At 64.3% G+C, this 443,928-nt stretch carries 464 protein-coding genes, 6 tRNA genes, 1 other RNA gene and 3 pseudogenes (2 of these 474 running past the window's edge); 250 read left to right on the forward strand and 224 right to left on the reverse strand.

The genetic code is table 11. From position 1 onward, the window contains the following. Positions 1–260 carry the final stretch of an amidohydrolase family protein gene (locus AUR64_RS05970; protein ID WP_058581045.1) on the forward strand. 568 nt of this gene lie to the left of the window's left edge, so only the last 260 of its 828 coding nucleotides appear in the window; its start codon lies off the left edge, out of view; its stop codon occupies positions 258–260. Positions 261–361: 101 nt separating this feature from the next. Here the strand turns inward: AUR64_RS05970 and AUR64_RS05975 are convergent, their stop codons facing one another. Together AUR64_RS05975 and AUR64_RS05980 are read right to left on the reverse strand one after the other, a co-directional pair. After that, positions 362–1,270: a glycosyltransferase family 2 protein gene (locus AUR64_RS05975; RefSeq protein ID WP_058581046.1), complete on the reverse strand. Its 909-nt coding sequence runs from the start codon at positions 1,268–1,270 to the stop codon at positions 362–364. Between the two features lie 204 nt (positions 1,271–1,474). Beyond that, positions 1,475–1,747, reverse strand: a complete 273-nt coding sequence (locus AUR64_RS05980) for a MarR family transcriptional regulator (protein WP_058581047.1) — start codon at positions 1,745–1,747, stop codon at positions 1,475–1,477. A gap of 138 nt (positions 1,748–1,885) precedes the next feature. Here AUR64_RS05980 and AUR64_RS05985 point away from each other — a divergent pair, with 138 nt between their 5' ends. After that, positions 1,886–2,278: a PPOX class F420-dependent oxidoreductase gene (locus tag AUR64_RS05985; RefSeq protein ID WP_058581048.1), complete on the forward strand. Its 393-nt coding sequence runs from the start codon at positions 1,886–1,888 to the stop codon at positions 2,276–2,278. Between the two features lie 287 nt (positions 2,279–2,565). Next, a complete protein-coding gene (locus AUR64_RS05990) occupies positions 2,566–3,273 on the forward strand; it encodes a class I SAM-dependent methyltransferase (protein ID WP_058581049.1) in 708 nt (235 codons plus the stop codon). 17 nt (positions 3,274–3,290) lie between these two features. On the opposite strand, the gene AUR64_RS05995 is transcribed toward AUR64_RS05990, so the two are convergent. From AUR64_RS05995 to AUR64_RS06020, 6 genes are all read right to left on the reverse strand, one after another. Then, complete coding sequence (locus AUR64_RS05995; RefSeq protein ID WP_058581822.1) at positions 3,291–3,701, reverse strand: TRAM domain-containing protein; 411 nt, start codon at positions 3,699–3,701, stop codon at positions 3,291–3,293. 133 nt (positions 3,702–3,834) lie between these two features. After that, a complete protein-coding gene (locus tag AUR64_RS06000) occupies positions 3,835–4,521 on the reverse strand; it encodes a YkgJ family cysteine cluster protein (protein WP_058581050.1) in 687 nt (228 codons plus the stop codon). 56 nt (positions 4,522–4,577) lie between these two features. Continuing rightward, on the reverse strand, positions 4,578–5,459 hold the full coding sequence (surE, locus tag AUR64_RS06005; protein ID WP_058581051.1) for a 5'/3'-nucleotidase SurE: 882 nt from the start codon (positions 5,457–5,459) through the stop codon (positions 4,578–4,580). Between the two features lie 102 nt (positions 5,460–5,561). Further along, positions 5,562–6,350, reverse strand: a complete 789-nt coding sequence (locus AUR64_RS06010; protein WP_058581052.1) for an MBL fold metallo-hydrolase — start codon at positions 6,348–6,350, stop codon at positions 5,562–5,564. Then, on the reverse strand, positions 6,350–8,095 hold the full coding sequence (locus tag AUR64_RS06015; RefSeq protein WP_058581053.1) for a radical SAM protein: 1,746 nt from the start codon (positions 8,093–8,095) through the stop codon (positions 6,350–6,352). The genes AUR64_RS06010 and AUR64_RS06015 overlap by 1 nt, the downstream gene beginning before the upstream one ends. Positions 8,096–8,143: 48 nt before the next feature. Then, positions 8,144–8,947: a hypothetical protein gene (locus AUR64_RS06020; RefSeq protein ID WP_058581054.1), complete on the reverse strand. Its 804-nt coding sequence runs from the start codon at positions 8,945–8,947 to the stop codon at positions 8,144–8,146. A gap of 150 nt (positions 8,948–9,097) precedes the next feature. On the opposite strand from AUR64_RS06020, the gene AUR64_RS20885 reads away from it, so the two are divergent. Then, positions 9,098–9,256: a DUF7559 family protein gene (locus AUR64_RS20885; protein WP_169794656.1), complete on the forward strand. Its 159-nt coding sequence runs from the start codon at positions 9,098–9,100 to the stop codon at positions 9,254–9,256. Further along, positions 9,253–9,753: pseudogene (locus tag AUR64_RS21140) on the forward strand (Hsp20/alpha crystallin family protein); the annotation flags it as partial. The gene AUR64_RS20885 and the pseudogene AUR64_RS21140, both read left to right, overlap by 4 nt. Positions 9,754–9,990: 237 nt before the next feature. On the opposite strand, the gene AUR64_RS06030 reads toward AUR64_RS21140, so the two are convergent. The 3 genes from AUR64_RS06030 to AUR64_RS06040 all read right to left on the reverse strand — a co-directional run bounded on the left by AUR64_RS06030 (position 9,991) and on the right by AUR64_RS06040 (position 12,752). Then, a complete protein-coding gene (locus tag AUR64_RS06030) occupies positions 9,991–11,115 on the reverse strand; it encodes an NAD(P)/FAD-dependent oxidoreductase (protein ID WP_058581055.1) in 1,125 nt (374 codons plus the stop codon). Beyond that, positions 11,115–11,879 (reverse strand): creatininase family protein, encoded by a 765-nt coding sequence (locus AUR64_RS06035; protein ID WP_058581056.1) that lies wholly within the window; start codon positions 11,877–11,879, stop codon positions 11,115–11,117. The genes AUR64_RS06030 and AUR64_RS06035 overlap by 1 nt, the downstream gene beginning before the upstream one ends. Positions 11,880–11,966: 87 nt before the next feature. Next, positions 11,967–12,752: a DUF7388 family protein gene (locus AUR64_RS06040; protein WP_058581057.1), complete on the reverse strand. Its 786-nt coding sequence runs from the start codon at positions 12,750–12,752 to the stop codon at positions 11,967–11,969. A gap of 260 nt (positions 12,753–13,012) precedes the next feature. Here AUR64_RS06040 and AUR64_RS06045 point away from each other — a divergent pair, with 260 nt between their 5' ends. After that, the gene (locus AUR64_RS06045) at positions 13,013–14,878 is read left to right on the forward strand and encodes a formate/nitrite transporter family protein (protein ID WP_058581058.1); all 1,866 of its coding nucleotides are present in this window, start codon (positions 13,013–13,015) and stop codon (positions 14,876–14,878) included. A 61-nt stretch (positions 14,879–14,939) separates the two neighbouring features. Here AUR64_RS06045 and AUR64_RS06050 read toward each other — a convergent pair whose 3' ends face one another. Genes AUR64_RS06050 through AUR64_RS06060 form a run of 3 tightly spaced genes read right to left on the reverse strand, consistent with a single transcriptional unit; the run spans position 14,940 to position 17,212 of the window. Continuing rightward, positions 14,940–15,539: an NUDIX hydrolase gene (locus tag AUR64_RS06050; protein ID WP_058581059.1), complete on the reverse strand. Its 600-nt coding sequence runs from the start codon at positions 15,537–15,539 to the stop codon at positions 14,940–14,942. A 24-nt stretch (positions 15,540–15,563) separates the two neighbouring features. Further along, positions 15,564–16,091, reverse strand: a complete 528-nt coding sequence (locus AUR64_RS06055) for a DUF7109 family protein (RefSeq protein WP_058581060.1) — start codon at positions 16,089–16,091, stop codon at positions 15,564–15,566. Next, positions 16,088–17,212: a hypothetical protein gene (locus AUR64_RS06060; protein WP_058581061.1), complete on the reverse strand. Its 1,125-nt coding sequence runs from the start codon at positions 17,210–17,212 to the stop codon at positions 16,088–16,090. The genes AUR64_RS06055 and AUR64_RS06060 overlap by 4 nt, the downstream gene beginning before the upstream one ends. 187 nt (positions 17,213–17,399) lie before the next feature. Between AUR64_RS06060 and AUR64_RS20890 the strand changes: the two genes are divergently transcribed. Continuing rightward, positions 17,400–17,567 (forward strand): HVO_0758 family zinc finger protein, encoded by a 168-nt coding sequence (locus AUR64_RS20890; RefSeq protein WP_169794657.1) that lies wholly within the window; start codon positions 17,400–17,402, stop codon positions 17,565–17,567. A 6-nt stretch (positions 17,568–17,573) separates the two neighbouring features. Here the strand turns inward: AUR64_RS20890 and AUR64_RS06065 are convergent, their stop codons facing one another. The 3 genes and pseudogenes from AUR64_RS06065 to AUR64_RS06075 form a co-directional block, all read right to left on the reverse strand. Continuing rightward, positions 17,574–18,728, reverse strand: coding sequence for an aldo/keto reductase (locus tag AUR64_RS06065; protein ID WP_058581062.1), 1,155 nt, complete (start codon positions 18,726–18,728; stop codon positions 17,574–17,576). A gap of 69 nt (positions 18,729–18,797) precedes the next feature. Further along, the gene (locus AUR64_RS06070) at positions 18,798–19,970 is read right to left on the reverse strand and encodes a DHH family phosphoesterase (protein WP_058581063.1); all 1,173 of its coding nucleotides are present in this window, start codon (positions 19,968–19,970) and stop codon (positions 18,798–18,800) included. An 87-nt stretch (positions 19,971–20,057) separates the two neighbouring features. Next, positions 20,058–20,951: pseudogene (locus tag AUR64_RS06075) on the reverse strand (NAD-dependent epimerase/dehydratase family protein); the annotation flags it as partial. Here AUR64_RS06075 and AUR64_RS21380 point away from each other — a divergent pair. Further along, positions 20,883–21,077, forward strand: coding sequence for a hypothetical protein (locus AUR64_RS21380; protein WP_394326098.1), 195 nt, complete (start codon positions 20,883–20,885; stop codon positions 21,075–21,077). The pseudogene AUR64_RS06075 and the gene AUR64_RS21380 overlap by 69 nt on opposite strands. On the opposite strand, the gene AUR64_RS06080 is transcribed toward AUR64_RS21380, so the two are convergent. The 9 genes from AUR64_RS06080 to AUR64_RS06120 form a co-directional block, all read right to left on the reverse strand. Continuing rightward, positions 20,990–21,421, reverse strand: coding sequence for a DUF5791 family protein (locus AUR64_RS06080; protein WP_058581065.1), 432 nt, complete (start codon positions 21,419–21,421; stop codon positions 20,990–20,992). The genes AUR64_RS21380 and AUR64_RS06080 overlap by 88 nt on opposite strands. 90 nt (positions 21,422–21,511) lie before the next feature. Then, on the reverse strand, positions 21,512–24,673 hold the full coding sequence (locus AUR64_RS06085; protein ID WP_071391249.1) for a DUF7286 family protein: 3,162 nt from the start codon (positions 24,671–24,673) through the stop codon (positions 21,512–21,514). Next, complete coding sequence (locus tag AUR64_RS06090) at positions 24,670–25,542, reverse strand: DUF7284 family protein (RefSeq protein ID WP_071391250.1); 873 nt, start codon at positions 25,540–25,542, stop codon at positions 24,670–24,672. The genes AUR64_RS06085 and AUR64_RS06090 overlap by 4 nt, the downstream gene beginning before the upstream one ends. Next, positions 25,539–25,982: a DUF7285 family protein gene (locus tag AUR64_RS06095; RefSeq protein ID WP_058581068.1), complete on the reverse strand. Its 444-nt coding sequence runs from the start codon at positions 25,980–25,982 to the stop codon at positions 25,539–25,541. Before AUR64_RS06095 ends, AUR64_RS06090 begins: the two co-directional genes overlap by 4 nt. Continuing rightward, positions 25,960–26,430 carry a DUF7283 family protein gene (locus tag AUR64_RS06100; RefSeq protein ID WP_058581069.1) on the reverse strand — a complete coding sequence of 157 codons (471 nt, stop codon included), beginning with the start codon at positions 26,428–26,430 and terminating at the stop codon, positions 25,960–25,962. Before AUR64_RS06100 ends, AUR64_RS06095 begins: the two co-directional genes overlap by 23 nt. A 34-nt stretch (positions 26,431–26,464) precedes the next feature. Further along, the gene (locus AUR64_RS21025; protein ID WP_058581070.1) at positions 26,465–28,336 is read right to left on the reverse strand and encodes a type II secretion system F family protein; all 1,872 of its coding nucleotides are present in this window, start codon (positions 28,334–28,336) and stop codon (positions 26,465–26,467) included. Beyond that, the gene (locus AUR64_RS06110; RefSeq protein ID WP_058581071.1) at positions 28,333–30,297 is read right to left on the reverse strand and encodes a type II/IV secretion system ATPase subunit; all 1,965 of its coding nucleotides are present in this window, start codon (positions 30,295–30,297) and stop codon (positions 28,333–28,335) included. Before AUR64_RS06110 ends, AUR64_RS21025 begins: the two co-directional genes overlap by 4 nt. Before the next feature lie 33 nt (positions 30,298–30,330). Next, on the reverse strand, positions 30,331–30,807 hold the full coding sequence (locus tag AUR64_RS06115) for a DUF7311 family protein (protein WP_071391252.1): 477 nt from the start codon (positions 30,805–30,807) through the stop codon (positions 30,331–30,333). Then, on the reverse strand, positions 30,804–31,286 hold the full coding sequence (locus AUR64_RS06120) for a DUF7310 family coiled-coil domain-containing protein (RefSeq protein ID WP_058581073.1): 483 nt from the start codon (positions 31,284–31,286) through the stop codon (positions 30,804–30,806). Before AUR64_RS06120 ends, AUR64_RS06115 begins: the two co-directional genes overlap by 4 nt. Positions 31,287–31,363: 77 nt before the next feature. Between AUR64_RS06120 and AUR64_RS06125 the strand changes: the two genes are divergently transcribed. Beyond that, positions 31,364–32,443 carry a tubulin/FtsZ family protein gene (locus AUR64_RS06125; RefSeq protein WP_058581074.1) on the forward strand — a complete coding sequence of 360 codons (1,080 nt, stop codon included), beginning with the start codon at positions 31,364–31,366 and terminating at the stop codon, positions 32,441–32,443. A gap of 3 nt (positions 32,444–32,446) precedes the next feature. Here AUR64_RS06125 and AUR64_RS06130 read toward each other — a convergent pair whose 3' ends face one another. Next, complete coding sequence (locus tag AUR64_RS06130) at positions 32,447–32,737, reverse strand: hypothetical protein (protein ID WP_058581075.1); 291 nt, start codon at positions 32,735–32,737, stop codon at positions 32,447–32,449. Between the two features lie 20 nt (positions 32,738–32,757). After that, entirely contained in the window at positions 32,758–34,101 is a 1,344-nt protein-coding gene (locus AUR64_RS06135; protein WP_058581076.1) for an alkaline phosphatase family protein, read from the reverse strand. Positions 34,102–34,250: 149 nt separating this feature from the next. Between AUR64_RS06135 and AUR64_RS06140 the strand changes: the two genes are divergently transcribed. The 3 genes from AUR64_RS06140 (at position 34,251) to AUR64_RS06150 (ending at position 36,976) form a co-directional block, all read left to right on the forward strand. Further along, positions 34,251–34,688 (forward strand): DUF5788 family protein, encoded by a 438-nt coding sequence (locus AUR64_RS06140; RefSeq protein ID WP_058581823.1) that lies wholly within the window; start codon positions 34,251–34,253, stop codon positions 34,686–34,688. Positions 34,689–34,755: 67 nt separating this feature from the next. Beyond that, entirely contained in the window at positions 34,756–36,504 is a 1,749-nt protein-coding gene (gene polX / locus AUR64_RS06145) for a DNA polymerase/3'-5' exonuclease PolX (RefSeq protein ID WP_058581824.1), read from the forward strand. Position 36,505: 1 nt separating this feature from the next. Further along, positions 36,506–36,976, forward strand: a complete 471-nt coding sequence (locus tag AUR64_RS06150) for a Mut7-C RNAse domain-containing protein (RefSeq protein WP_058581077.1) — start codon at positions 36,506–36,508, stop codon at positions 36,974–36,976. Positions 36,977–36,998: 22 nt separating this feature from the next. Here AUR64_RS06150 and AUR64_RS06155 read toward each other — a convergent pair whose 3' ends face one another. Beyond that, positions 36,999–38,054 (reverse strand): DUF7139 domain-containing protein, encoded by a 1,056-nt coding sequence (locus AUR64_RS06155; protein ID WP_058581078.1) that lies wholly within the window; start codon positions 38,052–38,054, stop codon positions 36,999–37,001. 179 nt (positions 38,055–38,233) lie between these two features. Here AUR64_RS06155 and AUR64_RS06160 point away from each other — a divergent pair, with 179 nt between their 5' ends. Both AUR64_RS06160 and AUR64_RS06165 read left to right on the forward strand, forming a co-directional pair. Then, the gene (locus tag AUR64_RS06160) at positions 38,234–38,521 is read left to right on the forward strand and encodes a DUF5789 family protein (protein WP_058581079.1); all 288 of its coding nucleotides are present in this window, start codon (positions 38,234–38,236) and stop codon (positions 38,519–38,521) included. A 42-nt stretch (positions 38,522–38,563) separates the two neighbouring features. Next, a complete protein-coding gene (locus AUR64_RS06165) occupies positions 38,564–39,013 on the forward strand; it encodes a DUF302 domain-containing protein (protein WP_058581080.1) in 450 nt (149 codons plus the stop codon). A 66-nt stretch (positions 39,014–39,079) separates the two neighbouring features. Here the strand turns inward: AUR64_RS06165 and AUR64_RS06170 are convergent, their stop codons facing one another. The 3 genes from AUR64_RS06170 to AUR64_RS06180 all read right to left on the reverse strand — a co-directional run bounded on the left by AUR64_RS06170 (position 39,080) and on the right by AUR64_RS06180 (position 41,775). Continuing rightward, the gene (locus AUR64_RS06170) at positions 39,080–39,262 is read right to left on the reverse strand and encodes a hypothetical protein (protein ID WP_058581081.1); all 183 of its coding nucleotides are present in this window, start codon (positions 39,260–39,262) and stop codon (positions 39,080–39,082) included. Positions 39,263–39,293: 31 nt separating this feature from the next. Then, complete coding sequence (nreA, locus tag AUR64_RS06175) at positions 39,294–40,592, reverse strand: DNA repair protein NreA (RefSeq protein ID WP_058581082.1); 1,299 nt, start codon at positions 40,590–40,592, stop codon at positions 39,294–39,296. Between the two features lie 214 nt (positions 40,593–40,806). Continuing rightward, positions 40,807–41,775 (reverse strand): transcription initiation factor IIB, encoded by a 969-nt coding sequence (locus tag AUR64_RS06180; protein WP_058581083.1) that lies wholly within the window; start codon positions 41,773–41,775, stop codon positions 40,807–40,809. A gap of 146 nt (positions 41,776–41,921) precedes the next feature. Between AUR64_RS06180 and rnhA the strand changes: the two genes are divergently transcribed. Further along, on the forward strand, positions 41,922–42,515 hold the full coding sequence (rnhA, locus tag AUR64_RS06185; protein ID WP_058581084.1) for a ribonuclease HI: 594 nt from the start codon (positions 41,922–41,924) through the stop codon (positions 42,513–42,515). Continuing rightward, a complete protein-coding gene (locus AUR64_RS06190) occupies positions 42,508–43,074 on the forward strand; it encodes a DUF7108 family protein (protein ID WP_058581085.1) in 567 nt (188 codons plus the stop codon). The genes rnhA and AUR64_RS06190 overlap by 8 nt, the downstream gene beginning before the upstream one ends. Here the strand turns inward: AUR64_RS06190 and AUR64_RS06195 are convergent. After that, positions 43,055–43,411, reverse strand: a complete 357-nt coding sequence (locus AUR64_RS06195) for a PadR family transcriptional regulator (protein WP_058581086.1) — start codon at positions 43,409–43,411, stop codon at positions 43,055–43,057. The two genes, AUR64_RS06190 and AUR64_RS06195, sit on opposite strands and share 20 nt — an antisense overlap. A 321-nt stretch (positions 43,412–43,732) precedes the next feature. Here AUR64_RS06195 and AUR64_RS06200 point away from each other — a divergent pair, with 321 nt between their 5' ends. The 5 genes from AUR64_RS06200 to AUR64_RS06220 all read left to right on the forward strand — a co-directional run bounded on the left by AUR64_RS06200 (position 43,733) and on the right by AUR64_RS06220 (position 48,755). Beyond that, a complete protein-coding gene (locus tag AUR64_RS06200) occupies positions 43,733–44,266 on the forward strand; it encodes an inorganic diphosphatase (RefSeq protein WP_058581087.1) in 534 nt (177 codons plus the stop codon). Between the two features lie 463 nt (positions 44,267–44,729). After that, positions 44,730–45,665: a rhomboid family intramembrane serine protease gene (locus tag AUR64_RS06205; protein WP_058581088.1), complete on the forward strand. Its 936-nt coding sequence runs from the start codon at positions 44,730–44,732 to the stop codon at positions 45,663–45,665. Positions 45,666–45,675: 10 nt separating this feature from the next. Further along, positions 45,676–46,446 (forward strand): endonuclease V, encoded by a 771-nt coding sequence (locus tag AUR64_RS06210; protein WP_058581825.1) that lies wholly within the window; start codon positions 45,676–45,678, stop codon positions 46,444–46,446. Between the two features lie 84 nt (positions 46,447–46,530). Continuing rightward, positions 46,531–47,871 carry a metallophosphoesterase gene (locus AUR64_RS06215; protein ID WP_058581089.1) on the forward strand — a complete coding sequence of 447 codons (1,341 nt, stop codon included), beginning with the start codon at positions 46,531–46,533 and terminating at the stop codon, positions 47,869–47,871. Positions 47,872–47,930: 59 nt separating this feature from the next. Next, positions 47,931–48,755: an SDR family oxidoreductase gene (locus AUR64_RS06220; protein ID WP_058581090.1), complete on the forward strand. Its 825-nt coding sequence runs from the start codon at positions 47,931–47,933 to the stop codon at positions 48,753–48,755. Positions 48,756–48,767: 12 nt separating this feature from the next. Here AUR64_RS06220 and AUR64_RS06225 read toward each other — a convergent pair whose 3' ends face one another. Both AUR64_RS06225 and AUR64_RS06230 read right to left on the reverse strand, forming a co-directional pair. Then, positions 48,768–49,994 (reverse strand): ArsA family ATPase, encoded by a 1,227-nt coding sequence (locus tag AUR64_RS06225; RefSeq protein WP_058581091.1) that lies wholly within the window; start codon positions 49,992–49,994, stop codon positions 48,768–48,770. 87 nt (positions 49,995–50,081) lie between these two features. After that, positions 50,082–51,179, reverse strand: a complete 1,098-nt coding sequence (locus AUR64_RS06230) for a pyridoxal phosphate-dependent aminotransferase (RefSeq protein WP_058581092.1) — start codon at positions 51,177–51,179, stop codon at positions 50,082–50,084. A gap of 112 nt (positions 51,180–51,291) precedes the next feature. Between AUR64_RS06230 and AUR64_RS06235 the strand changes: the two genes are divergently transcribed. Further along, a complete protein-coding gene (locus AUR64_RS06235) occupies positions 51,292–51,804 on the forward strand; it encodes a CinA family protein (RefSeq protein ID WP_058581093.1) in 513 nt (170 codons plus the stop codon). A gap of 42 nt (positions 51,805–51,846) precedes the next feature. Here the strand turns inward: AUR64_RS06235 and AUR64_RS06240 are convergent, their stop codons facing one another. Beyond that, positions 51,847–52,554 (reverse strand): metallophosphoesterase family protein, encoded by a 708-nt coding sequence (locus AUR64_RS06240; protein WP_058581094.1) that lies wholly within the window; start codon positions 52,552–52,554, stop codon positions 51,847–51,849. A 163-nt stretch (positions 52,555–52,717) separates the two neighbouring features. Here AUR64_RS06240 and AUR64_RS06245 point away from each other — a divergent pair, with 163 nt between their 5' ends. After that, entirely contained in the window at positions 52,718–53,206 is a 489-nt protein-coding gene (locus AUR64_RS06245) for a metal-dependent hydrolase (protein WP_058581095.1), read from the forward strand. 115 nt (positions 53,207–53,321) lie between these two features. On the opposite strand, the gene AUR64_RS06250 is transcribed toward AUR64_RS06245, so the two are convergent. Further along, entirely contained in the window at positions 53,322–54,056 is a 735-nt protein-coding gene (locus AUR64_RS06250; RefSeq protein ID WP_058581826.1) for a PHP-associated domain-containing protein, read from the reverse strand. 124 nt (positions 54,057–54,180) lie between these two features. Here AUR64_RS06250 and AUR64_RS06255 point away from each other — a divergent pair, with 124 nt between their 5' ends. Continuing rightward, positions 54,181–54,492 carry a DUF7565 family protein gene (locus AUR64_RS06255; protein WP_058581096.1) on the forward strand — a complete coding sequence of 104 codons (312 nt, stop codon included), beginning with the start codon at positions 54,181–54,183 and terminating at the stop codon, positions 54,490–54,492. Between the two features lie 679 nt (positions 54,493–55,171). Here AUR64_RS06255 and AUR64_RS06260 read toward each other — a convergent pair. The 5 genes from AUR64_RS06260 to AUR64_RS06280 all read right to left on the reverse strand — a co-directional run bounded on the left by AUR64_RS06260 (position 55,172) and on the right by AUR64_RS06280 (position 60,107). Further along, positions 55,172–55,609, reverse strand: a complete 438-nt coding sequence (locus tag AUR64_RS06260) for a transcription elongation factor Spt5 (protein WP_058581097.1) — start codon at positions 55,607–55,609, stop codon at positions 55,172–55,174. A gap of 1 nt (position 55,610) precedes the next feature. Then, entirely contained in the window at positions 55,611–55,784 is a 174-nt protein-coding gene (locus tag AUR64_RS06265; RefSeq protein ID WP_058581098.1) for a protein translocase SEC61 complex subunit gamma, read from the reverse strand. A gap of 204 nt (positions 55,785–55,988) precedes the next feature. Continuing rightward, positions 55,989–57,143, reverse strand: a complete 1,155-nt coding sequence (gene ftsZ, locus AUR64_RS06270) for a cell division protein FtsZ (protein ID WP_058581099.1) — start codon at positions 57,141–57,143, stop codon at positions 55,989–55,991. Positions 57,144–57,290: 147 nt separating this feature from the next. Further along, positions 57,291–58,706 (reverse strand): D-aminoacyl-tRNA deacylase, encoded by a 1,416-nt coding sequence (locus AUR64_RS06275; protein WP_058581100.1) that lies wholly within the window; start codon positions 58,704–58,706, stop codon positions 57,291–57,293. Between the two features lie 57 nt (positions 58,707–58,763). Next, the gene (locus AUR64_RS06280) at positions 58,764–60,107 is read right to left on the reverse strand and encodes a sodium:calcium antiporter (protein WP_205628381.1); all 1,344 of its coding nucleotides are present in this window, start codon (positions 60,105–60,107) and stop codon (positions 58,764–58,766) included. A gap of 172 nt (positions 60,108–60,279) precedes the next feature. On the opposite strand from AUR64_RS06280, the gene AUR64_RS06285 reads away from it, so the two are divergent. Genes AUR64_RS06285 through AUR64_RS06305 form a run of 5 tightly spaced genes read left to right on the forward strand, consistent with a single transcriptional unit; the run spans position 60,280 to position 65,301 of the window. After that, entirely contained in the window at positions 60,280–61,101 is an 822-nt protein-coding gene (locus AUR64_RS06285) for a shikimate dehydrogenase (protein ID WP_058581102.1), read from the forward strand. Between the two features lie 44 nt (positions 61,102–61,145). Continuing rightward, the gene (locus AUR64_RS06290) at positions 61,146–62,114 is read left to right on the forward strand and encodes a helix-hairpin-helix domain-containing protein (RefSeq protein ID WP_058581103.1); all 969 of its coding nucleotides are present in this window, start codon (positions 61,146–61,148) and stop codon (positions 62,112–62,114) included. A gap of 43 nt (positions 62,115–62,157) precedes the next feature. Further along, the gene (locus AUR64_RS06295; RefSeq protein WP_058581827.1) at positions 62,158–63,768 is read left to right on the forward strand and encodes an anthranilate synthase component I family protein; all 1,611 of its coding nucleotides are present in this window, start codon (positions 62,158–62,160) and stop codon (positions 63,766–63,768) included. Continuing rightward, entirely contained in the window at positions 63,765–64,358 is a 594-nt protein-coding gene (locus tag AUR64_RS06300) for an anthranilate synthase component II (protein ID WP_058581104.1), read from the forward strand. The genes AUR64_RS06295 and AUR64_RS06300 overlap by 4 nt, the downstream gene beginning before the upstream one ends. Further along, positions 64,351–65,301 (forward strand): aminotransferase class IV, encoded by a 951-nt coding sequence (locus AUR64_RS06305; RefSeq protein WP_082230632.1) that lies wholly within the window; start codon positions 64,351–64,353, stop codon positions 65,299–65,301. Before AUR64_RS06300 ends, AUR64_RS06305 begins: the two co-directional genes overlap by 8 nt. 9 nt (positions 65,302–65,310) lie before the next feature. Here AUR64_RS06305 and AUR64_RS06310 read toward each other — a convergent pair whose 3' ends face one another. Next, a complete protein-coding gene (locus AUR64_RS06310; RefSeq protein ID WP_058581105.1) occupies positions 65,311–66,057 on the reverse strand; it encodes a DICT sensory domain-containing protein in 747 nt (248 codons plus the stop codon). A gap of 146 nt (positions 66,058–66,203) precedes the next feature. On the opposite strand from AUR64_RS06310, the gene AUR64_RS06315 reads away from it, so the two are divergent. The 3 genes from AUR64_RS06315 to AUR64_RS20440 are packed head-to-tail and all read left to right on the forward strand — an operon-like array spanning position 66,204 to position 66,984. Beyond that, positions 66,204–66,623, forward strand: a complete 420-nt coding sequence (locus AUR64_RS06315; protein WP_058581106.1) for a Rieske (2Fe-2S) protein — start codon at positions 66,204–66,206, stop codon at positions 66,621–66,623. A 29-nt stretch (positions 66,624–66,652) separates the two neighbouring features. Then, positions 66,653–66,844: a hypothetical protein gene (locus AUR64_RS06320; protein WP_058581107.1), complete on the forward strand. Its 192-nt coding sequence runs from the start codon at positions 66,653–66,655 to the stop codon at positions 66,842–66,844. Continuing rightward, entirely contained in the window at positions 66,841–66,984 is a 144-nt protein-coding gene (locus AUR64_RS20440) for a hypothetical protein (protein ID WP_155120538.1), read from the forward strand. The genes AUR64_RS06320 and AUR64_RS20440 overlap by 4 nt, the downstream gene beginning before the upstream one ends. Before the next feature lie 320 nt (positions 66,985–67,304). Here the strand turns inward: AUR64_RS20440 and AUR64_RS06325 are convergent. From AUR64_RS06325 to AUR64_RS06335, 3 genes are all read right to left on the reverse strand, one after another. Then, positions 67,305–67,379: transfer RNA gene (locus tag AUR64_RS06325), tRNA-Met, on the reverse strand. An 85-nt stretch (positions 67,380–67,464) separates the two neighbouring features. Then, positions 67,465–67,911 carry a GtrA family protein gene (locus AUR64_RS06330; RefSeq protein ID WP_058581829.1) on the reverse strand — a complete coding sequence of 149 codons (447 nt, stop codon included), beginning with the start codon at positions 67,909–67,911 and terminating at the stop codon, positions 67,465–67,467. 2 nt (positions 67,912–67,913) lie between these two features. Further along, on the reverse strand, positions 67,914–68,699 hold the full coding sequence (locus AUR64_RS06335) for a glycosyltransferase (RefSeq protein ID WP_058581108.1): 786 nt from the start codon (positions 68,697–68,699) through the stop codon (positions 67,914–67,916). A gap of 192 nt (positions 68,700–68,891) precedes the next feature. Between AUR64_RS06335 and AUR64_RS06340 the strand changes: the two genes are divergently transcribed. Beyond that, positions 68,892–71,318, forward strand: a complete 2,427-nt coding sequence (locus tag AUR64_RS06340) for a DUF2298 domain-containing protein (protein WP_058581109.1) — start codon at positions 68,892–68,894, stop codon at positions 71,316–71,318. A gap of 42 nt (positions 71,319–71,360) precedes the next feature. On the opposite strand, the gene AUR64_RS06345 is transcribed toward AUR64_RS06340, so the two are convergent. After that, entirely contained in the window at positions 71,361–71,627 is a 267-nt protein-coding gene (locus tag AUR64_RS06345; RefSeq protein WP_058581110.1) for an HAH_0734 family protein, read from the reverse strand. 178 nt (positions 71,628–71,805) lie between these two features. Here AUR64_RS06345 and AUR64_RS06350 point away from each other — a divergent pair, with 178 nt between their 5' ends. Genes AUR64_RS06350 through AUR64_RS06370 form a run of 6 tightly spaced genes read left to right on the forward strand, consistent with a single transcriptional unit; the run spans position 71,806 to position 74,727 of the window. Then, on the forward strand, positions 71,806–72,474 hold the full coding sequence (locus AUR64_RS06350; protein ID WP_155120539.1) for a hypothetical protein: 669 nt from the start codon (positions 71,806–71,808) through the stop codon (positions 72,472–72,474). Between the two features lie 35 nt (positions 72,475–72,509). Then, entirely contained in the window at positions 72,510–72,794 is a 285-nt protein-coding gene (locus AUR64_RS06355; RefSeq protein ID WP_058581112.1) for a 50S ribosomal protein L44e, read from the forward strand. A 4-nt stretch (positions 72,795–72,798) separates the two neighbouring features. Continuing rightward, a complete protein-coding gene (locus AUR64_RS06360) occupies positions 72,799–72,972 on the forward strand; it encodes a 30S ribosomal protein S27e (RefSeq protein WP_058581113.1) in 174 nt (57 codons plus the stop codon). 15 nt (positions 72,973–72,987) lie between these two features. Beyond that, positions 72,988–73,788: a translation initiation factor IF-2 subunit alpha gene (locus AUR64_RS06365; RefSeq protein WP_058581114.1), complete on the forward strand. Its 801-nt coding sequence runs from the start codon at positions 72,988–72,990 to the stop codon at positions 73,786–73,788. Further along, entirely contained in the window at positions 73,785–73,967 is a 183-nt protein-coding gene (locus AUR64_RS20005) for an RNA-protein complex protein Nop10 (RefSeq protein ID WP_082230634.1), read from the forward strand. Before AUR64_RS06365 ends, AUR64_RS20005 begins: the two co-directional genes overlap by 4 nt. Positions 73,968–73,971: 4 nt before the next feature. Beyond that, the gene (locus AUR64_RS06370; protein WP_058581115.1) at positions 73,972–74,727 is read left to right on the forward strand and encodes a proteasome assembly chaperone family protein; all 756 of its coding nucleotides are present in this window, start codon (positions 73,972–73,974) and stop codon (positions 74,725–74,727) included. Positions 74,728–75,002: 275 nt separating this feature from the next. Here the strand turns inward: AUR64_RS06370 and AUR64_RS06375 are convergent, their stop codons facing one another. The 3 genes from AUR64_RS06375 to AUR64_RS06385 form a co-directional block, all read right to left on the reverse strand. Next, positions 75,003–75,296, reverse strand: a complete 294-nt coding sequence (locus AUR64_RS06375) for a hypothetical protein (RefSeq protein ID WP_058581116.1) — start codon at positions 75,294–75,296, stop codon at positions 75,003–75,005. Positions 75,297–75,310: 14 nt separating this feature from the next. Beyond that, positions 75,311–75,928: a DUF420 domain-containing protein gene (locus AUR64_RS06380; protein WP_058581117.1), complete on the reverse strand. Its 618-nt coding sequence runs from the start codon at positions 75,926–75,928 to the stop codon at positions 75,311–75,313. Between the two features lie 90 nt (positions 75,929–76,018). Then, complete coding sequence (locus AUR64_RS06385) at positions 76,019–77,065, reverse strand: NAD(P)-dependent glycerol-1-phosphate dehydrogenase (RefSeq protein WP_058581118.1); 1,047 nt, start codon at positions 77,063–77,065, stop codon at positions 76,019–76,021. A 202-nt stretch (positions 77,066–77,267) separates the two neighbouring features. Between AUR64_RS06385 and AUR64_RS06390 the strand changes: the two genes are divergently transcribed. Next, positions 77,268–78,161, forward strand: coding sequence for an alpha/beta hydrolase (locus AUR64_RS06390; RefSeq protein ID WP_058581119.1), 894 nt, complete (start codon positions 77,268–77,270; stop codon positions 78,159–78,161). A 2-nt stretch (positions 78,162–78,163) separates the two neighbouring features. Here AUR64_RS06390 and AUR64_RS06395 read toward each other — a convergent pair whose 3' ends face one another. The 4 genes from AUR64_RS06395 to AUR64_RS06410 all read right to left on the reverse strand — a co-directional run bounded on the left by AUR64_RS06395 (position 78,164) and on the right by AUR64_RS06410 (position 82,359). Beyond that, positions 78,164–78,838: a LysE family translocator gene (locus tag AUR64_RS06395; RefSeq protein ID WP_155120540.1), complete on the reverse strand. Its 675-nt coding sequence runs from the start codon at positions 78,836–78,838 to the stop codon at positions 78,164–78,166. Positions 78,839–78,967: 129 nt separating this feature from the next. Next, positions 78,968–79,660, reverse strand: a complete 693-nt coding sequence (locus tag AUR64_RS06400; RefSeq protein WP_058581120.1) for a metal-dependent transcriptional regulator — start codon at positions 79,658–79,660, stop codon at positions 78,968–78,970. Between the two features lie 52 nt (positions 79,661–79,712). Beyond that, positions 79,713–81,035, reverse strand: coding sequence for an FAD-dependent oxidoreductase (locus AUR64_RS06405; RefSeq protein ID WP_058581831.1), 1,323 nt, complete (start codon positions 81,033–81,035; stop codon positions 79,713–79,715). Positions 81,036–81,165: 130 nt separating this feature from the next. Further along, positions 81,166–82,359: a threonine synthase gene (locus AUR64_RS06410; protein WP_058581121.1), complete on the reverse strand. Its 1,194-nt coding sequence runs from the start codon at positions 82,357–82,359 to the stop codon at positions 81,166–81,168. A gap of 132 nt (positions 82,360–82,491) precedes the next feature. Here AUR64_RS06410 and AUR64_RS06415 point away from each other — a divergent pair, with 132 nt between their 5' ends. Next, positions 82,492–83,778 (forward strand): NAD(P)/FAD-dependent oxidoreductase, encoded by a 1,287-nt coding sequence (locus AUR64_RS06415; protein WP_058581122.1) that lies wholly within the window; start codon positions 82,492–82,494, stop codon positions 83,776–83,778. Positions 83,779–83,805: 27 nt separating this feature from the next. Here the strand turns inward: AUR64_RS06415 and AUR64_RS06420 are convergent, their stop codons facing one another. Next, the gene (locus AUR64_RS06420; RefSeq protein WP_058581123.1) at positions 83,806–84,843 is read right to left on the reverse strand and encodes an NAD(P)-dependent alcohol dehydrogenase; all 1,038 of its coding nucleotides are present in this window, start codon (positions 84,841–84,843) and stop codon (positions 83,806–83,808) included. A gap of 139 nt (positions 84,844–84,982) precedes the next feature. Between AUR64_RS06420 and AUR64_RS06425 the strand changes: the two genes are divergently transcribed. Both AUR64_RS06425 and AUR64_RS06430 read left to right on the forward strand, forming a co-directional pair. After that, a complete protein-coding gene (locus AUR64_RS06425) occupies positions 84,983–86,038 on the forward strand; it encodes an amidohydrolase family protein (RefSeq protein ID WP_058581124.1) in 1,056 nt (351 codons plus the stop codon). Positions 86,039–86,121: 83 nt separating this feature from the next. Beyond that, positions 86,122–86,895: an iron-sulfur cluster assembly protein gene (locus AUR64_RS06430; RefSeq protein WP_058581125.1), complete on the forward strand. Its 774-nt coding sequence runs from the start codon at positions 86,122–86,124 to the stop codon at positions 86,893–86,895. Between the two features lie 32 nt (positions 86,896–86,927). Here AUR64_RS06430 and AUR64_RS06435 read toward each other — a convergent pair whose 3' ends face one another. Beyond that, entirely contained in the window at positions 86,928–88,025 is a 1,098-nt protein-coding gene (locus AUR64_RS06435) for a glycerol dehydrogenase (protein WP_058581126.1), read from the reverse strand. A gap of 75 nt (positions 88,026–88,100) precedes the next feature. Continuing rightward, positions 88,101–88,877 (reverse strand): metallophosphoesterase, encoded by a 777-nt coding sequence (locus tag AUR64_RS06440; RefSeq protein WP_058581127.1) that lies wholly within the window; start codon positions 88,875–88,877, stop codon positions 88,101–88,103. 71 nt (positions 88,878–88,948) lie between these two features. On the opposite strand from AUR64_RS06440, the gene AUR64_RS06445 reads away from it, so the two are divergent. Further along, positions 88,949–89,737, forward strand: a complete 789-nt coding sequence (locus AUR64_RS06445; protein WP_058581128.1) for a DUF7839 domain-containing protein — start codon at positions 88,949–88,951, stop codon at positions 89,735–89,737. A 35-nt stretch (positions 89,738–89,772) separates the two neighbouring features. Here the strand turns inward: AUR64_RS06445 and AUR64_RS06450 are convergent, their stop codons facing one another. After that, on the reverse strand, positions 89,773–90,372 hold the full coding sequence (locus AUR64_RS06450; protein ID WP_058581129.1) for a J domain-containing protein: 600 nt from the start codon (positions 90,370–90,372) through the stop codon (positions 89,773–89,775). Between the two features lie 73 nt (positions 90,373–90,445). Here AUR64_RS06450 and AUR64_RS06455 point away from each other — a divergent pair, with 73 nt between their 5' ends. Beyond that, the gene (locus AUR64_RS06455) at positions 90,446–90,694 is read left to right on the forward strand and encodes a hypothetical protein (protein ID WP_058581130.1); all 249 of its coding nucleotides are present in this window, start codon (positions 90,446–90,448) and stop codon (positions 90,692–90,694) included. A 45-nt stretch (positions 90,695–90,739) separates the two neighbouring features. On the opposite strand, the gene AUR64_RS06460 is transcribed toward AUR64_RS06455, so the two are convergent. Then, positions 90,740–91,003, reverse strand: coding sequence for an MTH865 family protein (locus AUR64_RS06460; protein ID WP_058581131.1), 264 nt, complete (start codon positions 91,001–91,003; stop codon positions 90,740–90,742). A gap of 124 nt (positions 91,004–91,127) precedes the next feature. On the opposite strand from AUR64_RS06460, the gene AUR64_RS06465 reads away from it, so the two are divergent. After that, complete coding sequence (locus AUR64_RS06465) at positions 91,128–92,174, forward strand: M42 family metallopeptidase (RefSeq protein WP_058581132.1); 1,047 nt, start codon at positions 91,128–91,130, stop codon at positions 92,172–92,174. 237 nt (positions 92,175–92,411) lie between these two features. Next, positions 92,412–93,110: a plastocyanin/azurin family copper-binding protein gene (locus tag AUR64_RS06470; protein WP_058581133.1), complete on the forward strand. Its 699-nt coding sequence runs from the start codon at positions 92,412–92,414 to the stop codon at positions 93,108–93,110. Between the two features lie 53 nt (positions 93,111–93,163). Here the strand turns inward: AUR64_RS06470 and AUR64_RS06475 are convergent, their stop codons facing one another. After that, the gene (locus AUR64_RS06475; RefSeq protein WP_058581134.1) at positions 93,164–94,219 is read right to left on the reverse strand and encodes a glycosyltransferase; all 1,056 of its coding nucleotides are present in this window, start codon (positions 94,217–94,219) and stop codon (positions 93,164–93,166) included. A gap of 77 nt (positions 94,220–94,296) precedes the next feature. Then, positions 94,297–97,308 carry an FG-GAP repeat protein gene (locus AUR64_RS06480; protein ID WP_058581135.1) on the reverse strand — a complete coding sequence of 1,004 codons (3,012 nt, stop codon included), beginning with the start codon at positions 97,306–97,308 and terminating at the stop codon, positions 94,297–94,299. 282 nt (positions 97,309–97,590) lie between these two features. Here AUR64_RS06480 and AUR64_RS06485 point away from each other — a divergent pair, with 282 nt between their 5' ends. From AUR64_RS06485 to AUR64_RS06520, 8 genes are all read left to right on the forward strand, one after another. After that, positions 97,591–99,420: a S9 family peptidase gene (locus AUR64_RS06485; protein ID WP_058581136.1), complete on the forward strand. Its 1,830-nt coding sequence runs from the start codon at positions 97,591–97,593 to the stop codon at positions 99,418–99,420. 105 nt (positions 99,421–99,525) lie between these two features. Beyond that, on the forward strand, positions 99,526–100,329 hold the full coding sequence (locus AUR64_RS06490; RefSeq protein WP_058581137.1) for a ZIP family metal transporter: 804 nt from the start codon (positions 99,526–99,528) through the stop codon (positions 100,327–100,329). A gap of 126 nt (positions 100,330–100,455) precedes the next feature. Next, on the forward strand, positions 100,456–100,875 hold the full coding sequence (locus tag AUR64_RS06495; protein WP_058581138.1) for a cobalamin B12-binding domain-containing protein: 420 nt from the start codon (positions 100,456–100,458) through the stop codon (positions 100,873–100,875). Next, positions 100,872–101,948: a methylmalonyl Co-A mutase-associated GTPase MeaB gene (gene meaB / locus AUR64_RS06500; RefSeq protein ID WP_058581139.1), complete on the forward strand. Its 1,077-nt coding sequence runs from the start codon at positions 100,872–100,874 to the stop codon at positions 101,946–101,948. The genes AUR64_RS06495 and meaB overlap by 4 nt, the downstream gene beginning before the upstream one ends. Before the next feature lie 171 nt (positions 101,949–102,119). Next, entirely contained in the window at positions 102,120–102,542 is a 423-nt protein-coding gene (locus AUR64_RS06505; RefSeq protein ID WP_205628382.1) for a hypothetical protein, read from the forward strand. 48 nt (positions 102,543–102,590) lie between these two features. Beyond that, positions 102,591–103,493: a glycosyltransferase family 2 protein gene (locus tag AUR64_RS06510; protein ID WP_058581141.1), complete on the forward strand. Its 903-nt coding sequence runs from the start codon at positions 102,591–102,593 to the stop codon at positions 103,491–103,493. Between the two features lie 57 nt (positions 103,494–103,550). After that, complete coding sequence (locus AUR64_RS06515) at positions 103,551–104,480, forward strand: alpha/beta fold hydrolase (protein ID WP_058581142.1); 930 nt, start codon at positions 103,551–103,553, stop codon at positions 104,478–104,480. A gap of 258 nt (positions 104,481–104,738) precedes the next feature. Then, on the forward strand, positions 104,739–105,872 hold the full coding sequence (locus AUR64_RS06520) for a bactofilin family protein (protein ID WP_058581143.1): 1,134 nt from the start codon (positions 104,739–104,741) through the stop codon (positions 105,870–105,872). Between the two features lie 39 nt (positions 105,873–105,911). On the opposite strand, the gene AUR64_RS06525 is transcribed toward AUR64_RS06520, so the two are convergent. Together AUR64_RS06525 and AUR64_RS06530 are read right to left on the reverse strand one after the other, a co-directional pair. Beyond that, positions 105,912–106,286 (reverse strand): Zn-ribbon domain-containing OB-fold protein, encoded by a 375-nt coding sequence (locus tag AUR64_RS06525; protein ID WP_058581144.1) that lies wholly within the window; start codon positions 106,284–106,286, stop codon positions 105,912–105,914. Then, entirely contained in the window at positions 106,286–107,452 is a 1,167-nt protein-coding gene (locus tag AUR64_RS06530) for a thiolase domain-containing protein (RefSeq protein ID WP_058581145.1), read from the reverse strand. The genes AUR64_RS06525 and AUR64_RS06530 overlap by 1 nt, the downstream gene beginning before the upstream one ends. Positions 107,453–107,686: 234 nt before the next feature. Between AUR64_RS06530 and AUR64_RS06535 the strand changes: the two genes are divergently transcribed. The 3 genes from AUR64_RS06535 (at position 107,687) to AUR64_RS06545 (ending at position 110,317) form a co-directional block, all read left to right on the forward strand. Then, a complete protein-coding gene (locus tag AUR64_RS06535) occupies positions 107,687–108,994 on the forward strand; it encodes a M28 family peptidase (protein ID WP_058581146.1) in 1,308 nt (435 codons plus the stop codon). A gap of 111 nt (positions 108,995–109,105) precedes the next feature. Then, positions 109,106–109,819 (forward strand): NAD(+)/NADH kinase, encoded by a 714-nt coding sequence (locus AUR64_RS06540; RefSeq protein WP_058581147.1) that lies wholly within the window; start codon positions 109,106–109,108, stop codon positions 109,817–109,819. Between the two features lie 60 nt (positions 109,820–109,879). Further along, on the forward strand, positions 109,880–110,317 hold the full coding sequence (locus AUR64_RS06545; protein WP_058581148.1) for a DUF7313 family protein: 438 nt from the start codon (positions 109,880–109,882) through the stop codon (positions 110,315–110,317). A 426-nt stretch (positions 110,318–110,743) separates the two neighbouring features. On the opposite strand, the gene AUR64_RS06550 is transcribed toward AUR64_RS06545, so the two are convergent. From AUR64_RS06550 to AUR64_RS06580, 7 genes are all read right to left on the reverse strand, one after another. Further along, entirely contained in the window at positions 110,744–111,019 is a 276-nt protein-coding gene (locus tag AUR64_RS06550) for a DUF7314 family protein (RefSeq protein WP_058581149.1), read from the reverse strand. Next, positions 111,012–111,506 carry a DUF7315 family membrane protein gene (locus AUR64_RS21420; protein ID WP_338035570.1) on the reverse strand — a complete coding sequence of 165 codons (495 nt, stop codon included), beginning with the start codon at positions 111,504–111,506 and terminating at the stop codon, positions 111,012–111,014. The genes AUR64_RS06550 and AUR64_RS21420 overlap by 8 nt, the downstream gene beginning before the upstream one ends. Before the next feature lie 24 nt (positions 111,507–111,530). Beyond that, positions 111,531–112,295, reverse strand: coding sequence for a cytochrome B (locus AUR64_RS06560; protein ID WP_058581150.1), 765 nt, complete (start codon positions 112,293–112,295; stop codon positions 111,531–111,533). A gap of 13 nt (positions 112,296–112,308) precedes the next feature. Then, positions 112,309–113,103 carry a cytochrome b gene (locus AUR64_RS06565; protein ID WP_058581151.1) on the reverse strand — a complete coding sequence of 265 codons (795 nt, stop codon included), beginning with the start codon at positions 113,101–113,103 and terminating at the stop codon, positions 112,309–112,311. A 3-nt stretch (positions 113,104–113,106) separates the two neighbouring features. Further along, a complete protein-coding gene (locus tag AUR64_RS06570) occupies positions 113,107–113,493 on the reverse strand; it encodes a DUF7318 family protein (protein WP_058581152.1) in 387 nt (128 codons plus the stop codon). Further along, entirely contained in the window at positions 113,494–114,120 is a 627-nt protein-coding gene (locus AUR64_RS06575; protein WP_058581153.1) for a halocyanin domain-containing protein, read from the reverse strand. 73 nt (positions 114,121–114,193) lie between these two features. After that, complete coding sequence (locus AUR64_RS06580) at positions 114,194–115,060, reverse strand: DUF7319 domain-containing protein (RefSeq protein WP_058581154.1); 867 nt, start codon at positions 115,058–115,060, stop codon at positions 114,194–114,196. Positions 115,061–115,202: 142 nt separating this feature from the next. Here AUR64_RS06580 and AUR64_RS06585 point away from each other — a divergent pair, with 142 nt between their 5' ends. Beyond that, the gene (locus AUR64_RS06585; RefSeq protein ID WP_058581155.1) at positions 115,203–115,679 is read left to right on the forward strand and encodes a DUF7321 family protein; all 477 of its coding nucleotides are present in this window, start codon (positions 115,203–115,205) and stop codon (positions 115,677–115,679) included. A gap of 42 nt (positions 115,680–115,721) precedes the next feature. On the opposite strand, the gene AUR64_RS06590 is transcribed toward AUR64_RS06585, so the two are convergent. Both AUR64_RS06590 and nth read right to left on the reverse strand, forming a co-directional pair. Further along, positions 115,722–115,958 (reverse strand): hypothetical protein, encoded by a 237-nt coding sequence (locus tag AUR64_RS06590; RefSeq protein WP_058581156.1) that lies wholly within the window; start codon positions 115,956–115,958, stop codon positions 115,722–115,724. Between the two features lie 87 nt (positions 115,959–116,045). Continuing rightward, a complete protein-coding gene (nth, locus tag AUR64_RS06595; protein ID WP_058581157.1) occupies positions 116,046–116,729 on the reverse strand; it encodes an endonuclease III in 684 nt (227 codons plus the stop codon). Positions 116,730–116,857: 128 nt separating this feature from the next. On the opposite strand from nth, the gene AUR64_RS20895 reads away from it, so the two are divergent. Beyond that, positions 116,858–117,004: a hypothetical protein gene (locus tag AUR64_RS20895; protein WP_169794658.1), complete on the forward strand. Its 147-nt coding sequence runs from the start codon at positions 116,858–116,860 to the stop codon at positions 117,002–117,004. Positions 117,005–117,141: 137 nt separating this feature from the next. On the opposite strand, the gene pan1 is transcribed toward AUR64_RS20895, so the two are convergent. After that, positions 117,142–118,362, reverse strand: a complete 1,221-nt coding sequence (gene pan1, locus AUR64_RS06600; RefSeq protein ID WP_058581158.1) for a proteasome-activating nucleotidase Pan1 — start codon at positions 118,360–118,362, stop codon at positions 117,142–117,144. Between the two features lie 124 nt (positions 118,363–118,486). On the opposite strand from pan1, the gene AUR64_RS06605 reads away from it, so the two are divergent. The 4 genes from AUR64_RS06605 to rad50 all read left to right on the forward strand — a co-directional run bounded on the left by AUR64_RS06605 (position 118,487) and on the right by rad50 (position 123,450). After that, positions 118,487–118,744 carry a MarR family transcriptional regulator gene (locus AUR64_RS06605; RefSeq protein WP_058581159.1) on the forward strand — a complete coding sequence of 86 codons (258 nt, stop codon included), beginning with the start codon at positions 118,487–118,489 and terminating at the stop codon, positions 118,742–118,744. 106 nt (positions 118,745–118,850) lie between these two features. Further along, positions 118,851–119,258, forward strand: a complete 408-nt coding sequence (locus AUR64_RS06610) for a hypothetical protein (RefSeq protein WP_058581160.1) — start codon at positions 118,851–118,853, stop codon at positions 119,256–119,258. After that, entirely contained in the window at positions 119,255–120,760 is a 1,506-nt protein-coding gene (gene mre11 / locus AUR64_RS06615; RefSeq protein WP_058581161.1) for a DNA double-strand break repair protein Mre11, read from the forward strand. Before AUR64_RS06610 ends, mre11 begins: the two co-directional genes overlap by 4 nt. Further along, on the forward strand, positions 120,757–123,450 hold the full coding sequence (rad50, locus tag AUR64_RS06620) for a DNA double-strand break repair ATPase Rad50 (RefSeq protein WP_058581162.1): 2,694 nt from the start codon (positions 120,757–120,759) through the stop codon (positions 123,448–123,450). The genes mre11 and rad50 overlap by 4 nt, the downstream gene beginning before the upstream one ends. Positions 123,451–123,466: 16 nt before the next feature. Here the strand turns inward: rad50 and AUR64_RS06625 are convergent, their stop codons facing one another. The 3 genes from AUR64_RS06625 to AUR64_RS06635 all read right to left on the reverse strand — a co-directional run bounded on the left by AUR64_RS06625 (position 123,467) and on the right by AUR64_RS06635 (position 124,815). After that, positions 123,467–123,892, reverse strand: a complete 426-nt coding sequence (locus AUR64_RS06625; protein ID WP_058581163.1) for a DUF7346 family protein — start codon at positions 123,890–123,892, stop codon at positions 123,467–123,469. 122 nt (positions 123,893–124,014) lie between these two features. Then, positions 124,015–124,581: a DUF7322 domain-containing protein gene (locus AUR64_RS06630; protein WP_058581164.1), complete on the reverse strand. Its 567-nt coding sequence runs from the start codon at positions 124,579–124,581 to the stop codon at positions 124,015–124,017. Between the two features lie 45 nt (positions 124,582–124,626). Beyond that, positions 124,627–124,815, reverse strand: a complete 189-nt coding sequence (locus AUR64_RS06635) for a DUF7331 family protein (RefSeq protein ID WP_058581165.1) — start codon at positions 124,813–124,815, stop codon at positions 124,627–124,629. 141 nt (positions 124,816–124,956) lie between these two features. Between AUR64_RS06635 and AUR64_RS06640 the strand changes: the two genes are divergently transcribed. From AUR64_RS06640 to AUR64_RS20445, 9 genes are all read left to right on the forward strand, one after another. Continuing rightward, on the forward strand, positions 124,957–127,671 hold the full coding sequence (locus AUR64_RS06640) for a DNA-directed DNA polymerase (RefSeq protein WP_058581166.1): 2,715 nt from the start codon (positions 124,957–124,959) through the stop codon (positions 127,669–127,671). A 240-nt stretch (positions 127,672–127,911) separates the two neighbouring features. Beyond that, positions 127,912–128,826, forward strand: coding sequence for an ABC transporter ATP-binding protein (locus AUR64_RS06645; protein WP_058581167.1), 915 nt, complete (start codon positions 127,912–127,914; stop codon positions 128,824–128,826). Between the two features lie 34 nt (positions 128,827–128,860). Beyond that, a complete protein-coding gene (gene sufB / locus AUR64_RS06650) occupies positions 128,861–130,291 on the forward strand; it encodes a Fe-S cluster assembly protein SufB (protein ID WP_058581168.1) in 1,431 nt (476 codons plus the stop codon). After that, complete coding sequence (gene sufD, locus AUR64_RS06655; RefSeq protein WP_058581169.1) at positions 130,292–131,512, forward strand: Fe-S cluster assembly protein SufD; 1,221 nt, start codon at positions 130,292–130,294, stop codon at positions 131,510–131,512. Between the two features lie 237 nt (positions 131,513–131,749). Beyond that, positions 131,750–132,883: a succinylglutamate desuccinylase/aspartoacylase family protein gene (locus AUR64_RS06660; protein ID WP_071391225.1), complete on the forward strand. Its 1,134-nt coding sequence runs from the start codon at positions 131,750–131,752 to the stop codon at positions 132,881–132,883. Between the two features lie 270 nt (positions 132,884–133,153). Next, positions 133,154–133,651, forward strand: a complete 498-nt coding sequence (locus AUR64_RS06665) for a rubrerythrin (RefSeq protein WP_058581170.1) — start codon at positions 133,154–133,156, stop codon at positions 133,649–133,651. Positions 133,652–133,670: 19 nt separating this feature from the next. Further along, on the forward strand, positions 133,671–134,105 hold the full coding sequence (locus AUR64_RS06670) for a metal-dependent transcriptional regulator (RefSeq protein ID WP_058581171.1): 435 nt from the start codon (positions 133,671–133,673) through the stop codon (positions 134,103–134,105). Positions 134,106–134,415: 310 nt separating this feature from the next. After that, positions 134,416–134,488 (forward strand) — tRNA-Gln (locus AUR64_RS06675). Positions 134,489–134,746: 258 nt separating this feature from the next. After that, positions 134,747–134,971, forward strand: coding sequence for a hypothetical protein (locus AUR64_RS20445; protein ID WP_205628383.1), 225 nt, complete (start codon positions 134,747–134,749; stop codon positions 134,969–134,971). A 516-nt stretch (positions 134,972–135,487) separates the two neighbouring features. Here the strand turns inward: AUR64_RS20445 and AUR64_RS06680 are convergent. Together AUR64_RS06680 and AUR64_RS06685 are read right to left on the reverse strand one after the other, a co-directional pair. Beyond that, on the reverse strand, positions 135,488–136,147 hold the full coding sequence (locus AUR64_RS06680) for a TMEM175 family protein (protein ID WP_058581172.1): 660 nt from the start codon (positions 136,145–136,147) through the stop codon (positions 135,488–135,490). 233 nt (positions 136,148–136,380) lie between these two features. After that, positions 136,381–136,842 carry a hypothetical protein gene (locus AUR64_RS06685; protein WP_058581173.1) on the reverse strand — a complete coding sequence of 154 codons (462 nt, stop codon included), beginning with the start codon at positions 136,840–136,842 and terminating at the stop codon, positions 136,381–136,383. Positions 136,843–137,107: 265 nt separating this feature from the next. Here AUR64_RS06685 and AUR64_RS06690 point away from each other — a divergent pair, with 265 nt between their 5' ends. Continuing rightward, on the forward strand, positions 137,108–137,935 hold the full coding sequence (locus AUR64_RS06690; protein ID WP_240479591.1) for an FkbM family methyltransferase: 828 nt from the start codon (positions 137,108–137,110) through the stop codon (positions 137,933–137,935). A gap of 28 nt (positions 137,936–137,963) precedes the next feature. Here the strand turns inward: AUR64_RS06690 and AUR64_RS06695 are convergent, their stop codons facing one another. Beyond that, a complete protein-coding gene (locus AUR64_RS06695) occupies positions 137,964–138,725 on the reverse strand; it encodes an alanyl-tRNA editing protein (protein ID WP_058581174.1) in 762 nt (253 codons plus the stop codon). Between the two features lie 204 nt (positions 138,726–138,929). Here AUR64_RS06695 and AUR64_RS06700 point away from each other — a divergent pair, with 204 nt between their 5' ends. Continuing rightward, positions 138,930–139,619: an HD domain-containing protein gene (locus AUR64_RS06700; protein WP_058581834.1), complete on the forward strand. Its 690-nt coding sequence runs from the start codon at positions 138,930–138,932 to the stop codon at positions 139,617–139,619. 100 nt (positions 139,620–139,719) lie between these two features. Here AUR64_RS06700 and AUR64_RS06705 read toward each other — a convergent pair whose 3' ends face one another. Continuing rightward, entirely contained in the window at positions 139,720–140,976 is a 1,257-nt protein-coding gene (locus AUR64_RS06705; protein WP_058581175.1) for a DUF6498-containing protein, read from the reverse strand. Between the two features lie 77 nt (positions 140,977–141,053). Then, positions 141,054–142,046: an NAD-dependent epimerase/dehydratase family protein gene (locus AUR64_RS06710; protein WP_058581176.1), complete on the reverse strand. Its 993-nt coding sequence runs from the start codon at positions 142,044–142,046 to the stop codon at positions 141,054–141,056. Between the two features lie 131 nt (positions 142,047–142,177). Here AUR64_RS06710 and AUR64_RS06715 point away from each other — a divergent pair, with 131 nt between their 5' ends. Continuing rightward, positions 142,178–142,768, forward strand: a complete 591-nt coding sequence (locus tag AUR64_RS06715; RefSeq protein ID WP_058581177.1) for a GNAT family N-acetyltransferase — start codon at positions 142,178–142,180, stop codon at positions 142,766–142,768. On the opposite strand, the gene AUR64_RS06720 is transcribed toward AUR64_RS06715, so the two are convergent. The 5 genes from AUR64_RS06720 to gltB form a co-directional block, all read right to left on the reverse strand. Beyond that, the gene (locus AUR64_RS06720) at positions 142,769–143,770 is read right to left on the reverse strand and encodes an NAD-dependent epimerase/dehydratase family protein (RefSeq protein ID WP_058581178.1); all 1,002 of its coding nucleotides are present in this window, start codon (positions 143,768–143,770) and stop codon (positions 142,769–142,771) included. A gap of 162 nt (positions 143,771–143,932) precedes the next feature. Continuing rightward, positions 143,933–144,415 (reverse strand): peroxiredoxin family protein, encoded by a 483-nt coding sequence (locus tag AUR64_RS06725; RefSeq protein WP_058581179.1) that lies wholly within the window; start codon positions 144,413–144,415, stop codon positions 143,933–143,935. A 72-nt stretch (positions 144,416–144,487) separates the two neighbouring features. Continuing rightward, positions 144,488–144,913, reverse strand: coding sequence for a DUF7522 family protein (locus AUR64_RS06730; protein ID WP_058581180.1), 426 nt, complete (start codon positions 144,911–144,913; stop codon positions 144,488–144,490). 72 nt (positions 144,914–144,985) lie between these two features. Continuing rightward, positions 144,986–145,768 carry a hypothetical protein gene (locus AUR64_RS06735; protein ID WP_058581181.1) on the reverse strand — a complete coding sequence of 261 codons (783 nt, stop codon included), beginning with the start codon at positions 145,766–145,768 and terminating at the stop codon, positions 144,986–144,988. Between the two features lie 200 nt (positions 145,769–145,968). After that, positions 145,969–150,522 (reverse strand): glutamate synthase large subunit, encoded by a 4,554-nt coding sequence (gltB, locus tag AUR64_RS06740; protein WP_058581182.1) that lies wholly within the window; start codon positions 150,520–150,522, stop codon positions 145,969–145,971. 193 nt (positions 150,523–150,715) lie between these two features. Here gltB and AUR64_RS06745 point away from each other — a divergent pair, with 193 nt between their 5' ends. After that, positions 150,716–150,910, forward strand: a complete 195-nt coding sequence (locus tag AUR64_RS06745; protein WP_058581183.1) for a hypothetical protein — start codon at positions 150,716–150,718, stop codon at positions 150,908–150,910. Between the two features lie 78 nt (positions 150,911–150,988). On the opposite strand, the gene proS is transcribed toward AUR64_RS06745, so the two are convergent. Both proS and AUR64_RS06755 read right to left on the reverse strand, forming a co-directional pair. Continuing rightward, positions 150,989–152,464, reverse strand: coding sequence for a proline--tRNA ligase (gene proS, locus AUR64_RS06750; RefSeq protein ID WP_058581184.1), 1,476 nt, complete (start codon positions 152,462–152,464; stop codon positions 150,989–150,991). 139 nt (positions 152,465–152,603) lie between these two features. After that, entirely contained in the window at positions 152,604–153,083 is a 480-nt protein-coding gene (locus tag AUR64_RS06755) for a hypothetical protein (protein ID WP_058581185.1), read from the reverse strand. Positions 153,084–153,329: 246 nt separating this feature from the next. On the opposite strand from AUR64_RS06755, the gene AUR64_RS06760 reads away from it, so the two are divergent. Beyond that, a complete protein-coding gene (locus AUR64_RS06760; protein ID WP_058581186.1) occupies positions 153,330–155,261 on the forward strand; it encodes a beta-CASP ribonuclease aCPSF1 in 1,932 nt (643 codons plus the stop codon). A gap of 42 nt (positions 155,262–155,303) precedes the next feature. On the opposite strand, the gene AUR64_RS06765 is transcribed toward AUR64_RS06760, so the two are convergent. Next, positions 155,304–155,621: a hypothetical protein gene (locus AUR64_RS06765; RefSeq protein WP_058581187.1), complete on the reverse strand. Its 318-nt coding sequence runs from the start codon at positions 155,619–155,621 to the stop codon at positions 155,304–155,306. Between the two features lie 117 nt (positions 155,622–155,738). On the opposite strand from AUR64_RS06765, the gene AUR64_RS06770 reads away from it, so the two are divergent. Then, complete coding sequence (locus tag AUR64_RS06770; RefSeq protein ID WP_058581188.1) at positions 155,739–156,131, forward strand: methylglyoxal synthase; 393 nt, start codon at positions 155,739–155,741, stop codon at positions 156,129–156,131. Here the strand turns inward: AUR64_RS06770 and AUR64_RS06775 are convergent. Together AUR64_RS06775 and AUR64_RS06780 are read right to left on the reverse strand one after the other, a co-directional pair. Continuing rightward, positions 156,128–156,967, reverse strand: coding sequence for an endonuclease III domain-containing protein (locus tag AUR64_RS06775; RefSeq protein WP_058581189.1), 840 nt, complete (start codon positions 156,965–156,967; stop codon positions 156,128–156,130). The genes AUR64_RS06770 and AUR64_RS06775 overlap by 4 nt on opposite strands. 39 nt (positions 156,968–157,006) lie before the next feature. Further along, a complete protein-coding gene (locus AUR64_RS06780; protein ID WP_058581190.1) occupies positions 157,007–157,459 on the reverse strand; it encodes a DUF371 domain-containing protein in 453 nt (150 codons plus the stop codon). A gap of 406 nt (positions 157,460–157,865) precedes the next feature. Between AUR64_RS06780 and AUR64_RS06785 the strand changes: the two genes are divergently transcribed. The 3 genes from AUR64_RS06785 to AUR64_RS06795 all read left to right on the forward strand — a co-directional run bounded on the left by AUR64_RS06785 (position 157,866) and on the right by AUR64_RS06795 (position 161,128). Next, entirely contained in the window at positions 157,866–158,774 is a 909-nt protein-coding gene (locus AUR64_RS06785; protein ID WP_058581191.1) for a coiled-coil protein, read from the forward strand. A 70-nt stretch (positions 158,775–158,844) separates the two neighbouring features. Further along, entirely contained in the window at positions 158,845–159,837 is a 993-nt protein-coding gene (gene sppA, locus AUR64_RS06790) for a signal peptide peptidase SppA (protein WP_058581192.1), read from the forward strand. Positions 159,838–160,018: 181 nt separating this feature from the next. Next, positions 160,019–161,128 carry a DUF373 family protein gene (locus AUR64_RS06795; protein WP_058581193.1) on the forward strand — a complete coding sequence of 370 codons (1,110 nt, stop codon included), beginning with the start codon at positions 160,019–160,021 and terminating at the stop codon, positions 161,126–161,128. Positions 161,129–161,137: 9 nt separating this feature from the next. On the opposite strand, the gene AUR64_RS06800 is transcribed toward AUR64_RS06795, so the two are convergent. From AUR64_RS06800 to AUR64_RS06815, 4 genes are all read right to left on the reverse strand, one after another. Beyond that, positions 161,138–161,323 carry a DUF7333 family protein gene (locus AUR64_RS06800; RefSeq protein ID WP_058581194.1) on the reverse strand — a complete coding sequence of 62 codons (186 nt, stop codon included), beginning with the start codon at positions 161,321–161,323 and terminating at the stop codon, positions 161,138–161,140. Positions 161,324–161,380: 57 nt separating this feature from the next. Beyond that, positions 161,381–162,121: a hypothetical protein gene (locus AUR64_RS06805; RefSeq protein WP_058581195.1), complete on the reverse strand. Its 741-nt coding sequence runs from the start codon at positions 162,119–162,121 to the stop codon at positions 161,381–161,383. A 111-nt stretch (positions 162,122–162,232) separates the two neighbouring features. Beyond that, a complete protein-coding gene (locus tag AUR64_RS06810) occupies positions 162,233–163,015 on the reverse strand; it encodes an aldo/keto reductase (protein WP_058581835.1) in 783 nt (260 codons plus the stop codon). A gap of 124 nt (positions 163,016–163,139) precedes the next feature. Beyond that, the gene (locus AUR64_RS06815; protein ID WP_058581196.1) at positions 163,140–163,496 is read right to left on the reverse strand and encodes a DUF7344 domain-containing protein; all 357 of its coding nucleotides are present in this window, start codon (positions 163,494–163,496) and stop codon (positions 163,140–163,142) included. Positions 163,497–163,590: 94 nt separating this feature from the next. On the opposite strand from AUR64_RS06815, the gene AUR64_RS06820 reads away from it, so the two are divergent. Both AUR64_RS06820 and AUR64_RS06825 read left to right on the forward strand, forming a co-directional pair. Then, positions 163,591–164,286: a helix-turn-helix domain-containing protein gene (locus AUR64_RS06820; protein ID WP_058581197.1), complete on the forward strand. Its 696-nt coding sequence runs from the start codon at positions 163,591–163,593 to the stop codon at positions 164,284–164,286. A 124-nt stretch (positions 164,287–164,410) separates the two neighbouring features. Further along, positions 164,411–164,977, forward strand: coding sequence for a YdcF family protein (locus AUR64_RS06825; RefSeq protein ID WP_058581198.1), 567 nt, complete (start codon positions 164,411–164,413; stop codon positions 164,975–164,977). A 150-nt stretch (positions 164,978–165,127) separates the two neighbouring features. Here AUR64_RS06825 and AUR64_RS06830 read toward each other — a convergent pair whose 3' ends face one another. Next, positions 165,128–166,498 carry a geranylgeranyl reductase family protein gene (locus AUR64_RS06830; RefSeq protein ID WP_058581199.1) on the reverse strand — a complete coding sequence of 457 codons (1,371 nt, stop codon included), beginning with the start codon at positions 166,496–166,498 and terminating at the stop codon, positions 165,128–165,130. Between the two features lie 117 nt (positions 166,499–166,615). Here AUR64_RS06830 and AUR64_RS06835 point away from each other — a divergent pair, with 117 nt between their 5' ends. Both AUR64_RS06835 and AUR64_RS06840 read left to right on the forward strand, forming a co-directional pair. Further along, entirely contained in the window at positions 166,616–167,263 is a 648-nt protein-coding gene (locus tag AUR64_RS06835; RefSeq protein WP_058581200.1) for a DUF6517 family protein, read from the forward strand. Positions 167,264–167,311: 48 nt separating this feature from the next. Then, complete coding sequence (locus AUR64_RS06840) at positions 167,312–167,665, forward strand: hypothetical protein (protein ID WP_058581201.1); 354 nt, start codon at positions 167,312–167,314, stop codon at positions 167,663–167,665. A 346-nt stretch (positions 167,666–168,011) separates the two neighbouring features. Here the strand turns inward: AUR64_RS06840 and AUR64_RS06845 are convergent, their stop codons facing one another. Together AUR64_RS06845 and AUR64_RS06850 are read right to left on the reverse strand one after the other, a co-directional pair. Continuing rightward, the gene (locus tag AUR64_RS06845; protein ID WP_058581202.1) at positions 168,012–168,878 is read right to left on the reverse strand and encodes a 2-oxoacid:ferredoxin oxidoreductase subunit beta; all 867 of its coding nucleotides are present in this window, start codon (positions 168,876–168,878) and stop codon (positions 168,012–168,014) included. Further along, on the reverse strand, positions 168,875–170,632 hold the full coding sequence (locus AUR64_RS06850) for a 2-oxoacid:acceptor oxidoreductase subunit alpha (RefSeq protein WP_058581203.1): 1,758 nt from the start codon (positions 170,630–170,632) through the stop codon (positions 168,875–168,877). The genes AUR64_RS06845 and AUR64_RS06850 overlap by 4 nt, the downstream gene beginning before the upstream one ends. Before the next feature lie 238 nt (positions 170,633–170,870). Between AUR64_RS06850 and AUR64_RS06855 the strand changes: the two genes are divergently transcribed. From AUR64_RS06855 to AUR64_RS06870, 4 genes are all read left to right on the forward strand, one after another. Next, positions 170,871–171,503 (forward strand): FAD-dependent oxidoreductase, encoded by a 633-nt coding sequence (locus AUR64_RS06855; RefSeq protein WP_058581204.1) that lies wholly within the window; start codon positions 170,871–170,873, stop codon positions 171,501–171,503. An 84-nt stretch (positions 171,504–171,587) separates the two neighbouring features. Further along, positions 171,588–173,108: an ATPase domain-containing protein gene (locus tag AUR64_RS06860; RefSeq protein WP_058581205.1), complete on the forward strand. Its 1,521-nt coding sequence runs from the start codon at positions 171,588–171,590 to the stop codon at positions 173,106–173,108. A 36-nt stretch (positions 173,109–173,144) separates the two neighbouring features. After that, the gene (locus AUR64_RS06865) at positions 173,145–174,818 is read left to right on the forward strand and encodes a bacterio-opsin activator domain-containing protein (protein WP_058581206.1); all 1,674 of its coding nucleotides are present in this window, start codon (positions 173,145–173,147) and stop codon (positions 174,816–174,818) included. A gap of 47 nt (positions 174,819–174,865) precedes the next feature. Next, on the forward strand, positions 174,866–175,216 hold the full coding sequence (locus AUR64_RS06870) for a DUF7344 domain-containing protein (protein ID WP_058581207.1): 351 nt from the start codon (positions 174,866–174,868) through the stop codon (positions 175,214–175,216). Between the two features lie 77 nt (positions 175,217–175,293). Here the strand turns inward: AUR64_RS06870 and AUR64_RS06875 are convergent, their stop codons facing one another. Beyond that, positions 175,294–175,527: a hypothetical protein gene (locus AUR64_RS06875; protein ID WP_058581208.1), complete on the reverse strand. Its 234-nt coding sequence runs from the start codon at positions 175,525–175,527 to the stop codon at positions 175,294–175,296. A gap of 100 nt (positions 175,528–175,627) precedes the next feature. Here AUR64_RS06875 and AUR64_RS06880 point away from each other — a divergent pair, with 100 nt between their 5' ends. The 6 genes from AUR64_RS06880 (at position 175,628) to AUR64_RS06905 (ending at position 182,564) form a co-directional block, all read left to right on the forward strand. Then, positions 175,628–177,328: an acyl-CoA mutase large subunit family protein gene (locus AUR64_RS06880; RefSeq protein WP_058581209.1), complete on the forward strand. Its 1,701-nt coding sequence runs from the start codon at positions 175,628–175,630 to the stop codon at positions 177,326–177,328. 159 nt (positions 177,329–177,487) lie between these two features. After that, entirely contained in the window at positions 177,488–179,473 is a 1,986-nt protein-coding gene (gene acs, locus AUR64_RS06885; protein WP_058581210.1) for an acetate--CoA ligase, read from the forward strand. A gap of 242 nt (positions 179,474–179,715) precedes the next feature. Then, positions 179,716–180,150 carry a DUF4212 domain-containing protein gene (locus tag AUR64_RS06890; RefSeq protein WP_058581211.1) on the forward strand — a complete coding sequence of 145 codons (435 nt, stop codon included), beginning with the start codon at positions 179,716–179,718 and terminating at the stop codon, positions 180,148–180,150. Next, positions 180,147–181,826, forward strand: coding sequence for a VC_2705 family sodium/solute symporter (locus tag AUR64_RS06895; RefSeq protein ID WP_058581212.1), 1,680 nt, complete (start codon positions 180,147–180,149; stop codon positions 181,824–181,826). The genes AUR64_RS06890 and AUR64_RS06895 overlap by 4 nt, the downstream gene beginning before the upstream one ends. A 2-nt stretch (positions 181,827–181,828) precedes the next feature. After that, the gene (locus AUR64_RS06900) at positions 181,829–182,290 is read left to right on the forward strand and encodes a universal stress protein (protein WP_058581213.1); all 462 of its coding nucleotides are present in this window, start codon (positions 181,829–181,831) and stop codon (positions 182,288–182,290) included. Positions 182,291–182,348: 58 nt separating this feature from the next. Further along, complete coding sequence (locus AUR64_RS06905; protein WP_058581214.1) at positions 182,349–182,564, forward strand: hypothetical protein; 216 nt, start codon at positions 182,349–182,351, stop codon at positions 182,562–182,564. 18 nt (positions 182,565–182,582) lie between these two features. Here the strand turns inward: AUR64_RS06905 and AUR64_RS06910 are convergent, their stop codons facing one another. Next, positions 182,583–182,834, reverse strand: a complete 252-nt coding sequence (locus AUR64_RS06910) for a DUF7576 family protein (RefSeq protein ID WP_058581215.1) — start codon at positions 182,832–182,834, stop codon at positions 182,583–182,585. 212 nt (positions 182,835–183,046) lie between these two features. Here AUR64_RS06910 and AUR64_RS06915 point away from each other — a divergent pair, with 212 nt between their 5' ends. From AUR64_RS06915 to AUR64_RS06925, 3 genes are all read left to right on the forward strand, one after another. After that, the gene (locus tag AUR64_RS06915) at positions 183,047–184,657 is read left to right on the forward strand and encodes a long-chain-fatty-acid--CoA ligase (RefSeq protein ID WP_058581216.1); all 1,611 of its coding nucleotides are present in this window, start codon (positions 183,047–183,049) and stop codon (positions 184,655–184,657) included. Between the two features lie 66 nt (positions 184,658–184,723). Beyond that, positions 184,724–185,086 (forward strand): nuclear transport factor 2 family protein, encoded by a 363-nt coding sequence (locus AUR64_RS06920; protein ID WP_058581217.1) that lies wholly within the window; start codon positions 184,724–184,726, stop codon positions 185,084–185,086. Between the two features lie 87 nt (positions 185,087–185,173). Further along, positions 185,174–186,103: a DUF3267 domain-containing protein gene (locus AUR64_RS06925; RefSeq protein WP_155120544.1), complete on the forward strand. Its 930-nt coding sequence runs from the start codon at positions 185,174–185,176 to the stop codon at positions 186,101–186,103. Between the two features lie 170 nt (positions 186,104–186,273). Here AUR64_RS06925 and AUR64_RS06930 read toward each other — a convergent pair whose 3' ends face one another. Continuing rightward, positions 186,274–187,032, reverse strand: coding sequence for a GNAT family N-acetyltransferase (locus AUR64_RS06930; protein WP_058581219.1), 759 nt, complete (start codon positions 187,030–187,032; stop codon positions 186,274–186,276). Between the two features lie 224 nt (positions 187,033–187,256). Between AUR64_RS06930 and AUR64_RS06935 the strand changes: the two genes are divergently transcribed. Further along, the gene (locus tag AUR64_RS06935) at positions 187,257–187,928 is read left to right on the forward strand and encodes a thioredoxin domain-containing protein (protein WP_058581220.1); all 672 of its coding nucleotides are present in this window, start codon (positions 187,257–187,259) and stop codon (positions 187,926–187,928) included. 62 nt (positions 187,929–187,990) lie between these two features. On the opposite strand, the gene AUR64_RS06940 is transcribed toward AUR64_RS06935, so the two are convergent. The 6 genes from AUR64_RS06940 to AUR64_RS06965 all read right to left on the reverse strand — a co-directional run bounded on the left by AUR64_RS06940 (position 187,991) and on the right by AUR64_RS06965 (position 192,021). After that, positions 187,991–188,392, reverse strand: a complete 402-nt coding sequence (locus AUR64_RS06940; protein WP_058581221.1) for a universal stress protein — start codon at positions 188,390–188,392, stop codon at positions 187,991–187,993. A gap of 27 nt (positions 188,393–188,419) precedes the next feature. After that, positions 188,420–188,689 carry a DUF7520 family protein gene (locus tag AUR64_RS06945; RefSeq protein ID WP_058581222.1) on the reverse strand — a complete coding sequence of 90 codons (270 nt, stop codon included), beginning with the start codon at positions 188,687–188,689 and terminating at the stop codon, positions 188,420–188,422. Between the two features lie 287 nt (positions 188,690–188,976). Continuing rightward, positions 188,977–190,734 (reverse strand): cbb3-type cytochrome c oxidase subunit I, encoded by a 1,758-nt coding sequence (locus AUR64_RS06950; RefSeq protein WP_082230691.1) that lies wholly within the window; start codon positions 190,732–190,734, stop codon positions 188,977–188,979. A 126-nt stretch (positions 190,735–190,860) separates the two neighbouring features. Further along, positions 190,861–191,322, reverse strand: coding sequence for a DUF6684 family protein (locus AUR64_RS06955; protein ID WP_071391226.1), 462 nt, complete (start codon positions 191,320–191,322; stop codon positions 190,861–190,863). Positions 191,323–191,370: 48 nt separating this feature from the next. Then, positions 191,371–191,757, reverse strand: a complete 387-nt coding sequence (locus AUR64_RS06960) for a DUF7541 family protein (protein ID WP_058581224.1) — start codon at positions 191,755–191,757, stop codon at positions 191,371–191,373. A 60-nt stretch (positions 191,758–191,817) separates the two neighbouring features. Beyond that, on the reverse strand, positions 191,818–192,021 hold the full coding sequence (locus AUR64_RS06965) for a VNG_1110C family protein (protein ID WP_058581225.1): 204 nt from the start codon (positions 192,019–192,021) through the stop codon (positions 191,818–191,820). 188 nt (positions 192,022–192,209) lie between these two features. Here AUR64_RS06965 and AUR64_RS06970 point away from each other — a divergent pair, with 188 nt between their 5' ends. The 3 genes from AUR64_RS06970 to AUR64_RS06980 all read left to right on the forward strand — a co-directional run bounded on the left by AUR64_RS06970 (position 192,210) and on the right by AUR64_RS06980 (position 195,585). After that, on the forward strand, positions 192,210–193,319 hold the full coding sequence (locus AUR64_RS06970; RefSeq protein ID WP_058581836.1) for an OBG GTPase family GTP-binding protein: 1,110 nt from the start codon (positions 192,210–192,212) through the stop codon (positions 193,317–193,319). Between the two features lie 4 nt (positions 193,320–193,323). Beyond that, positions 193,324–193,863, forward strand: a complete 540-nt coding sequence (locus tag AUR64_RS06975) for a TIGR04206 family protein (RefSeq protein WP_082230637.1) — start codon at positions 193,324–193,326, stop codon at positions 193,861–193,863. A gap of 114 nt (positions 193,864–193,977) precedes the next feature. Further along, positions 193,978–195,585, forward strand: coding sequence for a Na+/H+ antiporter NhaC family protein (locus AUR64_RS06980; RefSeq protein ID WP_058581226.1), 1,608 nt, complete (start codon positions 193,978–193,980; stop codon positions 195,583–195,585). Positions 195,586–195,697: 112 nt separating this feature from the next. Here the strand turns inward: AUR64_RS06980 and AUR64_RS06985 are convergent, their stop codons facing one another. After that, positions 195,698–196,120, reverse strand: a complete 423-nt coding sequence (locus AUR64_RS06985) for a CoA-binding protein (protein ID WP_058581227.1) — start codon at positions 196,118–196,120, stop codon at positions 195,698–195,700. A gap of 208 nt (positions 196,121–196,328) precedes the next feature. Here AUR64_RS06985 and AUR64_RS06990 point away from each other — a divergent pair, with 208 nt between their 5' ends. From AUR64_RS06990 to artA, 5 genes are all read left to right on the forward strand, one after another. Next, entirely contained in the window at positions 196,329–197,126 is a 798-nt protein-coding gene (locus tag AUR64_RS06990) for a VOC family protein (protein ID WP_058581228.1), read from the forward strand. Between the two features lie 370 nt (positions 197,127–197,496). Then, positions 197,497–199,719, forward strand: a complete 2,223-nt coding sequence (locus AUR64_RS06995; RefSeq protein ID WP_082230638.1) for a BGTF surface domain-containing protein — start codon at positions 197,497–197,499, stop codon at positions 199,717–199,719. 272 nt (positions 199,720–199,991) lie between these two features. Further along, complete coding sequence (locus tag AUR64_RS07000; RefSeq protein ID WP_058581230.1) at positions 199,992–200,261, forward strand: hypothetical protein; 270 nt, start codon at positions 199,992–199,994, stop codon at positions 200,259–200,261. After that, the gene (locus tag AUR64_RS07005) at positions 200,258–200,653 is read left to right on the forward strand and encodes a PIN domain-containing protein (protein WP_058581231.1); all 396 of its coding nucleotides are present in this window, start codon (positions 200,258–200,260) and stop codon (positions 200,651–200,653) included. The genes AUR64_RS07000 and AUR64_RS07005 overlap by 4 nt, the downstream gene beginning before the upstream one ends. 106 nt (positions 200,654–200,759) lie before the next feature. Then, entirely contained in the window at positions 200,760–201,779 is a 1,020-nt protein-coding gene (artA, locus tag AUR64_RS07010) for an archaeosortase A (RefSeq protein ID WP_058581232.1), read from the forward strand. A 44-nt stretch (positions 201,780–201,823) separates the two neighbouring features. Here the strand turns inward: artA and dph5 are convergent, their stop codons facing one another. The 3 genes from dph5 to AUR64_RS07025 form a co-directional block, all read right to left on the reverse strand. Continuing rightward, on the reverse strand, positions 201,824–202,630 hold the full coding sequence (gene dph5 / locus AUR64_RS07015) for a diphthine synthase (RefSeq protein ID WP_058581233.1): 807 nt from the start codon (positions 202,628–202,630) through the stop codon (positions 201,824–201,826). Positions 202,631–203,346: 716 nt separating this feature from the next. After that, positions 203,347–203,419 (reverse strand) — tRNA-Thr (locus AUR64_RS07020). An 82-nt stretch (positions 203,420–203,501) separates the two neighbouring features. Next, positions 203,502–204,491 (reverse strand): class I SAM-dependent methyltransferase, encoded by a 990-nt coding sequence (locus AUR64_RS07025; protein ID WP_058581234.1) that lies wholly within the window; start codon positions 204,489–204,491, stop codon positions 203,502–203,504. A gap of 86 nt (positions 204,492–204,577) precedes the next feature. Here AUR64_RS07025 and AUR64_RS07030 point away from each other — a divergent pair, with 86 nt between their 5' ends. Beyond that, positions 204,578–204,862, forward strand: coding sequence for a hypothetical protein (locus AUR64_RS07030; protein ID WP_155120545.1), 285 nt, complete (start codon positions 204,578–204,580; stop codon positions 204,860–204,862). Here AUR64_RS07030 and AUR64_RS07035 read toward each other — a convergent pair. Together AUR64_RS07035 and btuC are read right to left on the reverse strand one after the other, a co-directional pair. Then, positions 204,829–206,226: a heme ABC transporter ATP-binding protein gene (locus tag AUR64_RS07035; protein ID WP_058581236.1), complete on the reverse strand. Its 1,398-nt coding sequence runs from the start codon at positions 206,224–206,226 to the stop codon at positions 204,829–204,831. The genes AUR64_RS07030 and AUR64_RS07035 overlap by 34 nt on opposite strands. Then, positions 206,223–207,317 (reverse strand): vitamin B12 ABC transporter permease BtuC, encoded by a 1,095-nt coding sequence (btuC, locus tag AUR64_RS07040; protein ID WP_058581237.1) that lies wholly within the window; start codon positions 207,315–207,317, stop codon positions 206,223–206,225. The genes AUR64_RS07035 and btuC overlap by 4 nt, the downstream gene beginning before the upstream one ends. 63 nt (positions 207,318–207,380) lie before the next feature. On the opposite strand from btuC, the gene AUR64_RS07045 reads away from it, so the two are divergent. The 4 genes from AUR64_RS07045 (at position 207,381) to AUR64_RS07060 (ending at position 210,367) form a co-directional block, all read left to right on the forward strand. Next, complete coding sequence (locus AUR64_RS07045; protein ID WP_058581238.1) at positions 207,381–208,571, forward strand: PGF-CTERM-anchored ABC transporter substrate-binding protein; 1,191 nt, start codon at positions 207,381–207,383, stop codon at positions 208,569–208,571. Between the two features lie 129 nt (positions 208,572–208,700). Continuing rightward, entirely contained in the window at positions 208,701–208,979 is a 279-nt protein-coding gene (srp19, locus tag AUR64_RS07050; RefSeq protein WP_058581239.1) for a signal recognition particle subunit SRP19, read from the forward strand. Continuing rightward, the gene (locus tag AUR64_RS07055; RefSeq protein ID WP_058581240.1) at positions 208,979–209,206 is read left to right on the forward strand and encodes an H/ACA ribonucleoprotein complex subunit GAR1; all 228 of its coding nucleotides are present in this window, start codon (positions 208,979–208,981) and stop codon (positions 209,204–209,206) included. The genes srp19 and AUR64_RS07055 overlap by 1 nt, the downstream gene beginning before the upstream one ends. Positions 209,207–209,281: 75 nt before the next feature. Continuing rightward, positions 209,282–210,367: a presenilin family intramembrane aspartyl protease PSH gene (locus AUR64_RS07060; RefSeq protein WP_058581241.1), complete on the forward strand. Its 1,086-nt coding sequence runs from the start codon at positions 209,282–209,284 to the stop codon at positions 210,365–210,367. A gap of 42 nt (positions 210,368–210,409) precedes the next feature. Here AUR64_RS07060 and AUR64_RS21425 read toward each other — a convergent pair whose 3' ends face one another. Continuing rightward, a complete protein-coding gene (locus tag AUR64_RS21425) occupies positions 210,410–211,252 on the reverse strand; it encodes a DUF7351 domain-containing protein (RefSeq protein WP_058581838.1) in 843 nt (280 codons plus the stop codon). 358 nt (positions 211,253–211,610) lie between these two features. Here AUR64_RS21425 and AUR64_RS07070 point away from each other — a divergent pair, with 358 nt between their 5' ends. Then, positions 211,611–212,450: a CPBP family intramembrane glutamic endopeptidase gene (locus AUR64_RS07070; RefSeq protein ID WP_058581242.1), complete on the forward strand. Its 840-nt coding sequence runs from the start codon at positions 211,611–211,613 to the stop codon at positions 212,448–212,450. A gap of 99 nt (positions 212,451–212,549) precedes the next feature. On the opposite strand, the gene AUR64_RS07075 is transcribed toward AUR64_RS07070, so the two are convergent. Next, complete coding sequence (locus AUR64_RS07075; protein ID WP_058581243.1) at positions 212,550–213,029, reverse strand: PUA domain-containing protein; 480 nt, start codon at positions 213,027–213,029, stop codon at positions 212,550–212,552. Between the two features lie 93 nt (positions 213,030–213,122). On the opposite strand from AUR64_RS07075, the gene AUR64_RS07080 reads away from it, so the two are divergent. Beyond that, positions 213,123–213,995 (forward strand): DUF7847 domain-containing protein, encoded by an 873-nt coding sequence (locus tag AUR64_RS07080; RefSeq protein WP_058581244.1) that lies wholly within the window; start codon positions 213,123–213,125, stop codon positions 213,993–213,995. Here the strand turns inward: AUR64_RS07080 and AUR64_RS07085 are convergent. After that, positions 213,992–214,489 (reverse strand): LabA-like NYN domain-containing protein, encoded by a 498-nt coding sequence (locus tag AUR64_RS07085; RefSeq protein WP_058581245.1) that lies wholly within the window; start codon positions 214,487–214,489, stop codon positions 213,992–213,994. The two genes, AUR64_RS07080 and AUR64_RS07085, sit on opposite strands and share 4 nt — an antisense overlap. Positions 214,490–214,900: 411 nt before the next feature. On the opposite strand from AUR64_RS07085, the gene dapA reads away from it, so the two are divergent. Genes dapA through AUR64_RS07115 form a run of 6 tightly spaced genes read left to right on the forward strand, consistent with a single transcriptional unit; the run spans position 214,901 to position 220,832 of the window. Further along, positions 214,901–215,806, forward strand: coding sequence for a 4-hydroxy-tetrahydrodipicolinate synthase (dapA, locus tag AUR64_RS07090; RefSeq protein WP_058581246.1), 906 nt, complete (start codon positions 214,901–214,903; stop codon positions 215,804–215,806). Beyond that, on the forward strand, positions 215,803–216,612 hold the full coding sequence (gene dapB / locus AUR64_RS07095; protein ID WP_058581247.1) for a 4-hydroxy-tetrahydrodipicolinate reductase: 810 nt from the start codon (positions 215,803–215,805) through the stop codon (positions 216,610–216,612). The genes dapA and dapB overlap by 4 nt, the downstream gene beginning before the upstream one ends. After that, the gene (locus tag AUR64_RS07100) at positions 216,609–217,454 is read left to right on the forward strand and encodes a 2,3,4,5-tetrahydropyridine-2,6-dicarboxylate N-succinyltransferase (protein WP_058581248.1); all 846 of its coding nucleotides are present in this window, start codon (positions 216,609–216,611) and stop codon (positions 217,452–217,454) included. The genes dapB and AUR64_RS07100 overlap by 4 nt, the downstream gene beginning before the upstream one ends. Continuing rightward, on the forward strand, positions 217,451–218,791 hold the full coding sequence (gene lysA / locus AUR64_RS07105) for a diaminopimelate decarboxylase (protein WP_058581249.1): 1,341 nt from the start codon (positions 217,451–217,453) through the stop codon (positions 218,789–218,791). Before AUR64_RS07100 ends, lysA begins: the two co-directional genes overlap by 4 nt. After that, complete coding sequence (gene dapF / locus AUR64_RS07110) at positions 218,788–219,690, forward strand: diaminopimelate epimerase (RefSeq protein ID WP_058581250.1); 903 nt, start codon at positions 218,788–218,790, stop codon at positions 219,688–219,690. The genes lysA and dapF overlap by 4 nt, the downstream gene beginning before the upstream one ends. After that, on the forward strand, positions 219,687–220,832 hold the full coding sequence (locus tag AUR64_RS07115; protein WP_058581251.1) for a M20 family metallopeptidase: 1,146 nt from the start codon (positions 219,687–219,689) through the stop codon (positions 220,830–220,832). Before dapF ends, AUR64_RS07115 begins: the two co-directional genes overlap by 4 nt. 23 nt (positions 220,833–220,855) lie before the next feature. On the opposite strand, the gene AUR64_RS20900 is transcribed toward AUR64_RS07115, so the two are convergent. The 3 genes from AUR64_RS20900 to purB form a co-directional block, all read right to left on the reverse strand. Further along, positions 220,856–221,032 carry a hypothetical protein gene (locus tag AUR64_RS20900; protein ID WP_169794659.1) on the reverse strand — a complete coding sequence of 59 codons (177 nt, stop codon included), beginning with the start codon at positions 221,030–221,032 and terminating at the stop codon, positions 220,856–220,858. Positions 221,033–221,460: 428 nt separating this feature from the next. Further along, complete coding sequence (locus AUR64_RS07120) at positions 221,461–221,688, reverse strand: zinc ribbon domain-containing protein (protein WP_058581252.1); 228 nt, start codon at positions 221,686–221,688, stop codon at positions 221,461–221,463. A gap of 71 nt (positions 221,689–221,759) precedes the next feature. Further along, complete coding sequence (gene purB / locus AUR64_RS07125) at positions 221,760–223,187, reverse strand: adenylosuccinate lyase (RefSeq protein ID WP_058581253.1); 1,428 nt, start codon at positions 223,185–223,187, stop codon at positions 221,760–221,762. Between the two features lie 169 nt (positions 223,188–223,356). Between purB and purH the strand changes: the two genes are divergently transcribed. The 3 genes from purH to AUR64_RS07140 all read left to right on the forward strand — a co-directional run bounded on the left by purH (position 223,357) and on the right by AUR64_RS07140 (position 225,606). After that, positions 223,357–224,940 carry a bifunctional phosphoribosylaminoimidazolecarboxamide formyltransferase/IMP cyclohydrolase gene (purH, locus tag AUR64_RS07130; protein WP_058581254.1) on the forward strand — a complete coding sequence of 528 codons (1,584 nt, stop codon included), beginning with the start codon at positions 223,357–223,359 and terminating at the stop codon, positions 224,938–224,940. 137 nt (positions 224,941–225,077) lie between these two features. Further along, positions 225,078–225,260: a hypothetical protein gene (locus AUR64_RS07135; protein ID WP_058581255.1), complete on the forward strand. Its 183-nt coding sequence runs from the start codon at positions 225,078–225,080 to the stop codon at positions 225,258–225,260. Between the two features lie 160 nt (positions 225,261–225,420). Continuing rightward, entirely contained in the window at positions 225,421–225,606 is a 186-nt protein-coding gene (locus tag AUR64_RS07140; RefSeq protein ID WP_058581256.1) for a hypothetical protein, read from the forward strand. Between the two features lie 28 nt (positions 225,607–225,634). Here the strand turns inward: AUR64_RS07140 and AUR64_RS07145 are convergent, their stop codons facing one another. From AUR64_RS07145 to AUR64_RS07155, 3 genes are all read right to left on the reverse strand, one after another. Next, complete coding sequence (locus tag AUR64_RS07145) at positions 225,635–225,976, reverse strand: hypothetical protein (RefSeq protein WP_058581257.1); 342 nt, start codon at positions 225,974–225,976, stop codon at positions 225,635–225,637. Between the two features lie 64 nt (positions 225,977–226,040). Beyond that, positions 226,041–226,493, reverse strand: coding sequence for a hypothetical protein (locus AUR64_RS07150; RefSeq protein ID WP_058581258.1), 453 nt, complete (start codon positions 226,491–226,493; stop codon positions 226,041–226,043). 66 nt (positions 226,494–226,559) lie between these two features. Next, on the reverse strand, positions 226,560–227,654 hold the full coding sequence (locus AUR64_RS07155; RefSeq protein WP_058581259.1) for a mechanosensitive ion channel family protein: 1,095 nt from the start codon (positions 227,652–227,654) through the stop codon (positions 226,560–226,562). Between the two features lie 206 nt (positions 227,655–227,860). Between AUR64_RS07155 and folP the strand changes: the two genes are divergently transcribed. From folP to AUR64_RS07190, 7 genes are all read left to right on the forward strand, one after another. Next, entirely contained in the window at positions 227,861–230,374 is a 2,514-nt protein-coding gene (gene folP / locus AUR64_RS07160; protein WP_058581260.1) for a dihydropteroate synthase, read from the forward strand. A 243-nt stretch (positions 230,375–230,617) separates the two neighbouring features. Continuing rightward, positions 230,618–230,863, forward strand: a complete 246-nt coding sequence (locus AUR64_RS07165) for a hypothetical protein (protein WP_058581261.1) — start codon at positions 230,618–230,620, stop codon at positions 230,861–230,863. Positions 230,864–230,950: 87 nt separating this feature from the next. Further along, the gene (locus AUR64_RS07170) at positions 230,951–231,649 is read left to right on the forward strand and encodes an RNase P subunit p30 family protein (RefSeq protein WP_058581262.1); all 699 of its coding nucleotides are present in this window, start codon (positions 230,951–230,953) and stop codon (positions 231,647–231,649) included. Further along, the gene (locus AUR64_RS07175; RefSeq protein WP_058581263.1) at positions 231,633–232,298 is read left to right on the forward strand and encodes a class I SAM-dependent methyltransferase; all 666 of its coding nucleotides are present in this window, start codon (positions 231,633–231,635) and stop codon (positions 232,296–232,298) included. Before AUR64_RS07170 ends, AUR64_RS07175 begins: the two co-directional genes overlap by 17 nt. Before the next feature lie 8 nt (positions 232,299–232,306). After that, positions 232,307–232,786 (forward strand): Rpp14/Pop5 family protein, encoded by a 480-nt coding sequence (locus AUR64_RS07180; RefSeq protein ID WP_058581264.1) that lies wholly within the window; start codon positions 232,307–232,309, stop codon positions 232,784–232,786. Positions 232,787–232,791: 5 nt separating this feature from the next. After that, entirely contained in the window at positions 232,792–233,544 is a 753-nt protein-coding gene (gene psmA, locus AUR64_RS07185; protein ID WP_058581265.1) for an archaeal proteasome endopeptidase complex subunit alpha, read from the forward strand. Positions 233,545–233,607: 63 nt separating this feature from the next. Further along, positions 233,608–234,051 (forward strand): GNAT family N-acetyltransferase, encoded by a 444-nt coding sequence (locus AUR64_RS07190; RefSeq protein WP_058581266.1) that lies wholly within the window; start codon positions 233,608–233,610, stop codon positions 234,049–234,051. 22 nt (positions 234,052–234,073) lie between these two features. Here the strand turns inward: AUR64_RS07190 and AUR64_RS07195 are convergent, their stop codons facing one another. Beyond that, positions 234,074–234,427 carry a helix-turn-helix transcriptional regulator gene (locus tag AUR64_RS07195; protein WP_058581267.1) on the reverse strand — a complete coding sequence of 118 codons (354 nt, stop codon included), beginning with the start codon at positions 234,425–234,427 and terminating at the stop codon, positions 234,074–234,076. A gap of 60 nt (positions 234,428–234,487) precedes the next feature. Continuing rightward, positions 234,488–235,228 carry an NRDE family protein gene (locus AUR64_RS07200; protein ID WP_058581268.1) on the reverse strand — a complete coding sequence of 247 codons (741 nt, stop codon included), beginning with the start codon at positions 235,226–235,228 and terminating at the stop codon, positions 234,488–234,490. Positions 235,229–235,364: 136 nt separating this feature from the next. Here AUR64_RS07200 and AUR64_RS07205 point away from each other — a divergent pair, with 136 nt between their 5' ends. The 10 genes from AUR64_RS07205 to AUR64_RS07250 all read left to right on the forward strand — a co-directional run bounded on the left by AUR64_RS07205 (position 235,365) and on the right by AUR64_RS07250 (position 244,372). After that, on the forward strand, positions 235,365–236,036 hold the full coding sequence (locus tag AUR64_RS07205; protein ID WP_058581269.1) for a helix-turn-helix domain-containing protein: 672 nt from the start codon (positions 235,365–235,367) through the stop codon (positions 236,034–236,036). 84 nt (positions 236,037–236,120) lie between these two features. Next, positions 236,121–237,830: an NADH-quinone oxidoreductase subunit D gene (locus AUR64_RS07210; protein ID WP_058581270.1), complete on the forward strand. Its 1,710-nt coding sequence runs from the start codon at positions 236,121–236,123 to the stop codon at positions 237,828–237,830. A 234-nt stretch (positions 237,831–238,064) separates the two neighbouring features. Beyond that, positions 238,065–239,150: a glucose 1-dehydrogenase gene (locus AUR64_RS07215; RefSeq protein WP_058581271.1), complete on the forward strand. Its 1,086-nt coding sequence runs from the start codon at positions 238,065–238,067 to the stop codon at positions 239,148–239,150. Then, complete coding sequence (gene gfcR, locus AUR64_RS07220) at positions 239,134–239,781, forward strand: transcriptional regulator GfcR (RefSeq protein ID WP_058581272.1); 648 nt, start codon at positions 239,134–239,136, stop codon at positions 239,779–239,781. Before AUR64_RS07215 ends, gfcR begins: the two co-directional genes overlap by 17 nt. Continuing rightward, on the forward strand, positions 239,778–240,158 hold the full coding sequence (locus AUR64_RS07225; RefSeq protein ID WP_240479593.1) for a cupin domain-containing protein: 381 nt from the start codon (positions 239,778–239,780) through the stop codon (positions 240,156–240,158). The genes gfcR and AUR64_RS07225 overlap by 4 nt, the downstream gene beginning before the upstream one ends. 284 nt (positions 240,159–240,442) lie before the next feature. Further along, entirely contained in the window at positions 240,443–240,787 is a 345-nt protein-coding gene (locus AUR64_RS07230) for a glutaredoxin family protein (protein WP_058581273.1), read from the forward strand. Positions 240,788–240,920: 133 nt separating this feature from the next. Next, positions 240,921–241,487, forward strand: coding sequence for a DUF7110 family protein (locus tag AUR64_RS07235; RefSeq protein ID WP_058581274.1), 567 nt, complete (start codon positions 240,921–240,923; stop codon positions 241,485–241,487). Between the two features lie 184 nt (positions 241,488–241,671). Next, entirely contained in the window at positions 241,672–242,643 is a 972-nt protein-coding gene (locus AUR64_RS07240) for a phosphoadenosine phosphosulfate reductase family protein (RefSeq protein WP_058581275.1), read from the forward strand. 187 nt (positions 242,644–242,830) lie between these two features. Then, positions 242,831–243,784 (forward strand): phosphoadenosine phosphosulfate reductase family protein, encoded by a 954-nt coding sequence (locus AUR64_RS07245; protein ID WP_058581276.1) that lies wholly within the window; start codon positions 242,831–242,833, stop codon positions 243,782–243,784. A gap of 225 nt (positions 243,785–244,009) precedes the next feature. Beyond that, positions 244,010–244,372 carry a hypothetical protein gene (locus AUR64_RS07250; RefSeq protein ID WP_058581277.1) on the forward strand — a complete coding sequence of 121 codons (363 nt, stop codon included), beginning with the start codon at positions 244,010–244,012 and terminating at the stop codon, positions 244,370–244,372. 13 nt (positions 244,373–244,385) lie between these two features. Here AUR64_RS07250 and AUR64_RS07255 read toward each other — a convergent pair whose 3' ends face one another. After that, positions 244,386–244,766: a hypothetical protein gene (locus AUR64_RS07255; RefSeq protein ID WP_058581278.1), complete on the reverse strand. Its 381-nt coding sequence runs from the start codon at positions 244,764–244,766 to the stop codon at positions 244,386–244,388. Between the two features lie 96 nt (positions 244,767–244,862). On the opposite strand from AUR64_RS07255, the gene AUR64_RS07260 reads away from it, so the two are divergent. Both AUR64_RS07260 and AUR64_RS07265 read left to right on the forward strand, forming a co-directional pair. Next, positions 244,863–245,138 carry a helix-turn-helix transcriptional regulator gene (locus AUR64_RS07260; protein ID WP_058581279.1) on the forward strand — a complete coding sequence of 92 codons (276 nt, stop codon included), beginning with the start codon at positions 244,863–244,865 and terminating at the stop codon, positions 245,136–245,138. A gap of 108 nt (positions 245,139–245,246) precedes the next feature. Further along, positions 245,247–245,963 carry a diphthine--ammonia ligase gene (locus AUR64_RS07265; RefSeq protein ID WP_058581280.1) on the forward strand — a complete coding sequence of 239 codons (717 nt, stop codon included), beginning with the start codon at positions 245,247–245,249 and terminating at the stop codon, positions 245,961–245,963. 49 nt (positions 245,964–246,012) lie between these two features. Here the strand turns inward: AUR64_RS07265 and AUR64_RS07270 are convergent, their stop codons facing one another. After that, positions 246,013–246,981 carry a sugar phosphate nucleotidyltransferase gene (locus AUR64_RS07270; RefSeq protein ID WP_058581281.1) on the reverse strand — a complete coding sequence of 323 codons (969 nt, stop codon included), beginning with the start codon at positions 246,979–246,981 and terminating at the stop codon, positions 246,013–246,015. Between the two features lie 89 nt (positions 246,982–247,070). Between AUR64_RS07270 and AUR64_RS07275 the strand changes: the two genes are divergently transcribed. After that, positions 247,071–247,358: a transcriptional regulator gene (locus tag AUR64_RS07275; RefSeq protein WP_058581282.1), complete on the forward strand. Its 288-nt coding sequence runs from the start codon at positions 247,071–247,073 to the stop codon at positions 247,356–247,358. A gap of 35 nt (positions 247,359–247,393) precedes the next feature. Here AUR64_RS07275 and AUR64_RS07280 read toward each other — a convergent pair whose 3' ends face one another. Beyond that, positions 247,394–248,089 (reverse strand): type 1 glutamine amidotransferase domain-containing protein, encoded by a 696-nt coding sequence (locus AUR64_RS07280; RefSeq protein WP_058581283.1) that lies wholly within the window; start codon positions 248,087–248,089, stop codon positions 247,394–247,396. Positions 248,090–248,214: 125 nt separating this feature from the next. Between AUR64_RS07280 and AUR64_RS07285 the strand changes: the two genes are divergently transcribed. The 9 genes from AUR64_RS07285 (at position 248,215) to AUR64_RS07325 (ending at position 256,519) form a co-directional block, all read left to right on the forward strand. Beyond that, positions 248,215–248,487 (forward strand): hypothetical protein, encoded by a 273-nt coding sequence (locus AUR64_RS07285; protein ID WP_058581284.1) that lies wholly within the window; start codon positions 248,215–248,217, stop codon positions 248,485–248,487. Between the two features lie 109 nt (positions 248,488–248,596). After that, complete coding sequence (locus AUR64_RS07290) at positions 248,597–250,633, forward strand: ABC transporter substrate-binding protein (protein ID WP_082230643.1); 2,037 nt, start codon at positions 248,597–248,599, stop codon at positions 250,631–250,633. A gap of 193 nt (positions 250,634–250,826) precedes the next feature. After that, the gene (locus AUR64_RS07295; protein ID WP_205628384.1) at positions 250,827–251,816 is read left to right on the forward strand and encodes an ABC transporter permease; all 990 of its coding nucleotides are present in this window, start codon (positions 250,827–250,829) and stop codon (positions 251,814–251,816) included. Then, complete coding sequence (locus AUR64_RS07300) at positions 251,817–252,770, forward strand: ABC transporter permease (protein WP_082230645.1); 954 nt, start codon at positions 251,817–251,819, stop codon at positions 252,768–252,770. Between the two features lie 3 nt (positions 252,771–252,773). Then, positions 252,774–253,928, forward strand: coding sequence for an ABC transporter ATP-binding protein (locus tag AUR64_RS07305; RefSeq protein ID WP_058581286.1), 1,155 nt, complete (start codon positions 252,774–252,776; stop codon positions 253,926–253,928). Further along, positions 253,898–255,256 carry an ABC transporter ATP-binding protein gene (locus AUR64_RS07310; protein WP_058581287.1) on the forward strand — a complete coding sequence of 453 codons (1,359 nt, stop codon included), beginning with the start codon at positions 253,898–253,900 and terminating at the stop codon, positions 255,254–255,256. Before AUR64_RS07305 ends, AUR64_RS07310 begins: the two co-directional genes overlap by 31 nt. Positions 255,257–255,259: 3 nt before the next feature. Next, entirely contained in the window at positions 255,260–255,733 is a 474-nt protein-coding gene (locus AUR64_RS07315; protein WP_058581288.1) for a hypothetical protein, read from the forward strand. Continuing rightward, positions 255,726–256,214: a hypothetical protein gene (locus AUR64_RS07320; RefSeq protein ID WP_058581289.1), complete on the forward strand. Its 489-nt coding sequence runs from the start codon at positions 255,726–255,728 to the stop codon at positions 256,212–256,214. The genes AUR64_RS07315 and AUR64_RS07320 overlap by 8 nt, the downstream gene beginning before the upstream one ends. A gap of 50 nt (positions 256,215–256,264) precedes the next feature. Further along, positions 256,265–256,519, forward strand: a complete 255-nt coding sequence (locus tag AUR64_RS07325; protein ID WP_058581842.1) for a hypothetical protein — start codon at positions 256,265–256,267, stop codon at positions 256,517–256,519. A gap of 49 nt (positions 256,520–256,568) precedes the next feature. Here AUR64_RS07325 and AUR64_RS07330 read toward each other — a convergent pair whose 3' ends face one another. From AUR64_RS07330 to AUR64_RS07430, 21 genes and pseudogenes are all read right to left on the reverse strand, one after another. After that, positions 256,569–256,784, reverse strand: a complete 216-nt coding sequence (locus AUR64_RS07330; protein ID WP_058581290.1) for a hypothetical protein — start codon at positions 256,782–256,784, stop codon at positions 256,569–256,571. A gap of 16 nt (positions 256,785–256,800) precedes the next feature. Continuing rightward, entirely contained in the window at positions 256,801–257,331 is a 531-nt protein-coding gene (locus AUR64_RS07335) for a hypothetical protein (RefSeq protein ID WP_058581291.1), read from the reverse strand. A gap of 2 nt (positions 257,332–257,333) precedes the next feature. Beyond that, positions 257,334–257,552: a hypothetical protein gene (locus tag AUR64_RS07340; RefSeq protein WP_058581292.1), complete on the reverse strand. Its 219-nt coding sequence runs from the start codon at positions 257,550–257,552 to the stop codon at positions 257,334–257,336. A 150-nt stretch (positions 257,553–257,702) separates the two neighbouring features. After that, a complete protein-coding gene (locus AUR64_RS07345; RefSeq protein ID WP_058581293.1) occupies positions 257,703–258,185 on the reverse strand; it encodes a hypothetical protein in 483 nt (160 codons plus the stop codon). 54 nt (positions 258,186–258,239) lie between these two features. Beyond that, positions 258,240–258,809: a hypoxanthine/guanine phosphoribosyltransferase gene (hpt, locus tag AUR64_RS07350; RefSeq protein WP_058581294.1), complete on the reverse strand. Its 570-nt coding sequence runs from the start codon at positions 258,807–258,809 to the stop codon at positions 258,240–258,242. A gap of 125 nt (positions 258,810–258,934) precedes the next feature. Then, on the reverse strand, positions 258,935–260,719 hold the full coding sequence (locus tag AUR64_RS07355; protein WP_058581295.1) for a Na(+)/H(+) antiporter subunit D: 1,785 nt from the start codon (positions 260,717–260,719) through the stop codon (positions 258,935–258,937). Next, entirely contained in the window at positions 260,719–262,611 is a 1,893-nt protein-coding gene (locus AUR64_RS07360; RefSeq protein ID WP_058581296.1) for a cation:proton antiporter, read from the reverse strand. Before AUR64_RS07360 ends, AUR64_RS07355 begins: the two co-directional genes overlap by 1 nt. Beyond that, a complete protein-coding gene (locus AUR64_RS07365) occupies positions 262,608–264,182 on the reverse strand; it encodes a monovalent cation/H+ antiporter subunit D family protein (RefSeq protein WP_058581297.1) in 1,575 nt (524 codons plus the stop codon). Before AUR64_RS07365 ends, AUR64_RS07360 begins: the two co-directional genes overlap by 4 nt. Beyond that, the gene (locus tag AUR64_RS07370) at positions 264,175–264,540 is read right to left on the reverse strand and encodes a cation:proton antiporter subunit C (protein ID WP_058581843.1); all 366 of its coding nucleotides are present in this window, start codon (positions 264,538–264,540) and stop codon (positions 264,175–264,177) included. Before AUR64_RS07370 ends, AUR64_RS07365 begins: the two co-directional genes overlap by 8 nt. Beyond that, a complete protein-coding gene (locus AUR64_RS07375; RefSeq protein WP_082230646.1) occupies positions 264,540–265,067 on the reverse strand; it encodes an MnhB domain-containing protein in 528 nt (175 codons plus the stop codon). Before AUR64_RS07375 ends, AUR64_RS07370 begins: the two co-directional genes overlap by 1 nt. After that, the gene (locus AUR64_RS07380; RefSeq protein ID WP_058581298.1) at positions 265,064–265,603 is read right to left on the reverse strand and encodes a DUF4040 domain-containing protein; all 540 of its coding nucleotides are present in this window, start codon (positions 265,601–265,603) and stop codon (positions 265,064–265,066) included. Before AUR64_RS07380 ends, AUR64_RS07375 begins: the two co-directional genes overlap by 4 nt. 128 nt (positions 265,604–265,731) lie before the next feature. Beyond that, positions 265,732–266,079, reverse strand: a pseudogene (gene mnhG, locus AUR64_RS21230) (monovalent cation/H(+) antiporter subunit G); the annotation flags it as partial. After that, the gene (locus AUR64_RS07390; protein WP_058581845.1) at positions 266,076–266,333 is read right to left on the reverse strand and encodes a cation:proton antiporter; all 258 of its coding nucleotides are present in this window, start codon (positions 266,331–266,333) and stop codon (positions 266,076–266,078) included. The gene AUR64_RS07390 and the pseudogene mnhG, both read right to left, overlap by 4 nt. A gap of 89 nt (positions 266,334–266,422) precedes the next feature. Then, positions 266,423–267,529, reverse strand: coding sequence for a monovalent cation/H+ antiporter subunit E (locus tag AUR64_RS07395; protein ID WP_058581846.1), 1,107 nt, complete (start codon positions 267,527–267,529; stop codon positions 266,423–266,425). A 231-nt stretch (positions 267,530–267,760) separates the two neighbouring features. Beyond that, entirely contained in the window at positions 267,761–268,957 is a 1,197-nt protein-coding gene (gene coaBC, locus AUR64_RS07400) for a bifunctional phosphopantothenoylcysteine decarboxylase/phosphopantothenate--cysteine ligase CoaBC (RefSeq protein WP_058581299.1), read from the reverse strand. Positions 268,958–269,194: 237 nt separating this feature from the next. Further along, positions 269,195–270,529 (reverse strand): Cdc6/Cdc18 family protein, encoded by a 1,335-nt coding sequence (locus tag AUR64_RS07405; protein WP_058581300.1) that lies wholly within the window; start codon positions 270,527–270,529, stop codon positions 269,195–269,197. Positions 270,530–271,150: 621 nt separating this feature from the next. Continuing rightward, the gene (locus AUR64_RS07410; protein ID WP_155120546.1) at positions 271,151–271,948 is read right to left on the reverse strand and encodes an FAD-dependent oxidoreductase; all 798 of its coding nucleotides are present in this window, start codon (positions 271,946–271,948) and stop codon (positions 271,151–271,153) included. A gap of 54 nt (positions 271,949–272,002) precedes the next feature. Beyond that, on the reverse strand, positions 272,003–273,244 hold the full coding sequence (locus tag AUR64_RS07415; RefSeq protein ID WP_058581301.1) for an ABC transporter substrate-binding protein: 1,242 nt from the start codon (positions 273,242–273,244) through the stop codon (positions 272,003–272,005). Positions 273,245–273,388: 144 nt separating this feature from the next. Beyond that, positions 273,389–274,336 carry an ABC transporter ATP-binding protein gene (locus AUR64_RS07420; protein ID WP_058581302.1) on the reverse strand — a complete coding sequence of 316 codons (948 nt, stop codon included), beginning with the start codon at positions 274,334–274,336 and terminating at the stop codon, positions 273,389–273,391. Further along, on the reverse strand, positions 274,336–275,493 hold the full coding sequence (locus AUR64_RS07425; RefSeq protein WP_058581848.1) for a FecCD family ABC transporter permease: 1,158 nt from the start codon (positions 275,491–275,493) through the stop codon (positions 274,336–274,338). Before AUR64_RS07425 ends, AUR64_RS07420 begins: the two co-directional genes overlap by 1 nt. A 182-nt stretch (positions 275,494–275,675) precedes the next feature. Further along, complete coding sequence (locus tag AUR64_RS07430; RefSeq protein WP_058581303.1) at positions 275,676–276,065, reverse strand: DUF7344 domain-containing protein; 390 nt, start codon at positions 276,063–276,065, stop codon at positions 275,676–275,678. Positions 276,066–276,342: 277 nt separating this feature from the next. On the opposite strand from AUR64_RS07430, the gene AUR64_RS07435 reads away from it, so the two are divergent. Beyond that, entirely contained in the window at positions 276,343–276,741 is a 399-nt protein-coding gene (locus AUR64_RS07435) for a HalOD1 output domain-containing protein (protein ID WP_058581304.1), read from the forward strand. Positions 276,742–276,922: 181 nt separating this feature from the next. Here the strand turns inward: AUR64_RS07435 and AUR64_RS07440 are convergent, their stop codons facing one another. Further along, the gene (locus tag AUR64_RS07440) at positions 276,923–278,128 is read right to left on the reverse strand and encodes an ABC transporter substrate-binding protein (protein ID WP_058581305.1); all 1,206 of its coding nucleotides are present in this window, start codon (positions 278,126–278,128) and stop codon (positions 276,923–276,925) included. A 194-nt stretch (positions 278,129–278,322) separates the two neighbouring features. On the opposite strand from AUR64_RS07440, the gene AUR64_RS07445 reads away from it, so the two are divergent. The 4 genes from AUR64_RS07445 (at position 278,323) to AUR64_RS07460 (ending at position 282,803) form a co-directional block, all read left to right on the forward strand. Further along, on the forward strand, positions 278,323–278,901 hold the full coding sequence (locus tag AUR64_RS07445; protein WP_058581306.1) for a type II toxin-antitoxin system RatA family toxin: 579 nt from the start codon (positions 278,323–278,325) through the stop codon (positions 278,899–278,901). 232 nt (positions 278,902–279,133) lie between these two features. Continuing rightward, positions 279,134–280,471 carry a Trk system potassium transporter TrkA gene (gene trkA / locus AUR64_RS07450; RefSeq protein ID WP_058581307.1) on the forward strand — a complete coding sequence of 446 codons (1,338 nt, stop codon included), beginning with the start codon at positions 279,134–279,136 and terminating at the stop codon, positions 280,469–280,471. Between the two features lie 124 nt (positions 280,472–280,595). Further along, positions 280,596–282,206, forward strand: a complete 1,611-nt coding sequence (locus tag AUR64_RS07455) for a TrkH family potassium uptake protein (protein WP_058581308.1) — start codon at positions 280,596–280,598, stop codon at positions 282,204–282,206. Positions 282,207–282,329: 123 nt separating this feature from the next. Next, complete coding sequence (locus AUR64_RS07460) at positions 282,330–282,803, forward strand: zinc-ribbon domain and TM2 domain-containing protein (protein WP_058581309.1); 474 nt, start codon at positions 282,330–282,332, stop codon at positions 282,801–282,803. Between the two features lie 61 nt (positions 282,804–282,864). Here AUR64_RS07460 and gatA read toward each other — a convergent pair whose 3' ends face one another. Together gatA and gatC are read right to left on the reverse strand one after the other, a co-directional pair. Further along, entirely contained in the window at positions 282,865–284,142 is a 1,278-nt protein-coding gene (gatA, locus tag AUR64_RS07465) for an Asp-tRNA(Asn)/Glu-tRNA(Gln) amidotransferase subunit GatA (RefSeq protein WP_058581310.1), read from the reverse strand. Continuing rightward, the gene (gene gatC / locus AUR64_RS07470) at positions 284,143–284,421 is read right to left on the reverse strand and encodes an Asp-tRNA(Asn)/Glu-tRNA(Gln) amidotransferase subunit GatC (RefSeq protein ID WP_058581311.1); all 279 of its coding nucleotides are present in this window, start codon (positions 284,419–284,421) and stop codon (positions 284,143–284,145) included. It lies immediately after the preceding gene. Positions 284,422–284,720: 299 nt separating this feature from the next. Between gatC and AUR64_RS07475 the strand changes: the two genes are divergently transcribed. The 4 genes from AUR64_RS07475 (at position 284,721) to AUR64_RS07490 (ending at position 289,647) form a co-directional block, all read left to right on the forward strand. Beyond that, positions 284,721–285,701: a transcription initiation factor IIB gene (locus tag AUR64_RS07475; RefSeq protein ID WP_058581312.1), complete on the forward strand. Its 981-nt coding sequence runs from the start codon at positions 284,721–284,723 to the stop codon at positions 285,699–285,701. Between the two features lie 133 nt (positions 285,702–285,834). After that, positions 285,835–286,305: an NUDIX hydrolase gene (locus tag AUR64_RS07480; protein ID WP_058581313.1), complete on the forward strand. Its 471-nt coding sequence runs from the start codon at positions 285,835–285,837 to the stop codon at positions 286,303–286,305. Positions 286,306–286,566: 261 nt separating this feature from the next. Beyond that, positions 286,567–288,918 carry a bacterio-opsin activator domain-containing protein gene (locus AUR64_RS07485; RefSeq protein WP_058581314.1) on the forward strand — a complete coding sequence of 784 codons (2,352 nt, stop codon included), beginning with the start codon at positions 286,567–286,569 and terminating at the stop codon, positions 288,916–288,918. 78 nt (positions 288,919–288,996) lie between these two features. After that, positions 288,997–289,647: a DUF7344 domain-containing protein gene (locus AUR64_RS07490; RefSeq protein ID WP_058581315.1), complete on the forward strand. Its 651-nt coding sequence runs from the start codon at positions 288,997–288,999 to the stop codon at positions 289,645–289,647. 100 nt (positions 289,648–289,747) lie between these two features. Here the strand turns inward: AUR64_RS07490 and AUR64_RS07495 are convergent, their stop codons facing one another. Genes AUR64_RS07495 through AUR64_RS07505 form a run of 3 tightly spaced genes read right to left on the reverse strand, consistent with a single transcriptional unit; the run spans position 289,748 to position 291,839 of the window. Then, positions 289,748–290,899 (reverse strand): asparagine synthase C-terminal domain-containing protein, encoded by a 1,152-nt coding sequence (locus AUR64_RS07495; RefSeq protein ID WP_155120568.1) that lies wholly within the window; start codon positions 290,897–290,899, stop codon positions 289,748–289,750. Then, positions 290,899–291,582: a PHP domain-containing protein gene (locus AUR64_RS07500; protein WP_058581317.1), complete on the reverse strand. Its 684-nt coding sequence runs from the start codon at positions 291,580–291,582 to the stop codon at positions 290,899–290,901. The genes AUR64_RS07495 and AUR64_RS07500 overlap by 1 nt, the downstream gene beginning before the upstream one ends. A gap of 47 nt (positions 291,583–291,629) precedes the next feature. Next, positions 291,630–291,839, reverse strand: a complete 210-nt coding sequence (locus AUR64_RS07505) for a hypothetical protein (protein WP_058581318.1) — start codon at positions 291,837–291,839, stop codon at positions 291,630–291,632. Positions 291,840–292,005: 166 nt separating this feature from the next. Here AUR64_RS07505 and purL point away from each other — a divergent pair, with 166 nt between their 5' ends. The 10 genes from purL (at position 292,006) to AUR64_RS07555 (ending at position 306,701) form a co-directional block, all read left to right on the forward strand. Continuing rightward, the gene (purL, locus tag AUR64_RS07510) at positions 292,006–294,114 is read left to right on the forward strand and encodes a phosphoribosylformylglycinamidine synthase subunit PurL (protein ID WP_058581319.1); all 2,109 of its coding nucleotides are present in this window, start codon (positions 292,006–292,008) and stop codon (positions 294,112–294,114) included. Positions 294,115–294,216: 102 nt separating this feature from the next. Further along, entirely contained in the window at positions 294,217–295,389 is a 1,173-nt protein-coding gene (locus AUR64_RS07515; protein WP_058581320.1) for an alpha-1 4-glucan-protein synthase, read from the forward strand. A gap of 75 nt (positions 295,390–295,464) precedes the next feature. Further along, a complete protein-coding gene (locus tag AUR64_RS07520) occupies positions 295,465–296,628 on the forward strand; it encodes an iron ABC transporter substrate-binding protein (protein WP_058581321.1) in 1,164 nt (387 codons plus the stop codon). 94 nt (positions 296,629–296,722) lie between these two features. Beyond that, on the forward strand, positions 296,723–298,375 hold the full coding sequence (locus AUR64_RS07525; RefSeq protein WP_058581849.1) for an ABC transporter permease: 1,653 nt from the start codon (positions 296,723–296,725) through the stop codon (positions 298,373–298,375). 154 nt (positions 298,376–298,529) lie between these two features. Next, positions 298,530–299,669, forward strand: coding sequence for an ABC transporter ATP-binding protein (locus AUR64_RS07530; protein ID WP_058581322.1), 1,140 nt, complete (start codon positions 298,530–298,532; stop codon positions 299,667–299,669). After that, positions 299,669–301,840, forward strand: coding sequence for an ArnT family glycosyltransferase (locus AUR64_RS07535; RefSeq protein WP_058581323.1), 2,172 nt, complete (start codon positions 299,669–299,671; stop codon positions 301,838–301,840). The genes AUR64_RS07530 and AUR64_RS07535 overlap by 1 nt, the downstream gene beginning before the upstream one ends. A 74-nt stretch (positions 301,841–301,914) precedes the next feature. Continuing rightward, positions 301,915–302,391 carry a cupin domain-containing protein gene (locus tag AUR64_RS07540; RefSeq protein ID WP_058581324.1) on the forward strand — a complete coding sequence of 159 codons (477 nt, stop codon included), beginning with the start codon at positions 301,915–301,917 and terminating at the stop codon, positions 302,389–302,391. A gap of 218 nt (positions 302,392–302,609) precedes the next feature. Further along, positions 302,610–304,325, forward strand: a complete 1,716-nt coding sequence (locus tag AUR64_RS07545; RefSeq protein WP_058581325.1) for a SulP family inorganic anion transporter — start codon at positions 302,610–302,612, stop codon at positions 304,323–304,325. Positions 304,326–304,434: 109 nt separating this feature from the next. Beyond that, positions 304,435–304,986, forward strand: coding sequence for a gluconate 2-dehydrogenase subunit 3 family protein (locus tag AUR64_RS07550; RefSeq protein ID WP_058581326.1), 552 nt, complete (start codon positions 304,435–304,437; stop codon positions 304,984–304,986). Continuing rightward, positions 304,983–306,701 carry a GMC family oxidoreductase gene (locus tag AUR64_RS07555; protein WP_082230651.1) on the forward strand — a complete coding sequence of 573 codons (1,719 nt, stop codon included), beginning with the start codon at positions 304,983–304,985 and terminating at the stop codon, positions 306,699–306,701. The genes AUR64_RS07550 and AUR64_RS07555 overlap by 4 nt, the downstream gene beginning before the upstream one ends. 4 nt (positions 306,702–306,705) lie before the next feature. Here AUR64_RS07555 and AUR64_RS07560 read toward each other — a convergent pair whose 3' ends face one another. Both AUR64_RS07560 and AUR64_RS07565 read right to left on the reverse strand, forming a co-directional pair. Continuing rightward, the gene (locus AUR64_RS07560; protein ID WP_240479600.1) at positions 306,706–307,353 is read right to left on the reverse strand and encodes a dolichyl-phosphate hexose transferase; all 648 of its coding nucleotides are present in this window, start codon (positions 307,351–307,353) and stop codon (positions 306,706–306,708) included. Between the two features lie 214 nt (positions 307,354–307,567). Continuing rightward, positions 307,568–307,768, reverse strand: coding sequence for a DUF7550 family protein (locus tag AUR64_RS07565; RefSeq protein WP_058581328.1), 201 nt, complete (start codon positions 307,766–307,768; stop codon positions 307,568–307,570). A gap of 65 nt (positions 307,769–307,833) precedes the next feature. On the opposite strand from AUR64_RS07565, the gene AUR64_RS07570 reads away from it, so the two are divergent. The 3 genes from AUR64_RS07570 to AUR64_RS07580 all read left to right on the forward strand — a co-directional run bounded on the left by AUR64_RS07570 (position 307,834) and on the right by AUR64_RS07580 (position 311,633). Next, positions 307,834–309,621 (forward strand): glycoside hydrolase family 13 protein, encoded by a 1,788-nt coding sequence (locus AUR64_RS07570; RefSeq protein ID WP_240479595.1) that lies wholly within the window; start codon positions 307,834–307,836, stop codon positions 309,619–309,621. Positions 309,622–310,143: 522 nt separating this feature from the next. After that, positions 310,144–310,956: an imidazole glycerol phosphate synthase subunit HisF gene (hisF, locus tag AUR64_RS07575; RefSeq protein WP_058581851.1), complete on the forward strand. Its 813-nt coding sequence runs from the start codon at positions 310,144–310,146 to the stop codon at positions 310,954–310,956. A gap of 107 nt (positions 310,957–311,063) precedes the next feature. Next, positions 311,064–311,633: a DUF1684 domain-containing protein gene (locus AUR64_RS07580; RefSeq protein WP_058581329.1), complete on the forward strand. Its 570-nt coding sequence runs from the start codon at positions 311,064–311,066 to the stop codon at positions 311,631–311,633. Positions 311,634–311,683: 50 nt separating this feature from the next. On the opposite strand, the gene AUR64_RS07585 is transcribed toward AUR64_RS07580, so the two are convergent. Beyond that, a complete protein-coding gene (locus AUR64_RS07585) occupies positions 311,684–311,971 on the reverse strand; it encodes a DNA-directed RNA polymerase subunit L (protein WP_058581852.1) in 288 nt (95 codons plus the stop codon). 111 nt (positions 311,972–312,082) lie between these two features. Between AUR64_RS07585 and AUR64_RS07590 the strand changes: the two genes are divergently transcribed. Beyond that, on the forward strand, positions 312,083–312,550 hold the full coding sequence (locus AUR64_RS07590; protein ID WP_058581330.1) for a hypothetical protein: 468 nt from the start codon (positions 312,083–312,085) through the stop codon (positions 312,548–312,550). Between the two features lie 21 nt (positions 312,551–312,571). Here the strand turns inward: AUR64_RS07590 and AUR64_RS07595 are convergent, their stop codons facing one another. Continuing rightward, on the reverse strand, positions 312,572–313,558 hold the full coding sequence (locus AUR64_RS07595; RefSeq protein WP_058581853.1) for an MBL fold metallo-hydrolase: 987 nt from the start codon (positions 313,556–313,558) through the stop codon (positions 312,572–312,574). Positions 313,559–313,660: 102 nt separating this feature from the next. On the opposite strand from AUR64_RS07595, the gene AUR64_RS07600 reads away from it, so the two are divergent. From AUR64_RS07600 to AUR64_RS07615, 4 genes are all read left to right on the forward strand, one after another. Beyond that, a complete protein-coding gene (locus AUR64_RS07600) occupies positions 313,661–314,050 on the forward strand; it encodes a hypothetical protein (protein WP_058581331.1) in 390 nt (129 codons plus the stop codon). A 66-nt stretch (positions 314,051–314,116) separates the two neighbouring features. Further along, the gene (locus AUR64_RS07605; protein ID WP_058581332.1) at positions 314,117–315,193 is read left to right on the forward strand and encodes a J domain-containing protein; all 1,077 of its coding nucleotides are present in this window, start codon (positions 314,117–314,119) and stop codon (positions 315,191–315,193) included. 104 nt (positions 315,194–315,297) lie between these two features. Beyond that, positions 315,298–315,972, forward strand: coding sequence for an MBL fold metallo-hydrolase (locus AUR64_RS07610; RefSeq protein ID WP_058581333.1), 675 nt, complete (start codon positions 315,298–315,300; stop codon positions 315,970–315,972). 75 nt (positions 315,973–316,047) lie between these two features. After that, positions 316,048–317,730 carry an acyl-CoA synthetase gene (locus AUR64_RS07615; RefSeq protein ID WP_058581334.1) on the forward strand — a complete coding sequence of 561 codons (1,683 nt, stop codon included), beginning with the start codon at positions 316,048–316,050 and terminating at the stop codon, positions 317,728–317,730. 359 nt (positions 317,731–318,089) lie between these two features. Here the strand turns inward: AUR64_RS07615 and AUR64_RS07620 are convergent, their stop codons facing one another. Together AUR64_RS07620 and AUR64_RS07625 are read right to left on the reverse strand one after the other, a co-directional pair. After that, on the reverse strand, positions 318,090–318,716 hold the full coding sequence (locus AUR64_RS07620) for a uracil-DNA glycosylase family protein (protein ID WP_058581335.1): 627 nt from the start codon (positions 318,714–318,716) through the stop codon (positions 318,090–318,092). A gap of 91 nt (positions 318,717–318,807) precedes the next feature. After that, positions 318,808–319,284: a DUF5793 family protein gene (locus tag AUR64_RS07625; RefSeq protein ID WP_058581336.1), complete on the reverse strand. Its 477-nt coding sequence runs from the start codon at positions 319,282–319,284 to the stop codon at positions 318,808–318,810. Positions 319,285–319,521: 237 nt separating this feature from the next. Between AUR64_RS07625 and AUR64_RS07630 the strand changes: the two genes are divergently transcribed. The 6 genes from AUR64_RS07630 to AUR64_RS07655 all read left to right on the forward strand — a co-directional run bounded on the left by AUR64_RS07630 (position 319,522) and on the right by AUR64_RS07655 (position 327,179). Next, on the forward strand, positions 319,522–321,189 hold the full coding sequence (locus tag AUR64_RS07630) for a type II/IV secretion system ATPase subunit (protein ID WP_058581337.1): 1,668 nt from the start codon (positions 319,522–319,524) through the stop codon (positions 321,187–321,189). Then, entirely contained in the window at positions 321,186–323,288 is a 2,103-nt protein-coding gene (locus tag AUR64_RS07635) for a type II secretion system F family protein (RefSeq protein WP_155120547.1), read from the forward strand. The genes AUR64_RS07630 and AUR64_RS07635 overlap by 4 nt, the downstream gene beginning before the upstream one ends. A gap of 66 nt (positions 323,289–323,354) precedes the next feature. Then, entirely contained in the window at positions 323,355–324,065 is a 711-nt protein-coding gene (locus AUR64_RS07640) for a class I SAM-dependent methyltransferase (RefSeq protein WP_082230655.1), read from the forward strand. Between the two features lie 115 nt (positions 324,066–324,180). Then, positions 324,181–325,230 carry an NAD(P)/FAD-dependent oxidoreductase gene (locus AUR64_RS07645; protein ID WP_058581338.1) on the forward strand — a complete coding sequence of 350 codons (1,050 nt, stop codon included), beginning with the start codon at positions 324,181–324,183 and terminating at the stop codon, positions 325,228–325,230. A gap of 116 nt (positions 325,231–325,346) precedes the next feature. Next, the gene (locus AUR64_RS07650) at positions 325,347–326,873 is read left to right on the forward strand and encodes an HTTM domain-containing protein (protein ID WP_058581339.1); all 1,527 of its coding nucleotides are present in this window, start codon (positions 325,347–325,349) and stop codon (positions 326,871–326,873) included. Positions 326,874–327,108: 235 nt separating this feature from the next. Then, positions 327,109–327,179, forward strand: a tRNA-Gly gene (locus tag AUR64_RS07655). A gap of 308 nt (positions 327,180–327,487) precedes the next feature. On the opposite strand, the gene AUR64_RS07660 is transcribed toward AUR64_RS07655, so the two are convergent. Further along, the gene (locus tag AUR64_RS07660) at positions 327,488–328,087 is read right to left on the reverse strand and encodes a twin-arginine translocation signal domain-containing protein (RefSeq protein WP_082230657.1); all 600 of its coding nucleotides are present in this window, start codon (positions 328,085–328,087) and stop codon (positions 327,488–327,490) included. A 146-nt stretch (positions 328,088–328,233) separates the two neighbouring features. Beyond that, complete coding sequence (locus AUR64_RS07665; protein WP_058581340.1) at positions 328,234–329,247, reverse strand: alcohol dehydrogenase catalytic domain-containing protein; 1,014 nt, start codon at positions 329,245–329,247, stop codon at positions 328,234–328,236. A 150-nt stretch (positions 329,248–329,397) separates the two neighbouring features. Between AUR64_RS07665 and AUR64_RS07670 the strand changes: the two genes are divergently transcribed. The 4 genes from AUR64_RS07670 to AUR64_RS07685 all read left to right on the forward strand — a co-directional run bounded on the left by AUR64_RS07670 (position 329,398) and on the right by AUR64_RS07685 (position 332,394). Beyond that, complete coding sequence (locus AUR64_RS07670; RefSeq protein WP_058581341.1) at positions 329,398–330,237, forward strand: phosphoenolpyruvate hydrolase family protein; 840 nt, start codon at positions 329,398–329,400, stop codon at positions 330,235–330,237. Further along, the gene (locus tag AUR64_RS07675; protein WP_058581342.1) at positions 330,234–330,707 is read left to right on the forward strand and encodes a cupin domain-containing protein; all 474 of its coding nucleotides are present in this window, start codon (positions 330,234–330,236) and stop codon (positions 330,705–330,707) included. The genes AUR64_RS07670 and AUR64_RS07675 overlap by 4 nt, the downstream gene beginning before the upstream one ends. Then, positions 330,704–331,930, forward strand: coding sequence for a Tm-1-like ATP-binding domain-containing protein (locus AUR64_RS07680; RefSeq protein WP_058581343.1), 1,227 nt, complete (start codon positions 330,704–330,706; stop codon positions 331,928–331,930). Before AUR64_RS07675 ends, AUR64_RS07680 begins: the two co-directional genes overlap by 4 nt. Before the next feature lie 149 nt (positions 331,931–332,079). After that, on the forward strand, positions 332,080–332,394 hold the full coding sequence (locus tag AUR64_RS07685) for a hypothetical protein (protein ID WP_058581344.1): 315 nt from the start codon (positions 332,080–332,082) through the stop codon (positions 332,392–332,394). An 89-nt stretch (positions 332,395–332,483) separates the two neighbouring features. Here AUR64_RS07685 and AUR64_RS07690 read toward each other — a convergent pair whose 3' ends face one another. From AUR64_RS07690 to AUR64_RS21430, 5 genes are all read right to left on the reverse strand, one after another. Continuing rightward, positions 332,484–332,729, reverse strand: a complete 246-nt coding sequence (locus AUR64_RS07690; RefSeq protein ID WP_058581345.1) for a hypothetical protein — start codon at positions 332,727–332,729, stop codon at positions 332,484–332,486. Between the two features lie 93 nt (positions 332,730–332,822). Then, positions 332,823–333,113, reverse strand: coding sequence for a translation initiation factor eIF-1A (gene eif1A, locus AUR64_RS07695; protein ID WP_058581346.1), 291 nt, complete (start codon positions 333,111–333,113; stop codon positions 332,823–332,825). Between the two features lie 125 nt (positions 333,114–333,238). Next, complete coding sequence (locus AUR64_RS07700) at positions 333,239–333,634, reverse strand: methylated-DNA--[protein]-cysteine S-methyltransferase (protein WP_058581347.1); 396 nt, start codon at positions 333,632–333,634, stop codon at positions 333,239–333,241. Positions 333,635–333,732: 98 nt separating this feature from the next. After that, positions 333,733–335,031, reverse strand: a complete 1,299-nt coding sequence (locus AUR64_RS07705) for an outer membrane protein assembly factor BamB family protein (protein ID WP_058581348.1) — start codon at positions 335,029–335,031, stop codon at positions 333,733–333,735. Positions 335,032–335,144: 113 nt separating this feature from the next. Further along, on the reverse strand, positions 335,145–335,378 hold the full coding sequence (locus AUR64_RS21430) for a DUF7835 family putative zinc beta-ribbon protein (protein ID WP_058581349.1): 234 nt from the start codon (positions 335,376–335,378) through the stop codon (positions 335,145–335,147). 180 nt (positions 335,379–335,558) lie between these two features. Here AUR64_RS21430 and AUR64_RS07715 point away from each other — a divergent pair, with 180 nt between their 5' ends. Then, complete coding sequence (locus AUR64_RS07715) at positions 335,559–335,849, forward strand: Sec-independent protein translocase subunit TatA/TatB (protein ID WP_058581350.1); 291 nt, start codon at positions 335,559–335,561, stop codon at positions 335,847–335,849. Positions 335,850–335,854: 5 nt separating this feature from the next. Here the strand turns inward: AUR64_RS07715 and AUR64_RS07720 are convergent, their stop codons facing one another. From AUR64_RS07720 to AUR64_RS07730, 3 genes are all read right to left on the reverse strand, one after another. Next, complete coding sequence (locus AUR64_RS07720; RefSeq protein ID WP_058581351.1) at positions 335,855–337,150, reverse strand: MFS transporter; 1,296 nt, start codon at positions 337,148–337,150, stop codon at positions 335,855–335,857. A 114-nt stretch (positions 337,151–337,264) separates the two neighbouring features. Then, positions 337,265–338,092: an HD domain-containing protein gene (locus AUR64_RS07725; protein ID WP_058581352.1), complete on the reverse strand. Its 828-nt coding sequence runs from the start codon at positions 338,090–338,092 to the stop codon at positions 337,265–337,267. Between the two features lie 96 nt (positions 338,093–338,188). Then, positions 338,189–338,677, reverse strand: coding sequence for a redoxin domain-containing protein (locus tag AUR64_RS07730; RefSeq protein ID WP_058581353.1), 489 nt, complete (start codon positions 338,675–338,677; stop codon positions 338,189–338,191). 223 nt (positions 338,678–338,900) lie between these two features. On the opposite strand from AUR64_RS07730, the gene AUR64_RS07735 reads away from it, so the two are divergent. The 9 genes from AUR64_RS07735 (at position 338,901) to AUR64_RS07775 (ending at position 349,417) form a co-directional block, all read left to right on the forward strand. Continuing rightward, positions 338,901–339,191 carry a Sec-independent protein translocase subunit TatA/TatB gene (locus AUR64_RS07735; RefSeq protein ID WP_058581354.1) on the forward strand — a complete coding sequence of 97 codons (291 nt, stop codon included), beginning with the start codon at positions 338,901–338,903 and terminating at the stop codon, positions 339,189–339,191. Positions 339,192–339,270: 79 nt separating this feature from the next. Beyond that, positions 339,271–339,343: transfer RNA gene (locus AUR64_RS07740), tRNA-Arg, on the forward strand. Positions 339,344–339,785: 442 nt separating this feature from the next. Further along, positions 339,786–342,806, forward strand: coding sequence for a type II/IV secretion system ATPase subunit (locus AUR64_RS20010; protein WP_082230659.1), 3,021 nt, complete (start codon positions 339,786–339,788; stop codon positions 342,804–342,806). Further along, positions 342,803–344,839, forward strand: coding sequence for a type II secretion system F family protein (locus AUR64_RS07750; protein ID WP_058581355.1), 2,037 nt, complete (start codon positions 342,803–342,805; stop codon positions 344,837–344,839). Before AUR64_RS20010 ends, AUR64_RS07750 begins: the two co-directional genes overlap by 4 nt. Next, positions 344,836–345,333: a DUF7287 family protein gene (locus AUR64_RS07755; RefSeq protein ID WP_155120548.1), complete on the forward strand. Its 498-nt coding sequence runs from the start codon at positions 344,836–344,838 to the stop codon at positions 345,331–345,333. The genes AUR64_RS07750 and AUR64_RS07755 overlap by 4 nt, the downstream gene beginning before the upstream one ends. Position 345,334: 1 nt before the next feature. After that, positions 345,335–345,967 carry a DUF7288 family protein gene (locus AUR64_RS07760; RefSeq protein ID WP_058581357.1) on the forward strand — a complete coding sequence of 211 codons (633 nt, stop codon included), beginning with the start codon at positions 345,335–345,337 and terminating at the stop codon, positions 345,965–345,967. Then, positions 345,961–346,926, forward strand: a complete 966-nt coding sequence (locus tag AUR64_RS07765) for a hypothetical protein (protein WP_058581358.1) — start codon at positions 345,961–345,963, stop codon at positions 346,924–346,926. The genes AUR64_RS07760 and AUR64_RS07765 overlap by 7 nt, the downstream gene beginning before the upstream one ends. Continuing rightward, the gene (locus tag AUR64_RS07770; RefSeq protein ID WP_058581359.1) at positions 346,923–348,695 is read left to right on the forward strand and encodes a DUF7266 family protein; all 1,773 of its coding nucleotides are present in this window, start codon (positions 346,923–346,925) and stop codon (positions 348,693–348,695) included. The genes AUR64_RS07765 and AUR64_RS07770 overlap by 4 nt, the downstream gene beginning before the upstream one ends. Continuing rightward, positions 348,692–349,417 (forward strand): DUF7289 family protein, encoded by a 726-nt coding sequence (locus AUR64_RS07775; RefSeq protein ID WP_155120549.1) that lies wholly within the window; start codon positions 348,692–348,694, stop codon positions 349,415–349,417. The genes AUR64_RS07770 and AUR64_RS07775 overlap by 4 nt, the downstream gene beginning before the upstream one ends. A gap of 24 nt (positions 349,418–349,441) precedes the next feature. Here AUR64_RS07775 and AUR64_RS07780 read toward each other — a convergent pair whose 3' ends face one another. Both AUR64_RS07780 and AUR64_RS07785 read right to left on the reverse strand, forming a co-directional pair. Continuing rightward, positions 349,442–351,661 carry a vWA domain-containing protein gene (locus AUR64_RS07780; protein ID WP_058581361.1) on the reverse strand — a complete coding sequence of 740 codons (2,220 nt, stop codon included), beginning with the start codon at positions 351,659–351,661 and terminating at the stop codon, positions 349,442–349,444. An 81-nt stretch (positions 351,662–351,742) separates the two neighbouring features. Beyond that, positions 351,743–352,420 (reverse strand): SOUL family heme-binding protein, encoded by a 678-nt coding sequence (locus AUR64_RS07785; protein ID WP_058581362.1) that lies wholly within the window; start codon positions 352,418–352,420, stop codon positions 351,743–351,745. A gap of 222 nt (positions 352,421–352,642) precedes the next feature. Here AUR64_RS07785 and AUR64_RS07790 point away from each other — a divergent pair, with 222 nt between their 5' ends. Beyond that, positions 352,643–354,013: a GntP family permease gene (locus AUR64_RS07790; protein ID WP_058581363.1), complete on the forward strand. Its 1,371-nt coding sequence runs from the start codon at positions 352,643–352,645 to the stop codon at positions 354,011–354,013. Between the two features lie 12 nt (positions 354,014–354,025). On the opposite strand, the gene AUR64_RS07795 is transcribed toward AUR64_RS07790, so the two are convergent. Next, positions 354,026–354,859 (reverse strand): universal stress protein, encoded by an 834-nt coding sequence (locus AUR64_RS07795; RefSeq protein WP_058581364.1) that lies wholly within the window; start codon positions 354,857–354,859, stop codon positions 354,026–354,028. Positions 354,860–355,141: 282 nt separating this feature from the next. Continuing rightward, positions 355,142–355,213 (reverse strand) — tRNA-Ala (locus AUR64_RS07800). 286 nt (positions 355,214–355,499) lie between these two features. Here AUR64_RS07800 and AUR64_RS07805 point away from each other — a divergent pair. Genes AUR64_RS07805 through AUR64_RS07820 form a run of 4 tightly spaced genes read left to right on the forward strand, consistent with a single transcriptional unit; the run spans position 355,500 to position 358,113 of the window. Then, on the forward strand, positions 355,500–355,964 hold the full coding sequence (locus tag AUR64_RS07805) for a 30S ribosomal protein S15 (protein WP_058581365.1): 465 nt from the start codon (positions 355,500–355,502) through the stop codon (positions 355,962–355,964). 3 nt (positions 355,965–355,967) lie between these two features. Continuing rightward, positions 355,968–357,206 carry a hypothetical protein gene (locus AUR64_RS07810; RefSeq protein WP_071391228.1) on the forward strand — a complete coding sequence of 413 codons (1,239 nt, stop codon included), beginning with the start codon at positions 355,968–355,970 and terminating at the stop codon, positions 357,204–357,206. Beyond that, complete coding sequence (locus tag AUR64_RS07815) at positions 357,203–357,463, forward strand: KEOPS complex subunit Pcc1 (protein WP_058581366.1); 261 nt, start codon at positions 357,203–357,205, stop codon at positions 357,461–357,463. Before AUR64_RS07810 ends, AUR64_RS07815 begins: the two co-directional genes overlap by 4 nt. Then, positions 357,460–358,113 carry a 30S ribosomal protein S3ae gene (locus AUR64_RS07820; RefSeq protein WP_058581367.1) on the forward strand — a complete coding sequence of 218 codons (654 nt, stop codon included), beginning with the start codon at positions 357,460–357,462 and terminating at the stop codon, positions 358,111–358,113. The genes AUR64_RS07815 and AUR64_RS07820 overlap by 4 nt, the downstream gene beginning before the upstream one ends. An 84-nt stretch (positions 358,114–358,197) precedes the next feature. Here the strand turns inward: AUR64_RS07820 and AUR64_RS07825 are convergent, their stop codons facing one another. Continuing rightward, positions 358,198–358,641 carry a cupredoxin domain-containing protein gene (locus tag AUR64_RS07825; protein WP_058581368.1) on the reverse strand — a complete coding sequence of 148 codons (444 nt, stop codon included), beginning with the start codon at positions 358,639–358,641 and terminating at the stop codon, positions 358,198–358,200. A gap of 109 nt (positions 358,642–358,750) precedes the next feature. On the opposite strand from AUR64_RS07825, the gene AUR64_RS07830 reads away from it, so the two are divergent. Beyond that, entirely contained in the window at positions 358,751–359,428 is a 678-nt protein-coding gene (locus AUR64_RS07830; protein WP_058581369.1) for a protein sorting system archaetidylserine synthase, read from the forward strand. A 55-nt stretch (positions 359,429–359,483) separates the two neighbouring features. Here AUR64_RS07830 and AUR64_RS07835 read toward each other — a convergent pair whose 3' ends face one another. The 3 genes from AUR64_RS07835 to AUR64_RS07840 all read right to left on the reverse strand — a co-directional run bounded on the left by AUR64_RS07835 (position 359,484) and on the right by AUR64_RS07840 (position 360,733). Continuing rightward, positions 359,484–359,753 carry a DUF7111 family protein gene (locus AUR64_RS07835; protein ID WP_058581370.1) on the reverse strand — a complete coding sequence of 90 codons (270 nt, stop codon included), beginning with the start codon at positions 359,751–359,753 and terminating at the stop codon, positions 359,484–359,486. 116 nt (positions 359,754–359,869) lie between these two features. Then, positions 359,870–360,183, reverse strand: an RNA gene (gene ffs, locus AUR64_RS19625) — signal recognition particle sRNA. Between the two features lie 136 nt (positions 360,184–360,319). Next, on the reverse strand, positions 360,320–360,733 hold the full coding sequence (locus AUR64_RS07840; RefSeq protein ID WP_071391229.1) for a DUF7548 family protein: 414 nt from the start codon (positions 360,731–360,733) through the stop codon (positions 360,320–360,322). Positions 360,734–360,874: 141 nt separating this feature from the next. Between AUR64_RS07840 and AUR64_RS07845 the strand changes: the two genes are divergently transcribed. Together AUR64_RS07845 and AUR64_RS07850 are read left to right on the forward strand one after the other, a co-directional pair. Then, entirely contained in the window at positions 360,875–362,029 is a 1,155-nt protein-coding gene (locus AUR64_RS07845) for a thiolase family protein (RefSeq protein ID WP_058581371.1), read from the forward strand. Next, positions 362,026–362,418, forward strand: a complete 393-nt coding sequence (locus AUR64_RS07850) for an OB-fold domain-containing protein (protein ID WP_058581372.1) — start codon at positions 362,026–362,028, stop codon at positions 362,416–362,418. The genes AUR64_RS07845 and AUR64_RS07850 overlap by 4 nt, the downstream gene beginning before the upstream one ends. 15 nt (positions 362,419–362,433) lie before the next feature. On the opposite strand, the gene AUR64_RS07855 is transcribed toward AUR64_RS07850, so the two are convergent. The 3 genes from AUR64_RS07855 to AUR64_RS07865 all read right to left on the reverse strand — a co-directional run bounded on the left by AUR64_RS07855 (position 362,434) and on the right by AUR64_RS07865 (position 365,175). After that, positions 362,434–362,835, reverse strand: coding sequence for a winged helix-turn-helix transcriptional regulator (locus AUR64_RS07855; protein WP_058581373.1), 402 nt, complete (start codon positions 362,833–362,835; stop codon positions 362,434–362,436). A 362-nt stretch (positions 362,836–363,197) separates the two neighbouring features. Further along, a complete protein-coding gene (locus AUR64_RS07860) occupies positions 363,198–363,989 on the reverse strand; it encodes a DUF7547 family protein (RefSeq protein ID WP_058581374.1) in 792 nt (263 codons plus the stop codon). A 109-nt stretch (positions 363,990–364,098) separates the two neighbouring features. Continuing rightward, a complete protein-coding gene (locus AUR64_RS07865) occupies positions 364,099–365,175 on the reverse strand; it encodes an NADH:flavin oxidoreductase/NADH oxidase (protein ID WP_058581375.1) in 1,077 nt (358 codons plus the stop codon). Between the two features lie 98 nt (positions 365,176–365,273). Here AUR64_RS07865 and AUR64_RS07870 point away from each other — a divergent pair, with 98 nt between their 5' ends. After that, the gene (locus AUR64_RS07870) at positions 365,274–365,954 is read left to right on the forward strand and encodes a DUF7504 family protein (RefSeq protein WP_071391230.1); all 681 of its coding nucleotides are present in this window, start codon (positions 365,274–365,276) and stop codon (positions 365,952–365,954) included. 114 nt (positions 365,955–366,068) lie between these two features. Next, positions 366,069–366,230: a hypothetical protein gene (locus tag AUR64_RS20905; RefSeq protein ID WP_169794660.1), complete on the forward strand. Its 162-nt coding sequence runs from the start codon at positions 366,069–366,071 to the stop codon at positions 366,228–366,230. Positions 366,231–366,410: 180 nt separating this feature from the next. Here AUR64_RS20905 and dpsA read toward each other — a convergent pair whose 3' ends face one another. Next, entirely contained in the window at positions 366,411–366,956 is a 546-nt protein-coding gene (gene dpsA, locus AUR64_RS07875; protein ID WP_058581377.1) for a DNA starvation/stationary phase protection protein DpsA, read from the reverse strand. A 172-nt stretch (positions 366,957–367,128) separates the two neighbouring features. Next, a complete protein-coding gene (locus tag AUR64_RS07880; RefSeq protein WP_058581378.1) occupies positions 367,129–367,935 on the reverse strand; it encodes a carbon-nitrogen hydrolase family protein in 807 nt (268 codons plus the stop codon). Positions 367,936–368,187: 252 nt separating this feature from the next. Between AUR64_RS07880 and AUR64_RS07885 the strand changes: the two genes are divergently transcribed. Then, entirely contained in the window at positions 368,188–369,495 is a 1,308-nt protein-coding gene (locus tag AUR64_RS07885; RefSeq protein WP_058581379.1) for a HEAT repeat domain-containing protein, read from the forward strand. 39 nt (positions 369,496–369,534) lie between these two features. Here AUR64_RS07885 and AUR64_RS07890 read toward each other — a convergent pair whose 3' ends face one another. Further along, entirely contained in the window at positions 369,535–369,783 is a 249-nt protein-coding gene (locus AUR64_RS07890; protein WP_058581380.1) for a hypothetical protein, read from the reverse strand. 77 nt (positions 369,784–369,860) lie between these two features. Here AUR64_RS07890 and AUR64_RS07895 point away from each other — a divergent pair, with 77 nt between their 5' ends. Continuing rightward, positions 369,861–371,546 carry a phospholipase D-like domain-containing protein gene (locus AUR64_RS07895; protein WP_058581381.1) on the forward strand — a complete coding sequence of 562 codons (1,686 nt, stop codon included), beginning with the start codon at positions 369,861–369,863 and terminating at the stop codon, positions 371,544–371,546. 9 nt (positions 371,547–371,555) lie between these two features. On the opposite strand, the gene AUR64_RS07900 is transcribed toward AUR64_RS07895, so the two are convergent. After that, the gene (locus tag AUR64_RS07900; protein WP_058581382.1) at positions 371,556–373,454 is read right to left on the reverse strand and encodes a DHH family phosphoesterase; all 1,899 of its coding nucleotides are present in this window, start codon (positions 373,452–373,454) and stop codon (positions 371,556–371,558) included. A gap of 198 nt (positions 373,455–373,652) precedes the next feature. Here AUR64_RS07900 and AUR64_RS07905 point away from each other — a divergent pair, with 198 nt between their 5' ends. Then, positions 373,653–374,144, forward strand: a complete 492-nt coding sequence (locus tag AUR64_RS07905; RefSeq protein WP_058581383.1) for a Mov34/MPN/PAD-1 family protein — start codon at positions 373,653–373,655, stop codon at positions 374,142–374,144. Between the two features lie 19 nt (positions 374,145–374,163). Then, positions 374,164–374,595 carry an adenylyltransferase/cytidyltransferase family protein gene (locus AUR64_RS07910; protein ID WP_058581384.1) on the forward strand — a complete coding sequence of 144 codons (432 nt, stop codon included), beginning with the start codon at positions 374,164–374,166 and terminating at the stop codon, positions 374,593–374,595. 42 nt (positions 374,596–374,637) lie between these two features. Here AUR64_RS07910 and AUR64_RS07915 read toward each other — a convergent pair whose 3' ends face one another. Continuing rightward, positions 374,638–374,919 (reverse strand): winged helix-turn-helix domain-containing protein, encoded by a 282-nt coding sequence (locus tag AUR64_RS07915; RefSeq protein ID WP_058581385.1) that lies wholly within the window; start codon positions 374,917–374,919, stop codon positions 374,638–374,640. 92 nt (positions 374,920–375,011) lie between these two features. Beyond that, entirely contained in the window at positions 375,012–375,296 is a 285-nt protein-coding gene (locus AUR64_RS07920; RefSeq protein WP_058581386.1) for a DUF357 domain-containing protein, read from the reverse strand. A gap of 133 nt (positions 375,297–375,429) precedes the next feature. On the opposite strand from AUR64_RS07920, the gene AUR64_RS07925 reads away from it, so the two are divergent. The 8 genes from AUR64_RS07925 (at position 375,430) to AUR64_RS07960 (ending at position 384,400) form a co-directional block, all read left to right on the forward strand. After that, positions 375,430–376,497 (forward strand): NAD(P)/FAD-dependent oxidoreductase, encoded by a 1,068-nt coding sequence (locus AUR64_RS07925; protein ID WP_058581387.1) that lies wholly within the window; start codon positions 375,430–375,432, stop codon positions 376,495–376,497. Positions 376,498–376,648: 151 nt separating this feature from the next. Beyond that, positions 376,649–376,933: a DUF7545 family protein gene (locus AUR64_RS07930; protein WP_058581388.1), complete on the forward strand. Its 285-nt coding sequence runs from the start codon at positions 376,649–376,651 to the stop codon at positions 376,931–376,933. A gap of 255 nt (positions 376,934–377,188) precedes the next feature. Then, on the forward strand, positions 377,189–377,389 hold the full coding sequence (locus tag AUR64_RS07935; protein ID WP_058581389.1) for a DUF1328 domain-containing protein: 201 nt from the start codon (positions 377,189–377,191) through the stop codon (positions 377,387–377,389). A 139-nt stretch (positions 377,390–377,528) separates the two neighbouring features. Continuing rightward, the gene (locus AUR64_RS07940; RefSeq protein ID WP_058581390.1) at positions 377,529–378,041 is read left to right on the forward strand and encodes a YbaK/EbsC family protein; all 513 of its coding nucleotides are present in this window, start codon (positions 377,529–377,531) and stop codon (positions 378,039–378,041) included. A gap of 443 nt (positions 378,042–378,484) precedes the next feature. Continuing rightward, positions 378,485–379,324 (forward strand): SDR family NAD(P)-dependent oxidoreductase, encoded by an 840-nt coding sequence (locus AUR64_RS07945; protein WP_058581391.1) that lies wholly within the window; start codon positions 378,485–378,487, stop codon positions 379,322–379,324. Between the two features lie 120 nt (positions 379,325–379,444). Next, positions 379,445–381,553 (forward strand): acetate--CoA ligase family protein, encoded by a 2,109-nt coding sequence (locus AUR64_RS07950; protein ID WP_058581392.1) that lies wholly within the window; start codon positions 379,445–379,447, stop codon positions 381,551–381,553. Between the two features lie 25 nt (positions 381,554–381,578). Then, entirely contained in the window at positions 381,579–382,670 is a 1,092-nt protein-coding gene (locus AUR64_RS07955) for a phosphotransacetylase family protein (protein WP_058581393.1), read from the forward strand. A gap of 128 nt (positions 382,671–382,798) precedes the next feature. Next, positions 382,799–384,400, forward strand: a complete 1,602-nt coding sequence (locus AUR64_RS07960) for a bacterio-opsin activator domain-containing protein (RefSeq protein ID WP_058581394.1) — start codon at positions 382,799–382,801, stop codon at positions 384,398–384,400. A 229-nt stretch (positions 384,401–384,629) separates the two neighbouring features. Here the strand turns inward: AUR64_RS07960 and AUR64_RS07965 are convergent, their stop codons facing one another. Next, positions 384,630–385,661 (reverse strand): NAD(P)-dependent alcohol dehydrogenase, encoded by a 1,032-nt coding sequence (locus AUR64_RS07965; RefSeq protein ID WP_058581395.1) that lies wholly within the window; start codon positions 385,659–385,661, stop codon positions 384,630–384,632. A gap of 170 nt (positions 385,662–385,831) precedes the next feature. Between AUR64_RS07965 and AUR64_RS07970 the strand changes: the two genes are divergently transcribed. The 4 genes from AUR64_RS07970 to AUR64_RS07985 all read left to right on the forward strand — a co-directional run bounded on the left by AUR64_RS07970 (position 385,832) and on the right by AUR64_RS07985 (position 389,029). Next, positions 385,832–386,599, forward strand: coding sequence for an ABC transporter ATP-binding protein (locus AUR64_RS07970; RefSeq protein WP_058581396.1), 768 nt, complete (start codon positions 385,832–385,834; stop codon positions 386,597–386,599). Beyond that, the gene (locus AUR64_RS07975) at positions 386,600–388,252 is read left to right on the forward strand and encodes a hypothetical protein (protein ID WP_058581397.1); all 1,653 of its coding nucleotides are present in this window, start codon (positions 386,600–386,602) and stop codon (positions 388,250–388,252) included. 321 nt (positions 388,253–388,573) lie between these two features. After that, positions 388,574–388,768 carry a hypothetical protein gene (locus AUR64_RS07980; RefSeq protein ID WP_058581398.1) on the forward strand — a complete coding sequence of 65 codons (195 nt, stop codon included), beginning with the start codon at positions 388,574–388,576 and terminating at the stop codon, positions 388,766–388,768. Between the two features lie 27 nt (positions 388,769–388,795). Further along, on the forward strand, positions 388,796–389,029 hold the full coding sequence (locus AUR64_RS07985) for a DUF7543 family protein (protein WP_058581399.1): 234 nt from the start codon (positions 388,796–388,798) through the stop codon (positions 389,027–389,029). A 53-nt stretch (positions 389,030–389,082) separates the two neighbouring features. On the opposite strand, the gene AUR64_RS07990 is transcribed toward AUR64_RS07985, so the two are convergent. Together AUR64_RS07990 and AUR64_RS07995 are read right to left on the reverse strand one after the other, a co-directional pair. Next, positions 389,083–389,898 carry an ABC transporter permease gene (locus tag AUR64_RS07990; protein WP_058581400.1) on the reverse strand — a complete coding sequence of 272 codons (816 nt, stop codon included), beginning with the start codon at positions 389,896–389,898 and terminating at the stop codon, positions 389,083–389,085. Beyond that, complete coding sequence (locus AUR64_RS07995; RefSeq protein ID WP_071391231.1) at positions 389,895–390,992, reverse strand: ABC transporter ATP-binding protein; 1,098 nt, start codon at positions 390,990–390,992, stop codon at positions 389,895–389,897. Before AUR64_RS07995 ends, AUR64_RS07990 begins: the two co-directional genes overlap by 4 nt. Before the next feature lie 128 nt (positions 390,993–391,120). Here AUR64_RS07995 and AUR64_RS08000 point away from each other — a divergent pair, with 128 nt between their 5' ends. Beyond that, entirely contained in the window at positions 391,121–391,300 is a 180-nt protein-coding gene (locus AUR64_RS08000; protein WP_155120550.1) for a hypothetical protein, read from the forward strand. A 157-nt stretch (positions 391,301–391,457) separates the two neighbouring features. On the opposite strand, the gene AUR64_RS08005 is transcribed toward AUR64_RS08000, so the two are convergent. The 17 genes from AUR64_RS08005 to AUR64_RS08085 form a co-directional block, all read right to left on the reverse strand. Further along, the gene (locus tag AUR64_RS08005) at positions 391,458–392,240 is read right to left on the reverse strand and encodes a CBS domain-containing protein (protein ID WP_058581402.1); all 783 of its coding nucleotides are present in this window, start codon (positions 392,238–392,240) and stop codon (positions 391,458–391,460) included. Between the two features lie 51 nt (positions 392,241–392,291). Next, on the reverse strand, positions 392,292–393,758 hold the full coding sequence (locus tag AUR64_RS08010) for a DHH family phosphoesterase (RefSeq protein WP_058581403.1): 1,467 nt from the start codon (positions 393,756–393,758) through the stop codon (positions 392,292–392,294). Between the two features lie 31 nt (positions 393,759–393,789). Then, complete coding sequence (locus AUR64_RS08015; protein ID WP_058581404.1) at positions 393,790–394,374, reverse strand: class I SAM-dependent methyltransferase; 585 nt, start codon at positions 394,372–394,374, stop codon at positions 393,790–393,792. Positions 394,375–394,559: 185 nt separating this feature from the next. Next, entirely contained in the window at positions 394,560–396,050 is a 1,491-nt protein-coding gene (locus AUR64_RS08020) for an NADH-quinone oxidoreductase subunit N (RefSeq protein WP_394326102.1), read from the reverse strand. 50 nt (positions 396,051–396,100) lie between these two features. Beyond that, positions 396,101–397,633: a complex I subunit 4 family protein gene (locus tag AUR64_RS08025; RefSeq protein ID WP_058581405.1), complete on the reverse strand. Its 1,533-nt coding sequence runs from the start codon at positions 397,631–397,633 to the stop codon at positions 396,101–396,103. Further along, on the reverse strand, positions 397,630–399,693 hold the full coding sequence (nuoL, locus tag AUR64_RS08030; RefSeq protein ID WP_058581406.1) for an NADH-quinone oxidoreductase subunit L: 2,064 nt from the start codon (positions 399,691–399,693) through the stop codon (positions 397,630–397,632). Before nuoL ends, AUR64_RS08025 begins: the two co-directional genes overlap by 4 nt. A gap of 2 nt (positions 399,694–399,695) precedes the next feature. Next, entirely contained in the window at positions 399,696–399,998 is a 303-nt protein-coding gene (gene nuoK, locus AUR64_RS08035; RefSeq protein ID WP_058581407.1) for an NADH-quinone oxidoreductase subunit NuoK, read from the reverse strand. Then, positions 399,998–400,441, reverse strand: a complete 444-nt coding sequence (locus tag AUR64_RS08040; RefSeq protein WP_071391232.1) for a hypothetical protein — start codon at positions 400,439–400,441, stop codon at positions 399,998–400,000. The genes nuoK and AUR64_RS08040 overlap by 1 nt, the downstream gene beginning before the upstream one ends. After that, on the reverse strand, positions 400,438–400,698 hold the full coding sequence (locus AUR64_RS08045; RefSeq protein WP_058581408.1) for an NADH-quinone oxidoreductase subunit J: 261 nt from the start codon (positions 400,696–400,698) through the stop codon (positions 400,438–400,440). Before AUR64_RS08045 ends, AUR64_RS08040 begins: the two co-directional genes overlap by 4 nt. Before the next feature lie 80 nt (positions 400,699–400,778). Beyond that, on the reverse strand, positions 400,779–401,240 hold the full coding sequence (locus AUR64_RS08050; protein ID WP_058581409.1) for a NuoI/complex I 23 kDa subunit family protein: 462 nt from the start codon (positions 401,238–401,240) through the stop codon (positions 400,779–400,781). Further along, positions 401,237–402,319 (reverse strand): complex I subunit 1/NuoH family protein, encoded by a 1,083-nt coding sequence (locus tag AUR64_RS08055; RefSeq protein WP_058581410.1) that lies wholly within the window; start codon positions 402,317–402,319, stop codon positions 401,237–401,239. The genes AUR64_RS08050 and AUR64_RS08055 overlap by 4 nt, the downstream gene beginning before the upstream one ends. Then, positions 402,316–403,986, reverse strand: coding sequence for an NADH-quinone oxidoreductase subunit D (locus AUR64_RS08060; protein ID WP_058581411.1), 1,671 nt, complete (start codon positions 403,984–403,986; stop codon positions 402,316–402,318). Before AUR64_RS08060 ends, AUR64_RS08055 begins: the two co-directional genes overlap by 4 nt. Continuing rightward, positions 403,983–404,681, reverse strand: coding sequence for an NADH-quinone oxidoreductase subunit B (locus tag AUR64_RS08065; RefSeq protein WP_058581412.1), 699 nt, complete (start codon positions 404,679–404,681; stop codon positions 403,983–403,985). The genes AUR64_RS08060 and AUR64_RS08065 overlap by 4 nt, the downstream gene beginning before the upstream one ends. After that, positions 404,678–405,091, reverse strand: coding sequence for an NADH-quinone oxidoreductase subunit A (locus AUR64_RS08070; protein WP_058581413.1), 414 nt, complete (start codon positions 405,089–405,091; stop codon positions 404,678–404,680). The genes AUR64_RS08065 and AUR64_RS08070 overlap by 4 nt, the downstream gene beginning before the upstream one ends. 132 nt (positions 405,092–405,223) lie before the next feature. Beyond that, on the reverse strand, positions 405,224–405,841 hold the full coding sequence (purE, locus tag AUR64_RS08075) for a 5-(carboxyamino)imidazole ribonucleotide mutase (protein WP_058581414.1): 618 nt from the start codon (positions 405,839–405,841) through the stop codon (positions 405,224–405,226). Beyond that, the gene (locus tag AUR64_RS08080; RefSeq protein ID WP_058581415.1) at positions 405,838–407,028 is read right to left on the reverse strand and encodes a 5-(carboxyamino)imidazole ribonucleotide synthase; all 1,191 of its coding nucleotides are present in this window, start codon (positions 407,026–407,028) and stop codon (positions 405,838–405,840) included. Before AUR64_RS08080 ends, purE begins: the two co-directional genes overlap by 4 nt. 119 nt (positions 407,029–407,147) lie before the next feature. Next, positions 407,148–409,004, reverse strand: coding sequence for a flippase activity-associated protein Agl23 (locus tag AUR64_RS08085; RefSeq protein WP_058581416.1), 1,857 nt, complete (start codon positions 409,002–409,004; stop codon positions 407,148–407,150). 165 nt (positions 409,005–409,169) lie between these two features. On the opposite strand from AUR64_RS08085, the gene ribH reads away from it, so the two are divergent. Then, positions 409,170–409,574 carry a 6,7-dimethyl-8-ribityllumazine synthase gene (ribH, locus tag AUR64_RS08090; protein WP_058581417.1) on the forward strand — a complete coding sequence of 135 codons (405 nt, stop codon included), beginning with the start codon at positions 409,170–409,172 and terminating at the stop codon, positions 409,572–409,574. Beyond that, positions 409,571–410,725: a pyridoxal phosphate-dependent aminotransferase gene (locus tag AUR64_RS08095; protein WP_058581418.1), complete on the forward strand. Its 1,155-nt coding sequence runs from the start codon at positions 409,571–409,573 to the stop codon at positions 410,723–410,725. Before ribH ends, AUR64_RS08095 begins: the two co-directional genes overlap by 4 nt. A 60-nt stretch (positions 410,726–410,785) precedes the next feature. Here the strand turns inward: AUR64_RS08095 and AUR64_RS08100 are convergent, their stop codons facing one another. Then, positions 410,786–411,418, reverse strand: coding sequence for a hypothetical protein (locus AUR64_RS08100; RefSeq protein ID WP_058581419.1), 633 nt, complete (start codon positions 411,416–411,418; stop codon positions 410,786–410,788). Between the two features lie 135 nt (positions 411,419–411,553). Between AUR64_RS08100 and AUR64_RS08105 the strand changes: the two genes are divergently transcribed. Together AUR64_RS08105 and AUR64_RS08110 are read left to right on the forward strand one after the other, a co-directional pair. Beyond that, complete coding sequence (locus AUR64_RS08105; RefSeq protein WP_058581420.1) at positions 411,554–413,464, forward strand: DEAD/DEAH box helicase; 1,911 nt, start codon at positions 411,554–411,556, stop codon at positions 413,462–413,464. Positions 413,465–413,642: 178 nt separating this feature from the next. Beyond that, entirely contained in the window at positions 413,643–414,197 is a 555-nt protein-coding gene (locus AUR64_RS08110; protein WP_058581421.1) for a DoxX family protein, read from the forward strand. Positions 414,198–414,229: 32 nt separating this feature from the next. Here the strand turns inward: AUR64_RS08110 and AUR64_RS08115 are convergent, their stop codons facing one another. The 3 genes from AUR64_RS08115 to AUR64_RS08125 form a co-directional block, all read right to left on the reverse strand. After that, the gene (locus tag AUR64_RS08115) at positions 414,230–415,546 is read right to left on the reverse strand and encodes an oxidoreductase (RefSeq protein WP_058581422.1); all 1,317 of its coding nucleotides are present in this window, start codon (positions 415,544–415,546) and stop codon (positions 414,230–414,232) included. Between the two features lie 86 nt (positions 415,547–415,632). Further along, positions 415,633–415,833: a hypothetical protein gene (locus tag AUR64_RS08120; protein ID WP_058581423.1), complete on the reverse strand. Its 201-nt coding sequence runs from the start codon at positions 415,831–415,833 to the stop codon at positions 415,633–415,635. A 141-nt stretch (positions 415,834–415,974) separates the two neighbouring features. Then, positions 415,975–416,694, reverse strand: coding sequence for a DUF4013 domain-containing protein (locus tag AUR64_RS08125; protein ID WP_058581424.1), 720 nt, complete (start codon positions 416,692–416,694; stop codon positions 415,975–415,977). A 182-nt stretch (positions 416,695–416,876) separates the two neighbouring features. Between AUR64_RS08125 and AUR64_RS08130 the strand changes: the two genes are divergently transcribed. Beyond that, a complete protein-coding gene (locus AUR64_RS08130) occupies positions 416,877–418,121 on the forward strand; it encodes an inorganic phosphate transporter (RefSeq protein WP_058581425.1) in 1,245 nt (414 codons plus the stop codon). Positions 418,122–418,232: 111 nt separating this feature from the next. On the opposite strand, the gene AUR64_RS08135 is transcribed toward AUR64_RS08130, so the two are convergent. Next, positions 418,233–420,320 carry a S9 family peptidase gene (locus AUR64_RS08135; protein ID WP_058581426.1) on the reverse strand — a complete coding sequence of 696 codons (2,088 nt, stop codon included), beginning with the start codon at positions 420,318–420,320 and terminating at the stop codon, positions 418,233–418,235. 245 nt (positions 420,321–420,565) lie between these two features. Between AUR64_RS08135 and AUR64_RS08140 the strand changes: the two genes are divergently transcribed. Both AUR64_RS08140 and AUR64_RS08145 read left to right on the forward strand, forming a co-directional pair. Next, on the forward strand, positions 420,566–420,778 hold the full coding sequence (locus AUR64_RS08140) for a hypothetical protein (protein ID WP_058581427.1): 213 nt from the start codon (positions 420,566–420,568) through the stop codon (positions 420,776–420,778). A gap of 96 nt (positions 420,779–420,874) precedes the next feature. Then, positions 420,875–421,696: an inositol monophosphatase family protein gene (locus AUR64_RS08145; RefSeq protein WP_058581428.1), complete on the forward strand. Its 822-nt coding sequence runs from the start codon at positions 420,875–420,877 to the stop codon at positions 421,694–421,696. Between the two features lie 24 nt (positions 421,697–421,720). Here the strand turns inward: AUR64_RS08145 and AUR64_RS08150 are convergent, their stop codons facing one another. Beyond that, a complete protein-coding gene (locus AUR64_RS08150) occupies positions 421,721–422,632 on the reverse strand; it encodes a DUF4349 domain-containing protein (protein WP_058581429.1) in 912 nt (303 codons plus the stop codon). 138 nt (positions 422,633–422,770) lie between these two features. Here AUR64_RS08150 and AUR64_RS08155 point away from each other — a divergent pair, with 138 nt between their 5' ends. The 4 genes from AUR64_RS08155 to AUR64_RS08170 all read left to right on the forward strand — a co-directional run bounded on the left by AUR64_RS08155 (position 422,771) and on the right by AUR64_RS08170 (position 426,926). Continuing rightward, a complete protein-coding gene (locus AUR64_RS08155) occupies positions 422,771–423,478 on the forward strand; it encodes a YqjF family protein (protein ID WP_058581430.1) in 708 nt (235 codons plus the stop codon). Positions 423,479–423,757: 279 nt separating this feature from the next. Continuing rightward, positions 423,758–424,543 (forward strand): DUF7260 family protein, encoded by a 786-nt coding sequence (locus AUR64_RS08160; RefSeq protein ID WP_058581431.1) that lies wholly within the window; start codon positions 423,758–423,760, stop codon positions 424,541–424,543. Positions 424,544–424,719: 176 nt separating this feature from the next. Continuing rightward, entirely contained in the window at positions 424,720–425,181 is a 462-nt protein-coding gene (locus AUR64_RS08165; protein WP_058581859.1) for a PH domain-containing protein, read from the forward strand. Continuing rightward, positions 425,178–426,926: a PH domain-containing protein gene (locus tag AUR64_RS08170; RefSeq protein WP_071391233.1), complete on the forward strand. Its 1,749-nt coding sequence runs from the start codon at positions 425,178–425,180 to the stop codon at positions 426,924–426,926. Before AUR64_RS08165 ends, AUR64_RS08170 begins: the two co-directional genes overlap by 4 nt. Positions 426,927–426,939: 13 nt before the next feature. On the opposite strand, the gene AUR64_RS08175 is transcribed toward AUR64_RS08170, so the two are convergent. Further along, positions 426,940–427,287, reverse strand: a complete 348-nt coding sequence (locus tag AUR64_RS08175; RefSeq protein WP_058581432.1) for a hypothetical protein — start codon at positions 427,285–427,287, stop codon at positions 426,940–426,942. 114 nt (positions 427,288–427,401) lie between these two features. Between AUR64_RS08175 and AUR64_RS08180 the strand changes: the two genes are divergently transcribed. After that, on the forward strand, positions 427,402–427,968 hold the full coding sequence (locus AUR64_RS08180) for a hypothetical protein (RefSeq protein WP_058581433.1): 567 nt from the start codon (positions 427,402–427,404) through the stop codon (positions 427,966–427,968). Positions 427,969–427,995: 27 nt separating this feature from the next. On the opposite strand, the gene AUR64_RS08185 is transcribed toward AUR64_RS08180, so the two are convergent. After that, the gene (locus AUR64_RS08185; protein ID WP_058581434.1) at positions 427,996–428,652 is read right to left on the reverse strand and encodes a bifunctional 4-hydroxy-2-oxoglutarate aldolase/2-dehydro-3-deoxy-phosphogluconate aldolase; all 657 of its coding nucleotides are present in this window, start codon (positions 428,650–428,652) and stop codon (positions 427,996–427,998) included. Positions 428,653–428,824: 172 nt separating this feature from the next. Next, on the reverse strand, positions 428,825–429,634 hold the full coding sequence (coxB, locus tag AUR64_RS08190) for a cytochrome c oxidase subunit II (protein WP_058581435.1): 810 nt from the start codon (positions 429,632–429,634) through the stop codon (positions 428,825–428,827). Positions 429,635–429,890: 256 nt separating this feature from the next. Here coxB and AUR64_RS08195 point away from each other — a divergent pair, with 256 nt between their 5' ends. The 4 genes from AUR64_RS08195 to AUR64_RS08210 all read left to right on the forward strand — a co-directional run bounded on the left by AUR64_RS08195 (position 429,891) and on the right by AUR64_RS08210 (position 432,664). After that, positions 429,891–431,240, forward strand: a complete 1,350-nt coding sequence (locus tag AUR64_RS08195) for a heme o synthase (protein WP_155120569.1) — start codon at positions 429,891–429,893, stop codon at positions 431,238–431,240. Positions 431,241–431,252: 12 nt separating this feature from the next. Then, positions 431,253–431,909 (forward strand): DUF7546 family protein, encoded by a 657-nt coding sequence (locus tag AUR64_RS08200; protein ID WP_058581437.1) that lies wholly within the window; start codon positions 431,253–431,255, stop codon positions 431,907–431,909. Between the two features lie 71 nt (positions 431,910–431,980). Further along, complete coding sequence (locus tag AUR64_RS08205) at positions 431,981–432,223, forward strand: SelT/SelW/SelH family protein (RefSeq protein ID WP_058581438.1); 243 nt, start codon at positions 431,981–431,983, stop codon at positions 432,221–432,223. A gap of 39 nt (positions 432,224–432,262) precedes the next feature. Beyond that, a complete protein-coding gene (locus AUR64_RS08210; protein ID WP_058581439.1) occupies positions 432,263–432,664 on the forward strand; it encodes a hypothetical protein in 402 nt (133 codons plus the stop codon). Positions 432,665–432,702: 38 nt separating this feature from the next. Here the strand turns inward: AUR64_RS08210 and AUR64_RS08215 are convergent, their stop codons facing one another. Then, positions 432,703–433,719 carry an aldo/keto reductase gene (locus tag AUR64_RS08215; protein ID WP_058581440.1) on the reverse strand — a complete coding sequence of 339 codons (1,017 nt, stop codon included), beginning with the start codon at positions 433,717–433,719 and terminating at the stop codon, positions 432,703–432,705. Positions 433,720–433,775: 56 nt separating this feature from the next. Next, the gene (locus tag AUR64_RS08220; RefSeq protein WP_205628386.1) at positions 433,776–434,765 is read right to left on the reverse strand and encodes an aldo/keto reductase; all 990 of its coding nucleotides are present in this window, start codon (positions 434,763–434,765) and stop codon (positions 433,776–433,778) included. A gap of 155 nt (positions 434,766–434,920) precedes the next feature. On the opposite strand from AUR64_RS08220, the gene AUR64_RS08225 reads away from it, so the two are divergent. The 3 genes from AUR64_RS08225 (at position 434,921) to AUR64_RS08235 (ending at position 437,898) form a co-directional block, all read left to right on the forward strand. Further along, positions 434,921–435,982, forward strand: a complete 1,062-nt coding sequence (locus AUR64_RS08225; protein ID WP_071391234.1) for a Gfo/Idh/MocA family protein — start codon at positions 434,921–434,923, stop codon at positions 435,980–435,982. Between the two features lie 105 nt (positions 435,983–436,087). Next, positions 436,088–437,131, forward strand: a complete 1,044-nt coding sequence (locus AUR64_RS08230; RefSeq protein ID WP_082230661.1) for an ABC transporter ATP-binding protein — start codon at positions 436,088–436,090, stop codon at positions 437,129–437,131. After that, positions 437,128–437,898: an ABC transporter permease gene (locus AUR64_RS08235; RefSeq protein ID WP_058581442.1), complete on the forward strand. Its 771-nt coding sequence runs from the start codon at positions 437,128–437,130 to the stop codon at positions 437,896–437,898. Before AUR64_RS08230 ends, AUR64_RS08235 begins: the two co-directional genes overlap by 4 nt. Here AUR64_RS08235 and AUR64_RS08240 read toward each other — a convergent pair. The 4 genes from AUR64_RS08240 to cysS all read right to left on the reverse strand — a co-directional run bounded on the left by AUR64_RS08240 (position 437,895) and on the right by cysS (position 441,167). Then, positions 437,895–438,251: a hypothetical protein gene (locus tag AUR64_RS08240; protein ID WP_058581443.1), complete on the reverse strand. Its 357-nt coding sequence runs from the start codon at positions 438,249–438,251 to the stop codon at positions 437,895–437,897. The genes AUR64_RS08235 and AUR64_RS08240 overlap by 4 nt on opposite strands. A gap of 63 nt (positions 438,252–438,314) precedes the next feature. Next, positions 438,315–438,452 (reverse strand): hypothetical protein, encoded by a 138-nt coding sequence (locus AUR64_RS20450; protein ID WP_205628387.1) that lies wholly within the window; start codon positions 438,450–438,452, stop codon positions 438,315–438,317. A gap of 50 nt (positions 438,453–438,502) precedes the next feature. After that, entirely contained in the window at positions 438,503–439,540 is a 1,038-nt protein-coding gene (locus AUR64_RS08245; protein ID WP_058581444.1) for a S1C family serine protease, read from the reverse strand. 142 nt (positions 439,541–439,682) lie between these two features. Then, complete coding sequence (gene cysS / locus AUR64_RS08250; protein WP_058581445.1) at positions 439,683–441,167, reverse strand: cysteine--tRNA ligase; 1,485 nt, start codon at positions 441,165–441,167, stop codon at positions 439,683–439,685. Positions 441,168–441,375: 208 nt separating this feature from the next. Here cysS and AUR64_RS08255 point away from each other — a divergent pair, with 208 nt between their 5' ends. Both AUR64_RS08255 and AUR64_RS08260 read left to right on the forward strand, forming a co-directional pair. Continuing rightward, on the forward strand, positions 441,376–441,585 hold the full coding sequence (locus AUR64_RS08255; protein WP_058581446.1) for a hypothetical protein: 210 nt from the start codon (positions 441,376–441,378) through the stop codon (positions 441,583–441,585). A gap of 147 nt (positions 441,586–441,732) precedes the next feature. After that, on the forward strand, positions 441,733–442,299 hold the full coding sequence (locus AUR64_RS08260) for a hypothetical protein (RefSeq protein ID WP_058581447.1): 567 nt from the start codon (positions 441,733–441,735) through the stop codon (positions 442,297–442,299). Positions 442,300–442,384: 85 nt separating this feature from the next. On the opposite strand, the gene gvpO is transcribed toward AUR64_RS08260, so the two are convergent. Further along, the gene (gvpO, locus tag AUR64_RS08265; protein WP_162265531.1) at positions 442,385–442,702 is read right to left on the reverse strand and encodes a gas vesicle protein GvpO; all 318 of its coding nucleotides are present in this window, start codon (positions 442,700–442,702) and stop codon (positions 442,385–442,387) included. 97 nt (positions 442,703–442,799) lie between these two features. Next, the gene (locus AUR64_RS08270) at positions 442,800–443,309 is read right to left on the reverse strand and encodes a DUF7523 family protein (RefSeq protein ID WP_058581449.1); all 510 of its coding nucleotides are present in this window, start codon (positions 443,307–443,309) and stop codon (positions 442,800–442,802) included. 137 nt (positions 443,310–443,446) lie between these two features. Here AUR64_RS08270 and AUR64_RS08275 point away from each other — a divergent pair, with 137 nt between their 5' ends. Next, positions 443,447–443,686, forward strand: a complete 240-nt coding sequence (locus AUR64_RS08275; protein ID WP_058581450.1) for a hypothetical protein — start codon at positions 443,447–443,449, stop codon at positions 443,684–443,686. A gap of 226 nt (positions 443,687–443,912) precedes the next feature. Beyond that, positions 443,913–443,928, forward strand: the 5' end (the start) of a protein-coding gene (locus tag AUR64_RS08280; RefSeq protein WP_058581451.1) for a CbiX/SirB N-terminal domain-containing protein. 860 nt of this gene lie beyond the right edge of the window; 16 of the gene's 876 nt are visible here — the first part of the coding sequence; it begins with the start codon at positions 443,913–443,915; the stop codon falls past the right edge of the window.

Here is a 443,928-nt window from a genome sequence, read left to right on the forward strand (position 1 = left end):
TGCGGGCGGCGCTCGACCTGTTGGACCGATACGACGACCTGTATCTCGACACCAGTGCCGTCAGATATCGCTCGCTGCTCGAACGCGGCCTGCTCGAACATCCCGACCGGATTCTGTTCGGGAGCGGTGCACCGACGATCCACCCGAACGTCGCCGTGATGGAACTGTTGACGCTCGACGTCTCCGAAGACGCGATGACCCGGGCGTTCTCGAAGAACCCCGCGCGGGTGATTCCGTCGCTCGCCCCCGGCGGGCAGTGAGAGGACGAACGCGGAGACCGAGTTCATCGAGATTCGTCTCGCTCCGTTAGGTTTACCGCCATCACTTTGCTTGCGACGAGGCTCGTTTCGCTTCGCTCAACTCACCGCCAATCGTATCGCGCAACCGCGCGGTCGGCGCGTTTCGAGACGCCGTGGGGGTTCCGAGTCGCCGACCGGTCGCGGGCGCGGGCGACGAGTCCGTCGGAGGTTCCCATCGAGATACCGACAGTGACGTCGCGGCCGTTGCCGACCCACCTCGTGGGGGTTGCCTCGCCGCGGACCACGTCGCGAGCGGCGGAGTACGCGTCGCTGCCGGCGTGTGAGAGCGTTCGGCGAACGGTAGTCGGTCGGAGGCCGTAGTTCTTCACGAGTCGATACGCCAGCGCGCGATACTTCCAGTGATAGTCGCGGCGGTCGGTCCCACCGTCGGCTTCCGTCTCGTACTCGCGGCGGACGCACGCTTTCGGTTGCCACGAAACCGTCCCGCCGAATCCGGAGAGGCGGTGGGCGGCGTCTCGTGCGCCCCCGGTTTCGAGATACTCGTCGAAGCCGTCGAGTTTCGACAACGTCTCCGCGCGGAACGCCACGTTACCGCCGTTGAAGTAAGTCACATCGCGGTCGCGGATGCGGCGGTGTTCGGGTGTCTCGGTCGTCATTCCCGCGCGAAGCGTCTGGTGAGTCGGACCGGTGACTACGTCGGCTTCGTCGAGGCCGTCGAGAATCGCGTCGCCCCACGTCTCTTCGACGAGGAGGTCGTTGCCGACGAACGCGATGGCGTCGCCGGAGGCGACCTCGATGCCCGCGTTCCGGGTGACGTTCAGGGTCCGCGCCGACACCTCGACCAGCACGTCGACGTCGTCTCGGTCGCGGACCATCCCGGTCGTGCCGTCGGCGGAGGGGCCGTTGACGACAATCACCTCCGCGTCCGGGGCGGTCGCTGCCAACGCGTCGAGGCTGGCGGCGAGTTGGTCCCGGCTATTGAGTGTCGGGACGACGACCGAGAGCTCCATACCCCCCAGTGTGCGACGAACTACTTAAATTTCGCCACCGCTCGCTGTCGACAGATGCGAGCGATTCACACGCCGAGCGCCCCGAATCCACCGAAAGCGGTGCGGCGACAGTCGACGGATAACGGGTCACCGGACGCTGTTTTTGCAGGTTGCTCGTCGGTATCACACTGGTCGAGAAGTAGTCACGGTACGCTGTCGGGACGATTACGTGTTGAGGAAGTACACCTGCTTGCGCGCGTCCTTGAAGCTGTAGCGTGAGCCGACGAGGTCGGACTCTTCGAGACGGTTCAGCGCGTAGCGGACGGTCCGGTCGGGAAGCAGCGACTCCTCGGCGAGCTGGCCCTGCGAGAGCGGTGCGTCGCCTTCGAGAACCTTGGCGACGAGCTTCGCGCTCGGGGGAAGTTCACGGAGGCGGTCACGGAACTCTGACTCCGAAAGGCGGTCCTGTTGGCTGGTCTCTGCGGTAGTGGTGCTCATACCTTCTCGTGCGCTCGGTCAGTGGTAAAGTTTGGCTACATATGCGGCATACGAATCCAGATAGTATTATTTCCTAATATCAATATTAATGACACCCCTTTGAGAAGGGTTTTGACGGCACACACCGATGGTTCGAGCGTGATTCCGACTTCGCACGTCGACATCTTGGAGAAAGAGTCGTTCGCACACATCGCCACCATCCTTCCCGACGGGACGCCGCAGGTGACGCCGGTGTGGGTCGACCACGACGACCGGGAGGCCATCCTGCTAAACACCGCTCGTGGCCGGCGAAAAGAGAAGAACATCAAACAGAACCCGAACGTCAGTGTCTCGATTCTCGACCCGGACGACCCGTACCGCTACATCTCCGTCCGCGGGGAGGCGACGCTCACCGAAGACGGCGCAGTCGACCACATCGACAAACTCGCAAAGAAGTATATGGGCGTCGACGAGTACCCCCACCACGGCGACGAGTCCGGTCCGCGCGTCATCATCCGTATTCCGGCCGACCACGTCGTCACCAGCGGGTAAGTCGACGGTCGTCGGTGTCACGGTCGACGCCGGCTACCGGTGGTCCGTCTCGGGATTGTCGCCGTGACGGCGGTACCGACCCATGAGACACTGGCAGTCCGGGCAGTGCACTAGTGTCATCCCTGGAAGTTCGTGGCGAACCAGTTCCTCGGGAGCGTGCTCACTGTGGCAGTGACGACAGGTCGCCATAGCTATTCTATGCTGCGTGCAAGCATAAGTCACGGTTCGCCGATTCCGACTTATCATCCAGTACGGTTTTGGTGTTTCGGCGTGCAGTCCGAAGTAGTGTGAAAGGACAGGAGTGGTACCAGGCCGACGACGTAGCCCGCGAGTACGACTCGAAGCGTTTCTCGAAGGGTGGGCGACTCATCGACCACCGCGAGAAGCAGGCCGTGCTGTCGGCGCTCGGACCGGTCGAGGGGAAGAACGTACTCGAAATCGCGTGTGGCACCGGCCGGTTCACAGTGATGCTCGCCGAACGCGGCGCGGACGTGGTCGGACTCGACATCTCGGCGGCGATGATGGCACAGGGCCGTCAGAAAGCGCGTAGTGCCGGCGTCGGCGACCGAATCGAGTTCATCCGTGGTGACGCCGCGAGACTGCCGTTTCCGGACGACCATTTCGACGCGGTGATGGCGATGCGGTTTTTCCACCTCGCGGACACCCCCGCGAAGTTCCTCGCCGAGATGCGTCGCGTCTCGAAGAAACAGGTGTTCTTCGACACGTTCAACAGTTTCAGTACGCGCGTCGTCTACAACTGGTTGCTCCCGATGGGGTCGCATCTGTACTCCCGGGCGGACGTCGAACGACTGCTCGCCGGTGCCGGCCTCCAACTGGCCGACGAGTCGCACGACTTCATCCTGCCGTACGGTCTCTACCGGAAGATTCCGAACGGCATCGCGGGTGAACTCCGCGAGTTAGACGAGACGATACGGGACAACGAGTACGGCGAAAAACTCTCGTCTGTGTCGTACTGGAACGCGGAAGTCCTGTAGACTCCGCTCGCAGCGACTCAGAACTCTTCTTCGATGACTTCGCCGACGGCGAAGTTCGACTTCACTTCGGTTATCTCTATTTTCACCCGTTCGCCGACTTCGGCGTCGGGGACGATGATGACGTAGCCGCGTTCGACACGGGCGATACCGTCGCCCTGTTTGCCGATATCCTCGATTTCGACGTACCGTAGTTCACCGACCTCGACCGGCGGTTGCGGTTCATCGGCGTCGGTCGTCGACGACGCCGAGGACGTATCGGTCGTCGTCTCGGGTTTCGACTCGCGGGAGATGAGTGCGACACGGTACGTATCGCCCGCTTCGATAGAACCGGTTTCGACCTCTCGACGGGGGATTTCGACGGTGTAAGAGTCGCCGTCGCTGCGAACCTCCGCACTGAACAGACACAGGAGTTTATCTGAGATTTCCAAGGGAGAGACCTCCATCGTGTGGGTCGGGTGCTGTCGTTAAAGATGTACCGCCACCAACACTGTTCCGGCGGTTGATACACGAGCGGCCCTGAGCGACCGATTCTACGGGAATCGTCTCGACAGCCCCGACGACTCAGCGACTCGTGCCGTCCGGTCGCTTCGCCCCTTCGGAGTCGTAGACGACCACTTCACCCGGCGCTCGCTCCACCGGTGCGTAGTTGTCGCGGACGCCTATCGCCTCCGCTATCTCCCGAACTGCACGCTCTTTGAGCGCCGCTGCGAGTTCTTCGGCCTCCTCACGGGTGATGTCGCGGCCGAGTCCTTCGCACTCGTGTGCGCGGACCATTCCCTCGCTACCGACGGCCTCGCCCATCGGCTGATTCGTCCCCCCGAGAGCGACCGAAAAGGGGTACGTTCGGCAGATGAGTGGCCGGTTGTCGTGGACCGAACACGCGCCCATCCCCTCGTCGTCTTCCTCGTAGAACGTGCAGTCGCCGCAGGCGTCGGTCTGTAGCGCCCACTCGAACGTCTCGCCTTCGGGTTCGCCGTCGTCGCTCTCGTCACTCTCGACGAGTCCGTACGGCATCGGACGGGCGATATCGCGCCATTCGTAGCGTTCGTCGGTTTCGCCGTCCAGTTCCCGAATCTCGTCGGGGAACACCGTTGCGGTGTGCGGTTCCTCGTCGCCGTCTTCGGCGGTGTATCCCTTGCAACAAGCCCCGCACCGAGTGCACTCGAAGCCGATTGACTCGATAGCGTCGGCTAACACGTCGGTGTCGAGCGTTTTCGCTCGCTTCAGTTCGGTTTCGAGCGACTCCATCTATCCGACTCTGCCTCCGAGGCCGACGGTGAAAACGCCGTCGTCCCGCTTCGAGCCTACTCCGCGAGCGACGACGCCACCGATTCGACGACGGCGTCGAGTTCCGGCGTCTCGACGTAGTCGTGCGTCATCGACAGCGGCGAGACGCTCACCGCGCCGTCGACAACTGCGCGCCGGTCGCTGTCTTCGGGGTAGCGCTCGCGGTGTTCGTCGATGCCCGGCATCGGGTTGCCGAAGCCGACGACGTGCGGCCACGTCTGGTCGACCAGTCGCACCTCTCGGTCTGTCGTCTCCGACTCGGCCGCATCGACTGTGTCACTCGGTTCACCGCCGTCGGCGGCGGCCGGTTCCGCCTCCTCCACCGACTGCGCGTAGTCGGCCAACACGTGCGTCAGTCGCAGCGGCGGGGCGTCGATATCGACAGGTGCGTTGACGTTCAATAGGTCCACGTCGTCGAACACCTCGGTTTCCCAGACCTGTTCGAGCAGGTCGCGGGCGACGACTGCGGGTCGGACGAACTCGTACTCCTCGCCGGGGTGGCAGTGGAAGTCCTCGGAGTGGTACGCCGAGACGGCGATAGCCGGTGTGCCGAGAAAAGAGGCTTCGATACCTGCGCCGACGGTTCCCGAGCGCCCGACGACGTAGTTGCCGAGGTTCGGACTGTCGTTGATGCCGGAGACGACGATGTCGAACTCGGTGTCCAAGCCGCCGCCGAGGCCGAAGGCGACGCAGTCGGCGGGCGTGCCGGCGAGGCGGTAGCCCCACTCGTGGTCGCGGAGCGTCACCGCGCCGTTTCGCGTGCGGCCCATCCCGCTTTGGTTCTCGTCGGGGGCGATGACCGTCACGTCGGCGACGGCGTCGAGTTCGCGGTACAGCGCCTCGATGCCGGGCGCGTCGATTCCGTCGTCGTTCGTCAGAAGCACTCGCGGCGTCTGCATTCGTTCGGGTCGACGACGGTCCGATACGAATGTCTATCGGTGGGAGCGGTAGGTGCGTCTCGGTAGCTCACGGGTGGTGTATGGACGAAGAGAGACGGCGGCCTACAGCGGCCGAACCTGCTCACCGTCCAACACGACCCGGCCCTCGTGCGCCAGTTTCTCGACGTGTGCGACGACCGTCGCCCGTGCCAAATCCTCGACGCCCGTGAGGTCCTTCTCGTAGGCGGCGTCGAGCACGTCGTCTATCGTCGTCGCCCCGTCTCGAATCGCCGCGAGAACCTTCGTTTCCCGGTCGAGTCGGTGGCGAATCAGCCGTTCGAGCGTCGCTTGCGGGTCGTCGATTTCGGGACCGTGACCCGGCAACAGTCGCACCGGGTTCTTCGCTAGCAACCGCCGAAGCGCGGTCAGATACGCCCGTACGTCGCCCTCGGGTGCCCCGACGACGACACTCCCTTCTGCGACGGCCAAATCGCCGCAGAGAATCCGGTCACCGACGCCGAACGCGACGTGGTCTGCGGCGTGGCCGGGCGTGTCGAACACAGTGACGGGGCCAGCGTCGGTTTCTATCTTCGTTCCGTCGACGAACGTCCGGTCCGGTTCGATTCCGGTCGCTCGCTCGAATCGCTCCTCGCGCCAACGACGCGCCCACACCGTCGCGCCCGTCTCGTCGGCGTACTCGGCGACAGCGCCGATGTGGTCGGGATGGGTGTGCGTGACGGCGACGTGTTCGACGTTCGCGTCGGCGACGAGCGAGTCGAGTTCGTCGGTTCGCGCGGCCGGGTCGACGAGAAGCACGGACTGGTCACCGACGAGATAGGCGTTCGTCGCCCCCGTCGGCGCGCGGGTGGCCACTGGGACGGAGACTCGGCGAGTCGTGTCGTCTCTATTCATCAGTCGGCGCTGCTCGCGTCGCTTCCGCCGCTTCCGCCGCTTCCGCCGTCGCCGACGCTGACGAACTTGGCGAGCACGTCGTCTACCTCGTCGGCGGCCTCGTACGGTCGGTTGACGATGATGTCGCCGGCTTTCGACTTGCCGAGACCCGGAATCGCGGTCAACTCGTCCATCGACGCGCCGTTGACGTCCAGCGGATGCGGTACGCCCGTCACCGAGCGGTAGCCGTAGTCGACGATGGCCGTGTCGATGGTGCGGCCGAGTTCACGCTCGCCGGGGATACCGACCAAGAGGGGATAGGTACCGAGTTGGCGACCGAACGTCGTGCCGTCCTGGTGGTATTCGAGGTGGACGTTTTCGAGGACCGTGCCGGGGGGTGCGACGCGCTTGAGCATCGGCCGGTCTATCTCCTCTCTGACCTCCTGTTTGTACTGCTTGAACAGTTTCTTGTGGTCTTTTGCAATCTGGGACCCCGTCGACGACATCTCGGTGCCGTCGAACGCCATCACCTGCCGGATGTTGATGCGGCGAACCATCAGCCCCTCGTCGTACACCCGCTGAAGGAACCGCTTGTTGTGCGCGAACGTCTCCTCGCGTTCGCCCATCAAGCCGTGTAGAAGGTTGATTCCGGGCAGGAGTTTGGGGAGTCGATTGGTGGCGTCGTCACCGTACGTCGGTGCGTCGGCAGGGTCCTCGCCGGGTCGCCACCCACCCTCTTCGTTGACGATTTTGACCGCCTGAAAACACTCTTCGGCGGTGACGTTGAGGTTGTTCTCCTCCTGCACCACGGGGTCGGCCGATTCGAGGCCGAACGCCGCAGTGTCGCCCGGCGTGTTGTGCTCGGCGATGATTCGGATGCACTCTCGGGACTCCTCGGGCCACCGTGCGATGGTGATGGGGTTCATGTTGTCGAGGTGCAGCGTCCCCAAGTCGGGCGCTACCTCCCGAATTCCACCGTACAGTCGCCGAAGTGCGTCCGGGTTTGGTGCTTCGCCGTCGCCCCCGAACGCGAGGATGTCGGCCTGTCGGCCGAGACGGAAGTGGCGCGCACCCCGGTCGTAGAGGTTTTCGACCTCTTTGACGACCGAATCGGCGGTTCGGAACGCGGGATTCCCGTACAACGGCTCCGTGCAGAACGAACAGCGGTACGCACAGCCCCGAGAGGTCTCCATCTCGCAGATGAGGTACTCCGGATGGTTCGGGTGTTGTTCGACGACGAACGCGCCTTTCGCGGCCCAGCGGTCCAGTTCCTCGTTGTCGCGCATCCGGTTACCGAAGCCCTCCAACCCGGAGTCGAGGAGGTCGTAGGCGGCCGCTTCGATGTCGCCTTTGGCGACGAAGTCGTAGTCGAGGTCCTTGCGCTCCATATCCTGACCGCCGGCGTTCTCCTCGCCGACGCCGAAGCGGATGGGGCCGCCCATGAGCGTCGTTCCGTCGGCGGTCCACGCCAGTTCCCGGACCTCCTCGGGTTCGGCGGGCGTCCCGCCGACGTAGCTGCCGGGGACGGTCATGCCGCCGATATAGACGAACAGGTCCGCGTCGGCGACGTCGGCCCACTTCTGTCTATCCTCGCGGAGTTCGTCGATAGTGTGGTACGTAATCTGTTCTTCGGGTACCCCGGCGTCGACCATCGCACCGGCGGTAAAACGGGGATACGTCGAGATGTACGGCGGCACGCCGAAGTGTGCCGGTTCGTCGACGTACCCGTCGACGAGCGTCACCTGAAGGTCGGCGGGGTCGGTCATAGCCCCGGGTTGTCGGTCGACGGGTAAAACGGTGCGGTTCTGGTTCCTCTATACGTAGACGTAGCCTTCGACCGACGGCAACTCGTCGGTCATTCTGAGGTTCGCTGGGTCGGTGGCGTTTCGGAAGGTGGCGAACGCGGCGATGACGGCTTCCAGTGCGCTGTCACCGCCGTCGACGACGCGTTCACGGACGGTCGGCGAGAGTTCGACCGCTCGGTCGGCGAGGTTGTCGAAGACGAGCGACGGTGTCGGCGCGTCGGCAGCGGAGCGGTCCTCCTGCTCTCGACACTCCAGCGTGTCGAGCGTTCCCGCTGGATACGTCTCCAGCACGAGCGGGCAGCCCTCTTTCGGCATCTGCATCGGGACGACCCGGGCGGTGTCGGTCAGCACGAGCGGTCGTAACACGTCGCGGATGCCGTAGAACGTCTCCGTGCTGAGGCGGTCGTCGTACGCTGCAATCGCCCCCAGCGGCTCCTCGGTGGCTCGGAGCAGGTCCGTCTCCGCACTGTCGGTGACGAGGCGCGCGTGCATCCGGCAGCGTTTCGTCATATCCTCGGGACTCGAAAACCAGTCGGGGAGTTCGTCGACGAACCGCTGCCAGCGACGCTCGGGAATCACCGTCTTCGGGAGGCCGAACGGGAAGTCGAGACCGACCGCACAGCAGCCACCGAGGTCGGCCAGATGCGAGACGAGCGCAGCGACGGTGTCCGTTCGATGCGGCGAAACGCCGAAGCGCTCGGCGACGGGTGCGCAGTCGTCGACCCGCAGTGACTCGTCGGTCACCGTCGCTTCGACGACCCAACTTCGGTCCCCCGACTCCCGAGCGTGGGCGTCGAACACGACGCTGTACACACGCTCTGGCGACTGATACCCGTCGTTCATAGAGTGTTTGGCTATCTGACCGGTACTCGCCCCCTGCTCTTATAACCGACGCCGATATCTCGCCGCAGACGGCCGGTTACACCCAGCGCGTTTATTTGGATGGGACCGCTATCTGTCATCATGCCCGCGACGCTCGAAGTAGCCTGCACCAGTCCCGACTGTGAGATGGATATGTTCGAACTGCACTACACCTACGACATGCCCGACGACGTCGGTGTCGAGGATTTCGTCTGCCCGTACTGCCAGCAGACCGACTCTCTCGAAGCCATCGAACTATGAGCGACTTGCGAGAACTCGGCGAGTCAGTCGCCAACGCCGTCGTCGAACGGGTCGGTCGCGGGTTCGGTCACGTCCAGGAGCGAAAACCGCTCTCGTACGACCTGCTGGAGAGCGACGACAGCTACCTCGTCGTCTTCGACGCCGCCGGTGCCGAAAAGAGCGACGTCCAAGTCCGCTTCGTCGACACCGAGGTCCAGGTCCGAATCGACCGGTTCCGCGACTTCCACGACGGGTTCGAGATGCGCTTCCCGGGACGAGGCCTCTCGCTCGACGGGAAGGCGAAACTCCCCGAAGACGCCACCGTCGACGCAGAGGCGGCGACGGCGACGGTCACCAAACACGGCACGCTCCGCGTCTACATCCCGAAAACGAAGGAAGGCAGAGACGTCGTCGTCGAGGACGAGGTGTCCGAGAGCGACGAGAACAGCGAAGACGACACTGCCGCCGCAGAGACGGACGCGGCCGCCTCCACCGAGTCGATGGTCGACGAAGACGCCGCAACCAGCGAGGGCGACGCGGCGGCCGAACCCGCCGAAGCCGCTGAACCGGCGACGAGCGAACCCGGTGAGGACGACGTCGACACCGACGAACTCGACGTAGAGACCGCAGACACCGAAGAATCTGCCGACGAAGACGAGACGGACAAGTAACAACCGATAGCGACCGGTTGTGGCCGGTGGCGACCGGTGGCGACCGGTGGCGACCGGTTGCGGTCGTCTCGAACCGAACGCGAACTACTCCAGCGCCATCCCTTCTCGAATCTCGAACTCCTCGTCGCCCGAGAAGCGCGTCGGGTCGAACGGGCTGATTCCCGCCGTCTCACCGAGCATCTGCTCTGCTATCGTTTCGCCAGTCGCCGGCGCGCGCATGAAGCCGTGTCCCTGCCACCCGGCGGCGACGAAGATTCCTTCACTGAGTTCGCCGAGCAGCGGGTCCCCGTCGGGGGTCGCCACACAGAGACCCGCCCACGCCCGTTCGACGTCGAGGTCGTACCCGGCCCGGTCGTCGAGTGTCGTCCGAATGTCGTCGACGAACCAGTCGTCGGCGTCGCGCTTCCACTCGTCGGGGTCGGCTTCGATGGGGACGGTGCCGTCGCCGGCCAGAACCCCCGTGGGATGCGGGCGGAAGTAGACGCCCGCCGTCGCGTCGTACACCATCGGGCCGTCGTACGCCCGACGGCCGGTGAGCGCTTGCACCCGGTACGGCTTCACCGGGACGGAGATACCCACCTCTGCGAACACCCGCTTCGTGTGTGCCCCCGCAGCGACGAGAACGGCATCGAACCGTTTCGTCACCACGTCGTCGACGGCGACGCCCGGTGGGTCGACGTGGACGCCGACCGACCGGCCGGTCTCGAACCCGACGCCTTCTCGCTCGGCCTTTTTCGCCATCGCCGCGACGTAGCCCGCCGGGTCGGTCCACCCGGCGTTGTCGGCGACGGCGGTCGCCAACAGGTCGTCGGTCCGAAGCGGGAACCGGTCGCCGAGTTCCGCGGGGTCGACGACCGACACCTCACGTCCGTGGACGCGCATGCGGTCGACGCTCGCCGCCATCGCGTCAGCGGCCGTCTCGTTTCCGTCGCGTACGGCGATGACGTACGGACACTCGCGGAACTCGAAGCCGTCTTCGCCCGAAAACTCGCGGAACCGTTCCAGCGCCCGGCCGCCGATTTCGGCGTCGATATCCTCGGCGTAGGCGTCGTAGAGCACGCCCGCTGCTCGTGCGGAACTGCCGTCCCCCGGAGTCGATTCGGGGTCGTAGCCGCCGCGCTCGAAGACGGTCACCTCGCATCCGCGGGTTGCAAGGTCGTGCGCGGCCGTCAGTCCGACTGCGCCACCGCCGACGACGGCGACGCGCATCAGCGGTGGTCCTCCGGGAGGAGGTCCGAAAACGGCTGTGCGGCGAGCCAATCGAGCAGGGAGTCGAGTTCCGAGGCGGCCTGTTCGAGCAGTCTGTCGCCTGCCTCTTTCGACCCCTTGGTCGGTTCACCGACGGCACCGCTTTCGGAAAAGTCCGCGGTGTCGAAGCCGATTTCGGCGCCGTGAACCGACCGGCCCCACGACTCGCTCGCGCCCGCCTCGGCGGCTTCGAGCGCGCCCTCTCTGACCAACTCGTCGTCGATGGCGTACACCATGCTCGTCTCTATCGCGTCGGCGTGGCCGATACCCGGCGTGCCGAACAGTTCCTTCGTGAGGTCGTCGAGGTTGCTCCACCAGTTCCACGGCGCGACGAACGCGACTTCGTCGGCGCGCAGTCGCCGGGCGGCACGGCTGAGCGCGTCCACGTTGCCGCCGTGACCGTTGACGACGACGACTTTCTTCACGCCGTGGCTGGCGATGCTCGCGGCGATGTCGGCGACGTAGTTCTCGAACGTCGTCGGGTCGGTCCAGAGCGTGCCCGAGAACTGGCGGTGGTGGTCGCTCACGCCGACCGGGACGGTGGGAAGCACGACAGTGTCGTCTCGGTCGACGGTCCGGGCGACGGTTTCGGCGGCGAGAAAGTCGGTTCCCAGCGGGAGCGCCGGTCCGTGCTGTTCGACCGACCCGGTCGGGAGTACGGCCACCGACGTGTCACGAAACGCGTCGCTGGCGGTGGTGGTCGTCTCTTCGGCGAGTAGATGCATGCACCGAGGTCACGGCCATCACACTTAGCGCTTTGTCGCTCGGAAGCCGTCGGTGGCGATAGAGAGTAAAAACAGAGGTGACGAGCGCTACAGAAACTCGTCGATGCCGCGGGCGGGGTAGCCGACGACGGTGTCGACACCCAGCGATTCGAGTTTGCCGACCCGCTCGCGGACCTGCTCGGGAGTTCCGACGAGCGCGTAGTCGCGGCTGGCCTTCGAGAGGACTTCTCGGGCACGACCCTCAGCACGCGAGTCCGTCTCGCAGTCGTCGGGGAGCGCGCGGGCGACGGGCCGACGGCGGGCGACGTACGCGCCGACGGCGTCGAGAATCTCGTCTTCGTCGTCCGTCAGAACGGTCGGCGCGTACAGCGCGAGTTCGCCGTCGTAGCCCGCCGCTCGGAGCGCGCGAACGTCCCGTTCGGTCGCCCGCGAGAGCAGTTCGTACTGGGTTCCCCCGGCGGCGAGCGCGACGCGTTCGATGCCTTCGGTTCCGACCCACGCCTCGGGGGCCGTCTCGCGGGCGGCTTTCAGTCGGGGAGCGACCGCTCGGCGTCGCTCGTCTTCCGAGAGGTAGGCGGCGTGACCGGCGACGAGCACGCGCCCGACGCTCTCGGGAATGTCGGCGACGCGGGAGTCGTCGCCGAGGGGGTCGAAACCGTCGGCGCGAACGGGCGTCGTGAGGCGCACGTCGGCCGTCTCGGCGAGCGCTTTCAGAACTTCTTTTTCGGGAAGGTGGTCGACCCCTTCGTAGTCGATTGCAATCGTCGCCGCCGTGAGGTCGGCGGCGCGGCGCACGTCGCACTCGGCGGGTTTGAGCGCGACGGCGTCGATACCAGTGTGCGAGAGTACAGACTCGTCGGTAAGTGCCTTCATCGTATCACTCCGGGGCGACCGCTAGTCAGAAACGTCGATTCACCGTCGCGGAACGCGATCCATCGTCTGTGCGACCATGTACTGACGAGTAACCCTCGTGACGGTCAAAAGGGTTCCGTTCGGGTCAGTATTGGTCCGCTCACCCGGTGGTAGCGTATCGCACAAACTGGCAGTTTTCGTTCGGTTTCGAGGGAAGAATCGACGGGAGTCGGCCGGTTTCGGGTGAAACGCTATGTAGTTCCGGAAAACTTGTTTCGGTAATGAACGACCCCGACCCCAGACGCTCCGACTCCCAATGGCCCGATTCCCGACGGGGCGACCCCGAACGGTCCGACCAGATGGACTCGGTGCGAGAGGCGGTCGACCGGTCCAGAAGCGGCGCGCCCGCCGCCGGAGCCGTCGTCAGAGACCGGTTCTCCTCGGACGAAGTGTTTCAGCGTATCGTCGCCGCCGCCGACGAGGAGATTACGTCCGGTAGCCGGGAACTGTTTTTCAGCGGGTTGGCCGCCGGATTCGCCATCACCATCACGTTCCTGCTCTACGTTTCGGTGTCGACGGCGACGGGCGAGGACCCGATTCTGAGCGCGCTACTGTATCCGCTCGGCTTCATCTACATCATCATCGGCGGCTACCAACTGTACACCGAGAACACGCTGCCACCGGTCGCGCTGACGATAGAGCGACTCGCCAGCGTCCCGGCGCTGTTCCGTCACTGGCTCATCGTACTCGCGGGCAACTTCTCCGGCGGTGCAATCGGCGCGGCGGTGCTCACGTGGACCGGCGTCTTCTCGCCGGAGGCCGCGACGGTGGCGACGGACATCTCCCGACACGGCCTCGAAACGCCGTGGTGGGACCTCTTTTTCAAAGCCGTCTTCGCCGGCCTCATCGTCGCCGGCGTCGTCTGGGTCGTCTACGCCTCCCGCGACACCATCTCCCGCCTCGTCGTCGTCTACATGGCGTTTCTCTCGGTTCCGCTCGGCGGCCTGTTCCACGTCGTCGTCTCCTTCACCGAGACAATGTATCTCGTGTTCAACGGCGAACTCGCCGTTCTCACCGGACTCACCCGATTCGTTCTCCCTGTCCTGTTGGGCAACACTATCGGCGGCATCGCACTCGTCACCGTCGTCAACTACTTCCAGACGAGCGAGCATCGTCTCGAATCGGCCCGCTTCGAGGGCGCGAACCGACAGCTCTCGATTCGAGAGTGGCTGTTCGGCAGCTTCGTCGGCCGCTCGTACGTGCCGCTCATCAACACGGCGACCGTGCCCACCGCGGCCGACAGCGACTCTTACCGGCTGATGGTCCCTATCGCCAACCCGCGGACCGAGTCGCGTCTCGTGGAGTTCGCCTGTACGCTCGCCAGTCGAAACGACGACGCCGTGGTCCACCTCGTTCACATCGTCCAGACGCCGGGACGCGGCGCTCGCGGCTACAGCGCCGGACAGCGCGAGCGAATCGCCGCCGAGTCCGAAGAACAACTCGCGGGCGTCAGAGAGACCGTCGCCGACTACGGCGTCGCCTGCGAGACGTCGACGGTCGTCTCACACCGCTCGTTCGAGGAGATTTTCGCCGTCGCCGACCGCACCCGCGCCGACCTCGTGCTGATGGGGTGGGGCGTAAACGACCTCTGGAGCGCCGCGCGCGCCGAACGTCCACTCGACGAACTGGCGAACAAACTCCCCTGTGATTTCCTCATCCTCTCGGACCGCGGCCTCGACACCTCGCGCGTCCTCCTCCCGACGGCGGGTGGACCGGACTCGGACCTGAGCGCCGAAGTCGCGCGCACGCTCCGCGAGACCGACGGCTCCGAAATCAGCTTGCTACACGTCGTCGATTCGGCGTCCGACCGCGACCAGGGCGAGCAGTTCCTCACCGAGTGGGCCGCCGACCACGACCTCGGCGACGCCGAACTCGTCGTCGACGACGGCGGCGACATCGAGGGTGCTATCGCCCGCGAAGCCGCCGACAACACGCTCGTCATCGTCGGAGCGACCGAGCGCGGACTGCTGTCGCGTCTCGTCGCCGGGTCGCTCAACCTGAAAGTGCTCTCGGACCTCGACTGCTCGGTGTTGCTGGCAGAACGACCGACCGAGCGCAGCCTTCTCTCGCGACTGTTCGGGCGGTAGCGAGGCTCCTGAAGCTCTCTCGAAGGCCTCCAAAAGCGAAAACAAAAACGCCTGCGGCGACTCAGACGGGAAACTCCGCGTCGGGGTCGACCACTCGGTCGGGTTCGGCGGGCGCTCGCCAGTCGGTCGTCAGTTCCAGCAGTTGGACGAGCATCCGGCCGGTCGCTCCCCAGACGGTGAAGCCGTCGACGTGGAAGAAGTGGACGCGAATTGGGCCGTACGTCGGGTGGTCGCGGCGTTCTGACTCGTAGTTCGCGGGGTCGGTGAGGTCGGCGACCGACAGCACCGCGATTTCGGCGACTTCCCGTTCGTCCGGCGTGTACTCGCGGTCGGGGACGCGGCCGACGAACGGCCGCACCGAGTAGTCGGTCACCGTCTCGATGTCGTCGAGACGGCCGACGAGTTCGACCTCCTCGGGTCGGAGGCCGATTTCCTCTCTCGCTTCGCGCAGTGCCGTCGCTGTCAGGTCGGCGTCGCTCGGTTCGCGGCCGCCACCGGGAAAACTCATCTGTCCGGGATGCTCGCCGAGATGGTCGGCACGTTTCGTGAACAGCACGTGGGGGTCACCGTCTCGGAGCAGCACGGCTGCGACGACCGCCGCCTGCCGCGTCGCTCCCTCGACGGCGGTCGGGTCGTGACGCGCTACTCCTGTGAGGTCCATGTCTCTTGGTCTCGTTCGACGGACTTAGTCTTGAAGAACCGCGTCGAGTCTCTGACGTATCGCCTCGGTTTCGACGGGTGCCCACGCGTCGAGGTCGTACGTCACGTCGTAGAGGCGGTTCAGTCGGTCCTCGTCGCCGTCGTCGATTGCGGCGTCGACTTCGCTGTCGAGGCGTTCGCGCACCTGCTCGCCGAGCGCTTCGCGGTCGACTTCGCGTCGCGGCACGTCGAGGATGTGTGGGAGGTCCTCGGCGTTCGGCGGCAACGACGGGAACGCCGCGGGACCGACCGTCACGAACGTCTCGTTCTCGAGGGCGCGGCGCTCGGGGCCGTTCGTCTCGACGCTTCGGTCGTCGGCGTCGGCGACGTACTCGACGAGATAGTACTCCGAGATGGCGGTTTCGACCGCTTCGGAGAGCGCCTCGGCGTCCGTCTCCGACCCCTGCTTGTACGCCAGTTCGTCGAGCGCGGATTCGAGTTCTTCGTGGGTTAGCGCTCCGAAGAGGTCGACGACGCCCGCGAGGTCGTCGTGTGTTCGGCTCGTTCGGCTCACTCGCCCGCCCCTCCGTCGTCCGCCTCGTCGGCCGTCGATTCCCGCAGGTCAGCTTCGGCGAGTTCGGCGACCGTCGCCGGTGAAATCGGCGAGTCGACCCACGCCGGGAGTCTGTCGTCATCGCTGGGCGCAGTGATAGCTTCGGTGTAGCGTTCGACCTGTTCGTACTCCTCGCTTCGGTCGTAGTCGAGGCCGTTGAACGCGGCGTCGACGCCGTACTGACGGACCAGTCGGCGGGCCGTCTCTCGATATCGTCTCGGCAGCGTCTCGTACGCCGGGTCGACGCCGTGGTCTTCGACGACCTGCAGGAGTGCGGCGCCGACCGACCGACTCATCTCCGAGAGGCCGGTCGGCCCACCGACCGCCCGGTGGTCGTGTTCGTACGCGCCCAAATCGACCTGTGCACTGCCGTCCAATCCGGCGAGCGTGAACGCATCGCCGAGCGTTCCGACCTCCAACCCCCACGTTCGCTGGACGCGGAGGCGACGAGCCACGTCCGTCGTCGCCGCGAACTCCCCGGCGAGTGCGTAACGAAACGCAGAGAGGTAGTCGAGAATCGGCGCGTCCGTCTCCTCGGCCAACGCGGCGACCAGCGGCGCGTAGAACAGTCGAAACAGTCGTCCGTAGAGCCGGTCGTTCTCGACGCGGGCGTAGTACCCCTTCGAGAACTCGTAGCCCTGCGAGAGCGGAAACAGCAGTCGGGAGACGTACGAGCGCGAGTACGTCTTCGTGTCGGCGTCGTGGACGACGACGAACTCCGAATCGAGCGCCTGTCCCAGCGCCAACCACACGTCTCGTCCTTTGCCGCGTCGGCCGTTCAGTCCTTCCTCCGCCAAACGCGAAGTCAGTCGCGGTCCGTCGCACCACAGCACCGACAGCGGCAGGTCGTACTCCGAGAGCCAGTCGGTGAAGGGGCCGACGCGCTCCGCCGACGCCCGGAGCGGAACGACGACCCGTTCGGGGTCGACGTGTTCGAGTTCCGAGAGCACCCGTTCGGCGGCCAGACCGGCGTACTCGCGTTCGGTCATCGGCAACACCACTGCAGCGCGGTCCGTCGGCGCGTCTGGGGCGGGGTCGGCCAGGTCGTGGAGCGTCGCGATTCGCTCCTGGACGTACTCCATCGACTGTCTCTGAGGAGCGCCGGATGAAAAGCAAGCCGGTTACGTGGATACGGTGTCGTCTCCGCGGCTTTCACAACTCGGGAGTCGGACGCTCGTCTCGGCGTGCGAGCGACGAACGTGAGAACAGGTGCTATTTGCAACTAGTTTCGCCGGGGTATTTTTGTGGTGTGAGCGAGAAGGGCGGGCCATGGATTCTACCCGGAAGGGTCTGCGCGCGGGAGAACTCGGGAAAGACACGTACGGGCGACTCGCTTGCGAGGAGTGCGGAGAGACGCTCAAAAAGCGCAACGACCCCGACGAGGTGTTCGCCGTTCGCAGTTGTCCGGACTGCGGCCGCGAGTGGAAAGAGCTGTAACGGCCGTCACTCGAAGACGCCGTCGAACGCCTTCGCGCCCAGCGGGTCGAACGTCCCCGCAGCGACGTTCTCGGCAACGTGTTCTCGGCTCTTCGTTCCGACGAGCGCTGCCGTTACTGCGGGTGCGCTCCGGGCGAAGTTGAGCGCCTGCTGACTCGGCGAGTCACCCTCTAGCTCTGCTGCGACAGCCTCGGGGAGTCCGGCGACGAGGTCTCCCTGTTTGAGACTCGCGCTCGCAAAGACGGAGAGTCCCGACTCGTGGGCGAACTCCAGTGCGCTCACTCGCTCGCTGTCGTCTTCGTCATCTTCGTCGCGTTCGTCGCTCCTGTGTTCGTCGTTCTCGCTTCCGTGGTTCACGGGGCGTTCGTGGACTTTCGCGGTGAACGCATCGGCCATCTCGACGTTGAACGGCAGTTGAAGGGCAATCAGCCCCGATGCCTCGTTGCCGACGGTCTCGGCGGCGCGGTCGGCCCGCGAGACGACTTCGGCCAGCGAGAGATAGCTGGGATGCTCCGGCGGCACGCGGAACGCCTCCCACGTGGCGATGCCGTAGCCGCCGATATCTCCCGCGTTTCGACGCTTTTCGAGTCGCTCGAACGCCGCTTCGAGTTGGTCGTACACGCTCTCCGCGTCGCGTTTCGCCAACTGCGTCTCCGGGTTGTGGACGTAGTAACAGTCGATAGTGTCCATTCGGAGATTGTCGAGCGACCGGTCGAGCATCGCGTCGAGGAAGTCGGGTGTCATACAGTGGCTACCGCGTGCGAGGTCGTCGGCGTCGACGAGGCCGGTGTCGACGAACTGCTCGCGGACGTACGCGCTCGGGTCGCTCGGACGCTCGCCGTCGAACGGCAGAAATCCGCCTTTCGTGGCGACGACGAGTTCTTCTCTGTCGATGTCGGCGTCGCCGAAGGCGCGACCAACCACGCGCTCACTGCGCTGGCAGCGGTAGTTTATCGCTGTGTCGACGAGGTTGACGCCGCTCTCGAACGCCTCTACGAGCGAGTCGTGGTACGCGTCGTCGACGGCGTCGGTCGGCGCACCGAGATACGTCCCGATACCGATGCTCGACACGACGCCGGGACCGAACCGGCGGAAGTACGTCCGGCCGAAACTGTCGCCGAAGCGGTCCCGATACCCCCACGTGCCGTTCGCGGTAGCCATGGCCGATGTACGAGTAGCCGGTGAAAAAGCGTTACAGGTCTGTGGTTGGCTGCCGTCAAATCGGCTCGGTTACACGTCGCCGGTGAGCGTCTGGAACAACCGGTCGACGAGGCCGTTTCGGGGCACCGGACTCGGCACGTCGCTGCCCGTCGGGTCGACCTGTGGAATCTGGCCGCCGCCCATGCGGGCGTGGCCGCCCGCCGAGGCGCTCGGGATGTCGGAGACGGCCGCTTCGAGCGCCCGGCCCATGTGGACTCGGTCGTCACGCGAGCGACCCGACAGATACACCGTGCCGTCGCGTTCGCCGCAGACGACGACGGCCGTCACGCCTTCGAGATGCATCAACTCGTCGGCCGCCTGCGGGATGGCGTCGACGTTCGAGACGGGGCCGACGTCGCTGACGGCGAACGAACCCTTCACTTTCCGCCCGGCGATGGCGCGGGCTTTCACTTCCAGCACTTCCGCGCCAACTTGTGGGTTAGCGATTCGGTCGAGGAGGTCCTCGTCGACGCCGGGGTACAGATAGCCGCTGGCGGTGAAGTCGGCGGCGACACACCCCGAGGTGAGCCGTTTGGTGTCCGAGAGGATACCGTACAAGAGGCCGGTCGAAACCGTCGACGGCATCGTGTAACGGGCGTTGATTTCGCTCGCGTGCTGGTCTGGCGGGACGGGTTTCGCGCCGATGTCGCGGAAGTACTCGGCGATGATACTGGCGCTCGCGCCGTAGTTCGTCCGAACGTCGGTGAACTCCTCGCCCGCGCCGTCGCCGGGGTGGTGGTCGACGACGGCGAACGGAAGCACACTCTCTGCGCCGGCGAAGCCGCGAGGGGTGTTGTGGTCGACGAGGACGACGTTTTCGGCGGCGATTTCGGAGACGTGGTCTATCTGTTCGAGGTCCAAATCGAGCACCGTACGAAACGCGCGGTTCTCTTGGTGGCGTATCTGTCCGGTGAACTGGATGCGCGCCTGCGTGTCGACTTGGTCGGCGAGGCAGGCGACGCCGATAGCCGCCGCCATGGCGTCGGGGTCCGGGTTCGGATGCATCAACACCGCGATTTCGTCCAAATCCGCGAGCGCTCGCTTGAACTGCACGCCCATCGGGCGGCGAAACCAGCGAAGCGCGTAGCTGACGCCGAACAGCGCGACGAGACCGACGGCCAACACCGTCGCAATCTCGGGGTTCTGACGGACGAACGACTCCGCTTCCGTGAGCGCGTCCGTCGCGGCGACCCTACTCGGCATACTCCGTCTGTCAAAGTGAACCAGTAAGAAGGTTCCCCAAATATATTCGTGTAGATTTCGATAGACAGGAAGGAGATTTTCGGAGTCTTACGGTTCGTCGGTACGGAATCGTTCGATTGCGTCGGCGTATCCCGCACGGTAGTCGGGGTAGCGAAACTCGTAGCCGAGTCCGCGCAGTCTGGCGTTCGAGCAGCGCTTGCTCGTCAGTATCCGTCGACGGGCCGCCTCCGAGAGGTTACCCGCGTCGAGACGCTCCTGTTTCGTCCGTTTTGCCGGTCTGTCGACGCCGCACTCGTCGGCGAGCCAATCGGCGAACGTCCACTTCTCGACGGGGTCGTCGTCGACGACCAACACAACCTCGTCGCGTCCGCGGTCGGTCTCCAGAAGATGTCGAATCGAACCGGCGGCGTCGTCGCGGTGGACCATGTTGAGATAGCCTTCAGTCACCGGACCCTCTAGATAGCGCTCCAGCCGATATCTGTCCGGGCCGTACAGTCCCGCAAAGCGTGCCACCGTGCCCTCGAAGCCGTACTCGCGCGGCGTCTCGCGGGCGACGCGTTCGGCTTCCGCGAGAACGCGTGTCTTCTCGGTCGTCGGATTGAGTTCGGTCTCCTCGTCGACCCAGTCGCCGTCGTGGTCGCCGTAGACGCCGGTCGACGAGGTGTAAACGTACCGTTCGGGTGGGCGCTCGCGCTCGAAGAACGCCGAGAGCGCCGTCTTCTGCCCCTCGACGAACACGTCGCGGGCGGCGTCGGCACCGCGGCCACCGGAACTCGCGGCGAAGACCAGCCAGTCGGCGTCGGGAACGGCGGCCAGTGACTCCACATCCGTCACGTCCGCACGAACGGCGTCGAATCCGGCCGACTCGATAGCGTTCTGCCCTTCTTCGGAGCGTCGGACGCCGACCACATCGTGACCTGCCTCGGTCAACTGACGACCGAGTTCGAGACCGACGTAGCCACAGCCGAGAACGACGACGCGTTTTTCGACATCACCCTCAGTCCCGCTGTCGTCGCTCATCAGCGGTCGTTCCGCTCGGCGATGAACTGGTGGACCGCCGCGAGGTCGTCGAGCGAGAACGCGGTTCGTCCCTCCAGCGCCTGCTGAACCTCTTGGCCGGTGAGGTCGGCGTCGACGTTCGAGGCGATGGTGTCCACGTCGAGGACGCCCGTCGTCATCCCCATGAGCAGGTGGTCGCGCAGTTCGAGAACGATGGCCTCTTGGTCGGGGTAGTCGTCGCTCGCGGCGAGAACGCCGGCGGCTTCTTCGAGGGTGAGGTCCGGCGACTCACCGTCCGAGAGCGCGGCGAGTCGGTCACGGTCGACACCCGACTCGGCGGCGACCGTCTCGACGCCGACGTCGTCGACGACGGCGGCCAACTGGTCGTCGTAGGCGGCGCGCAACTCGTCTGCAGTCAGCGACCCCGGATTCTCCGCAGCGTCGTAGAGCATACAAGGAGTCGCTCCGCGCCGGCCAAAACGGTTGTCACTCCGGATAGCGCTCCCGCTGCTGTATCGGTCGACGCCGACGACTCTGCTCAGTCAGCACCGTCGTTTCGGCGTACACCCCGGAGTCGGCCAGCCACCCGAGCGTTCGTCCGCGTCGCCGTCCACGTCACCGACGCCCGGCGGCGTCGGCGGCACCGCGACGACGACGGTGGTCTGTACCTCGAAGGAGATGCGTTCACTTCGACCCAGTCGCTCGGCTTCGCCGTCGCCGTCCACGTCGAGCGTCACCGTCGAGCCGTCGCGGACGTATCTGAGGTCGCTCGTCCCCGCCGGCCCACGCCGCGCGGTGACGACGAACTGGGCGTACTCGCCGCGAGCCTCGACGGTCCAGACGTTGACCGTCGCGTACCAGTAGCCCGGCACTGGCGCGACCGGCAGGCCCGACGGAACGCCGACGAGCGCCTTGTCCGCCCACTTCGTGCCTTCGAGGCGTTTCTCGACGCGTTTTCCGAGGTGGTCTGCGGCCCGTTTCGTCCCGTTCTCCAGTTCGGCTTCGAGTCGCTTCTTGGCTCGCTGGGCGAGCCACTGCGTCGCCATCGAGGTTTTCTGCGTCGGCTGTCGGTCGACCCGTGCGGCGTCGCTGCGGGCCGCCGCGAGCATCGACGTTCGGAGTCGGAGTTCGAGGCGGTCGGTCCGCCGGTCGGACCAGTCACGTCGGACACCCACGCGGTCGGCGATAGCCGTCGCTGCCGACCCGTTGACCGCCGCGAGCGCTCGGTGTCCGTGGCCGTCCCACTCGCCGAACCCGTCGTCGACGGCGGCGCGACGTTCGGCCGGCGACAACTCCGTCTCCGATTCGAGCGTCGTTCTCGCCGCTCGTTCCGTTACGTCGACCCCGCCTGCGACTTCGGTTCGGAGTCGCTTCCGTCGCTCGTCGAGCGTCCGGTTCTCGGTCGCGTCGGCGGTCAGGTTCGCCACGACGAGCACCTGTCCGCCGGTTCGGAGACTCGTTTCTTTCGACCCTTTCAGCGCGCCGCCGACGATGGTGTCGGCCACGTCGCCGTACGGTGCGGTCACGAGGTTCGTGTTCCGCGCGGCCAGCGGTCGATAGCTCGCGTTCGCCGGAACCGTCGGCGCGTGCGTCCGGTCGACGCTCCCGAGCGTGAGGTAGGCGGGCGACCCGTCGGGGTAGAGCGCCACGTCGCGGCCGGGACGGCGCTCGCCGAACGTCCGTGGGTCGGGAACGACTGCCTCCTCGGCTGTTTCGACGAGTCGGCTGAGTTCTGCCGACGAGGTGGCCGACGCGCCGTGGTCGGCCAGCGTCTCGCTCAGACGCTCGTTTCGTCCGGCCGTCCGGTCCGCCCGGGCGTCGAGGTGGTCGAGCACCCGTTCGAGATACGCCGCGCGCGCCGCGACGCGTGCCCGGTCGGCCGCGCCGTCGTACGTCTCGGGAGCGTCGAGCAGCGTCGCCCGGCGTGACCGGAGTTCAGCAGCCAGTTCCGCAGGTGGGTTCGCCTCACCCGACGCCACGTCCGTCGCGTCGAGTTCGACGTGTATCGCGCGAACCTCCGTTCTGAACGCCGAGATGTCGTCGTACACCCACGACCCGAGACGTTCGGGTCGGTCACCGACGACTCTCGTCGTTCTCGTTTCTCTCGCTGCGTTCCCCGCACTGCTCGGCCCGGCACGCTCGACGGCGTGTCGAGCAACGGCGTCGACACCACCGCGTCGGTCCACCAGCTTCGTCCACGCGCGCGTCGGAGTGTCCGCGAGGTTCGGCCCGGAGAGCGCGCCGCCTCGCTCGAACGCCCGGTCGACCGGACGGCTCGGAACGCCGTCGAGCGCCCGCTGTTCGACGCCGAGTGCGATGCCGACGCGGTAGCGGTCGGTCCACACTGCTCGTGTGGTTCGCGTCTCGTCGCCGCGTTGCCACGTCACCGTCCGCACGTGTCGTTCGACGACTTGTCGAGTCGCCGTCTCGGTACGCGTGCCGGCCGGCGACGGGAGAGCGGCGTCACCCGCGACCACCGAGACATCTGTTCGGCTCTCGTCGCCGAGACGACTCCAGTTTCGGCCGGGCGACGAGGGTCGTCTCGGTGCTTCGTCGTGGGTCTGTTCGACTCGTGTCGAGAGTTGGGCGTCGACGCGATAAGCGGCCACGAGTGTCTCAGACAGCGAACGCTCGTCCGCTCCGTCGCCGCCGGCATCCGTCGACTCTTCGTCGAGAAACGAGACGAACGCGGCGTCCGCGGTCCGGTTGACTCCGACGGTGAGCGAGCGTTCGTCCCGCGACACTGTCGGGATGGACGTACTCGGTTCGGAACTCGTGGGACCGTTCGGCGGCGCGAGAATCGCGTTTGCGGCATCCCCGGCTTCCGGTGGGGCCGGTGCCAACAGGTCCGACGCGCCGACGCGTATCGTGGCACGTTCGACGCCGCGGCGCGCCGCCGGGTCGCTCCGTCCGAACGCTGCCCGCTGGACGGCGACGACGCCCGTGTTCGTCGACAGTCCGACGTGGCGGTTCGAGACGACGTTCTCGATGGGTGCGCCGCGGTTCTGCGCGTAGCCGCGGGCCCACGCAACGGCGTAGAGACGGGCCGTCAGCCGACGGTCCAACCCCGGTCCCGAGAGCGCTGACCGGCCGAGACGACTCTCGAACGACTCGGTTCTATCGTGCGCGAGAAGCACCGGATTCGCCACCGTCACCGTCAGCGAGTCCGTGCGCGTTGCGACGACCCGTCCGTCGCGGGTCGCCGTTCGCGTCACGTTTTCCAGCGTGACGCGCATGGCCGTCCCCTCGTCGACCCGTTCGACCGTGACCGAGCGTTTCGCCAGCCTGAGGTCGGAGACATTCCGAACTGCCGGTAGCGACACCGTCGCGGCAACGTCGTTTCGGTGGTACGTCGTCCGCTCGAACCGCTCGCGCGCCGCGAGGTAGAGTCGAATCCGAAGCGAGTCGACGAACGGGGACGACTCGTTGAGTACCGACCCCGCTGGCGTCTCCGCGCGGGCAGTCACAGGATTCGCGGCGGCATCGACAGCAGCGTCGTCGGCGGCCACGCGGAGCGCAGTGACTGACTCGGCGTCGACGCGCTCCATCGCCGTCTCTACGTCGTCGTTGCGGACCGGTGCGGGACCGTCGAGCGACGCGGCGAACGCCGAACTCGTCACGAGCAGCAGGACCCCGACGAGCGCGAACGGGACACGTCCGCGTTCTCCGTCGAGAAACTCGGAGAGAGGCGCGCCGGCGCTCACGCCGACCACCGCCGGACGGTGATACGCACTCGTCCGTCGGAGAGCCCCGCGGCGGCTCCGACCGGCGAGTCGAACTGCTCTCTGAGGTCCGATTCGACGCGCGGTTCCAGCGCCGAGACGAGTCGTGCGTTCGCCGTCGACACCGTCGACCGGTTCAGCGTTGTCGGAAGCGTCGCGCCCGTGAGTTCGGCCGCCCGGTGGTAGCGATATCGGACGAGCGACGAGGTCGGGTAGTCGTCGCCGAGCGCCAGACGGGTCCGTTTCGGCGGAAACCACGTCCGCACGAGACGTTCGCTGACGACCGTTGCGACACCGGCGAACCCGTCGGATATCGCCCGACGAGCGACCATATCCTCGTCGAGCGCAGTCGCCGTCGGAACGGTGAGAACAGCGACGTGAACGTCTGCCGACGGGGGTGGGGCTTCGCCGACAGTCGTCTTCGACCCGACGCTAGAACCGGGGTGTGGTCGCCAGTCTGCGACGATGTGTGTTCGCGGCGGTATCGACTGCGCGACGGCCGCACGAGCCTGTTGCTGGAAGTCGTCGCCGGTGTGGGTCAGTCGCTCGTCGCCGACCGTCGGCGTCGCCAGCGTCGACTCGGCCAGTAACTGCGCGAGCGTGCCGTGGGCGTACCGCTCGAACACTAGCCCATCTGTCACAGGAAACCGCTCTGAGTCGTTCGCGCGGCGCGCGCCGGGTGCGAGAGTGTACCCGATTTCGGCGGTGCTGGTCGAGAGCGTCTCCGCGACCTGCGACGCGTCGGTGTCGGTTGCGAGTTCCGGTGAGTCCGACGGAACACTGGCGAGCGTCACCGCGGCGGCGCTCACGAGGAGCAGACAGAGCGCCGCGTCGAGCACGGTGCTCGTCATCGCCACACCACCACCCGGAGACGGCCGGGACGAACGACGCCCGGCCGGAGACGGACACCGAGTCGGCGAGTCGCCGTATCCATCTGGGCCGTACGAGCGCCGTGGCCGCGCCGGTCCGGTGTCGGTGGACCGGTAGTCCAACTGTTGTCGCTGGTACTCAGCGAGACGTTGAGTTCGTAGCCATTCGGTGCAGCACGCTGTCCACGACCGACCGAGTTCGGGTCGGCGACGCCACTCTCGCTCACCCGCTCGGAGACGCGTTCGAGCGTCGGGTCGGCCAGCACTCGCTCCTCGGTGCGTCTCGCGCCGTCGAAGACGACGGCGTACGAAGAGAGCGCGAGGACGACGGCGAAGACGGCGACGAGCGCCGTCGTCGGCTCGGTCTGTGCGCGTCGTGACTGGCCACCACCGCTACGCTCACGCGCCGACGAGCGTTGCATTCTGCTCCCCCCACTGAACTCGGCGGACGACGAGCGTCCGGTCGACTGGTCGCCACGTCGGTTCTGTAGTCTGCGCTTCGACGAGCGCCTGTGTGAACGCTCGACGGCTCTCGAACGTCCGCTCGGGAGCGGCTCCGTAGAGCACGGCTTCGAGTTTCGAGTCGGGCCGGATGGGTGCGACCGGCCCGAACGCGAACGCGGCGTGGGCCGTTCCGCCGTCGTTTCGGAGACTCACACGGCGTGGGCCGAGTCGAATCATCGTTGCGTCCAGCGGATGTTCGGCCGTCGTCGCGTACTCGCTGGCGGCGACGCCGTCGACGGTGTCAGCGACGCTCGTCGCGTCGGGTGCTGCCGTCGCCGGGAACGACAGCGCAGTCCCGACCATCGCCGTTCCTGCGAGTGCGAGGCCGAGCCACGTGTACCACGTGTCTACGGGTGTGTCGAACATACGACGCGGTGGCCGCCTCTCCACATTTAAAGACTCACACGAGAAGCCCCGCGGCGACGAACGCCGTGAGATACGTCGTCGTCGCGGTCAGCAACGCAAGGCCGATTCGATAGCCGAGAAGCACTCGGTCGACACCGTGTTCGATAGCCGTCGCCAGCGCGGTCAGAAGCACCGCCGAGAGGAGAACGTACACGCCGACGACCAGACCGAACGTGGCAGTGCCGGGCGCTCCCGACATCACCGACGCGGTTGCGGATGCGGCGTCGACACCCGCCCCGGCGGCGTCCATCGTACCTGTTGCCCCACTCGCGCCCGCCGCGCCCGCCGCGCCCGTCGCGCCCGTCGCGCCCGTTGCACCCACTCCGAACCCTGACGCCCCTGTCGACGACACGCCGCCGAGGCGTTCGACCAGCGCAACCGTCGCACCGCCGACGAGCGGGCCGAACAGCGCGCCGGTGTTCTGCAGCGTCTCGGTCAACTCCGAGAGTTCGCGCTTCGCCTCGCGTTCGAGACGTCGGAGACGGCTCAGTTGTTCGGCGGTGGCGACGAGCGCCGCACCCGCCGGCGTGCCTTCCGTCGCCGCCAGCGCGAGGAGTTCGGCGGCGCTCCTCGCACGCGAACTCGGAACCGACGCGAGGGCACCGTCGTCGCCGAGAAACGCCTCGCGGACGTCGACGCGGAGCGCTCGCTGCGTCGTCGCCGCGTCGGAAAGCATCTCGCCCGTCGCGCCGTCGAGTTCGTCGGCGACACGCTCTAACGCCCGTTCGACGGCGACGCCTTCGAGAACGTGACGACCCACGAGATACATCGCGTCGTCGAGACCGGACTCGACGCGGCGGATGTGAGCGTGAACCTGTCGAATCGACCGAAAGCGAACGACGAGCGTGCACCCGACACCGCCGCCGAGGACGACGAGCGGTACACTCCACGGGCCGACGACAGCGAAGGCGACAGCAGCGCCCCCAACTGTGGCCACGGCAGCCACGAGGTAGTTCCGCGGCGGCGTCGACGCGGCCGGATGGTTCGAGTCGACTTGGGGCGGCGGGAAGGCGACGGGTCGACGACTCACGAGCCAAACGACCGCACAGAGCAACCCAACCGGGAGGGCAACGTCGTAAACGACGACGAGCGCGAATGCTCCGATGGAAACGCCGGCGCTCGCGGCCGCCGGCAACACGCCGACGAGCGCCAGCGGGAGCAACACCCCGAACGCGTAGAGGCCAGACAACGGTGCGCGAACGTCTTCGGCGAACCGGGCGAGTCGGTCGCGCGTGCCGTCCAAGACCGTGTCGAGTGCACGTTCCAACCCGCGTTCGCGCTCGCCGGGCGTCGCCGCCGTACTGGCGAGAAGCAGCGTCGTCGCCCGCCCGAGCGCCGGTAGTCGGTCGGCCCACTCGTCGCCGAACGCCGCCAACCCAGAATGTGGCGTTCCCCGCGCACGCCGGACGTGTGCGGCGAGACTCGTTGCGAGCGGACCTTCGCCCGTTCGGGCCGCAAACGTCGCCGCGCGTTCGGCAGTCGGTTCCAGTCGGAGGCGGAGCACTGCCCGGTTGACGACGCCAGTCGCGTCGCCGAGCGCACCCGCTCGTCGCGTTCGCGCGAGAAGGACCGGCGCTCGGTGGACGACGTGAGCGGCACCGAGGCCGCCGGCGAGCGAAACGGTCACGGCGACGACGAGAGGCAACGACGCGGCGAAACCCGCCACAGAGAGCGAGCAGAGCGTAACGACCACCGCGACGCCGTACCCGCCGCGGACGACCGTTTCGGCCGGTACAGGCGCGTCGAGATAGCGCAGGGCGTCGTCGAGCGTCCGACTAGTGTCGACGTCGACGAGGTCGGCGGGAACCACCCGTGCGAGTGCCCGTAGGACGGCCACCACAGCTGACGACTCAGTTCTCACGCTCATCGGTCTACGTAGGCGGCAGCGACGTCTCTCGGTCGGGTCCGACCGCTGTCGACGAGCGTTCGGAGCAACTGTCGTCGCGTCGCCATCCGCCGTCGGACGTCAGCGTACTGCTCGTTCGGACCGGCGAGCGAGTCGACGAGGACGCTGTTACCACGTTCGACGACGCCCGTCGACCGGAGTTCCCCGTCGACGTACTCGAACAGCGTCTCGAAGCGGACGCCGTCGCCGTCACCGACGCACACCTCCTCGATTCGGGCGACGTGGCGGCCGTCGCTCGGCGAGAGCGTCACCACGAGGTCCGTCGCCGCGAACGACGACTCCGGTACACCGAGGTCGGCGACGACCCGCTCGCGGACCGCTTCGCCGCCGTCGCCGTGAATCGTCCCGAGAACGACGCTGCCGCTCGCGCCGACGCGCATCGCCTCGTACAACGCGGCGGCCTCCTCGCCGCGAACCTCGCCGACGACGAGCGCTCCTTCGCCGAGTCGGAGCGCGGTTCGGACGCCGTCGGTCGGCGTGAGCGTCGCGTCCTCGTCGGTGTCGGTGTGGAGCGTCTGCACCTCGCGGTCGTGTGCTTGCAACGAATCGACCGGCAGTTCCGGCGTGTCCTCCACGACGACCGTTCGCGTCGCCAACGGGAGTTCCCAGAGCAGTGCCCCGAGTAACGTCGTCTTGCCCGCCCCTCGCGTCCCGGCGACGAGACCCGCCGCGCCGCGTTCGACGGCCACGGAGAGCAATGCGGCGGCGTCCGCCGAGAGCGTGTCGTTGTCGACAAGCGCCGGCAGCGTCAGCGGAACGTCGTCGTGACGTCGAAACGCGAACGCGAGACCGTCGCTCGCCGGGTTCGAGACGCCCGCGACGCGGATACGACCGCTGTCGGCGTCGACGACCGCGTCGAGCGTCGGGTCGGCTTTCGAGAACGGCCGACCGCTCGCGCGGCGAAACCGCGACGCCAGCGCCGCCGCGCCCGATGGGGTGAGACGGACGTTGGTGTCGAGTCGGTCGCCGTCGACCACGACCCGAACCGGATTCGACTCGACGGGCGCGGTCACGAACACGTCCGAGACTCGAGGGTCCGCAAAGAGGTCGTCGAGGACGCCGTGGCCTCGCGTGTGCTTCGTCAGGAGTGCTGCGAGTCGGTCGACCGGCACCGCTGACTCCCCGGCAGTTCGCTCACTGTCTCCCTTCCCGACGACGGCACGAACCGCCCGGCCCGGCGCGCGCTCACCAGCCCCGCCGACACCGTCCGCCAGCGCGGTTCGTGCCGCCGCGAGCGTCGCAATCGCGGCCGAGTCGAGGTCGGCGAACGCGGGGTCCAGATGGTAGCAGTCCCGGCTACCGCCGCGGTCGTACCGTCGCACTGTCGTGTTGTCGTCGAGCGACCACTGGTCGGTGAGCGTCGTGTTCGGCGGTGGCCGCAACGCCACGCGCGAACGAACGAGCGTCGGTCCGACGAACGCTCGAAGCGCATCCTCGTAGCCTGTTGCGCGTGCGGCACCCTCTGCGAGGCCGGTCTCGGCGGCGATTCGGGCGACGGGACCGGCACGACCTGTCGCGTCGGACGCCGCTCCGAGGGGGTCGCTCCGCGCCCGCTCTGCGAGGACGGTGTCGTGAACGGCCGCCCGTTCGACGAACCGCCCCGCAGCGAGCAGCAGTCCGGCCGCGTCGCCGTCGTAGCTCCGTTCGTAGCCCCGAGAACGAGTCCGCACCACGTCGGCGTCGCGGTCGGCGAGCGCGTCGACGACGGTCGCTCGGCAGGCGGAGTCGGCGACCAAGTCGCCGTCGCCGGGGCAGTCGTCGGCGTCGACGACGAGTTCGACGCGTCGGCCGACGCCGGTGCCACTCGGTTCGACGAAGGAAGTGTCACAGCGACACTGTGTCTTCCCGTCGTCAGAACGTCGCCCACCGGCAGATTCGCGTCCGTCACCGCCGCCGAGTCCAATCCGTGAGAGCAGTCGCATGCGGCGGGGTGGTCGCCTCACCCTATTTGAACCTCAGCCCGACTCTTCTCGTCCGAGGTCGAGACGGCGGAGCGTCACGACGGGCCGTCCGCCTCGGTCGACGAGTGCCAAGGAGAGGCGATGGATGCCCGCCGTCGAGAGCCGTACTGGACCATCCGGCGTAGAGAGCGAAATTCGGGTGAAGCGGTACGTCGTCTCCTCGTGGCCCGTCAAGCGATAGCTGAGCGAGGCGCTCGTCGTCGGTCCCCGACCGTCGAGTTCGACGTAGTCGATGGGGGCGCTCGTCAGCGACCGCTCGGGGACGGAGACGGCGACGACGCGCCGGGCAGCGAGCGAAGAGTCGTCTACCGTGTCCTCGGTCTGTGGAAGGTCACGAGCGGCGTCGACGATGTTCGTGAGTTCCCCGTCGAGGTGGACGGCGGTCCGGTCGATGCGGGCGCTTTCGACCGCAGGCATCGACGCGGCGACGAGCGCAACTGCGAGGACGGCGGCGACGACGAAGCGCGTCACCACGTCTCTTTGAGGCGGGCGGTGAGTCCCTGTCCGGAGTCGTCGGGTCCGGGTTCGCTTGACTCGGTCGATTTGGCACCCCGGTCGTCCGAGGTGTCCGAGTCGACTTCACTGACGATTTCTGCGACCGCATCGCTGCTGGACCGCTCGCGCTCCATCGACTCGACGGCCGCGATGGCAGCGTCGGCGCGGCGCTCGACGTCGCGGTTGACGGCTCGGACACCGCCGACGTAGCCTCTGAGCGCCTGTACCGCGGCCTCCAGTTCCGAGAGTCGCTCGTCGAACTCGGCGTCTGTTTCCTCGACGGCGGTGAGTCGCGCGTCGAGTTCCGCGGCGTCCGAGAGGTCGGCGACCGAACTGTCGTCGCCCGTCGCGCTCCGCTCGACTGCGCTCAAGCGCGTGTCGAGACGGTCGAGACGCGTTCTGTGGTGACTTGCTTTTGTGGACTCGCCGCCGCTTCGTGCGGTTTCGTCGGACATCGTGTTTCGTTTTGGACTCGTTTTCTCTCATAAGTCTCTGGGGGAAGTTTGAAGATGGGACCCTGATAGAATGAGATATGAAAACCGTCCTGATAGGTGTCGGACAGGCTGGTGGGAAACTCGCCACGGCGCTGGCCGAGTTCGACTCCCGGATGGGCTTCGGTGCAGTCCGGGGCGCACTCGCAGTCAACAGCGCGAAAGCAGACCTCCAACCGCTTCCGCTCGACACGGTGCTCGTCGGGCAGGATAAAGTGAACGGCCACGGCGTCGGCGGCGACAACGAACTCGGCGCGGAAGTGATGCAGTCGGACGCCCGCGAAGTGATGGGCGAACTCGACGGCCGCATCACCGCCGAGGCGGAAGCCATCTTCGTCGTCGCCGGACTCGGCGGCGGCACCGGCAGCGGTGGGATGCCCGTCCTAGTGAAGGAACTCAAGCGCGTCTACGACGTGCCCGTCTACGGTCTGGCCGTTCTCCCCGGCCGCGACGAAGGCTCGATGTATCAGGTCAACGCCGGTCGCTCGCTGAAGACCGTCGCCCGCGAAGCCGACTCGGTGCTTCTCGTCGACAACGACGCGTGGCGCTCCTCCGGCGAGAGCATGGAGGAAGGGTTCGACGCCATCAATCAGGCTATCGCCCAGCGCGTCGGCTTGTTGCTCGCCTCTGGTGAGGCGACCGAAGGCGTCGGCGAGTCCGTGGTCGACTCCTCGGAAATCATCAACACGCTCCGCTCGGGTGGGGTCGCGGCGCTCGGCTACGCCAGTTCGGAGGCCAGCGCAGACGCCGAGGACAACATCAACACCATCATGAGTACCGTCCGCCGGTCGCTTCTCACCGGGACGAGTCTCCCCGAAGCGACAGAAGCAGACTCGGCGCTCGTCGTCGTCGCCGGGGAAGCACAGACCATCTCGCGGAAAGGTGTCGAACGCGCGCGGAAATGGGTCGAGGAGGAAACCGGCAGTCTGCAGGTCCGCGGCGGCGACTTCCCGCTCGAAAGCGGCCGTCTCGCGGCGCTCATCCTGCTCGGCGGCGTCGAACGCTCCGACCGACTCCAGCAGTTCATGGAGCGCGCGAAGCAAGCACAGAAAGAATCTGAAGAAGAGAAACCCGACCCGGTCGATATGTGGAGTAACGACGAGATAGACTCGTTGTTGTAAGCCTCAGAAGTCGTCTCGGTCCTCGTCGACCGTCGATTCGTCCGAATCGGTCGGCGAGTGCGATTTTTCGCCACGCATCAGTACGTAGAGTACCATCGCAAGCCCTCCCGAGAGAAGTGTCGCAAGAGTCCACGCTTCCGAGTTCGTGTCCGTGCGCATCTCGGCGTTCCGATACACCCACACAGAACCGGCGACAGGGACTATCCACGCTGTCGCAGCGAGCAACAGAAAAACCGTCAGCACCGCACCGTCCGGCGTACTGCCGAACAGCGGAATCGAAAAGAACGAACTCACGTGTTCGGACGCTCAGCCGTTTAGACGAGACTCGCGCCGTCGAGTTCGGCGCGTTCGTACTCTATCTCCATCAGGTCGAGGATGGTCGGCGCGATGTCGAACAGGTCGGCCTCGCCGATGTTCGCCTCGGTGTCGTCGACGAACAGCGTCGCGTTGTCGAAACTGTGCATCCCGTTTCGCGGGCCGGTGCCGAACACGTCGTCGTGGCCCTTGAAGCCGGCTTTCAGGTCGAAGCCGTGAGCGGGGATGGCGACGAGGTCGGGAGCGATGTCCTCGTGGTCGCCGCGGAACGCTTCCTCGCGTTCGACGACGCGTTCGCAGACCTTCTTCCCGTCGGGGCCTTCGAGCGCTTCGAGTTCGGCTTTGAGTTCGGCGCGGACCTGCTCGTACTCGGAGTCGGGGACGCTGCCGCGCGGTTCGCGGCCTTCGAGGTTGATGTAGAACCGGCCGGGGATGAGCGAGTACGCCTTCGTGTCGTCGGCGATGTCGCCGAGTTCGGAGTGGTCGTCGCTCTCGTAGCTCAGCCACCCGCTCTGTTCGAGCCACGTGTTGAAGTGGACCTCGTAGTCGAGCGAGGTGAACCCGTGGTCGGAGGCGACGACGAGCGTCACGTCGTCGGGGAGCATCTCCCGAATCTGGCCGATGTAGTCGTCGACCTGCTTGTAGAAGTCGATGAACGCCTGCTTGTTCGGCCCGTCGCGTTCGTAGTCTTTGAACAGGAAGTGGTTGACGCGGTCGGTCGTCATGAACACGCCGAAGAAGAGGTCCCAGTCGTCCTGTTCGATGTAGTGCTCGAACGCGTTGAACCGCTTTTCGATGGTGTCGTGGGCGTCCTCGACGAACTCGGTTTTGTCCTCCTCGTGACCGAGTTTCGCGTTCATGTCGATGCGGTAGCCCATCGAGTTGAGCGTGTCGCGCAGTTCGTCCGGTTGCGCCGCCTTGTCGACGCTCGGCGAGAGAAAGCCCGAAACCATCCGCTGGACGTTTCGCTGCGGCGGGAACGTGACGGGGACGTTCATCACCGTCGCGTCCATGCCGGCCTCGCTGACGCGGTCCCACAGGCGCGTGGCCTGTACGTCGCGGCCCATCGGGACGTAAGTGTCGTAGGAGCCGATTTCGCGGTCTTGGAAGCCGTAGACACCCGTCTCACCGGGGTTGACACCCGTCGTCAACGCGGGCCAGCAGGCGCTCGACTCCGGCGGGACGATGCTGTCGATGGCACCGGCGGTGCCTTCGTCGGCCAGACGTGCGAAGTTCGGGAACTCGTCGCGGTGGTCGTCGAGAAGACTGAAAGGAACGCCGTCGATACCGATGAAAGCGACGCGCGGATTGTCGTTACCACGCAGTCGGTCGAACAAACCCATACCCCGGGATACCGTGGAAGAACGTAAAGAGTCTTCCCTTAGTTGCACTGCCCGAAACCGACGCCGTCGGTCCCTCCTGTGACACTTTCCGCTGGCGTCTGCCGTACCGAGGGCGAAGGAGCGAAGTGCCGAGCGACGCAACGAGCGGTATGAAGGAGTTCGAGCGGAAGCGGTTGTTGGAGCGGGTCAACCGCGAAGGGGCGACGGTCGGGGCTGACATCCCCGACCGCATCGACGTACAAGGCGAGGAGATAGACCTCCGCCAGTTCGTCTTCGAGATAAAGCGCCGCGACACTATCCCGCCCGGTGAGAAAGAGCGCGTCGACACGGCGAAGAAGAACCTCCGCCGCGAGCGACTCCAGCGGTTCCAGAAAATCGAGAACAACCAAGTGAGCTACGAAGAAGGCGAAAAACTCGTCGAGAGCATTATCGGCATCGACCGGGCGCTCAACGCACTGGAGTCGCTCCGACCGACGGACCTGAATCAAGAGGCGGAGTTACAGGAAGCCGCCGACAAGAAACGGTGGATGAACTTCCTCAGGCAGGCGCTCGGCCGTGACGACTCCGGGGGGCGGATGCGACGATGAGCACGACTGTGCGACACGCCACGACCGCCCGACGAAACACCGAGGCCGCGCCGGCGAGGTGGTCGGCATGACGACCAACGCCGAAGTCGCCGACCGATTCGAAGAGTTCGCACAGTTCCTCGAAGCACAAGGCGTCGACTACAAGCCGCAGACGTATCGCCGCGCCGCCGAGAACATCCGCAGTCACCCCCGGTCGGTCGCCGACCTCGCCGGAGAGAGTCAAGACGCCGTCGAGGAGATAGACGGGGTCGGCGACGCCATCTCCAGCAAAATAGTCGAGTACGTCGAAACCGGCGAAATCGAGGAACTCGAAGCACTGCGCGCCGACCTGCCGGTCGACATGGTCGCGCTGACGAGCGTCGAAGGCGTCGGCCCGAAGACGGTCGGTGACCTCTACGAGGCGCTCGGAATCACGACGCTCGACGAGTTGGAGACCGCCGCCGAAGCGGGTGAGATACAGGAAGTGAAGGGATTCGGTGCGAAAACCGAGCAGAACATCCTCGACAACATCCCCTTCGCCCGGCAGTCCCAAGAGCGCGAACTGCTCGGCGACGCCCGCCCCGTCGCCGACGAGTTGCTCGCGTATCTCCGCGGCGACGACAGCGTCGAATCGGCGGAAGTCGCCGGGTCGATTCGCCGCTGGCGCGACACCATCGGCGACGTGGACGTTCTCGTCGCCAGCGACGCAAACGAGTCGGTCGTATCGACGTTCACGGACTGGCCGAACGCCGACAGCGTCATCGAAGCGGGCGAGAGCAAGGCGAGCATCCGCTCGAACGGCATCCGGGTCGACCTCCGCGTCGTCGTTCCCGAAGAGTTCGGGTCGGCGCTGCAGTACTTCACCGGAAGCCGCGACCACAACATCCAACTCCGAAACGTCGCTATCGACCGCGACCTGAAGATAAACGAGTACGGAATCTTCGATATTTCCGAAGTAGCGGACCCCGACGCGGGCCAACGCGTCGGCGACAGAGTCGGCGGCCGTACCGAGGCCGAAATCTACGAGGCGCTCGATTTGCCCGTCATCCCGCCGGAACTCCGCGAGGACCACGGCGAGATTCAGGCGGCACAGAACGGAACGCTCCCCGACCTCGTCGAAGAGGGCGAGATTCGCGGCGACCTGCACACCCACACCGACTGGTCCGACGGCGGAAACAGCATCGAGGAGATGGTCGCCGCCGCCGAAGAACGCGGCTACGACTACCACTGCGTCACCGACCACGCGACCGGCCCGGGGATGGTCGGCGGCGTCGGCCTCTCCGACGACGAACTCAGAGAGCAGATGGACGCCGTCGAAGCCGCGCGCGAGAACGCCGACATCGAGGTGTTCCACGGCGTGGAAGCCAATATCGACGCCGAGGGCGGTATCTCCGTCGACGACGACCTGCTCGCCGAACTCGACATCGTCGTCGCTTCGCCGCACAGCGCACTCGACCAAGGGCGTGAGGAAGCCACGGAGCGCCTCGTCGCCGCCGTCGAGCATCCGTCGGTCGACGTGCTCGGTCATCCGACCGGCCGACTCATCAACCAACGTGCGGGACTCGACGTGGACTTCGACCGACTCGCCGCCGCGGCGGCCGAACACGACACCGCGCTCGAAATCAACGCGAACCCCGCGAGACTGGACCTCTGGGGCGAAGTCGTCAGTGTCGCCGTCGACGCGGGCGCGACCATCGCCGTCAACACCGACGCGCATAGTCCCGGCGAGTTCGAGAACGTCCGCTACGGCGTTCACACCGCGCGTCGCGGGTGGGCAGAATCGGCTGACATCCTCAACACGCGCGAAGCGACGGGCCTCCGCGAGTTCCTCCACTGAGATGAGCGAAAAGACAGCGTCGACCAGCACTTCCCTGCTGCTCGACGTGATGCTCGGAAAACTCGCCGTCTACTTGCGGATGTGTGGTTACGACGCCGTCTACGCGCTCGACAGGGAGATAGAGGCCGACGAGCGACTGCTGGCACTCGCTGAGACGGAGAATCGTCGACTCCTCACGCGCGACGTACAACTCGCCGAACGCGCAAACGACGGTGTTCTTCTCCAGTCGCGTGTCGTCGCCGACCAGTTACGCGAACTCCGAGACGCCGGCTTCGACCTCACACTCGATGACCGACCGGCGCGCTGTGGACAGTGTAACGGGCCGGTCGAACGCGTCGGCGACAACGAGAGGACACCCGAATACGCCCCGGACTCGGCCGAGCAGGCAGTGTTTCGGTGTATTCGCTGTGGACAGCACTTCTGGAAGGGGAGTCACTGGGACGACGTAGAAGAGACGTTGGCGTCGATTTGAGCCGATTCGAGTCGCTTCGACTTCAGCGGCGGTTCTCGTCTTCGCTCCGACTGGTCCACTCCTCACAGGCGGCCATGTCGTCCATCAGTTCGCTGTGGTGGTGGCAGTACGGTTGCATGCCGTGTTCCGTTCGGACGTACTGGAAGTGTGTGCAGCTCCCGCAGTAGCTGTCGCCTTTCGGTTGGCGCGGCTGGCTCGGCGTCTCCGTCGAGTTCGAAGACATGACCTCGGCGTCGCCGGGGACGGGGTCGTCGAGTGGCGAGTAGATGTCCGCGTCGGTCGCACCGCCGTCGCTGACCGTCGAACTCGTGACGGAGTTCCATCCCGACGACCCCGTGGAGTCGGTCCCGGTCGTTCGGCTGTTCGACACCGATGACCCGCCACGATGGGCGGTCTGCGAGCCGTGGTTGCTGCCAACGTTGCTGACGTTGCCGACGGTGTCGACATCGTCGGCAGACGCGTTCGTCGATTGGTTCGTCTGTGTCTCGACTTCGCCGTCGGGCGTCGCACCGAGCAGTCCGATACCGCCCATGCCGCCGGCGACTGGCCGTTCGACTTCGACGATTTTCGTCTCGCCCTGTCGAGTAATCTCCATCCGGACTGTCCCGCCGGGGTCGTTTCGCGTCTTGAAGTTAGCGACGCCGGCGAACAGACACCAGAACGTGGTCACGCTGCCGACGAAGTACAGACCGACGGTGGGAAGGGTGAGCTCCGGACCCTGCACGCCCGGACAGACCGCTCCGGACCACTGACAGGGGTACGCCTCCCAGAACAGCGCAACGCCGGCGAGCGTCACGAGCGCGCCGACGACGGCCGCAAAGCGGGTTCGACGCCCGGCAGGCAGGATGGCGAAGATACCCAGAAACACCGCCGGGACGCCGAGGCCGCCGAGGGTGATTCCGAGTTCCCGCGCCTGCCAGAGCGGGGCCTCCGCACCGACGAGGAAGTTCGTCGTCGCGGCGAGGATACCAAGAACTACGAGCAGTGCGCCGGCGAGAAACAGTCCCGCTCCCGCGTACAGTCGACGGGAACTCGCGTGTCTCGTTCCCGCTCTGTACGCCTCCGAGAGACTCGTCATGGCCGCGGCTACGTAACCCCCCCACAAAACGATGCGTCAGACACGCGTCAGACACGCGCTTCAGAGAGCTCCGAAGTGTCCCGAACGGACCCTCTGCGCGCTTCGTCCGGTCGGTCGAGCGAGGCTGTCGCCGGAGGCGGGTCGAAGAGATTAATGTCGGCGGTGGCAAACCGCCGGGTATGGCTGACGACGATGCCGAAGACGAGGGACCAGTCGTCGAACTCGGCGACGGCGAACCGGTCGACGGCGCACCGCTGGCGCAGGTCGCCTCCCGACTGACCTGGCCGCAGCAGGCGAGTAGCATCCGACAGAAAGAGGGCGACGCAGTCATCCGGACGCCGAGCGGCGCACAGACGCTCTCGGACGTCCTCGACCGCATCGACGACACGTACTTCGACACTCGCCAGACGTTCGTGAGCAAGGTTCACGCCGTCGTCGGCGACGAACCTGTCGAGACCTCGAACTGACCGACCACGTCGCTTTTTGCGCCGACACACGGATAGTGAGCTATGGCGCTCCCAATCGACCCGTCTGCACTCGACGCCGGCGACATCGGCGAGAAGCGTGCGACGCTCCACATGGACCACGAGGAAGCCGTCGAACACGTCCGCGACGTGTTTTTGAATGCTGGCTTCGGCATCGCCACCGAGTTCTCACCGTCGGAGATGCTCAACGAGAAAGTCGACGCCGGGCGTGACCCGTACTACGTACTCGGCGCGTGCAACCCAAACATGGCCGACAGAGCGCTCGACGCCTCCGATAAGAAGATGGGCGCGCTCTTCCCCTGCAACGTCGTCGTCTGGGAGGAAGAACCCGGCGTGCAGACGGTGTACCACGTGAGCATCATGCGCGTCGCTCGCCTCGCGGGTATCGCACCCGACGACGGGGAGATGGCCGATATCATCGCCGACACCGGCGAGTTGGTCGACGACGCGTACGCGAACCTCGACACGGCGTAGTCGGACCCTGTCGACCCACGAGACGACGTTGTCCAACTCGGCCGAATATCGACGCGATGTCGGCGACTACGGCCGGTTCTCCGCGGCGATTCGTTCCAGTGACTCGGCCATCGACGCCGTGTCTTTCCGAATCTTGTACAGCAGATACAGCGCGATAAGCGGCACGAGTGCCGTCAGCAGATAGAACACGCCGATGAACACGAAAATCAACAGCTCTGGACCGCCGGGAATCGCTTGGAGTGGGAGCATCGCCCGAACTACTCAATCAAGTTACAAGTAGCTAATCGTCGTCCGAACTGCCGACACCGAAGTCCGTGAGATTCGTCTGTAAGCCGGCGACCATCGCGGACTTTCGCCGGAGGTCCGCCATCGACACCGGGAGGAGATTCGACACCTCTCGCACCGCGTCGGCGAACGTCTCGCTCTCGCCGTGTTCGCCCTCGAAGGCGTGGCGGACGGACTCGCGGACCTGCCAGACGCCGACCGGTCCCCAGTAGTCGTCGGAGACGTGTCGAACGACGAGTACTTTCGCTTGCCGACCGATGTTCGAGAGATGTTCGAGTACGCCCAGTCGAGCGGCGTAGTACGCGCCTGCCGTCTCGTCGACGTACTGCGTTCGGCCCTCGAACCCTTCGCGGTCGCTGGAGAGCCACATCCCCGACTCGGGGTCGGGGTTCCAGATGCTTCCCGGCGCTTTCATTTCGACGAGTTCGTACTCCCACTGGCCGGGGGCGAGAATCACCCAGAACGCGTTGCCGAGATACTCGTTGCGCCACACCTGCACGGAGTCGACGCTCGGCGCGTCACGAACTGTCCCGCGGAGATACTGACCGACGGTGTCGTCGACGGCGGTGATAGACCACCGCGTCGGGACGAGGCGACGACTCGCGGACTCGCCGAGCGCCCCTGCCGAGAGGACGCTGTTGATGTCGTACACGTCGAATCCCCGGCGATAGAGGTACGTCATCGCCCCCTGTGCCTGCCAGTCGTCGTCTTCGAGCGTTTTCTTCACCGGACGGGGGACGTGGGGGTTTTCGGCTAAGTCGGCCGACTGCGCTCGGGCGCGCGGGCCGGTCGGCGTCGCCACGTCGTCGCGGCCGACGTCGAAGTCGATTTCGGGTGCGCCGTCGAGTCCGATTTCGACCGACACCGGCCGGTCGGCGATGGCAACCTCGCGTTGGACGCCGAGAAACCCGTCCCACGCGTCGTGGACGTTGGTGTCCGCGCCGACTTTCACGTCCGCCGGTTGGTTCGAGTTCAGCAGACTCGTCCGGCGTCGAAACACGTCTTCGATGCCGACGCCTTCGTCGTACCACGCACCGCTGGTCTCGAAGGAGGCAGCGTCGGATTCGAAGCCGACGGGCGACAGAATGCCCGTCGAGACGTTCGGGTAGTTCGCGCGGCCGACGAAGATAGACGGTGAGACGCTCCCGAACAGCGAGTCACCCTGTACCCGCTCGTCGAACCGATGTTGGAAGGATTCGAGGTGGTCGACGATGGCGTAGGACTTCTCCATCGCCAAGCGCCGTCGCTCGGCGCGTTCGTTCGCCTCGAACTCGATGTAGTCGTCGAGCCGCATCGGCTGAGTTACCCGCCAAGCGGGTAAGAAGGTTCGGCATGTCGCTACGGCGGGCGATTGCGAGCAGGCGATTCGGTCGAGTTCCCAGCAACGCGAGCGACGAACGTCTTGCTGGTGGCTCCACGTCGACGACCGGCGAATCGCACACCCACAGTCGGCCGTCGGTCAGGCGTCAGAACACACGGTCGGATGGGTCCGCTCTCGTATCTAAACTTTAGCTCGGGATGCCCATCGCTTCGATTTGCTCTTGGTACCGGTTTCGGATGGTGACTTCGGTCACCTGTGCGACGTCGGCGACTTCGCGCTGAGTCTTCTTCTCGTTACAGAGCAACGAGGCCGCGTAAATCGCTGCCGCCGCGTAGCCGGTCGGTGACTTGCCCGAGAGCAGACCCTGTTCGGCCGTCTCGTCGATTATCTCGTTCGCCTTCCCCTGTACTTCCTCTGAGAGGTCGAGTGCGGAGGCAAAGCGCGGAACGTACTGTTTTGGGTCGACCGGTTCGAGTTCGAGGCCGAGTTCTTGAGAGACGTAGCGGTACGTCCGACCGATTTCCTTGCGTTCGACACGCGACACCTCCGATACCTCTTCGAGGCTCCGCGGGATTCCTTCCTGCCGACAGGCGGCGTAGAGCGCGCTCGTCGAGACACCCTCGATAGAACGGCCGCGAATGAGGTCCTCTTTCAGCGCCCGTCGATAGATGACCGACGCGACTTCGCGGACCGACCGCGGAACGCCGAGCGCCGAGGACATGCGGTCGATTTCGGAGAGCGCGAACTGGAGGTTACGCTCGCCGGCGTCTTTGGTTCGAATGCGCTCTTGCCACTTGCGGAGGCGGTGCATCTGTGAACGCTTCTCCGAGGAGAGCGAACGCCCGTAGGCGTCTTTGTCTTTCCAGTCGATAGTCGTCGTCAGTCCCTTGTCGTGCATCGTCTCGGTGATAGGTGCACCGACGCGGGATTTCGACTGGCGCTCGGAGTGGTTGAACGCCCGCCACTCCGGCCCTCGGTCGATGTTCTGCTCTTCGACGACCAGTCCAGTCTCCTCGTGGATAAGGTCGCCGTCGGCCGTCCGAACGAGGTCGTCGGGGTCGACGTCGTCGAGTTCGTCGGCGTCAGCTTCTTCGTTGGCCGACTCGTCCCGCGTTCGTCGCCGCTCGCGCCGCCGCTCACGAGTGGGTCCTGCCATCGTGTTTATGTGATAGTAGACTGGAGGTTGTTAAAATCTGCGTCACCTAGTTAGTTGATAGGTTGCGGAAATCGAGAGACGTCTCCACGGTGAGAACAGCGACGGAAGACGAACCGGTTTTCACCCGAGCGCCCGCATCTCCGTCGATGCCGACTATCGAATGCGACGTCGAGGCGGCCCGAGAGCGACTGGTGGCTGCCGGCGTCGACGTCTCTGCGGGCAACACCGACCACGAACAGTGGCGTGCGACTCGCGGCGACGCCGTCGCCGTCGCCTACGACTCGAAAGTCGTCGTACAGGGGGGGAGCCCCTCCGACCTCACGCTGTTGCTGCGGGAAGGTGGCGGGCGGGGGCACGTCTACTTCGACGGTGCGAGTCGGGGCAACCCCGGTCCGGCCGCCATCGGGTGGGCCATCGTGACGAGCGACGGAATCGTCGCCGAAGGCTCCGAGCGAATCGGCGAGACGACGAACAACCGCGCGGAGTACGAGGCACTCATCACGGCGCTGGAGGCGGCGAGTAACTACGGCCTCGCCGAGGCCGACGTACGCGGCGACTCCCAACTCGTCGTCAAGCAGGTCCGCGGCGAGTGGAAGACGAACGACCCCGGACTCCGCGAGCGACGGGTGAAAGCGAACGAACTGCTCATGAACTTCGACCGGTGGACGCTCGAACACGTCCCGCGAGAGATAAACGAACGCGCCGACAAGTTGGCGAACGAGGCCTTAGACGATGGCTGAACTCCCCGAAGACGTCCAGACGACCGCCGAACGACTGACTCGACTCGCACGCGACGCCGTCGATTCGAACGAGGCGGAGGCGTACCGAGAGCGACGCGAATCGTCGCTCTCCGAACACGGGTACACCGCCCGCTACCGCGAGGCCGACGACACGCTCATACTGTACCCGGTGGAGTGGATCGACGACGACGGCACCGTCGTCCTCGACCGTATCGACGACACGGACAGAGCGGTAGAACTGTCGCTGTCGGGAACCGGCGAGGAGGACGAGTGGGCGGCGATAGAGGAACACAACTCGCAGTTAGTCGCCACTGTCGAAGAGACGGCAGGCGAAGACCACGCGGCCAACGCCAGAGCGTTCGCCGATTTCATGGGCAACCACTACGTCCGGCGGGTCGAGACGGCCGGAACGCGGGAGCTACGGGAGTTTCTGACCGAGTACTATCCGCGTAACTCTTGGCCGACTGCGGCGCAAAAAACGAAAGTTCGTGAGTCGCTCGAACTGCTGTTCGAGGCGGCCGGAGAGCCGTTCCCCGGAGTTACTCGTACGTCTCGATAACGTCGCGAACTTCGTCTGCCCGGGTTTCGTCCGTGACGAACTTCGAGAGCATCCAGTCGAGACGGTCCAGCACTGCCGAGTGCCCGGTCTCGGTCAGTTCGTACTGGTTCGTCCGCTTGTCGAGTTCGCTCTTCTCGACGAGGTCCATCTCGACGAGGTCGTCGAGGTTGGGGTAGAGACGACCGTGGTTGACCTCAGTGCCGTAGTACGACTCAAGTTCACGCTTGATCGCGAGGCCGTACATGGGTTCCTCGGCGAGAATAACGAGGATATTCTGTTGGAACGCGGTTAAGTCGCGGACGCTGCCGGAGTCGCTGATTGTTTGTGCCTCTGACATACGTACTAAAATGTCACCTTACTATTTAACGCTTCTCAACTCAACGTTTGTTTGTGGTAGGGACTGCCGAATGTCGCCTCTAATTGGCGATTAGAACACGACCTCTCGTGTCGGAAATCGTTTGTTTGCCGCCGACAAGCGTACATTGTTCGACGCGTTCTTGCCGGGATACTCGGCTCGGGCCGTCGTGCTGTTCGAACGACGAATACTCAGAACGGACCAATGAAAGTTGTGGCCGGATTGTCGAACGTACTAACTGTGCGAACGACGTGCATACGCGTCCCGAAAACCATTTCCCTCGCTTAGGGGAAATACGGACGCATGACGAATCTCTGGGAAGACCTCGAAACGGGCCCCAACGCACCGGAAACCATCTACGCAGTCGTCGAATGTCTGAAAGGCGAGCGCAACAAGTACGAGTACGACAAGGACATCCCCGGCGTCGTTCTCGACCGGGTGCTGCACTCGAACGTTCACTACCCGAGTGACTACGGCTTCATCCCGCAGTCGTACTACGACGACGAGGACCCCTTCGACGTGATGGTGCTCGTCGAAGACGCGACGTTCCCCGGTTGCATCATCGAGGCACGCCCTGTCGCCCTCATGAAGATGGACGACGACGGCGAACAGGACGACAAAGTCATCGCCGTCCCCACCGAAGACCCCCGTTTCGACCACATCGAGGACCTCGAAGACATCCCCCAGCAGCAACTCGACGAGATTGACGAGTTCTTCAAAACGTACAAGAACCTCGAAAAAGGCAAAGAAGTCGAGACGCTGGGTTGGGAGGACAAGCAGGCCGCGATGGACGCTATCGAGCACGCCCAGGACCTCTACAACGAGCACTTCGGTTAAGCGGCTATCCGTCACCCCTACGGCCGACAACCGACGACCTCGTTTCTCCTCGTCGCTCGGCGGATATTCGTCGGGTGCATCGCGCCCCCGCCGAGCGATAAATTATGCGCATGGGTAATTTTTAGTGGTCGGGTCGGCTACGTCCGGTCGAGATGGCAGCGAAACAACCGCGACTCGGCGTCGACCACGTAACCGTCGTTCCGACCAACTTCGAGGCTCCCGAAACAGTCGACGACGGAGACGACGACGACGACACCGAGTGAGCGGACCGGAAACGGCCGTTATCCACACTCTCACGGACGCGTGCGCCAATCGGTAAAGTGTCGGTCAGTTCGGACTACAACGTCCGAGTGGTGAGTTCCCGTTTCGACGACGCCGACACGGACACAGAACGCCAACGCCTATCCTCTCCGGTCGCACGAGAGGCAAACCCCTTTTAGGACCCCACGACTACGGAGTCACAATGGCAGAATGTCACGAGTGCGGCGAGTACGAAAGCTTGCCGTACCAGTGTCGGCGCTGCGGAAACGCCTTCTGCGCCGAACACCGCCTTCCAGAGAACCACGACTGTCCCGGACTGAGCGAGTGGGACGACCCCAGCGGCGTCTTCGAGAGCGACTTCGACGACAGCGTCCAGACCAGCGGCCGTTCCGAGGGTATTCTCGACCGCGTGACCAGCACCGGTGGTCCGCTCGGCTACTTCCGCGGCAACATGACCTACGTGTTCCTCGGTCTGATGTGGCTCACGTTCATCTCCGAGTACATCGTCGGCTACCTCCTCACCGGCGGCCTGCCGCCGAACGGGGCCGGTGTCACTTACTACGGCGCGGTCAGCGAGACGTGGCGGAGCCTCTTCCTTCTGACCTCCGAGAACCCCGAGTACGTCTGGACGTGGTTTACGTCCATCCTCGCACACGGCGGGTTCTTCCACATCGCGGCCAACAGCCTCGTGCTGTACTTTTTCGGCCCGCTGGTCGAGCGCTATCTCGGCGCGAAACGCTTCACGCTCCTGTTTTTCGCCAGCGGCGCAATCGCCGGTCTGGCACAGATAGGCACCGCCCTCGCCACCGGCGAGGCGTCGGCCGTCCTCGGGGCTAGCGGCGCGGCGATGGCGATTCTCGGTCTCCTCACCGTCGTCAACCCCGACCTGCGCGTGATGCTCCTGATTCCGCCGATTCCGCTGCCTATCTGGGCGCTGACCGGCTTCTACGTCCTCTTCGATTTGACGGGCGCTATCACGCCGATATTCGGCGGCGGCATCGCGCACTACGCACACCTCGCCGGCCTCTTCGTCGGCGTGCTGGTCGGACAGTACGTCAAAGGCCAACAACAGGTGCCGAACCGCCTCAACTTCGGCGGCGGCAACGGCGGCATGGGTGGCGGCCGTCGTCGGTACTGAGTACCGAGCGATGATACCCGCCCGCCCCGAGTTCGTCCCCGACCCGACGCTCTCACGCGAGGAGATGGAGACGCTCCAACGCGACATCGCCCACGCGGCCCGATTCGAAGACGAGTTCGCGTTCGACCCCGCGGCCGTCTCGACGGCCGAGACGACACTCGTCCCACAGGAGGAGCGACCGCTCGTCGCTGGCGTCGACCAAGCGTTTCTGGACGAAAAAGCCGTGAGCGCCGTCGTCGTCGCCCGCGGACCCGAGATAGTCGAACGCGCCTCCGCCGTCACCGACCTCTCGATTCCGTACATTCCGGGACTGCTGTCGTTCCGCGAGGGCGGCCCGATTCTGGACGCCTTCGAGAATCTGGAGACCGACCCCGATTTCGTCGTCTTCGACGGCAGCGGCCGTATCCACTTCAGACAGGCCGGGTTGGCGACGCACATGGGCGTCGTCCTCGACGTGCCGAGCGTCGGCGTCGCCAAAGGACTGCTCTGTGGGACTCCTCGCGAGTCGGTCGACGAACGCCCCGAAGGCTGGCGCACCGCCATCGAGGCGAACGACCGGGTCGACGCCCCGGACGGGACGGTCATCGGCTACGCGTTCCAGTCGCGGCAGTACGCGTCGAGTCGGAAAATCAACCCCTTGTACGTCAGTCCGGGTCACCGCGTCTCCGCGGCGACGACCGTCGACCTCGTGGAACGACTCTGCGATAGCTACAAACTCCCGGAACCGACGCGACTCGCCGACGCCTACGCCGACGAAGTCAAACGCGACTACACAGCGTAACGCTCACGTCGCGGCGACATTTCGTTCGGGCTGAGCGAACACCCATCGTTCTCGCGGCCGTACCTCTCCTGTTAGTGACATCAGATGGCCGACGTGTACTACCTCGTCAGCGACCTCCACATCGGCGGTGACGAACAACTGCAGGAGTGCGAGTTCAAAGACGAGTTCATCGAGTTCTTACGCGGCCTCGAATCCACGGACGAAGACGCCGAACTGATTGTACTGGGCGACGCGTTCGGTCTCTGGGAGTTCACGGAAGTACGGGGACTCGAAAAGTTCGACCTGCTCGTCGACCACCATCCGGAGCTCTTCGAACAGTTCCGTGCGACCGGCGAGGTGGTCGACATTACGTTCATCCCGGGCAACCACGACGCCGAGTTGGCGGGCTACGCCGACTACGTCGACCGACTCGCCGAGTACAACGTCGAACTCGAACGGGAACTGTATCTCGTTCGAGACGTGGGTGGGAGGCGTATCTGGATAGAGCACGGAATGCAACGCGACGCGAACAACCGTCTCCCGGAGTTCGGCAACCCCCACGCCAACCCACTGGGCTACTTCGTCAACCGTCACATCACGAGCAAGGCGGGACAGCTCTCCGGGCGCGGCAAGTACAACTGGCTCAAAGACATGCAGTCGTTGACGCCGCTCGAAGAGATTCCGTACTGGATTCTCTCGAACTACTACTACCGCGAGATGAGTCCGTTCCTCCGGTACGCGGCGCTTCCGTTCTTGCTCTTGTTCAACTTCAGCCTCGTCTACCTCGTCGGTGTCGTTCTCGAATCGACCGTTCTCGGGACGAACTTCTTCACCAGTTTCGAATGGCTTCGCGGATTGGGTTTCGCAGGCGACCTTTTGGAGTTCGTCATCGTGGTCAACCTCGTTATCACGGGACTGCTCACGGTCATCGCCGTTCCGTTGTTCTTCTTCTTCCGCGACGCGAAGAAGACGCTCGAACGGTTCGGGCTGCTCGTCCCGGACGAAGCAGTGACCGAGCAGGACGCCAGCTACCTCGACGCCGCCCGGGAGGTGTTCGAAGACCATCCCGAGGCCGTTGCGTTCGTCTACGGCCACACACATCGCCCGTCGCTAAAACACGTCGACGGTCGTCTCGTCGTCAACACGGGAACGTGGCTCAAGCGGTTCACCCGAACGCCGGCTCTTCTGGGACTGCTCCCGCCGGTGTACTACCCCTCGTTTCAACTCAACTACTTCCGGGTGAGCGCCGACCCTGAGTCGGGCGCTGGTGTCCTTTTCGAGTACGAGACCGTCGAGAAGACCGCGCCCAAAGAACTCACGCTGCTGCAGCGACTGTTGATTCGGACGCCGAAGACACAGCAGACGATACCGGCGCGGACCGTCGTCGGGTCGTCGGCCGAGTCCGAATCCGAGAGAACCCGGTCGTCCGCACCGAACACCGACTGAGCGCTCGCGTTCCCGGCCGAACGCCGTACAGTTAACTATCCCGCCGACGACGTGTCGGTGTGAAACCAGAGACTGTCCTCATCACTGGCTGTTCCTCCGGCATCGGTCGCGCGACCGCTCGCGCGTTTCTCGCGGAGGACTGGGTGGTGTACGCGACGGCCCGCAACCCCGCCGACATCGAACAACTCGGCGAGGAAGGCTGTGAACTGGCGACGCTCGACGTAACCGACCAAGCGGATATCGACCGCGTCGTCGACCGTATCGTCGACGAACAGGGCGCGATTCACTGTCTCGTCAACAACGCCGGCTACGGTCAGTTCGGCCCCATCGAAGACGTGCCCATCGAGGCCGTCGAAAAGCAGTTCGCGGTCAACGTCTACGGCCCGCATCGCCTCACCCGCGCCGTGCTCCCACACATGCGCGAGGAGGGAGACGGCACCATCGTCAACGTCTCTAGCGTCGTCGGCCGGGTCTCCTTCCCCGGCAACGGCGTCTATGCGGGGTCGAAGTTCGCACTCGAAGCGATGACCGACGCGCTTCGCGCGGAGGTCGAACCGTACGACATAAACGCGGTACTCGTCGAACCCGGCCCGGTTGCGACGAAGTTCACAGAGCGCGTCGAAGACGAACTCGCCGACCTCGACCGTTCCGGCGCGTACGAATCGATATACAAACTGTTCGAGGACAATCAGGCGCTCGGCGGCGAAGGACCGGGAACCGTCCCGCCGCAACGCGTCGCCGACGACATCGTCAACGCCGCCAGCGCGACAAAACCCGCCGCGCGCTATCCGGTCGGCATCGTCGCCGAAATCGGCGCGTTCGCCCGCTTCCTCCCGGACGGCATCCGCGACAGTCTCTTCGGCCTCGCGCGAAAACTCGGCTAGCGACGAGCGCTTTTAGGCCAGACACGCCGCAACGACGCGCAACGCATCCTCACCGCGAACCTCGTCGGCGAGCAGTGGCACCCGTTTCACGTCTCTGCCTCTGAACAGTTCGGTCGCCCGCCGGAGCGAGCGCTGCTGGACCTGCCAGCGACGCTGACAGAACTCGCAGTGTTCGGGGTCGGGTGCGACCATCCAGTTAGGGTCGATGCCCGCAACGTCGCTGGGGTCCTCCATCACGCGGTTGACGACGAGCGTCCGCACCGGGATGCCGAACTCGTCGAGACGAGCGACGAGACGCTCGGACTCGACGACGCTCATCTCTTCGGGAATCATCACGACCCGGAAGTCCGTCCGCTCGGGGTCTCTGAGAACCGCACGGAGTCGCTTGATGCGCTCCTTGGCCTCCTCCAACTGCTCCATCCCCGACGGCCCGGGGTCCGCACCGCCGAACATCCCTTTCAGGTTGTCCATCATCCCACGCATCCGCTCGCGGAAACTGACGAGACGGCCGACCATCGAGTCGAGCATCTCCGGTAGTTGGAGCAGGCGGAGCGTGTGACCCGTCGGCGCGGTGTCGACGACGACGCGGTCGAATCGGGGGTCGTCCATGTGTTCGAGCAGTTGTCGCATCGCCGCCATCTCGTCGGCCCCGGGCATCGTGCCGTCGAGTAGCGGGTGGCCCCCCTCGCCGTCGTCGCCGGTGAACGGATTCTCGTCGCCGCCGAAGGGGTTGCCCGAGTCGCTCGAACCCCCGGGACCACCGGGTCCGCCAGCACCGCCCATACCGCCCATGCCACCGAACATATCGCCCATGCCACCCATTCCGCCGAGTCCGTCGCCGCCTTCGCCGAACAGGCCGTCGTCCATCGCGGCGTCGGGGTCGATTTCGGCGGCGAAAAGCGGGATGTCCTCGCGGATGCGCGTCGGTTCGGCGGGAATCTCGCCGCCGAGCGTGTCCGACAGCGAGTGCGCGGGGTCGGTAGAGACGACGAGCGTCGTCGCCCCCTCGGCGGCGCTCCGGAGCGCCGTCGCCGCCGCCATCGTCGTCTTGCCGACGCCGCCTTTGCCGCCGTAGAGGACGAACTCCGCGGCGTCAACGTCGCCGGGGAGGTCCGAGAGGTCGTCGGCCGCCTCGACTTCGACGTCTATCGACGCCGCCGCGTCGTCTTCGACCGTCGACTCGTCGTTCTCCTCGGAGTCGTCGACGCCGTCGACGGGTTCCACGTCGAGATTTGCCATACGCCCCATCGCGTCCGAGGGTTTGTGTACCCGTCGGTCCAGTCGTCGAGCGGGCGTCAGAATACCGAGAGGAGTTGCGAAGAAGGCTCAGAAGTAGTCGGCGAGACGCTTCGCCGCCTCCTGCGCGCGCGGCGTGACGAGGGCGAAGCGAATCCAGTCCGCGCGGGCGGGACCGAACGCTTCGCCGGGCATTCCTGCCACTCCTGCCTCGTCGATGAGTCGTTCGACGTTCGCCATCGTCCCGGGGAACCCGTCGAACCGCGCCAGCACGTAGAACGCCCCCTCCGGCCGGGTGTAGTCCGCGCCCGCTTCGTCCAGTGCGTCGGTGAACGCGGCGATTCGGTCCGAGAGCATCGACCGCGTCTCCTCGTAGTACTCCGGTTCCGTCTCCCGAAGCGCCTGCAACACGGCGTACTGGGCGGGGTTGCTCCCGGCGACGTTGACGAGCATGTGCCGGGTTTTTGCGGCGTCGACGAGCGACTCCGGGAAGATTGCGTAGCCCACACGAAAACCCGTGATAGCCATCGACTTCGAGAACGCGCTGGTGACGATGCGGTTCTCGGAGTCGATGGTGAGCGCACTCTCGAACTCGCCCGTGTAGTCGAAGTGGTCGTACACCTCGTCGGCGACGAGCAGGGCGTCCACCTCCTCGGCGAGCGAGACGAGTGCTTCCATCGTCTCACGGCTGTAGACGACGCCGGTGGGATTGTTCGGCGTGTTGGCGACGATGAGCGCCGTCTCCTCGGTCGCCGCCTCGCGCATCGCCTCGACGTCGATTTCGCCGCCCTCGGCGACGGGGACGAGTGTCACGTCGCCGCCGAGCATCTGTGCCTTCCCGGGGTAGTACGGGTACACCGGGTCGGTGAGTAGCACCCCGTCTCCGGCGTCGCGTTCGAGCGCCCGCGCCATCGCCAGATAGTTCGCCTCGCCCGCGCCGTTCGTGACGACGATTTGGGAGGGGTCGACGTTGCGACGCTCGGCTATCTCGCCGCGCAGTTCGGTGAGGCCGGCGCTCGGGCCGTACTGGAACTCGTCGGCGTCGAAGTCGGCGAACTCCCGCAGGCCGTCGCGCAGCGCCGCCGGCGGTTCCCAGTCGGGATTGCCGCTCACCATGTCGACGACATCTCGGTCGGCGGCCTCGGCGTAGCGCATCACCCGGAAGAACAACGGTTCCTCGTAGTCCATGGTACGGCGTCGGACGGTGGGTAGTTGCTTCTTTCGCCCGCGGTAGCCGAGACAGACCGTCTGCGGAGACGGCGGAGGGAGACTTTTTGGACCTGACTCCTTACCTCAGACCATGCGAGACCACGCCGACGACCTGCCGGTCGAAGAACGCCTCGGCGACGCGCTTCGAGAACGTGGCGACACCGTCGCCGTCGCCGAATCCTGCACGGGTGGCCTCGTCGGGTCGCTTCTGACCGACGTCCCGGGGTCGAGCGACTACTTCGACCGCTCGGTCGTCACCTACTCCTACGACGCCAAGCGCGACCTCTTGGCCGTCTCCAGAGAGTCGTTGGACGACCACGGGGCGGTGAGCGACGCCGTCGCCCGCGAGATGGCCCAAGGCGTCCGAGACACCGCCGACACGACGTGGGGTATCGCGACGACGGGTATCGCCGGTCCCGACGGGGGTAGCAACGACAAACCCGTCGGAACGGTGTACGTTGGCCTCGCGTACGCCGCCGAGTGGGGTACCGGCGAGTCGTTCGTGACGGCGACGCGCCACGAGTTCGACGGGTCACGACACGACGTGAAAGAACAGTTCGCGCGGGCGGCGCTGGAGACGTTGGAAGAAGCGCTCGACGAGTGAACTGCGTTCGCTGGCCAACGAGGCAGTATACCGACTACCGAACTACTGACTCGGCGTCGACGGCGTCGGGTTGTCCACCGGTGGCGACACCACGTCGCTGTCGCTTCGTTCCTCGTAGGTCTCGCGCGCGGGAACGTTGACGAACTCGTCGCGGGCGCAGTCGTACGCCGTCAGCGACCCGCCGTAGACGCACCCGGTGTCGAGGCCGATTGCGTGCGGTCGGTCCACCGGACTGTCGAGTGGCGTGTGTCCGAAGAACACCCGCGGCGGTCCTTCGTGGTACTCCCACCAGAACGGGCCGCCGTAGGACTCGTCGGCGGTCGGTTCGCGCATGTTCAGCAGTTCCTCGGTCGTGTGGTCGACCAGTTTTCTGTGAGGATTGACGCCGCCGTGGACGACGAGGTTGTCGTCCCACGAGATGGCGACGGGCAGCGATTCCAGATACCGCATGTCCTCGTCGGTGAGTTCCGGCAGTGTCGCGTCGCCGCGGAACAGTTTCGCCTCGTTGTTGCCGCGGACGGAGACGGCGTTGTCGAGCGACCGCACGAGTTCGACGACGCCGTGGTTGTCCGGACCCTTTCGAACGAGGTCACCGACGAAGACGAGCAACTCGTTGTCGTCGGGGTCGAGTTCGTCGAGCAAGTCCTCCAACTCCCGGTGACAGCCGTGTACGTCGCCGATAACGTAGATTCCCTTCCAGTCGTCGGCATCGAGACGCCGGTGTTCCGGAGTGACAGCGAGCGAATCCATCGGTTGACGAAAGAAATCGCTGGCGAGAAAAAACCCTGACGGCCGGTTGGTCGCCACACTGGGGCCACACCGGCGTCCCAGCGGGACGACACTGCGACTCGGCCGACGCCGCGCCGACAGGTGGAAACGTTTGTGTCGGTTCAGTTCGACGGACCGTCGTCGGATGAACAAGAAAGGTCACGTGTTGAACGCCGCCCTCCTCAGCATCGGTCTCGGTTACGTGCTCGAACCGTCGGGTGACGTTCCCACCTTCGTCGCTATCGCCGAACTCTCCGTTCCAATCGTCCTCGGTGCGCTGTTTCCCGACGTCGACACCGCGTTCGGCAAGCACCGCAAGACGCTGCACAACTTTCTGGTGCTCGGTATCTTCGTCGCGTTCCCCATTCTCTTCGAGAACCTGTACTTCGTCTGGGTCGGCATCCTCACCCACTACGTGCTCGACCTGTTCGGGAGTCGGCGCGGACTGGCCTTTTTCTACCCGTACAAAAAGGAGTACAGTCTCCCGTTCGGCGTCACCACGTCGAGCAAGTGGGCGGACCTCGTGACGGTGCTCATCACGCTCGCGGAAGTCGCGCTGTTCGCGTTGGTGCATTACTTCGTCGTACCGCTGGACGGCGGTCTCGACGCGGTGACGGCGCTGTTCGGGTTCTGAGCGTCCGGGCGTCGTCAGACGGTCGAGTCGGTTCGAGCAACTGAATCTGGCGAACCGGGCGTCGTCAGACGGTCGAGTCGGTTCGAGCAACTGAATCTGGCGAACCGGTCGACGCTCAGTACACGGCCACGTCGTCGAACCGCCCCTCGTAGACGAGTTGACGCGGGTGGGTCGGTTCGGTTCCCGAGAGAAGGAGACGGTCTATCTTTCCCCACGTGTTCTCGTAGCCCAGGTGCGAGAACTCCGCGAGCGTTCGCAGTCGGTGTCGGAGTCCGGGTCGATGCTCTACTGTCCGAGACGTGCCCCCACGGAGCGCGGTTGTGAGGTCGGCCTCCGTGTCGATACGTCGGTCGAACGCCGTCCACGCTTCCCCCACGTTGCCTCGGAGGTGCGCGTACGACGACCCGAACTCGGGTTTCTCGAAGTTGGCGGCGATGTCGGCAGCGCGGCGATTCTGACAGGGGAAACACTTGCCGTTGTACGTCTCGACGCCGTGGAGTTCGTCCTCGAACGCCTCGATTTCGACGCGGCCGAGACTGACGTTCAACAGTGCGGGGTGTGGAACGAGTACGGCCGCTTCCTGTCGTCGGCACTCGGCGAGCGCACCTTCGATAGTGATGAAATCCGGAATCGGGTCGGTGAGACCGATGGCCAGCAGGTGTTTGCGGTCGCTCCACGGTCCGGTGAACAGTTCGCGGGCGGGGACGACGAGCAACTCGTCGTCGGAGAATCGTTCGGCGCGGGCGCGAATCGTCGGCAGGCGCGTGAAGTGCGGCGCGTAGACGAGTACGTCGATGCCGCGACGCTTCGCTCGGGCGACGACACGCTCGTCTAAACACTTGACGTGCATGTCGACTCGCGTCCGTTCGCTTCCACTCACAGTCTCCCTCTCGTGAGTACTCAATTAGGGATTGCTATTCGAGCATGCCGGCCGAGGGAAAACGGTTTTATTAGTTCCCTACATGTCGGCGGATATGTCACTTTGGACGTGTGGTGTCGCAGGCTGTGACGGGCGATTCGAAGACGCCGAGTCCGCCGTCGTACACCAGACCAACGAACACGAGCGGACCGAGTGCAAGGTCTGCGGCGCTATCGTCCCCGAAGGCTACTTCGCGATTCGCCACGCGTTCGACGAACACTCCCGCGCGGAGTATATCCGCGCGTACAACGCCGACTCCGCGGCGGTCCGGATGCGCGAGGGGATACAGGAAGCCATCGAAGCGGAGGCGGACCTCCAGCGTATCGTCGAACAGGTAGACGCCGGCGGACGCGCGGAGTCGGAGTAGTGCCGTGTCATCGAGGCGCGGTTCGACAGCGCGGTTCTCTCGTGAAACACTCAGCCACTGATTTCGTCGGCCGAGATGCGTGAGAACCGGTCGCTTCCACACACGCTACAGCGACCGTCGGTGGTCGGCAGAATGTACGTCTCGTCGCTTCTCTCTCGGGCCGAGTAGGGGCGGCCGCAGCGTTCGCACCGGATGATTTGCCGCGTCATCTCTCGACACCTGCCTCGTCGTCCGACAGGCGTTTCGATGCTCCGTCGTCTCGACTGGATTCAGTGTCGTTGATGGTACTCATAATGGGCGGTCGTGTGTTCCGGAACACGTGATGGCTCTGTGATGTGCCCCGCGTGACCACCACGCGAAGAGAACAGACGTTCGGTAGAACCGGTCCAAGCGGCCTCTCGGCGAGACCGAACACACAGTGCGTATTCGTTGTTCCGAACGGGAGAGGTATCGCCCGACGACTCAAAAAAGTTCACAGCGGCAGTTCCAGCAGACTGTAACTGAAATGCGACTGAGGCTCAAAACGAGGGCTCTACCGGCACTCCTCGGACACGCGAGCGTCGAGTCGGCGGAGTAGGAAGCTATCAGTTCTCGCTGTTCTGTCGAGCGAGCAACGCGAGCGGGGGAGGGCACGAAGAACGCGAACGCGCTGTTCGGTGTTCGCTCGCGGTTCGAGGAACTACCGTTCCTCGGAGTCCAGAACGCGAATCTGGTCGCCGCGGACCGTGACCGGAATCGGAACCGTCGCTTCGTACAGTTCGACGGTCACCTGGTCTTTGGCCTCGTCGATACGCTGGACGCGAGCCTTCTCGCCTTTGAACGGTCCGGCGATGAGTTCGACGATGTCTCCCTCGGCGATACCCTCGACGTCGGGCGTCGGCGAGAGGAAGTGCTCGACTTCCGCGAGACTCGAATTGCCCGGGACGATGCTTCGCGCGTGGGGAATCTCGTCCATCAGGCGTTCGAGCACCGCGGTGTTGTCGGCTTCGACCATCACGTAACTCGTCAGCGAGTCGGGTGCGATGACCGCGTGAATCTCCGGTTCTTCTTTCGTGGCGAGCATGTCGGCGACGGTGCGCTCCTGTCTCGCCGTCGTCTTCACGGCGAAGATACCCATCTCACATGCCTCCGGGGATGAAGCTCATCACCGCGAAGATGACGAAGCCGAGGAAGCCGACGAGGAAGATGCCGACGCCGGCGATTTTGGCGATTTGGCTGAACTCTTCCCACTCGGGCGTACTCGCCATCTTCAGTACCCGCACGTAGCTCGCGATATCGTATTTTACGTCCATGTTGTCACCGATAGAGCGTGATGCCTTTTCTATCTATTGAATACACGACGGGCGGTGTGGCACCGACACCGGCCGTCGGTCGAGAGTCGGCAGACGCTGGTCTTACGCTGCGAGTCGCCGGTCGTCCGTCGACAGTCGCCGGTCGTCCGTCGACTGCGCTCGTGCTGCGCCCACCGACTGTAGTTGTCTCCGTCGATTACTCGATTACTCGACGAAGTCGATGTCTTCGGTCCGCTGCGGCTGTTGTTGTTGCTGCTGCTGGTTCTGTTGGTCCTGTGGTTCGTCCGAGCGGCCGTAAATCTGCGGCGAGTCGACGCCGGTGACGACAATCATCGTCCGCATCTGACCTTCGAGTTCCTCGTCGATGGAGGTACCCCAGATGATACGCGCGTCGGGGTCGATACGGTCGTAAATCTCCTCGACGACGCCCTCCGCTTCTTCGATGCTCATGTCGGAGCCACCGGTGACGTTGACGAGCGCGGAGTTCGCACCCGAGATGTCCACGTCGAGAAGCGGCGAGCGCAGCGCAGACTTGACCGAGTCTTGCGCTTTCTGCTCGGAGTCGGACTCGCCGAGTCCAATCATCGCCACGCCACCTTTCTCCATGACCGTCCGAACGTCGGCGAAGTCGAGGTTGACGAGGCCGGGTTTCGTGATGAGTTCGGTGATACCTTTGACAGAGCGCATCAGCACTTCGTCGCTCACCTTGAACGCCTGCCGAACCGGGAGTTTCCCGACGGCGTCGAGCAGTCGGTCGTTCGGGACGACGATGACCGTGTCGGCGACGTCGCGGAGTCGTTCGAGACCCGCTTCGGCGTTCGTTCGTCGGACCTCTCCCTCGGCGGTAAAGGGCGTCGTAACGATAGCGATGGTGAGCGCACCCGACTCGCGGGCGGCTTTGGCGACGACGGGCGCCGAGCCGGTGCCGGTGCCGCCACCGAGACCGGCGGTGACGAACACCATGTCGGAACCGTCGATGGCGTCGTGAATCTCCTGTTGGCTCTCGATGGCGGCCTCCTCGCCGACCTGCGGGAGCGACCCCGCGCCACGGCCCTGCGTTTTCTCCTGACCCATCAGAATCTTCGTGTCGGCGGAGGTGTCGACGAGATGCTGAACGTCGGTGTTGGCGGCGACGAGACTCGCGCCGTGGATGCCTTCTTCGGCCATGCGGTTGACCGTGTTCCCACCGGCCCCACCACAGCCTACCACGGTGATGTTCGTCTGGAGGTCTTTGAGGATGTCCTGCAGTTCGTCGTCGGTCATCGTCCCCGAGCGCTTCGGTTCTGCGTCGAACTGCTCGTCGCCGGTCCCACCCGACTGTTCGGCCTCGTCTATTGCTTCGTCGACGATCGAGTCCATATTTATGCGCAAAGCTTACTGAGCGGCCTTAATTATCTTTTCCCCCTCGCGTCGGACGGTCGTCTGACGATTTTTCCGGGTGGGTAACCACCGATTTATCCGAACAGATAGCCGACTGGTTAGCTCGTCGGAAACCCATCGGGCGATTCAGTACGGGAACGTGACCGTTCGGTCGACGTGTACCACCTCGGGGTCGATTCGTTCGCCCTCGCGTTCGACCGCTTGCCCTGCCGCGAGTTTACCGAACGCCGGTCCTTCCGAGATGCCGAGCGTCTTCGCGCGCTCGGGGTCGAACGCGCTCTCGTGGGCGCGCACGACTCCGCTGCCCTCGTCGCGTTCGACCTCGTCGTATTTGCTCTCGAGAACGTCCGTCAGCGCTGCGACGAGCGCGCCGTAGTCGGTGTCGCCCGCAACCGCCGCACGACCGACCGCCCGCGTACCGCTCTCCTGAGTTTCGAAGGCGACGGTGTGGTCGAGCACTGCCTCGCGCACCGCGTCGGCGTCGATGCCCTGCGTCTCGGCGAGCAGTTCGTCGGGGAACTCGACGACCGAAAACCCGCTCTCGTCGTCGACGCGCCGACGCCCGAACCGGAGACCGTCGTCGACCGTCGACAGTTCGGCTTCGAGCGCCGAGACGACCGGAAGCGGTCGGTCTCCGACCTCCCGAAGCCACGTCTCGCTCACCACCTCGTAGCCGAGTTCGTCGATAACGGCTTCGAGTTCGGGGTTCTCGCCGTCGACGAGCGCGAACTCGGCGTCACTCTGTTCGAACGCCTGTTCGAGCACGTCGTGGTTGGTCTCCGGCGCACCCATCGCGTCCAGTTGCCAGTTCGCGCCGACGTGGCCGACGGCCCACTCGGTTTCGCGGACGACCCGGCCGAACCGCGGCGCGTAGTGGCCGCCGCCGAAGCCGACGACGTGGCGGTTCGGGTCTCCGTTGTCGGTGTCGTCGCTGTCGTCGCCGCCAGCGGCTTCGAGATTCACCGACGTGCCCCGCAAATCGAGTATCGCTCGGGCGACGGCGCGGGCGGCCTCGGCGTCCTCCCACTGCGGGTCGTCGCTGCCGAGTTCGACGAACATCGAGGGAACCGAGAGCTTCGTCGGCCCGTGGTGGGTGGCTTCGATGCCGACTTCGTAGCCGTCGGGGGCGTGTTCGGCGAGCGCGCTCACGACGGCTTTCTGCGCGCCCGGACAGGTTTCTGCGAGTTCACGGTCACTGCCGCCGTACTTCTCGGGACCGAAGTTGCCGGTGAAGTGTGCGGTCAGAAGCGCCCCCGTTTCGCCGGAGTGCCGCGAGGCGAAGACGAGCAGGTCGGGGTCGGCGTCCGTCCCGGGAGTTTGGTCAGTCCCACCGCTGACGAACGCGTTGGTTGGGTCGTCGAGATACACGTGGAGGTCTTCGAACGTCCGGAGTTCGAAGCCGTCGGTCCGGTAGACGGTGCCGCCGCCGTCGGCGTCCGGTCGGGTGTCGTCTTGGTGTTCCTCCCAGTCGGCGAGTTCGAGCAGGTGGTCACCGATGTGTTCCGATGCGTAGTCGGCCCGACTGACGACGATGGCAATCACTGGCCGGGCGTAGGCGAGGCAGCGATAAAACGAATCGGGATTCGACTGCGGGAGAACTCAGTCGGCGCGTTCGGCCTGCGACTGACTGCTACCGAAGGCGTCCTGTGCAGTGTGGGCGGTCCGACCGAGGAGTCCCCGCAGTTCGTTACGACGCGCGACGAACAGCGCCGCGCCGAGCACGAGGTAGACGACTGTGTAGGCGAGGAGCACGTCGATAGCGCCCATACCGAACGGCAGTGTCAGAAGCTCCCGGATGAGGAGGAACTCGATTGCGACCTGCGAGACGAACAGCACGAGCAGGGCGACGGCCTCGCGGGCGCTGATGGTGAAGTTCACGAGAACGGCGAGTGCGAAGAAGCTCTGTGCGGCCGTAATCCAGATTTCGGCCGACTGTTTGAAGTCGAACGGGAGTTGCCCAACTGCGCCCGCAGCGATGCTGTAGACGACGGCGAGCGTCCCGATGAGCAGCGTCCACTGGTTGAGTTTCGAGGAGATGAGCGCGTTGAACCCGGCCGTCGAGCGCGCCTTGTTGACGAGGTAGGCGACGACGATGAGTTCGGGACTCTCACTGGCCAGCGGCGCAATCCACTGAATCATGAAGAACGCGGGGATGCCCAACTCGGTCCCGAGCGTTTCGAGGCCGTGAGCGAACGGGTGGACGGCGGTGTAAATCATCGCCCCGGAGTACGCGAACAGCGTCAGGACGACGGCGACACGACCACCTCTCGGGTACTGGTGGAAGTACGCGGGGACGCCGACCTGTTCTTCGTGTTCTTCGACGTCGCCGCGGACGATGACGGCGATGTAGAGCACGTAGATGCCGACGAGAACGAGCGTGTCGATGATGCCGATTCCACCGCTGAACGGCACGAAAAAGGCGTACGCCGTCGCGGCGAGCAAAAACGCAATCTCAGTCGAGATGTCGCGGTCGAGTTTGACGACATCGGAGAGGAAACCGGAACGAGATTCGACCGCCGGGTCGTCGGAGCTGCCGACTCGGTAGAGCGTAAACAGTGCGATGCCGGACCACCCGAGGCCGATGAGGATGCGGTTCGCGCCGGTCATGTTGGCGACGGCGAGGTTCGCTGCTTCCATGCCGCGGGGCGAGTTCATGTTCGCCCCAGCAGTCCACGCGTACAGCGCGTCGACGGCGTACTCGGGAGCGACAGCCAGCACCGCGAGAACGGCGATAGCGAACGCACGTGGCACGTCTTTCTCGGCCGTCTCCGCACCCCACGCGAGGAGGAACGACGCTCCGAGAACGGCAATCCCGCTGATGGCGACGGTCCAGAGTGGCGGTAACGACTCCGCACCGTTCGTCGCCCAGACGTAGACCCACGGGAGGGTGAGACCCGTCGTGGCCGCAACGGCCATCAACGGGTGTCGAAGAAATGAACTCATCATCGTAGTTTTCCGAGGTGGAGAACCTATTTCTTCTGCTTCGAAGTCCTCCCACTAACATAACGTTCTCGCCACTCTCGTCCCCTCTCCGGGCCGTTCTGTCGGTTCCTCTCTCTCCGCCAGTTCCGCCGCTGCCGAGGTGCTTATTGCGCTTCCGTCACCACCGCGAGGTATGCAGGTGTTCGGACTCGTCGGTAACCCGGTCGGCCACTCGCTGTCGCCGCCGATGCACGAGGCGGCGTACGACGCGCTCGACATGGACGCGCGGTACGTCACGTTCGAGGCGGCTCCCGAACGGGTCGAGGCGGCTATCGACGGCGCTGACGCGCTCGGAATCGCGGGACTGAACGTCACGATTCCGTTCAAACAGGACGCGCTCGAACTCGTCGACGCCGACCCGCTCGCCGAGCGCATCGGCGCGGTCAACACCATCGACTTCACCGGCGACAGGCCGCGCGGCTACAACACCGACGCCGCGGGCGTCAGCCGGTCGTTCGCCCGTCACGACGTCTCACTCGACGGAGCCGACGCCGTCGTCGTCGGTGCCGGCGGGGCAGGTCGCGCAGCATCGTTCGCGCTCGCGGACGACGGGGCATCGGTCCACGTCGCCAACCGGACGGCGTCGCGCGCAGCGGAACTCGTCGAGGAACTGAACGCGGACGGCGAGAGTGACGGCCGCGCCACTGCGGGCGACCTCGACTCGCTCACCACGACCGTTCCAGAGGCCGACGTCCTCGTCAACGCGACGAGTGTCGGGATGGAGTCCGACGAGACGCCGGTGCCGGCGGAGCTGTTGCACGACGGTCTCGCGGTGCTGGACGCGGTGTACGCGCCGCCGAGTACGCGACTGCTCCGCGACGCGCGCGAGGTGGGCGCGACGACTATCGACGGCGCGTGGATGCTGTTGTATCAGGGCGTCGTCGCCTTCGAGCGGTGGACTGGGCGAGACGCGCCAGTGGACGAGATGGACGCCGCACTCCGGTCGCGGCTGTGACTTGTCGGGGGCTTTTAAATACGGAGGCATCATACTACCGGCCAATGGCACTCTTGGACAAGCTCAAGTCGTTGCTCGGCCTCAACGGGTCGACCGACGAACGCGAGCGCGACCCGTCCGTGACGGTCGAACGCGACACGCGAGCGGAGGCGAACACGGAGACGGAAGCGGCAGTCAAAGGAACCGACGACGCCGAGCAAGCCGACGAAACGCCCGAGTCCGCCGCCGACAGTGCCGCCGCGGCGTCGACGGAGACGATGGTCGACGAAGATGCCGAGGGGGCGACCGCAGCGGAACCGGCGGAGGCCGCCGGTCCCGAGACCGACGAGATGGACACCGACCTCGAAACGGACCTCGACGACGAGGGAATCGAAGCGGCAGACGAACCCGTCGTCGAGGAGGCCGAACCGATTTCGGAGGCCGAAACGGACGAAGACGACGAGGACGGGGATGAGGACGAAGACGAACCGGTCGCCGAGGACACCGACGCGACGGCGTCGACCGACTCGATGGTCGACGAGGGCGTTCACGAATCGCAGAGCGATTCGTTAGCCAACCAGAACGCAAAGCGTTCTGGTGACGCCGACGGTGCCGAGGGAGCGGAAGTGGCTGAGGCCGCTGGCCCCGAAAGCGAGGAGATGGACACCGACGTCGAAGACGTCGAAGTCGGCCCCGACGACGATGAGGAACTCGACGTCGACCACGACGACGACGCAGTCGTCGAAGCCGACGACACGGAAGTCGAGGAGACGGACGTCGGAATCGACGACACCGAGGAAGTCGAAGTCGAAACCGAAGCCGACGAAGCTGACGAAGCCGCCGACGTTTCGGGGTCGACGGAGTCCGTCGACACCATCAAAGGCATCGGCCCGGCGTACGCCCAGCGTCTCGCCGACGTGGGCGTCGAGACGGTAGCGGACCTCGCCACCGCCGACGCCGCCGAACTCGGCGACCAGATAGACGTCTCCGAGAAGCGCGTCGACACGTGGATTGCGCGCGCTCGGGAGCAGTGAAACCCACCGAGTGCGCGGGTCGCCCACGGACGCGTCGACGCCGATGACCGACCCTATTGTGCGGACTTCTCGACGTACTTTCCGAGCGACTGCAGCGGCGGCACCGACCGGCGCTCGTGTTCCTATCGAACTCCAACTCACCGTTTCGGACCCGTTCGACGCGTACCGCCGAGCACGGGACGGTCCCGGCGGCTTCTTTCTGGAGACGACCGGCGGCCAGTCGGGGTGGGGCTACTTCGGCGTCGACCCGGTCGAACGCCTGCAGGTGAACCCCGATGCAGTCGTGCGCGACGGGTCGACGGATGCTAACATCGACGCCGGACCGGCCGCCGGGTCGCCGTCGCTGTCGGCGCTCTCGGGACTGCTCGACGCCGAGACGCTCGCCCGCGGCGACTGCGAGGTGCCGTACCCGTGCGGCGCGTTCGGGTGGCTCTCGTACGACCTCGTCCGCGAACTCGAGACGCTCCCCGAATCGGCGGCCGACGACCGACACCTCCCACACCTTCAGGTCGGCGTCTACGACTGCGTCGCCGCGTGGCGCGAACCACGAGGCGAGGAGACGACGCTCCGTATTACGGCGTGTCCCCGAATCGACGCCGACGCCGACACCGACCCCGACGCGGCGTACGACGCGGCCGTCGAGCAGGCGAGAGAACTCGCCGGACGCGCGACGACCGGTGACCCGAGCGTCGCCACCGCCGCCGCCGGCGTCGAACGCGGCGAGTTCGAGAGTGACTGCGGCCGCGACGCGTTCGCCGACCGCGTACGAACCATCAAGCGATACATCCGCGACGGCGACACGTTTCAGGCGAACATCTCCCAGCGCCTCGTCGCCCCCGCCGCTGTCCACCCGGTTCGGGCGTATGCGGCGCTACGCCGCGTGAATCCCGCCCCGTACTCCGGATTACTGGAGTTCGCAGGCGCGCGCGGGCCGAACGGTATCGACCTCGTGAGCGCGAGTCCCGAGTTGCTCGTCGAGCGGGTCGGCGACCGACTCGTCACCGAACCCATCGCCGGAACCCGAAAGCGAGGAGAAACGAACGAAGAAGACGCCGAACTGGAAGCCGACCTCCTGAGCGACGAGAAGGAACGCGCCGAACACGCGATGCTCGTCGACCTCGAACGAAACGACCTCGGAAAAGTCTGCGAGTACGGCAGCGTCGACGTGACCGAGTACCGCCGCGTCGACCGCTACGCGGCAGTCATGCATCTGGTCTCGGTCGTCGAAGGACGGATGCGTGAGGGAGCGTCGCTCGCCGACGCCGTTGCCGCGGTGTTCCCCGGCGGCACCATCACCGGCGCGCCGAAACCGCGGACGATGGAACTCATCGAGGAAGTGGAGGCGACGAGACGGGGGCCGTACACCGGAAGCATCGCCGCGTTCGGCTTCGACGACCGAGCGACGCTCAACATCGTCATCCGAACCTTGGTCCGCTACCGCGACGAGTACCACCTCCGCGTCGGCGCGGGTATCGTCCACGACTCCGACCCCGGCCGTGAGTACGAGGAGACGCTGGCGAAAGCGCAGGCGCTCGTAGAGGCGATGGACGAAGCGCTCGACGACGCGACGCTGGCGGTCGCCGACGAGGACGATGACGACGACAAGAAGGACGACGAAAACGGCGAAGACGACGTATCGGGTGAGGTGCGATGAGCGGCGACCGTCCCACCGTCCTAGTCGTCGACAACTACGACTCGTTCGTCTACAACCTCGTCCAGTACGTCGGCGAACTTGCGAACGTCGTCGTCCGGCGAAACGACGCTATCACCGTCGACGACGTTCGGAAACTCGACCCCGACGCCATCGTCGTTTCGCCGGGTCCCGGCACGCCCGAGGACGCCGGTATCTCGATGGCCGTCTTCGGCGACCTCGACTACCCGACGCTCGGCGTCTGCTTGGGCCATCAGGCGCTCTGTGCGGCCGCAGGTGCACCCGTGGGGCACGCGCCCGACGTCGTCCACGGGAAGCCGTCGACTATCGTCCACGACGGCGTGGGCGTCTTCGCGGGCCTCCCCGACCGACTCTCTGTCGGACGATATCACTCGCTGGCGGTCGAACGACCCGACCTCCCTGAGGAGTTGGTCGAGACGGCGTGGACCGACGACGAGCGCCGGGTCGTCATGGCCGTTCGACACCGGAGTCGGCCGCACGTCGGCGTCCAGTTCCACCCCGAGAGCATCCTCACCGAGAGCGGCAAACAGATGATTGCGAACTTCCTGAAAGAGTACGTAGCCGATGAGTGAGAGAGAGACTCCCGACAGCGGAACCGACGAAGCGAGCGACGCCGAGGGCGAACCCGATGGCAGCGCCGACGAGGCCGAACTTCGCTACCACGTGAACGGCGAGCTGGTCCCGGCGTCGGAGGCGACGGTGAACGTCCGCGACAGGGGGTTCATGTACGGCGACGCCGCCTTCGAGACGCTTCGGGTCTACGGCGGCCACCTCTTCGAGTGGGAGGCGCACGCCGACCGACTCGCAAAATCCTGCGAGATTCTTCGACTGGACCACGGCCTCTCAGACGAGAACCTTCGGGCGCGAATCGAGGCGACACTCGACGCGAACGGCCTCGAAGACGCGTCGGTCAAACTCTCTATCAGTCGCGGTGTCCAACCCGGAAAACTGACGCCGTCCGAACAAGTCGACCCGACAGTCGTCGTCACGCTCTCGCCACTGGGTCGCGGCGGCGTCGACGGCGAAAAACCGTGGGACGGCCCGGCGACGTTACAGACGGTGAAGACGCGTCGACCGTCGGACCGCGCGCTTCCGTCGAAAGCGAAGACGCACAACTATCTCAACGGCATTCTGGCGCTTCTCGAACTTCGGGTTACGGGCGCGGACGAAGCACTCGTCCTCGACGACGAGGGGTACGTCGCCGAAGGCGCGACGAGCAACATCTTCTTCGTCGACGGCAAGCGCCTCTGCACGCCGACTCTCGACGGTCCGATACTCGCAGGCGTGACCCGCGACGTCGTCCTCGAACTCGCCGAGTCCGAGGGTATCCCGGTCCGAGAAGATTTCTTCACGCCCGACGACGTGCGCGGGGCCGACGAGGTGTTCATCACGAGTTCGACCCGCGAGATTCGCCCCGTCGGCACCGTCGACGGCATCGACGTGGAGACGGGACCGGTGACGCGACTGCTTTCGCGGTTGTACGAGACGCGAGTCGAAGCGCTGTACGAGTTGTAACGAGAGGAATTAGAGATAGTTGTCCGCGAGATACTGGTCGAGCGTGCGTACCGCCTCAGCGTCGAACGTCCAGAACCCGTGGTAGCCCTCGCCGCGTTCTTCGGCCACCAGCGCCGCCGTCTCGCCGTCGTCGCCGCCGTCGTAGACGACGAACCACGTCCGTGCGAGCTCGCCGGTGTCGCCGGGGTGGATGGTGAGAAACTCGTCGAGTTCGTCGAGACGCGCCGTCTCGTCGGGAATCCCGTAAACGTGAGTTTCGACGCCTGCATCGACGATTCGACGGTACGTCGACACCGTCGCCTCGTCGTCTGTGAGACGCGAGAGGTTCTGGAACCCGCTGCGGATGGTGCCACCACCCCCGCGGGCAGCGAGCGTCTCGACGTACCGCGAGACCTCCACCAGAATCCGCCGTTGCTGTTCGCCGACGACGAACAGCGTGTCGTCGAGCCATCGTAGCACGCGTGGATACGCACGGTCGGTGAGCGCTACTGCCGTCTCCTCCGCGTCGTACTCGCTCCCGACGAGCAACTCCCCTTCGAGGTCTCCGACCGACGCCGCTGCGACGACGCCCGAGTCGTCGTAGAGGAGGACGTAGTTGTCGGGGTCGTCGGGGTCGGTCCGGCCGTACTCGACGGCGACGTTGTGGAGTTCGAAGTACGACTCCAGTCGACGTCTGAGTTCTTCGGGGCCGCCGTAGTTGAACACCGCGAGCGTCTTCGGTTGCGAGTCGACGCTATCTATCGCTTCAGCAAGCACTGCTTTTCGCTCTACACTGCGTCCGTGACGAGTTTAACCGTTCCGTGTCTCCCCGCCGTGCTGACACGTCGGCGTCGTCGCATGGAGCAAACGCGAGTGCGGCGCGGGACGGAAAGACGTTCAAGCGAGGCGTGACGAGGGGAAGTATGGACGACGACCGCCGAATCACCGCGCTGTCGGAGGTGCCGACCGAGGGCACGCTCCTGTTCACGATTCGAGACGGGACGGAGTTAGGAGAGGCGATTCTGACGAAACTCGACGACGGAACCGTCGTCGCCTTCCGAAACTACTGCCAACACTGGACCGACGTACGTCTCGACAAAGGGTCGGGCGCACTCGTCCGAAACGGCGACATCGTCTGTCAGAAACACGGCGCGACGTTCGGCCAAGAGACGGGCTACTGCGACTTCGGCCCCTGCGAGGGTGCGACGCTCGACAAAGTCGACGTCGAAGTCGACGATGACGCAGTGTATCTCGCGGACGACACGTTCCGGTTCGAGCATCTCGGCCCGTCGGGCGAACAGGACCTCTCCTCGGGAAGTCGCATCGACTTCACGGGAACGTAGCCGTCGGCGAGGTATCGACCGGTCGAAATATGTCGGTCGAACACAACGCTCCGACGATGGTCGTGGATATCCTCCTCCCCGCCCTGATTGGATTCACCTTCGTCATGGCGGCGGCGTACGCCGGCACGTTGCGCGCACTCGAAGTGTACTTCGACCCGACACAGGACAGCATCTTTCTCTCGGACGACGGTGGGTCACCGGAGCGTCCACCGGAACGATGAGCGAACTCCTGTCCGACGTACTGTTCTACGCCGTCGTTTTGCTACTGCTCGTCACCGGGGCGATTCTGTTGATGCTTCCGTCGCTGGCTATCTCGTGGGCCGAGTCGAAAGCGAAACGCGAAAACGGCGACGACGAGTGACAGAGCGATTGTGCGCTGCGTCTGCGGTAAATCCGGGAGAATAGGGAGGTAGATTTGAACCTCGCCCACGTCGCTCGCTACGCTCGCTCGTGGTCTGGTTCAAATCTACATCTGCTACTTTCTCGCTCCGTAGAGACGCGGAGACCAGACTCCGCGTCGTAGTTCGCTCGAAAAGTAGCGGGAGGTAGATTTGAACTACGCGGACTCGCTCACTACGTTCGCTCGTCCTCTCGTTCAAACGACCACTGAGCTATTCACGACGAATCGAGTTTTCGCTCGGAGATGGACCTCCTCGCTCAATGTTCGATTCGTCAGGAGAATAGCGGGAGGTAGATTTGAACTACCGATCTCCGGGTTATGAGCCCGGCGGAATCTCCTGGCTATCCCATCCCGCTACTACTCACAAACAGTGCCCTTTGGTTAAGGGTTGTGATTCCGACGCCGTATGTCAGTTTCAGCCGTGGCACCTCCCCCCGCGACTCAGGAACTCGCCACGCGCCACGTCAGCAGGCTCTCGGCGACGTAGTTGAGCAGCATCGACGCCAGAATCGCCAGCGGGAGCGGAATCACCTGCCAGAAGTCGAAGCCGGCGACGACGACGCTCACGTCCTGTTGGCGGAGGACACGGACGACGGCGAACTGCAGCGCGAGGCCGCCGCTGCGGACGAGGTTCGACTTCAGCAGCCGTCTGAGTGCCGGAAACACGCCGGACGCCCCCTCGTCGGCGAACGTCCAGCGGTCGTTGACGAGAAACATGACGACGATGGCGACTTCCGCGCCGGCGAGTTTCGCCACCTCCGCGAGCACGCCGAACCAGACGGTCAGCACGGTGCTGACGGTCAAGTCGAAGACGGCTCCGAGCGCACCGACGGAGACGAACTGGCCGAATCGTCGGCCCGAGAACAGTTCACCGACTGCATCGGCCATACTCATTCCTCTACCGGGTCGATTCCGAGGCGTTCGACGAGCGACGGCGTCGGCGAGCGACGGGCGTCGAGCAGCGCGTGCAGTCGGTCCTCGCGGATGAGTTTCGCACGGTGTCGCGCCGAGAGCAGACTCCGCGCGAGGTCGAAGCTCGTGCGAACCGGCGAGACGGTCGACCCCGGTCGGTCCTCCCACTCGACGGGTACTTCCGCGAGTGCGTGGTTCGAGGCGGCCGCGACGGCGACGAGTTCGACGTCCCACGCGAAGCCCGGTTCGTAGAGATGACCGCGAACGTCGGTCCACGCCTCGGCGGTCATCGCCTTCGCACCGCACTGGTAGTCGTACAGTTCGGCGTCGAGCAGTCGTTTGGCGAGCCACGCGAAGCCGTCGCCGAGTCGCCGGCGCGCGAGCGTCTGGTGAGCGGTTACCGTCGCTTCGGGGTGTCGCCGCGACCCGACAGACAAATCCGCGTCGTCGTCAAGCACGGGTGCGAGCACCGCCGCAAACGACTCTGCAGGTGTACTCCCGTCGGCGTCGACGAACGAACGCACGTCCGTCGAGAGCGCCTCGAAACCGGCCGTCACCGCCGCGCCTTTGCCTCGTCGAACCGGCGAGACGTTCACCGTCGCCGGCAGTGACGACGTCGCCTCGACCACCTCGGGCGTCGGCGCGTCGAGTTCGACGCGGACCGTCTCGGGAGCCAGCGTCTCCGTCAGGGCGTCGATGTACGCCGCGAGTCGGTCGACGTCCGGGCGGTACGCCGGGACGACGACGCCGACGGAGCGTGTCATGGCCCGCGATTTCTTTCAAACGATAAAAAAGTATTTGACTCGGAACCGATGTGGGTGGTCGTCGGTGAAACGAACGGTAGTTTCGCGGCCGGCACGAGATGGGTTTCACCCGGAACTGGGCCACCGGAAGTCGGAGAGCGCGCTTTCGACAACCAGAAACGGTTTACCCACGCGCTCGCGTTCCACCGGTAGATGGAGTATCTGTACGTCGCCGTTTGGGTCGTCCTTTACGCCGTTCTCGCGGCGCTCGGACTCCCTATCGCGGCGCGGCTCTTTCGGCACGTCCCCGGCCGCGGCCCCGGCTTCGCGCTGCCGATTTCGCTTCTCGTCGTGACGCTCGTCGCCCACTGGGTCGGCCAACTCTCGTTCGGGTTCGGTACCGCCGTCGTCGCCGTCGCCGTCCTCCTCTTACTTTCGGCGCTGACGGCGTTCGACCTCGACGCGCTTCGAGAGCGGCGGTTCGTCCTCTCGTCTGCGTTCGACGTCAATAGGCGAGCCATCGCGGACACGACCGTCGTCTTCCTCGTCGCATTCGCGTTCTTAATCGCCATCCGCGCCGCCGACCCGGCAGTCCACGCCGGCGGCGGCGAGAAGTTTCTGGACTACGGCCTCCTGAAGACGCTCCTGCGCGCAGAGGCGCTTCCGCCGGAGGACTTCTGGTTCGCCGGCGAAGTGGTCCAGTACTACTACGGCGGCCACCTGCTGACGGTGGTGTTGGCGATGCTCACGGACACGCCCGCGAGATTCGCTTACAACCTCTCGCTCGCGGGCTTTTACGCGATGCTCGTCACCGCGACGTTCGACCTCGCCGGCTCCGTCGCGGCCTCGCGCGGCGGCGCTCGTCGTCCCGCCGGGTTGCTCTCGGCGTTCTTCGTCGGCCTCGCCAGTAACCTCGTGACCGGCGCACGAGTCACGCTGGCGGTGCTTCCCGAGTCGCTACAGCGACCGCTCGCCGGCGTAGTCGCCGCCGAGACGACCCAGTACTCGACGGACGACCTGCTGGCGAGCATCGACTCGTTCAGTTACTGGACGGCGAGTCGCGTCATCGACGGGACGATAAACGAGTTCCCGCTTTTCGCGTGGCTCAACGGCGACCTGCACGGCCACATGATGGGGATGCCGTTTCTGTTGCTCGGGGCGGCGCTCGCGTTCGCGTACTTCCGGACGCCCGACGACGAACGCACACTCCGTCGGACGCTGCTGTTCGTCGCGCTACCGGCGCTCGGCGGTCTGCAGATAGTGCTGGACACGTGGAGTTTCCCGTCGCTGTTCGGCGTCGCTGCACTCGCGTTGGTGTTCGCACCCGCACGACCGGAGACGTTGCTGCCTCGCGCCGTCGCCTCGCGTCTACGAACCGACGAAACCGACTCACTGGTCTCTGCGCAAGCACGTCGGCTGGTAGTCGCCGTCGCCGTCGTCGCCGTCGTGGGCGTGTTCGCAGCAGTTCTCGGTGCGCCGTTCCTCCTCGCCGGGGCGTCCAGCCGGGAGATTGCGCTTCTCGGCCCGGCGAACCGGGCGGGCTTGGGTGCACTGTTGCTCGTCCACGGCGCGTTCGTCGTCGGCTTCGCCGCCTACCTCCTCTCACGGTTGGTCGAAGGGGATACGTGGCTGCTCGCCGCGTCCGTCGTCGGTGTCGTCGTCGTCGCCGTGATGCAGGGGATGGCCGCCGTCGCGCTGATTCTCCCGCTGTTGGTGTTCGGCTGGGTCGCGCTCGCGTTCGACCGCGACGTGGGCTACGAGACGGTGCTCGTCGTCGCCGGGGCCGGCCTCGTGTTGCTCGTCGAGTTCGTTTACGTCAACGAGCAGGCCGGTCCGCTGCGGATGAACACGGTGTTCAAGACGTACATGCAGGTGTGGGTGCTGTGGGCGACGGCGCTCGGTCCGGCGCTGACGCTCCTGCTCGCCCGTCCGCTCCCGACGCGAATTCGGCGAGGTGTCTCGGCGACCGACGGCGGGACCGAGACGGACGCCGACGGGAGTGGAGAAACGAATACGGCTCTCACCCGGATTTCGGAGTCGACGACGGCTTCGGCACGGACGGTCGCACTCGGGTTGACGCTCTGTCTGGTCGTCTCGACGAGTTTCTACGCGCCGCTGGCGCTCTCGAACCACTTCGAGGGAGGAGGTGAGCCGACGCTCGACGCGACGCAGTTCGCCGAGACGTATCACCCGGAGGAGGCAAAAGCTATCGCGTGGCTCGACGAGAAACCGGGTCGTCCGACGCTTCTGTCCGCGCCGGGCACCTACCAGTATCCGGACGCCGAGTCGGGGTCGTACCCGTACCCGCCGGGGCGCTACAACTGGAACGCAAACCCGGCGTCGACGCTGACGGGGATTCCGACCGTCGCTGGCTGGGGTCACGAAATCGGCTACCGCGGCTTCGACACGTACATCCAGCGCGTCGAACAGGTCGACGCCGCCTTCGCAAACGACGCTGCGCTCGTCGACGTCGTCCGCGAGTACGACGTGCAGTACATCTGGGTCGGGCCGGCGGAGCGAGAACGCTACGGCGAGACGTCCGTCGGCGACGTGTCCGGTGTCTCCGTGGCGTATCAGACGGAGACCGTGACGATATACGAAGTGAACCACGACGAACTACCGGGTAGCGACGGGTCGTAGACCGCAACAGAGACCGCAGAGAAGAAAACTGGACTCGGCGATTCAGACCGAGAGCTTTCCGCGCGCTTTCACGACGTCGAGCGCCTCGGCGTCGATGGACTCGACGGTGAGCCAGTGAGGAATGTACTCGCGTTTCTCGTAGGCTTCGCGCTCGTCCTCGGTGCCGATGGTGCACCACAGTTGTACCTCGTCGGGACCGTGCCAGTCACCTTGGCGCTGAATCGAGAAGCAAACCTGCTCTTTCCCGTCGTAGTTGATGACCGCGTCCTTGCGGATGCCGGGGTCTCCGTGGACGATGAGGTTTTGCATACCCGTGAGTTTGGAAGGTCCGGGCTTAACGACTTCGGTAATCGAGCAGGTCTCGTCGCGTTGGGACGTCGACGTACCGGGCAACACGTCGGCTGACGTACTCTCCCGAGAGAGCCGGAGTCGACGACCACCGGAGTTGCCGCCGAAACGACAAGTCCGAGGCCTTCGTATCTCCTGTGTGCGACGAGTCGCCCAGCGGGAAGTACTCGAACACTGGCTCACCTGCGAGGGTCTTGGTTCCAACGGCGGGTCGACACGTTCGCGGTCGAACGCCGACGAGACGCTCGACCGCCTTCTCCGAGCGAAACCCGGGGCAGCAGCGTTTCTCTGGCAGGACGCGCCGATTCGATGGTACCACACGCGGCTTTCGACCGATCGACTCGCCAGCCTCCGGGTCATCGAAGGTCCCGAGAACATGCTGTGGAACGCGCTCTCGTCCGACGGAACCGTCGGCGGGGCGGCCACGCGCATCGTCGATGGTGACGCGTCGACGCTCCGCGAGGAGACCGGCGTCGACGTGGCTCGTATCGAGCAGTTGGCCGAACGTGTCGCCACCACCCCGGCGACGCTTCCCGACCTCGTCTGTGTTCGGCGTCGGCCGTGGGAGCAAGCGTTCGTCGCCGACGGCAACCACCGCGCAGTGGCCACCGTTGTCGCCGCGAGACGAGCGGGTACGTTCGACGGACGAGAAGACGCGGCCGCGAGACGAGATGCCACACCACGGGTCGGCACGTACCTCGGTGTCGGTGCGAACCGACCGTCTACCGACCTGAGACGGGCCGCGAACTCGGTGTGGTGGTCGATTCGGCGGCGACTGGGCGGCGACTCGGAACCAAACGGGTTTTAACGGGCGACGGCAAAGAGTCGGCAAGGTAGATAGCTATGCAGATGCCACGCCGTTTCAACACGTACTGTCCGCACTGCAACGGCCACCACGAAGTGGAGGTCGAGAAGGTACGCAGCGGACGCAGCACCGGGATGAAGAAGGTCCAGCACCGACAGCGCCGACGCCAGACGGCACACATCGGGAACGCCGGCAAGTTCTCGAAAGTGCCCGGCGGTGACAAGCCGACGAAGAAAACGAACCTCAAGTACCGCTGTTCGAACTGCGGGAAAGCGCACATGCGCAAAGGCTGGCGCGCCGGCCGACTGGAGTTCCAGGAGTAAGACGATGGCCGGAAGTTTCTACCGCGTCGTCTGCCCGGACTGCGAGAACGAACAGGTCGTCTTCGACCGCGCGGCGACGCCCGTCAACTGCGTCGTCTGCGGCAGCACGCTTGCACACCCCAGCGGTGGGAAAGCGTCCTTCGAAGGCGAAGTGACCGAAACCGTCGAGGCGCGGTAACGCCTCACCCTCTCTATGAAATTTCGCGGCTGGCCAGACAACGGCGAACTCGTCGTCGGAAAGGTAGACGAAATCGCCAACTTCGGCGTGTTCGTCGACCTCGAAGAGTACGAGGATAGACGCGGTCTCGTCCACATCAGCGAAGTCGCCAGCGGGTGGATAAAGAACGTCCGCGACCACGTCCGTGAAGGACAGACGGTCGTCGCGAAGGTACTGGAGGTCAACCAGTCCTCCCAGCAGATAGACCTCTCGCTGAAGGACGTCAACGAGCACCAGCGCAAAGAGAAGATACAGGAGTGGAAAAACGAGCAGAAGGCCGACAAGTGGATGGCTCTGGCCTTCGGCGAGGACGTCGACGACGAGCAGTACGAAACCGTTGCGAACGTCCTCTACAGCGAGTTCGGCAGCCTCTACGACGGCTTCGAGCAGGCCGCCATCCACGGCGCAGAGGCGCTCGACGACGTCGACCTCTCCGAAGAGGAGATAACGGCCGTCGTCGAGACGGCCCGCGAGAACGTCTCGGTGCCGTACGTCAACGTCACCGGCTACGTCGACCTTCGATGTCCGACCGCCGACGGCGTCGACGACATCAAGGAGGCGCTTCGCGCCGCCGAAGGCAACGGCGAAATCTCCGACGAAATCGAACTGTCGGTCTCCTACGTCGGGTCGCCGGAGTACCGCATCAAGGTACGCGCACCCGACTACAAGACTGCCGAGGCCGAACTGGAATCGAGCGCCGACCGCGCCCGACAGTCCATCGAGGCCGCCGGTGGAACCGCGGTGTATCACCGCGAACGCGACGAAGAAACCGAATGAAGTCCGATATCCGGGTTTGTTCGGCGTGGCGCAAGCGCCACTCCCGCCCGGTGTACACCCTTTCTGAGACCTGCCCCGAGTGCGGAGCCGACGCCGAAAACAGCGCGCCCGCGCCGTTCAACCCCGAGGACCCCTACGGCGAGTACCGACGCGCTCTTAAGCGGCGCAACCGCCAATAAGGCCATGGACGACATCGACATCGAGACGGTCGCCGACCCCAAACTCGACGACCCGGTTCTCATCGAAGGGTTGCCGGGCGTCGGTCACGTCGGAAAACTCGCTGCCGAGCATCTCCGTGACGAGTTCGACGGCGAACTGATTCGACGCGTCTACACGTCGGATTTCCCTCCGCAAGTGAGCGTCGACGACGAGGGCGTCGCCGACCTCACGTGTGCGGAGTTGCACGCCGTCTCCGCCGACGGGACGGACCTCCTGCTTCTGACCGGTGACCACCAAGCACAGAGCAACGCGGGCCACTACCGACTCACCGACGCGTTTCTCGATATCGCCGAGGAGTTCGGCGTCTCCCGTGCGTTCGCGCTCGGCGGCGTTCCGACGGGTGAACTCGTCGAGGAGTACACCGTCCTCGGCGCGGTCGGTGAAGCCGACCAGAAGGAAGAACTCGAGGACGCCGGCGTCGAGTTCCGTCCCGACGAACCGGCCGGCGGCATCGTCGGCGTCTCGGGACTTATTTTGGGTCTGGGCAAGCGCCGCGGACTCGACGCCGCCTGCCTGATGGGCGAGACGAGCGGCTATCTGGTCGACCCCAAGAGCGCACGCGCGGTCATCGAAGTGCTGCAACACACGCTGGAGTTCGAGGTGGACTTCGCCTCACTCGAAGAACGCGCAGAGGAGATGGAGGAAGTCGTCGGCAAGATTCAGGAGATGCAAGAGCAACAGAGCCTCCCCACCGACGACGACCTGCGCTACATCGGCTGAACGACGAATCGGAAGCGAAAAAGGTCGTTACCGACTGAACGTCTCGAAATCTCCCCTCTCCGTGTAACGACCGTGTAGAATTGTTCACTATATATCACACATAGTGGGTACTATAACGTTGGCCGTTGGCCTTATGATATGGCGACACATTACCAACAAACGGCCTACTGTCCCCGTTGCGACGAGACGTGTCGCGTCGTCGAGAACAAGCCGTGGCTGCCGGACGCCTGTTACGACTGCGGTCAGTCCGTTTCGTCGTATCGACTCTGACAGGCTCAGGTATCCGAGCTTTCGACCCGTTTTTCGATTCGGTCGACGAGTGACAGAGCGGTAGCCACGCGTGTGTCCGCGTCGGCGTTCTCCGTCTCCTCGACGTTCGAGAGTAGGTGCTCGACGTGTGCGATACGGCGAGCGACGACATCGTCGTCGGCGTCTCCCCGCGTGAGGTCTGCGGCGACGGCTTCCGCTTCGCCGAGCCACAGGTTCGCACGCGGCGCAATCGGGAGTTCGGCCGTCGCTTCGAGTTCGGCGTGCAGTTCCGAAAGCAGCGCGTCGAGGCTCTCGGACATCTATCTCTCTCCGGTCACCACAACGGGACGCCGACGAACGCGGCGACGAACTCCCAGTCGTAGACGTGGTTCAACAGCAGGTAGGTGACGACGCCGAGCGAGAGCGAGAGAATCCACGACCCGGCGGCGATGCGACCGATGCGTTTGTGCGGTGTCTCCGTCCGAAGTTCGGCGGGCGTGTGCGTCAGCCCCAACACGAGTGCGTACAGGACGACAGGGACCGAGACGATGGAGAGAATGATGTGAATCGCCAGCATCGCGAGGTACGCGTAGTAGACTAACTGGGGTCCGACGAACTCCTTGGTCCCGCCACCGCCGATTTTCGTCAGGTAGAGAACGAGGAAAAACAGGATGAGCGCGAAGGAGGTGACCATCGCCGTCGCGTGTTTCTTCACCTCGTCGTTGCGAATCCAGTACCAGCCGACGACGAGCACGGCCGTGTTGATGGTGTTGACGACGGCGATAGCGTCGGCGAGGCGATTGACCTGCTGTAGCGTCAGTTCGGGGAACACCCTCGCGGGAACGACGCCGAGAAACGTTCCGATGACGACGGCGTAGCCGACGACGCTCAAAATCGCAGTGATGGCCGCGGGGTGTTCCTTTGCGACCCCGCTGGCGCTGGCTGTTGCCATACCGGACGGTTAGCGTGGCCCGACTATTTGCGTTCGGGTTCGCACCTCGAACTCCGAGCGTGAGAGTACGGGCCGAAGCGACCGCGAGAATCAGATGACGCCAGTGACGCTGGCGACTTCCTCGGCGGCGCTCTCGTTGACGCCGTCGCCGAGAATCGTGTAGCGGTCACGAATCTCGTGGGCCGTCGTCAGCGCTTCGAGCACCTCGTCGGCGGTGAGACCGAGGTCCGACGCCGTCGTCGGCGCGTCGATGCTCTCCAAGGCGTTTTTGATGTTGCGCCACTGGCCTTTCTGCCCGCTGTGGAGGTAGGCGGTCATGATGGAGCCGACGCCGACTTGGTGGCCGTGCAGTGCCTTTCCGGGCGCGATGCGGTCGAGTTGGTGTGAGAACAGGTGTTCGGCGCCCGACGCCGGCCGGGAGGAGTCGGCGATGGACATGGCGACGCCCGAGGAGACGAGCGCTTTCACGACAATCCAGCAGGACTCTTCGAGACCGGGTTTGATGGAGTCGGCGCTGTCGACGAGCATCTCGGCGGTCATCTGCGAGAGCGCGCCCGCGTACTCGGAGTACTCGACGTTCTTGAGGCGATTGGCGAGTTGCCAGTCCTGAACTGCGGTGTAGTTCGAGATGATGTCCGCACACCCCGCCGTCGTCAGTTCCCACGGCGCTTCTGCCAGCAGTTCGGTGTCGGCGACGACGGCCAGCGGCGGGTCGGCAGCGACGCTGTGTCGGGTGTCGCCCTCGGGAACCGACCCCCGCCCGGAGACGATGCCGTCGTGACTCGCCGCCGTCGGGACCGAGACGAATCCTCTGCCCAAGTGGTCGCTCGCCATCTTGGCGATGTCGACCGGTTTGCCGCCGCCGAGGCCGACGAGAAAGCCAGCCTCCGTCTCGCGGGCGGCGTCGATGACGCGTTCGACGGCCGCGAAGTTCGCCTCCGAGACGGTCACCGTCGCCGGGTCGTCGAACTGCGCGCACACCCGGTCGCCGACGAGTCGCTTCGGCGTCGGACTCGTCACGACGAGCGGACTACCCGAAAACGGCAGTTCCGCCACCGCGTCGGACAGTTCGTCGACGACGCCGTGGCCGACGAGGACGTTGCGCGGAAGTTTAATCCACGTCGTTTTGTCGAACATACCCGAGAATGACCGCCCGCGTAGAAACCGTTTGTGTCATACGGTCGCCGCTTAGCCGCCGTTTCGACGTCTGACACCGCAAAGCGAATCCGGTCGCTGCGACGAGGCGACAGTTATGATTTCTCACTCGTAGTTAATTTTAATACATTACAATTCAGCATTCTGGTCGGGTTCGGCGGCAACGTCGCACCCGGACGAAACCATGCAAGCAAATCGACGGCAGTTCGTACGCGGTACCGGGGCAGCAATCGCAGGACTCGGCGTTCTCGGTGGAGTCGGCGCAGTCGACGTCGCCGCCGCCGAGACGGTCCCGTACGTCTCGACACGCGAGCACTTCGACGACGACGGTAATCTCACCGACGACCACGACACGTTCGACTACGGAACCGTCGGCGACGTGGCCGGTATCGACACGGACTGCGTCTCCGACCTCGTGGTCGTCGCCCACGGCTGGAAGAAGAAAGGCGACGACGGCGACGGGGAGGCGGCGGCGGAAGCGAAGTTCGCCGACGCGGAAACGTATCTCTCCGAAGGTGGCTACGACGGAACCGTCGTCGGCTACTCGTGGGACTCCGACGAGGGCAGCGGGTGGGACTTCGGGTGGGGAACGGCCAAAGATATCGCGCAGGCAAACGGCTACAAACTCGCGCAGTTCGCACTCGACTACAAACTCGCCTGTCCGGACGGCCACCTCCGGTTCGCGTCTCACTCGCTCGGCGCACAGGTCGTGTTCAACTGCCTCCGTATCCTCGACCGGTCGTCGGCGTGGACCGACCGCGGGTTCCAGATTCGGTCTATTCACCCCTTCGGCGCGGCGACGGACAACGAAGTGCCGACGGACGAAGAACCCGAGACGTTCGCGGCCGTCCGCGACCAAGTCGGCAGCGCGCACAACTACTACAGCGACGACGATTCGGTACTGGCGTGGGTGTACAACACCATCGAGTTCGACCAAGCGCTCGGCGAGACGGGAGCCGAGAGCGGTAACCAAACACCCGAAAACTACACTGACTACGACGTGACGGACAGCGTCGGCAGCGACCACTCGGGCTATCTCTCGAACGAGGGCGCGCTGATGGCGTCGCACATGAACTGACGTTACAGCAACTGCGTCGTGGCGTCGTAGAGAAAGGCAACACCAAACCCGCCGAGGACGACGGCGCTGACGCCAGCGACGACGGGCGCGAACGACTCGACGCGGCGTTCGGCGGTGACGAGCGCCGCCGGGAAGCCCGACGCCCAGAGGAGAATTCCGGCGAAGAAGCCGGTGACGAGCGCCGGACTCCCCGTTTCGACGACGAGCGTTCCGGCGAGTTCGCTCCCCACGTAGGGCGTCCGCGAGAGCACGTCGACGGTTCCGGGTTCGAGCAAGCCGACGCCGATAGTGAGCCAGAACAGAATCTGATACGGGTTGGTCAACGCGAGGACGAACGCTTTTCTGAAGCCTGCACTGTCGTCTCCCGTCCCGCCGCGAAACGAGTCCGAGGTCGACTGCACCGCGCCGGACGCGAAGTAGAGCATCAGGAGTCCGCCGACGCCGACCATCAGCGCCCGAACCGTCGGGAAGCGTTCGACGAAGCCGACGACGCCGACCAGCGCGAGCAGGAAGAAGACGAAGTCGGCGGTGAACGCGCCCAGCCCCGCCCGAAAGCCCGAGGACCACCCGTGGACGACGCTCTCCTCGGCGATGACGGCGTTCATCGGCCCCGGTGGTGCCGCCAACGCGAGTCCGAAGACGACGCCCGCGAGACCAGTGGTCACGGAATCCAACACGACCGTACTGGGTCGTACCGCCCGAAAAACGCCGCGGTTCCGGCGGGAGGGTGGTGTTCCCAGTCAGAAGGGGGTGTGGTTCCAGCAGGAAAGATGTAGTTCCGACAGAAGGCGATGGTTACGACCGGGTCACGCCCCGCCCATCCCAGCGGGGGCGGATTCGGGTTCGCCGACCGGTTCGACGCGAATCGACCGCGCCACCGACTCGGGAAGGCTCTGTTCGTGACCGGCCACGTGGACGGTCACCATGCCGAACGGCGCGACATCGACGACTTCGATTTCGGTTCCGGGGGTGAGACCGGCCTCGGCGAGATACTCCAACTCCGCTTCGTCGCGGTCGGAGACGCGGGCGACGACGACACGGTCACCCTCGCCGTACTCGCTCAGACGAGTGGTCTCGTCCTCGACGGGGTCGAGGTCGACGTTCGGAATCGGGTCGCCGTGGGGGTCGAACTCCGGATTGCCCAGTACCTCGGCGACGCGCCGCTCGAACGCCTCGCTGATGTGGTGTTCGAGCGCGTCGGCTTCGTCGTGAACTTCGCTCCACGAGTAGTCGAGATGTTCGGTCAGGTACGCCTCCAGCAGTCGGTGGTGGCGCAGCACTTCCAGTGCGACCGTCTCCCCTTCGTCGGTCAACTCGACACCTTTGTACTTCTCGCGGTCGACGAGGCCGCGGTCTTCGAGTTTCCCGAGCATACTCGTCACCGTCGGCGCGGTCTTGTCGAGATACTCCGCGATGGCGGACGTCGAAACCGGCGGGCCGTGTTCGGACTGGAGGATGTAGATGGCCTTCAAGTAATCCTCCATCACGTCGCTCAACATGGCCGAAATTAGACGGGGCCAACTATTATATCTGGCGTGGCGAACCGAACGGTTAGTTCGTCGCCGTGTCGGGCGGGTCGTCGGCTTGGTCGGAGACGAAGAACGCCGTGCCGACTCCCGGCGGGTCCGGACCGAACGCGAGCAGTCGTCGCTGCCGCCGCCCGAGCGACGAGGTGCCGACGACCGAGAGCGTACCGAACGCCGCCCGGAGCGCCGGAATCCGAATCGAAGCGGGGGCCCGATAGCCGTACAGAAGCAGACCGGTGATGAGTCGCTCCATCCGGCGCTGCAGCCGAACGATTCGTTCGACGGCCGGATATCGACGCCGCTGGTATCGGCGGAGTACGTCGACTGAGAGCGGTCCGTCACTCTGAGAGAGCGCCGTCAGTATCGTCTCGTGAGCGACGACGGCGTCCTGCACGGCGAGGCTGTTTCCCTGTCCGCCGAACGGCGAGGCGACGTGCGCCGCGTCACCCAACAGGAGCAAGCCGTCGTCGACCCAGCGGTCGCAGAGACCCGGTTCGACGTGCAGGAGCGAACAGTCCTCGAACCCGCCGAGTTGCGTCTCGACGGTGCCGCGGAGGTCGGGGTCGATAGAGACGAGGTCGCGGCGAAACGCCTCGATGCCCCGTTCTCTGAGGTCGCCGTAGCTTCCCTTCGGGATGGGTTTCCCGCACTGTGCGACCGAGCCGCTGAGCGGCGCGTACACCAGTACGCCGCCGTCGCCGGCGCGCAGTTGCGTCGTCACGTCGACCGCTGCGTCTTCGAGTTTGAACCAGACGAGTTCGAGTTTCGACTCGAAGAGACCGGCGTCGATTCCGGCCGCCTGCCGGACCGTCGAGTAGCGGCCGTCCGCGCCGACGACGAGGCGACTCTCGATTTCGAGGTCGACGCCGGTCTCACGGTCCCGAGCGTCGACGCCGACGACCCAGTCTCCATCTTTGCGGACGTCGGTCACCGTCGTCGACGACCGAAACGAGAACGTCTCGAACTCGCTGGCTCGTTCGACGAGCAGTTCCAGTAGCGGCGGTTGGTCCATCAACAAGAGGAACTCGTTTTCGGAGGCGACGTCTGAAAAATCGAGCAGTTCGTAGCGTCGGCCGTACACCGACGCGTGGGCGTGGTAGATTCGCTCGTGCGGCAGGTCAAGCACGTCGTCGAGGATTCCGAGTTGGTCGAACGCCCACGGCACGTACGGTTGGAAGCCGAACCCGCGGAACTCCCGGTCGAGCGTCGCGTTGCGCTCCAGAAGGAGGGTGTCGATGCCGCTTCGGGCGAGTAGATAACTCAGGACACAGCCGGCGGGGCCGGCCCCGACGACGACCACGTCGGGGGTGAGTCGCTGCGGTCGGTCGCTCGTCGTGTTCGCGGTCATGCTGTCGGTCACCTACAGTCGGCTACGGTAAGCCGAGACAGTTGAACAGACGAGCGGAGACGCGATAAGCCCGCGGGCGACCGGCAGTGGGCCGACCCGTCGGTCGCGTGTCGGTCGTGTCTCGGCCGCCTCAGATGCCCTGACCCATCAGGTGACTTCGGAGCACGTCGGGCGTCTTCAGGCCGGACTCCGTGTTGACGAGAACGACCGTGTCGTCCTCGCTAAATCTCCCCTCTTCGGCGAGACTCCACGCGCCTGCGGGGGCCGCACCCCCGGCGACGCCGACCTCGATTGCCTCGTGCTGCGCCGCGGCGACGGCCGAGGCGAGAATGTCGTCGTCGGAGACGGCGACGGTGTCGCCACCGCACGACTTGAGCGCCGAGAGCGCCAGCGCGCCGCCCTCGGGGTCGGGAACTTCGAGTTCGCCGACGATGGTGTCGGGCACCTCCCACGGTTCGATACTGTCGTCGCCGTGTTCGGCGGCGGCGACGATAGGCGCGCAGTTCTCGGGTTGGACCGCGTACAGCGGCGGCACGTCGTCCACTAATCCGACCTCGACGAGTTCACGGAACCCCTTTTCGAGGCCGACGACGAGTTCGCCCGTCGACGCCGGGACGACGACGGCGTCCGGTATCTCGCCGTCGAGGTCCGCCACCAACTCGAACGCGAGCGTCTTCGCACCCTCGTGGCGATACGGCGTGGTGAACTCCTGCAGCGAGTAGTACTCCGTGGCGAGTTGCTCGTCGACGGCATCTTTCGCCTGCGGGTAGCGTCCGCCGACGACGCGCATCTCGCCGCCGTGGACGTTTATCATCGCCTTGTTCGAGAAGGCCGACCGGGAGGGGACGAACGAGTACGAGCGGAGGCCGACCCGGCCGGCGTACGCCGCCGCCGACTGTCCGGCGTTGCCCGGCGTCGCCAGCGCGAGCGGTTCGACGTCGTCGCTCTCGGCGTGTCGGCTGGCGGCCGTCAGCGCGAGGCTCATTCCCCGGTCGAGAAACGTGCCGGTCGGGTTGCGACCCTCGTCCTTGACGACGACGCGGCCGACGCCGAGTTCCTCGGCGAGTCGGGGCGCGTCGACGAGCGGCGTCTCTCCTTCGGCGGCGCTGACGGCGTTCGTCGCCGCGAACGGCAGGAGCGCCTCGAACGCCCACATTCCCCGGCCGTCGCCTTCGAACGACGCCCAGTCGTCGGCGACGGCGTCGTAGTCGTACTGTGCGTCGAGAAACCCGCCGCAGTCGGGGCATCGGCCGGGCACGTCCGCGTCGTGGACCGTCCCGCAGTCGACGCACGCCAGTCCCGAGAACGCCTCGCTAGTCTGCATACCGGCCGTTGCGAGGGAAGCGACTAATCGCTTCCCGTTGGGCGGAAGCGCCTTCGGCGCTGGGTCGCCGAAACGGACCCGGGTGCCGCGGCGTCAGGTGATGCTTTGTATCGCGCCTCCCAACAGTAGCGTATGCCAGACGATACAGCCGTCTCCGTCGTCGGTGCGGGTCTCGCGGGCCTCGTCGCCGCCCGCCACCTCGCCGACGCGGGGTTCGACGTAACGGTGTACGAAGAACGCGAGGAAGTCGGCGGCCGCGTCCGCACCGAACACGAGGACGGGTACACGTTCGACCGCGGTTTTCAAGTGCTGTTCACCGCGTATCCCGCTGTCCAAGAGGAACTGGACCTCGACGCGCTGAACCTGCGGCCGTTCTCGCCCGGTGCGGTCATCGCCCGACCCGGTAAGCGCTCGGTGCTGTCGGACCCGCTTCGTGACCCCGGCGCGCTCTCGGAGTCGCTGAAAAACGACGAGGTGACGTTCTGGGACAAAGCGCGGACGCTCGCACTCCGCCAGCACGTCGCCAGTCGCCGCGAATCGGACTTTTTCGCCGGCGAGGAACCGTCGATTCGCACGTACCTCGAAAACTGGGGCTTCTCCGACGACTACATCGAGAACTTCGTCGCACCGTTCTACGGTGGAATCACCCTCGACCGGTCGCTCGGGACCGCGAAATCCGTGTTCGAGTACACGTTCCGGACGCTTTCGCGCGGGAAAATCGCGGTTCCCGCGGCGGGGATGCAAGCGATTCCCGAGCAGTTGGCCGAGAGGGCCGAGCAGGCGGGTGCGGAGATTCGCCTCGGCGAACGGGTGGAGGCCGTCGAGGGTGCCGACGAGGACGACGCCGCGACGGTCACCGTCGACGGCGTGGAACTCGACTCGGAGGCCGTCGTCGTCGCCACGGACCCGAAGACGGCACACGACCTCACGGGCGTGGAGTCGATTCCGACCGACGGAACCGGCTGTGTCACCCAGTACTACGCGATTCGCGGCGGCGCATCGCTCGGTACCGACCGAAAACTGTTGCTCAACGCGGGCGACGCCACTCCTAATACCGTGGTCCCACTCTCGGACGTCGCTCCGGAGTACGCGCCGAAGAACACGGTGTTCCTCAACGCGACGTTCCTCGGGAAAAACGCCCAGAACGCCGACGAAGAGACGCTGTTCGAGCGGACCAAAGAGGAACTGACCGCGTGGTACCCCGACCGGACGTTCGACGGCCTTCGACTGCTGAAGACGACGCGCGTGCCGTTCGCGCAGTTCGTCCAACCGCCGGGCGTCCACGCGACCCTTCCGGACGCGGACGACCCCGACGGCTGGGTGTATCTCGCCGGCGACTACACCGAGTGGTCGTCGATTCAGGGCGCGATGGAGAGCGGACAGAAGGCGGCGCAGGCGGTCGTCGAGGACCTACAGTAACCTTCGGTAGAAAAACGACGAATCGGCCTACGGCGTGATGACCGCGCGGCCCTCTATCTCGCCGTGTTCGAGTTTTTCGGCGACGGTGTTCACGTCGTCCAATCCGTAGCGCGAGGTGTGCAGTTCGACGTCGCCGCGGTCGACAAGCGAGACGAGTTCCTGCAGTTCGGTGTACTTGCCGACGATGTTGCCGACGAAACTGAACTCGCCGTTGACGAGCGCCTGCGACGGTTCGTGGACGTGACCGCCGTAGCCGATGATGTGGTGGTCGCCGCCCGCCGAGACGATATCCGGCGCGAGTTCGGTCGTCTCGTCGGCACCGACGAAGTCCAGTACCTGCCGCGCGCCCGCGCCGTCGGTCATGTCGTCGATGGCCGAGGCGACATCGACGTTCGTCGGGTTCACCGTCTCGTGTGCGCCGAGGTCGGTTGCGAGGTCCAGCGCCTCGTCTTTCAGGTCGACGGCGACGACGTTCGCGGCGCTCATCGCGTTCAGACACTGCAGGCCGATGTGACCGAGGCCGCCGACGCCGATGACGACGGCGTGGTCGCCCGGGTTGAGTTTCGTGACGGCCTTTTTGGCCGCATGGTACGCCGTGATGCCGGCGTCGGCGTGCGGGGCGATGTCGGTGGTGTCGGTCCCTTCAGGGAGTGGAATCACCGACCGCTGGGAGGTGAGTAGATACTCGGCGAAGCCGCCGTCGCGGTTCAGTCCCGGGAACTCGAGGTTCTCACAGTACATGTCCTCGCCCATCCGACAGGCGCGACAGACCCCGCAGGTCATCACCGGGTGACAGATAACGGAGTCGCCTTCCGAAACGGTCTCGACGCCGTCGCCGACTTCGACGACGGTCCCGGCGTTCTCGTGGCCGAGCGTCATCGGGAGTTCTTGGTCCATGTAGTCGGTCCACATTCCCTCGATGACGTGGTTGTCCGTTTGACACCATCCTGCGCCCTCGACTTCGATGACAACCTCCCCGTGACCCGGTTCCGGTCGGTCGACTTCCTCTATCGATAGCGCACTCTCCATCTCCTCTGTGAACTCGTGTAATCTGGCTGCTTGCATCGTGATAGCTACTGTCACGCGCGACAGCATAACTGTTCTCGGATTTACACTACCGCGTGATAATCTATGCGTAGACAGTGTTTCTCGTTTTGATATCATAACGAAAGATAATGTAGTATGTTCCCAAACCACAATCTGCATGTACCGACAACGCGGTGAGGACGTGTTCGTCGTCGACGCACACGTCCACCACTGGGATGCGAGCGAGGAAAACACCAAGAACGACGGCGGCGAGCAGTTCATCCGCTGTTTCTACGACTACCACACCGGCTTCACGCCCGACGACCGCGAGTGGACGCTCGAAGAGTATCGGAAGTACAGCGCCGACCGGATGGTCGAAGACCTGTTCGGCAACGGCGCAGTCGACATGGCCATCTTCCAACCGACACATCTCCACGAGTTCTACAAGGAGGGGTTCAACACCGTCGACGACAACGCCGAACTCGTCGACCAGTACCCCGAGCGGTTCATCGTCAACGGCCGGTTCGACCCGCGCGACGGCGAGGCGGGCAAGGAAGAACTCGAACGACAGAAAGAGGAGTACGACGTCGACGGGGTGAAGCTCTACACGGCGGAGTGGAAAGGCGACTCGAAGGGGTGGCGACTCGACGACGAGGAGACGTTCGAGTTCCTCGAAAAGTGCAGCGACTTAGGTGTCGAAAACATCCACGCACACAAAGGGCCGACGATTCGGCCGCTGAACCGCGACGCGTTCGACGTGGCCGACGTCGACGATGCGGCCACCTCCTTCCCGGAACTGAACTTCATCGTCGAGCACGTCGGTCTCCCACGACTCGACGACTTCTGCTGGATTGGCGCACAGGAACCGAACGTCTACGGGGGCCTCGCCGTCGCCGCGCCGATGGTCCAGAACCGACCGCGCAAGTTCGGCGAGATAATGGGCGAACTGCTGTACTGGCTGGGTGAAGACCGTATTCTGTTCGGGAGCGACTACGCGCTGTGGAACCCCGATTGGCTCGTCGAACTGGTGATGGAGGCCGAACTGACACCCGCCCAGCGCGACGAGTACGGCGTCGAACTCACGACGGAGGTGATGAAGAAGGTGATGGGTGAGAACGCCGCCGGACTCTACGACATCGACATCGAGGAGAAGAAAAAAGCGCTCCAGTCCGACGCCATCTCCGAGCAGTTCGGACTGGGCGACGACTACGCCGCGGACGCGACCGCAGACTAATGTCGGGTGTCTCTCCGACGGGCGACGCTCCATCGGACGCTACGTCGCCCCCTACGAGCGCGGTCACGCCGCGCCGCGGGGCTGTGCTGAACGCTCTCGACGACGTCACCGACCCGGAACTCGACCGCTCTATCGTCGAACTCGACTACATCACCGATATCGACCTCGACGACGTCCCCTGCGACGGCGGAGCGACGGTTCACCTCTCGCTGCCGACAGCGTGGTGTTCGCCCGCGTTCGCGTGGCTCATGATGACCGATGCGCGTGCGGCCGTCGAGTCGCTACCGGGCATCCGACGCGCCCGGGTCGTCCTCGAAGACCACGTCCACGAGTCGGAACTTACTGACGGGATAAACAACGACCGTCCGTTCGACGAGGCGTTCGACGACGCCGACGGTGACCTCGACGCAGTCCGACAGGAACTCGACGAGAAGGCCCGAATCGTCCGCCAGCACCGCGCGCTCGACGCACTGCTCGATGCGGGTGCGACGCCGGGGCAACTCGTCTCGTTGACGACCGACGACGTGCGGTTCGACCCGGACGGTCCGAAGAGCGAGCGAGCCATCGTCTCGGTCGCCGACGGCGCGGTACGACTCTGCGTGCCGCGCGATTCGGTGGTCGACTACGTCGAGAAAGCCGAGTCGGTCGGCGTCGACCTCGACTCGGGACCGCTGTTCCGAACGCCGGAGGGCGACCCGATTCCGGTCGACGACTTCGACCTCGTTCGCCGCCGTGGACGACTGGCGTCGGTGAACATGCGGGGGCAGGGCGGCGTCTGCGCGCAGTTACACGAGTCCCGAAAGTTACACGAGTCCCGAAAACGCCAGCGCTCGCGCGAAGCCGAGAGTGCGGACTGAGCCGTGGCACGCTGACACCCCCTTCGTCTTCGCTACCGGTCTCGAACCTGCCGACCCAGCGCGTCGGCGGTCAATAGCGCGTCGCGGACCATCGATGGCTCGACCGGGAACGGTTCGTTGTGGATGGTCTCGTCTTCGACGCAGGCGGCTTCAGCCACGCGGTCCAGTTCGTCGCGACTCGGGTCGTCGAGACCGATTTCTTCGAGCGTAACCGGGAGTCCGGCTTCCGCGGAGAACCCGACGATGTCTTGGACGAAGGCGTCCGGTTTTCCCTCCAAGACCAGTTGCGTCAACGTTCCGAGGTTCACTTTCTCGCCGTGGGTCGCGTCGTGTGTTGCCTCCAACTGCGTGAGGCTGTTGTGAACCGAGTGTGCCGCTGCGAGTCCACCGCTCTCGAAGCCCAACCCACTCAGCAGCGTGTTCGCCTCCGTCACGGCTTCGACGCTCTCTGTCACTGCGTCGCGTTCGACCGCCTGCACCGCCGAGAGCGCGTGCTCGCGGAGCGTCTCGTAGCAGAGTTCAGCGAGGGCGTGACCGCTGCGCGTCGGTCGCTCCCCGAAGATGGTCGTCCCGGTCGACTGGTACGTCGCGTCGGCCTCGAACCACGTCGCCAGCGCGTCACCGACGCCGGAGACGAAAAACCGCGTCGGGGCTTCCGCGACGAGTCGCGTATCGACCAACACGAGTTCGGGATGTGACGAGTAGAATCGGTAGCGCTCGAACTCGCCGTGTTCACTGTAGATAACCGAGAGGCTGCTCGTCGGCGCGTCGGTCGACGCGACGGTCGGCATCGAGACGACCGGAATGTTCGCCTCGTCCTTGACCGCCTTCGCGGTGTCCAGCGTCTTTCCACCGCCCGCGCCGATGATGAAGTCGACCTCTCGCTGCTCGGCTTCGCCGGTCACACGACTTATCTCCGTCTCCGAAGCCTCACCTTCGAACGTGACGGTCGACAGGTCGATACCGGCGTCTTCGAGGCTCGCTGTGGCCGTTTCTTCGACGATATCGAGAACGATTTCGTCGGCGAGAAGGAGTGCCGACTCGCCGAACTCCGCGGTGTACTCGCCCAGTTCTTCGGCGACGCCCGCGCCCTGTACGTAGCTGGCTGGTGATTTGAACACTCGTGCCATAATCGAGAGGCCAACGAAGAACGGTAAACCAGTTCGCTCCGTCGGGAGTGACGTTCTGCGCTACCGAATGTTGGCTCACAACATCCGCCGGAATTTCCCGAGCGGCGGGAACCGAAGGGTTTCCTCGCTGTCCTCGTCGTACACCAGCGGTCGAAGCGCGTCGGCGTCGGTGACCAGCGGCGACTGGAAGTCCCGCGTGTACATCCGATTTATCTCGACACCCGGCGCGAGACGGCTGAACGCCGGCAGCATCAGCACGTCGCTCACCCGATAGGTTTCGGGTCCGTAGAGAAAACAGGGTCGGCGCCGTCCTTCGATGTCGATGGTCGGGTGGTCGTGGCCGACGACGTAGCAGTCGGCGTCGCCGTCGGGTTCCTCGTGGCCGTGACAGACCAGTACGTCCGCGGTGGGGCCTCCGTTTCCGTCGTCCCCGCCGCCTCCGCCGCCCTCGCCGTTCCCGCCACCGGGCCGATACTCGTCGTACAGCGGTCCGTCCCACACCGACGAGAGCATCGTGTCGTGGTTGCCGACGACGAGAACCGGCCGGACGCCCCGCTTGCGACAAACGTCGGTCAGTTCGCCGAGCGTTTCTCTGGTCGCAACCGACGCGCGGCCGAACGAGTGGAGTACGTCGCCGGCGAACACCACCTCCGCGGGCGAAAATCGGTCGAGCAACGCGGTGAGGCGCTCGCGGAGGTCCGCACGCTCGCCCAACGGAAACTCGACGTCGGACGCTTCGTCGCGGCCGATGTGGAGGTCGGAAACGACGAGCGTCTCGCTTTCGGGAAGGAAGACCGAGCGGGAGGCGACGACGAACCCGGGCACGCAAGAGGCGACGGACGGGGCGGGCATATCGCTACTGCTTCCGGGTGTGTCGCGGCCGCGACGGTGACTTTTTCACGCCGCCGGTCTACCCTGACGGCATGAGCGACGCCCTGCAGGACAAACGCACGGCCACGCGATTCCGCATTCTCGTCGAAATCGCGGACCGACAACCCGCGGTGAGCCAGGGCGAAATCGCCTCGGAAGTCGGCGTCACCAGCCAAGCCGTCTCCGAGTACATCCGCGAACTCGTCGACGAGGGGTTCGTCGACAAGGAGGGTCGCTCGCGCTACCGCGTCACCAAGGAGGGCGTCGACTGGCTCTTCCGGGAGGCGAAGTCGCTGCGACGCTACGCCGAACACGTCACCGAAGACGTCTTGGAGAGCGTCCAAGAGGACGCCGCCGTCGCCACCGACGACGTCGAACGCGGCGACGCAGTCTCGCTGTCGATTCGTAGCGGGTTGCTCCACGCGACACCCGGCGACGAAGGGCCGGCGACGGGCGTGGCGACGACGGACGCCGAAGCGGGCACCGACGTGGGCGTCACCGGTTTCGAGGGCGTTATCGAGATGGACACCGGTGAGGTCACCGTCGTACAGGTTCCGGCAGTTCGGACCGGCGGCAGTCGGGCCGTCGACGCCGATGCGCTCTCGGAACTCTGTGGGGACGCTGACGTAGTCGTCGCCGCGGGGGTCGAAGCGACCGTTGCACTCCGCTCGGCCGAGGCCGAACCTGCGGTCACGGTCGCCGCGGGCGAAGTCGCCGCCGCCGCCGCCGCGCGCGGGCAGTCCGTGCTGGTCGTCGCCACGATGGACGCCGTCGGGCGAGTGACCGACGCCCTCCGTGACGAGGATATCTCTCACGAAGTTCGGGAACTCGACGCTCGCTGATTTTCACTCTCTCTCTCTCTCGCTTTCTCGCTCTCTCAGGCCTCGGCGTGGTCTTTCGCCGTCGTGTACGCCTCGCGGACGCGCTTGAACTCGGCTTCGTTCCCGCCGTGGTCGGGGTGTGCGCCCTTCACCTCCGAGCGATACGCCGCCTTCACGTCGTCGGCGCTGGCCGTCGCCGGGAGACCGAGGCGCTCGAACGCCTCGGCGATGGGGTCGTCCAAGTCGGCCAGTTCGGGTTCGAGTTTCGGCACCTCGAACGGGAGTCGCCGGCCGAGTTGCGCACCCGGCATTTCGTGTTCGCAGAGCACGGCGTACGTGCCCGCGCGTTCGATGCGGAAGTACGCTTGTGCGTTGAACGTGATAGCGACGTCTCGGGAGGGCAAGTAGAACGCGACAGTCTGTCCGTGAACCGGGTGGTCCTCGGCGAACGGTTCGCCGATGGCTCGGAGATACTCACGAATCTCGCTCCGCCGTCGCGTCGTTCCGTCGATTTTCTCGCTCTCGTCGACAGGGGCCGTCGGGAACAGTCGTCCGCCGACGACGAACACGCCGGCGACGAACACCGACGCTACCACGCCGAGGAGGAGGCCGACGAGTAGCCACGGGGGGAAGAGAGCGAGCCACTCCGAAAGCACACTCGTGGTTGGACGCGAGTCGTTAAGAATCGCTCGCCCCGGAAGCTTTGAGGACCGCCGTCGTAGCCGGCGTGTGCCTATCATCCGACTCGAGGCCGCCGACGGACCCGACCGAACACAAATCGGCGAGGGCCTCACCCGACCGGCGGTCGAAGCCAACCGTCTCGAAACCGGCCGTTCGGAGGGGAAGTACTTCCTTCGACACGACGACGGCTGTTCGGTCTGCGGACGCGCTATCGAAGCGGGCGACGCGTTCTATCTCGACTCCGAGGCGGGCGAACTGCTCTGCGAAGAACACGGTCGGGAGCGGCGCGGTGACTGAACGCGTCGCTCGGCGGCCGAAAAACGAAGGAGAGAGTTCCGCAGCTTAGAGCATCCCTTCGGCGCGCAGGCCTTCCATCACGTCGTTGACGAGGCTGTCGGCGTCGTCGTACGGGAAGTCCTGGTGGCTACCGAGTTTCGCCGCCATCTCCATCGCGGTGAAACTCACGTCGCCGGCCTCGAAGCGCGTGCCCGGACCGTTCGGGAGTGCGGGAACGAGGTCCATCTGGTTTTTGACGGGGTAGTCTGCGCCCTCGAACGCTTCCTGCAGTTGCGCGCGGAGTTCGGCTTCGGTGGATTCGTCTGCCATAGCTACCCATGGACGTATCCGGCGCAAAAACGTTCCGGAACCATGAAGAACGCGTTGTGAGTTGTTTCACGGCATCGACCGCCGGGACCCGTGTGTTTTTCCCCCGGGTCGGTCACCACCCAGCATGGATTTCGACTTCAGCCTACTACAGGAGCTCACGGAGACGAGCGGCGTCCCCGGCTACGAGGACCGTATCCGCGACATCGTTCGACGTGAACTCGAAGCCAGCACTGACCACGTCACCTCCGACGCGATGGGCAACGTCGTCGGCACTATCGAGGGCGAGAGCGACTACACTGTCGCTATCGCGGCCCACATGGACGAAATCGGCTTCATGGTCAGACATATCACCGACGAGGGATTCCTCCAACTCGACCCCCTCGGCGGGTTCGATGCGCGCGTTCTCCGCGCCCAGCGTGTGAACGTTCACACCGAAGACGGTGACCTGCCGGGCGTCATCGGCTCGGTCCCGCCGCACACGCTCTCCGAAGAACAGCGAGAGAAGAAGGACAAAGTCGAAGACGTCCACGTCGACCTCGGCCTCTCCGGCGACGACGTTCGTGAACGCGTCTCCCGCGGCGACATCGTGACGATGGACCAGACGACGGTCGAACTCGGCGACCACGTCACCGGGAAAGCGCTCGACGACCGCATCTGCGTGTTCACGATGCTGGAGGCGGCCCGGCGCATCGAGAACCCCGACGTGACGATTCAGTTCGCCGCAACGGTCCAAGAGGAAGTCGGTATCCGCGGGGCGACGGCGCTCGGCGGCGACCTCGACCCAGATTTGGCCGTCGCACTCGACGTGACCGTCGCCAACGACGTTCCCGGCTTCGACGAGGCCGACCACGTCACCGAACTTGGCGACGGGACGGCTATCAAACTGAAAGATTCGAGCGTTATCACGAACCCGAAGGTCCACCGTCGACTCCGCTCGGTCGCCGAGGACGAAGAGATTCCGTACCAACTGGAGATTCTCCCGGCGGGCGGCACGGACACCGCCGGGTTCCAGAACACCCACGGCGCGAAGCCAGTCGGCGCTATCTCGATTCCGACGCGCTACCTCCATACGGTAACCGAGAGTGCCCACGTCGACGACGTGTCGGCGACTATCGACCTGCTGACGGCGTTCTTGGAGACGGAGACGGGCGAGCACGACTACACGCTCTGAACGCGCCGCTCTCCGGGTAAGATGCGTCCGGCAGTAGATGGCGAACAGGCGGCCCGTCGGTCGGTTTTTCGTCGATTTCTCGTCGTCTCCGCGGTCGGTGGGCCGCACACCTGCCTCGTTCGACCGCGACAGCGCTCAGCGCACGGCCGCGATGGTCCCGTTTTCGGATATGAATCTCCGCATCGCGGGCGGGGGCGAACCAAAGTATTCACTACCGCCCGTTTCTAACTCCGAGCCATGAGCAAGGACGCTATCTCGCGGCGCACGTTCCTCCGGGCGGCGGCCGGTGCGACCGCGGCGGCGGCGGGGGCGACGACTGCGGCCGCTCAGGAGGACGGCAACGGAACCGCCGGCAACGAGTCGTCGGGCAACGCGACGGGCAACACGACCGCTGGCAACGAAACCATGGGCAACGAGTCGATGGGCAATCAGTCCGCGGGCAACGAGTCCTCCGGAAACGAGTCCGCCGGGAACGAGTCCGCCGGCGGTTCCGGCGGCGGTGGCGGCGGAACCGAGACGGTCCAAGTCGGTGCCGGCAGCGACGGTCTCGCCTTCGACCCCGCGGAACTCTCCATTCAACCGGGGACGACGGTCGTCTTCGAGTGGGTCTCCAACGGTCACAACGTCGTTCCCGAGGAGGGCGACTGGGGAGAGACCGAAATTTACGACGAGGGTCACACGTACGAGTACACCTTCGAGGAGGAGGCGACGTACACGTACGTCTGCGAACCGCACGCCAGCGCCGGGATGGAGGGAACCATCGAGGTCACGCCCGACGCCGGCGGTGGTGGCGGCGGCGAAGGTGGCGGTGGCGGCGGTGCGCCCGAAGTGCCCGACAGCGCGAAGTCCATCGGCGTCGCAACGACGTTCTCGATGGTCGCAACGCTCGGCCTCGGCTACTTCTTCATCAAGTACGGCGGCGACTACGAGTCGTAAACACCCGCGCAAACGCGATTCGGTTCGCTTCTCTTCGCTTTTCTTTCCGACGGTCAGAACAGCCCGTACCCGTCGACGACCCGCTCGTAACAGTCGACGTACCGACCGAGCACGTTCTCGCAGTCGTACTCGTTGAACGATTCGTCGACCGTCCAGTGGTCGAACGCGCCGGCGGCGGCGATTCGTTCGGCTATCTCCTGCGGACTCGTTGCGAGCGACCCACGCTCGCGGCCTTCGACGAGTTCGTGCGCGCTCGACCCGACCTGATACTCCACGACGCTGATACAGCCGCAGGCGAGCGCCCACAGGAGGTTTCGGGCGCACGGTTCGCGTTCGGCCGTCTGGACGAACACGTGTGCGCCTTTCAACACGGAGACGAGGTCGGCGTCCGAGAGTGCGCCGAGAAACGTCACTCGGTCGTCGATGCGGAGGTCACGGGCGGTTCGCTCGGCGCGTTCACGTTCCGGACCGTCGCCGACGACGGCGGCCGACCAGTCCCTGTCGCGGAGTTCCGCCAGCGAGAGTAGAAACGACTCGACGTTGGCGTGTTCGTCGAGGCGGCGTGCGTACACCAGTTGCGCGCGTTCGTCGGTGTCGACTTCGTCGACGAGCGACGTGTCGATACACTCGGGGACGACTTCGATGTCGCTCTCCGACGCGCCGTACTCTCTGACCTGTGTTTTCACCGTCTGCGACGGCGCGACGACCAAATCCGCGCGTTTGGCGGCGCGGCGGTACCCCGAGCGAGTGTGGCCGGTGTCGTCCCACCAGTCGACGACGACGGGCGTCCGGAGAAATCGACCGGCGGTTTTCGCGGCGGCGACCTGTCCGGGCGGTCGGTTCGCCGCGTGAATCACGTCCGCGCCGACCTTTCGCAGGGCGAACGGCAACTTCGAGGCGAACCCGCGTGCGGAGGGTTCCTCGGTGACCCGTCGGTACGTGATTTCCTCGTGTTCGAACTCGGGGACGTCACCGCCCCACCACTGCGCACAGAGCACCGCGACTTCGTGACCGTTGTTCTGGAGGAATCGAATCGTTCGTCGCGTTCGTCGGGTTGCGGGAGTCTCCTCGTGATGCGTCGTGAGCATCGAGACGAACGCGACACGCATACGAAGCGGAATGTCGGGTGGTGATAAAAATCCATGCCATTCGACCGATAGGAAGACGACCGAGAGGACTAGTCGTCTCAGCGGTGTCGACGCCGACGCAGCATCAACACAGACACCGCCGCCCCGACGACCCACGGAAGGATACCGGGCGCACCACCGAACGTAGAGGCGAGTCGGTCTACCGGTGTCTCTGTGTCCGTCTCCGGTTCGGTTTCGGTCGGTGTCTCGGTGTCCGTTTCCGTGGGCGTCTCAGTATCGGTTTCCGTGGGCGTCTCAGTATCGGTCTCCGTGGGCGTGTCCGTCTCCGTTTCTGTTGGCGTTTCAGTTTCAGTCGTGGGTTCGGTCTCTGTCTCCGTTTCCGTCTCGGTTGTCGTCTCAGTCGCCGTTTCCGTCTCTGTCGTCGTGTTCGTCGTCGTGTTCGTCGTCGTCTCGTTCGGTGTTCCGTTCGGCGTTTCCGTCTCGGGGCACTCCGCTACCGTCACGTCGGCAGTTTCGTCGCCGTTGACCGGCACGCGCGAGTCGATTTCATCAGAATACGCCGAGAACCGCGTGTCGGCCGGTTCAGCGTTCGTTATCGTCACCGACCCGTTCGGTCCGACTTCGACGAACTGAGTCGGCGGTCCGTCGAGGTTCGGCGTGACGGAGACGTTGACCGAGAAGTTGTTCGGGTTCGTGATGGTGTACTCCTCGCACGCCGCCGAGACGACGGTGACGGACTGTATCTCGGGTGGGCACGGCGTCACCTGTACCGACTCGGCTTCGTTGCCGTTGACGAAGACGACAGCCCCGTTGTCGACTCGTTCGGCGGTCAGTTCGACGACGACGTTCGCGTTCGGCGTCGGCGGCGAGAGTTCGCTGTCGTTGATTACGCGCGTCTCGTTCGGCGCGAGCGTGATGTTTCGGACCGCCACCGACGAGTTCTCGACGATGATTTCGTACGTGACGTTCACCTCGTACGGTTTCGGGTTTTCGAGCACGAACTGTCCGCAGTCGACGGCGGTGGCGTTGACGTTCGGGAACCCGCCGCATCGGATGCCGTCGAGCGTCGCTGTCTGGCCGTCGTTCACCGGCACTCGCTCTGTGTTACCGCCCTCGCGTTCGGCGGTGACGCGTATCGTCGACTGGTTGAACGAGTCCGCGCCGATAGCCGAGTCGTCGACGAGTCGCGTCTCGCCCGGCGAGAGAACGACGTACTCGGTTTCGGCGTTCGGGATGCCTTCGGTGTCGTAGACGACGGTGTAGCTGACGTTCACCGCGAAGCGGTTCGGGTTGCTGAAGCGCACCTGCTCGCAGTCGAGCGACTCCGCGGTCACCGACTGCACCGACGGTACGTCGCGCGGTTGGTCGCCGTCACCAGCGCCACCATCGTTACCGTCGGCCCCATCACCGTCAGAGTCGTCACCATCCGCGGGTGCCGGCGGTTGTTCGACTTCACAGCGCCCCTGAATCACGTACGCGGCACCCGGACCGGAGTCGTCGCCGTCGGCGTACGGTGCACCGACGAGGATGTCCTCTCTGTCGTCGCCGTCGAGGTCACCGGCGTCAGACACCCAAAAGCCCGCGCGGTCGTTCGGACTCGTGCCGCGGAACGTCGCGTTCGCGTCCGTAAGACTCTGCGGACCCGCGAGCGTTTCGCCGCCGTAGACGAGGTACGCAGCACCGGTGTTCGACCCGCTCGTGCCGTTGCGGGGCGCGCCGACGAGCACGTCGTCGAACGCGTCGCAGTTCACGTCGCCGGACCCGGCACTGGAGACAGACCACCCGGCTTGGTCGCCGGACCCGGCACCGTAGAGGGTCGCGTTCGCGTCGGCCAACGAACGCACTTCTAGCTCGTCGTCATCGTCGTCCTCGCTCTCCGCACCGAACACGACGTACGCGGCACCGGCGTTCGACCCGTTCGTGTCGTTTCCGGGCGCACCCACGACCACGTCGCTGAGGCCGTCGGCGTTCACGTCACCCGCGTCGGCGACGGCGAAGCCGGCGTTGTCACCCTCGCCCACGCCGCCGAGTTTGAGCGTCGCGTTCGACAGCGAGCGTTCGCCGTTCTCGCCGTCTTCGGCATCGACCCCGAGTCCGTCGGTAACGACGTACGCGGCCCCGGCGTTGGGCGCGCCGTCGCTCGTGTTGTTCCCGCGAGCGCCGACGAGAGCGTCGACTCGGCTGTCGTTGTCGAAGTCACCCGCGGGCGAGAGCGCCCATCCGGCCCGGTCGTTTCTCCCCTCGCCGAGATACGTCGCGTTCGCCTCCGTCGCGTTCTCGAACGCGCCCGCCGCCAGCGCCGAGGTGTCAAACGAGTGTGCTGCACCCGCTCTCGTAGCGACGCTGTCGTTGAACGGCGCGCCGACGAGTACCGCCGTCGCGTTCGTCGCGTTGGCGAACTCGTCGCTGCCGTTGCCGATTACCGCGAGCGAGTACCCGAACGCGTCGCCCGTCGATGCGCCGGTGACCGTCTCGTTGGCGTCCGCAAGCGAGACGACACCCGACAGCGACTCGGAACCGTAGCTGAGATACACGGCCCCTGTGCTGCCGTTCGCGCCGGGTGCACCGACGATGACGTCGCTCAGGCCATCGCCGTCGACGTCGCCCGCGGCGACGCTCGACCCGGCGAGGTCACCCGCCTCGACGCCGACGAACGTCGCGTTCGCCTCCGAGACGTTGAGTCGCTCGGCGTCGACCGGTCCGTAGAAGAGGTACACTGCACCCGCGTCGGGGCCGACGTTCGGCGTTCCGTTCGTCGCGTTACCTCGGTCGGCCCGCGGTGCGCTGACGAGAAGGTCACCTTCGCCGTCGCCGTTCACGTCGCCGGCGGGGACGACGCGCCACCCGGCGCGGTCGGTCACGTTCTGCCCGACGATGGTGGTGTTCGCCGTCGAGAGGTTCCGGTCACCTTCGACGGTTCCGCCGAACGGGTCGTCTGTCTGCTGTGCCGCCGTCGGTTCCGTCGTCGCGTCCGGTGGTTGCAACGTCTGCGATTGCGACCCGGAGGCTGCAAGCGGGCCGACACCCGCGTACACGGTTCCGGCGAGAAGCACCACTACGACCGCGACGACGGCGTAACTCGCTGGGTTCCGCTGTCGAGATGTGCGCATGTGAATCGGTCGAGAACAGGTACGATTGTTATTTGTTAACAACCAACAGTAAATCTCGTCGTGTTTCGGATAGCCCCTGCGAGAGTGCCGCGTACGCGACTATTCGGTGGAGATGGATGCCCGGTCGAACTGTCGACTGATGGAGACGACTCGGACGGTCCGGTGGAGTCGCGGCCGAGTCGCGCGGGGTCGCGGCGCAGACACAGCGAAACCACGCCGAAATCTTTGGTTGCACCTCTCCGCGAGGCGAATCGTTTTGGTTCGAGCGGCAGACACCGAGCTATGGAGACCTACGACATCGAGCGGTACCTCAACGTCCGCAGCGCGGGCGGTGGGTCGTTCGGTCCCGACGGTGAGCGAATCGCCTTCCTGATGGACACGACCGGCACCTCGCAGGTGTGGAGCGTCGGCGCGGCCGGCGAGTGGCCCGAACAGCACACGTTCTACGAAGAACGCGTCACCTTCGTCTCGTGGTCGCCCGAGCGGCCGGAACTCGTCTTCGGGATGGACGAGGGTGGCAACGAGCGCCAACAGCTCTACCTGTTGAACGTCGCCAACGGCCGAATCACCGACCTCACTGCGATGCCGGACGCCAAACACCGCTGGGGCGGTTGGAGCCACGACGGCGAGCGCTTCGCGTTCACCTCGAACCGCCGCGACGAGTCCGTTTTCGACGTCTACGTCCAAGGCCGCGAGGAGGTCGGTGACGACGCCACGCTCGTCCACGAAGGGAGCGGGTGGCTCAACGTCGGCGGCTGGTCGCCCGACGACTCTCGGCTCATCGTCCACGAGGCGTACTCGAACTTCGACATGGACGTCTCGGTGTTGGACCTCGAAACCGGCGAACTGGGACACGTGACGCCGCACGAGGGGAACGTCCGCTACACGAGCGTCGAGTGGGCTCCCGACGGCGAGAGCCTCTATCTCACGACCGACCGCAACAGCGACACGCTCGATTTGGCGCGTCTAGACCTCGATACACACGAGTTCAGCGTCGTCGTCGCCGACGAGGAGTGGAACATCGACGGCGTCGCCGTCGACGACGAGACGGGCCGCATCGTCTACTCGCGCAACGCCGACGGCTACACCGAACTCTCGGTCGGCACGCTCGACGGGCCCGACACCATCGACCCGCTGCCCGACCCCGACCTGCCGAAAGGCGTCGCCGGCGGCGTCAGTTTCGGCCCCGACGCCGAGACGTTCGCCATCACGGCGACGCGCAGCACCGACAACACGAACGTCCACGTCGTCGACGTGGAGACGGGTGAGACCGAGCGGTGGACCCGTGCGTCGACGGCGGGCATCCCCCGAGACACGTTCGTCGAACCCGAACTCGTCCACTACCCGACGTTCGACGGCCGCGATATTCCGGCGTTCTTCTCGCTTCCCGAACGCGCCGGCGACGAGTCGAAAACCCCTGTGGTTGTCGACATCCACGGCGGCCCGGAGGCCCAACGCCGGCCGTCGTTCAACGGCGTCAAGCAGTTCTTGCTCAACCACGGCTACGCCGTCTTCGAGCCGAACGTCCGCGGCTCGGCGGGCTACGGGAAAGCCTACGGCCACCTCGACGACGTGGAAAATCGGATGGACTCGGTGCAGGACATCAAAGCGGCCGTCGAGTGGCTCCACGACCACCCGTCCGTGGACCCCGACCGAATCGTCGCCATGGGTGGCTCCTACGGCGGGTTCATGGTACTCGCGTCGGTGACCGAGTACCCCGAACTGTGGGCCGCCGCCGTCGACATCGTCGGCATCGCCAACTTCGTGACGTTCCTCGAAAACACCGGCGAGTGGCGGCGCGAACTCCGTGAAGCCGAGTACGGTAGTCTCGAAGACGACAGGGAGTTCCTCGAATCCATCTCACCTATCAACCACATCGAGCGGATTCAAGCCCCGCTGTTCGTTCTCCACGGCGAGAACGACCCGCGCGTGCCCGTCGGCGAAGCCCACCAAATCGTCGAACAGGCGCGCGAACAGGGCGTCCCGGTGCGCGAACTCATCTTCGACGACGAAGGCCACGGCTTCTCGAAGCTCGAAAACCGTAAGACGGCCTACGCCGCCATCGTGGAGTTCCTCGACGAACACGTCGGCAAGCCGGGCAAGCCTGCCTGAGCGCTCTCGAAGCGGGGTAAGTCCGTCCAGAGAGTGAGTGACGGCCCGTTGCCGACCTCGAACTTATCTTTCACCCCGTCGTTCTCTCCTCGGAGACGATTCGAGATGGTCGCAGCCGAGGAACTGTTCGTCCGCCTCGTCGGGACGAACCCGGTCGTACAGGGACTCGCGGGTGGCGTCATCATCGCGGTACTCAACACGCTCGGCGCGCTCGTCGTTCTCGTCTGGCGGAACCCGGGTGAACGAGCGCTCGACGGCGCACTCGGCTTCGCCGCGGGCGTGATGCTGTCGGCGAGCTTTACGAGCCTCATCCTCCCCGGCATCGCCATCGGTGGCATCGTGCCCGTCGTGGTCGGCATCCTCCTCGGTGTCGCCATTCTGGACCGCGCCGACGACTGGGTGCCGCACGTCCACGTCGTCATCACCGGGCGCGTCCGCGAGGACCCCGGCCGCGGCAACCCGCGGACGGCTTCCGTTCTCCTGTTCATCGTCGCCATCACGCTGCACAACATGCCCGAAGGTCTCGCCGTCGGCGTCTCCTTTGGCTCCGAGAACCTCGGTAACGCGCTCGCGTTGACGCTCGCCATCGGCCTGCAGAACATCCCGGAGGGGCTGGCCGTCTCCGTCGCCGCGCTGAACGCCGGCCTCGGTCGCTACTTCTACGCTGCACTGGCGGGCGTTCGAGCGGGATTGGTCGAGATTCCGCTCGCCGTCTTCGGCGCGTGGGCCGTCGGCGTCGCCGAACCCATTCTCCCGTACGCGATGGGCTTTGCCGCCGGCGGGATGCTGTTCGTCATCAGCGACGAGATCGTGCCGGAGACCCACGCCCGCGGCCACGAACGGATTGCGACGCTCGGGACGATGCTGGGCGTCGTCGTGATGTTGTATCTGGACGTGACGCTCGGGTAACGTGGGGAGTCTCACGACCTCGCTCGCGGATTTTGCTACGGCCCGAGTAAAGATTCGGTGGCCTACGTGGTCCAATCGTCCCGAATATCCGTTAGAGTCAAAGCGACGGGTAGCGAATTCCGCCCCATGAGCGCAGACGCAGACCAGAGAGCGATTCGGTGTCTCGTGGCGAAGGTCGGACTCGACGGCCACGACCGAGGCGCACACGTCATCGCCCGGGCGTTCCGCGACGCCGGATTCGAGGTCATCTACTCGGGACTTCACCGCGCACCGGACGAAATCGTCCAAGCCGCCGTCCAAGAGGACGTCGACGTTCTCGGCATCTCGATTCTCTCGGGGGCGCACAACACGCTGGTCCCGAAGGTCATCGAGGGTCTGAAAGAGTACGGCGCGTTCGAGGACACCCTCATTCTCGTCGGCGGTATCGTCCCCGACGACGACAAAGCCGAGTTGAAAGAGATGGGCGTCGCCGAGGTGTTCGGTCCGGGGACGCCGATGGCCGACACCATCGAGTTCGTCAGACAGAACGCTCCCGACCGCGCATGAGTCGGTCCGAGCAGACTGACCTCGTCGACCGCCTGCTCGACGGCGACCATCGCGCGCTGGCGCGGACCATCACGAAGATAGAGAACCGTTCGTCGGGCTACAGAGAACTGGTGTCGGCGCTGCACGAACACACCGGCGACGCCGAGGTCATCGGTATCACCGGGAGTCCCGGTGCCGGAAAATCGACGCTCGTCGACAAACTCGCCAAAACGTACCGCGACCGCGGCGAGACGGTCGGCGTCATCGCCGTCGACCCTTCCTCGCCGTACACCGGCGGGTCGGTACTCGGCGACCGCATCCGCATGGCGTCGAACGTCGGCGACATGGAGGTGTTCTTCCGGTCGATGAGCGCCCGCGGTGCGCTCGGCGGCCTCTCGACGGCCACCTCCGACGCCGTAAAAGCGCTCGACGCGTTCGGCAAGGACAAAGTCATCATCGAAACCGTCGGCGCGGGACAGAACGAAATCGACGTCGTCCGAACCGCCGACACCGTCGTCGTCCTCGTCCAACCGGGCAGCGGTGACGACGTGCAGATGCTCAAAGCCGGCATTCTGGAGATTGGCGACGTGTTCGTCGTCAACAAAGCCGACATGAGCGGAGCCTCCAAAACGGTCGCCGACCTCGAAGAGATGATTCACCTCCAAGGCGACCCGACCTCCAATCTCGACTTGGGCCACCACGGCGCGGGCGGCGGGTTCGAGAAACCCGAGGTCGCCGACAGGCCCGACGAGAACGAGATGAACGGCGAGGGTGAAGAGGGATGGACCGCCGACGTCGTCGAAACCATCGCCACGTCGGGTGAGGGTATCGACGAACTCATCGAGACGCTCGCGGCACATCGCGAGTTCCTCGAACGCTCGGGTCGCCTCACCGAGAAGGCGCGAACCCGCTACGCCGAGGAGATTCGGACGCTCCTGCGCGAGGACACCGGCGCGCTGTTGGAAGGCGAAATCGACCGCCGCGGCGGCATGGAGTCGTTCGTCGACGCCGTCGTCGCCCGCGAGACCGACCCCTACACCGTCGCCGACGAGTTGGTCGAACCGTTGCGCGACTGTCTCGAACGCGACGACTGAGCGCAGGCGGTCGAAAATGACACTGAGGACACCTCCGTTTTGCTGGCGTGAGTCTCGTGCTTCATGGGTTGAGAATCATACGGGTTGTTAACTCTCTATAGTCGAGCAGTTCGTTCAATGTATAACGTTCGTCAGGCAGCGGGTCGCCTGAACGTAGTGTCACTAATTACGATGGCACTGGGTGTCTCTATCTTCGCTCGGTTCGAGCTGGACCTGATTGCCTTGGTTCCAGTTGTCGGGATATTCGCCATCGCGTTAGTAGCCCTGTTCCATAGTCCAAAGAATTTTGACCAGAGAAAATATCTCGTCGCGGGCTATCTTGCCACCCAGATTTATATACTCGTCGTGCAGCCGAGTTATGCCACCACTGCAGTGAAACTCGGTTCGGCTACGTTCAGCATAGGTGCCGCTGCATACCTTCTACTGGACTGGTTCGAGCAACGTCACTTCGCCTACTATATTTGCGTTGCAGCGTTGGTCGTCAGTGTCTATCTCACTCTCAGTTACAGTGTCTTCTGGGGAATACTCTTGGCTGTGACGGCAACGGCAGTGCTGTACCAGAGAGTATCGCAGGCCCGCCGCACGTCTCAGTAGCTGAAACCGCTCGGACTCACTATACCGTTTCTCGCACAACTCCAACCAATGGCTAGCGTCATCCTCCCGACGGCACGGTGGACCGATTCCTGTGCGTCGCTCGCCGCCCAACTCGGCCCCGACGACGAACTGCTCGTCGTCTGCGACCGGCCGACCGACCCCGTGGCGAGTCACGACCCGCCCGCTGGCGTCCGTGTTCTCGTCGCTGGCGAACCGGTCCGGTGTTCCGGAAAGGCGAACGCGCTGGCGTACGCACTCGAACGCATCGACCAAGAGCGAATCGTCCTCACCGACGACGACGTGCCGCGCGACGACGAGTGGTTAGCGCGGATGAAATCCTTGGGAGCGGAGTACGACGCGGTGTCGGCCGCGCCGGCGTTCGTCGGCGACGGCTGGTGGCGACTCTTCGAACCGTTCACGGCGTTCGGCGGGTCGTTCACCGTCGTCCTCTCGAACGTGACGTGGGGCGGTGGCGTCACCTTTCGGCGCGACCAACTGGACCTCGACGCCTACATCGCGGATTTGCGCCGGACCGTCAGCGACGACGGCCTGCTCTGGGAGTATCTCGGCGACGAGGTGACGACGCTTCGCTCGGAACTGACACCCGTACCCGTCGACGGCGACTTTCGGAGCGTTCACGACCGACTCGTCCGATTCATCAAAATCGTCTCCGTGCCGGAACCGATACTGGGAGTCGCGCAGTTGCTGTTTCTCTCGCTCGTCGCGCTGTGGTGTCTGCTCGCGCCGCTTCTCGCCGCGCCGACGCTGACGGTGGGCGCGTACGCGATGTACCGCTATCTCGGTCTCGACCGGCCGACGTGGGCGCTGGCGTATCTCTCGGCGCTTCTGGCTCCGCTGATATTCGTTTACGCGCTCGCCGTGCCGACGTTCCGGTGGGGGCCGCGTCGCTACCGCTGGCGCTCGAAGTTCGACGTTCGGGTCGTCGAGTGAGTGGATTTCGCCCCCGTCGGGCGTAGCTATCAAGTCTCTCGCTCTCTACTCTCCGGTATGAAACTCCGACGAGCCATCGGCGGTGCCGCACTCGGTATCGGCGCAGTCGCGGCCGCAAACCGGATGCTCACGCAGGGCGCGGGCGAACTCGAACCGGCGCTCATCGGCGAGCAGCGCACGTATCGCTGGCGCGGGATGAACGTCGCCTACACCGAAGCGGGCGACCCCGACGACCCGGACCTCGTGTTGCTCCACGGCATCAACGCCGCCGGTTCCAGCGGCGAGTTCCGCGAAATCTTCTCCGAACTCGCCTCGGAGTACCACGTCGTCGCGCCGGACCTGCCGGGCTTCGGCCGGTCTGACCGTCCGCCGCTTCGCTACTCGGCGGCGCTGTACGAGGACTTCGTCACCGACTTCCTCGGTGAGTACGACGACCCCGCAGTCCTCGCGTCGTCGCTCTCGGCGGCGTACGCCGCCGCCGCAACCCGCGACACCGACGTCTCGCAGATGGTTCTCGTCTGTCCGACGACGAAAGCCGGCCCCGACCCGAAGCAGGCGCTTCGAGAACTGTTTCGCGCGCCGTTCGTCGGCACCGCAGCGTACAACCTCATCACGTCGCGGCGCTCGCTTCGGTACTTCAGCGCCGACCACGGCTACTACGACACCGAGAACCTTTCCGACGAGTGGGTCGACTACCAGTGGCGGACGACCCACCAGAAGAACGCCCGCTTCGCGCCCGCCTCGTTCGTCAGCGGCTATCTCAACTCCGACATCGACCTCGGTGAGATGCTGTCGAACCTCGACGTACCCGTGACGCTCGTCTGGGGCCGCGAAGCCGACGTGACGCCGCTTTCCGACGGTCGAGCGCTCGCCGACGAGGCCGACGCCCGACTCGTCGTCTTCGACGACGCGATGTTGCTACCACACGTCGAACATCCCGACTCGTTCCTCCGGACGGTCCGCGAAGAACTCGCCGAGACGGCGTAGTCGGACGACACCACCCAGCTTTTGCCGGAGAGACGCCGAGACCACTTCCTGAGAGGGGTGGATTCCTCTCGTACATCCCTCGACGGTAGGAGACGGAGGACGGCCACCGAGAACGACGGGGTTCCGAGTGCAAATCACACAGCAGTCCGAAACGACGAGACCCGAAATACGATTCGTGACACTCTCGGGCGCTCTACTATCTGATTTACCGAACACTGACCGCAGTTTCTTGTAGCACAAAAATCATTATTCTCCTCGATGAGGGGAAACGGTCGGTCACTGTTAGTAGTCGTTCTCGTCGGCGTCGTCGTTCTCGGGGCACTCCCGGGAGTCGCCACGGCGGTCACTCGAAGCGGCGGCACAGTCGTCGTCGCCGAGAACGAGACGGTCGACGAACTCGAAGCGTTCGGTGGGTCGGTGGTCGTCCGCGGGACGGTGGAAGGCAACGTCTCGGCACTCGCCGGCGACGTGTACGTCACCGAAACCGGTCGCGTCGGCGGCAACGTCGCCGGTGCGGCGGGGAGCGTTCGAATTGCTGGCGTCGTCGACGGCGACGTCGCCGGTGCGGCCGGAAGTCTCACGCTCGCCGAAGGCGCGACCGTCGGCGGCGACGTCGCGGCGGGAGCGGGAAGCCTCACCGTTGCGGAAGGAGCGACGGTCGGCGGTGACCTCAGCGCAGGTACCCAGACGGCCAGCATCAACGGTACAGTACAGGGCGACGCCGAAATCGGTGCAGACGAGATTATCCTCGGTCCAGCGGCGGTCATCGAAGGCGACCTCACGTACGATGGGAGCCTTCAACGCGCCGACGGTGCCGTCGTCGGCGGAGCGGTCGAACGCGACGATGACCTCGCCACCGCCGCACCGGCGGGAACGAACGGCCCGCTCGTTCCCGCGTGGGTGTCGGTTCTCTACGGACTGGTGACGAACCTGCTTTTGGGTGCGGTTTTGCTCTTCGTCTTCCCGTCGTTCTCCCAGCGCGTCGTACTGGAAGCGGCACGGAACCCCGCCTTGTCGGGCGGTGTCGGGATTCTCTCGCTGATAGTCGTCCCGCTCGCGCTGTTGCTGTTGGTGGTGACGCTCGTCGGGATTCCACTGGCGCTCGTGGGGTCGTTGGTGTTCGGACTGCTCGTTTGGGTCGGCGGCGTCTACGGCCGGTTCGCCGTCGGTGCCGTGATTCTTGCCTACACCGACCGGGAAGGCGAGTGGGCGGCGCTCCTCGTCGGTGTGGTCGTCGTCGCGTTCGCGGTCCAGATTCCGTTCCTCGGGTGGGTGGTGAACGTCGCAGTCGGACTCGTCGGGTTGGGGGCGCTGTTGCTCGCGCTCACGTCGGGCTACCGGCGTCGGCGGGCCGAACGTCAGGCGACGCCGGACGTGGGTGCGGTAACGTAGTTGTCTGAGAAATCGGTGTTCGTCGGCGACGCCGTCCGCCTACCGTGGCCGGAAGACGACAACCGGGTCGCCGGTGGTCTCGTGTTCTTCGACGGTCACGCCGACCGAGGTCCCGACTTCGAGGTCGTCGAACTCGACACCGCGGACGACGCCCGTCAGTCGAACCGGGCCGAAGTCGACGACGGCCGTCGCGTACGGCGTATCTCCCGCGAACGACGGCGCGGCGACGTGGACGACGCTGAACGACTCTACGGTTCCGGAGTCGGGCAGCGGTTGGTCTTCTAACTCCAGCGCACCGCAGTGCGGGCAGGTGCGCCGCGGCGGCAACGACCCGTGACTCTCTGGACACGCGAGATAGTAGCCCTCGCCCGCTTCGACGGCGTCTATCCACTCGTCGTAGCCGGTGTCGGCCATCAGTTCACCACCTCCAGCACGTGGACGACGGCGCTGGCGACGGTGCCGCCGGCGTTGTGCGTGAGACCGATTTCCGCGTCGGCGACGACGTCGCTGTTGGGGTGGTCGCCGCGGAGCAGTCGCGTCATCTCGACGAGTTGGCTGCCGCCCGTCGCGCCGACGGGGTGGCCTTTCGCCTTCAATCCTCCTGAAAGGTTGATTGGTCGGTCGCCGTCGCGGGTCGTCTCGCCGCGGCGGGCCGCGCCGATTCCTTCGCCGGGTTCGTAGAAGCCGAGCGATTCGAGTGCGAGAACTTCGGCGATGGTGAAGCAGTCGTGGACCTCCGCCACGTCGATTTCTTCGGGACTTCTCCCCGAGTCGGCGTACGCCTCTTCGGCGGCTTTCGTCGCCGCGGGGGTCTGGGCGAGGTGGTCGCGGTCCTGTAGCGCCATCTTGTCGCCACCCTGTCCGGTGCCGGTGATTGCGACGGGCGCGTCGATGTCGTGTTCCTCGGCGTACTCGTCGCTGACGAGGACGAGTGCGCTCGCCCCGTCGGTGATGGGGCAGGCGTCGAACAGATGCAACGGTTCGGCGACGGGTGGACTGTCGAGTGCCTGTTCGACCGAAATCTCGCGCTGATACTGCGCGAACTCGTTGTTGACGGCGTTGTGGTGGTTCTTCGCGGCGATGTGTGCGAGGTCTTCGCGTTCGCCGCCGAACTGCGAGAAGTACGCCTGCGCCATCAGCGCGTACGCGCCGGGGAAGGTGATGCCCGCGCGGACCTCGTACAGTTCGTCCGCGGCGATGGCGAGCGACTCGGTCACCTCCGCGGTTTCGAGGTTCGTCATCCGTTCCATGCCGCCGACGAGGACGACGTCGGCCTCGCCGTTGCGGACGTCTTTTATCGCCTGCCGCGCGGCGACGCCTGCGGAGGCACACGCTTGCTCGTAGCGGGTCGCCGGACAGGTGAGACCGGCAGCCTCGGCGACGAGCGGTCCCTGATGGGCCTGATGCTCCGCGAGCGCCCCCATGAAGTTCCCGTAGTGGAGGGCTTCGATGTCCTGGCGGGGGACGCCTGCGTCCTCGCGGGCGGTGAGTGCGGCCTCCGCGAACAGGTCCCGGCCGGTCCGGTCGGGGTGGCGGCCGAACTGCGTGAGACCGACACCGGCGACTCGTACGGAAGTCATGCACGAACGTAGATGATGTTCCGGTAAAGACCTGCCGAATCCGGCGTCTGCGTTCGGTTTTGCGTACGAAAGTAGTGAACGAGCGGCGACGAGCGACGAAACGACAGAACGGCGAAACGACGACACGATAGAGCGGGGAGGCGACGCAACGACGAGGCGAGAAAACGGCGGGACGAACCGGAGAGCGACCACGGGGACCACAACGATTACCGCGACACCGCGTCAGCCGATACCATGGAAGACACCGACTGGATTGGCGAGACGTTTACGAGCGACACCGGGTGGAATCACCTCGAAACGCTCGTCGACATCGGCAACCGAATGGCCGGAAGTCCCGGCGAACAGGAGGCCGTAGAGCGTACCCGCGACGCCCTAAGCGAGGTCGGCGCGCGCGACGCAGTCGTCGACGAGTTCGAGATTCAAGGCTGGGTGCGCGGCGACAGCGCCATCGAGGCGGGCGACACCACCCAAAACTGCATCGCACTCCCCCGGAGCCCCGCCGACGAGGTGACCGGCGAACTCGTCGACCTCGGCTACGGCCTCCCCGAGGATTTCGACGCCGACCTCAGTGGCAACGTCGTCATGGTCTCCTCGACGGTGCCGGACCACTACGACCGGTTCATCCACCGCCGCGAGAAGTACTACTACGCCGTCGAAGCGGGTGCGGCCGCGTTCGTGTTCAAAAACCACGTCGAGGGCTGTCTGCCGCCGACCGGCAGCGTCGGCACCCCCGACTCACCTATCGGCGATATTCCAGCAGTGGGCGTGAGCGCCGAAGTCGGCGCGCGCCTCACCCGCCGGTTCGAAGGCCAAGACATCACCGTCGGCGTCGACTGCGAGACGCCCAACGCGACGAGTGGCAACGTCCACGCCGTCGTCGGCCCCGACTCGGAGACCGAAATTCTCGTGACGAGCCACCTCGACGCCCACGACATCGCCGAAGGTGCCGCCGACAACGGGACGGGCACCGCGATGGTCGTCGAACTCGCGCGCATCCTCGCCGACAGAGCGACCGAACTCGACACTCGCGTCCGGTTCGTCCCCTTCGGCGCGGAGGAAGTCGGCCTCGTCGGGTCCGCACACGAAGCCGAACGCGCCGACTTCGACGCCATCAAAGCCATCGTCAACTTCGACGGCGTCGCCAACGGGCGGACGCTTCGGTTCCACACCCACGACTTCGACGAACTCGAAACTGCCGCCGAAGGTGTCGGTGACCGGTTCGACCACCCGGTGAGCGTCGTTCCCGAGCAACTGCCGCACTCGGACCACTGGCCGTTCGTCCAGTGGGGCGTCCCCGGCTACATGGTGTCGAGCGAGTCCGAGAGTCGCGGCCGCGGGTGGGGCCACACGTACGCCGACACGCTCGACAAACTCGAAGTCCGGACGTTCCGCGAGCAGGCAGTCCTGCTCGCAGACCTCGTCGTCGACCTCGCAGACGAGGGCACCGACGTGCCGCACAAAGACCCGGAGCAGATTGCCGAGCGCCTCGAAGCCGAGAACTTCGCGCCGGGGATGAAGATAACCGGCGACTGGCCGTACTGAGTGCGGTAAACGCCGAAGGCGTCGCCGTCGGCGGCGAGAACCGGCATCGAGCGCCCGTATCGCTCACCGAATCGCGCAGACTTTTAGCGACCGGCGAGTAACAGTCGTGCAATGAGTGAAGCGCGCGACGACGCGACGACGGCGGTTTCGCTTCGCGGCGACGACGACGGCCGGGTCGAGCGCGCGCTTCGCGCGACGGGATTCACTTTCACCGACGTGGCGGAGGCGACGTTCGTCGTCGCCGTCGGCGAACGTGCCGTCGCCGACGCTGTCAGAGAGCACCCACAGTGTCCGATTCTCCCCGTCGGCGTCGGGGGCCGACACTCGGTACCGCTGTCGGGGCTTGACGACGCGTTCGCGACGCTCGCCGAAGGCAGTCGTCGAACCGCCGACCACCCGCTTTTCGGCGTGAGTGTCGGCGGCGACCACGTCGCCGACGCCGTCTTCGACGCGACGCTCGTCACCAACGAACCGGCACGCATCTCCGAGTACGCCGTCAAAAGCGGCGGAGACTCCCTCGACGCCTTCCGCGCCGACGGCGTCGTCGTCGCAACACCACTGGGCAGTTCCGGCTACGCGCGCGCCGCAGGTGGACCGATAGTCACCCCCGGTGCCGGTGTCGCCGTCGTTCCCATCTCGCCGTTTTCGACGCGCTGGGACACGTGGGTCGTCGCCGACGACGTGACGCTGTCTGTCGAACGCGACGAAGGCGCTGTCTCGCTCGTCGTCGACGGCGACCGGACGACGGCTGTCGACCCGCACGTTCCCGTTCGCGTCGAACGGCGTGAGACGGTACGGTTGCTCCGCCCACCGACGCCCGAGTGAGCGGTCCGACGGCGCGCGGGATTGGAAAAACTCTAATGAGTCACCTTCCGATACTCAAGTATGCAACCGCTGCAGTACATCGTGCCCCTCGACGCACTCGAGGCAATCGCTCCGGGGCTACCGGTCGTTATCTTGGTGCTCGTGCTGGCGAACATGGTGACGCGCTTTCTCGGCCACCGCGCGCACGCTCGCCAAGCCCGCAAGGAAGACGACATCTCCCGATACACGCCGCACACGCTGACGAGCGGCGCACTCATCGTCGCGTCGCTGCTCTTTCTCGTGGTCGCGCCCCACGGCGGGATGGTCATGTCCGTCCTCGTGCTCGGGATGTTCGTCACCGACTTCTTCGAGTTCGAAGCCCGCCAAGTCGAAGCCCGCAACGGACTGACCGTCGAGCGGCCGAAAGGCGGCCTCGCGGCGTCGGTGCTGGTGCTTCTGTACGCCGCGTTCCAGAGTCTGTTCTTCCTCATCGCGGATATCTGGGCGCAGATTATCTGAGACGGGCGCTGCAGCCTTCGAGACGACGCGTCTTCTCCTCTCATACTCCGACGAGCGACGAGCCAACGCTGCGCGCGCGCCGACGAGGCGCTCGTCGGTGACTCCGTAGAATCGGTCGTTCACGTCCGCGGGTTCGTCACTAGCGTGCTTTCAGTTCCGGACCGCTCACTTCTTCTTGTTGCGCATCCCGAAACAACAGCAAGGCCTCAGGAGACGCCGTCAAACAGAATACCGCCGACAGACTGCCATACCGTGCCTGCCCGGATGCCACTGCTTCCGAGGCCGCGACGGGGGGTCACGAGACCGGTCCGTCGGAGGTGAGAGAACGCGCGCGGGACGAAGCCGTCGGCTCACAGTAACGTGGAGAAAAGCGAGAGACGCGAGAGAAAGAGAGCGGAGAACCCAGCGAGGGTGGTTCGACGCCGCTTACGACGAGCGTCGTTCGTCGTAGGTTGCGCGCAGTTCGCGGCCGACCGGGATGAGCACCCAGAAGGCGAGTGCGCCGAGGATTGCGAACCACAGCAGCACGTCCATCAGCGCGATGGCGATGCCGTTGAACAGGTCGGGACCCTCGACGGTCACGGGTTCGACCAACTGCGCGGCGCTCTCGAAACTGCTCGTACGGTACCAACCCGCCAGCACCATCCAGCCGAGTCCGCCGGCGGTTGCGATAGTCAGCCCCTTGATGAACTCGTCAGCCATTATCCGAGAGTTCGTCGGAGTCCTCTTGAGAGTTTCCCATTCCGCGGGCGCGGAATCTCGTTCCGAGAACGTAGACGCCCGCGCCGAAGGCGATGATACTGATGCCGACGAACGCGAGCGTCGCGCTGAGAACGGCCGGAGCGACGCCGAGACCGACCGCCGCCAGCGCTCCGTTGATGACCTGTCTGAGAAAGCTGAACTGGATGGTCGCCGCGTCGATGAGGATGAATCCGAGGACGACGGAGACGACGGCGATGAGCGTCGAGAAGACGGTTATCGTCTTGTATAACCGCATCGGGACGACGATGTCGCGTCGGCCCGACGACGACGTGTTCGTGTCGTCTCCGCGCGTCTCGTCGCTCCGCTCCTGTTCGGTCGGCGTCGTGTTGTCTCCATCGCTCGCGGGAGGCGTCTCTGTCGCGTCGGACCCGTCGCTGTTCCCGGTCGTCCGCTCGTCGGTGGTGTCACTGTTCGTATCTGAACTCATAGAAGAAAGGTCGGTGTGGTACCGCTAGCGCGGCGGCCGAAGCCGGTAGTACCGGCGGTTGAGGTCGTACATGTACCCCTCGCGCATCGTCTTGAGCACCGCGTAGGTGACGATACCCGCGACGATGGGCAGGAGGAACGTCAGGTCGAACAGCAGGTCGATGTTCATCGGGACCAGGTTCTGAACCGCGAGCACGCTGATGGTGAACGCGAAGACGACGCCGCCGACGCCGACGGCCGCCCAGAACGGCTGTTCGACGGGACGACGGGCGCTGCCCTTGTTCAGGAACGGCACCATGGCGATGAAGCCGACGACGACGACGTTAGCGAGCACGCCGTACGTCCGGTCGGCCATCAGCTTCTGCCCACCGAGAATGGACAGTTCGGGGTTGACCGGGCTGAGTTTCAGCAGGCCGAACGACCAGTACAGATACCAGTCGGGCAGGATGATAGCCGGCGTCGAACTCGGGTTCGCTGGTGGGCCGATGTGCGGCGGTAGCGTCGCCGAGAGGAAGAAAATCATCCCGACGAAGAAACTGGCGATAGAGAGGTTACGCACCGTCTCGTGGGGCCACGTCGGGAAGCCGAGTACGTCACGTTCGACGTAGTCGGATTCGGTTCGGAGGTCCTGGTCTTCGCGGCGCGAGCGCTCGAAGTACTCGTAGGTGAGCCGAGAGAGGCCGGTTTTGCGAGCCTTCCGCTCGCTCCACGTCGGCGTCTCGTCGTCGGGAGCGACGATGCCCGTGCCGCCGTCGGTTTCCGCGGTCGTGTTGTCGTTGTTGTCTGTCATTGTCTTTGCTCGATTAGTGCGGTTCCGCGATGCCCTGCACCCAGACGATGCCGATGTGGATGGCGATGAGCGTCGTCACGATGAACGGGAGCAGGAACACGTGGAGGATGTACATGCGCTGTAGCGTTGCTTGACTCAGCGTGAACCCGCCGAACACGAGTTGGGCGGCCCACTCGCCGATGAGCGGCACCGACAGCGCCATCTCGACGCCGATCTGACCCGCCCAGAAGGCGAGCTGGTCCCACGGGAGCAGGTAGCCGGTGTACCCGAAGCCCATCGTGAGGCTGATGAGGATGATACCGAGTATCCAGTTGAGTTCACGCGGTTCCTTGTACGACCCGGTGAAATACACCCGGAGCATGTGCAGGAACACCGCCGCGACCATCACCTGTGCGGACCACCGGTGGAGGCTGCGAAGGAAGAACCCGAACTGGAGTTCGGTCATGATGAACTCGATTTGGGTGTACGCCGTCGTCGGGTCGCCTGTCGTTGCCGGCGAGTAGTAAAAGCCCAGTAAGGCGCCACTCACCGCGGCGACGATGTACGAGAGCGTCGAGAACAGTCCCAGCGTGTACAGCGGGTACCAGTACCAGAACTTGTTGTCGAGGTTGTACTGTTCGGTGTGACTCTTCGGCATCTGGAGGTTCACTCGGTAGTAGAGTGACTCCAGAATCTCCAGATAGTCCACGATACGGAGTCGCTTGTCCATCCAGATGAGCGCGGTGAGGAACGTCGTCTCGACGGGCGAGAGGTCCTTTTCCTGCAGCCACGCGTTGTGGTCGTAGTCGTCTTTTCGTTCTAAGCTCATTCGTTACCTCTTGTAGTAGGGATAGACCGCGCGTTTGAGCGTGTCCCACGCGCCGGTCCCGATGGTCTCACCGTCGACTTGGTCCTCAGTGATGTAGAGGTCCTCCCACTTGCGACGGCGCTTCTTTACAATCATCACGTCTGGCAGGAACTCCTTGCGGTACAGCGCGAGGATGAACGCCAGGTCGACGAAAATCACGGTGAGAACGCCGCCGAGGAACATGTTCCCGACGTCGGTCAGTCCCCACCCGGAGACCAGTCCGTACGTGAACAGGAACACGAACAGCACCTCGATAATCGTCAGGAGGACGATTGCGATGGCTGCGGCGGTGCTCTCACGCGCCGGTTCGTACCGGTGGATATCGCCGTACGTGCTGCCGGAAGAGGACATCTACTGACCCCTCCCCGTGTTGGCCGATTCGCCGTACTTCAGGATGTAGAACGAGTAGATGATGGTGACGATGATTCCGAGAATCGTCGCCGACCCCACCCAGTGCGCCTGCACCGGTACGCCGAGTTCTTCGAGTTCCTTCTCGCCGCCACCTGCGGCGACGGTCGGAACGTCTTCGCCGACGGCGACAGCGCCTTTCATCCCGAGACCGGCGTGCGGTTCACACTGGTACTCGCTGATGCCGCCTTCCTCGAAGGTGTACTCGAACGTGAATCCGGCCTCGCTCGACGTCTCGGAGGTGTAGTCACCGGGGCCACCCGCGTGGGCGACGTTGTGACCGCCACCTTCGCCGGTCCACTCCCACGTGACCGTCGTGCCCGAGTCGACCCAGATACCGGCGGGTTGGAAGGCGTACGCCCCACCGTTACCGCTCGCGCCGACCTGCACGGTCACTTCGCTCTGTCCTCGCATATCCTGTGTTCCGCCGTCGACGCCGGAGAGCCAACTCCCGAAGTCGGGTTGCTGTCCGCCCCCACCGCCTTCTTCCTGCGCGGCGGCGGTTCCGGATGCGGCGGCTGCGGCGGCAGCCGAGCCACCAGCCGCTCTCAGAAATTCCCGCCTTTTCATACACGTGGGAGTCAGGAAGGGACGCGCTTAAAGCCTCCGACTGGCCGTCGTACCGCGATACGCGGCGGTATCTCTACTCTCGTTCCGACGCGGTGGTCGGCCGACTCTCGGCGCTCTCCTCGGCGTCGACTGCCGGCCGCGACGACCCCTCGCCACCGGGGAGAAACTCCGGCCGTTCGGTCGAGTCGGGGTCGAGCGCGCGCAGTCGGTTTCGGTACTCCTCGGCGCGGAAGCGGTCGGAGAGGCGCGCGTTGGCGACGGTCATGAACAGGAACAGGCCGATGAGGAGGAAGAAGAACGCCACCGCCGGCGGCGCGAAGTTCACCTGTCCGGCCGACGCGAAGGGGATGAGCGACGTCAACGGCGACCAGAGAACGAGCAGGCCGAGTGCGGCGACAATCTGGACGCCGGCGACGACCTGTAGCATGTTGTTCCCGAGTTGTCCCGTCCCCTCGGGAACGTCGTCGGGTTTCGGTAGCGAGGCGTCTCGAGGCGGTTCTTCGACCTCGTAGTCGTCCATCGAACAGAGCGCGACGGTCGGTTTTACGTCCCTGAGCACCGTTCCCTGCCCTTCGACGGTGCCGTCGTCGTAGACGATGGCGAACCCTTCGTCGGAGTAGGCGACCACCCGGTCCTCACCGTCCTCCCGGACGCGTTCGATGACCGCGAACACCTCGCGGCTGGCGACGCGCGAACGGAGTTCCTTCTCGACTCTGTCGAGCAGTTCCGGGCCGGTTATCCACGAGTCGCTGTCGAAGGCGACTTCCCACTCTTCGAGCGACATCTCCGCCATCTCTCTGGGACCGAAGTTGTCGAAGTCGTACTTCGACTCGACTTCGCGGCGGAGCGCGTCCAACTCGTCGGCGTCGGTCCCGGAATCGGCCTGCCGGTCGCTCGGTTCGTCGGGACCGTCCGCCGACGCGGATGACGGGTCGGACATCACTCACAGTAGTCGATACAGCGGTTTTAGCTTTCCGACACCTCGTCGCCGTTCGAGTGTTGAGCTAATCGGCTTCGGCCGCCGTCGGTCGCTGCAAACGAAAGTCGGGCCATTTAGGACGACACCCTCCCTAGTCGAACTGATGGTAAGCGACACCGCCATCGCAACGCTCGCCGCGTTGATGGTGACCGCGAGTTTCCCGTTCTACCTCTACGGCGCGTGGATAATGATTGACACCGAGACGGTGACGTGGGACGTTCTCATCTACCACCTGAAGTTCATCGTCACCGGCCTCGCGTTGAACACGATTCCGGTCGTCTTCTGGATGGCCCCGCGTCTGCTCGAACAACTCGGCGGCCTGTCGGCGCTGCACGCTATCCTCGGACTGCAGGCGTACGCGCTGCTCGTCTTCGCGTTGACTGGCATCGTCCGTATCTTTCAGGCCAAGCGAAACGCCGACCTGTATCACAACCCCGACCAGGAGTTGGACCTCAACGACCTCCACGAGAACATGGGTGCGTGGCGGGGTCGACTCCGACTCGGCGTGTTCGGCTACGTGCTGTTCTGGATTGCGGCGTATCTCGTCGGCGTGATACGCTACGTGACGATGTACTTCTGAAAAACCACGGTGGGCCGGCCGCCGACCCGAAACTCGGCCGAGTTACTGGAACGGCTCTTCGTCGCGGTGGTTGTCGATGTTCTCCTGTTCTTGGGCGTCGGTCTCGCGGTCGGTGGACTTCTGCTCGATATCCTCCTCCCGGTCGGCCTCCTCGGCGGCTTCTTGGGCTTCCTGTTGTTCGGCCTCCGCCTCGGCTTCTTCCTCGTCGTCGGCGTCGTCGCTCTGAACGTCCAGTTCCGTATCCTCCTCGAGGTCGATGCCGTGTTCGTCTTTGGCCATGTCTCCCCGTACGACGGACAGTCAAATAGTGGTGTTGGCCGTCACGGGTTCTGATACGTCACCGGGAAGGTTCGAATCGGTCCGAACTCACCACGCGTCGCCGCTCGCAAGGTCGACGTCGTGGTCGAGTTTCGAGGAGGGACAGATGTCTTCGAGCACGCACTCCGAACACGTCGGGTTCCGGGCGGTGCAGACCGCTCGGCCGTGACTGATGAGAAGGTGGGTGTACTGCTGCCAGTCCTCTTCGGGAACGACGGGCATGAGGTCCTCTTCGATTCGTTCGGGATACTCCTCCTCGGTGAGTCCGAGGCGACGACTGATTCGCTGGACGTGTGTGTCGACGACGATGCCTTCGACCACGTCGTGACCGTGTTGAAGGACGACGTTCGCCGTCTTGCGGCCGACGCCCGCGAGGTCGGTCAACTCGGACATGGTGTCGGGCACGTCGCCGTCGTGTTTCTCGACGATGTCGGCGGTGGCCGAGCGGATGTACTTCGCTTTGTTGTTGTAGTACGTAATCGACGAGATGGCGTCGGCCATCTCCTCTTGCGGCGCGTTCGCGTACTCCTCGGGTGTGCGGTAGGTCTCGAAGAGGTCGCTCGTGACCTTGTTCACGCGTTCGTCGGTACACTGCGCCGACAACATGACGGCGATGAGCAGTTCGAGGCGGTTCGAGAAGTTCAACGAAATCGTCGTATCCGGATACTCCTCGTACAGACGGTCGAGGACTTCCAACGCCTGCTCCTCGCGTGACGGCAGTGGCTCTCCCATATCCACCCCTGCGAGCGGGTGAAATTGAGTACTGTGGTTCGGCGCTGACCGCTGAGAGAAAGGCGAGCAGAAGACGCTGGTGTGTGCCGACGGCTACACTTATAGTCCAGTCCTCCCGAAATCAGGGTATGAGCTTCGATTTCGACCAGTTCGACCACCCGTCGTGGCTGACCGTCGCCGGCGTCGGTGCGGGTTACGGCGCGATTCTCTTGCTTATGTTCGTTCTCCTGTTTCTCGTCCCGCTGGCCGTCTTCGGCGTCTTCATCTCCCCGTAGCGGCTTCGACTTCGGGGTCTCGGACCCGCTTCCGTCGCCAGCGATTGCCACCAGCGTGACGCTCGGCGACCCGAAAGCGACCGAAGATAGCCGGCGCTCGGCGCGAGCGGATAAACGAGAGAAACGACGCGGCAGCCTCAGGCGAACGCGCGCGAGGCTTCGGCGTCGGTGTCGGTCTCTTCGGCCTGAATCTTCTCCCAGGCGTCGACGAAGTCCTGCATGAATATCTCGGTGCGGTCGTCGCGGATGGCGAACATCCCCGCCTCGGTGCAGACGGCTTTGATGTCGGCACCGGAGGCGTTCTCGGCCATCTCGGCGAGTTCCGCGAAGTCGACGTCGTCGGAGACGTTCATGTTGCGCGTGTGAATCTGGAAGATGATTTCGCGGCCCTCGTCGTTCGGCTTGGGCACTTCGATGAGGCGGTCGAAGCGACCCGGTCGGAGGATGGCGGGGTCGAGCATGTCGAAGCGGTTCGTCGCCGCGATGATGCGGACCTCGCCGCGGTCGGCGAACCCGTCCATCTCCGAGAGCAGTTGCATCATCGTCCGCTGGACCTCGGCGTCGCCGGAGGTTTTCGAGTCGGTTCGCTTCGAAGCGATAGCGTCGATTTCGTCGATAAAGAGCACTGCAGGTTCGTTCTCGCGGGCCACCTCGAACAGGTCGCGCACGAGTTTCGCGCCCTCGCCGATGAACTTGTGAACCAGTTCCGACCCGGCCATCTTGATGAAGGTGGCGTCGGTCTGGTTGGCGACGGCTTTGGCGAGCATCGTCTTCCCGGTACCCGGTGGGCCGTACAGAAGCACGCCGGACGGCGGGTCGATGCCGACCTCGGAGAACATCTCCGGGCGGTCGAGTGGCATCTCGACCGTCTCGCGCACTTCGTTCATCTGTTCTTCGAGGCCGCCGATGTCCTCGTAGGTGACGTCGGGGCTGTGTTCGACCTGCATGACGCGTGCACGCACGTCGGTTTCCTTTTCGAGTTTCTTAACGATGGAGAGAGAGTTGTTGACGGCGACGCGGGCGTCAGGTTCGAGGTCGTCCCGCATCTCGTCGGTCACTTCGGTGAGGGCCTCTTGGTTGTTGCCGTGCTGTTTGATGACGACACCGTCTTCGTTTATCTCTTGGACGGTGGCGACGAACAGCGGCGACTGCTTGAGTTTCTTGTTCTCGTGAGTCAGTCGCTCCAACTTCTGCTGGTACTTGTTGTTCTCGGCGTTCGCGTCGAGGAGTTTGTCCCGCATCTCCTCGTTTTGCGCTTCGAGGACCTCGAGGCGCTCTTCCAAGGCCTCGATTTTCTCCTGCTGTGACGCCGCCTCCTCGTCGTAGGGTAAGTCGACGTCGTCCACAGTATCGGTCATCGGGCGGATTAGGTCACAAGTTCATAAGAGGCTTCGGGTCGCGGGGCGACTCGCCGCCGCAAATTTCTGACAGTAATAACGAGACATAGCAAATATTATCTGGCTGTATGCCGCAGAGTGGGACATGAGCTGCACCGAGGTAGCCGCCACCGATTCGACCGACCGGTGGGAGGCGGTTCGTGACCTCCCCCCGAGCGCGAAACTCGTCGCCAAAGTTCTCGACTACAACGAGACGATGACGCAGAGTCAACTGGCAGAAGAGACGCTGTTGCCGCCGCGAACGGTCCGCTACGCGCTCACGAGACTCGAAGAACAGGACGTCGTCGATTCGCGGTTCTCCTTCTCGGACGCGCGCAAACGACTGTACACGCTCTCGGTCTGAGGCGCATTCGCCGCTTTTCGTCGTTCTCTCGTCTCCGTTTCGTCGCCGTCTCGTCTCCCTCGCGGGCGCGTAGATTTAACACCGAGAGCGGGGCCACTTCCCTTCCGTGGCATCACCGACTCCGACAGCGGTCAAGCGCGCGCTTTGCGCGCTGGCGACGGAACAGCGACACGCCAGCGAGAACGCCGACACCAACGCCGACACCGACGCCGACACCAACGCCGACACCGACGCGGGCGCGAGCGTTGCGAACGTTGCCGACGCCCGTGAGACGATAGCTGCGGGGAACGACGCACTGGAGAGCGTCGAGTCCGCGGCGGCGTTGGCGGCCGAGGGAGGGTTCGAACGCGTCCGAGACGCCGTCGAGGTGGCGACGCGCGCAGACGATGTCGAACTCCGTCGTGTCGGGGAAACCGTTCTTGCGTCCATCGCGGCGTATCGCCGTGCCGCCACCGTCGAGACACCACGCGTCGGTACGCATTTAGGAGGGGACGGCCAACGGGCGGACAGATGACACGGGTGATACACACCGGCGACACCCACATCGGGTATCAGCAGTACCACTCGCCGGCGCGACGACAGGACTTTCTGACGGCGTTCGAGCAAGTACTCGACGACGCTATCGACGACGACGTGGACGCCGTCGTCCACGCTGGCGACCTCTTTCACGACCGCCGCCCCGAACTGCAGGACCTCCTCGGGACGCTCTCGGCGCTTCGGACCCTCCAGAGCGCCGATATCCCCTTCTTGGCGGTCGTCGGCAACCACGAGTCGACACGCGGCGGCCAGTGGCTCGACCTTTTCGAGCGACTCGGCCTCGCAGCCCGTCTCGGTCCCGAACCGCACGTCGTCGGCGACACGGCGTTCTACGGGTTGGACCACGTCCCGAAATCGCGGCGCGACGACCTCGACTACCGGTTCGAACCGCACGACGCCGACCACTCGGCGCTCGTCAGTCACGGACTGTTCACCCCGTTCGCCCACGCCGACTGGGAGACGGAAACAGTGCTCTCGGAGTCGAACGTCGACTTCGACGTTGTGCTGCTCGGCGACAACCACGAGGCTGGCACCGCCGACGTGAGCGGTACGCCGGTGACGTACTGTGGGTCGACCGAACGCGCGAGTACGAGCGAAGAGGAGGGCCGCGGCTACAACATCGTCAGCTTCGCCGACGACGGTGACGGCAGGACGGTCGATATCCGCCAGCGGGCGCTCGAAACCCGGTCGTTCGTCTTCGTCTCCGTCGACCTGAACGACGGCGAAGGGGAGGCTCGCGTCCGCGAACAGGTCCGCCAACACGACCTCGAAGACGCCGTCGTCGTCGTCGAAGTCACCGGCGACGGCGACCCCGTGACGCCCGCGAGTATCGAGGAGTTCGTCGCCGAACGGGGCGCACTCGTCGTCCGCGTCACCGACCGCCGCGAACTCGACGTCGACACCGAGATTTCGGTAAGCTTCGCCGACCCCGACGACGCCGTCCGTGAGCGTATCTCGGACCTCGGCCTCTCTGCGGCCGCCATCGACGTCGACGAGACGGTTCGTGCCAGCAAGACGGCCGACTCGAACGTCCGCGACGAAGTCAAAGAGCGCGTCTCCACGCTCGTCGAGGACGGACTCGACAACTTCGAACGCGCGGAGGCGCGCGAGAGCGACAGAACCGAGGAACCCGACAACGCAGCGACGAACACAGAGACGGGCGGCGTGAGCAGTACAACAGAGACAGTCCACGCCAACACCGGCGTGTCCGAATCGGCGGCGAGCGGTGACCCGGCCTCCAACGGGACGAAGGCCGACCCCGTCTCGGCGTCGGCGGCCACCCCCGAAGACGACGAGTCGACTGATTCGGCCGAAGCCGCGGGAACAACGGACACAACGGAAGCAACAGAAGCGACAGAGGACGAGACTGCTGACGAGTCGGCCAAGACAGATGAGTCGACTGCTGCGGACGAGTCGGCCACAGCAACCGAGTCGAACAGTTCCACCGACGGCCAACTCTCCATGGAGGACTACTCGTGAGATTCGACCGCATTCGACTGAAGAACTTCAAGCCGTACGCCGACACCGACCTCGAACTCGGCGACGGCGTCACCGTCATCCACGGCCTCAACGGCAGCGGGAAGTCTTCACTCTTGGAAGCGTGTTTCTTCGCGCTCTACGGGTCGAAAGCGCTGGACGGAACCCTCGAAGACGTCGTGACCAACGGCGAAGAGGAGTCCGAAATCGAACTCTGGTTCACCCACGCGGGCGAGGAGTACCGTGTCGAGCGACGGATTCGACTCTCAGGCAGTCGGGCGACGACGGCCAAATGCGTTCTCGAAGGCGCTGCGGTCCCCGACGGGAGCGTCGACGGTGCGCGAGACGTCCGGCGGTTCGTCGTCGACCTACTGCGGATGGACGCCGACGCGTTCGTCAACTGCGCGTACGTTCGCCAAGGCGAGGTGAACAAACTCATCAACGCCTCGCCGTCGGAGCGCCAAGATATGATAGACGACCTGCTCCAGTTGGGCAAACTGGAGGAGTACCGCGAACGGGCGCGGGACGCTCGCCTCGGCGTCGAAGACGTACTCGGCGACAAGCGTGGCGGCCTGCGGGAACTCGCCTCGCAGGTCGAAGAGAAAGCGGAGACGAACCCCTACGAGCGCCTGAACACGCTGCAGACCGAGTTGAAAGAGGTCGAAGCAAACATCGAGCGCTACGAGTCACAGCGCGAGAAAGCCAAGAAGAGCCGAGACGACGCGGCGGCGACGCTCGACGCCTACGAAAAGAAACGCGAGGAACTCGACGACCTCGCCGACGACATCGACTCGCTGAAATCAGACATCGCCGAAACCGAGGAAAAAAGAGAGGGCCTCCGCGGGAACGCGCGCGAGGTGCGCGAGCGGGTCGACGAACTGGAGTCGACCGTCGCCGACGCCGTCGACGAGAGCGAGTTGGACGCCGCTGACGACGACGCAATCGCCGCGCGGATGGAAGCCCTCGACGAGCGCCGCGAGGAACTCACCGACTCCATACAGGAGCTGCGAGAACGCGCGCAGATGTTCGAGAACCAGTCGTCGAACCTCGCCGAGAAAGCGACGGACCTCGAATCACGGGCCGAGGAGAAACGGACGCGCGCCGAGGAACTGGAGCGAAAACACGAGAGCGACGAGTCGAAACTCGCCGACCAGCGCGAGAAACTGAGCGACCTCGACGACCGAATCGACGCACTCGAAGCGCGGTTCGAGGACGCGCCGGTCGGCCTCGGCAGCACTGGTGACCATCTCTCGGCCCTCCGCGAGGAGAAGTCCGAACTCCGCGACGAACTCGAAACGGTTCGGACGAAACTCCGGTCGACCCGCCAGCGGGTGGAGGAAGCCGAGAAACTGCTCGACGAAGGGAAATGCCCCGAGTGTGGCCAACCGGTCGACGAGTCGCCACACGTCGACACGCTCGACGACGACCGAACCCGTGTCGACGAACTCGACGCCGAACGCGAGGAACTGGAATCGGAAGTCGAATCGGTCGACAGCGACATCGAACGCGCCGAAGACCTCGTCGACGCCGAGAACGAACTCGGTCGCCTTCGAGACCAGCGCGACAGCATCACGAGTCTCGTCGACCAGCGCGAGGAGACGCTCACAGAGAAGGCCGAACAGGCGGAGGCGGCCCGAGAGACGGCCGCCGAACACGAATCGAAGGCCGAAGAACTGCGAGAAGCCGCCGAGCAGACGGGGTCGAACGCAGAGGAGACGCGGGGAGAGATTTCGGAACTCGAAGCGGAACGCGAGCAGGTGGACGCGAGCGAGGAACGCCTCGAACGCATCCAATCGCTCCGCGACGAAATCGCCGAGGCCGAGGCGACACTCGACCGCATCTCGGAGCGGCGTGCGGACCTCGACGAACTCAACGACGAACGACGCGAGCGACTGGCGGAGAAGCAACGTCGCCGCCGCGAACTCCGCGACGAGGTCGACGAATCGCAGATAGAGAAAGCAAAGGAGAAGAAATCGAACGCCGAGGGGTATCTCGAACAGGTCGAACCCGAACTGGAAGCACTCGCCGAGAAACGGACGAAACTCAACAACGACATCGGCGGCGCGAAAGGCAGTATCGAAGAACTCGAAGACCTCCGCGAGAAGCGCGACCACGTCGCCGAACGCGTCGACGCGCTTCAGTCGCTCCACGCGGAGACCGAGGAACTGGAGGCGATGTACAGAGACCTGCGAGCGGAACTCCGCCAGCGCAACGTCGAGACGCTCGAACGGATGCTCAACGAGACGTTCGACCTCGTCTACGCCAACGACGCCTACGCCCGTATCCGTCTCGACGGCGAGTACGAACTCACGGTGTACCAGAAAGACGGGCAGGCGCTCGACCCCGAGCAGCTCTCGGGCGGCGAGCGCGCACTGTTCAACCTCTCGCTGCGCTGTGCCATCTACCGACTGTTGGCCGAGGGCATCGAGGGTGCGGCCCCGACGCCGCCGCTCATCCTCGACGAACCGACCGTCTTCCTCGACTCGGGCCACGTCGGCCGTCTGGTCGACTTGGTCGAGGAGATGCGCGGGTTCGGCGTCCGCCAGATAATCATCGTCAGCCACGACGACGAACTCGTCGGCGCGGCCGACGACCTCGTGACAGTCGAGAAAGACCCGACGAGCAACCGCTCGACGGTTCGCCACGAGGAGACGGCGGGACTCGCGGCGGTCGAATCGGTCGCCGACGACTGAGTTCGGGACTTCTCTGTCAGTCGTCTCGGATTCGGGCGACGCCCTCGCGGGCCAGTTCCGTCGCGTCGTAGCCGCGTTCACCGTAGCTTTCGGCTTCGTCGACGAGTCCCGCCGCGCGGAACTCCGTGAGGAGGCCGAGAAGGTCGCTCTCACAGAGGCCGTACGAATCGAGGAGGTCGACCACCGACAGCGGTCCGCGGTCGACGAGTTCGACGAGAAGCCCGAGCGAGCGGTCGTCGTGCGTCGCCGACAGCACGCGACGGACCGACTTCGGAACGCCTGACGCTGCGGCGACCAGCGGCGACTCGCCGTCGACTATCTCGAAGACGTCGTTTGCGAGAAATCGTTCTTCGCCGGTTTCGGGGTCGCGTACGCGACTCGACTCGCTGGAGCGTTTCAGTAGGAGGTAGCGTCGCCCCTCGTCGTCGCGGACGGTCTGCATACCTCGAACGTACGCCCGAACGCTGTTAGCGGTTCCGCCCGCGGGATGTGGAATCGCTCATCCCGTCGGGTGGGCGGTCAGGACGGTCACACGCGTGTCGAGGAGCCGGTATCGGGCATCGGCTACGCGTCTCGGGACTCGGACGGGTCGTCAGGAGCGTCGCCGTCACCGGCATCGCTCTCAGTCGTCTCAGCGTCGCTTTCGGCGTCGTCGTCGATGGCTTCGACGTTCCCGTCGTACGTTTTTTCCGCATCCGGGTCGTCGTCGGTTGTAGTCGTTTCCGCCGCTTTCGACGCCCGTTTCTCGCGGAACTGCTGGTATCGTTGGTACGTTCGGAGAAGCAAGAACAGGCCGACGACGACGAGGCCGCCGCCGAGTCGCCACTGGCCGCGGAAGTAGACGAACATCGCGCCCAAAGAGAGCGCACCGACGCCGACGTTGACGAGGACGACGCTCACCCAGAACGTCGTCTTCAGTTCGGAGTCGACTTCACCTTCGGGCGTCGCGGGTTTCGGCGCTTCGGGAACGTTCGGCAGGTCGCGTTCGGGGTCACCCCATCGGTTCCACTTCGCTTCGGGGTCGCCCCACCGGTCGAGTTCCTCCTCGGCGTCGCCCCAGCGGTCCTCGGGGTCGAACTCCTCGGGTTCGTCGGAGTTCTCGGAATCGTCGGACCTGAGGTCGAAGGGCACAGAACGGTCGAGGCGGGCGTCGAGAATAAGCGTTCGGAGTTCCGACTACGCCTGCTCTCGCAGTGTAACGGTCTGCGTGGTTTGCATCCACGCGAGGGGATTCTGGGCGTCGTAGAATACGACGCCGTCGTCCACTTCGTACGCCTCGACGTTTTCGACGCCGTCAGGCGCTTGCAGCGACTGCTGCGTAGTATCTGCGCTGTCCCACCACTCGTCGTCTATCCGGTCGGACATCGTCACACACCATGGTATGATATAACATAGTATAGGTCTTTCCGTCGTGACCGAACTTGCAGCCATCGCTACGACCGCCGAGAACGGAGCGTTCGGGTCGAAAAGCCGAACTTTTTACCCGGGTGTGACCAAGCAGTCGCCATGACTCAGGCTGGGCTCTCCGACTACAGTTCCGGGGGTGACGACGCCGACGCCGACGGTATCGACGGTGGCGACGACCGACCGACGACGGAGGCTGCCGCCGTCGCCGGCGACGTAAGCCAGCGGGTGAACGAAATCGTCGACCGACACGAACTCCGGTATCCCGACGCCGACGGGACGCTCGAACTGATGGTGTCGCAGGTGAACTACACCGTCGAGGGACAGGGTCGAGACGAGTACCCTGTCATCCACGTGTTCGGCCGGACGCCCGACAACGACCCGATGCACGTCCGCGTGCTCGGCTTCGAACCGTACTTCTACGCCCCCACGGAGACGCTCACCGACGAACTCCTCGCCCGCGACACGATTCTGCGAACTGACTCCGGCTACGAGAGTATCCGCGGCGAGGAACTGACGAAAATCGTCGGCCGCACCCCCCGAGACGTGGGCCAGATGCGCGACGAGTTCGACCACTTCGAAGCCGACATCCTCTTTCCGAACCGATTTCTCATCGACAAGGACATCAACGGCGGGATTCGGGTGCCGGACCGCCGCCTCGACGACAACGTCGTCCAAGTCGCCCACGACGAAGTTCAAGCGGCCGACGTCGACGCCGACCTCCGCGTCAACACGTTCGACATCGAAGTCGACGACAGAAACGGCTTCCCCGAAGACGGCGAAGAGCCCATCGTCTGTCTGACCAGCCACGACTCCTACCGCGACGAGTACGTCGCGTGGCTGTACGAAGCGCCGGAGGGCGACGGCGAGATTCCGAGCGCCCTCGACGAGTACGCACCGTACCGCGACGACACCGACCTCGACGTCCGAACGTTCGACGAGGAGGAAGCGATGCTCGACGCGTTCGTCTCCTACATCGAGGAGACCGACCCCGACATCATGACGGGGTGGAACTTCGAGGATTTCGACGCGCCGTACTTCCTCGACCGACTGGAGAACCTCGACGCGTTCACCGACTACGACCTCCGCATCGAACGCCTCTCGCGCGTCGACGAGGTGTGGCGAAGCGGCTGGGGCGGCCCGAACGTCAAAGGCCGCGTCGTCTTCGACCTGCTGTACGCTTACAAGAAAACGCAGTTCTCGGAACTGGAGTCGTATCGACTGGACGCTGTCGGCGAACTCGAACTCGACGTGGGCAAGGAACGCTACGCGGGCAGCATCGGCGACCTCTGGGAAGGGGACCCCACTCGGCTTCTGGAGTACAACGTTCGTGACGTGGAACTCTGTGTCGAAATCGACCGCAAACAGGAGGTCATCCCCTTCTGGGACGAGGTACGGACGTTCGTCGGCTGTCTGCTCGAAGACGCGCCGACGGCGGGCGACGCGGTGGACGTCTACGTCCTGCACAAAGCCTACGGCGAGTTCGTCCTCCCGACGAAGGGCCAACAGGAATCGGAGGACTTCGAGGGCGGCGCGGTGTTCGACCCCATCACGGGCGTCAAAGAGAACGTCACCGTACTCGACCTCAAGTCGCTGTACCCGATGTGTATGGTGACTATCAACGCCTCACCGGAGACGAAAGTCGGTCCCGATTACGACGGCGAGACGTACCGCGCACCCAACGGGACGCGGTTCCGTCGCGAACCCGACGGGATGATGCGCGAGATGATCGACGACCTGCTGACCGAACGCGAGGAGAAGAAGTCGCTCCGCAACGAGCACAAACCCGGTTCCTCCGCGTACGAGCAGTACGACCGCCAGCAGGCGGCGGTGAAGGTCATCATGAACTCGCTTTACGGCGTCTCCGGCTGGGACCGCTTCCGCCTCTACGACAAGGAGAACGCGGCGGCCATCACGGCCACGGGTCGGGAGGTCATCGACTTCACGCAGACGGCGGCGACCGAAATCGACTACGACGTCGCCTACGGCGACACCGACTCGGTGATGCTCGAACTCGGCCCCGGCGTGACGAAAGAGGAGGCCATCGAGCAGTCGTTCGAGATTGAAGAACACATCAACGCCCGCTACGACGACTTCGCGCGCGAGAAACTCGACGCCGACGAACACCGATTCCAAATCGAGTTCGAGAAACTGTATCGCAGATTCTTCCAAGCGGGTCGCAAGAAACGCTACGCGGGCCACATCGTCTGGAAAGAGGGCAAGGACGTCGACGACATCGACATCACCGGCTTCGAGTACAAACGCTCGGACATCGCGGCCATCACGAAACGGGTCCAAAAGCAGGTCATCGAGATGATTGTCACCGGCAGCGACACCGACGACATCAAAGACTACGTCCGCGACACGATTCGTGACTTCCAGGACGAGGACGCCGACCTCGACGACATCGGCATTCCCGGCGGCATCGGCAAGCGACTCGAAAGCTACGACACCGCCGGAGCGCAGGTCCGCGGCGCGAAGTACGCGAACCTTCTGTTGGGCACCAACTTCCAGCGCGGGTCGAAACCCAAGCGACTCTACCTGAAGAAAGTCCACCCGGCCTTTTTCCGCCGGATGGAAGAGGAGAGAGGCTTCGACGCCCGAGCGGACCCGCTGTACGGCGAGTTCAAGCGCGACCCCGACGTTATCTGCTTCGAGTACGCCGACGAAGTCCCAGAGGAGTTCGAGGTCGACTGGGACAAGATGTTAGAGAAGACGCTCGAAGGTCCCATCGCCCGCATCATCGAAGCGCTCGGCCTCTCGTGGGACGAAGTCAAAAGCGGTCAACAGCAGACCGGTCTCGGACAGTTCGGCTGAGCGGTCGGTCACGGCAGTAGCGGCGGGCAAAACCTCGACTGACCCGAGTGCTGGTCGCACGACGCACCGTCACATTCATTCGTCGGCATCGCTCCGACGAGATAGCTCCCGTCCGGCGGTTTTCACCAGCACTGGGTTTCCGATACCGAAAACAAATTTTCCCGCAGCGGAAGCTGGAGGGGGTAAATGCGTAAGCATTAATGGGCGCAAGCCCCCACCGTCGAACACGAGGAACATATCATGGCAACACTCGAAATCAAGAACCTTCATGCGGAGGTCGCAGTCGAGGACGGGGAGAAGATTCTCCGGGGCGTCGACTTGGAAGTCAAATCGGGCGAAATTCACGCGCTGATGGGTCCGAACGGCTCCGGGAAGTCGACGACGGCGAAGATTATCGCCGGTCACCCCGCCTACGAGGTCACCGACGGGGAGATTCTCCTCCACCTCGACGAGAACGAGTTCGGCGACGACTTCGAGATTCCCGAGGACAAACAGACGTGGAATCTCCTCGAACTGGAACCGAACGAGCGCGCGGCGCTCGGCATCTTCCTCGGCTTCCAGTATCCCGCCGAAATCGAAGGCGTCACGATGACGAACTTCCTCCGTCAGGCGCTCAACGCCAAACTCGAAGAGCGCGAAGAGCTGTTCGAGGAGGACGACGGCGACGACGCCGACGAGGAAGAGGAGTCGGGCTACGACACCTCGCCGATGGAGGGCCCCGCCGACGACGGCGAAGTCGGTGTTGCCGAGTTCCAGCAACTGCTCGTCGAGAAGATGGAACTGCTCGACATGGACGAGAAGTTCGCCCAACGCTACCTCAACGCAGGCTTCTCCGGCGGCGAGAAGAAGCAAAACGAGGTGCTGCAGGCGGCGATTCTCGAACCCTCCCTCGCAGTGCTCGACGAAATCGACTCCGGGCTGGACATCGACCGCCTGCAGGACGTCTCCGAAGGCATCAACGCACTCCGCGACGAGCAGGGGACGGGCATTCTGCAGATTACGCACTACCAGCGCATCCTCGACTACGTCGAACCCGACGTCGTCCACATCATGCTCGACGGTGAAGTCGTCATGGAGGGCGGCCCCGAACTCGCCGTCAAACTCGAGGAGAAAGGATACGACTGGGTCCGCGAGCAGACCTACGAGACAGCCTGATAAGGCTGCATCAGCTACACCAACCTAACTAACCATGAGTTCAGAACAAGACCACCTCAAAGAGACAGACACCGAAGCCCGATTCGAGTTCAAGAAGGAGCAGAAGTCCTCCTTCAAGGCCGACAAAGGGCTCACGGAGGAGACCATCCGGGTCATCTCCGAGGACAAAGACGAACCCGAGTGGATGCTCCAGCGCCGTCTCCGCGCGCTGAAGCAGTTCCAGAAGATGCCGATGCCGACCGACTGGCCCGGCCAGCCTGACCTCTCGGAAGTCGACGTGGACAAAATCGTTCCGTACATCCGCCCCGACGTCGAGACGCGCGGCGGCGTCGACGACTGGACGGACCTGCCGGACGAAATCAAGGACACGTTCGACAAACTCGGCATCCCGGAAGCCGAGAAGAACGCGCTCTCGGGCGTCGGCGCACAGTACGAGTCCGAGGTCGTCTACCAGAACATGCAGGAGCGCTGGGAGGAGAAAGGCGTCGTCTTCATGAACATGGACCAGGCGGTCCAAGAGCACGAAGACCTCGTCAAGGAGTACTTCATGACGAAGTGCGTCCCCCCGAGCGACAACAAGTTCGCCGCGCTTCACGGCGCAATCTGGTCCGGCGGGTCGTTCGTCTACGTCCCCGAGGACACCACCGTCGACATGCCGGTGCAGGCGTACTTCCGCATGAACTCCGAGGGGATGGGCCAGTTCGAGCACACGCTCATCATCGCCGAGGAAGGCTCGGAAGTCCACTACATCGAAGGCTGCAGCGCGCCGAAGTACTCGGCGTTCAACCTGCACTCCGGCGGCGTCGAAGTGTTCGTCGGCGAGGACGCCCACGTCCAGTACTCGACAGTGCAGAACTGGTCGAAGAACACCTACAACCTCAACACCAAGCGCGCCATCGTCGAGAAGGGCGGCCGCATGGAGTGGATTTCGGGCTCTATGGGCTCGAAAGCGACGATGCTCTACCCCGCGTCCATTCTGAAGGGCCGCGGCGCATCGGACAACCACATCACCATCGCGTTCGCGGGCGAGGGCCAGAACATCGACACCGGCGCGAAGGTGTACCACAACGCCCCCGAGACGAAGTCGACCATCGAGTCCAAGAGCATCAGTAAGGACGGCGGCCGCACGAACTACCGCGGCCTCGTCCACATCGCCGACGGCGCACACGACTCCTCGACGGCCGTAGAGTGTGACGCGCTGATGTTCGACAACGAGTCCACCTCGGACACGATGCCGTACATGGAGATCAACGAGTCGCGCGTCGACGTCGCCCACGAGGCGACCGTCGGTAAAATCGGCGACGAGGACATCTTCTACCTGCAGTCGCGTGGTCTCGACGACGACGACGCAAAGCAGATGATCGTCTCCGGCTTCATCGAGCCAATCACGGAGGAACTACCCATCGAGTACGCGGTCGAACTCAACCGCCTCGTCGAACTCGAAATGGAGGGAAGCCTCGGGTAGATGAGCGGCGTACAGCTTCCATCCAGCCTCTCGGAGGAGACGATTCGAGAAATCTCCGAGGAGCGAGACGAACCCGAGTGGTTGCTCCAGCGACGCCTCGACGCGTTCGAGGCGCTCGACGACCTGCCGCTGCCGGACGTCATCCAGACGCCCGGCCGCCGCTGGACGAATCTCGAAGCGCTCGACTTCGAGAATCTCGTGGACCCGCTGAACCAGTCCGACGAGACCGAGCGTGTCGCCGAGGGCGACGCCGTCGTCCTCTCCTTTACCGAGGCGCTCGACGAGCACGAAGAACTCGTCCGCGAGCACTTCGGGACGGTGCTCGACCCCGAGCACAACTACCTCACGGCGCTTTCGGCGGCGCTGTTCACGACCGGCACGTTCGTCTACGTCCCCGAGGGCGTCGACGCCGGCGACGTGAAGATTCGCGCGGAGATGAACTCCCGTTCGCTGTTCAGCCAGACGCTCGTCGTCACCGAGGAGTCCTCGTCGACGACGATTCTGGAAGGAACGGAGACGGGCACCGAGAGCGACGACGTCGAGGGCGAGCGCTACTTCAGCAACCTCGTCGAAGTCGTCGCCGGTGAGAACAGTTACGTCCAGTACGGCTCCCTGCAGAACCTCGACGAGGAGACGTACCACTTCACGCTGAAGCGTGGCCACGCCCACACGTACGCCACGGTCAACTGGATCGAGGGTAACCTCGGTTCCCGACTGACGCGTTCGGACGTAGAGACGAACCTCGTCGGCGACTCCTCGGAGACGAAAATCGTCGGCGCGTTCTTCGGTCACAACGACCAGCACTTCGACGTGAACGCTCGCGTCTGGCACGAGGCCGAACACACCACGGCGGACCTCGTCACCCGCGGCGTCCTCGACGACGAGGCACGCTCGGTGTACGAAGGCGTCCAAGACGTCGGCGAAGACGCGTGGGACACGAGTTCCTACCAGCGTGAGAACACGCTGATGCTCTCCGACGAGTCCGAGGCCGACGCCTCGCCGAAGCTCATCATCCACAACCACGACACCGAAGCGTCGCACTCGGCGACGGTCGGACAGGTGGACCAAGAAGAGCTGTTCTACATGACGTCGCGCTCTATCGACCCGGAGACGGCGCGGAACATGCTCGTGGAGGGCTTCTTCGTCCCCGTGCTCGAAGAAATCGAAGTCGACGAGTTCCGCGACGACCTCGACGACCTCATCGTTCAGCGGTTGAAGTAACCGCGGTACGACTTTTTCCAGCGGTTCTCACTTTTCTCGAATCAGACGCTCGTTACTCGCTGACCCGAGACGCTGGAGTAACGTTCTCAGGACACCATCACGACGCCGTCACGACGCCACGTCGTTACGGCCGTCGGCCCCGGGATGTGACAGTCTCACCGCGGAGTCGTTCTCGAAACGGGTGCGTTGCGCGCAGTTTTGCTCTTCGTGAGCGTACTCGTCGTGCGGAGAGGCACAATGTCTACCACACCAGACCACGGAGAACCGTTCAGATACGACGCGGAAGTTCGCCCCGGAGAGAAGCGACGCATCCTGTACGAAGTGGGCGAGTCGTACCTCGGAGACCCAGTCGAACTCCCGATAACGATAATCAACGGCGCGCGTTCTGGCCCACGAGCGTTCGTCAGCGCCGCCATGCACGGCGACGAGGTAAACGGCGTGAAGGTCGTCCAAGAGGTGGCCGACCGCTACGACCCACAGGAACTCGCCGGCACCATCGTCTGTCTGCACGTCGTGAACGTCCCGGGATACCGCGCACACATGCGCTACCTTCCCATCTACGACCGCGACCTGAACCGCGCGTTCCCGGGGTCGGAACGCGGCAACGAGGGCCAACGGATGGCGAAAGTCATCTACGACCGGTTCGTCTCCAACTGCGATTTCGGGGTGGATTTCCACACCTCGACGCGGAACAAGGTGACCATATTCCATACGCGAGCCGACATGAGCGACCCCGCCGTCGCGGAAGTCGCAAACGCGTTCCTCTCGTCGGTCGTTCTGGATGGGGGAGGCTCGAAGGGGATGCTCCGACGAGTCGCCTCCGAGGACGGTATTCCGACCATAACCGTCGAGATGGGCGAAGCCCACCGATACCAACCGCGCATGGTCGAGACGGCGCTCGACCGCCTGCACAACCTGTTCACCTACTTCGGGATGGTCGACGGCGACGCGATGGCCGAACCGGTGTGGCAGCGCGTTGTCGGGTCGAAAGAGAAAGCGTGGATTCGCTCGAACGCCGGCGGCTGGATAGATATGGAGTGGGGGCCGTACCCCATCGTCACCGAAGGCGAGGCGGTGTGTACCGTCTCCGACCACTTCAAGCGAGAAGTCCACGTCGTCGAAGCACCCTTTACCGGACTCATCGTCGGCATGGCGGCGAATCCGATAACGGTTCCCGGTCAGATAATCGCGCATCTCGTCTCCATCGACGAGGCGGACCGCGAGGTTATCGAAGATATCGTCGACGAGCACGGGTACGCCTCGCTCGGGACCTACCACTGGATGGGGCGTTCAGACGAGGGGTCGGCGGGGCGCCCGAAGCGGCCACTGGATGACGGCACCGACACCGACGTCGGAACCGCCGCGCCCTGACCGCTCGGCCATCGAGCCAGCACGTGTTGACGTGCCGTGGTAAACTGTGCGTGGACGGTCGTGTCAGAGCATCGTGTGGCGACGACTACTTCGCAACCCTCGACTCACCGTCTCGATTCGGCTTCGTCGGACCTGTTGGGCCGAACCGGTCGAACGGGCGTCGAAGCGGGGGACACACGGCGAACTGCGAGGGGAACCGCTTAAGTTCGTCACACGCAGACGAACAGGTATGACTGACAGGGTATCGAATACGAGCGGAGGGCTGGCCTCGTGAGCGTCGGCCACCGCGTGGGTTCGGACCACCAACTCGCGCGCCTACTCCAGATTGGTATCGTGCTCGAAGAAGTAGTCGAAGCGCGAGCGTATCACCACTACCAATCCCTGTCCGCTGACGAGCGTGAACTCGACGAAGAGATAGAGGGACTGCTCGAACACGCGGCCGACGAGTCCGCCGAACACCGCCAGCGACTGGAAGCGATTATCGACGAACTCGACGCCGAGAGCATCCCGTTCGAGGACATCGAGACGCTCGTCGAAGCCCGCTACGGGAAGACGAAACCCGAAGACTTCGACGGCATTCTCTACGACCAACTCTGCAACGAAGAGACCGCCTACAAGTTCTACGACGACCTCATCGAGGGCATCGAGGCCAGCGACGCGTCGTTCTCCATCGAACGAGAGCGTCTGCTGTCGGTGCTCCGTGACATCCGCGCCGAGGAAGCCGAGGGCGTCGAGGAAGTGACGAAAATCATGGAGACACGAGAATGAGACAGACGGGAGCCAACCGATGAACACGGCAGACCAGTATCTGAAAGCCATCTACCTCATTCAGGAGATGGAAGACGGTCCGGCGGCGACGGGCGCGCTCGCGAAGATGCTCGACGTGAGTCCCGCCAGCGCCAACGAGATGATCGGCAAACTCGAAGACCGCGGTCTCGCCGAACACGAGAAGTACAAAGGCGTCCAACTGTCGGACGAGGGCATCGTCCGCGCCCGCGACGCGCTCCAGACGTACTGTATCATCGAACGTTTCCTGACGAACGTCCTCGAAGTCGAGGACTTCCGAGGAGAGGCCCGCGAACTCGAGAGCGTCATCGACGACACCGTCGCCGAGCGACTCGACACCATCATCGACCGCAACTCGGAGTGTCCGGACTGCTTCGACCCCGAGACCGACGCCTGCCGATATCTCGAAGTCGAGTCGGAGAATCTCGCCGACTGAACCGTTCTGTCGTCGGACGTGAACGAACATAGAACTAAGCACGTCCAGTGAGAGTGCGAATCCATGGGTGGGACCGATAGCACGCTAAGTAGACTCAAGCGGTTGGCGGGTCTCACACCGGAGGAGGAACGACCGTACGTCTGCTTATCGTGCGAAACAGGGTACGACGTCCAGTATCACGTCTGCCCCAACTGTGGCAGTTACGCGGTGGAGAGACGACGCGAGTGACCACCCGGTGAAGTGAGAGCGGAAACCACTAATAGCCGGAGGACAACCCATTTTACGTAGTCGGAAACGGCCGACTCAGTCCAGTCCCGTGGTGTAGTGGCCAATCATAATGGCCTTTGGAGCCATTGACGGCGGTTCGAATCCGCCCGGGACTACTACCTCCGACGTTCTAGTCCCGCGAGCGACGCGACGCGCTGAGGCGGGCGATCGACACGCAGAACTTCGCTACTCTATACCGAGCCGTTGCGCCCGCTCCAAGAACCGCTGCTTGCCGCCGCTGGTTAGGTCCATCTGCTCAGAAAGGATTTGACGAAACTTTGTTGAACCGAGAGTGGGATATCGAATACGGACCTTCCGAATCGCTTTGTGGAATTGCCAGTAGACATATTGCTTTAGACGACCTTGTTGCTGCCATGTCAGAAACAGGTGAGAGTAGCCCAGGTGTACTCAGTACACGTCAATCAGGAGTGCTGATGACAGCCATGGGGTTAGGTATTGGTGGATTACTGCTGTTGTCTGGGGATACAGGCTTTAGAGTGGTCATCGGGCTTGTTGCATCGAGTCTGTTCGCTATAGTTGGTATTGGGCTGTCTCTTGATATTCTACCGGAATGGTTCATAGACTATCTAAGAGGATGAATCACGATTATATCCAAGCTATACAAAACGAATTCCAAGTTTGTACTCATTCATTCAACAGTTTATCTCCTAGGCCTTTGCCTGCTCGATAAGCTATGATCACTGATGCGACTCCGAGAACTGCGACCAAGCCGAAAATTCCTAAGAATACAATTTCACTCATAGTTTCTAAACACAGAATCGCTAGATTTCCCCACCGGCTTTTCGGGACTCCGAATTTCTGTATTACTCATTATCCTATGTCCTACTGCTGTTATTGACATTCTTGATTTGTAAAATTAGTGGCCAACTATTCACGAACTCTTCAAATTGGATATTCAAATTTGTGGTAGCTCTTCTCGCCAATAAAGAGAACGCAGGCCCGCGCACGATAGCGCCTCCGACAGCAGATATCACAATCCCTGTGATGACACCTGTGATGATTCCAAGTGGTGTGACCGCCATGGGAACACTGTTCAGTCTTCTTACATAGATATGTGGGTTCAGACGATGTGGTTTTCCGTTGTCACCGAACGCTCACCCGGTTCCCTCGTACTCAGAGTCGCTGTCGTACGCTTCGAGATTTTCGACCAACCGCGACTGGAGCGCGGCGTTGAGTGGAATCAAGAGTAACCACGTCAGGACACCGAAACCCACGTCGAACGACGCGGCGACTATCGAGAGAACGAATACGAGCGGAGACGTGAGGAATCTGGCTGCTTGAATCTCGACAGTCCGAGACCCGAATCCGTCCTCGACGAGTTGCTTCCACGAGGCGTACGACCAGAGTAGTGCGAGACTGAATCCGGTGAGCGCGAGCGTTCCCGACAGAAACATGACGCCGAACTGGTCCGGATACGTCGCAAAGACACTGGATGCGAACGGGACGAGTACGACCATGAGCAGAAAGAGATGGTTGAGCCACACGATTCCCTTATCGTGTCTCTCGATGTGAACGAAGATGCGACGGTGGTTGACCCAGTACGACGCGATGACCAGAAAGCTCAGGACGAAGCCGAAGAACTCGTGCCATCGTTCGATGATGAGGTTCGGAAGAACCGAAATCTGGCTTCCCGGTGGAATCTCCGGAACGGTAATTTCGAGCACGAGCAACGTGATTGCGATGGCGATGACACCGTCGCTCAACGCGAGCAGTCGGTCTGTCTCGTCCGCCTCCCGGCGAAATGGAAGCGCCATACTCTGAGGAGAGTCACCAATCGACAAAACCGTTCGTTACCCCGTCTGTGTACGTGTGCCGGTCTGGTATTCCGTTCTCACAGATATGTGACGAACAAAGCGTTTACACTGAGTTGGCGTGCTGAATCCACCCCTTCCCACGTCGCTACGTGGCAGTACGCAGTACCGTCTGTCTGCGACCGACGGTCGTACGTGCGGTGAAAAATAACGCTTCGCGGCCCTAGGTGCGGTGATTAGCTGCTGTCGTTACCGCCGCCACCGCCGTCTTCGACCGGAATCAACTGCGCGTCGATGAATCCCTGGTCGTCGTCGGGCAGGAACGAGTAGTTCGGTTGGACCAGATACACCTCTCCCAGTTGGATGTTCGCGTCGTTGGCGGGGTAGATGAGGAACCGCTCGTTCGTGTTGAGATACGTTGCGATACGCGTGTTGTAGTCGCTCCAGGCGGTGAAACCCGTCTGCTGCGGCGTGTAGTTCACCACCCCGGAGACGATACGCAGTCTCGCACCGGGGTTGAAGTCGTTCGCTTGGAACAGCGCTTTGTACTGCGGTTGATTCCCACCGGTCTGGGCGGCGACACCGCCGGTTCCCGACAGGCCGAGTGCGAGTCCTCCCGCAGACAGCGCGCCGGCTTTGAGCACGGTTCGTCGGGTCGATTCGTCTCCGTCCGCGGTGTTGTCACTCTCGTCCGTCATGTCTCTCACCACGGGCCGTCCGACGCATCGAGGCTGTGAACGCTGCGGTCCCGGCGCGTGCCGAGACGCAGTCGCCACACCGACTGTCGACGACCCATCAGTTGTGACGGCGAGCAGGTCGGAAAGCGCTGGCCTTGTGTTTTGAAGCAGGGTTTCGGTCGACTATCGAGACGTCGGCAACTGCCATCAGACGCCCGCTGGACCGAACCATCTCGATTGACTATTGAATCCCAAACCTTCTGTCGACGCCGGCCAACGGGAGCGTATGGTCGGCCCCTCCTTCGACGTCGCTCGGTGGATGCACCACCCTCTGCGGTACGTCGTTTTCTCGGCGTACTACGAAGCCATCCGCCGGAACCATCGCCACCAGTGGTACGCGCCGAAAAAGCGCGTCGAGTCAGCGAGTTTCCGAAGCTACGAACTCATCAACAAACACGGACGTGACGTACTCCTTCGTCGACTGCTCCGCAACTGCGGCCCCGACGGCGTCGTCTACGACGTCGGCGCGAACACCGGCGTCTACTCGCTGGCCGTCGCCGCCGCCGAACCGACCGCGCAGGTCGTCGCCTTCGAACCGAACCCATTGGTGGCCGCCCAACTCCGGACGAACGTCGCCTGCAACGGGTTCGAGAGCCGAATCGACGTGCGCGAGGCCGGCGTCGGTGCGGAGACGGGAACGCAACGATTCCATCTCTCCTCGTACGACGAACTCGGGTCGTTCGACGCCAGAAACGCCGGCGCGTGGGAGGCAAGCGTCCGCGACGAAGTAGACGTGGAGATAGTCGCCATCGACGACATCGTCGACGGAACGTCGACGGGCAGTCGGAAGCCTTCGGCGTCCGACGACGTCGTCGCTGCGGGCACATCGCCGCCGGACCACCTCAAAATCGACGTGGAAGGCTACGGTCTGGAAGTGCTCCGCGGCGCACGGGAGACGCTGGCGTCGGCCCGGCCAACCGTGTACTTCGAACCGCACACCGAAGGTGGTGAAGACAGAACCGACGACGTCGCGGCACTGCTGCGGTCGCTCGGCTACCGAATTCGAGTGCGACCCGATGCGTGGCTCTGTGTTCCCGAGTCGTCGAGTAATTGAGCGGTTGGGCAATCAGGCAATCGAGCGCTCAGACCAGACGGAACTTCACACGCTCCTTCTCGCCGCCTTTCGTCTCTCTGCCCGTCACTTCGACGGTGCCGAGTTCGTCGGTGTTTTCGACGTGCGTGCCGGCGCAGGCGGTCCGGTCGTACGGGTCGTCTTCGGGGCCGATTTCGACCATCCGAATCTCGGTGATAGAGTCGGGAAGCAGGTGGAGTCGCGTGCGTTCGGGGTCGAGCGACGCCTCGGCCTCGTCTCGGTCCATCACGTACCATCGGACGGGCATCGCGTCGGCGACGAGGTCGTTCAACCGCGATTCGATATCGGCTAAGTCGTCGTCGTCGAAGCGCTCGTACGCGCAGTCGAGATACGCGCGGTCGGCGTACAGTTGGTTACCGGTCGTCTCGGCGTCGTACTCCGAGAGCAACAGTGCCGACAGAAGGTGCTGGGCCGTATGGTATTTCATGTGCGCGTAGCGTCGGTCCCAGTCGAGTCGGCCGGTGACCGTCGTTCCCTCGGCCGGCGGTTCGCCCGCCAGCGTGTGATAGACGGTGTCTTTCTTCGAGACGTCGGTGACCGTCCACGTCTCGGAAGTCGACGTGTCACCGTCGCCGTCGCTGTCACCGTCAGCGTTGGCGTCGGCGACGAGCGTCCCCGTATCGTTCGGTTGCCCGCCACCGGTCGGGTAGAAGGCGGTCCGGTCGAGAACGACCCGGTCGTCGAGAACACGTTCGACCCTCGCCTCGAACTCTCGGGTGTCGGTGTCGTCGAGATAGAGCAACTCGGTCATACGCGTTCGGAGTCGTCGAACTCACTTACGGGTTCGCGTTGCGGCGGATTCGCGCGTCCGGCGAGTCGGCGCGGAAGCGCCGGGTGAACCGGTCGTATTCGCCGACGTTTCGGCTCTGTCGGCCTTGTCGTAACGCCTAAGAGCGAAACGACCCTCTCTTTGGGCAACTATGACCGAAAGCCCTTCCCATCGGAGGTGTACTCCGTGGGGGTCGAGATAAAAGAGACGGAAGTCACCGAAGAACAGTTCGAGGAGATGAAGCAGTTCGTCTACGACTATCTCGCCGCCAGCGTGGAGAACGAAGACGACGGCGGCCGAATGCGGTGGTATCCGTGGCACAGCGCCGACTACCGGTTCAACCACATCCTCAACGTCGTCGCACTCGCAACCCACATCGCCGAACGCGAAAACGCCGACGTCGACGTCGTCGCCGTCGCCTCGCTGTTTCACGACATCGCCAAACTCGACGCCGACCAGGACGTCCACGCCGAAGAAGGCGCGCGCGTCGCCCGCGAGTATCTCACCTCGCACGGCGATTTTCCCCAGTCGTTCATCGACGAGGCTTGTCACGCCATCGAGGACCACTCGTATCAGGGGCCGCTTTCGGACGTGTCGCTGGAGACACAGTGTCTCATCGAAGCCGACATCCTCGACAAAGTCGGCGCGAACGGGACGGCGCTCATGCTGCTTCGGATGGGCTACGAAGCCCGCACGCACATGGACGCCGCCGAGATGGTCGAACGCGTTCTCCAGCGCGGTGTCGACGCTTCCCGTCGCATCGAGAGCGACACCGCAGAGAGCGTCGCCCACCGCCGCCTGAAGCGCGTCAAGTGGTTCCGCGAGTGGCTCGAAGAGGAAGTCCCCGAGATGAACCACGAACGGTTCGGGTTCTGAGTCGGCGAAACGAACGACGAAGCCGTTTTCTTCGACCGAAGTACTCGGCCAACGGTAGCCAGCGATGGCCACCAGTCAGCATCGCTGTCGTGCTACCGAGTTAGTCTAGCCCTGTTCGGCCGTGTACCCGTTGTTCGAGTTCTTCAGCCACTCGTTCCGGGGCGTCGAGGTGAGCGAGTTCGATTATCTGGTTGGTGTCGTACGTCCAGTTCCGGTTGACGTGTAATCTCACTGTTCCGGTGCCGAGCAACCGACCTGTCACGCCTTTCGAGACGATGACCTTGTCGACGCGGTCGTACGGAAGCCACTGCTGCGGCGCGTCGAGCCATCGGTCGTGGGCGACGACGCCCGTCGCGTAGCAGTCGTACCGCATCGTGCCGTACCGGAGGTAGTGAGCACCCATCTGCACGGTGACCAACGCGAGAAGCACCGACCCTAACACGACTGTCGCCCGAATCGGCCCGATGGCGTTCCGAAGCAACACCCAGAGCAGAAGCACGAACAACGTCACGACGTCGACGAGGCCGAGCAGACTCCCACCGACGCGAACTGACCGGCGGCTAGGAGTCAGTCGGCGAGTCGGTTCACTGTCCGGCACGTGTATCGGCGAGCGGTCGACGTCAACGTCGGGCGTCCCGAACACCATCGCAGCGACTCGATTCGGTTCCCGGTCGGCGTGGTCGTACCGGTAGCTGTACAGTTCGTAGCCGGTTTTGAGGGCGACAGCGAGGAGCGCAACGGCAGTCGCACCGGCGTCGAAACCGACGGTACCGGCGTCGACAGCGCCGACGAACACGATTCCGAGAAGCCACACGGCGATGAGTTGTCTCGTCGGAACGCCGGTAGCGACGAGTGCGGTTATCTGTCGATACCGCTCGCCGTGCAGATAGTCGTCTCTGAACTCGCTGGCACGGGTGACGAACAATCCGACTGCGCCGAGCAGCATCGATACCCCGGTCGTGAGCGTCAGCGGCGCACCGATATCGAGCACGCCGAAGAACACGACACCGGTGACGAGCCACAGCGGCAACCAGACGGCCACACAGACGACCGCAACCGGAACGTTTCGCGGGTACACCGGCGGGAGTCTACTGTCGACGCGAACGCCGCCGCGTTTCTCGAACAGGTCTTCGAAGGGAAACGACGAGTCGGCAAGTTGCTGGCTGATTGTCCCTTCGGCGAACAGTGCTTTCGGCCCCGCAAAGAACATCGTGACACCGACTTCGAACCAGTACAGCGTCAACAGCAGTCCGACGCTCCAGTCGAACGCGAGTACGCCGACGGCGGGAATCAGGTTCGCAACGACGAGAAGCGCCCGCGACGTACTGCCGTCGGAGTCGACCGGGTCGGGTCGCATCGACCGGTGATTCGCACGACGAGGTTAGGAGCGTTCGGATAGGTACGATTCGTCGACAGTTTTAGCCGAGGTGACGCTCAGATGGTGTCCAACACGCCCAGCACGCGTTCTTCGGCGTCGCGTCCGGGGTCGTGTTCTGCGCCGTCACGGTCGCTCTCGCGGTGTTCTTTCATCGTCCGGCGCATCGCTTCGTCGACGGGCGTCGACTCCCAGCCCAACGAGGCAAGCTTGTTCGTGTCGAGAACGTGCGGGTACGGTCGGTAGAGAATGAAGTCCGTCGGTTCGAGGTCCGCGGCCGCGAGTTCGCGTTCGCCCGCGTGAACGACCTCTATCTCGGTGTCTGCGGCGTCGGCGATAACTTCGAGCATCTCTTCGAGCGTGACGAGTCGCTGGTCGCCGACGTTGTACGCCTCGCCGGGTTCGCCCGATTCGGCGACGATTCGGAGCGCGCTCGCCACGTCCTCGACGTACGCGCGGTGCCAGATGTTCGTCCCGTCGCCCGGGACGATGACGCGGTCGTAGGTGTCGACGCGCTCTAACCAGTAGTCGAGGCGCTCGGTGTAGTCGTGCGGGCCGTAGACGATACACGGCCGGACCGAAGTGGCGTTAACGCCATTTTCTGCGGCTTCGAAGATAACCCGGTCGCCCTCGGCTTTCCGGGGACCGTAGCTCTCGGCGGAGTCGTCCTCGGCCTGCTCGGCCGTGCAGTCACAGAGTTCGGTGACGCCCTCGCGCTTGGGTATCTCCTCGTTGCCGTAGGCGCTGCCGCTGGAGATGTAGACGTAGCCGTCGACGTCGGCGAACACGTCGACCGCCTCCTCTACCTCCTTGGGTTTGTACGCGACGCAGTCGACGACGATGTTCGGCTCCGCTTCGTCGCGGGCGCGTTCGAGGTCCTCGCGGTTCGTCCGGTCGCCTTCAACCCGGCTGACTCGGTCGTTTTCCGCGAAGGGGTTCTCGTGGTTGCCGCGGTTGAAAATGGTGACCTCGTAACCGTTCTCCAGAAGGTCGTCGACGACGTGTCTGCCGATAAAGCGCGTCCCGCCGACGACGAGTGCTGAGTCGCTCATGTCGGTTCTCGGTCGGTGCGGCGGGATGAAAAGTGTACGAGTGCCGGTCCGATTGGCCGTGATTAGGTGTGGTGTGTAGTCTTTTCACACCATACGACAACGCTCATCTATCAGGCAGCCAACCGAACTGTGTGTTCCCGACTGAAATCGATACCGACCGCCTCCGACTCGTCAGATGCTGCCGAGAGAATCTGCCCGCAAGAGAACTCTATCGATACATCGGCCACGACGCCCCGAATGCTGACGAACTCAGCCGATACACGATGTGGGACCCGCATCGAACGCTCAAAGAGGCACACGACTACTTGACTGACATCGAAGCGCAGTGGAACGAGCGAGAACAGGCGACCTACATCGTCCATTCGAAAGAGGCTGGCGACGAGTTCGCCGGTGTCACGAATCTCCATCTCGGCTGGAAACGCCGTTCGGCGGAACTCGGCATCTGGCTCCGCAAGCCGTACTGGGGCCGCGGTTACTCCGGCGAACGCGCCGCGGCGTTGCTTGAACTCGCGTTCGAGCGGTTGGGCCTGAAACTCGTCGGTGCGGCCCACCAAGACGGCAACGAAAAGTCGAGACAAGCCATCGAACGCTATATCGACGAACACGGCGGTCAGTACGATGGTGTTCTCCGCAACTGGATTCTGAAGGGCGACGAAGTGAGAGACCTCCACCGCTACACCGTCTCGTGGGAACAGTACGAGGAGGCGCGTCAGTCCGCCTGATTAGAAGTCGGAGGAGTCCATCTCGCCAATCGCGTCCAGCACCTGCTCCTCGTCTCCTCTCGCCGGTCCGTTTTCCGAACCATCGCGGCCGTTTTCGACGTGTGCGGTCGCCGTCTCCGCGACGGCCTCGGCTTTCGGCGTCGACTCCCAGCCCAACGAAGCGAGTTTCTCCGTCGAGACGAGCATCGGCTGTGGCGTGTAGAGCGGGAACTCCGTCGGATCCAAGCCACCGTCCGCCAACTCCCGCTCGCTCGCTTCGACGACCTCGACCTCCGTATCGAGCGCGTCCGCGACGAGTTCCAACGACTCCGACAGCGAGAACGCGTTTCTGTCGGCGACGTTGTACGCCTCGCCCGGTTTGCCCGACTCGGCGACGATACGGAGCGCGCTCGCCACGTCTTCGACGTACGAGCGGTGGAGGAGGCTGCCGCCGTCTCCGGGGACCAAAACTCGGTCGTACTCGGCGACGCGGCCGACCCAGTAGGCGAAGCGCTCGGTGTAGTCGTGTGGGCCGTAGACCAGCATCGGCCGGACTGCCATCGCCTCGACGCCTTCGGCGGCCGCGACGGCGACTGCTCTGTCACCCTCGGCTTTCCGGGGGCCGTAGCTCTCGGCGGAGTCGTCTTCGGCTTGCTCGGACGTACACTCGTGAATCGGCGTTTCGTCCTCTCGCATCGGAACGTCGGGGCGGGCGTACGCGCTCCCACTGGAGACGTAGACGTAGCGAGCGTCCGAGAAGACCTCCGTCGCGGCCTCTACTTCTTTGGGTTGGTACGCACAGAAGTCGATGACTACGTCGGGGTCGACCTCGGCTGCCGCCGATTCGAGCGCCTCGCGGTCGGTCCGGTCGCCGGGGATGTGTGAGACGCCTCCGCGACCCGCGAATGGGTCGTCGTGGGTGCCGCGGGTGAACGTCGTCACGTCGTAGTCGTGTGCGAGTAGTTCCTCGACGGTGTGGCGACCGATGAAACGCGTGCCGCCGATACAGAGAGCGGTTTTCATATGTTCTGCTCTCGCAGAGGTGCGCGAAAAGCGTACCTCAATCGGAATCGCCGGTACGCGTGAGGAAAGCGACGTGGCCCCCATCAGGCCGCTCCGGTGGGGCGGTGGACGGACGGGCCGACTCGGAGGCGCTCACCGCCCGTGAGCGCCGATATCTCTCCGTCAGCCCTCGAACGGGTCCTCGTAGTCGTTGCGGACGAAGTAGCGAACCCAGTTACCGTACGTCCGGTCGCCGGGGTGGTCTGCGACCTGCTCGTACTGGACGATACCGTCCTCGTCGATAACGTACGTCGCCGCGATACCGGTCAGGCCGTGACTCGTCTGCTCGGTGCCGCTGTACTTCTCGACGGCCTCGCCGTCGGGGTCCGCCAGCAGTTGCACGTCGAGGTCGTAGCGGTCGCGCATCTCGGTGACCGGGCCGATGGAGTCGGTAACTATCGGGAGCACGTCGACGCCGTCGTTGAACCAGAGGTCGTAGGACACTTCGCTGAACGTCTGTAGCTGTTCGGCGCAGAAGCTACACCAGTGACCGCGGTTCACGAGGACGACGGTCGGTCCGGAGTCGAGCGTCTCCGAGAGGGAAACGGACTCGCCTGCTGTACTCTGCAACTCGAAGTCGGGTGCGTCGTCGCCGACGGTTGGCATACTACACAGAAGGGACGGCACTCGTAAAATCACGGGCCGGGCGGGTGGGGCGAGCACACGCGCCCGGTGGTTTTAACTGTCCGATGCGACCGCCAGAAGCGAACGGAGACTCACCGCCTGTGCTTCGAACTCGGCGATGTGTAACTCGTCGGTGGTGAGGATAACCCCGTGGTTCTCGACGAGTACCCGGCAGAGGAACCCCTTCGAGAACACGCGAATAGTGAACTCGTACTCGCCGATATCGGGTTCGCTCGCAGGTTCGTCGCCGAGTTCGTTGTAGGTCTCACGCGCGTCGAAGCCGAGTCGCTCGTTCTCGACCAGCGGTTCTTTTACCGCGCGAGCACGCTCCTTGTCGTCCCCGTAGAGGTCAGACCGCAGGTACATCAACTCGAACTCGTCGGGAGTGAAGTAGATGACACTGCGAAGTGCGTCACCGAGGCCGGTGCGCGCGAGGTACACGATGCCGTCTCTGAGGTCGTCTGATGGCTGTGTGGCCATATGTACTATAAGTGAGGTGCCATATCAAGTTCTCTCTGAGCGGGTCGGGAGGCGTACACCGTCTCGAAGGAACTACCGCCCTCCGGCGTTCGAGCCGCTCGTGTTGCCGTTCGACCCATCCGAACCGTTCGACGACAGTTTCGTCACGCCGTCGTAGAACGCGGTACCGCCCGAGGCGAGATACGCGAAGAAGCCGATGCCGCCACTGTCGTACTGCGAGTCGTTTCCGGAGAACTGCGTGAGTTGGTTGTTGTTCGCTCCGAGCAGCCGAACCGTGTGGGACCCCGACTCACCCCACTGGACGACGACACGGTACCAGCGGTTCTGCTGCAGCGAGAACCCGGAGTTCGAGACGCCCAGTAGTTCCTTGGTCCCGCTGACCTCACGATAGAGGAAGATGCTGTTACCGGGGTACTGTATCTTCACGTAGTACATGTTGTTCGGGTCGCTGACCGCGTAGCCGAAGTTGAGCGTATCCGCCCCACCGGTCGCCCGAACCCAGTACGAGAAGGTGTCGCCGGCCGTCGGACTCTCCGGTAGCGACGACGCGAACAGTTGCCCGTCGACGCCTTGGACTCGCAACGACTGTCCGCCGGACCGAGAGACGTTCTGCGTTATCGAGATTCCGGGCCTCCCATTGGCGAACTGATACCGGTTAGTCAGTTGCTGGCCGCCGTACTCGAAGTCCTCGACGACGATTTGCTGTTGTTGCTGTTGGGCCGCTGCCGACCCGCCGAACAGCGGGACGCCGACTACCGAGAGCCCTGAAGCGACCCCGAGCGTTTTGAGTGCGTCACGGCGTCGAACTACCCGGCTGGCCGAATCGGCAGGAGTATCGTTTTTTTCCATCGCCATGGCATCCGACAGTACGACATAGTATAAATCCAATTCAGAATAATGACATATTCTGGAACCAAAGTCGCTCGCCGCTGTGAGAAGTTCAACTGACAAATCCGATACCGGGAGACATACGGAGAGACGAGTCACTCCGGACCTGCGACCGGTTTTTGAGCCCGCGAAAAGAAATCCGCCTCGCACGGTCGATTGCGACCGTCTCAGTCGTCGCTCTGTGCGACTTCCCGTTCGAGACTGGTGTTTTCGACCGAGCCTGCAGGTGCGGGCAGTTCCTCGCGCACGTCGGCGCGACCCTCCTCGGCGATGACCTCCGCGTACGCGTCCGGCATCACCTTCACGAAGTTCTGGACCTCGGTCGGCCAGTCGCCGAGCAGCGTCTCCGCGCGCTCACTTGCGGCGTAGTCGGCGTGGTTTTCGACGAGGCGGCGGAGCATCGCTTCGTCCGTCTCTTCGAGGTCGTCCGACAGCGACACCATCCCGGTGTTCGCCTTCCCGTCGAGTTCGTCGTCGGGGTCGTAGACGTAGGCGACGCCGCCGGACATCCCCGCCGCGAAGTTCCGTCCGGTGTCGCCGAGTACGGCGACGACACCGCCGGTCATGTACTCACAGCCGTGGTCGCCGACGCCTTCGACGACGGCTTTCACGCCGGAGTTGCGGACGGCGAAGCGTTCGCCCGCGACGCCGTTGACGTACATCTCGCCCTGCGTCGCGCCGTACAGCGCGACGTTGCCGATGAGGACGTTCTCGTCGGGCTTGTAACCGGCTTCCGCGGGCGTCTCGACGACGACTTTCCCGCCGGAGAGTCCCTTCCCGACGTAGTCGTTGGCCGCGCCGGTGAGACGCATCGTCACGCCCGAGGCGAGGAACGCGCCGAAACTCTGCCCGGCGACGCCGTCGAACTCGCAGGCGATGGTGTCGTCGGAGAGGCCTTCGCCGCCGTAGACGTTCGAGATGCGGTTCGACAGCATCGCGCCGACCGCCCGGTCGACGTTCGATATCTCGTGGCGCAGTTGGACGGGTTCACCGTCGTCCAGCGCCGGTTGCGCCTCGTCGATGAGTTGGCGGTCCAGTTGCGTGTCGAGGTCCGAGTGCGACTGCTTTTGGGTTTTGCGACGCTGGTCGCCCGCCGGTTGTGCGAGCACCGCCGAGAGGTCCAGATGCTTGGCTTTCTCGTGGTCGGTGTCGACCTGCTGGAGGTACGTTGGTCGACCAATCATCTCGTCGACCGTCTCGAAGCCGAGTTCGGCCATGATTTCGCGCAGTTCCTGGGCGATGAACGTCATGTAGTTGATGACGTGGTCGGGTTGGCCGGGGAAGCGGTTCCGCAGGTTCTCTCTTTGGGTGGCGACGCCTACCGGACAGGTGTTCTCGTGGCACTGCCGGGCCATCACACAGCCTGCGGTGACGAGCGACGCCGTCCCGAAGATGTACTCTTCGGCACCCAGAAGCGCCGCGATAGCCACGTCGCGGCCGGTTTTCATCCCGCCGTCGGTGGAGACACGAATCCGGTCGCGCAGGCCCGTCGCACAGAGCATCTGGTTGGCCTCCGCGAGACCGAGTTCCCACGGCAGTCCGGCGTTTTTGATGCTCGTCTTCGGCGACGCGCCGGTGCCGCCGGAGTCGCCGGAGATGTGGACGACATCTGCATTTGCTTTCGCCACGCCCGCGGCGATAGTGCCGATACCCGCCTCGGAGACGAGTTTGACGTTGATGTCGGCGTTTTCGTTTGCGACCTTCAGGTCGTGGATGAGCTGTTTGAGGTCCTCGATGGAGTAGATGTCGTGCAGCGGCGGCGGCGAGATGAGACCGACGCCCGGCGTCGAGTAGCGGACGTGCGCAATCATCTCGTTGACCTTCTTGCCGGGGAGATGGCCGCCCTCGCCGGGTTTCGACCCTTGGGCCATCTTGATTTGTAGCTCGTCGGCCGACGAGAGGTAGTGGCTCGTGACGCCGAAGCGACCGGAGGCGACCTGCTTGACGTTGCACTCCTTCTCGGTACCGAAGCGCTCTGGCGGTTCACCGCCCTCTCCGGAGTTCGACTTCCCGCCGATGCGGTTCATCGCAATCGAGTTGTTCTCGTGGGCTTCGGGAGACAGAGAGCCGAGACTCATCGCGGCCGTCGAGAAGCGTTTCACTATCTCCTCGACCGGTTCGACGTCGTCGATAGGAATCGGCTCGCGGTCGGAGTCGAACTCCAGCAGGCCGCGAAGCGTCTGCAACTCCTCGCTCTGGTCGTTGACGAGTTCGGCGAACTCCTGGTACGTCTCGTAGTTGCCGGAGCGGACGGCCCGCTGAAGCGCGCCGACCGTCTTCGGGTTCCACTGGTGGTGGATGCCCGACGAGCGGTTCTCGTACTCGCCTTGGACTTCGAGTTTCGGGTCGTCGCCGAAGCCGACGGTGTGCCGCGTGAGTAGGTCCGCCTCTATCTGGTCCATCCCGATACCTTCGGTGCGAATCTCGGTGCCCTCGAAGTACTCGCGGACGAACGCCGAGGAGAGGCCGACAGCTTCGAAGATTTGGGCACCACGGTAGCTCTCGACCGTCGAGATTCCCATCTTCGCCATCGTCTTCAGTAGGCCGTCTTCGAGCGCCTTCGTGTACGCGGTGATGGCCGCCTCGGGGTCCGCGCCGTCGGGGCCGGCGACGATGTCCTCGATGGTCTGGTACGCGAGGTACGGGTTGACCGCGCCCGCGCCGTAGCCGACGAGCGTTGCGAGGTGGTGGACTTCGCGCGGGTCGCCCGACTCGACGACGAGACCGGCGCGGTTACGCAGGCCGTTTCTGACGAGGCTGTGGTGGACCGCGCCGGTCGCCAGCAGGCTGGGAATCGGTACTCGATTCGCTCCGGCCGCACGGTCCGAGAGGACGACGATGTCCGCGCCGCCTTCGATGGCGTCGCGCGCCTCGTCACGGAGGCGTTCGACGGCGTCTTCGAGCTCCGTGTCGCCGCGCTCGTACGTCATGTCGAGCGTCTCGCTGCGCAACCCCTCGCTCCCGTCGAGGGCTTTGATTCCGGCCGTCTCCTCGTCGGTGACGACGGGCGAGTCGAGGACGAGTTGGCGGGCGTGTTCGGACGACTCGGCGAGCATGTTGCGCTGGTTGCCGAGGCGGGATTCGAGACTCGTCACCAGTTTCTCGCGGATGTAGTCGATAGGCGGGTTCGAAACCTGTGCGAACAGCTGTTTGAAGTAGGTGAAAAGCGGCCGGTTGAAGTCCGAGAGCACCGACAGCGGCGTGTCGTCGCCCATCGACCCGACGGGGTCCTTTCCTTGTCGGGCCATCGGTTCGATGAGGTGGTTCAGTTGGTCCTGCGTGTAGCCGAACGCCGCCTGTTGGGCGCGCAGCGACTCCACCTGTCCGTGTGTCGCGTAGTCGTCGGGGTCGGCGAACTGTGAGAGATGGCGCTGTTCGTCGTCGACCCACTCGCCGTACTGCTCGTCGACGAGCGAGTCGAACACTTCCTCGTCGGGGATGACGCGGCCCTCCTCGGGGTCGGCCATGAACAGTTGGCCGGGTTGGAGACGGCCTCGGGATTTGATTTCGCTGGGGTCGTGGTCGAGTGCGCCGACTTCGCTCGCCATCACGAGGCGGTTGTCGGTCGTCACGTCGTAGCGACACGGGCGCAGCCCGTTACGGTCGAGAACGGCCGCGATTCGGTCGCCGTCGGTGGCGGCGACGAGCGCCGGGCCGTCCCACGGTTCGACGAGACTGGCGTGGAAGTCGTACCAGTCGCGGCGGCCTTCGTCCATCGCGGGGTCGTTGCGGTACGCTTCGGGGATGAGCATTCGGAGAACGTGCGGCAGGTCACGGCCGCCTTGCAGGAGGAGTTCGACGACGTTGTCGACGCTCGCGGTGTCGCTCTGGTCGGCGTGCGTGATGGGTTTGAGCGTCTCGATGTCCGCGCCGAAGTCGGGGTGCTCCAACTCCGTCTCGCGGGCGCGCATCCAGTTGACGTTGCCGCGGATGGTGTTTATCTCGCCGTTGTGGACGACGTTGCGGTACGGGTGCGCGAGATGCCACGCCCCGAGCGTGTTCGTCGAGAAGCGAGCGTGCACCATCGCCAGCGTCGACTTCATCCGCTCGTCGCGGAGGTCCGAGTAGTACGTCGGCAGTTGTTCGCCCTTCAACAGCCCCTTGTAAACGAGCGTCCGCCGCGAGAGCGAACAGACGTAGAAACGCCCGCTACCCTCGATACCGGAGTCGTCGACGGCCGTCTCGGCGGCGCGGCGGCCGACGTACAGCGCACGGTCGAACGCCTCGGTGTCGACGGAGTCGTCGGAGTCGTCGGAGTCGTCGGCAGGTTCGACGAACACCTGCCAGACGTCGGGTTCGGATTCGAGCGCCGTCGCGCCGAGGTCCGAGTTGTCGGTCGGAACGTCTCGCCACTCGAAGACGTCGAGGCCGTGGTCGGCGAGCGCTTCTTCGACGAGGGCAGTGACCCGTTCGCGCTGGTCGTCGTTCTGTGGGAAGAAAACGGAGCCGACCGCCCACAGTTCGGGTAGGTCGGAGTCGAGTACTTCGGCGAAGAAGTCGTCCGGGCGCTGAATCATCACGCCCGCACCGTCGCCGGTGTTCTCCTCCGCACCGGTGGTGCCGCGGTGTTCGAGGTTTACCAGCAGTTCCAGCCCGTCGGCGAGTACGTCGTGAGACGCGCCGCCGTCGAGGTCCATAACGGCGCCGACGCCGCAGTTCGAGCGCTCGTCGGTCGGGTCCGCGAGGCCAACCCTGCGGGTGTCTCTGTGTGGCTTGGTCATACCAGAGCCTGGGCGCTGTCACTTATTAGCGTACTCCTGAAAGCATAAGGGTGTACTTATGGCATATAAGGTTATTAGGGATGAACTTATGCTCCGAAAGACCGTGACGGATTCAGTCTCGTCGGGGTCCCGGTAACTACCGGTACGAACCTCGCGGCGTCGTTTTATCCGCGTGGGCGCGACACTAGCGCCGATGGCAACTATCGTGTACGAATCGCCCGACGGCATCGCAGAGGACGAGGTTCCAGCCGAGAACATCTCCGACTCCGGAAAGGTCGCCGGGGTGCGTGTCAAACACGACGAAGGGTATCTCCACCTGCCGTACGGCCGCGTTTACTCGATACGCACGAGCGAGAAGGGAGGAAAAGTCGACTACTCGTCGCCGTAGATGAAGACGGCGACCGTCTGCCGCCGACGGATGCCGAACGTTCGGTGGAGTTCGGCGGAGGTCGACAGACTCCGGTTTTTAGTACGACTTGGCGAAGTACGCCGTCTCCTCGGACGACTCGCCGCAGATGGCACACTCGTCGTGGTCGTCGAGGTCCAACTGCTTTTCCTCGTCGTCGGGGAACGGGACCATCACGATTTCCGCCGAAATCTGGTCTTTGATTTCGGTCTCACACGCTTCCTCGCCGCACCACGGCGCGCGGACGTAGCCGCCGTGTTGGCCGATGGTTCCGAGAATCTCGCTGCGCGCGAACGCGTCGCGGACGTTCTCCTCTACGTTCTCCTCGGCGGCGGCGTACAGTTTCGCGTACACCTCGTCGAAATGGCTCTCGACCGTCTCGGCGATTTCCGCGCGGGCTTCGACCGTCGACTCGCCGTCGGGACGGTGAACCACGGTGACTTCCTCGTCGTCGACCTCGTTGGGGCCGATTTCGAGGCGGACGGGGACGCCGTTGAGTTCGTGTTCGTTGAACTTGAAGCCGGGATTGCGCTCGTCGCGGTCGTCGAGTTCGACGCGAATCCCCGCGTTTTCGAGGTCGTCGGCGACGCTGCCGGCGTAGTCGAGCACTTTCTCTTGGTTCTCCTCTTGCCAGATAGGGACGACGACGACCTGCGTGGGTGCGACAGTCGGGGGCAGCACGAGACCTTGGTCGTCGGAGTGCGTCATGATGAGCGCGCCGATAGAGCGCCACGAGAAGCCCCACGAGGTCGTGTGGGCGTTTCTGTCCTCCTCGTCCTCGTCGGAGTAGGTGATGTCGAACGCCTCGGCGAAACTCGTGCCGAGGTGGTGACTCGTCGCGCCCTGCACCGACTTGCCGTCGGGCATCAGCGCCTCTACCGTGGTGGTCGTGTCCGCGCCGGGGAACTTGTCGTGGTCGGGTTTCTGCCCGCGGAGCACCGGGATGGCCAAGAGGTCCTCGTAGGCGGACTCGTACTGGTCGAGGCGGAGCATCGTCTCCTCCCAGGCGTCCTCTTTGTCGGCGTGGGCGGTGTGGCCCTCCTGCCAGAGGAACTCCTTCGTGCGGAAGAACGGTTTCGTGTCCGTCGCCTCCCAACGGACGACGGACGCCCACTGGTTGACGCGAAGCGGCAGGTCGCGGTGGCTACGGACCCACTGGCTCATGTAGGGGGCGATGATGCTCTCGCTCGTGGGGCGGACCGCGAGGCGTTCTTCCAGTTCGTTGTGGCCGCCGTGGGTCACCCACGCGACTTCGGGGTCGAACCCTTCGACGATATCCTTCTCGCGTTCGAGGTAGCTCTCGGGGATGAAAAGCGGGAAGTACGCGTTCTGTACTTCGGTGGCTTTGAACTTCTCGTCGAGGTAGCTCTGGACGGCCTCCCAGAGCGCGTAGCCGCGAGGTCGGGTGACGATGAAGCCGCTCATCCCTTCGGGGGCGTAGTTGGCCAAGCCCGCCTTCTGGACGACTTCGGCGTACCACTCGCCGGTGTTGTACTCCTTGGACTCGGTGATGCCGAGGTCCTGGTTGTCGGTCATTGTCGGGAGGTGGCGACACCGCGGCATAAAACGTCCGAAGCTATGAGACCGCGTGACAGTCGCTGACGAGGCGGTCGACCGCCCGTCGTGGGGCGCTTCGCTCGTGTCGTGCTCGCGTCGTCCTCACGTCGCCGTCTCGTCAGTCGTCGACGCCGAACGGACTTTCGCGCTCGGTCCACTCCCATCCCGGTAATCTGGTCTGGAACCCGGCCGCGAGCGCCGCGTCCAAGTCGTCGACGCCGGCGACGCCGTCGGTGTGGGTCATGGTATCCGCAAAGTGAAACGTCGCCTGCGCGAGCAACGCGTGCGGTTGCCCGCCCGCGATGGTTGAAGCGAGTTCTCGACCCAGAATCTCGTCGACGACGAACCCGGGATAGTCGCCCTCGACGTCCAGTTCTCGCAGAATCTGTGTGTAGCCCGCGACGTTGACCGCCACGTCGCCGTCGGCGAAGACGGCGTCCACCTCTGTACGGTACTGTTCCTCCGTGACGGATGCGACGTCGGTGCCGAACCGCTCGCCGAGCGCGGCCCGGACTTCGTTTACCAACGCGACAGTGGTCGAGGCACGTGATTTCAGCGTCTCGCGTTCGGCGGCGACGGACTCGGGCGTGAGTTCCATGCACGCTTCGAGAACCGCCGCCGGCTTTCCTTTTGCGAAGGCTTTTATAATGCGAAGGTAATACTGCCGGACAAGCGGGTTTTCACTGCCTCTTCCCGCACATAGCATACAGAGTTACTCCGTTGAGTATGTCTCTCGGGACCACCGGTCACGGCGAACGTCCGATTTACGGGCGTCCGCCACGACCCGGTGGCCCGAGGCGGCAGTACGAGGCCCGACCGGAGTGGACCGACGGGCAGCACACATATGAGCTCAGTAGACAAGCAACTTGAGGAACTGAAAGCAGAGATTGAAACCGAACTTCCGAGCGACATCGTCGTCTCGGACGTGAAGTACGAGGGACCGGAACTGGTCGTCTACACGCGCAACCCGAAAGAGTTCGCGCAGAACGGCGACCTCATCCGGAAACTCGCCAGCAAACTTCGAAAGCGAATCACGGTCCGACCGGACCCCGACGTGCTCACCGACCCGAAGAAGGCGCGCGAGGAGGTTCTCGACGTGATTCCCGACGAGGCGAACGTCACCGACCTCGACTTCCACGCCGACACCGGCGAAGTCGTCATCGAGGCGGCCAAACCCGGCATGGTTATCGGCCGCCACGGGTCGACGCTGCGCGAGATAACCCAACAGGTCGGGTGGACGCCCGAAGTCGTCCGCACGCCCCCCATCGAATCTTCTACCGTCTCCAACGTCCGGAACTTCCTGAAACAAGAACGCGAGGAGCGACGCGACATTCTAGAGAAAGTCGGTCGCCAGATTCACCGCGAACAGCTCAGCCGCGAGCAGTGGGTCCGCATCTCGACGCTCGGCTGCTGCCGTGAGGTCGGTCGTGCGTCGTTCATCCTCTCGACGGCGGACACCCGTATCCTCATCGACTGCGGCGACAAGCCCGGTGCCGAGGGTGAAGTGCCGTACCTCCAAGTGCCCGAGGCGCTCGGGTCGGGTGCGAACTCCATCGACGCGGTCATTCTCACCCACGCCCACCTCGACCACTCGGCGCTGCTTCCCCTCCTGTTCAAATACGGCTACGATGGTCCGATTTACTGTACCGAACCGACGCGCGACCTGATGGGCCTGCTCACGCTCGATTATCTCGACGTGGCGGCCAAGGAGGGTCGCACCCCGCCGTACGAGTCCGAGATGGTCCGCGAAGCCATCAAACACTGTATCCCCCTCGAATACGGCGACGTGACCGACATCGCCCCCGACGTGAAACTCACTTTCCACAACGCGGGCCACATCCTCGGGTCGGCGGTGACGCACTTCCACATCGGCGACGGCCTCTACAACGTCGCGTTCTCCGGCGACATCCACTACAAGGACACCCGCCTGTTCAACGGCGCGGTCAACGACTTCCCGCGCGTGGAGACGCTCGTGATGGAGTCGACGTACGGCGGGCGCAACGACTACCAGACCGACCAAGAGGACTCCGAGGAGAAACTCGTCGAAGTCATCAACGAGACGGCCGACCAAGGCGGGAAAGTGCTCATCCCGGCGTTCGCCGTCGGTCGCTCCCAAGAGATTATGCTCGTCCTCGAACAGGCGATGCGCAGCGGCAAGATTCCGGAGATGCCCGTCCACCTCGACGGGATGATTTGGGAGGCGACGGCCATCCACACGACCTATCCCGAGTACCTCCGCGACGAACTCCGCGACAGAATCTTCCACGAAGACCAGAACCCGTTCCTCGCCCCGCAGTTCAACCACATAGACGGCGGCGAGGAGGAACGACAGGAGGTCGCCGACGAGGGGCCGTGTATCATTCTCTCCACCTCGGGTATGGTCACCGGCGGTCCCATCATGTCGTGGCTCCGCCACCTCGGACCGGACCCGGACTCGAACCTCGTCTTCGTCGGTTACCAGGCACAAGGGACGCTCGGTCGCCGCATCCAGAACGGCTGGGACGAGATACCCGTCAACGACCCCAACGACCGCAACTCGGGTCGCGCGAGTACGCTCTCGCTGAAGATGGGCGTCGAGACAGTCGACGGCTTCTCCGGTCACGCCGACCGAAACGGCCTGATGAACTTCGTCCGCACGATGAATCCGCGTCCCGAGAAAGTGCTCTGCGTCCACGGCGACGAGCGCTCCGTACAGGACCTCTCGTCGGCACTCTACCACGAGTTCAACATGCGGACGTTCGCGCCGAAGAACCTCGAAACGTTCCGGTTCAAGTAGCTGCTCGGATTCTTCCGAGGTCTCTCGTTACGTTACTGCTGGTTACTCTTCGATTCGGTCGAGTCGCCACTCCTCGTTGGTCACCGACTCGCGCGCCAGTTCCTCACCGTCGCCGAGCAGTCGGAACTCGAACCGGTCGTCGATTCGTTCGACCTGCACGTCGAGCGAGAGCACGTCGGCAGTGACCGTCTCGGTTGCCGTCTCCGGGCTACGGCCGTCTCCAGTCGCTTTGAGGCCGTGGTCGTCGTAGGCGACGTGTGTCGACGCCGCGATGATGTCGTCTTCGTCGTACACGTCGGCGGAGATGCCGTCGTGGGTCTCCGTCTCCTCGACTTGCAGCGTGTAGGTCTGCATCGACATACACGAAACTGTGCCACGCCGACGATATTGAGTCTCGGGGTCGCTGTCAACGCCTCGACGTATCACCGAGAGGATACCCGCAGGTGGATTCATTACTGCGACGGCGCGACAGAGTGTATGCGTATCGCGCTTATCGCCCACGACGAGAAGAAAGCGGACCTCATCGAGTTCGCAAAGAACCGACGCGACGACTTGGACCACTTCGAACTCATCGCAACCGGTACGACGGGGCAACGACTCATCGACGAGACGGGTCTCGACGTCGAACGCATGCAGTCGGGACCGCTCGGCGGCGACATGCAAATCGGCGCGCGCGTCGCCGAAGAGACCTGCGACGGCGTCGTCTTCCTCCGCGACCCACTGACCGCACAGCCGCACGAACCCGACATCACCGCCCTGTTGCGCATCTGCGACGTTCACAACATCCCGCTGGCGACGAACCTCGCCAGCGCCGACGCCGTCTTGGACGAACTGGTCTTCGAACTGGAAGGCGAGGACGGCAAGTTCTAATCGTCGTCGGCGACGGCCTCCGCCGGGTCGACGACGGACTCGTCGAGTTCGTCGATGCCGACGCGGTCACAGTAGTCGTACAGCGGGCAGGCTTCCGGGCCGTCGAGACACGCCGGCTTGCGCGCTTTGCAGTACTCGCGGCCGAACTGAATCATCGCCGTGTGGCCGAAGCCACATTTCTCGGCGGGTACGTCGCGTTCGAGATGTTCACGAACTCCTTCGTGGTCGGCGTCCGGCGGTGCGAGACCCATCCGTCGTGCGATTCGGTGGACGTGGGTGTCGACGGGGAAGACGCCGCCGCGCCCACCCGAAAACAACAGCACGCAGTCAGCGGTCTTGGGACCGACGCCGTGAATCTTCAGGAGTCTATTTCTGACCGTCTGGGGGTCTTCCTCGCGGACATACGCGTCGAAGTCGTCTTCGCTGCCGAACTCGTCGACGATTTCGGCGGCGGCGTCGATTATCATCTCCGACTTCTGGTTGTACAACCCGGCAGATTCGATGGTCTCTGCGAGTTCCGACTGGTCGGCATCGGCGAGCGTTTTCGCTAGGTCGCTTAGGTCGCTCTCGTCGCTCCCGCCGCTCTCGGACCCGTACCGAGCCATCAGGCTGTCGTGCGCCGGTTGACTCGCCACGTCGCTCGTGTTCTGGCTGAGGATGGTCCGGACGAGGCACTCGAAGGCGTCCTGTCCGCCGTACGCCTTCCGCCAGTACATCTCGCCGAGTTCGTCGACGACCGCTCCAGCACGGGTGTCGGCGTTCTCCGGTGCGAACTCCGCGGGCGACCCGCCGCCGCCGGGACCGCCGCTGATGTTCTCCGACGGTTCGTCTGCCATACCGAGAGGTAGGGCCAAATCAGCAAAAGCGATGGGGCCTCAGTCGTCAGCGTCGGCGTCAGTGTCGGAATCGCCGTCGGCATCGACGCGTAGCGTCAGCGTCAACTCGGCGCCGTCGGCGAGCGCCTCGACCATCTCACGGTCGAACCCTTCGGCGGCGAACGCTGCACCGAGCATGACCGTCCGGTCGTCGGTGTGGTCGCTCGTGCGGCCGACCATACTTCGGTCGCCCTCGAACGTCAGTTCGGGGTGGCCGTGACCTTCGACCACTTCGGTACTGCCGTCGACCTCGAACGTGGCGACGATGTGAGCGTTTTCGTCCTGACACGCCCTGACGAACGCTGGGTCGAAATCGGCGGGAGTTCGGTCGGCATCGACGGCGAGAATACAGTCACCTGCCGGCGTCAACCAGTCGTCGCTCGTCACCTCGAACGTGCTCGCGTGCTGAGCGGAGACGTTCTCGTGCCCGCGTGCGCGAACGGTTTCTTCCATGGTCGAACGCGGTGCGGGCGACGGATATCTATGGCGTTTCGTTCGAAGCACGTACTGTGCCTGCGCTGTCGGTCGAACGAACGGGTTCCATCGGAGAGTTACTTTGTTTGCGACGGCTCCGCGTCGAACGGTAGGTCTCTTGTTTAAGTACGTCAACGGTTGACAACGTGTGGCGCGTTGGCCGTCGAATCGTGCCACAGTGCCACGTATGGTAGCCGTTTTCACTCATTCTCTCACCGAAGTATTTATATGTCCGACGCCAGTACGTGAGGGTACCAGAACGCCTCCGGCATCTGGCGGAATCGCACGGGGAATGATCAGGAATTTCTTATCCACGGTCGGACGCAAGACAGCGAGCGACCGCCAATCCGTCCGGAGCGGTGATGGTATAGAGGATTGATCAAGTATGGCAGCGGAACAATACGGCATTAAAGAACTCGACGAATCGAGCAACGTAGAACTGACCGACGACAAACTGGAGAGTGGCTCGAAAGGCCAACTCATCAAGCTCGCCGGACAGCTTCGAGACCGACGAAACGAACTCAACCAGATGGCCTCCGAGCGCGCTTCCAAGCGCGACGACCTCAACGCGAAAACACGCGAGAAGGTCGACGAGGCCCAAGAACACCGCGAGCAGCGTGACTCGCTCAACGAGCAGGTCCAAGAGCACAAGAAGTCGCGCAACGAGCTGAACGCGGAAGCAAACGAGCTCTTCGACAAGGTCGAAGAGATGAAGAGCGACCTCGAACTCGACGACGGCAAGGACCTCGAGGAGCTCGAAGAGGAGATCAAACAGCTGGAATTCCGCCAGCAGACCGAGGTACTCTCCACCGAGGACGAGCGCGAACTCATCGAGAAAATCGAGAAGAAGCGCGAAGAGTACCAGAACCGCAAGGAGAAGGTCGAAGACAGCGGCGAACTCGAAGAGCTCATCGAAGAGGCCGAGGAGGTTCGCTCCGAGGCGTCCAAGCACCACCAGAAGGTGACCGAGCTCGCCGACGAAGCCCAAGAACACCACAACCAGATGATCGAGGCCTACCGCGAGGCCGACGACATTCGTGACCGTGCAGACGAGATGCACGAGCTGTTCGTCGAGGCTCAGGAAGCCGCCGACCGTCACCACGAGGACTTCGTTCGCGTCCAAAAGCGCCTGCGCGAACTCGACAAGGAAGAAGAAAAAGAGCGCAAGGACTCCCGCGCCGAGGAACGCGAGGCTGCCAAGCAGGAAGCCGAGGAAATCTACCAGGCGTTCCAGGACGGCGAGACCCTCGACACCGAGGACCTGATGAAACTGCAGCGCGCCGGTCTTCTCTAAGCGCGTTACTCTCTTTTCGCAGTTTTAAGCCGCTACGCCCCTCAGCTACGGGTATGGCAGGTGTCTCTCCGTGAACACACGGGTTGCGACAGTCGAACGACTCCTCATCGTCGCCGTCGGCGTCGCCGTGTCGGCGCTCGTCGGCTGGTGGCTGTTCTACGACGTTCCCGACACGTTCGAAGACCTCGTCGGCGTCGTCCTCGTTCTCCTCACCGTCGTCGCCGGCGCGCGACTCGCGTCTGGAATCGCCGCGTCACGTGTCTCCGCGTTCAACGTCGCCGAAGTCGCCGTCGAAGGCCCCATCTCACGAGGCGGCGGCCGCGGGCCGCTTCCGACGGGCAGTGCAGGAACGCCCGCCGACGACATCGTCGACCAAATCGAACGCGCCGACGACGGCGACGCACAGGCGCTGTTGCTCAAACTGAACACGCCGGGCGGGGAAGTCGTCCCGAGCGACGACATCCGCAAGGCCGCTATCGACTTCGACGGACCGACCGTCGCCTACACTACCGACACCTGCGCCAGCGGCGGCTACTGGATAGCCAGCGGCTGTGACGAACTGTGGGCGCGCGAGGCGAGCATCGTCGGCAGCATCGGCGTCATCGGGTCGTCGGTGAACGTCCACGAACTTGCCGAGCAGTTGGGCATCTCCTACGAGCGCTTCGCCGCCGGCAAGTACAAGGATGCGGGCGTCGCGCTGAAAGAACCCGACGACGACGATAGAGCCTACCTCCAAGGAATTATCGACCGCCTGTACGACCACTTCGTCGAACGCGTCGCCGAAGGCCGCGGGATGGACCCCGAGACGATTCGAGAGACAGAAGCCCGCGTTTACATCGGCACCGACGCCCACGAACTCGGTCTGGTCGACGAACTCGGCACCCGCGACGACGTCGAAGACAGAGTTTCGGAACTCCTCGGAACCGACGCGGTAGTTCAGGAGTTCGAACCGCAGCAGGGACTCAGCGTCCGCCTCCGCCGCGGCGCAGAGGGTGTTGCCTACGCGCTCGGCGCGGGGCTGTCGAGTCGGTTCGACACCGACGGCGTCGAGTTCAAGTTCTAAAGCGGCCGGTGGCGACGACAGCGGTCGACGCCCGGTGACGACGAAAGACGATGGACGACGGCAACTGACGCCAGACGACGACGCCAGACGACGACGGCTGACGACGGACAATCGATATCAGACGGAACCAACCGTTCGGTGACTGGGAGGGTTTTTACCCTATCGGGTGTTTCGCTGACGTGTGACTACGTTGGTCCTCTGTGTCGACCGGACGAACGACATCGGCCGCAAGACCGGCTTGCGGACGCCCGTCTCCGGGTGGGAGGCGGTGCAGTCGCTCGTCGTCGACGTCGGTCTCGCCGACCCCGAGGACACGAGCGTGAACTGTCTGCTGGAGGCGCTTCGCGTCGCCCGCGACCTCCGCGACGAACGCGAGGAGGCCGTCGTCGCCGTCGTCTCCGGCGAGAGCGACTCGCTCGTCGGAGCGGACCGCTCGGTCGCCGCCCAACTCGACGAACTCGTCGAGACGTACGACCCCGAGAGCGTCGTCGTCGTCGTCGACAGCGCGGAGGACGAACGACTGGTGCCCGTCATCGAGAGTCGCCTCCGCGTCGACGCCGTCGACCGTATCGTCGTCCGTCAGGCCCGCGACATCGAGTCGACGTACTACCTGCTCAAGCAGTTTCTCGCCGACGAGGAACTCCGTCAGACCGTGTTGGTCCCGATGGGCATCGGTCTGTTGCTCTTACCACTGCTGCTCTTGCGGTTCGAATCGCCGGCGCTGGCGGGGGCGTTCATCGCGTCGCTTCTCGGTGCCGTACTTCTGTACAAGGGACTGGCTATCGGCGAACGCCTCGCGAGCGTTCCCGAGCGCACGCGCGACGCACTCTATTCGGGACAGGTGTCGGTCGTCACCTACGTCGTCGCCGCCGGGTTGACGCTCGTCGGCATCTTCCTCGGTGGGTTGGAAGTCTCGGCGCTGTCGACGGACTACGGCGTCGTCGTCGCCGCGATTCAGTTCACCTACAGCAGCGTGCCGTGGCTGGCACTGGCGGCGCTAACCGCGAGCACGGGACGCCTCGTCGACGAACTCATCCAGAACGACGAGGTGGGGTCGCCGTACTGGAACCTTCCGTTCGGTGTGGTCGCACTCGGGCTCGTGGTTCGCGGGTTCACCGGATGGTATCTCGAACGCCAAGAAATCATCCAAGAAGCGTCGATTCCGGGCTTGATAGAGAGCGTCCCGGCGACGTACCGACTCGCCGCGTTCATCGTCGCCGGACTCGTCATCAGCATCGTCGGCGTCGCCGTCGCCTCGAACGTGGCCGACGAGACGTTGGACGTTCGGTAGCGCCGACAATCAGCGGACCGCGCGGTACTCGCCGTGTTTGATACCGACGACGAGTGCGAGCACGCCGAACAGCGCGATACCGACACTGACGCCGGCGCTGATGGCTGTCGGCATCGGACTCGTTACGGTGCCGCCAATCATCACTGCCAACAGAACGACGAACAGTGCAACTGTCGTCGTGAGGTTAAACTGCATGTGAGAACGTAGGAGGGAGCGCGATTAAGGGTTACTCCGCAGTCAGAAAAGCGACAGTCAGTTCCGTCGCGGGCGGACGATATCGGCGAGGGTGACGACGATACCGAGCACCCACCCGAGCGGAACGGCGACACCGAACCACATCAGTACGTACGCGAACCCTTCGAGGGTGAATCGGTCGCGCAGGAACTGGTCGAGACCGCCAACCGTGAGTACGTTGTCGAGAAGCCAGACGGCGACCGACTGGCTTCCGGGAAAGATGACCGCCGAGAGCGTCGGCGAGTACAGCGCCGCGACGACCGGCGGAAGAAACAGCGCCGTCATCGCCGACGGATACGCGAAGAGAACGCTCGTCCCGCGCCCGCCGACGCGCGAGAAGACGACGGCCAACGCAGCGGAGACGGTTGCGACGAGACTCGCGGCGACGACAGCCAGAAAGCCGGTGGTCGAGAACTGGTAGCGAGCGAACGCCGACAGCGCCCCCCAGATGACTACCGAGAGGAGAACGACGCCGACGAGACCCAGACGCGTGCCCGCGCTGTCGAGGCGCTTCGCGTGAAATCGCGTCGCAAAACCGACCAATAGAAGCGGGTACATCAGTGCGACCAGCGGGACACCGAGAGCGCTCCACGCCGAGTAAGTCGCCCGCTGGGCACCGGTCTGCGGTTTCCACTTGCCGATAACCGAGTTACCGACGTTCAACTGTCGCGGGAAGACGAGTTCCATCCACGTCTCGTGCAACCGGACGAGGTCGATGCGTATCGCGCCGACCAACCCCGGTTGCGAGGCGGTGTTCATTGCAAGAGAGTGTCGTACCGGGTGATGTGAATTTTGTGGGTCGGCGGTGTCGCACCGCTCCGGAGGCGAGAGTCGAAAAGAAACCAGCCGCAGTACGCCGTTTTCGGGCCGTTACCAGGGGGCGAACCCGGGGTCGACGCGTCGGTCGGTGCGGTCGATAGCGTCGATTTCGGCGATATCCTCGTCGTCGAGGTCGACGGACAGCGACTCCCAGTTGTCGCGGATGTGGTCTTCGCTCGTCGCCTTCGGAATCGCGGTGACGCCTTTCTCCCGAATCCAGGCGAGACTCACCTGGAACGGACTCGCGTCGTGTTTGTCGGCGATAGCGGAGATGGTCTCGTCGTCGGCGATTTCTCCGCGGGCCAGCGGCGAGTAGGCGACGAGTTCGACGTCGCGGTCCGCGCAGTGCTCGCGGAGTTCCTCCTGCGGGAGCAGCGGGTGGAGTTCGACCTGATTGGCGAAGATGGGTGCCTCGGAGTGTTCGATGGCCTCGTCGACGTGTTCCGGTTCGAAGTTGCTCACGCCGATGCGCTTTATCAGACCCTCGTCGTACAGTTCGTTGAACGCCTCGAACGTCTCCTCCGGGTCGTACTCGCGGGCCGGCCAGTGGATGTACAGGAGGTCGACGTAGTCGACGCCGAGGTCGTCTAAGCTCTGTTTCGTCGTCTCGACGACGTCGTCGTACGCGAGATTGTCTATCCACACTTTCGTCGCCAAGAAGATGTCCTCGCGGGGGACGTCGGCGGCAGCGATGCCGTCACCGACTTCGGACTCGTTGCCGTACGCTTGGGCGGTGTCGATATGTCGGTAGCCCATCTCCAACGCCGTCTGGACGGCGTTTCTGCACTCGTCGGAGTCCGTGTTCTCCCAGGTTCCGAGACCGAGCATCGGCATCCCGTTTGCGAGTGGTACGTCTTCACTCGTGAGTTCCGGTCGTTGAGACATGTATCGAAACGAAAGGTCCAGACGCCAAAAGCGGTTGTGGCCGTCGTAGATGCTGCCGGCAGTCCCGGTTGGTTTAGGGCCACCGACCCGGAAGCGAGTCGGCGTTGTCGTCGAGCAACTGGAGCACGGGTTCGACCTCCGACAGCGCCGGGCCGCGACGTATCTCGCCGGTCGTCTCGTCCCACTGGACGTAGCCTGCAGCCACCAGTTTCGGGAGGTGGACGTGGCGCAGTTGCGTCTGGACGCGCCCCCGGTCGACGCCCCACACGGCGGCGAGTTCCTCACTCACCGTCCGTTCCTCCCGGGGGCTCCGTTCTATGAGGTCGAGGAGTAGCCATCGGCGCGTGGTACTGGCGAGTGTGACGAACACCCCGTTCAGTTGCACTCGCGGCGGAATCGCCTCCGTCGTCCGTGTGTCGTCGTGGGTCAAGTCAACGGCCTCGATTGCCGTTCATACCAAGTGATGATTCGTAGTCTGCTTGTTCAGTACGGACGGTTAAGTCCCGTCGGCTCTTCTCGGGGGTATGGTCGTCGTCGCCGAACTCGAAATCCCCGCGGACGCGTTCGACCTCGGCCGCCTCTCGCAGGTGACCGACGGTATCCACGTCGAACTGGAGCGCGTCGTACCGACCGGAAGCGACGGCGTGATGCCGTTTTTCTGGGCGAGCGGGCCGGAGCACGATACGGCCGAGGCGGCGGAAGCGTTCGAGGTGTTCGAGCGAGCGGTCCGAGACGCCGACGTCGTCGAGCGACTGACCGCCGTCGCCCGCGTCGGTGACCGAGTCCTGTACCACATCGTCTGGGGAGACACTGCGGCCAACCTCACCGAGGTGCTCGTCAGCAGCGAGGCAACGATTCTGGAGGCCCACGGCGACGACCCGTGGCGGTTCCGTCTCCGCTTCACCGACCACCGTGGACTTCGGGAGTTTCACAACTACTGTCTCGACCACGATATCTCGTTTCGGGTCGAGCGTATCTACACGCTCGACGAGGAGCAGGACGCGAAGTACAACTTCGACCTCACGCCCGAACAGCGGAGCGCGCTGACGCTCGCCGTCGAACACGGCTACTTCGGCGTTCCTCGGGGAATTTCGCTACAGGAGATAGCCGACGAACTGGGTATCAGTCAGCAGGCCGCCTCCGAGCGCGTTCGCCGGGGTGCGGAGACGGTGTTACAGAGCGTGTTGCTCTCGAAATCGGCGGCGGATTTCGAAAACTGAAGACGTAGGTGTCCTCTTTGCAAACCACGTTGGAACACGAGGCCGCTCGTTTCTCGTCGGAGTCGGTATCGGCACCGGAGTCGACGACACAACAGTACTTGTTCGCCGCCGAGAGACGACGAGTATGGTCATCGTCGTACTCGGCGACCGACTTCGGTCGGACTCGATTCACCCACATCTCAGACGACGCGTCGACACCGGCATCGAGGCTCTGGAAGCGACCGACGCGCGGTACCTACTTTTCACTGGCGCGGCGACGAACCCGGAGGTACCGCGGGCTGAGTGTGAGGTGATGGGCGAATACGCCGGCTCACGCGGCGTCGACCCCGAACGCATCCTACTCGAAGACGAGGCACACGACACCCGCGGAAACGGCTACTTCAGTCGTCTGTTGGTCGACGAGCACGCGCCCAAGACCGAGACGGTGTCCGTCGTCAGTTCCCGAATGCATCTCCGGCGAGCGAGATACATCTTCGAGCAGTGTTTCGGCGGCAGGTGCGAGATAGACGCCAGCTACGCGGTCGACCCCGACCCGGACTACGACGATTTCACCGAGTCCGAGATTCGCCGCCTCCACGAGGAGGACCGAGAGTTCTTCGACAAAATTACGCCGGGTGATACTGATGCAATTCGACGACGACTCGCCGCCGGCGACCCGGCGTACGCGTGGCTGGCCGGAGATTGGGAGTGAGCTGAGTAGCTGTGTACGGTGCGGTGCGGTACGATTCGAGAATGTTGTTCCGCGAGCGAGGCCGCAAGGCCGAGCGAGCGGCCCTTTTTCATCGACGTTTTTGCAAGCGGGGGTGCGCGAAGCGCACCCCCCGCAATAAAAAGGTCGCTGTTAGTACTTGGGGTCCGCACCGGTGATACTGTACACGTCGTCCATGATGTCGTCGCGGACTTCGCGCCACGTCTCGAACCCGCCCGGCCGCGACGGATAGCGGTCGTAGTGCTCCTTCAACTCGTTGGCTTTGCTGCGGACGCGAGCCAACTCGAACAGCGTGTCCCAGTGGCCGAACGTGTTCACGAGCGTCCGCAGTTTCAGACCGAGGTTCATCGAGTCGGTGCCGCCGCGGCCGACGGCGTCGGCGAGTTGCTGGCCGGGTACCGAGGTGACGATACCGACGAGTTCGTCAACGTCGTGGACGCCGCCCCAGATGTTGTAGAGGTCGATGGCGGCGAAGCGCTTGCCGAAGTCGGTCATCACGTCGTGGTTGTACATCCACAGCGCTTCTTCGCTCACGTCGCCGTCGCCGATGGCGGCGATGGCGCGATTGGCCGCGCGGTGAGCGGACTTGGCCGCGCCGGGGATACCGCCGCCGGTGGTCGGATTGACGTGACCGGCAGCGTCGCCGACGGCAACGAAGCCGTCTGCGACCGCCGAGTCGTACGGGCGTCGCGTGGGAAGCGCCGCGCCGAGTTTGTCTTTCACCGTCGCGCCGGCGAACTCGGCGCGTCCACGAATGTCCTCTTTGAGCGCCTCGACGAGCTTCATCGGCTCTTTGTTCATCTGGAAGCCGAGACCGACGTTGATTTCGGTGGCCGTCCGCGGGAAGTACCAGAGGTAACCCAGTTCCGCGGTCGGCTTGAAGACGATGGCGTCGTCCCACTCGACGGGGTTGGGGATGTCGACGACTTCGCGGTACGCCGAACAGAACTGCGAGTAGTTGACGTTCGTGTCGAACGTCGTCCCCGAGAAATCGGTCTTGTCCTGTAGCAGTGAGAGCGCACCCGCGGCGTCGATGGTGACCTCCGCTTCGTAGTCGATGGCCTCACCTTTGCGCTTGGCGCGAACGCCGGTGACGGTGCCGTCGTCGGCCTGTGTCACGTCTTGGACGACGGTGTCGTAGTGAATCTCCGCGCCGGTTCGTTCGGCCTCTTCGAGGATGATTTCGCCGTAGCGTTTGCGGTCGAGCACTGCTCCCGGTTCCGACAACGGGATATCGAGTCGCTCGCCCGCGGGACTCTCGAACACCGCGCGCCGGATGTTCCGGTTGGTGAACGACTCCTCTTTCAGGTAGTCGAGGTCGATGACGTCCGGGAACGAACTCTTTCCTTTGATAGCGTCGCCGCAGGCGATGTGACCCGCCTCCTCGGACGACTTCCGCTCGATGATGACGGTGTCGAGCCCCGCAGAAGCCGTCGTCGCGGCGGCGAAGGCTCCGGCGGTGCCTCCTCCCACTACGACGATATCGTACGTATCCGCTGGCATAAACGGGTAGTTCCCCGTGGTCTCATAAAAAACGCGTGCATCCGCTCACGTTCAGTGACCTGTTTCGCCGCTGTCCATGGTAACAAGAGATTTGTTCACACACGTCCTGCAGACTGTATGCGACGCACACCGTTTCTCCTTCCGGCGGTTGTCCTCCTCGTCGTACTCTCGGGGTGTGTGGGCGGAGACGCGCTCACGCTCGAATCGAACCCCGCATCGATACCCGACGAGGCGTTGGCCGAAACCGGGTACCAACCCGGCGAGAGTCGCTCGGTCGTCGTCGAGCGACAACTCGGCATCGCTGGCACTGAGACGAACGTGACGCTCGTCGGATGGCTCTCGTCGTACAACCGTCCCGACGGTGGTGCGTCCGTCGTCCTGCTCTCGACACCGAACCCCAACGTCGCCGGTGTCTCCGCGAACCCGCTGGCCGGAGAGACGAGCGACGAACTCGTCGAACGGCTTCTCGAACAGTCGAACCGGGTCACCGGTGACTCGGTCGGCGAACTCCGACGCGTCGGCGAGACCAATCGAACCGTCCTCGGCGAGCAGACGACTGTCGTCACCTACGAAGCGAGCGTGAGAACTGACAACCTCTCGGTGGACGGGTCGTCGGCGTCGAACGAGTCGATACCCGTCCGGTTCCACGTTGCGACAGTAAGCCACGGTGACGACGTCGTCGTCGCGCTTGCGATGCATCCTGCTGACCTCGACGAAGAAGACGCGCTGCTGTCGCTGTTCGAGCGCATCGAACACGAGGGTTGAGACGAGACACAACAGAACACCTACGGTTCTCGACTATGCACGGGAGTCATGGTCTCCGTGTTCGTCTCCGAAACCGTTCTCTGTACGCCGGGCGGCCCCGGAACGGAGACGCTAGTGAGTGTACTCCTGCTCGGTTTCGGTCTCGTCTGGACTCGGGCGAACCGAGAAGAGCCGTGGCTCGGCAACCACGACGCAGCACTCGCGGTCACCGCCGTCGCAGCGCTGGGGAGTTTCGTCGTCTCCCTGTTCGGACTTTTACTGGTGGGCGTCTTCGACGACTTGCTCGGTTACGGTGGATTCGGCTGCGGCGTGCAGTGGCAGTATCTCCCCGGAATCGTCGTTTCGTTCGTCGCCGTTTTCCTGTTACTCCGAACAGGGCAACGGATTCGACGGACGAGATAACGACTACCGGGACTCGGTAGTCAGAACGGAACGCATTTGATAGCGAACAGACGGCACAACTGAACGTTCGACTCGCGGAGCGGCGTGCCGTACACCTGCTTCGACCGACCCCACGACGACTCGTCAACGCACGGGGTGTCTGGTCCCGTCTTCGCTGATAAACCCTCGTCACGGTGCGGTCGCTGGAGATGGTTGAGATCGCTGAAGCAGTAGCAGTGGCTGTGCGGTGCAGTTAGCGGACAAGCAGTCGCACCGCGAGCGAGGCGGATGCCTCGCTCGCGGCCTTTTTGGTGCAGATTTTTGCAAGCGGGGGTGCGCGAAGCGCACCCTCCGCAGCAAAAAGGTGCTAGTAGAACTCGCGCACGAGGTCCATCGCGTCCTCGGGTGCGCCGTCCGGAATCTCGGACATGTTCTCGGTGAGGCCGTGCTGCTCCTCGTACGGCACCGAGTTCTCGTTCTGGTAGATGACGCCCTGGTACTCCTTGGAGGCGTCGAGGATGCGGTCCTTCGCCTCGTTGTAGTCGTGGCGGTCGTAGTCGTCGTCTTCGGCGAGGTCGACGAGGTTGTCGCGGAAGTAGTCGTACGTGTCGACGTCGTTGAACGTCACGCACGGGCTGAACACGTTGACGAAGCCGAAGCCGTCGTGTTCGATGGCCTCCTGGACGATTTCGGCGTGTCGCATCGCGTCCGAGGAAAAGGACTGTGCGATGAACGTCGCGCCCGCCGCGAGCGCCAGCGCCATCGGGTTGACCGGCGGTTGTTTCGGCCCTTCCGGCGTCGTGGAGGTCTCGAAGTCCTCCCGGGAGGTCGGCGAGGCCTGACCCTTCGTGAGACCGTAGATACGGTTGTCCATGACGACGTACGTCATGTCGACGTTGCGGCGGACGGCGTGGACGAAGTGGCCCGCGCCGATGGAGTAGCCGTCACCGTCGCCACCCGCGACCATCACTTCGAGGTCGGGGTTCGCCATCTTCACACCCGCGCCGACCGGCAGCGCGCGGCCGTGGACGCCGTGCATCGCGTAGCTGTGCATGTAAGTACCGATTTTACCGGAACAGCCGATGCCGGCGACGACGAACGTGTTGTCGGGGTCGTTGCCCGTGTTCGCCAGCGCCTTCATCATGCCGTTCATCGTCCCGAAGTCGCCGCACCCGGGACACCACGTCGGCTGTTTGTCGGACTTGAAGTCGGTGAATCGAACGTCTGAGCTCATGCGGTAATCTCCTGTGAGAGCGTCTCTTTGATGTCTTCGGCCAGTTCGTCGGCCTTGAACCGGACGCCGTTGTATTTGTTCACACGCTTGACACGGGTAAGCGCGTCGTGTTCGAGGATGTCGGCGAACTGCCCGGTGTTGTTACACTCGACGACGATGACGTCGTCGGCGTCCTCTATGACCTCCGAGAGGTCCGGACGCGGGAAGATGTACGGCACCGAGATGAAGTGGACGTCGATGCCCTCCTCTTCGAGGAAGTCGATGGCTTCGACCATCGCACCCTCGTTCGAACCCCACGAGATGACGAGGTTTCCTGAATCGGTGTCGCCGAACTCGCGGTACGCCCACGGTTCGCGTTCCTGTGCGGTCTCGACCTTCCGGTTGCGCTTGTCGACCTGTTCGACACGCATGTCGGTGTCCTCGGTCCGGCGACCGAGTTCGTCGTGTTCGAGACCCGTCGACATGTGCGCGCCGCCGGACGTGCCGGGGAACGAACGCGGACTCACGCCGTCGTCGGTGAGCGCGTGCGGTTTGAACTGCTCTTTCTCGTTCTGCCACTCGCCGATGGTGTCGTCGTCGACGACCTTGCCGCGGTCGATTTCGACGGCGTCCATGTCGAACTCCTCGGGCGCGAACGTCTGTTCGGTGACCGCCATCGCCAGGTCGGAAGCAAGGTAGACAGGTGTTTGGTACTTCTCGGCGAGGTTGAACGCTTCCACGGTCTTGTGGAAACACTCGGCGACGGTGGTCGGTGCGAGCGTGAAGCGCGGAATCTCGCCGTGGCCGCCGTACACCATCTGGTTCAGGTCACCCTGCTCCTGTTTGGTTGGCATCCCCGTCGAGGGGCCCGAGCGCATCACGTCGACGATGACCAGCGGCGTCTCGCTCGTCGCGATGAGACCGAACGTCTCGGTCATCAGGTCGATACCCGGACCGGACGTCGCGGTCATCGCGCGGGCACCGGCGCGTGCGCCACCGAGTGCGAGGTTGATGGCCGCGAGTTCGTCTTCGGCCTGCACGACGTGACCGCCGTACTGCTCGATACGACCGGTGAGATACTCCATCACGTCCGTTGCGGGCGTGATGGGGTAACCGGCGTAGAAGCGGCAGCCAGCGGCGAGTGCGCCCATGCCGATGGCCTCGTCACCGTTGAGCAGAACGTAGTCGTTGTCCGTGGTTTCGAGGTCGTAGTCGAACTCGTGGTCGTAGTTCTCGTGGACGTAGTCGCGTCCGGCGCGGGCAGCCTCTTTGTTGTTGTCGACGATGGCCTGACCCTTGCCGCCGAAGCGCTTCTCCAGCGAACTGTCGAGATGTTCGATTGGGAAGTCGGCGACGGCGCACGCCGCACCGAGTGCGACGACGTTGCGCATGATAGCGCCACCTTTCTCCTCGGCGATACTCTGGAGAGGAACGTCCAGCCCGACCATTCCCTCCGGAATCTCGACGCCCTGCATCGTGGTGCGCTCACCGTCGTAGACGATGACGCTGCCCTCGTGCAGTTCGTCGAGGTTCTCGTCGATGGTTCGCGGTGTGAGCGCGATGAGTACGTCGAGTCGGTCCACGACACTCTGCACTTGGTCGACCGAGGTTCGGACCTTGTACGCCGTGTATCCGCCGCGGATACGAGACGCGAAGTCCTTCGAGGTGAACACGTGCCGGCCAGCCCGTGAGAGTGCCTGGGCGAAAATCTTCCCCGTAGAGTCGATGCCATCGCCAGCCTCTCCGCCGATGGCCCAGTTGAAGTCCGCAGGCATGCTGGTCGGTGCTTTCCTCGGACGAATCAAAAGCCTTCTGAAAGGAGCGGTTCGGTTTCGTCCCGCATTCGGGCGTTTTTGCGCGGCAACCACTGAAAAGGCCTCCACTTTCGAACCAACTCAACGACGGATTTACACCCGACACCACTCGAAGTTGAAAACCGTCTCATCCGCCGTGTGTTGCACGCACTGACGAGAGTGGGAAGCCACTTTGTGGTGGCCGTCGAATCGGCCGGATATGGACGCAACCGTCGCCGTCACCGAGGTCAACTCGGTCGGCCCCAACACGGTCGCTATCGTGCTCGAATCGCCCGACGGGTTCGACGCTCGTCCCGGCCAGTTCGTCAAGCTTTCGGCCACCGTCGACGACGAGGACTACGCGCGCTTCTACACGCTCTCCTCGCCCGACGCCCACGACACCTTCGAGATAACCGTCGGCGTCGACCCCGAGGAAGCCGGCCCGTTCAGCCAGCACCTCCTCGACCTCGAAGCGGGCGACGAACTCGATATCTCCGGGCCGTTCGGCAACGAGTACTACGAAGACGAGTCGACTATCGTCGTCCTCGCCGGCGGACCGGGCGTCGGCGCGGCCGTCGGACTGGCCGAACGTGCGCTCCGCGACGGTGGGTCGGTTGCGCTCGTCTACAAAGACGACGCGCCCGCGCACGAGGAACGACTCGCCGACCTCCGTGAGCGCGGTGCGACGGTCGTCGTCACCGACGGTGACCTCGCCGACCACGTCGACGACGTCCACGACGACGACGCGCAGGTGTTCGTCTACGGCTTCGCCGACTTCGTTCAGGAAGCCGCCGACGCCGTCGACGCCGCCGGCGGCGACCCCGCCGACGCGAAAGTCGAGAACTTCGGCTAACTGTCGACACGCCGACTCGTCTGGTGTCGCAAACGCCGTCGTTCCCCGTAACGGCAAAATATCAGTAGCGTACTATTGCAGACGATGGAAGAGGTCAACCACGAGTCCGCCGGCGAACGTTCCACCACGAAGGAGCGCGTCTCGGCTGGTATCGGTGGACTCGACGACGTATTACACGGTGGGTTCGTCCCGAACCGAACGTACATGGTGCGGGGTGAACCGGGTGCCGGCAAGAGTATTCTCGGAATGCACTTTCTGCGCGCAGGCCTCGACGCCGGCGAATCGGTGCTCTATATCAATCTCGAAGAATCGACCGAGAACGTCCGAGAGAACGCGGCGTCGTTGGGTATCGACCTCGACGGCGTCAAGTTTCTCGATTTGAGTCCCGACTCGGAGTACTTCGCGCAAAACCTCTCGTACGACATCTTCAGCCCCGACGAAGTAGAGAGCGAGTCCGTCACCGAGGAGATAACCGAACGCGTCGAGGAACTCAACCCCGACCGACTGTTCATCGACCCGCTGACCCAACTCCGATATCTCGCGCCCGACGACTACCAGTTCCGAAAGCAGGTGCTGTCGCTGATGCGGTTTTTCAACGTTCAGGGTTCGACGGTGCTTTTCACCGCGCAGGCGACGCAGACGAGACCGGACGACGACCTCCAGTTCATCTGCGACGGGACGCTCCAACTCGCCCACGAGGGCCGACGCCGGTCGCTCACCGTCTCGAAGTTCCGTGGGTCGGGGTTCGAGAGCGGTCCCCACACGCTCACCATCGACGGAGATGGCATGTCGGTGTATCTGAACTCGCTGCCGCGAGTTCCCGACCACGACTTCGAGAGCGAGACCATCTCCTCGGGCGTCCCCGAACTGGACCAGTTACTCCACGGCGGCATCGAGCGTGGTACGGTGACGATTCTGACCGGCCCGACCGGTGTCGGAAAGACGACCACCGGCATCCAGTTCATGAAAGAGGCCGCCGGCCGCGGCGAGCGCTCGGTCGTCTACCTGTTCGAGGAGACGAAGCGAACGCTCGCCGAACGTAGCAGCGCGGTCAACATCCCCATCGATGAGATGCTCGACCAAGGCACGCTCGAAATCGAGGAGATGGAACCGTTGGCACAGACACCCGACCAGTTCAACGAACAAGTCCGACACGCAGTCGAAGCGAACGACGCCGAAATCGTCATGATAGACGGTGTCGTCGGCTACGAGTTCGGGCTCCTCGGTGGCGAAGACGAACTCGTTCGTAACCTCCACACGCTCTGTAAGTACCTCAAGAAACGGGGAGTCACGGTTATCCTCATCAACGAGGTCCAGAGCATCACCGGCGATTTCCAAGTTTCGGGTGAAGGGCTTAGTTATCTCGCTGACAATATCGTTTTCCTGCAGCATCTCGAACTAGCAGGAGAGATGCGCAAAGCGGCCGGCGTGCTCAAGAAGCGGACGAGCGACTACGAGCGGCAACTACGTGAGTTCCGCATCACCGAGTACGGCGTAGAAATCGGGGAACCGCTGACGGGACTGCGCGGTATCCTCAGCGGTCGACCCGAGCGGCCGACCGGAACGGACGGTCGAAACGACCGACAGAGTACGAACCATGAATAACCAGAGACGAGGGAGACGCACGAGGCGGAGTCGGTCATGAGTGACCGTCTTCTCGCCGGACAGACCGCGAGCAATGTGTCCCGACCGAAAGGGGCCCGAATCCTGCTCGCAGTCAGTCACGACGAGAACCGGTCACTGCTCGCCCGAACGCTCGAATCCGACCACGACGTCGTGGAAGTTCGGCCCGAAGAGGTGTCGGCCGAGGACGTCGACCTCTGCATTCTCGACCCCGAGACGCTGTCGAGACACGCCGATGCACTCGAAGCGCTGAAAGACGACGCCGGGGCGCTGCACCTCCCGCTTCTGCTCGTCGTTCCCGAGCGGAACCTGAGCAACGGCGACGTGTGGCGACAGCTTGACTCGAAGTTCTCCTTCGGCGTCGACGACCTGATTCGGACACCGGTATCGAAAACCGAACTGCGTGGCCGTCTCCAGTCGTTGCTCCGCGTACGACAGCAGTCGGTGTCGCTGGACCGACAGCGGGAGCGACTCGACCGACTCAATCGCGTCAACTCGGTCATCCGGGAAGTCAACGCCGCGCTGGTCGGCGCGAAGAGTCGAAAAGAAGTCGAAGAACGCGTCTGTACCCGACTCACGAACGCGGGGCCGTACTGTTACGTCCGAATCTGTGAACCGCGCGCGACGCGCGACGCCCTCACCGTGAGTACGAAAGTCGGTGACCTCGTCGACCCGCCGCTGCCCGAGACGACGACGAACGGCGACCGCTCGCAGCGGACCGCCGCGTGGCGTTCGTTCACCGGCCGGGAGACGCTCTCGGGCGGCCTCCGCACGGAGGACTTCGTCGAGTTCGACGACGACGACTCCATCACGGCGTGGCGACAGTGGGCCGACAGCGGCGGCGTCCGCGGATTCGCTTGCGTGCCGATTCGGTATCGGGACACCGTCTACGGGGTGTTGGAGGTGTACACCTCCGAAACGGACAGCTTCGACGAGGAGGAGCGGTCGGTGCTCGACGAACTCGGGCAGACCATCGGCCACACCACGAACGCCGTCGAGAGCAAACGGTTGTTGCTGACGAGAGGTGCGACGGAAGTCGAACTTCGAATCGACGACGGCGACGACCCGGTGCTCGAACTGGCCGTCGCGTCGAACGTCGAACTGCGACTCGAAGGCGTCACCGGAAGCGACCCCTCCGTCGAGTACTACACCGTCGACGGTGACGCGGAGGCGCTAATCGACAAAGCGGCGGAGACGCCGGGAATCGTCCGCTCGCGTATCGTCCGCGAGAGCGACGAGGGAGCGCTCGTCGAGTTAGTGTTCGAGGCTGAGTCCATCGCCGAGGCGCTGACCGACCTCGGCATGACCGTCGACACCATCGTCGCCGACGGCCGCGGTGCGTCCGTCGTCGCCTTGTTACCGCAGGACGGCGACGTCGGAACCGCACTGCGCGGCCTCCGGGAGCGCTACGACGCCGTCGAACTTCGCTCGCGTCAGCAGGTCGAACGCCGCCCGCTGACCGAGGAGGACTTCGTTACCGCCGTCGAGTCGGAGTTGACCGCGCGGCAGCGGAGCGTCCTGAAGGCGGCGTATCTGGCCGGCTACTTCGACCAACCACGGGAGAGTTCCGGCAAGGACGTGGCGTCGTCGCTTGATATCTCGTCGGCGACGTTCCACCAACACATCCGCGCAGGTGAGCGGAAACTCGTCTCGAAACTGTTTGAAAAAGTGACACTCAGTGGAAGCACCTGATTATTTTGGTAGTCGTACTTTACAGATACGACTCATCAGTATCGGTCATGAGTTCCCAAGAAGTCTCAGCGGACACCGTGACGTCGGACAGCCAAGAGACCAGAGCGCTCCTCGACGCCCTGTCGAATCCGCGCCGCCGTCATCTGATTCACGCACTGTCGGAGCAACCGGGCCCGGTCACGGTCGACACCCTCGCCGAGGCGGTCCACCGCCGCGAGGCCGACGCCGGCGAGACCACCCACCCCGAGCAGATTGCCATCTCGCTGCACCATCTCCACCTGCCGAAACTCGACTCCCGTGAGTTCCTCGACTACCACCCGGCGCGAAAAGAGGTCGTCCCGACGCACGAAACCGACGACGCGAGTTACGCGCTCGTCTCCGCCGGGTTCCACGACTGAGAAAGTAGACGGCTCGTTCTCCGGAAGCCGAGGTGGTGAGCGTACGCTGTCGCCGACAGCGAGATACAGAAAGCCTGCTACCCGACGGTGAGCGCCATCAGTGCGAACGCACCACCGACGCTCGCCACGGTCAGACCGAGCGCTTTCACGAGCGCCGCGTCCGACGACAGCGACGGTCCGTCGGGGTCCCGATGACGAGTCGGAAACAGAAGCGCGCGAAGCGACGCGATACGAGTCGGGGCGACGGCGGCCGTCGCTCCCAAACAGAGAAGCGTAAGGCCGAGTGAGACGTCGAACGTGGCGGGTGGCATCGTCGTCCGGCGAGCGGTCGCAATCGACTATAGGTCTTCTCTGTCGGACCCCGAACGCCGGACCCGAATCCTTAATGAACAGTCCGGCAAATTTCACGCCATGTACGACGAGGACGAACTCGCCGAGATTCAACAAGCCCACGAGGAGTGGGCCGAGGAGACCCGCGACCCCGTGGTCGACCGATTCGGCGAGCGGAAAGAGCGTTTTGCGACCGTCTCGAACCTCGAAATCGACGACCTCTACACGCCGGAAGACGTCGCGGACCTCGATTACACCGAGGATTTGGGCTTCCCGGGCGAGAAACCCTACACCCGCGGCGTCTACCCGACGATGTACCGCGGACGAACGTGGACGATGCGGCAGTTCGCCGGGTTCGGCACAGCCGAGGAGACGAACGAGCGCTTCCACTACCTCATCGAGAACGGACAGACCGGCCTGTCGACGGCGTTCGACATGCCGTCGCTGATGGGAAAAGACTCCGACGACCCGCTCTCCGACGGCGAGGTCGGTAAGGAGGGCGTCGCCGTCGACACCCTGCGCGACATGGAGGTGCTGTTCGACGGTATCGACATCGGCGAGGTGACGACTTCCTTCACCATCAACCCCTCCGCACCCGTCGTCTACGCGATGTACGTCGCGCTCGCGGACGAACGCGGCGTCGCCCGCGACCAGATAGGGGGAACGTTCCAAAACGACATGCTCAAAGAGTTCATCGCCCAGAAAGAGTGGGTTATCCCGCCGGAACCCTCCTTGGACCTCGTCACCGACACCGTCGAGTTCGCCGCCGAAGAGACGCCCCGTATTCGTCCGATTTCCATCTCGGGCTATCACATCCGCGAGGCCGGTTCGACGGCAGTGCAGGAACTCGCGTTCACGCTCGCCGACGGCTTCGCCTACGTCGAAGCGGCGATGGAGCGCGGACTGGATATCGACGAGTTCGCGCCGCAACTCTCCTTTTTCTTCAACTCGCACAACTCCATCTTCGAGGAAGTCGCCAAGTTCCGCGCCGCCCGTCGTATCTACGCGCACGTGATGGAGGAGTGGTACGACGCGGAAGACGAGAAGTCCAAGCAACTGAAGTTCCACACCCAGACGGCCGGGCAGTCGCTGACCGCCCAACAGCCGCTGAACAACATCGTCCGCGTGACGATTCAGGCGCTCGCGGGCGTCATGGGCGGGACGCAGAGTCTCCACACGAACAGTTTCGACGAGGCGCTGGCGCTACCCTCCGAGGAGGCGGTTCGCGTCGCACTCCGCACCCAGCAGATAATCGCCGAGGAGTCGGGGGCGGCCGACAGCATCGACCCGCTGGCAGGCAGTTTCATGGTCGAGTCGCTCACCGACGAAGTCGAGGAGAAGGCGATGGCGTACATCGAGGAGATTCGAGAGATGGGCGACGGTTCCGTCCGCGACGGAGTTCTCACTGGTATCGACGAGGGCTTTTTCCACCGCGAGATTCAGGACGCCTCCTACGAGTACCAGTCGCGCGTCGAGGAGAACGAGGAAATCGTCGTCGGCGTCAACAAGTACTCGATGGACGAGGACACGACGCTCGAACTGCTGCACGTCTCCGACGAAGTGCAGGAACGACAGCTCAGTCGGCTTGAGGACGTGAAAGCCGAACGTGACGACGAGGCCGTCGAAGAGGCGCTTTCGGACCTCGAACGCGCCGTCGACGAGGGTGAGAACGTGATGCCCGTGCTCGTCGACGCCGTCAAGGCGTACGTGACGATGGGCGAAATCATGCAGTTGTTCGAGTCGAAGTACGGCAGCTATCAGGAGAAAATCGGGCTGGCGTAAGCCGGTTCGGCCGTCTCGACTCTCTCGGTCGCTGTCGAGCTTTCGTCACGCCCGTAGTTACGTTCGAATAAACGAGAAAACCGACAGCAGTCGGCTACTTCACCGCGTGCATACGGTGGTAAATCTTATCACGGTGCTGGGGGATGATGACAGTGGACTATGACAGAAGACAATGTAGAACTCGAAGCGCGTCTCCAAGAGCAGGAGGAGTTCGAGCCGCCGGAGTCGTTCGTCGAGCAAGCGAACGTCTCCGACCCGGAAATCTACGACGAGTTCGACGAGAACTGGCCGGAGTGCTGGGAGGGTGCCGCCGACCTGTTGGAGTGGTACGAGAGCTACGACCAGGTGCTCGACGACTCCGACGAACCCTTCTACAAGTGGTTCACCGATGGGAAGCTGAACGCCTCCTACAACTGTGTGGACCGACACATCGACGAGGGCCGCGGCGACGAAACCGCCATCGAGTGGGTCGGCGAACCGACCGACGAGGACAATCGAACGTACACCTACGCGGAACTCCAAAAGGAAGTAAACGAGTTCGCGGCGGCACTGCGCGCGCAAGGCGTCGGCGAGGACGACGTCGTGACCATCTACATGCCGATGATTCCGGAGTCGCCCATCGCCATGCTGGCGTGTGCCCGCATCGGCGCGCCGCACTCGGTCGTCTTCGCCGGGTTCTCCGCGGACGCGCTGGCGACGCGGATGAACGCCGCCGACTCGGAGTATCTCGTCACCTGCGACGGCTACTACCGCCGCGGCGACCCTCTCGACCACCTCGACAAAGCCAATCAAGGGCTGTCGGGCGTCGACCACGACACCACGACGGTCGTCGTCGAACGCCTCCGCGACGGCGACGGCTTCGACCACGACTTGGACGACGACCAGCACAGCTACGCCGACCTCGTGAGCGACCACGAGGGCGAGGAAGTCGAACCCGTCCAGCGCGACGCAGAGGACATGCTGTTCTTGATGTACACCTCCGGCACCACCGGTCAGCCGAAAGGTGTCAAACACACCACCGGCGGCTATCTCGCGTGGGCGGCGTGGACCTCCCAAGCGGTCCTCGACATCAAGCCCGAGGACACCTACTTCTGCTCGGCCGACATCGGCTGGATTACCGGCCACTCCTACATCGTCTACGGACCGCTCACGCTCGGGACGACCTCGTTGATGTACGAAGGAACGCCCGACTACCCCGACCGCGACCGACTCTGGGAAATCGTCGAGGAGTACGAGTGCGACCAACTGTACACCGCGCCGACGGCGATTCGCGCGTTCATGAAGTGGGGCAGTCAGTATCCCGAGAAACACGACCTCTCGTCGCTTCGACTGTTGGGCACGGTGGGCGAACCCATCAACCCGCGCGCGTGGAAGTGGTACTACAAACACATCGGCGGCGAGGAGTGCCCCGTCGTCGACACGTGGTGGCAGACCGAGACGGGCGGGATGATGGTGACGACGCTACCCGGCGTCAAAAAGATGAAACCCGGCTCTGCGGGTCCGGCGCTGCCGGGTGTCGACGTGCGCATCGTCGACGCCGAAGGTGAGGAAGTCGACGCCGGCAACGCGGGCTATCTGACGGTTCAGAAACCGTGGCCGGGGATGCTCCGGACGCTGTACAACAACGACGACCGCTTCATCAGCGAGTACTGGCAGGCGTACTCCGACCCCGATTCGGACAACTGGGTGTACTTCCCGGAAGACGGCGCGAAGATAGACGAGGACGGCTACATCACCGTACTCGGCCGCGTCGACGACGTCATCAACGTCTCCGGGCACCGACTGGGAACGATGGAGATAGAGTCGGCCATCGTCGGCGTCGAAGGCGTCGCCGAGGCCGCCGTCGTCGGCGGGAGCCACGACGTGAAAGGCGAGGCCGTCTACGCGTACGTCATCACCGAAGACGGCTACGAGGAGAACGACGAACTCCGGAGTCGCATCGTCGAAGGCGTCGAGGACGCCATCGGCCCCATCGCGCGACCCGAACAGGTCGTCTTCACCCCGGAACTGCCCAAAACGCGCTCGGGCAAAATCATGCGCCGCTTGCTCGAAAACATCGCAAACGGAGACGAACTCGGTGACACGTCGACGCTGCGCAACCCCGAAATCGTCGGCGACATCGAAGCGAAAGTCAGCGACGACTGAGCGAACGACTTGGACGACTCGGGCGGGCCGGTCGGGCCGGTCGGGCCGACCGCTGCCGGCGAGGGCGTCGACAGTCCGTGGCCACGAAGTGGTCTCGCCGCCGCTCCGCCTCGATTCTGTCGCGTGCAACGATATCCACGGTAATCGTTTCTTTCAGCTGCTAACTCTCCCTCGTCGAATAGTTGCGGCAACCATTCGGTGAGACAAAGCAACTATAACGAACGATAACGACAGAGTACTCGATGGTAGAGAAAAACACACAGGATTCGTCCGTCGAAACCGACGGTGGCACGGCCACGCAGGCCGCACGGAGCCACCGAGAGACGAACTATCTCGACAGGGAGGTGAACCTGCTCCGTCCCAGTACGCCGTTCATGCGCGAGCACCTGCGCGTCGTCTGGACGGGGTTCATCGTGTGGGCGGTCGTCGTCTTCGGTCCGGTGACGGCGACGTTTCTCGCGCCGGGGCTCATGACAACCCAGATGCCGGTGCTCGGGTTCCCGCTTCACTACTTCCTCGTCGCAATCGGCGCACCGATGGGCGCACTGCTACTGTCGTTTTGGTACGCACGAAAGCGCGATGCACTCGACAGAAAGTACGGCATCGACCACGCGGCCGCCACGAGTGGCGGCGATAGCGACTCCGCCGTCGCCGCCGACGGAGGGACCCGGGAATGAACCTCGGTCTGTTGCTGCAGAGCGGCCTGCTCCCGGAAGGGCTGAACGTCTCGTTCAAGTTCGCACCGGCGATTCTGGTCGCCGCGATGCTCGCGCTGTTTTTGGGAATCGGCTACGCGTTCCGCGTCGCCGACACCGAGGAGATGTGGGTCGCCGGCCGCTCCATCGGCAACGTCGAAAACGGGATGGCCATCGGCGCGAACTGGATGTCGGCGGCGTCGTATCTCGGGATGGCGGCGCTCATCGCGTTGTCGGGCTTTTACGGCCTCGCGTTCGTCGTCGGCTGGTCGACGGGCTACTTCATTTTGCTCATCTTCTTGGCCGCACAGATGCGGCGGTTCGGCAAGTACACCGCCCCCGACTTCGTCGGCGACCGATTCAACTCCGACACCGCCCGCGCTATCGCCGCGGTGACGACGTTCCTCATCGGCTTCGTCTACGCCATCGGACAGGCCCGCGGGATGGGTCTCGTCGGTCTCTACATCTTCGGCGACATCGGCCTCCCCGGTCTGAGCGGCTACCAGTCGATGGTCGTGTTGATGATGGCTATCACCGTCGGCTATCTGACGCTCTCGGGAATGCTCGGTGCGACGAAGAACATGGCCGTCCAGTACGTCATCCTCATCGTCGCGTTCCTCGTCGGTCTGTACGCCGTCGGCTTCTCACAGGGCTACTCGACCGTGCTCCCGCAGATAGAGTACGGCGCGATGATTAGCCAACTCAGCTCCGAGTTCAGCGAACCGTTCGTCAACGAGAGCTACTACCTGTGGATTGCAACGGCTTTCTCGCTGGTCGTCGGGACCTGCGGACTCCCGCACGTGCTCGTGAGGTTCTACACCGTCGAGAACGAGCGGACCGCCCGCTGGTCGACGGTGTGGGGACTGTTCTTCATCTGTCTGCTGTACCTGTCGGCTCCGGCGTTTGCGGCGTTCGGAACCGACATCTACGCGAACAACATCGGCCCGGTGTACGGCGACCCCGGCATGACGAGCGCCGCCGGTGACGTCATCGTCGTGTTGGCGGCACAGTTGGCGAACTTCCCGCAGTGGTTCGTCGGGTTCGTCGCCGCCGGTGGTATCGCCGCCGCTATCGCGACCACCGCAGGGCTGTTCATCGCCGGGTCGTCGGCGATTTCGCACGACATCTACGCGAATATCATCAACGAGGACGCGAGTCAGCGCCAGCAGGTGCTCGTCGGCCGCCTGAGCATCGTCGCACTCGGCGTCATCACGACGCTCGCGGCGCTGGACCCGGCAGCACCCATCGCCGCGCTGGTGTCGTACGCGTTCTCGCTGGCGGGCGCGGTGTTGTTCCCGATGTTCTTCCTCGGTCTCTGGTGGGAGAACACGAACCGACAGGGCGCGCTCGCCGGGATGACGACCGGTCTCGTCATCTGGCTGATTCCGATGATAAACGAGGTGCTGCCGACGTACGTCGGCAACGGCGAACCGTACTCGGCGACGCTGGCGACGACGGTGCCCGCTATCGGGTCGGCGCTCGTCGCCGTTCCCATCGTCTTCGTCGTCACCATCGGCGTCTCGCTGGCGACGGACGAACCCGACCTGGCGACCAAACGGATGGTCCGACAGTGTCACAGCCCCGAACCGATGTCGCGGATGCAGTCCGCAGAAGACGTGGCCGCAACCGACGGCGGTGAACCCGTCTCCGACGACTAACCATGTACGAACGCATCCTCGTGCCGACCGATGGAAGCGCCGTCGCCGAAGTAGCGGTAAGCCACGCCGTCGACCTCGCGGAGCGCTACGGGGCCGACCTCTACGCGCTGTACGTCGTCGACATCGACGCCGTCAATCTGGGTCTCGGCACCGAACAGGTCGACCGCATCCGACAGGGCCACTTCGGCGAGATGGACGAACTCGAATCGAGAGCGAGTAGCGCGACGGGCGTCGTCGCCGAAGCCGCCCGTGACCGCGGTGTCGACGTGGTCGAGGAGACGCGCGTCGGCCGACCCCACAAGGTCATCGCCAACTACGCCGAGAAGGAGGATATCGACCTCGTCGTGATGGGCAGCCACGGACGCGCGGGCGTCAGTCGAGCGCTGCTCGGCAGCGTCACCGAACGCGTACTCCGCTCGACGCACGTGCCGGTACTCGTCGTCGACAAACAGGGGACTGAGTGAGCGTGACAGTCGACCGTTCACGCGCCACGTCGTCGACGGCTCCGGAGGTGTCGCTTCCGTGAGCCGACTCGAAACCATCGGCGAACACGTCAGCGAGAACCGTCGCGGCATGTTCGTCGACCTCGTCTTCGCGATGGCGTGGGTGACGGTCGTCACGCTCCTGTTCGACTTCCTGCAGGCCCCGCAGTGGGCGTACTACCTCGCCATGTTCGGCGGCGTCGTCGCCTACTACGGCTTCTTCTGGTCGCTGGAAGCGGCGAAAGAGGGCACGTAGTCTTCGATTTTCTCTCCGTTACGCGTCGTCGACCCACTCGCGAAGACAGGTTTCGTTACAGAGGTAGCGCCGAGCGGCGTCGCCGACGTCGTCTTCGACGAGTGTGACGAGCACGTGTCGTTCGCGCAGCGACAGGTCGTGTCCACAGTTGGCGCACGGTTCGGTGGGTTCGCCGTTCGGCTGCCAGTGGTGATGACGGACGGCACGGCTGATTGTGGCGCCGCCGCTGGCACCACGGGGACGTCGTCCGGTGTACTCCGAGAGAGGCATTATCGACTGCAAGCCACCCAACGGTAAACCACTTTTGTGGGTAGAACTATTGTGTGATATTTATCCCACTGACGGCGACGGTCGGGTACCGAGGACACTCACCGACGGTCGGAGAGTCGGCTATCTCGACTGGCCAACCACCCGACTACGCGGCCGGCGAACGTTTCCGCGCCCGCAATTTATATCATAATTGTTCACGAAGGACGAAACACATGGAGAAACCACTGCTGGCGACGGACTTTCTGGACCGTGCCCGGCGGCACTACGGCGACGAAGAGGCCGTGGTGGCGACGACGGGAGAGAGATACACGTACGACGAACTCGGCGAACTCGCCGACGGATGGGCGGCGGCGTTGCAGTCGCGTGGCGTCGAGAAGGGCGACCGGGTGGCGGTGTTGGACCCGAACACCCACTATCATCTGGCAGCAGCCTACGGGTCGATGCAACTCGGCGCGATACACACGCCACTGAACTACCGCCTCGTCCCGGCGGACTTCGAGTACATCCTGAACGACGCGAGCGTGAAAGCCGTCTTCGCCGACCACGCGTACGCCGAGAAAATCGAGGCCGTCCGCGACTCGGTGCCGACCGAACTGTTCGTCACCGACGACCCCGACGCTGTCGACGGCGAGTGGCAGTCGTTCGACGACCTCGTGGCCGAATCGACCGACTACGACCGCCCCGAGATGGATGAATCAGACCTTATCACCATCAACTACACTTCGGGGACGACGGGCGACCCGAAAGGTGTCTGTCGCACCCACCGGACCGAGACGCTGCACGCGTACCTCGTCTCGATTCACCAAGAACTCCGCGACGACGACGTGTATCTGTGGACGCTGCCGATGTTCCACGTCAACGGGTGGGGCCACATCTTCACCGTGACGGGGATGGGTGCGAAACACGTCTGCACGCGCGGCGTCGACGCCGGGAAAATCTTCGACGCCATCCACGACGAGGGCGTCTCGTACTTCTGCGCCGCCCCGACGGTGCTCAATATGCTCCAAGAGTACTACGCCGAACACGAACCCGAGACCACGGCCGGAAGACCGATTCGCGTGGCGACGGCGGGGGCCGCACCGCCGGAGGCGACGATTCGGACCGTCGAAGACGAGTTCGGGTGGTATCTCAAACACGTCTACGGCGCGACCGAAACCGGACCCCTGATTACGACCTCCGACGCGCGGCGCTTCTTCGACCAAGAGTCCGACGAGCGCTTCGCGGTGAAGAAGAGCCAAGGTATCGGCTACTTGGGCACGGAGGTCCGCGTCGTCGACGACGACGGTGAGGACGTGCCGCAGGACGGCCAGACCATCGGCGAAATCGTCGTTCGCGGCAATCAGGTGATGGACGGCTACTGGGAGAAACCCGACGCCACCGAGGAGGCGTTCAACGAGCGAGCGGAGGGCTACTACCACATGGGTGACCTCGCAACCGTCGACGAGAACGGCTTCGTCAGCATTCAGGACAGAAAGAAGGACATCATCATCTCCGGCGGCGAGAACATCTCCAGCATCGAGTTGGAGGACGCGCTGTTCGACCACGACGCCGTCGGCGACGTCGCCGTCATCCCCGCGCCGAGCGAGAAGTGGGGAGAAACCCCGAAAGCGTTCGTCGTTCCTGCCAACGGCGACCACGAGAATCCGGGAACGACGGAGAAAGACGTGATTGCCTTCCTCCGCGAGCGAATTGCGACGTACAAGGTCCCAGGCGAAATCGAGTTCGTCGCCGAGTTGCCGACGACGGCGACGGGCAAGATTCAGAAGTACGAACTGCGCGAACGCGAGTGGGCCGACGAAGACCGAATGGTCGGCGAGGGGTGAGAACGAGAACACACCCGTGGGTTGCCACGATGCGAGGGATTACGTACTGGAACCCGTAGCGCCGGTATGAACGACGCCGCCGTTGACGTCGAAGCAGTCGTCCGCGAGTACTACGACCTCGTCGACGCTGCCGCCTACGACGACCTTGTCGCTCTGTTTTCCGAAGACGTCAGCTACGAGCGACCCGGACAGAACGACATCGATGGCCGCGAAGCGCTCCTCGCCTTCTACGAGGAAGGCAGACCGCTCGAAGCGGGAAGCCACGCAGTCCACGACGTTGTCGTCAGCGGCGACACCGCCGCCGTCCGAGGGTCGTTCAGCGGCTTGCAGAACGGTGAGACCGTCGAGTTCGGGTTCGCCGACTTTCACGAGTTCGAAGACGGCGAAATCGCGCGGCGGTACACGTTCACCGACCGCGACGAAGTTTGAGTCGGGAGTAGAACCGACAGACTGCGTGAGGTTCGTAAACCAGTCTCGGCATCTTCATGTATCTCTCGGGGAAAGCCGTCATCTGTGGTGAGCCCTCCAACACACACTGACCGCGACGATGCTCCGACGACCGACTCGCTCTCCGACCCCGATACCTCGAACGAACTGTCGCTTCTCACTCGGCTGACGGTTTCTCGACGTCTCGCGGCCGAGTGGACTGCGCTCAGCGTCGCAGGGTTCGTCACGGCGCTGTTCGTGTTCGGGGGCCTCTACGCGAGCCTCACGGGTCAGGCCGACGCCCTGTCGGTTCGACTCGACTCGGGCACGCCGTGGGAACTCGTCGGTCCGGGTCTGCTCTCCGTCGGACTGATGGTCGGCGTCATCGTCGTCCACGAGTTCGTCCACGGGATGATGATGAAGCGGTACGGAGGTTCCCCGAACTACGGGTTCGGTGTCACCCAGTTCGTATTGCCGTACGCGTACGCGACGACTGAGAGACCGTTTACCCGGAACCAGTTCGTCGTCGTCGCATTAGCACCGCTGGTTGTGCTGACGGCCGCCATATTCACGCTCGCCGTGGCGTTTCGGTGGTCGATACTTCTGTTGCCGCTGGCACTGAACGTCGGTGGCGCTGTCGGTGACCTCTGGATGGCTCGACTGCTGCTTCGCTATCCGGAGACGGTCCGCGTCGTCGACGAGACGACCGGACTCGCAATCTACGGCGAGAGAGGAGTCGACTCTCCGAGCCACGCATCCCGTGGGTTCCTTCGGGCATCGCTCGTCGGGTTCGGTATGGGAATCGGCGTCGCGTTTCTCGGCATGATGTTCGCGCCGGTACTGCTCGAACTGTCGGGAGTCACGTCGCTCTCGGTCGGTCCGCCGGACTCGCTGTGGAGTCTCTACCAGTTCGAGACCAGTTCGGAGGGCGTTAGCTCCGAAGTCGGTTTCGTCGGCATACTCGGGGTCAGTGCAGTGGTCGGCCTCTGCTACGCACTCGTCTCGACGAGTGGAACGTGAGCGAACCGACAGTCGTAATCCGATTTCTATATCGTCGTTACTGATTTATTTTTGATGCACCAGCCGCGACGCTCTGTGCGAAATCAGTCAGTAAGAACCGCAAGTCGCTCGAAACGGATTCTGTCGATACCGACGACGTGTGAACCGCAGTCGAGGGCCCCGGTGAGGGGCTACAGGTACGCCGCGTCCCAGCGTGCGGATTTGCTCTGGTTGCCGCACTCGTTGCACTGGATGCGCTCCATCGAGTCCATCGCGGTCGCAAAACTCTCGCAGTTGCCACAGAAGAAGCCGTAGCGGTTCTCTCTGTCCTCGTCGGTGTAGGAGACGTAGAACGGTGCTTTCCGCGCACGCTGGCTCTCGTCGTAGGCGACGAACAGCGTCTGCCCGTCGGGGCCTTCGCGCTCTTCGACCGGGACGAACTCCTCGGTTGACTCGGAGGCAGCTTTGACGAAGGCGCGTTCGGTGAACTGCTCGCCGCTGACTTCGACCTCTCGGGTCTCACCGGCGTCGTAGCCCGCTCCCTCGTAGAACTTTGCGCCGCCTTCGTTGACCGTGAGCACCTTCCCTTCGAGGCGTGAGGCCCCACGGTCCATCAGTTCCGTCTCGGCGCGCTTGAGCAGTTGCTCGCCGAGGCCTTTCCCGCGCGAGTCGGGGTCGACGTGAAGCCAGTCTATCTGTCCGACCGTCTCGTCGGCCTCGACGAGGTAGCTCTGGCTGAATCCGAGAACCTCGTCGCCGTCGACGGCGACCGTCCACACCGCATGCGGGTCTTCGAGGTTCGACCCGATTTCGTCGTCGTCGTACCAGTTGCCGACGGCCTCGTCGATGACGTCCTCGGAGAGTTCGGGGCTGTACGAAGCCAGAAGTGACTCCCGAGCAACGGTTCGAATCCCCTCCGCGTCTGCGGGTTCTGCGTCTCGAAGGTCCATACGCTGTGCTACGCCGTACCACCACAAAACAGTCCCGGCTACTCGCAGACGTAGAAACGGAGATGGTCGGTCGATTCGTTGGAATTCCGGATTCTCGTTTGCGCCAACGTTCCGTCTTTCGGCGACCGAGACGTAACGGCTATCAACTCCCTCCGCCCGTACATCGACACGATGAGTCGTACCGACCGAGACGGACGTAGACGACCCGCTGGGGAGTACCGACGATGACGACCGAACCGGATATCGGCGACGTGTTGAATCGTCTGGCCGACGGTGGCGTCGTCCGCGAGGCCGACGACGGGTCGCTCACCACGACAGATGCGTTCGAGACGACGCGCACCGAGTACGCCCGGCAGTACCGAAGCGCCGACCGTGAGACGTTCGTCTCGGCGGTCGCCGAGGCGTTCGAGCTCGAACGCGACACTGCCGCGAGAGAGATAGACGCCAACGGCGCGACGCGCGCCCAGTTAGCTGCGTATCTCGCTGTCGAAGCCTTCCTCGACGACTCGACGACCCCGGAGACGACCGCCGTGATGGCGCATCTGGTCTGTGAGGTGGCGCCGCCGTCACCGGTTCCCAGAGCGGTCACGCTTCTCGACGACGACTCCTACGCCGCCTTCCTCGACGACCATCCCGACGCCGTGGTGACGGTCTGGCAGCACGACTGCACGCCGTGCGACCGACTCAAAGCGGAGCTTCCGGCGCTGCTCGACGCGACGCCCGAAGACGTTGCTGTCGGCGGCCTCGACGGCGCGTCGGCCTCGGGTTTTCGACTTCGACACGCCGTCAACAGCGCGCCGGCGGTCGTGTTCTTCGCCGACGGCGAGCACGTCGAGACGCGAGAAGGATATCTCTCGCCGTCGACGTTCGCAACCGTCGTCGACGACGTGTTCTGACGCACGGGACCGTCTCTGAAACCAAGACGCGTTCTGATGTGCGCGACGCGTTCTGACGCGTGTTACTCCTCGGGAGCGGTTCCGGCGACCAACACCGGACGCTGCGAGCTCAGAATGACCGACTGGCTGACACTGCCGAAGATGGCTTTTCCCGCCGGCGAGCGCTTTCGCCCGGCGACGACGATGAGGTCGGCGTTCTCTCTTTCGGCGGCGTCGAGAATCGACTGTGCGGCGTCACCGCCGGATTCGAGTAGTTCGTACGCGACGTCGGTTTCGTCGAAGTAGTCCGCGGCGGCGCGTACCGATTCCACATCTGCGGCCGACGCATCGCCGGGGTCTTCGTCGAACGCGTGCAGGAGCGTGACCGTCATCTCGCCGGTGCTTCCGGGTAGGTTGGCAACCTCTCGTGCGCACGAGCGAGCACGCTCTACGTCGTCGTCGACACCAACGAGTACGTGGTACATATCGAGAGATACGGCGGAACCCGCTTATCAGTTCTGGGCGGCGGCGTCGTCGTCGATGTGCCGCGAGACGTAGACGACGAGCAACAGCGGCACGCCGAGCACCAACGCGACCGTCAGCGCGCCGTAGGCGGCGAAGCCGAGTTGCGTCGGCGGAAACGGAATCAAAAAGAGAAATCTCGGCGGGCGAAGGCCGGAGACGAACGTCGCTATCAGAAAGCCAGCGAGTCCCGAGATTGCAACGAGCAGTGCGTAGAGGATGAGGACGAACTGCGGGCCCCGAAGTCGTGTCGCGCTCACGACCCGACCTTCGAACGCGAGGTGATTAGCGCTTTCGACGCCGGCGGCGTCCCGAATCAGATGACGAGGAGGATGCCGGTCGCAAACATCATCAGCGCAACCGCACCGAGGATGAGGCCGAGGAGGTCTTTGTCGGACATAGCTGAAGGTCGGGGTGCGAGCGACAAAGGCACATCGGTGTGCGGCCGAGATGCGGGACTAAGCGGTACCGAAGCGGCAGGCTTGCGCCGAGAACTCTGCCGACGAGGCGGCCGCTCGACGGGTGAAAAACAAAGAAGGCGGAAGCGTTATTCGTCGGTGTCGAGTTCGTCCGCGGACTCGTCTTCGACGACGCCACCGTCGGTCACTGGCTCTTCTTCGCCACCGTCGGCGATTTTCGTCTGGAGTTTGCGGTCGAACCAGTCCCACTCGACGGTGCGGAGGCCCGACGCTTCGAGGTCCCACGGGTCGCCGTCTTCGACGACGGGACCCTCGAAGTACGACTGGACCATGTTCCAGACCCAGATGATGCCGCCGAGCAGCAGCATGTACGCGCCGAGCGTCGCAATCTGGTGCAGCGAGGCGAATTGTGGGAGGTACGTCGCGTACCGCCGCGGCATGCCGCCGTAGCCGAGCAGAATCATCGCCAAGAAGGTGATGTTCGTGCCGACCATCCACAGCCAGAAGTGCCACTTGGCCAAGCTACGCTGGTACATCCGACCGGTGACGAGCGGGAACCAGTAGTAGATGCCCGCCATCCCCGCGAACGTGATGGCGCCCATCACGATGTAGTGGAAGTGACCGACGACGTAGTACGTGTCGTGCAGGACAAGGTCGACGGGAATCGAGGCGAGGAACACGCCCGTCACGCCGCCGATGATGAAGTTCGAGACGAAGCCGATGCAGTACAGCATCGGGGCGGTGAGCCTGATATTGCCGTTCCACATCGTCGTAATCCAGTTGAACGTTTTCACCGCGCTGGGGATGGCGATAGCCATCGAAACGGCCATGAACGAGGCGCGGAGGCGCGGGTCCATACCGGTCGAGAACATGTGGTGCGCCCAGACGCCGAACGAGAGCACACCGATAGCGAGCGTCGAGTAGACGACGAACTTGAACCCGAACAGCCGACGGCCCGCAAAGCGCGGGAGGATGTAGCTGACGAGTCCCATCGGCGGCAGCACGAGAATGTAGACTTCAGGATGGCCGAAGAACCAAAACAGGTGTTGCCAGAGCATCGCGCCGCCACCCTCGCCGACGGCGAAGAACGTCGTGCCGAGGTTACGGTCGGCGATGAGCATCAGCAGTGCACTGCCCAGAAGCGGGAACGCGAAGAGGATGAGCCCCGACTGCGTGAGGATGGTCCACGAGAAGATGTCGAGGTTCGCCCACGTCACTTCTTCGCCGCGTTCGGTGAAGATGGTGGCGATGAAGTTTATCGCACCCATCGTCGCCGAGACGCCCGAGAGGTGGAGGCCGAGCATCATCAGGTCGACGCCGGCGTTCATCTGGTTACCCTGTCCGACACCCGCCGACAGCGGGGTGTACATCGTCCACGCGGTCTGTGCGGGGATGAGGTTCGGAATCGGGAAGAAGCCAGCCCAAATCAGAAGTGCTGCCGGCGGCAGCAGCCAGAACGCGATGGCGTTGATACGCGGGAACGCCATGTCGTCCGCGCCGATGATGAGCGGGATGAAGTAGTTCGAGAACGCCGCGATGATGGGCGTCCCGAAGAGGAACAGCATCGTGATGCCGTGGCTCGTCAGCAACGAGTTGTAAAAGCCCGGTTGAACGAGTACCGTCTCCGGCGTCGCCAGTTCGGTTCGCATCAAGATGACCATCAACCCACCGACGACGAACGCAAAGACGCCGTAGGCCCCGTACATCAGGCCGATATCTTTGTGGTCGACTGTCGTCAACCACCGAACGATTCCTGCGGGCTTCTCCTCGGAGACGTACCCGGATTCTCCGCTAACTGCGCTGCCGCCGCTGCTGAGTGGGGTGTAGCCGCTCCAGTTTTCCACCCGCGTCAGCCAGGCGAAGACCCCCACGAGGAACAGACCCATGAGAATCGTCAGCGCTAACTGTCCGTTCAACTGCATAGGGAGTTCTCAGAATCGCAGGGTAAAGAAAGATTCGGGTGGCGTCCGTCGCCACGCCTGCTGTCGTTCTGTCCTGTCGGTTTCGCCGGATTACGACTCGTCTTGGTTGGTCGTCTTGGCGGCCGTCTCGTCTGCGGTTTCCGTCTCATCAGCAGCGTCGGCGTCGGCCGTTTCGGCGTCGGTCGTCTCACCGTCGGTCAGTTCGCCGTCGTGTTCGCTGCCGGAGTCGAGCGCTTGTGGTTCCTCGTCGTCGGACTCGCCGTGAGTGACCTCGGCGTTCGGCATGCCGGCCTGTCCGGGGTAGTACACTGTGGAAGATTTCTCCGCACCCGCGATGGCCTTCCCCGAGAAGTAGGTCAGGACTGCGAGGCCGACGAACGGAATCACGAGGAGGCCGAGCATGAGCGCCATCGGGAACAGTCCGCCGCCCCACGGCTGAATCAGCAGGAAGAGCACGAGGAAGAACAGGATGATGAACAACGGGATGAAGTTCACCGTCAGGTCGAGCAGTGTCTCCCTGTCGAAGATTTTGTTCGAGTTCGTCTTCGCCATGGTGACCTGTTACGGACGCCGGTCAAATAGATTGTTGGTTCTAACCGATTACACAGCGAACTCGCCGTCGTCGACGAACACTTCGCCGAGCAGGCCGCCGACGAAGAGGATGATACCTGCGACGAGCACCGCGTAGCCGCGTTCTGCGAGTTGAACGGCCTCGTTTGCGACCTGCGTATCCGCGTACAACAACAAGCCACCGAACGCGAGGACGATGACCGCTCCGACGACCAGCGACCGCCACGGTCGGTCGACGTAGCCCGCCTCCTGTAGCATCCCGGCACAACACCCGAAGAACAGCAGCAGGCCGCCGACGGCGACGGCAAAGAGATTGAACAGGATGCCAGCCTCCGCCAGCGGGATACTGAGCGCGATGAAGAACGGCCAGGGACTGGCCGTCCGGTACTGTTCGGAGAGCCCCGGATTTTCGTCCATATCGACTCTTACGCCCCGACCGTAAGAAGGGCTTCGATGGTCGTACGGGCAGTACGGGCGCTACGGCAGCGTGATGCCGTGGCGACTCAGATACTCGCTGGCGGCTTTGATTTCGACCGGACTCCCGATGATTCGACAGCGCGCGTTCTTCCGCGAGAAAACCGTCACGGTGAACTGCGACTCCAACTCCTCGCGGAGACCGTCCAACGACGCGCACGGCAGGACGATTTCGGTGCTGTCTCGGAGTTTCACCGGGTCCGGCATCGCTCGTCACTGCGATTCGGTTCGCGTCGTAAAACGGTACCGAAATGTGGACAGTGTCGTGTGCGCAACGCGCGCGAAGCAAATGACCGAGGAGGGGAGGACGGAGTTGGATTCCAGACGGACGTTCGAGTGCAGTGGTCGGCGTCGAAGGAAAGGGTTTTTCGACACACGCGGCGGAAGCTACGACGATGGGACTGGAGGAGGAGATAGACGCCATCGAAGAGGAGATCGCCAGCACTCCGTACAACAAGTCGACGGAGGCGCACATCGGTCGCCTGAAGGCGAAACTCTCGGAGAAAAAGGAGAAACTCGAAAACCAGTCCTCTGCGGGCGGCGGCCAGGGCTACGCCGTCGAGAAGACCGGTGATGCGACTATCGCCCTCGTGGGCTTTCCGAGCGTCGGCAAGTCGACGCTCATCAACGCCATCACCAACGCCGACAGCGAGACGGGCGCGTACGAGTTCACGACGCTCAACGTCAACCCGGGGATGTTGCAGTACCGCGGCGCGAACATCCAAGTGCTCGACGTACCGGGCCTCATCGAAGGGGCGGCGGGCGGACGCGGTGGGGGCCGCGAAGTGCTCTCGGTCGTTCGGACGGCGGACCTCGTCGTGTTCGTGCTCTCGGTGTTCGAGGTCGAACAGTACAACCGCCTCAGCGACGAACTCTATGCGAACAAGATTCGCCTCGACACGAGTCCGCCCAGTCTCACCATCACTAAGCAAATCAAGGGCGGTATCAACGTCACGAAGAGCGACTCCGTCGAACTCGACGAGCAGACCATCAAGGACGTGCTCCGCGAGTATGGCTACGTCAACGCCGAGGTGACGGTTCGAGGCAACCCTTCCATCGACGAACTCATCGACGGCATCATGGACAACCGGGTGTATCTGCCCTCCATCGTCTCGGTGAACAAAGCCGACCTCATCGACCGCGACTACCTGCCGACGGTGTACGAGAACCTCGAGGAAATCGGCCTTGACCCCGAGGAAGTGACGTTCATCAGCGCCGAGAAGGAGAAAGGTCTCGACGGCCTCAAAGACGAAATCTGGGAGGCACTCGGTCTCATCCGCGTCTACATGGACAAACCGGGCCGCGGCACCGACTACGAGGAGCCGCTCGTCATCCGGCGCGGAATGACCGTCGGCGATGCCTGCCGGAAACTCGGCGCGAACCTCGAAGACCGCTTCAAGTTCGCCCGCGTCTCCGGGCCGAGCGCCAAACACGACGAGCAGCAGGTCGGGAAAGACCACGAACTCGCAGACGAAGACGTTCTCCGCATCGTCGCCCGGAAGTAAGCGGATGGACGACGCCGCACGGGAACGCGGACGTCCCGACGATTCCGGCGATTTCAACGACACCCACGACTCCGACGACTTCGACCGAGTCGGTGATTCCGACAGTTCCGGGGGTTCAGACCACACCGCGACGCCGCGAACGCTTCTGCTTCTGTTCTCACTTTGGCTCGTCCCTTGGAGCGTACTCGTCGTCGAGGGCCGCCCGGCGACGCTCGTCTTTCCGTGGGGACTGTTCGACCCGAGCGTCGGTCGTCTCGTCTCACTCTACAGCTATCTGTTCGAGTTCACCGGCGGGTTCGGGTCGCTACCGGCGTACCTCCGCGCGTGGCCGACGAGTGTGGTCGCGTTTCTCTTGGCGACGCTGAGTGCAGCCGGTGGCGTACTCGTCAACCGGGAGGACTCGCGCGTCACGGTCCTGTTGTTGGTTCTGGCTGGCCTCGGACAGTTGTCGCTCGCGTGGGGGTTCGCCCAACAACCGGGCCGGGTGGCGATTCCGGTCGGGACACTCGCGTTGTGGACCGCTGCGTGGGTCCGGTATCGGTAGTCCGCGACAACTGAACTCGTGCTAACCGACGACTCACCGATTCTCACCAGATACGATACTGTGCTTGCGAGTGCGACACAACACCTTTGTCTACATGTGATGACATCTCATAGCATGGTGTCGGAGTTCGGAGCGCTGTCACTCGTACCGCCGCTTTTAGCCATCGTACTCGCCATCGTCACCCGGAAACCGATACTGGCGCTGTTTCTCGGCGTCTGGTCGGGTGGCGTGCTCTACTCGGGTGGGTTGGGCGTCGTCCAGACGTTCACCTGGATTGCCGAATCCATCGGCAACGACGTGTTCCACGCCCAGATTCTCATCTTCACGCTGTTGCTCGGTGCGGGCGTGACGTTCATCTGGCGAACCGGCGGGTCGCTCGCCATCACCCGCTTTGCGACGAAACGCCTCGATAGCCAACGAAAAGCCGGGTTGATGGCGTGGGTACTCGGTCTCGTCTGGTTCTTCGACGACTACGCCAACACCGCCGTCGTCGGCAGTTCGATGCGCGACATCACCGACGAACTGCGCATCTCCCGCGAGAAACTCTCCTACATCGTCGATTCGACGGCCGCACCCGTCGCCACCTTCGGCATCTCCAGTTGGGTCGCCTACCAGATTAGCATGGTTCAGGAGGGGTACTCACAGATAGGCGTCACCGGCGGGCAGGAAGTGCCGACGGCGTTCGTCGCCTTTCTGCGAAGCATCCCGTTCAACATGTACTGCCTGTTCGCCATCGCCATGGTGTTCATCATCGTCGTCACTGGCCGCGACTTCGGCGAGATGTTAGACGCCGAACACCGGTCGTGGGAGACCGGCGACGTACTCCGCGACGGGGCGGTCCCGCTCCAGAGCATCGAGGAGAACCTCGGCGAACCCAACGGCGACAACCCGCAGTTGCGGATGTTCGTCGTTCCGGTGCTCGTGCTCATCGTCGTCGCCATCATCGGCGCGGTGTGGACCGGGTACGCCCCCGGTCGGTCGGCGCTACAAATCGCCGGTAACGCCGACTTCGCCTCGGCGCTCGTCTGGGGGTCGTTCTTCATGGTCGTCGCCGCGATGCTGCTCGCGCTGGTGTCGGGCGTGCTCTCGCTCGACGAGTGTATGGACTCGCTCGTCGACGGCTTCTCCATCATGCTGACCGCAGTGACGATTCTGACGCTCGCGTGGTCCATCAGCCTCGCTACGGGTGCGCTCGGCACCGGCGAGTACGTCACCGGTATCGCTCAGGGAATCGTCACGCCGACGCTGTTGCCGCTAGTCATCCTGTTCGCCTCTGCGTTCATCGCCTTCTCCACGGGCACCTCGTGGGGGACGATGGCTATCGTGACGCCCGTGGCGATTCCGCTGGCGTGGGGTATCGCCGGGCAGTCGCCGGAACTCATCCCCGTCGCCGTCGGCACGGTGTTCAGCGGCGCTATCTTCGGTGACCACACCTCGCCCATCTCCGACACGACCATCCTCTCGTCGACGTTCACCGGCGCGGACCACATCGACCACGTGCGCACGCAACTGTACTACGCGGTGACCGTCGTGTCCGTCGCGGCGGTGATGCTTCTCATCTACGGGATGACCAGCGTGACGCCGCTGGTGTTGCTTCCGGTCGGTCTCGTCCTGTTGGTCGGCCTCGTCTACGGCCTCTCGGAGTTCGACGCGCGCCGGAAAGGCATCGCCCCGAAAGCCTCGCGCCGAAGCCAACAGGGAACCGAGGTCGCCGACGACTGAATCGGGGGACTCGCTTCAGTTGCAGGCGTCCCTCACTTCTCCACTCTTCGTCCTCTCTGACGCCGAATCTCTACCGTCTGCAGAACTGTGACCGTTTCTCCGGGACGGACGCTCAGTCCATCGGGTGGCGAACGAGTTGCCCGTGTTCGACTTTCATACACCGGTTCTGGACCACGGCTAGCCCCGCCGCTTCGGCGGTCCGTGCGGCTTCGTCGTTCCGGATTCCCTGCTGCATCCAAATCACCTTCACGTCGTCGCGGGCCATCGCCTGCTCGACGATTTCCGGAACCTCCTCGCTCGGGCGGAAGATTTCGACGATGTCGATGGACTCCGGAACGTCAGCAAGCGAGTCGTAGGCTCGTTCGCCGAAGATTTCCTCGGCGAACGGATTCACCGGCACGAGTTCGTAGCCGTGTCGCTGGAGGTACGCTGGGACGATGTGGGCGGCCTTTTCGTGTGACGTGGACGCGCCGACGACGGCGACGCGGTCGTACCCGAGGATTTGTCGGAGTTCGTCGTTGCTTTCGACCGGCATACATCTGCTCGGAGGCGCTGAAGAATCAGTGTGTCCCCGGGTTCGCGCCTCGTCGGATACGAAGGAACACTCGCCGGGCGGGTTCCGGGCCCGACGTTGGGGTTCCAGACCTGACGTTGGGGTTTCACACTCGGTATCGCGGTGCCGGCCTCGGCACCCGGGTTCCGCCTCCGGTATTCTTTTCGACGTTCCTCCCGTTCGTCTCCCTATGTCCGGAGTACTCGACCACACGATGATTCGCGTCGGTGACTTGGAGGAGTCGCTGGAGTGGTATCAGACGAACCTGAACTACGAGGAGAAAGGCCGCTGGGAGGCCGACACGTTCACCAACGTCTACATCGGCCCCGAGGAGATGCACGAGGACGGCGCGATGCTCGAACTCACCGAGAACCACGACACCGACGAGTACGACGTCGGCGACGCGTGGGGACACATCGCCGTACGCGTGCCTGAAGACGAACTGGAGGAAGCGTATCAGGAACTGATGGACAACGGCGTCGAAGATTACCGCGACCCCGAGTCCTGCAGCTACAACTACGCGTTCGTCAAGGACCCCGACGGCCACGAAATCGAGATTGTCAAACGCGACCCGGAACTCGGCGCACGCTGGAGTCTCGACCACACGATGATTCGCGTCGAGGACGCCGACGAAGCGCTCGGCTTCTGGACGCGGAAGTTCGAGTACCAACACACCGGCCGCTGGGAATCGGACTCGTTCGCCAACTACTTCGTCAAGCCCGAAGACGCCGCCGACGAGGCGATGGCCGTCGAACTCACCTACAACTACGACGGCCGGAGCTACGAGATGGGCGACGCGTGGGGTCACCTCGCCGTCCGCGCCGACGACCTTTCGGACTACTGGGAGACGCTGATGGAACGCGAGGCCGACGACTACCGCGACCCAGAGTCCTGCGACAACAACTACGCGTTCACGACGGACCCCGACGGTCACGAAATCGAGATTCTCGAACGCGACTTCGACGCCGACTCGCTGTTCCCGGCGTAGCGACGTGACGTAGTCGTACCGACGTAGCATAGTTCTTCACGCGCACCCGCGTGACCCGAACCCGCCGATTTTTCGAAGCTCAGCCGACACACTGCCGAGATTGAGTTGTCAGTTCCCGGAGTAGTCAGACACAAAGTACTTATGCCAGTATCCGCACGAGAGCGTCTCTCTGCCCTGAATTCGGTCGTGTTACTGTTTATCAAATCCCACTATTTACCACAAAGCATTTATAACGAGAGGCTAAGGTTTTGAGCGTACCCCTACCCATGGTGGCATCGACGAGTATCCCTCGCCAAGTCCGGCACTCCGCTGGGCGTTTCGGTCTCCAGGCCCGGGCGAAAGCAGGTGTCGCCGACTACAGCACAAAACCATGACACAAACAACTCAGAAATTCCGTGCAGTTTTCCTCGCTGCGCTGATGGTGTTCTCCGTCTTCGCGGGCACCGTCGCGTTCGCAGGTACGGCTGCTGCGGCTAACATTGAGCAAACCGACGCTGATGAACCGCTCAACAGCGCCGGTCCGTACTTCCAGGGGAGTGTACTCTTCCTGGACGCAGATGGATTGACTACGACCGACGGTGATGTCGAAGATGGCGAGACGCTGACGCTTCGCAGTATCGACGGCGATTCGACGTCTTTCGAGACGACGATTAACCCGTCCGAGGACGACGACGGCGAGCCATACTACGCAATCGATACGTCGAGCCTCGACGCTGGTCAGTACCTGCTGACCGACGAAGACGGGACGACGGTTGTCATCGCTTCCGCCGACAACGAATTCGAAATCGCTGAGCAGAGCCTTAGCGCCGAATTCGATTCGGACAGCGTCAACACTGACGACCCGACGACGGTAATGCTCGACTCGAACCGTGGCAGTGAGTTCGATGTCCGTGTCTCCTCTGAGGACCTCTCGGAGAGTGAACTCGAGGAAGTCTTCGGTACGGACAACGTCACGACCGATGACGGCGACGTCATCATCAGTGATGTTCAGACGAACACCAACGATGAGTTCTTCGTGACCTTCAGCGACGCTGGTACCTACAACTTCACCTTCAGCGCTGAAGACACTACGGCCGAAGCGACGGCCTCTATCGACGTTGAGGAGACGGACGAATCCTACAGTCTCCCGGACAACATCAACGTCGAAGCTGGTGACACGGTGACCTTCCCGGTCGACATGGAAGACTCCACCTCGGCTGACATCGTCATCGGTAGTACCTCCGACGGTTACAAAGTGACCGCGGAAGTCGTTGACGACGACGAGGACGGCGTGGCTAACGTCACCGTCAACACGTACAACCCGACGGCCGACAACAACTACGGCGTCTCCGGCGACGACGACTCGACGGTTAACGTCAAGACGGGCAACGTTGACGACAACACGCCTGTCAACGGTATCCTCGACACCGCCAACTACGACATTGAAGTTGGCCCGAGCAACTGGTACACCGACAGTGGCGATGGTTCCAGCGACATCTCGACGCTTGCTGTGACCGAAGCGTCCATCACCGGTGCACAGACGTGGACCGCCCCAGTCAACGCCGACTCTGACATCTCCGACGAGGAAGATGTCATCGAGGCAATCGAAGAGGGCACCATCACGCAGGGTAGCGACATCGCCGAAGGCGACCTCGCAGTCGTGCAGGTTCAGGCCTCCGGTCTTGCTGGCTACGTTGCAGCCCAAGAACAGGCTATTGAAGACTTCGACGGAGAGGGCGACGCACCGCAGGTCTTCAACGGTGACGACCTCGACCTGACCGTCGAGCAAGAGAACCCGTCCGCGAACCGCGAAGCAAAGATGCTTGCAGCGAGCAACGTCGACTACATCGTCGATGACGAGAACAACAACATGTTCCTCCTCATCGACACCTCCGAATCGAACCTCGAGCAGGGCACCGAGAGTGGTGTCGCCTTCGAGAGCGGCGACCAGTTCAACGTGACCATCGACGTCGGCAGTGCTGACGCCAGCGAACTCCCCGAGGAGTCCGTCTCCACGACGTTCGAGGTTGTTGACCGTGAAGTCTCGCTCAACAACGTCAACGACGACGACGTCGTCGAAGTTGCTGCATCCGAGAACGCTACGATCGAGGGCGAGTCCTCGATCGCGCCTGGCTCCGACATCCGCGTCCGCGCGCAGAGTGAGTCCGGTGCAACCAACACGTTCGTCGAAACGCAGACTGTGACGGTCGGCCAGAACGGTACGTTCAACGCATCGTTCGACTTCGCTGACCTCGAACAGAATACGAACTTCACGCTGTCGCTGAACGACCAGGACGGACCTGGCTTCGGTGACGACGAGGAGACTGTCGAATACGACGCAGTCATCTCCGGTAACGGCACGATGGGTGGCGACGACGGTAACATGTCCGAGACCACCACCGAGATGAACGAGACCACGACGGAGCAGACCACGGAAGAGACCACGGAGGAGACCACCGAGGAAACCACCGAGGAAACTACCGAGTCCACCGACAGCGGTAACGAAAGCGGCTCCGACGGCGAATCCGAGACCACGACGCCTGGCTTCGGAGTCATCGTCGCTCTCGTCGCTCTCGTCGCTGCTGCGCTCCTCGCGGTCCGCCGTGACAACTAACTCACGTTAGTTCTCACGTGCCTCCGCTTCCGCGGAGACGCCGCGACAACTAACTGAGATACCCTCTCAGTTTCGAGCGCTAACACAGAACTACCGGGACCCTTCCCGGCCCTTCTCCCTTTATCGAACTCACACCGACGAGCGACAGCCACGTCGGTCGAATAGCGTAGACACAGACACAGAGGCATTTTATCGCGCTTTAACTGCCGTTTTTCGACTGGAGAAACGCGTTGGCAGCAAGATTCTTGAGTGCGTATAACCGAGTATACAGTATGGGAAAGACGATTCGTGTCTCCGAGGAGTTCCACGAACTCGTCTCGGCGCACAAGGGAAGCGACGAGACGATGGAGGAGACGCTCCGTCGGATGGTCGGCGGTCCCGACCCGAGAGTACTCGCGTCGATGGGACTCATCGACAGCGACACCGACGAGGAGTCAGCGGAGACGATGCGCGATGCAATCGAGCGACGGCGTTCCGGCGAGAGTGACCGCCGAAAGCGACTCCGCGAGCGGTTCGACGCCAACGCGGACACGTCCGAATGATTCTCGACACGTCGTATCTCTTGGATCTGAAAAGCGGTGACCCGTCGGCGTTCGAGCGTGGCGTCGAGATGCAAGAGCAGGACGTCGTTCAGCGAGTCACCGTGATTTCAGTGACGGAACTCCACTACGGCGCGCAGTTTCTTCAATCCGAAGACGAGCGACGCCGAGTTCGGAATCTCGTCCGAGCGTACCCGCTCGTGAGTATCGACGAACGAACGGCAGTTCGGGCGGCCGAACTCGTAGCCGACGCAGACCGTCGTAACGATGGTTCCAGCGGCGTCGAGAGCGAAGACGGATACATTGGAGCAGTGGCGGACCAGTTCGGCGAACCGGTTCTCACACGAAACGTCGACGACTTCGAGAAACTCGGTGTCGACGTCGAAACGTACTGACGACGGTAGTTCAACACGACAAAACACTCTCTCGCCAAAACTCGTTTGTGCGCTCGCACTACCACAGACGACAAGGGATTTACCGCCACACGCAAAGGATAGCGATATGCCCGGCGTCGTCCCCTCCGACCCGCTCGCGTGGGTCGCCATCGCGCTGTTCGCCGGCGGTGCGCTGTTCGAACGCTCGAACCAGCGCGTCGCTCGCTACACGATGGTGAGCGCGTGGGTCGCCTTCGCGCTCTTCTGGCTCAATCTGTTCCCGCACTTCGCTTTCGAACACAAGTCCTACATCGAGGGCTTCCTCAGTATCGCGGCCGTCCCGCTCTGTCTGTACGCGGCACTGCTGCTCTACCGCGGCCGCGACTCGTTGTTCATCCTCTCGCGCGCCGTCGCCGTGATGGGAATCGTCTACCTCCCGTTCGAGACCATCCCGGCGATAACGCTCGGGTCGACGACGATACCCTCTCCGCGTGAGATGCTCGTCGAACTCGTCGCCGCACAGACGGGGTATCTCATCAACCTGCTCGGCTACAACCCGACGGCTATCGTCGGGCCGGCCGGCTACGACAACACCTTCCGATTCGTCCACACCGACGGCCACGGACTGGTGTTCTCGGTCGTTCTCGCCTGCACCGGCATCGGGAGCATGGCCATCTTCGCGGGACTCATCGCCGCGGTCCGCGCGCCACTCGGCCGCAAGCTCCGCGCGCTCGCCATCGCCATTCCCATCATCTACGGACTGAACCTGCTGCGGACGACGTTCATCGGCATCGTCTTCGGCCAGCAGTACATGCAGTGGTTCGTCGACGAGGTGCTGATGCTGTTCGGGTCGTCGGACCCGTACATGGTCTCGTTTTTCCTCTCGGACCGTGTCATCAGCCAACTGCTCGCCGTCGTCGCACTCATCGGCATCACCTATCTCGTCGTCCGCGAACTGCCAGAACTCCTCACCGTCATCGAGGACGTGCTGTTCATGCTGACGCGCGAGGAGTACGACCTCCACAGCGCACTCGACGTGCAGGGCCACGAGAACCAGTCACGGCGGCAGATGCGACCCGACGGTGGTCGCGTCGACGGTCGAACCGGCAGTAGCGACGGCGAGACGGGCGACAGCCACAACCGCTAGCAGTAGAGAAAGACTCTCGAAGCTTCGATTCTGTTCGCCGCGACTCAGTACAGATTGTCTTCGATAACGTCGGCCGGTGCTTCCCCGAACGCCTCCAGCGCCTCTGCTTCTAGGTCGTGCAACTCCGCAGGAACGATGAGCATCTGCAGCGGGTCGCCGAACTCCCGTTCGGAGAGCGCCGAGAGTCTGTCGGCGGCGACGACCGGTTCGGGACTGCCCGCGCGGGCGACGACGACACCTAGCGCGTCCTCGTCCCAGTCGCGGGCGAACTCGCGGGCGGCGAAGTCAGCGGTCATGTACTCGTCGGCGGCGTCGACGCCTGCACGCTCGTAGCCGACTTTGATGTCGAGGTAGACGAGGGTGTGGAGGCCTCGCTCGCGGTTGTCTTCGATGGTGTCGATAACGCTCTGTGGAGTCCCGTCCGCCCCGTGGGCGTAGGGAAACGGAAGCGTCGTCGCCTTTCCGAATCGGTAGTTCTGCAGTCCGGTGAGACCGCTGGCGGCCGACTGAGCGGTGACGCCGTGGACGATTTCCGTCTCGATACCGCGTTCGTGCGCCCGGAGTCGTAAGTCGACGTGCGTCGTCGAAATCATCGTGTCGCCGGCGGTGAGAAACACTGTCTCGCCCTCCTCGGCGGCGTCGAGAATCTCGTCTGCGTCCTGTTCGACGCCTGCGCGGTCCCGAACTTCGACGTCGACGCCGTGGTGTTTACTGAGGGCGTCGACTGTCGTTCCGATGAGTTTGCTCGTGTAGAACTCCGCGAAGGCGCGGTCTGCGCTCCGGAGTGCTTCCCGTCCTTCGACGGTTATCGACTGCTCGTCGTAGAGACCGAGACCGATGAACGTGAGCATGTATAGTCGAAATCGGCAGCACGCGCGCATAAACCGTCTGCATCGACGTGACGTGGTCCGGCAGGGAGTGGTATCGTGACCATACCGCCGAAATACGTGGTCTCGGCCGTTGGGTCGCTGTTTCACGAAGGCGGGCGAGAAGGCGGGTCGTCGGTGGTCGACCCGCTCTGGACGAGCATGCAGACCGGTACAGAACGCATTACCAAGGGTGTCCCCCACCTTGGAAGAGACGAGTGCCTGCCACGCGGAGGTTCTTGCAACATTCGGCGGTACTCGACGACAATCTGCTCCCCCTCGGATTGTCTTGGTGTGTCAACGTCCGGGACGAGCACCCCCCGGACCGCTCTCACGTGTGGAGCGACGGGTTCTCTGCCCGAAGGGCGTCCCATGTCTGGTGAGACGGAACAGACACCGGTACATCCATCTATTCTCGTCTGGGCAAGTTTTATTTTTATAAAATCCCTCGAAAAGACACGTATGATCGCGGTTAGACCTCATCGGGAACCAAGCCGCACGAAAAAACATCCTCGGCGACCGAGTGAAGAACTCAAACTCGGAAATCCCCCACAAACGAGAGTCGAAGACGGAATCAGCGACGAACAGGTCGCGTGGCTCAAGCGGTTAGTCGATGCTCGGCGAAGAGACCGCAAACCCCAAGAGACGAGCTAACTGGGTTTCGAAACCGCTCCGCTTCTCGTGAAGTTCGTCGCAGAAAGAGCCGGTGGAGGGATTTGAACCCTCGGCCTATTCCTTACGAAGGAATCGCTCTGCCAGCTGAGCTACACCGGCGCAGTATCGCGCACCTCAACGTACCGCTATCGGGCCAATAAGGGTTCCGAAACGAGACGCCGCGTGCCACGTCGACGCGTGGCTATTCGGGGCGTCGAGACAGCCGAACGTCCAGACAGACGTTGTACTCGTGGGGCGCGTACGACCGGACGACGCGCTCGTTCACGACGGTCACCTCGTACTCGGGTTCGGCGGCGGCGCGAATCGCGCGTTCACCCGGCCCGAACGGGTCGTCTTCGTGTTGGATGTCGTAGTAGTGAATCACACAGTCGTCGCCTGCGACGGCGACGGCGGTGTCGAGGAACTCGTCGGCGCTGTGCGGGAGGTTCATCACGATGCGGGTCGCCCAGTTCTCGTGCTCGCGTCCGACCTCGGTCACGTCGCCGTGAATCGCCGTGAGTCTGTCCGAAACGCCGTTTCGCTCCGCGTTCTGTCGGAGATACTCGACGGCCACCTCGTTCAAATCGGCGGCGACGACGTCGGCACCGGCGTCGGCGAATGGCACCGCGAACGGCCCGACGCCGGCGAACATATCGAACACGTGCTCGCCCGCCTCGACCTGTTCGACGACGCGGTGTCGTTCGGTCGCCAGCCGCGGCGAGAAGTACACCGACGAGATGTCGAGGAGGAACTCGTAGCCGTACTCGCGGTGGAGCGTTTCCGTGTTTTGGCCCACGAGAACTTCCCAGTCGCGGACGCGGAGTTCACCCTGTATCTTCGAGGCGCGATTTACGACTGTCTCCGCGCGCACGTCTGACTCCATCACCGCGTCGGCGATGGTTCGGGCGCGCTCTGGGTCGTCTTCGTCGAGGATGACGATGTCACCGAGTCGTTCGTAGGAAGGCTCGGAACCCAGTAAGTCTGCGGGCGTCCGTTGCTGGCGGCGGGACGGAACGTCGTGGTCGACGAGTTCGTACTCGGCGGGAACGGCCGCCGAGTCGGTCACCGGGATGTAGAGAACGCCGTCGTCGGCGACGATGTCGTGGCCGTGGTCGACGACGCCCACGTCGACGAGCGCCTGTCGGGTCTCCTCGCCCGCGGAAGCGGGCACGCGTACGCAGGGAACCGTCATAGCTGTCTGTCGTGAGCGTCGCTCCGGCGGCGAGTAAGGCTGACGCTTCGCGTGTCGGTTATATCGTTCCGGTACGAACGTCGAACGTGGCAGACGAGTTCGAGTTCCCCGACCCGCAACCGGGACCGTCCGCGAGACGCCTCGCCGTGCGCCTCGGCTGTACGACACTCCTCTCCCTCCTGCTCATCGCTGCGTTCTGGGAGTTCGTCGTCCAGTGGCTTCCACTCCTCTGGCCGCCGACGCAACCGTACTCGCGGTGGCTGAGTATCCTCGCCGTCTTTCTCGGGTCGGTGTTTCTGCTCCCCGGTATCGTCGGCTCGGTCGTCGGCGACGCGCTCTACGACCGGTGGTCCGAGGAGCGCGACGACTGAGACGACTGCGACGAGTGAGATGAGTGAGACGACTGCGACGACTGGGCGGACCGAGTAGCGTCCGAGTTCCGGCCAGCGTCTGTTGGGTTTTGCGCCTCGTCGACCGCCGCAGCGACCGCGCCGACGACACGACTCGGTGAGACGACCGTCGCCCGCTCTCGCAGTTCGGCGTACGTCTCGGCGGCCGCAGCACCGGCGTAGTTGCGCTCGGCGAACGGCCGTTCCTCGACGAGAACGAGCGACCTTGCGGCCCGGACCGCATCGAGATTCGCCCGGTTGCCGTCACCGATTTCGACGTCGGCGACGACGGTCACGTCGGCGTCTCGGACCCGGGATTCGACCGCTGTCTGCGTCTCGGCGTCGACGGCAGCGAAAGGCGGGACAGTCACCGTGTCCAACCCGAGACTGCGGGCCGTCTCGGTGTCGGAGTCGCCCTCGTTGAGCGCACCGACCGAGACGTCGTAGCCGGCGGCGTCGAGAAGATACAACAGACGCGCGGCGCTTCCACCGCCGCCGACGACGTGAACGCGGCCCTCTCGGTCGCCGCGGTGGTTCTCGGGGAGCGCCGTCACGTAGACGGAGCCAGTCACCGGATGCCGGGAGACGACGGCGTTCGCGTCGAACGCAGTCTCCAGATTGGCCTCCGTCAGCACCGACTCGGGGTCGCCCGAAGCCAGCACCTGCCCGTCGCCCAAGAGGAGCAGTTCGTCGCAGTAGTGCGCGGCGAGGTTGAGGTCGTGGATAGCTGCGACGACGGTTTTCCCGCTCGCCACGAGGTCGCGGACGAGTTCGAGCGTCCGAACCTGATGGTTGATGTCGAGACTCGCCGTGGGTTCGTCCAAGAGCAGCACCGGCGCGTCCTGCGCCAGCGCACGCGCGAGCAGCACACGCTGGCGCTCACCACCACTGACGGCGGTCACCGAGCGGTCGGCGAACTGCGAAACGTCGGTCCGTGCCATCGCCTCCGAGACGGCGCGTTCGTCGTCGTCGCCGAAACGCTCGAACCGACCGAGATGCGGCGACCGACCCATCGCAACCGTCTCGCGCACGTCGAAGTCGAACGATAGGGAGGTGTTCTGTGGAACGGTCGCCACGAGTCGACTGACTGCCTTCGACGAGCGCCCGGCGATGGAGACGCCGTCGACGACGATGGAGCCACGGGCGGGGCGAAGCAGCCCCGAAACCGAGCGCAACAGCGTCGACTTCCCCGCACCGTTCGGTCCGACGAGGCCGACGAACGTCCCGCGTTCGACCGTCGCGTCCACGCCGTCGAGTACCGAGACACCGCCGAGTTCGACCACGAGGTCGTCGACGCGGATGGCGGCGTCCTTGCCCGTTTCCCCACTACCGTTCCTGCGGCTCACACCGAACGCACCTCCTGTGTGCGCAGCAGATAGAGGAAGAACGGCGCACCCAGCGCCGCGGTGACGATGCCGACCGGCAGTTCGGCAGTCCCCGACCGCGCGAGCGTGTCGGTAGCGACGAGAAACGCCGCGCCTGCGAGCGCACTCGTCGGCAGGAGGATTCTGTGGTCGGGGCCGACGAGTAGACGCATCACGTGCGGGACGATGAGGCCGACGAAGCCGATGACGCCGGAGACGGCGACGGCCGCCGCAGTGACGAGACTCGACACCGCCAGCAGAACGCGCTTGGTCCGCTCGACTTCGATACCGAGGCTGTGTGCGTCTTCTTCACCCAAGAGGAGCACGTTCAGGTCGCGGCCGTACGCGAGGAGTACGAAAAACAGCAGCGGAACCAGAAGCGCAGCGACGGTAACGTCGCCCCACGAGGCGTTGTCGAGGTGACCCATCAGCCAGTAGGTGACCTGACGGAGGCTCTCGCCGCTGTGTAGGAGCATAAAGGAGATGACCGCGCCCAGAAACGTCTGGATGGCGACGCCCGCCAGAAGCAGCGTCGCAACGGGTGTCCGGCCGTCTTCGGTGGCGATGAGGTAGACGCCGAACGCGGTGAGAAGCGCGCCGACGAACGCCGCGCCTTGGAGACCGAGACCGAACGGAAACGCGAACGGCGCGACGAGGAAGGCGACGGCACCGACGGCCGCGCCCGAGGAGACGCCGATGATGGAGGGGTCCGCCATCGGGTTTCGGAAGAAGCCCTGCATGACGACGCCCGCCGTCGCCAGTGCGAACCCCACGACGGCCCCGAGGAGGATTCTCGGGAGTCGAATCGTCGTCACGATGGTCTGGTGGGAGCCTTCGACGGGGAAGGAAAACGGATGAACGTAGCCGACCGTAGGCGTCGGAAGGGTGACGCCTGCGACCGACGCCTGCCCGAACGAGACCGACGCTGGCACCGCGACGCCGTTGAGCGTCGCTTTGGCGACCGTCGACGGCGTGATGGCGACCGGGCCGATACCGGCGCTCACGAGCACGACGACCGCGAGAACGACGAGGAGCGCAACCGACCAGACGCCCGTGCGTGTCTCGATTCGCATCTGTTACGAAAGCCTGCTTGCATTAGGTAAATACTTATTGAATTAGTGATTCGGTGGAGTCACATGCGACAGACAGTATCCACGATTCTCACGGCGCTCGTCGTCCTCTCGCTCGTCGCGCCCGCGACAGCGACGGCGGCAGGCGTCGGTGTCGGGTCCGTCGGCGACACGAACCCGGCGATGCAAGCGGACTGTTCGTTCCCGTTCACCGCGACGGACGCGACAGGGACCGAAGTGACGATAGAGGAGAAACCCGAGCGCGTGACGACGCTCAACCCGAGTGCCGCCCAGACGATGTGGGAGATTGGCGGCGAGGAGCAGGTCGTCGGCGTCTCGCAGTTCGCACTCTACCTCGACGGCGCGGAGCGTCGCTCGAACGTCTCCGCCGCCGGATTCGGCGTCAACAACGAGAAAGTCGTCGCCACCGACCCCGACCTCGTCCTCGCGCCGAACTCCATCTCCCCCGAAACGGTCGAGGCGCTCCGCAACTCCGGACTGACCGTCTTCCACCTCCCGGACGCGACGAACATCGAGGACGTGCGCGAGAAGACGACGCTCATCGGCCAACTCACCGGTAACTGTGCGGGCGCGTCGGAAGCGAACGCGTGGATGATGCAGAACGTCGACGCGGCCGAGAACGCGACGGCCGACGCCGAGCGTCCGTCTGTGCTGTACCCGCTGGGCGGTCCGTACGTCGCCGGCGGGAACACGTTCATCAGCGCGATGATAAACGCCTCCGGCGGGTCGAACGTCGCTGCCGAACGTGGTCTAACTGGATACCCGGAGGTGAGCGACGAAGTCGTCGTCGAAGCCAACCCCGAGATTCTGCTCGTCCAGACCGAGGCTGATGGTGAGCAGTACGTGACGACCGAACCGTACGCCAGCACCGCCGCCGGACAGAACGGGCAGTACGTCGTCGTCGAGCAGAACTACCTCAACCAACCCGCACCACGAAGCGTCGTCTACGCGGTCCAGAACATGACCGAAGGGTTCCACCCCGACGCCGACGCTGAGTTCGTCTCCCGCGCCGAGTTCCAAGCGAACGCGAACACGACGGAGACCGCGAACGGTGACGGAGCAACGAACGAGACGACGCAGACCGACGAGGCCACGGAGACCGAAGCGCCCGCCGCCAACGACGACGAGACGACGACCGAGTCTGGCGATTCGACGGACACGACCGGACCCGGATTCGGTGTGACCGTCGCCGTCGCCGCACTGGCCGTCGCCGCGTTGTCGGCGCGACGGTTGTAAGAGCCAGCGAACTCTCCCGGTCCACCTCTCGTTCGGACCACGAACACGTCGCGGCCGTCCGTCAGACTGCATCCGAATCCCGCGGCCCGCGACCACAACCGTCTTTTTCCCGGGGCATCCACAGCGACTATGGTCGAAAACGTCATCTGGCCCGCCTATCTCGACGCGGAGAAGACCCGCTCGGGGGGCCGCCGTGTCCCGCTGAACGCGGCCGTCGAAAATCCGACGGTCGACGAAATCGCCAAAGCCGTCCAGCAGGTCGGCTACGACGCCATCATCGAGCGTAACAAGACGTACTCGCGGGAGTACGAGACTCGCGGGTGTGTGCTCGTCCAAGGTGCCGACGACGCCACGAAGAACGACCTCGTCCAAGCCGTCGCCGCCTACGTCGGCATCCTCCGCGACTGATGCAGCGAGTCGGTACCGTCTCCCGGACGGCACAGGGCCTCGCTATCGTCCGCTGGGAGGGCGACGACGACCCCCGAATCGGCACCAGCGTCGTCGACGAGAGTCTCTCGGCGGCCGGTCGTATCGTCGACGTGTTCGGCCCCGTGGACGCGCCGTACGTCGCCGTGACGCCGAAAGACCGCGCGAAACTCGCGTCGATGGTCGGCACGAAACTCTACGCGCGGTAAACTCGCCCGTTTCCTGTCCGCTCCGCTCGCGGCCAAGCGGAACCACCAAACCATCGGCGTCCCAACCGGTCGTCGATGGACCCTCGCATGTTCCGCGGCACCCTGTTGGCCGCGCTCATCTTCCTTCTCGTCCAACTCGGCGCGCTCGCGCTCGTTCCGACGTTCGACGCGGCGGGCTATCAGGCCGTCGAGGACCCCTCCGACCCGACGAACAGCCTCGTTTACATCGGCGCAATTCTCGTCGCCACCGCCGCGATGCTCGCCGCGTTCCGCTTCAACGCCGCGTGGACCGTCCGCGCCGTCGTGCTCTTTAGCAGCGGTCTGCTCTCGTGGTACGTGTTCAGCGCCATCGTCCCGCCCGTTCTCGTCGTCCAGACGGGCGCGGGCTACGTCGAACTGCTCTCGTTGGCGCTCGCCGCAGGCGTGTCGCTGGCGTTGTACCTCTATCCCGAGTGGTACGTCGTCGACACCGCCGGCGTCGTGATGGGTGCGGGCGCGGCCGGACTCTTCGGCATTAGCTTCGGCGTGCTTCCGGCTATCGTTCTTCTGAGTGTGCTCGCCGTCTACGACGCCATCAGCGTCTACGGCACCGAACACATGCTCAGCCTCGCCGAGGGTGTGATGGACCTGCGAGTACCGGTCGTCCTCGTGATTCCGCTGTCGCTGTCGTACTCGCTTCTCGACGACGACTTCTCGGGCGCGAGCGACGTTCACGAAGACGACGAGGACTCGCCGGAGACGGAGACCGAGAGCAAAAACGGCGAGGAACAAACGGCCGTCGCCGACGGTGACGGTGTGGCGGAGTCGGCGGAACAGGATGACATCGACGACACTGACGACACCGACGACGCGGGGCGCGACGCGTTCTTCATCGGCCTCGGTGACGCGGTGATGCCGACGGTGCTCGTCGCCAGTGCGGCGTTCTTCTCGCCGGCGGCGGCGTTCGGGTTCGGAGCGATTCCGGCGCTGAACCTCCCTGCACTGCTGGCGATGGTCGGCACGTTCCTCGGTCTCGGCGTACTGATGTGGGCCGTCGCAAAAGGTCGTGCCCACGCCGGTCTGCCGCTTTTGAACGGTGGGGCCATCGGCGGGTATCTCGTCGGGTCGGTACTCGCCGGCGTCTCGCTGGTGCAGGCACTCGGTCTCGCGCCGTATCTTTAGGAAAGATAGACGTGTAGTCTCGCAAGCCGACGAAAGACGCGGTCAACCCGATGGTCGTCGCTCGTGGGAGATAACCGCCGCCGACTCGTTCAGCGTTAGTACGAGTTCGGCCCCATCAAGTTCCATTACGAGACGTAGCCGAAGTGGATCTTCGCTCACGATTTTCGTCTCCGGGTCGAGAATGGAGTCGAAGGTCCACACGTTGGTCTCTCGCAAGTCGATTCCAGCGTCGAACAGAAAGGACGTAACTGCGGGATGGTCCATGGTGACGGCCCCGGCGTTCAGGTTCGTCTCGTCGCCGCATGCCCGACACTCGAATCGAACGTTCAGTTCGGGGTGGTGAGTGACCGATTCCTCCGGCGAGAGTGCAGTCAGTTTCGAGTCGACCCGACCGTGACAGAGCTTACAGAATCCCCGACTGAGTTGACGGGAAAGAGTGAGGAGATGCAGACTGAACACCTCCGGGAGTCGCTCTGGGGTGATACTAGCGACGGTGATGGGTGGAACCGGCATACGAGCGATTAACTCACCACACTCCGGACAGTCTACGCTGACTTCACCGTCTCGGTACTGTGCCTCTAAGGTTCCCTCACAAAGCACACATGGGCCCGCGGAGACGGTACCGAGGTCCAAGTCGCTTACGTCAGAAAAGTGTCCGGAAACGGCGGTTCCGATAGCCTGCTTGCCTGCATGTGCGAGCAGATATCCTGCCTCCGACTTCCGAACGAACTCGGGAACAAGCATATTCAAATGATAGTTGAACTTGCCCGAGTCGCGGACGGCGACCTGTGACTGTAATTCCGAAAAAGAAAGCGCCTCGCCACGTCTTTCCCAGAGTTGCTGGAGTATCTCAAGGCGTAGCTCGTTGGAGAGGAGACCAAACATCGAATCTAGTTCAGTCGTTGAGTCTCGATTGCCGGTCACAATACGACGTGCTCACACGTTCTTCAAGAATGTTCCGTGGATTGTTTCCAGTTGGCGTGTCGGTGTCATTGGGACAGAACACAATTAATATCAAAAATATTACCGAAAGATTTCTCTGAAAATTCTTACAGTAACGACGACCTTCATCGTGTCTGTGTCCCTACTGATGAACGAACGCCTTAGCCTCCTACGTGGTCGAAAAGATACCAGACTCAAAGCGACGTTACGCGGATTGATTCCGCCGTTCGTACAACTGGTCGCGTTGTACGCCACATTCGTTCTCGTAGCTCCGTTGTTACCCTCCAAGGCCAACGCAACGATGTCGACCCAACAAGCAGCAGTCGTCGCTTTGGTCCTCAGTGTTGGAGTCGCAGCGTCGGCTGGTGTCGCGTGTGCTGTGTCGGGATGGCTCGACCAGCGTGAGTTCGCTAGCTTTGGGTCGATTCTGTCGAGAGTATCACTACAGGAGTTCGGCGGTGGACTCCTCGTCGGGATGCTGGCCGCTGTTTCGGCGGTCGCGTATCTCGTCATCGGTGGAAACGCCCGCCTTGCGACGACCCCGACCGAGGTGGGGACTCGTTCGACCTCTTTCCTGTTCATTGCCGCAGTACTCCTCTATCTCACGGTAAACGTCGTGAGCGAAGAGCTGATATTTCGAAGAATCGTCCTCGGGAACTTCGTCGAAGGACTCACCAGTCGCTCACTTGACCAGCGATACGTTGCACTCTTGGCAGTTGCGGCTAGCGCGCTCGTTTTCGGTGTTTGGCATCCAATCTCTCCTGGTGCAGGAGGCGGTATCGACACCGTCCTCACAAGTGCGGGAGTCGGAGTTCTCCTCGGAACCGCATACCTACTTTCCGGACGGCTCTCGTTCCCGGTCGGTATCCATCTCGGTGGTGGACTCGTACTCGTTACTCTCACCCAACAGCAACTGTTCGGGTACGCGCTCCCAACGGTGGTCGAACTCGAACAACTCACTGGCGGCCCGGAAGTCACGTACGGTATCTTGTTCGCCCGTGTTGCATCCGGTCTCTGCCTCGTTTGCCTGTGGGTCTATTTGACCCGCGGGAAACTGTCGTTCGACGACCGTGTGTTCTCACAGGAGACGAAAGCGAACGACCCGAGGAAGTCTCGAAACCCTACTGCTGGAAACGACTGATTCCAGCAGACACCGTACGAGAAACGTATCTCACTCGTCCTTAGGCGGGTACGTCCGTCCCAGAGGCCGATGAGACTCCGACCCACATCCAGAGTTCCGTTATTGGTCCGCCTCGCCCGCGCCGTTTCTCACTTTCACGGCCATCCCCGACTCGAAGTCGAGCATCGCTTTCGCTGGAAGTTCCGCGCGGCCGACGGCTAACACTCCCCCTTCCTCGTGGACGACGGCCACCTCGTCGCCCTGTCGAATCTCTTCACCCACTTCTTGGACGAACTTGGCGAAGACGTTCTTGCCGTCGCGGACGAACGGTTCGCTCTCGTCGCCGACGACGACCCGGGAGAGGGGTGCGTCGAGGGCATCCGTCAGTCGGCGACCCCCGGCGACGCCGAGACGGAATCGGCCGTCGATACCGTAGGAGACGACTCTGTCGTCGCCGTCGTACACCTGTCGGGGGCGGCCGCTTTTCGTCCGCCGGAGTTCGAAGTCGCCGGTCTCTGGAAACAGCGCCGCACCCGCGCCCGCGCCGAACTGATAGTCGGCGACGACGCGCAGGTCCGCGACGTCCGCAGCATCGCTCATACTCGGCTCTGTCCCCCGGGCGGCGAAAACGCTTCGACTTCCGAGTCGTGACTGTCGCGTAGCTTTATCAGACCACGTTGCCAACGTGGATTCGTGTCGGTCCTCCAATCGTTCACACAGTCCCTCCGAACCGTTCTGAAACAACCGACGTTGTTTGCGCCGGCGACCATCTACGCGCTGCTGTCGCTGCCAGCGATAGTGCTACCGCTGTTGGGCGTGCGGTTCGTCGGCCCTATCAGTTCGCTGTTGCTCGTCCTCGTCAGTCCGTTTTTCGTCGGCGGCATCGTCGGCATGGCACGGGAGGCACTCGGCGGCCAAACGTCGCTGTCGACGTTCGTCGCCGAAGGGAAGGAGAACTACCTGACGCTGCTGTTGGCGAACGTCCTCCTGTTCGCCCTGTTTTTCGTCGGCTTTCTCGTCTTCGGCTTCGCCGGCTTTGCAATCGTCATACTCGTCGGTGTCGCCGTGCCTGACCCGACTGCAGGGGTCGGACTAGGTATCGCGCTGTTCGCACTGGCGGCGTTCCTGATTCCCCTCCTCGCCGTGCTGTTGTTCCAGTTCTTCTTCCAGTTCTACACGATAGCCATCGTCGTCGAGGATGCGGGCGTCGTCGACGGGTTCAAACGAAGCTACGGCGTCGTCCGGTCGAATCTGCTGTCGGTGTTCGGCTACACGCTACTGGTGTTCGTACTCGGTGCCGTCATCCAACTGCCGACGTTCGCGCTCGCAACCGTCGACCCGCTGTCGGCGTACGGGATGGTGCCGCCGCAGTCACCGGTCGTTCTCGGGTCGCTCGTCGGACTGGCGTTCGTCTCGACGATACTCGTGTTCGCGTTCCAGCAGACGTTTGCGACGGCGTTCTTCCTCGACGTGCGGGGAGACGTCGGGAGCGCGGGAGATAGCGGGAACGCCGGAAACGCCGTAGACGCCGGGGATACCGACTCGACGATGTCGCCGGGCGTTTAGAGTAAGAAGGTTTCTTCTCGTTCCGAGAGGTCGACGAACGAGTCGGCCGCCTCGATGAGTTCCTCGGCCGTCGACTGCTTGAACGCCATCACCTCGGCGCGGACACCTTCGTGACGCAGGTGCGAGCAGAGTCGGGAGAAGTCCCCGTCGCCCGTGCAGAGAACGACGGTGTCGACGTGGTTGGCGAGCGTCACGGCGTCGAGGCTCATGCCGACGTCCCAGTCGGCCTTCTTCGACCCGTCGCCGAACGTCTTGATGTCCTTTATCTTCGTCTCGAAGCCGATGTCGACGAGCGCCTCGAAGAACCGTTCCTCGTCGGGGGCATCCGCGCGAATGACGTACGAGATAGCGCGGGTGAGTTCGCGGCCCTGAACGCTCTTTTCGAGAAGCGATGAGTAGTCGATGTTCCGCGAGTAGAGACTCTGTGCCGTGTGGTAGAGGTTCTGCGCGTCGACCAAAACGGCGACACGCTGATTCGGGTGGATTTCGGCCATGACTCCATACTCGGAGGGACCCGGTTTAATCCCTTGTTCTCGGCGGGGCAACGGAACCTCGGCGGCGGGTGGCGTTCGTGTTCCGGTCGTCGCTAACTACCGTCGCTCGTCAGTCGTCAGTCATCAGCGGCTGCCGGCCACCGACCGTCGTCGGCCGTCTGCCGGCGTTTGGAACCGCGTCGAACGGCAGGATTGGCAGACGACGTAAGGTATAAATCCCGCAGATGCCGTTGTGCGAACGTGACATCACCGGACGTCGCGCTCGGGACAGACCCCGTGACAGCGGCGCGTCCGACTTTTCTGAAAAAACGCGCGTTCTGATTGCTCGCGGCGGGGGTGGCGACCCCGTCCCGGGTGAGCTTCGACGCGCACCGATACATCACCGTCTCTCTCGACATCCACACAGCACCAATGACAACCGACCAGTTCCGCGGGGTGTACCCGGCGATGACGACGCCGTTCACCTCGGAAGGACGTATCGACTTCGAACAACTGCAGACCGACGCCCGACGCCTCGAAAACGCCGGGGTTTCGGGCCTCGTTCCCGTTGGCTCGACGGGCGAGAGCGCGACACTCACCCACGACGAACACGTCGAAGTGGTCGAAGCCGTCGTTTCCGCCGTCGACGTGCCGGTCATCGCCGGCTCCGGTTCTAACTCGACGCGCGAGGCGCTCGAACTCTCACAGCGCTCGGTTGACGCCGGCGCGGACGCGCTGCTTCTCATCTCGCCGTACTACAACAAGCCCGAACCGGCCGGGATGGTCGACCACTACCGCACCATCGCCGACGAGGTGGACGTGCCGCAAATCGTCTACAACGTCCCCTCTCGAACCGGCCGCAACATGACCGTCGACACCGTCGTCGAACTCGCCGGTCACGAGAACATCGCCGGCTACAAGGCCGCCAGCGGCGATTTGAATCAGATTTCGGAAGTCGTCGAACGCACCCGAGACGAGGATTTCTCCGTGCTTTCGGGCGACGACGGCCTCACGCTCCCGGTTCTCTCGGTCGGCGGAACCGGCACCATCAGCGTCGTCGCCAACGTCGAACCCGAGCGAACCGTCGAACTCGTGCAGGCCGCACTGGACGACGACTACGCCCGTGCCCGCGAGATTCACCACGAACTCGGCGAACTCGTCCGGCAGTTGTTCGTCGAAACCAACCCCATCCCGGTGAAGGAAGCGATGGAGATGCGCGGCTACGGTCCCGCCGACCTGCGCGCGCCGCTGACGCGACTCTCCGAACAGCACCGCGAGCGCCTGCAGGAACTGCTCGACGACCTGCAACGACGGGAAGCGGAGGCGACCAGCGGATGAGCGCGGGCGGCGACGGCGAGGACGTACCAGAACTGAGCGAGCGACCAGTCCGAGTCGCCATAACCGGCGCGACGGGTCGGATGGGTGTCGAACTCCGCGAACTGGCCGCCGACCGTGACGACCTGACCGTCGTGCTCGTCGTCTCACGAAGCGGTGACGACACGGACGACGAACTCGAGGACGCCGCCGACCTGCCGTCGCTGCTCGAAGAGCGCGACCCGGATGTGCTCGTCGATTTTACCGGACCTGAGTCCAGCGTCGAGTACGTTGCCGCCTGCGTCGGAACCGAGATACCGGTCGTCGTCGGGACGACCGGCTTCTCCGCCGAGCAGAACGCGGCGCTCGAAGATGCCGGCGAGTCGATTCCCCTCCTGAAAGCGGCGAACTTCTCGCGCGGCATCGCCGGACTCCGACGGGCCGTCCGCGAGGCCGTCTCCGCACTTCCCGGCTACGACATCGAACTGACCGAGACGCACCACAACGGCAAGCGCGACGCGCCCAGCGGCACGGCAAACACCATCCTCGACGACATCGAAACCGAACGCGAGACCGACAACAGAGTCCACGGCCGCGAGGGCGACCAACCCAGAGAAGCCGGCGAAATCGGTGTTCACGCGCGCCGCGCCGGCGACGTAACCGGCGAACACGAAGTGCTTCTCGCCGGCAACCACGAGGTGCTTTCTCTCACCCACCGCGCTGGCTCTCGCGGCGTCTTCGCCGCGGGAGCGCTCGACGCGGCGGTATGGCTCGCCGGCCGCGAGGCCGGTCGATACGACTTTTCGGACGTAATTGGAGACTCACGATGACGACGCTCGAATCCGACATCGACGACCTGTGGCAGCGCTACGACGACGACGAGATAGACGCCGAAACGGCAAGCAGCACCGAACTGGAGACGCTCGACGCGTTCCTCGACGCGCTCGAAGCCGGCGAAGTGCGGGCGGCCGAGAAAACCGGAACCTCTCTCGACTCGTGGGAAGCAAACGAGTGGGTCAAGCGGGGCATTCTCCTGAATTTCGGCCTGCGAAACACTCAACCGCGAGAGTACGGTGACGTGACGTATCACGACGTGTTGCCGCTGCGTGAGACGGGTGATTTGGCCGAGCGAGGCACGCGAAACACGCCGGACGGCACCGTCCTGCGACGCGGCGCGCACCTCGGCGACGACTGTATCGTCATGAGTCCCGCGTTTCTCAACATCGGCGCCTACGTCGGCGATGGCACGCTCGTCGACTCCTGTGACACCGTCGGGTCGTGCGCGCAAATCGGCGCGAACGTGAAGTTGGGCGCGAACACGCTCATCGGGGGCGTGCTCGAACCGGTCGAAGATGCCCCGGTCGTCGTCGAAGACGGCGTCTCGCTCGGCGCTGGCTGCCGGGTCACCTCGGGGTTCGTCGTCGGCGAGAACAGCATCGTCGGCGAGAACACCCTGCTGACGCCGCGGATTCCCGTCTACGACCTCGTGGAGGAGGAAGTGATATACGGGGAACTGCCGCCGGAGCGACGCGCGTTCACGCGCTTCGTCGAGTCTTCGCTCGGCGACCACGACCTCTTTGCGGGCGGAGCGTTCAAGCCCGCCGTCGTCGCGCTCGACGTCGAAGACGACACCCTCGACGCCACTCGTCGGGAGGAGGCACTCCGAGAATGAGTGATTCGGCTGGCGGAGTATCGCACGACGAAGACCGCAACCGAGTCGCGCGCGACAACCCAGCAGTCCGGCGACTCGCCGACTGGGACGCCGCACGCCTCGACGAACTCGTCGACGAGTACGGCACGCCGCTGTACGTCACCGACCTCGATAGAGTCCGGGAGAACTGCACACGCCTACGCGATGCGTTCCCCGACGCCGAGGTCCGCTACGCGGTGAAGGCCCACACCGGTCGGGCGGTGCTCGAAACCGTCCGCGAGGCCGGACTGCCTGCCGAGTGCGCGTCCGCCGGCGAGGTCCACCGCGCGCTCGGTGCGGGGTTCTCGGGCGACGAACTCCAGTACACCGCCGTTCATCCGCCCGCCGAGGACCTCGACTACGTCGTCGACGCGTGGCGTGAACACCCCGACCTCACCATCACCGTCGGCGCGGCCGACACCGCGGAGCGACTCCGAGAGCGGGGATTCGACGGTCGACTCTGTATTCGTGTCAACCCCGGCGTCGGCGCAGGCCACCACGAGAAGGTCCGCACCGGTGCAAACGCAAAGTTCGGCGTCCCGTACGACCGCGCGGCCGACCTCGTCCAGTCGGCAAGTGAAGAATTCGACCTCGTCGGCATCCACGCGCACGCCGGCAGCGGCATCTCCGGTGACGACCTCGAAAACCACCGCGAACTCGTCCGCCGGATGGGTGACCTCGCCCGCGAGGTGGCGGCGGCGGGCGTCGACTTGGAATTCGTCGACGTCGGCGGCGGGTTCGGCGTCCCCTACAGAGAAGACGAACCGGCGCTCGATTTGCCCGCCGTCGCGGAGGCGACGCGGGAGGCTCTCGGCGATATCGACGCGACGCTCGCGGTCGAACCCGGCCGCTACGTCGTCGCCGACGCGGGCGTGCTCCTCACGCGGGTCAACACGGTGAAGGAGACGCCCGAGACGGTCGTCGCCGGCGTCGACGCCGGGATGACGACGCTGCTTCGACCCGCGATGTACGACGCGTACCACGCGATTCGGAATCTGTCGGCCGAGACGGGAGGAACCGACGCGGGCGACGCCCGCGAAACCGTCGGCGCGACGGTGGTCGGCCCCATCTGCGAGAGTTCGGACGTGTTCTGCGAGAACCGTCCCCTGCCGCGTCCCGACCGGGACGACCTGCTCGCTATCGGCAACGCGGGGGCGTACGGCTACGAGATGGCGAGCACCTACAACTCCCGGCCGCGGCCGGCGGAGGTCGCACTCGGCGGTGGAGCGGGCGGCGAGAGCGGAGAGAGCGGAGAAGACGCCGCGTTGGTCCGGCGGCGCGAGACGCTTACGGACCTCACGGAGGTAGAATCACGATGAGCCCAGCACTCAACCACACTGTATCGTTCGAGAAGTTCCACGGCACCGGCAACGACTTCGTCGTCGTCGACGCCGACGACTCGGTGCCGTACCGCGGTCGGTTCGCCGAGACGCACTGTGACCGCGAAACCGGCGTCGCCGACGAATCCGGCGCACACGACCGACGCGGCGCGGACGGCGTCCTCTTCTTGGCGCTCGAACATCGCTTTCACCCGCCGCGAATCGTCATGACGCTCGTCCAACCCGACGGCTCCGTCGCCGCGATGTGCGGCAACGGCGCGCGCTGTGCGGCGGCGTGGGCGGCCGCCCGAACTGACGCCACCGAGTTCATGATTGACACCCAAGCGGGAACCAAGCGCGCCGTCGTCCGCGGGAACGCCGGAGGCGACGACCCGCTCGACATCACCGTCGAGATGGGCGTGCCGACGTTCGACCCGCGAGACGTGCCGCTGGCAGCCGACCACGACGGTGAACTCGTCGCCGAGGAACTCGACGGCCTCGAACTCACGGCTGTGAACACGGGTGTTCCCCACGCCGTCGCGTTCGTCGACGACGTCGACGACATCGCTCTCGACGCCGTCGCGCCCGCGATTCGCCACGCCGACGTCTTCTCGGAGGGCGCGAACGTCACGCTCGCCTCCCGCGACGACGACGGCGGGTTCAGCCAGCGCACCTTCGAGCGGGGTGTCGAGGGCGAAACCCAGTCCTGCGGCACGGGTGCAGTCGCCATCGTCGCCGCCGCCAAGCGCCTCGGCCACGTCGAAGGTGACGACCCGGTCCGCGTCTCGCCGCCGGGCGGCGACCTCGAAATCACGGTTCCCGACCGCGGGAGTGCGACACTCCGCGGCCCCGTCGAAGCGGAGTACGAAGGTCGACTCGCCGCCATGCCCGAACAGTGAGCGGCGACCTGTCGGACGAATCCGAGGCGTCCGAGGAGTCCGGGGCGTCCGAGAAGTTCGACCCAATCGACTTCTTAGACCGAGCGGTCCGCGTCAAGTCGCACGAGGACGTCTCCGCGATGCGCGAGTTGCTCGTCGAGACCGTGGAATCTCGGGGTATCGACACCATCGTCGACGACGCCGGCAACACGCTCGCGTCTCGCGGTGAGGGCTCGCCGCACGTCGTCTTGAACACACACATCGACACCGTCTCGCCGCACGTCGACTACGAACGCGAGGGCAGCGGCGACGACGAGGTGATTCGTGGTCGGGGGGCCTGCGACGCGAAAGGCCCGCTCGCAGCGCTACTCGCCGGATTCTTCGCCACCGACCCCCACGAGGGAACACTCACGCTCGCAGTGACGCCGGACGAGGAGGTACTCTCCACGGGAGCACACGCGTTGAACCTCGACGGCGACGCCTACATCGTCGGCGAACCGACCGGGTTGGACGTGTGTACGGCCGCGAAAGGGCGGTTCGAGGGCATTATCGAACTGTCGGGTGAGAACGCCCACGCCGCCGAATCGGAGTCGGGAGCCAACGCCGTCGCCGCCGCGGAAGGGGCGCTCGAAGCGATTCGGACGTACGACGCGGTCAGCGACACCTCGCCGCCGACGCACGAGCAACTCGGTGCACCGTCGTTGACACCGACGGTCATCTCGGGTGGCGAGGCGACGAACCAAGTTCCGGACAGATGTTCGATTACGGTCGACAGACGGAGCGTGCCGCCGGAGACAGCGCGAGAGTTCCGTGAGGCGCTCGAAGCTCACGTCCGGGCGCACGTCGCCGACGACGTGGGTGTCGAGTTCGCGCTTACAGAACGCGAAACGCCGTTTCTGGAGGCGTTCTCGACCGAACCGGACCACGAACTCGTCCGGACGCTCGCCGACGCTTCTGGGGATGTGGTTCGGCCGTTTACCGCCGCGACGGAGGCGTCGTACTTCTCGCCCGCGCCGACAGTCGTCTTCGGTCCCGGGGTGCTCGCCGACGACGAGGGGCCGGTAGCGCACGCCGACCGCGAGTACGTTCGAGTGAGCGAGGTTCGAGCGGCCGCCGATTCGGTGACGGAGACGTTGCAGTCGCTCGTCGGCGAGGACGGATAGCGAACGTTTGGGGACGGTGTTACTCAGTCCTCGGTTGTCGATTCGACGCTCGTCGACCCGCACTCCGGACACTGGTCGTGCTGTGTGTAGAACCGTGCGTCGCACTCTCGACACCGGTACGCTGCGTTTTCTTCGGCCGTCTTCTCTACACTTTGTTTGAACTGCTCGACCTGTCGGCCCAACTCGTTGAAAATCCCCATGGGTTCTCTTCGCAGAGGCGGCCGGGACGCATAAGGGTTCGCGGGCGTGCCGACGACGTTCAACGGCTGAGTAGAGGGAACGACCCCGTTCGTGGTCCACTCACTGTGCCAGAGAGACACTACGTTCGCCAGTTGGTGGTCGGTACATCCGGGGGAGGTCAGCGGGGTCGGCTGGGATACTTTTGGGTGTCTGAACTGTACTCTCGGTATGTCGGACCAGTACAACCAGCACGGTGGGCCGCTCTACGCGTGCGCGGAGTGCGCTATCGTTTACGCTCGGCACCAACCCCCCGAACAGTGTCGCGTCTGCGGAAACGACTCGTTCGTGGAGGTGCAGGTCGGAGGCTACGGCTCGTAGCTATCGGTTCACGAGCGAATCGGCGCCTCGACGGGTCAACGTCGGCGTCCAAACCGCGTGAGTCCGTCGACTATCCGAGGAAGACGTCGACGACGTTGCCGCTCGACTGCCCTTTGTACAGTTCCGAGTAGCCACAGTTCGTACACGAAACGACGGTGAACTGCTTCGTTTGGATGTCGAAGAACTTCGAGAGACCGCTGCCGGTCGTCGAAATCGAGTCCGTCGTCGCTTCGTCGTGGCCGCACTTCTCGCACCCGTCGTGGGTCTGTGCGCTGGATGGGCTGTGGTTGGAGACCATATCCGTCGTTTTTCGTGACAGGATAAATATCTTCTCGGCGGTGCGAGGGACACGCCGGCGGACGACCGCACTCAGTTCTCGCCGTCTCGGTCCAACTCGCCGACGAGTTCGTCCGCAACGCCCGTGTAGCCGGCGGGCGAGAGCGCGCGCAGTTCCTCGCGCACGTCGGCGGAGACGTCGAGTTCGTCGAACAGCGCGCGGAAGTCCTCGATGGTCACGTCGCGGCCGCGGGTGAGTTCCTTGACCCGTTCGTACGCGTCGGTGTCACCCTCACGTCGAAGGATGGTCTGGACCGCCTCGCCGATGATTTCGGGCGTCGCCTCCAACTCTTCGCGCATCACTTTCTCGTTCGGAACGACCTTTCCGAGTCCCGTCTCGGTCTTGCCGTAGCCGATGAGACAGTGCGCGAACGCCGCGCCGATGTTGCGCTTCACCGTCGAGTCCGAGAGGTCACGCTGAAGACGCGACGTGGTGACGTAGTCGGCGAGGAACGTCAAATCCGAGTTGGCTTTCGAGAGGTTTCCTTCGCTGTTCTCGAAGTCGATGGGGTTGACTTTGTGCGGCATCGTCGACGACCCCGTCTCGCCCTCGACGGTTCGCTGGCCGAGGTAGCGGTCGGAGACGTAGAGCCAGACGTCGCGATCCAAATCGAGAAGGACGTTGTTCGCGCCGCGGAGCGCGTCGAAGAGGGCCGAGAGGTCGTCGCAGGGGTTGACCTGTGTGGTCAGCGCGGTGTGTCGAAGACCGAGCGACTGGACGAACGACTCCGAAAAGACGCGCCAGTCCACATCGGGGTAGGCGGCGACGTGGGCGGCGTAAGTTCCCGACGCACCGGCCAACTTGCCCGAGAGCGCGTCGTTGGCCTCGCGGATGCGACCCATCTGCCGGCCGAGACGGGCGGCGACGACGGCCATCTCCTTGCCGAACGTCGTCGGCGTCGCGGGTTGGCCGTGGGTCCGTGCGAGCATCGGCGTTCCTCGATAGCTCTGCGCCAACGACGTGAGTTCGTCGCGCACGTCCGCGAGCGCCGGGAGCAACACGTCGTCGACGGCGGGTTTGACGAGCAACCGTTGTGAGAGGTTGTTCACGTCCTCGCTCGTGAGACCGAAATGTATCCACGGATGGAGGCGTTCGGCGTCTTTTACTTCCGTGGACTCACCGAGACGAACCCGCAGGAAGTACTCGACGGCCTTCACGTCGTGGTTCGTCGCCGAATACTGCTCAGTGCCCTCGGTTTCGAGACGCTTGACCAGTCGGGCATCGTCGCCGTCGAACGACTCGTAGCAGTCGCCGAGAGCAGTGCGTTCGGCGTCCGAGAGCGAAATCGGCGTCGCGTCGAGGTCGGCGAGCGAAACGAGATACTCGGCTTCGACACGGACGCGAGCGCGCATCAGCGCCGACTCGCTGGCGTACGGGACCAGCGGCGCGGTTCGGCGCGCGTACCGCCCGTCGACCGGCGAGACCGCCGACAGCGGGTCGTTTCGAGAGAGGTCTGTCATGCTCGGGTGTGTCCGCGGACGCGGCAAAAGCGTGTCGATGAGTGCAACCCACTTCTGTGCATACTGCTTCGGATGGCCCGGCAACATTCCGCCAATACTATACAAGTATTTGTATAAACACGCTCGAAAGACCGCAACTGTTTTTCCCACGGCGGTGGGCGTGTTTCGTATGCTACGAATCGCGGGTCTGGCGAGCAATCGCGGACGGAACCTTCGACACATCGCCGACGCAGCGCCCGGCGGGGCGGAGTTGAGCGTCGTGCTGTCGAACCACGACGACGCGCCGGTGCTCGACGCGGCGAGCGGTCGCGGAATCCCGACCGAGAGCGTCGAACGCGACGAGGGAGAGTCCCGCGACTCCCACGAGCGGCGCATCCTCGACGCTTTGGAGGAGTACGAGTTCGACCTCGTCTGCCTCGACGGCTACATGCGCGTTCTGACGAGCGAGTTCCTCGACGCGGTGCCGACGACGCTGAACGTCCATCCCTCCTTGCTTCCGTCGTTCCCCGGCAACGACGCCCACGGGCAGGTTCTCGACTCCGGTGTCCGGACGACTGGCTGTACGGTCCACGTCGTTACCGAGGAAGTCGACGCCGGCCCTATCGTCACCCAAGAGGCCGTCCCCGTTTTCGAGGACGACGACGAAGCGTCGCTGAAGGACCGCGTGCTGTACGACGCCGAGTTCGCCGCGTATCCGCGCGCCGTGCGCTGGTTCGCCGAAGACCGCGTAACTGTCGACTCCGAGTCGGGCCGCGTCTCCGTCGACGGCGACGAGGGCGGCGACCTCCCGTCGCGCCGGGTCGTCTCCGAACGCCGCGGCGACACCTTGCGCTACGGCGAGAACCCCCATCAGGATGCAGCAGTGTACGTCGACGACGCCTGCGAGGAGGCGAACGTCGTCAGCGCCCCGCAGTTGAACGAGGGCGCGAAGGCGCTGTCGTACAACAACTACAACGACGCCGACGGCGCGCTCAACCTCATCAAGGAGTTCGACGAACCCGCCGCGGCGGTCATCAAACACACCAACCCCGCCGGCTGTGCGACCGCCGACACGCTCTCGGAAGCCTACGAGCGCGCGCTCTCGACGGACCCGATGAGCGCTTTTGGAGGGATTGTCGCGCTGAACCGCGAATGCGACGCGGAGACGGCCGAACTCGTCGTCGACTCGTTCAAGGAAGTCGTCGTCGCGCCGGGCTACACCGACGACGCGCTTTCAGTGTTGACCGAGAAGAAGAACCTTCGAGTGTTGGACGTGGGTGAACTCGGCGATATCTCCGAGCGCCACACCGAGAAACCCATCGTGGGCGGCCGACTCGTCCAAGAGCGCGACCTGTGGAGTCCGACCGTCGACGACCTCGAAGTCGCCACGGAGCGCGAACCCACGGACGAACAACTGGAGACGATGCTCTTTGCGTGGAAGGTGCTCAAACACGTCAAATCCAACGGCATCCTCTTCGCCGACGGTACGGAGACGGTCGGCGTCGGCATGGGACAAGTCAGCCGCGTCGACGCCGTCCGACTGGCGGCGATGAAAGCCGACGAACACGCCGAGGGGAAATCCGCCGACGGCGCGGTGATGGCGTCGGACGCGTTCTTCCCGTTCCCCGACGGTATCGAGGAAGCGGCGAAGGCCGGTATCGAGGCCGTGATTCAGCCCGGCGGTTCGGTCAACGACGACGACGTCGTCGCCGCCGCCGACGAGCACGACATGGTGATGGTGTTCACCGGTCGGCGGTGTTTCCGTCACGATTAGTGAGGGAAATCCGTGGCGAGCGAACTGATGTCACGGTGCTTTAGGCACGACTGAAAGGAGTGGCCAAAGCTCGTCGTGAAGTCAAACGTACGCTGACTACCCAATCGTTGATTACGGCTCTCGGACGAATACAGCACGTGAGTAGTCAGATTCTGTTTCGGCTCCGGCGCGCGCTGCGCTACGTCGCGGCTGCCGCTGGGTTAGCAGTCGTTATCGGCTATTTCCAACAAGGCTCGATTGAAGCAGGACTGCTGTTCGGACTGGCTGTCGGCGCTGGCGTCGCTATCGGTCTCGTCCTTTTCGAGGTGGCGTCGCGGTGAAAACCGGTGCTTCAGACACGACTGAGCGCTAGCGAGATTTCAGGTCTCGAAAGAGTCGTCGACGCTCGTCTTTTTCCGGCCCCACTATCTCCGACGGACACGTCTCTCACTGAGAGAGTCGCGTGCGTAGTCTTATCATGGTATAGCCAGACATGCACGTATGCACGTTGCATTCTTGACCCTCGGTGTCGCGTTCCTCGGAATCGGCACGTACATGGGCATCGGCGGCGACGTCGGGTCGACACCCGTCTGGGTCGCGCTCGGCAGCGTCTTTCTGACACTCGGCATCGTGTTGGACACCGACCGGAGTGCGCGGCGAGAACAGGACCGGTTGCGGCCCGAATAACGGGCCTTGTCGTCGTTACTGGTCGTCGTTACTGGCTGTCGTTTCTGAGGCTATCGTCGGGGAAGCACTCCCCGAGGTCGTGGAGCAAGTCGATGGTCTCCTTTTTCGTCTCGGCGTCGAGTTCGTCCATCGTCTCCACGTCGTTGAGCGCTTGTCGGAGAAGCGGCAGACTCAGTCGCTGGTCGAGGTGAACCACCGGCAGATACAGGTCCTCGAACGACTCCGGTGGGATACCGGAGGTCGACAGCAGGTAGTGGTCGTCGAGGTCTGCGAGGTCGTCGGTAGCGAAGTCGTTCTCCGAGAGCGAACTGTTCGGTGCGTCCTTGGTCGCCCCGCGAATCGTCGGTTCGTGCAGCGTGTATTCGGTCACACGAAATACGCCACGCCGAGAATATTATTCGTTGGGGCAGGTCCGGTGGTGCCGGAGCGCTCCGCTACGTGTCGTCTGTGTCTGTGTTGTCATCTGCGCCCGTGTTGTCGTCTACATCCCTGTTGTCGTCTGCACCCGTTTCGCCGTCTACGACCGTTCCGTTGTCCGTTTTGCGGGAGTCTTCGACTTCGCTTTCGTCGACGTCCTCGTGTCTGTCGACGTCTCCGCGTTCGGCGGCGTCCGTCTCGGTAGCGTCGTCGGACTCGTCGGATTGGTCGACCGTCTCAACAGTGTCGACCGACTCGGCGGACTCGACGTCGACAGTCGATTTCTCCGACCCGTCTCCCACCGCCTCGTCGAGCGTCGCGCTCTCGCTCCGGAGTTTCGATTTGACCGTCTTCCGGGCGACGTAGACGCCGCCGACAGCGGCACCCCCGGCGACGACAGCGCCCGGAACGCCGTATTTCTTGTAGCCGTACTTCGCCGCCTTTCGACCGACAGTCAGGGAACCGAGCATCTCGTTCGTGTGTCGTCGGCGCAGCGACAACCGACGTGGGCTTGTTCGTACAGGCCCGTTTTACGTTCAGTCGTCGTCGCCGCGAGCGGGTATCTCGGGTGCTGCGGTCGCTGTGGCCTCTCTTCGAGAGTGTGTCCGCTGCGGGAACGGAATCGAGATTCCTTCCCGGTCGAAGGCAGTCTTTATCTCTCGGATGACCGCTCCTTTCGTCTTCCAGAACCGACGCATCGTCGGGTCCCCAATCCAAAAGCGGAGGTCGAACAGTATCGAAGAGTCGCCGAACTCCTGTGGAATCGCCCGCGGCGAGGGAACGTCGCGGACGGCGCCGATGTCGTCCATCGCCGCCTCGGCGACTTCTTGGGCCCGTTCGAGGTCCGTGTCGTAGTCGACGCCAACGTCGATTTCGATGCGGAGGCGGTCGCTGCGCGAGTAGTTCATCAACTGGTTGTTGGTGATGTGGTCGTTCGGGACGAGCAGGTGTTCGTCGCTGTACGTCCGCAGTTTCGTGTTGATGATGGTCACGTCCTCGACGATGCCGGAGCGACCGTCGACTTCTACCCAGTCGCCTGCGCGAAACGGCCGCGACAGGAGGAGAACGAACCCGGCGATGATGGCTGCGAGCGTCTCGCGGGCCGCGAGGCCGACGACGGCGCTGGCGACGCCCGCGCCGATGAACAGGTTGCCGAGTTGGATACCCCAGAGGTACAGAAGCACGGCGAACCCGACGCCGAAGAGGCCGACGTTGGTGACGTGGTAGGCCACTTCGCTCTGGTGTTTGGTCAACGCCTCCGTCGCCGCCAGTCGGTCGATAGAGCGGTTGACCAGTCGAACGAGCAAGTACGCCGTCGCCAACACGGCGACGCTCACGACCTGTCGCACCGCGGTCCAACGGTCCACGAGGATGGCCTCTGCGAGCACGTCGAAGACGACGACGAGGTTCCAGACGGTTGCGAGCGCCAACACCGCCGCCGCGAGGTCGGCGACCAGCAGCGTCACCGTCACCATCTCGGCGATGTCGCTGTCGTATTTCGCTTCGATTCTCGGGCGAAGGCGGTTCACGAGGTAGAAGCCGACGAGAAACGCAACAGCGATGGCGACGGTCTGCACTGGCGGAGACCGGTCGGTGAACGTCGCCAGACTCGTGTAGAGCGGAGAAAACACTACATCACTCATGAAATTCGGATGTGAACGTACTGTGTTCGGACGGATATCTCGGTTGCCAGTAATGACAAGGAACGGCGCTGTTTCGGCGACTGAGCAGTCTCGGAGTCGTCAGGTCGTGGCTCCGAACTCGTCGGCCTCGGACGCGTCGAAACCGCAGTAGACGGTCCGATAGGCCTAAGCGGAGTCGCAAACTCGGACGATGCATGAACTACTCCGAGGCGGCGGACTTTCTCTTCGACCTCCGCCGCTTTCAAGTAAAGCCGGGGACCGAGTCCGTTCGGGCGCTACTCGACCACCTCGGAGACCCACACGAGAACGTCCGGTTCGTCCAAGTCGCGGGGTCGAACGGGAAAGGAAGCACGGCGCGGATGGTCGAGTCGACGCTTCGGGAGGCTGGCTGTACCGTCGGTCTCTACACGTCGCCACATTTCGACAGCCTCCGCGAACGCGTCCGCGTCGACGGGCGGAAGATGCCCGAGTCCGCGCTCTGTGCGTTCGTCGAGGAGGCGAAACCCTACCTCGTGGACCGGGCGGCCGCGGGTGAACCGCTCACGTTCTTCGAGACGGTTACGGCGCTCGGTCTCTGGTACTTCGGGCGCGAAGACGTCGACGTCGCGGTGCTCGAGGTGGGGATGGGCGGCGAACTCGACGCGACGAGCGTCGTCGACCCCGTCGCCAGCGCCGTCACGAACGTCACGCTCGAACACACGGCGGTGCTCGGCGACACCATCGAGGAGATTGCGACGACGAAAGCCCACGTCGCCCCCGCCGACCGACCGCTGGTCACCGCCACGACCGGCGCCGCACTCGACGCCGTGCGAGCGCAGGCGGGCGACGTGCTCACCGTCTCGGACCCGAACGACGCCGACGCACCCGAGAAACCCGACCTCCGTGTGAGCTACGAGGGCCGCGTCAACCACACCGAGTCCGTCGTCACCGTCGCACAGGAGTCGCATTCGGGGGCGGCCTCGGATTCGAGTTCGGATTCGTTCGAGGTCGACGCCAGAGTGCCGATGCTCGGCGCGTACCAAGCGAAGAACGCGGGTGTCGCCGTCGCGCTCTCCCGGCAGGCGGCCGACGAAGTCGGCGTCGAACTCGATACTGAGACGGTTGCCCGCGGCCTCCGAAACGCCCACTGGCCCGGCCGGTTCGAGGTGATGAGCCGAGAGCCGATGGTCGTCCTCGACGGCGCGCACAATCCGGGCGCGTTCGAGGTTCTCGCATCCGTACTCTCGGAGTTCGACTACGAGAACCTCCATCTGGTGTTCGGCGCGATGCACGACAAAGACCACCGCGAGATGGCCGCCGCGTTGCCGACGCCGGAGTCGGTGACGACCTGCCGGCCGAACCTCAGTCGGGCCGAAGACCCTGAAATCCTCGCCCGGGTGTTCGAGCGGGCGGGCGTCGACTCCGTCGACAGCATCGCGTCGGTCTCCGACGCACTGTCGGCCGCTGTCGAACGGGCCGACCCCGACGACTGCGTGCTTCTGACCGGGTCGCTGTTCTGCGTCGCGGAGGCGCGGCGGCAGTGGACCCGACTGGAGATTCCGAAATCGGTCGACTCCTCGACGGACGCCCGCGAGGTGCTGGAACGCGCGGGTGCGACGACCGAGAACGTCGACGACGCCCAAAACGACGTGGTTCACCGCGTCGTGAAGACGCAAGTTGAGAGTCGACAAGCCCGCGTTCTCGAAACCGAGATGGCACGTCTCGGCGGCGAGTGCGTCAGTTCCGGTCTCGACAGCGACGGCGAACTGCACGACGTCGTGCTTTCGGGGACGCTCGCGCAGTTCGAGCGACTGCTCGACTCGCTCGACGGCCACCCCTACGGCCTCTCGGACGTCGCCGCTGACCTCCGCGAACGTCTCGAACTCGCCAAGAGCGACGGGAGCGAAGGGGGCGAGGAGTATCCGTGGACCGAGAGCGCGTCGGTGATGGGTATTCTGAACGTGACGCCCGATTCCTTTCACGACGGCGGCGAGTTCTTCGACGCCGACGCCGCTATCGAGCGGGCGCAGGCGATGGTCGACGCCGGGGCTGACATCGTCGACGTCGGCGGTGAGAGCACCCGCCCGGGCGCGGACCCCGTCTCGACAGAAGACGAAATCAACCGAGTCGTTCCGGTCATCGAGGCCATCTCGGACCTTGACGTGGCTATCTCCGTCGACACCCGACGAGCGGAAGTCGGCCGCGCGGCGCTCGACGCCGGGGCCGACATCCTCAACGACGTGACCGGCCTCGAAGACCCGGAGATGCGATTTCTCGCAGCCGAGCGCGAAGTACCGGTCATCGTCATGCACAGCATCGACGCGCCGGTCGTCCCCGACAGAGATGTGGAGTACGACGACGTGGTCGAAGACGTCATCGAGGAACTGAACGAGCGCGTCCTACTCGCCGAAAAAGCGGGCATCCCGAGAGAGCGCGTGGTCGTCGACCCCGGCTTGGGCTTCGGGAAGTCGAAGGTCGAAAACTTCGAACTCCTCTCTCGGCTCTCAGAGTTCGAGGCGCTCGGCTGTCCGATTCTGGTCGGCCACTCCCACAAGTCGATGTTCGAACTCGTCGGACAGAAAGCCGGCGACAACCTCGATGCGACGGTCGCCGCTACTGCGCTGGCGGTCGACCGCGGCGCGGACATCGTCCGCGTCCACGACGTGCCCGAGAACGTCGCGGCCGTCAGAGTGGCGGAAGCGACGAAGAATCCGAGTCGGTTCGAGTAGCGAAGAAGTACGTCGGTGGCGCGCGCCCGAGGGCGGTTCCGTCCGCCCGAGAGATGCGCGAGGGAGTCGGGCGCGTCTATGCGCCCGACGAGGGTGGGGAGGGCCGAAGCGGTGGCGGTGCGGTCTCTCGGTGCGTCCGGATACTGTGCGACGACCGAGTCCGCTTGTTCGCTCGTTCGAGTACAGTGTCTGTACTCATCTAGATACACCAACACTTATTCCACTCCCACGAATCGAGAACGTATGACCGACACGCTCGGAAAACTCGAATTCCGCCTGCTCACGTCGAACTGGCAGTCGTGGAACCATCCCCTCCGAGCGAAACTCCTGTTTCTGGCGCTCATCGTCGGCGGCGGAGTTGCGAGCATCCTCCTCCAAATCGAACTGGAACATCTCGGCTACAGCGCGCTGCCGGGCGAACTCACGACTGCCGTATTCTGTCTCGGCTTCCCCTCGTTCGGCCTCGTCGTTCTCGCACTCGTCGACTGACTCCAAGCTATCGTCTCTCGAACGCCGGTCAGCCGTACAGTCCCGAAACCGACAAGCACCCGCGACGACGACGAAAAACAGAACCCGATGTACGAAGCGGTCCACGCCCACCCCGACGGCGACAGCACTCCCTCGCGTTTCGCCCGCACCGCGGCCGAGTACGGCTTCGAGGGCGTCGTCGTCCGGTCGCAGGGTGCACCCGACCACGACGCCTGCGAACGCGCCAGCGACCGCTACGGCGTGGATGTCGTCGACGCCGTCGAAATCGTCGCCGCGGGTCCCGAGCAAGCAAGCGGCGCAGTCGGCAACTTCCGGCCGAAAACCACCTTGCTCGTCCTGCGCGGCGGCGACGACAACCTGAACCGCTTCGCAACGGAACAGGAGCGAATCGACGTGCTCTCGCGGCCGATGGCCGGCGGCGACTTCAACCACGTCCTCGCCAAATCCGCCAAACGAAACGGCGTCCGCGTCGAGTTCGATTTCCGGCGAGTGCTGCGCGCCGACGGCGGCCGACGCGTGCAGGCGCTGAAATCGATGCGGAAACTCCGCGAACTCGTCGAGTACTACGACGTTCCCTTCGTCGTCAGCGCGAACCCGTCTTCGCATCTGCAACTGCGTGCGCCGCGAGAACTCGTCGCCGTCGGTGAGCGAGTGGGCTTTTCGGAAGAACAGGTGAAAACTGGACTCCGTGAGTGGGGCCGCCTCGCCGCCCGGAACCGCGAGCGAACGTCCGAGTCGTTCATAGCCCCGGGGGTCAAACGGGGCAGGTATGAAGAAGACGGTTGACGAACACGCCGCCCGCTTTTCGAAGATTGCCGCCAACTACGACGAAAGTCAGAACTCCGACGAGTACAACGCCTGCGCGTCGCTCGTCGTCGACCACGCCGACCCCGGTTCCGACGACGTCGCGCTCGATTTGGGCACCGGAACGGGCGCTATCGCGTTGGCGCTCGCACCCAAAGCAAAGCGCGTCGTCGGCCGCGACATCAGCGAGGGGATGATGGAGCAAGCCGAGAAGAAAGCCGAAGAACAGGGAATCGAGAACGTCGAGTTCGGCCGCGGCACGTTCCGCGAACCCGATTACGACGGCCAAGTCGACGTGGTGGTCTCGAACTTCGCCATGCACCACCTCGCCGACGAGGAGAAACGCGAAGCCATCGAGGTTATCGCGGGCCTCGGCCCCCGAAAGTTCGTCCTCGGCGACGTGATGTTCTTCGGCGAACCCAACCCTGAGGACCCGTTCTACAGCCCCGAAGTCGACGACCCGTCGACGGTCGGCCATCTCGCCGACTGTCTCACAGACGCCGGGTTCGTGCTGACTGCCATCGAACGCGTCCACGACCAAGTCGGTGTCCTCGTCGCCGAACGGTTCGCTGGCGTCGACGCCGCTGCCGCCGAGTCAACCGACGTCAGCTCCGACGAATCCGACGAGTAACCACCTCGATGAAACACCTGCCGAAACATCTCCGGCCGCGCTGGCGATATCTCGCGGTCGGCATCGAGACGTGGCCCGACGCGACGTTTATCCGCGGCGACTTCCAGCGTGAACTCTGGTACGCCGCCCAGAACCTCCTCGGTGACGCCGGCAGCGCCGACGCCGACCTGACGGTGTACGGCTTCGAACTCCAAGACGGGGTCGGTGAAGCCGTCGTTCGGGTTCGTCGCGGCCACGTCGGAGACGCTCGTGCCGCACTCGCCTGTGTGAGCAGCGTCGCCGACGACGAAATCGGGATACGCGTTAGGGGCGTCTCCGGCACCGTGCGCGCCTGTGAAGAAAGCTATTTACGCGGCGCGGCCGCATCATCCGAGAAGAGACAGGTCGTGTTCGAGGGTTCCGAGCGGTCGGCGGTCGTCCGCGACGACGCGCTGTGCGTCCGCCTTCCCTCGGGCGTTCTCGGCGCGACGAAACTCGATTTCGAGTGATACTTATGCAGGGACAAGCGCAACAGCAGGCGTACGACCGCGGCATCACCATCTTCTCGCCCGACGGCCGTCTGTACCAGGTCGAGTACGCACGCGAGGCAGTCAAACGAGGCACGGCGAGCATCGGCGTCCGAACCGCCGACGGCGTCGTCCTCGCCGCGGACAAACGCAGTCGCTCGCCGCTCATGGAACCGTCGAGCGTCGAGAAACTCCACAAAGCCGACGAGCACGTCGGCATCGCCTCGGCGGGTCACGTCGCCGACGCGCGCCAACTCATCGACTTCGCCCGCCAGCGTGCACAGGTCAACCGCCTCCGCTACGGCGAGGCTATCGGCATCGAGTCGCTGACGAAGGAAGTCACCGACCACATCCAGCAGTACACCCAAGTCGGCGGCGCGCGCCCGTTCGGCGTCGCGCTCATCGTCGGCGGCATCGAGAACGGCGAACCGCGCCTGTTCGAGACGGACCCCTCGGGGACGCCGTACGAGTGGAAGGCGCTCTCGGTCGGCGCGAATCGCGCGGACATCCGCGACTACCTCGAAGAGAACTACACCGAAGACGCCGACTTGGAGGGCGGTATCGGACTCGCGCTCTCGGCGCTCGCCGAGGCGAACGAGGAAGGCCTCGAACCGGAAGGCGTCGGCCTCGCCACTATCGACGTCGAGAGCGAGCGGTACACCGAGCACTCGGCGGATGAAATCGAGTCGTACCTCACAGAACACGACGTGCTGGCGAGCGACGACGAAGACGCCGAGTAAGCGACGTTCTCGCCTCTCGCGGCGAACCGAAACTGAAACCCACGGCTGCGACCCTTCTGCGGCATGGAGTACGAGATTCGAGCGACCGTGCCGTCGGTGGAGACGTATCTGTCGCTCCGTGAGGCGGCCGAAATGAGCCCGCGCTCCCGCGAGGGTGTCGAACGAGGACTGCCGAACAGTCTGTTCGCAGTGACCGCGTTCGCTGTCGATACGGCGGGACCCGAAGGTGGCACGGGTGCCGCAGAGACAGCGGTCGGAATGGTTCGCGTCGTCGGTGACGGAGGAACGGTTTACCAAATCGTCGATATGGCGGTCCATCCGGATCACCAAGGGGAGGGCCTTGGGAGCGCGATTCTGGAGGAACTACTGGCGTTTCTCGACGAAGAGGCTCCGCCGAATGCGTACGTCAACCTCGTCGCCGACGTCGACGGCTTCTACGAACGCTTCGGTTTCGAGGAGACCAGACCGGCGTCGAAAGCGATGTTTCTCAGAACCGGGTCAGAATAAAACAAAGACGAGGAACAGCGGTTCAGTACTCGTCGTACGCGAGGTTCATCAGCCACTGCGAGAACGCGTCGCTTTTCGGGTCAATCTCCTCCTCACCGATGTACGGCGAGAGCATGTCGCCGGCCATGAGCAACGAGAACTCGAGGTCACGCGCCGCCGGTTCGAGGAAGTACGTGTTGTGCCCCTCGTACACCGTGTCGGAGCGTTTGATGAGACCCGTCTCGGCGAGTCGCTCGGCGATGCGGCTTCCCTTCCGCGACCCGATGTCGAGTTGCTTCCAGAAGTCGCTTTGGTGGATGCCCCGCGTCTCGCGGATGAGTTCGAGTCCGCGGCGCTCGTCCTCCGTGAGGTCGGCTTCGAGGTCCGTGGCGCTCACGCGAACACCTCCGTCTGTGGCGTGCGCAGGTTCATACTGGATACACGACGCGCGACCCGCTTAAATGTGGCTTTCGACCCGAACGTAGTCGGTTTCGCAGGGTGGCCCGTCGGCGAACCGATAGCTCGCACCGCCTTCGCCGATGGTGATGAGCGACGAAGAGCGCGTTCCGAATCCATCTCCGTGGATGCACACCCCGAACTCGTGGTCGCCGAGTGCCGACGCCGCCCGGTCGCGCCACGTCTCCGACGACTCTCCGGGTTCGGGGTGCATCGCTTCGCGGAGCAGGCGGGCGTTCTCGGCCTGTTGTTCGCCGACTTCGGGACGAAACGAGGGAATCGAAAAGGAGTCGTCGGCACCGACGTTGACGACGACGTGGACGCCGGGGTCGAACTGCGAGACGCGGAGGCGACCGTCCCACTCGAACAGTACTGCTGCGTTCGCGTCGGCGACGACGAGGTTGAACCCGTCGTAGCTTCGCTCGTCGAGTTCGCGTTCGACGAAGCGGGCAGCGTCCTCGGCCGACTCGTGGCGGAGCGTCTCGCGGACGAGCAGGCCCCGCGAGCGGTCGGCGACCGGGTCGGCGTCTATCCAGCGGTTCGTGATGCCGACGAACAGGCCGTGTTCGTTGTAGCCGACCCACGTGCCGCCGGCCTCGGCGTCACGGGGGGCGACGACGGCCGGGTCGTCTTCGAGTTTCGTCGGCGGTTCCGACGGACGACCGAGCGCTTCGTCGCGGTTGGCCGCGACGACGACCGGCGCGTCGGGAAACACCTGCCACGCGAGCGTGAGAGTGCACACGACTCTCTGTAGGGCGTCGTCGCGGATAAACTCGGGTGCGCGCCGTCCGCGTGGAGATGGGAGACGATGGTGTCACCGTCGGTGGCGTCGCCAGCGACAGGTTAATTGTTGACTCGCTGTCTACTCAGAACGAACTATGCGCCATCTCCGCGCGACGCTCCGCCACACAGAGGAAACGACCCATCCGATGCACGAGTTCGTGGTTCGAGAACCGGGATTCTCCTCGTCGAATCTCCTCGCGTGGAACCCGACTCCCGACGAGCGAATCACGATGCTGTTCTACGTCGAAGGTGACGCCGAACGGTATCGGGCGGCGCTCGAAGCGACCGACACGATACGGGAGTACGAACTGTCCGAGTCGGGCGACGACGCGTTCTTTCTCTGCGTTCGAGAGCATCTCTCGGTCGTCGACGACGAACAGGTCCGCGCCTTCCTCGAATCGGAGTTGGTGCTCGTCCCACCGGTGACGTACGACGAGGACCGGACGATGACGATAACTGCCGTGGGAACCGACGAGGCGCTCCGGTCGGCGCTCTCGGCGATACCGGACGGCATCGGCGTCGAAGTGACACAGGTCGGCACGTACGACGCCGAGAAGTTCCAACGGGGCGGGTCGCTCACCGCCCGACAGCGAGAAGCGGTCGCTGCTGCCGTCGATATCGGCTACTACGAGACGCCGAAAGAGGGAACGCTCGACGACGTCGCCGTGCGTCTCGACTGTTCGCCGGGGACGGCGGGCGAACACCTCCGAAAGGCCGAACAACACGTGATGCGGGAACTCGTCGACGGCGGCTACGGCGGGGTCTGAGGCGGTGTGCGACGGTCGTATATAAACCCGCCTCGGGATTGAGGCAGAACCACGAGGCGACGAGCGGCGAATCGTCCACCAGAGATGACGGCGCACGCCGACGCGGAGACACTCCAGCAGGTAGATTCGGAATCGACGGCCGACACGGCGACGGACCTCGAAGCACTCCTCGGAGAGTCCGTCGTCGCCCGCGACGACCACCTGAACGCACCGGCCTTCGTCGTCCACCGCGACAGCGTGCAGGAGGCGTTGTCGACGCTGAAAGCGGAGGCGGGATACGACCATCTCTCGTGTGTCACCGCTCAGGAGTACGAAGACCGCTACGAGAGTATCTATCACCTGAAGCGGTACGACGACCCGACGCGGGAGGTGAGTGTCGTCGTGCCAACCGCCAAAGACGAACCAGTGAGTCAGACGGCCGAACCGGTGTTTCGAACCGCGGATTGGCACGAACGCGAGGCGTACGACCTCGTCGGCATCGAGTACGACGGCCACCCCGACCCCCGACGAATCCTCCTGCCGGAGACGTGGCAAGGCCATCCGCTGTCGCGCGACTACAACCAAGAGCGGCCCCAAATCGTCCGCTACGACGAACGCTCGAACCCGCTGGAGTCGGACAGACGCGTCACCGACGACGCCCAATCCGCCGAGATATCCGGCGACGGCACCGATACGTTGCTTTTGAATATCGGTCCGCATCACCCGGCAACGCACGGAGTGTTGCACCTCTGCGTGACCCTCGACGGGGAACAGGTCGTCGACGTCGACCCCGACATCGGCTACATCCACCGCTGCGAGGAGCAGATGTGTCAAAGCGGGACGTACCGCTATCAAATCATGCCGTATCCGGACCGCTGGGATTGGGGTGGCGCGGGGTTGCTCAACGAGTGGGCGTACGCACGAGTTGCCGAAGACCTCGCAACCATCGACGTGCCCGAGTACGCACAGGTCGTCCGGACGATGGCCGCGGAGTTGAGTCGGATGCTCTCGCACTTTCTGGCCGTCGGCGCCTACGCGATAGACGTCGTCGGCGACTTCACCGCGACGTTCATGTACGCCATCACCGACCGCGAGCGGGTCCAGAACGTGCTCGAAGACCTGACGGGCCAGCGACTGATGTTCAACTACTTCCGGCTGGGCGGGGTGGTCTGGGACCTCCCCGAACCGCGCGACGAGTTTTTCGAGAAGGTGCGCACGCTGACCGACGCGATGCCGCGGCGACTCGAAGAGTACCACGACCTGCTGACCAACAACGAGATTCTGCAAGCGCGCACGCTCGACACCGGCGTTCTCCCGCCGGAGGTCGCCAAACAGTACGGCTGTACCGGGCCGGTACTTCGCGGGTCGGGCGTCGACTACGACCTGCGCCGCGACGACCCCTACGGCTACTATCCGGAACTCGACTGGAACGTCGCCCTCGAAGACGGCTGTGACAACTACTCGCGGCTACTCGTCCGTCTGCGCGAACTGGAGGAGTCTGCGAAAATCGTCGAGCAGTGCGTCGACGTACTCGAAGCGTGGCCCGAAGACGAGCGGAACATCCAGTCGAACGTCCCGCGGACGCTCCGCCCCGACGACGATACCGAGATATATCGTGCCGTCGAGGCGGCGAAAGGCGAACTCGGTATCTACATCCGCGCCGACGGCACCGACAAACCCGCGCGCTTCAAGATTCGCGGCCCGTCCTTCTCGAACCTCCAGGCACTCCCGGAGATGGCGAACGGCGAGTACGTACCGGACCTCGTCGCGACGCTCGGCAGTCTCGACACGATTATGGGCGAAGTCGACCGCTGAAAGCGGCCGCCGAAGGGCCGGACTCCCCGCTGGTGCGTGTAGATTTCACAGTGAGAGAAGCCCGGAAAGAGGCATGGGGTGCGGTGAGCGCTCACGTGGCTGGCTGGCTGGATGACGTTCGCTGATGCGAATCACGCGACGGGGCTGAAGCGTCGCGTACGGCGCTCACCGACGTATCTAGTGTTTACTCGGTAGAGAATAAATGTTTTGGTGGTCAGGGTCTTACTCCGAGTCATGAAAGCGATAGCGGTGTACCAAGGAGACGGCCACCCGAGTCTCGTCGACGTGCCGAAACCGGAGCCGGAAGCGGGCGAGGCACTCGTACGAACGCTTCGGGTCGGCGTCGACGGCACCGACCACGAGGTGCTCAGCGGGGGTCACGGCGGGTTCCCCGAGGGTGAGGAGTATCTCGTCTTGGGCCACGAAGCCGTCGGCGTCGTCGAAGACCCGAACGGGACGGACCTCGAACGTGGTGACGTCGTCGTCCCGACGGTTCGCCGCCGACCGAACGGCGCGAACGAGTACTTCCAGCGGGGCGAACCGGACATGGCTCCCGCCGGCGAGTACCACGAACGCGGTATCGACGGTGCGCACGGGTTCATGGCCGAGTACTTCACCAGTCCGGCGGAGTATCTCGTGGTGATTCCCGAAGCCCTCGCCTCGGTCGGCTTTCTCGTCGAACCGGTCTCTATCTCCGAGAAGGCTATCGAACACGCCTACGCCTCCCGGTCGGCGTTCGAGTGGAACCCCGAGTCGGCGCTCGTCCTCGGCAACGGCAGTCTGGGTCTGCTCACGCTGGCGATGCTCGGCCTCGAATACGGCTACGACGCGGACCGTCTCTACTGTCTCGGCCGCCGTGACCGCCCGGACCCGACCATCGACATCATCGAGGAACTCGGCGCGACGTACGTCGACTCCCGAGAGACGCCCGTCGACGAGATTCCCGATGTCCACGAGTCGATGGACTTCATCTACGAGGCGACCGGGTTCCCGAAACACGTCTTCCAGTCGGTCCACGCGCTCGCGCCGAACGGCGTCGCTGCGCTGCTCGGGGTTCCGAGCGACTGGGAGTTCGAAGTCGACGGCGGCGCGTTCCACAGCGAACTCGTCCTCCACAACAAGGCGCTGGTAGGCAGCGTCAACTCCCACGTCAAGCATTTCGAGGCGGCAACGGAGTCGCTGGCGGCGATGCCCGAATGGTTGCTCGACTCGCTGGTCACCGGTATCTACGGACTCGACGAGTTCGAGCGGGCGTTCGACGACGACGACACCACTATAAAAACCGCCGTGCAATTCAGTACGTATGAAGAACGTCGATGACCTCATCTCAAGCGCAGCGGAGTTGGCAGAGCGCGGCCTCTCGAAGGGCGAAATCGCCGACGAACTGAACGTCTCCCGCGAGACGGCGAGTTGGCTCGTCGAACGCAGCGGTGCAACGAGTTCCGAACCCGAGGAAACGAGCGCTGCGCCCGCCGGTAGCACCGGCCCCGACGACATCCACATCGATTGGAGCGCCGTCGGCCGCGACAGCGCCCGCCTCAGCTACATGGCGTGGGCGATGGCCGACCTACTCAGCAAAGAGGGCGACGACGTCGACCTCACCATCGGCATCGAGAAAGCCGGTGCGCCGATTGCGACGGTCGTCGCCCGCGAACTCGACACCGACCTCGGGTCGTTCGCGCCCGCGAAACATCAGTGGGAAGAAGGCGATATCGAAGACCTCGGCGGCAGTTTCTCGCGGAACTTCGCACAGATACGTGACCGCAGTTGCTACGTCGTCGACGACACCATAACCAGCGGCACGACGATGCGCCAGACCATCGAGGCGGTCCGCGACCACGGCGGCGAAGTCGAAGCGGCCGTCGTTATCGTCGACAAACAGGGTATCGAGGAGATAGACGGCGTTCCCGTCTACTCGCTCATCAACGTCGTTCGCGTCGGCGAGGAGTGAGCACGCTGCTGCCCGAGAAAGTCGCACTGTCCGAGGCGTTCGACTCCTTCGACGAGCAGTGGTCGCCGCGCGTCGCCGCCGAACTCAACGGGCAGGCGGTGAAACTCGCCAAAGTCGACGGCGAGTTCGTCTGGCACAGCCACGACGACGCCGACGAGTTGTTCTTCGTCGTCTCCGGAGAACTCCGCATCGAGTTCCGAGACGACGACGCGGTGGTCCTCGAAGAAGGCGAACTACTCGTCGTCCCCGCAGGAGTCGAACACCGCCCCGTCGCCGACGCGGAAGCCGAGATACTGCTCTTCGAACCGGCGGCGACGCGGAACACGGGCGACGTCGACGACGAGTTGACGCAGAACGAGACGACGTATCTGGACTGAAGGCCTGTGAACGCGCGTGTTGGCGACTTCGAGTAACGGTCGAGCGTTCGACCGGGCGACGGCTCGTTTGGCGAACAGACGGCCAATCCGGTATCCGCGTCGTCGCCGCGAGCGGGTGGCCGCACACCCGCGAACCGCCCGCGGTCTGTGGTCACGACACACCGCGGGTTGGCTCTCTCCCCGTATTTGAAACTACGTACGGCGACTGGCAGCCCGCATCGTCGTCTCGGAATTCGACCGCCTCGGGCGCAATCCCTATCTGTCGCGGTATCATACCCACTCGCATGACGTTCCAACCGGGAAGCGACCTCAGCGCCGACGAGGTCAAACAGCGCGTCGATGACACCATCGAGGAGAACGACGTGGTGCTGTTCATGAAGGGGAACCGACTGATGCCACAGTGTGGCTACTCGATGCGTGCGGTCGAACTCATCAGCCAGCACCGCGAGGAGTTCGAGACCGTAGACGTACTGCCGGCACTCGACCAGTACCGCGCTGCGCTCTCCGAACACAGTGGCTGGGAGACGATTCCGCAGACGTACGTGAACGGAGAGTTCGTCGGCGGGAGCGACATCCTTACCGAACTCGACGAACGCGGTGAACTCGAAGCGACGCTCGACTCTTCGTAGTTCATTCGCTGAATATTTTGCCTGAATGGAAGGGTAGCCCCTATATGTCCACCACCCCTAGTGGACACGCGTACCGGCATTTGCGCAGTATCGCGCAGTACCAAACCCATCCCCCATCAGAAGCACAAGAAAAATGTCAGGCCGCGTATATAGACTCCATTCGACGCTTGAACTGCCACTCGAAGATGTCGAGGATTACTTCGACGGTAATCCGGACTTGCCGGCGGAAATCGCCGACATCGACATCACCCGACGAAACAACACCCTCATCATCAAAGCCATCTCCGACGACGAGAGCTTGAGCAAGTACACACCGACAGCACAGCTCAAGGCGAGCGTCACAGAGACGCGCGTGTACGAGGAGGAACCACCACGAGCGGGCGGACCGCAGTGGGCACAGGACGAAGAGGAGGAGATTCCCTCCGAACTCGTCGAGTTCGCCTGCTTCAAAGGTGACAGAGAGACGGTGCTGCAGAACACGGCGCTGCAGTTCCCGATGTTTCGGGTACTGTGCGAGATAGCGAAACTCGCCGAGAAAGGAACGCTCACCGCGATTACGGAGGAAGACGGCGACCTTCGCGCGACTCGCATCGTCGAAGGCGACGTTCGACCCGCGAGCGTCGAAGTCGTCGAGAACCCACAGCAGAACAACTCGAACGGAAACGGAATCAACTGGCGCGACAACAAGTTCATCAACTGAACGCGCGGCAGTTTCTCGGTAGACCGTCTCCGACCGAGCGGTTACGCGGCCTTTCGACACGTTCGACGCGTCTGGTGCGTGCGACACGCTCGATGGGCCGAGCGTGTGATTTTCACACACGTCAATGCACGCACTGCGAAGAGCCATAAGACACTTTACTCCAGTAATTATATGTCATTACGAGATGCCCGAAGGCTTCCCAGAGTACGTCGACGTAGATTACACCGACGGTGAGGGTGAGACCGCCGAGGACTATCCGAGCATCCAGCACAAGATAGAGAAAGCCATCGAGGTGACGAAGACCGGCCTCGAAGAGTACGAGAACCCCGCCGTGATGTGGACTGGCGGCAAGGACTCGACGCTGACGCTGTACTTCGTCAACGAGGTCGCAGAGCGCTACGACCTCGAAAAGCCGCCCGCGGTGTTTATCGACCACTACCAGCACTTCGACGACCTGTTCGACTTCGTCGACCGCTGGGCCGACGAGTGGAACCTCGACGTGAAGTTCGCTCGGAACACCGACGTGGGCGACTACGTCGAAGAGAACGGGCTGACCCCCGGCGACGACATCCCGATTTCGGAACTCTCCGAGCACAACCAGCACCACGTTCGGAACATTCTCGAATACGAGGAAGACGAGTTCCCGTTCCTGCTCGACACGTACGTCGGCAACCACCTGTTGAAGACCGTCGCACTGAACGACACCCTCGAATCCGAGGACATCGACGGCATCATCTCCGGCATTCGCTGGGACGAACAGGAGGCCCGCGCCGACGAGACGTTCTTCTCCCCGCGTCACGACCCCGAAATCTACCCGCCGCACGACCGCATTCAACCGATTCTCCAGTTCGACGAGGCCGACGTCTGGGAGACGTTCTGGCACTTCGTCGTGCCCGAGAGCGTCGAGGAGTACCCCGACGAGGGCTACGTCCCGCAGGACTACGACGACCTGCCGAACGGCCTGACTCACGAAGACATCCCGGTTTCGCCGAAGTACTTCGAGGGCTTCCGCTCGCTCGGCAGCGAAGTCTCCACCGACAAGACGGAGTCGACGCCCGCGTGGCTGCAGGACCTCGACAACACGACCGAACGCGCCGGCCGCGCCCAGGACAAAGAGGACCTGATGGAGCGTCTGCGCGACCTCGGCTACATGTGAAGTCGGCAGGTCACTGCCAGTAACCTCGTCCCGAGCCCGGGACGGCCGAACGACGCGCCGTTTTTCTGTTCTTTTAGCGACGTTCCGAGCGACTGCGATATCAGGCGCTGCGACCGATGGGGCCGTGTTCTGTGTCAGCCTATAGCCGCGGAAAGATAGATATCTTCGGCGGTGGATGTTGTGGTCGATGACCGAGCAGTTCCCCGACTACCTCGACGTCGACTACGACGCCGGACGTTCCCAGACCGCCGCGGACTACCCGTCTCTCGCCGACAAAGTCGAGAAGGCCGCCGCAATCACCGCGCAAGCGCTCGACCAGTACAAGAACCCGGCGGTGATGTGGACCGGCGGCAAAGACTCGACGCTCGTCCTCTACGTCGTGATGGAAGTCGCCCGCGAGAACGGCCACGAGGTGCCGCCGGTCGTCTTCATCGACCACTTCGAACATTTTCCCGAAGTGACCGACTTCGTCGACCGCTGGGTCGACGAGTGGGACCTCGAACTCGTCGTCGCCCGCAACGAGGAGTTCGCCCGCCTCGGCGCAGAACCCGGCGACGAGTTCTCCGTGAGCGAACTCAGCGAGGCGACGCAGAAGGAACTCACCCGACTGGAGTACGACGAGGAGACCCTCGTTCTCGATGCCGACACGTTCGTCGGCAACCACCTCCTGAAAACCGTCGCCCTCAACGAGACGCTCACCGAGTACGGGTTCGACGGCATCTTCTCGGGCGTCCGCTGGGACGAACAGGAGTCCCGCGCCGAGGAGACGTTCTTCAGTCCTCGCCACGATTCGGAGAAGTACCCGCCGCACGACCGCCTCCACACCATCCTCCAGTTCGACGAGGGTGACGTCTGGGACGCGTTCTGGCAGTTCGTCGTCCCCGACACCGTCGAGGGCTACCCGGCCGGACACGTTCCCGAGTCGCGCGAGGACCTGCCTGAAGGTCTGACCGCCGAGGATTTGCCGGTCTCGCCGAAGTACTTCGAGGGCTTCCGCTCGCTCGGCACCGAATCCGGGTCGGCGAAGTCCGACGAGCGCCCGGCGTGGATGCAGGATTTGGACGGAACGACCGAACGAGAAGGCCGCGCGCAGGACAAAGAGAACATCATGGGCCGGTTGCGCGACCTCGGTTATATGTGATATAGTTCGGTCGGTGAACCCCCGACTGCGATACAGAACAAGGATTCGTCGTCGAACACCGTTGCTCCCGAGTTCACTTTTCGTTGCTTCTCGAATGGAGATATGCCGTCGTTCGCACCGATACAGCTTGGATGAATACGAAATTCCAATGGAACTGTTGACCGTGCGGACGCCTCGGCTCGTTTCCAGGGGAACTAACCCCAAGAGGCCCTTGATACATCCGAGATGACAGAGACGCTGACACGGGCCAAAGTCGGGGCCGTCGGACTACTCTCGGTTCTCGTTTGCGTCGGATTCGTGTTGTTAGGTCTGTCTGACGCCGAACCCGGTCTATTAGAGGCTCTCGTCGGCGCGGTCGTGTTTGTCACGTACGTCGTTTGGACGGGACTGCGAGGACAGCTCTCATCCCGGCAGAGCGACGTTCTCCTCGGCACGAGTTGCGTTCTCGGGGTCGGAATCGTCGCGTGGAGCGTGTTCGTCGACGGGAGAGCGGTGAGCAGTTCCGACCTGCGAACGTGGGGCCTCCTTCTGGTGGCTATCGTGGTTATATACGGGCTATCGCGCCTGATTCGCCGCAGCGATAGGTGAAACCAGCGCCGACTCAGTACGCACGCCGTCCCCGCAGAACCGCGCGATAACCGAAGAACCCGCAGGCGACGAGGCCGAAGATATAGGCAGCGACGAGTTCGTCGCTCACTTGTTCGCCCGAAACGGGGACGAGCGCGACAGCCACCGTCGAAACGAATGCGAGCGCCGCCCACTCCTGTGGCTCGGTCAAGTACGCTTCGAGTTCCTCTCTGAGGAAAATGTAGCCAAAGAAAAACGCCATCACGAATCCACCGACGAAATCCCATCCGTCCGGTGTGAGGCCGACCAGAATCGACCCGACGACGGAGACGATTCCGAGGGAGACGAGTACGACGCGTCGAATCGTACGCAACGTGCTGCCACCGGATTCGTCATCTGACTCGTCGTTCGACATCTCTCGAATCCACGTTTTGCCGACAATTTTTCAATCTTCCGTACTGTCGGTCGGACCTCGCCAAACTGCGTAGTCGCTGTGCGACCAACTGACGGTATGGACCCCCCGGAACGCTCCGACGAGAGTACGGAGATACCCGACTGCACGTCCGAGTCGGCTATCCCTACGACCGCCATCGTCGACGCGATTCGTCACGCACCGGAACCAGTGGTCAACACGGGCTATCTCGCCGAACGGTTCGACGTGCCGCTCGGGGCGATGTACGCCCGACTCGAATCACTGACAGATGCTGGTGTACTCGAACACATGGAAGTACGCCAGCGTGGCCACTTGTGGTGGCAGTCGCTCGCAACGGAACTCGACGAGTTCTGACCGGCGTGTCGGCGACGGCGGACTGCAGCATCGCCGACTGACCGCGTCGCCAACGCGGACTACGTCGAATCGGTGCGTGTAAACCGCAGTCGTTGCTATCCGTCTGCAATGACCGACGACTGGGTGAGCCTCTTTTCGGGCGGTAAAGACTCCTCGTGGGCGCTGTACCGGGCGCTTGAAGCGGGACTGAACGTGAGCCGACTGCTCACCGTCCACCCCGAGGGCGACTCGTACATGTACCACGTCCCCGAGACGCGACTGGCGCGACTCGCCGCCGAGAGCGTCGGCATCGAACTCGTCGAACTCGAACCCGACTCGTTCGACGCCGATTCGGCCACTGACTCCGGCGAACAAGGTGACGCCGAACTCGAACCGATGGAGGCGGCGTTGCGAGAACTGAGCGAGGAACTCGATTTGGCGGGCGTCACCGCAGGTGCAGTAGAGAGCGAGTTCCAGACGAATCGAATCCAGCAGATGTGCGACCGACTCGGCATCGACCTTTTTGCTCCCTTGTGGCAGCAAAACCCCCGGGAACTCGTCGACGCGATGCTCGACGCCGGCTTCGAGATTACCATCGTTCAGGTCGCCGCCCACGGCCTCGACGAGTCGTGGTTGGGGCGGACGCTGGACGCCGACGCCATCGCCGAGTTGGAGGAACTCAACGACGAGTACGGCGTCCACATTCTCGGAGAGGGCGGCGAGTTCGAGACGCTGGTGACCGACGGCCCGCACATGTCCCGTCCAATCGAGTTGGAGTACGAGACGGAGTGGGAAGGAACGCGAGGTCGGATTCGGGTGACTGACGCTTGGCTCGGCGAGCGGTAGACGTCGACCACGCGGTTGTCTAAAAGAAGGACCCGAAACAGTTCGGGGTCTACTCGTCGCCGACGAGTTTCGAGTGTTCACCAACGAGCGTGTCGGTCAACTGCAATCCTTCGATGTGGCTCTGCTGGTCGGCGATGGTGGCTCGGAGCGTCGAATCCACGACTGTGGCACCTCCGAAGACGACGGTGTTGTCGAGCGTCGAATCACGAACCTCCGCGCCCGCCAGCACTTGGACGTTGTCGCCGAGGTCGCTGTTTTCGACCGTCGCGTCGTCGTGAACGAAGTTCTGCCCGTCGAGCTTCCACGCGACGGCTTCGAGGTAGCTCTCGGGGGTGCCGATGTCGTACCACGCGTCCTCGAAGCTGAACGCGTACACCGGGTCGCGCGACTGCAGCCACTGGAGGAACCACCCGGGTTCGTCGGGGTTGTTGTCGGAGGCGAGATACTCGTCGAGTTTCGGCAGCGTCTCGGCGGTGAACGCGTAGCAAGCGATGGATACGAGCGTACTCTTGGGGTCCTCGGGTTTCTCCTGGAACTCGACGACTTGGTCGCCGTCGAGTCGGACGAGTCCGTATGACTTCGCTCGTTCCCGAGAGCCAACGTCGTAGGCGGCCAGAATCGGCGAGTTCTTCTCTTCGAAGAAGTCGACGAACTCGGCGACGTCGAAGCTGATGAGATTGTCGCCGGCGACGACCACGAGGTCCTCTTCGACCTCTTCGCGTTCGACCAACTCGGCGAGTGCGCCGACGACGCCGAACTTCTCGTCCTCTGCTCTCGTCTCCTCGACCGACAGCGTCGGTTTGTCGAACTCGGAGTCGTCGAGATACGCCTCGAACTCGTCGGCGAAGTACTCGTTCGTACTCACGAACACCTCCGAGATGCGGTCGTCGGCTTCGAGGTCCGAGAATATGGTATCGATGACGGTCGACTCCCCCACCGGGAGAAACATCTTCGGGCGGTGCTTGGTAATCGGCCAAAGTCGCGTGGCGTAGCCTCCGGCAAGGACGACTGCCTTCATAAGTGGTAGTCAATGCCAGCCGTCAAGACTGTTTTGCCCGATTTGACCACGAGCCAAAACGATTTGGCCGTTCGGTCGTACTCGAAGCTATGAACGACACCGAGACGACCCGACAGCGAATCGCCGACGCCCTCCGAGCGGAACCGATGACCGCGAGCGGTCTCTCCTCGGAGGTGGACGCGCCTCGGTCGGTCGTCTACGACCACCTCAGACACGTCGCCCAGTCGCTCGACGGGAGCGACGAACGGTTTCTCGTCGCTCCACCCGAGTGTCGAAACTGCGGCTTCTCGAACTTCGACGACCCCGTGAACTACCCCTCGCGGTGTCCCGACTGCCGAAGCGAGAGCATCGAGGAGGCAGTGTTCAAAATAGAGTGAATCGCGCGGGACGGCCGCCGTTTTACCGCGGTTGCTTACGCGCTCTCGGCTTCGACACCCAACTCGTCGAGCAGCGTCGTCGCCGCCGCGTGTGAAGAGCCCGGACCTCGGGCGGTGATGAGGTCGCCGTCGACGGTGACGCTTGTGTCGGCGTCGAGTTCGGCGTCCCAGTTCGCGCCGGCGGCTTTGACCTCGTCTTCGACCCAGTACGGCAGTTTTCGGCCGTCGGGCATGCAGTCGTTCTCGTCGACGATGTCCTCTTCCCACTCGTTGGGGAACCCGGTCACGTCGCGTTCGTTGACGACGTACTTGCCCTCCTCGGTGTGCGTGAAGCCGAGGATACCGACCGCGTGACAGACGACGAGCGCGTTCCCCTCGTCGCCGGCGACGGCGTCGCGCAGCAGCGTTCTGGCGTGTTTGTCCTGATTGATGTCCCATTCGGTACCGTGGCCGCCGGGGAAGACGACGGTGTCGTAGTCGGACGCTGACACCGCTGCGAGCGGTTCGGGGTTGTTGAGTCGGTCGTCGGACTCGTGAATCTCTCGGAGGCGTTCTACCTTCTCCTCGCCGACGCTGTCGGGGTCGAGCGAGCGCTCGTCGACCACCGGCGGCGACCCACTCGGCGTGGCGACGGTGACGTCGACACCCGCATCCGAGAGCGTGGTGAGCGGTTCGATACACTCCTCGGCCCAGTACCCCTCCTCGCTGACGACGAACAGTGCGGATACCATCGGTGCAACGTATGCCCTTGACGGTCAAAAACGGTAGGGCGGGTGTGTGCGGGACGCGACACGCCGAGGGAAGCGCCCCGCGCGAGCACGGAGGTCTTATGTATGGGCGGCCGTACCGACTCGGTATGGTCGATACTCGTGGCGTACTGGCGATTATCGCCGCCGTGGCGTTTCTCGCCGGGATGTTCTACTACCGACGAGAGCGAGAGGTCTACGCGTTCTTCCTGCTCGGTGCGGGGTTCGCACTCGCAGCGTTCTGGGGACTGTTGGGGATGGCGCTCTCTCGAACCGGCCCCACGCAGGTCCCCGGTGACATCTATCTGGCCATGTCGGGGTCCGCCGTCGTGATGAGCATGTACTTCTTCATCGAGGGCCGGTCGACGTTTCGGGAACGCTGAACGACTCTCGTTCGATTCAGTTCCCGAGTTAAATGTGAACAACGTACACACTGAACCCTGATGAGAATACCATCAAATATAAGTATGGGATACGTCAACGTGGTGCTGCATGTCTGACGATTCGATGAACGATAGCCGCCGGCGGTTTCTGAAAGCCTCCGGTGCAGGCGCTGTGGCCCTCACTCTCGCCGGTTGCAGTGATGGTGGCAACAGCGGAGACGGCCAGAGTACGGGGAACGATTCCTCCAGCGAGACCGAGAACGACACCCCCGCGCAGAACACGACCGACCCCAACGAAGTGACCCGCGGCGGGACGTTCACTGTCGGTATGGACCAGCAGCCGAAAGGGATCAACCCGCTGTCGACGTCCTCCGCGTACTCGTGGAGCATCCTCGACTTCGTGTACTGCTGGGGTACGACCATCGACCCGGTCAACTTCAACGTCAACCCGAGCGCGTACACCGAGTGGACCGTCGAGAACGCCGAAGGCGACGACGCGTCGCCCGACGTCTACTTCAACGTCCGCGACGGCCTGACGTTCAGCGACGGCGAGGACCTCACCGTCGAGGACGTCATCTTCACGTACAACTACATGATGGAGAAGAAGCCGGGACGCTACGTCTCGGCGATGGAACCCGTCGAGACGGTCGAAGAGGCCGACAACGACTGGGACGTCCACATGAAGCTCGCCCAGCCCATCGGCACCTACGACTCGACGCAGTTGCAGGTTCCGCTGCTGCCGAAGCACGTCTGGGAGAACGTCGACGACTACCAGGCGTATCAGCCCCAGGAGAACGGCGGCCCCATCGGTGCCGGTCCGGGTGAGATTACGACGTACAGCCCCGACACGGCCATCGAGGTCACCTTCCGCGACGAGGCACCGCTGCAGAACCTCCAGTGGCTCAAAGACCACGAGAACCTGCTCGCCGGCGGTCCGTTCATCGACTCGGTTCGCTTCAAGATTTACGGCAGCCAGTCTGCACTGACGCAGGCGTTCCTCAACGGCGAAATCGACACGCTGTACAGCAGCATCGAGACGTCGAAGGTCGAACAGGTCCAGAACACCGAGGGCATGAGCATCGTCAAAGGCTACGACACTGGCTACGCTCACTACTCGTTCAACCTTCGCCGGACGCCGCTCGACGACACCACGTTCCGTCAGGTGCTCGGCTTCGCCTACGACGACATCTACTGGACCCAGCAGCTCCAGCGTGGCTACGTCCAGGAGGGTGACTTCGTCATGCCGCCTGGCTACTCCGCGGTGCGCCCCGACGCCGGCGGCGACGGCGAACTCCTGACCGGTGCGGCGACGCAGGCGTTCACCTTCCGCGGTGTCGACGCGAGCAGTTCCGAAGTCAACGTCGAGGGCATCCGTCAGTTCCTCACCGACGGTCAGGTCGTCACCGGCGAGAGCGGCAGTTTCGTCGGCATGGACTACCCCGGCAGCCTCACCGACGTGAGCGCCGGTCAGAGCGAGGCGAAGCACGACTACACCTTCGGTCCCGTCGAGTCCAGCGTCCTGCAGGATGCGGACGTCGACCAGGAGATTCGCGTCAACGGCGAGACCATCACCAGCATGAACGACGGTCCGCTCCAGATGCTCATCTACCCGGCGAAAGACTCGCCGAAGGCCGCACAGATGGTCGAGCGCTACGTGAACAACCTCCGCTCGGTCGGTATCCCAATCGAGCGCAAGGTGATGACGTTCAACACGATGCTGAACGCCGTCTACGCCAACGAGGAGTTCGACATCTTCCCGATGTCGTGGAGCAGTCTCTCGCCGTTCGGTGCGAGTTCGCTCTACAGCCTCTTCCACAGCGACAACGCCGACGACCACAGCGAGGACAACACGGACACGCTGCTCAACAACCCGATGGGCTACGGCCTGTTCGAGGACGCGTCCGCAGACGACCTCATCTCGCAGTGCCGCACGGAGATGGACACCGAGACCCGTAACAACCTCGCCAAACAGGCAGTCGAGCAGATTTACCTCGACTTCCCGACGATGATTAACTCCTACTCACAGGTCCAGTGGCCGGTCAACTCCGGGAAGTGGACTGGCTTCGTCGGCAACATCCCCGGGCCGGGCGACAGCTACCTCGGAACGAACATCAACCAAGTCCACCTGAAGGACAGCGGCAACTAAGCCAACGACGTCGACGGTTGCGTTCGTCGACAGTCGTCGTTTCTTTTATCCACTCTCTTAGCCGTAGCGCCGTTCGCTGCGGCCTTTTCTTTCCGCGAAAACGTAGTAATCCAACACATTCATAACCTCGCTCCCCAATCGTGCGACAGAAACGCAAACATTACGCGTATCAAAAAACCGTGACCTCGAAACTATGACCAGAATCAGTGGAAAGTATCTCGCAAAGCGGCTCGTGGTCTCTTACCTGACCCTCCTGCTCATCATGACCCTGCTGTTCGCGCTCATCCGGAGCGCACCCGGGACGTTCATCGACAGCATGATTTCCCCGGAGATGACCAGAGCGCAGGTCGAGCGCATCCGGGAGGTATGGGGACTCAACGAACCGCTGTGGAAACAGTATCTCAACTTCATGATTAACTACCAGACCGGCGAGTTCGGCCGGTCGCCGACGTGGCGGGTTCCGGTGTGGGACCTCATTCTGCGGCGGATGCCGCGGACGCTCATCCTCTTCGGGGCGAGCTACATCATCGCCTACCTCGTCGGTCCGCTGGTCGGGATGTATCTCGGCTGGTGGCGCGGTACCCAGAAGGACAAAACCATCTTCGGAACGTCGCTGATGGTGTACTCCATGCCCGCGTTCTGGCTGGCGTGGCTGTTCATCTGGTTCTTCGACTACGAGATGGGCTGGTTGCCGAGCGCCTACATGATGACGCAGTTCCCCGAGTTCGAGTGGACCGCGTTCACCGTGATGACGGACGTGCTCACACACATCGCGCTGCCGCTCATCAGCCTCTCGTGTATCGGTTGGGTCGGCGCGATGCTCATCATGCGGCCGTCGATGAACAACGTCGTCGACGAGGGCTACGTCTTCTTGGCCCGTGCGAAAGGACTCGACGAACGCACAGTGATGATTAAACACGCAGCGCGAAACGCGCTCATCCCGGTTGCGACCGGCGCAATCGTCGGGTTGGCGTTCCTCATCGACGGGGCGGTCATCACCGAAGCCGTCTTCACCTGGCCCGGCATGGGTCAGATTCTCGTCGAGGCAGTGTTGAACAACGACTACCCGGTGACGCAGGCGGCGTTCTTCATGCTCGCCGTGTTGGTCGTCGGGATGCGTCTCATCACCGACATCGCGTACACGTACCTCGACCCGCGCATCAAATTCGGGGAGGAGAATTAGATGGCAACCGAAGGCGAATCTACGACCGGACTCGAATCGTACAAGCGAGCGTGGGAGCCACGCATCGAACGCGTCCGACGCGGGTGGGACCGCTTTACCGAACACCGGATGGGCGTCATCGGCCTCGTCGTCCTCACGATATTCTCGCTGTGGGCACTCATCCCCAGCGTGTTCGCACCACACACCCCCGACTGGATCGCGTACATCGGCTACGAGAACGCTCGGTTGACCGGCGAACAGATACGGAGTCTGCCGCACCCGCCGGCGTTCGGTGACCCGTTCTTCGCGCCGCTGGGAACCGACTCCTACGGCCGGGGTATCCTCACCCTGCTGATTTACTCGTCGTCGACGGCGATGTATATCGGCCTCGCGGCGGGTCTCCTGTCGAGTCTCGTCGGCGTGCCGCTCGGCCTCATCAGTGGATTCTACGGCGACACCTGGATCGACGAGACCATCCAGCGCTTCGTCGACGTGATGTACGGCCTGCCGTTCCTGCCGCTGCTCATCGTCCTCGTGGCGATTCGCGGCCAGACGACGACGAACATCATCATCGGCATCGCCGTCACCTCGTGGCTCAACAACTGTATCGTCATCCGCGGCGAGACGCTCTCGCTTCGGACCCGTGCGTACGTCGAGTCCGCGAAAGTCGCCGGTGCGAGCGACCTGCGCATCGTCTTCCGGCACATCATGCCGCACGTGCTGCCGCTGTCGTTCGTCTACCTCGCACAGGACGCCGCGGCGGCCATCCTGACGCAGGCGGCGCTGGCGTATCTCGGTCTGGCCGACTTCGCCTCGCTGTCGTGGGGTATCATGCTGGAGAACATCCAAGCGGAAGGCTACATCTTCACCGCGTGGTGGTGGCTGCTTCCGCCCGGCCTCGCCATCATGCTCATCGCAACGGCGTTCTACTTCATCGGGTTCTCGATGGAGGACGTGACCAACCCTCAGAGATAATCAATGACGCTACTGGAAGTAAACGACCTCTCGATACGATACGCAGTCGAAGACGCGGACGTCCACGCCGTCGACAACGCGAACTTCACCGTCGATTCGGGTGAGACGTACGGTCTCGTCGGCGAATCCGGCTGTGGGAAGACGACGCTCGCAAAGAGCATTCTCCACCTGTTGGACTCGAACGGCTACATCGAAAGCGGTGAGATGTGGTTCGACGGGACGCTCCCGCAGTGGGAAGACGGAAACGGCAACCCGAGAAAAGAGATAATCGACGACGACCGATACCCGGTCCGCGCCGACGGGATGACTAACCTCGCAGAGCTATCGGACTCCCAGATTCGGGACATCCGCTGGCGCGAGGTGGCGCTCATCCCGCAGAGCGCGATGAACGCGCTCAACCCCGTCTACAAGGTGGGCGACCAAATCGTCGAAGCCATCCTCCGTCACGAACCGCAGACGACGAAGCGCGAGGCCGACGAACGCGCCCGCGACCTGCTCGAACGCGTCGGCATCGACCCCGAACGCGCCGACGACTACGCACACGAGTTCTCCGGCGGGATGAAACAGCGTGCGGTCATCGCCATGGCGATGGCGTGCAACCCCTCGCTGCTCATCGCCGACGAGCCGACGACGGCGCTCGACGTCATCATCCAAGACAGAATCTTGGAGGAACTGGAACAGATTCAAGAGGAGTTCGGCGTCTCCATTCTCGTCATCAGCCACGACATCAGCGTCATGGCCGAAATCTGCGACCGGATGGCCGTGATGTACGGCGGGAAAATCATGGAGCGCGGCACGCGCGACGACATCTTCCGCGAGACCGCAAACCCCTACACGCTGGGGCTGAAGAACTCGTTCCCGACTATCACGCAGAAACAGCAACAGCTGGTTTCCATCCCCGGGTCGCCGCCGCATCTGCGCGACCCCGACCCGGGCTGTCGGTTCCGCAAACGGTGTCCGTTCGCCGTCGAAGACTGCGAACGAAGTCACCCGCCGATGTACGACGTGGCGAGCGTCGAAGAAACCGGCCGACTGCAGGAAGCGATGGACGACCGGCGACACGGCTCGGCGTGTTACCGAACTGACGAACTGGACGAGATACGAACGAAGGCGATGAAGGAGGAAACATGGAAGGAAACCGCAACGCAGAGTCATTAGTCGAAATCGAGAACGTCCACAAGTGGTTCGACATGACCCAAGGCGTTGTGGACACGCTGCTGGGCCGTGACCCGCAACCGGTCCGCGCCGTCGAGGGTGTCAACCTCTCCATCGAGAAAGGCGACATCGTCGGCATCGCCGGCGAATCCGGCTGTGGGAAGACCACGCTCGGTAAACTGCTGGTGAAGCTGTACGAACCGACCGAAGGCGAGATTCGCTTCGACGGGCAGGACATCTCGGACATGTCCCGCGAGCAGCAACGGGAGTTCCGCCAGCGGGTCCAGATGATTTTCCAAGACCCCTTCGAGAGTCTCAACCCCCGGATGACGGTGTTCGACGCTATCGCCGAACCGTTGCAAATCAATGGGATGGCCGACTCCTACGAGGACCGCCGCGAGCGTGTCAAGACGGTGCTCAACGACGTCGGCCTCGGCCCGGCCGAAGTGTACCTCGACGCCTTCCCGTCGGAACTCTCCGGTGGCGAGCGCCAGCGTGTCGCTATCGCCCGTGCGCTCGTCGTCGACCCGGACTTCGTCGTCGCCGACGAACCGGTGTCGATGCTCGACGTCTCCATCCGCGCCGGCGTGTTGAACCTGATGAAGGACCTGCAGGACAAGTACGACCTTACGTACGTCTTCATCAGCCACGACCTCTCGCTCATCCGCTACATGTGCGACCGGACCGCTATCATGTACCTCGGCAACGTCATCGAGCAGGGGCCGACGGACAAGCTCATCGAGGACCCGAAACACCCCTACACCGAGGCGTTATTCGACGCGGTTCCCGACGTGGAAATCGCCGACGAGCGTCGCCGCGCGAACGCCACCGGCGAGGTCCCGAGTCCGCGGAACCCGCCGAGTGGCTGTCGCTACCACCCGCGGTGCGCGCACATCATTCCGCCGGACGACTGGCAGGGGAGCCGAGATGCGTTCCGACGCGCCTACCAGTACAAGATACGCCTCCGCGAGGCTGACTTCGAGCGCGAGGAGTTCGACGGCGACGACGGCGCCGAGCGGATGCTCAGTATCGGACTGGCGCTCGACGTCCCCGAGGAGTACCGCCACAGTTCCGAACTCCGCGGCACCGGTATGGGCGTCGACCCTTCCGAACTCGACTTGCCGTCGGAGACGGAGTCGTCGCTGCGGACGGCGACCGAAAAGTACCTCGACGGCGACCGAGAGAGCGCAGTCGCGGAACTGGACGCGCTCAGAACGGTCTGTGCGGACGAGGTACCGCAGCCACGGCCGATAGACGAGCGTCAGGTCGCCTGTCACCTCTACGACGACGGTGAGGCGATGCGGACACCCGCAGCACCGAACGCGGAGTAATCCGTGGCGAACGCCCTCCACACCTCCCTTCGGTCACCACTCGTCGTCTCGTTCGTCGTCGTGTTCGCACTGACCGCGGCGTTGTTCGGTGCGACGTTTCAGACGCAGATAGCGGTCGCACAGAGCAACACCATCGACGGAGCGGTGACAGAGCTCACCGTCGGCGACGACGAGGAGTCGCTTCTCGTCACGATTCGCGCAGAGAACCCGACCAGTAAGGCGATGACGTTGACGACAGCGCAGTTCGTCGCCCGAACCGACGGCGAGGAACTCACCAACTACGGAACCCAGTCGCTGTCCGACGCCGTACTGGCGCCGGGAGAGGCGACGACGTTCACTATCTCGCTGGAGTTGCTCGACGGCGAGGCCGACGCGGCGCGGGCCGCAATCGAGGACAACGAAATCAGTGTCGGCGGCGAACTCGTCGGCTACATCGAGAACGTCCGCATCTCCTTCGGGGTGAACAACGATGGATAACGGCAACTCGAACGCCGGGTCGGGGTCGACTCCGGCCGCTCGAAGCGGCGTCTCCGGACTCGCCTCGCGCCTCTCGCTGTCGACGGACCAGCTCCGTTTCGTCGGTATCGGCGTCGCCACGGGACTGCTCGTCGCGTTAGCCGCCTACGGGTTCAACCGGACACAGATGGTCGCGGCGGTGCCGTCGATGCTCCCGTTCGTCGCCGGCCTCCTCGGTGGCGCGTACGTTCACTTGCTCAGCGAGGACCTCGCCGAGAGCGTCAGAGCGTTCATCGTCGCCCTCGTCGTCTCGACGGCCTGTTACGTCGTCGCGGCGATGGCACCGCTTTGGATTCTGTCGTACGACCCGGTGACGCGCGACTTGCTGATTCAGTCGATTCTCCGCGAGGAAATCGCCCGACTGGTGTTCACCAGCCTGATTCCGCAACTGTTCATCGGCTATCTGGGTGCGGTGGTCGTCGACGGGACGTTCTGGTCCTGACCGCCGCTCGGAGCGACGAACCTATGGGTACCCGGCCGGAACGAACGTTCATGTCGAAGGATATCCCGACCCGCGAGCGCTCGACGCGCGAACGCGGGACGTACGCCGGCCACAACGAGGACCCGACGCTGGCGAGCTATCTCTCGTCGCTTTTCTTTCTGCTGTCGGTTCCGACGTTCGTCGCCATCGCCTACGGCGGCGCGTACATGGGCTACTACGGCGAGGGCGCTATCGTCCCTATCTTCGGCGGCCTGCTCGTCTTCGCAATCTGCGTCGCGTTCGCGGCGATGCACTTCAAGCGCTGACGGCGTCGTTCCGCCCGGACGATATTTTCTACACGCGCGCGTACACGAGTCACTGAAAGCCGCTCTCGATACTGCCGTAGATTATCAGTCCGGTCGAGACCAACACGAGCAGTATCTCGAAGCGGGAGACGCCGTCGTCGGTGAGAAAGAACGTACAGAGGCTGACGATGCCCAGTATCACCGCGAGTCCGAAGATGAGAAGCGTTCGATTGACACCGCTTTGGTACCACCGATACGCGCGTTCCTCCAGTTGGTCCAGACTCACGCGTGCACGTTCCGTATCAGTACCAGATGTCCTTGAACTCGCACTGGACGGGTTCGGTGACGACGTTCGTCACGAGTGCCAGCGAGACGAGACCGACCGCGGTATCCATCTCGGCGGGCGCTGCGCCGTCGGACTCCCAACCGGCGAGACAGACGCCGAGGTCGACGTGCCAGTCGTGGACGGTGACCAACCACTCGTCGGGGAGCTCTTCGGAGTCCGCGCTGACGCGGAAGAGGTATTTGAACGTCTCGTCGCTTCGCTCGCTGATGTCGCTGCCGGCCTCGTAGCCGGGCAGTTGCGGCGTGCCGAACAGTTGGACGAGACGGTAGAGTGCGGTGCCGATGTCGCCGTACTCGCCACCCTGCGTGCGCCGGTTCAACTCGACGTACGCGTCGATGTCGTCGCGTTCGCGGAGTTGGTCTTCGAGCAGCGTGTCGCCGTCGTCGAGACGCTGTCGAATCTCGTCGGCAGAAACCGGTTCGAGCGTGATGTCACCCAGCGTCTCGAGGTCCGGTGCGTCGGGGTGGTCGCGGATATCGACCGGCATCGTTAGTAGGCGAACGTCATGAAGCCGCGCCAACCGGCGTAGCCGGCGACGAGACAGACGACACCGGTTGCGATGACGATGAACGAGTCGACGGTCGTGATGGCGTCACCGAGGCCGTTGAGGTTGAAGTAGAGGGTGATGCCGAGCATCGTGAGCACGTAGCCGACGACCGCACCCACGAGCGTCAGTCCGAGGGAGGCCAGCCCCAGCGGCTGTTGCATCCTCGGTGGGACCCGATGTTTGAGCGACATGGTAATCATCCGTTCATTGTAGTGGTGTCATATATATCCCGCGCTATGAGTTCACACGGACGGCGTCCCTGCCCGTTCCCGTCCCAGTACCGCGAGGTTCGAGACCCACTCTCCGCTCGACTACTCGGCGTTTCGGTCCGTGTCCGTTCTCGGTGACGACCCCTCACCGCTTCCGGACCGTGTGTCGGTGGCGGCGTCGTCGGTGCTGGTCGTGTCGGTGGCGTACGCACCGTCGGCGTCTGCGCTCCGTTCGTCGCCGACCGACCGCTCACGAGCGTCAGAAGGAGTGTTTCCGAGTGGGCTGAGTCGTGGGTCGTACTCGGCGTCGCCGGGGGCGTCGACGGGTTGGTCGCCGGCAGGGTCGTCTTCGGTCGACTCGCTCGGAGTCGACGCCGTCTCTCGGGTGAGTTCGTCGGCCGGGATACGAACCCGGTAGCCGACCGCCATCAGAACTGTGCCGAGTCCTAACGCGAGCAGAACCGGCTGTGAGAACAGCGACACTTCGCCGGTGACGACCGACTGGTGGAGCGCTTCGCCGAAGACGAGCGCTCCGGTGACGAGGAGGACCGTACTGATGAGATTCCACGGGTTCGCGTACGCCATACGGCCATTCGCAACCGACTGGATAAAAAAGCAGTCTTCGGCCGCTCGCGTCGCTTATCCGTCGCCGTGTTCGTCGACGATGACGACTTCGCCGTCTTCGACGGTGACGTTGATGAGCGTCTTCACGTCGTAGTCGGTGTCGTCGAGTTCGTTCGGGCCGGCCTTCTTGATGACCGCGACCACGTCGACGACGTCCGCACCGACGTCGTTTATGAGCGCGTCGATGATGGCTTTCATCGTGCCGCCCGTCGAAAGCACGTCGTCGAGGACGAGCACCCGGTCGCCCTCCTCGACGTCGTTGATGTACATCTCGCTCTCGGAGTAACCCGTCTCCTGAAACAGCGGCACCTCGCCGTCGAGGCCGTACTGTCGCTTGCGGATAACGACGAGCGGGATGTCGGTCATGAGCGAGACGGCCGTCGAGATGTGAATACCCATCGCCGCGGGAGTCACGATTTTGTCGACGTTCTCCAGTTCCGCCTTGCGGATGATTTTGATGACGATTTCGCGGAGAAGACTCGGTTCGAGCATCGGCACGCCGTCGCTGATGGGGTGGACGAAGTACTCGTAGTCGCCTTTCTCGATGATAGGGGCCTCACACAGCGACTGCCGCAACTGGTCCATGCCGACAGTTTCCGTCGGTGGGGATAAATGCTGGTGGTTCGGGTGTCGTTCGTGGTGCGGTGCCACGGAGCGTCTCGGTTACGGAAACACTGCAAAAACGGGAGTTCGCGCCGTCCTTCGCCACTTCAGACGACAATCAGCAGCGCGATACCGACCGTCACGACGGCGGTGAGAAGCAGGACGCTCGTTCCGATGCCCGCTCGCAGCGACACCGGCCACGTCGGTTCGCCCTCCTCGTCGGTGTCGGTGCGACCGGTGGCACGTCGAAGCGCCTCGTCGGGATTACCGACCGTCCACGTGACACCCGAGGCGGTGGCGACGGCCGCCCGGTCGACGGCCGCGTACGTCTCGGTGACGCCGCGAACCAGTCCCCGAGTCCCGTAGAACGCCAGCGGGTTGTAGAGCGCGTCGATGTCCGGCACGCGCCCGAGGCGGTCTAGCAGCCGTTTCAGGACGACGAACGCGACGACGCCGAGGATGAACAAGATGACTCCCTCCTGAATGTGGCCCCAAGTGTACGTCGTGTAGTCGAAGCCGCCCTCGTTGCCGGGAAGGATGGCGAACAGCGCGTTCGGGACCAGCCCGTAGAACACACAGAGTATCGCCACAGTGACCATCCCGACCATCTGGAGTCGGTTCGCGTCGCGGACCGGCCCGTCGTAGCTTCCCTCGTAGAAGGCGTACCAGCCCAGTTTGATGAACGAGAGGAACGTCCCGACGCCGCCGGCCAACAGCAGATACCAGATGACGTAGAGATGCTCGTAGTGCGCTTCGGCGAGCACCATTCCCTTGCTGACGAAGCCGTTGAAGCCGGGGAAGCCGCCGATAGAGAGCGCGGCGACGACGAACGCGACGAACGTGACGGGCATCTTCCGCCAGAGGCCGCCGACGTACTTCAGGCTCTCCTCGCCGGTTCGGTAGATGATGACGCCGACGGTCATGAACAGCAGGCTCTTGTAGAGGATGTGGTTGAACACGTGGCCGAACGCGCCGGCCGTCGCCACCGTCGTCCCGATGCCGACGCCCGCAATCATGTAGCCGACCTGCGACTGGATGTGGTACGAGAGCAGGCGGCGCATATCCTTCTGGAGCACGGCCATCGTCGCGCCGAAGACGGCCATCGCCGCGCCCATGTACGCAATCCAGAGGTGTCCCTCCGGGAACGCGCGGTACATCGCGTAGACGCCGGTCTTCGTCGTGTAGACGCAGAGGAAGACGCTGGCGGCGACGTGCGGCCGCGGGTAGGTGTCGGGTAGCCACGCGTGCAGGCCGACGAAGCCGACGTTGACGCCGATACCGATAGCGGCCAGCGCCAGAATCGCAGGCGTGCCGCCGACGATACCCGTCGAGGCGCTGAAGAGGAACGACCCCACTTCGGCGTAGTGCCAGACGATGGCCGCGAGGACGAGACTGCCGCCGATACCGTGCAGCACGGCGTAGCGGAAGCCCGCACGGACGGCTTTGCCGCCGTAGTCCCAGACGAGAAGCGTGCTCGTGACGGCCATCAGCTCCCAGAAGAACACGAGCGTGAGCCAGTCACCGGCGAAGACGGCCCCGATACTGGTGCCCGCGTACGACAGCGCGTAGGCGGTCTGCTTGTTCGACGCGTCGCTCGCGTACGAATAGAGAACCGCGATAGCACCGATAAAGCCGAAGATGATGCCCATCAGCCGCGAGAACTCGTCGACGTTGAACAGGACGACCTCGAAGCCGAACTGCTGGGCTTCTGAGCCGAATAGTTTGACCGCCCAATGTGCACCCTCGGGCGCGAGGAATGCGATGGGGACGACGACGGCTGTCGCGACGAATCCGAGCGCGTGACCGACGCGTCGGGGGACGAACGGCAACAGCAACGCGGCGACGAGTACGTAGACGAACGGCGGAACGATGGTTAGCGCTTCGGCTACCATCAGAACAACACCCCCGCGGTCGCCGCCATCGCCGGCGTCGCCGCCGTGACCACCTGCTCGACGATTCGCAGGAACACTGCCCGGCCCGGCACGATGCCGAGGACGATGGAACCGGCCGCGGCGGTCAGAATCGGGCCGAGCATGAACCACGTGCTCTCGCCACCGAGCCAGCTACGGGTTTCCCAGCCACCGGTCGGCGGGCCGCCCTCGTGGTGGTGGTCGTGGTCGTCGTGGTCGTCAGCCTCGTGGTCGGCCATCTCCGTGGCCCCGTCACCGAGTTCGCCTCCCTGTTCCGTGGTTTTGACGTGGTCGGAGGGGTGGCGGTCGACGGCGTAGTCGCCGTTCGGGTCCGCGGGTTTCTGGACTTCGTTCGCGCGGGCGCTGGCACCGCCGTTGCCGCCGGTCAGCGCCGAACCCTCGCCGACGTCGGCGTTCTCGTCGGATTTGTGCCCACCGTCGGCGGCGACGTCCGCCCGGCCGCCGATGCGGTGTTCGACGAGCGGTTTTCGGTCGTGGCCGCCGGGCATCTCGCTCTCGAAGAACGCCTGATAGAACACCGGCCAGAAGTAGGCGATGTTCAACACACCGGAGACGAGCAACGCGACGGTGAACGCGACTGCGCCGCCGGAAGCGGTGCCGACGAGCAGGTAGAACTTGCTGACGAAGCCGGCGACGAGCGGGATGCCCGCCATCCCAGCCGCGGCGATACCGAAGGCGGCCATCGTCAGCGGCATCCGTTTCCCGATGCCGGCCATGTCGCTGATGTCGTCGGTGTGGGTCTCGACGTGGATGATACCCGCACAGAAGAACAGGGTGAGCTTCATGAACGCGTGCGCCGGGATGTGGAGCAACCCGCCGATGAGCGCGAATCTCGCGGCGTCGCCGCCCATCGACGCCCCGATGCCGAGGCCGAGGACGATGTACGACAACTGACTCACCGTCGAGTACGCGAGACGGCGCTTGAGGTTGTCCTGTCTGAGCGCGATGATACTCGCCATCAAGAGTGTGAACGCCGCGACGGCCGCCAACGGCACGCCGACGCCGAGGTCACCCACCGTCTGTGGGCCGAACACTTCGAGGACGACGCGGGCGATGCCGAACACGCCGGATTTGACGACTGCGACGGCGTGCAGGAGGCCCGAGACGGGCGTGGGTGCGACCATCGCGTCGGGCAGCCACGAGTGGACGGGCATCAACGCTGCTTTGACGCCGAAACCGAGCGTCAGCAGTGCGAACGCCGCGCGAGCGAGCGTCGGGTCCGCGGTGGAGAGGCCTTCGATGCCGCCGGGAGTGAACGCTACCGACCCGGCGAGCACGTAGACGAGAACGGTGCCGGCGAGCACCGCGACGCCGCCGCCGAAGGTGTACGCGAGGTACTTTCGACCGGCGGCGCGCGACTCGGCCGTCTCGTCGTGGCCGACGAGCGGGTACGTGGCTACGGTGAGGAGTTCGTAGAAGACGAACAACACGAGCAGGTTCGCCGCGAACGCGACGCCGACGGCGCTGGCCACGCTGGCGGCGAACGCCGCGAAGTACCGCGTTTGGGAGTGCTCGTGGAGGCCGCGCATGTAACCGATGCTGTAGAAACTGGTGACGAGCCACAGCAGACTCGCCAGCAGGCCGAACAGCATGCCGAGCGCGTCGGCTTGGAGCGTGAATTCAACGACGTCTTCACCGCCGAGCGGGACGAACGCGCCCAAGTTCGTGACGTAAACGTCGCCCGCGAGAACGCCGGGCACCATACTCGCCACGATGAGGAACGTCGCCGCGGCGGCGAGCAGCGTCCACGCCTCGCGGACGTTCGGGCGGCGGTTCGACGCGTAGATGAACGCGATGGCGACCGCCGGAACGGCGACCGCCGCGAGCGGTCTGAGTGATGGGATATCTGTCATGGCTGGAGTAGGAGGTCGAGGGTCGGTTCGAGGAGCGGTTCGAACGTGGAGACGAGCGGGCCGAGCGCCACGGCCAGAAGCGCCGCGACGAGGATAACGGCGACCATCCCGGCAGAGGGACTGCCGAAGTCAACGTCGGAGCCACGCCCGAGCGTCGGCCGTTCGTCGTCCGTGTCACTGTCGTCGTTGGCTCCGCCGTCGGCGACGGCGGCCGCGCCGGTTCCCGTCGACCGCTCGGCGGGCGCCTCCCTCGGCGCGGCCGAGCGGAAGTACATCCGTTCGACGATGCGGAGGAAGTACGCCAGCGTCAACAGGGTACTCAGGAGGATGACGACGGCGATGGGCCACAGTTGCGATTGAATCGCGCCGAGGGCGATGTACCACTTGCCGACGAAGCCGACGGCGGGTGGCACGCCGACCATCGACAGCGACAAGGTCGCAAGTGCGGCGCTGAGAAGCGGCGCGCGGGCCGCGAGGCCGTCGAACTCGCCGACGTAGCGCGCGCCGGTCCGCGCCGCGATAGCGCCCACCGCGAGGAACAGGCCGCCTTTCATGACGGCGTGGCCGACGAGGTGGACCACTCCACCCGTGACCGCCGCGTCGTTGGCGATGGCGAACGCGGCGACGACGAGGCCGAACTGCGACACCGACGAGTACGCGAGCATCCGCTTCAACTCGGTCTGCATCACCGCGAGCACGCTGCCGGCGATGATGCTGATGCCCGCCAACACGAGCACGAACTCGCGGGCGAACGCGACCGAACTGAGGAAGTCGACGGTGTAAACGCTGAAAATCACGCGGCCGAGCGCGTACGCCGACACCGTCGAGACGAGCGCCGAGATGAGCGCGCTGACGCTGTCTGGGGCGCTCGCGTACGCCTCCGGTTGCCACGTGTGCAGCGGGTACAGCGCCGTCTTGACGGCCAATCCGGTCACGACGAACGCGAAGGAGGCGCGCACGAGCGTCGACCCGTAGCCGACGCCGGCGAGTTTCTCGGCGAGGTCGGCCATGTTGAGCGTCCCCGTGGCGACGAACGCGTAGCCGATGCCGACGAGGAACAGCGATGCGCCGACGGTTCCCACGAGGAGGTACTTCAGCGCGCCGACGGCCGACCGGCCGTCGTCACCGGTCGCCACCAACGCGTAGGCGGCGAGACCGGTGATTTCGAGGAAGACGTAGAGGTTGAACATGTCGCCCGTGACGCTCATCCCCGAGAGGCCGGCGACCAACAGGAGGTAGCCGGTGTAGAACGCCGCCGAGTGCGGACCGGCGCGCCGCGCGTAGGCGAGAATGCCGAGAGCGACAGCCGCGACCAACACGACGACAGCGGCGTTGAGGCCGTCGACGACGAGTTCGATACCGAACGGTGGCTGGAACCCACCGACAGCGTAGCTGAGCGGTTCGCCGCCGGCGTACACCTCGAAGGCGACGAACGCCGCGAGCGCGGTGTGCGCCAGCGACGTCACGACTGCCAAGGGCCACGCGAGGCGTTCGAACTTGTAGCCGACGACGAGGCCGACGAGCGCCCCCACAATCGGCACCGCGACGAGAAGCGGCAGCAGTTCACTCATCGGCGCGCACCTCCCGGAGGTTCACTTCGTCGAGCGTCCCGTACTCGGTGTAGATGCGGACGATGAGCGCCAGCGCCACCGCCGTGAGACTCACACCGACGACGATAGCCGTCAGGATGAGCACGTGCGGGAGCGGGCTGACGTAGGTGGCCGCCTCGCCGCCGCTGCCGACGATGGGTGGCGACCCACCCTCGCGGTACGCCGAGGTGATGAAGAACAGGAAGATGCCCGTCTGGAAGATGTTCATGCCGATGACCTTCTTGACGAGGTTCCGATTCTCTATCATCATGTACGCACCGATAGGCAGCAGCAACGCGACGACGATGTAGTTGTACCGCGTGAGTAGAAGTTCCCAAATCATGTGTCGTCCTCCATTGGTTCTCCCGTCTCGAACCCGGCGGCGATGAGGAAGAACAGGCCGGTGATGATACCGGCGACGACCGCACCGATGCCGAGTTCGACGAGTTCGATGCCGTACTTGCTCGCGTGCGGGACCGGGTAGGCGGTGTACTGGAGGAACTCGCCGCCGAGCACCAACGACCCCAGCGCGACGGCGACGAACGTCCCGACACCGACGGCGATGAGGCCGAGAATGACCGCGGGATTCAGCCAGTCGCGGACCGGACCGATACCGAACGCGAACGCGAGCAGCAAGACGACGGTGCCGGCGATGGCCCCGCCTTGGAACCCGCCGCCCGCCGACGACGCCCCGTGGAACATCACGAACAGTCCGAGCGTCAAAATGAACGGCGTGACGACGCGGACGGTGGTCATGATGATGGTGCTCTCGACGTACGGCACTTGCTCGTCGTTACGCGTGATGCGGTTCGGCGAGTCTCCGGAACTGGTCGAGTTCCCGGAACTGCCGGAGCCGTTACCGCTCATACGAACACCTCCCTGCGCAGCACCAACAGAACCGCGACCCCGGCGGTGAACACCACCACCGCCTCACCGAGGGTGTCGAACCCACGGTAGGCGGCCAACACGGCGGTCACGGCGTTGCTGACTTCGGTTTCCTCGTAGGCGTTTTCGAGGTAGTACTGGGTGACCTCGCCGCCGGCGACCGGCGAGTCAGCCGCGCCGATAGCAGGGAGCGCCGGCACCGTCGCCAGCAACACACCTGCGAACGCGACGACGACGACGAGCGACCGGAGATTCGGTCGCTCGAACTCGTTTTCGTTCTCGGGGCGAACGGTCTTTGCGATAGTCAGAAGCAACAACAGCGTCATCACACCCGCACCGACGGCGGCCTCCGTGAGCGCCACGTCGGGCGCTTGTAGCACAATCCAGAGAATGGCGATGCCGAGGCTGTAGGCGGCCGAGGCGATGATGGCCGCGAGTACGTCTCGAAGCAGGGCGGCCGTGAGCGCACAGCCGAGGACGAAGACGAGCGTCACCGCTTCGAGTGGGGTGAACGTCATCTGTCACCTCCGTCTTCGGCGTCGCCGTCGGCGGCCGCCGAGTCACTGTCGGTCGTCGACCCGAGGCCACTGTCGGTCGTCGACCCGGAGCCACCGTCGGTGGCGAGCGACTCGGACCCGTCGGCGTCGTCGGCCGACCGGTCGGCGTCGCTCGCGCGGCCGGGTCGGTCCGCAGTTTCCTTCGTCCACGGTTCGATATCTTGGTCGTAGGCCGCGCGCGCGATGGCGTGTGCGGCCGTCGGGTTCGTGAAGAACATGAACACGAGGAGGAACACCGCTTTCACCGTCGGGATGCCCGCCCCGTAGACGACGGCGACGGCCGCGAGGCCGAGCACCGCGCCGAGCGTGTCGCTCTTCGAGGCGGCGTGCGCCCGCGTGTAGAGGTCCGGGAGACGGATTACACCGACGGCGGCGACGAACGCGAAGAAGACGCTGCCGACCAGCAGTGCGGCGACGCCGAGTTCCATCGGCGTCATATGACACCACCTCGTTCGACGGTGAACTTCGAGATGGCGATGCTCATCAGGAAGTTCAACAGCGCGTAGACGAGCGCCACGTCGAGGAAGCCGGGTTCGCCGAACGCCGCGGCCAAGAACGCGAGGATGACCACGGTGTTCGACCCGATGACGTTGACGGCGATAACGCGGTCCTGCATCGTCGGCCCCTTGATTACGCGGTAGAGGACGACGATGGCGAGGGTGACGAACGCCGCGGCCGTTCCGAGCAACACGTCGGTGAGAAACGGTGTGAGGTTCGCCGGGCCGCTGCTTCCGCCCGCGGCGGCGAGGACGATGCCGCTCGTGACGGTCAGAGCGCTCATCAGTCCGACCCTCCTTCGGCCGTCACCGACTCGTTAGGTGTCTCGGAGAGTTCTTCGCCTTCACGCGTCGCACCGCGTTCTTTCGGACTCGGGATGCGTGCGGCGGCGCGACCGTAGAAGACGAAGCGGACCGCGCGTTCGAGCGCCCCGTCGAAGAGGTCTTCACGCGAGGATTTCGTGAGCGAGTGGATGTAGAACTCGCGTTGGCTGACCTCGACGGTGAGCGTCCCCGGCGTGAGCGTGATGCTGTTTGCGAGCGTCGTCGCCGGCAGGTCGTTCCAGACGGCGGCCTCGAACTGCACCATCTTCGGGTCGATAGGCAGCCGTGGGTGGAGGATGACGTACGCCAAAGAGACGTTCGCCTTCGCAATCTCCCAGAGCAGATACGGCGTGTACAGCAGCAGTCGGCCCACTTCGCCGGGTATCTTTCGGAAGTTCGGCTTGCCTTTCAGCGCGATTTGTCCAAGCACCAACGAGACGATGGCGGCACTTATCGCGCCGGTAATCAGGTCGAACGTCCCACTGAACCCCCCGAGCGTGAGATAAAACAGATACGACGCGCCGAAGACGAGCAGATACTGCGTCAGGCTCTCGCGGCCGACGAGGCCGCCGCGTCGGGTGGGTCGTTCGACGGGTGCCTCCTCGACGCGGCGGTCCGACTTCGTCAGTTCGTACTCCAGCGGCCGCAGCATCGGCGCGTTGCCGCCCGGTTGGTACTCGGGGTCGACGACGATGCGACCGAGGTCGTGTTCGTCCGCGTACTCGAGGATGACGCGCGCGAAGTCCGCCGGACTGAACAGATACTCCTCGGCGCCGACGACGGCCGTCTCGATGTCGACTCTCTCGGTGTCGGTGTCGCTGTCGCCGAGGTCCTCCTCGGCCCAGAGTTCGACGCGGTCGAGCAACTCCTGAGCTTGCTCGAACTTCTGTGCGCGTGTCGGTTCGACCGCGCGCCACAGCGCCGGGTAGACGAAGTGAACGGCCGCTCGTCCGTCGGTTTCGTCGACCTCCTCACGGGCGGTCCGCACGGCGTAGGCGACGGTGTTGCGCAGTGTCGACGACTCACCGACCGGGACGAGGACGCGCGCGTCGCTCTCCTGGGTCACCGACTCACCCGCCACGGTCTTTCCACTCCATTCGGCGACGGCCGGCAGGCCAACAGTCGCTCATGCGTGTTCGACCCGTCATGCTAGCTAATCGTATGAAGCGAGTAGCTGTTAACGCAAAACTATTCTTATCTCGGTCTCGCTTTCGATAGTCATATGCCGTTCTACTTTCGGAGCAGAAACGTTGTCGGCGACCCTGTGAACCGGGCACATAGCCCGTAACGGAGGGACTCAGTTTCTCGGCCTCGCCCCGAGTACGGTCGCCAGTTCCTCGGCGACCCGACCACCGAGTCCGACCTTGTCGCCCTCGTACTCACCCGAGACGCCCGATTCTCCGACGAACAGCGCCCGCGTCGTATCCTCGCCCATCACGCTCGCGTCGTTTGCGACGACGAACGACAGCGATGCCCGGTCGAGGATTCGCTCGGCTTCGGCGACCATCGCGTCGTCGTCCCCCGTCGTCTCGGCTTTGAAGCCGACGATAGGGAGGTCCGGGTGGGACTCGCGGACTGTGTCGACGAGTTTCGGTGTCGGTTTCAAATCAAGTGTCCGCGCCTCGCCGGAGCGAATCTTCTCGGTGGCGGCGTCGACGGTGAAATCGGAGATGGCGGCCACGGAGACGAATGCGTCCGCGGGGGCCGAGTTGGCATCCTCGGCAGTGCCACAAGCGGCTTCGACGGCGGCGAGCATCTCGGCGGCGCTCTCGACGCGTTCGACGGCCGCGTACGGAACCTCTGGACCGTCGTGGACGAGCGTCACGTCGGCTCCGCGGACGTAGCAGGCGCGGGCGACTTCCCGCCCGGTCCGACCCGACGCGCGGTTCGTCAGCAGGCGAATCGGGTCGATTCGCTCGCTCGTCGCGCCGCTGGTGACGACCACGTGTTTTCCCGCAAGCGACTGTTCGGTGGTCGCCCGCGCAACGTCGGTGACGATGGCTTCCTCGGTGGCGATTTTCGCTTTCCCTTCCTCGATACGGGGGTCGACGAAAGAGACGCCCCACGACTCGACGCGGTCGATAGCGTCCAAAACGCCGGGATGGTCGTACATCGGTTCGTGCATCGCGGGTGCGACGACGACGGGCATCCCCGCGCCGAGGGCGGTGGTCGCACAGGTCGTCACAGGTGTGTCGTCGACGGCGGCGGCGATTTTGCCGACCGTGTTGGCCGTCGCCGGCGCGAGAAGTAACACGTCGGCCCAGCCCTCGCGGCCGCAGAGTTCGACGTGTTCGACGCGGCCCGTAATCTCGGTGACCACGGGGTTCTCAGTGGCGAACTCGACGGCCCACGGGTGGAGGATACCGCGGGCGCTGTCGGTCATCACGGCGCGGACGCTCGCGCCCTGTCGCCGGAGTTCGTGGGCGAGTTCGACGACTTTGACCGCGGCGATGCTGCCCGACACCCCCAGCGCGACGTTGACTCCCTGAAGCATCTATCGGGACGTGGGCGACGGCGGTACATAGTCCTGTGCGGTTCACGACAGGAGACTGCGCGCAGAGACGAGACGCCGATGTCCGACGAACACCGACCACGCCGACCACACCGGTTTGCAAATGCTCCGGGCCAGTAGACGGCTCTCGCGGCCGAGAGACGCCTCGTTACGTTACCGAATAAACGTGTTTCGGTGAACGGGAGACACCGGTTTGCAAATGCTCTCGGCTTTCAACGGCTACGAGCCGTGAATTCGGACGTCGTGCCACGAGTGACCCATCGACTCGAACGCTTCTCGAACTTTCGAGCGGTCGACTTCGTCGGAGAACTCGAACTCGTAGTACTGGCCGCCTTTGATGCCCTCGTTGTTGTCGTGGGAGGTGAGAAAGCCGAGCATCGCCAGTTTCGTCAGGTGGTTGTACATCCCGCGTTGGCTCAGCGGGTCGGCGGCGTAGCTCTCGGCGACGGCGCGGTACGCACGGTGGACTTCCTTCACGCGCGCCGGCGTCGCGTCGGCGTTCGAGAGGTGGGCAACGGCGGCGAGCACGTAGCGTTTGTGCGCGTCTTGGTCGGTGATGGAATCGACCATGTCGCCGTACTCCAGGTCGTCTTTCGCCTCGTGGACATCGGCTTCGAGGATGGTCGTCCGGCCGTCGTTCTCGGCGATTTCGCCCGCCCGACGCAGGAGGTTGATGGCTTTTCGCGCGCTCCCGGAGGATTCGCGGGTAGCGAGCGCTGCACAGAGCGCGATGACATCGTCGCCGTAGGTGTTGTCGTACAGTGCGCGGGAAGCGCGGTCGCGCAGAATCTCGCGGAGTTGCATCGCGTTGTACGCCGGGAACTTGATTTCGGTCTCACAGAGCGTGTCCTTGACCTTCGGCGAGAGGTTCGAGCGGAACGTGTAGTCGTTCGAGATGCCGATGAGACCGATACGGGCGTTTTCGACTTTCTCGTTCGCTCGCGCACGCGGGAGTTCGTAGAGGATGGTGTCGTCCGCACCGATGCGGTCGACCTCGTCGAGGATGACCAACACCGTGCCGCCGAGGGCGTCCATCTCCTCGTACAGCATCGAGTAGACGGCTTGGGGAGCGTATCCTGTCGAGGCAATCATGTCTTTCGGCGGGCGGAGTTCGTTGACCAGCGCGATGGCGACCTGATACGACGAGGTTCGCTCGCCGGTCGAAGTGAGGTTCTGACAGTTCACCTTGACGATGGTGAGGTCGACGGGGGCCGCGGAGTCGACGGCGTCGGGTTCGACCGCCGGTTGCGTTTGCTCCTCTGTCTCCTGTTCGCTCTGCTCGTGTTGTCGTTCGATATCCTCGTTCTTCTGTCGGATGTCGGCTTCCAACTGGGTCGTAAGGTGGTTCGTCACCGCAGTCTTGCCGACACCGGTGTCGCCGTAGAGGAAGGCGTTCTGCGGCGGTCGGCCCTTGTAGATGGGTTTGAGAACGTTGATGTACTCCGTCATCACCTCGTCGCGGCAGAGGATGGTGTCGGGGGTGTAGTCCTCTTCGAGTACCTCGATGTCGTGAAACACCTCGGCCTCGTCTTCGAAAATAGAGTCGGGAGCCATTGTTCGTGCCTGTCGGGTGGCGATACTTAGTGCTTTGCAAATGCTTCACGTGTTTCAAGTGCTACCCGTGTTCGACCGTTCGGACGTCCACCTCGCCTCGGCACTGAAAACTCGGTCAGAAGGGGGAGAGCGGTTTTCAAATGTTCGGCGAGTACTCGAAACTCGGTCGTTCGGCGAGAAGCGGGCGATTCGAACGAACCCCTCTCTCACACCAGTTTGCAAATGCTCCGCCTGCGAACAGGGGTGGGGGTGGAGTGACGAGTCGAAACAGGTCGTTCGCCGCAGACCCACGACGACTCTCACGGGAACTCGAAGTGTGGCACTACTTCTCACGACACATGCTACCGTGAATGGCTGTCTCGAAACTCTGTTACTATGATTATATCTTTCTAAACTAGTGTAGTGTAGTGTAGTGTTTTCTTCTCGAATCGACAGACGTAGACGACACTAAACATTTGAAAACCGGTGTGGTCCATCCGTCGAACGAGGTGGTTTATATACAACCGGCAGATTTCCGCTCGATGACTGCCGACCCGCCCCCCTCTCTCGACGGGCCGAACATTTGCAAACAGGTGTGGGAGGGTCCGCGACTCCGTGCTTCCCTTGGGCTTCCGACTCCCCTCACTCGTCGTCGACGAGGCTCGGGTGGGTTCGCTGTGGGTCCGGATGCGACTCGGCGAAGAACGCCTGTATCGTCTCTCTGGACTCGGCCTCACGGCGGCGGCGTTCGTCGTCGTCTATCTCCTCACAGCCCGGTGGAACCTCCCGACCACGGTCGGTGAAGTAGCCTTCCGGAGTGACCCAGTCGTTGTAGAACGGCGTCTCGGAGTCGTGGACCAGCGTAATCGCCGTCTGTGCGCCGTGTCCGGCGGCGACGACTGCTTGGTGGTACCGTTCGGTCAGTCGCCCGGCGGCGTACAGACCCTCGACGTTCGTTCGTCCGAGGCCGTCGTCACCGATGTACGTCTTGCTCCCGGCAGTCCGAAGGTCGACGCCGAGACTGTCGAGGTAACTCGTGTCGCTCCACGACGCGGCGACGACGTACGTTCCGTAGCGTTCTCGGCTGGTCCCGTCCTCGTTCTCGACGGTTGCACCGAATCCCTCGTCGTCCAGACGCCGGAGAGCCGTCACCCGTCCGTCGACGAACGAACAGCCGTTTCGTCGGGCCTGCTCGCGTTGCATCTCGCAGAACAACCGGGAGTTGACGCCCCCGGGGAACCCGGGGACGTTCTCCAAGTGGGCGTTTCGCTTGAGTATCGAGTTGCCGTCGTCGACAACGACGGTGTCGAGGCCAGCGCGGGCGGTGAACGTCGCCGCACTCAGTCCAGCGACGCCGCCGCCGACGACGAGTACGTCGTAGCGGTCGATGCCGTGTTCGTCGGGCGTTTCGGTGGACGGTGTGTTCGGTGTTTCGCTCATGAGGGTCCGTAATCGGGATGTCGGTGAAGCGTCGTCGGTTTCCGTTCGCCGCGTTCAGAACTCGCCGGCGACGATGTCGGCGACGCGCTGACGGTCGAACAGCGTCTCGTCGGGCGTCTCGCCGAGACCGGGGAACTCGCCGAACGTCTCGGGGTACTGCTGCTGGGCGAGCATTTCGGTCTGGAACAGGTTGATGATGGGACCTTGTTCGGCAGTGCCGCCGGGGTAGATGTTGCCTTCCTGCACCGCCGTGAGTTCCTTGCCCACCTCGTGGTTCTGCAGCGGTTCGACGAACTGTGAAGCGAACTCGTCGGCTTCGTACGTCACGCCCCAGTGGAAGATGATGATTTCGGGGTCGTACTCCAATGCGGTCTCGTAGTCGACGAGTCCGTACTGTCCGGTCTCGGCCCCCTCGAACGCGTTTTCGATACCGAGGTCGCGGTACTGCTTCATTTCGTACCCCTTCGCGGTCGGGTCCATCACGTACAGTTCCCCCTTCGAAGGGTCGGAACCACCGTTCAACAGCCCGATGCTCGGGCGCTCGCTCTCGGCGGGCAGCGCGTCGGCGATTTCGCCCTGCACCTCGTCGTGTAGGTCGGCGAACGCCTCGTAGCGTCCCTGTCGCTGGAACACCTGCGCGACCTTCTCGAACGCCTCGTACAGCGTGTAGAACTCGTAGGGCTCTCCCCATCTATCGTCACGCGCCCGGCGAATGAAGTTCCCGAAGAACGGACCGACGTTCTCCGAAATCTCTCGGACGTCTCCTTCGTCCCAGTCGAAGTAGACGTTCGGGAGGTTCGGGTCCATCAGGTGGAGGTCGGCGTCCATCTCGTAGAACACCTCCTTGTCGATGGTGTCGTCGGCCGACCGGATACTCGTCACTCCCTCGGTGTCGACCTCGAATCCCGGTATCTGGCTGTAGAACCGTTCCCGTAGGAGCCATACCGAACCCTCCGGGTCGTCGATACCGGCCATCCTGTCGCCGAGGTCGAGTGCGAACCCCATGTCGCCGTACCCGGTTTTGTACGGAATCCAGGTCTCCGGGACCGAGTCGAACTCGACGGTACCCATCGGAGCCATCGTCACCGAGTACGACTCGTTCCCGTCTTCGGTCTCGGTCGATTCGTCGGTACTGTCCGTCCCGTCCGACGTTTCCGACCCGGTCGTCTCGCCGGATTCCGCAGACTCCTGTGTGTCGTCCGGCCCGCCCACACATCCTGCGAGCGCCATCCCTCCGGCGACCGTACTACCGTACTTTAGAAACGCTCTCCGACTCGACAGCTTCTCTTCGCCCATAGTTTTAGGCTAGCCTAATCCGTGGTAAACACTTCGAATTTTAGGCGAGCCTAAAGAGAGGTCGCGTCGTCACCTATCGTCTTGGTGGGAGGAGAAAAACAGGAGACTTGAACCCGACCGACTCTGATTCGAGTCAAACCGACGCTACTCGTCCATCGCGCGGTGCGGCGAGATGTGCGGCCCGGTCGGATGGTCGGCGTCGACGGTGGCTTCGACGCGGAACACGTCCCGAAGCAGTTCCTCGGTGACGACTTTCCGCGGCGGACCCCAGTCGTACAGTTCGCCGTCGCGCATGGCGACGAGATTGTCTGCGAAACGTGCGGCCTGCCCGATGTCGTGGAGAACGACGGCGACGGTGACGTCTCGTTCGCGGTTGAGCGTTCGGACGACTTCCATCACGCGCAACTGGTGATGCAAGTCCAGATACGTCGTCGGTTCGTCCAACAGCAACACGTCGGTGTCTTGGGCCAACACCATCGCAATCCACGCCAACTGTTTCTGCCCGCCGCTGAGGTTGCCGACCTGCGAGTCGCGGAGATGTTCGACGCCCGCCAGCGAGATGGCTTCGTCGACGGCCGCCTCGTCGTCTTCGTTGACCGTCTCGAAGAAGCCGCGATGTGGATAGCGGCCGTGGTAGACGAGTTCCTCGACGGTGAGGCTACCCGGCGCTTCGTTCTCCTGCGAGAGCAGGCCGAGTCGCTGGGCGAGTTCCTTCGTTCCGAACGTCTGGAGTTCGTGGCCGTCCAAGAGGACGTTTCCGCGTTCGGGTTCGAGTTGGTTCGAGAGCGAGCGAAGCAGCGTACTCTTGCCCGAACCGTTCGGGCCGACAAGCGCCGTCACTTCCCCTGCGGGGATGACGACTGAGTCGCACTCGACGACGGGTTCGGGCGTCGTCGGATAGCCGATAGCGAGGTCCTCGCCGACGAGTTCCGTCGCGTCGACGGGCTCCGTCTCCGGCTCTTCGTCGGGTCCGTTCCTCCCGTCGCCGGCCGTCTCACCGTTCGTTCGATTCGACGTTGCGTTCGCCGACTCCGACGAACTCGCTGTGTTCGCCGACTCCGACGAGTTCGACGAGACGTTCGTATCGACCATCAGATTTCACCCAGTTGCTGTTTCTTGCGCATGAGATACAGGAAGTACGGACCACCGACGAGGCCGGTGACGATACCGACCGGAATCTGTGCGGGGCTGAGTGCGAGACGCGCGCCCACGTCCGCACCGACCATCAGTGCGGGTCCGGCGAACGCACAGCCGACGACCAACCGGCGGTAGTCGCTGCCGACGATGTTACGGACGATGTGCGGGACGACGAGACCAACGAAGCCGACGATGCCGGCGACGGCGATAGCTGCACTCGCCGCCAGAATGGCGACGCCCGACAGTGCAAAGCGGACCCGCTCGACCGACATCCCGAGCGCTTGGGCGGTCTTCTCACCGAGCAGCAGAACGTTCAGCTGTCGAGAACCGGCGACCGCCAGAATCAGCGACAGCACCGTCCACGGCAGCGCCATCCGGACCTGCTCCCAGTCGGTGCCCGTCAGCGACCCGGTCGTCCACGCGATAGCGCTCTGGACGATGCCGATGTCGTTGGCGAAAAAGAAGATAGCCGTCTGCATCGACCCGAAGATGGTCGAGACGATGACGCCCGCGAGAACGAGGCGGACGGGACTCGTGCCGTTCTTCCACGCGATGCCGTAGACGATGACGAACGCGAGCGTGCCACCGAGTGCGGCGAGAATCGGGAGGTATGCCGCCAGTCCGGAGAAGATGACGAGCGTGAGGAGAATCGTCAACCCCGCGCCCGAACTGACGCCGAGAATGTACGGCGAGGCGAGTTCGTTCCGCGTTACCGCCTGAAAGATAGCGCCCGAGATAGCGAGATTTACGCCGACGAGTGCGCCGACGACGACGCGCGGGAGTCTGATGTTCCAGACGATGAGCGTCTCTCTGGTTAGTTCCGGTTCGGCAGTCGCCAAGCCGAACGCGCCGGCGACCGTTTCGGCGATGCCCTCGCCGAAGAAGAACTGCAAAAGGAGATACGGGTTCGTCAACACGGCAGGGTCGAACACCGCCTGCCACGCCTGTCCGATACTCATCGAGTACGCGCCGAAACTCACCTGAACGAGGCCAGCGACGACGACGACGCCGAGACTCGCCAGCGCGAGCGTCACGAGCGACCCGTTTATCCACCCGAGGCGTGTCTGGCCGCTCGTGCCGCTGTAGTCGCCTCGTTGGGTGTCACTCGCCATCCGGGAGACACTCCGTTCGATACCGACTCGCTCGTCTCCGACCCCGAGAACCGTCTTCGCGGACCGTCTGTCCCCTTCGGTGTCGCCCACCGGTGTCTCTCGGACGTTTCATGGCTCACACTGGCGTCTCCCTCGGTCAAAAGAACTTCGATTTTTAGGACTGCCTAAACCCCCGTTGCGGGTCAGTTCGAGGTTTCCATACCGTGTTCGACGAAGAACGTTGCCAGCAAGGGAGAGAGTTCGACGCTATCGGCGAGTTCGAGCGTCTGGCGGTCCTCGTTGTGGACGACGACATCGGCTTGCACGAGTTTCGGCACGTGGCGATGATGGAGGCTGATGTACGCCGGCCGGGAACTCTCACGCGATTGGGCGGCCATACTGGTGTCGGTTTCTATCGCCGTGAGCATCCGGGCGAGCGTGGTTATGGAGACAGGGCCGTCCGCGTCGAATAGATGGTCGACGACCCAGAGGCGACGTTTGTCGCTCAGAACGTCGAACAACTCGACTGCGCGTCCGTCACGCAGTTTCGACGCGATAGTCTCCTCGGTGGGCAACCCGAGGTTATCTGTCATATATCCCTCCACTATCCGTCTCCTTGTAAATGCGTATCCCCGACTGAACAGAATGTCCGACGAATATCACTGTTCAAGACTCTCAGCAGTCGATGAAATTTACGAACACGGACAGTATACCTGAATATCGGAACATTTAGCCGCATTTCCTGAACCTTATTCTATTCAATATAAGTATGCGGAGATATACTGTAGCGACACCCGTGATATCCATCTCTTGTTGGCTTGATTCTCGCTCTACCCTCCCGCTTGCGCCGTCCGATGGGAGGTGTCTCCGGTGAGCGACGAGACGAGTGACACCGCGACTCACGACGCCGATGCGCGACTCGTTACGTCGGTTTCGCTCGGCGAGTTCGACACCGCGACGGAAGCGGTCGTCAGTACGGTCGCAACTCTAGAGAACACCACGCCTCGTGGACTGCCACCGCTGCGGTCCTACGTCGATGCCGACGCACTCGACAACATCCTGCAGACGCCTCGACAGAGCAGACCCTCGAACGTGAAAGTCGGCTTCGTGTATCTCGACTACGAAATCGTCGTCACCGGCGGTGAGACGGTGGCGATTTTCGAGAGAGAAGAAGGCCGAGTCGAAACCAGTGCGAACGGGACGACGGACTCCCACGCCGACGAGTACGTTACTTCATCTCGCGCGGACGTCTCGGACGAGTTCGAGTAAGCGGCGTCGTCGCGCCGCCCTCGGATACTCTCGCCACTACCACACCGCCAGATTTCTCAGTACCGAGACGTTGCCGCCGCTCGCAGCGGATTCGACGCGAGTGATGGTGGACCGAAACAGTTGGATTCGGTCCCGATTGCCTCGACGATTCCGCCAACTCTGGTTCTCCGAAGTACCCGGATTAGTTGGAGACGACGTCGGAGACGGCGCTCCGGTCGAACAGTTCGCCCTCGAAGGTGTCGGGGAAGAACTCCGTGGCGGCGCGTTCGAGCGTGAACAGGTGTTGGATGGGGCCTTGGTAGATGGGGCCGCCGCGGAACACCATCTCGTTTTGGACGGCCGAGAGTTGACTCGCCACGCTGTGTTGCTGCATGAACGACAGCACCGTGTTGGCGAACTCCTCGGCGGATTTGTCCTCGTGGCCACGAACGAGTATCGCGTCGGGGTCGACTTCGAGCATCGTCTCGTAGTCGACGGTCCCGCGTTCGCTCGTCGAGAGACCGCTGACGCCGGTGTCCGCGAGGGCGTCCTGAATGCCGAGGTCGTGGAACTGCTTTTTGTTCGTGCCTTGGTCGCTCAGTCGGTACGGGTAGAACTCCTCTGGCTGATTGGGGTCCTCACTGGCGGGGAACGTCAACAGCGCGTTCGGACGTTCGGACTCCGCCGGCAGTTCCGACTGGACCGAGGAGACGTAGTCGTCGTGCATCGATTTGAACGCCTCGTAGCGCTCCCGCTGGTCGAACACCTGCGCGATTTTCTCGAACGCCTCGTACATCGTGTAGTACTCGTAGTCGTGCCACGAGGAGTCCGTCCGCCGGAAGATGGTGTTGCCGATGAAGGGGCCGACGTTCTCGCGGAGTTCCTCGACGTCGGCCATCTCCAAGCCGAAACTCGACCCGCTGACCAGCCAGTTCGGGTCGACGACGTGGACGTCGGCGTCGAGTTCGTAGAGCAGTTCCTTGTCTATCTGGAAACTGTCGCCCATCAACTGCGTGAGCGACCCCTTGTCGACGCTGACGCCGTCGATTTCGTCGTAGTACTGGGTGTGGTAGCGCGCCTTGTTGCCGACGGCGAGCAGTCCGTCGGTCTGTCCGAGTGCGACGCCCATGTCGGCGTACCCGGACTCGTACGCAAGCCACGTCTCCGGCACCGACTCGAACGTCACGTCGCCGACGGGGGCCATCGAAACCGTGTACGACTGGCTCTGTTCGGTCTCCGTCTCGGTCTCGGTTTCCTCCGCCGCCGTCGTCGACCCCTCGGTCTCTTCGGCCGACGAGGTGGAGTTCGACCCGCCCGAGGGCGTCGACTCGTCCGTACTATCCGAACAGCCAGCGAGTGCGGTCGCCAGCGCCCCTGCGCTGAGACCCAGATACTTGCGTCGTTGCATACCCGTTTAGGTTCGCCTAAATCCAATAAAAGCGTCGATTCTTAGGCCTGCCTAAATGTGTGGGGCAATAACATGGCAGCGCTGTGAGGGGTCGTCCGACCGGTCGAGATTGGGTGTTTCGACCACCGAATGGGTCGATACATCGGACGCCGGAGTCCCGCAACGCTTACGCCACCGGCTAAACATCTTCTGCCGTGGACGAGATTGCCGTCTCGACGGTCGTGTACCTCCCGCCCGAGGAGGTGTACGAGTTCCTCGTCGATTTCCCCCGATACGCGAACTACTCGAAGTATCTTACCGACGTCCGTGCCTACAACGGCGGCGACAGCAGCGCTACTGGTGGTGGCGACGCCGGCAGTGACGACGCTACGGGTACCGAGTACGCACTCCGCTTTGAGTGGTGGAAACTGACCTACACCGCGCACTCTGAGGTGACCGAACTGCATCCGCCGCATCGAATCGAGTGGCGACTGACGAAGACGATAAACGCGAGCGGACGCTGGCTAGTCGAACCGCTCGACGAACTCCCCGAAGACGCGCCCGCCGACGCCGACACGGCGTGTCGGGTCGTCTTCGAGGTGGAGTTCGACCCCGACAGCGCACACGGTGTGCTGGACCTGCCGATGTTCGTCTCCTTCGACTGGGTGATTGGAAAAATAAAACCGCTCGTCGTCAAGGAGGCCGAACGCGTCGTCGAACGCGTCGTCGCCGACCTCGAAGGCCGCGAACGCTCGGTGACGCTCAACGTCCGCGACCGACCGGACGAACTGTAGCCGTCACCGTTTTCACTGTCTTTCGGCCTTCTCGGTCTGCTCTGTCTGCTCTGTCTGCTCTGTCTGCTCTGTCTGCTCTGTCTGCTCTGTCTGCTCTGTCTGCTCTGTCTGCTTGGTCCCCGTGAGTCCGTCTCTCGGGCTTTTTTGATGCGACATCCGCTCGACGCCGAGACGAAAAGACAAATGTAGGCGGGCAACACCCGACAGATATGAACAGAGGTGCGGATGCGCCGTGCGCGTAATCATCATCGGCGCCGGTCAGGTCGGCGAAAGCATCGCTTCGGACCTCGACGGGGGCCACGAGGTGGTCGTCGTCGAACGCGACGGTGACCGCGTCGACGACCTCACGTACTCGCTCGACGTTCTCGCTATCGAAGGCGACGGCACGTCGCTTTCGGTGCTGCGCGATGCTGGCATCGACGAAGCGGACATGCTCATCGCCACGACGGACAACGACGAGACGAACATCGTCGCCTGCGCGACGGCGAAAGCCGTCAGCGACGTGTTCACCGTCGCGCGCGTGAAGAACACCGAGCATCTCCGCACGTGGCAACAGTCCGGCGACGCCTTCGGCATCGACTTCATGGTCTGTACGAACCTCTTGGCGGCGGAGGCCATCGTCCGCATCATCGGTCTTCCCGCCGCCCGCGACGTCGACCCGTTCGCTGAGGGTCGCGTCCAGATGGCGGAGTTCGAGGTGAGCGCCGACAGTCCGGTCGCCAACCAGACCGTCCGCGAGGCCGACCGCTTCGACTCGCTCACGTTCGCGGCTATCCTCCGGAACGGGTCGGTCGCCATCCCGCGCGGTGAGTCGGTCATCAGTCCCGGCGACCGAGTCGTCGTCATCGGGAGTCCCGAGAGCGTCCAAGCGTTCTCCGACGCCCTCGTCCCCGCGGACTCTCCGGGTGCGCCGGACGAAGTCGTCGTCGTCGGCGGCAGCGAAGTCGGCTACCACGTCGCCCGACTCCTCGAAGAACGGGGACTGCGCCCGCGACTCATCGAGTACGACCCCGACCGGGCGCGACGCCTCGCCGAGAAACTGCCGGGCACCATCGTGATGGAGAGCGACGCGACCAACGCCGACTTCCTCGAACGCGAACACGTCGGTGACGCCGACGTCGTCGTCTCCGCGCTCGATTCCGACGAGAAGAACCTCCTCGTCTCACTGTTGGCAACCCGTCTCGGTGCGAGCCGAACGGTTGCGATAATCGACACCCCGGCCTACGTCGAACTGTTCGAGACCGTCGGCGTCGACGTGGGGTTGAACCCCCGAGAGGTCGTCGCCGAGGAGATTACCCGCTTCACCCACGAGGGCGGTGCCGAGAACGTCGCGCTCATCGAGAGCGACAAAGCCGAAGTGCTGGAGATAGAGGTCGACGACGGCAGCATCCTCGTCGGTCGGCCCATCAGAGAGGTGATGTCAGACCTCCCATCGGGTGTCGTCGTCGGCGCGATTACCCGCCACGACGAGTTCGTCACCCCGCGCGGTGACACCGTCGTCGAACCCGGCGACCACGTCGTCGTTTTCGTCGACGCCGAGGTGCTCGACGACGTGACGCCGCAACTCTGAGCGAGGGCGGATTTCGCGTCTTCGAACGCTTTGCTTCGGACACGTCCGCATTCCACTACGTTCATACTCCCACCATCGAAACTGACCCGCACTCGTGACATCTTCGTTGAATCGCTGGCAGTCGATGCGCCTCCGTGTCGACTACCGCGCGAGTCTCAGCCTCGTTGGGACGGTGCTGAAGTATCTGGTCGTCCCGCTCATGCTTCCGGTCGCCGTCGCCCTCTACTACGGCGAGTCGGTCGTGCCGTTTCTCGTGACGATGCTCGTCACGGGTGCGCTCGGAACGTGGTTGGAGCGACTCGACCCCGAACCGGACCTCACCGCCCGAGAAGGCTTTCTGATGGTCGCGCTGACGTGGTTTGCCGTCGCTGTCGTCGGCGCGGTTCCGTATCTCGTCGAAGCCCACGGCATTCCGTTTCTGCTCCCGCCGCTGGCCTCGTCGTCGACGCTCGCTAACCCGGTGAACGCACTGTTCGAGAGCATGAGCGGCTTCTCTACGACCGGGTCGACGGTTCTCGGCGACATCTCCTTCGACACCCACTCTCGCGGTATCATGATGTGGCGACAGTTGACGCAGTGGCTCGGCGGGATGGGTATCGTCGTGCTCGCCGTCGCCATTCTCCCCGAACTCTCTGTCGGGGGCGCGCAGTTGATGGACGCGGAAGCACCCGGCCCGAGCATCGAGAAACTCACGCCGCGCATCGCTCAGACGGCCCGATTGCTGTGGGGCGCGTACCTCGGATTCACGGTCCTCGAAATCCTGCTCCTGTACGGCCTCCACCGCGGCGGGATGGCCCCCAACATGGACCTGTACAACGCCGTCGCCCACGGGTTGACGACGATGCCGACCGGCGGGTTCTCACCGGAAGCGCGGAGTATCGAGGCGTTCTCCGCGGCCGCACAGTGGGTCATCATTCCCTTCATGGTCGTCGCCGGCATCAACTTCGCGCTCATCTGGCGAGCGCTGACGGGTGACCCTCGGAAGCTCTTCGAGGACTCGGAGTTCCGTGCGTACCTCGGCATCGTCGCGGCGCTCACGGCGGTCATCGCCGGACTCCTGTTCAGCGGTAGCGGGTTCGTCACACCCGAAAGCGTCCCCACCGGTGGAACGTACGACGCGTCGTACGTCGTCGAAACCGCCGGTGCCATCGTCGGGAGCGTCGAACCGTCGATACGGGCGGCACTGTTCCAAGTTCTGGCGATGGTGACGACGACGGGGTACGCCAGTCTCGACTTCAACGCGTGGAGTGCGCCGACGAAGTATCTCCTGCTCTTTGCGATGTTTATCGGCGGTAGCGCCGGTTCGACCGGTGGTGGCATCAAAATCGTCCGCTGGTACGTCATCCTCAAATCCATCCGCCGAGAGCTGTTCACAACTTCACACCCGGAGGCGGTTCGGCCCGTCCGCCTCGGGGGCCGTACTGTCGACGAGCGGGCCGTTCGCGGTATCTACGCGTTCACGCTGCTCTACTTCGTCATCTTCGCGGTGGCGACGGTACTGCTCGCACTGGACGCCGTCCGCATCGGCCTCGATATCTCCGTGTTCGAGCTAATAAGTGCCTCCGCGACGACCATCGGCAACGTCGGTCCCGGTTTCGGCTTCCTCGGTCCGATGGGCGGCTTCTTGGAGTTCTCGAACGCCTCGAAGCTCTTGATGGTCGTGCTGATGTGGATTGGCAGGCTGGAGATTCTCCCGGTGCTCGTCCTTCTGACGCCCGAGTACTGGCGTCGGTAGCGTCGTCGCTCGGACTCCTTCGTCGGCGGCGCTGTCGGTTGTTGCGGTGGTCTGGAGCTACAAACTGATTCACCTCGCGCCGACGGCGCCAGCTATTTCACACACACTTCTGTACGTCGTGATATGTCCTCGCGCGAACACGATTCGACCGTCGCCGACGAGACGGCCGACGGTTCCGGCGCTTCCGATGCTTCCAGCACTTCTGACGATTCAACCCAGCGAACCGCCCGCAACGAACAGTCGACGGAGACGGCGTACTGCCGCGAGTGCGGCGACGAGATAGTTCGGACAGCGTCGTTCTGCCCGCAGTGCGGCGCGAAACAGCCCGGAGGAGAGGGTCGACACCGCGTCGGCCCGGAGTCGACGGCGACGGAGTACGCCGACAGCCTCGGCGAGGACCGCCGTCTCGTCGCCGGACTGTTGGCGATTCTGCTCGGTACGATCGGCGCACACAAGTTCTACCTCGGGCGCACGGGTTTCGGAATTCTCTACCTGCTGTTCTTCTGGACCGGGATTCCGACTATCGTCGGCATCATCGAGGGTGCTATCTACCTCTCGAAGAGTCCAGAACAGTTTCACGCGCAGTATTTCGACTGAGTCGTCGCTGGCGTCCACTTGCTTTGTCGTCGGACGACTCCGAAAATCAGAACGCCGACTCTCAGTTCTCGACGGCGCTCGCGGCCCGAACAATCGTCTCCTCGCCGAACTTCGGACCGATGAGTTGCAGGCCGACCGGAAGGCCCTCAGCCTCGCCCGCCGGCACCGAGATGGCCGGGAGGTTCGCGAGGTTTACTGGTACCGTGTTCGCGTCGGTGAGGTACAACTGGAGCGGGTCGTCGAGGCTCTCGCCGAGTTTCGGCGGAAGGACGGGCATCGTCGGCGACGCCAGCACGTCGACTTCCTCGAAGGCGGCGTCGAAGTCCTGGGCAACCCACGCGCGGGCGTCCTGTGCTTTCTTGTAGTACTTGTCGTGGTAACCCGCCGAAAGCGCGTACGTTCCCAGAAGCACACGGCGTTTGACCTCCGCGCCGAAGCCCTCCTCGCGGGCGCGGGCGAACGACTCGTTCCAGTTGCCGTCGTAGCCGCCCGATTTCCCGTATCTGACGCCGTCGAACCGCGCGAGGTTCGAGGAGGCCTCGGACATGGCGATGACGTAGTACGCCTGTACCGCGTGGCCGACGGATTCGAGGCTCACTTCGGTCGTCTCCGCGCCCTGTGCTTCGAGGTCCGAGAGCGCCGCCTCGAACGTCTCGACGACGCGGTCGTCTGCGCCCTCTACCAGTTCGGTGGGGACGCCGATGGTCAGACCGTCGACGTCGCCGTCTGCGGCGCTGGCGTAGTCCGAATCCGCCCCTTCGTCGTGAGTCGTCGCATCGTTGGCGTCCGGGCCTGCGATGACGTCGAGCAGCTCGGCCGCTTCTTCGACGGTCGGTGCGAACGGGCCAATCTGCTCCAGGGAGTTCGCGTAGGCGACGAGGCCGTAGCGAGACACGAGTCCGTAGGTGGGTTTGATGCCGACGACGCCGCAGAACGCCGCGGGGTTGCGGACCGACCCGCCGGTGTCGGTGCCGAGTGCGAGGTCGGCCTCGCCCGCTGCGACTGCCGCCGCGGAGCCACCGGAGGACCCACCCGGGACCCGCTCTGGGTCGACGGGGTTTTTCGTCGCGCCGAACGCCGACGTCTCGGTGGTCGACCCCATCCCGAACTCGTCCATGTTCGCTTTGCCGACGATGGTCGCACCAGCGTTTTTCAGGCGTTCGACGACCGTCGCGTCGTACGGGGGAACGTAGTCGTCGAGCATCGCCGAGCCACAGGTCGTGCGGAGGCCTTCGGTACTGATGTTGTCCTTGACGGCGACTGTTTTGCCGCTTAGCGGGCCGTCGGCGTCGGAGTCGAGCGTCTCCTCGGTGACGAAGATGTTGAGGTCCGCGGACATCTACGACACCTTCGGTCCTTTGAAGAAGCCGTCTTCGGACTCGGCGGCGTTCGAGAGCGCCTCCTCCTGGCTGAGACCCTCGTGGACCTCGTCGGGTCGCATCACGTTCACCAGTTCGGTCTCGGTGTCGACTTCGGGCACCTCGTCGAGTGCGTCGAAGTACGTGAGAATATCGGCGAACTGCGCGGTGAACTCCTCGACTTCGTCGTCGTCGAGGTCGACCCGCGCGAGGGTCGCAACGTGACGCACTTCGTCGGCGTCGACGGACGTATCGCTCATACCGATTCGGTGTCGGGGGCCGGGAGTAAGGGTTTCGATGCACTGTGAGACGGCGCTGGGACTGCCCTCGGCGAAAGCGAAAAATACCCCCATCGTGACCAAACGCCAGTCTGGGTCGGTCCCGAGCGGTCCGGTTCTGCATCGGAAATTCCGACGGTTCGACACGCCTGAATGCAGTTTTCGAGGCGTCTCGCGGCCGAATACAGCCACCAGACTTAAGTAAATCGCTTCCGAACAATGGAATGGAGAACAAGTCTACAAGAGAGGCGTCTCTCCACCACCCCACCCACCCCCCAACAATGACTGACAGTGTCCGACGGTTCACGGGCGAGCGAACCCGACAGAGAGACGAAGAAGAGAACGAAGAAGAAGCCGACGAGACGCTAAACTGCCCGGAGTGCGGCGGACAGTTGGCTAGCGACACCGAACACGGCGAGACAGTCTGTCGAGACTGTGGCCTCGTCGTCGAGGAGGACGGCATCGACCGTGGCCCCGAGTGGCGCGCGTTCGACTCGAAGGAGAAAGACCAGAAGTCCCGCGTCGGCGCGCCGACGACGAACATGATGCACGACAAGGGGCTGTCGACCAACATCGGTTGGCAGAACAAAGACGCCTACGGCAACTCGCTGTCCAGCCGTCAGCGAGAGAAGATGCAGCGCCTGCGAACTTGGAACGAGCGCTTCCGCACGCGCGACTCCAAGGAGCGCAACCTGAAACAGGCGCTCGGCGAAATCGACCGCATGGCTTCTGCGTTGGGCCTCCCGGAGAACGTCCGCGAGACGGCCTCGGTCATCTACCGCCGCGCACTCAACGAGGACCTGCTGCCGGGACGCTCTATCGAGGGTGTCTCGACGGCCAGCCTCTACGCCGCGGCCCGACAGGCGGGGACGCCGCGCAGTCTCGACGAGATTGCGAGCGTCTCCCGCGTCGAGAAGGACGAAATCGCGCGGACGTACCGCTACGTCGTCCGCGAGCTGAAACTCGAAATTCAGCCCGCCGACCCCGAGAGCTACGTTCCCCGGTTTGCCTCGGACCTCGAACTCTCCGACGAGGCCGAGCGACGCGCCCGAAAGCTGCTCAAAAACGCCAAAGAACAGGGCGTCCACTCGGGTAAGTCGCCGGTGGGCCTCGCGGCCGCCGCCGTCTACGCGGCGTCGCTGCTGACGAACGAGAAAGTCACACAGAGCGAGGTCAGTGACGTCGCCAACATCAGCGAAGTCACCATCCGAAACCGCTACCACGAACTGCTCGAAGCCGAAGAGCAGGTTCACCTGCCGTAGTCGGACTCTCCGCGAACGCACTGCGCTTCGACACCCCGTTTCGACCGTTTTCTGTCGTTGCACTGCTTTCGAGCGACTGCTACTGCCGCCGTGAAGTCACGGCGATTATAGCCGCCCGCGCCAACCGCCCGGCATGGAGACGACGCGGCATTTCACGGCGACGGTGTACATCGTCAACGACGGCGCGACGGCGCTACACGAACACAAGCGTCTGAACCTCAGACTGCCACCGGGCGGCCACGTCGACAGAGACGAACTCCCGCACGAGGCGGCGCTCAGAGAGGCCCGCGAGGAGACGGGACTGCCCCCGACACTGCTGACCGACCAGCGAGATATTGCCTCCGAGACAGCGCGGACGATTCCGCGGCCACGCCATCTGTTGCTCGAAGATATCAACGTTCACGGCGACGAAGTCGGCCACCAACATATCGACCATATCTACTACGCGACGGTCGAATCACGGCGTATCGACCCCGCAGACGGTGAGGAGAGTTCAGAGGTCTGGGAGTGGTACACGTCCGAAGACCTCCGGACGAGCGACCTCGACGCCGACGTCGTCGAACTCGGCTTGGACGCTATCGACTGTGCGACCGAACGGCGCTGAACACCACGCCAGACGACCTCGCTCCGGAGGTTTATACGCGAAGACCCGGCCACAACACCGTATGTAGTGAGCAGCGACCGGACGGGTGTCGAGGCGGTTGCGCGGTGACCGCCCGTCCGACCGAGCGTTCGACACCGCCTGTTCGCATTTTCACCCGCTCTGGAAACTCATTCACCAATCGGTGACTGTACGCTTCTCTGTCTATTCTTCGACCGTGGAATCCGCGAACTTTTCCCTCCGCGTCTTTTCGCCTTCGATAGCATGAATCGAAACCGGGAGGACATTGGGTCCTTCGCCTTCCGGCGGGAAGCAGAGACGGAGGGGTCCTTCGAGCGTGCGCTGCTCCGTGTGGCCGACGAGGCGGTCTGTCGGGTCGACGACGGCGGAACCGTTCTCGACGCAAACGATGCGTGCTGTTCGCTGGTCGACCGTGAGTACCACTCGCTTCTGGGCGACTCGCTCGCCGCACTCGTCGTCGACGACGACCGACAGCGCGTCGAGTCGACGCTGGAGCGGGCCGTCTCGGACGCTGACTCCGCCTCGAAGCAGGTTACCGTCTCCGTCCGTTCGGGCACCGCCACTCGACGCTGTTCGCTTCGATTCGCCCCGTTCGACGCCGGCGACGGGACAGTCGACGTCGCGTGTCTCTTCCGTCCGGACCCGGAACCCGGCGACCGGGAGGGACGGCTACGACGCGAGCGAGACGGCCTTCGGACGGAACTCGACGAGGTGTTCGAACGCCTCTCCGACGGCGTCGTCGCCCTCGACACGGACCTTCGGTTCACCTACGTCAACGAGTACGCACTCGACTACCTGAACTGCAGTCGAGACGAGTTGATCGGTGCGCAGGCGTGGGACGTGTTCGAGGTCGAAGAGTCGTCGGAGACGGCGATTCACGAGGCGCTCGCCACGCAGTCGTCGACGACGTTCGAGCGGTACTACGACCCCGTGGACGCGTGGATAGAAGGGACTGTCTACCCGTCCGAGACCGGTCTCTCGATTTACTTCCGAGACGTGACCGAGCGGAAAACGCGGGAGCGAGAGCTTCAGCAGTACAAATCCATCGTCGAAACGGTGTCGGATGGCGTCTACGCCGTCGATGAGGAGAACCGTTTCGTGTTCGTCAACGAGGCGTACGCGGAGATGGTCGGCTACTCGCAAGAGAGACTGCTCGGGTCGTCCGTGACGCTCGTCTACGACGACGCCATCAACGAGCAGGCGCTGACGCGTGTCGACGCCGTGCGAAAGAACGAACGCGAGCGTGCGACCGTGGAAGCCGAACTTCGGACGGCGGACGGTCGGACCATCGACACGGAGACGAAAATCGAGTCGTTCCCGCTCGAAGACGGCGTCGGACGACTCGGCGTCTGTCGGAACGTCACGGAGCGAAAGCGCCGCGAGCGCCGCCTCGAACAGCAGCGCTCGCAGTTGTCGACGCTGAACGACCTCAACGAAGTCGTCAACGAAATCGCGCACGCCGTCGTCGAGTCGTCGACCCGCGACGAAATCGAACGCCGCGTCTGCGAACGTCTCACAGCGTCGAGTTCGTACGCGTTCGCGTGGGTCGGTGCTGTCGACGCCGAAACCGGTGAGGTCGTCCCTCGGACCGAGGCCGGAGCGACAGCGTACCTCGACGGACTCACCATCACCGTCGACGACAGCGACACCGGTGACGGACCGACCGCGAGAGCGATTCGAACGCAGGAAGTCGCCGTCGTCCGCGACACCGCGACCGACCCGACGTACCGACCGTGGAACGACCGCGCCCGCGAGTTCGGCGTCGAGGCGTCGGCGGCGATTCCTATCGCCTACGAAGGGTCGTTGTACGGTGTGTTGAACGTCTACACCGACCGCTTTGCGGCTTTCGGTGAGCGCGAACGACGCGTCGTAGGACGACTCGGCGAGATTATCGCTCACGCCATCGCCGCGATAGAGCGCAAGGAAGCGCTCATGAGCGACGACATCGTCGAAATCGATTTCCACAGCAACGACCTGTTCGCGGCGCTGTCGTTCGACCCCGACGACGACGTGGACATCCGCTTCGAGCGGACGGTTCCGTTGGGTGACGGCGAGTTTCTGGAGTACGGACGTGCCACCTCGAACTCGGTGGAGGCGCTTCGCTCGCTCGTCGACAACGTCCCGCATTTCGAGTCGCTGAACGTGTTCACCACCGAGTTCGACGAAGTGCGATTCGAACTCAGACTCTCGGAACCACCGGTGTCGTCGATAGCCGCCGCCCACGGTGGCCGGGTCCGCAGAGGCCGGATTCAGGGCCACGAGTACCACCTGACCGTCGAACTCCCACCCAGCGCCGACGTCCGAGCGGTCGTCAACGCGGTCCAAGAGGCGTACCCCCAACTGGAACTCATCGCACAACGGCATAGTCGCCGACGCGGTGACGAGGACCGCCCGCTCTCGCAGACGCTGTGGAGTTCGCTCACGGACAGACAGCGTGCGGCGCTGGAAGCGGCGTACTACTCGGGATTCTTCGAGTGGCCCCGCGAGAGTTCCGGAAACGACGTTGCAGCGTCGCTCGGCGTCTCGCCGCCGACGTTCCACCAACATCTCCGTCACGCCCAGAAGAAACTGTTCGAGGAACTGCTCGAACAGTAGCCCGTTCCTGTCCATTCAAAATCACTAACTGGTTAGGCCTCGTACTCATTGGGGTTCGCTTGCAACGCCGAGTACGCGATGACCGACGAACAACTCCCCTCCGTACCAGACGACGCCGACGAACTGTCGCGGATGCTGGCAGCGCTCTCGCATCCGCATTGTCGGCACGTCGTAGCCCAATTGTCGGCCGACTCCGCCCCGTCGACGCTCTCGGAACTCGTCTCGGCGCTTCGAGCGTCCGACGCGCCGGCTTCTGACCCAGTCGCCGACGACTCCGCGTCGGAGTCACTCGCCATCTCACTGCACCACGTTCACCTGCCAAAGCTCGCAGACGCCGGACTCGTCGAGTACGACCCGTCCAGTCGGACGCTGGCGCGCGGCCATCGGCTCGACACTCGGGACACCGAGCTCGCGGCCGAGTTCGTGGCACAACTGGATGACGAACTGAGCAGCGCCGAGGTACGGCTGTTCGCCACGCCTGCGACTCGGGCGACACTGAGCGTGCTCCGTGACGCCGTCGACACGGAACTCTCCCTTTCGAGCGTGGCTGCAGAACTCAGCGCACAACTCGGCGGTTCTCGACGGACGCACGCGTCGCGTCTCCGACACTCTCTCCTCCCGAAACTCGCCGTCACCGGCGTCGTCGACTACGACGAGAGTACAAAGACGGTGTCGCTCCGGCACCACTCGGTGCTGTGTGACGACCCGTCTTCGCCGGTACACATCTGAAACGAGCGCACCGACTGCGCTGACTGCGCTGGCGTCGACGTCTTGGTCCCCCGTCGGTCTCACTTCGTTATCGCCCGTTATCGCCCGTTATCGCTCACCACTACTCGTCACTGGCAGCGATAGAACGAATGTACTGGCCGACGTGGTCGTCCATCCGACGTTTGAACCCCGCACGGCGGGCGAGTCGGTCGAGTTCGCGTGCCGCCAAACTCCCGTACTGGACGGCCTTTTTGTCCGCGGCGGCGACGGCGTCGGGGAGTACGCCCTCGGCGGTCCGCCGCAGTGCAATCTTTCGCTCCTCGCCGTCGGTCAGCAGGTGTCCCGGGAGACGCAGTGCCGCCGAGACGACGTCGTCGTGCAACAGCGGCGCGACCGGTTCGACCCCCGCCGCCCGGAGCGTCAGTACGTCGCGTTCCAGTTGGTCGGGCAGTGTCGCAATCACTTCGCGCGTCGCCCCGCGGACCGTCTCGGCGTCGACGCGGTGGTCGTCGGGGGCGTTCGCCACCTTCGCATATCCTCCAAAGAGTTCGTCCGCGCCCTGTCCGACGGCCAGTCGGTCGTAGCCGTCGGCGGCGACGCGTTCGGCGACCAGATACAGCGGCAGCGCGATTTGGACGTCCATCGCGTTCGTCCGGCCCGTCGCCGCGACGATTTCGGGAACCGCCCGCGTCAGGTCGTCGTGGGTAAACTCGACGACGCGCAGGTCGTGCTCTCGGTTCATCGCCTCGGCGGCGTCGCGGGCCGCTTCGATGTCGTGCGACCCCTCGAACCCGGCGACGTAACACGGTGCGTCGGGCATCCCCGAGGCGACGAGCGCCGAATCGACGCCCCCGGAGAACGCGACGGCGGTATCGGCGGCGTCGACGGCGCGGACACGCTCTAACACCGCGTCTCGGACCGTCTTCAGCGCGGGTTCGTCGTCGTCGGCCGGCGGGTCTGAAAGCGTCCAGACGGGGTCAGTTCCGTCGTCGGTATCGAGGGTTTCTTCGGTCGTCTCACTTCCTTCGAGCCGTCGAACGTGGCCCGCCGGGAGCCGTCTGGGGTCGTCGAGGTCGTTCGGGTCGAAACTCCACGCAGTCGGGTCGTCTTCGGAGAAGTACGCCGGTTGTCGGCCGAGCACGTCCCGGACGAGAAGCGGCCCATCGTGAGAAGAACGCGACACGTCGAGACGCCCGGCGAACCCGGCGGTTCCGGGGAACGGGTCACGGTCGGCGAGGGCGGCGCGAACGCGTTCGGGAGTCGTGCCGCGAATCACAGGAAGTCGGTGACTGCGTGTTTCATTCGTCGCTTCGCGCCGCCGGCGGCCTGTCGGAAACTGATGTGCCACGGGGTTCGGGTGCCGACGACGCCGGTTCGGCCCTCCGCGATGGCGTCGAGGATGGCGTCGGCGCGGCGCTCGTTCGTGCCGACTTCGGTCACGGCTTGCCCGACCATCTCGCTGATGTGGGCGTCGCTGCCGGCGGTCATCGGGAGGTCGTTAGCGAGTGCGAACTTCTCGGCTTTCCGGTTGGCGAGGCCGGTCAACAGTCGGGAGTTGTACACTTCGATGGCGTCGGCACGCGCAAGCTGTTCGCGGGTGATGTGCGGGGCGACGCCGTGGCGCGATTTCTGGAACGGATGGGGAACGACCGCGAGGCCGTCTTGCTCCCAGATTCGGTCGAGCGTCTCGTCGTAGGAGAGACCGGCGGGAATCGCTTCGTCGATGTCGAACGCGAGAATATGTCCTGCGGAACTCGTTATCTCCATGCCGACGATGCCGACGAGGCCGTAGTCGGCGGCGCGTTCGGCCGCCTCGATACTGGCGTCTATCTCGTCGTGGTCGGTGACCGCCAGCGCGTCGAGGTCGACGGCCGCGGCTTGTTCGAGCAGTAACTCTACGGGGTCGCGGCCGTCGTACGACAGCGCGGAGTGCGCGTGCAGTTCGACCGATAACACGAAGAGCCTTTGGAAGGGTGTCTAAAAAAACTCGCCGGTCCCGACCGCTACCTGCTGCGGAGCATGCTCGGACCGATGATGAGCATCGTGAACAACACGGCGAGGATGACGCCCAGACCGTAGAGCACCGTGAACTCGGTGATATGGCCCTCCGCAATCATCGTGAGGAACTCCGAGTCCGGGTAGAACAGTATGATGGCGATGCCTGCAAGCCCGATGAGGATGCCGATTCCTCCCCAAAGGCGTGATTCGTCCATTAGTCGCCGATGTGACCACGTGCAATCATAGAACTACCGGAATCTCACGCCAGAGTGCGGAATCAATCCCGTTGACTCGGACCCACCGCGTTCGTTCTCTCTCGCCGATAGACACGTACGTGCACATGAAAAGGGATTTATCGACGCTTTCTGAACAGGGAAGTGAATGAGCCTCTCCGACGCCGACCACGAACTCGTCGTCGCCGAACTCGGCCGCGAACCCACGACCGCCGAGGCGGCGCTGTTCGAGAACCTCTGGAGCGAGCACTGTGCGTACCGTTCGTCCCGACCGCTGCTGTCGGCGTTCGACAGCGAAAGTCCAGATGTCGTAGTCGGTCCCGGTGACGACGCCGCCGTCGTCGCCGTCTCCGACGACACTTACGTCACCCTCGGCATCGAGAGCCACAACCACCCCTCCTACGTCGACCCCTACGACGGCGCGGCGACGGGCGTCGGCGGTATCGTCCGCGACACGCTCTCGATGGGGGCCTACCCCATCGCGCTCGCCGACTCGCTGTACTTCGGCGACTTTTCGGAAGAACACTCCCGGTATCTCTTCGAGGGTGTCGTCGAAGGTATCGCCGACTACGGCAACGCCATCGGCGTTCCGACAGTGACGGGAAGCGTCGACTTCCACTCCGACTACGAGGGGAATCCGCTGGTGAACGTCGCCTGCGTCGGCCTTCTTCCGGCCGAGCGCCTCGTCACCGCCGAAGCCCAGAACGCAGAAAACAAACTCGTCCTCGTCGGCAACGGCACCGGCCGCGACGGCCTCGGCGGCGCGTCGTTCGCCAGCGAGGACCTCGCCGAAGACGCCGAAACCGAAGACCGCCCCGCGGTGCAGGTCGGCGACCCCTACACGGAAAAACTGCTCATCGAGGCCAACGAGGACCTCGTCGACGCCGGTCTCGTCCAGTCGGCGCGCGACCTCGGCGCGGCAGGCCTCGGCGGCGCGTCCTCCGAACTCGTCGCCAAGGGTGGCTTCGGCGCGGAAATCGACCTCGACGCGGTCCACCAGCGCGAACCGAACATGAACGCGATGGAGATTCTCTTGGCCGAATCCCAAGAGCGGATGTGCTACGAGGTCCGCCCCGAGGACGTCGAAGCGGTCGAAGAAATCGCCGAGAAGTACGACCTCGGCTGTTCGGTCATCGGTGAGGTCGCCGAGGGCAACTACGTCTGCACCTTCGACGGCGAGGTCGCCGTTGACGTACCCGCCGAGTATCTGGCAGACGGCGCGCCGATGAACGACCTCGACGCCGTCGACCCTGACCAACCCGAACGCGACCTCCCGCGAGTCGACCTCTCCGAGGCGTTTGAGGCTGTAGTCGGCAGTCCGACGACGGCGAGCAAGCGCTGGGTGTACCGCCAGTACGACCACGAAGTCGGCCTTCGGACGGCAGTGAAACCCGGCGACGACGCCGCGGTGATGGCGATTCGAGAAGCCGAGAAAGGGCTGGCGTTCTCCTCGGGGGCGAACCCCAAGTGGACGAGCGCCGCGCCGTACGACGGCGCGCGGGCCGTCGCGTTGGAAAACGCCATCAACCTCGCTGCGAAGGGGGCGACACCGCTTGCCGCCGTCGACTGTCTCAACGGCGGCAACCCCGAGAAACCCGAGGTGTACGGCGGCTTCAAAGGCATCGTCGACGGCCTCGCCGACATGTGCCGCGACCTCTCGACGCCCGTCGTCGGTGGCAACGTCTCGCTGTACAACGACTCCGTGACGGGGCCGATTCCGCCGACGCCGACGCTCGCCGTCGTCGGGACGAAAGACGGCTACGACGCGCCGCCCGCAGCGTTCTCGGGTGAGGGAACGCTCCTGTTGGTCGGTACCGGCGGCGGCGCACTCGGCGGCTCCGAATACCTCGCACACGCCGGCGGGTCGGACAAGTTCCCCGAACTCCCGAAGAACCCGGCGGAGGTCGTCGCCGAACTCGCCGCCGTCGCCAACGACGAGACGACGCTCGCCGTCCACGACGTGAGCCACGGCGGTCTGGCCGTCTCGCTGGCGGAGATGGTCACCGAGAACGCGGGTGCCGACGTCACCGTCGACGGCGCACTTTCGCTGTTCGACGAGACGCCCGGCCGCGCCGTCGTCGAGACGACCGACCCCGAACGCGTCCGCGAGACGTTCGACGGCGCTGCACCCGTGCTCGAACTCGGCGAGGCGACCGACGACGGCACCCTGTCTCTCTCCGTCGGTGAAGAACAACTCGTCTACACTGCCGAGGAGATTCGCGTGATGCGCGACGTCATCGCCCGCGAGTTGGACTGACGCGGTCGTCACCGGCACTCGCTCGCCTCGGCCCTCCAATTTAGGCAATCCTAAAAATCGGCAGGCTTTTTAGGCTATCCTAAAAGGTACAGTACAACGACCATGCGTGCCGACACCTGCGTCATCGTTCCGACGATACGAGAGTACGAGTGTATGCGAGCGTACTTCGAGAACGCCCGCGAACACGAGTTCGACCTCGACCGACTCCACGTCGTCCTCGTCACCGAGGACTTCTGCGACACGGCGGCGATGCAAGCGATGCTCGACGAGGAGGGCGTCTCCGGCGAGGTGTTCGACGGCAGTCGACGCGAGGAGTGGTTCGAGGCGTACGGACTCTCGGAGTTCTCGCACCTGATTCCGGCCGCCAGCCACGCGCAGACCTCCTTCGGTCTCCTCTATCTGTGGGCACACGAGTTCGAGTACGGCGTCTTCATCGACGACGACACGCTCCCGCACTCGGAGGAGGATTTCTTCGGCCGTCACTTCGAGAATCTCGGCTACGAGGGCGAGATGGAGTGCGTCCGCTCCGACGAACAGTGGGTGAACGTTCTCTACCAGAACTTCGACGAACACGGACTCTACCCCCGCGGCTACCCGTACGCGGCGATGGACGAGACGGTCGAAACCGACAGCCGAGAAGTCGACGATGTGGTCGCCTCCCAAGGACTGTGGACGAACGTGCCGGACCTCGACGCCGTCCGCATCCTGATGGACGGTGACCTCCGCGGGCAGGCACAGACCCGGACCTCTACCGAGGACTTCGACGGGGACTTCGTCGCCGACCGGGGCCAGTATCTCACCGTCTGTTCGATGAACCTCGCGTTCAAGCGCGAAGTCGTCCCGGCGTTCTACCAACTCCCGATGGACGACAACGAGTGGGAGGTCGGCCGCTTCGACGACATCTGGTCGGGCGTCTTCCTCAAACGCGCCGCCGACGTGCTCGACAAGGACATCGTCAACGGTCGGCCGCTCTGCGAACACAACAAGGCCCCGCGGCCGACGTTCGACGACCTGAACAACGAAGTGCCGGGTCTGGAACTGAACGAGCATCTCTGGGAACTCGTCGACGACGTCGGCGGCGACTGCGAGACCTATGCAGGTGTGTTCGAGGCCATCGCCGACGAACTCGCCGAGGGCGACTGGGACGAGTACAACAACGGCGCGTTCTACACCTTCGTCGGCGAGCGGATGCGCGAGTGGTTGGACTGTCTGACGGCGTTGGAGTCCACCGATGGAAGTCTCCACGCGGAACCGCTCGCTGCGAGCGACGACTGACAACCAGCCATCGGCCATCGACCACCGACCGAGCGAATCGGTATCTCTATATGTTTTAGGACGGCCTAAAAGTATATGGAGCGAAACGACACGCGACGCCTCAGTCGGCGTCGCCTCGTCGCAGCGGGCGTAACGGCCGGTATCACTGGTCTCGCCGGTTGTAACGACATACTCGGCAGTGGAAGTGGTGGCGGCGGTACTGACAACAGTTCCCAGAGTATCGGCCAAATCGGGTCGGGGCGGTCACCGTTCGGCGACCGCTCTATCGAGGGTGGCACCTCGATGGCGGCGATGCCCGCGCTGTCGGGCGAACTCACGGTTTATTCGGGGCGCGGCGAGGCGCTCGTCGGCGAACTCGTCGGCTTCATCGACGACCTGTACGACGACTTCTCGGTGCAGGTTCGCTACGCGGGGTCGTCGGACCTCGTCAACCAGATTCTCACCGAGGGCGACGGCAGTCCCGCGGACGTGTTCTACTCCGTCAACGCTGGGTCGCTCGGGACGCTCGCCGAGGAGGGTCGAACGAGCGCGCTCCCCGACGACGTACTCGAACTCGTCCGCGACGAGTTCCAAGACCCCGACGGCCAGTGGACCGGCACCTCGGGCCGCGCCCGGACGATTCCGTACAACACCGACCAGTGGTCCGAATCCGACATTCCGACAGACATCTCCGCGTTCCCCGACACCGAGCGGTTCGCAGACGAGGTCGGCTGGGCACCGACCTACGGGTCGTTTCAGGCGTTCGTCACCGCGATGCGCGTGCTGCGCGGCGACGAGGAGACCCGCCAGTGGCTACAGGGGATGTTGGACCTCGGCGTTCAGGAGTACAGCGACGAGTTCCTCGTCTGTCAGGCCATCGCCGACGGCGAGATTTCGGTCGGCTTCGCCAACCACTACTACATCCAGCGCATCCTCGCGGGCCGCGGTCAGGAGACGCCGTTGGCGACGGCATTCACGAACGGTGACGCGGGCAGCATCTTCAACGTTGCCGGCGCGTGTACGCTCAACACCTCCGACAAGCAGGAACTCGGTGCGAACTTCGTTCGCCACCTGCTGTCGGCGGAGGCGCAGGACTACTTCGCTCGTGAGACGTTCGAGTACCCGCTCGTCTCCGGTGTCGACCCCGTCGGCGACCTCCCGCGTATCGACGAGTTAAACCCGCCGCAGGGGATAGACCTGACCGAACTGGCCGACCTCGAAGCCACCGTCGACCTCATGCGCGACGTCGGCGTGCTCTGAGCGCGGCCGTTTGCGGACTCACCGACTCGTCGATTCGGTGATTCGCCAACTCGCCGATTCGCCGACCCGCCGCATCTACACACCGAACATACAGATGGACGCCGAACACGCTCCCGGACCCGACGACACCGCCAGCGACGCCACGGAGTCGACTCAGTCGGTCGACTCCGCGGAGTCCCTCGCCGAGTCGACACCACGGCTCGGTGTCTCGCTCGCGGCCGCGACGGTGGCCGCGCTCGTTCTTCTCCCCCTGATTTGGCTCGTCCGCCTCGCGTTCGACGTCGGCCTCTCGGAGGCGCTCGCGCTCTCGCTTCGCCCCCAGACGCTCGAAGTGTTCGCCAACAGCGCTGCCCTCGTCGTCGCCGTCACCGCGGCGTCGATTCTCGTCGGCGTCCCGCTGGCGTATCTCACGGTTCGGACCGACCTGCCGTTTCGACGCTTCTGGACCGTCGCCGTCTCGCTTCCGCTCGTCATCCCGAGTTACATCGGCGCGTTCGCGTTCGTGACGGCGTTTGGTCCGCAGGGGGCGCTGCAACGACTGCTCGAACCGCTCGGCGTCCAGTCGCTGCCGCGACTCTACGGCCTCGGCGGGGCGACGCTCGTGCTCACGCTGTACACCTACCCGTACGTCTACATCACGACGCGCGCGGCGCTGAAATCGATGGACACGACGCTCGTCGAGGCGGCGCGGACGCTTCGACACACCCGCTGGGAAGCGTTCCGGCGCGTGACGCTTCCCCAGATTCGACCCGCCGTCGCGGCGGGGTCGCTGCTCGTTGCATTGTACACCCTCTCCGATTTCGGGACACCCGCTATCATGCGCTTCGACGCGTTTACTCGGGTTATCTTCGTGGAGTTCAACGCCTTCGGCCGCGACTTCGCGGCGCTGCTGTCGCTGCAACTCGTCGCCGTGACGCTTCTTATCCTCGCCGCCGAGTCGCGCATCCGCGGCGACGAACAGGTGTACGGCGGCGGCCGAGCGACCGACCGGGTTCGACTCGGCCGGTGGAAACTACCCGCACTCGGACTCTGTGGCAGTGTCGCGGGACTGGCGCTCGTCGTCCCGCTGGCGGTTCTCGGAACGTGGTTCTTCCGCGGCGCGAGCGACGTCGGCAGCGAGACGCTGGCGTTCGACATCTCGTACGTCCTCAACTCCGTCGGCGTCGCCGCCGCCACCGCCGCCGTCGCCGCCGTCTTCGCGTTCCCCGTCGCCTACATCGCCGCCCACCACAGAGGAAAAGTTGCGACGCTCACCGAACGCGCGACGTACGTCGGCTACGCGGTTCCGGGCGTCGTCATCGGGTTGGCGCTCGTCTATCTGGGCACATCCTACGCCCAACCCATCTACCAGACGCTGTATCTTCTGGTGTTCGCCTACGTCGTCCGCTTTCTCCCACAGGCGGTCGGGTCGCTTCGGGCGTCGTTCCTCCGTGTCGACCCCAAGTTGCCGGAAGCGGCGCGAACGCTCGGCCGCACGCCGAGCGGCGCGTTCCGGAGCGTGACGCTGCCGCTGGTCGCGCCGGGACTGTTCGGCGGGATGGCGCTCGTCTTCCTGACGACGATGAAGGAACTGCCGGCGACGCTGTTTCTCGCACCCACGGGGTTCGAGACGCTCGTCACGCGCGTCTGGTCGGCGTACAGTCAGGGCTACTTCGGCCGTGCGGCCGTCCCGGCGCTCATCCTCTTGGCCGTCTCCGGCCTCTCGATGCTCGTCATCGTCTCACAGGAGGGTTACGACGTCAAATGATACACCTCTCGACTACGGTAGAACCGACAGATACGACAGTAACGACCCATACAACGATGATACGAACGACGAGCGGAGCCCCGCGAACGACGAGCGACGACGTGACGACGGCGATTCGGCGACAGCGACTCGCGGTTAACGGCGGTGAACGACGATGAGCGATAACACGATGGTCAACGACACGAGAGCACGCGCGGCGCAGAAATCGACACCGGCGACGGAGTCGGTGTTGGAAATCGACGACGTCTCGAAACGCTTCGGCGACGAGACGGTCATCGAGAATCTCTCGCTCAGCGTCGAAGACGGCGAGATTCTCACGTTGCTCGGCCCGTCCGGCTGTGGCAAGACGACGACACTCAGACTCGTCGCCGGGTTGGAGCGACCCGACGGGGGCGAGATTCGCCTCGACGGCGACGTGGTCTCCGGAAACGGCTCGTTCCGGTCGCCCGAGGAGCGCGGTGTCGGCGTCGTCTTTCAGGAGTTCGCGCTGTTTCCGCATCTGACCGCGGGCGAGAACGTCGCCTTCGGGTTGAAGGAGTGGGACGACGACGAACGCGAGGCGCGTGTGACGGAACTGCTCGAACTCGTCGGTCTCTCCGCACAACGGGACTCCTACCCCGACGAACTCTCCGGCGGCCAACAGCAGCGCGTCGCCCTCGCACGGTCGCTCGCGCCGGAACCAGACGTACTCCTCTTGGACGAACCTTTTTCGAACCTCGACGTGGACCTCCGGGTCCGGATGCGCGAGGAGGTCCGGCGCATCCTCAAAGAAGCGGGCGTCACCGCCGTCTCGGTCACCCACGACCAAGAGGAGGCGATGTCGATGTCGGACCGCGTCGCCGTCGTCAACGCCGGTCGTATCGAGCAAATCGGCCGCCCCGAACAGGTGTTTCAGCACCCCGAATCCCGGTTCGTCGCTAGCTTCCTCGGCCACGCGAGTTTCCTCTCGGGGACTGTCGGCCACGACGGCGTCTCGACGGCGCTCGGCGAGATACCGCGCGAGCGGATTCACGGCCTCGCCCCCGAGTACGAAGGCTCCGCGATAGAACTGCTCGTTCGTCCCGACGACCTCGAAGCGACGCCCAACCCCGACGGCTCCGGCGTCGTCGCCTCCCGGCGCTACCTCGGTCCCACGGCGCTGTACGAAATCGAACTCGACTCCGGGGAGACCGTGAGCTGTATGCACAACCACGACGTGCGCCTCGACCGCGGCGACCGCGTCTCGCTCTCTCTGGCGGCAGCGCACGACCTCTCGTGGTTCCCCGAGGGAGCCGAAACCGTCGTCGACCGCTGATGCCGTCGGCTCTGCGCCGTCTCCGCTCGGCGTCGATTCTCCCCTTCCTTCGGCGTCGGACGTTCGCACTCGGCCTCGTTCTCCTCTCCGTTCTCGGTGCTGCCGTCGTCGGCTGGCTGGCGACCGACTTGTTCGCCTATCACTCGGTCAACGACGACGAGGGCGTCTACCTGCTACAGGCGGCGATGCTGCTGGACGGGCAGTTGTTCCTCCGACCGGGCGCACTCGCCGATGTCGTCAGACCGTGGTTCTTCGTCGTCGACGACGGCGGGGAGACGCTCCGGATGTACGGCAAGTACATGCCGGTCGTTCCCGCCATGTTCGCGCTGTCGCGCGCGCTCACCGGTGGATACGCCGCCGCACTCGTCGTCGTCGCCGCCGGCAATGTCGCACTCGTCGCCGTCCTCGGCCGAATGGCGTTCGACCGTCGCGTCGGCCTCCTCGCCGGTGCGTTCGTCCTCTCGTCGCCGTTGTTCCTGTTCACCTCATCTGTCTATCTCGCGTACGCGCCGACGACGTTTCTGAACCTCTGTTTCGCCGTCGCCTACGTCCGCGCGGCCAGAGAGAACAGTCGTCGCTGGGCGCTCGCGGCCGGCGTCGCCATCGGCGCGGCCTTCTTCGCCCGGCAGTACACGGCCGTACTGTTCGCTACGCCGTTCATCGTCCACTCGCTGGCCGTTCTCGGTCGCGCTCTCGGCACCGACCGCTTCCGCGGGACGCTAATTCGGACAGTTGCCGTCGCCGTCCCGGGCCTCGCCGGCGTCGCGGCGACGCTCGGCTACAACGCCACCGTGACGGGCGACCCCTTCCTGTTTCCGTACGCCGCGTTCGCGCCCCGGGACGGCCTCGGTTTCGGCGAGCGTGAGATTCTCGGCTACGTCGTCGACTACACCCCGGCGCTGGCGGCGCGCGTCTCCCTCGAGGCGCTGACGATGCTGTTCACCGAGTGGGTCGCCGCCGGAAGTCTCGGGACGCTCCTCGCGGTTGTCGGCGTCGGCGCTGCGGTGGTCCGCTGGCGACGTGCCGGAACGCCGACACTTCCCCGACCGACCGGTCTCTCCGACCACGCACTCCGCGCGCTCCTTCTCGGCGTCGGCGTCTCCGTCACCGTCGGCAACGCCTACTTCTGGGGGACGCACAACGGCCTAGCGAACGGCCTTTTCGAGTTACTCGGGCCGTACTACCACTTCGACATGCTGCTCCCGTTCGGCGTGTTCGCTGCCGCCGGCGTCGTCGCCGTCGCGGACGCGGCGTCCGGTGTAGTCGCTCGGCGTCGAACCAGTCACCCCGGCCGAACCGCCCGCATCGCGCTGGTCGCTCTCCTCCTCATTTCCGTGCCCGTCGTCGCCGCCGCGGAGGTGTCCGTCGTCTCCGACCCGTACGCCGAGAACCGCCAGCGGACCGACGTTCTCGAATCGACGTACGACCCGTTCGAGCGAACCGAGTTCGACCGTGCGCTCGTCTACATCCCGGACCCCTACGGCGACTGGCAGGCGCACCCGTTCCAGTATCTCCGCAACGACCCCGGCTTCGACGGCGACGTGGTGTACGCGCTCGACGAAGGCCCCGACAGGGATTTCGAGACGCTCGCGGCCGTCGACAATCGGACCGTCTACCGCTTCACCTACCGCGGCCCGTGGACCGGTGCGGTCGAACCGGTCGACCCCGAACTCCAGCGCCTCCAACTGCTTCGGGGTGAGCGAATCGACGCCGAGACGACCGTCGGCGTCCCGACCGGGAGTACGAGCGTCAGCATCCGTATCGAGACCGAACGCGGATACGCCCGATACGCAGTCGAAGGGTTCGACGGCCGAAACGGCGACGGCAACGGTACCGTCCCTGTCGAGTGGACGGTGACGCCCGACGGCGCGCAGGTGACGAACTTGGACCGCGCAGGCGGTGATACCGACAGCGCTTCGGTTCCGCTCCCACAGAACGCGAGCGAAGTCGACCTCGTCGTCACGTTCGTCGGACCCGCTGGCGAGTCGGTGACGTACCGACAGGAACTCACGCTGTTCCGCGAAGACGGTGAGATTCGAGCGTTGTGGCCGGCCGAGACGCGAATCTGTCGACTCCGAACCGAGTGCGGCCCCGAGGGAACGTGGGTCGGCCCGGACGGCGACTACCTCGACGGCGTCTCGGTATCGACGAACGCGACGGTATCGGGGTGAGGCTGACCCCGCTCTCTGTCGACGAGTTCGCCGAAACGAGCGTTGAAGCATCTCGCCCCCAACAGTGTACTCGCATGGAGAAAGTCGACATCGACGACGTACGACCGATGAGCCTCGACGGCGAACTCGACCGCCGGCCGCTGACCGACCTGCTGGGCGCGACGGACGTGGCGCTGAACTACTACGGGGTCGACCCCGGCGAGGCGTTCACGAGCGGCCTCCACGCGCATTTGGACCAAGAGGAACTGTTCTACGTACTCGAAGGCACCGCGACGTTCGAGACGAAATCCGACCCGAACGGCGAGACGGAGACGGTCGAAGTAGCGGAGAACGAGGCGATTCGGTTCGCCCCCGGCGAGTTCCAGCAGGGGCGAAACGAGAGCGACGAGCGAGTTGCGGCGCTCGCACTCGGCGCACCGAAGGAGTCGACGGAGATTCGCGTCCCGAACACCTGCCCCGCCTGCGGTGACAGCGACGTACTCGCGGTGTCGGTGACAGACAGCGGCCTCGAACTTCGGTGTCCGAACTGTGCCGCCGAGATAGACGGATAGCGGGACGGTGATGCGGTCCGAAACGACTGCGTGAACGTCTCTTCGGCTCGATTTCGCGGGTCGAGAGTCGGTTCGTGAGACACTCTCTCGAAGCTGTCTGAGGGCTATTTCTCCGCACGTGTCGTCTGTTTTAGACGAGAAGCCGCCGGAGACGGAACGAAGCGTCCTCGGCCGCGAACGACGCCGACGAAGTTCACGGTGGTTTCGGGTGATGGTCAATGTCGACAAAACGCCTCGAAAGCCGAATCGTCCGGCGACTCGCGCCGACCCTGCCGGTGTTCGAGTGGCTCCCGCAGTACGACAGAGGGTGGCTTCGAGCGGACGTCGTCGCCGGTATCACGGTCGCCGCGGCCGTCATCCCCGAGGGGTTGGCGTACGCCTCTCTTGCGAATCTCCCACCCGAGACGGGACTGTACGCGGGACTGCTCGCAGTTTCCGTCTACTTCTTCTTCGGGACGTCTCGGCAACTCATCGTCGGCCCGTCGTCGGCGCTGGCGATTCTTCTCGCCAGCGGCGTCGGTGCCGTCGCTGCGGGGTCGTCCGCGTCGTATCCGACGCTCGTCGCGCTGACCACCCTTCTCGTCGGTCTCGGTGCAGTGCTCGCGTGGACGCTCAAGTTGGGGTTTCTCGTCCACTTCATCTCGGGCTCCGTGCTCACGGGGTTTTCCGCCGGTGCCGCGTTGTACATCATGTCGACGCAACTCGGCAAACTGTTCGGTATCGACGGCGCGTCGGGTATCTTCTTCGAGCGGGTGTGGTTCACGGCGACGCATTTGGGGGCAGCGAACCCCGAGACAGTCGTCGTCGGCCTCTCGGCCATTCTTCTACTGCTCGTCGGTGAGCGGTTTCTGCCTCGCGCACCGAACGCGCTCGCTGTCGTCGCGCTGGCAATCGTGGTGATGGCGGTGACGAACTTGGAAGCCCGCGGCGTCGACATCGTCGGTCCGATACCGAGCGGGTTGCCGTCGTTGACGCTTCCTACAGTGCCGGACGTCGCAACGCTCAGTGCGATACTCCCCGTCGCCGCCGCGCTGTTTCTGCTCTCCTATGTGGAGGGCATCGGCGTGGTCGAGACGTTCGCTCGGCGTCACGACTACCGGACGGACGCCAATCAGGAGCTTCTCGCCGACGGCGCGGCCAATCTCGCGGCGGGTCTCGGCGGCGGGTTCGCCGTCGGCGGGAGCATGTCGCGGTCGGCGCTGAACGACGCCGTCGGCGGAAAAACCCAACTCACGAACGCGGTCATCGCCGTCGTTCTCGTCGTCGTTTTGCTCTTTCTCACCGGCGTGTTCACGACGCTTCCCGAAACCGTTCTCGCGGCGGTGGTCATCGTCGCCGTCACGGGTCTCATCGACACGGCGGCGCTGCGCCAACTGTTCCGCGTGAGCAAAAGCGAGTTCGCCATCGCACTGGCGGCACTCGTGGGCGTGCTCGCGTTCGGCATGCTCTGGGGCGTCTTCGTCGGCGTCGTCTCCTCGCTCCTCGTCGCGATATCGCGCGTCAGCAGCCCACCGACGCACGAACTCGGCCAGCTAGCCGGGACGGACCACTTCGTCTCTATCGAACTGTATCCGGCGGCGACGACGCTTCCGGACGTGTTCGTCTACCGCGTCGAAGCCGAACTGTTCTACGCGAACGCACCGACGGTTCGAGGCGACCTGCTCGACCGTCTCACCGCCCGCGACTCGACGGTCGAACTCGTGGTGTTCGACCTCACGTCGTCGCCGACGGTCGATTTCGAGGCGGCACAGATGCTCGAAAAACTCCAAACCCGACTCGGTTCGCGCGAAATCGATCTTCGGTTCGCAGGGGCAGAGTCCGACGTGCGAGAGATGTTCGAGACGACGGGCCTCTCGGCGAGCGTCGGGGGTGTAGCGGTCGAAGAATCGGTCGCGGACGTAATCCACCGCTGGCGGAACGAGAAGTCGACGTGACTACTCGCGCTCGCCACGTCGGGAGCGGCGAACTCCGAAGCCGAAACAGAGTGCCGACGCCGTGGAGGAAACACAACTTCTTTGTTTAGGTTGGCCTAAACGTTCGACGATGGAGTTGACGAGACGGGACGCACTGGCGGCGCTCGCAGGTGGCGGTATCGCCGTCGGCAGCGTCGGTGCGCTCGCGTGGGACCGTCTCGACGAGATGGACGACGCCGACGCTGCCGACGAGAAGTCGTCGTCGGTTCCGACCGGCGAGACGCTCGTTGCGCTCGCAGAGGCGGTCTATCCGTCGGCGGTCGAAAACGTCGGCGAATTCGTCGAAACCTACGTCGTCGGGCGGGCGTCCGCTCGGCCGGAGTACGAACGCGGCGTCGTCGAGACGGCGGCGCTCGTCGAGGAGTACGCCGCCGAGTGGTTCGGTGCGCCGGTGTCGGAGTTGTCGCGTGAGGACCGCGACGAACTGCTTCGCCAGATGGGCGTGGAGACGGCCGACCCGATTCCGGACGGCCGGCCCGCCCAGCGCGTCCGTTACTACGTCGTCAACGAACTGCAGTACGCACTCTACACGTCGCCCACGGGGGGCAAACTGGTCGGCATCGAGAACCCGCAGGGACACGCCGGCGGCACTGATAGTTACAGGCGGGGGCCGAAGCGATGAGTGCAGGCGATACGGACAGCACGGACGAAGCGAAGGGCGCGGAGGACACGGGCGAAACGAACGACGAAGCGGGCGCTGACTCACCGGACCGAACACCGAGCGGACGCGTCGACGTCTGTGTCGTCGGCGCGGGTCCGGCGGGCGGACTCGTCGCCCACCGACTCGCCGAACGCGGCCACGACGTAGTCGTTCTCGAAGCGGGTCCCCGATTCGACCCGGCAGAGCGCCTCGAACGGATGGAACGGGCTATCCGACCGTCGGCAGACGACCGCTCTGTCTGGGCGATGGGCGGCCCGAGAGACGCGTTCACGACGCCCGGCGAGCGGTTTTATCCCCTGAACGTCGCCCGCGTGAAAGGTGTCGGCGGGTCGACGCTGCACTGGCAGGGAATGGTGATGCGCCTCCACGAGTCGGATTTTCGCCGAGAGAGTCGCAACGGCGTCGCCGCCGATTGGCCCGTCGACTACGAGACACTCGCGCCGTACTACGCCGAGGCCGAAGCGGCGCTGGGCGTCGCTGGCGCGTCGGACAACCCGTTCGCACCCCCCCGCGACGACCCGCACCCACTCCCCGCGTTCGAGCCATCGTACAGCGATTCGCTGTTCGCCGAGGCGTGCGAACGAGTCGGCGTGACGACGCACTCGGTGCCGAACGCGCGCAACTCCGAACCGTACGACGGCCGGTCGGCCTGCGTCGGGTTCGGCACGTGCAAACCGGTGTGTCCCTCCGGTGCGAAGTACACCGCCGAGAGCCACGTCGAAAAAGCCGAACAGGCCGGTGCACGCGTTCTTGACCAGGTTCCCGTCCAGCGACTCGAACACGACGCTGCGGGCGAACGTGTGGAGGCGGCCGTCTACGCGACGCCCGAGAGCGAGGAGTTCAGACAGGAGGCACGAGCGTTCGTTCTCGCCTGCGGCGGCGTCGAGAACCCGCGACTGCTGCTTCTCTCCGCGTCCGAGCAGTACCCCGACGGCCTCGCAAACTCCTCGGGTGCCGTCGGTCGGTACTTCATGGACCACCTGTTCGCCGGGATGGGTGGCACCGTCGAGAAACGGACGCGACAGAACCACGTCGGGTTCATCACGACCGAGAGCCACCAGTTCTACGACGACCCCGGTGCGGGCGCGAAGGGAACCGACGGCGCGATTCCTGCGACCGACGCGGACCTCGGACCAATCAAACTGGAGTTTCTCAACTACGCCGGCCCTTCGCCGGTCGAGATGGCACTGGGTGCAGAAACGTGGGGCGACGACCTACTCTCACAACTGCGCGAAGGGTACGGCAACCACGTCGCCATGGGTGCGCTCGTCGGACAACTACCGCGCGCGGAGAACCGCATTTCGTTGGACCCCGAGCGGACCGACGACCACGGCAACCCCGTGCCGGCGATTCACTGGCGCGTCGACGACCGGACGAAGCGGACGCTCAAGCGAGCAAACGAGATTCAACGCAGGATACTGGAAGCGATGGGCGTCGACATCCAGTGGTCGGTCGGTCCCGACAACACTGGTCCGGCGTACCACCACATGGGGACGACGCGGATGGGGACGGACCCCGAATCGAGCGTCGTCGACTCCCGACTCCGAACGCACGACCTCTCGAACCTCTGGATTCCCTCCTCCAGCGCGTTCGTGACCAGCGGCGCGATGAACCCGACGCTCACCATCGCCGCGCTGGCACTCCGCGTCGCCGACGACCTCGATTCGCGGCTCTAAACGCTCACCGACGCCGTTCTTCGAGACAGACGCGCACGATTGATTTCGCGATGGCCGCGCCGCCGCCGAGCGGGTCGAGTTTCGTCTCGCCGAGTCGCTCGTCGTACTCGATAGGAAGCTCGGTCACGGCGTACTCGCGCATCAGCGGCCGGATGAGAAGCTCAGCCGAAAGTCCCGTGTTCTCGGTCCACGCGATGTCGTCGATAACCTCCCGGCGATACGCGCGCATCCCCGTCGTCGTGTCGTGGACGCGTTCGCCCATCAGTCCGCTCGCCAGCAGTGCGAACGCGGCGTTACCGAAGCGGTTGAACGCGGGCATCGCCTCTGCGCCGTGGTAGAGGCGGTCACCGCTCACCACGTCGTAGCCGTCGTTGATAGCGTCGAGAAACTGCGGCAGTTGCTCCATCGGGTACGTGCCGTCGCAGTCGGTAGTGACGACGACCGGGCGCGACGCCGCTGTCAGCGCCGCTTCGACGGCGACGCCGTATCCCTGCGGGTGCTGGCGGACGACTCGCGCGCCGTGCTCGCGGGCTATCTCCGGGGTCCGGTCCGACGACCCGTCGACGCAGACGACTTCGGCGCGGCCGTCGGTCACCTCGTCGATGTCGTCGAGTACGGCGCTGATGGCCGCCTCCTCGTCGTACGTCCCCATCACGACGCTCACGTCGTCGAACGTGTACGATTCGTGTCGCTTCTCGTCGAGTTCGGTATCGGTTCGGTCTCCGTTTCGTCGGTCGGCCTCCGGTTCGGGGTCCGCTTTCGCCTCTCCCCGCCCGGTCGTTTCGCTCATCGTTTCTCCGAACGGAGTCCTAGTTTTTTAGGCTTACCAAAAACATCGCCGAAAATCCGTCTCTTTCGTTCTCGGTTCAGGCCAGAAGCAGCGGGATACCGAACACGACGAGGAGGCCAACGAGGAGGACGACGAAGCCCGTGCCGACCTGACTGGTGGTGTAGGCGCTCTGGGGGGCGGTCGTTCGCGCGCCCGCCATGGTGTCCTCTGCTTCCTGGTGCGGTTCCGTTCCTTCCTCGACGTTGCGGCGCTCGCTCGGTTTGCTCTGGTCGGCCATGGAGATGGGTTCTGCACCTGCCTACTAAAAACACAACTAAATGGCCTCCCCGCGTGGGTGAGCGCGTGAAGGAGATTCAGGACACGACGAGCGAGGACGACGACCCCGCGCACGTCGACCGGGCGTGGTGGAAGGAGTCGGTCGTCTACCAGATTTATCCACGCAGTTTCAACGACAGCGACGGCGACGGCGTCGGCGACATCCCCGGGATAATCGAGAAACTCGACTACCTCGACGACCTCGGCATCGACATCGTCTGGCTCAACCCCGTCTACGAGTCGCCGAACGCGGACAACGGCTACGACATCGCCGACTATCGGTCGATTATGGACGAGTTCGGGACGATGGACGACTGGGAGGCGCTACTGGAGGGACTCCACGAGCGGGATATCCGTCTCATCATGGACCTCGTGGTGAACCACAGTTCCGACGAGCACGCGTGGTTTACGAAGTCGCGCGACCCCGACAGCGACTACCGAGACTACTACATCTGGCGGCAGGGACGGACGGACGTCGACGGATTCACCGGCCACGAAGGCCCCGAACACGAGGCACCGCCGAACGAGTGGGGCTCGTTTTTCGGCGGTCCCGCGTGGGCGTACGACGAGGAGTCCGAACGGTGGTACATGCATCTGTTCGACGAAAAACAGCCGGACCTCAACTGGGAGAACCCCGACGTTCGAGACGACGTCTTCGAGATGATGGAGTGGTGGCTGGAGAAAGGCATCGACGGCTTCCGGATGGACGTCATCAACCTCGTCTCGAAACCCGACAGCATCACCCAACACGACCCGCCGCACGTCCACGACGACTTCGGCGGCACCATCGACGGCCCGAAGGTCCACGACTACATCGGCGAGATGGGCGACCGGGTGCTCGCCGACCGCGACGTGTTCACCGTCGGCGAGATGATCGGACAGGAGATGTCGATGGAGGAGGCGCTTTCGTACGTCGGCGAGAACGGCGACGGTTTGGACACGCTGTTTCACTTCGACCACGTGCTACTCGACCAAGGCGAGAACATCTGGGACTACCACGAGTACGACCTCGGGGAACTCAAACGCGTGTTCAGCCGCTGGCAGAACGGTCTCTTTCCGGAGGGATGGAACAGCCTCTACTTGAGCAACCACGACCAGCCACGCCTCGTCTCGCGTTTCGGCGACGACGGTGAGTACCGCGAGGAGTCGGCGAAACTGCTGGCGACGCTGCTGTTCACGCTCCGAGGGACGCCGTACGTCTTCCAAGGGGCCGAAATCGGGATGACGAACTATCCGTTCGAGTCGCTCTCGGAGTTCCGCGACGTAGAGACCATCAACCCCGTCCGCGACGCACTCGACTCCGGTCACGTCGGGTCGTTCGAGGAAGTAAAAGGCGGTCTGCGCGAGAACAGTCGTGACAACGCCCGCACCCCGGTCCAGTGGTCCGACGACGAGAACGCCGGCTTCACCGACGGCGAGCCGTGGATAAACGTCAACCCAAATCACCAAGAGATAAACGTCGAGGCCGCCCGCGAGGACCCCGCGTCGGTGTGGAACTACTACCGCCGACTTATCGACACGCGGAAAGGAAACGACGTACTCGTTTACGGCGAGTACGACCAGTACTACCACGACCACGGCAGACTCTGGGCGTACACGCGAACGCTCGGCGACGAACTGGCGCTCGTCCTCTTGAACTTCGCCGAGCGAAAGACGGCGTTCGAACTCCCTGACTCCCTTCGGGAGGAACTCGACGACACGACGGCCGAACTGCTACTCGGTAACTACGACGCCGCCGACGGGCCGCCGGTCGAACACGACGTGGACGCACTGGCGCTTCGTCCGTGGGAGAGTCGCGTCTATCGACTCCGCTGATGCACCATACACGCTAGCACGAGTACCGATTCGGAAACGGTCCCGAAATCCAACCCAATCTGCTATGGGTAGACTCTGAAGCCGCGATTTGCGACCCACATACGCATCAGCACCCTGGATAAACGGCTTTCAGAGCTGTTGTGAGACGAACTATCTGTGGAAACGGCTTCGACAGTCCTCGGAAGGGTATCCAGGCGAATGGCCAGCCTATCCATGTGGGCGACGATTACTACCGGCCGGAGAATAGACGAACTAGTCGTCGGAGCCTTCACGGCCCGACCACCATGAAGGTGGTGAGCGAAACGGTGTGTCAGCATCTCTCTATTTCCTCTCTTGCAGCTAACTTCCGACGAGCGACCGCTTTGTCGGCGGTTCCTACTCGGTTCCCAACCACTCGCCACCGATTCACGAGCGACTGCCTCGTGGACGGTTGCCACGAGCCACTGCTCCATGGAGGCTTCCGACGAGACTCACCGTAGTCGAAACCGTGAAACCCGCCACCCGCGAATTCTCGGACAACGAATGCTGACGAAGCGCATCATCCCCTGTATCGACGTCGACTTGGACGACGACGGCAACCCGGCCGTGTACACCGGCGTCAACTTCGAGGACCTCAAATACACCGGCGACCCGGTGGAGATGGCCAAACTGTACAACGAGGCGGGCGCGGACGAGTTCGTCTTCCTCGACATCACGGCCTCCGCCGACGGCCGCGAGACGATGCTCGACACCGTCTCGCGCGTCGCCGACGAGGTGTTCATCCCGCTCACCGTCGGCGGCGGGATTCGGACACGTGAGGACATCAAGGAGACGCTCCGCGCCGGCGCGGACAAGGTATCGATAAACACCGCGGCGCTCGAACGCCCCGAACTCATCACCGAGGGCGCGGCAGCGTTCGGCAGCCAGTGTATGGTCATCAGCGTCGATGCCCGCCGCCGCTACGACGAGGAGGGCGACTACTACGCGCAGGTCGACGGCGAGTCCTGCTGGTTCGAGTGTACCGTCAAAGGCGGTCGTGAAGGCACCGGCGTCGACGTCGTCTCGTGGGCCGAAGAAGCCGAATCCCGCGGCGCGGGCGAACTGTTCGTCAACTCAATCGACGCCGACGGCACCAAGGACGGCTACGACATTCCGCTCACCAAAGCCGTCTGTGACGCCGTCTCGACGCCCGTCATCGCCTCCTCGGGATGTGGTGGTCCCGAGGACATGTACGAGGTGTTCACCGAAGCGGGTGCCGACGCCGGCCTCGCGGCTTCTATCTTCCACTTCGACGAGTACTCGATTCAGGACGTCAAGACGTATCTCGACGACCGAGACGTACCGGTTCGACTGTAATCGTCGCCGTTTCTCGTTCACCGCCGCCTGCTCGTTCTTTTCGCTGTGGGGCGCGCCGTCAGCACGTACGACGAACGCTGATTTATCTGCCTGTCGTAGCATCGTCTATGAGTACACCGACCGACTGGGAAGCGACGCTCGAACAGCACCGCGACGACAAAAACGAGTACTTCCGAGACAGTTCCCGGTCACCGATTCCAGAGACCGAGCAACCGGATTTCGTGGGACTGGACTACTATCCGCCGGACGACGACTACCGATTCGAACTCGATTTGCACGACCACGACGAGAAAGAAGCCGTCGTCGTCGCAACGACCGCCGACGGCGAACGCGAGTACCTCCGATGGGGCGAATTTCGGTTCGAGATAGACGGTGAGGAGCAGACGCTGCAGGCCTATCGCCGAGACGAGGACGACCCCGGTCTCTGGGTGCCGTTCCGCGACGACACCAGTGGCGAAGAGACGTACGGTGCGGGCCGCTATCTCGACTTACACGCCGACGAAGACAGAGCGAACGACCGCTGGGTCGTCGACTTCAACCTCGCGTACAACCCGTTCTGTGCGTACTCAGCGCGCTACGAGTGCCCGATGGTCCCGGTCGAAAACTGGCTCGACGTCGCTATCGAAGCGGGTGAGAAAACGTACGAGTCCGGAGAGGGCTACAGCGCCGAAGCGTAGAGAGAGAGAGAGCAGAAAGACAGAGAGAACAGTCGAGTTGCGTCGAGTCGTTACGCGCCGGCGGCCGACTCGTAGGCGTCGCGGAGGGTGCCCATCTGTGTCTGGACGAGGCCGGCGGCGTCGCCGAGCGCGTCGAGCGGGTCGGTGCCGTCGGTCTTGATGGTCAACACGGGGTCGGTCTGTCCACCCGACTGTTCGGGGTTCATGTCGTACGTCGCGGCGACGACGCTCTCTGTCTCCAAGAGCGCGCCCTTGAGGACGTTCATGAACGTGTGGTCTTCCCCGGCGACTTCGATGCGGAGTTCCTCGTCGGTCTTGTCGATGACCCGCAGTTCCATGCCGCTTGCTTTCCCTCCGGGCCGGTTTAGTGTTTCGTCTTTCTGTCGGCCGCGACACCCGGCGACGACCCCGAGCACAGGTTTTTCACAGATGACGGTACACTGACTGGTATGTCGCCCTCCACCCACGACGGACTCGTCGCCGGCGCGGTCCGAATCGGTTCGCTCGGTCTGTTCGGCCTTCCCACCTACCTCGTCACGATACGTGCCGCCGAGATTCTGGCTTCGCTCGCTGGAACGTCACTCTCGGGCAACTGGCGCGCCGCCGCGTCAGTCATCGCCGTCGTTCTCTCGTTCGAGGTGGCAACCGAAGTCGCGGCCGTCAGACTCGACGGGTTCGCGGCGCTGAGTCGGAGCAGTCGCCTCACGAACGTGGTTCGTCACGCGACGCTTTCGGTCGCTGTTCTCGCAGCGTTTGTCGTCGTCGCCGACGTTCTCGTCTACGTCATCGGGTACTCGATATCTACAGGAAACTCGCTCGAAGTTGCCATCGGGGCGCTCGCGGCGCTCGCTGTCGTCTGGGCACTCGGCCGCACGCTGAGCGCGTTCTACCGCGGCTATCGCGGCGACGGCAGGTAAAACGAAACGAGAAAAGACGCGCTACGCCGAGTCGTCGACCGTCGGGAACAGGTCGTCGATATCAGGGTTCTCGTCGACCAGTTCGTACGCGTTGCCGTCGCGTTCGGCGACGCCGCGTTCTGCGAGATGTGCGAGGTGCGCATACGCCTCGCCGGGGCCGTGGAGCACGTGGATGTTCTTCAGGTCGCCGAACAGCGCGGCGCTCACCGTCCACGGGTCGCTCGGACCCTGTTCGCGGAGGACGCCGACGACGTTCTCGGTCCGCTCGCGGTGGTGCTCAAGAATCGTCGCCGCCCGCGCGGAGGGTTCGTCGATGACGTCGCGGTGGCCGGGCCACGCCCGGTCGAAGTCGCGGTCGATGAATCGAACGAGGCTGTCGACGTACAGTTCCAGCGGGGCGTCGAGGCGTACGTCCGCGCCGCCGACGTTCGGCGTGTATTTGGGCAAGATTGCGTCGCCGACGAACGCTTCTTCGCCCGCGTCGCCTTCGAACGCGAAGGCCGAGAGACCGGCGGAGTGGCCGGGAAGATGTACGGCTTCGAACTCGCGGCCGTCGATGGCGAAGGTGTCGCCGTCGGCAAAGGGCGTCACCTCGGCGGGCCGACCCGCGAGGCTCTCGTGTTCGGAGAGAAACTCCAGCAGTTCCTCGCGGCGGTCGTCGGGCAGGCCCCACTCACGGAGTTTCCGGCGCGTCGTCTCGTTCTCGGCGGAGAGCGCGCTCTCCTCGCCGGCGACCAGCGGTGCGTCGGCCTCGTGGACGCGAACCACGGCGTCGCTCTCGGCTTGAATCTCGCCGGCGAGGCCCGCGTGGTCGTAGTGCCAGTGCGTGACGAGTATCTCGTCGACGTCGGCGAACTCGACGCTGAACTCCGCCAACTCGGAGCGGAGTTGGTCGCGGACGGCCGCGGTTGCGACCCCGGTGTCGACGAGGACGGTGGTCTCCCCGTCGAGGAGGTATACGTCGTTTTTCCCCTCGAAGACGGTGTTCCCGAGTTGGATTCGCTTCACGGGCGAACCACTCGGCGAACCCGTATGAGGTTTCGGACTTTCGAATGCGGCTACGGTGCCGGGAGTCGACAGCGGTTTTTCGACCCGACCCTTCGAACCCATATGGCCGAGTACGAACCCGGTGTCTGCAACATCGGGGAAGGAGAACAGCGAAAGCGGTACGCCCTCGGAGCCGTCGCGTTGGTGGCGACGCTCGGGCTGTTCGTGGGCGTACTCACGACGGGCGCGCCGACGTTGCTGTTGTTGGCGTCGGTCGTTCCGCTGTTCGGCGTCGCGGAAGGCTACTTTCAGGGGCGACACAACTTCTGTACGGGCTTTGCGACGCTCGGCATCTACGATACGAGCGACGACGGCACCGACCGACGGGAGGTTCCGGACGCGTCGGCACGCCGCGCCGACCGGCAGCGAGCGCGGCAGATTCACGCGAAGTCGGCGACGGCGGCCGTCGGCGCGACGATTCTCGTCTACGCGGTCGGTCTGCTATCGTTCTGACTTTCTTGAAACTCACGCTCCGGTACATTCAAACGAGGCGCTTGCGTAGCGCTCTCGCAACAGGGTATGCCCGAGAACTTCTACGACCTCCTCGGCGTCTCCGACGACGCGACACAGGCGGAACTGAAAGCCGCTTACCGGGCGAAGGCGCGCGAGTACCACCCCGACGTGAACGACGACGACCGCGCCACCGCGCAGTTCCAGACGATTCGCCGCGCGTACGACGTCCTCTCGGACGAATCCGAACGCGCCGACTACGAGCGACTGGGGCACAGAACGTACGTGAAAAAGCGGATGAAAGGCTACCCCTCGGCGTCGCGCTGGGGCGGCGACGACTCGGCGGACTCGTCGGGTTCCGCGGACTCGTCCGGTGGGTCCTCGTCGTCGGCGACCTCCAACACGTCGTCGCGTTCACGACGCCGAAGTTCGTCGGGGTCGTCGGGCACGAGTCGCTCGTCCTCCGGGACCGCCTCGGCGTCGACGTCCCGTACCACGTCCAGCACTGCCTCTTCGACGAGTTCGACCGGCCGAACCCGCAGTCGGTCGAGTAACCGAACGAACAGTGCGACCGTCGGCGGCCACGACCCCGAGGCGGCCGACGCCCGCGCGAAAGCGCGCGAGGCCCGTCGCGCCCGCCGCCGCCAACAGCGCGAACAGAACGAGGCCCGTTCGTCACGTCGCCGGACGCTCCGCACACATTGGCTCGCTGTTCTCGCCGCGACACTGCTGTACGTCGCCGGGGCAGGGCAGTTCGTGCTGTACGAGTTCGCGGCGTTCGCGGCGTTCGCAAACGAACTCGTGAGCGCCCCGACGGCGGCACTGACCGGTTCGTTCGGCCTCAGCGGCCTCTTCGAGTTTACCCTCGCGGCGGTCCAGACGGCTCCGACGCCGCTGGCTTCGCTGCTGTTCCCGCTCGGTGCGGTGGCGCTGCCGCTCTCGCTCGTCGTCACCGTCTCCCGGTTCGGTTCGGGAACGACGTGGCTCTACGTTCTCGGCGCGTTCGCACCGCTCGTCGCGCTGGGACTGAGCGCCACGCTCGCACCGATGGTCTCTTTGACGCTGCTTCTGGCCGTCGTCGTCCCAGTACTCTCGGCGTCGCTGTTTCTCGGCGACGTGGGGCGGTATCTGTGGGCGTCGCGGTGAGGTCGGTCGGTCCCGTCTTTCGCTCCCTGCGCGGGTGAGTACTGTAACCGCGGCGGTCTGTCACTGTCGCCTGATTTTTCCTTCCGGCCGTTGTAGCCATCTCCATGAGTCCGCCTTCCGACACGACGTGGCGGGTACCGCTCCGCGGCGTCAACGCCTATCTCGTCGACGCCGACGGACTGACGCTCGTCGACGCGGGAACGCCGATGGACGTGGCCCGACTCCGCGAGTACGTCGAACGCGCCGGCTACTCGCTCGCCGAAATCGAACGTGTGCTTCTCACACACTACGACTTCGACCACGTCGGTGCGCTCGCCGGATTAGCCGAGAAGGGTCTCGACGCGCCCGTCTACGCCAGCGAACCCGACGCGAGTTTCCTCCTCGACGAGGCGAAACCGCCGCTGGGCAACCGGAAAGGCGCGCTTCAGCGCGTTCTCGGCGCGTTCGTCGACGTACCCGACCTCTCGGTCGAACGCGTCGTCGACGGCGACACCGTCGGTCCGTTCGTCGCCTACCGGACACCCGGGCATACGCCGGGCCACACCGCGTTCGTCCACCGCGAGTACGGACTGGCGCTGGTCGGTGACCTCGTCAGCGGCGACGACGGCCGGTTCGGACGCCTCCCGTCGCTCGTGGCCTACGACGCCGACAGAAACGACGAGAGCGTCCGCCAGTTGGCCGACCACCTTGACGGCGTCGACGTCGTCGGGATGGGTCACGGCGACCCGGTTCGGTCGGACGCCGGCCAGCGGTTCCGCGAGTACGCCGAGTCCCTGTAAAATCAACTCGGCTGACAATTCATCTCGAACGACCCGTCCGTACCGTTATTTTGCCGGTTACCCTCACGTTCGTTGATGACACAGCACAACCTCGACTCGTACGAGGAGACGTACGACTCCTTCGACTGGAACGACATCTACGGCGAAGCCGACTGGGACGCCCCCGAGCGTCTGAACATCGCGCACGAAGTGTGCGACCGCCACGCCGACGGCGACGACAACGTGGCGCTTCGCTACGTCGGTACGGACGGCAACAGCGAGACCCTCACCTTCGCCGAGTTGGCCGAGCAGTCGAATCGCTTTGCGAACGTCCTCGAATCGCTCGGAATCGACCGCGGTGACCGGGTGTTCTCCTACATGCCGCGGGTGCCCGAACACTACGTCGCCCTTATCGGCGCGCTGAAACGGGGCGCAGTCTGGGGCAGCGTCAACGAGCGCTTCGGACCGGACGGCATCGCCTACCGCCTCGACGACTGCGACGCGAAACTCGTCGTCACGACCGCCGAGAACGAAGACACCGTCGAACGAGCGCTCGACGACGCGCCGTCGGTCGAGACGGTCGTCGTTCTCGGAACCGACGACGACCACGGCGAACATCGGGAGGGCGACGAACGCCACGACGACGTCGACTTCGACCGCGCGATGGCCGACGCGAGCGACGAGTACCAAGCGGCGAAAACGGGCGGCGAGGACGACGCACTTCTGTACTACACGAGCGGAACCACGGGGTTAGCGAAGGGTGTCCTTCACAAACATCGGTGGGTCGCGGGCGTCGCCGCCACCCAGCGCTTTGCGGTCGACCTTCAGTCCGACGACCTCTACTGGAGTACCGCCGACTTAGGCTGGTTGACAGGGCCTATCAACACCCTCGGCGCGTGGTTCTGGGGGACGACGCTGTTCACCTACGAAGGCGAGTTCGACCCCGAGACGTGGGCGGACCTCCTCGACGAGTACCCGATTTCAGTACTGTTCAGCGTCCCCACCGCCTACCGGATGCTCCGGGCAAACGAAGAAGTCCTCGCAGGCGTCGACGTCGACCTCAGACACGCACTGAGCATCGGCGAACCGCTGAGCGCGGGCGTCATCGACTGGGCCGAAGACCAACTGGGCGTGACCGTGTACGACACCTACGGCCAGACGGAGACGGGCAACATGGTCGTCAACAACTACCCGACGATGGAACTCCGCCCCGGGAGCATGGGCAAACCGCTTCCGGGCGTGACCTCCGACATCGTCGACCCCGAAACGGGCGAACCGTTGGGTCCGAACGAGACGGGCGAAATCGCTCACCGCGGCGACTTCCCCTGTTTCTTCGCGGAGTACTGGAACAAACCCGAACAGACGGCAGCGTGTTTCGAGAACGATTGGTATCTGTCGGGTGACCTCGCCCAGAAAGACGAGGACGGCTACTTCTGGTTCGAGGGCCGCGCCGACGACGTCATCCTCTCGTCCGGGTATCGCATCGGTCCCTTCGAGGTGGAGTCGTCACTCGGCGAGCATCCCGCCGTCGCGGAGGCCGCCGTCGTACCGAAACCCGACCCCGAACGGGGGAACATCGTGAAAGCGTACGTCGTTCTCGCCGAAGGCGAGTCGGCGTCCGACGACCTCGCCGACGACATCAAACAACACGTCCGAAACGAACTCTCCGCACACGAGTATCCGAGAGAAGTCGAGTTCGTCTCCGAGTTGCCGAAGACGGTGACGGGCAAGATTCGACGGACGGAACTGCGCGACCAAACCGACGACCCGACGGCGTAGTCGCGTCGGTTTCTGTTATTTTTCAGCGGCGTCGCTCACGCTCGGAGCGTAGCGGCCGTCAGAAGAGTGGGAAACGGCCCGCAGCGCGGACCGCTTTTGACCAAGCCACTGCGGTGAGCACCAGTCCGCAGTCGCAAACGGCGGCATGGGCATCCACGCACGCCAACTACTGATTTGATAGATACCAATAAAAACCCTTGGTTCGGTCCAATATCGGCCTGAATTGCTGCGCAACATACCTAAATCACACAGAAAACCAGCGACCTGCTACAAGGTATTCCACTATTGCAAAAACGCGTCCGCTTCGCTGGACAGTCGTCTCAAAGCACCAGTAATTATAATTATTTTTCGAAGTGGACTCAGCGAACGAGGTACGGGTCGTCGCCCGGGAGGAACCGTCCGAGGTCGGTCTCACGGCGGTAGTCCGTCGACTGCAGCGTCAACAGCGCCTCGACGAGTCGGTCGGCATCGTCGTCTTCCCACTCGGCGGGGTCTTTGACGGGCACGACGAGCCATCCGCTGCCACGCATCTCCGTCGCGTGGAGGTTCTGCATGTCGATTTCGGTCTTCCACGCCTGTGCGGTGTACGTTTCGAGAACGTGTTTGGTTGCGCGCGCGCCGACCGGCACGAGGACGTGGGCGGCGATAGCGCGGAGTTCGGCGTCGAAAAACCGTTCCATGTCGTCGTACGACGCCTGCGTCGGCGTCGTCTCGGAGACGCACATGTGGAGGTACGAGAGAAACGTCCGGTCGACTTTCGGTTCGTCGCCGGTGGTTTCGAGCAAACCGGCGTCGACGAACGCCTGCTGGAGTTTTCGACTCGCATCGTTCGTAAACGGAACGCCGGTGTCGACGCCGCCGTGAACGCCCGGGTGGTCGCCGATAACGTGGAAGTGCGCGTTGGCGTCGCCGTAGCCGGGAACGAACTCGGGACAGGACGGCCGCATGCCGAACGGGTTGCTCGTACGGTCGGTGACGTTCTTCACGGGCCGAATACGGCGGCTGAGCGTTATAAGAGACGTGATTCGGGCGACGTTTCGGGCCGACGGCGGGAACTGACCGGCCCCGCCGAAAAAATCAGAGTTCGACGCCCGAGGGGATGAGACTCTGCCGTCGTAACAGGTCGCCATCGGCGTTGTAGACGAGGAACGTCGTCTTCTCGTAGGTGACGAGCGGTTCACCTTCGATGTACAGTTCGACTCGGTACTGGCCGTCGTCGTCGCCGGACGCCTCGCCGTACTCGCGGGCGGCCCGGATGAACTTCAGCACGTCGTCGGCGTCCTCGTTCAGTTCGAGGACGAAGTCGCCGGTGATGCGGTTGGTCACGCTGACGACGCCGGGTGCTTCCGGGTTCTCGTCCAGCGGTTCCTGAAGTCGAAACGCGACGTCGGTCTGCTTCGCGTCGAGGAGTGCGCCGTCGACGTCCGAGAGCCGCTGCTGGAGGAGCTCTGCAGGCCCGTAGAAGTCGATTTTCACCGTCGGCTTCTCGGGTGCGTCGTCCGTTTCGACCCAGTCGATGTGTTCGACTGCCAGTTCGAAGTAATCCCGCCTCATTCGATAGCGGGCACTTCGGTTCGAGGCGGTATGAACGTAACGCCGACACCCCGAATCCCGAACGCTCGAACACTTCGTCGCTCGGTGACGACTCCCCACGCTAGCGGGGCGACGAAGACGGTCACCGTGCTGACAACACCGCCGATACGTTCTCGTCGTCACGCGCCCGCACTCCGCGGACGCCCAGATTTAAGACCCCCGCGCCGGAATCGTCGCGCTGAACTTCGGAGGAACAGAGTGTCAAACGATTCGACAGCTTCAGACGACCAACCGACGCGCTTCGACGTTCTTCGCCAGCGCGCGGAACGAACGCTCGAACTTCTGCGCGGCGTGGACGTCTCCGTCCGCCCGCTCCGGCCACGTGACGACGGGCCACTCTCGGCGTTCGACCCACCGAGCGGCCACGAGGAGGTCGACCGCTACTGGGTGAACGCACCCTACGCCTACGTCGTCGTCACGCACGACGCCGACGAGAGCGCCCACCGCTACCACACGGTCGAACCGGACCTCGACTCCTTCGAGCGACAGTTGCTCGGCCGCGTGTCGAGCGATATCCGCGAACCGCTGCTGTTCGGCGACGACGCCGTGAGCGCCGCCGACAGCGCGGACGCGGCGCTCGATACCGACCCGCTGGCGGAGTCGCTCAGGTCGCTGCTCGAATCGTACGGCGTCGCGCCGGACCCCGAGAGCTTCCACACGCTCCTGTACTACCTCCACCGCAACTTCCGCGGCTTCGGCCGTATCGACCCGTTGTTGGCCGACTCGCGCATCGAGGACATCTCCTGTGACGGCTACGGCGTCCCGCTGTTCGCCTACCACGACGACTACGCCGACATTGCGACAAACATCAGTTTCGGCCGCGAGGAACTCGACAACTTCGTCGTCCGCCTCGCCCAGCAGTCGGGCCGCCACATCTCCGTCGGCGACCCCATCGTCGAGACGACGCTGCCCGACGGCTCTCGGGCGGAACTCGCCCTCGGCGAGGAGGTCACCCCGCGCGGGTCGGCGTTCACCATCCGCCAGTACGCCGACGAGCCGTTCACGCCCATCGACCTCGTCGAGTTCGGAACGTTTAGCGTCGACCAGATGGCGTATCTGTGGCTCTGTATCGAACACAACAAGTCGCTCGTCTTCGCCGGCGGCACGGCATCGGGAAAAACCACCTCGATGAACGCCGTCTCGATGTTCATCCCGCCGCGAGCGAAGGTGCTCTCCATCGAGGACACCCGCGAACTCTCGCTACACCACGACAACTGGCTCTCGGGCGTCACGCGCGAGCGACGCCACGAGGGCGCGGACGTGGACATGTACGACCTACTGCGCTCGGCGCTGAGACACCGCCCCGAGTACATCCTCGTCGGCGAGGTCAGAGGGCAAGAAGCCGTCACCCTCTTTCAGGCGATGAACACCGGTCACACGACCTTCTCGACGATGCACGCCGACAGCATCGAGACGGTCATCAACCGACTGGAGAACGAACCCATCAACGTGCCGCGGGCGATGGTGCAGTCGCTCGACATCCTCTCGATACAGACGCTCACCCGCTTCGACGGCGAGCGGGTTCGGCGCTCGAAAGTCATCGGCGAACTCGGGGGCATCGACCAGCGGACGGGCGAACTCGACTACTCCGCGTCCTTTTCGTGGAACGCCGGCGACGACGAGTTCTCGCGCCACGACAGCGACCTGCTCGACGAGATTCAGACCGAGCGCGGCTGGAGTCGGTCGACGCTGCTGCGCGAACTCGACCGGCGAAAGCGATTCCTCGACACGCTCCGCGAACGGGGAATCTCGGACTTCCGCCGGTTCACCGCACTCGTCGACCAGTACTACGCCGACCCCGAGGCGGCGATGGCACGAGTCACAGACGAGTCCGTTACGCCGCCAAGTGACGAGGAAACACAGTGATTTTCGTCGTCGGCGTCGCGCTTGCGATTGCGTTTTCGGTACTCCTCTGCGTCCCGCTCTGTCTCTCGCTCGTCCACGCGCCGACGAACCGCGTTTTCACTCGCGCGGCGACGCTCGTCTTCGGCGAGTTCGTCGCCGACGACGGTCCCCGAAAAGCCCGGCAGGTCGACCGACTCCGGGCCGCTCACGTCGCCGAGACGCACCACACTCACGCCGCGCGGACGCTACTCTTCTCGGCCGTTCTGGCGCTGGTCGGGGCGTCTCTGGGTGCGGCGCTCGGTCTCCTCTCCATCTTCGCGCTCGAATCGGCGGAGACGCTCGCCGGAACGGCGTTCGTCGATGCCTCGGGGTCGATTCGACACTGGGCGCGGTTCTCGGTGCTCCTCCTCTTCGGCGGCGTGTTCGCCGCCTCGTTCGGCGGTGGCTGTTACTGGCTCCGCTGGTACCGTCACGCCGCGACGGCGCGCACCCGCTCGAACCGTATCGACGCCTCGCTCCCGCGAACCGTCGCGTTCACCTACGCGCTGTCGAGAAGCGGCACGGCGTTTCCGACTGTGCTGTCGACGCTCGCCGACAACGAGGGCGTCTACGGCGAGGCGGCGGCCGAAGTCGGCGTCGCCGTCCGCGAGATGGAGACGTTCGGTATCGACGTACTGACGGCGCTGTCGCGGACCGCCCGCCGGACGCCCAGCGAGGACCTCGCGGAGTTCACCGAGAACCTCGCGAGCGTGCTCGGCAGCGGCCGAAACCTCTCGGGTTTCCTGCGCGACCAGTACGAACGCTACGAGACGAAAGCCGAGTCCCAACAACTGCGATATCTCGAACTGCTGGCGACGTTCGCGGAGGCGTACGTCTCGCTTCTGGTCGTCGGCCCGCTGCTGTTCGTCACCATCCTCGTCGTCATCGGCCTCGTGTTGAGCGACACGCTCCCGGTTCTCCGGATTATCGTCTACCTCGGCATCCCGCTGGCGACTTTTGGCTACGTCGTCTACGTCGACAGCCTCACGCAGTCGTACCGGCCCCCGTCGAACCGCCTCGACCCCGACGACGGCGACGGCCCGACGAACGTCGTCGCCGACGGCGGCGCGACGATGGTCGAAGCGTCGGCGTCCGCATCCACAGCGACCGACTCGACGCTTGACCGGTGGTTGGCCGACTGGGAACGGTTGCGGATTCACGACCGACTCCGACCGATTCGGCGGACGCTGTCGGACCCGTACGGCGCGCTTCTCGACCGCCCGGTCCGGGCGCTACTGTTCAGCGTGCCGCTCGCGCTGCTTTGGTTCGGCGTTCGCGTCGACCTCTCGGCGGTGTCCGGGTTCGGCGACCCCGTCGGTATCGTCATGGCGCTGGATGCACCGTTCGTCGAGGCGAGTACCGTCGCCATCGGCGGCGTCGCACTCGTCCACGAACTCCGCAAGCGACGCATTCGTGCGTACGAAGCGGCTGTCCCCGACTTCCTCGACCGTCTGGCGAGCGTCAACGAGGCGGGACTGACAGTCGTCGAGAGCTTCGAGCGGGTTGCCAACAGCGACTTGGGTGCGCTCACGCCGGAGGTCAAACGGCTCTGGCGGGATATCGAGTGGGGTGCGGACGTGGAGACGGCGCTGGCGCGGTTCGACCGCCGCGTCGACTCGGGGATGGTGACGCGGGCGACGGCGCTCGTCGCCAACGCTACGCGCGCCAGCGGCGACTTGGGTCCGGTACTCCGCATCGCCGCCGACGAGGCCGAGGCGACCCAGCGTCTCCGCGAGGAACGACGCCAGGAGATGCTCACCTACCAGATGGTCATCTACATCTCGTTTTTCGTCTTCCTCGCTATCGTCGGCGCACTCACGCTCGCGTTCGTCCCGGCGGTTCAGGAGGCGCAGGCGGCCGCACCCGATGCCGGCGTCGCTTCCGGCGGACCGGCGGGGCTCATCGGGTTTTCGGATGTTGCCGTCGAACTGTACACCCTCACGCTGTACCACATGTGCGCCATCCACGCGGTCTGTTCCGGCGTCGTCGCCGGACAACTCGGCGAGGGGACGCCCATCGACGGCGTCAAACACGTCGCCGTGTTGCTCGCACTGACCTCGCTCGCGTTCCTCGTGATGTGAGACCGACTTCGGACACTCGCCGTCGCGGGTCGTAGCTGGTTTATCTTCCCCGACGAACTTCTGGTCATGGACGGCGACCCGCCGCGTGCAGGCGACTCACCACGAACGAGTGGCGACTCGCGGACGAGCGACGACGCTCCACCTCCGAGCGACGACCCCCGTGCGACCTACGACGCTATCGCCGAACATTTCGCGTCGACCCGCGAGTACCCGTGGCCCGAGGTGAAGTCGTTCGTCGCCGACGCGACGGACGACGAGCAGGCCACGCGAGCGCTGGACCTCGGTTGTGCGAACGGCCGCCACTGCGAGTTGCTGTCGGAACACGCCGCGAGCGTCGTCGGCCTCGACGTCAGTCGAGAACTCCTCCGCGAGGCCCGAAAGCGAGCCACCGAACGCGATTTCGACGTCTCACTCGTCCACGGCGACGCTGCCCGTCTCCCTTTTTGCGACGAGACGTTCGACCTCGCGGTGTACGTCGCCACGCTGCATCACCTCACGTCCCGGGAGGCGCGCGTCGATAGCCTCGACGAACTGGCACGGGTGCTCCGACCCGGCGGCCGCGCGCTCGTCAGCGCGTGGAGCACCGAACACAGCACGTTCGACGAGACCGAGGGCTTCGACACGACGGTCGACTGGACGCTCCCGGGCGGCGAACGAGTCCCTCGGTTCTACCACATCTACGACCCCGCGGAGTTCCGTGTCGACCTCGATTCGAGCGAACTCACGCCCGTCGACGTGTTCGTCTCCAGCGGGAACTGTTACGCCGTCGTGGAGTGAGCCTCGGTGACCGGATGAACGCTGCTTCAGCGACCCGTGTCACTCCTTCGCGGGCGGGCGCGACGACTGCACGCGAGCTACATTCTTAAGCGGCGGCCGTTCCAAACGTGGGACAATGAGTGAGACCCCAGCGGCCGACGACCCCGAAGAGTACGACGTAGTCGTCGTCGGCGGCGGCCCCGCCGGCCTCTCGACGGCACTGTACACGACGCGTCTCGGACACGACACCGCAGTCGTCGACCGAGGCGGCGGCCGCGCCGCGATGATGCTCGACACCCACAACGTCATCGGCGTCACCGAGGACGTCTCGGGCAACGAGTTTCTGGAGACCGCACGCGAGCAGGTCAAAGAGTACGGCGCGGAGTTCCACCGCGACCTCGTGACCGAAGCCGAACGCACCGACGACGGCCGCATCCACCTCGTCGGCAACGAGGGGGAGTTCCTCACTCGTCGGGTCGTGCTCGCAACCGGCTTTTCGGACGTTCGCCCGGACCCGCCGCTGCCACGCACCGGGAAGGGCCTGCACTGGTGTCTGCACTGCGACGCCTACATGTTCATCGACCGGCCGGTGTTCGTGATGGGCACCGGCGAGAGCGCCGCCCACGTGGCGATGATTATGCTCAACTTCACCGACGAGGTCGACCTGCTGCTCCGCGGCGACGACCCCGAGTGGAGCGACGAGACCGACGAGCGCCTCCGAGCGCATCCGGTCGACATCGTCGACGCCGAGATTACGGCGATGCAGAAGGGCGACGACGGGTGGCTCGAAGGCTTCGAGTTCGACGACGGCGAGTTCCGCGAGTATCGCGGCGGGTTCCCGATGTACGGCTCGAACTACAACACCGACCTCGCCGAACAGCTCGGCTGTGAGCTCAACGACGACGGCACCATCGCCGTCGACGACCACGGCCGCGCGAGCGTCGAGGGCGTCGTCGCCGTCGGCGACATCACGCCCGGCCACAACCAGATTCCCGTCGCCATGGGCGAGGGTGCGAAAGCCGGTATCGGCGTCCACTACGACCTCCGCGAGTTCCCCCGGAGTCTCGACGACGTCCGCGAGAACGGCCCCGTCGAACTCGACGAAGTCCCCGGACTCGGCGCACGCGTCCGCGACGCCGCGAAGGCGTTCGAAGAAGCACGCGCACCGGCCGCGGACGACGACTGAGCGTCTAAGTCGCTGGCGCTGATATCTCTCGCGCAGTCTCTGCGCGGCGAACGCCGTTTTCGGCTGCGGGTCCGATGGAATGATTGAAGAGTGCGACCGCTCGTAACTCTCAGCCGATGAGCGACTCGAACAGCCCTCCTCTCACAGCGAGCGTTCGCGCTCGCGTCGGGTCGGCGCTCGCGGCGCGTTTCGGCATCGATACGCGAGCACTGGCCCTCTTTCGCATCTCGCTCGGACTGCTGTTGGTCGTCGATTTGGCGCTCCGCGCGCGCCACCTCGAAGCGTTCTACACCGACGCCGGGGTGTTCCCGCTGGTGCTTCACGCCGAACTGTACCCGATAGTCTCACATCTCTCGCTCCACGCACTCTCCGGTGACCTCTGGTTTCAGGCGCTGTTGTTCCTCGTTGCCGGACTCTGTGGGGTGGCGCTATTGGTCGGCTACCGCACTCGTCTCGCCTTGCTGCTGTCGTTTCTGCTGCTCGTTTCGCTGCACGCGCGCAACCTCGGCGTGCTCAACGGCGGCGACTCCGTGCTTCGGCGACTCCTGTTTTGGAGCCTCTTTCTCCCCCTCGGGGAACGTTGGTCGGTCGACGCGCTTCGACGCTCGGGTTCGCCGAAACCGCAAGCAAAGCGAGTAGCGAGTCTCGCCTCCGCGGCGCTGCTGATTCAGGTCGTCCTCGTGTACGCCGTCAACGCGGTGTTCAAACTCAGAGGCGACCTCTGGCTCGACGGCGAGGCGGTCCGCTACGTGCTGAGCCTCGAACAGTTCACGATTCTGTTCGCCGACACGGTGGCGCAGTACCCGGCGCTGCTGCACGCGGTCGACCTGCTCTGGTTGGGGTTGGTTATCGCCTCGCCGCTGTTGCTCGTCTTTTCGGGCCGCCTTCGGACTGTTCTCGTCTCCCTGTTCGTCGGGATGCATCTCGGGATGTTGCTGACGATGCGAATCGGCATCTTCCCCCTCATCTCGATAACGGCGCTACTCGTGTTCCTGCCGTCGCCGGCGTGGGACTGGCTGACCGCGCGGTTCTCGGGTCCGGTCGTGCGCATGGCGGGGCGTCTCGGCCTCGCCTCACGTCTCGACCAACTCCGCCGCCGCTCTACGCCGACCGCCTCACTCGGGTCGCGTCTGACCGCGCTTCGGCGCTGGACTCGCCGGACCGCTCGGGTCGTCGTGGCGGTGTTGCTGGCGGCGATTCTCGTCTGGAACGCCATGGCCGTGGGTCTGGTTTCGCCGCCCGGCGGCGACGACCCGGCAGTAAACCCGGCGGACAACACGTGGAACATGTTCGCGCCGCACCCGCCGACGGCCGACTGGTGGTACGTCGCCCCCGGCGAACTCCAATCTGGCGAACGAGTCGACGCGTACTACCTCTCCTCGCCGGTCGAACAGCGACCGGGGACGTGGGAGATGTATCCGAGTGCGCGCTGGCGAAAGTACATGGAAGGCTTTCGCTACAGTGACGACGACCGCTCCCGGCGCGCGTTCGCGAGCTATCTCTGTAGTCGCTGGAACCGAACCCACGACGAGAAATTGACGAATATTACGCTCTCGTACGTCGAACAGCCGACACGGTTCGACGGACCCGAGCCGACGACACAGCGCGAACTGCTGGTGTACAACTGTTCGAGCGGCGCGTAAGCGGATTCTGGCCCCTTGTTATCGCTTGTCGCGCGGCGGACGCGAAGAGTAACACCCTTATTCCCGGATGCTGAATCGACGTATGACGCTACGCTCCACGCGATTCGATTTCGTGTGAGCGCCGGTGTCTCGACCGAACGAAGTGAGGTCGAGGCTCGGCGTGAACGAGCGGTAGCGAGTGAGCGCCGGTGTTGAGGAATCCGACGGATTCCGAAGTACGGCGCGAACACAGTGAGCGCCGGTGGTCTAGTGGCAGGACCTGAGCCTTCCAAGCTCATGGCCCGGGTTCAAATCCCGGCCGGCGCATTCTTCTCGAACCCACGAACGAGGAGCGTCAGCGACGAGTGAGTCTGTGAGAGAGAATGCGACTCTGAGGGATTTGAAGCACGGAACGAGCGAGCGGAGTGAGCGAAGTTCAGGCGGTTCAAATCCCGGTCGGCGCACTCCCTTCGGTCGCGCGCGGCCCGACCCTCGCAAACCTTCAGTTTGCTCGGTCCCGACGAGGCTGCGTCCCGTCGTCGTTCACCTCGCTTCACTCGGTGAACTCCCGGCCGGCGCATTCTTCTCGAACCCACGAACGAGGAGCGGATAGACCGGACTTCTCCGACCCGGTTTCAGCCTCGGAGCAACCGCCGGAGGAGTCCGACCAACTCGTCCGCCGGTGGCGTTCCACCGTACACCGAAACCGTGTCCACGCCGGCGTAGCCGTGTTCGCCGGAGTCGTCGCGTTCCCAGTAGAGCCAGACGGTATCGTCGCCCGTCTCCAGTCCCGTCTCCGCGACCGGGAACGACAGAACGAGGCTCTCCGTCGTCTCCGCCGCCTCACCGTGGCCGGTCGTCGTCTCCGTCACCTCACCGTTCTCGGTCGGACGAGCGCCCGCGCCATCGTCGAGCGCAGTTCGAGAGCCGAGTCGGTACGCGACCTCGCGTTCGGTCGGGTCGAACGTCTCGCGCTCGCCGTCTCCGTTCAGAAACACCGAGCGGTGGACTGCGACCGAGACGTATTCGTGCTCGTTCAGGTCGACGAAGTTGTCATCGTTGCCCGGTTGAACGTCGATATCGAGTTCCACCGGAAAGTGCGCCGCGGCGACGCCACTCAGCGCTGGAACGGTCGCGGCCGCCGCTGCGACTGCGGCGCTCGTCTTCAGAAATCCGCGGCGGTCGAAACGGCTCGCTACGTTCGCTTTCACTTCTGATTCGTCGTGTCGAGACATGCTACACCGAAACGTCTCTTCGCCGTCTGAATGGCCGTTCTGGTCCGATTACCGAAGTTTCGAGAGACTGTCGACTCCGCGGGTGAAGATGCGCCCCCGTCGAAATCGAACGACTGTCGGTATGTCGACTGCGCCGGTCACGTCTTTCAGTTCGTCACGACGAGTTTGCCGACGTGGTCGCCCGCCTGCATCGCGGCGAACGCCTCGCCGGTCGCTTCCAGCGGGTACGTCGCGTGAATCTCCGGCGAGAGCGACCCGTCGGCGACGAGGCCGACCAACCGTTCGAGGTCCTGTTGGGTTCCCATCGTACTCCCGATGACTCGCTTGTGGCCGAGAAACAGGTCCGGAATATCGATTTCGGAGCGACCGCCTGCGGTCCGACCGCAGACGACCATTCGTCCGCCGCGACGAAGGAGGTTCAACCCGAGACCGGTGTACGGCCCGCCGAGGTGGTTGAGTACCGCATCAGGTGTCCCAATCGCTTCGACGGCCGTGCGAATCTCGTCGGGGTCGGTCCCTTCGACGGCGTAATCGAGGCCCAACGTCTCTATCTCTTCGAGTTTCGCCGCCGACGAGGACGTGCCGACGGTTCTCGAACCGAGTATCTCCGCCAGTTGGACGCCCGCGACGCCGACCCCGCCGGTCACACCCGGAACGAACACCAAATCACCGGCTTCGACCTCGGCGCGCCGGAGCATATGATAGGCGGTCATGTAGGCGGTCGGAAGCGCCGCCGCCGTGGTCGCGTCGACGCCGTCGGGAAGCGCGACGAGTCGGTCTGCGGCGACGACGGCCGACTCCGCGAGTCCACCGTGATACAGCGAGAACTGCTCACAGAGGTTCTCGGGTCCTTCGCGGCAGAACCGACAGACGCCACAGGTTTCGTTCGGACAGAGAAGCACCCGGTCGCCCGGTTCGATGTCGGTCACGTCGTCGGCGACGGCGGAGACGACGCCCGCGACGTCGAGGCCGCTGACGAACGGGAGGTCGCCAGTATCGACCATCGCGGAGTCGCCTTCGAGAATCCAGAGGTCGTGTCGGTTGATAGCGCACGCTTCGACGTCGACGACGGCCTCGCCTCGCCCCGGTTCGGGCGTCGGTTCATCGACGATGCTGACCCCCTCGGGACCGACGAGTTCGGTGAATGCTGCGCTGCGCATCGACTGGGTGTTCGGTCGCTGTACCTATAGTCGTACTCCGGTGTCGTCTGCGGAACCGCCGCCGCCCCATCTTGCACCGGCCCGAAACGTTCGAGACAGTTATTACTTATCTATCATTATTTATCGCTCCTTGCAATACCTTATCACGTCATGTCAAACCGATTCACGCGTGACGAAGCACTCGACGAACTGCGCGGGACTGTCGACGAGGGCGACGCTATCATCGGCGCGGGCGCTGGCACGGGAATCTCCGCGAAGTTCGCCGAACGCGGCGGCATCGACCTGCTCATCATCTACAACTCCGGGCGCTACCGAATGGGTGGCCGGGGGTCGTTAGCCGGCTTGCTGCCGTACGGCGACGCCAACGAAATCGTCGTCGAGATGGGCCACGAAGTGCTTCCCGTCGTCGAAGAGACGCCGGTGCTCGCCGGCGTCAACGGCACCGACCCGTTCCGCCAGATGGACGTGTTCATCGAGGACCTGAAGCGCCGCGGTTTCTCCGGCGTCCAGAACTTCCCGACGGTCGGCCTCATCGACGAGGACAGTCAGTTCCGACGGAATCTGGAGGAGACGGGGATGGGCTACGACAAGGAAGTCGAGATGATTCGGGAGGCGAGCGAGCAGGAGATGCTCACCTGCCCGTACGTGTTCGACACCGACCAAGCGCGACAGATGGCAGAGGCCGGTGCCGACGTCGTCGTCGCCCACATGGGGTTGACGACCAGCGGCGACATCGGCGCGGAAACCTCGCTGGACCTCGACACCGCCGCCGACCGAGTTCAGGCGATTCACGACGCGGCCAAAGACGTGAACGACGACGTCATGGTCATCTGTCACGGCGGCCCGATAGCGTGGCCCGACGACGCGGCGCACGTCCTCGAAAATACCGAGGGCGTCGTCGGCTTCTTCGGGGCGTCCAGCATCGAACGCCTGCCGACGGAGGAGGCCATCGAGAACCAAGCCCGCGAGTTCAAGGAGATAGAGCTATGAGCGCCGACGAGCGCTTCGTCTCCCCCGAGGATATCGAGAGCCTCTCGTTCGACTGGGGCGTCCTGAAGTTCCTCAACGCGCCCGACGTCACCGGTTCCGAACGCTTCAGCGCCGGCGTCGTCAAACTCGAACCCGGGAAGGGTCACGAGCGTCACACCCACCCCGAGAGCGACGAGATTCTGTACGTGATTCGCGGCGAGGGTGAGCAGGAACTCGCCGACGAGACGCGGACCATCGAAACTGGCGACCTCGTCTTCGTCCCGGAAGGGGTCGAACACGGCACGGTCAACACCGGCTGGGAACCGCTGCTGTTGCTCGCCGTCTACGCACCGCCCGGACCGGAAGCGGACCTTCGAGAGCTACCCGACTGTACGGTCGTGCCGCCGGGCGAACTCCCGTCGTCCATCGATGCGGCGGAGACGGCAGACACAGAGAACGCAGAGGACGTCGGCGGAGGTGAGCCACCATGAGCGTCGTCGTCGTCGGGACGCTCGACACGAAAGGCGAGGAAATCGCGTTCGCCCGCGACGTTCTCGAAGCACAGGGCGTCGATGTCCACGTCGTCGACGTGGGTGTGATGGGCGACCCCGAACTGTCCCCTGACACCGACGCCGGAACGGTCGCCGAGGCCGGCGGCGGCGACCTCCAGTCGCTGCGAGACGCTGGCGACCGAGGCGAAGCGATGGACGTGATGGGCCGCGGTGCCGCCGCCGTCGCCGAGCGACTCCACGAAGAAGGGACGTTGGAGGGGATTTTCGGTCTCGGCGGGTCGGGTAACACCTCGGTGGCGACGACAGCGATGCGCGCGCTCCCCGTCGGCGTCCCGAAACTGATGGTGTCGACGATGGCCTCCGGCGACATCGAACCGTACGTCGGCTTCAAAGACATCACGATGATGTACTCCGTCGCCGACATCGAGGGACTGAACCAACTCTCGCGGCGAATCATCGCAAACGCGGCGCTGGCGATGGCTGGGATGGTCACGAACGACGCCGATGTCGACGTCGAAGAGAAACCCACTATCGCCATGACGATGTTCGGTGTCACGACTCCTTGCGTCCAAACGGCGAGGGAGTACCTCGAAGACAACGGCTACGAGACCATCGTCTTTCACGCGACCGGGTCGGGCGGCCGGGCGATGGAGAGTCTCGTCCGCGAGGGCGTCGTCGACGGCGTTCTCGACGTGACGACGACCGAGTGGGCCGACGAACTCGTCGGCGGCGTGCTCAACGCCGGGCCGGACCGCCTCGATGCCCCCGGTGAGATGGGTATCCCCCACGTTGTCTCGGTGGGGGCGCTCGACATGGTGAACTTCGGGCCGCCGGATTCGGTCCCCGAGCGCTTCGAGGACCGGACGTTCTACCAACACAACCCGCAGGTGACGCTGATGCGGACGACGCCGGAAGAGACGGCCGAACTCGGCGAGATTCTAGTCACGAAAGTGAGCGACAACTCGGAACCGGTCGCGGTGTATCTCCCCCTGAACGGCGTGTCGATGCTCGACGTCGAAGGCGAGACGTTCTACGACCCCGAGGCCGACGAGGCGCTGTTCGACGCGGTCCGCGAACACCTCGGTTCGAGCGTCGAACTCGTCGAGATGGACGCCGCTATCAACGACGAGGAGTTCGCACTGGCGCTGGCGCGGAAGATGGACGAGTACATGCGCGGCGAGTCGGCGGGCGAGTCCGGATAACAGTCAAGCAGGGTCGATGCACCGCGGGGGCAGAGCCCGGTCGGTTCCGGACAATCGGTTATTCGGACAACCGGTTTCTCGCGCGCACACTCGTCATACCGGACCGTTGCGTACCTTCTCGTCTCTGCGTCGCCTAGCTTTCTCGCTCCATGAACAACAACGGCCAACCCACCTGCGACATCTGTGGCGGTGACCTCGCCGAGGAAGACCCCGTCGTCGAACTCCGACTCGGGGAGTTCACCGTCCAACAGCGCTTCTTCTCGGTGTCGCACGAACTCGACGGCGACATCTACGACGCGTTCGTCCACCTCTCCTGTATCGACGCGCCGCACGGGGCCGACCGGGGACAGACGCTCCGGCTGATTCTCGACTCCATCGGCGTGCGTGACGTCTCGCCTCCGCTCTCGAACGCTGATTCGCCGTTCGGTGACCCGGAGCTCCCCGAAGTTCCCGAAAACGACTGAGTGAGAACGCGTGCCGGTAGTGATAGCGTCGTATCGGCGAAAATAATCGGGGTCGAACGGGTTCGACTCGGCAGAGCCCCGAACTCCGTTTACCGCGAGCGTCGCAGACGGACCTGGTCGTCGTCGTAGGAATCGACGTAGTCGGTTCGCAGTTCGTCGGAGTCGTCGTCGTCCCATCCGAGCAAGTCCTTCACTTTGTCCGTGAGGCCGCCGTCGTCGTCGTTGCGGTCGACGGTCGCTCGGTCGCCGTTTACGTCGCGTATCGTTCCGACTTCGTTGCCTTCGGCGGTTACGACGCGTTTGTTCCGGTCGTCGTCGGTGAAATCTCGTACCATCGCACGTGGTAAGTCCGCAGCGTCGGGGAGGTAGCTGGTGCTTGTGCATTCAGTGCACACCGAGGCAGTGGTCAACTGCCAACTCCCTCCATCTCACCCGACGTTGATGTGGCCTTCCTCGCGCAACTGGTCGGCGTCCTGCTGGTCGTAGCGCCAGACGATGTCGGCCTTCCCGTTTTCCCAGTCCCACGGGTCGACGAGAACGACGTCGCCCTCCCGAATCCAGATTCGCTTGCGCATCCGCCCCGGGATGCGTCCCATCCGTTCTTTGCCGTCGTTACAGCGGAGTCTGACGCGGCCGTACCCCTGCATGTCCGTCACGAGCGCGAACTGCTCGCCCTCGGCAGGCATCCGGAGGTTCCGCCGCCCGGATTCTTCGCTCATACTCGGCAGTACTTCGCGAATGTGCTAATAGCTAGCGTGGGGCGTGCCTTCGAATCTATCGCCGCCGACGGTCAGCACGCGCAAACAGCGCGCGTGACGGCGGCATTCGAGTCGACGAGACGCACTCAGCGGTTCGCTCGTTCGTGGTCGAGCAACCGTCGTTTCAGCGCGAGGCCGTCGTCGCCGCCGGCCGAATACCCGCCGAGCGAGTCCGCGCCGACGACGCGGTGACACGGCACGACTAACGGAAGCGGATTACGGCCGCAGGCCTGCCCGACGGCGACGGGTGCGGTGTCGAGACTCGCGGCCAGTTGGCCGTACGTGCGCGTCTCGCCGTACGGTATCTCGGCCATCGCCTCCATCACGGCACCGGTGAACCCGGCCGGACGATGGAGGTCCATCTCGAACGCCTGTCGCTCGCCGGATTCGTAGTCGGCGACCTGTCTGCGGAGTTCGTCGGGTGAGACAGAAACGGCGGTCTCGTCGAGCGTGAGCGTCGTTCCGAACAGTGTCACGTCCATAGATGCCACTGATGCGAGCGCCTGTGACAAAACAGATGCGGCCCGAAGCGTTCGAACCTGACCGTCGCTACCGACGACGGCGACGACGGCTACGACGCCTACGACACCGACGAGGAGGGCGACGTACCCGAGAGCGCGTACACCGACCCGCCGAGTGCGGCCACGTAGAGGCTGCCGTCGACGGCGGCGGGGCTACTCAATACGTTGCCGTCCGTCTCGAAGCGCCAGCGACGTTGCCCGCTGTCGGCGTCGACGGCGTGGACGCTCGAACTCGAACTGCCGACGTAGACGGTGTTGCCGACGATAGTCGGACTGCTTCGGACGAACCCGCCGGTCGGGTAGCGCCAGCGTCGCCGGCCGGTCATCACGTCGAGTGCGTACAGACCACCGTCGTCGCTGCCGACGTAGACGACGCCGTCGGCGACGCTCGGACTGCTCTGGACGCCTCGGCGGGTGACGTGCTGCCAGCGCTGTTCGCCGGTTTCGGCGTCTATCGCGTAGACGTTGGTGTCGTTGCTCCCGACGAAGACGGTGCCGTCGACGACGGTCGGACTGCTCCGCACGACGTCGTTAGTCTCGAACTGCCACTGAATCTCCCCGGTGTCGATGTCGAAGGCGTACACCGTCCCCGTCGACCCGCCGACGTAGACGGATTCCCCGTCGACGGCGGGCGTTCCGTCCACGTAACCCTCGACGCGGGCGACCCACTCTCGGTTACCGGTCGCCGCATCGAGTGCGTACACCGCCCCTCGTGGGTCGACGATGGTCGTCTCCGCGCTGCCGACGTAGACGGTGCCGTCGACGACGGTCGGACTGCTCGGCGAGCGACCTTTCGTCGCCCGGCCGAGCGTGTTTATCGTGTCGAACGACCACTGCTCGGTTCCGTCTTGGGCGTTCAGCGCGTATATCGGCTGTTTGCCCGTCGACGCGCCCGCGTAGACGGTGCCGTCGACGACGGCCGGACTCCGAGCCAGCACCTCTCCGGCCTCGTGCTGCCACTGGATGTTACCGCTCTCGGCATCTTTCGCGTACACGTTGCCGTCGTTGGCACCGATGTAGACGGTTCCGCTGGTGACGGCCGGGCTCGACAGGATACCGCTGACGTCCCGGCCGAGAATCTGTCTCGACCCGGGTGTGAACTGCCAGCGGACGGTTACCCCTTCCGACGGACCGACGCCGTCTATCTGGTAGCCCGTGTTCGCGGCGTCGCTCTGAAACATCGGCCACGCACCGGGTTGCGGTTGTGTCCCCTGTTGCTGGTCGGTCGAGTCGTCGACCGCGCGTGCGCTCTCGCGGGCTGCGACGCGCGAAGACCGAGTGAGGGCAACCGGTCCACCGATACCGACCGCACCGCTCGCAGCGAGGAACCGTCGGCGGGATAACTCTGGATTCGTCACAATACGACGACATAGTTCCCCTCAAACTGTAACTGTTTTTTCTGTCGGGAAGGAGTGTACGAAGACGCAGAAATTCCGCGGAGACGGACTGCAGTGGACGAAAAGACGGACGGTCAGCGTCGGAGTCGTTCCGTGACGGTCCCACAACTCAAACACGTCGTAGTTCGGCACGGGACTCGCGCGAACTTCCGGTTTTCGGGGTTCGTCTGCTGTTCGTCGCTCGTCGAGACGATGCTCACCTCGACTTTGTGTTCCGTCTCACGTCCGCAGTCACCGCATTGCTCCGCCAGCGTGTAGTCGTCGTCGTTCGGTTCTGTGGGTGCGCTCTGTCTATTTACTTTCTCCATCGATATACGGTGTTCCACCAGCACAGCCTCCACTGTGCCATCCGTATATCACAGTCGCTCCCCGAAGGGAGAGTGCCTGTGATAACAAGGGGTATAAATACGCAATGTGGTTCGTGACTGTCCGTTCTGACGGAGTCACGGTGAGCTTATCTCACTGCACAACGTCTGTACCCCTCGAAAATGACGTTCGTACTCTTCGGTGCGTTACCCGGTGGTCCCGAGTTGCTCATCATCCTCCTCATCATCGTCCTGCTGTTCGGCGCGAACAAGCTCCCGGAACTCGCCCGGTCGACGGGTCAGGCGATGGGTGAGTTCCAGCGCGGACGCGACGATATCGAGCGGGAACTTCGCCAGTCGTCGACCTCGGAGGCCAGAGAGTCCGCTTCCGCCCCGACAACTCCGTCGACCGACGACGATACCGACACCGAATCGGAGACCGAGGCCGGCGACGAGTCGCGTTCGTCGAACTAATCGTCTCAGTCGCCGGCGACCGGATTCGGCGTCTCGGTTGGTTTCATCCGACGGTACGTGAGCACGAACACGCCCGTCGCAAAGAGAATGAATCCGGCGGCGAACAGAAACGCCGCCGTCGTCGAGACGAACTCCTTGACCGCACCAACCATCAGCGGCCCGGCGACCTGTCCGATTTTCCACGAGATAGAGCGAAGCGACATACTGCTGGCGACGGAGTCGAACCGCTCACCTTCCTCGACGAACAGCGACATGCTCGCCGGGAGACGGAGGCTGTCGGCGACCCCCAGAATCGCGTACGCGGCGAACAGCGAGAGAAACGCCCCACCCAGACGTATCGTCCCCTCGAACGTCTCGACGTACACCGGTTCGAGCGTTCCCTCGGCGACGAGGGCGAAGGGGATAAACGCAGTGCCGACGCCGTAGACGAGCGCACCGGCGGCGACGAAGTACGGCTTCCGACCGATGCGGTCGGTCAGGTCGCCGACGTAGCCCTGCGAGATGGATTTCGTGAGTTTGCCGCCCGCGAGAATCCACCCGACGGCGAACTCCGAGATGCCGAACTCGCGGATGGCGAAGATGGGCAGGAAGATGATGACTGCCATCTTGCCGACGCTGAACGAGAGTCGAAAGAACACGAGCGCGCGAATCAGCGGGCGGTTCAGTAGCGCACCGAACGTCTCCAAACTCGTCGCGTCCTCGGGGTCTTTCCGGCCGCCCGGGTTGTCGCGGAGGTTGAAGAACACGAGCACGAACGCGCCGATTGTCACCCCGCTCAACACGAGATACGTCAGCGTGAACCCGTGCGCGTAGAGGAGATAGCCGCCGACGATATCGCCGAACAGACTGGAGATGGCCGCGACCTGATTGTACGACCCGAGCCATCGGCCGCTCTCGTCGTCCGGGCTAATCTCGCCGACGACCGTCGACCCGGTAATCCAGAGTAGGCTCGCACCGATACCCTGCAACATCCGGACGAGGATGACGTGGACCGCGTTGTCGACCAGAATGAACGCGCCGAAGACGACGACGTTGAGCGCCAACCCCGCGAGCAAGAAGTGTTTGGCGTTTCCGGTGTCGATTTTCCGACCCAGCGGGAGAACGATGAGCAGTTGGACGAACGCGAACGCGGTTCCGAACAGTCCCTCGACGATACCCGTCGTCTGGTAGATGTCGGCGTACAGCGCCAGCGCGATGATAACCGTCGAGTACGCCTGACTACGGGCGAACGCCGTGCCGGCGAGCGCGGCGAACTCCCGGTTTTTGAGCAGTGACAGCGACTTTCCCGGAACCGATACCACAGTTACGATTCGAAATGGTGAGGAGACGGATAAATGACCGCATACCGGCCGCCTTAGCGGGTGTTTTACACGGGGAACGACCGTGATGGACGCGTTTCGTGACTCCTCGAACGCTTAGAGTTCGATGCGTTCGACGAGTTGGTCGTCGGCTTTCGTGTTGACCGCGACGATGCGGATATCCTCTTCGAGCAGGGAGTTTCGCATCTTCGCTTTCAGGAGGTTGTCCACCTGATAGACGCCCGCCGCGTTTATCATCTCGATTTCGACGAGCACGGGGATATCGTCGCCTTCCTTGAGCGCGACACTGCTGATGGCTTGACTGGAGAGCGTGTTGATGCCGCGGCCACCTTTCTCGTAGGGGATGCGCGAGCGGCCGCGTTCCATGTCGAGAGCGTCGGCAACGCGGATGACGCCCGCCTCGCGGGTCAGCGGGTCCTCCTCGGTGTGGTGACAGAGGATGGCGTGCAGCACCTCGGCTTTCACGCGAACGACGCCCGGCGTCTCGTAGAACTGCGGGAGAAAGCGGTCCAAGAGGTCCGCCGCGAGCGGTATCGAGTAGTAGGCGTGTTCGTCGCGGTGGACGATGTGGCCGATGTCGTGCAGCGTCGCCGCCAGCGCCACGATGACGGGTTCGTCCGCCTCGTCGAGTCCCTGCTGGCGCGCGCCGTTGAACTCCACGCCGCCGCGCTTGAGCAAGTCGTACAGACGCAGCGCACGGTTACGAACGATTTCGATGTGTTTCGTCCCGTGGTCGTTGTACCCTTTTCGCGTGACGGCGTTGACGTTCTGTGCTTCCAGATACGTCGTCACCTCGGGGTCCGAAAGCAGTTCGGGCAACACCTCGTTCAGTTTCTCGTCGGGATAGGCGTGTTCGGCCTCGGGGTCGTACTCTCGCCCGCCGTTGGTCGTGTCCTTCGGGTCGACGCTCGCGTCGCTACTCATAGCCGCACCAATGCCCGGGAGGGAGAAAAGAACTTGCGTTCGGCGAGTTCTGTCGGTGCTCTCACGAGCACTCTCAGAAAAGTCCGGGTTCGACGCTCAGTCCGCGGCACCGCCGGCGTCGGCGGCCGCCGCCCGGACGTCCTCGTAGTTCGGTTCGATGCCGGGGTCGTCGCTCACCCACTTGTACGTCACCGTGCCGTCGCTGCCGACGACGAAGACGGCGCGTTTGGCGACGTTGTCGACGCCGAGGGAGGCGAAGTCCATCGAAATGTCGTACTTATCGACGACGGCGCGGTTCGTATCGCTGAGAAGCGGGAAGTTCAACTCGTTCTGTCGGCGGAACTCGTTGAGTGCGAACGGCGTGTCGATGCTGAGGCCGTAGACGGTGGCGTCAACTGACTCGAACGCCGCGATTTTGTCGCGGAACGTCTGCATCTCGTTCGTGCACGTGCCCGTGAACGCCGCCGGGAAGAACGCCAGAACCAGCGGTGCTTCGTCGAGTCGCTCCGAGAGCGTGAACGAACCGACGTCGCCATCGGCCAGCGGCACGGTGAAGTCAGGGGCGTCGTCTCCTACGTCGACCATAGTCGCCGAAAGTGACTGATGGGAATGACCCTTGTGCTTGCGGCACTCCGCCGGGGTTATCGAAATCGGTGGCCGGTTCGGTCGCAGTTTTGCGAGTAGCCGATGTCGTAATCGTCGTTGCTGGGGACCGAGACGCCGTTCGTCGGCGGGTTCCTGTCATCGGATAGGGTGGATTTCCTGAGCAAAAAGCCTATAACCGCCACAGAGTTAAGCAGGAGTAGAGATGTTCGACACCGCAATACCACTGTTCGGGGCGCTTCCGGGGGGGCCCGAGATGCTCATCATCCTCCTCATCATCGTCCTGTTGTTCGGCGCGAACAAGCTGCCGAAGCTCGCGCGTTCGACCGGACAGGCGATGGGTGAGTTCAAGAAAGGACGCGAGGAAATCGAGGACGAACTCCAGCAGATGGAGAGCTCCGATGACTCCACCGAGAGCACGACGACCACCTCGACGTCTTCGTCGACCACGTCGACGCAGACGAACAACGAAGCGACCGAGCAGAGCAGCAACTAACCGTTCTGCCCGACTCGTCGGGCATCATTTTCAACCACCGAAGCGCACGCTTTTTAGCGACGGCTCCATACCTGCGCCGGGGCGTGTGGCCTAGCGGATAGGGCGAGAGGTTCCTAACCTCTAGATCGTGGGTTCGAATCCCGCCACGTCCGCTCTTCGTGTCGAACGGAGTGAGACCGGAGAGCGACGCGTGTGGGGTTCGAATCAGGGAGGTCGCGTGCAGCGAAGTGAGTACGTCCAGCCGAGGTTCCGATTCTCTCACGCTCGTGTCTCTGCTGTGACTCGAAACGTTGTTTCGAGAGTATCTCTCACACCAAGACGACGGGTTGTCACTGTCTTCGGCCTGTTTCCTATCTCGGCGTTCGATTTATCGCTCAGTTTCATCACGCTACACTCTCGTTTCACATCTGTTCGAGTATGGGTCTGCTTCGGTGAACGGGGTTGCATTCGTCGAAAGGCTGTCTCAGGCGGTGTAGAGCGGTTGAAGACGCCATTCAACAAAACAGACACTACAGAATACACTCAATTAGTCCAAACTATTTGAGGATTAATTCGGGAGAAGGACTTTTCAATAATGAACACAACTCACTCCCAATGGCTATCGACGACGCAGTCGACTCGGACTCAGGGCAGTTCGACGACGCCACCGAAGGCACGTCGGACTCCGAGGCGCGTCGCCCGGCCGCCGTGGGGGAGTACACGTGGGCGGAGTATCTCGACGAGTACGGGCCGCTGGGGGCGGCCGACGACCTCTATCGAGGACTTCGACCCGCACCGGGCACCGAGCGCTGGGAGGACGAGGAGGACGTACAGACGAAACCGATGGGCGCGGACTGGGACCGAATCCCGCTCGACCCCGTCTCGTTTCTGGGCTTTCACCCCGACGACATCGACTCGCGGGTGGGACTCGCCGGCGGCAACGCCGAGACGCTTCACGAGATATTCGAGGACTTTTGCGACCCCGAGACGACGCCGGTCGTCAAAGACGAGTACATCTGGGAACATTACAAACGCGAGTACTACTACGACGAAGACGGGAGTCGCCCGCGCGACGCCGACGGCGAGATAGAGCGGTTCGACCCCGTCGACGCGTTGGGTCACGACCCCGACGGTATCGAGAACACCATCTCGCATCTGAGCGACCGCGCCGACGAGTTAGAGGAACTCATCGACGAGCGAACGGTAAACATCCGCGAAGACTTCGACGAGGACGAGTTCTTCTCGACGGACGCGGGCACGACGACGGTCGCCAACCGCTACGACCTCGAAAAGGCCGTTCCGATGCCGAAGAAGACGCACTTCGAGGAGATAGAGCGCTACTGGGTGAACGAACCGTACGCGTTCGTCGTCATCTTCCACTCCACGAAGGAGAACGAGGACAAGTACTACCTCGTCCAACCGTACATGAACCGTCTGGAGACGGAACTGAAGGAGTATCTGACGGGCAAACTCCGGACGGCCATCAAGTACGCCGACGACGAGGTAGTCGGCGGCGATGGGCATCGACGCAGCGTCATCGAGAATCAGACGTACGAGTTACTGGAGCGCTACGACCTCTACAGCAGAGAACAGGTCGAACCGTTTGCGAACACGCTCGCGGACCGACTCGGCATCGCCGGCGACGACGAGGGTGTCGCGGGCAAACTCGTTCGCTTGCTCGGCTACCGACCGCTCGAACGCGAGACGGCCGAACTCGACGGCATCGCCGCCCGGCCCGAACCCGCGGTGTTGGCCGACGACGGCGCCGACCTCTCGGAGTACCAAGTCGAGAAACTGCTCCATCTCCTCACCCGGGATTTCATCGGCTACGAGCGAATCGACGGCATCAAACACGACATCAACGTCGAGGACATCTCCTGCGACGGCTACAACTCACCGGTGTTCGTCTACCACGGCGACTACGAGCAGATAATCACGAACGTCTACCACGACGAAACCGAGTTGGACGACTTCGTCGTCAAACTCGCCCAACGCTCGGGCAAGGGTATCTCGAAACGCCGGCCACAGGTCGACGCTACGTTGCCCGACGGGTCGCGTGCGCAACTGACGCTCGGCAAGGAAGTGTCCGACCACGGGACGAACTACACCATCCGACAGTTCAAGGACGTTCCGTTCACGCCCATCGACCTCATCTGCTGGCACACTTTTTCGCTCGACGAGATGGCGTTTCTGTGGCTCTGCATCGAGAACCACAAGTCGCTCATCTTCGCCGGCGGCACGGCATCGGGGAAAACCACCAGCCTCAACGCCGTCTCGCTTTTCATCCCCTCGAACACGAAAATCGTCTCCATCGAGGACACCCGCGAAGTCGAACTGCCGCAGCGTAACTGGATTGCGAGCGTCACTCGGCCGTCTTTCTCCGACGACGACGGCGGCGACGTCGACGAGTTCGACCTGCTGGAGGCCGCACTGCGACAACGGCCCGACTACATCGTGATGGGCGAGATTCGTGGCGAAGAAGGTCGGACACTGTTTCAGGTCATGTCGACGGGGCACACGACGTACACGACGTTCCACGCCGACTCCGTCGGTGAGGTCCTGAAGCGCTTTACGACCGAACCCATCAACGTCTCGAAGACGATGTTCTCGGCGCTGGATTTGGTGTCGATTCAGACCTCCACGCGGGTGCAGGGCAACAAGGTCCGCCGGAACAAGTCGCTCACCGAAATCAACCACTACGACGCCGAGAACGACGAAATCAACGTTCAGGACGTCTACCAGTGGCAAGCCGAAGACGACGAGTTCCTGCTCATGGGCGACTCGAACACCTTGGACGAAATCATGTTCGACCGTGGGTGGTCCGAGGAGACGCTCCAGTCGGAGATTTTCAAGCGACAGGTCGTCCTCGCGTACCTCATCGAACGCGGCCTGAACACCTACACGCAGGTCGCGGCGACGTTTCAGGCGTTCATCAACGACCCCGACACCATCCTGACGCTGATGGCCGAAGACGAGTTGGAAAAGAGCCTCGAAGACCTCCGCGAGATGGAGTCGGTGCTCATCGACATCGACCCCGAGAAAGAGGAGATGGTGCCCCGGCCGGACCCCGACGCGGAGACACTCGCGGAGGCCCGCGAGATTCTCGAACGCGCCGACGCGGAACTGTTCGACCAGTACCGCGGCGCACGCGTCGGTAGCGTCGCCGACGCGCTCTCGGGTGTCGAACCCGCCCCGGACGTGGAGGCGACGTCGACGACGCCGCCCGAGGAGTCGCCGACGGCAGACGGCCCGGCACTCGACGAGGTCAGCGACGACCCCGAACTCGACGCCGGCGATTCGAAGCCGGAACTCGACGGAGACGCTGCCGACGACGTTCCCGCACTCCCCGACGGCGAGACGACGCCTGACCCGTCGGCGAACGACGAGACAACAGCGAACGACACTCCCGACCACGACACCGAGGACCGCTCGTCGTCCGAGGATGTAGGGACAGACGACTTCGCGGACGTGTACGGCGAGGAGTCGGTCGGTGTCGACGCGGACACAGACGCTACCGTCGACGACGACATCGATACCGACGATGAACGACAGACCGACGGCGACGACGTCGGCGACGACTGGGACTTCGGCCGGTCGACCGGCGACGCCGCGGCGGCCGACGAGGGCGGCGAATGAGCCTCGATACCGGGTCCAGCGGCGCGGGTAGCGCCGACGCGGGCGAGAAGCTCGGCGACGCGTTCTACCCGCTCTTCACGTGGTTGTTCGACGCTGACGGCGACTTCGTCGCCGACGTAGAGGAGAAACTCGCGCAGGCGCGCGTCACGACCACCGTCGAACTGTACATCTCACAGGCGCTCGCCGTCGGCGTGCTCGCCGGACTCGCACTGTGGCTCGTCGGGACGTTCCTCGGCTACGCGCTGTTCCAGTTCGGCATCGTCACGACGGAGATGCTCTCGCTCGGCGCACGTATCCCGAACCCGGCAGTCGTCGACCTGCTGAACGCGCTGAAGATGCCCGCTGCGGTCGGTATCACGGGAATTGTGTTCGGTTCCATCGGCTTCAGTCTCGGGTTCGGCACGTTGCTGGCGATTCCGTACTCCACCGCGTCGGCGCGTAAACGCGAGATAGACATGCTGCTCTCCGATTCCATCTCCTTCATGTACGCCCTGTCGGTGGGTGGCCTGAACCAACTCGAGATTCTGGAGGCGATGGCCAAAGCCGAAGACACCTACGGGGAGGTTTCCTTGGAGTTCCGAAGCATCGTCCAAGAGACCGAGTACTTCGGCACCGACTACCGGAACGCGATTCAGAAACAGGCGATGGAGACGCCGAGCGACGAACTCTCGCAGTTTCTCACCGACATGCTCTCTATCGTCAACTCCGGCGGCAACATGCAGCAGTTCTTAGACGACAAGAAGGACAAGCACATGCGGACCGCCAAACAGCAACAGGAACTGACGCTCGAAACGCTGGAACTGTTCGGCGAGATGTACATGACGCTCTCGCTGTTTCCCCTGTTGCTCATCATCATCCTCGTCATCATGAGCATGCTCGGCAACGCCGACCAGATGCTGCTGTACGCGACGGTGTACGGCTTGATTCCGCTCACCGGTGTCGGGTTTCTGGTTCTCGTTTCGACGGTCAAACAGGACGAAGTCGGCGACGGCTACCTCGCGCCGGCCGACAGCAGCGACCGACTCACCGAGACGAACAAGGAGGGCCTCGTCCACCTCGGCCTCGTCGAGAGCTTCGTCGGCGAGTTCAGCCTTTTCGACCGCGTCAAGAACCGCGAAGGGACGTTCAAGACCAAGGAGTTGCTGAAGCAGCCACACGTCTTCTTCCGCGACAACCCGCTCTTTACGCTCGTATTCACGCTCCCCGTTGCGGCCGTCGTCATCGGCGTCTCGGCGGCCAACGGCGTCGCGCCGCTGACGTGGGACGGGATGGTCTCACAGCCAGTCTGGGGCACCTTCGTCTGGTGGTACATCCCCTCCTACATCGTCGCCGTCCCCCTCGCCGTGTTCCACACGTGGAACGTCTACTCGCGCAACGCCGTCATCGGCAAACTCTCCGACAACCTTCGTAAGCTTTCGAGCGCCAACGACACCGGCCAGACACTGCTCGAATCGGTCAAGACGGTGTCCGACACCTCGTCGGGCAAACTCGCCGACGAGTTCGACGTGATGTACGCGAAAGTCCACTACGGGATGAGCCTCAAGGAGGCACTCGTCGAGTTCAACAACAAGTACCACATCCCCCGACTGGCGCGGACGGTCAAACTCATCACCAAAGCACAGGAAGCGTCGAGTCAGATTACGGAAGTTCTGACGACGGCGGCGCAAGCCTCCGAGAACCAAGACGACATCGACCGCGAGCGGAAGTCCCGTGCACGGATGCAGGTGGTCATCATCATCATGACCTACCTCACGCTGTTGGCCGTGATGGCCATCCTGAAGACGCAGTTCCTCGACGTGATGTCCGGCCTCACGCAGGGCGGCGGCGGACAGACGAGTGCGGGCGGAATGAGCTTCGGCGGCGGCGTCGACACCAACGTTCTCTCGGTGCTGTTCTTCCACGCGGTCACCTTGCAGGCGGTGCTGTCGGCGTTTATCAGCGGCTACATCCGCGACGCCGACATCATCTCCGGCGTCAAATACGTCGTCGTCCTCCAGACCATCGCGCTGGCGGTGTGGGTGGTGGTTGGATGAGTCGGCGCGAAACGACGCCATCGTCCCGCGACGAACGCGCGCAGACGACACAGGACTTCGCCATCGGTGTCAGCGTCTTTCTGCTCACCGTCGTGTTCGTGCTCGCGTACGTTCCGGGGACGCTCGCACCGCTCACCGCGAGCGTCGACGACGGCGTGAACGAGCAGGCCGAGCGAACGGCGACGTATCTCGTCTCCGACCTCTCTCGGGACGGCTACGCGCTTCGATTGAACGAGAGTGAGCGTGAGGCGTTCTTCGAGGCGAACGCTGGGTCCGGAGTTCTCGTCGAGAACGTCAGCCTCCAGTCGACCGTCGAGGCGAACGTCAGCATCGAGCAGTTGGACGGGTCGCCCGTGAGTAGTGCGGCGACGACGTCGACCGGCGACGAGTACCGAAATCAGTCGGGGGCACTCGCAACGCGTCTCGTCGAACTCCGCCTCCCGGAGCACGACGACGAGTGGCGTCTCTACCGCCTCACGGTGAGGGTGTGGTGAGATGCGTCCGGACCGAGACCGAGCGCAGTCGTTCACGCTCGAAGGGTTCGTCGGCGCTATCGTCATCCTTACCGCCGTCTTGTTCGCCACGCAGTCTATCGTCGTCACGCCCGGCGCGGACGGCGAGTCCGACAGCGCGACCCGCGACCGACTCCAGCAGGAAGCGACCGACGTTCTCGTCGCAACCGCCGACCGCGAGCGTCGCGACCTCTCGTACGTCGTCCGGTACTGGGACCCCGACGAACGCCGGTTCTCCGGTGCCATCGACAGAACCGTCGGCTACGGCACCGCGGGCGCGCCGAACGAACTGTTCGGCGACGCACTCGGGCAGGCGTTCGGCGCACGGGGCTACTCGTACAACGTCGAACTGTTCTACCGAAACGCGACGACCGCCCGGCAGACAGAGCGAGAAGTGCTCGTCTGGATGGGGTCGCCGAACGCCGACGCCGTCTCCGCGAGTCACCCGGTGACACTGTACGACGACATGACGCTCACAGCCAGAACCGCCGGCACGCAGAAACTCGAATCGTACGACGACGACCCCGCAGGCTCCGAGCGGTTCTACCCGATTGCGGACGCCGCGCCCGAGAGTCCCGTCTACAACGTCGTGGAGGTGCGACTGACCGTATGGTGAGCCGTCTTCGTCTCCCGAAAGACGGCGGCGACGCCAGTCGTGACCGCGGCCAACTCATCCTCATCGGCAGCGTCGCCGTCGCGTTCATCGTTCTCGGGATGGTGGTCGTCGCCAACGCGGCCATCACGACCGACACCGTCTCGCGGGGCGGACTCGACGAACAGCACACCGCGGCGACGTTCGACCGCGAAGTCGAACGCAACACCCGCTCGCTGTTGCTGTACGTCAATCACGGCTCCGTCTACTCGACTGAACCGTCGCTTCGAGACAGCGCCGCCGCCAACTACACCACCTACGGCGACCTGCTCGCGGAGTCGTACGGGACGACACGGCCCGCGGCGGTGAACCTCACGTACCACGGAGCCAACGCGACCGGAACGCGCGTCGTCCAGCGCGACGACGGTGCGTTCGACGACGCGCCGATGTCGTCGAAACGGTCCGTCGGCTGGTTCGTCCTCAACCTCAACACGTCGAGCTTCGAGGGCGACGACGACCTGACCGTGGTCGTCACCGACGCGAACGACGACGAGGCCAGACTCCACATTCAGAAGAACCGCTCGAACGGCCAGACCGTGGACGCACTCGACGTTCGAACGGATTTGCCCGGCACGGCGAACGACACCCCTAAGCAGCAGTGTATCGCCGCCGACGATAGAGTGCTTCTCGACGTGCTCGACGGCCGCTCGCTCGGCGGCAGTTGCACGTTCAACGCGACGCAGGCGCTCGACGGCCCGTACGAAATCTCGTTCGAGGACGGCGACGACGTCCGCGGGACGTACTCGATAGTTCACGACGGCGGCCCGTCGTCGAACCCGGCGTGTGAGGCCACACGCGTGACGAAAGTCAACCCCTGTTCGTCGCCCGCCGTCTGGGAGGCCGATATTTCGGCGAGCTACCTCTCCGACGGCGTCCAGTACCGAACCAGACAGAACGTTACCATCTACGATACAGCACGATGAACGCCGAATTTATCGCGGACCGACGCGGCGTCTCGGTGACGGTCAACTACGTACTCGCGCTGGGGATTCTGGCAATCCTCGTCTCCGGGCTGATGGTCGGTGCGGGTGGCTATCTCGACGACCAGCGTCGGGCAACGACACACGACGAACTCGAAACCATCGGCAACCGACTCGCAGCGCAGGTCGCACAGACCGACAGTCTCAGCCGTGGCGGCGGCGAGATGTCGGTCCACGTCGAGAGACAGCAACGCGTCGCAAGCGGAAACTATCGCGTCGAACTCCGCAACGGTGACACCTGTTCGTCGCCGTCGGCCGACGCCTGTCTCCATCTGCGAGCGCCCGCCTCCGACGTCTCGGTTCGCGTTCCGGTCCAAAACGAGACGGCGTTCACGCTCACGCGCGACGGTGACGCGTGGGTGCTCTCACCCGAGCGGACTGAGTCGGTGAGCAGTACGGCGAGTCGGACCGACCTCTCGGTGCAACCGAACATCGGCGTCGGCCGCGATGTGCGCGCGGAGTCGACGAGCGGCGACGCCGTCGACCCCCGAAACCGCGACCCGATTGCTGGATTCACCTTCGACCCCGGCGTCCCGACGCTCGGCGAGGAAATCGCGTTCCAGAACGACACGAACGACCTCGACGGCCGGGTCGACAGCTACGAGTGGAACTTCGGCGACGGGTCGCCGAACGAGAGCGGGCCGACCGTCTCGCACACCTACGACGACCCCGGCAAGTACGACGTGACGCTGACCATCACCGACGACCAGGGCGCGACCGACACCATCACGAAGCGCGTCAGCGTCTCCGGAGTCGTCTACGAGGGTGACGCCGAAGCGGTCGACCACGACGGCGACGGCGACGACGGCGGCGTCGAGTTCTCGCTCACGAACCAGTTCGACGCGGACACCCACGACGTCGACGACGACGAAGTCGAACTGACGGAGATGCTCGTCGACCCCGACTCGCCCGCACTCGACGAACTCGACGAAGGCTCCGGGTCGTACGGAAGCGAGATAATCGTCGACGCCGACGAGCGAGACGGCTACGTCGACTACGACCGCGGCGTCGATGTCGCCGCCGGCGGCCTCGTCGTCGACTTCGACGACCCTCGTGGGGACGTCTCGGGAACGGACGTTATCGGAACGGGCGCGAACCCCGAACTGAGCAGTGGGAGTTCGGCGACGGTCGTTCTCTCTGAGTTCCAGAACGTCGCCGACGTGACCGGCGAACCCATCAGCGTGACCGTTCGCTACGAGGTCGACGGCGACCGGTACGCGACGCAGTTCGTGCTGACGCCGTCGACGACGCCAGTCGGCAGCGACGGAAGCGTCGAGTACGCGATCAACGCCGGCGGTGGGAGCTACACCGCCGACGACGGCGTCACGTACGCCGCCGACAGCAACACCGAGGGTTCGGTGTCGACGACGACCGACGGTATCTCGGGGACGACCGACGACGAACTGTATCGGAGCGAACGCTACGGCGAGTTCGGCTACGACGTCCCCGTCGACGACGGGACGTACGAAGTCACGCTCCAGTTCGCCGAAATTTTCCACACCGGCGACGGCGACCGACAGTTCGACGTCGCACTCGAAGGCACCGAGGTCGTCAGCAACCTCGACGTGCACGCCGAAGTCGGCCACGACCGGGCGTACGAGGTGACTCGGACGGTGACGGTCACCGACGGCGAGTTGAACGTCGAGTTCGACACCGACGTCGACAACGCGAAACTGAGCGCCCTCGTGGTGCGGGAGGTGAGCGACGAATGAGCGACTCCCGAGCCATGAGCGACGTGGTGGGGTTCGTTCTCATCTTCGCTATCGTCGTCACCTCCGTGGGCGTCGTCACGACGTTCGGCGTCGGCGCACTCGTCGACTTCCGCGACGCGGAGGCGGGCAACAACGCCGAACGCGGGATGGTGGCCGTCGCCGACGCCATGGACGAGGTCGACCGGGGTCGCAGTCCGGCCCGCTCTGCGGAACTCACCGTCGACCGTGGGACCATCGGCATCTCCGACGGCGTCTCCTTCCGGGTCCGCTACTCGAACGCGTCGACCACGTACGAGGAGACATATCAGACGAACGCGCTCGTCTACCGCCTCGACGGGACGAACGTCGCCTACGAGAGCGGGGCCGTCATCCGCTCCGGTGGCGACTCGTCGGCGCTCTCGTCGTCACCGTCGCTTCGATGTAGCGACGACGCCGCCGTGGTTTCACTCGTTCGCGTGCGCGCCCGCGGCCCATCGAGCGTCCGAGGCGACACGGTCCGTATCGAGATGCGCCATCAGTCGTCGCAACTGCTGTTCCCGCAGACGAACCTCAGTGACGCGGGCGTGACCGTCGAAGCCACGTCGCCTCGGCAGGATAGCTGGACGCAGTACTTCGAGCAAGCAGATGGGTGGCAAAGCGACGGACCGGGGACCGGCGTCTGCGAGGGTGTCGACCGTGTCGTCGTCCGGCAGACGACAATCTCCGTTAGATTCGTGACCTGAGCGCGAAGATGAGTTTTGGGCTGCTTACGAGACGTCGGTTTCGACGACGTTCACGTCGATGATTTCGGAGGCCGTCGAGTCGGTGCTGCGCCCGACTTCGTACAGCATGACGAGTCGTTGTCTGACTCCCTCTTCGGTGCCGAAGTCGTAGACGATGACCGCTTCGTTGCTCGCGAGGTCGAACCGGTCGCCGTCGAGCAGCGACTCGTCGTCGGGTCGGACGAGCGTGTCGTCTCTGAGGTCTCCCTTCCACCACGCCGACGACTCGTCGAGCAGCGGTGCCGCGGAGTCACCGTCGAGGTAGATTTTCTTCTCCGAGGGCGGGCGTTCGGTTCGCGTCGACTCGTCGATGTCGACGCAGCGAATCTCGGCGAGGTCACCGAGCGTGTCGTTCTGGTGGACGATAGCCGTCGACTCGTACTCCTCGCACTCGTAGGTCACGGCACGAATGTCGGTGAGGTCACCGTCGTCGGTCTGCATCGAGAGCGCAAACGGCGGTGCCGTCGGGTCGTTGACGTTGTACTCGCCGTTGGCCGCGGCGACGTACTCGCGTTCGCCGCCGAACGTCGGTTGGTACGTCGTCGCCCCGACGCCGGTGTCGAGGGCGACGGGTTCGTTGACGATGACTTTCGTCTCCGAAATCGTGGCGAACACCTCTTCGAACACCGCGTCGAGGTCGTTCGCGCTCTCGGCGAAGTGGTACGTCCCGCCGGTTTGGGTGGCGACCTGCTTCAGTTTCTCCTCGTCGGCCGAACCGAAGCCGATGGTGTGGATGGTTACGTCGTTGTCCGCGGCGATTCTGGCTTCTTCGAGCGGGTCGCGCGCGCCGTTGCTATCCTGCCCGTCGCTGAGGAGGATGACGACCTTCTTTCTGGAGTTGTTGCTCTTGAGGTCCAAGATGGCGTTGGCCTTCTCCAACCCGGTTGCGCTCTCGGTGCCGCCGCCGGTGACGAGGCCGTCGATACTCCCGTTGACGCCGGCGTCGCCGAACTCGTTCGAGATGTACGTCCCCTCGTCGGTGACGACGAACCGTGTCTGCTCGGCGTTTGCGAACCCGACGACGCCGGCACGGTCGGTCGTCGTGTTCAACTGGCCGACGAACGACTTCGCCGCCTGCTTCGCTTTGTCCATCTTGTTCACACAGCCCGGATGTCGGTAGTTCTCGTAGGCGCGCCCGTTGTACCAGTAGTACTCCTGTCGCGACCCCCCGAAGCGGTGACAGCTATCGGCGTCGGAGTCGCCGTCGGCCTCCCAGTCCATCGACCCGGACTCGTCGACGACGAACACCACGTCGAGCGGTTCCCGGTAGACGACGTCGCCGTCGAACGTCGTTACGTGGCTTCGCTGGACGCCTTCACCGAGCGGTCGGCCAATCGCCGTGTACTCGTTGCCGGCGTTCTTGTCGACGGTAATCGTGCCTGCGGCCCTGTCGACCGTCGTCTTCGAGGGGTCCGAGAGGTCGACGACCCTGTTCTTCTCGTCGTCGACCGACTGCGGCAGGTCGTCTTGCGCGAGGTGAACGCTTGCCGTCTCCGCGTCGTCGTCGACGGTCACGCTCTTGCCGGACTGCGACTGGAGGTAGTTCGCCCACGCCTGGTAGAACTCGCTTTGGACCGTAATCGTCACCGAGTTCGGCCGGTGACAGCCGTTTGCCCGGTCGAACAGCGCCGACTCGATATCGGCGGTTCTCGACGCAGAGGCGTCCGTTCGCTCGGTGAACTGTATCTCCCGGCCGGTGAGTCGGCCGTTCATCTCGACGACGGTGAGGTCGACGGTGCCGTTGCTGATGTGCAGTGCGGGCGGTGAGCGCATCGAACTGCTCGCGCCACTCGTCGATTTCTGCCAGACGCCGCCGCCTTCGTACGCGAGTATCTGTCCGTTGCGTTCGTACTGTAGCGAGTCCAGCGGCACCCGTGCCTGACAGACGCCGCCGTTGACTTCGACGTCGACGTATCCGGCGTCACCGCCGTTGACGAGCGTCACGTCGTTGTACTGTGACCGCGTGGCGACGAATCGCGCGGAGTCCACGTCGGCGCTGGTGAGCGAACTCAGACGACTGTCGACTTCGCTTGCGGCCAGTTGTGCCACCTCTTGGTCGCTCTGGGAGGTCAGTGAGTCCATTGCCGTTCCGCCCGCGAACGCGACGGCGACGGCACCGGCGGCGACCATCCCCGTCAGCAAGATGTACCCCACGACTTCGGACACCGCACGCTCGTGAGTCCGTTCACTCCCCCCTCGTTTCATGCGTCGCTAACTCGCCTTCACTGAAATAAATATATCGGTGAAGCAGAAATTATTTTCAACTGAACAGCAGGATGGAGCCGTTCAGTCGGCCTCGTCCCACGTCACCTCGACGGCGACTTCGTTTCGCCGCATGAACGGCGGCGTGTACGGGTCGTTGTACTGCAGGAGGTGCGGTTCACCCAAGGGTTCGACGCCCGCGTCGTCGAGTCCGTCGAGGAGTTTCTCTCGCTGGCGTCGCACCCGGCTGTCGGTCGCAAACCACGAAAACTGGCGGACGGCGACAGTTCGAGACGGTTCGACGACGAGTCTCACTTGCGAGTTCGTCGGCGTCGGCGCGGTGGCGGGGGTGTAGTCGGCGGGGAGGTAGAACGCCATCGTCACCCGCCCCCGTTCGTCGTCGGTGCGGACCGGTGCGGTCATCGACACTTGTTCGCTCTCTTCGGTCCGAACTGGCGTCGTCATCGACAGTTCCTCACCGGATTTGTCGGTGGCGACGGGTGTTGTCATCGACACCTCCTCGCCGACAGTGTTCGCGCCCGCGATGTAGCGGAACAGTCGGCGGAACGCCGTCTCCTCGTCGTCGGCCGCCGTCTCGACGAGCACCGCCTGCGGATACCGACGTATCTCCACGTCGCCGTACTCCGCGACTGTCTCGTACGGAACCCGTTCGGCGCTGTACGTGGAGTAGACGCCCCACCCAGTCCAGAGTGCGAGTGCGCCACCGGCGGCGGCGAGCAGTTGTTTCGTCGTTCGTCGCATACGGAGTACAGGGCGGCGAACGGGAAAAGCGAGGCGGCGACGGACTCGTAGCCGACAGACTGATTCGTCTCGTGGCGGAGCGACTGCGGTGGCTGTACTCGAAGTACCAACTGTAGAAATAAATAAGAAAACACACATCTTCCGGATTATAATTAATTTTGTTCGAAAAAACTGCGTATTTCCACAGGATTCATACTGAACGATACACCACGTGTAGGAACAATGGCGTATCCGCATAGCCCGCTGGTCGCGTTCGCGGTCGGTATCGCAGTAGTCGTCCTGCTGCTCGCGTACTGGGACCTGCCGGCACTGATTGGACTGATTATCGCCACCTTCGCCGTCGGACTCGTCGCTCCCGGCGTTCCGCTCACCGAAATCGCCTCGCGGACTGCGACGGCGTTCGGCGAGAACATGGCGGGCATCGGGATTCCGATTCTGATGGCTGCGATAATCGGCAAAGGCATGATGTCGAGCGGGGCCGCAGAGCGAATCGTCCGAGGCTTCACGGCGCTTCTCGGCCGCGACAACGCCGACATCGCGCTCTGGGGCAGTAGCTCCGTGCTCGCGGTACCGGTGTTCTTCGACAACGTGTTCTACCTGATGGCACCGTTGGCCCGTTCGATGCGCTCGCGCATCGGGAAGAACTACGCACTCTACATCGTCGTCGTCGGTGCCGGCGCGGCGACGACACACGTGTTCGTGCCGCCGACGCCCGGACCGCTCGCCGTGGCGGACCAGATTCCCGGCGCGAACCTCGGCCTCACTATCGTCGTCGGGTTGGGCGTCGCCATCCCCTCGGCGCTGGTCGCCGGTATCGGCTACGGCCGCCTGATAAACAGCCGTCTCGACATCCCGCTTCGGGAGTCGATGGGCAGCAGTATGGAGGAACTGGAGGAACTCTCCGACCGCTCCGTGACGGCACTTCCCGGTGTCTTGGAGTCGCTGGCGCCGATTCTCATCGCCGTCTTCTTCGTCGCCTCGAACACCATCGCCACGACGTTCCTCGGCGAGGGCGCTGCGGTGATTCCGCTCACCGAGTTCATCGGCAACCCGAACTTCGCACTGACTGCGGCGGCGCTGATGGCGGCGTGGACGTACCGTCGCCACCGTGACCTCTCGCACGAACAGTGGACCGACGCTATCGTCGAGTCGCTCAAAAACGGCGGGCACATCGCCGCCATTACCTGCATGGGTGGCGCGTTCGGCGCGATGCTCGCCGCGGCCGGCATCGGCGATTACATCGCCGGTGGACTGAGCGAAATCGGCATCAACCTCCTCATCACTGCGTGGCTCATCGCTGCCGCCGTCCGTATCGCACAGGGGTCGGCGACGGTTGCGATGCTGACGACGGCGGGAATCATGGCTCCGCTGGCGGGTGGACTCGCCGTCCACCCGGCGTATCTGGTGATGGCTATCGGGGCCGGCGGCAACATCTGCTCGTGGTACCCCGACAGCGGGTTCTGGTTGGTCAAGGAAATCTGTGGGCTGACTCAGGCTGAGACGCTGAAAACCTGGACGGCCCTCACGACGATTATCTCGGTGACCGGACTGGTCGTCGTCCTCGTCGGGTCGGCGATGCTCCCGCTGGTCTGAGTCGGAACGGACCTACCGCACGACGGTTACGGGTGCTGGTGACCGCCTCGCAACCGTCTCGGCAACGCTCCCGAACAAGATTCGGGATGCGCCGCTTCGACCGTGACTGCCGAGAAACACGTGGTCGACGTCGTTCGATTCGACGTAGTCGAGAATCGCGTCCGCCGGTCGGTTCGGCCCCCACTCGACGACCGTCGTCGTCGTCACAGTCACACCGTGTGCTTCGGCGTGCTCCCGTGCGTCCGCCAACAGCTCTTTGGCCTTCGTTTCGATTCGCTCGTACTCCTCCTCGGCGTAGACGAGTTGCCCCTCGCCGTAGTACGTCTCCATCGGGTCCATCGCGTGAACGAGCGTCGTTTCGACGTCCGGAAACGTCGAGGCCGCGTATTCGACAGCCTTCGTCGACTGTTCGGAGCCGTCGACGGCGACGACGTGATGTTTGTCTCCGCGGCGCTGGTGCGGGTGGACGACGGTCACCGGGACGGGCGCACGTCGCAACACGCGCTCGGCGACGCTCCCGAGCAGAATACGTGAGGCTCGCTCTCGTCCGTGACTCCCGACTACGATTTCGTCGACGTCGCTCTCCTCGCTGTAGGCGACGATTTCACGACTCGGGCGTCCAACTCGCGTCTCAGTTCTCACTTCTACTCCACGCTGTCGTGCGATATCGACCAAGGAGGTGAACAGCCGTTCGGGGTGGAGTTCGTCGTCGTCGGGGCCGGTGTACCGCGAATCGACGACGTGTAGCAAGGTGATGTCGTCGTCGGGGAAGGCCCCCAACGCGTGCTCGAACGCATCCTCGGAAAGCGGCGACCCGTCCGTCGGTACCAGAATCTCTCGTGGCATATCGGGAGAGGCCACGCCGTGCGTGTTAGTCGTTATCACGTTAGCGACGACTGTCGGTCGTTCCGGACGACGAATCCGCGACGGAAGCAGTCGTTCGTCTCGCTCTCGACGATAGAAGGAATGTCGCTCGGCGGGAGCTGAGACGCTCGGACGTGCTCGCTCCGCTCACTACGAAGTGAGACGAAGAAACGAGAGTGGACTCAGCGGGACTGAGCAAACGCGAACGTTTGCGAGGTACGGTGAGTCCGCTGACCGAAGTGAGCGAAAACGAACGAAGGGAAGTGGACTCAGCGGGATTTGAACCCGCGGCCTTTCCCCTGCCAAGGGAACGATCTACCACTGATCTATGAGCCCGCGTCTGCACTCATACGTATCTCTGACCGATTAATAAGGGCTTCGACTCGTGGGGGCGTTTGCGTCGCATCCGCACGCCGTCTGGTGAACGGTCGTCGACGACGACGGCCACGACGAGCGTCACGAGTCGAAACGGTTTAACGTCCGACGGCGGAACCCACTCGTGGGAACAGCACGGCCGCAACTCTGACTCGTCCGGGTTCTCTCTCCGGGCTTGGGATTGCGGAAGTGCACCGACAGCCGTCGGTCACGCTTTCTGCGGTCAGTGCCGTTCCAATTTCGAACTATGGCACGAATGCATACCCGTCGCCGCGGCTCGTCCGGTTCGGACCGCCCGGTGACAGACGAAGCCCCCGAGTGGAGTGACGTCGACGCAGACGACGTCGAACAGCGCGTCGTCGAACTCGCAGAGCAGGGCCACGACCCCAGCGTTATCGGCCTGAAACTGCGCGACGAAGGCGTCAAAGGCACCCCGGTCCCGAACGTCAAGCTCGCGACCGGCAAGAAAGTCACCGAGATTCTCGAGGAGAACGACGCGAAAGACGAACTCCCCGAGGACCTCAAGAACCTGATGCAGCGCGCGGTTCGCCTGCGTGAACACGTTCAGGAGAACCAGCAGGACCACCAGAACCGTCGCGCCCTGCAGAACACCGAGTCGAAGATTCGCCGCCTCGTCAACTACTACCGAGGCGACGCGCTCGACCCGTCGTTCCGCTACAGCTACGACGTCGCCGTCGAACTTCTCGAATAACTGATGTCGACGACGCGCTCCGCCACCTCCGAGACTGCCCCCGCCGCCGTCGCTGCGGCGCTCGCCGACGCCCCGTTCGTCCGGGTCGTCGCGCGCGCCGACGGCGACTCGCTGGCCGCGAGTGGCATCCTCGCACGTGCGCTGCGGAGCGCTGACATCCCGTTCCACGTCCAACTCCGACCGAATCCGACGACCGCTGTCGCCGCCGACACCGACGACACCGTCGTCTCCGTCGGTGCGACCAACGCACCGCTTGCCGTACCCGGCGAGGACTCGCCGGCGACGCTCGTAGCGTACCGCGCTGCGCGCGAACTCGGGGACACGCCGACGCCGACGCTCGCTCTCGCGGGCATCGTCGCCGCCGGTGCGTTGCCGACCGCCGACGAGTACGACACGCTTCGAGCGGCCGCCGAATCCGGCGGTGTCACTCGACGCCCCGGCGTCGGCGTTCCGGTCGGTGACCTCGCCGACGGCCTCGCCCATTCGACGCTCCTCTACGCGCCCTTCTCGGGCGATGTAGAGTCGTCGCGGGCGATGCTCGCCGAGGCCGACCTTCCGGCCGAACTCGACGACGACGCCCGTCGCCGACTCGCTTCTCTCGTCGCGCTGGACGCGACGGACGGAGACGCGACGCCGCGGGCGGTCGAGACACTCGAACGCTCCCTCCGGCCGTACGAAACGCCCGAGGGACCGTTCGAGACGGTCGAAGGCTACGCCGACGTGCTCTGCTGTGCCGCCCGGGAACGCCCCGGAACCGGCATCGCACTCGCACTCGGCCACCACACCGACGCGACGCGGCAGGCCGCACTCGACGCGTGGCGCAACCACGCGCTCGAAGCCCACACCGTCCTGCACGAGGCCGAGACGGCTCGATTCGCCGACTGCTTCGTCGTGCGCACCGGCCTCGGTGCCGAATCGCTCGGCGTGTTGGCGACGATTGCGCGACTGGTCCGCGACTTCCGGTCGCCGGAACCGGTCGTGCTCGCCGTCGGCGACGGCGTCGCCGCCGCCGCCAGCGTCGAACCCAGACGACTGGGGGAGACGATGGCCACGGCCGCCGCCGAACTCGACGGCACGGGCTACGGACGAAGTGACGCCGGCGAAGCGCGCTTCGACACCGAGGAAACGGACGAACTGGACGAGACGGACGGAACGGACACCGACGCGACGACTCCACCGGACGCATCGACCACTGACCACCACCCGTTCACCGCGGCGTTTCGGGAGGCACTCCGCGCATGACGCGCACGAGTGAGACGAACTCGGAGTCGGGCGCGCGAACCGCCCGCGTCGAGACGACGCACGAGGAGGCGGCGCTCGTCGCCGCCGCACTCGCCCCCGACGACACCGACTCGATGACGACCGACGTCGACGACAATCGCATCGTCACCGACATCGAGCGGGAGACGACCGGCGGCCTGCAGGCCACGGTCGACGACTACGTGGTGAACCTGACGGTCGCAGAGGCCGTCATCGACGCAGCTACAGACACAACATGAGCGAACGTTCAGTATCCAAGCAGAAACGAGGCAAGCGATGGTACTCCGTGCTCGCGCCCGAGCAGTTCGACCGGGCCGAACTCGGCAAAACCGTCGCAGAGGAAACGGAGATGGTGTACGGACGCACTATCGAGACCACGCTCGGCGAACTCACCGACGACGCCGGCGCGAACAACACGAAACTCACGTTCAAAATCAACGACGTGGGGTCGGACTCGGCGTACACCGAGTTCATCCAGCACGAACTGACGCGCGACTACCTGCGCAGTCTGGTTCGCCGCGGCGCCTCGAAAGTCGAGGCGAACGTCACCGTGCTGACGACCGACGACTACCGCATGCAGGTCCAACCCGTGGCGTTCACGACGAAGAAGGCCGACCGCAGTCAGGAGCAGGCCATCCGTCGCGTCATGATCGACCTCGTTCACGAGGCCGCCGAGGACCGTAGCTTCGAGCAACTCATCGACAGCGTCGTCGAAGGTCGACTCTCCTCGGCCATCTACGGCGAAGCGAAGACCATCTACCCGCTCCGCCGGGTCGAGGTCCAGAAGCTCTCGCTTGAGGCACGACCAGAAGAGGTCGAAGCCGAAGAGGAAGTCTCCGTCGACGTCGACGAGTCCGACGTGGCCGAAGAAGTCGCCGACGCCGAGTAATTCGCCGTCGACGCGACGAACTCGGAGAACTCCCGAAAACTCGAAAACCCGATTTTTCTCGATACCGACCGACGAGCCGCCGCGTTACTCCGACTGATTCCCGGAGCTACCGCCTTCTTCGACGATAACCGACCCGACCATCCCGCTTCGCTCGTGGGGGATGCAGACGTATTCGTACCGACCGGGCACCTCGAAGGTGTGCGCGAACGTGTCGCCGTTGTTCAATGCGCCGCCGAACTCGCTGCGCCAAGCGTCGCGGGCGGCCTGCTCGCTCTCGTAGTCGCCGCTGGCGAAGTACTCCGCTTCCTTGGGGATGGAGTTCTCGTAAGCGGTGACCGTGTGGTCACGCGTACTCGTGTTCTGCCAGACGACTTCCTCGCCGACGGAGACGGTGATTTCGGCAGGGTCGAACGCCATCGCCGTCATCCCGACGTCGTAGTTTTGGCCCTGTCCGCCCGCGCTCCCACACCCCGCGAGCGCCGTGATACCGGCCGCCCCGGCCGCCGCGAGGAACGTGCGTCGCTTCATGGCTGCATCTCGGTACTGGTCGGATAAAGGGGGCTTGGTCTGCCCGTCGAAACCGCGGCCCCGACTGTGGATGTAAAAACGTATACCGCACCTCTGCAACCGCGAACACATGCACTCCCGGTTCGTCGTCGGACGGTTAGGCATCGCCGACGTGGTCACCGTCGGCAACGCCGGACTGGGGTTTCTCGCCGTCGCCCTCGCGAGCGTCTCGCCGGGTCTCGCCGCGAGACTCATCCTTCTCGCGGCCGTCGCAGACGGCCTCGACGGTGTGCTCGCGCGGCGCTACGGCGGCACCGACGCCGGTCCGTATCTCGACTCGCTGGCCGACGTCGCCTCCTTCGGCGTCGCCCCCGCGATGGTCGTCGTCGCCGCGGTTCGGGCGGCGTGGGGATTCGACTCGCTTCGTGTCACCATCTCCGTCGCCATCGCGGCGCTGTTCGTCGTAATGGCGGTGACTCGACTGGGGATGTACACCGCTCACGACGCAGACTCCGCGCAGACGCGCGGCGTGCCGACGACGCTCGCGGCGACGATTCTCGCTGCGGGCGTTCTCGTCGGCTTCACCGACCCGTTCCCGCTCGTGGGACTGACGGCGCTGCTCGCGGTGTTGATGGTGACGACGGTTCCGTACCCCGACTTACACACCCAAGATGCGCTCGTGATGGGCGTCGTACAGGCGCTGGCGATTCTGTTCCCGCACCGTCTCGGCGGCGGGTTCGCCTTCGGCCTGCTGTTCTTGGCGCTGGCGTACATGTTTCTCGCGCCGCGGTTCTACTGGGGCCGCTGAGCCGCTCTCTATCGCTCTCTGTCGCTCTCTGTCGCTCTCCGTCTGTTTTCGACGCTCACATCCCCATGTCGCTGGCGTCGTCGGGGACGGGTAGGTCGTGGACGGCGACGCCGAGCAGTTCGGCGGCGTGGTCGAGCGCCATGTCGAAGCCGTAGTAGCGTTCGAGTTCGTCGCCGTCGGCGGTCGGTCGGACTTTCAACATCGCGTAGCCCTCGATGTTCTGGGCGATGGCGGCGGTCCGGCCGTCGCGGGCGAACTCCACGATACGCTCGCCGTCGGTCTCGTAGTAGCGCGCTTCGACGTCGCCGGCGCTGGCTTCGCTCATGGCTCGTCGTTAGGAACAGCGGAACCTATCGGTTCCGGAGTCGGCGGTCCACAGCGTCGCAATGCCGGTACCATCGGTACCGACAGCAATCGCTCGCCGGTGTGAAAACGGTATGAATGCGGACGGTCGGGGTTGCCCGGCGTTCCGGCACGGGGAATCCCGGTTGCCTCCTCCACCCCGCGATCCTACGAGCGACGCACGTCCGACGGTGGGCTGCTCGCTTCCGCGCCTGACCCAGTACCGTCGATGAATCGTGACGGTTCGCCCCTGCGGACGAGCGACACGAAGCCGCTGTCCCCGCAGGACGAGGTTTCTACGTTGGCTTTCGGGGCCCGTACCGGTCTGACCGGACGCACCCGACGTTCGGTCCCCGCTAAAGACTCTATGGCGGGTAAGAGAGCAGGGCCTAACTGCCCGACCTAGTCCACTCGGAGTTACTCCACTCCCACTTAAGGGCCTTTCGACTCCCGCCTGCGAGAACACGAAGACGGCGTAGTGGTGGCGACGCCGTCGATGTCGAATTCACTGTTCGGGCTATTGAAGCCTCGATAGCCCACTCAACCGACTTAGAGCACTTCGCGGGCGTAGACGCCGGCGACGACGGCGACGACAGCCGAGAGCGCGACGACGGCCCAGCGGTGATACTCTATCCACGCCGCCTCCGGCGGGAAACTGAACAGCAGCGTCTCGTCGATGGCCGTCGCCCACAGCAGCGACAGAACGACCATCGCCAAGCCGAGGACGACGGCGATGCCCGCGACGAGGTCCGGTTCGGCGTTGCCGCGGGGACCCGACAGAAAGACGACGGCGGCGATAACGGCGAGGAACGCGACGCTGTTGGCGCCGACCGACCCGGCGGCGTAGTACGCCGACAGCGGCGCTTCCGGGTTGGTGACGACGAGATACGGAACCGCGACGACGACGAGCAGCACGAGGCTGGCGACGGTGCCGGCGGTGGCGACAGCGTCTTTCATCTGCATACGAGTGTCTTGCGGACGGGCTACTAAAACAGTTGAGATGTTCGTGTTTCGATGCCCTCGGCCGTTCCGACCCCCGCCCCGGTGGCTGATTCTCGCTGCGAGAAGGGAAACCGGTAAGCGGGTGGCCCGCACGCGTCCGGTATGGAACGCGTAGCGATTATCGGTGCGTCGATGACCCAGTTCGGGCAGCGCGACGCTTGGATACGCGAGTTGCTCGCGGAGGCCGGACAGGCCTGTCTCGACGACGCGGGCGTCGCACCCGACGCGATTGACCACCTCTACGTCTCGAATATGGCAAGCGGCGAGTTCGAGGGCCAAACCGGCGTCCCGAACGCGCTCGCACACGACCTCGCGGCGATGCCCGCCTACACCGCCCGTATCGACCAGACCTCGTCGTCGGGCGGTGCAGGAACGTACGCCGCGTGGCAGTCGGTCGCCTCCGGTGCGAGCGAGATGACGCTGCTCGTCGGCGGCGAGAAGATGACCCACCGCACGACGGCCGAATCGACCGACGTCATCGCCTCGCTCACCCACCCCGTCGAGTACAAACACGGCGTCACGCTCCCGAGTTTCGCAGGGCTGACCGCCCGACTCTACCTGCACGAGTACGACGCCCCGCGCGAGAGTCTCGGTAAGGTCGCCGTCAAGAATCACAAAAACGGCGTCGACAACCCCCACGCGCAGTTCAGAAAGGAGGTCGACCTCGACACGGTGTTGGACTCGCCGGTCGTCGCCGACCCGCTTCGCCTCTACGACTTCTGTCCCATCACCGACGGGAGCGCGGCGCTTCTGTTCTGCCCCGAGTCCGTCGCCCGCGAGTACACCGACGAGTACGCCGTCGTCTCGGGTATCGGCGGTGCGACCGACACCCACGTCGTCCACGAACGCGCCGACCCGACGACGATGGGCGGCGTCGTCAATTCGAGCGAAATCGCCTACGAGATGGCCGACCTCGGCCCCGAGGATATCGACGTGGCCGAACTGCACGACATGTTCACCATCCTCGAATTCCTCCAGTCCGAAGACCTCGGCTTCTTCGAGAAAGGCGAGGGCTGGAAGGCCGTCGAAGACGGCGTCACCGACCGCGACGGCGAACTGCCCATCAACACGTCTGGAGGATTGAAGTCGAAGGGTCACCCCCTCGGCGCGTCCGGCGTCGCACAGGTGTACGAGATTTACAAGCAACTCACCCGCGACGCGGGTGACAGACAGGTCGACGCCGACGTCGGTCTCGCCTGCAACGTCGGCGGGTTCGGCAACTGCGTCACGACGACGATTCTGGAGGCGGAACGATGAGCGACACCCCAACGGAGAACCCACCCATGAAAGCGGCACGGTACGCCGACGGCAGCATCACCTACCCACCGCACCCCATCGGCCCCGATGGAAAAGAGCCGGTCGAGACAGTCGATTTGAGCGAGTACACGGCGACAGTCGTCACGTGGACCACGAGCACCGCCACGCCCCCGGGCGTCCGCGAACCGAACTCGCTGGCTATCGTCGAGTTCGACGTCGACGGCGAACCGGTTCGCGCCATCGGCCAACTCGAATCCCAAGACACCGACGTCGACATCGGCGACGATGTCGAACCCGTCTACGCCGCGGAACTCCGTGACCCCGACGCCGGTATCCGCGAGAAGGAGAGCCAAGCGTGGGACGGCTACCGGTTCCGGCCCGTCGAGTAGCCCGACAGGCGGGGGTCAACAGCCTTCCACACAGGTCGCCGTCGCGTCGGCATCGACGGTGAGCACGTCGCAGTTTTCGACTCCATTACAGTCACAGTCGACCACCGAGACCAGCGGTTCGACCTCCCGAAGCACCGAGACGAATCGCTCGCCCGCCGGCGTCAACGCGTAACGCGTTCGCGGCGGCGACGTCGCAACGACGGTTCGACTGACGAACCCGCGGCACCGAAGTTCGTCGAGGCGCGTCGAGAGCGTCTTCGCCGTCACGCCGCCGAGTTCGCGGCGTATCTCGTTGAACCCGGCGTCTCGCTCCGAGAGCAGTCGAAGGACGTGCAGGGCCCACTTCCCGCCGAGCGCCTCGTGGAGGTGATGCCAGAGTGCTTGCCAGTCGTCGGCGTCGGTGTCGGCGTTATCCATCAGTTCCGATAGGCGCGCACGCGGCCTAAACCCCGTCGGGGAGTTTCCGCGCAGAAACTACAGATATCTGGAGAAACGGTCCGATATATCCAATCGGCGGCCGTATCGTCTCTCGTGACATCGACTGATTGCACTGACACGAACTGCTGTGAGGCGTCGACCAGCGACTACCGGGACTCCTGTTGCTCACCGTGCTGCGTCCCTTGTTGCTGCTGCTAAGTACGAACGTTTTTGGACGAGAGGGCGACCACCGCCGCCCGTGACCTGAAAAGTCGCGCACGACGGCCGAGTCGGGAGTACGGTGACTCGCCGTGCGTTTTCGACTTCGTCTACCGTCTGTTCGCTCTACGCGACCAGCGACGCTACTTCTCGTCGTCGTCGGGTCTCGGCTCTTCGCCGCGCTCGGCCCGTTCGACTTCGTCGCGAATCGAGTCGAGTTCCGACTCGATGTCGACTGCCGGTGGTTCGTCCGCTTCGTCCGCCGACTCTGCCGACTCCTCAGCGTCCGTGTCGTTAGCGTCGGCATCGGCCTCGTCGTCGTCTCCTTCCGCGTCGCTGACACTGATTCTGACTGCGCCGTCCTCGAAGGCGTCGTCACGACCGTTCCGTCGCGTCGTCTCTCGGTGTCGTCGGTCCGTGCGAGTTCGGTTCTCCGACCGGTCGCGTCGGCGCTCCGAGTCGCGCGTCCGTCTCTGGCTGTCGGCGATGCGCTCTTCGATGTCCCGAGAGAGGTCGCGTGCGTCTTCGATGATGTCGCGGGATTCGCCCTCTTCGGGGAGGTCGGCCTCCGAGAGCGCTCGCTGGAGTTCGGTGAGCGCACGCTCCAGTCCGTCGGCGGCGACGCGGCCCACGTCGTCGGCGCGGCGGCGCGTCGTCTCGCGGGCGTTCTCCGTCTCCTCGCGTATTGCGCGCTCGGGGTCGGCCAAGCGGAGCAGGCGCTGGAACAGTTCCAGCGCCTGAATCGTCGCCTCCAGCGTCGAGATGACCGTCGGGATGGTGTACTCCTCGGTGAATCTGAGGATATCTTTCGGCGTCGGTGGCTCGAAAGGGCGGCGGCGGGGAGCCTGTTCCTCACGGAGTTCGGTGCGGAGTTCCGACAGTGTCTCCTCTAACTCCGAGAGGAGGTCTTCGAGGTCGTCGTCACGGCGGCTCATACGTTCACGTTGCGTAGCTGAGGGGAATAAGGCTTCGTCCGAATCGACAGCGACGCGGCGAGAGTCGGCGATGCGACACGCCCGTCAGCGACGGAACGTTGACTGTCGATTACGCGCGCCGGTACTGCACCGGCCAGTCGACGTCGACACCGAGTTTCTCGGCGGCGTGCAGCGTGAAGTACGGGTCACGGAGATGTTCGCGGCCGACGATAGCGAGGTCGGCACGGTCGTTGCGAATCAGTTGGTCAGCTTGCTCTGCCTCGGTTATTTTCCCCACCGCGCCGACGGGCATCTTCGTCTCCTCGCGGATGGATTCGGCGAATTGGACCTGATAGCCCGCGCCCGTGTTCGTAATCTGCTGGTCGGGATGAATACCACCGGTACTCACGTCGATGAGGTCAGCGCCGGCTTCTCTGAGCAGCGGTGCGAGACGGACCGACTGTTCGAGGTCCCACGACTCGCGGTCCGGAAGCCAGTCTGTCGCCGAGATGCGGACGAAGACGGGCTTGTCGTCCGGCCAGACCGCGCGCACCGCGGCGGTGACCTCGCGGACGAGTCGCGTCCGGTTCTCGAAACTGCCGCCGTACTCGTCGTCGCGGGTGTTCGTCACCGGCGAGAGGAACTCGTGGAGCAGGTACCCGTGTGCCGCGTGAACCTCCGCGATTTCGAAGCCGGCGAGGTGGGCGCGTCTGGCGGCGTCGGCGAACTGGTTGACGACGACTTCGAGGTCGTCGGTGTCCAGTGCGTGCGTCTTCGGGTACGACTCCTCGCGCGGCCAGGGTGCGTCGGTCGGGCCGTACACTTCCCAGCCTCGCTCCTCGGGCGAAACGGGACCGCCACCGTCCCACGGTCGGTGGGTACTCGCCTTCCGCCCGGCGTGGGCCAACTGAATCGCCGGATGACTCCCCTGCGAACTGATGAACGACGCGATAGGTGCGAGTGCATCCGCCTGTTCCTGCGTCCAGATGCCGAGGTCGTCCGGCGAGATGCGACCTTCCGGAGAGACTGCCGTCGCTTCGGTCATCACGACGCCTGCGCCACCGACAGCTCTGCTCCCGAGGTGGACGCGATGCCAGTCGGTAGCGACGCCATCCGGCGAGGAGTACTGACACATCGGCGACACCATCACGCGGTTCGGAATCTGCGTCCCGCGCAGGGTCAGGGGACTGAACAGCGAATCGGTCATCGTCGGTGCTACGCAGGCATCGACAAAACGCCTACCGAATCGTCGGTCTACCGCTACCCACAATATTTATTATACGGACGGTCATCTTTTTTCGAATAATGAACGCTCCCGGGCAAAATTCCGTCACAGAGACGCTCTCGGAGTTGAAGCGCCGGGGGTGCAACGTATTGGTCGTGGGAAACACGGCACTCGACGCCCGACAGGCGCTCTCCCGCCGGTTCCTCGGCGATGCGGTAGCCGAGTCACGAAAACGACTGTTCGTGTTCACCGACGGCGTGTACACCCACGAACGCCTCGGTAACGGCTCTCGAGATGCCGACTCGCTCCGCGTCGTCTCGCAGTCGGCCATCGTCCGAAGTGCGACTGCGGACGAAGGACTCCCCGGGTCGAATCTCGGCGGTCCGGTCGCAACCGAGTACGTCGAAGCCGACGACCTCGGGTCGTTGTCGTGGGCTATCGGCGACGCCGTCACCGCCTTCGAACGGTCGGCATCCCTCGATGCCGGGGAGTTGCGACTCTGCTTCGATTCGCTGTCCCCACTCGTCGACGAACACGGAGACCAGTCGGTCCGTCGCTTCCTCAGCGTCGTCGGTGGCCGAGTCAAATCCGTCAGTGGGATGGCGCACTTCCATCTCTCGGCGTCGAGCGACGACCCGCGTGTCGACGAACTCGCGGACTCGTTCGACGCCGTCGTCGAACTACAGGTCTGCGACGGAACACCGGAACACCGATGGCGATTCCCCGACCGAGCGCTCACGACCGAGTGGATGGCGCTGTAGGCTCATCGTCGGTGTGGTTCCGACGCAGTTCTGGTTCCAAAACTGATAGTTCTTCCCCGGTTTCGATTTAGGGCAACCAAAACATATTTTGCTTTAGGCTCACCTAACACGACCATGGCTGTTTCCGACGCCCGCGACGACGACTCCGCGAACCCAGCGGAACCCGAGTTCTGCGTTTCGGCGTGTCAAACCTCACAGAATCGAACCGTATTCACCGAAGACGGCAACAACGACGGCTGGATAGCGACCGATTTCACCGTCTCCCTCGAACGGTAACCCTAGCACCTCGACGCGGCATCTGCACTCGGTCCCCCGCTCGGGGTCGCTGCGTCTCTCACTTCGAGTCTCGGAGCGCCGGTTTTAGGTCCGCACCGTTCACGGCGAGTACGACTTCTAGCGCTGTCGCTTCGGGGTCAAAAAAGAAAGAATCGTCCGGTCGGCCGACGAACCCCCGCTTCAGTGCGTCGCTTCTTCGAGCACGAGCGTGTCGTCTTCGAGGTAGTGCTCGATGTGGTGGGCGTCTTCTTCGACTTCGACCAGAATGGTGCGGAGAATCTCCTCCGTCGCCGGGTCGCCGAGGTTGCCCGCGAGTTGGATGTGTTCGCGGAGGTCCTCGATGATGTCACCGTACATCTCGAGGTCGTTGTGCAGCGAAGTGCGAACGTCGTAGACGTCCTCGCCCTCGAACTCGACGGTCGCACGCTCTTCTTGGTTCGACGGACCTGCGACCGGAACACCGCCGAGTGCCTGTGCGCGTTCGGCGATGATGTCGGCACCCTCCTCGACGTGTTCGTACGCCTCTTCGAGGAAGCGGTGGAGTTCGAGGAACTCCGCGCCTTCGACGTTCCAGTGGTGCTTCTTCAGTTGGTGGTAGAGAACGTACGCGTTGGCGAGGTCGGTGTTGAGCGCGTCGATAATCTGTTCGGCTTTGTCTTTCTCGATGCGAAGCGCCGTCTCCTCGACCTCGTCGGCCGGCTGACGGACGGTTTTCTGCGTGCTCATAGCGTTCCATCGTACGGACGCCACCCACTTAAAAGTTGAGTCTGTGGAAATTCCTTTTTGGTTTTCCAAAAAATCCTTTCTCGCTCTGTCACGGAAGTGTTCGTACTGTACCGAAAATTTGTCTCAGAACGTACCGGCTGTCGGAGTTCGAGGTCCGGCGTTTCGCCCGGTCTCACTCGTCGAATATTCCGACGAGCGACCGCTGTTCGGCCAGTATCTCGGCGTCGAGGTCGACGACGAGGTCACGTTCGTCCCGACTCAGTGCGGCGGCGACGGTGCCGTCCGGTCTGACGACGGCCGAGCGACCGGCGTACTCGACCCCCGCGTCGTCGAGCGTTTTCCGGCCGGTGCGACCCGCGCCGACGACCCAGCGGACGCCGTCGAGGGCCCGGGCGCGCAGGAGCAGTCGCCAGTTCTCGCTGTAGGCGGCGGGCCACGCACCGACGACGAACAGCGAGTCGACTCGTTCGCGGGTGAACGCGGCGCTGTCCTCGACGAAGTTCAGTTCGTAACAGGTGACGAGTCCTGTCCGGCCTGCCGGAGTTTGGACGATAGTTCGGTCGCTCCCGGCACGGAGTACCTCGCGTTCGTCGCCCCAGAGGTGTCGTTTCCGCGAGACGGTCACCTCGCCACTGGGTCGGACGTAGGCGGCGGCGTTGTACAGCGCCGACTCGTTCTCGTGCTCGGGGGTGTCGTCTGTCTCCCCTGCAGCGTCGTCTCCTCTCTCGACGAACCCACAGAGCAACGCGGTGTCCGTTCTCGCGGCGATATCGCGTAATCGGTCGAGTTCCGGACCGTCGCGTCGAAGTGCCACGTCCCGAATCCGCTCGTCGCCGACGAACCCGGTGAGTGCGTACTCCGGGAACACGGCGACGTCGACCCGGTCGGCAAGTGCGCTCGTTCGCCGAGCGACGCTGTCGAGGTTCGCGTCGACGTCGAGGTCCTCTACGGCCAGTTGAACCGCTGCGACGGTCGTCATGGCCTGCAAATCCGCGGAGTTGGTCAAAGACACTGTGATTCGCTTGCGGTGATACGCCGCGATAGATGCATATAGTTGGGTGTGTACTAGTAACATGCTGGTCGTTAGCATAGTACGTCTGACCGGCACACAGCGGCCACGAACGGCGCGGGTTCGTCATGGTCCCGCGCGGGTAGGGTCGTGGCCGCGGTTTTCTCTCCGGGGGGCCGCAAAGGGAAACGCTCTTTTGACGCACGTGCGGAGATTCAGCATATGACTGACGGGGACGACGAGACGCCCACCGAGGCGCCCGACGACGAGGAGTCGGCCACCGATGCATCCTCCGAGAGTACGCCCGAGAGCCTCGACGAGCGTCTCGACGCCGCCGAGGAGAAACTCGACGCGGCGGAGACGGAAGCCGACCTCGACGAGGTCGAACAGACGTTAGACATCATCGAAGCCGACCTCGAAGCCGCGGACCTGCCGGAACCGGACGAGGACGACGAGGACGCCGAAGACCCCCGCGAGGAACTCGAATCGCGCCTCTCGGACCTCCGTGACGACCTCGAATCCCAGCGCGGGCCGTACGCCGAGGACGTCGTCGACGACGTCGAGAGCGCGAAAACGAAAATCGAGGACACCCGCTGGACCGACCGCGGCGAAGGCGAAATCGTCGAAGCTGTCGAGTCGTTCACCGCCGAGGTCTCCGAGATTCTCGACGGCGAGTTTTCGCCTTCGGGCGACGACGAGAGCGCGCTGCTGGCCGCCCTCGACGACGTGATTTCGGCCGTCGAGAGCGCGGACCTCGACGCCGACGAAGACGAAGAGACCATCGCGGCGCTGTTGGAGGCGACCGACTCGCTGGAGTCGGACCTCGAAGACGCCCAAGAGTGGGACGACTTGGAGACGCGCGAGCAACTCGAAGCCGAAGGCTTCTACGACGTACTCGGCCACCACAAGGATTACCCTCCGGAGTGGAGCGCACTGAAGGAACACGAGAAACAGGGCAACGTCGAGATGATACTGCTCGCACTCGACAGCCTCCAGTCGGACTTCATGGAGCGCCACTGCCTCGAAACCATCACGCGGATGAACGACGCCCGTGCGTTCGATGCGATGCACCAGCGCGCACAGAAACGTGACAAGCCGAGCATCAAGGCGCTTGGAAAGATGGGAACGGGCGCGCTCGACGCCGTCGAGACGCTCGTCGACTACGTCGACACCGACAAAGACCCCGCGCTGCAGAAGGTGACGTTCAAAGCGCTCGGCGAAATCGGCAGCGAGGAGGCGACGCAACCGCTGGCGGACAAACTCGTCATGGACAACGACCACGTCCGACCGCACGCCGCGCGCGCACTCGGCCTCATCGGCGACACGCGCGCTATCGACCCGCTGGCCGACACCCTCGAAGACGACGCGAGTCCGAGCGCTCGTGCGAGCGCCGCGTGGGCACTCCGTCAAATCGGCACCGAGAAAGCGCTGAAAACCGTCGCCGACCACTCCGACGAGAACTCCTTTATCGTCCAACACGAAGTCGAGCAGGCGAAGCAGTCGCTCGACACGACGGCACCGAAAGCGTAGAACGACGCGCGACCGCGGTTTTCGTTTTAGCCGAGCGGTTCAGGCGAGAAACGTCGACAGGAACAGCAGCGCGAATCCCAGCGCGATGGAGAATCCGCCGAGACGACCCAACCACGTGTGTTCGCGGACCTCCTGCGGCGAGATATCGATGGTGTAGCCGTTGAAGTCGGGGTCGTACTCGACGTACGTCGGTTCCTGGAAGAACTCCATGAAGATGAGCACGCCACCGAGCGCACCGAGTGCGTAGCCCGCCAGTTCGAGACCGATTACGAGATTAACAGCGACCATGACAGTCTCACCGTCTGTCGAAGGCAAAAAAACTCCGAAGCGAACGTTTATGTCCGAAGACGGGACCACCCCGTGTCGTGTTCCGCCGTCTCGTCGCCGTCTGCTGTCTGCTCGCCCTCTGTGCGGGAGTCGCGTCGCCGATGGCGAGTCCGGTGACTGCCACGGCTCCGGCGACTCCGGCGACTCCGGCGACTCCGGCGACTCCAGCAACCGCGACGAGCGTCATCGAAGCGACGGTCGGAACGAACGAAACTCACGCCGACGCGTCCGGCCGCATCGTCGAACTGTATCCGAACCCCGTCCGCGACGAGGATACGGGCGAGTACGTCGTCGTCGATGTCGCGCGCGAAGGAAACTGGACGCTCTCGGACGGCGAATCGACCGTCTCGGTTCCGTCGTCTGGTCGCATCGCACTCGCGGCCGACCCGGCGGTCGTCCGGAACCTGACGAGCGTGCCAGTCGTCGAGGCTGGCCTCTCGCTGTCGAACGCGGGCGAGCGTCTCGTACTCAGCCACGAGGGTCGCGTCGTCGACGAACTCGCGTACGGACGCGCGCCGAGCGGCGAACGGTGGCTCCGTGACGCCGACCCGCACTGGCGGCCGCGCGGGTTCGAGCCACGGCCGGCCGTCGAGACTGGCCCAGCGAACGCGACGGCGTTCGTCCTCCCCGATTCCCCGGAAGTACCGCTCGAAACGCTCCGCGGCGCCGACGAGAGACTGTATCTCGCAGGCTACACGTTCACCTCCGAACGCGCTGCATCGGCGCTCCGCCGTGCCCACGCCCGCGGCGTCGACGTACGCGTTCTCGTCGAGGGTGGTCCCGTCGGGGGCGTCTCGAAACGCCAAACCCGACTGCTGGACAACCTCACGGCCACAGGTGTCGAGGTTCGCGTCGTCCACGGCGAACGCGCCCGCTTCAGTTACCACCACCCCAAGTACGCCGTCAGCGACGACGCTGCGTTAGTCCTCACCGAGAACTGGAAACCCGGCGGCACCGGCGGCCACGACAGCCGAGGCTGGGGTGTCCGCGTCGACGACGCGGAGACGGCGAACGAACTCGCGGCGGTGTTCGAGGCCGATTTCGGCTGGCGTGACGCGGTTCGGTGGTCCAACTACCGACGGAACGCGTCGTTCGTCGAACCCGAACCCGCGACCGACTCGTACGGGGGCGAGTTCGACTCTCGGCGCGTCGACGCCGAACGCGTGCGACTGCTCACCGCACCCGGAAACGCGGAATCCGCCGTTGTCGCCGGACTCGCAGGAGCGGAGAACTCTATCGACGTGCTGCAACCGACCGTCGGCGGCGTCCGTCAGCCGTTCGTCCGGGAAACGATGCGGGCCGCAGAACGGGGCGTCCGCGTTCGAATCCTCCTCTCGGGGGCGTGGTACGTCGAAGAAGAGAACAGCGCGCTGGCTGCGAGACTGAACGACTGGGCCGACCGCAACGACGCGCCGCTGTCGGTCCGGGTGGCCGACCCGCAGGGCAGATACGGGAAAGTCCACGCGAAAGGCGTCGTCGTCGACGGCGAGACGGCGCTCGTCGGCAGTCTCAACTGGAACAATCACTCCGCGCGAGAGAATCGGGAAGTCGTCGTCGCCCTCGACGGTGAGGAACCGGCAGCGTACTACGGCGAGGTGTTCACGGCCGACTGGCGCGCCAGCGGCGACCAGTCCCCGTCGTTCCCCGTCGGCATCGGTGTCGCCGTCGTCGCAGCCGCGGCGCTGGCCGTAGTCGTGGGAACGAGAGAGATACGGTTCGAGTGAGTTACTCGCTTAGTCCAGCGCGGCCGTACTCGACAGTTCGTCGTCGATGTCGGCTTCGGCCATCTTCTCGACGAGGCTGTCGATGACCTCCTCGCGCATGCCTTTGACGAACTTGATGGAGCCGACGACGAGGTGGCCGCCGCCGGAGACGCCGCCGCCTTTCACTTCGTCGTTGAGTTCGGCGACCATCTGCGGGATGTCGAGGCGGACGCCGTCCGAGCGGAGCACGGCGAAGTCCGGGCCGTAGCCGATGGTGATGACGGGTTCGCCCGTCTCCCGAACTTTGCGGTCGTGGAGTTCGCCCGTCGTCTTCCCGGGCGCAGGGTAGGTAAAGCGGTGCGCGAAGTTGTCTAGGTCGACGGTGTAGAGGTGGGCGTCGCTCTTGAGACGCTCGTGTTCGACGTGGTCTTCGACGGCGTCGAGTTGGTCGGCCACGTCGCGTTCGGCGCTTTCCGAGAGGAACTCGACGAGTTCCCGATGCCGAGTGTCGTCGTCACAGCCGACGTTGAGCACGTCGTTGACGAGCGCTTTGCCCTCGCTGTAGCGAAGCCAGTGGGCGGCGTAGTCGAGCGCCTCGCCGATGTCACCGAGGTCGTCGCGGTCGTAGCCCTGTTGTTCGGCGAGTTCGACGAACTCGTCCATCACTTCGGCTTTCGAGCGGTCCGCGAGTCCCGCGACGGCGGGCACGTGGCGGAGTTCGTCGGTGATGTCTGGGTCTATCATCCGCGCGAGTTCGACGCACATCATCCCGGTGGTGATGCGGTAGTCCTCGTCGTACAGGTACGGGTTGACGTGGGCGTCGAGCAGCGGTTCGACCGCCTCCGGGTCGGGGTGGTGGTGGTCGACGACGGCGATGGGCATGTCGTAGTGCGCGAGGTTCTGATACGCGGGCACGTCCTCCTCGGTGCTACCGTTGTCGAGCATCAGAAGCAGCGGCAGTTTCTGTCCGTGGCGGGCCTGCCCTTCGAGTGCGAAGTTCAGGTCGCGCGTCACGTCCTCCATCTCGTAGAACGGCGCTTTGCTCGGGAGGCGCTTGAACAGGTGTCGCGGCGCGTCGGGGTTCTCGTGGACGTCGGCGATGAAGTTTTCGAGCGCCAGTTGGACCGGAATCGACGCGCACATGCCGTCGCCGTCGGCGTGGTGGCGAACGCGAATCGGGCGTCCCTCCAACACGGTCTGTCGGAGCAGACGGGCGACGTCGCGGAGGTCGTCGCGGAGTTTCTCGAACGCTGGCCACTCGACGAGCGGGTCGACGGTGTGTGGCTCTGCACGCTCCTCGAAGGCGGCGTCGAGTCGCTCTCGAACCGTCTCGGCGCGTTCTCCGTCGAGTTCGCTGAGCGAGGAGACTTCGACCTGCGTCGTCCCGTCGTGGGTTTCGACGTGGCCGTCGATGCGGACGAGGTCTTCGAGGTCGACGTCGGGGTACGCACGGACGCCAGCCTCGTCGAAGGCCGCACAGGAGACGATGCCGGTGTCGTCGGCGACGTGGAAGATGGTCGGGCCGCCGGTCTGTTTTATCTGGGCGACGCGGCCTTCGATGGTCGCGTCGGTGCCGGTCGACAGCGACGCGATGGACGTGATATCCGGTTCGTGGTCGACCGTCTCGGTCCGGTAGTCGTCGACGCCGGCCTCGTCGAAGGCGATGTCGCCGTTCTCTTTGATTTCGACGAGTTCGACGACGAAGCTGTCGCCGACGTCGTAGGAGTCGTCGAGGTTCGATTCGTGGACGAGGCCGGAGACGTTGTCGGAGATATCGACGAAGACGCCGTAGTCGACGACGCCGTTGACGACGGCGTGGTACAGTGCCCCGGTCTCCACGTCTGCGGCCGTGCAGTCGGGAGCGAGGTCGTAGACGACGGGTCTCGAATCCGACCCTGCGCCGGAGTCTCCGGCGGTGTCATCGGTCATGGACGTGCTACGTGGGGGTCCCGCCTTAAGCTTTACATCCTGTCCCGACGGGCCGGTGCTCGACGCACCTCGTCGGAGTCGGTGGGAGCCAAGCCAAACTCGGAGTAAACCCGGAACGAACTCGGGTTGTACGTGGGGTGAATACGGGGCGGCGACCCTTCCGGAACCCTTAGAAGGCGACGGGTAGGAGTGTGTGGTATGCGGCTGTTCCGGTCGAGTGAGATTCTCGGCATCGCCGCCGAGACGCTCGAATTCGTCCTCGAAGCCTCCGAAGAGACCCATCCCAACGAGTACATGGGCTTTCTCCGCGGCGAGGACGCCCGTGACCTCGGTCTCGACCGCGACGGCACGGTCATCACCGACGTACTCGTGATTCCGGGAACCGAGTCGAACCCCGTGAGCGCGACGGTGAAGACGAGTATGGTGCCGAACGACAGACACGCCGTCGGGTCGGTCCACTCGCATCCGAACGGCGTACTACGCCCGAGCGACGCCGACTTGGGAACGTTTGGCAACGGCGACGCCCACATCATCGTCGGCGCGCCGTACGGCTGGAACGACTGGCGCGCGTTCGACCGGGACGGCAAGCGACGTAAACTGGACGTACTCGACGTCGACCTCCCCGACGACGAGGCGTTCTTCGATTTCACACAGGAAGATATCGACCGGGAGCTCTCCGAGGATTCATGACAGACGAGGATTTCGACGGATGACGACGGTAATCGCACAGGGGACGTTCGATTTGCTCCACCCGGGGCACGTCCACTATCTCTCCGAGGCCGCTTCGATGGGTGACGAACTCCACGTCATCGTCGCCCGACGCGACAACGTCACCCACAAGGCGAAACCGATTCTCTCGGACCGCCAACGCCGTGATTTGGTCGCGGCACTCGGCGTCGTCGACGAGGCGCACCTCGGCCACCGAGAGGATATCTTCGTCCCCATCGAGGAGATACAACCGGACCTCATCGTTCTCGGCTACGACCAGCACCACGACGAGGCGGCCATCGAGTCAGCGCTCGCTGCCCGGGGTATCGACTGCGGCGTCGAGCGGGCCTCGGCGCGTGAACCACGTTACCCCGAGGAACTGCTCTCGACGGGCGACATCATCGACCGCATTCTCGAACAGCGCGACTGCTGAGTCGGCACGCATCGGAACATCGGTTCAGCCGGCGTCGTCGGTTCAGATATCCTCGGACTCCTCGACTATCTTCTCGACTGTCTTCCAGTGATGTCTGGCTCGGTCGGTCGGGTGGTATCGCGCGCCGTAGCCTTCGGTGAGCGGTTCGAGAATATCGCTTTCGACCAGCACGTCGAGATGGTGGCGGACCGTCTTGTAGTCCAACCCGAGGTCGGCGGCGAACTGGTTGGCGTTGCGGGGTTCCTCGTCGGCGGCGAGCAGGAGACGAAGTCGGTTGTCGCCGCCGCGCGTGCTCGTCAGCACGTACCAGAGGACGGACTCCATCACCGAGTGAGAGTTCACCGACCGACCTAAACACATCGCCGGAGCAGACAGGCCCGACCCGATTGGTCTCGGCCGCCACGTCTACAGTGCGCCTACATCGTGAACAGTTCGGTGTCTTCGGGAATCGAGAACAGTCCCATCCGAACGCCGGCATCCAACCAACCGTAACCGTACGAGAAGGAGGCGAGCGCGTTCACCCAGTCGTCGGCGTCGCGGAAGTGCCGCCCGTCGTCGAGATACGACTCGGCCATCTCCCGGCAGTCGTCGGCCATCGACGACAGCGGCGTTCCTTCGGGCGGTAACGCCTCCGCTTCGTCGAGGGCGTCCGCCAGCATTCGCTCGTAACGCGTCGTCTTCTCTTCGAGGTCCGCGGTCATACTCGTGGATGCGCTCGTCGTCGCCTAAGCGTTCCCCCTGTGTTGCCGCTTTACTGCCGCCGCCGACCTCCCGGGTGCATCGCCCGCGTCGAACAGCACAAATTAAATACAAACCCACGGCCAAGAGTGGCCAATGACAGACGTCTCTGCAGAAGACGGCTTCGTCGAGCACCGGCGGCTCATCGTCGCCGGAACGGGTATTGCCGGCCTGACGGCCGCGATTTACGCCGCTCGGTCGAACAACGACCCGCTCGTGCTGGAAGGCACCGAACCCGGCGGTCAACTGACGCTGACGACGGAAGTCGACAACTTCCCCGGGTTCCCCGAGGGCATCAGCGGCCCCGAGTTGGTCAACAACATGAAAGAGCAGGCCAAGCGCTTCGGGAGCGAAGTCAAAAACGGCGTCGTCGCCGACGTCGACGACTCCGAGCGGCCGTTCCGCGTCGAACTCACCAACGGCGACGTGTACACCGCCGACGCGCTCATCGCCGCCTCCGGTGCGAGCGCCCGGACCCTCGGCATCCCCGGCGAGGACGACCTGATGGGCTACGGCCTCTCGACGTGTGCGACCTGCGACGGCGCGTTCTTCCGCGACCAGAAAATCGTCGTCGTCGGCGGCGGCGACGCCGCGATGGAGGAGGCGTCGTTTCTCACCAAGTTCGCCTCGACGGTGTATCTCGTCCACCGCCGCGAGGAGTTCCGCGCCGAAGATTACTGGATAGACCGCGTGATGGAGCAGGTCGACGACGGCGACATCGAACTGATGCTCAACACCGAAGTCACCGAACTCCACGGCTCACCCGAAGCGGGCGTCGAAACCGTGACGATGGTGCGCCACCCCGAGGGCCACCCGACCGACCGCCTCGACGACTCCCAGACTGAAGAATTCGAGTTCGACGCGGGCGCGGTGTTCTACGCCATCGGCCACACGCCGAACACCGACTACCTCGAAAACACGGGCGTCCGGATGGACCCCGAAGGCTACCTCAAGACGAACGGTGGCTTCGAGGGCGGCCAGACCGAAACCGACGTCCCCGGCATCTTCGGCGCGGGCGACGTCGTCGACTTCCACTACCAGCAGGCTATCACAGCGGGCGGCATGGGTTGTAAGGCCGCCATCGACGCCGACGACTACCTCGAAGGTCTCGACCGGTCGAGTCCGGAGACGGCCGAACCCGCCGCTGCCGAGTCGGACGACTGAACTTGCCACCACGGAGTCCGACGACTGAACGCCGACCGAACTCGCGGTTCTTGCTTCGTCTGTTCTCTTGCTCGTTCGTTCCTTCCTCTGTCCTCTCACACGTCTCGTCCGAGACCCACAGACCCTTTAGGACGTATCTCCCACACCCCGTATGGTCGAAACCGAGACGTACACTATCGAAGGACCCGACGGCGACGAAGACACCGTCGAACTGCCCGCCGGCCTCGTCGACGTGCTCTCCGAACAGGGCGAGCAACCGACCGAAGTCGTCGGCGACATCCTGCTTCTCTCGTTCGTTCAGCGCGCCCACGCCATCGTCCACCACTCGGAGGGTGAGACGCCACAGGACCTCGCCGAAATCAACGAGAAAGGCGAGGAACTGTTCGAGGAGCGCTTCGGCATGACGCTCGCCGAGGCAACCGGTCACTCGCACTGAGCGGCGACGGACACCGACTGTTTCGCCCGAGTAGGCGGGACAACTATCGATTGTCGAGCGACGTTAAGCGGAACAATCACCAGACGGCGGCGAGGTCAGTGTCGCCACCGTCGTCTTCTGTTCACGACGCGCCAAGTGTCCTTTTCGCTGAATGTTCACAGAAGTACGAACTATAACTAATCCTATTGCAGTTGCATCAGTTGATGCGATGAGCCACAAAACGACGAGCGGCGAACGGTGTGCGGGGTGGCGGGGATGTTAGCCGAACTCGCAAACGCGACCGCAGCGATTCCGCTGCAGTCCGGCGGGTTCCTCGAACTCGCGGTGCTGTTTATCATCCTCGCTATCGTCGCCTACGTGGTCGGTGCGCGAGGGATTGCGGGTCTCACGATGGAGATTGCCCGAATCCTCATACTCGTGTTCATCGTCCTGGCGGTTCTGTCGTTGTTGCTGTAGCAAATCGCTCCATTTTTTCGAAGCCGTCCCACGCTGTTCCCGGAGCGACTGCGTTCTCATCCGACAGTACCGAACGAAGATATCGACTGTCGCTTGCCGTCTGCGTAGCTGTTTTGTCGCCGGCGTGTCATCGAAGCGCATGCATCCCCGTGCGCAAGCGTTCGCCGAACGCGCCGCCGACGCCTACGGTCTCGACGTGACCGTCCGCGAGTTTCCCGAGGGAACGAAGACGGCCGCCGACGCTGCCGACGCCATCGGCTGTGAAGTCGGCCAAATCGCCAGCAGTCTCGTCTTCGCCGTCGACGCCGCTGTCGACGGGACCGACGACACCGAGACGCTCGTCGTCGCGGTCACCAGCGGCGCGAACCGCGTAAGCGAGGACGCGCTTGCGGCCGAACTCGGCGTCGCTCCCGAGGACGTTTCGATGGCCGACCCGGAACTGATTCGAGAGCGCGTCGGCTGGGCAATCGGCGGCGTGCCGCCGTTCTGTCACGATGCCGAGATTCGGACGTTCGTCGACCCCACGCTGCTCGACTACGAAACCGTCTGGGCGGCCGCCGGTACCCCGAGCGCCGTTTTCGCACTCACTCCGGAGTCGCTTCGTGAGCACGCGAGCGCGACGGTCGCCGACGTGATCACCGGCGGGGACTGACCGCTCCGGCCGGACGAGAACGGCGGTGTGGAGGAACAGAGGAACGATGGGAAACCGTCGTATCTGCAGCGCGTGAGCGCCGGAAAACCCCTTTAGACTGTGGGGCGTACTCCCCCTCGATGAGCGCATCCGACACCGACGACGCCGACACGCAGGAGACCTACGCTGCCGAGGCGACGCGGATGCGCGCGAAACACGACCCCGACGACCTCATCTGAGTCGTCGGCTTCGCTGTCTTCGTCCCTCCGTCTGCTGCGTCGGCCTGCGTCTCGTCCCGAGGTTCAAATACGAGGACGGAGCCACCTCGTTCCGTGACGTAACCGTCGCCGCGGGCCGACCGAGGCGGGAGCGCGGCCGCTCGCCCGTGGGATACGAGATGGCCGCCTGTCCGCACGTTTTCCGAGGACCGAGTTTTGAGGTTGCTCCCGTTCGTATCCCACGGTATGGGACGTTTGTCGCCGACTTTCGAGGGAGACACCGTCGTCGTCACGGGCGCGAGTTCGGGCATCGGCCGAGCGGTCGCACTGGCGTTCGCCGACGCCGGGGCAACGGTACTGAACGCCGACGTGCGCGAAGAACCCAAAGAACTCCGTTCGGACGGGTCGTCGCTTCGCTTTCCGCACGACGAGGCGACGTTTACGACGCACGCGGAGACACCGACGCACGAACTCGCAGAGGAGCGCGGAGCCACGGCCGAGTTCCTCGAATGCGACGTGAGCGACCCCGCCGAAATCGAGGCCGTCGTCGAACACGCCCGCGACTACGGCGGCGTCGACGTGATGGTCAACAACGCCGGCATCCACATCAGCAAGCGATTTCGGGAGGTTCGGCCCGACGACCTCAGACGAGTCCACGAGGTCAACACCTACGGCGCGTTCTTCGGGACACAACTTGCCGCCGAGGACATGATTTCGCGCGGCGAGAGCGGAACTATCGTCAACACGGCGTCGACGACGATGGGCGTCGCCGAGTGGGAACACTCCCACTACGCGACGACGAAAGGCGCGATTCGGATGTTGACGCGGAGCGCCGCGCTCGAACTCGCCGGACACGACGTGCGGGTCAACGCCGTCGCCCCCGGACCGGTTGCCACCGAAATCACCGAGGGATGGTCCGAACGCGCCGGCGCCGTCGACGCCGGCGACACCGACCAGCCGACGCTCCCGCTTCGGGCGGCGACGCCCGACGAACTCCCGGGCGCGTATCTGTTCTTGGCCAGCGAGGACGCCTCGTTCGTCACCGGCGAGACGGTCTGGGTCGACGGTGGCGACCACGTCTGCTGAGTCGGGCCTCGGAGCGACCGCCTCGCCTCGAACCATCACGGTAGTCTGTGAGTGACATGGCGGACCACGTGACCGAACACACACCCGAACTTATGCGCCGAGGGCGGGTAGTAGAGAGTGATGGGAGCGTTATCTGAACTGTTCGCGCCGGGACGCATCGCCGTCGTCGGCGCAACTGCGCGTGAGGGGTCCATCGGCCGTGCTATCACGCAGAACCTCGTCGACGACTACGACGGCGAGGTCGTGCCGGTGAACCCGAACTACGACGAGGTGCTCGGACTCTCGTGTGTCGACTCCGTCGGCGACAGCGACGCCGACCTCGCGGTGGTCGTCGTCCCGCCGCATATCGCCGTCGACGCCGTCCGAGATGCCGGAGAGAACGGCGTGGAGAACGTCGTCGTCATCACCGCCGGATTCGGCGAAACCGGCAGTGAAGGCGCGGCCCGCGAGCGAGAACTCCGTGAGGTCGCCGAAGAACACGACATCAACCTCGTCGGTCCGAACAGCCTCGGCGTCATGAGCACGCCGAACGGGATGAACGCCACGTTCGGCCCCGACAACGCCCTCGAAGGGAGTCTCTCCTTTATGAGCCAGTCGGGGGCGTTCATCACTGCCGTTCTCGATTGGGCCAACGACGAGGGCGTCGGCTTCAAAGACGTCGTCTCGCTGGGTAACAAAGCCGTCTTGGACGAGACGGACTTCGTCGCCGAGTGGGGCGACGACCCCGACACCGACGTCGTCATCGGCTACCTCGAAGGCATCGAAGAAGGAAGGAAGTTCATCGACACCGCCCGCGAGGTAACCCAAGACACGCCGATTCTACTCGTCAAATCCGGGAAAACCGACGCCGGCGCGCAGGCCGCCTCGTCGCACACCGGGACGATTGCGGGGTCTGACCGCGCCTACGAAGCGGGTCTCGACCAAGCGGGCGTCCTTCGCGCGTCGTCACCACAGGAACTGTTCGACGCGGCACAGATGCTCGCCAACCAACCGCTACCGGACGAGAAGCGAATCGCCGTCATCACGAACGCCGGCGGTCCGGGCGTGATGGCGACCGACGCCGTCGGCGAGTCGAATCTGGAGATGGCGTCGTTTGCCGACGAGACGCTCGACGCCTTCGGCGAGAAACTCCCCGACGAAGGAAACATCTACAACCCGGTCGACGTGGTCGGCGACGCCGACATCGACCGCTTCCGCGACGCACTCGACATCGCACTCGCCGACGAGAACGTCGGCTGTGCGCTCGTCCTCTCGGCACCCACCGCAGTGCTCGACTACGCCGACCTCGCGGAGGCAACCGTCGAACTCCGCGAGAAACACGAGAAACCGGTTGCCGCCTGTTTCATGGGCGGCGAACGCGTCGACGCCGCCGAAGGCGTCCTCCGCGAGGCGGGCATCCCGAACTACTTCGACCCCGCCCGCGCCGTCGAGAGCCTCGACGCTCTCGGCGAGTACCGCGACATCCAGCGCCGCGAGTACGACGACCCCGTCGAGTTCGATGTCGACCGCGAACACGTCCGCTCGATTCTCGAAGACGCCGCCGACCGTGGCGACACCCGTATCGGCGTCGAGGCGATGAGCCTCTTGGACGCCTACGGCATCCCGACGCCCGACGGCGACATCGTCGACAGTCCCGAAGACGCCGTCACCGCCGCCCAAGACGTCGACGGCGACGTCGTGATGAAAATCGTCAGTCCCGACATCCTGCACAAATCCGACATCGGCGGCGTGAAAGTCGGCGTCTCGAACGAGGAGGTGTTCGACGCCTACGAGGACCTCATCACCCGAGCGCGGAACTACCAACCCGACGCGACGATTCTCGGCGTCCAAGTCCAAGAGATGGTCAACCTCGACGACGGCGTCGAGACCATCGTCGGGATGAACCGCGACCCGCAGTTCGGGCCGCTCCTGATGTTCGGTCTCGGCGGCATCTTCGTCGAAATTCTCGAAGACACGACGTTCCGCGTCGCGCCCGTCTCCGAGAACGAGGCCCGAGAGATGACCGACGAGATTCAGACCGCACCGCTGTTGCGCGGCGCTCGCGGCCGCGACCCGGTCGATAGAGACGCCATCGTCGAGACCATCCAACGGCTCTCGCAACTCGTCTCGGATTTCCCGGCCATTCTCGAACTCGACATCAACCCGCTCGTCGCACTCCCGAAAGAAGGCGACGAGACGGGCGTACAGGCGGTCGACGTGCGACTGACCATCGACCCGGACCAACTATAAACGACCACAGAACCCTCACACACTCATGACTGAAACCCTACTGGTGACCTCGACGCAGGACAGTACCGGAAAGACGGCGGTGACGCTCGCTCTCGGCCTGTTGGCACAGGAACGCGACCTCTCGGTCGGCTACATGAAGCCGAAAGGGACCCGCCTGCAGAGCAACGTCGGCAAGACGCTCGACGAGGACCCGATGCTCGCGCGCGAACTGCTCGGCACCGACGCCGAGATGCACGAGATGGAACCCATCGTCTACTCGCCGACGTTCATGCAGGGCGCGGTTCGCGGCCAAGAGAGCGGCGAAGACCTCGCGGAAATCGTCCGCGAGTACTACGACTCGCTCTCGGCGGACGCCGACCTGATGCTCGTCGAAGGCGGCGGCAAACACACGACCGGCGGTCTCGTCGACCTGACGGACCCCGAAGTCGCCAGCCTGCTCGACGCGAAAGTGCTTCTCGTCGCCGACTACGCGACGCCGGCTGATTTGGACGACGTGCTCGCCGCCGTCGACGACGTGCGCGCCGAAGGCGACGACCGCCTCGCTGGCGTGCTGTTCAACCGCGTCGGCGACGCCGCCTACGACGAACTCGAAAAGGAAGTCGTCTCGTTCCTCGAAAGCCGCGACGTGCCCGTGTTGGGCGTCGTCCCGCGCGAGCGAGAACTCGCGGGCGTCTCCGTCTCCGACCTCGCGGGCGAACTCGGCGCGGAACTCGTCACCGACGCACCGACCGACGCCTACGTCGAACGCTTCCTCGTCGGTGCGATGGGCGCGGACGAGGCGCTTCGCTACTTCCGCCGGACGAAAGACGCCGCCGTCATCACCGGCGGTGACCGCGCGGACGTTCAGACCGCGGCGCTGCAAGCACCCGGCGTGAAATGTCTCGTCCTCACGGGCGGACACCGACCCTCCGGCGCAGTTGTCGGCCGCGCCGAGTCCGAGGGCGTCCCCGTGCTCGTACTCAACGCGGACACGCTGTCGGCTATCGACCGCGCCGAGGAGATTATCCGCGGCGGCCGAACCCGCGACGAGCGGACCGTCGAACTGATGGGCGAACTGCTGTTCGAGCACGCCGACGTGGACGCACTCGTCCCGACGGCGGCCGACGGCGACGAGTAACCCGCCGCTGTCGCTGCGAATTCTTCTCGCCGTCTCTCGCTGCTACGCCGATTGCCGGTACTCGGTGAATTAAGTCACTTCAGCGTCCGAGCGGGCCGTTTATTGTTACAGCGACGCAACGAGGAGCAATGCAGCGACAAGGTGTCGACGAAGATGCGTCGGCGCTGCTCGACAGCGCCATCGACACGCTCAACGACGTGTTCTTTCTGTTCGACTTGGACGGTCAGTTCCTCCAGTGGAACGAACGACTGCGGGACGTGACCGGCTACAGCGACGACGAAATCGAACAGATGGTTCCGTTGGACTTCGTCGCACCCGAAGACCACGCGGCCATCTCGGAGGCCATCGTCCGCGTTATCGAAGACGGCAGAGCCCAACAGGAGGCGTCGTTTCTCACCGCCGACGAGGAGCGAATCCCCTACGAGTTCACCGGCGCGTTGCTCCGCGACGACGACGGGATTCCGGTCGGTATCTCGGGCATCGGCCGCGACATCACCGACCGAAAGCGCCGAGTCGAGGCGCTCCAGCGACAGACGAGTCGTGTCGAGACGCTCAACCGAATCAACGCGGTCATCCGCGAGGTCAACGAATCGCTCGTCCGCGCGTCGACGCGCGAGGAGGTAGAACGAGAGGTCTGCAGCCACCTCGCCGGCGAACGACCCTACCGCTTTGCGTGGATTGGTGAACTTGGCTACGACGGCGAGTCGGTCGCTCCCCGAACGTGGGCCTGTGGCCGCGGGTTCGACGACGACGTGACGCCCGATGAGATAGACGCCGACGGCGCACTCGCACTCGAAGCGATAGAGACGAAGTCGCTCTGTGTTGCGACCGACGTACGCGACGACGCGTTCGACCCGGAGACGGCGGCGGCCGACCACGGCCTCTACTCGGCCGTTGCAGTTCCGCTCGTCTACCGCGACGCGAACTACGGGGCGCTCTGTCTGTACGCCGCACGCTCGTCGGCGTTCGACGAGGACGAACTCGCGGTGCTCCGCGAACTCGGCGAGACCGTCGGCTACGCCATCAACGCCGTCGAGAAACGCAACGCGCTCGTCAGCGATTCGGTCGTGGAACTCGAACTCGACGTGGCACCTCCCGGCCCGTTCTTCCTCACCGTCGCCGCCGCGGCGGACGCCTCGCTCTCTATCGAAGGCGTCGCCACCGCCGACGACGGGTCGCTCACTGAGTTCGTCGCCGTCGAAGGCGCAGACCCCGAGTCCGTCGTCGCCGCCGCACGCGAGGCCGGCGGTGACGCCGTCGTCGTTAGCGAACACGACGACCAAGCGATTCTCCGTTTTACGCCCTCGGAGAACGCCCTCGCGTCAGTCGTCGCCGACCTCGGCGGCGTGTTGCGCGAGGCACACGCCGACGGCGACAGCGGTACGTTGGCAATCGAACTCCCCGCCGTCGCCGACGTTCGCGCCGTCGTCACGGCGCTTCAAGAGCGGTTTCCGAACACTTCGGTCCGCGCACAACGCGAACACGAGCGCACGAACGGTCGCGGCGTCGAGTTCCGCGACTCGCTCGACGAGGCGCTAACCGAACGACAGAAGGAGGTGCTGGAGACGGCGTTTCTCGCGGGCTTCTTCGAGTGGCCCCGCGGCAGCACCGCCGAGGACGTCGCCGAGGCGCTCGACGTGTCGCCGCCGACGTTTCACGAACATCTCCGCCGCAGTCAACAGAAACTGCTCACCGCGTACTTCGACGGCGTCTCGCAGAACGGCGAGTGACCTAACCGGTTAGGGCCACTGTTTTTTGACACCGAAGGGGTGCCTACGTATGCCTGGGTTCCCCACAGACCCGGCAGAGGTGAGACACCCGCGAGCGTTTCGATTCGTCGGAGGACACCCACCCGTCGTCTCGAAGTCGGCACGGGCCACGTCTGACCCGCGTGGTCGGCTGCCGCCGCTTTCACTTTCGCGCTCGCGTTCTAACATTCCAGACGCTCGACGTTCCCCCTCAGTCGAACGATATCATCCCTTTCACCGTCTCTCCGGACTGGACGCGCCGGAACGCCTCGTCGACGTCGTCGAGACCCATCTCGAAGTCGACGAGTCCCTCGACGTCGACCTGCTCGTTCGCTAGGAGTTCGATAGCCGTCGGGTAGGTGTGGCGATAGCGGAACGACCCGAGCAAGTCGAGTTCGTTGTCGATTATCTCGTTGGTGTCGAACGGGACGACGCTGTCGGCGGCGAGGCCGACGAGAACGACCGTCCCCCCGCGTCGAACCACGTCCAGCGTGTTCTCGATGGCGGGTGCCGCACCGGAGGCTTCGATGACCACGTCCGCGAACCGACCGTCGGTCGCTTTTTCGACGGCGGCGATGGGGTCGTCCTCGGCGACGTTCACGGCGATTGCACCGCGTTCGCGTGCCCGTTCCAGTTTCGAGGGGAGTACGTCGGTGGCGATGATGGGTTCTGCGCCCGCGACGCGCGCGACTTCCATCGCCAGCAGTCCGATGGGGCCGCATCCGGAGATGTACACCGCGTCGCCGAGGCCGACGCCGGCACGCCGACAGACGTGGATACCGACCGACAGTGGCTCGATGAGCGCTCCCGCCTGCAGCGACACCGACTCCGGAAGTCGATACGCGTAGTCGGCGGGCCACGCGACGAACTCGGCGAACGCGCCGTCGTCCGGCGGCGTCGCCATGAAATGGACGTCCGGACAGAGGTTGTACTCGTCGCTGCGACAGTACTCGCAGTCGTCTCGCCCGCAGGGGACGCCCGGTTCGAGCGTCACTCGGTCGCCGACGTGGAGGTCGTCGACGGCCGCCCCCGTCTCGACCACTTCCCCGGCGCTCTCGTGGCCGAGTACGAGCGGCGAGTCGACGACGTAGTCGCCGATGCGTCCGTGTTCGTAGTAGTGGACGTCCGACCCGCAGATGCCGACCGAGCGCATCCTGACCAACACCTCGTTCTCGCCGGGTTCGGGGCGGTCACGCTCCGCTATCTGTAACTGAAGGTCCTCGGAGAGTACGGCCGTGCGCATAGTTGCCATACATCCGGTAAGTGGATAAATCCCGCGAGGGACGTTCGCCCCGAGTGGATGAGTGGACGAGGGGACGAGTGGACGAGTGGACGAGAAGACGATGGGGCTGTGAGCGATTCGCCTTACGGCGAACGACATACCTTTGTCGCCCCACTGAGACGTTCGCACGGATGCCCTCCAACGCTATCGAAACCGACGACTTACAGAAGCGATACGGCGACGAGACGGCCGTCGCCGGACTCGACCTCTCGATTCCGTCGGGCACCGTCTACGGTTTTCTCGGCCCCAACGGCGCAGGGAAGACGAGCACGATTCGGATGCTGACGACGCTTTCGCGGCCCTCCGCCGGCAGCGCCCGCGTCGCCGGCCACGACGTCACCGACCGCGACGCCGTCACGCCGCATATCGGCTATCTCCCCGAGGAACCGCCGCTGTACGACGAACTCTCGGGCCGCGAGCAGGTCGAGTACGTCGCCGGCCTGCGCGACCTGCCGACCGAGGCGTCGGCGGCGCGTATCGACGACCTGTTCGAGCGCTTCGACCTCGCCTCGGACGCCGGCAAACGCATCTCGACGTACTCGAAAGGGATGAAACAGAAGGTCGGCATCGTGCAGGCGATTCTGCACGACCCGGCGGTCGTCTTCCTCGACGAACCGACCTCCGGCCTCGACCCACGGGCGGCGCGAACGGTCCGCGACACCATCTCGGATCTGGCCGCCGAGGAGACAACCGTTTTCCTGTCGACGCACATCCTCCCCGTGGTCGACGAACTCGCCGATACGGTGGGTGTGCTCGCCGACGGCCGCCTCGTCGCCGAAGGCGCGCCGGCCGAACTGAAGTCGCGCGCCGAGACGGGCGAGGAGCGGACGCTCGAAGACGTGTTCTTGGACGTGACGAGCGAGTCGCAACTCCGAGCGGACGCGCCACCGGAGGCGTAGATGACGCTACTTCCCAACCCGCGGCGAACCGCGCTCATCGCCCGCACCGAACTGCGGCGTCGCGCCCGCGCCGTCGCCGGTGACTCCCGGCGAGCGGCCGTCTTCGCGTTCGCGGCCCTCGGTTCGCTGTTGCCGATGCTCGTGCTCACGTTCGTCGCGTACGTCTTCGGGTCGGGGGCCGCCGACGGCGAGGCGCTCTCGGTCAGCCTCGCGCGTGCGGCAATCGTCGCCCCCCTCGTGTTCGGGACGTTCATGGGCGCGGCGCGGACCGCCGGGTCGTCGGCGCGTCCCGACGCCGAGGAACTGCTTCTCACCGCCGTCCCCCACCGCGACGCCGCCGCGGGGATGGCGCTGACCGAGGTGGTGAACGTACTCGGTCCGTTTTCAGTTCCGCTCGTCGTTGTCGGCCTCGCCTTTGCCGTCGGCGCTGGCTCCGTGGTCGCGGCCGTAACGGTTCCGCTCGCGGCGCTTCTGGCGGTCACCGTCGGGTTGTTCGCGGGCGTCGTTGTTGGCGTCGGCTACCATCTCGCCGTCGCCCGAATCGCGCTGCTGGCTCGCTTTCGGACACTCGTCTCCATCGTTCTGTTCGGCGCGTACATGCTCATCCTCCTCTCCGACTCGGCAAACAGCGCCTTCGGTGCGGTTCTCACCGCGGTTGCGGACTCCCCGCTCGGATGGTACGGCGACCTCGCGTTCGTCGCGTTCCCGTTCGCGTCGACGACGGGTGCTGTCGCCGCCGTCGTCCTCTCTGCTGTCGCCTTCCCGGCGCTACTTTTCGCGCACCGTTCGCTAACCGAGCGTCTCTGGTTCGGCGACGCCGTCCGGCCGGGTAGCGACGACGGTGACGACGGCGACGAATCCACCATCACTTCGACCGCAACGTCGACGGGGCAGTCGCGTCTCGCCGCTCTCGCCGGGTTACCGTTCGTCTCGCGGCCGACGGCGACTGTCGCCGCCAAGAGCCTTCGACGAACGTGGCGCGCACCGATACAACTGGTTTACGTCATCTACCCGGTGTTTTTCGCCATCGTTCCGCTACAGGAGGCCATCGCTGCGGGGGCACTGTCGGTCGAACTGTTCGTCACGCTCGTCGTCTACGTGGCATGGGCGGCGGGCGCGGCGTTCACCCTGAACCCGCTGGGCGACGAGGGAGCGGTGTTGCCCGTGACGGTGACGACACCGCTGTCGGGACGGGCGTTCGTCGGCGGACGGGCACTCGCCGGTGTACTCGTCGGCGTGCCCGCGGTGGTGCTCGCTGGCGCTGCCGCGAGTCTGGTGAGTCCGGCGACGCTCCCGGTCGTCGCGTCGGTCACCGGACTCGGCGTCGTCTTGGTCGGCTGTTCGACGGCGTTGGCAGCGGGCGCGGGGTCGGCGTTTCCGAAGTTCGAGGCCAGTCGCGTCACCCGAAGTCGGAAAGCCGTGATGCCCGGACTGGCGGCGTTCGCGCTCTACTCGGTGCTGTTTCTCGTCGCTGCGCTTCCCGGTTCGGTCGTCTCCGTCGGTGTCGCCCGCGAGTTCGTCGCCTCGTGGCTCTCGCTGTCGCCGACGCTCGTACTCGGGACGGGCCTGCTCGCGTCCGCTGCGCTCGCAGCGACGCTCGCAGTCGTTGCGGGAGCGTACGCCGCCCGAGCGTTCGAGCGCTACCGGTTCTGAGTTGATGTCGAGTCGGAACTGACTCCGACCCGAGTCGAAGTGCCGATGTAAACGACCGTTTGAACGACGTTCGACCCCACCGCGGGTCGGCGATTTTACACCGCTTTACACGCCAGTGACCTGCAGCGTCGCCACCGCCGCCGTTCACGTCCGCTCGCGTCGGCGCGCCGACTAAACGACGTCCATCATCTCACTCGGCTCCTGTGGCCACAGAATCCGATACGAGAGCCACTCTGTCGTCTGTTTCTCGGAGTGATAGACAGACTCTCACTCGAAAACAGGCGCTCATTAACTAAGCACATACAGGCCTACTGACCAAATATGGGATTCGAATGGGTAGCGTACTTCGAGTGCAGTGCGTGCGGGACGGCCGAACGAGCGGACGTCATCGAGTACGACTGCTTCGGGTACGCGGTGTGTCCGGCGTGCGGCCACGAGACGGGACCGCTCGCCAGCGCGAACTCGAACACGAGCGTGAACGTCGGCGTCGACGGCGACAGTCGAACAGCGCCGTAGTTTAGTCGGCGGCGTCCAACAGGGGGTATGGGCTGGACGAAAGCCGAGACGACCGACCGACTCACCGAGTGGGAACGCGACGACGGATGGGCGACGATTCGCCTCCGCGAGACGGGGGCGGGCCGCTGGGTCGTCCGCCTCGACAGACTCGAACAGGCTCCCGACGGGCGGACGTATCGCCGCGAGTCCGTCGAGACGCGCGAGGCGGCGCTCGAACTCGTCGAGGAGTGGAAAGCGGACTCCGACGTGCCGACGGCGTGAGGAGTGCGGGCCGAAGGAGCGAGAAGACGCGTCGTCGGAGCGGCCGCAGGTTCTCAGTACTGTCCGAGCACGCCGAGTCGTCGCGCCCGGCGACTCGCCCGGCCGAAGACGTACGCGCCGATAGCGAGGTAGCCGACGGCGGTCAGGACGAGCATCCCGACCTCGAACGCCTGAAACTCCCAGAGCTGTGTTCCTTGCGTCATCGCCTCGCGGAGCAGCGCGCTCCCCTGTGCGAGCGGGAGGAGTCGAAGCGCTGGCACTGCGTCCACCGGCGCGGCGATGAGCGCGACGAACGCGAACTGAATCAGCTGAAACAGGTTCTCGATACGCTTGTAGACGAGCGCCAAGCCCGCGAAGACGAAGCCGACACCGAGCGCCGAGGCGATGGTGAGCACGCCAACCGGAAGGACGGTTACGAGGTTGACCGAGAGCGACTGCCCCGTCGTCACGAGCATCGACAGGAGAATCACCCCGCCCCACAGCAGGCTAAAGCAGACGTTCACGGCCGCTTTCGCCGCCATCACCCGGCCGAACCCGAACGGCGACATGAACAGTTGTTCGAGCGTTCCCCACTGCGCCTCGCGGGTCACGTCCCACGCCAGCCCCGAGTAGGCGACGATGGTCATCGTAAACAGGAAGAACCCGACGATGATGGCCGCGAGCGACTCGCCGAACGCCGCCCCGCCGACGGCCTGCCCGCCGAAGAAGATGAGCGCAAAGAACACGTACAGGCCGAACAGTTGCGAGATGGTGTTTATGGGGTAGCGGACGAGCAGCGTGAACTGTTTGCGGGCGATGGCGGCCAAGAGACGGAACCACGGGCGGAAGCCGGAGGTGACGACCGGTACCGACTTCGTCGAGTCGCTCATTGGTCGCCTCCGTCGGAGACGGACTCGCTGGCGTCGATGGCCACGGGTGATTCCGGTGACTCCGTAGACTCCCCCGACGCGGGTGACTGATTCGGCCGCACGTTCGGCCCACCGCTGCGGTCGGTCAGCCCCAAGAACACCTCCGCGAGGTCCGGGTCGACGCTGTCGATGTTCCGCAACGAGACGCCGTCGCGCCGGAGAAGGCCGAGCAGGTCGTACAACTCGTCGCCGTCGGCGACGGAGACGGTGACGCGCGTGCGGTCGATTCGGCCGTCGTCGCCGAGTTGTTCCCACTCTGCGGCCTCGTACGTCGATTCGAGCGTCTCGCGGGTGTTCGACGGCACCTCGCCGCCGAGGACGAGACGGTACGACTGCGTTCGGAAGAGGTCGATGAGATTTTCTACCGTGTCGTCGGCGACGATTTCGCCGTCGTCGACGATGACGACTCGGTCGCAGACGTCCTCGACGACGTCCATGTCGTGGCTGCTGAGCACGATGGTCATCGACTCGCGTTCGGCGAGTCGCCGCAGTTCCCGGCGGAGTTCGAGCGAACTCTCCACGTCGAGTCCGAGCGTCGGTTCGTCCAGAAACACTACGTCGGTGCCGCGAGAGAGCGTCGCCGCCAGCGACGCTTTCTGTTTCATCCCGCGCGAGAGGTCGTTGACGGGCGTGTCGGCTTTCTCGGCGAGGCCGAGTTGTTCGAGCAGTCGGTTCTGTCGCGTCCGGGCCTCGGCGCGCTCTTGGCCGCCGAGACTGGCGAAGAAGTCGAGGTTCTCTCTGACCGAAAGTCGCCAGTAGACGTTGCGCGCGCCCTCCAACATCGCGGCGACGCGGCGGTACGCCCGACGCGTCTCGGTGTGAACGTCGATGCCGTGGATACTCACCTCGCCCGTCGTCGGGACGACGAGTCCCAGCATGCATTTGATGGCCGTCGTCTTGCCCGCGCCGTTGGGTCCGAGCAGTCCGACGACGGTTCCCGTTTCGATGTCGAGAGAGAGGTCGGAGACGGCGCGGACGCCGCCGTCGGCCTCGTCGCCGTACACCTTGGTGAGGTTGCGCACGGAGATTGCCGGTGGGCGGCCGGTGTCGCTCATGCCGGAACTGGCGGCGGCGACGGCTTAACGGTTTCCGGCGTCGCACGGGCGTGGCACGGACCCTTGGACTCTCGACGCGGACGCGACGTGTCGAAGACGGTTTACTCGCGGCCACCGAGATTGAGACGATGAGGCCGAACCAGACGGTTGGCGTGTTCTTTCTCGTCGTGGCGGCGGTATCGTTCGTCGTCTCGGCGCTTCCTATCGCGCCGTGGTGGCCGCTGTCGCGGCCGATTCAGATTCTCGCGTGGGCAGTCATCGGACTGCTCATTCTCGTGTTGACGCGACAGAAGCGGCGACATCGGTGAGCGAACGAGTCGGGGCGAGACCGCGGCGGCGACACCGCTGAACTCACAGTCACGACGCCGCCAGCAGGTCGAGGCTGCCCCAGTCGTACAGTAACCAGATGACGAGAAAGAAAGCGAGAACGCCGCTGGATCGGTATCTGAGGGCCCAAAAATCGAGCTACTGGAGGCGCTTCGTCGTCTCGATGAGCGGGTGGCGAGCGTAGTCGACGACGTCGATATCGTCGATAGAGGACAGACCCTCCTTCTCGGCGGTTCGCTGCATCCCGAGTTCGACCACGTCGTCGACGACGATGACGTAAGCGTCCATCTCGTCCATCTCCGACCGCGCGGCGGCGAGGACGCGGTGGTGGCCGTCGGCCAACAGAAGCGTCCCGGCGTTGTCGATGACGACGAGCGGTTCCGCGAGGCCGCGTTCGAGCTCGTACCTCCGGCCTTCGAGTTCGTCGGCGTAGACGCGCGCCTGCGTGGGGATGAGCGCCCCGATTTGGATTCGGCGGCGTTCCTCGTGGACCGGCACGTCGTGAATCTGTTCGAGCGTTCGCATCAGTTTCCCCACTTTTTCGGGCGTCGCGCGCTCGATTTGGCTTCTGATTACATCCGTGTTCGAGATGATGCCGACGAGATTACCTGCGTCGTCGACGACGGGGAGTTTCTGGATGCCCGACCGGAGGATGACGCGGGCGGCGTCGGTGAGTTTCATCTCCGGGTGCGCGACGATGATGTCGTCGGTCATTACGGTGAAGATGGGGGCGTCGTCGTCGGCCATCAGGATATCGCGGGCGTTGACGAACCCCTCTACTTTTCGGCCGTGACAGACTGGAAACCCGTTGTGGCCGTCGCTCTCGACGATTCTTCGGGCGACGTCGCCGACGGTGTCATCCGGAGAGACCGTCGACACCTCACGGGTCATGTACTCTTTCACCGTGGCATTCCCGGACATGGCCGTCGGTACGCGAGCAGGAGGCAAAAAGCGTGGTGTCGGTCACCCGACTCAGGTCTGCTCGTCGAGGGGGAACTCCAACGTCAACTCGTCGGCGTCGCCGACACCCGGCACGGGCGCAGTGCCGAGCGTCTCGAAGAAGCGGCCGCTGACGATGCCGCGGACGACTTCGGTCAACGACTCCGTCGAGTCGTCGCCCACCTCTTCGAGAATGCCGAGGGGGAGTTGTGCGCCCGCCATGTCGGCGTGGCCGCCGGCGCTCCCGATCTGTCCGAGGGCGTCTCTGAGCGTCTCGCCGAGGTCGATATCCGCGCCGCGGGCGCGCCCGGAGACGTAGACGGTGCCGTCTTTGTAGCCGTAGACCAGCGACACTTTGACACCCTCCATGTCGAGTAGTCGCTCGGCGGCCTGTGCGAGTGCGTCACGGTCGTTTATCTTGCCGACACAGGACGCCAGCGCCGTCCCCCGACTCTCACGGTTGCGGATGGCGCGCGCGATGGTCTCGAACACGTCGGCGCTCATACTCGGCGTCTCGACGCGTTCGAGCACCGAGACGTCGACACGTTCGAGCAGATACGCCGTCGCCTCGAAGTCGGTTTTCGACACCTCGCGGGTGAAATCCTTCGTGTCGACGCGGATGCCGTACAGAAGCGCCGTCGCGACGGTTCTGTCGAGGTCGCGGCCCAGTCGCTCCAGATAGTCGGCCAACAGCGTACTGGTCGCGCCGACTTCGCTTCTGAGGTCGACGAATCGGGCTTCGACGGGCGCACGCGGCGGATGGTGGTCGATGACGATGTCGACGAACGTCTCGGGGTCCAGTCCGTCGTTGACGCCGGGCCGAGAGTGGTCGACGAGTGCGATGCCGGCGTACGGTTCGAGGTCGTCGGTCGACTCCAAGTTCCGGAGTTGGAGGTCCAGCAGGTTGACCAGCGCGCGGTTCTCTTGGTGGGAGATTTCCCCGAAGTAACACGCGTCGGCGTCGACGCCGACGGTCTCGGCGATTCGACAGAGCGCGATGGCGCTGGCGATAGCGTCGGGGTCGGGGTTGTCGTGGGTGACGACCGCGAGCGGCCCCTCCAACTCGCGTAACACCGAGAGTAGTCGTCGGAGACGACGGGCGGGTTCGCGGTCGACCATCTCGACGACGTAGTCGGTCAGCACCCCCGTCGCGTCGATGACGCGGTCTGCGGCCTCGTCGAGTCGCTCGACGAACTCCGGGTCGGCTTCGACGCCCGCGTACGCCGTCACCTGCGCGTTCGGATACTGCTCTCTCGCACTCTCGACGGCCGCGAGATTTCGCTTCGCGTCCTCGCCGACGACGAGCACGACGTCGGCCGCTGCCGGATACATCTCGGGGTCCGTCGGGTCGCTGTGCGTGGCTCTGACGCCTTCCTCGCGCAGCGACGTCACGCGCTCGGGGTCGTCGGTGACCACCTGCACGCGGCCGGGGCGCTCCGCGAGCAGTTCGAGCATCGCGTGACCGACCGGGCCACAGCCGAGCAGCAGCCACCTCACCATAGGAGAGGTTCGGTCGCCTCGGGGGAAAACCCTACCGTCCTCCCGGCGAGACGGCGACTGCGCTCACCCATCGCTCACGTCCATCGACGGAGCGGGGGTCGAAGCGGGCGTCGGTGAGAAGCGAGCGAACGTCCTCAGCGAGATACCGCTCGAAGTACCGACCGTCGGCGTCACAGCCGCTTTTCTCGCCGCGTTTCACCGAGAGGTAGACGACACCGTCGGGCGCAAGAACGCGCTCGAACTCCCGAAGAATCCCGGGCGCGTCCGACCGCCCGACATGGTGAAACGACGCGCAACTCCAGACGCCGTCGAACGTCTCGTCACGGAACGGGAGCTCTCGCATGTCGCCTCGAACGAACGACGCAGCGGGGACGCTTTCGTGGGCGCTTTCGACGAACGAGGGCGTGAGGTCGATACCGGTGACGTCGTAGCCAGCGGCGCTGAACGTCTCCGAGTCCGCGCCGGGACCACACCCGACGTCCAGTACGCGCTTACCCGGGAGCGCCGCACGAAACTCGTCGCCGAAGCGAGCGGCTATCGACTCCGAGCGATACTTTTCTACGAAACTCTCTGCGTTGCGCTCGTAGGCGTCGAGCGTGCCCGAGACGTCGTCCATGCCGTCGTGTTACGCGTCGGTGACAATTAATTTCTGATTCGACAGAAGTGCGAGTCTTGGGAGTGCCGGCGTTCGGCCTCCCGCGTCGCCTCTCACGTCACTGTCGCAGACGTGGCTAGAGGAGTCGAATCCAACGAGAGGATGAAACGGAACGAAAAACGAAAACTCGAAAAGCGAAACGGAACTCAGGCGAACAGCGTTCCGGCGACGGTTTGGGCCGTCTCGATAACCGGCGGGAAGCCGGGCAAGAGCAAGACGGTGCCGACGGCGGCAATCATCACGGCGGCGTAGAGGCCGACGGGCTGACTGCCGAGTTCGAAGGAGCCGCTCGGGTCCTCGAACCACATCGCGCGCACGACGCGACTGTAGTAGAACAGCGACAGCACGCTGTTGAGTGCGCCGATGGCGGCGAGCCACCAGAAGCCGTTCTCGATGGCCTCGAAGAACAGGAAGTACTTCGAGAAGAAGCCGCCGAACGGCGGCAGTCCGGCGAGGCTGAACATGAACACGGACATCGCAACACAGGCGACCGGGGCCTGCGTCGCCAAGCCGTTGTAGTCCTCGAACGTCCGGCCGACGCCCCAGCGCTCCACCATGGCGATGAAGAGGAACGCGCCGGTGTTCATGAAGCCGTAGACGAACAGGTGCGCCATGCTCGCGCCGAGCACGTTGCCGTTGGCGCTGCCGCCCGCCGACAGTGCGGCGAGGCCGATGAGCGCGTAGCCGGCGTGACCGATGCTGGAGTACGCGAGCATCCGCTTGACGTTCTCCTGGGTCGCCGCGGCGAAGTTACCGAGCGTCATCGTGACGACGGCGAGAATCTGGAACGCGAGCACCCAGTTGATACCTTCCGGAATCGTCGCAAGCGGGAACGCTTCGACGAACACGCGGAAGGCGACGGCGAACCCGGCGGCCTTCGAGGCCGACGAGAGGAACGCCGAGACGGGTGCGGGCGCGCCCTCGTACGCCTCCGGTGCCCAGAAGTGGAACGGAACGGAGGCGGTCTTGAACGCGAAGCCACCGGCGACCATCAGCACGCCGAGGCCGGCGATGCCGACGAACTCGCCGCCGCTGAGCGCTTCGGCGATATCCGCGAAGATGAGCGACCCGGTCGCGGCGTACACCAGGCTGATGCCGAAGGTGAACACCGCAGCGGAGAGTGCGCCGATGAGGAAGTACTTCAGACCCGCTTCGACGCTGCCGCGGTTCTCCTTGAGGTACGCGACGAGTACGTACGACGGCAGCGACGCGAGTTCGAGGCTGACGAGTACGGTCGCCAGCGAGTTCGCCGACGCCATGAGCGCCATCCCGCTGGCGGCGAACAGCACGAGCGAGTAGAACTCGCCTTGGTGTTTGTGGTCGCGCAGGTAGTCGTAGCTGGCGATGGTGACCATCACCACGACGCTCGTGAAGATGGCCGTGAAGAACAGGCTCATCCCGTCGACGACGAGCGCGTCGGCGAACAGCGTGATTGCGCCGCCGTCCTGACCGACGCCGGTTGCGAGCGACCACGCGGTGGCCGCCAGCGCGGCGGCGGCACCGAGCGTCGAGACGCCCGCCAACAGCGCGCTGTTGGTGGTGTCCGCGTCGATACTGTCGATGAGCAGGAGTACGAGTCCCGTCACCGCGAGGATGAGCACCGGCGCGAGCGCCGTCCAGTCGGGCAGTTGGCCCATCTGCATCGGCGACGCGAGCGCGGTGAGTCCGGCGAACGCGGCGGGTGCCGTCATTGCAGCACACCTCCGATGACCGGGTCGACGGCGTCAGTAATCATGCTGAAGAATATCTCCGGAGCGACGCCGAGCGCGATGATGCAGACGAGCAACACCGCGAGCGGCAGGGTGTCGTGCAGCGGTGCCGGACCGACCTCGTAGTCGGTGTCGAGGCGGAACGGTCCGAACAGCGTCCGCTGCATGGCGAACAGCAGGTAGCCCGCGACGATGACGATGCCGAACATCGCCGCCGCCGTGAACAGCGCGAGGCCGTTGCCGGCGATGACCGACGACTGGAACGCGCCGGTGAAGATGAAGAACTCCGCGGCGAAGCCAGCCATCAGCGGCAGGCCCATGTAGCCGAACGCGCCCGCGATGAGGATACCCGTCGTGACGGGCATCCGGTCTGCCATCCCGGACATATCGCCGACCATCCGCGTGTGCGTCGTGTTGTAGATGACGCCGACCGCCATGAACATCAGCCCCGAGATGAGGCCGTGGGCGACCATCTGGAACGTCGCGCCGCCGACACCGTAGGCGGTGTAGGCGACGAGTCCGAGGATGACGTAGCCCATCGACGACACAGACGAGTACGCGACGATGCGCTTGAGGTCCTGCTGTGCGAGTGCGAGCATCGCGCCGTAGATGACGCTCAGCACCGCGATGGCTGCGATGAAGGGCGCGTACTCGACGGCGACCTCAGGCAGCATCGTGAAGTTGAATCGAAGCAGGGCGTAGGTCCCCATCTTCAGGAGGACGCCCGCCAGCATCACCGACACCGGCGTCGGGGCTTCGACGTGAGCGTCCGGCAGCCACGTGTGCACCGGAACGACCGGCACTTTCACCGCGAACCCGAAGAACATCGCCGCGAAGGCGACGACTCGGAGCGTGTTCGCGTCGAGGCCGTAGAACGACCCGAGGTCACCGCCGCGAAGCGCCTGTGCGACGTCGGGCAGCGCGAACGACGACGTGGAGTCGCCGAGGCCCAACACGAGCGCCATGAAGCCGATGAACATGATGAGCGACGCCGCGTTCGTGTAGACGAAGAACTTGATGGCGGCGTACTTCCGGCGTGGGCCGCCCCAGACGCCGATGAGGAAGTACATCGGCACGAGGACGGCTTCCCAGAAGATGAACCAGAGGAAGAAGTCCAGCGCCGTGAACACGCCGAGCAGGTTCGCCTCCATGAACAGCATGAGGCCGAAGAACTGCGACTGGCGGTGCTGGATGGGCGTCCACGCGCTCACGATTGCGAGCGAGGTGAGCACCGTCGTCAGCACGACCAACGGCAGGCTGATGCCGTCGACGCCGACGTACCACGAAATCTCGTAGCCCGCGACTTCGAGCCACGGGATGACTGTCTCGAACGCGGTCTGGCCGCCCAACAGGGCGTTGCCGGACGCGTCGAACTGCGACCACATGTAGAGGCTCCCGAGGACGGGAACCAGACTGAGAGCGAACGCGCCACGGCCGGCCAGTCGGTCCGGAAGGACGAACGTGACCAGTGCGGCGGCGAACGTGAATGCGATGAGCGCTTCGATTATCATACGAACCAACCTCCCTGCAGACCGAGGATGACGAGCAGTGCGACGAGGCCGAGCGTCAACAGCGCCGCGTAGTTGCTGACCACACCCGTCTGGATGCGGCGGACGCGACTACCCGACAGCAGACTGACGCTGGAGATGCCGTTGACGACGCCGTCGACGACACCTTGGTCGAACTTGTCCGCGCCGCGGGAGATGCCGCGAGCGACGTCGTTTGCCAACCAGACCTGATACTCGTCCTGGTAGTAGTTGTTGAACAGTACGTCTTTGGCGCTCCCGAGGCGGTCGGTGTGTTCGACCGGTTCGGGAACGTTGTACAGCGAGTACGCCAGACCCGCGCCCGCGAGGGCGAGGCCAAGCGACACGGCACCCGAGATGAGCGCCGTACCGAGTTCACCGCCGACGAGGGTGCCGACGCTGTAGTTGGCGTAGTCGTGCGTGAGTTCGCTGTAGTGCTCGCTGGTGAGACCCGAGGGGCCGTGGGCGAGCCAGTCGTGCAGGAACTCGATTTCCAGTCCCGTGAGCTTCGCCACCGGCACCATGTTGATGAAGCCAGCGACGACGGCGAGAACGGCGAGGACCGCGAGCGGTCCTTTGACGTTCCAGCGGACGCCGTGAGGGTTGCGCGCCGTGTCCGTCCGCGGCTTGCCGTGGAAGGTCAAGAAGACCATCCGGAACGTGTAGAAGCCGGTGAAGAAGACGGCGAGCAGGCCCATCGCCCACGCGGCCAAGAGCAGCGGACTGCCGCCCAGACCGTGGACGAGCGCCTCGTAGAGCACCTCGTCTTTCGACCAGAAGCCCGAGAACGGGAAGATGCCCGCGAGCGCGAGCGAGCCCGCGAGGAACGTGTAGTACGTCGTGGGCATGCGGTCTTTGAGGCCGCCCATGTCCCACATGTTCTCGTTGTGGTGCATCGCGATGATGACCGACCCCGCACCCAAGAACAAGAGCGCCTTGAAGAAGGCGTGTGTCATGAGGTGGAAGGTCGCGGCGATGTAGCCGCCCGAACCCAGTGCGAGCATCATATAGCCGTACTGGGAGATGGTCGAGTACGCGAGCACCTGTTTGATTTCGCGCTTGACGACGCCCATCGTCGCCGCGAACAGGGCGGTGAAGCCACCGACGAAGGCGATGATGGCGAGCGTCGTCGGGGTCAGCGCGTAGAAGCCGTACATCCGGGCGACGAGGTAGACGCCAGCGGCGACCATCGTCGCCGCGTGGATGAGCGCCGACACGGGGGTCGGACCCTCCATGGCGTCGGGCAGCCACGTGTGCAGCGGGAACTGCGCGGACTTACCCACCACACCACCGAGAACGAGAAGGCCGACGACGGTGAACCACGCCTGCGGGTCGAGGCCGAACAGCGTGTTCACGTCGCCGCCACCCTCGCCGGCGAGTGCTGCTTCCGCGAGCGCCGGGAAGCTTCCGTCACCCGCGAACGCCGCCGTGCCGAACGTGGCGAAGACGGCGACGACGCCGATGAGGAAGAAGTAGTCACCGAAGCGCGTGACGAGGAACGCTTTCTTCGCGGCGCTCGGTGGGGCTTCCTCGCGGAACCAGAAGCCGATGAGCAGGTACGAGCAAAGCCCGACCAACTCGAAGAACATGAACGCCATCAGCAGGTTGTCCGCGACGACGAAGCCGAGCATCGACGCCGAGAACAGGCCGAGACCGGCGTAGTATCGCGGAAGGCCGGTCTCGCCCTCGTCGTTCATGTATCCAAGCGAGAACACGTGGACGAGGAACGCGACGAGCGTGACGATGAGCAGCATCATCGACGACAACGGGTCGATGAGCAGTCCGAACGTCAGTTCGTACGGCAGCGGCGTGCCTTCCATGCCGCCGGCCCACGTGTAGAGTGTCTGTTGATACGTCGTGGCTGTACCAGTAAAGCCCGCTACCGTCAGTACCGTCCAAATCGAGAGCAGCAACGACCCTGCGGTGGCCGTGATGCCCGCGAGCGCGCCCCCTTTGGGCATATACTTGCCCAAGAAGAGCGCGACGAGGAACGAGAAGAACGGCAGGAGAACGATTGCCGGAACGAAGTCGAATGCACCTACCATAGTTACCACCTCATCGACGCTGCGTCAGTCACGTCCACGTCACCGAAGTTGCGGTAGAGCGTGAGGATGATGCCGATACCGATGGCGACCTCCGCGGCCGCCAGCGCCATCGTGAACAGGCTCAGCGTCTGGCCCGTTACGTTGCCCCAGTACACCGAGAAGGCGACGAGGTTGATGTTCGCTGCGTTCAGCATCAACTCGACCGACATCAGGAACAAAAGCGCGTTCCGACGGGTGAGGATGCCGAACAGACCGATACAGAATATTGCGGCCGCGAGCAGTAGATAGTACTGCGGCGGCACCATCAGCGGTCACCTCCCGACGAGGCGTCGCTGGAATCGTAGCCACCGTCCGCTCGCGCGGCGGGACCGCGTCCGCTGCTCGGTTCCCCACCGCTCGTAGGGTCGTCGCTGCGAACGTCCTCGACGAGCGCCGTCACGACTTCGCCGGCCTCCTCGCGCTTTGCGAGGTAGACGGCGGCGTCGATGGCGACGTCGAGTGCGATGGCCATGATGAGGAACGCCGCGAGGAAGCCCTCGGCGCTCACTATCTGTTGCTGCAGTTGGTCGGCCGAGATGTCGAACATCGCGTAGCCGATACTGGCGACGATGCTGACGTCGGCGGGGAACCCTTCGGGGGCCCCGAACTCAGCCTGCAGGAATACGACAGCCATCACGACGAACAGTCCGAGGGCGGCGAGCCCTGGGAGGAAGTTCGAATCGTCGTTCAACTGCGGTTTGGTCGTCATGTGCTACTCACCTCCGGGTCGGTCCGCGTGAGCATCACGGCGAACGTGATGAGAATGAGAACCCCGCCTACGTAGACGAGAATCTGCATCGCTGCGAGGAACTCCGCCTGCAGCATCACGTAATGAACCGCGACGCTCAAGAGCGCGCCCCCGAGCAGGAGTGCGGAGTGCCAGATGTCCCGCACGAGGACGACGCCCAGGCTGCAGCCCACGGTAACGAGGGCGAACAGCGCGAACGCGAGGGTTTCATAAACCATTGTGTGTGTCTCCTTGAGGTATCCGTTTGAAGGTTTCGAGAACGTGCGACGCGCCCGACTTCGGGCGCTTCGCTCTCGATTTACTGGTAGTCGACCTCGCCGTCTCCCTCGCCGACCCACGCGTCCCGGTCGGGGTTGCGCGAGTTGAGGGGGTCGATTCCTTTGTACCAGGGGACGTTCTTGAGCTGTTCTTTGTTGTAGACGAACTCGTTTTTCGTGTCCGCCGTGAACTCGAAGTTCTGCGTGAGCAGGATGGCGTCGACGGGGCAGACCTCCTCACAGAGTCGGCAGTAGATACACTGGCCGATGTGGAGGTTGTACTGCTCGCCGTTGCGTTTGTCGTCTTGGACGATCTGAATCGTATCGTTCGGACAGACGTTTTCGCACTGACGACACCAGATACAGCGCTCTTGGCTGAACTTGTGAACGCCACGGAACCGCGGACTCACCTCGGGGGCGACGTCCGGGTATTCGACGGTGAACGTCTGGCCGTCGAGGGCGTGTTTCATCGTCGTTGCCATCGATTTCAGGATTCCAATCATACTATCACTCCCACGATGATGGCCGTGAGAACCAGGTTAGCGAAGGAGAGCACGAGCATCCCCTTCCAACCGATGTCGAGTAGCTGGTCGATACGGACGCGCGGAATCGCCGAGCGCGCCCACTGCGTGAGCAGGAACACCGCCCAGATTTTGATGAGGAACCAGACGAAGCCTGGAATCACTTCGAGTGCCGCGATGGGCGCGGCCGGGCCGCCGAGGAACAGCGTCGCGATGAGCGCCCCACCCAGGAAGATGTGCAGGAACTCCCCGAGGTAGAACAGCACGAAGTAGACGCTGGAGTACTCGGTCTGGTATCCGGCGACGATTTCGGTCGGCGCTTCCGGAATGTCGAACGGGTTGCGGCCGACTTCCGCCATGTTGGCGACGAGGAACAGCACGAACGCGAACGGGTTGACGAACGCGAACCACTGCGGAATCGTCAGTGCGGGCGTAATCGAGATGAGCGCCTCGCGCTGAACAGCGACGATTTCACTCATCTGGAGCGTGCCGGTGAAGATAACGACCGACGCCGCCGTGACGATAAGCGGAATCTCGTAGGCGATGTTCTGTGCGACGGCGCGAAGGCCGCCCATCAGCGAGTACTTGTTGTTCGACGCGTAGCCGCCCATCACGAGCGACAGCGACGCGATGGAGGCGACGGCGAACGCGAACACCAGTCCCGTCTCGGGGTCGGCCAGTTGAATCCCACTGCCCATCGGAATGACTGCGAAGCCGAGCAGTGCCGACGCCGGCAGGATGATGGGTGCGAGGTCCCACGCCGGGCGGTCGACGCCCTCGGGAACGATGAGTTCCTTCGAGAGCAGTCGCACCGCGTCGGCGATGATGATGAACAGGCCGAACGGCCCGATACGGTTGACTGCGATACGGTCGGTGAACGCGGCGGTAATCTTCCGCTTGGCCCACGGGCCGGCGACGGCGGTCATCGCCAGCATGATGTTGGCGATGAGAAACGCCGCGATGAGTCCGCCGACGACCTGCCCGAGCAACCCGTCACCGAGGCCGATGAGGTTTGCGATGCGTTCGGGCAGCAGAATCGGTCCTTGCTGCAGCGGCGTCATCGGTCGACCTCACCGAGCACGATGTCGAGGCTGCCGAGCGACGCGACCATGTCGGGCACGTACTCGCCGTTCGACATCTCCGGCAGCGTCTGGAGGTTCGAGAAACACGGGCTCCGAATCTTGAAGCGCGCGGGTTTCTCGGTTCCATCGGCGCGGATGTAGATGCCGAGTTCGCCTTTCGCGCCTTCGACGGCGCGGTAGATTTCGGTGTCGTCGTCCGGGCGCAGGGTCCGCGGCACGTTCGCCTGGATGTTCCGCTCGTCTTCGGGCCAGTCTTCGAGGATGTCGACACACTGCTCGATGATTTTCGCGGACTCCTCGACCTCGTTCATCCGAACGAGCAGTCGCGAGAAGTTGTCGCAGCCGTCTTCGACGCAGACGTCCCAGTCGAGGTTCTCGTAGTAGCCGTAGGGGTCGTCGCGGCGAAGGTCGTAGTCGACACCCGAGCCACGAAGCACCGGTCCCGTCGCGCCGTAGCTCTTGGCGACTTCCGGGGGAAGCACGCCCGTACCGATGGTGCGTGCCTGCAGAATCTCGTTGCCGGTGATGAGGTCGTGGAACTCCTCGAGCGCTTCGGGCAACTCCTCGAGGAAGTCGCGGGTTTTGTCGAAGAACTCGTCTCGCGGCTCCGGGAGGTCCCAGACGACGCCGCCGAGGCGGAAGTAGTTGAACATCAGCCGCTGACCGGTGAGGTCTTCGAGGATGTTCTGTACTTTCTCGCGCTCGCGGATGCCGTACATGAAGATGGCGGTGAAGTCACCGTAGACGTCGAGTGCGAACGTCGCAACCGCCAGCATGTGTGCGGCGATACGACAGAGTTCCGCGCCCATCGTCCGGATGACCTGCGCGTACTCGGGAACCTCGATGTCCGCGAGGTCCTCGGCCGCGCGGGCGTACGCCCACTCGTTGAGCAGTCCCGCCGAGATGTAGTCCCAGCGGTCCGGGTACGGCATAATCTGGTAGCGGTACGTGCCGTTCTGACACATCTGCTCCTCGCAGCGGTGGAGGTAGCCGATGTCGGGGTCGACGTCGGCGACCTGTTCGCCGTCGAGCGTCGCCTTCAGGTGCAGCACCCCGTGGGTCGCCGGGTGGTGCGGTCCGATGTTGAGGTACATCGTCTCGGAGTCCTGGTCGTCGCGGTGGTCCTCCTGAAGCGGATTCGCACCTTCCCGGAGCGAGACGACCTGAGGACGCTCCTGGTCGTAGTCCATCGACAGCGGGTGCCCCTGCCACGTGTCCGGCAGGAGGATACGCCGCAGGTCGGGGTGACCTTCGTAGTCGATACCGACGAGGTCGTACGCTTCACGCTCGTGCCAATCTGCCGTTCTGAACACCGGTTCGGCCGACTGGCTCACCGGGTTGTCCTTGGCCGTCGGCACGACGACGCTGACTTCCTGCGTCGCGTCGTCGAACTTCTTCAGGTGGTAGATGGACTCGTAGCGGTCCGCCCGTTCCTCGGCGGTGACACACGAGAGGTGGTCGAAGCCCGCCTCGTTTTTGAGCAGCGAGAGCGTCTCCTGAACCGCGTCCGGTGGGATGACGTATCCCGGTGCGTTGATGTGCTCTTCGCGTCCGATGACGAGGTCGCCGAGCAGGTCGGCAATCTCGTCGGCACTGTGGCGCTGGACGCCAGCGCTGTCACGGTCTTTCGGTCGTTCCAGACTCATGGTGAATCGGCCCAGTTGTACCGCATCACGAGGTCGTCGGTGTCGATTTCCTTGGCGAGTTGGTCGACGACTTCGTCACGTTCGAGGTCGCCGAACTGTTCGAGTTCGTACGGCTTGACGACGACCGGCGAACTCTCGCCGTTGGCGATGCGCTCTTGGAGTTTCACGACGCCGTAGATGAGTGCTTCCGGGCGCGGGGGACAACCGGGGATGTGGATGTCCACCGGGATGACCTCCTCTGCGCCCTTGACGACGTTGTAGCCCTCCTGGAACGGGCCGCCCGAAATCGTACAGGAGCCCATGCCGACGACGAACTTCGGTTCGGGCATCTGGTCGTAGACGCGCTTCATCCGCGGCGCGAACTTCGAGACGATGGTGCCGGGCACGATGATGACGTCGGCCTGTCGGGGCGACGCACGTGGTACACCCGACCCGAATCGGTCGAGGTCGTGTTTCACCGCGTAGGTGTGCATCATCTCGATGCTGCAGCAGGCGATACCGAACTGCAGCATGAACATCGAGGAGCCACGAACCCAGTTCATGAACTTATCGAACTTCGTGAGGATGAACGGTGACGACCCGAACGCTTCCCGAAGCTTCGAGTTGAACCGGTCGTCTGCGCCCGCCATGCGGGCGTCGCGGGTCTCGGTCAGTACTTGTGAATCGTCTGTGACGAATGGCTGGTCGCTACTCATGATTGCCTCTCAGTCTTCCGACGGGTCGCACGTGGGCTTTTGACCCACTCGACCGCGCCGTTGCGCCACGCCCAGAGGAGACCGACGACGAGGATGCCGACGAAAACGAGCATCGGCGTCAACACCGCACCGAGACTGACACCCTGCTCCAGCGCGGAGCGATAGATGACGGTCCAGGGGAAGATGAGGACGGTTTCGATGTCGAAGACGACGAACAGCAGCGCAACCATGTAATACTGAATGTTAAACTGGATGCGCGCGGTCCCCGTCGGAATCTCACCGCTCTCGTAGGTGGCGCTCTTTCCTTGTTCCGGCACACTCGGACGGAGTAACGACGACACCGCCATCATCCCAATCGGGATGCCGATGCCGACAACCGCCAATGCGCCGATGGCTATCCATGGATTCATACCGGAGTTTCCAACGTGCGGCGCTTGGGTGTGCTACCCTATAAGCGTTGATTGTTGCTTTCTCTGCCGAAAACGAGGGCGTCGAATGCCGACGAGACGATTCGGGCCGAAGCGGTGGGCGACGCGTCCGTATTATCCCTTTCGGCCCCTGTAGCCGTCCAGTCCGAGTCGGTGGAGTTCCCGTGATGCGGTTGCGACCTCTCCTTGCAGTCCGTCGTGGTAGTCGACTAGTCTGTCTACAAGTTCTTCGTGCGCACGTGAGAGAATCTGCCCCGCCGACAGCCCGGCGTTGAACGATTTTCCGGCGTCGACAGCGACTATCGGCGCACCTGTGGGCATCCCGATGACCGAGTCCACCGACTTCTCCTGCACCGGAACGCCGATAACTGGGAGGGGGTAGGCGATGGACGCGGTCATGTTCGGCAGGTCCGCGGACTTCCCGCCCGCGCCAGCGATGATGACTTCGACGCCGCGCGCGGCGGCCGTCTCCCCGTAGGCGTACATCAACTCCGGCGTCCGGTGCGCCGAAACGACGTAGCTCTCGAAGGTAAAACGCGCGTCGGGAGCGCTCTCGTAGTCGGTTTGCTCCTCGAAGCCTAGCGTTTCGAGCGCTTCGTACGCACCGGCCATCACGTCGAGGTCCGAGTCCGACCCCATGATGATGCCCACGTCGGGGGTCTCCTCCGGTGGTTTCTCCTGCTCTGCCTCCGCTTCCAACTGGTCGATGAGTTCCTGTATCTCGTCGGTCATCGTCCTCTCTCCGGACTGTCTCCGCCGTCTGCAAAACACAGTTCGTCGACGACGCTGCGCGCCGTCTCCAACAGGTCGTCGGTCGTCACATCCTCGTCTCGCTTCTCGTCATCGACGAGCGTTACGTGGCCCATCTTCCGAAGCGGGCGGACTTCGTGTTTGCCGTACCAGTGCAGCCCCGAACCCGGCGTCGACAGTGCGTGTTCGACACCCTCCAACGTCGCCGGCTGGGACTCCTCTACGTCGCCGAGAAGGTTTGCGCTGACGGCGATGCCACGGCGCTTTGTCGCACCCAACGGCCATCCGAGTACCGAGCGAGCGTGCTGTTCGAACTGCGAAGTCAGTGCGCCCTCGATGGTCCAGTGGCCCGAGTTGTGTGGGCGCGGCGCGATTTCGTTCACGGAAATCCCCCCCTCGGACTCGAACAGTTCGATACCGAAGACGCCGCGGCCGTCGAGCAACGAGAGTACGTCGTGGGCGACGTCTTCGGCGCGTTCTCGAACGTCGTCGGAGGTCCGTGCAGGAACGACCGTCTCGCGTAGAATCTCGTCTTCGTGGACGTTCTCACCCGCGGGGAACGTTTTCAACTCGTCGTCGCCGCGGACGGCGATAACGGAGAGTTCGCGTTCGAAGTCGACGAACGACTCGGCCATCGCGGGCGCACCGCCGAGTTCCGCGAGTGCGTCTTCGGCCTCGTCGACGGAGTGGACCGGCACGTTCCCGCGGCCGTCGTAGCCGCCGGTTCGTGCCTTCAGCATCACTGCCCCGAACTCCTCGACAGCGGCCTCCAAGTCAGAAACGTCGTCGACGCGGCGGAACGGCGGAACGGGAACGCCGGCGTCCTCCAAGGTTTGCTTCTGGACGAGTTTGTCCTGAATCGTTCGCAGTGTCTCCGGCGATGGGTGGACGGCGACGCCGTACTCGTCTCGAACGGATTCGAGCACGTCGGGGTCAGCCAGTTCTATCTCGAACGTCAGCACGTCGGCGCGTTCGGCGAGTTCGCGGACGCCTTCGGGGTCGTCGAACGAGCCTTCGACCTGTTCGGCGACGGCCGACGCCGGACAGTCGGGCGTCGGGTCGAGAGCGACGACGTCGACGCCGAGCGGTGCGGCCGCCTCCGCCAGCATCCGGCCGAGTTGGCCCCCACCGACGACGCCGATGGTCGGACCGGGAAGCGTGATAATCACGGTCGCTCGGTTGTGGACGTTACTGCATAAACGTTGCTCACTTCTGGAGAGGATAGGCAGGAACGTGGATAAATCGGGCGTAGGAGAGATGGCGGCCGTCTCAGTTCAGGGCGACCCGCTCACTCCTCGGGTATCGCCGACTCGTCGATGTAGATGACGACTTCGTCGCTCCAGAGGCGGAACAGATGTCGGTGTTCGGTGTAGCCGGGGAGTTGACTCCGGACCTCCTCGGCCTCCCACTCGTAGGCGACGACGACCGGCGGTGGATTCTGTAACTCCGTTCGATTCTCACTCGGCGCGGTGCTCGTCACGTTCGCGTCGGCGCGTTCGAGATACCACGGGAGGGGGAGGCGACTGTGCCACGAGGGGCCGCCCGGCGGCATCCGGTCGACGCTCGACTCGTTTTCGACGTACAACAACTCGTCGTCGGTCGCTGGGTGGTAACTCCCGTAGAACAGTACGTCGACGCCTTCGTTCGTCTCGGCGATGCGCTCGATGGTGAGCATCGTCTGCTTCAACTCGTTTTCGGGTTGCGCCCACTGCAGCACCTCCTTGTCCTCTTCGCTGGCGCTGTCGATGTAAGCGGCGTTCGCGCCGACCACACCCGACAGTGCCGCGACGACGACGATAGCCGCGAGGCCGACACTTACGGTGTCACGAGTGACGATGGACGCCCGTGTCTCCCGGTAGAGGTAGGCGATACCGACGCTCGCGGGGAACGCCAGCGGAACGACGACGTGGATGGCCGCCCACGGCGCTTCGATGTCGGTGGCGATGGGGTAGCCGACGAGGCTGGCGACGCCCCAGTAGAGGCCGAACGCGACCAGCCATCGACGCCCTCGGCGGCCGCCGTCGCCGCCGTTGGCACCGTTGGCACCATTGCCGACACTGCCCACCTGTGCGCCGCGATTGCCGTAGCCATCGACGGCGAGGCCGACGACGGCGAAGACGATGGTGACGCCTGCTCCGTAGACGAGCGTCTCCGAGAGGCCGTAGAAGTACGGCAGATACGGGTGGTCCTGGTGGTCGCCCGACCCCCAACTGTCGTAGAACGACTCGGCGGCGCCTATCGTCGCCTCGTCGAGCACGCCGGCCAGTGCCGCCGGGTTTCCGAGCGCCTGCCAGAGTTCAGGCCGCGGCGCGTAGAAGAACGCCACGACGGCGAGGAACACGACGAGTGCGCCGACGACGTTGACGACGAGAACGCCGGCGCCGTACTCGAAGGTGTTCCACCGATTCGTCAGTCTCCGCTTGGCCCACGCCGGGCGCGACCGCAGGTACTCACCGACGGAGTCGCCGCGGGCGGCGAGACCGACGAGTCGGTGGTCGAACACCAGCACCGTCGCCCCGAGATAGCACGCGATGTAGAGAATCGCGTTCCCTTTCGTCGTGAACGCGAGCCCCATCGAGACGGCTGCGAAGTAGAGATATCGCAGTTTGCCGGTGTCGACGGCACGGACGACGAAGCCGAGTGCGAACACCGAAAACGCGGCGACGAGCACGTCGTTTCGCATGAACCGCGAGTAGTAGACGAGGAGGGGATTGGCCGCGAAGACGAGTGCGAGACCGACGACTTCGGTGTCTTCGAGATGCTCGCGGAACAGCCACGCCGCCAGCGGGAAGAGGCCGCCGACGAGGGCGACGACGAGGCGCGCGGAGAAATCCGAGATGCCGATGAACGTAAACACCCAGTCGTTGACGACGGGCAGAAAGGGGCCGTGGATGATTGGACGGTAGAAGAACTCGCCGTTCTCGTGGTAGCGCAGTATCCAGTAGCCGACTCGGCCTTCGTCCCAGTGCATGATTCGAGCGCCGAGGCCGACGACGCGGACGAGGAGGGCGAGGGCGGTGACGGCGAGGACTGCGTAGAGGGTTCGTGCGCCGGTCAGGAGTCGTCCCGGCGTCGCCGTCTCCGCGTTCGAGCGGTTGACGGCGTTCGTCGGTGCCGTTGCACCGACTCCGTCGTCGCTGGTCATACCTCGCTTCTCGCACACGGGGGATAACAACTCTTGTGTTCGCCGTCAGGTCCATCACACCTCCTGTGCCCATCGTCAGCTCCCGGTCGTCCGTCGAACCGCGCGACCACCGCAATCTCGGCGGCTAACGGTAGGTCTTTGGGCCGGCCTATCTTCCTCCCCAGTATGGTCACACTCGGACTGGTGGCGGCGAGGTTCAACTCGTCAGTTACCGAGGAGATGGAGGCGAGCGCCCGCGAAGCGGCCGACTCCCGCGGCGCGACGGTCGCCGAGACGGTTCACGTGCCGGGCGTGTACGACGCCCCGCTGGCGGCGGACCGCCTCGCTCGTCGTGACGACATCGACGCCGTCGCCGTCGTCGGTGCCATCGTCACCGGCGACACCGACCACGACCGGGTCATCGCCGACGCGACGGCGCAAGGACTCACGCAGGTGAGTCTCGACCGCGACGTCCCCGTCACCTTCGGCGTCAGCGGTCCGGGAATGAGCGGTGCGGAAGCACGCGAACGCGTCGGCAAAGGAGCCGACGCCGTCGACGCCGCACTCGACCTACTGGAGGAACTTCCATGAGCTACGAATTCGATTTCTCTGACCGTGTTGGCCGTGTCGAACCGAGCGCGACGCTCGCCATCAGCAACCTCGCGGGCGAACTCGAAGCCGACGGCGTCGACGTCGTCGACCTCTCGGTCGGCGAACCCGACTTCCCGACGCCCGAGAACGTGATTCGCGCCGGCCAAGCGGCGATGGACGCCGGTCACACCGGCTACACGTCCTCGAACGGCATCACCGAACTCCGCGAGGCCATCGCCGAGAAACTCCGCGGCGACGGCATCGACGCCGAAGCAGGGGAGATTATCGTCACGCCCGGCGGCAAGCAGGCGCTGTTCGAGACGATACAAACCGTCGTCGACGACGGCGACGAAGTCGTCCTCTTGGACCCGGCGTGGGTCTCCTACGAGGCGATGGTCAAACTCGCCGGCGGCGACCTCTCGCGCGTCGACCTCTCGCCGCACGAGTTCCAACTCGAACCGGCGCTCGACGAACTCGCAGACACTGTCTCCGACGACACCGAACTCTTGGTCGTCAACTCCCCGAGCAACCCGACTGGGGCGGTGTACTCCGACGCGGCGCTCGAAGGCGTCCGCGACCTCGCGGTCGACCACGACTTCGCGGTCATCTCCGACGAGATTTACGAGCAGATAACCTACGGCGTCGAACACACGAGTCTCGCCACGTTCGAGGGGATGGAAGACCGCACCATCACCATCAACGGTTTCTCGAAGGCGTACTCGATGACCGGGTGGCGTCTCGGCTACCTCCACGCACCGGAGGCACTCATCTCCGAGGCAGGAAAGCTTCACAGCCACTCGGTGTCCTGCGCCGTGAACTTCGTCCAGCACGCAGGCGTCGAAGCCATAACGAACACCGACTCGGCGGTCGAAGAGATGGTCGACGCGTTCGAGGAGCGCCGCGACATGCTCGTCGAGATGTTCGACGAACGCGGCGTCGACGTTTCCACTCCCGACGGCGCGTTCTACATGATGATTCCCGTCGCTGACGACGACCAGCAGTGGTGCGAGGAGGCGATTCAGGAGGCACACGTCGCCACCGTTCCGGGAAGCGCCTTCGGCGCACCCGGTTACGCTCGTATCTCCTACGCGGCGAGCAAAGAGCGACTACAGGAAGCCGTCGAACGGTTGGACGACGGCGGAATGCTGTAGAAGCGCGCCCGTCTTTCGATTTCAGTCCTTTTTGCAGAACCAGACCAGCAACCGGCCGAGCTACGCGTCGGCGACTTCTCCAGCCGGACTCGATGCACTCGTTCGCTTGTCAGCGACCATCCCACCGATTCCGCCGAACACCAGCGGGTAGGCGAGACCGAGGAACACCGACGAAAGTCCGGCGGGTGACGCAACCGTCTGGGCCTCTGCTGCGCCTGCGGTGAAGACAAACGCCCCCAAGAGTAACAGCGGGAAATAGCCGGCGACGACGCTCGCACCGGCGTTTCGCGCGCCGTTCGAACCGGGCGTCTCCGCAGTACGGACGACGGCGTATCCCGCCGCGACGAGCAACAGTGGTGGCAGCAGATACAGCGCGTACAGCGGACCGCCGAGCGTCGCCAACAGTGACTGATTCGTCAACCCGCCGAGGCCGTTCACGGCGTCGGCGATGGGGACGCTCGTCGGCACGAGATGGGCGTTGTAAAACAGCCATCCAGAAGCAATCCACGACGCCGGGTCGGAACCCAAAATCTCGCCGAGTGGAGCGGCGTCCGCCGTTTCACCAGCGATTTCGATAGCGGCGACGGCACCGGTTCGTCCGGCGGTCGCGGCGACAGTCACCGCGTAGCCGACCGCGTACACGACTGCACCGACCGACGCGGAGCGGCGCAGCGGGAGGTGTGTGACGGGCATTGCTCCGACGACAAAGCCAGCGAATATAGATGTTTCCCCTATGTTGACACGAACGCTGTGTCCGGAAAGTCGGCCCTGTAATACTCCCACTCCGCGGCGTACCTTTTTACCCGAAGCCGAAGTCAGAGAGTGACAATGCGTGTCCGGGACCTGCCGCTGTCCGACGAGTTGGTCGCCCACTACGAGGCGCAGGGTATCGACGAACTCTACCCGCCGCAGGCGGCCGCGGTGGAGGCCGGTGTCTGCGACGGCGGCGGCGTCGTCGCCGCGATTCCGACGGCATCGGGAAAGACGTTCATCGCCGAACTGGCGATGCTCACGGCCGACGGTCCCGGCCTCTACGTCGTCCCACTGCGGGCGCTGGCCCGCGAGAAGTACGAGGCGTTCGCCGAACTCCCGGGAATCGAAGCCGGGATTTCGACGGGCGACTTCGACTCGCCGGGCGAGGAACTCGCCGATTATGATGTGGTTGTCGCCACCAGCGAGAAAGTCGATTCGGCCATCAGAAACGGCGCGTCGTGGGTCGAACAACTCGCCAGCGTCGTCGTCGACGAGGTTCACCTCTTGGGTGCGGAGGGCCGCGGCCCGACGCTCGAAGTGACGCTGGCGACGCTGCAGCGGCGCGCGCCGGGTCTCCAAATCGTCGCGCTCTCGGCGACGGTGGACAACCCCGAGGATATCGCCGACTGGCTTGGGGCCGAACTCGTCCGGAACCGGTGGCGACCCATAGACCTCAGAACCGGTGTGTACTGTGAAGAGGAGGTGAGATTCGACGACGGCACCGACCTCACCGTCGACTGCGACAGTGGAGAACTGCCGCCGAGCGCCGACGCCGACACCGAGGCGACCGCGGCCTTGGTCGCCGACGCCGTCGCCGCCGGCGGACAGGCGCTGGCGTTCGTCCGCTCGCGCCGCGAAGCCGAGTCGCTCGCGCGCCGACTCGCCCAGGACGGACTCGGTTCTGCATCCGACGTCGCCGACGAGGTGCTCGACGCGGGCGCGACGGAGACGGGCGAGCGACTCGCCGACGCGCTCGATTCGGGCGTCGCGTTCCACCACGCGGGCCTGCGGAGCGACCACCGCGTCGCCGTCGAAAACGGCTTTCGCAGGCGCGAGATATCGGTTATCTGCGCGACACCGACGCTCGCCGCCGGCGTGAACGTCCCCGCCCGGCGCGTGGTCATCCGCGACCAGAAACGGTACACAGGCTCCGAGATGGCGTGGCTGCCCGTGCTCGAAGTCCACCAGATGTGTGGCCGGGCGGGTCGACCTCATCTCGACCCGTACGGTGAAGCCGTGCTCGTCGGCGACGAGAACACCCGCGACGAGTTGCAGACGCGGTACGTCGACGCCGAACCCGAAGCGGTGGAGTCGAAACTCGCCGACCGCGAGGCGCTGCGGACGCACGTGCTCTCGGTCGTCGCAAGCGAGTTCGCCGACTCCCGTGAGAGCATCCTCGAACTGCTCGGCGCGACGTTTTACGCCCACCAAACGCCGGATATGGACCTCTCGGGCGTCGTCGACGCGGTCATCTCGGACCTCGTGTCGATGGAGATGATTGCGGACGAGGAGACGCTGTCGGCGACGGAACTCGGCGCGCAGGTGTCGCGGCAGTATCTCTCGCCGGAGACCGGCACGCGAATCGTCTCCGGACTCCGAACCGCCGCCGAGATGGAGACGACGACGGAACTCACTGCCTTAGAAATCGTCTGCGACACGCCCGACATGCACGGGACGTACCTCGGCAACCGCGAACGGGCGGCGATGTACCAGTACGCGACGAAACACGCCGCCGAGTTCACGACGAAAATGGGCGAAACCGAGAGCTTCGAGCGATGGCTGGAGGCGGTGAAAACAGCCAGAATCCTCCACGACTGGGTCGAAGACGTGCCCGCCCGCGACATCGTCGACGCCTATCGTATCGGTCCCGGTGACCTCGAATCCCGCATCGAACGTGCCGAGTGGTTGCTGGGCGGCGCGGACGCGCTCTCGAACGTCGTCGGCGTCTCGATGCCTCACCTCTCGTCGGTGCGCGCGCGATTGTAGGCGTTCGGAGTCTCGGAGTCGGCCGAAGCGACCGAACTTCACGCGCGTCTCGTCCCTGTCCGGATTCGGTTACGAAACCGTGCTTCGAGTCACCATTCTACACGATTCCCAGACAGTGGGAATCAGAGACTGCTTATATGGAATCTCCGTGCGATGGTTCAACTGTAAGGTGAGAATAATGACTCAGACGACCCAAAACACGTTCCAGAGCAGCATCGGCGGCTACACGATTACCGCGGACGCACACCCACTCAGTGCGTGGTTCGTCCTCGCGCTCCGTCTCATGATGGGCGTCGCGTTCACGTGGGCGGGCGTCGAGAAACTCGTCGCGCCGTTCGACGCCGGCGGCTACCTGACGAACGTGGCGGCGACGAACGGCAACCCGCTGGCGGGGATGTTCGCGTGGATGGGTACAACGCCGTGGTTCGTCGACTTCGTCAACGTCGCCGTCCCGTGGGGTGAACTCCTCATCGGCCTCGGACTCATCTTCGGGGTGATGACCCGCCTCGCGGCGTTCTTCGGCGCGTTCATGATGCTCATGTTCTACTTCGGGAACTGGAGCATCGAACACGGCGTCATCAACGGCGACTTCGCCTACATGCTCGTGTTCCTCGCCGTCGCGGCGTTCGGTGCGGGTCGTATCCTCGGACTGGACCGCTACATCGAACAGTACGAAGTCGGCGGCGAGCCGCTCATCGAGAAGTACCCGCGACTCGACTACGTCCTCGGCTGAAAAGTTGGGAAAATCCGCCGACCGCTTTTTTTTCACTCCGCCTCCGAGTGACCGTGTCGCTCGTACGCGCCTTGTTTTCGCAACTCGCCCGCCCGCTTTAGCACCTCGGGCGTCCGGCAGACTCCCGGTTCGCCCGTCGCCTGCGGTACTGCGCAGTTGTTGCAGTTCTCGCAGACGACGCGAGTGTCTCCCGCCGTGTCGCCGAGCAACCGCGCCGGCAACTCGGGTTCCGCGTAGAACGGTCGCGCCATCCCAACCATGTCGCAGTCGCGGCCGAGTAGCCTCTCCATCTCCCCCCGCTCCCGAATCCCGCCTTCGGCGAGTATCGGAACGTCTACTCGCTTTCGGACCGCTCGACAGAGGCCGGCATTCCACGCCGGGTCGAAGTCGTACGCGAGCGACTCAACCCAGTTACCGAAGGCGACGAGCGCTGCCCGGCCCCGCCCGCCGAACGCCTCGGCGTACCCCTCTCTGTATCTCTCGTCGCGCCACGCGCGCGTCGGGAACTCGCCGCGAACGATGCTCATATCCCAGAACACCGAAGCGTTCACCGGAACGAGCGCGTCGTAGCCGATGCCCGCGAGTCGCTCGCAGATTCGGACGGCGTCAACCGCAGAGAGTCGGCTACGGACGAACGGCGGGGCCTCCGTCTCTGCGGGCACTTTCGTCATGAGAGGCACATCGCCCGCCCGCTTGCGAATCTCGTCGTGGACGAGTTCCAAGAAGCGCACGCCGTCTCTGAACTCGTCGACACGACAGTTGTAGAAGGGTGAGAGAAACTGCTGGACGATACCCATGTTCGCGCCGGCGAGGTGAATCGCGTCGTAACCGGCGTCGACGGCGTAGGCGGCCGACCGGCCGAAGTCGGCGGCCAACTCGTACACTTCTTCGGTAGTCATGACGTGCGCGTCGTAGCTGAGAAATCCGAGTCTGTCCAGCAATCGGAGCGGCCACGGCGGACGCGACACCGCGAGTTGCTGCAGATTGGGATTCGCTTGGCGATAGCCCGCGTGCCACGTCTCCATGCTTCGCAGGCCGCCGTGTTCGAGTTGGATGGCGATGCGGCTTCCGTGGGCGTGAATCGCGTCGGTCAGTGTCGAAAGTTCGGCCACGAACTCGGGGTCGTGAACGCGGGTCATCCCCGGCGCGGCGCAGCCACCTTCGCCGCGGACGATGGTCGCGCCCTGACAGACGAGTCCCGCACCCGCCGCGGCGGCCGGTTCGAGGTCCGACACGAGCGTCTCGACGGCGTCGTCACCGTTTCCCGCGCATTCCAGAAGCGGCGCTCGATACAGTCGGTTCGAGAGGGTGAGGCCGCCGATTTCGAGCGGGTTTTCGAGCCGCGACATAGCTCATAGTTCGAGGGAGTCGCCAAAACGATGTGGTCGGCGACCTGTCGAATCGTCTCTCGGCTTCGGTTCGTGTCCCTTGCTCGCTATTCCCCGACCTGTTCGTGCGTGTGGTGAAAAAACTGGACGAGCGCCTCGCCGTCGCGCAGTATCGGTTCGAAGCAGACACGGCGGTACTGTGTGTTGTCGAGCAGATTGACCAAGAGTCCGGCGTCGTGTTCCGACACGGAATCGTACGCGGTGTCGCAAACCGGGCAGACCGACGGTGCGTCCTCCGGAACGTACATACTCGATGTTTAGCATCCTATCGAGAAAACGAATCTGTTGTCCGAACGAGTCGCCGCTTGCGCGGATTCGCCGCGTTGTCGGCAGTGGATGATGCGTCGTCGACGGCGGGGACGTGCTGTCGACGCTGAGTGAACGGTCGATTATGCGGCCGGATACTCGCCAGTCACCGGGTTGCGGGGCGTCGCCGTCCGGATAGTTCGCCACGAGCGACCGAAGAGGTACGCCGCGGCGACGAGCGCGTAGAACGTGACGAACGTCGTCAGCAGTCCCCCGACGAACGTCGCCGCCAGCAGTCCGCCGAGGATGCCGGAAGCGAACAGGATGGCCACCGCCGAGAGCCACGCTGTCGCGTACGTTCGGGTCGTGACGGCCTGCCAGAGCGTGCGTCCCGCGAACGCCGCGCCGAGGCGGCCGGTCGTCGCGTAGTTCGTGACGGCCGCGGGGCCGACGTACAGGCCGGCCGCCCAGATGGCGAGCGACCCGACGACGGTGACGAGGGTGATGACGAAGCCGACGAGCGGACTCAGCGTCGGGGTCGGGGAGGGTTCGCCGGGGACGACGACGAACACCGTCCCGAGGACCAGAAAGCCGACGAGGCCGACGACCAGCGACGGGAGGACGAAGTAGACGAAGCCGACGACAGCAGCGAACAGCCCGTCGACGGTCATCTCGACCCAGTCGCCGAACGCCGGCGCTCGCTCGTCACCGTCGGCGGTACCGCGGAGTACGCGGACGAGGTAGCCTGCGACGGTGAACAGGGGGAGTATGAGGAACCCCAGCAGGAGGAGGATACCACCGACGAGTACCGTCGAGACGGCGTCGTCGCTCTCGCGGAGGTAGTTGAGGGAATCGGAAATCATGACCGACTCTGATTCTCTCGCTGAGAAGATAACGATATCGTGAGGGTGTTCGCTCTGACTCCGCTGCTGGCTGTGTTCACACGACTGCAGGGTGAGGCTCACCGGTCTCTCGGAAGTCGCCGTCCGACTCGGATTTCGGGTGATTATAACGGAGCGACGCGTACCGCCACAGACACAACACGATGGTCTCACTTCTGACAGTCGCCGGCATCGTCGTCGCCATCTTCGTCGGCTTCAACATCGGCGGGTCGTCGACGGGTGTCGCGTTCGGTCCGGCAGTCGGTTCGCGTCTCGTTCGAAAAGCGACCGCAGCGGCGTTGTTCGTCGCCTTCGGCTTTCTCGGCGCGTGGACCGTCGGCCGAAACGTCATCGCCACGATGAGCAGCAGCATCGTCCCGGCGACGCAGTTCACCCCCGCCGCGAGCGTCGCGGTCCTGTTTTTCACCGGCGCGTCGTTGCTCATCTCGAATCTCTACGGCGTACCGGCTTCGACGTCGATGACGGCCGTCGGCTCGATTGTCGGTCTGGGTCTCGCGTCGAACACCCTCAACGAGGCGCTCATGTTCACCATCGTCTCCGCGTGGATTGTCGCGCCGCTTTTGAGCTTCGCTATCGGGGTCGTGGTCGGGCGCTACATCTACCCGTATCTCGACCGCTACGTCGCGTTCACGAAGTTCGAGCTTCACTTCATCCAACTCGACCGGTCGGGGACGATTCCTCGCCCGTACGTCAATCCGAACGCGTCACCGAAGGATATCGTCGGGTCGCTCTCGGTCGTCGTCATCGCCTGCTACATGGCGTTCTCGGCGGGCGCGTCGAACGCGGCGAACGCCGTCGCTCCCCTCGTCGGCGAGGGCGGTGCGCTCACCGTCGACCAAGGCGTCCTGCTTGCGGTGTTCGCGTTCGGATTGGGGAGTTTTACCATCGCTCGCCGCACATTGGAGACGGTCGGCGACGATATCACGGAGCTCCCGATTCTCGCGTCGCTCATCGTCTCCGTCGTCGGGGGCACGGTCATCACGATTCTCTCTTACTACGGGATTCCCGCCAGCCTCGCGGTGAGTACCACCTCGACCATCATCGGACTGGGGTGGGGCCGCGCGAGTCGGGCGGCGACGCTGGTGGAGTTTGCGACGCCGACCGTCGAGCATCCTGATTTGGAGATATCGACAGGCGCACTCGCCACCTCACGTGCCGAAGACGCACCCACCAGTCCGACTATCGGCGATATCGCGCGCCACGAGGACCCCGGGGAGATGCCCGAGGGACTTCCTCCCGTCCCGGATATCGGCGAGGAGGGACCCGCAGAACTCGACGAGCGGAGTCTGTTCGACCCCTCGGCAGCCAAGCGCATCGTGACGATGTGGCTGTTGACGCCGTCACTCGCAGTTCTCGCCTCCTATCCGGTGTTCGTCGTACTACTGTAACCGGTGCGTCGAATCACCGGATACGTCCGGATACGTCCGGATACGTCCAGATACCCCCGGATACCCCCGAATACTTCCGGATACGCCCGTTTTCGTCGCGTATATCGGGTGCTACTCCGTCGCCGGGTCGTGACGCTCGTACCACTCCAGAATCTGCTCCAGTCGGTGGATGGCGCGGTCGGGGTCGCCGACGTTGTGGTGTTCGCCCGGGTAGAGGACGAACTTCGCGTCGACGCCCTGCTTCTTCGCGCTGACGTACAGTTGCTCGGACTGCGACGGCGGGCAGCGCCAGTCCTCCTCGCCCGCCATCACCAGAAGCGGCGTCGAGAGGTTGCCGATGTCGAGGATGCTGGAGGACGCGTCCAACTCCTCGCCGGCCTCCCACGGGACGCCGTACTCGGTTTCGGTCCAGATGTGGCTGTCGTCGGTACCGTACGCGGAACGAAGGTCGTAGAGACCGTGTTCGGGTGCAGCAGCCGTCAAGAGGTCCGTTTGCGTGACGAGGAAGCCCTGTGCGATGCCGCCGTAGGAGAAGCCGTGGCCGAACACGCGGTCGGGGTCGGCGTAGCCGCGGTCGACCATCTCCTCGATGCCGGCGGCGATGTCCTCGACTTCGACGGTACCCCAGCGCCCGCGGAGCGTCTCGGCGAACTGCCGTCCGTAGGACGAGCCGCCGCGGTAGTTCGGCCGGAAGACGACGTAGCCGCGGGAGGTGAACGCCGAGTGAGCGAAGCGGAACTCCGGTTCGTCGTAGGAGATGGGACCGCCGTGGATGGCGACGACCAAGGGGTGTTCCTCTGGACTCTCGAAGTCGAACCCGGGCGGGGCGTAGACGACTCCCTCGACTTCCCACCCATCCGAGTCGTACGTCACCCGGCGGACCTGCGGCATCTCGTACTCTTCGGTGAACTCGCGGTTGACTCCCGAGAGACGAGTGAGCGATTCGGCTTCGGTTTCGACTTCTGCGCCGAGGTCAGCCACGTCGACCGCGAACAGGTCCTGTCCGTCGCTCGGATGCGAGAGGAGCATTCCAGCCGTGTTGCCGCCGACGTCGAACCCTTTCACCGCTCTGTCGTCGCCCTGCGCCTCGAAGACACGGTCGACGGTCCTGTCGACGCCGACGCGAACCGGTCGCGTCTTCCCTTCGTCGCCGACGAGGACGTACAGCGTCTCGTCGTCGGCCCACTGCGGACTCGCGCCGCGGCCGAGCGTCCGGTCGAAGTCGGCAGTGAGCGACTCGTACTCGTCGCCGTCGTGAACGAACAACTGCGAGGGAACGTACCAGTTCTCGGGGTCGCTGCCGACGAACGCGATGGATTCGCCGTCGGGCGACCACGTCGGCGAGTTGATAGAGAGGTCCGAGTCGGTCCACTGTTCGAGGTTCGCGCCGTCGGGGTCGATGGTGTACACGTCCCGGACCATCGTGTCGTCGGGCCGGTCAGTCCGACAGGAGGTGAACGCGATTTCGTCGGTCGGTCCCCACGCGGGGTTCATGCCCGAAAGCGGTTCGAACGCGCCACCGCCGAAGGCGTCGTCGAGTCGCTCCGAGTCGCCCGATTCGACGTCGACGACGAACAGGTACGTCGTCACCGAGTCCAGATACCCGACGCCGTCGGCTTTGTGCTGGAGGCGTTCGGTCTCGATTGGGCCGCCGTCGCGTCGCTCGTCGAGGTACTCCTGTTCTTCCTCTGTGGGGTCGCGTGCGGCGACGACCAACCGACTACCGTCGGGCGACCAGTCGAACTCCCGGACGCCTTCGTCGAACTCGGTCACCTGCCGGGCGTCGCCGCCGAGCGAGAGGTCGAACAGCCAAACTTGCGACTTTGGCCCGTCGTTGCCGCCGTTTTCCCCTGATTTCCCTGCCTCGCTCTCCTCGTCCTCGTCGTCTCCGTCTTCCTCGCCGTCTCGCTGTTGCCACCCGACACGTCGTTCGGTGTCTTCCTCACGGGCGGCGACGAACGCGAGTTTCTCGCCGTCGGGACCCCACTTCGGCTGACTCCCACCGGGAATGCGAGTCAGACGATGCGGTTCCCGACTCCCGTCGGTCAGCGCGACGAACAGCGACGTGAGTCGCTTCTCCTCGCTCTGGTCGGACTCGGCGGTGACGAACGCGACTCGCTCGCCGTCCGGCGAGACGTCGAACGCCGTCGAAATCTGGGTGAACTCGTAGAAGGATTCGAGTGGAATGGGCTCACTCATCGGCCGTATCTCCCCGGGGCCGCAGCAAATACGTTGGGCAACCGGCACTTCGCGTCTCGGGCGTCGTTAGACGGGGTTCTGCAGGCTCTGCTGTGTGTCTATCTGAATATATGTACAGATATTTGTCCAAATATCTATACAGATATCTATACAGATTGGCGACTGGCTATCCCTCAGATGCACCCGACTGGTCGGCGTCGGTGACGAGGGATACGTTCAAGCGTCAACACGACGGACGACAAGTGATGCCCGAACTGGTCCGCCTCGTCTTCTACGGGATACTCGTCGCCCAGTATCCGTTTGGGTTGCTGATGTACTACGACGCGAAACGACTCGACCTGAAGAACCCCGAGATGTACCTCCACGGTGTCGTCGTCCCCGCAGCGGGATTTCTGGTGATGCTGTACTACGTCTCGGAGCGAAAGAACCTCCCGAAGAAGCAAGCCCAAGAGGAGTAGCGAGAGAGGTCCGCGTGGACGGACCGACGCTCGCTGTATCGTCTGCATCCGACCAGCAGTCGAACCGCTCATGGCGGTGGCCTCGAACCAGCGACTATGGACGATGTTGACGCCGATATCGACGCTGATGCTGATGACGATATCAGCCTCGACGAGTTAGCCGCGGTAGCCGAGCAGGCGGTGCGCGCCGGTGGCGAGTTCCTCCGCGACGAGTTCCGAGACGGAACCGTCGACGGCGAGTACGGGACCGACGACGTGAAAGCCGCCGCCGACCGCGCCGCCGAAGAGCGCGTCGTCTCCGTTATCCGAGAGTCGTTTCCCGGCCACGCCCTCCACGCCGAGGAAGGCGGACGCTCGGGGTCGAACCGATACGAGTGGGTCGTCGACCCGCTGGACGGGACGAACAACTTCGCCGCGGGTCTGCCGATGTTCGCCTCCGCCGTCGCTGTCTTGGACGACGGGGTCCCCGTTACCTCCGCAATCTACGAACCGCTCCCGGAGACGCTGTATCTCGCCCGCCGAAACCACGGGGTGACCGTCAACGGCGAGCGAATCCAATCTTCGAAGAGTGACCTGCCGCTCGAACACGGGACCGTCTCGTTCGTGTTGGGACTGCCGGCGCTACGTGACGCTGAGCGACGCGAGCGAAGCGAGGAGATACTCGACTCGCTCGACGGCGTCTGCAAACGCGTGTTGGAGACGTGGTCGCCGTGCGTCGACTGGGGACTGCTCGCTACCGGCCGAATCGAGGGTCTCGTCGCCTACTATCCGGACGTATACGAACAGCACGCGGGGTCGCTGCTGGCGGCGGAAGCGGGCGTCGAGTTCGTCGAATCCGAGGAAACGTACGTCGCCGCCGGCGACGACGCGACGTTGGAGGCGATACTGCATGCGCTTCCGGCAGAAGCCAGGCCGTAAGAACAGAAGCCAAGAGACGCCGGGTCAGTTACGGAGACTACGAATCCCACCGAAACGACGGCGCAAAAGAATCACCGCGCCGACGAGTGGGACGCCGAAGACGAGCAGGTACGGGGCGGCGTACGCGAACCCGACGACGAGCGCACGGAGCGTGACGCCGACGCCGCTGACGGATTCGAGAAACGCCGCGAGAACGCCGGTGTCGTACCACGACGCGCGGTCGTACAGCCCTTCGGGCCGCGGTTCTTCGAGGTGGACGGTGAGCGTCGAGAACGCGACGCGTTGTTCGAGCGTCTGAAGTTGCGCTTCTATCCGCTCGATTTCGGACTGCACGTCGGAGAGTTCGCGTTGGACCGCGAGTACGTCCTCGGTTTCGTTGGCCTGTTGGTACAGTTCGCGCAGTCGGTCACGCTCGGCGCGGAGGTTCTCCAGTCGGGCCTCCAAGTCGACGACCTGTCCGGTCACGTCTTGGGTTCCCGTCTGCTCGAACTCGACGGTCCCCTCCTCTCTCGCATCTTCGAGCAACGCGCTGTAGTTCTCCTGTGGGACCCGGAGAACGATTCGACCGTTCGACCACGTCTGGTTGCCGTCGCCGCGGTTCTCGACGCTGGTGTCGCTGACGTAGCCGCCGCGGGCCTCGACGGCGGCAGTGAGGTTGTCGCGGGCCGTCTCGACGTCGTCGACTTCGACTCGCATCTCTCCTGTCCGAATTATCTCGCGACGCTGGGCGAACTGGGCGTCACCGTCGACGTTCGCCGTCTCGCCTTCGGCGGCCGCATCGGTTGCGGCCCCGCCGTCGCCACCGCTCGATACCTGCGTACTCTGCCCGGAGAGGTATCCTCCGTCTTCGTTCCCCCCGCTGCTGGCCGCGCACCCCGCCGTCACCAACAGGAGCGCGACTGCCAGCGTCGCAATCGTTCGTGAACTGACACGCATGGCGAACACATATAAGCAAGATTAAAAGAACCTTGCTTAAGCACAAACAGGTGTTTGACCTATCTCTCCCCCTGTGGGACCGGTTGGGAGAGGCCGCCGGCCGATAGTCGAAAGTACACTCGGTCCTGCGGTTCGAACATGGACGGCCGCGAGTTGCTCACGATGCGCTGGCAAGACGGGTTGTTCGCCCACTGGCCGGCCGACCCGGAACTGGTCGACGCCCGCCTCCCCGATGGACTGCACGCGGCGACGTACGACGGCGACGCGTGGCTGAGCGTCGTCGCCTTCGTCATGGAGGACATCAAACCGCGAGGCTCGCCCGTGGGTTTCAGCTTCCCCGAACTGAACCTCCGAACCTACGTTCGCCCGGACGACGATATCGACGCCGAGGGCCGCGGCGTCTACTTCTTCAATCTCGACGCCGACGACACCACGAGCGTCGCCGTCGCTCGCCGACTGTTCGCACTGCCGTACTACCGCGCCGAGATGCGGGCGACCCGTGAGGACGACGGTTCAGTCCGATTCGTCAGCAGACGGCGTGACCCCGAGGACCCGCCGGCGCGGTTCGACGCGACGTACCGACCCTCGGGTGAGCAGTTCGTAGCCGAACCGGGGTCGCTCGACGCGTTTCTCGTCGAGAACTATCGCTTCTACACCGACGGCAGAGAACTCTACCGTGGCGACATCGACCACGACCCGTGGCGACTCCAATCGGCCTCCGTGACGATACGGGACAACGGCCTCTTCGAGGCCAACGACTTCGACCAACCACCGGGTGACCCGGTCGTCCACTACGCCGATACGTTGGACGTGACTGCCGGGCGTATCAGACGTGTTCGGCGCTGAGTCGAACTCCGTGGTGAGTCGAACTCCGTTCCGTCCCGCGACTAGTTAGGAGACGGGACTATATCGGTCTATAGAGCAGTAATTATTTCAATGTAACCAGTGGCCGATATTTTTATCCCGGTCGGAGGTGAGGATTCGTCTAATGAGACGAGAGCGAGCGAGTGACGAAGATGCTTTTTCTCCGGGCAGGGGTGTTCGTATCGAGCTATCGACACAGACCGGAGAGATACGGATTTCTCGGCGGACTCCACTGGGTACGTACACCGAGGATATCGAGCGATGACCGACCAGCCCCCGGCGTTCGACGCCGTCGGGCAGACGGTCTACGACGCCCAACATATCGTTCGCAAGGAGCGCCGACGGACCGTCGACGAACGCGAGGCGTTCCGTGCGTTCGGCACCCGACTGACGCAGATACAACCAGCGAGCGCCGGTCACACCGTTCCGGCGACGGTCAGAGGCGCCGGCGTCGAAGACGGCGGGTCGAACGCGACGAAACGGGTACTGGGCGCGTACCGCCAGACGGTGATGGCCGTCCCCCACTACGAGAGCGAGTACGGCGACACCGTCGGCCGAAGCATCGTCGAGGAGTTCGGCCCGAGCGTCGGCGGTGCGCTCGTCTCGGCGGACGGACTGACGCCGGAACTGCAGGGGGTCGTCGCGGAGGCGGCGCGGGAAGCGGCGTCGGACCGCGAGTCGTTCGTTTCACTGCTCGACGACGAAGCGGAGTCACTCGCCGCTGCGCTCGACAGCATCGAAACCGTCGCCGCTCGACTCCGTTCGCTCGACGACCGACCGTTGCCCGCCCGCTCGTTCGACGAACTCCGCGACCTCAGAGAGTCGGTTGCGGAACTCGAACGGCGTGCGGTCGACCTCCACGTCGACCGGCAAGCGGAAATCAAGAGCCACCGACAGCGACTCGCCGTCACCGACGTGGACCTGCCGACGTTTCTGTATCAGGACCGTCCGTACACCTATCCGGTGTTGACGGCGGCGACGACGCTCGCAGAGACGGTCGCCCGCGCCTGCCGACGCGTCGAGCGTCAGCTGACCGTAACGGTCTGACGTTTCTGCCTTTCGCCACGACGGAACCGGGTGCCGGGATTTATACCCGCTCCGTCGAAACCACCGGCGATGAGCGGGTTCCGGTCGACGACAGTGTCGGGGAGACGACGACGAGACGGTACGGCCGACCGAGCGGCGTTCGGGGCGACCAACCGACCGAGCGAGAGGTGTCGACGATGATGCGACTGCACCCCCGTGTGCGACTGCTGTGGTCGCTTCGAGCGGTTGGCTCCGCGCTCGTCGTTGGTTTGTTGCTCGGAGTTCTCGATTTCTTCGTGCTCGAACAGGGCCTCTGGATACCGGTCGCCGGTTTCCTCGTCGTCTGCCTGCTCGGCGTCGCCGTCGCGGTGCTCCGATACCGGTACTGGCGCTACGAGGTCCGTGACGACTCGCTGTATCTCGAACGCGGCGTGTTCACCCGCGTTCGGACTGTGGTTCCGTTCGTCCGTATCCAACACGTCGACTCCTCTCGGTCGCCCGTCGAACGCATCGCCGGTTTGGCGACGACTGTCGTCTACACCGCCGGGTCCCGCGGCGCCGACGTGACCATCCCCGGCCTGTCGGCGTCGGGGTCCGACGACCTCCAAGAGCGCATCAAGCGACTGGCGATTCGCGCCGAGGGTGACGACGCGGTATGAAGCTCTCGCCGCTGTCGGTTCCGTACCGGGTCGCCCAGAAAGCGGGTAGCCTGCTGTTCTCGCTCGTCATCCTCCTGTTTACCGGGGCGACGGGACTAGTGGAGGCGTTCGGTGCAAGCGGGCTTCTCCTCGCACTCGGCGGTCTCGTCGCGCTTGGCGTCGCACTCGTCGGCTACGAAGTCGCCTACTACCAACGGTACGAGTACGAACTCACCGCCGACACGTTCGACATCCGCTCGGGGGTGTTCTCGCGCCGAACCCGCGAGATTCCGCTCGCACGGATTCAGAACGTCGACATCCGCCGCAACGTCGTGCAACGATTTCTCGATATCGCCGCCGTCGACTTCGAGACTGCGGGCGGCAGCGAGACGGAGGCGGCGATTCGCTTCGTCAGCTTCTCCGAGGCCAAACGCCTCCAGCGCGACATCGGTCGGCGAAAGCGCGGTGACGCAGACGACGACGAGTCGGCGACCGACGAGACCGACCTGCTGTTCGCGCTCTCGGACCGCGAACTGGCACTCGTCGGCTTGCTCTCGTTCGACCTCCGCGTTCCGGGTCTGGTCGCCTTTCTCGCCTCCAGTTCCGTGCCGATTCTCTCCTCGGCGATTCCGTCGCTGTCGGGACTCACCGTGCTCGCCGTCGGGGGACTGCTGCTGGCCGCCGCAGTCCTGCTGTTCTCGTGGGTCGTCGGCATCACCGTTGCGGTGTTGAACTACTACGGCTTTCGGCTCTCACAGACGACCGACGAACTCCGATACGAACGCGGCCTCGTCCAGCGCTACGACGGCTCGATTCCGTTCGAGAAGGTGCAGACGCTCACCGTCGAGGACAACCCGCTGAAGCGACGGTTCGGCTACGCGACGCTCGTTATCGAGACGGCCGGCTACGCGCCGGGACAGGGCGGCAGTTACGGCTCCGAGGCCGCGGTGCCGCTGGCGCGCGTCGACCGCGTGCTGGGACTCGCCCGCGACATCGACGCGTTCGGCGAGTTCGATTTCGAGCGCCCCCCGAAACGTATCCGCCGACGCTACGTCGGTCGATATCTCATCGCACTCGGCGTGATTCTCGTGGCGCTCTACAGCGTGAACTACGCGCTCGGCGGGAGCTATCCGTGGTACGCGCCCGCCATCGTGTTGCCGCTTCTCCCGATTGCCGCTCACTACAAGTGGAAACACCGCGGTTACTGGCTGGACGACCGCCACATCGTGACCCGAAACGGCTTCTGGACCCGGCAGACGCGCGTCGTCCCGTACCATCGCATCCAGACGGTCATCGACACGCAGACGATTTTCCAGCGTCGCTGGCGCGTCGCCACCGTCACCGTCGACACCGCGGGTTCACGGTCGCTCGCCGCACGCGACGCGGCCGCCGTCGACATCGACCGCGACGAGGCGAAACGACTCCGCGCGACGCTCGAAACGCGATTGCAGGAAGCGCTCGTAGCGCGTCGACGCGAGGCCGCACGAGACGACGCGTCCGGACCGAGCGCCGGGTCGCTCGACGTGGCCGGTGGCGACGCGGATGCGACCGACACGGATGCGACCGACGCCGAGTCGTCGGACTCGTCGGACTCGTCAGAACCGTCGCCGACGCCACCGGAGTCCGCAGCGTCGAACGGGTCGGAGTGTACCGACGACAGCCGTCACTCGGATGACTCCGACGTTGACTCTACGGACGACCCCATGGACGAAGACGTCGCTGACGAGCGTTCTCCCGACAGAGGCAACGGTCCCGATTCGGTCTGAGGTCTGGTTCTGATTACAGGTCGACCGGGTGTAGAAACGCCTGAAACTCGGCGGTTCGTCCGTCGGGGTCGTCGGCGAAGAACTGGTAGATGTCGTACGTCTCGTTTTCGTGTGGCTCCTCGCGAGCGGCGTCACCGACGGCGTCGGCCATTGCGTCGACTTCCTCGCGGGAGTCGTAGACGAACGTCAGGATACCGCAGTCGTCGGTCGTGTCGCGGTCACAGAAGCCGAACAGCAGATTTCCGTGCTTCAACACGGTGCAGTCGGCCTGTTCGAGCCACACCTCGGCACCGACGGTCTCGGTGTAGAATTCGACGACTGCCTCGTGGTTCTCCGTTCCGAAGAAGACGATTCCGGACATACCCGACGCTCTCGCCGCGGCAGTATAGTCGTACTGTCTCAGATGTTACAAGTTCTTTTTCAAAACTGTCTTCTCAAGCAGAAAGTACTTACGTACAGTTGAGTGAGAGAAGATATGAATCGCCGTGGGGTCATCGCCGGTGCAGCGACGGGAACCGCAGCGCTGCTCGGAGTCGGCGCACTGGGCCTCCAATCGGACGACGAGGATACGTCGAACCACGAGTTCGAGCGCCGCCGTCCCGAAGACGACGAACACGCCGCCGAACGTCCGTCGGTGACGTTCGAACCACAGCAGACCCGACTCCGAGTTACCGGCGCGCTCGTCGTCGGTTCCGATAGCTGTCTCCGCGCCTCGCTCGCGTCCGCGACGTACGACGCCGACGCCGGACGACTGGATGTCGCCGTCGCCGCCGAACGCGACGACAGCCTCGATGGCTGTGATGGCACCGAGACCCCGACCGACACCGTCGTCACCGGAGACACCGACGGCGAGAACGACTCGTTTTCTGCGAACTGGTCGGCGAACGACTCGAACCCGCAAAAAGTCCCCGACTATCTGACCGTCGACGGCTACGATGCCGTCTTCGAGTTCGACGACGGGATGCCCGGCCTCGTCGTCGTCACCGAACGCGACGAGGTGTACGGCGAGCGAACGACCCGCGTCGAGTGGGCGCTCGGATAACCGGTCGCGGTTCTAGTTTTTGGAGTTTTACGAGTCGCGCGCGTCGTCGATAACGTCGCTGAAGCGCTGCGCCTGCTCGGTGATAGCGTCGAAATCTTCGTTCGCAACGGCGTCGCCGTCGACGAGCGCCGACCCCGCGCCGACGACCATCGCGCCCGCCTCGATGAAGTCGGCGGCGTTGTCCACGTCGACGCCGCCGGTGGGCATCATCGGAATCTGGCCGAGCGGACCTTTCATGCTACTCAGGTGACCCGGGCCGAGCGTCGACGCCGGGAACACTTTCACGAAATCCGACCCGGCTTCCATCGCCCGCACCGCCTCGGTGGGCGTCATGATACCCGGCGCGACGACGGTGTTGTAGCGGTTGCACGTCTCGACGACCTCCGGTTCGAAGTTCGGGCCGACGACGAACTCCGCGCCCGCCAAGAGAGTGCTTCGGGCCGTCTCGCTGTCGAGGACGGTGCCCGCGCCGACGATGACCTCGTCACCGAAAGCGCCCGAAACGTCCCGAATCATCTCCATCGCGCCGGGGTTGTCGGCGGTGATTTCGATGGCGGAGACGCCGCCGCGTTCGAGCGCTTCGGCCGTCTGGATGAGCGAGTCGGCGTCCGCGCCGCGCATAACCGCGACGACGCCGCTGTCGACGATGCGTTCGAGATTCCGCTGTCGGTCGCTGGAACTCATTCGTTCGCTACTGCGCCGACGCGAGTAATAAAAGCCGACCACTGCGACGCTGTTTGCGAACGTTGTAGCGCCAGACGAGAACACCGACTCCGGTCGTTCGCTACTGCTCGCTGTCTTCGGTGAGAGCGATACTGTTCGAAGAGGAAATAACGGGAGAAGTGTGTGCGGCGATTCAGTTCTCGGCCGCAATCAGTTCGGCCGGCGCGCCGACGACGGAGGCGTTCGAGGCGTTGCCCGAGTCGTTACCGGAGCCGCCGGAACTACCCTCGGAGGACTGCTGTTGAATCCACTGGTCGTACTCCTCTTGGGAGACGACTTCGACCTGGAAGTACATCTGCGAGTGGGCGACACCACAGAACTCCGCGCAGTAGCCCTGGTACATACCTTCCTCGGTCGGCACCGTCTTGATGGTCTGGTTTTGCTCGGGGAACGCGTCCATCTTCAGGCCCATCTCGGGGACGTGGAACGCGTGTATCACGTCTCTGGAGGTGACCTCGAAGTAGACGTTCTGGTCCACCGGCACCTTCACCGGCTCGCTTGCGCCGATGGTGACGTTCTCCTCGGGGTAGGTGAACTCCCAGCCCCACTGGTACGCTTCGGCGTGGACGAGGACGCTCTCGCCGGCACCGGGTTGTTCGACGCCGGGTTGCTCGTCGTAGGTCACGTCGGGGTTGGCGAGCACGCCGTAGGAGGCGACGCCGACGAACAGCAGGATGATGGCCGTAGCGACGGTCCACGTGATTTCGAGACGACGGTTCTCCTTCGTTGGCTTGGGGTCGTCGTTGTTGCGGAACTTGATGACTGTGTAGATGAGGATGACTTCGACCAGAAGCGTAATCGGAATCCCCAGATACAGCAGCTTCCCGTTGAGCTCGTTGATGAGCCCCGCAGTCGTCGACGGCTGCGCCGCCGCGGGGAAGGCGACGAGCGCCAGCGCCGCTGCGGAGAACAGCGAGACGAGTGCGATGCGCGTACGCTTCATTGCTATTGGCGAGTTAGGAAAGCCGACGTAAATACCTGCTGACTCCCCGTTCGCCCGACGCGACGCCCGTCCGACGACAGATTTCCGAGTTCGACGTTCGAACCCCTGCCACCGGCTTTCAGTGACCACCTGACATGCGTCGAAGCCCGCTAAAGCGCGGTGCCTAAGTACCGGGCATCCTAACTTCCGCCAGTGACTTAACGTGGAATCGACAGACACACCCGACCGGTTCCCGGCCCTCCTCGCCGCCACCGCGATGGGCGTCTATCTCCTCCTCGCCGTCGGCGCGGCGACGACGCTCAGCGACGCGGTGACGGCGTGTGCGGCGTGGCCCGCCTGCGGCGACGGTCTCTCGTTGCCGTCGTCGGCGATGGGCTACGTCGCTCTCGGCCACCGGGCCGTCGCCCTCGTCGTCGGCGTGCTCGCGCTCGCCACCGGCGTTCTCGCGTGGCGACGAGACACGTCGACGCGCATCAAAGCGGCGCTCGGCCTCTCGCTTCTCTTGTACCCTGCACAGGCAGCCCTCGGCGCGTTCGTCGCCACGAGTGGCACGACGGCCACGCTGTCGGCGCTCCATCTCGTCGTCGGCATGACCATCTTCGGCGGCATCGTCGCCGCGCTGGCGTGGACGCTCGAAATCGAGACCGGCGACCCCGACGACCGACCCGACCGGATGCCCGAGCGGGACCTCCCGCCCGCCGAGGACCGACGCCCCGAGATACCGACATCGACGGTCGCCCGCGCGAAGGCGACAGCGAACGCGTACTTCCGACTGATGAAGCCGCGGCTGATGTGGCTGCTTTGTCTGGTGGCGTCGGCGGCGATGGCGCTGGCGGCCGGTTCTGACGGCCTCAACCCGGTCACCGTCGCAGCGACGCTCGGCGGCGGCGCGCTCTCCATCGGCGCGTCGGGGACGTTCAACCACGTACTCGAACGCGACATCGACCGCCGGATGAACCGCACGAACGACCGGCCGCTCGTGACCGACCTCGTGCCGGTCCGAAACGCCATCGCGTGGGGGCTGTTCCTCTCGGTCGTCTCGCTGGCGCTGTTCGCGTCGGTGAACCTGTTGGCGGCGGCACTGGGCCTCGCGGCCATCCTGTTTTACAGCGTCGTCTACACGCTCATCCTGAAGCCGAACACGGTCCAAAACACCGTCATCGGCGGCGCGGCGGGGGCGCTCCCGGCGCTCATCGGCTGGGCCGCGGTCACCGACAGTATCGGTCTCGGCGGCTTGGTGCTCGCCGGTGTCATCTTCCTGTGGACGCCCGCGCACTTCTACAACCTCGCGCTGGCGTACAAAGACGACTACGAGCGCGGCGGCTTCCCGATGATGCCCGTCGTCCGCGGCGAGACGGTGACGCGAAAACACATCCTCTGGTACCTCGGCGCGACCCTCGTCGCCGCCGCGGCACTCGCCGCGGCCGACAGCCTCGGGTGGCTCTACGTCCTCACGGGCGTCGTCTTCGGCGGCATCTTCCTCTGGATGGTCGTCCGCCTTCACTACGAGCAGTCCGAGTCGGCGGCGTTCCGGTCGTTCCACGCCTCGAACGCCTACCTCGGCGCGCTGCTGTTGGCCGTCGTCGTCGACGCGCTGGCTATCTAACCTCGACCAACCATGAGCACTATCACCCGCTCGCTTCCTCGCCCCTCACAGGACACGATTCTCTACGCCGGCATCCTGTTCAACGTCGAACTCGCGGCGCTTCTCGCCTACGGACTGTTGACCCCCGGAACGCTCGTCCCTGCTCGATACACCCTCTACGGGCTGCTCTGGGTCAACGCGGGCGTTCTCGCCGTGGCCAAGACGGATATCGCCCCCGCTTCGACCCGGACGAAACGCCGTGCGGCGCTCGTCGCCGTCGGCTACTTCGCTGCGCTCGCCGTCGCTGGCGGCCTCGTGACGCTCGCGTCGCCACACGGTGGTGCGGGTTTCCGTATCGGCTGGCTCCCACCGGGATGGGGTCCGGCACTCATCTACGGCGGTGAAACGCTCAACCTGATTCTGATGCCCGCGCGCGTGGTCGGCTACGTCGCACTCGCGTATCTCGTCTACGCGACGGTCGTCGACGCGGCGGGTGCGGCCGTCTCCGGTATTTTGGGCTTGCTCTCCTGCGTCTCCTGCTCGTGGCCCATTCTGGCCTCGCTGGCGACCGGGATACTCGGCAGCGGGTCGGCGCTGGCGGCGTCGGCGACGGCGCTCTCCTACGACCTCTCGACGCTCGTGTTTCTCGCCACTGTCGCGTTGTTGTACTGGCGGCCGTTCGGCCGGTGAGCGACTCGCTCTCACCCCCACCTCACCCTCGCCGCCCGACAGTTAACTCGGTGGCAGCACAACGCTTTCACATGACACACGTCGATATCGAGTACTGCGTTCCGTGCGGCTACCTCGACCGGGCAGAACAGATTCAGCATCAGTTGCTCGAAACGTTCGGGCAGGAACTCGACTCCGTCGCACTCGTCACCGGCGACCACGGGGTGCTTCGCGTCACCGCCGACGACGAGGTAGTGTTCGACAAGAACGAAGGCGACGAGTACGACCTCGACGCCATCACTGAAGGCGTTCGCGCGCACCTTGGCGAGACCTGACTTCCGCGTGCAGAAACTGACCGGTCGCTCTGAGACGAGATGAAATCGCTCGAACACGCCGCCGTCGGTGCCGTCGTGAGCGCCGTCGCCGTCGCTTTTCTGCCGGAATTCTCGTTTCTCGAACAGGTGGGATTGTGGGTCTACGGCCTCCTCTTGAGCGTGTTCGTCGACCTCGACCACTTCGTCATCGCTCGCCTGAAAGTCGGCGACTGGCATCATCTGACCGACGCGCTCTCGGACCTGCGCGTCGCCTTTGTCGACCAAGAGTTGGTGTTTCCCGACGTGAGCATCACCGTCGAACGACTACTCACGCACCTGCTCATCGGCGGCGTGTTGGTGGGCGGCCTCGCGTTCGTCTCCGTTCCGGTCGCCGTGTTCACCGCCATCGTTCTCTACGTCCACGTCGTCTGCGACACGCTCCGGGCGTCCGGCGTCGCGTGAGTTCCCGTGGATTCTCGTGAATGTTCGACCTCTCTCGCTCAGTGGCCCCACAGGTCGCCGCTCTCGTCGTATCTCGCCTCGAAAATCCGGTCGTGCTGCTCGTCGGACAGCGAGATATCGACCGCGCTGAGGTTCTCCTCTAGCTGTTCTTGGGTGCGCGCGCCGACGATGGGGACGCAGGTGAACTGCTGTATCTGCATCAACCAGCGGAGCGCGACCTGCGCGGGCGAGGCGTCGACTTCGTCGGCGACCTCCCGAATCGCGTCGAGTACCTTCCACCCGCGTTCGGAGACGTAGTAGTCGCCGAAGCGGTCGTCGATGTTCGCGCGCGACCCGTCCGGCCCCTTCACCGCCTGCGGGTCGTCCTCGTCGGCACGTTCGTACTTTCCTGTGAGGAATCCGCCCGCGAGCGGTGAGTACGGACAGACGGCGATATCCTGGTCACCGCAAACGTCGAGATATCCTTTCACGTCCTCGTAGTAACCGGCGTGGAACAGCGGTTGCGTCACGTCGAAGCGCGCGTAGTCGTGGGCGTCGGATTTCCACAGCGCCTTCGTCAACTGCCACGCCGCCATCGTCGACGCGCCCAGATAGTTGACGCGGCCGTCCTCAACCAACCCGTTGAGCGCCTGCATCGTCTCCTCGATGGGCGTGTCGTCGTCCCAGCGGTGGATGTAGTAGAGGTCGAGATAGTCGGTTCCCAATCTATCGAGCGTCCCCTCGATTTGGTTTCTGATGTGCGTCCGCGACAGGCCGCGTCCGTTCGGGTTGTCCTCGTCGAACGGGAAGTAAACTTTCGAGGCGACGACGAAGTCCTCGCGGTCGCGTTCGGCCAGCCAATCGCCGATCCACTCCTCGCTGGTGCCGTTGGGGTCGCCGTAGACGTTCGCCGTGTCGATGAAGTTGCCACCGCGTTCGGCGAAGGTGTCGAGTAAGCTGTGCGCTTCGTCGCGCTCGGTCTCGTTCGTTCCGTCCGTCTTTCGTCCGAACCGCCACGTGCCGTAACAGAGCGAGGAGACGCGCGTCCCCGTCGCCCCGAGTTGTCGGTACTCCATACGGTGGGTTCGAGAGCGAAAACGAAAAGTGTGGAGTCGGCGGCGATGTAGGAGTTTTAGGCTTCGTCGCCGGTCCGCGCGTCGGCGATGCGGTCGTACTGCTCCTCGGAGAGCGTCACGTCGACTGCGCCGAGGTTTTCCTCCATCTGCTCGACGGTGCGCGCGCCGACGATGGGAATACAGGCGAACTCGCGCTGGTCGACCAGCCATCGAAGCGCGACCTGTGCGGCGGAGGCGTCGACTTCGTCGGCGACGGACTCGATTGCGCTGAGCACTTCCCAGCCGTGGTCGGAGACGTAGGCGTCTTGGAAGTAGTCGACGAGGTTCGCGCGCGACCCGTCCGGGCCGACGGCGCTGCCGTCGTCGTCGCGTTCGTACTTACCCGTGAGGAACCCGCCCGCGAGCGGCGAGTACGGACAGACAGCGATATCTTGGTCGGCACAGACGTCGAGGTAGTCGTCGACTTCGGTTTGGGCCGCGTGGAACATCGGCTGAGTCACGTCGAAACGCGCGTAGTCGTTTACGTCGGACTTCCACAGCGCCTTCGTCAACTGCCACGCCGCCATCGTCGACGCGCCGAGGTAGTTCACTTTCCCTTCGTCGACGAGGCCGCTGAGCGTCTGCATCGTCTCCTCGATAGGGGTGTTCTCGTCCCAGCGGTGAATGTAGTAGAGGTCGAGGTAGTCAGTGCCGAGTCTGTCGAGTGTGCCCTCGATTTGGTTTCTGATGTGCGTCCGCGACAGTCCTCGTCCGTTCGGATTCTCGCCGTCGAACGGGAAGTACACCTTCGAGGCGAGAACGTAGTCCTCTCGGTCACGCTCGGACAGCCAATCGCCAATCCACTCCTCGCTGGTGCCGTTGGGGTCGCCGTAGACGTTCGCCGTGTCGATGAAGTTGCCGCCGCCGGCCTCGAAGGCGTCGAGCAGTTCGTGGGCTTCCTCGCGGTCGGTTTCGTACTCCCCGCTGCTCTGCATGCCGAACCGCCACGTCCCATAGCAGATAGAGGAGACGCGCGTTCCCGTCGCCCCGAGTTGTCGGTATTCCATACGCACTGCTCGGCGGCATCGGCCAAAAGGCTGTGAGTACCGGAAACGCGGCGAGTGACCAGCGACGAGCGGCAACGTCTCCGGACGAAATCAGGTCGTTCGCACGGCGGTACAAGCGCCGACGGATTGATACTGTCTCCCACGCTTCTACGTCCGTGAACGTCGTAGGAATCGGACTCGGTGACCTCGGCCGCCTCGAACTTCGAACGCTCGCCGCTCTCGACGGGGTGGACCTCGTCGCGGGCGCGGACGTCTCTCCCGACGCCCGCGAGGCCTTCGCCGAGGAGCACGACATCCCGACGTACGAGTCGTACGAGGAGATGCTCGACGCCGAGGACGCCGACGCCGCCTGTATCGTGACGCCGCACACCCTCCACTACGACCAAGCCCGCGCTTGTCTCGACCGGGGGGTCCACGTCCACCTCGAAAAGCCGATGGTGACCGACCTCGACCACGCCCGCGACCTCCAGCGGCGCGCCGACGAGGCCGGACTCGTCCTCGCGGTCGGCTACCAACGCCACGTCGACTGGCGCTTCCAGAAGATTCGCCGTCTCATCGACGAGGGTGCAATCGGCGACCTGCATATGGCCGCCTGCTTCCTCGAACAGGTGTGGATATCGTTCGCCGAAGAGCAGTGGCGGGGTAACCCGGCGCTCTCCGGTGGCGGACAGTTGTACGACTCCGGGTCGCACCTGCTCGACGCGCTGCTGTGGACGACCCGAACCGACCCCGTCTCCGTCGCCGCCGCCGTCGACAACCGCGGCCACGACGTCGACGTCAACAGCGCACTCGCGGTGACGCTCGACCGAAACGGCGACCGAGTGACCGCGAGCGTCGGCGTCTCGGGCGCGGGCCGCAGCACTCCCGCACCCGGCGAGGGACTGCACTTCTGGGGGACCGAGGGACGAATCAGCCTCGGCGACGACACCCTAACCGTCGAATCGAACGGGGAAATCGAAGTCGAAGAGGCCCACGAACCCCAGTTCGAAGAACTGACCGAGGCGAAACTCCAGAACTTCGTCGACGCCATCCGCGGCGACGCCGAACTCGTCATCCCGGCGACGGACGCAATCGGTGTGACGGCGCTCACCGAAGCGTCGTACGAGGCCGCCGAGAGCGGGAGAACCGTCGCTATCGACGCGTTCGGCGGTGTGGAAAGCGCGTCACTCGACGCCAGCGCTGAGGCGACGACGACTGAACCCGGCGACGACGACTGAGCGCGCACGTTCGCAAACTCGTCTTCGCTCTCTCGCGTTCGACGCTCGAACCACCTCGCGCGCTCGAAGGGGAATCCTTACGGCCGGAACGCGCCGAGTTCGACCATGGACGAGGTACTGGTCGCCGACGACGTGCGAAAGGAGTACGACGACACCGTCGCCGTCGACGGCGTCTCGCTATCAGTCGGCACAGGGGAGGTGTTCGGCCTCATCGGCCCGAACGGCGCGGGGAAGACGACGCTCGTTCGCGCGCTCACCGGGACGACCCGTGCCGAGGGCACGATTCGCGTGTTCGGCGGCGACCCCGAGGACGCCGACGAGCAACGGGTGAGTCTGCTCCCGCAGTCGTTCTCGCCGCCGGCACGACTCACCGCCCGCGAACTGGTCGCCTACTACGGCGGCCTCTACGACGACTCGCGCGACCCCGACGCCGTGCTGGCCGACGTCGGACTGAGCGACGCCGCGGACACGTGGTACGAGAACCTCTCGGGCGGACAGCAGCGCCGCGTCTGCGTCGGCGTCTCGCTGGTCAACGACCCCGACGTGCTCTTCTTGGACGAACCGACGACCGGCATCGACCCCGCGGGTCGCCGGTCGCTGTGGTCGCTCATCGAAGGCCTCGCAGCGGGCGGGACCACCGTGTTTCTGACGAGTCACTCGATGGCCGAGGTCGAACGACTCTCGGACCGCGTCGGCCTGCTCGCCGACGGTAAACTCGTCGCCGTCGGGACGCCCGACTCGCTCGTCGCCGAATACGGCGGCGAGAGTCGACTCGTCGTCCGACCCGAGCGGTCGCCCGAGTCGGCCGCCGAGGCGCTTTCCGACGCGAGCCGTGGATTCGACCTCATCGTCGACGGCGACGAACTACTGTTCCGAAACGTCGCGCCCACCGACATCGGTCCCGCCGTCGACGCACTCGAATCTGCGGGTATCGAGTACGATGCGCTGACGTGGAAGCAACCGGACCTCGAAGACGTCTACCTCCACCTCACCGGTGACGAGTTCGGCGTGTCCGAGCGGCCGACGACGACTGCCGTGGCTGACGCCGCAGACGGTGCGAACGACGCGGATGACACCGATACCGACACCGACACCGACACCGACACGCTCGGCGCAGGTGCGCCGGCCGGCTCCGGAGGTGACCGATGACGGCCACTGGCCGAGTGAGCGCGGAGTTCGGCGCGGCGTGGAACTCCTTTCTGCGCCGCCGGACGGCCGTGTTCTTCACGTTCTTCTTCCCGGTCATCCTCGTGCTCATCTTCGGCGCGCTGGTGCAGACCCAACCGACCGGCGGCGGCCTGTTCGCCGAACCGCAGGCGTACTACATCCCGGGCTATCTCGCCACCGTCGTGCTGTTTACGCCACTGTCGCGCGTCGGCAGCGAAATCGCCCGCCACCGCGAGGGCAACCGTTTCGAGAAACTGGCGACGACGCCGCTGTCGCGCACGGAGTGGATGCTCGCGCAGACGCTCGTCAACGTCGTCGTCATCGGTCTCGCGGCGCTGCTCATCCTCGCGCTGATGGTGCTCGTGACGGGCGCGGAGATTCCGCTCTCGCCGGGTATTCTGCTCTTGATTCCGTTCGTCGTCCTCGGCGTCACGGTCTTCTGTGGCCTCGGCTCGGTGCTCGGCAGCATCGCCGACTCCCAAGACGGCGTCATCGCCGCGAGCAACACGGTGGCGCTCCCGCTTCTGTTCCTCTCGGAGACGTTCGTCACGCCCGAACTCCTGCCCGACTGGTTCGGCCCCATCGTCAATCTCTCGCCGCTGACGTACTTCTCGCGTGGCGTGCGAGCGCTCACGTACGAGGGCGCTGGCCTGACTGACCCGACGGTGCTTACGAACCTCGGTGTCGTCGCTGCGCTCGCCGTCGTGTTCTTCGTCGCCGGCGCGTACGCCATCCCACGGACGGACTAACGGAGTGCGAGCGACGCGAGAAGGCGGAGCAGTGGTTTTACGAACTTGCTGAGAAGGCCGAACAGGACGACGAGTGCGACCACCGGAAGCGCCGTCGTCCAGAACGACCCCGAGAACAGCACGTTGACGCCCGCTCCCAGACCACCGGACGCGACGAGACAGAACGCAGAGACGCCGACGAGCCAGAGAAGTCCGCCAAGACTGTCGATTCGTTTTCCACTGCTCCTGCCGCTGTCGTCGCCGGAGTCACCGCCGAGCGCCTGCTCGGACCAGAAGCCCACGACGAACGCGAGCGCTGCAATCAGTACTGAACCTGCGCGTTTCGCGGCGTTCCGAATCTCGTTGTCGGACATACCGAGGCGTGGCCCCGCCTTCGGTCATAAAGCTTAGCGTCAGAACAGCCACTGCGACGAGAATCAGACGCCGATTCGACTGACTCCCAAAATCGCGCCGCAGTCCGAACACTCCCAGACGGAGCCATCGGTGAACCGGAGGTCGGTGTCGCTCTCGACGAGTTCTCGCTGTTCGGATTCGCAGTGAGGACAGTGTCCCATGGCCATCGATTCGCTCCCAAACGAATGGAATTTTTGGCCGACTGAACCGCTCAGTCGATGGGGATGCGCTCGCCGCGGCCGCCGCGTCGTCGCGGGCGTCTGCCGCCCGGCGTCGGTCGCTCGCCGAGGACAACCTCCAGCGTCATCTCCTCGCCCTCGCGGAGCACGTCGATTTCGACGGGTTCGCTCGGCCGTGTCTCGGTGATGAGGTAGTGCATCAGCTGCTCGTGGGAGTTGACCGCGTGGCCGTTGATACCCACGATGACGTCACCACCGACTGGAACTTCGCGCCCGCGGACGGTCCGCGAGTAGCGCGACCCATGGAGCGCGTCGCCGGCGGCCGGTCCGGCAGCCACGTCGACGACGAGCACGCCCCGCGGTTCGTCGAGGCGGTTCGCCTGCGCGACGGTCGGCGTCACGTCGAGCGTCCGCGTCCGCAGGTACGAGTGCCGATACGACCCGTCTTCGATGAGTCCCGGGGCGACCTGCGAGACGATGGCCGGCGAGACGGCGAATCCGATGTTGTCGCCCTGTTTCGCTCGGTTGACGCCGACGACTTCGTACGACGTTTCGGACGACGGTTCTCCATTTTTGCGACCGTTCAGCGCCACGAGCGGCCCGCCGCTGTTTCCGGGGTTGATTGGTGCGTCCGTCTGGACCACGTCGGGGATGGCGAACCCGCCGGAGGTCGGCATCGACCGACTCGACCCCGAGACGATGCCGACGCTGATGGAGCCGTCGAGGCCCATCGGGTTGCCGAGCGCCGCGACGGGGCGGCCGGGTTTGGGGTTCTCCGTCGCAACCGGGAGCGGTACTGCGTTCTCCGGGAGGTCGTCGACGCGGACGACGGCGAGGTCGGTGTAGGCGTCGACGCCAACGACGTCGCCCTCGCGCCACTGCCCGTCGCTGAACCGGAGTTCGACGCCGTCGCCGCCGCGGACGACGTGTTCGTTCGTCACGACGTGGCTGTCGTCGTAGACGAACCCCGACCCGGCACCGCCCGCTGGCCCGCGGCCGGCGACGTACACCGAGACGACGGAAGGAATGACCTCCTCGTACAACTGTTCGTAGTCGATGTCTGACTTCATGGGGTGGTGCGCCGACGCCGACCAACGACGACAGCGCTTACCGGAGGTTAGGCGCTCCAGTCGATATTAGCATGTCGGATGTTGTCATGTCACAATGACGAAGCAGGTGCCGGTTCGCAGGGCGGAGCCTCGGTTCGGAGACTCAGTACCGGAACGTCGGGCCGTCGTCGCCGTCTTGGACCTCGACGCCCATCGCTTCGAGGCGGTCTCTGAGGTCGTCGGCGCGTTCGTAGTTCCCGGCTTCGCGCTCGGATTCGCGCAGTTCCAGCACGAGTTCGACCACGTCGTCGGCGAGGCTCACGTCGCCACCCGCTTCCTCGCCGAAGGAGAGTCCGAACACGCTGCCGCCGAGGTCCTCGAACGTCTCGACCGCCTCGCGCAGTCCTCGGTAGTCGTACTCGTCGTGGGCGTCGACGTGGCGGTTGACGCCCGCGGCGAGTTCGAGCAGGGCAGCCATCGCTTCGCGGACGTTGAAGTCGTCGTTCATCGCCCGCGTGAACTCTTTGCGGGTCTCGGCGACGGTGGCTCGCAGTTCCTCGTCTTCGACTTTCGTTCGCGCCTCGGTCGAATCGAGGCGGTCGCTGGCGGTCTCGTAGGCGCGTTCGAGGCGTTCCCAACGTTCCTCGGCTTCGGCCATCGCCTCCTCGCTGAACGTCTGTTTCGACCCGTAGCCAGTCGAGAGATAGAACGTCCGGACGACGTCGACGCCGAACTCCTCTAAGGCACCTGAAACGGTGAAGAAGTTGCCCAGACTCGAACTCATCTTCTCGCCTTTGGTCTCCAAAAGACCAGTATGGAGCCAGTAGCGCGCGAACTGCTGTCCAGTTGCCGCCTCGCTCTGGGCGATTTCGTTCTCGTGGTGCGGGAACACGAGGTCGTGGCCGCCGACGTGGATATCGAGGGTTTCGCCGAGATGCGTTATCGACATCGCCGAGCACTCGATGTGCCAGCCCGGTCTGCCGTCGCCCCACGGCGAGTCCCACGTCTCGCCGTGGTCGGCGTCGTCGTCGACGGGTCGGTCGTCCTTTCGGTGTTCGGCGAGGGCGGCGTCGCTGACGCCGTCGGCTTTCCAGAGTGCGAAGTCCGCGGGGTGGCGTTTCTCGCTTCGCTCGTCGGCTTCGCCCTGCGCCTCCATCTCATCGATGTTCTGGTTCGAGAGCTTCCCGTAGTCGGGGAACTCGGTGACGTCGAAGTACACTGAGCCGTTCGACTCGTAGGCGTAGCCCTTCTCCACGAGCGTTTCGATGAGGTCGATGATTTCGGGGACGTGTTCGGAAACTCGCGGGTACACCTCCGCGCGCAGGAGGTTGAGGCCGCGCATATCCTCGATAACTGAACTCATGAACTGTTCGGCGACTTCCTCCTCCGTATCGCCGAGGCCTTCCTCACCCGCGCGGGCGGCGATTTTCTCGTTCACGTCGGTGAAGTTCTCGACGTGGCGGACGCCGTAGCCCTCGTGGGCCAACCAGCGGTGCATCACGTCCGAGTGGGTCCACACGCGGGCGTGGCCGAGGTGGGCGTCGTCCGAGACCGTCAGCCCGCAGACGTACAACAGCACGTCGTCGGGGTCGCCCGGTTCGAACTCCTCGCGTTCGCCCGTCAGGGTGTTGGTCACGGACAGCGTCATTGCCCGAGGGTTGTTTGGGATGGGATTTAGGCCTTTCAGAACTGTGCGAGCGGGTGGCGGACTGGTCGCGGCCCGCAACCTGTGTGTTCTCGTGTGTACGTCTTCGAGTCGACTGCAGACGTCGGCCACATCTGTGTCCGGAAACCCGTGCTATCGGTACTCTCGTGTCACGGAATCGTTACTATCTGAGAGCACGATATAGGCCGTCATGGATTCTCGATTCAGATTCTTCACCACCGGTCTCGTCGCGGCGCTCGCGGCGTACATCTTTACTGTCGTCGCCTTCACCGGCCTGCTCGACTTGGTTGCAACCGCCGTGTTCGCGGTCGTCTTTCTCGTCGTGATGGTCGGCTTCGAACGATTCGTGCTATGGGCGGAAAAACTCGAACGCGACTCGCCGCGCAGCAGTCCTCGCTGAGAACTCCCTCTCGTATTCGTCTGCGTCTCTCACACCGTAGCGGACCCGTCTGTTTGGTTTTCGTCGCACTCGTGGCCGAACCCGTACGGTAGCTGTAACAGTAATTATTGAAAGACTAACAAATACCACACAGCCGAGAGACGGTACATGAGTCTGTCCGCTCGTCTGGTGGCCCTTCGTGACCGGGCGCTTCTGACCGGCGTCGTGGGAGGGACGATTATCTCTATCTCCGGAACTCTCGGCTACATCGTCGTTCCCGCGTGGACCGCCGACCGGGACTTCGTGGTCGCAGCGATGGGTTCGGTCTTCAGCGTCACCTCCCTCCCGGCCAGCTACCATCTTCTCGTCCTCGTTCTACCCGCCGTATTAGCGTCGCTGCTCGGGACGCTGCTGCTCCGCCGATGGGGACTGCGCGGACGCTCGGCCGACCTGAAACTGCTCGGCGGCATCGTCGGAACCCCACTCGTGGTGATTTTCTTTCTGTACGTCGTCGCCGCAGTCGGGTTCGGCGTCGGCTTGTACCTCGGCGACCTGCTGGAGCAACCGCTGCGGTCGCTGAGCGGGATGTTGATTTTCGCGGGGCTGGCGCTCTCGTTCGGGCTTATCGCACTCTCGTTGCTTCTCCCCGTCGTCGTCTCGGGCATCGGCCTCAGTACGGCCGGTGGCTACCTTCTGGCGCGTGGGATTCTGTACGCCGCAGACTCGGTGAGATAGGTTTTGAAGATTCGCACTTTGGATTACACGTCGAGAAATAGTGGACACGCACGTCGCCGCGACGCCCGCATCCGGCGACCCCCTCTCAGTGAACAAACGAAATCCGGTCCCCACGACGGTAGCGCTGGAGTCGCTCGAACGCCACCGCGTTCCCCCGGTCGTCGAAGTCGATTCTGTACACACCCAAGATATCCTGCGTATCCGGCACTGACCGTCGCTCTACTACGTCGACGAGCGTGCGCCACCGTTGTGCGTCCTCGTCGTACTCGACCGTGTGGACGCTGTCGAGCGGCCGTTGGGTGATTGCTTCGGTTCGACTGGCCGCCCGCTCTCGGATGTTGTCGAGGTCGAACTGTCCTCGCTGTTCCGTCGTGCTGTCGGTACTTTCACTCGTCGTGCTCATGTTCCCATCCGTCCCCATGGGAGTGTCTGACTATGTTTCAATAATCGTTGTGCCGCTTGCCGGTCCGTGCGCAGTACACAGAATCGCGAGCGGTCGTCTACAGGCCGCTCGTGACCGAAACCGCCTCCAACGCAGCCTCGACGACCTGAAGCGCGGCCACGCCGTCTCGACGCTCGACGACCACGAGTAACGAACCGTCCATCGTCGCCGCCGCGTCGACCGAAATCTCTGCCGCCCGCAACCGACCTAACACAGCCGTCAGCGCGTCGGCGTCGACTTCGCCGGTCGCCAGAATCGCCGTCTGTGACCCCACGTCGGGAACCACTGTCTGTCCACCGAGCGTCAACAGCGCCCCCTCGTCCGACTCAGCAGCGTCGTCGACGACGCCGACCCCACTGTTCATCGTCACGCAAACCTCTCTGGATTCGACTTCCAGCGACGGCAACTCCTCGGCGTATCGCCGGAGCGCGGTAGCAATCGCATCTGTCTCGCCGTCGATATCGAGATGTGACGCGGCAGCGGTGTAGTTGACGACACCTGCGCGGAGCGCAGTGAGCAGAAACGGACGCTCGCGGGCGGCTGCGCGGGCGTCTGCGGCCAGTGACATGGCCGCGACTCACAGGGAGCGAACAAAAATCCGCGGGGAAGTTCGAGGCGCTGACTGAACGAGATTTCAGTAACTTCGCGTACAGAAATATCATTCAGATTACCCTTATGCCGCCAGCAGCCCACAGTCTAACTGTGATGAACACACCGACCGAACCGCTTCCGACGACGACAGAATCGGTGGTACAGACCTTCGTCTTCCTCCTCGTGGCGTTCGCTGCGATGGTCGTCGCCTCGTATCCGACGGCGACGCTGACGGCACTGGCGAGCGTCGGCGTGCTGACGCTGGCGACGATTGGCGCGCTCGCCGCGCGTCGCTCGCTGGGTCACCGCAGTCACATCTGCATCCCCCACACCGGCGTCTGCATCGACGCCTGAATCTCGCCGACCGGTCTGGTCGCTCGGACTGACTCGACCCCTCACTGACCCCTCCGCGCCGTCTCCCCGCTGACCCCTCCGCATCGTTTCCCCGCTGTTGGCTCTCCGGATCACCGGCTATCGGCCCTCCGGACGACGAGAGAACCGCACGGAAACCGCCCGCACGGAATCGGTTTCGCCTGCCGGACCCGAAGTCCCTAAGAGCGTCGCGCCCCCAGCCTCAGACATGCAAGCGCTGGTCA

The organism is Haloprofundus marisrubri (assembly GCF_001469955.1).
In the GTDB taxonomy this organism is placed as follows: domain Archaea; phylum Halobacteriota; class Halobacteria; order Halobacteriales; family Haloferacaceae; genus Haloprofundus; species Haloprofundus marisrubri.

Coding starts and splice junctions, on each gene's coding strand:
- AUR64_RS06780 (WP_058581190.1), bottom strand. CDS start 157,459: ATGGAAGAAACCGTTCGCGCACGCGGGCACGAGAACGTCTCCGCTCAG.
- AUR64_RS06235 (WP_058581093.1), top strand. CDS start 51,292: ATGCGAGACCACGCCGACGACCTGCCGGTCGAAGAACGCCTCGGCGAC.
- AUR64_RS07970 (WP_058581396.1), top strand. CDS start 385,832: ATGCCCTCCAACGCTATCGAAACCGACGACTTACAGAAGCGATACGGC.
- AUR64_RS06640 (WP_058581166.1), top strand. CDS start 124,957: ATGACTCAGGCTGGGCTCTCCGACTACAGTTCCGGGGGTGACGACGCC.
- AUR64_RS06070 (WP_058581063.1), bottom strand. CDS start 19,970: ATGCCGAGTAGGGTCGCCGCGACGGACGCGCTCACGGAAGCGGAGTCG.
- psmA (WP_058581265.1), top strand. CDS start 232,792: ATGCAGGGACAAGCGCAACAGCAGGCGTACGACCGCGGCATCACCATC.
- AUR64_RS06050 (WP_058581059.1), bottom strand. CDS start 15,539: ATGGACCTCACAGGAGTAGCGCGTCACGACCCGACCGCCGTCGAGGGA.
- AUR64_RS07990 (WP_058581400.1), bottom strand. CDS start 389,898: ATGAGCGACTCGACGAAGTCGGTACCGGTCGTCACCTCCGGCTTCCGC.
- nth (WP_058581157.1), bottom strand. CDS start 116,729: ATGGGAGAGCCACTGCCGTCACGCGAGGAGCAGGCGTTGGAAGTCCTC.
- AUR64_RS06765 (WP_058581187.1), bottom strand. CDS start 155,621: ATGTCGATGCAGACCTACACGCTGCAAGTCGAGGAGACGGAGACCCAC.
- AUR64_RS06440 (WP_058581127.1), bottom strand. CDS start 88,877: ATGCCCGCCCCGTCCGTCGCCTCTTGCGTGCCCGGGTTCGTCGTCGCC.
- AUR64_RS08065 (WP_058581412.1), bottom strand. CDS start 404,681: ATGAGTAGCGACCAGCCATTCGTCACAGACGATTCACAAGTACTGACC.
- AUR64_RS06355 (WP_058581112.1), top strand. CDS start 72,510: ATGCAGATGCCACGCCGTTTCAACACGTACTGTCCGCACTGCAACGGC.
- AUR64_RS06205 (WP_058581088.1), top strand. CDS start 44,730: ATGGCAGAATGTCACGAGTGCGGCGAGTACGAAAGCTTGCCGTACCAG.
- AUR64_RS07755 (WP_155120548.1), top strand. CDS start 344,836: ATGAGTCGGCGCGAAACGACGCCATCGTCCCGCGACGAACGCGCGCAG.
- AUR64_RS07355 (WP_058581295.1), bottom strand. CDS start 260,719: ATGGTAGCCGAAGCGCTAACCATCGTTCCGCCGTTCGTCTACGTACTC.
- AUR64_RS07180 (WP_058581264.1), top strand. CDS start 232,307: ATGAAACACCTGCCGAAACATCTCCGGCCGCGCTGGCGATATCTCGCG.
- AUR64_RS07005 (WP_058581231.1), top strand. CDS start 200,258: ATGATTCTCGACACGTCGTATCTCTTGGATCTGAAAAGCGGTGACCCG.
- AUR64_RS06255 (WP_058581096.1), top strand. CDS start 54,181: ATGTCACTTTGGACGTGTGGTGTCGCAGGCTGTGACGGGCGATTCGAA.
- AUR64_RS06265 (WP_058581098.1), bottom strand. CDS start 55,784: ATGGACGTAAAATACGATATCGCGAGCTACGTGCGGGTACTGAAGATG.
- AUR64_RS06295 (WP_058581827.1), top strand. CDS start 62,158: ATGACCGACCCTATTGTGCGGACTTCTCGACGTACTTTCCGAGCGACT.
- AUR64_RS06135 (WP_058581076.1), bottom strand. CDS start 34,101: ATGGGTTTGTTCGACCGACTGCGTGGTAACGACAATCCGCGCGTCGCT.
- AUR64_RS07460 (WP_058581309.1), top strand. CDS start 282,330: ATGTCCTCGCGCGAACACGATTCGACCGTCGCCGACGAGACGGCCGAC.
- AUR64_RS06435 (WP_058581126.1), bottom strand. CDS start 88,025: ATGGCACGAGTGTTCAAATCACCAGCCAGCTACGTACAGGGCGCGGGC.
- surE (WP_058581051.1), bottom strand. CDS start 5,459: ATGCAGACGCCGCGAGTGCTTCTGACGAACGACGACGGAATCGACGCG.
- AUR64_RS20885 (WP_169794656.1), top strand. CDS start 9,098: ATGCCCGCGACGCTCGAAGTAGCCTGCACCAGTCCCGACTGTGAGATG.
- dapA (WP_058581246.1), top strand. CDS start 214,901: ATGACAACCGACCAGTTCCGCGGGGTGTACCCGGCGATGACGACGCCG.
- AUR64_RS07955 (WP_058581393.1), top strand. CDS start 381,579: ATGACTGAAACCCTACTGGTGACCTCGACGCAGGACAGTACCGGAAAG.
- AUR64_RS06825 (WP_058581198.1), top strand. CDS start 164,411: ATGGTCATCGTCGTACTCGGCGACCGACTTCGGTCGGACTCGATTCAC.
- AUR64_RS07735 (WP_058581354.1), top strand. CDS start 338,901: ATGTTCGACACCGCAATACCACTGTTCGGGGCGCTTCCGGGGGGGCCC.
- AUR64_RS07295 (WP_205628384.1), top strand. CDS start 250,827: ATGACCAGAATCAGTGGAAAGTATCTCGCAAAGCGGCTCGTGGTCTCT.
- AUR64_RS06570 (WP_058581152.1), bottom strand. CDS start 113,493: ATGTCCTCTTCCGGCAGCACGTACGGCGATATCCACCGGTACGAACCG.
- dpsA (WP_058581377.1), bottom strand. CDS start 366,956: ATGAGCACGCAGAAAACCGTCCGTCAGCCGGCCGACGAGGTCGAGGAG.
- AUR64_RS07300 (WP_082230645.1), top strand. CDS start 251,817: ATGGCAACCGAAGGCGAATCTACGACCGGACTCGAATCGTACAAGCGA.
- AUR64_RS07205 (WP_058581269.1), top strand. CDS start 235,365: ATGCGCCATCTCCGCGCGACGCTCCGCCACACAGAGGAAACGACCCAT.
- AUR64_RS08115 (WP_058581422.1), bottom strand. CDS start 415,546: ATGTCGCGGCTCGAAAACCCGCTCGAAATCGGCGGCCTCACCCTCTCG.
- AUR64_RS08230 (WP_082230661.1), top strand. CDS start 436,088: ATGGACGAGGTACTGGTCGCCGACGACGTGCGAAAGGAGTACGACGAC.
- purL (WP_058581319.1), top strand. CDS start 292,006: ATGAGCCTCTCCGACGCCGACCACGAACTCGTCGTCGCCGAACTCGGC.
- AUR64_RS06260 (WP_058581097.1), bottom strand. CDS start 55,609: ATGGGTATCTTCGCCGTGAAGACGACGGCGAGACAGGAGCGCACCGTC.
- AUR64_RS20895 (WP_169794658.1), top strand. CDS start 116,858: ATGAGCTTCGATTTCGACCAGTTCGACCACCCGTCGTGGCTGACCGTC.
- AUR64_RS06195 (WP_058581086.1), bottom strand. CDS start 43,411: ATGTCAGAGGCACAAACAATCAGCGACTCCGGCAGCGTCCGCGACTTA.
- AUR64_RS06710 (WP_058581176.1), bottom strand. CDS start 142,046: ATGAGCGACTCAGCACTCGTCGTCGGCGGGACGCGCTTTATCGGCAGA.
- purH (WP_058581254.1), top strand. CDS start 223,357: ATGCTACGAATCGCGGGTCTGGCGAGCAATCGCGGACGGAACCTTCGA.
- AUR64_RS06120 (WP_058581073.1), bottom strand. CDS start 31,286: ATGTCCGACGAAACCGCACGAAGCGGCGGCGAGTCCACAAAAGCAAGT.
- AUR64_RS06425 (WP_058581124.1), top strand. CDS start 84,983: ATGTACCGACAACGCGGTGAGGACGTGTTCGTCGTCGACGCACACGTC.
- AUR64_RS06840 (WP_058581201.1), top strand. CDS start 167,312: ATGGTCTCCGTGTTCGTCTCCGAAACCGTTCTCTGTACGCCGGGCGGC.
- purB (WP_058581253.1), bottom strand. CDS start 223,187: ATGACAGACCTCTCTCGAAACGACCCGCTGTCGGCGGTCTCGCCGGTC.
- AUR64_RS07140 (WP_058581256.1), top strand. CDS start 225,421: ATGCACGTTGCATTCTTGACCCTCGGTGTCGCGTTCCTCGGAATCGGC.
- AUR64_RS07475 (WP_058581312.1), top strand. CDS start 284,721: ATGACTGACAGTGTCCGACGGTTCACGGGCGAGCGAACCCGACAGAGA.
- AUR64_RS07605 (WP_058581332.1), top strand. CDS start 314,117: ATGCCCGAGAACTTCTACGACCTCCTCGGCGTCTCCGACGACGCGACA.
- AUR64_RS08005 (WP_058581402.1), bottom strand. CDS start 392,240: ATGTCCGGGAATGCCACGGTGAAAGAGTACATGACCCGTGAGGTGTCG.
- AUR64_RS06315 (WP_058581106.1), top strand. CDS start 66,204: ATGGACGACGACCGCCGAATCACCGCGCTGTCGGAGGTGCCGACCGAG.
- AUR64_RS06915 (WP_058581216.1), top strand. CDS start 183,047: ATGGAGAAACCACTGCTGGCGACGGACTTTCTGGACCGTGCCCGGCGG.
- AUR64_RS07670 (WP_058581341.1), top strand. CDS start 329,398: ATGTCAAACCGATTCACGCGTGACGAAGCACTCGACGAACTGCGCGGG.
- AUR64_RS07055 (WP_058581240.1), top strand. CDS start 208,979: ATGCAGCGAGTCGGTACCGTCTCCCGGACGGCACAGGGCCTCGCTATC.
- AUR64_RS06895 (WP_058581212.1), top strand. CDS start 180,147: ATGAACCTCGGTCTGTTGCTGCAGAGCGGCCTGCTCCCGGAAGGGCTG.
- AUR64_RS08270 (WP_058581449.1), bottom strand. CDS start 443,309: ATGTCACTGGCCGCAGACGCCCGCGCAGCCGCCCGCGAGCGTCCGTTT.
- AUR64_RS08060 (WP_058581411.1), bottom strand. CDS start 403,986: ATGAGTCTGGAACGACCGAAAGACCGTGACAGCGCTGGCGTCCAGCGC.
- AUR64_RS07820 (WP_058581367.1), top strand. CDS start 357,460: ATGAGCGAACGTTCAGTATCCAAGCAGAAACGAGGCAAGCGATGGTAC.
- polX (WP_058581824.1), top strand. CDS start 34,756: ATGACGACCAACGCCGAAGTCGCCGACCGATTCGAAGAGTTCGCACAG.
- AUR64_RS07480 (WP_058581313.1), top strand. CDS start 285,835: ATGGAGACGACGCGGCATTTCACGGCGACGGTGTACATCGTCAACGAC.
- AUR64_RS06745 (WP_058581183.1), top strand. CDS start 150,716: ATGGCAACTATCGTGTACGAATCGCCCGACGGCATCGCAGAGGACGAG.
- AUR64_RS07455 (WP_058581308.1), top strand. CDS start 280,596: ATGCGCCTCCGTGTCGACTACCGCGCGAGTCTCAGCCTCGTTGGGACG.
- AUR64_RS06475 (WP_058581134.1), bottom strand. CDS start 94,219: ATGCGTGTCGCGTTCGTCTCGATGCTCACGACGCATCACGAGGAGACT.
- AUR64_RS07810 (WP_071391228.1), top strand. CDS start 355,968: ATGTCGACGACGCGCTCCGCCACCTCCGAGACTGCCCCCGCCGCCGTC.
- AUR64_RS20445 (WP_205628383.1), top strand. CDS start 134,747: ATGTCAGAAACAGGTGAGAGTAGCCCAGGTGTACTCAGTACACGTCAA.
- AUR64_RS07310 (WP_058581287.1), top strand. CDS start 253,898: ATGGAAGGAAACCGCAACGCAGAGTCATTAGTCGAAATCGAGAACGTC.
- AUR64_RS06385 (WP_058581118.1), bottom strand. CDS start 77,065: ATGTTCGACAAAACGACGTGGATTAAACTTCCGCGCAACGTCCTCGTC.
- AUR64_RS06950 (WP_082230691.1), bottom strand. CDS start 190,734: ATGGGTCTGTTCCTCGTGGGGGTCTTCGCCTGGCTGACGCGGGTGGAA.
- AUR64_RS07565 (WP_058581328.1), bottom strand. CDS start 307,768: ATGGCCGACCAGAGCAAACCGAGCGAGCGCCGCAACGTCGAGGAAGGA.
- AUR64_RS08255 (WP_058581446.1), top strand. CDS start 441,376: ATGGATTCTCGATTCAGATTCTTCACCACCGGTCTCGTCGCGGCGCTC.
- AUR64_RS06330 (WP_058581829.1), bottom strand. CDS start 67,911: ATGGCCGATGCAGTCGGTGAACTGTTCTCGGGCCGACGATTCGGCCAG.
- AUR64_RS07415 (WP_058581301.1), bottom strand. CDS start 273,244: ATGGGCGAAGAGAAGCTGTCGAGTCGGAGAGCGTTTCTAAAGTACGGT.
- AUR64_RS06965 (WP_058581225.1), bottom strand. CDS start 192,021: ATGCCGGACCCGGTGAAACTCCGAGACAGCACCGAAATCGTCCTGCCG.
- AUR64_RS08200 (WP_058581437.1), top strand. CDS start 431,253: ATGAGCACTATCACCCGCTCGCTTCCTCGCCCCTCACAGGACACGATT.
- AUR64_RS06975 (WP_082230637.1), top strand. CDS start 193,324: ATGGACGACGCCGCACGGGAACGCGGACGTCCCGACGATTCCGGCGAT.
- AUR64_RS07830 (WP_058581369.1), top strand. CDS start 358,751: ATGCACTCCCGGTTCGTCGTCGGACGGTTAGGCATCGCCGACGTGGTC.
- AUR64_RS07505 (WP_058581318.1), bottom strand. CDS start 291,839: ATGGACGAATCACGCCTTTGGGGAGGAATCGGCATCCTCATCGGGCTT.
- AUR64_RS07550 (WP_058581326.1), top strand. CDS start 304,435: ATGGAGTTGACGAGACGGGACGCACTGGCGGCGCTCGCAGGTGGCGGT.
- AUR64_RS08050 (WP_058581409.1), bottom strand. CDS start 401,240: ATGATTGGAATCCTGAAATCGATGGCAACGACGATGAAACACGCCCTC.
- AUR64_RS06525 (WP_058581144.1), bottom strand. CDS start 106,286: ATGGCCGACACCGGCTACGACGAGTGGATAGACGCCGTCGAAGCGGGC.
- AUR64_RS06550 (WP_058581149.1), bottom strand. CDS start 111,019: ATGGCTGACGAGTTCATCAAGGGGCTGACTATCGCAACCGCCGGCGGA.
- AUR64_RS07075 (WP_058581243.1), bottom strand. CDS start 213,029: ATGAGCGATGCTGCGGACGTCGCGGACCTGCGCGTCGTCGCCGACTAT.
- AUR64_RS08135 (WP_058581426.1), bottom strand. CDS start 420,320: ATGAGTGAGCCCATTCCACTCGAATCCTTCTACGAGTTCACCCAGATT.
- AUR64_RS06030 (WP_058581055.1), bottom strand. CDS start 11,115: ATGCGCGTCGCCGTCGTCGGCGGTGGCGCAGTCGGACTGACGGCCGCG.
- AUR64_RS07240 (WP_058581275.1), top strand. CDS start 241,672: ATGCCCGAAGGCTTCCCAGAGTACGTCGACGTAGATTACACCGACGGT.
- AUR64_RS07850 (WP_058581372.1), top strand. CDS start 362,026: ATGAGCGACACCCCAACGGAGAACCCACCCATGAAAGCGGCACGGTAC.
- cysS (WP_058581445.1), bottom strand. CDS start 441,167: ATGACGCTGTCCGTGACCAACACCCTGACGGGCGAACGCGAGGAGTTC.
- AUR64_RS06585 (WP_058581155.1), top strand. CDS start 115,203: ATGGTAAGCGACACCGCCATCGCAACGCTCGCCGCGTTGATGGTGACC.
- AUR64_RS07085 (WP_058581245.1), bottom strand. CDS start 214,489: ATGGCCGAAATCCACCCGAATCAGCGTGTCGCCGTTTTGGTCGACGCG.
- AUR64_RS07985 (WP_058581399.1), top strand. CDS start 388,796: ATGGGCTGGACGAAAGCCGAGACGACCGACCGACTCACCGAGTGGGAA.
- AUR64_RS07765 (WP_058581358.1), top strand. CDS start 345,961: ATGGTGAGCCGTCTTCGTCTCCCGAAAGACGGCGGCGACGCCAGTCGT.
- AUR64_RS07805 (WP_058581365.1), top strand. CDS start 355,500: ATGGCACGAATGCATACCCGTCGCCGCGGCTCGTCCGGTTCGGACCGC.
- AUR64_RS06880 (WP_058581209.1), top strand. CDS start 175,628: ATGTACGACGAGGACGAACTCGCCGAGATTCAACAAGCCCACGAGGAG.
- AUR64_RS07070 (WP_058581242.1), top strand. CDS start 211,611: ATGTCGACCCAACAAGCAGCAGTCGTCGCTTTGGTCCTCAGTGTTGGA.
- AUR64_RS20010 (WP_082230659.1), top strand. CDS start 339,786: ATGGCTATCGACGACGCAGTCGACTCGGACTCAGGGCAGTTCGACGAC.
- gatA (WP_058581310.1), bottom strand. CDS start 284,142: ATGTCCGCGGACCTCAACATCTTCGTCACCGAGGAGACGCTCGACTCC.
- AUR64_RS06940 (WP_058581221.1), bottom strand. CDS start 188,392: ATGTACCACGTACTCGTTGGTGTCGACGACGACGTAGAGCGTGCTCGC.
- AUR64_RS07840 (WP_071391229.1), bottom strand. CDS start 360,733: ATGCAGATGAAAGACGCTGTCGCCACCGCCGGCACCGTCGCCAGCCTC.
- dapF (WP_058581250.1), top strand. CDS start 218,788: ATGAGCCCAGCACTCAACCACACTGTATCGTTCGAGAAGTTCCACGGC.
- AUR64_RS08000 (WP_155120550.1), top strand. CDS start 391,121: ATGAGGCCGAACCAGACGGTTGGCGTGTTCTTTCTCGTCGTGGCGGCG.
- AUR64_RS06490 (WP_058581137.1), top strand. CDS start 99,526: ATGGTCGCAGCCGAGGAACTGTTCGTCCGCCTCGTCGGGACGAACCCG.
- AUR64_RS06080 (WP_058581065.1), bottom strand. CDS start 21,421: ATGCTCTACGACGCTGCGGAGAATCCGGGGTCGCTGACTGCAGACGAG.
- AUR64_RS06515 (WP_058581142.1), top strand. CDS start 103,551: ATGAAACTCCGACGAGCCATCGGCGGTGCCGCACTCGGTATCGGCGCA.
- AUR64_RS07235 (WP_058581274.1), top strand. CDS start 240,921: ATGTCAGGCCGCGTATATAGACTCCATTCGACGCTTGAACTGCCACTC.
- AUR64_RS06380 (WP_058581117.1), bottom strand. CDS start 75,928: ATGGCAACAGCCAGCGCCAGCGGGGTCGCAAAGGAACACCCCGCGGCC.
- AUR64_RS06225 (WP_058581091.1), bottom strand. CDS start 49,994: ATGGCAAATCTCGACGTGGAACCCGTCGACGGCGTCGACGACTCCGAG.
- AUR64_RS07760 (WP_058581357.1), top strand. CDS start 345,335: ATGCGTCCGGACCGAGACCGAGCGCAGTCGTTCACGCTCGAAGGGTTC.
- AUR64_RS08130 (WP_058581425.1), top strand. CDS start 416,877: ATGGTCTCACTTCTGACAGTCGCCGGCATCGTCGTCGCCATCTTCGTC.
- AUR64_RS06250 (WP_058581826.1), bottom strand. CDS start 54,056: ATGCACGTCAAGTGTTTAGACGAGCGTGTCGTCGCCCGAGCGAAGCGT.
- AUR64_RS06720 (WP_058581178.1), bottom strand. CDS start 143,770: ATGAAAACCGCTCTCTGTATCGGCGGCACGCGTTTCATCGGTCGCCAC.
- AUR64_RS06770 (WP_058581188.1), top strand. CDS start 155,739: ATGCGTATCGCGCTTATCGCCCACGACGAGAAGAAAGCGGACCTCATC.
- AUR64_RS08210 (WP_058581439.1), top strand. CDS start 432,263: ATGAAATCGCTCGAACACGCCGCCGTCGGTGCCGTCGTGAGCGCCGTC.
- AUR64_RS06400 (WP_058581120.1), bottom strand. CDS start 79,660: ATGTTGAGCGACGTGATGGAGGATTACTTGAAGGCCATCTACATCCTC.
- AUR64_RS07585 (WP_058581852.1), bottom strand. CDS start 311,971: ATGGAACTGCGGGTCATCGACAAGACCGACGAGGAACTCCGCATCGAA.
- AUR64_RS07250 (WP_058581277.1), top strand. CDS start 244,010: ATGACAGAGACGCTGACACGGGCCAAAGTCGGGGCCGTCGGACTACTC.
- AUR64_RS07665 (WP_058581340.1), bottom strand. CDS start 329,247: ATGCGCAGCGCAGCATTCACCGAACTCGTCGGTCCCGAGGGGGTCAGC.
- AUR64_RS06930 (WP_058581219.1), bottom strand. CDS start 187,032: ATGGACCTTCGAGACGCAGAACCCGCAGACGCGGAGGGGATTCGAACC.
- AUR64_RS06980 (WP_058581226.1), top strand. CDS start 193,978: ATGGTGTCGGAGTTCGGAGCGCTGTCACTCGTACCGCCGCTTTTAGCC.
- AUR64_RS08110 (WP_058581421.1), top strand. CDS start 413,643: ATGACTCAGACGACCCAAAACACGTTCCAGAGCAGCATCGGCGGCTAC.
- AUR64_RS08150 (WP_058581429.1), bottom strand. CDS start 422,632: ATGCGTGTCAGTTCACGAACGATTGCGACGCTGGCAGTCGCGCTCCTG.
- AUR64_RS06290 (WP_058581103.1), top strand. CDS start 61,146: ATGGCACTCTTGGACAAGCTCAAGTCGTTGCTCGGCCTCAACGGGTCG.
- AUR64_RS06125 (WP_058581074.1), top strand. CDS start 31,364: ATGAAAACCGTCCTGATAGGTGTCGGACAGGCTGGTGGGAAACTCGCC.
- AUR64_RS07060 (WP_058581241.1), top strand. CDS start 209,282: ATGGACCCTCGCATGTTCCGCGGCACCCTGTTGGCCGCGCTCATCTTC.
- AUR64_RS07285 (WP_058581284.1), top strand. CDS start 248,215: ATGGTCGATACTCGTGGCGTACTGGCGATTATCGCCGCCGTGGCGTTT.
- AUR64_RS07430 (WP_058581303.1), bottom strand. CDS start 276,065: ATGACAGATAACCTCGGGTTGCCCACCGAGGAGACTATCGCGTCGAAA.
- AUR64_RS07685 (WP_058581344.1), top strand. CDS start 332,080: ATGAACAACAACGGCCAACCCACCTGCGACATCTGTGGCGGTGACCTC.
- AUR64_RS06170 (WP_058581081.1), bottom strand. CDS start 39,262: ATGCTCCCACTCCAAGCGATTCCCGGCGGTCCAGAGCTGTTGATTTTC.
- AUR64_RS07910 (WP_058581384.1), top strand. CDS start 374,164: ATGACGACGGTAATCGCACAGGGGACGTTCGATTTGCTCCACCCGGGG.
- AUR64_RS07580 (WP_058581329.1), top strand. CDS start 311,064: ATGAGTACACCGACCGACTGGGAAGCGACGCTCGAACAGCACCGCGAC.
- AUR64_RS08105 (WP_058581420.1), top strand. CDS start 411,554: ATGCGTGTCCGGGACCTGCCGCTGTCCGACGAGTTGGTCGCCCACTAC.
- AUR64_RS07175 (WP_058581263.1), top strand. CDS start 231,633: ATGAAGAAGACGGTTGACGAACACGCCGCCCGCTTTTCGAAGATTGCC.
- AUR64_RS07525 (WP_058581849.1), top strand. CDS start 296,723: ATGGACGCCGAACACGCTCCCGGACCCGACGACACCGCCAGCGACGCC.
- AUR64_RS07440 (WP_058581305.1), bottom strand. CDS start 278,128: ATGCAACGACGCAAGTATCTGGGTCTCAGCGCAGGGGCGCTGGCGACC.
- AUR64_RS06850 (WP_058581203.1), bottom strand. CDS start 170,632: ATGCCTGCGGACTTCAACTGGGCCATCGGCGGAGAGGCTGGCGATGGC.
- AUR64_RS06035 (WP_058581056.1), bottom strand. CDS start 11,879: ATGCATCTACTCGCCGAAGAGACGACCACCACCGCCAGCGACGCGTTT.
- AUR64_RS07305 (WP_058581286.1), top strand. CDS start 252,774: ATGACGCTACTGGAAGTAAACGACCTCTCGATACGATACGCAGTCGAA.
- AUR64_RS06660 (WP_071391225.1), top strand. CDS start 131,750: ATGTCTACCACACCAGACCACGGAGAACCGTTCAGATACGACGCGGAA.
- AUR64_RS07870 (WP_071391230.1), top strand. CDS start 365,274: ATGAACGCTCCCGGGCAAAATTCCGTCACAGAGACGCTCTCGGAGTTG.
- AUR64_RS06805 (WP_058581195.1), bottom strand. CDS start 162,121: ATGAACACCGCCTCGCAACCGGGGTTGGTCGGCGCGATACGCATCGAC.
- AUR64_RS07855 (WP_058581373.1), bottom strand. CDS start 362,835: ATGGATAACGCCGACACCGACGCCGACGACTGGCAAGCACTCTGGCAT.
- AUR64_RS07900 (WP_058581382.1), bottom strand. CDS start 373,454: ATGACCGATGACACCGCCGGAGACTCCGGCGCAGGGTCGGATTCGAGA.
- AUR64_RS07945 (WP_058581391.1), top strand. CDS start 378,485: ATGGGACGTTTGTCGCCGACTTTCGAGGGAGACACCGTCGTCGTCACG.
- AUR64_RS07700 (WP_058581347.1), bottom strand. CDS start 333,634: ATGGACGTGACACTGTTCGGAACGACGCTCACGCTCGACGAGACCGCC.
- AUR64_RS07545 (WP_058581325.1), top strand. CDS start 302,610: ATGTCGACAAAACGCCTCGAAAGCCGAATCGTCCGGCGACTCGCGCCG.
- AUR64_RS07795 (WP_058581364.1), bottom strand. CDS start 354,859: ATGCCACGAGAGATTCTGGTACCGACGGACGGGTCGCCGCTTTCCGAG.
- AUR64_RS07245 (WP_058581276.1), top strand. CDS start 242,831: ATGACCGAGCAGTTCCCCGACTACCTCGACGTCGACTACGACGCCGGA.
- AUR64_RS08045 (WP_058581408.1), bottom strand. CDS start 400,698: ATGGTTTATGAAACCCTCGCGTTCGCGCTGTTCGCCCTCGTTACCGTG.
- AUR64_RS06910 (WP_058581215.1), bottom strand. CDS start 182,834: ATGCCTCTCTCGGAGTACACCGGACGACGTCCCCGTGGTGCCAGCGGC.
- AUR64_RS07275 (WP_058581282.1), top strand. CDS start 247,071: ATGAACGACACCGAGACGACCCGACAGCGAATCGCCGACGCCCTCCGA.
- AUR64_RS07490 (WP_058581315.1), top strand. CDS start 288,997: ATGACCGACGAACAACTCCCCTCCGTACCAGACGACGCCGACGAACTG.
- AUR64_RS07615 (WP_058581334.1), top strand. CDS start 316,048: ATGACACAGCACAACCTCGACTCGTACGAGGAGACGTACGACTCCTTC.
- AUR64_RS06820 (WP_058581197.1), top strand. CDS start 163,591: ATGGTCGTCGTCGCCGAACTCGAAATCCCCGCGGACGCGTTCGACCTC.
- AUR64_RS06645 (WP_058581167.1), top strand. CDS start 127,912: ATGGCAACACTCGAAATCAAGAACCTTCATGCGGAGGTCGCAGTCGAG.
- AUR64_RS06870 (WP_058581207.1), top strand. CDS start 174,866: ATGAGTTCCCAAGAAGTCTCAGCGGACACCGTGACGTCGGACAGCCAA.
- AUR64_RS06505 (WP_205628382.1), top strand. CDS start 102,120: ATGGCACTGGGTGTCTCTATCTTCGCTCGGTTCGAGCTGGACCTGATT.
- proS (WP_058581184.1), bottom strand. CDS start 152,464: ATGACCGACAACCAGGACCTCGGCATCACCGAGTCCAAGGAGTACAAC.
- AUR64_RS06065 (WP_058581062.1), bottom strand. CDS start 18,728: ATGGCTACCGCGAACGGCACGTGGGGGTATCGGGACCGCTTCGGCGAC.
- AUR64_RS07790 (WP_058581363.1), top strand. CDS start 352,643: ATGGCGTATCCGCATAGCCCGCTGGTCGCGTTCGCGGTCGGTATCGCA.
- AUR64_RS07150 (WP_058581258.1), bottom strand. CDS start 226,493: ATGCTCGGTTCCCTGACTGTCGGTCGAAAGGCGGCGAAGTACGGCTAC.
- AUR64_RS06415 (WP_058581122.1), top strand. CDS start 82,492: ATGCCAGACGATACAGCCGTCTCCGTCGTCGGTGCGGGTCTCGCGGGC.
- AUR64_RS06955 (WP_071391226.1), bottom strand. CDS start 191,322: ATGGCGAAGACGAACTCGAACAAAATCTTCGACAGGGAGACACTGCTC.
- AUR64_RS06465 (WP_058581132.1), top strand. CDS start 91,128: ATGGATTTCGACTTCAGCCTACTACAGGAGCTCACGGAGACGAGCGGC.
- AUR64_RS07880 (WP_058581378.1), bottom strand. CDS start 367,935: ATGACGACCGTCGCAGCGGTTCAACTGGCCGTAGAGGACCTCGACGTC.
- AUR64_RS06140 (WP_058581823.1), top strand. CDS start 34,251: ATGAAGGAGTTCGAGCGGAAGCGGTTGTTGGAGCGGGTCAACCGCGAA.
- AUR64_RS07785 (WP_058581362.1), bottom strand. CDS start 352,420: ATGCGACGAACGACGAAACAACTGCTCGCCGCCGCCGGTGGCGCACTC.
- AUR64_RS08195 (WP_155120569.1), top strand. CDS start 429,891: ATGGGCGTCTATCTCCTCCTCGCCGTCGGCGCGGCGACGACGCTCAGC.
- AUR64_RS07190 (WP_058581266.1), top strand. CDS start 233,608: ATGGAGTACGAGATTCGAGCGACCGTGCCGTCGGTGGAGACGTATCTG.
- AUR64_RS08145 (WP_058581428.1), top strand. CDS start 420,875: ATGGACGATGTTGACGCCGATATCGACGCTGATGCTGATGACGATATC.
- AUR64_RS06800 (WP_058581194.1), bottom strand. CDS start 161,323: ATGCAGTTTAACCTCACGACGACAGTTGCACTGTTCGTCGTTCTGTTG.
- AUR64_RS06760 (WP_058581186.1), top strand. CDS start 153,330: ATGAGCTCAGTAGACAAGCAACTTGAGGAACTGAAAGCAGAGATTGAA.
- AUR64_RS08120 (WP_058581423.1), bottom strand. CDS start 415,833: ATGTACGTTCCGGAGGACGCACCGTCGGTCTGCCCGGTTTGCGACACC.
- folP (WP_058581260.1), top strand. CDS start 227,861: ATGAACTACTCCGAGGCGGCGGACTTTCTCTTCGACCTCCGCCGCTTT.
- purE (WP_058581414.1), bottom strand. CDS start 405,841: ATGACCGACGAGATACAGGAACTCATCGACCAGTTGGAAGCGGAGGCA.
- sufB (WP_058581168.1), top strand. CDS start 128,861: ATGAGTTCAGAACAAGACCACCTCAAAGAGACAGACACCGAAGCCCGA.
- AUR64_RS06410 (WP_058581121.1), bottom strand. CDS start 82,359: ATGCAGACTAGCGAGGCGTTCTCGGGACTGGCGTGCGTCGACTGCGGG.
- AUR64_RS06990 (WP_058581228.1), top strand. CDS start 196,329: ATGTCCGGAGTACTCGACCACACGATGATTCGCGTCGGTGACTTGGAG.
- AUR64_RS06635 (WP_058581165.1), bottom strand. CDS start 124,815: ATGTCCGACCGGATAGACGACGAGTGGTGGGACAGCGCAGATACTACG.
- AUR64_RS06370 (WP_058581115.1), top strand. CDS start 73,972: ATGGACGACATCGACATCGAGACGGTCGCCGACCCCAAACTCGACGAC.
- AUR64_RS06810 (WP_058581835.1), bottom strand. CDS start 163,015: ATGCCGATGCTCGGTCTCGGAACCTGGGAGAACACGGACTCCGACGAG.
- AUR64_RS05975 (WP_058581046.1), bottom strand. CDS start 1,270: ATGGAGCTCTCGGTCGTCGTCCCGACACTCAATAGCCGGGACCAACTC.
- AUR64_RS06520 (WP_058581143.1), top strand. CDS start 104,739: ATGAGGGGAAACGGTCGGTCACTGTTAGTAGTCGTTCTCGTCGGCGTC.
- AUR64_RS07270 (WP_058581281.1), bottom strand. CDS start 246,981: ATGAAGGCAGTCGTCCTTGCCGGAGGCTACGCCACGCGACTTTGGCCG.
- AUR64_RS07555 (WP_082230651.1), top strand. CDS start 304,983: ATGAGTGCAGGCGATACGGACAGCACGGACGAAGCGAAGGGCGCGGAG.
- AUR64_RS08275 (WP_058581450.1), top strand. CDS start 443,447: ATGAACACACCGACCGAACCGCTTCCGACGACGACAGAATCGGTGGTA.
- AUR64_RS08205 (WP_058581438.1), top strand. CDS start 431,981: ATGACACACGTCGATATCGAGTACTGCGTTCCGTGCGGCTACCTCGAC.
- AUR64_RS08125 (WP_058581424.1), bottom strand. CDS start 416,694: ATGATTTCCGATTCCCTCAACTACCTCCGCGAGAGCGACGACGCCGTC.
- AUR64_RS07515 (WP_058581320.1), top strand. CDS start 294,217: ATGCGTGCCGACACCTGCGTCATCGTTCCGACGATACGAGAGTACGAG.
- AUR64_RS20450 (WP_205628387.1), bottom strand. CDS start 438,452: ATGGGACACTGTCCTCACTGCGAATCCGAACAGCGAGAACTCGTCGAG.
- btuC (WP_058581237.1), bottom strand. CDS start 207,317: ATGCGAATCGAGACACGCACGGGCGTCTGGTCGGTTGCGCTCCTCGTC.
- AUR64_RS08175 (WP_058581432.1), bottom strand. CDS start 427,287: ATGTCCGGAATCGTCTTCTTCGGAACGGAGAACCACGAGGCAGTCGTC.
- AUR64_RS06580 (WP_058581154.1), bottom strand. CDS start 115,060: ATGTCCGACCCGTCATCCGCGTCGGCGGACGGTCCCGACGAACCGAGC.
- AUR64_RS07290 (WP_082230643.1), top strand. CDS start 248,597: ATGTCTGACGATTCGATGAACGATAGCCGCCGGCGGTTTCTGAAAGCC.
- AUR64_RS07815 (WP_058581366.1), top strand. CDS start 357,203: ATGACGCGCACGAGTGAGACGAACTCGGAGTCGGGCGCGCGAACCGCC.
- AUR64_RS06420 (WP_058581123.1), bottom strand. CDS start 84,843: ATGCAAGCAGCCAGATTACACGAGTTCACAGAGGAGATGGAGAGTGCG.
- AUR64_RS06305 (WP_082230632.1), top strand. CDS start 64,351: ATGAGTGAGAGAGAGACTCCCGACAGCGGAACCGACGAAGCGAGCGAC.
- AUR64_RS07890 (WP_058581380.1), bottom strand. CDS start 369,783: ATGGTCGCTGTTAATCTCGTAATCGGTCTCGAACTGGCGGGCTACGCA.
- AUR64_RS06830 (WP_058581199.1), bottom strand. CDS start 166,498: ATGCCAGCGGATACGTACGATATCGTCGTAGTGGGAGGAGGCACCGCC.
- AUR64_RS07210 (WP_058581270.1), top strand. CDS start 236,121: ATGACGGCGCACGCCGACGCGGAGACACTCCAGCAGGTAGATTCGGAA.
- ribH (WP_058581417.1), top strand. CDS start 409,170: ATGGTCACACTCGGACTGGTGGCGGCGAGGTTCAACTCGTCAGTTACC.
- AUR64_RS06000 (WP_058581050.1), bottom strand. CDS start 4,521: ATGGAGTCGCTCGAAACCGAACTGAAGCGAGCGAAAACGCTCGACACC.
- AUR64_RS07980 (WP_058581398.1), top strand. CDS start 388,574: ATGGGATTCGAATGGGTAGCGTACTTCGAGTGCAGTGCGTGCGGGACG.
- AUR64_RS07775 (WP_155120549.1), top strand. CDS start 348,692: ATGAGCGACTCCCGAGCCATGAGCGACGTGGTGGGGTTCGTTCTCATC.
- AUR64_RS06725 (WP_058581179.1), bottom strand. CDS start 144,415: ATGCCAACCGTCGGCGACGACGCACCCGACTTCGAGTTGCAGAGTACA.
- AUR64_RS07425 (WP_058581848.1), bottom strand. CDS start 275,493: ATGGCGAGTGACACCCAACGAGGCGACTACAGCGGCACGAGCGGCCAG.
- AUR64_RS06150 (WP_058581077.1), top strand. CDS start 36,506: ATGAGCGAAAAGACAGCGTCGACCAGCACTTCCCTGCTGCTCGACGTG.
- AUR64_RS06320 (WP_058581107.1), top strand. CDS start 66,653: ATGTCGGTCGAACACAACGCTCCGACGATGGTCGTGGATATCCTCCTC.
- AUR64_RS06845 (WP_058581202.1), bottom strand. CDS start 168,878: ATGAGCTCAGACGTTCGATTCACCGACTTCAAGTCCGACAAACAGCCG.
- AUR64_RS07375 (WP_082230646.1), bottom strand. CDS start 265,067: ATGAGCGGTAACGGCTCCGGCAGTTCCGGGAACTCGACCAGTTCCGGA.
- AUR64_RS06900 (WP_058581213.1), top strand. CDS start 181,829: ATGTACGAACGCATCCTCGTGCCGACCGATGGAAGCGCCGTCGCCGAA.
- AUR64_RS21425 (WP_058581838.1), bottom strand. CDS start 211,252: ATGTTTGGTCTCCTCTCCAACGAGCTACGCCTTGAGATACTCCAGCAA.
- AUR64_RS06495 (WP_058581138.1), top strand. CDS start 100,456: ATGAGCGCAGACGCAGACCAGAGAGCGATTCGGTGTCTCGTGGCGAAG.
- AUR64_RS06530 (WP_058581145.1), bottom strand. CDS start 107,452: ATGACTTCCGTACGAGTCGCCGGTGTCGGTCTCACGCAGTTCGGCCGC.
- AUR64_RS07770 (WP_058581359.1), top strand. CDS start 346,923: ATGAACGCCGAATTTATCGCGGACCGACGCGGCGTCTCGGTGACGGTC.
- AUR64_RS07340 (WP_058581292.1), bottom strand. CDS start 257,552: ATGCAACAGCCGCTGGGGCTGGCCTCCCTCGGACTGACGCTCGTGGGT.
- AUR64_RS07845 (WP_058581371.1), top strand. CDS start 360,875: ATGGAACGCGTAGCGATTATCGGTGCGTCGATGACCCAGTTCGGGCAG.
- AUR64_RS06875 (WP_058581208.1), bottom strand. CDS start 175,527: ATGCCACCCGCCACGTTCGACGTCTCACTCGGCCTTACGCTTCTCTGT.
- hisF (WP_058581851.1), top strand. CDS start 310,144: ATGCTGACGAAGCGCATCATCCCCTGTATCGACGTCGACTTGGACGAC.
- hpt (WP_058581294.1), bottom strand. CDS start 258,809: ATGGACCAGTTGCGGCAGTCGCTGTGTGAGGCCCCTATCATCGAGAAA.
- AUR64_RS08070 (WP_058581413.1), bottom strand. CDS start 405,091: ATGAATCCATGGATAGCCATCGGCGCATTGGCGGTTGTCGGCATCGGC.
- AUR64_RS07045 (WP_058581238.1), top strand. CDS start 207,381: ATGCGACAGACAGTATCCACGATTCTCACGGCGCTCGTCGTCCTCTCG.
- AUR64_RS06590 (WP_058581156.1), bottom strand. CDS start 115,958: ATGGCCAAAGACGAACACGGCATCGACCTCGAGGAGGATACGGAACTG.
- pan1 (WP_058581158.1), bottom strand. CDS start 118,362: ATGACCGATACTGTGGACGACGTCGACTTACCCTACGACGAGGAGGCG.
- AUR64_RS08015 (WP_058581404.1), bottom strand. CDS start 394,374: ATGGACGACGTCTCGGGCACGCTCGACGCCTACGAGCGCAACGCAGAG.
- AUR64_RS06090 (WP_071391250.1), bottom strand. CDS start 25,542: ATGACGAGCACCGTGCTCGACGCGGCGCTCTGTCTGCTCCTCGTGAGC.
- AUR64_RS07230 (WP_058581273.1), top strand. CDS start 240,443: ATGACGTTCCAACCGGGAAGCGACCTCAGCGCCGACGAGGTCAAACAG.
- AUR64_RS07715 (WP_058581350.1), top strand. CDS start 335,559: ATGACGTTCGTACTCTTCGGTGCGTTACCCGGTGGTCCCGAGTTGCTC.
- AUR64_RS06535 (WP_058581146.1), top strand. CDS start 107,687: ATGGAAGACACCGACTGGATTGGCGAGACGTTTACGAGCGACACCGGG.
- rnhA (WP_058581084.1), top strand. CDS start 41,922: ATGCCGACTATCGAATGCGACGTCGAGGCGGCCCGAGAGCGACTGGTG.
- coxB (WP_058581435.1), bottom strand. CDS start 429,634: ATGAAGCGTACGCGCATCGCACTCGTCTCGCTGTTCTCCGCAGCGGCG.
- AUR64_RS06180 (WP_058581083.1), bottom strand. CDS start 41,775: ATGGCAGGACCCACTCGTGAGCGGCGGCGCGAGCGGCGACGAACGCGG.
- AUR64_RS06345 (WP_058581110.1), bottom strand. CDS start 71,627: ATGCAAAACCTCATCGTCCACGGAGACCCCGGCATCCGCAAGGACGCG.
- AUR64_RS07640 (WP_082230655.1), top strand. CDS start 323,355: ATGGACGGCGACCCGCCGCGTGCAGGCGACTCACCACGAACGAGTGGC.
- AUR64_RS06100 (WP_058581069.1), bottom strand. CDS start 26,430: ATGTTCGACACACCCGTAGACACGTGGTACACGTGGCTCGGCCTCGCA.
- AUR64_RS08260 (WP_058581447.1), top strand. CDS start 441,733: ATGAGTCTGTCCGCTCGTCTGGTGGCCCTTCGTGACCGGGCGCTTCTG.
- AUR64_RS08055 (WP_058581410.1), bottom strand. CDS start 402,319: ATGACGCCGCTGCAGCAAGGACCGATTCTGCTGCCCGAACGCATCGCA.
- AUR64_RS06560 (WP_058581150.1), bottom strand. CDS start 112,295: ATGACAGACAACAACGACAACACGACCGCGGAAACCGACGGCGGCACG.
- AUR64_RS07680 (WP_058581343.1), top strand. CDS start 330,704: ATGAGCGTCGTCGTCGTCGGGACGCTCGACACGAAAGGCGAGGAAATC.
- AUR64_RS07540 (WP_058581324.1), top strand. CDS start 301,915: ATGGAGAAAGTCGACATCGACGACGTACGACCGATGAGCCTCGACGGC.
- AUR64_RS07905 (WP_058581383.1), top strand. CDS start 373,653: ATGCGGCTGTTCCGGTCGAGTGAGATTCTCGGCATCGCCGCCGAGACG.
- AUR64_RS07995 (WP_071391231.1), bottom strand. CDS start 390,992: ATGAGCGACACCGGCCGCCCACCGGCAATCTCCGTGCGCAACCTCACC.
- AUR64_RS08155 (WP_058581430.1), top strand. CDS start 422,771: ATGGACGGCCGCGAGTTGCTCACGATGCGCTGGCAAGACGGGTTGTTC.
- AUR64_RS08025 (WP_058581405.1), bottom strand. CDS start 397,633: ATGATAATCGAAGCGCTCATCGCATTCACGTTCGCCGCCGCACTGGTC.
- AUR64_RS07935 (WP_058581389.1), top strand. CDS start 377,189: ATGTTAGCCGAACTCGCAAACGCGACCGCAGCGATTCCGCTGCAGTCC.
- AUR64_RS07520 (WP_058581321.1), top strand. CDS start 295,465: ATGGAGCGAAACGACACGCGACGCCTCAGTCGGCGTCGCCTCGTCGCA.
- AUR64_RS07260 (WP_058581279.1), top strand. CDS start 244,863: ATGGACCCCCCGGAACGCTCCGACGAGAGTACGGAGATACCCGACTGC.
- AUR64_RS06280 (WP_205628381.1), bottom strand. CDS start 60,107: ATGAGTTCATTTCTTCGACACCCGTTGATGGCCGTTGCGGCCACGACG.
- AUR64_RS07325 (WP_058581842.1), top strand. CDS start 256,265: ATGTCGAAGGATATCCCGACCCGCGAGCGCTCGACGCGCGAACGCGGG.
- AUR64_RS06540 (WP_058581147.1), top strand. CDS start 109,106: ATGAGTGAAGCGCGCGACGACGCGACGACGGCGGTTTCGCTTCGCGGC.
- eif1A (WP_058581346.1), bottom strand. CDS start 333,113: ATGAGCGAAGAATCCGGGCGGCGGAACCTCCGGATGCCTGCCGAGGGC.
- AUR64_RS06230 (WP_058581092.1), bottom strand. CDS start 51,179: ATGGACTACGAGGAACCGTTGTTCTTCCGGGTGATGCGCTACGCCGAG.
- AUR64_RS08235 (WP_058581442.1), top strand. CDS start 437,128: ATGACGGCCACTGGCCGAGTGAGCGCGGAGTTCGGCGCGGCGTGGAAC.
- AUR64_RS07650 (WP_058581339.1), top strand. CDS start 325,347: ATGAGCGACTCGAACAGCCCTCCTCTCACAGCGAGCGTTCGCGCTCGC.
- AUR64_RS21025 (WP_058581070.1), bottom strand. CDS start 28,336: ATGAGCGTGAGAACTGAGTCGTCAGCTGTGGTGGCCGTCCTACGGGCA.
- AUR64_RS07410 (WP_155120546.1), bottom strand. CDS start 271,948: ATGAGCGAAACACCGAACACACCGTCCACCGAAACGCCCGACGAACAC.
- AUR64_RS08160 (WP_058581431.1), top strand. CDS start 423,758: ATGACCGACCAGCCCCCGGCGTTCGACGCCGTCGGGCAGACGGTCTAC.
- AUR64_RS08095 (WP_058581418.1), top strand. CDS start 409,571: ATGAGCTACGAATTCGATTTCTCTGACCGTGTTGGCCGTGTCGAACCG.
- AUR64_RS06405 (WP_058581831.1), bottom strand. CDS start 81,035: ATGACCGCGAACACGACGAGCGACCGACCGCAGCGACTCACCCCCGAC.
- AUR64_RS07660 (WP_082230657.1), bottom strand. CDS start 328,087: ATGTCTCGACACGACGAATCAGAAGTGAAAGCGAACGTAGCGAGCCGT.
- AUR64_RS06190 (WP_058581085.1), top strand. CDS start 42,508: ATGGCTGAACTCCCCGAAGACGTCCAGACGACCGCCGAACGACTGACT.
- AUR64_RS06240 (WP_058581094.1), bottom strand. CDS start 52,554: ATGGATTCGCTCGCTGTCACTCCGGAACACCGGCGTCTCGATGCCGAC.
- AUR64_RS06060 (WP_058581061.1), bottom strand. CDS start 17,212: ATGGAGTACGTCCAGGAGCGAATCGCGACGCTCCACGACCTGGCCGAC.
- AUR64_RS06935 (WP_058581220.1), top strand. CDS start 187,257: ATGACGACCGAACCGGATATCGGCGACGTGTTGAATCGTCTGGCCGAC.
- AUR64_RS06460 (WP_058581131.1), bottom strand. CDS start 91,003: ATGGCAGACGAATCCACCGAAGCCGAACTCCGCGCGCAACTGCAGGAA.
- AUR64_RS06110 (WP_058581071.1), bottom strand. CDS start 30,297: ATGCGACTGCTCTCACGGATTGGACTCGGCGGCGGTGACGGACGCGAA.
- AUR64_RS07925 (WP_058581387.1), top strand. CDS start 375,430: ATGACAGACGTCTCTGCAGAAGACGGCTTCGTCGAGCACCGGCGGCTC.
- AUR64_RS21420 (WP_338035570.1), bottom strand. CDS start 111,506: ATGAGTTCAGATACGAACAGTGACACCACCGACGAGCGGACGACCGGG.
- AUR64_RS08165 (WP_058581859.1), top strand. CDS start 424,720: ATGATGCGACTGCACCCCCGTGTGCGACTGCTGTGGTCGCTTCGAGCG.
- AUR64_RS08170 (WP_071391233.1), top strand. CDS start 425,178: ATGAAGCTCTCGCCGCTGTCGGTTCCGTACCGGGTCGCCCAGAAAGCG.
- AUR64_RS06200 (WP_058581087.1), top strand. CDS start 43,733: ATGACGAATCTCTGGGAAGACCTCGAAACGGGCCCCAACGCACCGGAA.
- AUR64_RS06335 (WP_058581108.1), bottom strand. CDS start 68,699: ATGACACGCTCCGTCGGCGTCGTCGTCCCGGCGTACCGCCCGGACGTC.
- AUR64_RS08185 (WP_058581434.1), bottom strand. CDS start 428,652: ATGAGTTCCAGCGACCGACAGCGGAATCTCGAACGCATCGTCGACAGC.
- AUR64_RS05980 (WP_058581047.1), bottom strand. CDS start 1,747: ATGAGCACCACTACCGCAGAGACCAGCCAACAGGACCGCCTTTCGGAG.
- AUR64_RS08010 (WP_058581403.1), bottom strand. CDS start 393,758: ATGGTGAGGTGGCTGCTGCTCGGCTGTGGCCCGGTCGGTCACGCGATG.
- gvpO (WP_162265531.1), bottom strand. CDS start 442,702: ATGAGCACGACGAGTGAAAGTACCGACAGCACGACGGAACAGCGAGGA.
- AUR64_RS07120 (WP_058581252.1), bottom strand. CDS start 221,688: ATGGTCTCCAACCACAGCCCATCCAGCGCACAGACCCACGACGGGTGC.
- AUR64_RS07965 (WP_058581395.1), bottom strand. CDS start 385,661: ATGCGCACGGCCGTACTCTCCGAGGACCTTCAGTTACAGATAGCGGAG.
- mre11 (WP_058581161.1), top strand. CDS start 119,255: ATGACACGGGTGATACACACCGGCGACACCCACATCGGGTATCAGCAG.
- dph5 (WP_058581233.1), bottom strand. CDS start 202,630: ATGCTCACGTTCATCGGTCTCGGTCTCTACGACGAGCAGTCGATAACC.
- AUR64_RS07265 (WP_058581280.1), top strand. CDS start 245,247: ATGACCGACGACTGGGTGAGCCTCTTTTCGGGCGGTAAAGACTCCTCG.
- AUR64_RS06010 (WP_058581052.1), bottom strand. CDS start 6,350: ATGAATAGAGACGACACGACTCGCCGAGTCTCCGTCCCAGTGGCCACC.
- AUR64_RS06390 (WP_058581119.1), top strand. CDS start 77,268: ATGCAAGCAAATCGACGGCAGTTCGTACGCGGTACCGGGGCAGCAATC.
- AUR64_RS08215 (WP_058581440.1), bottom strand. CDS start 433,719: ATGGAGTACCGACAACTCGGGGCGACGGGGACGCGCGTCTCCTCGCTC.
- AUR64_RS07165 (WP_058581261.1), top strand. CDS start 230,618: ATGACCGACACGCTCGGAAAACTCGAATTCCGCCTGCTCACGTCGAAC.
- AUR64_RS07560 (WP_240479600.1), bottom strand. CDS start 307,353: ATGGGGACGTACGACGAGGAGGCGGCCATCAGCGCCGTACTCGACGAC.
- AUR64_RS06855 (WP_058581204.1), top strand. CDS start 170,871: ATGGACGCAACCGTCGCCGTCACCGAGGTCAACTCGGTCGGCCCCAAC.
- AUR64_RS07530 (WP_058581322.1), top strand. CDS start 298,530: ATGAGCGATAACACGATGGTCAACGACACGAGAGCACGCGCGGCGCAG.
- AUR64_RS06040 (WP_058581057.1), bottom strand. CDS start 12,752: ATGAAGGCACTTACCGACGAGTCTGTACTCTCGCACACTGGTATCGAC.
- AUR64_RS07835 (WP_058581370.1), bottom strand. CDS start 359,753: ATGAGCGAAGCCAGCGCCGGCGACGTCGAAGCGCGCTACTACGAGACC.
- AUR64_RS07750 (WP_058581355.1), top strand. CDS start 342,803: ATGAGCCTCGATACCGGGTCCAGCGGCGCGGGTAGCGCCGACGCGGGC.
- AUR64_RS07860 (WP_058581374.1), bottom strand. CDS start 363,989: ATGAGCCGCCGTGACGACGACCTCGAAGACCTCCTCTCGGAGTTAGAG.
- dapB (WP_058581247.1), top strand. CDS start 215,803: ATGAGCGCGGGCGGCGACGGCGAGGACGTACCAGAACTGAGCGAGCGA.
- AUR64_RS07280 (WP_058581283.1), bottom strand. CDS start 248,089: ATGGTATCCGCACTGTTCGTCGTCAGCGAGGAGGGGTACTGGGCCGAG.
- AUR64_RS07345 (WP_058581293.1), bottom strand. CDS start 258,185: ATGGCGTACGCGAACCCGTGGAATCTCATCAGTACGGTCCTCCTCGTC.
- AUR64_RS07975 (WP_058581397.1), top strand. CDS start 386,600: ATGACGCTACTTCCCAACCCGCGGCGAACCGCGCTCATCGCCCGCACC.
- AUR64_RS06510 (WP_058581141.1), top strand. CDS start 102,591: ATGGCTAGCGTCATCCTCCCGACGGCACGGTGGACCGATTCCTGTGCG.
- AUR64_RS06045 (WP_058581058.1), top strand. CDS start 13,013: ATGAACGACCCCGACCCCAGACGCTCCGACTCCCAATGGCCCGATTCC.
- AUR64_RS07215 (WP_058581271.1), top strand. CDS start 238,065: ATGAAAGCGATAGCGGTGTACCAAGGAGACGGCCACCCGAGTCTCGTC.
- AUR64_RS07590 (WP_058581330.1), top strand. CDS start 312,083: ATGTCGCCCTCCACCCACGACGGACTCGTCGCCGGCGCGGTCCGAATC.
- AUR64_RS06735 (WP_058581181.1), bottom strand. CDS start 145,768: ATGGCGATGGAAAAAAACGATACTCCTGCCGATTCGGCCAGCCGGGTA.
- AUR64_RS06985 (WP_058581227.1), bottom strand. CDS start 196,120: ATGCCGGTCGAAAGCAACGACGAACTCCGACAAATCCTCGGGTACGAC.
- AUR64_RS06015 (WP_058581053.1), bottom strand. CDS start 8,095: ATGACCGACCCCGCCGACCTTCAGGTGACGCTCGTCGACGGGTACGTC.
- lysA (WP_058581249.1), top strand. CDS start 217,451: ATGAGTGATTCGGCTGGCGGAGTATCGCACGACGAAGACCGCAACCGA.
- AUR64_RS06705 (WP_058581175.1), bottom strand. CDS start 140,976: ATGCGACCCGACCCGGTCGACTCCGACGGCAGTACGTCGCGGGCGCTT.
- AUR64_RS07825 (WP_058581368.1), bottom strand. CDS start 358,641: ATGAAGCGACGCACGTTCCTCGCGGCGGCCGGGGCGGCCGGTATCACG.
- gltB (WP_058581182.1), bottom strand. CDS start 150,522: ATGACCAAGCCACACAGAGACACCCGCAGGGTTGGCCTCGCGGACCCG.
- srp19 (WP_058581239.1), top strand. CDS start 208,701: ATGGTCGAAAACGTCATCTGGCCCGCCTATCTCGACGCGGAGAAGACC.
- AUR64_RS06970 (WP_058581836.1), top strand. CDS start 192,210: ATGGGACTGGAGGAGGAGATAGACGCCATCGAAGAGGAGATCGCCAGC.
- acs (WP_058581210.1), top strand. CDS start 177,488: ATGACAGAAGACAATGTAGAACTCGAAGCGCGTCTCCAAGAGCAGGAG.
- AUR64_RS07730 (WP_058581353.1), bottom strand. CDS start 338,677: ATGGTCGACGTAGGAGACGACGCCCCTGACTTCACCGTGCCGCTGGCC.
- AUR64_RS07645 (WP_058581338.1), top strand. CDS start 324,181: ATGAGTGAGACCCCAGCGGCCGACGACCCCGAAGAGTACGACGTAGTC.
- AUR64_RS20900 (WP_169794659.1), bottom strand. CDS start 221,032: ATGGGGATTTTCAACGAGTTGGGCCGACAGGTCGAGCAGTTCAAACAA.
- AUR64_RS06340 (WP_058581109.1), top strand. CDS start 68,892: ATGGAGTATCTGTACGTCGCCGTTTGGGTCGTCCTTTACGCCGTTCTC.
- nreA (WP_058581082.1), bottom strand. CDS start 40,592: ATGCGGCTCGACGACTACATCGAGTTCGAGGCGAACGAACGCGCCGAG.
- AUR64_RS07940 (WP_058581390.1), top strand. CDS start 377,529: ATGCATCCCCGTGCGCAAGCGTTCGCCGAACGCGCCGCCGACGCCTAC.
- AUR64_RS06730 (WP_058581180.1), bottom strand. CDS start 144,913: ATGGCCACACAGCCATCAGACGACCTCAGAGACGGCATCGTGTACCTC.
- AUR64_RS20905 (WP_169794660.1), top strand. CDS start 366,069: ATGGCTGTTTCCGACGCCCGCGACGACGACTCCGCGAACCCAGCGGAA.
- AUR64_RS06565 (WP_058581151.1), bottom strand. CDS start 113,103: ATGAGCTTAGAACGAAAAGACGACTACGACCACAACGCGTGGCTGCAG.
- AUR64_RS08220 (WP_205628386.1), bottom strand. CDS start 434,765: ATGGAATACCGACAACTCGGGGCGACGGGAACGCGCGTCTCCTCTATC.
- AUR64_RS06575 (WP_058581153.1), bottom strand. CDS start 114,120: ATGAAAAGGCGGGAATTTCTGAGAGCGGCTGGTGGCTCGGCTGCCGCC.
- AUR64_RS07320 (WP_058581289.1), top strand. CDS start 255,726: ATGGATAACGGCAACTCGAACGCCGGGTCGGGGTCGACTCCGGCCGCT.
- AUR64_RS06680 (WP_058581172.1), bottom strand. CDS start 136,147: ATGGCGCTTCCATTTCGCCGGGAGGCGGACGAGACAGACCGACTGCTC.
- AUR64_RS07335 (WP_058581291.1), bottom strand. CDS start 257,331: ATGCCGGTCGATATCCGCGACCACCCCGACGCACCGGACCTCGAGACG.
- AUR64_RS06835 (WP_058581200.1), top strand. CDS start 166,616: ATGCGACGCACACCGTTTCTCCTTCCGGCGGTTGTCCTCCTCGTCGTA.
- AUR64_RS06485 (WP_058581136.1), top strand. CDS start 97,591: ATGGAGACCTACGACATCGAGCGGTACCTCAACGTCCGCAGCGCGGGC.
- AUR64_RS06995 (WP_082230638.1), top strand. CDS start 197,497: ATGACACAAACAACTCAGAAATTCCGTGCAGTTTTCCTCGCTGCGCTG.
- sufD (WP_058581169.1), top strand. CDS start 130,292: ATGAGCGGCGTACAGCTTCCATCCAGCCTCTCGGAGGAGACGATTCGA.
- AUR64_RS06470 (WP_058581133.1), top strand. CDS start 92,412: ATGAGCAAGGACGCTATCTCGCGGCGCACGTTCCTCCGGGCGGCGGCC.
- AUR64_RS06375 (WP_058581116.1), bottom strand. CDS start 75,296: ATGTCCGAGAGCCTCGACGCGCTGCTTTCGGAACTGCACGCCGAACTC.
- AUR64_RS07535 (WP_058581323.1), top strand. CDS start 299,669: ATGCCGTCGGCTCTGCGCCGTCTCCGCTCGGCGTCGATTCTCCCCTTC.
- AUR64_RS06685 (WP_058581173.1), bottom strand. CDS start 136,842: ATGACGGACGAGAGTGACAACACCGCGGACGGAGACGAATCGACCCGA.
- AUR64_RS07025 (WP_058581234.1), bottom strand. CDS start 204,491: ATGACGGTTCCCTGCGTACGCGTGCCCGCTTCCGCGGGCGAGGAGACC.
- AUR64_RS08100 (WP_058581419.1), bottom strand. CDS start 411,418: ATGCCCGTCACACACCTCCCGCTGCGCCGCTCCGCGTCGGTCGGTGCA.
- AUR64_RS07255 (WP_058581278.1), bottom strand. CDS start 244,766: ATGTCGAACGACGAGTCAGATGACGAATCCGGTGGCAGCACGTTGCGT.
- AUR64_RS07690 (WP_058581345.1), bottom strand. CDS start 332,729: ATGGTACGAGATTTCACCGACGACGACCGGAACAAACGCGTCGTAACC.
- AUR64_RS06245 (WP_058581095.1), top strand. CDS start 52,718: ATGAACAAGAAAGGTCACGTGTTGAACGCCGCCCTCCTCAGCATCGGT.
- gatC (WP_058581311.1), bottom strand. CDS start 284,421: ATGAGCGATACGTCCGTCGACGCCGACGAAGTGCGTCACGTTGCGACC.
- coaBC (WP_058581299.1), bottom strand. CDS start 268,957: ATGCTTCAGGGAGTCAACGTCGCGCTGGGGGTGTCGGGCAGCATCGCC.
- AUR64_RS07405 (WP_058581300.1), bottom strand. CDS start 270,529: ATGGCTCCCGACTCTATTTTCGAAGACGAGGCCGAGGTGTTTCACGAC.
- AUR64_RS08085 (WP_058581416.1), bottom strand. CDS start 409,004: ATGACCAGCGACGACGGAGTCGGTGCAACGGCACCGACGAACGCCGTC.
- AUR64_RS06890 (WP_058581211.1), top strand. CDS start 179,716: ATGGTAGAGAAAAACACACAGGATTCGTCCGTCGAAACCGACGGTGGC.
- AUR64_RS06690 (WP_240479591.1), top strand. CDS start 137,108: ATGGTCGGCCCCTCCTTCGACGTCGCTCGGTGGATGCACCACCCTCTG.
- nuoL (WP_058581406.1), bottom strand. CDS start 399,693: ATGGTAGGTGCATTCGACTTCGTTCCGGCAATCGTTCTCCTGCCGTTC.
- AUR64_RS07675 (WP_058581342.1), top strand. CDS start 330,234: ATGAGCGCCGACGAGCGCTTCGTCTCCCCCGAGGATATCGAGAGCCTC.
- AUR64_RS06365 (WP_058581114.1), top strand. CDS start 72,988: ATGAAATTTCGCGGCTGGCCAGACAACGGCGAACTCGTCGTCGGAAAG.
- AUR64_RS06210 (WP_058581825.1), top strand. CDS start 45,676: ATGATACCCGCCCGCCCCGAGTTCGTCCCCGACCCGACGCTCTCACGC.
- AUR64_RS08040 (WP_071391232.1), bottom strand. CDS start 400,441: ATGACGACCAAACCGCAGTTGAACGACGATTCGAACTTCCTCCCAGGG.
- AUR64_RS07000 (WP_058581230.1), top strand. CDS start 199,992: ATGGGAAAGACGATTCGTGTCTCCGAGGAGTTCCACGAACTCGTCTCG.
- AUR64_RS07920 (WP_058581386.1), bottom strand. CDS start 375,296: ATGACCGCGGACCTCGAAGAGAAGACGACGCGTTACGAGCGAATGCTG.
- AUR64_RS06215 (WP_058581089.1), top strand. CDS start 46,531: ATGGCCGACGTGTACTACCTCGTCAGCGACCTCCACATCGGCGGTGAC.
- AUR64_RS07485 (WP_058581314.1), top strand. CDS start 286,567: ATGAATCGAAACCGGGAGGACATTGGGTCCTTCGCCTTCCGGCGGGAA.
- AUR64_RS06480 (WP_058581135.1), bottom strand. CDS start 97,308: ATGCGCACATCTCGACAGCGGAACCCAGCGAGTTACGCCGTCGTCGCG.
- AUR64_RS06695 (WP_058581174.1), bottom strand. CDS start 138,725: ATGACCGAGTTGCTCTATCTCGACGACACCGACACCCGAGAGTTCGAG.
- AUR64_RS20440 (WP_155120538.1), top strand. CDS start 66,841: ATGAGCGAACTCCTGTCCGACGTACTGTTCTACGCCGTCGTTTTGCTA.
- AUR64_RS07950 (WP_058581392.1), top strand. CDS start 379,445: ATGGGAGCGTTATCTGAACTGTTCGCGCCGGGACGCATCGCCGTCGTC.
- AUR64_RS07380 (WP_058581298.1), bottom strand. CDS start 265,603: ATGACGTTCACCCCACTCGAAGCGGTGACGCTCGTCTTCGTCCTCGGC.
- AUR64_RS07420 (WP_058581302.1), bottom strand. CDS start 274,336: ATGGTCGATACGAACGTCTCGTCGAACTCGTCGGAGTCGGCGAACACA.
- AUR64_RS08240 (WP_058581443.1), bottom strand. CDS start 438,251: ATGTCCGACAACGAGATTCGGAACGCCGCGAAACGCGCAGGTTCAGTA.
- AUR64_RS06285 (WP_058581102.1), top strand. CDS start 60,280: ATGCAGGTGTTCGGACTCGTCGGTAACCCGGTCGGCCACTCGCTGTCG.
- AUR64_RS06155 (WP_058581078.1), bottom strand. CDS start 38,054: ATGACGAGTCTCTCGGAGGCGTACAGAGCGGGAACGAGACACGCGAGT.
- AUR64_RS07100 (WP_058581248.1), top strand. CDS start 216,609: ATGACGACGCTCGAATCCGACATCGACGACCTGTGGCAGCGCTACGAC.
- AUR64_RS06865 (WP_058581206.1), top strand. CDS start 173,145: ATGAGTGACCGTCTTCTCGCCGGACAGACCGCGAGCAATGTGTCCCGA.
- AUR64_RS21430 (WP_058581349.1), bottom strand. CDS start 335,378: ATGGAGAAAGTAAATAGACAGAGCGCACCCACAGAACCGAACGACGAC.
- AUR64_RS07625 (WP_058581336.1), bottom strand. CDS start 319,284: ATGAGGCGGGATTACTTCGAACTGGCAGTCGAACACATCGACTGGGTC.
- AUR64_RS07610 (WP_058581333.1), top strand. CDS start 315,298: ATGAGTCCGCCTTCCGACACGACGTGGCGGGTACCGCTCCGCGGCGTC.
- AUR64_RS06670 (WP_058581171.1), top strand. CDS start 133,671: ATGAACACGGCAGACCAGTATCTGAAAGCCATCTACCTCATTCAGGAG.
- AUR64_RS06445 (WP_058581128.1), top strand. CDS start 88,949: ATGAGCGACGCCCTGCAGGACAAACGCACGGCCACGCGATTCCGCATT.
- AUR64_RS07915 (WP_058581385.1), bottom strand. CDS start 374,919: ATGGAGTCCGTCCTCTGGTACGTGCTGACGAGCACGCGCGGCGGCGAC.
- AUR64_RS06095 (WP_058581068.1), bottom strand. CDS start 25,982: ATGCAACGCTCGTCGGCGCGTGAGCGTAGCGGTGGTGGCCAGTCACGA.
- AUR64_RS07600 (WP_058581331.1), top strand. CDS start 313,661: ATGGCCGAGTACGAACCCGGTGTCTGCAACATCGGGGAAGGAGAACAG.
- AUR64_RS08140 (WP_058581427.1), top strand. CDS start 420,566: ATGCCCGAACTGGTCCGCCTCGTCTTCTACGGGATACTCGTCGCCCAG.
- AUR64_RS07930 (WP_058581388.1), top strand. CDS start 376,649: ATGGTCGAAACCGAGACGTACACTATCGAAGGACCCGACGGCGACGAA.
- AUR64_RS07780 (WP_058581361.1), bottom strand. CDS start 351,661: ATGAAACGAGGGGGGAGTGAACGGACTCACGAGCGTGCGGTGTCCGAA.
- AUR64_RS08180 (WP_058581433.1), top strand. CDS start 427,402: ATGAATCGCCGTGGGGTCATCGCCGGTGCAGCGACGGGAACCGCAGCG.
- gfcR (WP_058581272.1), top strand. CDS start 239,134: ATGAAGAACGTCGATGACCTCATCTCAAGCGCAGCGGAGTTGGCAGAG.
- AUR64_RS07885 (WP_058581379.1), top strand. CDS start 368,188: ATGACTGACGGGGACGACGAGACGCCCACCGAGGCGCCCGACGACGAG.
- artA (WP_058581232.1), top strand. CDS start 200,760: ATGCCCGGCGTCGTCCCCTCCGACCCGCTCGCGTGGGTCGCCATCGCG.
- AUR64_RS06545 (WP_058581148.1), top strand. CDS start 109,880: ATGCAACCGCTGCAGTACATCGTGCCCCTCGACGCACTCGAGGCAATC.
- AUR64_RS06605 (WP_058581159.1), top strand. CDS start 118,487: ATGAGCTGCACCGAGGTAGCCGCCACCGATTCGACCGACCGGTGGGAG.
- AUR64_RS06165 (WP_058581080.1), top strand. CDS start 38,564: ATGGCGCTCCCAATCGACCCGTCTGCACTCGACGCCGGCGACATCGGC.
- AUR64_RS06755 (WP_058581185.1), bottom strand. CDS start 153,083: ATGGAACTCACGCCCGAGTCCGTCGCCGCCGAACGCGAGACGCTGAAA.
- AUR64_RS06160 (WP_058581079.1), top strand. CDS start 38,234: ATGGCTGACGACGATGCCGAAGACGAGGGACCAGTCGTCGAACTCGGC.
- AUR64_RS07960 (WP_058581394.1), top strand. CDS start 382,799: ATGCAGCGACAAGGTGTCGACGAAGATGCGTCGGCGCTGCTCGACAGC.
- AUR64_RS06625 (WP_058581163.1), bottom strand. CDS start 123,892: ATGCAGACCGTCCGCGACGACGAGGGGCGACGCTACCTCCTACTGAAA.
- AUR64_RS06775 (WP_058581189.1), bottom strand. CDS start 156,967: ATGGCAGACGAACCGTCGGAGAACATCAGCGGCGGTCCCGGCGGCGGC.
- AUR64_RS07725 (WP_058581352.1), bottom strand. CDS start 338,092: ATGAGTAGCGACGCGAGCGTCGACCCGAAGGACACGACCAACGGCGGG.
- AUR64_RS06920 (WP_058581217.1), top strand. CDS start 184,724: ATGAACGACGCCGCCGTTGACGTCGAAGCAGTCGTCCGCGAGTACTAC.
- AUR64_RS06785 (WP_058581191.1), top strand. CDS start 157,866: ATGGCAGCGGAACAATACGGCATTAAAGAACTCGACGAATCGAGCAAC.
- AUR64_RS06860 (WP_058581205.1), top strand. CDS start 171,588: ATGGAAGAGGTCAACCACGAGTCCGCCGGCGAACGTTCCACCACGAAG.
- AUR64_RS08020 (WP_394326102.1), bottom strand. CDS start 396,050: ATGGGCCAACTGCCCGACTGGACGGCGCTCGCGCCGGTGCTCATCCTC.
- AUR64_RS06960 (WP_058581224.1), bottom strand. CDS start 191,757: ATGGACGAAAATCCGGGGCTCTCCGAACAGTACCGGACGGCCAGTCCC.
- ftsZ (WP_058581099.1), bottom strand. CDS start 57,143: ATGGACTCGATCGTCGACGAAGCAATAGACGAGGCCGAACAGTCGGGT.
- AUR64_RS07170 (WP_058581262.1), top strand. CDS start 230,951: ATGTACGAAGCGGTCCACGCCCACCCCGACGGCGACAGCACTCCCTCG.
- AUR64_RS08245 (WP_058581444.1), bottom strand. CDS start 439,540: ATGAAGTCAGACATCGACTACGAACAGTTGTACGAGGAGGTCATTCCT.
- AUR64_RS07360 (WP_058581296.1), bottom strand. CDS start 262,611: ATGACAGATATCCCATCACTCAGACCGCTCGCGGCGGTCGCCGTTCCG.
- AUR64_RS07365 (WP_058581297.1), bottom strand. CDS start 264,182: ATGAGTGAACTGCTGCCGCTTCTCGTCGCGGTGCCGATTGTGGGGGCG.
- AUR64_RS06300 (WP_058581104.1), top strand. CDS start 63,765: ATGAGCGGCGACCGTCCCACCGTCCTAGTCGTCGACAACTACGACTCG.
- nuoK (WP_058581407.1), bottom strand. CDS start 399,998: ATGGTGCCGCCGCAGTACTATCTACTGCTCGCGGCCGCAATATTCTGT.
- AUR64_RS07865 (WP_058581375.1), bottom strand. CDS start 365,175: ATGACCGATTCGCTGTTCAGTCCCCTGACCCTGCGCGGGACGCAGATT.
- AUR64_RS06360 (WP_058581113.1), top strand. CDS start 72,799: ATGGCCGGAAGTTTCTACCGCGTCGTCTGCCCGGACTGCGAGAACGAA.
- AUR64_RS20005 (WP_082230634.1), top strand. CDS start 73,785: ATGAAGTCCGATATCCGGGTTTGTTCGGCGTGGCGCAAGCGCCACTCC.
- AUR64_RS20890 (WP_169794657.1), top strand. CDS start 17,400: ATGGATTCTACCCGGAAGGGTCTGCGCGCGGGAGAACTCGGGAAAGAC.
- meaB (WP_058581139.1), top strand. CDS start 100,872: ATGAGTCGGTCCGAGCAGACTGACCTCGTCGACCGCCTGCTCGACGGC.